This is a genomic window from Cupriavidus sp. MEYA8 (assembly GCF_059278825.1).
The window spans coordinates 788861-1238687 of the sequence record NZ_CM181222.1 but is presented as its reverse complement, the minus strand read 5'-3'; the positions used below and the strand labels follow the sequence as shown (position 1 = coordinate 1238687).

Annotated in this window: 398 protein-coding genes, 2 tRNA genes, 3 rRNA genes, 12 pseudogenes and 2 riboswitches (1 of these 417 only partly in view); of the genes and pseudogenes, 212 read left to right on the top strand and 203 right to left on the bottom strand. The window is 66.9% G+C overall.

The genetic code is table 11. The features are described from left to right. Positions 1 to 63 precede the first annotated feature (63 nt). The gene (gene argC / locus AC5WJ1_RS22740) at positions 64 to 993 is read right to left on the bottom strand and encodes an N-acetyl-gamma-glutamyl-phosphate reductase (RefSeq protein WP_494476560.1); all 930 of its coding nucleotides are present in this window, start codon (positions 991 to 993) and stop codon (positions 64 to 66) included. A 128-nt stretch (positions 994 to 1121) separates the two neighbouring features. Here argC and AC5WJ1_RS22735 point away from each other — a divergent pair, with 128 nt between their 5' ends. Further along, positions 1122 to 2006, top strand: coding sequence for a LysR family transcriptional regulator (locus AC5WJ1_RS22735; protein WP_133095664.1), 885 nt, complete (start codon positions 1122 to 1124; stop codon positions 2004 to 2006). Between the two features lie 214 nt (positions 2007 to 2220). Here the strand turns inward: AC5WJ1_RS22735 and AC5WJ1_RS22730 are convergent. From AC5WJ1_RS22730 to AC5WJ1_RS22715, 4 genes and pseudogenes are all read right to left on the bottom strand, one after another. Continuing rightward, a pseudogene (locus AC5WJ1_RS22730) lies at positions 2221 to 3414 on the bottom strand (2-isopropylmalate synthase); the annotation flags it as partial. Positions 3415 to 3441: 27 nt separating this feature from the next. Then, complete coding sequence (locus tag AC5WJ1_RS22725; protein WP_135703279.1) at positions 3442 to 4536, bottom strand: Leu/Phe/Val dehydrogenase; 1095 nt, start codon at positions 4534 to 4536, stop codon at positions 3442 to 3444. Between the two features lie 269 nt (positions 4537 to 4805). Further along, positions 4806 to 6203: a branched-chain amino acid transporter BcaP gene (gene bcaP, locus AC5WJ1_RS22720; protein ID WP_434034367.1), complete on the bottom strand. Its 1398-nt coding sequence runs from the start codon at positions 6201 to 6203 to the stop codon at positions 4806 to 4808. A gap of 378 nt (positions 6204 to 6581) precedes the next feature. Beyond that, a complete protein-coding gene (locus tag AC5WJ1_RS22715; RefSeq protein ID WP_240745746.1) occupies positions 6582 to 6884 on the bottom strand; it encodes a type 2 periplasmic-binding domain-containing protein in 303 nt (100 codons plus the stop codon). A gap of 138 nt (positions 6885 to 7022) precedes the next feature. Between AC5WJ1_RS22715 and alkB the strand changes: the two genes are divergently transcribed. Next, positions 7023 to 7685 (top strand): DNA oxidative demethylase AlkB, encoded by a 663-nt coding sequence (gene alkB / locus AC5WJ1_RS22710; RefSeq protein ID WP_195430259.1) that lies wholly within the window; start codon positions 7023 to 7025, stop codon positions 7683 to 7685. A gap of 92 nt (positions 7686 to 7777) precedes the next feature. Beyond that, complete coding sequence (locus AC5WJ1_RS22705; RefSeq protein WP_133095659.1) at positions 7778 to 8263, top strand: GFA family protein; 486 nt, start codon at positions 7778 to 7780, stop codon at positions 8261 to 8263. A gap of 49 nt (positions 8264 to 8312) precedes the next feature. Here the strand turns inward: AC5WJ1_RS22705 and cysK are convergent, their stop codons facing one another. The 3 genes from cysK to AC5WJ1_RS22690 form a co-directional block, all read right to left on the bottom strand. Continuing rightward, a complete protein-coding gene (gene cysK / locus AC5WJ1_RS22700; RefSeq protein ID WP_133095658.1) occupies positions 8313 to 9230 on the bottom strand; it encodes a cysteine synthase A in 918 nt (305 codons plus the stop codon). Positions 9231 to 9417: 187 nt separating this feature from the next. Further along, entirely contained in the window at positions 9418 to 10035 is a 618-nt protein-coding gene (locus AC5WJ1_RS22695) for a DUF938 domain-containing protein (protein ID WP_135703282.1), read from the bottom strand. 113 nt (positions 10036 to 10148) lie between these two features. Continuing rightward, positions 10149 to 12137: a PhoX family protein gene (locus tag AC5WJ1_RS22690; protein ID WP_195430262.1), complete on the bottom strand. Its 1989-nt coding sequence runs from the start codon at positions 12135 to 12137 to the stop codon at positions 10149 to 10151. 275 nt (positions 12138 to 12412) lie between these two features. Between AC5WJ1_RS22690 and AC5WJ1_RS22685 the strand changes: the two genes are divergently transcribed. Next, positions 12413 to 13030 (top strand): IMPACT family protein, encoded by a 618-nt coding sequence (locus AC5WJ1_RS22685; protein WP_133095655.1) that lies wholly within the window; start codon positions 12413 to 12415, stop codon positions 13028 to 13030. After that, the gene (locus tag AC5WJ1_RS22680) at positions 13023 to 13337 is read left to right on the top strand and encodes a 2Fe-2S iron-sulfur cluster-binding protein (RefSeq protein ID WP_135703284.1); all 315 of its coding nucleotides are present in this window, start codon (positions 13023 to 13025) and stop codon (positions 13335 to 13337) included. Before AC5WJ1_RS22685 ends, AC5WJ1_RS22680 begins: the two co-directional genes overlap by 8 nt. A gap of 39 nt (positions 13338 to 13376) precedes the next feature. Here AC5WJ1_RS22680 and AC5WJ1_RS22675 read toward each other — a convergent pair whose 3' ends face one another. Next, positions 13377 to 14477 (bottom strand): extracellular catalytic domain type 1 short-chain-length polyhydroxyalkanoate depolymerase, encoded by a 1101-nt coding sequence (locus AC5WJ1_RS22675; protein WP_494476559.1) that lies wholly within the window; start codon positions 14475 to 14477, stop codon positions 13377 to 13379. Between the two features lie 152 nt (positions 14478 to 14629). Here AC5WJ1_RS22675 and AC5WJ1_RS22670 point away from each other — a divergent pair, with 152 nt between their 5' ends. Together AC5WJ1_RS22670 and AC5WJ1_RS22665 are read left to right on the top strand one after the other, a co-directional pair. Continuing rightward, positions 14630 to 14830, top strand: coding sequence for a DUF3606 domain-containing protein (locus tag AC5WJ1_RS22670; protein WP_133095652.1), 201 nt, complete (start codon positions 14630 to 14632; stop codon positions 14828 to 14830). Between the two features lie 297 nt (positions 14831 to 15127). Beyond that, positions 15128 to 15877 carry a carbonic anhydrase gene (locus AC5WJ1_RS22665; RefSeq protein WP_133095651.1) on the top strand — a complete coding sequence of 250 codons (750 nt, stop codon included), beginning with the start codon at positions 15128 to 15130 and terminating at the stop codon, positions 15875 to 15877. 98 nt (positions 15878 to 15975) lie between these two features. Here the strand turns inward: AC5WJ1_RS22665 and AC5WJ1_RS22660 are convergent, their stop codons facing one another. The 7 genes from AC5WJ1_RS22660 to czcI all read right to left on the bottom strand — a co-directional run bounded on the left by AC5WJ1_RS22660 (position 15976) and on the right by czcI (position 24590). Continuing rightward, complete coding sequence (locus tag AC5WJ1_RS22660; RefSeq protein WP_195430269.1) at positions 15976 to 16731, bottom strand: sulfite exporter TauE/SafE family protein; 756 nt, start codon at positions 16729 to 16731, stop codon at positions 15976 to 15978. Positions 16732 to 16742: 11 nt separating this feature from the next. Continuing rightward, on the bottom strand, positions 16743 to 17099 hold the full coding sequence (locus AC5WJ1_RS22655; protein WP_135703287.1) for an antibiotic biosynthesis monooxygenase family protein: 357 nt from the start codon (positions 17097 to 17099) through the stop codon (positions 16743 to 16745). Positions 17100 to 17126: 27 nt separating this feature from the next. Next, positions 17127 to 18269, bottom strand: a complete 1143-nt coding sequence (locus AC5WJ1_RS22650) for a cytochrome P450 family protein (RefSeq protein ID WP_135703288.1) — start codon at positions 18267 to 18269, stop codon at positions 17127 to 17129. Positions 18270 to 18327: 58 nt separating this feature from the next. Further along, positions 18328 to 21507, bottom strand: a complete 3180-nt coding sequence (locus tag AC5WJ1_RS22645; protein WP_494476558.1) for a CusA/CzcA family heavy metal efflux RND transporter — start codon at positions 21505 to 21507, stop codon at positions 18328 to 18330. A 12-nt stretch (positions 21508 to 21519) separates the two neighbouring features. Further along, positions 21520 to 22821 carry an efflux RND transporter periplasmic adaptor subunit gene (locus tag AC5WJ1_RS22640; protein WP_135703290.1) on the bottom strand — a complete coding sequence of 434 codons (1302 nt, stop codon included), beginning with the start codon at positions 22819 to 22821 and terminating at the stop codon, positions 21520 to 21522. 17 nt (positions 22822 to 22838) lie between these two features. Beyond that, positions 22839 to 24119 (bottom strand): TolC family protein, encoded by a 1281-nt coding sequence (locus AC5WJ1_RS22635; RefSeq protein WP_133095645.1) that lies wholly within the window; start codon positions 24117 to 24119, stop codon positions 22839 to 22841. A gap of 96 nt (positions 24120 to 24215) precedes the next feature. Next, on the bottom strand, positions 24216 to 24590 hold the full coding sequence (gene czcI, locus AC5WJ1_RS22630) for a cation efflux protein, CzcI family (RefSeq protein ID WP_133095644.1): 375 nt from the start codon (positions 24588 to 24590) through the stop codon (positions 24216 to 24218). Positions 24591 to 24835: 245 nt separating this feature from the next. On the opposite strand from czcI, the gene AC5WJ1_RS22625 reads away from it, so the two are divergent. Then, entirely contained in the window at positions 24836 to 25222 is a 387-nt protein-coding gene (locus AC5WJ1_RS22625; RefSeq protein ID WP_494476557.1) for a hypothetical protein, read from the top strand. A gap of 106 nt (positions 25223 to 25328) precedes the next feature. Here the strand turns inward: AC5WJ1_RS22625 and AC5WJ1_RS22620 are convergent, their stop codons facing one another. The 4 genes and pseudogenes from AC5WJ1_RS22620 to AC5WJ1_RS22605 all read right to left on the bottom strand — a co-directional run bounded on the left by AC5WJ1_RS22620 (position 25329) and on the right by AC5WJ1_RS22605 (position 28036). Further along, on the bottom strand, positions 25329 to 25532 hold the full coding sequence (locus tag AC5WJ1_RS22620) for a zf-HC2 domain-containing protein (RefSeq protein ID WP_133095642.1): 204 nt from the start codon (positions 25530 to 25532) through the stop codon (positions 25329 to 25331). Positions 25533 to 25579: 47 nt separating this feature from the next. Further along, positions 25580 to 26170: a sigma-70 family RNA polymerase sigma factor gene (locus AC5WJ1_RS22615; protein WP_135703983.1), complete on the bottom strand. Its 591-nt coding sequence runs from the start codon at positions 26168 to 26170 to the stop codon at positions 25580 to 25582. Positions 26171 to 26236: 66 nt separating this feature from the next. Then, positions 26237 to 27268: pseudogene (locus tag AC5WJ1_RS22610) on the bottom strand (AAA family ATPase); the annotation flags it as partial. Between the two features lie 48 nt (positions 27269 to 27316). Then, the gene (locus tag AC5WJ1_RS22605; protein WP_494476556.1) at positions 27317 to 28036 is read right to left on the bottom strand and encodes a class I SAM-dependent methyltransferase; all 720 of its coding nucleotides are present in this window, start codon (positions 28034 to 28036) and stop codon (positions 27317 to 27319) included. A 665-nt stretch (positions 28037 to 28701) separates the two neighbouring features. Here AC5WJ1_RS22605 and AC5WJ1_RS22600 point away from each other — a divergent pair. Both AC5WJ1_RS22600 and AC5WJ1_RS22595 read left to right on the top strand, forming a co-directional pair. Beyond that, positions 28702 to 29391, top strand: a complete 690-nt coding sequence (locus AC5WJ1_RS22600) for an ArsR/SmtB family transcription factor (RefSeq protein WP_135703294.1) — start codon at positions 28702 to 28704, stop codon at positions 29389 to 29391. Positions 29392 to 29446: 55 nt separating this feature from the next. Beyond that, positions 29447 to 29953, top strand: a complete 507-nt coding sequence (locus AC5WJ1_RS22595; protein ID WP_135703295.1) for a DUF6630 family protein — start codon at positions 29447 to 29449, stop codon at positions 29951 to 29953. A 29-nt stretch (positions 29954 to 29982) separates the two neighbouring features. Here AC5WJ1_RS22595 and AC5WJ1_RS22590 read toward each other — a convergent pair. The 3 genes and pseudogenes from AC5WJ1_RS22590 to AC5WJ1_RS22580 form a co-directional block, all read right to left on the bottom strand. Then, positions 29983 to 30108, bottom strand: a pseudogene (locus AC5WJ1_RS22590) (helix-turn-helix domain-containing protein); the annotation flags it as partial. 142 nt (positions 30109 to 30250) lie between these two features. Beyond that, complete coding sequence (locus tag AC5WJ1_RS22585) at positions 30251 to 31336, bottom strand: Zn-dependent alcohol dehydrogenase (RefSeq protein WP_135703296.1); 1086 nt, start codon at positions 31334 to 31336, stop codon at positions 30251 to 30253. 108 nt (positions 31337 to 31444) lie between these two features. Continuing rightward, positions 31445 to 33109 carry a phospholipase D family protein gene (locus AC5WJ1_RS22580; protein WP_135703297.1) on the bottom strand — a complete coding sequence of 555 codons (1665 nt, stop codon included), beginning with the start codon at positions 33107 to 33109 and terminating at the stop codon, positions 31445 to 31447. Positions 33110 to 33480: 371 nt separating this feature from the next. Here AC5WJ1_RS22580 and AC5WJ1_RS22575 point away from each other — a divergent pair, with 371 nt between their 5' ends. After that, positions 33481 to 35025, top strand: coding sequence for an amino acid permease (locus AC5WJ1_RS22575; protein ID WP_494476555.1), 1545 nt, complete (start codon positions 33481 to 33483; stop codon positions 35023 to 35025). Here the strand turns inward: AC5WJ1_RS22575 and AC5WJ1_RS22570 are convergent. The 3 genes from AC5WJ1_RS22570 to AC5WJ1_RS22560 all read right to left on the bottom strand — a co-directional run bounded on the left by AC5WJ1_RS22570 (position 34923) and on the right by AC5WJ1_RS22560 (position 35804). Further along, complete coding sequence (locus tag AC5WJ1_RS22570; protein ID WP_494476972.1) at positions 34923 to 35267, bottom strand: type II toxin-antitoxin system YafQ family toxin; 345 nt, start codon at positions 35265 to 35267, stop codon at positions 34923 to 34925. The genes AC5WJ1_RS22575 and AC5WJ1_RS22570 overlap by 103 nt on opposite strands. After that, entirely contained in the window at positions 35260 to 35526 is a 267-nt protein-coding gene (locus AC5WJ1_RS22565) for a type II toxin-antitoxin system RelB/DinJ family antitoxin (protein ID WP_133095676.1), read from the bottom strand. Before AC5WJ1_RS22565 ends, AC5WJ1_RS22570 begins: the two co-directional genes overlap by 8 nt. A 65-nt stretch (positions 35527 to 35591) precedes the next feature. After that, positions 35592 to 35804 (bottom strand): hypothetical protein, encoded by a 213-nt coding sequence (locus AC5WJ1_RS22560; protein ID WP_343657333.1) that lies wholly within the window; start codon positions 35802 to 35804, stop codon positions 35592 to 35594. A gap of 707 nt (positions 35805 to 36511) precedes the next feature. On the opposite strand from AC5WJ1_RS22560, the gene AC5WJ1_RS22555 reads away from it, so the two are divergent. The 6 genes from AC5WJ1_RS22555 to AC5WJ1_RS22530 all read left to right on the top strand — a co-directional run bounded on the left by AC5WJ1_RS22555 (position 36512) and on the right by AC5WJ1_RS22530 (position 41636). Continuing rightward, positions 36512 to 38044: an NCS1 family nucleobase:cation symporter-1 gene (locus AC5WJ1_RS22555; protein ID WP_135703301.1), complete on the top strand. Its 1533-nt coding sequence runs from the start codon at positions 36512 to 36514 to the stop codon at positions 38042 to 38044. Between the two features lie 45 nt (positions 38045 to 38089). Then, the gene (locus AC5WJ1_RS22550) at positions 38090 to 38824 is read left to right on the top strand and encodes an aspartate/glutamate racemase family protein (RefSeq protein WP_029045211.1); all 735 of its coding nucleotides are present in this window, start codon (positions 38090 to 38092) and stop codon (positions 38822 to 38824) included. 32 nt (positions 38825 to 38856) lie between these two features. Continuing rightward, complete coding sequence (puuE, locus tag AC5WJ1_RS22545; protein ID WP_494476554.1) at positions 38857 to 39846, top strand: allantoinase PuuE; 990 nt, start codon at positions 38857 to 38859, stop codon at positions 39844 to 39846. An 89-nt stretch (positions 39847 to 39935) separates the two neighbouring features. Continuing rightward, complete coding sequence (locus AC5WJ1_RS22540; RefSeq protein WP_135703303.1) at positions 39936 to 40754, top strand: GntR family transcriptional regulator; 819 nt, start codon at positions 39936 to 39938, stop codon at positions 40752 to 40754. Positions 40755 to 40854: 100 nt separating this feature from the next. After that, positions 40855 to 41274, top strand: coding sequence for a cupin domain-containing protein (locus tag AC5WJ1_RS22535; RefSeq protein WP_135703304.1), 420 nt, complete (start codon positions 40855 to 40857; stop codon positions 41272 to 41274). Positions 41275 to 41330: 56 nt separating this feature from the next. After that, positions 41331 to 41636: a hypothetical protein gene (locus AC5WJ1_RS22530; protein ID WP_494476971.1), complete on the top strand. Its 306-nt coding sequence runs from the start codon at positions 41331 to 41333 to the stop codon at positions 41634 to 41636. Between the two features lie 14 nt (positions 41637 to 41650). Here the strand turns inward: AC5WJ1_RS22530 and AC5WJ1_RS22525 are convergent, their stop codons facing one another. From AC5WJ1_RS22525 to AC5WJ1_RS22510, 4 genes are all read right to left on the bottom strand, one after another. Next, a complete protein-coding gene (locus AC5WJ1_RS22525; protein WP_494476966.1) occupies positions 41651 to 42037 on the bottom strand; it encodes a DUF427 domain-containing protein in 387 nt (128 codons plus the stop codon). Positions 42038 to 42113: 76 nt separating this feature from the next. Beyond that, a complete protein-coding gene (locus AC5WJ1_RS22520; protein WP_135703307.1) occupies positions 42114 to 43103 on the bottom strand; it encodes a Bug family tripartite tricarboxylate transporter substrate binding protein in 990 nt (329 codons plus the stop codon). A gap of 73 nt (positions 43104 to 43176) precedes the next feature. Next, positions 43177 to 44334: a CaiB/BaiF CoA transferase family protein gene (locus AC5WJ1_RS22515; RefSeq protein WP_494476965.1), complete on the bottom strand. Its 1158-nt coding sequence runs from the start codon at positions 44332 to 44334 to the stop codon at positions 43177 to 43179. 8 nt (positions 44335 to 44342) lie between these two features. After that, on the bottom strand, positions 44343 to 45290 hold the full coding sequence (locus AC5WJ1_RS22510) for a hydroxymethylglutaryl-CoA lyase (RefSeq protein ID WP_434034351.1): 948 nt from the start codon (positions 45288 to 45290) through the stop codon (positions 44343 to 44345). A 213-nt stretch (positions 45291 to 45503) separates the two neighbouring features. Between AC5WJ1_RS22510 and AC5WJ1_RS22505 the strand changes: the two genes are divergently transcribed. Next, positions 45504 to 46460, top strand: coding sequence for a LysR family transcriptional regulator (locus tag AC5WJ1_RS22505; RefSeq protein ID WP_434034350.1), 957 nt, complete (start codon positions 45504 to 45506; stop codon positions 46458 to 46460). A 184-nt stretch (positions 46461 to 46644) separates the two neighbouring features. After that, complete coding sequence (locus AC5WJ1_RS22500) at positions 46645 to 47337, top strand: SDR family NAD(P)-dependent oxidoreductase (RefSeq protein ID WP_135703311.1); 693 nt, start codon at positions 46645 to 46647, stop codon at positions 47335 to 47337. A 43-nt stretch (positions 47338 to 47380) separates the two neighbouring features. Here AC5WJ1_RS22500 and AC5WJ1_RS22495 read toward each other — a convergent pair whose 3' ends face one another. Continuing rightward, the gene (locus AC5WJ1_RS22495) at positions 47381 to 48316 is read right to left on the bottom strand and encodes a LysR family transcriptional regulator (protein WP_135703312.1); all 936 of its coding nucleotides are present in this window, start codon (positions 48314 to 48316) and stop codon (positions 47381 to 47383) included. Between the two features lie 116 nt (positions 48317 to 48432). On the opposite strand from AC5WJ1_RS22495, the gene AC5WJ1_RS22490 reads away from it, so the two are divergent. Beyond that, a complete protein-coding gene (locus AC5WJ1_RS22490; RefSeq protein WP_133095622.1) occupies positions 48433 to 49110 on the top strand; it encodes a type 1 glutamine amidotransferase domain-containing protein in 678 nt (225 codons plus the stop codon). Positions 49111 to 49233: 123 nt separating this feature from the next. Here AC5WJ1_RS22490 and AC5WJ1_RS22485 read toward each other — a convergent pair whose 3' ends face one another. The 7 genes from AC5WJ1_RS22485 to chrA all read right to left on the bottom strand — a co-directional run bounded on the left by AC5WJ1_RS22485 (position 49234) and on the right by chrA (position 58070). Then, positions 49234 to 51672 carry a penicillin acylase family protein gene (locus tag AC5WJ1_RS22485; RefSeq protein ID WP_195430304.1) on the bottom strand — a complete coding sequence of 813 codons (2439 nt, stop codon included), beginning with the start codon at positions 51670 to 51672 and terminating at the stop codon, positions 49234 to 49236. A 126-nt stretch (positions 51673 to 51798) separates the two neighbouring features. After that, on the bottom strand, positions 51799 to 53397 hold the full coding sequence (locus AC5WJ1_RS22480; protein ID WP_494476964.1) for a sulfite reductase subunit alpha: 1599 nt from the start codon (positions 53395 to 53397) through the stop codon (positions 51799 to 51801). Next, a complete protein-coding gene (locus AC5WJ1_RS22475) occupies positions 53394 to 54422 on the bottom strand; it encodes an FAD:protein FMN transferase (RefSeq protein ID WP_205751605.1) in 1029 nt (342 codons plus the stop codon). Before AC5WJ1_RS22475 ends, AC5WJ1_RS22480 begins: the two co-directional genes overlap by 4 nt. A gap of 11 nt (positions 54423 to 54433) precedes the next feature. Beyond that, complete coding sequence (locus tag AC5WJ1_RS22470; RefSeq protein WP_434034347.1) at positions 54434 to 55300, bottom strand: DUF4198 domain-containing protein; 867 nt, start codon at positions 55298 to 55300, stop codon at positions 54434 to 54436. A gap of 19 nt (positions 55301 to 55319) precedes the next feature. Then, on the bottom strand, positions 55320 to 55844 hold the full coding sequence (locus AC5WJ1_RS22465) for a DUF2271 domain-containing protein (RefSeq protein ID WP_195430316.1): 525 nt from the start codon (positions 55842 to 55844) through the stop codon (positions 55320 to 55322). 75 nt (positions 55845 to 55919) lie between these two features. Further along, positions 55920 to 56576: a PepSY-associated TM helix domain-containing protein gene (locus AC5WJ1_RS22460; RefSeq protein ID WP_135703316.1), complete on the bottom strand. Its 657-nt coding sequence runs from the start codon at positions 56574 to 56576 to the stop codon at positions 55920 to 55922. Positions 56577 to 56846: 270 nt separating this feature from the next. Next, positions 56847 to 58070, bottom strand: a complete 1224-nt coding sequence (gene chrA, locus AC5WJ1_RS22455; RefSeq protein WP_494476963.1) for a chromate efflux transporter — start codon at positions 58068 to 58070, stop codon at positions 56847 to 56849. A gap of 341 nt (positions 58071 to 58411) precedes the next feature. On the opposite strand from chrA, the gene AC5WJ1_RS22450 reads away from it, so the two are divergent. Both AC5WJ1_RS22450 and AC5WJ1_RS22445 read left to right on the top strand, forming a co-directional pair. Further along, the gene (locus AC5WJ1_RS22450) at positions 58412 to 59968 is read left to right on the top strand and encodes a methyl-accepting chemotaxis protein (RefSeq protein ID WP_133095616.1); all 1557 of its coding nucleotides are present in this window, start codon (positions 58412 to 58414) and stop codon (positions 59966 to 59968) included. Positions 59969 to 60089: 121 nt separating this feature from the next. Beyond that, on the top strand, positions 60090 to 60341 hold the full coding sequence (locus tag AC5WJ1_RS22445; RefSeq protein ID WP_195430322.1) for a GlsB/YeaQ/YmgE family stress response membrane protein: 252 nt from the start codon (positions 60090 to 60092) through the stop codon (positions 60339 to 60341). On the opposite strand, the gene AC5WJ1_RS22440 is transcribed toward AC5WJ1_RS22445, so the two are convergent. Further along, entirely contained in the window at positions 60314 to 63580 is a 3267-nt protein-coding gene (locus AC5WJ1_RS22440; protein ID WP_494476962.1) for a transglycosylase domain-containing protein, read from the bottom strand. The genes AC5WJ1_RS22445 and AC5WJ1_RS22440 overlap by 28 nt on opposite strands. Before the next feature lie 260 nt (positions 63581 to 63840). Further along, entirely contained in the window at positions 63841 to 64875 is a 1035-nt protein-coding gene (locus AC5WJ1_RS22435; protein ID WP_135703319.1) for an aldo/keto reductase, read from the bottom strand. A 293-nt stretch (positions 64876 to 65168) separates the two neighbouring features. On the opposite strand from AC5WJ1_RS22435, the gene AC5WJ1_RS22430 reads away from it, so the two are divergent. The 3 genes from AC5WJ1_RS22430 to AC5WJ1_RS22420 are packed head-to-tail and all read left to right on the top strand — an operon-like array spanning position 65169 to position 68407. Further along, positions 65169 to 66398 (top strand): NAD(P)/FAD-dependent oxidoreductase, encoded by a 1230-nt coding sequence (locus AC5WJ1_RS22430; RefSeq protein WP_135703320.1) that lies wholly within the window; start codon positions 65169 to 65171, stop codon positions 66396 to 66398. A 42-nt stretch (positions 66399 to 66440) separates the two neighbouring features. Further along, positions 66441 to 67172: a 3-oxoacyl-ACP reductase FabG gene (fabG, locus tag AC5WJ1_RS22425; protein ID WP_133095610.1), complete on the top strand. Its 732-nt coding sequence runs from the start codon at positions 66441 to 66443 to the stop codon at positions 67170 to 67172. A 20-nt stretch (positions 67173 to 67192) separates the two neighbouring features. Next, positions 67193 to 68407, top strand: coding sequence for a cation:proton antiporter (locus tag AC5WJ1_RS22420; RefSeq protein ID WP_135703321.1), 1215 nt, complete (start codon positions 67193 to 67195; stop codon positions 68405 to 68407). A gap of 60 nt (positions 68408 to 68467) precedes the next feature. On the opposite strand, the pseudogene AC5WJ1_RS22415 reads toward AC5WJ1_RS22420, so the two are convergent. The 5 genes and pseudogenes from AC5WJ1_RS22415 to argG form a co-directional block, all read right to left on the bottom strand. Beyond that, positions 68468 to 68542 (bottom strand): annotated as a pseudogene (locus AC5WJ1_RS22415) (glutathione S-transferase family protein); the annotation flags it as partial. Positions 68543 to 68574: 32 nt separating this feature from the next. After that, positions 68575 to 69528 carry a prolyl aminopeptidase gene (gene pip, locus AC5WJ1_RS22410; protein ID WP_135703322.1) on the bottom strand — a complete coding sequence of 318 codons (954 nt, stop codon included), beginning with the start codon at positions 69526 to 69528 and terminating at the stop codon, positions 68575 to 68577. Between the two features lie 70 nt (positions 69529 to 69598). Continuing rightward, positions 69599 to 69988 carry a type II toxin-antitoxin system HicB family antitoxin gene (locus tag AC5WJ1_RS22405; protein WP_135703323.1) on the bottom strand — a complete coding sequence of 130 codons (390 nt, stop codon included), beginning with the start codon at positions 69986 to 69988 and terminating at the stop codon, positions 69599 to 69601. Between the two features lie 24 nt (positions 69989 to 70012). Then, positions 70013 to 70195 (bottom strand): type II toxin-antitoxin system HicA family toxin, encoded by a 183-nt coding sequence (locus tag AC5WJ1_RS22400; RefSeq protein WP_135703324.1) that lies wholly within the window; start codon positions 70193 to 70195, stop codon positions 70013 to 70015. A gap of 128 nt (positions 70196 to 70323) precedes the next feature. Continuing rightward, on the bottom strand, positions 70324 to 71649 hold the full coding sequence (gene argG / locus AC5WJ1_RS22395) for an argininosuccinate synthase (RefSeq protein ID WP_135703325.1): 1326 nt from the start codon (positions 71647 to 71649) through the stop codon (positions 70324 to 70326). A gap of 303 nt (positions 71650 to 71952) precedes the next feature. On the opposite strand from argG, the gene AC5WJ1_RS22390 reads away from it, so the two are divergent. The 3 genes from AC5WJ1_RS22390 to AC5WJ1_RS22380 are packed head-to-tail and all read left to right on the top strand — an operon-like array spanning position 71953 to position 74929. Further along, on the top strand, positions 71953 to 73116 hold the full coding sequence (locus tag AC5WJ1_RS22390) for a CaiB/BaiF CoA transferase family protein (protein ID WP_135703326.1): 1164 nt from the start codon (positions 71953 to 71955) through the stop codon (positions 73114 to 73116). Between the two features lie 41 nt (positions 73117 to 73157). Continuing rightward, positions 73158 to 74129 carry a Bug family tripartite tricarboxylate transporter substrate binding protein gene (locus tag AC5WJ1_RS22385; protein WP_135703327.1) on the top strand — a complete coding sequence of 324 codons (972 nt, stop codon included), beginning with the start codon at positions 73158 to 73160 and terminating at the stop codon, positions 74127 to 74129. A 23-nt stretch (positions 74130 to 74152) separates the two neighbouring features. After that, the gene (locus tag AC5WJ1_RS22380; RefSeq protein ID WP_135703328.1) at positions 74153 to 74929 is read left to right on the top strand and encodes an enoyl-CoA hydratase; all 777 of its coding nucleotides are present in this window, start codon (positions 74153 to 74155) and stop codon (positions 74927 to 74929) included. A 22-nt stretch (positions 74930 to 74951) separates the two neighbouring features. Here the strand turns inward: AC5WJ1_RS22380 and AC5WJ1_RS22375 are convergent, their stop codons facing one another. After that, positions 74952 to 75887, bottom strand: coding sequence for a LysR family transcriptional regulator (locus tag AC5WJ1_RS22375; RefSeq protein WP_133095603.1), 936 nt, complete (start codon positions 75885 to 75887; stop codon positions 74952 to 74954). Positions 75888 to 76145: 258 nt separating this feature from the next. On the opposite strand from AC5WJ1_RS22375, the gene AC5WJ1_RS22370 reads away from it, so the two are divergent. From AC5WJ1_RS22370 to AC5WJ1_RS22360, 3 genes are all read left to right on the top strand, one after another. Then, complete coding sequence (locus tag AC5WJ1_RS22370; RefSeq protein ID WP_133095602.1) at positions 76146 to 76571, top strand: VOC family protein; 426 nt, start codon at positions 76146 to 76148, stop codon at positions 76569 to 76571. 97 nt (positions 76572 to 76668) lie between these two features. After that, the gene (locus AC5WJ1_RS22365; protein ID WP_133095601.1) at positions 76669 to 76872 is read left to right on the top strand and encodes a SlyX family protein; all 204 of its coding nucleotides are present in this window, start codon (positions 76669 to 76671) and stop codon (positions 76870 to 76872) included. A 109-nt stretch (positions 76873 to 76981) separates the two neighbouring features. Next, positions 76982 to 77539 carry a DUF1439 domain-containing protein gene (locus tag AC5WJ1_RS22360; protein WP_135703329.1) on the top strand — a complete coding sequence of 186 codons (558 nt, stop codon included), beginning with the start codon at positions 76982 to 76984 and terminating at the stop codon, positions 77537 to 77539. Here AC5WJ1_RS22360 and AC5WJ1_RS22355 read toward each other — a convergent pair. The 4 genes from AC5WJ1_RS22355 to AC5WJ1_RS22340 form a co-directional block, all read right to left on the bottom strand. Then, positions 77536 to 78450 carry a DMT family transporter gene (locus AC5WJ1_RS22355; RefSeq protein ID WP_195430349.1) on the bottom strand — a complete coding sequence of 305 codons (915 nt, stop codon included), beginning with the start codon at positions 78448 to 78450 and terminating at the stop codon, positions 77536 to 77538. The genes AC5WJ1_RS22360 and AC5WJ1_RS22355 overlap by 4 nt on opposite strands. Positions 78451 to 78748: 298 nt before the next feature. Continuing rightward, positions 78749 to 79651 carry an NAD-dependent protein deacetylase gene (locus tag AC5WJ1_RS22350; RefSeq protein WP_434034344.1) on the bottom strand — a complete coding sequence of 301 codons (903 nt, stop codon included), beginning with the start codon at positions 79649 to 79651 and terminating at the stop codon, positions 78749 to 78751. After that, positions 79648 to 79863: an oxidoreductase-like domain-containing protein gene (locus tag AC5WJ1_RS22345; RefSeq protein WP_371704433.1), complete on the bottom strand. Its 216-nt coding sequence runs from the start codon at positions 79861 to 79863 to the stop codon at positions 79648 to 79650. Before AC5WJ1_RS22345 ends, AC5WJ1_RS22350 begins: the two co-directional genes overlap by 4 nt. A gap of 155 nt (positions 79864 to 80018) precedes the next feature. Then, a complete protein-coding gene (locus AC5WJ1_RS22340; RefSeq protein WP_240745747.1) occupies positions 80019 to 80393 on the bottom strand; it encodes a hypothetical protein in 375 nt (124 codons plus the stop codon). Between the two features lie 211 nt (positions 80394 to 80604). Between AC5WJ1_RS22340 and AC5WJ1_RS22335 the strand changes: the two genes are divergently transcribed. The 3 genes and pseudogenes from AC5WJ1_RS22335 (at position 80605) to AC5WJ1_RS22325 (ending at position 84306) form a co-directional block, all read left to right on the top strand. Beyond that, positions 80605 to 82935 carry a patatin-like phospholipase family protein gene (locus AC5WJ1_RS22335; RefSeq protein WP_135703331.1) on the top strand — a complete coding sequence of 777 codons (2331 nt, stop codon included), beginning with the start codon at positions 80605 to 80607 and terminating at the stop codon, positions 82933 to 82935. A gap of 291 nt (positions 82936 to 83226) precedes the next feature. Next, positions 83227 to 83343: pseudogene (locus tag AC5WJ1_RS22330) on the top strand (YeeE/YedE family protein); the annotation flags it as partial. A 114-nt stretch (positions 83344 to 83457) separates the two neighbouring features. Then, on the top strand, positions 83458 to 84306 hold the full coding sequence (locus tag AC5WJ1_RS22325) for an IclR family transcriptional regulator domain-containing protein (protein ID WP_135703333.1): 849 nt from the start codon (positions 83458 to 83460) through the stop codon (positions 84304 to 84306). A gap of 27 nt (positions 84307 to 84333) precedes the next feature. Here AC5WJ1_RS22325 and AC5WJ1_RS22320 read toward each other — a convergent pair whose 3' ends face one another. Both AC5WJ1_RS22320 and AC5WJ1_RS22315 read right to left on the bottom strand, forming a co-directional pair. Continuing rightward, positions 84334 to 85101, bottom strand: coding sequence for a flagellar brake protein (locus tag AC5WJ1_RS22320; RefSeq protein ID WP_133095594.1), 768 nt, complete (start codon positions 85099 to 85101; stop codon positions 84334 to 84336). A gap of 198 nt (positions 85102 to 85299) precedes the next feature. Then, positions 85300 to 86211, bottom strand: coding sequence for a LysR substrate-binding domain-containing protein (locus tag AC5WJ1_RS22315; protein ID WP_135703334.1), 912 nt, complete (start codon positions 86209 to 86211; stop codon positions 85300 to 85302). A gap of 152 nt (positions 86212 to 86363) precedes the next feature. On the opposite strand from AC5WJ1_RS22315, the gene AC5WJ1_RS22310 reads away from it, so the two are divergent. Beyond that, the gene (locus AC5WJ1_RS22310) at positions 86364 to 86999 is read left to right on the top strand and encodes a LysE family transporter (RefSeq protein ID WP_434034341.1); all 636 of its coding nucleotides are present in this window, start codon (positions 86364 to 86366) and stop codon (positions 86997 to 86999) included. Here AC5WJ1_RS22310 and thpR read toward each other — a convergent pair. The 3 genes from thpR to AC5WJ1_RS22295 are packed head-to-tail and all read right to left on the bottom strand — an operon-like array spanning position 86983 to position 89546. Beyond that, positions 86983 to 87552 carry an RNA 2',3'-cyclic phosphodiesterase gene (thpR, locus tag AC5WJ1_RS22305; RefSeq protein ID WP_135703335.1) on the bottom strand — a complete coding sequence of 190 codons (570 nt, stop codon included), beginning with the start codon at positions 87550 to 87552 and terminating at the stop codon, positions 86983 to 86985. The genes AC5WJ1_RS22310 and thpR overlap by 17 nt on opposite strands. 9 nt (positions 87553 to 87561) lie before the next feature. Then, positions 87562 to 88065, bottom strand: coding sequence for a methylated-DNA--[protein]-cysteine S-methyltransferase (locus AC5WJ1_RS22300; protein ID WP_135703336.1), 504 nt, complete (start codon positions 88063 to 88065; stop codon positions 87562 to 87564). Then, on the bottom strand, positions 88062 to 89546 hold the full coding sequence (locus AC5WJ1_RS22295; protein WP_135703337.1) for an AlkA N-terminal domain-containing protein: 1485 nt from the start codon (positions 89544 to 89546) through the stop codon (positions 88062 to 88064). Before AC5WJ1_RS22295 ends, AC5WJ1_RS22300 begins: the two co-directional genes overlap by 4 nt. A gap of 180 nt (positions 89547 to 89726) precedes the next feature. On the opposite strand from AC5WJ1_RS22295, the gene AC5WJ1_RS22290 reads away from it, so the two are divergent. Further along, the gene (locus tag AC5WJ1_RS22290; RefSeq protein WP_494476961.1) at positions 89727 to 92579 is read left to right on the top strand and encodes a M16 family metallopeptidase; all 2853 of its coding nucleotides are present in this window, start codon (positions 89727 to 89729) and stop codon (positions 92577 to 92579) included. Positions 92580 to 92772: 193 nt separating this feature from the next. After that, on the top strand, positions 92773 to 93162 hold the full coding sequence (locus AC5WJ1_RS22285) for a PHA-granule associated protein 4 (RefSeq protein ID WP_135703339.1): 390 nt from the start codon (positions 92773 to 92775) through the stop codon (positions 93160 to 93162). Between the two features lie 79 nt (positions 93163 to 93241). Here AC5WJ1_RS22285 and AC5WJ1_RS22280 read toward each other — a convergent pair whose 3' ends face one another. From AC5WJ1_RS22280 to AC5WJ1_RS22270, 3 genes are all read right to left on the bottom strand, one after another. Then, entirely contained in the window at positions 93242 to 93805 is a 564-nt protein-coding gene (locus tag AC5WJ1_RS22280; RefSeq protein WP_135703340.1) for a hypothetical protein, read from the bottom strand. A 32-nt stretch (positions 93806 to 93837) separates the two neighbouring features. After that, a complete protein-coding gene (locus AC5WJ1_RS22275) occupies positions 93838 to 94995 on the bottom strand; it encodes an acyl-CoA dehydrogenase family protein (RefSeq protein ID WP_133095585.1) in 1158 nt (385 codons plus the stop codon). Between the two features lie 119 nt (positions 94996 to 95114). Next, positions 95115 to 96911, bottom strand: coding sequence for an OPT/YSL family transporter (locus tag AC5WJ1_RS22270; RefSeq protein ID WP_135703341.1), 1797 nt, complete (start codon positions 96909 to 96911; stop codon positions 95115 to 95117). Between the two features lie 192 nt (positions 96912 to 97103). On the opposite strand from AC5WJ1_RS22270, the gene AC5WJ1_RS22265 reads away from it, so the two are divergent. Genes AC5WJ1_RS22265 through AC5WJ1_RS22255 form a run of 3 tightly spaced genes read left to right on the top strand, consistent with a single transcriptional unit; the run spans position 97104 to position 99474 of the window. Beyond that, positions 97104 to 98804, top strand: a complete 1701-nt coding sequence (locus AC5WJ1_RS22265) for an FAD-dependent oxidoreductase (RefSeq protein WP_135703342.1) — start codon at positions 97104 to 97106, stop codon at positions 98802 to 98804. Next, positions 98794 to 98973: a hypothetical protein gene (locus AC5WJ1_RS22260; protein WP_135703343.1), complete on the top strand. Its 180-nt coding sequence runs from the start codon at positions 98794 to 98796 to the stop codon at positions 98971 to 98973. The genes AC5WJ1_RS22265 and AC5WJ1_RS22260 overlap by 11 nt, the downstream gene beginning before the upstream one ends. Before the next feature lie 33 nt (positions 98974 to 99006). Further along, the gene (locus AC5WJ1_RS22255) at positions 99007 to 99474 is read left to right on the top strand and encodes a MarR family winged helix-turn-helix transcriptional regulator (protein ID WP_135703344.1); all 468 of its coding nucleotides are present in this window, start codon (positions 99007 to 99009) and stop codon (positions 99472 to 99474) included. A 22-nt stretch (positions 99475 to 99496) separates the two neighbouring features. Here the strand turns inward: AC5WJ1_RS22255 and AC5WJ1_RS22250 are convergent, their stop codons facing one another. From AC5WJ1_RS22250 to zwf, 6 genes are all read right to left on the bottom strand, one after another. Continuing rightward, entirely contained in the window at positions 99497 to 99952 is a 456-nt protein-coding gene (locus AC5WJ1_RS22250) for a YccF domain-containing protein (RefSeq protein ID WP_133095580.1), read from the bottom strand. Between the two features lie 213 nt (positions 99953 to 100165). Further along, complete coding sequence (locus tag AC5WJ1_RS22245) at positions 100166 to 101500, bottom strand: sensor histidine kinase (protein WP_494476960.1); 1335 nt, start codon at positions 101498 to 101500, stop codon at positions 100166 to 100168. Continuing rightward, complete coding sequence (locus AC5WJ1_RS22240) at positions 101500 to 102195, bottom strand: response regulator (RefSeq protein WP_195430368.1); 696 nt, start codon at positions 102193 to 102195, stop codon at positions 101500 to 101502. The genes AC5WJ1_RS22245 and AC5WJ1_RS22240 overlap by 1 nt, the downstream gene beginning before the upstream one ends. Positions 102196 to 102197: 2 nt before the next feature. Beyond that, positions 102198 to 103235 (bottom strand): glucokinase, encoded by a 1038-nt coding sequence (gene glk, locus AC5WJ1_RS22235; RefSeq protein ID WP_195430372.1) that lies wholly within the window; start codon positions 103233 to 103235, stop codon positions 102198 to 102200. Positions 103236 to 103265: 30 nt separating this feature from the next. Next, positions 103266 to 103946 carry a 6-phosphogluconolactonase gene (gene pgl, locus AC5WJ1_RS22230; RefSeq protein ID WP_195430375.1) on the bottom strand — a complete coding sequence of 227 codons (681 nt, stop codon included), beginning with the start codon at positions 103944 to 103946 and terminating at the stop codon, positions 103266 to 103268. Positions 103947 to 103961: 15 nt separating this feature from the next. Next, positions 103962 to 105419, bottom strand: coding sequence for a glucose-6-phosphate dehydrogenase (zwf, locus tag AC5WJ1_RS22225; protein WP_133095575.1), 1458 nt, complete (start codon positions 105417 to 105419; stop codon positions 103962 to 103964). A gap of 216 nt (positions 105420 to 105635) precedes the next feature. Here zwf and edd point away from each other — a divergent pair, with 216 nt between their 5' ends. Further along, complete coding sequence (gene edd / locus AC5WJ1_RS22220) at positions 105636 to 107465, top strand: phosphogluconate dehydratase (RefSeq protein WP_195430378.1); 1830 nt, start codon at positions 105636 to 105638, stop codon at positions 107463 to 107465. A gap of 268 nt (positions 107466 to 107733) precedes the next feature. Here the strand turns inward: edd and AC5WJ1_RS22215 are convergent, their stop codons facing one another. Then, on the bottom strand, positions 107734 to 108624 hold the full coding sequence (locus AC5WJ1_RS22215; protein WP_135703349.1) for a helix-turn-helix domain-containing protein: 891 nt from the start codon (positions 108622 to 108624) through the stop codon (positions 107734 to 107736). A gap of 237 nt (positions 108625 to 108861) precedes the next feature. Beyond that, entirely contained in the window at positions 108862 to 110109 is a 1248-nt protein-coding gene (locus AC5WJ1_RS22210) for an MFS transporter (RefSeq protein WP_135703350.1), read from the bottom strand. A gap of 331 nt (positions 110110 to 110440) precedes the next feature. On the opposite strand from AC5WJ1_RS22210, the gene AC5WJ1_RS22205 reads away from it, so the two are divergent. Further along, the gene (locus tag AC5WJ1_RS22205) at positions 110441 to 112600 is read left to right on the top strand and encodes a TonB-dependent receptor family protein (protein ID WP_195430383.1); all 2160 of its coding nucleotides are present in this window, start codon (positions 110441 to 110443) and stop codon (positions 112598 to 112600) included. Between the two features lie 136 nt (positions 112601 to 112736). Here AC5WJ1_RS22205 and AC5WJ1_RS22200 read toward each other — a convergent pair whose 3' ends face one another. Then, a complete protein-coding gene (locus AC5WJ1_RS22200; RefSeq protein ID WP_434034336.1) occupies positions 112737 to 114350 on the bottom strand; it encodes a peptide chain release factor 3 in 1614 nt (537 codons plus the stop codon). 125 nt (positions 114351 to 114475) lie between these two features. Beyond that, complete coding sequence (locus tag AC5WJ1_RS22195; RefSeq protein WP_371704425.1) at positions 114476 to 115612, bottom strand: YhjD/YihY/BrkB family envelope integrity protein; 1137 nt, start codon at positions 115610 to 115612, stop codon at positions 114476 to 114478. A 1159-nt stretch (positions 115613 to 116771) separates the two neighbouring features. Between AC5WJ1_RS22195 and AC5WJ1_RS22190 the strand changes: the two genes are divergently transcribed. Further along, entirely contained in the window at positions 116772 to 117179 is a 408-nt protein-coding gene (locus tag AC5WJ1_RS22190) for a hypothetical protein (protein WP_135703352.1), read from the top strand. Positions 117180 to 117326: 147 nt separating this feature from the next. Here the strand turns inward: AC5WJ1_RS22190 and AC5WJ1_RS22185 are convergent, their stop codons facing one another. From AC5WJ1_RS22185 to AC5WJ1_RS22175, 3 genes are all read right to left on the bottom strand, one after another. Continuing rightward, on the bottom strand, positions 117327 to 118694 hold the full coding sequence (locus AC5WJ1_RS22185) for a sigma-54 dependent transcriptional regulator (RefSeq protein WP_133095567.1): 1368 nt from the start codon (positions 118692 to 118694) through the stop codon (positions 117327 to 117329). A 119-nt stretch (positions 118695 to 118813) separates the two neighbouring features. Beyond that, positions 118814 to 119128, bottom strand: coding sequence for a hypothetical protein (locus tag AC5WJ1_RS22180; RefSeq protein ID WP_371704422.1), 315 nt, complete (start codon positions 119126 to 119128; stop codon positions 118814 to 118816). Positions 119129 to 120089: 961 nt separating this feature from the next. Beyond that, the gene (locus AC5WJ1_RS22175) at positions 120090 to 121454 is read right to left on the bottom strand and encodes an NCS2 family permease (RefSeq protein WP_135703353.1); all 1365 of its coding nucleotides are present in this window, start codon (positions 121452 to 121454) and stop codon (positions 120090 to 120092) included. 416 nt (positions 121455 to 121870) lie between these two features. Between AC5WJ1_RS22175 and AC5WJ1_RS22170 the strand changes: the two genes are divergently transcribed. Further along, positions 121871 to 122074, top strand: coding sequence for a cold-shock protein (locus AC5WJ1_RS22170; RefSeq protein ID WP_010811149.1), 204 nt, complete (start codon positions 121871 to 121873; stop codon positions 122072 to 122074). A 67-nt stretch (positions 122075 to 122141) separates the two neighbouring features. Here the strand turns inward: AC5WJ1_RS22170 and AC5WJ1_RS22165 are convergent, their stop codons facing one another. After that, the gene (locus AC5WJ1_RS22165; protein ID WP_135704128.1) at positions 122142 to 123458 is read right to left on the bottom strand and encodes an IS4 family transposase; all 1317 of its coding nucleotides are present in this window, start codon (positions 123456 to 123458) and stop codon (positions 122142 to 122144) included. 1751 nt (positions 123459 to 125209) lie between these two features. Here AC5WJ1_RS22165 and AC5WJ1_RS22160 point away from each other — a divergent pair. Continuing rightward, positions 125210 to 126304 (top strand): replication protein RepA, encoded by a 1095-nt coding sequence (locus AC5WJ1_RS22160; RefSeq protein WP_133097177.1) that lies wholly within the window; start codon positions 125210 to 125212, stop codon positions 126302 to 126304. A 102-nt stretch (positions 126305 to 126406) separates the two neighbouring features. On the opposite strand, the gene AC5WJ1_RS22155 is transcribed toward AC5WJ1_RS22160, so the two are convergent. Beyond that, positions 126407 to 126610 carry a cold-shock protein gene (locus AC5WJ1_RS22155; RefSeq protein WP_006159056.1) on the bottom strand — a complete coding sequence of 68 codons (204 nt, stop codon included), beginning with the start codon at positions 126608 to 126610 and terminating at the stop codon, positions 126407 to 126409. A gap of 378 nt (positions 126611 to 126988) precedes the next feature. On the opposite strand from AC5WJ1_RS22155, the gene AC5WJ1_RS22150 reads away from it, so the two are divergent. Both AC5WJ1_RS22150 and AC5WJ1_RS22145 read left to right on the top strand, forming a co-directional pair. Next, positions 126989 to 127648, top strand: coding sequence for an AAA family ATPase (locus AC5WJ1_RS22150; protein ID WP_063237647.1), 660 nt, complete (start codon positions 126989 to 126991; stop codon positions 127646 to 127648). A 3-nt stretch (positions 127649 to 127651) separates the two neighbouring features. Next, positions 127652 to 128665 (top strand): ParB/RepB/Spo0J family partition protein, encoded by a 1014-nt coding sequence (locus tag AC5WJ1_RS22145; protein ID WP_133097176.1) that lies wholly within the window; start codon positions 127652 to 127654, stop codon positions 128663 to 128665. Positions 128666 to 128884: 219 nt separating this feature from the next. On the opposite strand, the gene AC5WJ1_RS22140 is transcribed toward AC5WJ1_RS22145, so the two are convergent. Beyond that, complete coding sequence (locus AC5WJ1_RS22140) at positions 128885 to 130555, bottom strand: phage integrase family protein (protein WP_494476959.1); 1671 nt, start codon at positions 130553 to 130555, stop codon at positions 128885 to 128887. A gap of 606 nt (positions 130556 to 131161) precedes the next feature. On the opposite strand from AC5WJ1_RS22140, the gene AC5WJ1_RS22135 reads away from it, so the two are divergent. The 11 genes from AC5WJ1_RS22135 (at position 131162) to AC5WJ1_RS22085 (ending at position 144828) form a co-directional block, all read left to right on the top strand. Continuing rightward, a complete protein-coding gene (locus tag AC5WJ1_RS22135) occupies positions 131162 to 132001 on the top strand; it encodes a response regulator transcription factor (protein ID WP_434034334.1) in 840 nt (279 codons plus the stop codon). Positions 132002 to 132325: 324 nt separating this feature from the next. Beyond that, complete coding sequence (locus tag AC5WJ1_RS22130) at positions 132326 to 132790, top strand: response regulator transcription factor (protein WP_133097191.1); 465 nt, start codon at positions 132326 to 132328, stop codon at positions 132788 to 132790. A 159-nt stretch (positions 132791 to 132949) separates the two neighbouring features. After that, positions 132950 to 133228, top strand: coding sequence for a hypothetical protein (locus AC5WJ1_RS22125; RefSeq protein WP_135703355.1), 279 nt, complete (start codon positions 132950 to 132952; stop codon positions 133226 to 133228). A gap of 687 nt (positions 133229 to 133915) precedes the next feature. After that, on the top strand, positions 133916 to 134899 hold the full coding sequence (locus AC5WJ1_RS22120; protein WP_368671143.1) for a DUF1839 family protein: 984 nt from the start codon (positions 133916 to 133918) through the stop codon (positions 134897 to 134899). Continuing rightward, on the top strand, positions 134896 to 135687 hold the full coding sequence (locus AC5WJ1_RS22115; protein ID WP_434034333.1) for a hypothetical protein: 792 nt from the start codon (positions 134896 to 134898) through the stop codon (positions 135685 to 135687). The genes AC5WJ1_RS22120 and AC5WJ1_RS22115 overlap by 4 nt, the downstream gene beginning before the upstream one ends. A gap of 296 nt (positions 135688 to 135983) precedes the next feature. Next, positions 135984 to 136706, top strand: a complete 723-nt coding sequence (locus AC5WJ1_RS22110) for a Crp/Fnr family transcriptional regulator (RefSeq protein ID WP_133097171.1) — start codon at positions 135984 to 135986, stop codon at positions 136704 to 136706. 179 nt (positions 136707 to 136885) lie between these two features. Then, positions 136886 to 139225 carry a polysaccharide biosynthesis tyrosine autokinase gene (locus tag AC5WJ1_RS22105; protein ID WP_255519752.1) on the top strand — a complete coding sequence of 780 codons (2340 nt, stop codon included), beginning with the start codon at positions 136886 to 136888 and terminating at the stop codon, positions 139223 to 139225. Positions 139226 to 139635: 410 nt separating this feature from the next. Then, the gene (locus tag AC5WJ1_RS22100; protein WP_029045129.1) at positions 139636 to 139887 is read left to right on the top strand and encodes an acyl carrier protein; all 252 of its coding nucleotides are present in this window, start codon (positions 139636 to 139638) and stop codon (positions 139885 to 139887) included. Positions 139888 to 139910: 23 nt separating this feature from the next. Beyond that, positions 139911 to 141083, top strand: a complete 1173-nt coding sequence (locus AC5WJ1_RS22095) for an acyl-CoA dehydrogenase family protein (protein ID WP_218959566.1) — start codon at positions 139911 to 139913, stop codon at positions 141081 to 141083. Positions 141084 to 141093: 10 nt separating this feature from the next. Continuing rightward, entirely contained in the window at positions 141094 to 142098 is a 1005-nt protein-coding gene (locus AC5WJ1_RS22090; protein WP_195428024.1) for an amino acid--[acyl-carrier-protein] ligase, read from the top strand. Positions 142099 to 142236: 138 nt separating this feature from the next. Next, positions 142237 to 144828, top strand: a complete 2592-nt coding sequence (locus tag AC5WJ1_RS22085) for a beta-mannosidase (protein ID WP_434034332.1) — start codon at positions 142237 to 142239, stop codon at positions 144826 to 144828. Between the two features lie 25 nt (positions 144829 to 144853). Here AC5WJ1_RS22085 and AC5WJ1_RS22080 read toward each other — a convergent pair whose 3' ends face one another. After that, positions 144854 to 145861 carry a DUF1839 family protein gene (locus AC5WJ1_RS22080; RefSeq protein ID WP_133097189.1) on the bottom strand — a complete coding sequence of 336 codons (1008 nt, stop codon included), beginning with the start codon at positions 145859 to 145861 and terminating at the stop codon, positions 144854 to 144856. Between the two features lie 359 nt (positions 145862 to 146220). On the opposite strand from AC5WJ1_RS22080, the gene AC5WJ1_RS22075 reads away from it, so the two are divergent. Both AC5WJ1_RS22075 and AC5WJ1_RS22070 read left to right on the top strand, forming a co-directional pair. Continuing rightward, complete coding sequence (locus AC5WJ1_RS22075) at positions 146221 to 146841, top strand: sugar transferase (RefSeq protein WP_434034331.1); 621 nt, start codon at positions 146221 to 146223, stop codon at positions 146839 to 146841. Between the two features lie 69 nt (positions 146842 to 146910). Continuing rightward, a complete protein-coding gene (locus AC5WJ1_RS22070; protein WP_135703363.1) occupies positions 146911 to 147612 on the top strand; it encodes a phosphatase PAP2 family protein in 702 nt (233 codons plus the stop codon). A 29-nt stretch (positions 147613 to 147641) separates the two neighbouring features. Here AC5WJ1_RS22070 and AC5WJ1_RS22065 read toward each other — a convergent pair whose 3' ends face one another. From AC5WJ1_RS22065 to AC5WJ1_RS22045, 5 genes are all read right to left on the bottom strand, one after another. Continuing rightward, positions 147642 to 148310, bottom strand: a complete 669-nt coding sequence (locus AC5WJ1_RS22065) for an acetyltransferase (protein WP_494476958.1) — start codon at positions 148308 to 148310, stop codon at positions 147642 to 147644. An 86-nt stretch (positions 148311 to 148396) separates the two neighbouring features. Next, complete coding sequence (locus AC5WJ1_RS22060) at positions 148397 to 150619, bottom strand: polysaccharide biosynthesis tyrosine autokinase (protein ID WP_135703365.1); 2223 nt, start codon at positions 150617 to 150619, stop codon at positions 148397 to 148399. Beyond that, a complete protein-coding gene (locus AC5WJ1_RS22055) occupies positions 150616 to 151080 on the bottom strand; it encodes a low molecular weight protein-tyrosine-phosphatase (RefSeq protein WP_135703366.1) in 465 nt (154 codons plus the stop codon). The genes AC5WJ1_RS22060 and AC5WJ1_RS22055 overlap by 4 nt, the downstream gene beginning before the upstream one ends. 13 nt (positions 151081 to 151093) lie before the next feature. Then, positions 151094 to 152245, bottom strand: coding sequence for a polysaccharide biosynthesis/export family protein (locus tag AC5WJ1_RS22050; RefSeq protein ID WP_195428072.1), 1152 nt, complete (start codon positions 152243 to 152245; stop codon positions 151094 to 151096). A 284-nt stretch (positions 152246 to 152529) separates the two neighbouring features. After that, the gene (locus tag AC5WJ1_RS22045; RefSeq protein WP_434034330.1) at positions 152530 to 153942 is read right to left on the bottom strand and encodes a glycosyltransferase family 4 protein; all 1413 of its coding nucleotides are present in this window, start codon (positions 153940 to 153942) and stop codon (positions 152530 to 152532) included. 331 nt (positions 153943 to 154273) lie between these two features. Here AC5WJ1_RS22045 and AC5WJ1_RS22040 point away from each other — a divergent pair, with 331 nt between their 5' ends. Continuing rightward, positions 154274 to 155626, top strand: coding sequence for a polysaccharide deacetylase family protein (locus AC5WJ1_RS22040; RefSeq protein ID WP_255519747.1), 1353 nt, complete (start codon positions 154274 to 154276; stop codon positions 155624 to 155626). An 89-nt stretch (positions 155627 to 155715) separates the two neighbouring features. Here AC5WJ1_RS22040 and AC5WJ1_RS22035 read toward each other — a convergent pair whose 3' ends face one another. The 12 genes from AC5WJ1_RS22035 to AC5WJ1_RS21980 form a co-directional block, all read right to left on the bottom strand. Beyond that, on the bottom strand, positions 155716 to 157269 hold the full coding sequence (locus AC5WJ1_RS22035; protein WP_434034329.1) for a hypothetical protein: 1554 nt from the start codon (positions 157267 to 157269) through the stop codon (positions 155716 to 155718). 51 nt (positions 157270 to 157320) lie between these two features. Next, entirely contained in the window at positions 157321 to 158277 is a 957-nt protein-coding gene (locus AC5WJ1_RS22030; RefSeq protein ID WP_195428028.1) for a GNAT family N-acetyltransferase, read from the bottom strand. 73 nt (positions 158278 to 158350) lie between these two features. Then, positions 158351 to 159580 carry an O-antigen ligase family protein gene (locus AC5WJ1_RS22025; RefSeq protein ID WP_195428029.1) on the bottom strand — a complete coding sequence of 410 codons (1230 nt, stop codon included), beginning with the start codon at positions 159578 to 159580 and terminating at the stop codon, positions 158351 to 158353. A gap of 284 nt (positions 159581 to 159864) precedes the next feature. Then, on the bottom strand, positions 159865 to 160977 hold the full coding sequence (locus tag AC5WJ1_RS22020) for a glycosyltransferase family 4 protein (protein ID WP_133097157.1): 1113 nt from the start codon (positions 160975 to 160977) through the stop codon (positions 159865 to 159867). A 70-nt stretch (positions 160978 to 161047) separates the two neighbouring features. Further along, positions 161048 to 162508: a lipopolysaccharide biosynthesis protein gene (locus AC5WJ1_RS22015; RefSeq protein WP_167884558.1), complete on the bottom strand. Its 1461-nt coding sequence runs from the start codon at positions 162506 to 162508 to the stop codon at positions 161048 to 161050. Continuing rightward, positions 162505 to 163620 (bottom strand): DegT/DnrJ/EryC1/StrS family aminotransferase, encoded by a 1116-nt coding sequence (locus AC5WJ1_RS22010; protein WP_135703371.1) that lies wholly within the window; start codon positions 163618 to 163620, stop codon positions 162505 to 162507. The genes AC5WJ1_RS22015 and AC5WJ1_RS22010 overlap by 4 nt, the downstream gene beginning before the upstream one ends. A 47-nt stretch (positions 163621 to 163667) precedes the next feature. Then, entirely contained in the window at positions 163668 to 164249 is a 582-nt protein-coding gene (gene wbpD / locus AC5WJ1_RS22005) for a UDP-2-acetamido-3-amino-2,3-dideoxy-D-glucuronate N-acetyltransferase (protein WP_133097154.1), read from the bottom strand. Between the two features lie 7 nt (positions 164250 to 164256). Then, on the bottom strand, positions 164257 to 165207 hold the full coding sequence (locus AC5WJ1_RS22000) for a Gfo/Idh/MocA family oxidoreductase (RefSeq protein ID WP_195428030.1): 951 nt from the start codon (positions 165205 to 165207) through the stop codon (positions 164257 to 164259). A gap of 18 nt (positions 165208 to 165225) precedes the next feature. Further along, positions 165226 to 166542 (bottom strand): UDP-N-acetyl-D-glucosamine 6-dehydrogenase, encoded by a 1317-nt coding sequence (gene wbpA / locus AC5WJ1_RS21995; RefSeq protein WP_133097186.1) that lies wholly within the window; start codon positions 166540 to 166542, stop codon positions 165226 to 165228. Positions 166543 to 167016: 474 nt separating this feature from the next. Beyond that, entirely contained in the window at positions 167017 to 168138 is a 1122-nt protein-coding gene (locus AC5WJ1_RS21990; protein ID WP_195428031.1) for a GNAT family N-acetyltransferase, read from the bottom strand. A gap of 17 nt (positions 168139 to 168155) precedes the next feature. Then, complete coding sequence (locus AC5WJ1_RS21985; protein ID WP_135703374.1) at positions 168156 to 169196, bottom strand: ATP-grasp domain-containing protein; 1041 nt, start codon at positions 169194 to 169196, stop codon at positions 168156 to 168158. A gap of 309 nt (positions 169197 to 169505) precedes the next feature. After that, complete coding sequence (locus AC5WJ1_RS21980) at positions 169506 to 170162, bottom strand: sugar transferase (RefSeq protein WP_133097150.1); 657 nt, start codon at positions 170160 to 170162, stop codon at positions 169506 to 169508. 348 nt (positions 170163 to 170510) lie between these two features. Here AC5WJ1_RS21980 and AC5WJ1_RS21975 point away from each other — a divergent pair, with 348 nt between their 5' ends. Then, positions 170511 to 171845, top strand: a complete 1335-nt coding sequence (locus AC5WJ1_RS21975; protein ID WP_133097149.1) for an NAD(P)-binding domain-containing protein — start codon at positions 170511 to 170513, stop codon at positions 171843 to 171845. 350 nt (positions 171846 to 172195) lie between these two features. Here the strand turns inward: AC5WJ1_RS21975 and AC5WJ1_RS21970 are convergent, their stop codons facing one another. Next, positions 172196 to 174211 carry a polysaccharide biosynthesis protein gene (locus AC5WJ1_RS21970; RefSeq protein WP_133097148.1) on the bottom strand — a complete coding sequence of 672 codons (2016 nt, stop codon included), beginning with the start codon at positions 174209 to 174211 and terminating at the stop codon, positions 172196 to 172198. Positions 174212 to 174674: 463 nt separating this feature from the next. Between AC5WJ1_RS21970 and AC5WJ1_RS21965 the strand changes: the two genes are divergently transcribed. Together AC5WJ1_RS21965 and AC5WJ1_RS21960 are read left to right on the top strand one after the other, a co-directional pair. Further along, the gene (locus tag AC5WJ1_RS21965; protein WP_135703375.1) at positions 174675 to 175928 is read left to right on the top strand and encodes a DegT/DnrJ/EryC1/StrS family aminotransferase; all 1254 of its coding nucleotides are present in this window, start codon (positions 174675 to 174677) and stop codon (positions 175926 to 175928) included. A gap of 127 nt (positions 175929 to 176055) precedes the next feature. After that, a complete protein-coding gene (locus tag AC5WJ1_RS21960) occupies positions 176056 to 177090 on the top strand; it encodes a GNAT family N-acetyltransferase (RefSeq protein ID WP_135703376.1) in 1035 nt (344 codons plus the stop codon). Positions 177091 to 177148: 58 nt separating this feature from the next. Here AC5WJ1_RS21960 and AC5WJ1_RS21955 read toward each other — a convergent pair whose 3' ends face one another. From AC5WJ1_RS21955 to AC5WJ1_RS21940, 4 genes are all read right to left on the bottom strand, one after another. After that, entirely contained in the window at positions 177149 to 178081 is a 933-nt protein-coding gene (locus AC5WJ1_RS21955; protein WP_135703377.1) for a glycosyltransferase family 2 protein, read from the bottom strand. Positions 178082 to 178156: 75 nt separating this feature from the next. Continuing rightward, positions 178157 to 179110, bottom strand: a complete 954-nt coding sequence (locus tag AC5WJ1_RS21950; RefSeq protein WP_135703378.1) for a helix-turn-helix transcriptional regulator — start codon at positions 179108 to 179110, stop codon at positions 178157 to 178159. 702 nt (positions 179111 to 179812) lie between these two features. Beyond that, positions 179813 to 180127, bottom strand: a complete 315-nt coding sequence (locus AC5WJ1_RS21945; RefSeq protein ID WP_133097143.1) for a YXWGXW repeat-containing protein — start codon at positions 180125 to 180127, stop codon at positions 179813 to 179815. Between the two features lie 81 nt (positions 180128 to 180208). Continuing rightward, positions 180209 to 180334 (bottom strand): hypothetical protein, encoded by a 126-nt coding sequence (locus AC5WJ1_RS21940; RefSeq protein ID WP_255519748.1) that lies wholly within the window; start codon positions 180332 to 180334, stop codon positions 180209 to 180211. A gap of 587 nt (positions 180335 to 180921) precedes the next feature. On the opposite strand from AC5WJ1_RS21940, the gene AC5WJ1_RS21935 reads away from it, so the two are divergent. Both AC5WJ1_RS21935 and cynS read left to right on the top strand, forming a co-directional pair. Further along, a complete protein-coding gene (locus tag AC5WJ1_RS21935; RefSeq protein ID WP_165971554.1) occupies positions 180922 to 181059 on the top strand; it encodes a hypothetical protein in 138 nt (45 codons plus the stop codon). A gap of 65 nt (positions 181060 to 181124) precedes the next feature. Continuing rightward, positions 181125 to 181568, top strand: a complete 444-nt coding sequence (cynS, locus tag AC5WJ1_RS21930) for a cyanase (protein WP_494476957.1) — start codon at positions 181125 to 181127, stop codon at positions 181566 to 181568. Here the strand turns inward: cynS and AC5WJ1_RS21925 are convergent. After that, positions 181562 to 182881: a cyanate transporter gene (locus AC5WJ1_RS21925; protein ID WP_494476970.1), complete on the bottom strand. Its 1320-nt coding sequence runs from the start codon at positions 182879 to 182881 to the stop codon at positions 181562 to 181564. The two genes, cynS and AC5WJ1_RS21925, sit on opposite strands and share 7 nt — an antisense overlap. Before the next feature lie 10 nt (positions 182882 to 182891). Further along, entirely contained in the window at positions 182892 to 183359 is a 468-nt protein-coding gene (locus AC5WJ1_RS21920) for a nucleoside deaminase (RefSeq protein WP_494476956.1), read from the bottom strand. A gap of 150 nt (positions 183360 to 183509) precedes the next feature. Between AC5WJ1_RS21920 and AC5WJ1_RS21915 the strand changes: the two genes are divergently transcribed. Continuing rightward, positions 183510 to 184400: a LysR family transcriptional regulator gene (locus AC5WJ1_RS21915; protein WP_494476955.1), complete on the top strand. Its 891-nt coding sequence runs from the start codon at positions 183510 to 183512 to the stop codon at positions 184398 to 184400. A gap of 8 nt (positions 184401 to 184408) precedes the next feature. On the opposite strand, the gene AC5WJ1_RS21910 is transcribed toward AC5WJ1_RS21915, so the two are convergent. Next, positions 184409 to 184600, bottom strand: a complete 192-nt coding sequence (locus AC5WJ1_RS21910; RefSeq protein WP_135703381.1) for a hypothetical protein — start codon at positions 184598 to 184600, stop codon at positions 184409 to 184411. Positions 184601 to 184867: 267 nt separating this feature from the next. On the opposite strand from AC5WJ1_RS21910, the gene AC5WJ1_RS21905 reads away from it, so the two are divergent. Next, a complete protein-coding gene (locus AC5WJ1_RS21905; protein ID WP_135703382.1) occupies positions 184868 to 185563 on the top strand; it encodes a phosphoribosyltransferase in 696 nt (231 codons plus the stop codon). Between the two features lie 28 nt (positions 185564 to 185591). On the opposite strand, the gene AC5WJ1_RS21900 is transcribed toward AC5WJ1_RS21905, so the two are convergent. The 4 genes from AC5WJ1_RS21900 to AC5WJ1_RS21885 form a co-directional block, all read right to left on the bottom strand. After that, complete coding sequence (locus AC5WJ1_RS21900; protein WP_494476954.1) at positions 185592 to 186161, bottom strand: LeuD/DmdB family oxidoreductase small subunit; 570 nt, start codon at positions 186159 to 186161, stop codon at positions 185592 to 185594. Positions 186162 to 186223: 62 nt separating this feature from the next. Beyond that, a complete protein-coding gene (locus AC5WJ1_RS21895; protein ID WP_368671144.1) occupies positions 186224 to 187537 on the bottom strand; it encodes an aconitase/3-isopropylmalate dehydratase large subunit family protein in 1314 nt (437 codons plus the stop codon). 2 nt (positions 187538 to 187539) lie between these two features. Then, on the bottom strand, positions 187540 to 188589 hold the full coding sequence (locus AC5WJ1_RS21890) for a tripartite tricarboxylate transporter substrate binding protein (RefSeq protein ID WP_133097134.1): 1050 nt from the start codon (positions 188587 to 188589) through the stop codon (positions 187540 to 187542). A gap of 90 nt (positions 188590 to 188679) precedes the next feature. Continuing rightward, positions 188680 to 189462: a GntR family transcriptional regulator gene (locus AC5WJ1_RS21885; RefSeq protein ID WP_133097133.1), complete on the bottom strand. Its 783-nt coding sequence runs from the start codon at positions 189460 to 189462 to the stop codon at positions 188680 to 188682. A 711-nt stretch (positions 189463 to 190173) separates the two neighbouring features. Between AC5WJ1_RS21885 and AC5WJ1_RS21880 the strand changes: the two genes are divergently transcribed. From AC5WJ1_RS21880 to AC5WJ1_RS21845, 8 genes are all read left to right on the top strand, one after another. Beyond that, positions 190174 to 191679, top strand: coding sequence for a hypothetical protein (locus tag AC5WJ1_RS21880; RefSeq protein ID WP_494476953.1), 1506 nt, complete (start codon positions 190174 to 190176; stop codon positions 191677 to 191679). Between the two features lie 188 nt (positions 191680 to 191867). Then, complete coding sequence (locus AC5WJ1_RS21875; protein ID WP_133097131.1) at positions 191868 to 192302, top strand: hypothetical protein; 435 nt, start codon at positions 191868 to 191870, stop codon at positions 192300 to 192302. Continuing rightward, positions 192302 to 193000 (top strand): C39 family peptidase, encoded by a 699-nt coding sequence (locus AC5WJ1_RS21870; RefSeq protein WP_133097130.1) that lies wholly within the window; start codon positions 192302 to 192304, stop codon positions 192998 to 193000. Before AC5WJ1_RS21875 ends, AC5WJ1_RS21870 begins: the two co-directional genes overlap by 1 nt. A 10-nt stretch (positions 193001 to 193010) precedes the next feature. Then, complete coding sequence (locus AC5WJ1_RS21865; protein WP_195428038.1) at positions 193011 to 193868, top strand: flagellin; 858 nt, start codon at positions 193011 to 193013, stop codon at positions 193866 to 193868. A 75-nt stretch (positions 193869 to 193943) separates the two neighbouring features. After that, on the top strand, positions 193944 to 195380 hold the full coding sequence (locus AC5WJ1_RS21860; protein ID WP_133097128.1) for an acetate kinase: 1437 nt from the start codon (positions 193944 to 193946) through the stop codon (positions 195378 to 195380). Between the two features lie 228 nt (positions 195381 to 195608). Then, on the top strand, positions 195609 to 196121 hold the full coding sequence (locus AC5WJ1_RS21855) for a DUF1269 domain-containing protein (protein ID WP_133097127.1): 513 nt from the start codon (positions 195609 to 195611) through the stop codon (positions 196119 to 196121). Positions 196122 to 196406: 285 nt separating this feature from the next. Beyond that, positions 196407 to 197543, top strand: a complete 1137-nt coding sequence (locus tag AC5WJ1_RS21850; protein WP_133097126.1) for an ABC transporter substrate-binding protein — start codon at positions 196407 to 196409, stop codon at positions 197541 to 197543. 77 nt (positions 197544 to 197620) lie between these two features. Beyond that, on the top strand, positions 197621 to 198418 hold the full coding sequence (locus AC5WJ1_RS21845) for an SDR family oxidoreductase (RefSeq protein ID WP_434034325.1): 798 nt from the start codon (positions 197621 to 197623) through the stop codon (positions 198416 to 198418). A 65-nt stretch (positions 198419 to 198483) separates the two neighbouring features. Here the strand turns inward: AC5WJ1_RS21845 and AC5WJ1_RS21840 are convergent, their stop codons facing one another. Further along, positions 198484 to 199389 (bottom strand): LysR family transcriptional regulator, encoded by a 906-nt coding sequence (locus AC5WJ1_RS21840; RefSeq protein WP_133097185.1) that lies wholly within the window; start codon positions 199387 to 199389, stop codon positions 198484 to 198486. 114 nt (positions 199390 to 199503) lie between these two features. Here AC5WJ1_RS21840 and AC5WJ1_RS21835 point away from each other — a divergent pair, with 114 nt between their 5' ends. The 4 genes from AC5WJ1_RS21835 to AC5WJ1_RS21820 all read left to right on the top strand — a co-directional run bounded on the left by AC5WJ1_RS21835 (position 199504) and on the right by AC5WJ1_RS21820 (position 203541). Next, the gene (locus AC5WJ1_RS21835; protein ID WP_135703391.1) at positions 199504 to 200865 is read left to right on the top strand and encodes an acyclic terpene utilization AtuA family protein; all 1362 of its coding nucleotides are present in this window, start codon (positions 199504 to 199506) and stop codon (positions 200863 to 200865) included. A 10-nt stretch (positions 200866 to 200875) separates the two neighbouring features. Further along, a complete protein-coding gene (locus AC5WJ1_RS21830) occupies positions 200876 to 201232 on the top strand; it encodes an AtuA-related protein (RefSeq protein WP_494476952.1) in 357 nt (118 codons plus the stop codon). Between the two features lie 48 nt (positions 201233 to 201280). Continuing rightward, complete coding sequence (locus AC5WJ1_RS21825) at positions 201281 to 202249, top strand: Bug family tripartite tricarboxylate transporter substrate binding protein (RefSeq protein WP_434034323.1); 969 nt, start codon at positions 201281 to 201283, stop codon at positions 202247 to 202249. 263 nt (positions 202250 to 202512) lie between these two features. Next, on the top strand, positions 202513 to 203541 hold the full coding sequence (locus tag AC5WJ1_RS21820) for an MBL fold metallo-hydrolase (protein ID WP_133097121.1): 1029 nt from the start codon (positions 202513 to 202515) through the stop codon (positions 203539 to 203541). A gap of 282 nt (positions 203542 to 203823) precedes the next feature. Here the strand turns inward: AC5WJ1_RS21820 and AC5WJ1_RS21815 are convergent, their stop codons facing one another. Continuing rightward, a complete protein-coding gene (locus tag AC5WJ1_RS21815) occupies positions 203824 to 204213 on the bottom strand; it encodes a GNAT family N-acetyltransferase (protein WP_133097120.1) in 390 nt (129 codons plus the stop codon). A gap of 188 nt (positions 204214 to 204401) precedes the next feature. On the opposite strand from AC5WJ1_RS21815, the gene AC5WJ1_RS21810 reads away from it, so the two are divergent. After that, positions 204402 to 205889 carry an AMP nucleosidase gene (locus AC5WJ1_RS21810; RefSeq protein ID WP_133097119.1) on the top strand — a complete coding sequence of 496 codons (1488 nt, stop codon included), beginning with the start codon at positions 204402 to 204404 and terminating at the stop codon, positions 205887 to 205889. 83 nt (positions 205890 to 205972) lie between these two features. Here AC5WJ1_RS21810 and AC5WJ1_RS21805 read toward each other — a convergent pair whose 3' ends face one another. After that, positions 205973 to 206617 (bottom strand): OmpW/AlkL family protein, encoded by a 645-nt coding sequence (locus AC5WJ1_RS21805; protein WP_133097118.1) that lies wholly within the window; start codon positions 206615 to 206617, stop codon positions 205973 to 205975. Between the two features lie 387 nt (positions 206618 to 207004). Beyond that, positions 207005 to 207195, bottom strand: a pseudogene (locus AC5WJ1_RS21800) (alpha-isopropylmalate synthase regulatory domain-containing protein); the annotation flags it as partial. A 194-nt stretch (positions 207196 to 207389) separates the two neighbouring features. On the opposite strand from AC5WJ1_RS21800, the gene AC5WJ1_RS21795 reads away from it, so the two are divergent. Beyond that, a complete protein-coding gene (locus AC5WJ1_RS21795; protein WP_135703394.1) occupies positions 207390 to 208703 on the top strand; it encodes a hypothetical protein in 1314 nt (437 codons plus the stop codon). Between the two features lie 368 nt (positions 208704 to 209071). On the opposite strand, the gene AC5WJ1_RS21790 is transcribed toward AC5WJ1_RS21795, so the two are convergent. The 4 genes from AC5WJ1_RS21790 to AC5WJ1_RS21775 all read right to left on the bottom strand — a co-directional run bounded on the left by AC5WJ1_RS21790 (position 209072) and on the right by AC5WJ1_RS21775 (position 212930). Beyond that, complete coding sequence (locus AC5WJ1_RS21790) at positions 209072 to 209386, bottom strand: DUF6587 family protein (protein WP_133097117.1); 315 nt, start codon at positions 209384 to 209386, stop codon at positions 209072 to 209074. Between the two features lie 13 nt (positions 209387 to 209399). Continuing rightward, positions 209400 to 211259: a ferrous iron transporter B gene (gene feoB / locus AC5WJ1_RS21785; protein ID WP_135703395.1), complete on the bottom strand. Its 1860-nt coding sequence runs from the start codon at positions 211257 to 211259 to the stop codon at positions 209400 to 209402. Positions 211260 to 211272: 13 nt separating this feature from the next. Continuing rightward, positions 211273 to 211602 carry a FeoA family protein gene (locus AC5WJ1_RS21780; RefSeq protein WP_240745865.1) on the bottom strand — a complete coding sequence of 110 codons (330 nt, stop codon included), beginning with the start codon at positions 211600 to 211602 and terminating at the stop codon, positions 211273 to 211275. A 380-nt stretch (positions 211603 to 211982) separates the two neighbouring features. Then, positions 211983 to 212930 carry a LysR family transcriptional regulator gene (locus tag AC5WJ1_RS21775; protein ID WP_135703396.1) on the bottom strand — a complete coding sequence of 316 codons (948 nt, stop codon included), beginning with the start codon at positions 212928 to 212930 and terminating at the stop codon, positions 211983 to 211985. A 132-nt stretch (positions 212931 to 213062) separates the two neighbouring features. Between AC5WJ1_RS21775 and AC5WJ1_RS21770 the strand changes: the two genes are divergently transcribed. The 3 genes from AC5WJ1_RS21770 to AC5WJ1_RS21760 all read left to right on the top strand — a co-directional run bounded on the left by AC5WJ1_RS21770 (position 213063) and on the right by AC5WJ1_RS21760 (position 217110). Beyond that, positions 213063 to 214862 carry an acyl-CoA dehydrogenase family protein gene (locus AC5WJ1_RS21770; RefSeq protein ID WP_135703397.1) on the top strand — a complete coding sequence of 600 codons (1800 nt, stop codon included), beginning with the start codon at positions 213063 to 213065 and terminating at the stop codon, positions 214860 to 214862. 123 nt (positions 214863 to 214985) lie between these two features. Next, positions 214986 to 215963, top strand: a complete 978-nt coding sequence (locus tag AC5WJ1_RS21765) for a Bug family tripartite tricarboxylate transporter substrate binding protein (protein ID WP_135703398.1) — start codon at positions 214986 to 214988, stop codon at positions 215961 to 215963. A 25-nt stretch (positions 215964 to 215988) separates the two neighbouring features. Beyond that, entirely contained in the window at positions 215989 to 217110 is a 1122-nt protein-coding gene (locus tag AC5WJ1_RS21760) for a CaiB/BaiF CoA transferase family protein (protein WP_135703399.1), read from the top strand. A gap of 79 nt (positions 217111 to 217189) precedes the next feature. Here AC5WJ1_RS21760 and AC5WJ1_RS21755 read toward each other — a convergent pair whose 3' ends face one another. From AC5WJ1_RS21755 to AC5WJ1_RS21740, 4 genes are all read right to left on the bottom strand, one after another. Further along, positions 217190 to 218899, bottom strand: coding sequence for a lactate permease LctP family transporter (locus AC5WJ1_RS21755; protein WP_135703400.1), 1710 nt, complete (start codon positions 218897 to 218899; stop codon positions 217190 to 217192). Between the two features lie 67 nt (positions 218900 to 218966). Further along, positions 218967 to 220412, bottom strand: coding sequence for a LutB/LldF family L-lactate oxidation iron-sulfur protein (locus tag AC5WJ1_RS21750; protein WP_135703401.1), 1446 nt, complete (start codon positions 220410 to 220412; stop codon positions 218967 to 218969). Continuing rightward, complete coding sequence (locus tag AC5WJ1_RS21745; RefSeq protein ID WP_135703402.1) at positions 220409 to 221131, bottom strand: LutC/YkgG family protein; 723 nt, start codon at positions 221129 to 221131, stop codon at positions 220409 to 220411. Before AC5WJ1_RS21745 ends, AC5WJ1_RS21750 begins: the two co-directional genes overlap by 4 nt. Then, a complete protein-coding gene (locus tag AC5WJ1_RS21740) occupies positions 221128 to 221910 on the bottom strand; it encodes a (Fe-S)-binding protein (protein ID WP_135703403.1) in 783 nt (260 codons plus the stop codon). Before AC5WJ1_RS21740 ends, AC5WJ1_RS21745 begins: the two co-directional genes overlap by 4 nt. A 184-nt stretch (positions 221911 to 222094) precedes the next feature. On the opposite strand from AC5WJ1_RS21740, the gene AC5WJ1_RS21735 reads away from it, so the two are divergent. Beyond that, entirely contained in the window at positions 222095 to 222766 is a 672-nt protein-coding gene (locus tag AC5WJ1_RS21735; protein ID WP_135703404.1) for a FadR/GntR family transcriptional regulator, read from the top strand. 123 nt (positions 222767 to 222889) lie between these two features. On the opposite strand, the gene AC5WJ1_RS21730 is transcribed toward AC5WJ1_RS21735, so the two are convergent. The 6 genes from AC5WJ1_RS21730 to AC5WJ1_RS21705 all read right to left on the bottom strand — a co-directional run bounded on the left by AC5WJ1_RS21730 (position 222890) and on the right by AC5WJ1_RS21705 (position 229218). Further along, positions 222890 to 223927, bottom strand: coding sequence for an AI-2E family transporter (locus AC5WJ1_RS21730; RefSeq protein ID WP_133097106.1), 1038 nt, complete (start codon positions 223925 to 223927; stop codon positions 222890 to 222892). Between the two features lie 187 nt (positions 223928 to 224114). Beyond that, positions 224115 to 225182, bottom strand: coding sequence for a type VI secretion system protein TssA (gene tssA / locus AC5WJ1_RS21725; protein ID WP_135703405.1), 1068 nt, complete (start codon positions 225180 to 225182; stop codon positions 224115 to 224117). Positions 225183 to 225189: 7 nt separating this feature from the next. Continuing rightward, positions 225190 to 226230: a type VI secretion system baseplate subunit TssG gene (gene tssG, locus AC5WJ1_RS21720; RefSeq protein ID WP_431189878.1), complete on the bottom strand. Its 1041-nt coding sequence runs from the start codon at positions 226228 to 226230 to the stop codon at positions 225190 to 225192. Then, the gene (tssF, locus tag AC5WJ1_RS21715; RefSeq protein WP_135703407.1) at positions 226227 to 228107 is read right to left on the bottom strand and encodes a type VI secretion system baseplate subunit TssF; all 1881 of its coding nucleotides are present in this window, start codon (positions 228105 to 228107) and stop codon (positions 226227 to 226229) included. Before tssF ends, tssG begins: the two co-directional genes overlap by 4 nt. A 15-nt stretch (positions 228108 to 228122) precedes the next feature. Further along, on the bottom strand, positions 228123 to 228689 hold the full coding sequence (gene tssE / locus AC5WJ1_RS21710; RefSeq protein ID WP_135703408.1) for a type VI secretion system baseplate subunit TssE: 567 nt from the start codon (positions 228687 to 228689) through the stop codon (positions 228123 to 228125). Further along, positions 228673 to 229218, bottom strand: a complete 546-nt coding sequence (locus AC5WJ1_RS21705; protein ID WP_494476951.1) for a TagK domain-containing protein — start codon at positions 229216 to 229218, stop codon at positions 228673 to 228675. The genes tssE and AC5WJ1_RS21705 overlap by 17 nt, the downstream gene beginning before the upstream one ends. 443 nt (positions 229219 to 229661) lie before the next feature. Here AC5WJ1_RS21705 and tssH point away from each other — a divergent pair, with 443 nt between their 5' ends. The 12 genes from tssH to eutC all read left to right on the top strand — a co-directional run bounded on the left by tssH (position 229662) and on the right by eutC (position 245824). After that, entirely contained in the window at positions 229662 to 232388 is a 2727-nt protein-coding gene (gene tssH / locus AC5WJ1_RS21700) for a type VI secretion system ATPase TssH (protein ID WP_135703410.1), read from the top strand. A gap of 38 nt (positions 232389 to 232426) precedes the next feature. Continuing rightward, positions 232427 to 232960: a type VI secretion system contractile sheath small subunit gene (gene tssB / locus AC5WJ1_RS21695; RefSeq protein ID WP_135703411.1), complete on the top strand. Its 534-nt coding sequence runs from the start codon at positions 232427 to 232429 to the stop codon at positions 232958 to 232960. Positions 232961 to 233009: 49 nt separating this feature from the next. Beyond that, the gene (tssC, locus tag AC5WJ1_RS21690; RefSeq protein WP_135703412.1) at positions 233010 to 234515 is read left to right on the top strand and encodes a type VI secretion system contractile sheath large subunit; all 1506 of its coding nucleotides are present in this window, start codon (positions 233010 to 233012) and stop codon (positions 234513 to 234515) included. 96 nt (positions 234516 to 234611) lie between these two features. Next, positions 234612 to 235097, top strand: coding sequence for an Hcp family type VI secretion system effector (locus AC5WJ1_RS21685; protein WP_135703413.1), 486 nt, complete (start codon positions 234612 to 234614; stop codon positions 235095 to 235097). Positions 235098 to 235246: 149 nt separating this feature from the next. Next, the gene (gene tssJ / locus AC5WJ1_RS21680) at positions 235247 to 235735 is read left to right on the top strand and encodes a type VI secretion system lipoprotein TssJ (protein ID WP_135703991.1); all 489 of its coding nucleotides are present in this window, start codon (positions 235247 to 235249) and stop codon (positions 235733 to 235735) included. A 3-nt stretch (positions 235736 to 235738) separates the two neighbouring features. Continuing rightward, the gene (gene tssK / locus AC5WJ1_RS21675) at positions 235739 to 237082 is read left to right on the top strand and encodes a type VI secretion system baseplate subunit TssK (RefSeq protein ID WP_133097096.1); all 1344 of its coding nucleotides are present in this window, start codon (positions 235739 to 235741) and stop codon (positions 237080 to 237082) included. A 32-nt stretch (positions 237083 to 237114) separates the two neighbouring features. Continuing rightward, positions 237115 to 238005, top strand: coding sequence for a type IVB secretion system protein IcmH/DotU (icmH, locus tag AC5WJ1_RS21670; RefSeq protein ID WP_494476950.1), 891 nt, complete (start codon positions 237115 to 237117; stop codon positions 238003 to 238005). After that, positions 238002 to 238379 carry a type VI secretion system protein TssL, long form gene (gene tssL / locus AC5WJ1_RS21665; RefSeq protein WP_494476949.1) on the top strand — a complete coding sequence of 126 codons (378 nt, stop codon included), beginning with the start codon at positions 238002 to 238004 and terminating at the stop codon, positions 238377 to 238379. The genes icmH and tssL overlap by 4 nt, the downstream gene beginning before the upstream one ends. Before the next feature lie 15 nt (positions 238380 to 238394). After that, entirely contained in the window at positions 238395 to 242273 is a 3879-nt protein-coding gene (tssM, locus tag AC5WJ1_RS21660; RefSeq protein ID WP_195428056.1) for a type VI secretion system membrane subunit TssM, read from the top strand. Further along, positions 242270 to 243448: a DotU family type IV/VI secretion system protein gene (locus tag AC5WJ1_RS21655; RefSeq protein ID WP_167884559.1), complete on the top strand. Its 1179-nt coding sequence runs from the start codon at positions 242270 to 242272 to the stop codon at positions 243446 to 243448. Before tssM ends, AC5WJ1_RS21655 begins: the two co-directional genes overlap by 4 nt. A 122-nt stretch (positions 243449 to 243570) precedes the next feature. After that, positions 243571 to 244953 (top strand): ethanolamine ammonia-lyase subunit EutB, encoded by a 1383-nt coding sequence (locus AC5WJ1_RS21650; protein ID WP_133097093.1) that lies wholly within the window; start codon positions 243571 to 243573, stop codon positions 244951 to 244953. Between the two features lie 31 nt (positions 244954 to 244984). Further along, the gene (eutC, locus tag AC5WJ1_RS21645; RefSeq protein ID WP_135703416.1) at positions 244985 to 245824 is read left to right on the top strand and encodes an ethanolamine ammonia-lyase subunit EutC; all 840 of its coding nucleotides are present in this window, start codon (positions 244985 to 244987) and stop codon (positions 245822 to 245824) included. 61 nt (positions 245825 to 245885) lie between these two features. Here the strand turns inward: eutC and AC5WJ1_RS21640 are convergent, their stop codons facing one another. Continuing rightward, positions 245886 to 246359: an aminoacyl-tRNA deacylase gene (locus tag AC5WJ1_RS21640; RefSeq protein WP_133097091.1), complete on the bottom strand. Its 474-nt coding sequence runs from the start codon at positions 246357 to 246359 to the stop codon at positions 245886 to 245888. A 98-nt stretch (positions 246360 to 246457) separates the two neighbouring features. Next, entirely contained in the window at positions 246458 to 247381 is a 924-nt protein-coding gene (locus AC5WJ1_RS21635; RefSeq protein WP_133097090.1) for a LysR family transcriptional regulator, read from the bottom strand. Positions 247382 to 247643: 262 nt separating this feature from the next. Between AC5WJ1_RS21635 and AC5WJ1_RS21630 the strand changes: the two genes are divergently transcribed. After that, a complete protein-coding gene (locus AC5WJ1_RS21630; protein ID WP_133097089.1) occupies positions 247644 to 247979 on the top strand; it encodes a hypothetical protein in 336 nt (111 codons plus the stop codon). Between the two features lie 41 nt (positions 247980 to 248020). On the opposite strand, the gene fumC is transcribed toward AC5WJ1_RS21630, so the two are convergent. Both fumC and AC5WJ1_RS21620 read right to left on the bottom strand, forming a co-directional pair. Next, on the bottom strand, positions 248021 to 249427 hold the full coding sequence (gene fumC / locus AC5WJ1_RS21625; RefSeq protein ID WP_135703417.1) for a class II fumarate hydratase: 1407 nt from the start codon (positions 249425 to 249427) through the stop codon (positions 248021 to 248023). 240 nt (positions 249428 to 249667) lie between these two features. Then, positions 249668 to 250018 carry a four-helix bundle copper-binding protein gene (locus AC5WJ1_RS21620; protein ID WP_133097087.1) on the bottom strand — a complete coding sequence of 117 codons (351 nt, stop codon included), beginning with the start codon at positions 250016 to 250018 and terminating at the stop codon, positions 249668 to 249670. Between the two features lie 469 nt (positions 250019 to 250487). Between AC5WJ1_RS21620 and AC5WJ1_RS21615 the strand changes: the two genes are divergently transcribed. Then, positions 250488 to 250874, top strand: a complete 387-nt coding sequence (locus tag AC5WJ1_RS21615) for a hypothetical protein (RefSeq protein WP_133097086.1) — start codon at positions 250488 to 250490, stop codon at positions 250872 to 250874. 353 nt (positions 250875 to 251227) lie between these two features. Next, on the top strand, positions 251228 to 254425 hold the full coding sequence (locus tag AC5WJ1_RS21610) for a bifunctional diguanylate cyclase/phosphodiesterase (RefSeq protein ID WP_195428059.1): 3198 nt from the start codon (positions 251228 to 251230) through the stop codon (positions 254423 to 254425). Positions 254426 to 254504: 79 nt separating this feature from the next. Here AC5WJ1_RS21610 and AC5WJ1_RS21605 read toward each other — a convergent pair whose 3' ends face one another. After that, complete coding sequence (locus AC5WJ1_RS21605; RefSeq protein WP_133097084.1) at positions 254505 to 254825, bottom strand: PadR family transcriptional regulator; 321 nt, start codon at positions 254823 to 254825, stop codon at positions 254505 to 254507. Between the two features lie 533 nt (positions 254826 to 255358). Here AC5WJ1_RS21605 and AC5WJ1_RS21600 point away from each other — a divergent pair. Next, on the top strand, positions 255359 to 256285 hold the full coding sequence (locus AC5WJ1_RS21600; RefSeq protein ID WP_135703419.1) for a DMT family transporter: 927 nt from the start codon (positions 255359 to 255361) through the stop codon (positions 256283 to 256285). A 4-nt stretch (positions 256286 to 256289) separates the two neighbouring features. On the opposite strand, the gene AC5WJ1_RS21595 is transcribed toward AC5WJ1_RS21600, so the two are convergent. Beyond that, a complete protein-coding gene (locus AC5WJ1_RS21595) occupies positions 256290 to 256577 on the bottom strand; it encodes a hypothetical protein (RefSeq protein ID WP_133097082.1) in 288 nt (95 codons plus the stop codon). 53 nt (positions 256578 to 256630) lie between these two features. Next, entirely contained in the window at positions 256631 to 257104 is a 474-nt protein-coding gene (fur, locus tag AC5WJ1_RS21590; RefSeq protein WP_240745754.1) for a ferric iron uptake transcriptional regulator, read from the bottom strand. Between the two features lie 723 nt (positions 257105 to 257827). On the opposite strand from fur, the gene AC5WJ1_RS21585 reads away from it, so the two are divergent. After that, a complete protein-coding gene (locus AC5WJ1_RS21585) occupies positions 257828 to 259198 on the top strand; it encodes an FAD-containing oxidoreductase (protein ID WP_135703420.1) in 1371 nt (456 codons plus the stop codon). A gap of 47 nt (positions 259199 to 259245) precedes the next feature. Here AC5WJ1_RS21585 and AC5WJ1_RS21580 read toward each other — a convergent pair. Beyond that, positions 259246 to 259404 (bottom strand): annotated as a pseudogene (locus AC5WJ1_RS21580) (copper resistance protein CopQ); the annotation flags it as partial. A 415-nt stretch (positions 259405 to 259819) separates the two neighbouring features. Between AC5WJ1_RS21580 and AC5WJ1_RS21575 the strand changes: the two are divergent. Next, positions 259820 to 259999, top strand: coding sequence for a hypothetical protein (locus tag AC5WJ1_RS21575; RefSeq protein WP_240745755.1), 180 nt, complete (start codon positions 259820 to 259822; stop codon positions 259997 to 259999). Here the strand turns inward: AC5WJ1_RS21575 and AC5WJ1_RS21570 are convergent. After that, positions 259996 to 260925 (bottom strand): LysR family transcriptional regulator, encoded by a 930-nt coding sequence (locus AC5WJ1_RS21570; protein WP_133097080.1) that lies wholly within the window; start codon positions 260923 to 260925, stop codon positions 259996 to 259998. The two genes, AC5WJ1_RS21575 and AC5WJ1_RS21570, sit on opposite strands and share 4 nt — an antisense overlap. 209 nt (positions 260926 to 261134) lie before the next feature. Between AC5WJ1_RS21570 and AC5WJ1_RS21565 the strand changes: the two genes are divergently transcribed. Next, a complete protein-coding gene (locus AC5WJ1_RS21565) occupies positions 261135 to 262430 on the top strand; it encodes an MFS transporter (RefSeq protein WP_133097079.1) in 1296 nt (431 codons plus the stop codon). Between the two features lie 65 nt (positions 262431 to 262495). Continuing rightward, complete coding sequence (locus AC5WJ1_RS21560; RefSeq protein ID WP_135703422.1) at positions 262496 to 263245, top strand: creatininase family protein; 750 nt, start codon at positions 262496 to 262498, stop codon at positions 263243 to 263245. Positions 263246 to 263340: 95 nt separating this feature from the next. Here the strand turns inward: AC5WJ1_RS21560 and AC5WJ1_RS21555 are convergent, their stop codons facing one another. From AC5WJ1_RS21555 to AC5WJ1_RS21545, 3 genes are all read right to left on the bottom strand, one after another. Beyond that, the gene (locus tag AC5WJ1_RS21555; RefSeq protein ID WP_135703423.1) at positions 263341 to 267726 is read right to left on the bottom strand and encodes a response regulator; all 4386 of its coding nucleotides are present in this window, start codon (positions 267724 to 267726) and stop codon (positions 263341 to 263343) included. An 87-nt stretch (positions 267727 to 267813) separates the two neighbouring features. Further along, positions 267814 to 268239, bottom strand: a complete 426-nt coding sequence (locus AC5WJ1_RS21550; protein WP_133097076.1) for a PRC-barrel domain-containing protein — start codon at positions 268237 to 268239, stop codon at positions 267814 to 267816. Between the two features lie 347 nt (positions 268240 to 268586). Then, positions 268587 to 269516 carry a LysR substrate-binding domain-containing protein gene (locus tag AC5WJ1_RS21545; protein ID WP_135703424.1) on the bottom strand — a complete coding sequence of 310 codons (930 nt, stop codon included), beginning with the start codon at positions 269514 to 269516 and terminating at the stop codon, positions 268587 to 268589. Positions 269517 to 269703: 187 nt separating this feature from the next. On the opposite strand from AC5WJ1_RS21545, the gene AC5WJ1_RS21540 reads away from it, so the two are divergent. Further along, positions 269704 to 270723, top strand: coding sequence for a DUF1338 domain-containing protein (locus tag AC5WJ1_RS21540; protein ID WP_135703425.1), 1020 nt, complete (start codon positions 269704 to 269706; stop codon positions 270721 to 270723). Positions 270724 to 270801: 78 nt separating this feature from the next. Here the strand turns inward: AC5WJ1_RS21540 and fusA are convergent, their stop codons facing one another. Further along, positions 270802 to 272910 carry an elongation factor G gene (gene fusA, locus AC5WJ1_RS21535; protein ID WP_135703426.1) on the bottom strand — a complete coding sequence of 703 codons (2109 nt, stop codon included), beginning with the start codon at positions 272908 to 272910 and terminating at the stop codon, positions 270802 to 270804. Positions 272911 to 273166: 256 nt separating this feature from the next. Here fusA and AC5WJ1_RS21530 point away from each other — a divergent pair, with 256 nt between their 5' ends. Continuing rightward, positions 273167 to 273796: a response regulator transcription factor gene (locus AC5WJ1_RS21530; protein ID WP_133097072.1), complete on the top strand. Its 630-nt coding sequence runs from the start codon at positions 273167 to 273169 to the stop codon at positions 273794 to 273796. Between the two features lie 76 nt (positions 273797 to 273872). On the opposite strand, the gene AC5WJ1_RS21525 is transcribed toward AC5WJ1_RS21530, so the two are convergent. Further along, entirely contained in the window at positions 273873 to 274676 is an 804-nt protein-coding gene (locus AC5WJ1_RS21525; protein WP_240745756.1) for a FadR/GntR family transcriptional regulator, read from the bottom strand. 112 nt (positions 274677 to 274788) lie between these two features. Here AC5WJ1_RS21525 and gudD point away from each other — a divergent pair, with 112 nt between their 5' ends. From gudD to AC5WJ1_RS21510, 3 genes are all read left to right on the top strand, one after another. Continuing rightward, the gene (gene gudD, locus AC5WJ1_RS21520) at positions 274789 to 276162 is read left to right on the top strand and encodes a glucarate dehydratase (RefSeq protein ID WP_240745757.1); all 1374 of its coding nucleotides are present in this window, start codon (positions 274789 to 274791) and stop codon (positions 276160 to 276162) included. A 46-nt stretch (positions 276163 to 276208) separates the two neighbouring features. Continuing rightward, complete coding sequence (locus AC5WJ1_RS21515) at positions 276209 to 277234, top strand: Bug family tripartite tricarboxylate transporter substrate binding protein (RefSeq protein WP_135703427.1); 1026 nt, start codon at positions 276209 to 276211, stop codon at positions 277232 to 277234. Between the two features lie 104 nt (positions 277235 to 277338). Continuing rightward, on the top strand, positions 277339 to 278340 hold the full coding sequence (locus AC5WJ1_RS21510; protein ID WP_133097070.1) for a Bug family tripartite tricarboxylate transporter substrate binding protein: 1002 nt from the start codon (positions 277339 to 277341) through the stop codon (positions 278338 to 278340). A 156-nt stretch (positions 278341 to 278496) separates the two neighbouring features. Here the strand turns inward: AC5WJ1_RS21510 and AC5WJ1_RS21505 are convergent, their stop codons facing one another. After that, complete coding sequence (locus tag AC5WJ1_RS21505; protein ID WP_135703428.1) at positions 278497 to 280023, bottom strand: aldehyde dehydrogenase (NADP(+)); 1527 nt, start codon at positions 280021 to 280023, stop codon at positions 278497 to 278499. A gap of 109 nt (positions 280024 to 280132) precedes the next feature. Next, positions 280133 to 281047, bottom strand: coding sequence for a 5-dehydro-4-deoxyglucarate dehydratase (gene kdgD / locus AC5WJ1_RS21500; protein ID WP_135703429.1), 915 nt, complete (start codon positions 281045 to 281047; stop codon positions 280133 to 280135). Between the two features lie 354 nt (positions 281048 to 281401). Here kdgD and AC5WJ1_RS21495 point away from each other — a divergent pair, with 354 nt between their 5' ends. Next, complete coding sequence (locus tag AC5WJ1_RS21495; protein ID WP_135703430.1) at positions 281402 to 282382, top strand: DedA family protein/thiosulfate sulfurtransferase GlpE; 981 nt, start codon at positions 281402 to 281404, stop codon at positions 282380 to 282382. 10 nt (positions 282383 to 282392) lie between these two features. Here AC5WJ1_RS21495 and AC5WJ1_RS21490 read toward each other — a convergent pair whose 3' ends face one another. The 6 genes from AC5WJ1_RS21490 to AC5WJ1_RS21465 all read right to left on the bottom strand — a co-directional run bounded on the left by AC5WJ1_RS21490 (position 282393) and on the right by AC5WJ1_RS21465 (position 289207). Then, on the bottom strand, positions 282393 to 283349 hold the full coding sequence (locus tag AC5WJ1_RS21490; protein WP_133097066.1) for a DUF1177 domain-containing protein: 957 nt from the start codon (positions 283347 to 283349) through the stop codon (positions 282393 to 282395). A 59-nt stretch (positions 283350 to 283408) separates the two neighbouring features. Further along, entirely contained in the window at positions 283409 to 284569 is a 1161-nt protein-coding gene (locus AC5WJ1_RS21485; protein WP_494476948.1) for a porin, read from the bottom strand. A gap of 200 nt (positions 284570 to 284769) precedes the next feature. Then, positions 284770 to 285525 (bottom strand): dipeptidase PepE, encoded by a 756-nt coding sequence (gene pepE / locus AC5WJ1_RS21480; RefSeq protein ID WP_135703432.1) that lies wholly within the window; start codon positions 285523 to 285525, stop codon positions 284770 to 284772. A 30-nt stretch (positions 285526 to 285555) separates the two neighbouring features. Then, entirely contained in the window at positions 285556 to 286740 is a 1185-nt protein-coding gene (locus tag AC5WJ1_RS21475) for an aminotransferase class V-fold PLP-dependent enzyme (protein ID WP_135703433.1), read from the bottom strand. 65 nt (positions 286741 to 286805) lie between these two features. Then, positions 286806 to 288413, bottom strand: a complete 1608-nt coding sequence (locus AC5WJ1_RS21470; protein ID WP_434034306.1) for an OPT/YSL family transporter — start codon at positions 288411 to 288413, stop codon at positions 286806 to 286808. A gap of 80 nt (positions 288414 to 288493) precedes the next feature. Then, the gene (locus AC5WJ1_RS21465; RefSeq protein ID WP_135703435.1) at positions 288494 to 289207 is read right to left on the bottom strand and encodes an IclR family transcriptional regulator; all 714 of its coding nucleotides are present in this window, start codon (positions 289205 to 289207) and stop codon (positions 288494 to 288496) included. Positions 289208 to 289385: 178 nt separating this feature from the next. On the opposite strand from AC5WJ1_RS21465, the gene AC5WJ1_RS21460 reads away from it, so the two are divergent. Continuing rightward, positions 289386 to 292166 carry a hypothetical protein gene (locus AC5WJ1_RS21460; RefSeq protein WP_434034305.1) on the top strand — a complete coding sequence of 927 codons (2781 nt, stop codon included), beginning with the start codon at positions 289386 to 289388 and terminating at the stop codon, positions 292164 to 292166. A 22-nt stretch (positions 292167 to 292188) separates the two neighbouring features. Here the strand turns inward: AC5WJ1_RS21460 and AC5WJ1_RS21455 are convergent, their stop codons facing one another. Further along, positions 292189 to 292944 (bottom strand): IclR family transcriptional regulator, encoded by a 756-nt coding sequence (locus AC5WJ1_RS21455; protein WP_135703437.1) that lies wholly within the window; start codon positions 292942 to 292944, stop codon positions 292189 to 292191. Between the two features lie 219 nt (positions 292945 to 293163). Here AC5WJ1_RS21455 and AC5WJ1_RS21450 point away from each other — a divergent pair, with 219 nt between their 5' ends. The 8 genes from AC5WJ1_RS21450 to AC5WJ1_RS21415 all read left to right on the top strand — a co-directional run bounded on the left by AC5WJ1_RS21450 (position 293164) and on the right by AC5WJ1_RS21415 (position 302144). Next, positions 293164 to 294204, top strand: a complete 1041-nt coding sequence (locus AC5WJ1_RS21450) for an LLM class flavin-dependent oxidoreductase (protein ID WP_135703438.1) — start codon at positions 293164 to 293166, stop codon at positions 294202 to 294204. A gap of 223 nt (positions 294205 to 294427) precedes the next feature. Then, positions 294428 to 296440 (top strand): sigma-54-dependent Fis family transcriptional regulator, encoded by a 2013-nt coding sequence (locus AC5WJ1_RS21445; RefSeq protein ID WP_133097058.1) that lies wholly within the window; start codon positions 294428 to 294430, stop codon positions 296438 to 296440. A gap of 184 nt (positions 296441 to 296624) precedes the next feature. Beyond that, a complete protein-coding gene (locus AC5WJ1_RS21440; protein WP_135703439.1) occupies positions 296625 to 297698 on the top strand; it encodes an ATP-NAD kinase family protein in 1074 nt (357 codons plus the stop codon). Between the two features lie 33 nt (positions 297699 to 297731). Next, positions 297732 to 298733, top strand: a complete 1002-nt coding sequence (locus AC5WJ1_RS21435) for a thiamine pyrophosphate-dependent dehydrogenase E1 component subunit alpha (protein WP_133097056.1) — start codon at positions 297732 to 297734, stop codon at positions 298731 to 298733. A 47-nt stretch (positions 298734 to 298780) separates the two neighbouring features. Further along, complete coding sequence (locus AC5WJ1_RS21430; RefSeq protein WP_135703440.1) at positions 298781 to 299797, top strand: alpha-ketoacid dehydrogenase subunit beta; 1017 nt, start codon at positions 298781 to 298783, stop codon at positions 299795 to 299797. Further along, positions 299797 to 300912, top strand: a complete 1116-nt coding sequence (locus AC5WJ1_RS21425; RefSeq protein WP_135703441.1) for an acetoin dehydrogenase dihydrolipoyllysine-residue acetyltransferase subunit — start codon at positions 299797 to 299799, stop codon at positions 300910 to 300912. Before AC5WJ1_RS21430 ends, AC5WJ1_RS21425 begins: the two co-directional genes overlap by 1 nt. 75 nt (positions 300913 to 300987) lie before the next feature. Continuing rightward, positions 300988 to 301329, top strand: a complete 342-nt coding sequence (locus tag AC5WJ1_RS21420; protein WP_133097053.1) for a carboxymuconolactone decarboxylase family protein — start codon at positions 300988 to 300990, stop codon at positions 301327 to 301329. 53 nt (positions 301330 to 301382) lie between these two features. After that, positions 301383 to 302144 carry a lipoyl protein ligase domain-containing protein gene (locus AC5WJ1_RS21415; RefSeq protein ID WP_133097052.1) on the top strand — a complete coding sequence of 254 codons (762 nt, stop codon included), beginning with the start codon at positions 301383 to 301385 and terminating at the stop codon, positions 302142 to 302144. Here AC5WJ1_RS21415 and AC5WJ1_RS21410 read toward each other — a convergent pair. From AC5WJ1_RS21410 to AC5WJ1_RS21400, 3 genes and pseudogenes are all read right to left on the bottom strand, one after another. Next, positions 302141 to 302841, bottom strand: a pseudogene (locus AC5WJ1_RS21410) (DUF3047 domain-containing protein). The gene AC5WJ1_RS21415 and the pseudogene AC5WJ1_RS21410 sit on opposite strands and share 4 nt — an antisense overlap. Before the next feature lie 226 nt (positions 302842 to 303067). Beyond that, complete coding sequence (locus tag AC5WJ1_RS21405) at positions 303068 to 303889, bottom strand: hypothetical protein (protein ID WP_135703442.1); 822 nt, start codon at positions 303887 to 303889, stop codon at positions 303068 to 303070. Positions 303890 to 304283: 394 nt separating this feature from the next. Next, positions 304284 to 304673, bottom strand: coding sequence for an OsmC family protein (locus AC5WJ1_RS21400; protein ID WP_135703443.1), 390 nt, complete (start codon positions 304671 to 304673; stop codon positions 304284 to 304286). 565 nt (positions 304674 to 305238) lie between these two features. Here AC5WJ1_RS21400 and AC5WJ1_RS21395 point away from each other — a divergent pair. From AC5WJ1_RS21395 to AC5WJ1_RS21370, 6 genes are all read left to right on the top strand, one after another. Then, a 16S ribosomal RNA gene (locus AC5WJ1_RS21395) occupies positions 305239 to 306770 on the top strand. Between the two features lie 62 nt (positions 306771 to 306832). Continuing rightward, a tRNA-Ile gene (locus AC5WJ1_RS21390) sits at positions 306833 to 306908 on the top strand. An 11-nt stretch (positions 306909 to 306919) separates the two neighbouring features. Next, a tRNA-Ala gene (locus AC5WJ1_RS21385) sits at positions 306920 to 306995 on the top strand. Between the two features lie 296 nt (positions 306996 to 307291). After that, positions 307292 to 310169 (top strand): 23S ribosomal RNA (locus tag AC5WJ1_RS21380). A gap of 115 nt (positions 310170 to 310284) precedes the next feature. Continuing rightward, a 5S ribosomal RNA gene (gene rrf / locus AC5WJ1_RS21375) occupies positions 310285 to 310398 on the top strand. The 16S, 23S and 5S rRNA genes sit together here with 2 tRNA genes alongside, the layout of an rRNA operon. A gap of 105 nt (positions 310399 to 310503) precedes the next feature. Continuing rightward, positions 310504 to 310773: a GIY-YIG nuclease family protein gene (locus AC5WJ1_RS21370; RefSeq protein ID WP_063241085.1), complete on the top strand. Its 270-nt coding sequence runs from the start codon at positions 310504 to 310506 to the stop codon at positions 310771 to 310773. Positions 310774 to 310823: 50 nt separating this feature from the next. Here the strand turns inward: AC5WJ1_RS21370 and AC5WJ1_RS21365 are convergent, their stop codons facing one another. Both AC5WJ1_RS21365 and AC5WJ1_RS21360 read right to left on the bottom strand, forming a co-directional pair. After that, the gene (locus AC5WJ1_RS21365; protein WP_133097912.1) at positions 310824 to 311246 is read right to left on the bottom strand and encodes an organic hydroperoxide resistance protein; all 423 of its coding nucleotides are present in this window, start codon (positions 311244 to 311246) and stop codon (positions 310824 to 310826) included. A gap of 33 nt (positions 311247 to 311279) precedes the next feature. Further along, positions 311280 to 311768, bottom strand: a complete 489-nt coding sequence (locus tag AC5WJ1_RS21360) for a MarR family winged helix-turn-helix transcriptional regulator (RefSeq protein ID WP_135703444.1) — start codon at positions 311766 to 311768, stop codon at positions 311280 to 311282. A 170-nt stretch (positions 311769 to 311938) separates the two neighbouring features. Here AC5WJ1_RS21360 and AC5WJ1_RS21355 point away from each other — a divergent pair, with 170 nt between their 5' ends. Both AC5WJ1_RS21355 and AC5WJ1_RS21350 read left to right on the top strand, forming a co-directional pair. Then, positions 311939 to 313408 (top strand): DegQ family serine endoprotease, encoded by a 1470-nt coding sequence (locus AC5WJ1_RS21355; RefSeq protein WP_135703445.1) that lies wholly within the window; start codon positions 311939 to 311941, stop codon positions 313406 to 313408. A gap of 235 nt (positions 313409 to 313643) precedes the next feature. Continuing rightward, positions 313644 to 313976: a hypothetical protein gene (locus AC5WJ1_RS21350; protein ID WP_133097915.1), complete on the top strand. Its 333-nt coding sequence runs from the start codon at positions 313644 to 313646 to the stop codon at positions 313974 to 313976. A gap of 351 nt (positions 313977 to 314327) precedes the next feature. Here AC5WJ1_RS21350 and AC5WJ1_RS21345 read toward each other — a convergent pair. The 5 genes and pseudogenes from AC5WJ1_RS21345 to AC5WJ1_RS21325 all read right to left on the bottom strand — a co-directional run. After that, positions 314328 to 314719: pseudogene (locus tag AC5WJ1_RS21345) on the bottom strand (MFS transporter); the annotation flags it as partial. Continuing rightward, the gene (locus AC5WJ1_RS21340; protein ID WP_135703446.1) at positions 314716 to 315186 is read right to left on the bottom strand and encodes a MarR family winged helix-turn-helix transcriptional regulator; all 471 of its coding nucleotides are present in this window, start codon (positions 315184 to 315186) and stop codon (positions 314716 to 314718) included. The gene AC5WJ1_RS21340 and the pseudogene AC5WJ1_RS21345, both read right to left, overlap by 4 nt. A 31-nt stretch (positions 315187 to 315217) precedes the next feature. Continuing rightward, a complete protein-coding gene (locus AC5WJ1_RS21335; RefSeq protein ID WP_494476947.1) occupies positions 315218 to 317191 on the bottom strand; it encodes a transglutaminase TgpA family protein in 1974 nt (657 codons plus the stop codon). Further along, positions 317188 to 318255, bottom strand: coding sequence for a DUF58 domain-containing protein (locus AC5WJ1_RS21330; protein ID WP_135703448.1), 1068 nt, complete (start codon positions 318253 to 318255; stop codon positions 317188 to 317190). Before AC5WJ1_RS21330 ends, AC5WJ1_RS21335 begins: the two co-directional genes overlap by 4 nt. A gap of 5 nt (positions 318256 to 318260) precedes the next feature. Further along, the gene (locus tag AC5WJ1_RS21325; protein WP_135703449.1) at positions 318261 to 319187 is read right to left on the bottom strand and encodes an AAA family ATPase; all 927 of its coding nucleotides are present in this window, start codon (positions 319185 to 319187) and stop codon (positions 318261 to 318263) included. A 250-nt stretch (positions 319188 to 319437) separates the two neighbouring features. On the opposite strand from AC5WJ1_RS21325, the gene AC5WJ1_RS21320 reads away from it, so the two are divergent. Further along, positions 319438 to 320298 carry a phytanoyl-CoA dioxygenase family protein gene (locus AC5WJ1_RS21320; protein WP_135703450.1) on the top strand — a complete coding sequence of 287 codons (861 nt, stop codon included), beginning with the start codon at positions 319438 to 319440 and terminating at the stop codon, positions 320296 to 320298. A gap of 30 nt (positions 320299 to 320328) precedes the next feature. On the opposite strand, the gene AC5WJ1_RS21315 is transcribed toward AC5WJ1_RS21320, so the two are convergent. Together AC5WJ1_RS21315 and AC5WJ1_RS21310 are read right to left on the bottom strand one after the other, a co-directional pair. Then, positions 320329 to 321165 carry an IclR family transcriptional regulator gene (locus tag AC5WJ1_RS21315; protein WP_133097921.1) on the bottom strand — a complete coding sequence of 279 codons (837 nt, stop codon included), beginning with the start codon at positions 321163 to 321165 and terminating at the stop codon, positions 320329 to 320331. A 203-nt stretch (positions 321166 to 321368) separates the two neighbouring features. Continuing rightward, on the bottom strand, positions 321369 to 321722 hold the full coding sequence (locus AC5WJ1_RS21310) for a hypothetical protein (RefSeq protein ID WP_494476946.1): 354 nt from the start codon (positions 321720 to 321722) through the stop codon (positions 321369 to 321371). Between the two features lie 146 nt (positions 321723 to 321868). On the opposite strand from AC5WJ1_RS21310, the gene AC5WJ1_RS21305 reads away from it, so the two are divergent. Next, positions 321869 to 323134: an IS256 family transposase gene (locus AC5WJ1_RS21305; protein ID WP_022540107.1), complete on the top strand. Its 1266-nt coding sequence runs from the start codon at positions 321869 to 321871 to the stop codon at positions 323132 to 323134. 13 nt (positions 323135 to 323147) lie between these two features. On the opposite strand, the gene AC5WJ1_RS21300 is transcribed toward AC5WJ1_RS21305, so the two are convergent. After that, positions 323148 to 324314, bottom strand: a complete 1167-nt coding sequence (locus tag AC5WJ1_RS21300; protein ID WP_494476945.1) for an MFS transporter — start codon at positions 324312 to 324314, stop codon at positions 323148 to 323150. Positions 324315 to 324491: 177 nt separating this feature from the next. Here AC5WJ1_RS21300 and AC5WJ1_RS21295 point away from each other — a divergent pair, with 177 nt between their 5' ends. After that, positions 324492 to 325511 (top strand): LysR family transcriptional regulator, encoded by a 1020-nt coding sequence (locus AC5WJ1_RS21295; RefSeq protein WP_133097923.1) that lies wholly within the window; start codon positions 324492 to 324494, stop codon positions 325509 to 325511. Positions 325512 to 325565: 54 nt separating this feature from the next. Here the strand turns inward: AC5WJ1_RS21295 and AC5WJ1_RS21290 are convergent, their stop codons facing one another. Continuing rightward, entirely contained in the window at positions 325566 to 325859 is a 294-nt protein-coding gene (locus AC5WJ1_RS21290; RefSeq protein WP_135703452.1) for a hypothetical protein, read from the bottom strand. 160 nt (positions 325860 to 326019) lie between these two features. After that, the gene (locus tag AC5WJ1_RS21285; protein ID WP_133097925.1) at positions 326020 to 326583 is read right to left on the bottom strand and encodes a YggT family protein; all 564 of its coding nucleotides are present in this window, start codon (positions 326581 to 326583) and stop codon (positions 326020 to 326022) included. Positions 326584 to 326794: 211 nt separating this feature from the next. Between AC5WJ1_RS21285 and AC5WJ1_RS21280 the strand changes: the two genes are divergently transcribed. After that, positions 326795 to 327253 (top strand): MarR family winged helix-turn-helix transcriptional regulator, encoded by a 459-nt coding sequence (locus AC5WJ1_RS21280; protein WP_133097926.1) that lies wholly within the window; start codon positions 326795 to 326797, stop codon positions 327251 to 327253. A 163-nt stretch (positions 327254 to 327416) separates the two neighbouring features. Further along, on the top strand, positions 327417 to 328118 hold the full coding sequence (locus tag AC5WJ1_RS21275; RefSeq protein WP_135703453.1) for a glycine zipper 2TM domain-containing protein: 702 nt from the start codon (positions 327417 to 327419) through the stop codon (positions 328116 to 328118). Positions 328119 to 328149: 31 nt separating this feature from the next. Here AC5WJ1_RS21275 and AC5WJ1_RS21270 read toward each other — a convergent pair whose 3' ends face one another. From AC5WJ1_RS21270 to AC5WJ1_RS21260, 3 genes are all read right to left on the bottom strand, one after another. Continuing rightward, positions 328150 to 329697 carry an acyl-CoA synthetase gene (locus AC5WJ1_RS21270; protein ID WP_135703454.1) on the bottom strand — a complete coding sequence of 516 codons (1548 nt, stop codon included), beginning with the start codon at positions 329695 to 329697 and terminating at the stop codon, positions 328150 to 328152. A gap of 121 nt (positions 329698 to 329818) precedes the next feature. After that, the gene (locus tag AC5WJ1_RS21265) at positions 329819 to 330529 is read right to left on the bottom strand and encodes a dienelactone hydrolase family protein (RefSeq protein WP_135703455.1); all 711 of its coding nucleotides are present in this window, start codon (positions 330527 to 330529) and stop codon (positions 329819 to 329821) included. 147 nt (positions 330530 to 330676) lie between these two features. Continuing rightward, entirely contained in the window at positions 330677 to 331372 is a 696-nt protein-coding gene (locus AC5WJ1_RS21260; RefSeq protein WP_133097930.1) for a phospholipase D family nuclease, read from the bottom strand. A gap of 237 nt (positions 331373 to 331609) precedes the next feature. Here AC5WJ1_RS21260 and AC5WJ1_RS21255 point away from each other — a divergent pair, with 237 nt between their 5' ends. Then, positions 331610 to 331816, top strand: coding sequence for a dodecin (locus AC5WJ1_RS21255; RefSeq protein ID WP_029048440.1), 207 nt, complete (start codon positions 331610 to 331612; stop codon positions 331814 to 331816). A gap of 147 nt (positions 331817 to 331963) precedes the next feature. On the opposite strand, the gene AC5WJ1_RS21250 is transcribed toward AC5WJ1_RS21255, so the two are convergent. Beyond that, complete coding sequence (locus AC5WJ1_RS21250; RefSeq protein ID WP_276609531.1) at positions 331964 to 332098, bottom strand: hypothetical protein; 135 nt, start codon at positions 332096 to 332098, stop codon at positions 331964 to 331966. Positions 332099 to 332210: 112 nt separating this feature from the next. Here AC5WJ1_RS21250 and AC5WJ1_RS21245 point away from each other — a divergent pair, with 112 nt between their 5' ends. Together AC5WJ1_RS21245 and AC5WJ1_RS21240 are read left to right on the top strand one after the other, a co-directional pair. Next, positions 332211 to 333359: an exonuclease SbcCD subunit D gene (locus AC5WJ1_RS21245; protein WP_135703456.1), complete on the top strand. Its 1149-nt coding sequence runs from the start codon at positions 332211 to 332213 to the stop codon at positions 333357 to 333359. Beyond that, complete coding sequence (locus tag AC5WJ1_RS21240; protein ID WP_494476944.1) at positions 333356 to 336418, top strand: AAA family ATPase; 3063 nt, start codon at positions 333356 to 333358, stop codon at positions 336416 to 336418. Before AC5WJ1_RS21245 ends, AC5WJ1_RS21240 begins: the two co-directional genes overlap by 4 nt. Positions 336419 to 336460: 42 nt before the next feature. Here the strand turns inward: AC5WJ1_RS21240 and AC5WJ1_RS21235 are convergent, their stop codons facing one another. Then, on the bottom strand, positions 336461 to 336700 hold the full coding sequence (locus AC5WJ1_RS21235; protein ID WP_135703458.1) for a hypothetical protein: 240 nt from the start codon (positions 336698 to 336700) through the stop codon (positions 336461 to 336463). A gap of 517 nt (positions 336701 to 337217) precedes the next feature. Between AC5WJ1_RS21235 and AC5WJ1_RS21230 the strand changes: the two genes are divergently transcribed. From AC5WJ1_RS21230 to AC5WJ1_RS21210, 5 genes are all read left to right on the top strand, one after another. Next, positions 337218 to 337880, top strand: coding sequence for a 3-oxoacid CoA-transferase subunit A (locus tag AC5WJ1_RS21230; RefSeq protein WP_195428012.1), 663 nt, complete (start codon positions 337218 to 337220; stop codon positions 337878 to 337880). 22 nt (positions 337881 to 337902) lie between these two features. Then, the gene (locus AC5WJ1_RS21225) at positions 337903 to 338541 is read left to right on the top strand and encodes a 3-oxoacid CoA-transferase subunit B (RefSeq protein WP_063241051.1); all 639 of its coding nucleotides are present in this window, start codon (positions 337903 to 337905) and stop codon (positions 338539 to 338541) included. 39 nt (positions 338542 to 338580) lie between these two features. Further along, positions 338581 to 339783 carry a 3-oxoadipyl-CoA thiolase gene (gene pcaF / locus AC5WJ1_RS21220; RefSeq protein WP_133097935.1) on the top strand — a complete coding sequence of 401 codons (1203 nt, stop codon included), beginning with the start codon at positions 338581 to 338583 and terminating at the stop codon, positions 339781 to 339783. Positions 339784 to 339873: 90 nt separating this feature from the next. Beyond that, positions 339874 to 340605: an SDR family NAD(P)-dependent oxidoreductase gene (locus AC5WJ1_RS21215; RefSeq protein ID WP_133097936.1), complete on the top strand. Its 732-nt coding sequence runs from the start codon at positions 339874 to 339876 to the stop codon at positions 340603 to 340605. A 196-nt stretch (positions 340606 to 340801) separates the two neighbouring features. Further along, positions 340802 to 341809 carry a Bug family tripartite tricarboxylate transporter substrate binding protein gene (locus AC5WJ1_RS21210; RefSeq protein ID WP_133097937.1) on the top strand — a complete coding sequence of 336 codons (1008 nt, stop codon included), beginning with the start codon at positions 340802 to 340804 and terminating at the stop codon, positions 341807 to 341809. Positions 341810 to 341940: 131 nt separating this feature from the next. On the opposite strand, the gene tcuB is transcribed toward AC5WJ1_RS21210, so the two are convergent. From tcuB to AC5WJ1_RS21195, 3 genes are all read right to left on the bottom strand, one after another. Continuing rightward, positions 341941 to 343140 (bottom strand): tricarballylate utilization 4Fe-4S protein TcuB, encoded by a 1200-nt coding sequence (gene tcuB, locus AC5WJ1_RS21205; protein ID WP_135703460.1) that lies wholly within the window; start codon positions 343138 to 343140, stop codon positions 341941 to 341943. Further along, positions 343127 to 344536, bottom strand: a complete 1410-nt coding sequence (tcuA, locus tag AC5WJ1_RS21200) for an FAD-dependent tricarballylate dehydrogenase TcuA (protein WP_135703994.1) — start codon at positions 344534 to 344536, stop codon at positions 343127 to 343129. The genes tcuB and tcuA overlap by 14 nt, the downstream gene beginning before the upstream one ends. Before the next feature lie 128 nt (positions 344537 to 344664). Next, positions 344665 to 345591 (bottom strand): LysR family transcriptional regulator, encoded by a 927-nt coding sequence (locus AC5WJ1_RS21195; protein WP_133097939.1) that lies wholly within the window; start codon positions 345589 to 345591, stop codon positions 344665 to 344667. 186 nt (positions 345592 to 345777) lie between these two features. Here AC5WJ1_RS21195 and AC5WJ1_RS21190 point away from each other — a divergent pair, with 186 nt between their 5' ends. Further along, on the top strand, positions 345778 to 346776 hold the full coding sequence (locus AC5WJ1_RS21190) for a tripartite tricarboxylate transporter substrate binding protein (RefSeq protein ID WP_135703462.1): 999 nt from the start codon (positions 345778 to 345780) through the stop codon (positions 346774 to 346776). A gap of 91 nt (positions 346777 to 346867) precedes the next feature. Further along, positions 346868 to 348046, top strand: a complete 1179-nt coding sequence (locus tag AC5WJ1_RS21185; protein WP_133097941.1) for an FIST signal transduction protein — start codon at positions 346868 to 346870, stop codon at positions 348044 to 348046. An 18-nt stretch (positions 348047 to 348064) separates the two neighbouring features. On the opposite strand, the gene AC5WJ1_RS21180 is transcribed toward AC5WJ1_RS21185, so the two are convergent. Both AC5WJ1_RS21180 and AC5WJ1_RS21175 read right to left on the bottom strand, forming a co-directional pair. Then, on the bottom strand, positions 348065 to 349114 hold the full coding sequence (locus AC5WJ1_RS21180) for a phytoene/squalene synthase family protein (RefSeq protein WP_135703463.1): 1050 nt from the start codon (positions 349112 to 349114) through the stop codon (positions 348065 to 348067). Positions 349115 to 349237: 123 nt separating this feature from the next. Continuing rightward, positions 349238 to 349897: a dienelactone hydrolase family protein gene (locus AC5WJ1_RS21175; protein WP_133097943.1), complete on the bottom strand. Its 660-nt coding sequence runs from the start codon at positions 349895 to 349897 to the stop codon at positions 349238 to 349240. Between the two features lie 167 nt (positions 349898 to 350064). Here AC5WJ1_RS21175 and AC5WJ1_RS21170 point away from each other — a divergent pair, with 167 nt between their 5' ends. Both AC5WJ1_RS21170 and AC5WJ1_RS21165 read left to right on the top strand, forming a co-directional pair. Continuing rightward, the gene (locus tag AC5WJ1_RS21170) at positions 350065 to 350553 is read left to right on the top strand and encodes a SixA phosphatase family protein (RefSeq protein ID WP_135703464.1); all 489 of its coding nucleotides are present in this window, start codon (positions 350065 to 350067) and stop codon (positions 350551 to 350553) included. Between the two features lie 122 nt (positions 350554 to 350675). Next, positions 350676 to 351602 carry a LysR family transcriptional regulator gene (locus tag AC5WJ1_RS21165; protein WP_135703465.1) on the top strand — a complete coding sequence of 309 codons (927 nt, stop codon included), beginning with the start codon at positions 350676 to 350678 and terminating at the stop codon, positions 351600 to 351602. Here AC5WJ1_RS21165 and AC5WJ1_RS21160 read toward each other — a convergent pair. After that, the gene (locus AC5WJ1_RS21160) at positions 351599 to 353173 is read right to left on the bottom strand and encodes an aldehyde dehydrogenase (NADP(+)) (protein WP_135703466.1); all 1575 of its coding nucleotides are present in this window, start codon (positions 353171 to 353173) and stop codon (positions 351599 to 351601) included. The two genes, AC5WJ1_RS21165 and AC5WJ1_RS21160, sit on opposite strands and share 4 nt — an antisense overlap. Positions 353174 to 353339: 166 nt before the next feature. Continuing rightward, entirely contained in the window at positions 353340 to 354269 is a 930-nt protein-coding gene (locus AC5WJ1_RS21155) for a dihydrodipicolinate synthase family protein (protein ID WP_135703467.1), read from the bottom strand. Positions 354270 to 354411: 142 nt separating this feature from the next. On the opposite strand from AC5WJ1_RS21155, the gene AC5WJ1_RS21150 reads away from it, so the two are divergent. The 5 genes from AC5WJ1_RS21150 to AC5WJ1_RS21130 all read left to right on the top strand — a co-directional run bounded on the left by AC5WJ1_RS21150 (position 354412) and on the right by AC5WJ1_RS21130 (position 359417). Further along, entirely contained in the window at positions 354412 to 355359 is a 948-nt protein-coding gene (locus tag AC5WJ1_RS21150; protein WP_135703468.1) for a LysR family transcriptional regulator, read from the top strand. Positions 355360 to 355466: 107 nt separating this feature from the next. Continuing rightward, positions 355467 to 356459 carry a Bug family tripartite tricarboxylate transporter substrate binding protein gene (locus tag AC5WJ1_RS21145; RefSeq protein WP_135703469.1) on the top strand — a complete coding sequence of 331 codons (993 nt, stop codon included), beginning with the start codon at positions 355467 to 355469 and terminating at the stop codon, positions 356457 to 356459. Positions 356460 to 356481: 22 nt separating this feature from the next. Then, entirely contained in the window at positions 356482 to 357501 is a 1020-nt protein-coding gene (locus tag AC5WJ1_RS21140) for a 4-hydroxythreonine-4-phosphate dehydrogenase PdxA (protein ID WP_135703470.1), read from the top strand. Between the two features lie 88 nt (positions 357502 to 357589). After that, positions 357590 to 358765, top strand: coding sequence for an L-rhamnonate dehydratase (locus AC5WJ1_RS21135; RefSeq protein WP_133097951.1), 1176 nt, complete (start codon positions 357590 to 357592; stop codon positions 358763 to 358765). A gap of 85 nt (positions 358766 to 358850) precedes the next feature. Beyond that, positions 358851 to 359417 (top strand): DUF3016 domain-containing protein, encoded by a 567-nt coding sequence (locus tag AC5WJ1_RS21130; protein ID WP_135703471.1) that lies wholly within the window; start codon positions 358851 to 358853, stop codon positions 359415 to 359417. A 19-nt stretch (positions 359418 to 359436) separates the two neighbouring features. Here AC5WJ1_RS21130 and AC5WJ1_RS21125 read toward each other — a convergent pair whose 3' ends face one another. Beyond that, the gene (locus tag AC5WJ1_RS21125; protein WP_195428017.1) at positions 359437 to 360417 is read right to left on the bottom strand and encodes a LysR substrate-binding domain-containing protein; all 981 of its coding nucleotides are present in this window, start codon (positions 360415 to 360417) and stop codon (positions 359437 to 359439) included. A gap of 192 nt (positions 360418 to 360609) precedes the next feature. On the opposite strand from AC5WJ1_RS21125, the gene AC5WJ1_RS21120 reads away from it, so the two are divergent. After that, positions 360610 to 362355, top strand: a complete 1746-nt coding sequence (locus tag AC5WJ1_RS21120; RefSeq protein ID WP_494476943.1) for an IlvD/Edd family dehydratase — start codon at positions 360610 to 360612, stop codon at positions 362353 to 362355. Positions 362356 to 362430: 75 nt separating this feature from the next. Further along, positions 362431 to 363795 (top strand): MFS transporter, encoded by a 1365-nt coding sequence (locus tag AC5WJ1_RS21115; protein WP_133097954.1) that lies wholly within the window; start codon positions 362431 to 362433, stop codon positions 363793 to 363795. Positions 363796 to 363804: 9 nt separating this feature from the next. Here the strand turns inward: AC5WJ1_RS21115 and AC5WJ1_RS21110 are convergent, their stop codons facing one another. Further along, on the bottom strand, positions 363805 to 364041 hold the full coding sequence (locus AC5WJ1_RS21110) for a hypothetical protein (RefSeq protein ID WP_029048395.1): 237 nt from the start codon (positions 364039 to 364041) through the stop codon (positions 363805 to 363807). Positions 364042 to 364249: 208 nt separating this feature from the next. On the opposite strand from AC5WJ1_RS21110, the gene AC5WJ1_RS21105 reads away from it, so the two are divergent. Beyond that, positions 364250 to 364795: a GNAT family N-acetyltransferase gene (locus tag AC5WJ1_RS21105; RefSeq protein ID WP_135703996.1), complete on the top strand. Its 546-nt coding sequence runs from the start codon at positions 364250 to 364252 to the stop codon at positions 364793 to 364795. Positions 364796 to 364881: 86 nt separating this feature from the next. Further along, entirely contained in the window at positions 364882 to 366024 is a 1143-nt protein-coding gene (locus AC5WJ1_RS21100) for a hypothetical protein (protein ID WP_195428018.1), read from the top strand. Between the two features lie 118 nt (positions 366025 to 366142). Here AC5WJ1_RS21100 and AC5WJ1_RS21095 read toward each other — a convergent pair whose 3' ends face one another. Then, entirely contained in the window at positions 366143 to 366367 is a 225-nt protein-coding gene (locus AC5WJ1_RS21095) for a hypothetical protein (RefSeq protein ID WP_135703474.1), read from the bottom strand. A gap of 352 nt (positions 366368 to 366719) precedes the next feature. Here AC5WJ1_RS21095 and AC5WJ1_RS21090 point away from each other — a divergent pair, with 352 nt between their 5' ends. After that, entirely contained in the window at positions 366720 to 367280 is a 561-nt protein-coding gene (locus tag AC5WJ1_RS21090) for a PadR family transcriptional regulator (RefSeq protein ID WP_133097957.1), read from the top strand. 66 nt (positions 367281 to 367346) lie between these two features. On the opposite strand, the gene AC5WJ1_RS21085 is transcribed toward AC5WJ1_RS21090, so the two are convergent. Then, positions 367347 to 368342: an NAD(P)H-dependent flavin oxidoreductase gene (locus tag AC5WJ1_RS21085; RefSeq protein WP_135703475.1), complete on the bottom strand. Its 996-nt coding sequence runs from the start codon at positions 368340 to 368342 to the stop codon at positions 367347 to 367349. Between the two features lie 69 nt (positions 368343 to 368411). Beyond that, positions 368412 to 368843, bottom strand: a complete 432-nt coding sequence (locus tag AC5WJ1_RS21080) for a nuclear transport factor 2 family protein (protein ID WP_133097959.1) — start codon at positions 368841 to 368843, stop codon at positions 368412 to 368414. 247 nt (positions 368844 to 369090) lie between these two features. On the opposite strand from AC5WJ1_RS21080, the gene AC5WJ1_RS21075 reads away from it, so the two are divergent. Together AC5WJ1_RS21075 and galE are read left to right on the top strand one after the other, a co-directional pair. After that, the gene (locus AC5WJ1_RS21075) at positions 369091 to 370116 is read left to right on the top strand and encodes a tyrosine-type recombinase/integrase (protein ID WP_135703476.1); all 1026 of its coding nucleotides are present in this window, start codon (positions 369091 to 369093) and stop codon (positions 370114 to 370116) included. 171 nt (positions 370117 to 370287) lie between these two features. Beyond that, the gene (gene galE, locus AC5WJ1_RS21070; protein WP_133097961.1) at positions 370288 to 371307 is read left to right on the top strand and encodes a UDP-glucose 4-epimerase GalE; all 1020 of its coding nucleotides are present in this window, start codon (positions 370288 to 370290) and stop codon (positions 371305 to 371307) included. Positions 371308 to 371386: 79 nt separating this feature from the next. Here galE and AC5WJ1_RS21065 read toward each other — a convergent pair whose 3' ends face one another. Beyond that, positions 371387 to 371695: an H-NS histone family protein gene (locus AC5WJ1_RS21065; RefSeq protein WP_133097962.1), complete on the bottom strand. Its 309-nt coding sequence runs from the start codon at positions 371693 to 371695 to the stop codon at positions 371387 to 371389. Between the two features lie 590 nt (positions 371696 to 372285). Between AC5WJ1_RS21065 and AC5WJ1_RS21060 the strand changes: the two are divergent. The 18 genes and pseudogenes from AC5WJ1_RS21060 to cheZ form a co-directional block, all read left to right on the top strand. Beyond that, positions 372286 to 372765, top strand: a pseudogene (locus AC5WJ1_RS21060) (Tar ligand binding domain-containing protein); the annotation flags it as partial. 241 nt (positions 372766 to 373006) lie between these two features. Continuing rightward, positions 373007 to 374971, top strand: coding sequence for a putative bifunctional diguanylate cyclase/phosphodiesterase (locus AC5WJ1_RS21055; RefSeq protein ID WP_135703477.1), 1965 nt, complete (start codon positions 373007 to 373009; stop codon positions 374969 to 374971). 209 nt (positions 374972 to 375180) lie between these two features. Then, the gene (locus AC5WJ1_RS21050) at positions 375181 to 375603 is read left to right on the top strand and encodes a response regulator (protein ID WP_135703478.1); all 423 of its coding nucleotides are present in this window, start codon (positions 375181 to 375183) and stop codon (positions 375601 to 375603) included. A 116-nt stretch (positions 375604 to 375719) separates the two neighbouring features. Next, positions 375720 to 376217, top strand: a complete 498-nt coding sequence (locus AC5WJ1_RS21045; RefSeq protein WP_133097965.1) for a chemotaxis protein CheW — start codon at positions 375720 to 375722, stop codon at positions 376215 to 376217. Between the two features lie 124 nt (positions 376218 to 376341). Then, a complete protein-coding gene (locus tag AC5WJ1_RS21040) occupies positions 376342 to 378003 on the top strand; it encodes a methyl-accepting chemotaxis protein (protein WP_494476942.1) in 1662 nt (553 codons plus the stop codon). Positions 378004 to 378042: 39 nt separating this feature from the next. Continuing rightward, positions 378043 to 379887, top strand: coding sequence for a methyl-accepting chemotaxis protein (locus AC5WJ1_RS21035; RefSeq protein WP_135703480.1), 1845 nt, complete (start codon positions 378043 to 378045; stop codon positions 379885 to 379887). 58 nt (positions 379888 to 379945) lie between these two features. Continuing rightward, complete coding sequence (locus tag AC5WJ1_RS21030) at positions 379946 to 380680, top strand: DUF4088 family protein (protein WP_135703481.1); 735 nt, start codon at positions 379946 to 379948, stop codon at positions 380678 to 380680. A 482-nt stretch (positions 380681 to 381162) separates the two neighbouring features. Next, a complete protein-coding gene (flhD, locus tag AC5WJ1_RS21025; RefSeq protein ID WP_022537455.1) occupies positions 381163 to 381480 on the top strand; it encodes a flagellar transcriptional regulator FlhD in 318 nt (105 codons plus the stop codon). Then, positions 381477 to 382082, top strand: coding sequence for a flagellar transcriptional regulator FlhC (flhC, locus tag AC5WJ1_RS21020; RefSeq protein WP_133095423.1), 606 nt, complete (start codon positions 381477 to 381479; stop codon positions 382080 to 382082). Before flhD ends, flhC begins: the two co-directional genes overlap by 4 nt. Before the next feature lie 120 nt (positions 382083 to 382202). Next, complete coding sequence (gene motA, locus AC5WJ1_RS21015) at positions 382203 to 383066, top strand: flagellar motor stator protein MotA (RefSeq protein WP_063241017.1); 864 nt, start codon at positions 382203 to 382205, stop codon at positions 383064 to 383066. Between the two features lie 24 nt (positions 383067 to 383090). Further along, positions 383091 to 384068 (top strand): flagellar motor protein MotB, encoded by a 978-nt coding sequence (gene motB, locus AC5WJ1_RS21010; RefSeq protein ID WP_133095422.1) that lies wholly within the window; start codon positions 383091 to 383093, stop codon positions 384066 to 384068. A 74-nt stretch (positions 384069 to 384142) separates the two neighbouring features. Then, entirely contained in the window at positions 384143 to 386176 is a 2034-nt protein-coding gene (gene cheA, locus AC5WJ1_RS21005) for a chemotaxis protein CheA (protein WP_494476941.1), read from the top strand. A 36-nt stretch (positions 386177 to 386212) separates the two neighbouring features. After that, positions 386213 to 386707 carry a chemotaxis protein CheW gene (locus AC5WJ1_RS21000; RefSeq protein WP_133095420.1) on the top strand — a complete coding sequence of 165 codons (495 nt, stop codon included), beginning with the start codon at positions 386213 to 386215 and terminating at the stop codon, positions 386705 to 386707. 36 nt (positions 386708 to 386743) lie between these two features. Further along, positions 386744 to 387667 carry a CheR family methyltransferase gene (locus AC5WJ1_RS20995; RefSeq protein WP_195427993.1) on the top strand — a complete coding sequence of 308 codons (924 nt, stop codon included), beginning with the start codon at positions 386744 to 386746 and terminating at the stop codon, positions 387665 to 387667. Next, the gene (gene cheD, locus AC5WJ1_RS20990; protein WP_133095419.1) at positions 387667 to 388338 is read left to right on the top strand and encodes a chemoreceptor glutamine deamidase CheD; all 672 of its coding nucleotides are present in this window, start codon (positions 387667 to 387669) and stop codon (positions 388336 to 388338) included. Before AC5WJ1_RS20995 ends, cheD begins: the two co-directional genes overlap by 1 nt. A 21-nt stretch (positions 388339 to 388359) precedes the next feature. Continuing rightward, complete coding sequence (locus AC5WJ1_RS20985) at positions 388360 to 389433, top strand: protein-glutamate methylesterase/protein-glutamine glutaminase (protein WP_135703483.1); 1074 nt, start codon at positions 388360 to 388362, stop codon at positions 389431 to 389433. A gap of 68 nt (positions 389434 to 389501) precedes the next feature. Continuing rightward, positions 389502 to 389888: a chemotaxis response regulator CheY gene (gene cheY / locus AC5WJ1_RS20980; protein ID WP_133095417.1), complete on the top strand. Its 387-nt coding sequence runs from the start codon at positions 389502 to 389504 to the stop codon at positions 389886 to 389888. An 18-nt stretch (positions 389889 to 389906) separates the two neighbouring features. Further along, positions 389907 to 390542, top strand: a complete 636-nt coding sequence (gene cheZ / locus AC5WJ1_RS20975) for a protein phosphatase CheZ (RefSeq protein WP_135703484.1) — start codon at positions 389907 to 389909, stop codon at positions 390540 to 390542. Between the two features lie 453 nt (positions 390543 to 390995). On the opposite strand, the gene AC5WJ1_RS20970 is transcribed toward cheZ, so the two are convergent. From AC5WJ1_RS20970 to AC5WJ1_RS20950, 5 genes are all read right to left on the bottom strand, one after another. Beyond that, positions 390996 to 391385 carry a cupin domain-containing protein gene (locus AC5WJ1_RS20970; protein ID WP_135703485.1) on the bottom strand — a complete coding sequence of 130 codons (390 nt, stop codon included), beginning with the start codon at positions 391383 to 391385 and terminating at the stop codon, positions 390996 to 390998. A gap of 88 nt (positions 391386 to 391473) precedes the next feature. Continuing rightward, complete coding sequence (locus AC5WJ1_RS20965) at positions 391474 to 391953, bottom strand: YbhB/YbcL family Raf kinase inhibitor-like protein (protein ID WP_135703486.1); 480 nt, start codon at positions 391951 to 391953, stop codon at positions 391474 to 391476. A gap of 275 nt (positions 391954 to 392228) precedes the next feature. Then, positions 392229 to 393242, bottom strand: a complete 1014-nt coding sequence (locus AC5WJ1_RS20960) for a 1-aminocyclopropane-1-carboxylate deaminase (RefSeq protein ID WP_195427992.1) — start codon at positions 393240 to 393242, stop codon at positions 392229 to 392231. A gap of 327 nt (positions 393243 to 393569) precedes the next feature. Beyond that, positions 393570 to 394286: a hypothetical protein gene (locus tag AC5WJ1_RS20955; RefSeq protein WP_135703488.1), complete on the bottom strand. Its 717-nt coding sequence runs from the start codon at positions 394284 to 394286 to the stop codon at positions 393570 to 393572. 371 nt (positions 394287 to 394657) lie between these two features. Further along, positions 394658 to 395113, bottom strand: coding sequence for an anthrone oxygenase family protein (locus AC5WJ1_RS20950; RefSeq protein WP_135703489.1), 456 nt, complete (start codon positions 395111 to 395113; stop codon positions 394658 to 394660). A gap of 376 nt (positions 395114 to 395489) precedes the next feature. On the opposite strand from AC5WJ1_RS20950, the gene flhB reads away from it, so the two are divergent. The 6 genes from flhB to AC5WJ1_RS20920 all read left to right on the top strand — a co-directional run bounded on the left by flhB (position 395490) and on the right by AC5WJ1_RS20920 (position 403135). Then, entirely contained in the window at positions 395490 to 396632 is a 1143-nt protein-coding gene (gene flhB / locus AC5WJ1_RS20945; protein WP_135703490.1) for a flagellar biosynthesis protein FlhB, read from the top strand. After that, a complete protein-coding gene (gene flhA, locus AC5WJ1_RS20940; protein ID WP_135703491.1) occupies positions 396629 to 398710 on the top strand; it encodes a flagellar biosynthesis protein FlhA in 2082 nt (693 codons plus the stop codon). The genes flhB and flhA overlap by 4 nt, the downstream gene beginning before the upstream one ends. A gap of 23 nt (positions 398711 to 398733) precedes the next feature. Next, positions 398734 to 401073: a flagellar biosynthesis GTPase FlhF gene (flhF, locus tag AC5WJ1_RS20935; protein ID WP_434034274.1), complete on the top strand. Its 2340-nt coding sequence runs from the start codon at positions 398734 to 398736 to the stop codon at positions 401071 to 401073. An 11-nt stretch (positions 401074 to 401084) separates the two neighbouring features. Further along, a complete protein-coding gene (locus AC5WJ1_RS20930) occupies positions 401085 to 401879 on the top strand; it encodes a MinD/ParA family ATP-binding protein (protein ID WP_135703997.1) in 795 nt (264 codons plus the stop codon). 102 nt (positions 401880 to 401981) lie between these two features. Next, positions 401982 to 402698, top strand: a complete 717-nt coding sequence (locus tag AC5WJ1_RS20925) for an RNA polymerase sigma factor FliA (RefSeq protein ID WP_133098475.1) — start codon at positions 401982 to 401984, stop codon at positions 402696 to 402698. Beyond that, positions 402698 to 403135: a flagellar protein FlhE gene (locus AC5WJ1_RS20920; RefSeq protein WP_135703493.1), complete on the top strand. Its 438-nt coding sequence runs from the start codon at positions 402698 to 402700 to the stop codon at positions 403133 to 403135. Before AC5WJ1_RS20925 ends, AC5WJ1_RS20920 begins: the two co-directional genes overlap by 1 nt. Positions 403136 to 403231: 96 nt before the next feature. Here the strand turns inward: AC5WJ1_RS20920 and AC5WJ1_RS20915 are convergent, their stop codons facing one another. From AC5WJ1_RS20915 to flgA, 3 genes are all read right to left on the bottom strand, one after another. Continuing rightward, positions 403232 to 403690 (bottom strand): flagella synthesis protein FlgN, encoded by a 459-nt coding sequence (locus AC5WJ1_RS20915; protein WP_434034272.1) that lies wholly within the window; start codon positions 403688 to 403690, stop codon positions 403232 to 403234. A gap of 7 nt (positions 403691 to 403697) precedes the next feature. Beyond that, positions 403698 to 404006 (bottom strand): flagellar biosynthesis anti-sigma factor FlgM, encoded by a 309-nt coding sequence (flgM, locus tag AC5WJ1_RS20910; RefSeq protein WP_133093411.1) that lies wholly within the window; start codon positions 404004 to 404006, stop codon positions 403698 to 403700. A 172-nt stretch (positions 404007 to 404178) separates the two neighbouring features. After that, positions 404179 to 404988 carry a flagellar basal body P-ring formation chaperone FlgA gene (flgA, locus tag AC5WJ1_RS20905; protein WP_434034271.1) on the bottom strand — a complete coding sequence of 270 codons (810 nt, stop codon included), beginning with the start codon at positions 404986 to 404988 and terminating at the stop codon, positions 404179 to 404181. A gap of 230 nt (positions 404989 to 405218) precedes the next feature. Between flgA and flgB the strand changes: the two genes are divergently transcribed. The 11 genes from flgB to flgL all read left to right on the top strand — a co-directional run bounded on the left by flgB (position 405219) and on the right by flgL (position 416114). Continuing rightward, positions 405219 to 405626, top strand: a complete 408-nt coding sequence (gene flgB, locus AC5WJ1_RS20900) for a flagellar basal body rod protein FlgB (protein WP_135703496.1) — start codon at positions 405219 to 405221, stop codon at positions 405624 to 405626. Between the two features lie 34 nt (positions 405627 to 405660). Continuing rightward, positions 405661 to 406068 carry a flagellar basal body rod protein FlgC gene (flgC, locus tag AC5WJ1_RS20895; protein ID WP_029048751.1) on the top strand — a complete coding sequence of 136 codons (408 nt, stop codon included), beginning with the start codon at positions 405661 to 405663 and terminating at the stop codon, positions 406066 to 406068. 38 nt (positions 406069 to 406106) lie between these two features. Further along, positions 406107 to 406778, top strand: coding sequence for a flagellar hook assembly protein FlgD (gene flgD, locus AC5WJ1_RS20890; RefSeq protein WP_135703497.1), 672 nt, complete (start codon positions 406107 to 406109; stop codon positions 406776 to 406778). Between the two features lie 66 nt (positions 406779 to 406844). Continuing rightward, positions 406845 to 408107 (top strand): flagellar hook protein FlgE, encoded by a 1263-nt coding sequence (gene flgE / locus AC5WJ1_RS20885; RefSeq protein WP_133093407.1) that lies wholly within the window; start codon positions 406845 to 406847, stop codon positions 408105 to 408107. Between the two features lie 44 nt (positions 408108 to 408151). Further along, the gene (flgF, locus tag AC5WJ1_RS20880; protein WP_494476940.1) at positions 408152 to 408895 is read left to right on the top strand and encodes a flagellar basal-body rod protein FlgF; all 744 of its coding nucleotides are present in this window, start codon (positions 408152 to 408154) and stop codon (positions 408893 to 408895) included. A gap of 94 nt (positions 408896 to 408989) precedes the next feature. After that, a complete protein-coding gene (gene flgG, locus AC5WJ1_RS20875) occupies positions 408990 to 409775 on the top strand; it encodes a flagellar basal-body rod protein FlgG (RefSeq protein WP_029048755.1) in 786 nt (261 codons plus the stop codon). Positions 409776 to 409786: 11 nt separating this feature from the next. After that, on the top strand, positions 409787 to 410485 hold the full coding sequence (gene flgH / locus AC5WJ1_RS20870) for a flagellar basal body L-ring protein FlgH (protein WP_133093405.1): 699 nt from the start codon (positions 409787 to 409789) through the stop codon (positions 410483 to 410485). Then, on the top strand, positions 410469 to 411638 hold the full coding sequence (locus AC5WJ1_RS20865; RefSeq protein WP_133093404.1) for a flagellar basal body P-ring protein FlgI: 1170 nt from the start codon (positions 410469 to 410471) through the stop codon (positions 411636 to 411638). The genes flgH and AC5WJ1_RS20865 overlap by 17 nt, the downstream gene beginning before the upstream one ends. Before the next feature lie 2 nt (positions 411639 to 411640). After that, positions 411641 to 412705, top strand: a complete 1065-nt coding sequence (gene flgJ, locus AC5WJ1_RS20860) for a flagellar assembly peptidoglycan hydrolase FlgJ (RefSeq protein WP_135703499.1) — start codon at positions 411641 to 411643, stop codon at positions 412703 to 412705. Between the two features lie 221 nt (positions 412706 to 412926). Further along, positions 412927 to 414849: a flagellar hook-associated protein FlgK gene (flgK, locus tag AC5WJ1_RS20855; protein WP_494476939.1), complete on the top strand. Its 1923-nt coding sequence runs from the start codon at positions 412927 to 412929 to the stop codon at positions 414847 to 414849. Between the two features lie 41 nt (positions 414850 to 414890). Further along, positions 414891 to 416114, top strand: a complete 1224-nt coding sequence (gene flgL, locus AC5WJ1_RS20850; RefSeq protein ID WP_133093401.1) for a flagellar hook-associated protein FlgL — start codon at positions 414891 to 414893, stop codon at positions 416112 to 416114. Between the two features lie 301 nt (positions 416115 to 416415). Here flgL and AC5WJ1_RS20845 read toward each other — a convergent pair whose 3' ends face one another. Beyond that, positions 416416 to 416826: an H-NS histone family protein gene (locus AC5WJ1_RS20845; protein ID WP_135703501.1), complete on the bottom strand. Its 411-nt coding sequence runs from the start codon at positions 416824 to 416826 to the stop codon at positions 416416 to 416418. A 1463-nt stretch (positions 416827 to 418289) separates the two neighbouring features. On the opposite strand from AC5WJ1_RS20845, the gene AC5WJ1_RS20840 reads away from it, so the two are divergent. Together AC5WJ1_RS20840 and AC5WJ1_RS20835 are read left to right on the top strand one after the other, a co-directional pair. Beyond that, entirely contained in the window at positions 418290 to 418580 is a 291-nt protein-coding gene (locus tag AC5WJ1_RS20840) for a DUF2188 domain-containing protein (RefSeq protein WP_135703502.1), read from the top strand. 842 nt (positions 418581 to 419422) lie between these two features. Continuing rightward, on the top strand, positions 419423 to 419740 hold the full coding sequence (locus tag AC5WJ1_RS20835) for a hypothetical protein (RefSeq protein ID WP_135703503.1): 318 nt from the start codon (positions 419423 to 419425) through the stop codon (positions 419738 to 419740). Positions 419741 to 419746: 6 nt separating this feature from the next. On the opposite strand, the gene AC5WJ1_RS20830 is transcribed toward AC5WJ1_RS20835, so the two are convergent. Beyond that, positions 419747 to 420604: a transglutaminase-like domain-containing protein gene (locus AC5WJ1_RS20830; RefSeq protein WP_135703504.1), complete on the bottom strand. Its 858-nt coding sequence runs from the start codon at positions 420602 to 420604 to the stop codon at positions 419747 to 419749. 964 nt (positions 420605 to 421568) lie between these two features. Between AC5WJ1_RS20830 and AC5WJ1_RS20825 the strand changes: the two genes are divergently transcribed. The 4 genes from AC5WJ1_RS20825 (at position 421569) to AC5WJ1_RS20810 (ending at position 423451) form a co-directional block, all read left to right on the top strand. Further along, positions 421569 to 422087: a hypothetical protein gene (locus tag AC5WJ1_RS20825; RefSeq protein WP_135703505.1), complete on the top strand. Its 519-nt coding sequence runs from the start codon at positions 421569 to 421571 to the stop codon at positions 422085 to 422087. A 217-nt stretch (positions 422088 to 422304) separates the two neighbouring features. Continuing rightward, positions 422305 to 422541: a hypothetical protein gene (locus tag AC5WJ1_RS20820; protein WP_135703506.1), complete on the top strand. Its 237-nt coding sequence runs from the start codon at positions 422305 to 422307 to the stop codon at positions 422539 to 422541. A 347-nt stretch (positions 422542 to 422888) separates the two neighbouring features. Then, on the top strand, positions 422889 to 423158 hold the full coding sequence (locus AC5WJ1_RS20815) for a GTP cyclohydrolase (protein ID WP_135703508.1): 270 nt from the start codon (positions 422889 to 422891) through the stop codon (positions 423156 to 423158). A 50-nt stretch (positions 423159 to 423208) separates the two neighbouring features. Continuing rightward, positions 423209 to 423451, top strand: a complete 243-nt coding sequence (locus tag AC5WJ1_RS20810; protein WP_135703509.1) for a hypothetical protein — start codon at positions 423209 to 423211, stop codon at positions 423449 to 423451. A gap of 89 nt (positions 423452 to 423540) precedes the next feature. On the opposite strand, the gene AC5WJ1_RS20805 is transcribed toward AC5WJ1_RS20810, so the two are convergent. The 5 genes and pseudogenes from AC5WJ1_RS20805 to AC5WJ1_RS20785 all read right to left on the bottom strand — a co-directional run bounded on the left by AC5WJ1_RS20805 (position 423541) and on the right by AC5WJ1_RS20785 (position 427205). Further along, complete coding sequence (locus AC5WJ1_RS20805; RefSeq protein ID WP_135703998.1) at positions 423541 to 423825, bottom strand: hypothetical protein; 285 nt, start codon at positions 423823 to 423825, stop codon at positions 423541 to 423543. A gap of 206 nt (positions 423826 to 424031) precedes the next feature. Then, complete coding sequence (locus AC5WJ1_RS20800; protein WP_240745759.1) at positions 424032 to 424262, bottom strand: hypothetical protein; 231 nt, start codon at positions 424260 to 424262, stop codon at positions 424032 to 424034. Between the two features lie 1234 nt (positions 424263 to 425496). Further along, on the bottom strand, positions 425497 to 425718 hold the full coding sequence (infA, locus tag AC5WJ1_RS20795) for a translation initiation factor IF-1 (RefSeq protein WP_135703512.1): 222 nt from the start codon (positions 425716 to 425718) through the stop codon (positions 425497 to 425499). Positions 425719 to 425735: 17 nt separating this feature from the next. Continuing rightward, entirely contained in the window at positions 425736 to 426011 is a 276-nt protein-coding gene (locus AC5WJ1_RS20790) for an isochorismatase (protein WP_135703999.1), read from the bottom strand. Positions 426012 to 426476: 465 nt separating this feature from the next. Beyond that, a pseudogene (locus AC5WJ1_RS20785) lies at positions 426477 to 427205 on the bottom strand (S1 family peptidase). Between the two features lie 789 nt (positions 427206 to 427994). Between AC5WJ1_RS20785 and AC5WJ1_RS20780 the strand changes: the two are divergent. Further along, positions 427995 to 428198, top strand: coding sequence for a cold-shock protein (locus AC5WJ1_RS20780; protein ID WP_010812830.1), 204 nt, complete (start codon positions 427995 to 427997; stop codon positions 428196 to 428198). Between the two features lie 148 nt (positions 428199 to 428346). After that, positions 428347 to 428721, top strand: coding sequence for a hypothetical protein (locus AC5WJ1_RS20775; protein ID WP_494476938.1), 375 nt, complete (start codon positions 428347 to 428349; stop codon positions 428719 to 428721). A gap of 692 nt (positions 428722 to 429413) precedes the next feature. Here AC5WJ1_RS20775 and AC5WJ1_RS20770 read toward each other — a convergent pair. Beyond that, a complete protein-coding gene (locus tag AC5WJ1_RS20770) occupies positions 429414 to 429755 on the bottom strand; it encodes a zinc ribbon domain-containing protein YjdM (RefSeq protein WP_133093400.1) in 342 nt (113 codons plus the stop codon). 110 nt (positions 429756 to 429865) lie between these two features. Next, positions 429866 to 430792 carry a LysR family transcriptional regulator gene (locus AC5WJ1_RS20765; protein ID WP_135703514.1) on the bottom strand — a complete coding sequence of 309 codons (927 nt, stop codon included), beginning with the start codon at positions 430790 to 430792 and terminating at the stop codon, positions 429866 to 429868. 63 nt (positions 430793 to 430855) lie between these two features. Here AC5WJ1_RS20765 and dkgB point away from each other — a divergent pair. The 5 genes and pseudogenes from dkgB to AC5WJ1_RS20740 all read left to right on the top strand — a co-directional run. Further along, positions 430856 to 431032 (top strand): annotated as a pseudogene (gene dkgB, locus AC5WJ1_RS20760) (2,5-didehydrogluconate reductase DkgB); the annotation flags it as partial. Between the two features lie 292 nt (positions 431033 to 431324). Further along, complete coding sequence (locus AC5WJ1_RS20755) at positions 431325 to 431951, top strand: CsgG/HfaB family protein (RefSeq protein ID WP_133093421.1); 627 nt, start codon at positions 431325 to 431327, stop codon at positions 431949 to 431951. A gap of 28 nt (positions 431952 to 431979) precedes the next feature. Continuing rightward, positions 431980 to 432399 carry a DUF4810 domain-containing protein gene (locus AC5WJ1_RS20750; protein WP_133093420.1) on the top strand — a complete coding sequence of 140 codons (420 nt, stop codon included), beginning with the start codon at positions 431980 to 431982 and terminating at the stop codon, positions 432397 to 432399. Further along, positions 432396 to 433052: a DUF799 domain-containing protein gene (locus AC5WJ1_RS20745; protein WP_135703515.1), complete on the top strand. Its 657-nt coding sequence runs from the start codon at positions 432396 to 432398 to the stop codon at positions 433050 to 433052. The genes AC5WJ1_RS20750 and AC5WJ1_RS20745 overlap by 4 nt, the downstream gene beginning before the upstream one ends. A gap of 241 nt (positions 433053 to 433293) precedes the next feature. Continuing rightward, a complete protein-coding gene (locus tag AC5WJ1_RS20740; RefSeq protein WP_133093397.1) occupies positions 433294 to 434376 on the top strand; it encodes an AraC family transcriptional regulator in 1083 nt (360 codons plus the stop codon). On the opposite strand, the gene AC5WJ1_RS20735 is transcribed toward AC5WJ1_RS20740, so the two are convergent. From AC5WJ1_RS20735 to AC5WJ1_RS20715, 5 genes are all read right to left on the bottom strand, one after another. Then, a complete protein-coding gene (locus AC5WJ1_RS20735) occupies positions 434363 to 435334 on the bottom strand; it encodes a quinone oxidoreductase family protein (protein WP_133093396.1) in 972 nt (323 codons plus the stop codon). The two genes, AC5WJ1_RS20740 and AC5WJ1_RS20735, sit on opposite strands and share 14 nt — an antisense overlap. A 56-nt stretch (positions 435335 to 435390) precedes the next feature. Further along, positions 435391 to 436392, bottom strand: a complete 1002-nt coding sequence (locus AC5WJ1_RS20730; protein ID WP_133093395.1) for a tripartite tricarboxylate transporter substrate binding protein — start codon at positions 436390 to 436392, stop codon at positions 435391 to 435393. Positions 436393 to 436458: 66 nt separating this feature from the next. Next, the gene (locus AC5WJ1_RS20725; RefSeq protein ID WP_133093394.1) at positions 436459 to 437517 is read right to left on the bottom strand and encodes a beta-keto acid cleavage family enzyme; all 1059 of its coding nucleotides are present in this window, start codon (positions 437515 to 437517) and stop codon (positions 436459 to 436461) included. 32 nt (positions 437518 to 437549) lie between these two features. After that, entirely contained in the window at positions 437550 to 438395 is an 846-nt protein-coding gene (locus AC5WJ1_RS20720) for a TauD/TfdA dioxygenase family protein (protein WP_133093393.1), read from the bottom strand. Positions 438396 to 438673: 278 nt separating this feature from the next. Next, positions 438674 to 438961: a DUF2188 domain-containing protein gene (locus AC5WJ1_RS20715; RefSeq protein WP_240745760.1), complete on the bottom strand. Its 288-nt coding sequence runs from the start codon at positions 438959 to 438961 to the stop codon at positions 438674 to 438676. Positions 438962 to 439024: 63 nt separating this feature from the next. Between AC5WJ1_RS20715 and AC5WJ1_RS20710 the strand changes: the two genes are divergently transcribed. Then, complete coding sequence (locus tag AC5WJ1_RS20710; RefSeq protein ID WP_133093392.1) at positions 439025 to 439462, top strand: MerR family transcriptional regulator; 438 nt, start codon at positions 439025 to 439027, stop codon at positions 439460 to 439462. 40 nt (positions 439463 to 439502) lie between these two features. Here the strand turns inward: AC5WJ1_RS20710 and mdeB are convergent, their stop codons facing one another. Continuing rightward, positions 439503 to 442205, bottom strand: a complete 2703-nt coding sequence (mdeB, locus tag AC5WJ1_RS20705; RefSeq protein ID WP_494476937.1) for an alpha-ketoglutarate dehydrogenase — start codon at positions 442203 to 442205, stop codon at positions 439503 to 439505. Positions 442206 to 442376: 171 nt separating this feature from the next. On the opposite strand from mdeB, the gene AC5WJ1_RS20700 reads away from it, so the two are divergent. Then, on the top strand, positions 442377 to 442895 hold the full coding sequence (locus AC5WJ1_RS20700) for an Lrp/AsnC family transcriptional regulator (RefSeq protein ID WP_133093390.1): 519 nt from the start codon (positions 442377 to 442379) through the stop codon (positions 442893 to 442895). An 11-nt stretch (positions 442896 to 442906) separates the two neighbouring features. Here the strand turns inward: AC5WJ1_RS20700 and AC5WJ1_RS20695 are convergent, their stop codons facing one another. Beyond that, a complete protein-coding gene (locus AC5WJ1_RS20695; RefSeq protein ID WP_133093389.1) occupies positions 442907 to 443830 on the bottom strand; it encodes a LysR family transcriptional regulator in 924 nt (307 codons plus the stop codon). 282 nt (positions 443831 to 444112) lie between these two features. Here AC5WJ1_RS20695 and AC5WJ1_RS20690 point away from each other — a divergent pair, with 282 nt between their 5' ends. Genes AC5WJ1_RS20690 through AC5WJ1_RS20680 form a run of 3 tightly spaced genes read left to right on the top strand, consistent with a single transcriptional unit; the run spans position 444113 to position 446199 of the window. Further along, positions 444113 to 444571, top strand: coding sequence for a MaoC family dehydratase (locus tag AC5WJ1_RS20690; RefSeq protein ID WP_135703518.1), 459 nt, complete (start codon positions 444113 to 444115; stop codon positions 444569 to 444571). A 38-nt stretch (positions 444572 to 444609) separates the two neighbouring features. Then, on the top strand, positions 444610 to 445776 hold the full coding sequence (locus AC5WJ1_RS20685; protein WP_135703519.1) for a thiolase family protein: 1167 nt from the start codon (positions 444610 to 444612) through the stop codon (positions 445774 to 445776). A gap of 24 nt (positions 445777 to 445800) precedes the next feature. Next, the gene (locus tag AC5WJ1_RS20680; protein ID WP_135703520.1) at positions 445801 to 446199 is read left to right on the top strand and encodes a Zn-ribbon domain-containing OB-fold protein; all 399 of its coding nucleotides are present in this window, start codon (positions 445801 to 445803) and stop codon (positions 446197 to 446199) included. 133 nt (positions 446200 to 446332) lie between these two features. Here the strand turns inward: AC5WJ1_RS20680 and AC5WJ1_RS20675 are convergent, their stop codons facing one another. After that, positions 446333 to 447598: a D-amino acid dehydrogenase gene (locus AC5WJ1_RS20675; RefSeq protein WP_135703521.1), complete on the bottom strand. Its 1266-nt coding sequence runs from the start codon at positions 447596 to 447598 to the stop codon at positions 446333 to 446335. A 54-nt stretch (positions 447599 to 447652) separates the two neighbouring features. After that, positions 447653 to 447783: riboswitch (glycine riboswitch) on the bottom strand. Beyond that, positions 447784 to 447885, bottom strand: a riboswitch (glycine riboswitch). Positions 447886 to 448139: 254 nt separating this feature from the next. Here AC5WJ1_RS20675 and AC5WJ1_RS20670 point away from each other — a divergent pair. Further along, positions 448140 to 449827: the 5' portion of a TonB-dependent receptor gene (locus AC5WJ1_RS20670; RefSeq protein WP_135703522.1), read on the top strand. It continues 598 nt past the right edge of the window; the window shows 1688 of its 2286 coding nt (coding positions 1-1688); the start codon lies at positions 448140 to 448142; its stop codon lies beyond the right edge, outside the window.

Here is a 449827-nt window from a genome sequence, read left to right as displayed (position 1 = left end):
TGTCGGGCATTCAGGCACCACCGGAACACAAAGGCCGCCGTTTCAGGCGGCCGCCATCGGCCACTATTGCTGCGTGAGCATCAGGTTCAGGTTTTGAACCGCGGCGCCGGATGCGCCTTTGCCAAGATTGTCGAAAACCGCGGACAGCAGGACGTGCCCGTGCTCCATGTTAGGAAATACGCTTAAGTGCATGTCATTCGTACCGTTCAGTACCTGCGGATCCAGGTGTTCTAAAACGCGCGATTCGTGCAACGGCAGGACATGTACATGGGCCGCCCCCGCATAGTGGCGGGCGAGGCAAGCGTGGAGCGTGGCGCCATCCACGTCGGGGGCCAGCAGCCTCAACGCGAGGGGCACCGTCAGCACGATGCCCTGGCGGAACGCCCCATACGCGGGAACGAAGATCGGACGCTGCGCGAGCCCGGCATGCTGCTGGATCTCCGGGGGGTGCTTGTGCGCGAGTTCCAGGCCATACACCTGGAATGCCGGCGCGCTGACGGCATCCGGCCCCTCATACTCCTCCACGCCGGCACGCCCGCGTCCGGAGTAGCCGGACACCGCATGAATGCTGACCGGGTAGCTGGCTGGCACAAGCCCGGCCTGCACCAGGGGACGCAGCAGGCCAATCGCACCGGTCGGATAGCAGCCGGGATTGGTGACCCGTCGCGCGTTCGCAATGCGCGCGGCCTGTCCCGGTGTCATTTCCGGAAAACCATATGTCCAGTCCGGATGCGTGCGGTGGGCTGAACTTGCGTCGATCACCCTGACGGCGGGATTGACGATGGCGTTCACCGCCTCGCGCGCGGCGGCATCGGGCAAACAGAGGATGGCGATGTCGCAGGCATTGATGGCTTCCGCACGACGCCGTGGGTCCTTGCGTTCCGACGCGTCAAGCGTGAACAGGCTGAGGTCGGTGCGGCCGCGCAGCCGTTCGTGGATTTGCAACCCGGTGGTGCCTTGGTCGCCGTCGATAAAAACCAGGGGGGAGCTCATGCGAGGAATACTCCGGTGACTGAGGGGGGTAACACGTCGTAGGAGCCCCAATCTTCCATGGAGCACTAGAATAATGAAAGTTGAATTTCACAACGCTGACATTCAGCTTTCCTGAATCCGGAGCCGACATGCGAGAGATCAGCCTGGACCGCCTGCGCACGCTGGTCGCCATTGCCGACCATGGCTCATTCGCCGAGGCGGCGCGTGCCTTGCACCTTGCGCCGCCCACGGTCAGCCTCCACATCGCTGACCTGGAACGACGCATCGGAGCACCGCTACTGTCGCGAAAACGCGGACAGGTAAGGCCGTCGGCGATCGGAGAGGTGCTGGTGGAGCGCGGGCGTCGGCTGCTGGCCGACGCGGAGCAGGCGCTGGACGATATTCAACGACAGGTGGAGGGGCTCGAAGGGCGCGTCCGGCTCGGTGCGTCGACTGGCGCGATCGCGCACCTGCTGCCACAGGCGCTCGAGGTGCTGCGCCAGCAGCATCCCGCCATCGACATCCAGATTGCGGTCCTCACTTCGCAGGAAACACTGTCCCGGCTGGCGGACGGCACGCTGGATATCGGGCTGGTTGCACTGCCTCAGCCGCCGGTGGCCGGACTGGTGATAAAGCCCTGGCGCCGCGACCCCGTGATGGCCTTCGTGCCGGCGCATTGGCAGTGCCCGGCCCGCGTCACGCCGGACTGGCTCGCCGCCCAGCCTCTGATTCTTAATGATGCGACCACGCGCCTCTCGCGTCAGACTGCGGAGTGGTTCGCGGCCGCGGGACACCATCCCGCACCACGCATTCAGCTCAACTACAACGACGCGATCAAGAGCCTGGTCGCGGCGGGTTACGGCGCGGCGCTGTTGCCCCACGAGGCCACCACGCCATTGCCGGACAAGCGCATCGTCATGCGTCCGCTGCGCCCGGCGTTATGGCGTCGGCTCGGCATCGCGCATCGTGCGGGGTACGTTGAACGCTCCACCCAACACGTACTGGATGCGCTGTGGGATCTGCGATTGGTGTAGTAGCTGCCAGTCGCAGCTTCGGTTCGCTACCCGTGTTTTAGCCACCCGCCCGCGTACTGGTGTGCTGGCGCCAGAGGTTAGCGGATACCGGAATTCCGGTGTCGGCTTGTCCCGACGTTCGGCGATCCGTACAGGCGGCGCTGTCCCCAGCGCCGCCTGTGGTAGCTGCCGGCGACGTGGCCGGCCCCGCTTATCAGGCGCTGAATGTGCGGGATTCCGCCACGCCAAAGGCAATGTCTCTCAGATCATCATCGGTGATCTCGGGCTTGGTATCCGCCAGTCGCTTGAAGCGCGCGAAGGCGGCGGATAGCATTTCGTCGTCGCGAAAATGCATGCCCAGCTCCTGAACCCTGTGCCTGAAAGCATTCCGACCAGAAAGCTTGCCAAGCACGAGCGCGCCTTTGTCCCATCCGACGTCTTCCGGTCGCATGATTTCATAGGTCTCGCGCGCTTTCAGGATGCCATCTTGATGAATACCGGAAGCATGGGCGAAGGCATTTGCACCAACCACCGCCTTGTTGGGTGGAACGCTGAATCCCGTGGCCTCAGAGACAGCCCTGGACGCAGCGAGCAAATGGGCGGTGTTCACTCCAACATCTAGTCCGAACAGGTCGCGCCTGGTCTTTACTGCCATGACGACCTCTTCCAGAGACGCATTGCCTGCGCGCTCGCCAAGCCCGTTGATGGTGCATTCGATCTGACGCGCGCCACCATGTCTGACGGCCTCTAGCGAGTTGGCAACGGCCAGGCCGAGATCATTGTGGCAATGGACTGACCATACGGCCTTGTCGGAGTTGGGAATACGCTCGCGAAGCTTCCTGAGTCCTTCGGCGAATTCGGCGGGCATGGCATAGCCAACGGTGTCGGGAAAGTTGATCGTGGTCGCCCCTTCGTCGATGACACCCTCGATCACGCGACAGAGGAAATCCGGGTCCGATCGACTCCCATCCTCAGTGCTGAATTCCACGTCGTCCGTGAATTTTCGCGCGAAGCGGACAGCAGTGCGGGCCCGCAGAGATACCTCCTCCGGGGTCATGCGCAGCTTCTTCTCCATGTGCAACGCTGACGTTGCAATAAAGGTGTGGATGCGGGATCTTCTCGCGCCGCTCAGCGCATTGGCGGCTCTCTCGATATCCCGCTCGTTGGCACGGGCAAGCGAGCAGATCACGCTGCCTTTTACTTGCCGGGAAATCTCCTTGATGGCGTCGTGGTCGCCATCCGAGCTGGCTGCAAAGCCAGCTTCGATGACATCGACGTTCAGGGCGTCCAGCTGTTCCGCGATCGCGATTTTCTGCCTGATGGCCATCGCCGCGCCGGGCGACTGTTCGCCATCGCGCAGGGTGGTGTCAAAGATGACGAGCTTGTCGCCGGCGCTGGCCGAACTGTGGGGCTTCGGGTGTCCGTTCATATACCTTCTCCGGGTCGGGGTGACAGCTCAGTGCAACCCGATGCCGTGCGACAACACCTCGTGCGCCCACTTCACCGCCTCGCGTGCCGGCGCCTCGCCTGCCGACTCTACGCGTTGCGCGAGCCTGAGCACCCGATCGCGGATACCGGCCACTTCGTCGCGAAGGGCTGAATCGTCGACGCCGCCGAGGTATTCCCGGGCGCAACTTACGATGCCACCGGCATTGATGAGGAAATCCGGCGCATAGAAGATGCCGCGCTGATGCAAGGTGTCGCCTTCGGCCAGTGAAGCGAGTTGGTTGTTTGCGCCGCCGGCGATGATCTGGAAGCGGCAGCTTTCGGCCACGGCCGGGGTGATGACGGCACCCAGCGCACAAGGTGCAAATACGTCGACATCCGCGCCCGTAATGGCTTCCGGCGATACGACGTGTGCGCCAAATTGCTGTTGCGCCTGCGATGCGCGCCCGGCATCGATATCCGCCACGGTCAGGTTCGCACCCGCCTCATGGAGGCGGCGGCAGAGTTCCCAGCCTACCGACCCCAGTCCCTGGACGGCCACTGACAGCCCCGCGAGCGACTTGCGGTCCAGGCGGTACTGCGCCGCCGCCTGAATACCGACGAACACGCCATAAGCTGTCCACGGCGAGGGGTTGCCACCGAATCCGCCGTCGCGCGGCATGCCGCTGACGTAGCCGGTCTCGGCCTGGACAGCGCGCATGTCGTCCACCGTCGTGCCCACGTCTTCAGCCGTGATATAGCTGCCTCGCAGCGACTCCACCATGCGGCCGAATGCGCGGAAGAGCTGTTGGCGGTCCGTCTGCGCCGGCGAGCGCAGGATCACAGCCTTGCCGCCGCCGAAAGGCAGCCCGGCGAGGGCGTTCTTGTAAGCCATGCCCTGCGACAGGCGCAGGGCGTCGGACAGCGCCTCGGTCTCGGCGGAATAGGTCCAGTACCGGCAGCCGCCGAAGGCGGGGCCCAGTCTGGTGTTGTAGATGGCGATGATGGCCTGCAGGCCGGATTGCGGATCAGTGGCGAGCGTCACGCGCTCGTGGGACAGGCCTTCGCCAGTGCCGAACAGGCGGACAGCGGCCGCGTGGGTACGGTCGTTCAACTTCTTCTCCATGACGTGGGGAATGCAAAGCTGTAGCTCTGCCTTCCTTGGCACACCGCCTGGGTTGCAGTGCGGTGCGGCTTTGATGGGCGCGGAGCCCCCATCGGGTTCGGCGGCGGGCGATTGTGTCGCGCCAGCGCCGGGTTGGCATCTTACTCAGATCCGGGCGTGGAAGCGGTTGGGGTTTTCGCTTACCCCAAGGTTGGCCTCTACATCCATTCACACGCTTTTCAGTGGCAAACGGTGGCGTCCATGCAGGCTTCTACGGCCGGCCCCGCGTGCTACCTGGTGCCACCGTGCAGCACCGCATTGCGGCGCGCGTACAGAAAGTAGACCGACAGCCCGATCCCGAGCCACGTGAGGAAGGCGACCCAGGTCAGCGCTTGAAGGTGCGCCATCAGGAACAGGCAGAAGCCAACCGATAGCAGCGGAACCACCGGCACGCCGGGGCAGCGAAAGGCCCTCTTCAGTTCGGGACGGGTCCGGCGCAGTACCAGCACCGCGATTGAAATGAGCGTGAAGGCGGCGAGCGTGCCGATATTGATCAACTCGGCCAGCACATTGAGCGGCACGAAGGCGGCGATCATCGCGAACACAATGCCGACGGTCCACGTGGCAAAGAACGGCGTGGCGTGCAACGGGTGCACCGACGACAGCCTGGCGGGCAGCAGGCCATCGCGAGACATGGCAAAAATCACGCGAGTCTGGCCAAAGGTCATCACCAGGATCACTGTGGTCATGCCCAGAATAGCGCCCAGGTCGACAAAGCCGGCCACCCAGTTCTGTCCCGCGTACTGCAGCACCAGCGACACGGGATGGTCGACGCCGGCGAACTTGGTGAAGGGGACGACGCCAGTCATGATGGCCGCGACTATCACGTATAGCACTGTGCAGACCGTCAGCGAGCCGATGATACCCACCGGCAGGTCGCGGTGCGGATTTCGCACTTCCTCGGCGGCGGAGGTCACCGCATCGAAACCGATGAAGGCGAAGAAAACCAGCGCCGCCGCATTGAAGATGCCGGATACCCCGAACGGCGCGAATGGCTGCCAGTTGGCCGGCTTGACGTGCCAGACGCCGACCGCGATGAACAGCACCACCACCGCAATCTTGATCGCCACCATCACGTTATTGAGGCGGGCCGACTCCCGCACGCCGCAGGACACCACCCAAGTGGTGACTAACATGATCAGGAAAGCCGGCAGGTTGAACAAGGTGGTCACGCCTGGCACCGCCCCCGGAGCTGCCGTCAGCGCCGTCGGTAAATGCAGGCCGAAACCTGCCACCAGCGACTGGAAGTATCCCGACCATCCTACCGAAACCGCCGAGGTAGCCAGACCGTATTCGAGCAGAAGGTCCCAGCCGATCATCCAGGCGATGATCTCGCCCAGAGTCGCGTAGCTATACGTATAGATCGATCCCGACACCGGGATGGCGGAGGCGAACTCGGCGTAGCACAGCGCGGCGAAGCCGCAGGCCATGGCCGCAATGACGAAAGACACGGTCAGCGCCGGGCCCGCGGTCAAAGCGCCGGTGCCGGTCAGCACGAAGATGCCGGTGCCGATGATGGCGCCGATGCCCATCAGCACGAGGTCCATCGGACCCAGCACCTTCTTCAGGCCGCCGGCGTTGCGGTCCACCAGCATGGCGTCAATGTCTTTGGTTCGGAACAAGCTCATATAGGGGTCTCCTTCATGTGCTGCCGAGCGTTCGCACGGGCCCGCGCCGGGTGGCGACGAGTCATGCGGGCGCGCGGCTTGCGGGGAGCGTGCTGCCGGGGTCGACAGCACGGCTTGCCGGCACGCAGGTCGCGCACCGGCCCCGGTATTTGTTGGAATTATCCGGACCGATCAGGCCGCGGGGACACGGAGATAAAGCCGGAACCAGCGCATGGTGCCGCTCATGTAGACGCGGGCTTTTTCGAGAGTGTCTTAGTCGTCCAGGCTGGTCGCGGCCAGGGCTTCGCGCAAGTTGGCGATAGTGAGGTAATCACGATGTCTGTCTCCGCATGCTTCTTTTGTCTGGGGAGTGTAGGAAGCGTCCGCGCCATCGTAAAATCAAAAATTCCAACACCTGATATGCTCGGAACGAATAGCGAAAGGATAGTCGCGGCCAAGCCTCCGCGAGGCGCCGGGCGCGATCTTGTTTTCCACCACAATCGCCTGGCCCAATTCACGGCTGGCCGCCTCAGCCAGTGCGCGCGTCACCTGGTCGGTGACGCCACCAGCGCCATAAGGGACGATGAGCCGGATCGGGCGGGTCGGGAAATCGTCGGCAGCCAGTGCCTGCGTGCCGAGAGGTGCCGTCAGCGCGAGGCCGGTGGCAGCCAGTGCGATGCGCAAAATGCGACGTCGTTGCATCAGGGTTGTCTCCTTCCATGTCCGCCGGATCTGTCATGTCCGGTCTGCGAGGTTGTCCGCATTGGGGGCTGACGCGTCCTTCAGTGCTAAGTTATTGATTTTTCCGCACGCGCGGTCCGACGCGTCTATCCTCAGGCCATGACCTTCGACCTCTTCGACAACCTCGACGACACCGCCCCTGCCGATTCTGCGCCCGAGCCCCTGGCGGACGGCGCAGTGGTGCTGCGCGGCCTGGCGCGCGCGGATGCAGAGGCCCTGCTCGCCGACGTGCAGGCGGTGATTGCCGCGGCCCCGCTGCGCCACATGGTGACGCCTGGCGGCCTGACGATGTCGGTGGCGATGACGAACTGCGGGGATGCGGGCTGGGTCTCGGATGCCCGCGGCTACCGCTATGACCGCACGGACCCGCTGAGCGGCCAGCCCTGGCCGGCGATGCCGCCGCGATTGCGCGCGCTGGCGGCCGAAGCGGCGGCGCAAGCCGGCTTTGCCGGCTTCGCGCCCGATGCCTGCCTGGTCAACCGCTATGTGCCGGGCACGCGCCTGTCGCTGCACCAGGACCGCGATGAACGCGACTTCGGCGCGCCGATCGTATCGGTCTCGCTGGGCTTGCCAGCGGTATTCCTGTTCGGCGGCATGCGCCGCGCGGACCGGCCGCAGCGCGTGCGGCTGGCGCATGGCGACGTGGTGGTGTGGGGCGGCCCGTCGCGGCTGGCCTTCCACGGCGTGGCGCCGCTGGCCGATGGGGATCATCCGCTGCTGGGACGCGCGCGCGTCAACCTGACGTTCCGCAAGGCGCTGTGACGCGAGCCTGGCGCGGCTTGGTTTTGCACTTTGGGCAGGGTTTTCTACAGTCAAGGGACTGCCGAAAACGCCAACGCGCAAAGGATCCCACCATGCATCTCGAAGGCTCCTGCCATTGTGGCGCCGTCCATTTCTCGCTGGAATCGGACTCGCCGTGCCCGTACATGCACTGCCATTGCTCGATCTGCCGCAAGACCGCCGGCGGCGGCGGCTATGCGATCAATATCGGCGGCGATGCCGCCACGCTGCACGTGCGCGGGCGCAAACACCTGGGCATCTACCACGCGGTGCTGCGCGAGCCGGGCAAGCGCGCGCGGCGCTCGCCGGCACAGCGGCATTTCTGCGTGAAGTGCGGCAGCGCGCTGTGGCTGTGGGATCCGCGCTGGCCGGAGCTGGTGTATCCGCATGCCTCGGCCATCGACACGCCGCTGCCGCGCCCGCCCGAGGTGGTGGAAGCCTCGCTGGAATCCGCCGCGCCATGGGTCGATGTGCCCAAGGGCAAGGGCCACGTGCGCTGCGACACGTGGCCGGAGGAATCGCTGGCCGACTGGCACAAGCGCCACGGCTTGTCCTCCTGACGGCACCCATCCCCCACTGCCTGGCGCGGCCTCGCTGCCGGCCAGTGGCTCAGGCCGGCAGGAAACCCTCCACCGTCAGGTAGCGTTCGCCGGTGTCGTAGTTGAAGCCGAGCACGCGCGCATTGGCGGGCAGCTCCGGCAGCTTCTGCGCGATCGCGGCCAGCGTCGCGCCGGACGAGATGCCGACCAGGATGCCTTCTTCGCGCGCGCAGCGGCGGGCCATCTCGCGCGCGGGTTCGGCATCGACCTGGATCACGCCGTCGAGCAGCGCGGTGTCGAGGTTCTTCGGGATAAAGCCCGCGCCGATGCCCTGGATCGGATGCGGTGCCGGCGCGCCGCCGGAGATCACCGGCGAGGCCACCGGCTCGACGCCGAAGACCTTGAGCTGCGGCCACTTGTCCTTCAGCACCCGGGCGCAGCCGGTCAGGTGGCCGCCGGTGCCGACGCCGGTGATGAGCACGTCAAGCCCTTCGGGGAAGTCGTTCAGGATTTCCTGCGCGGTGGTGCGCACGTGCACGTCGATGTTGGCGGGGTTCTCGAACTGTTGCGGCATCCAGGCGCCGGGCGTGGCGGCAACCAGTTCCTCGGCACGCGCGATCGCGCCCTTCATGCCCTTCTCGCGCGGAGTCAGGTCGAAGCTGGCGCCGTAGGCCAGCATCAGCCGGCGGCGCTCGATCGACATGCTGTCCGGCATCACCAGCACCAGCTTGTAGCCCTTGACCGCGGCCACCATTGCCAGGCCTATGCCGGTATTGCCGGAGGTCGGCTCGATGATGGTGCCGCCTGGCTTCAGCACGCCACGGCGCTCGGCGTCTTCGACCATCGACAGCGCAATGCGGTCCTTGATCGAGGCGCCGGGATTGCTGCGCTCGGACTTGATCCAGACTTCGTGCCCGCTGCCGAACAGGCGGTTGATGCGGATATGCGGGGTATTGCCGATCGTCTGCAGGATGTTCTGGACCTTCATCGTGTTCTCCGTGGCGGGCGCGGCGCGGCAGGGCCCTGGGGGCAACGGCGTCGCTGGATCGAAATGAACGGAAGATTTTAGTGCAAAGCGGCCGCGGGGCCCGTGGCGTAGGATGGTGCCCCGCTGCGCTTTCCGCTTTCGCGCTTCCGGTGTTCCACCCCTGCGCTTTCACGCGCCGCGCATGCGCCTATTTGCGGAACACCAGGCTGAAGTTGTTGGCCGGCATCGGCACCGGCTCGTCGCAGCGCAATCCCTGTGCGGCGCCCAGCGCAACCACGTCCTCCATGTCGCGCACGCCCCAGTCAGCGTCGGTGGCGCGCAGCTGGGCGTCGAAGGCGGCATTGCTCGGCGCGGTATGTGCGCCGCCGCGGCGATAGGGACCATACAGGTAGAGCACGCCGCCAGGCTTCAGCAGCCTCCCTGCGCCTGCGAACAGTGCTTCGGCCGCGGCCCACGGCGAGATATGGAGCATATTGATGCAGACCATCGCATCGGCCGCATCGATGCCCCAGGGCTGGCGGCACACGTCAAGGTCCAGCGGCGCGCGCACATTGGCCAACCCCGCATGCGCGGTCCATGCGGCGATCGATTCACGCGCGGCACGGTCGGGATCGCTCGGCTGCCAGGTCAGGCCTGGAAACGCCGCGGCAAAGTGCACCGCGTGCTGGCCAGTGCCGCTGGCGATTTCCAGGACCGTGCCGCTGGCGGGCAGCACATTGCGCAGCACCGCGAGGATGGGCTCGCGATTGCGCTCGGTGGCGGGCGCCATGCGGCGTGCGTCGGGGTCGTGGGTCTGGTCGGTCATGGCGACTGGCTCGTTTGCCGGGTGAACGGCTAGCGTAGCAGAGTCTGCGCGGACCCGGGATGCACTGGCGGCGGCCAAGGCCGCCGCCTTCATGCTACAGCGCCCGCTTGCGGTCAGGCCTTCGCCAGCTTCACGCCCGTCGGGTCGCCGGTCAGGTACCCCACCGCCGCGCCGAAGCGGTCCTTGTAATTGGCACGCACCAGTGGGTCCAGCGTCGGCTTGACCACGTCATGCAGCGGCGATTCCCAGTCGCCCACGTGCTGGAAGTTGCTCATCACGTAGGTCCAGCCGTTGATCTCGTCCACCGCATGCAAGCCGGTCGACTCGGCGCCGGCCGGGCACGACAGCACGCGGCTGAGCACCTTGGTGTCGACGTTGTAGGCCCACAGGAAGTTGTTGACGTGGGTGTTGCTGTCCTCGCCGACGAACAGCGTGCGCAGCTTCTCCGAGAACTTGAGGTTGTCGGGCGTGGCGACCTTGTCCGGGTTGGCGAAGTTGCCGAGCGCATCCTGCTGCTTCATCTTGCCGCCGCCGAGGTCTTCGCTGACCAGTGCCGGCACCGCGGCCATGTCGACCGGCACCCATTCGCTGTTGATGGCGTTGCCGCTCTTGTCGGTCTGTCCACCTTTCAGGTTCAGCTCATAGACGGCGCCGGAGTACGGGCCTTCGACCTGGATGTCGCCCTGGTTGGCGGCGTTGCCGGTGAGCATGCTCGACTCGATGCGCGACATCGCCGAGTAGGCCTTCTTGTCCCTGATGTTGACCGTGGTGCCTTCCATCTTGGTGAAGCCCAGGCTGCCGCCGACCAGCGCGGCGTAGCGGTGGGTTTCCAGGTAGGCCGCGGCCTTTTCCATGCCCGGCACCAGCTTGATCCAGTTGGCCTTGCCGTTGTACAGGACGCGGGTGTAGCTGCTGTCGTTCGGGTTGACGGTCTGCACGTCCATGATGTCGGCCAGCCTGATGCCGCCATCGACCAGCGCGCGGATCTCGGCACTGGTGGCGCTGCCCAGCTTGATCCACGACAGCGTGGCGCTGCCCGGGCCGACGCCCGAGGTCTGCTGCCACTTGCCCACGTACAGCGAGCCGCTGGACAGGTCGCGCGCGCTGTCGGCGATAAACATGAACAAGCCGCCGTTGGTGGCATCGTCGCCCATCAGCACGGTGCGCTCGTCGGGCATGACCTGCACCAGTTCGTGCGAGATGCGGCCCAGGCAGTAGTGCTTCCTGATGGTGCCGGTGCCGTCGGGGTTGACCGTCACTTCGGGCAGGTGGCCATAGTTGTAGGCATTGGCCCTGGCGGGGTCGCCATACAGGTTCTGGCTGTAGCCCTGCAGTTGCGTGACCGCCGCGGCGTCCTTCAGGTCGGTCTCGTACTCTTCGCTCGACAGGTGGGTGTTCCACGGCGACAGGCTCGCGCCGCAGGTGATCCACAGGCCGTTGACGCCGGAGGTATCGACGTTGTGGTACTTCACCGGGGTCAGCTTGCCGGTGGCCGGGTCCTGGTCCAGCGTCACGACAGCGATCGGCGACGGCAGCAGGCCGTACATGCTGGTGTTGTTCTGGTTGCGCGAGGTGTACTCGAACTGCACCACCGCAAACACGGTATTGCCCTTGACGCCGGGCACCGTCGGGTTGGCCAGCTTCAGCAGCGAGCTGCCGTCCGGTGCGTCGGAGAAGAACTGGCGTTCCTTGCCGGCCACGGAGGTGTCCATGATCGGCTGGTTGTTGATGTTGTAGTAGCCGCCGGCCACGATGGTGCCGCCCTTGCCGTCCGGCAGCGTGTCGCCGGTGACGAAGAACGGCTGGTAGGCAAGCTTGTAGGTGGTGCTGCTGCCGTCGCTGAACGACACCTTCAGGCTCGAGCCGACAGTGGTGGTCGCCATCGCGGCGGCATCCGACAGCGTGGGCGCGCTCATGGGAATGAACTCGGCCGTGGTGAAGGTGGCGCCAGGCGCCGGGCCAGTGGCGGGCGCGGCCACGGCATCGTCGCTGCCGCCGCAGCCGGCCAGCAGGCCGGCGGAAGCCAGGCCAAACGGAAGCATCGGCGCGCCCGCCAGCAGTTTCAGGGCCTTGCGGCGGCCAGCATCAGGTTGTTGTTGCATGGTTTTATCCGGGGAAAGGGATGGATCTGGTTTTTTTGACCGCTTGATCGCGCCGGCACCGCGCGGGCGGCCGGGCACCTGTTGGCACAGGCGGGCGGCGGGCGGCATTGCGCCCGACAGCCGGAGATCGTAGGGCGTCTTTGTGACAGGAAGTTGACGATGCAACACTTCACATGGGAGCCACGGCCGGGGTGCCTCATCCGCTGCGGTACACTTCCCGCTTCTGTCCGCGGCCGCACCGCGCAGCTTCTTCCAGCTTTTTCCGCCCTTCCCGCTTGCCGACCTACACGCTAGCCCACCCTGTCCAGGCCGAAGTCGAAATCCGCAAGAGCCGTTTCCTGGCCCTGGCCTTGCCGGTGGCCGACCGCGACGCGGCCATGGCCGCGCTGCAGGCGCTGCGCGCGGAACACCCCACCGCTACCCATGTGTGCTGGGCGCTGCTCGCCGGCGGCGCGTCGGGCATGTCCGACGACGGCGAACCTTCGGGCACCGCCGGCCGGCCGATCCTGGAAGTGCTGCGCCACCACGACCTCGACGGCGTGCTGGCCGCGGTGGTGCGTTACTACGGCGGCGTCAAGCTGGGCGCTGGCGGGTTGGTGCGCGCTTACACCGATGCCATCGCCGCCGCGCTGAAATCGGCCGAACGCATCGAGCGCATCGCCTACGCCACGCTGACGATATCGATCGACTATGCCGACGAGCCACGCGTGCGCCGCTGGATCGAACAGGCCGCCCAACATGGCTGCACGCTGGCCGATACCGCCTATGGCGCGCTGGCAACGCTGGTGCTGCGCCTTCCCGCCACGCAAGTGGATACGGCGCGCGATGCCTTGCGCGACGCCACCCATGGGCGCGCGCAATTTCCGCAGGCACAGGACGATTCCCATGGATGAACGCGATGCGTCCATAGCGGACATCGGCGGCGAATTCACCGCGCAGGTGCTGCCAGGCGGCCAGACTTTTGCCGCCCCGGCCGCGCTAAGCTTGCTGGAAGCCGCCTTGCTGGACGGCGTGCCGCTGCCCAACTCCTGCCGCAACGGCACTTGCCGCGCCTGTGCCAGCCGGCTGCATGCCGGATCGATCCGCTACCGGATCGAATGGCCCGGGCTGAGCCTGGATGAGAAAGAGGAAGGGTTGATCCTGCCGTGCGTGGCTTGTGCGGTCACTGATGTAGTGATCGAGCCGGTGACGCTGGGGTGACGCCGGGGTGACGCCGGGGTGACGCCCGGGTGACGCTCCTCACCCCCCGACCGCCAGAAAAAACCGCAACGCCAGCTTCAGCCCATCCGGCCCCGCCGGATCCGAGAACGCGTGCCCCCCGGCCCCGCCACTCCACGCATGGCCGAGCCCTTCGACCCGCACCAGCCGCATGTAAGGCGCCTTGCCCTCGGTCCAGTCGAACACATCGACCGCACGCCGCATGCCGCGCTGGGCGCGCCGCGCCGGCACCGCGGCAAGCGGATGGGCGCCTTCGGGCTGCAGGTGCATCCACAGTGCCGCCGCCGCGGTGGCGTTGCTGAAGTCGACCATGGCGTCGGCGTCGCCATGCAGCAGCAGCAGCGGCGGCGGGCGCCGGCCGGCAAGGCCGAGGCGCAGCGCGTGGACGGCCTGCGCATCGGGCCCGCGCTGGCCGCGCATCGCGCGTGTGGCCTGCGCCGCGTTGGTGGCGCTCCACGGCACCGCACCGGAATGCGAGCCCACCGCCGCGAAGCGCGCGGGATAGCTTAGGCCGAGCGTCAAAGCCATCGCCCCGCCCGCTGACAAGCCGAGCACGCTGACGCGGTTAGCCGCCACCGGATGCGTGCGGCATGCCTGCTCGACCAGCGCCATCAGCAGGCCCGCTTCCACCGCACCGTGCCCGGCGGGCTTAAACCAGTTCCAGCAGCGCTGCGCGTTCGCCTGCGAACTCTGCTCGGGCAACAGCACCACCCAGCCCGCCTCGCGCGCCACGGCGGCAGCACGCGTGACCGCTGCAAAGCTGGCGGTGTCCTGCCCGCAGCCATGCAGCAACACCAGCATCGGTGCGCGCCGCCTGCCATTGGCGCCCGCCGGCACGAAGATGCGATAGCGCCGCGGCGCGAGCGGCCCGGCGCCCCAGCTGCCCTCCTCCCAGCGGCCGCTGCCGCGGCTGCGCGGCGGCTCGGCCGGCGACACCACGCCGGACAGCGCGCGCTGCGTGGCCGCGGTGAGTGCAGCGGATTGCTTCACCGCGTTGCGCACGATGGCTTCGGTCATCGGCTTGGTGATGTTGCGGTTGACCGCGCGCTGCATGCGGCGGGCATTGCGCGTGGCGGCCTTGTTCAGCGTGGACCAGAGCTTTGCACCGGAAGAGCGGGGCATGCGTCGTCCTGTCGGTGTGGGTAACCCGTGCATCATATGCCGAGTCGCGTGCATGGCATGGCGCACAGCATCGGCTTTGCATGCAACGCGATCGCGATCACTGCCTACAATGCAAGGGTCGTGTCGCGCCGAGGCACGGACAGGAGGCGAGCATGATCGATGCAACGAGCCAGTTCAGGCCTTTGGATCCGGGCCGCGTTAACCTGATGGATCCGCTTGAAGTGCAGTACTGGTGCCGCGAGCTTCACTGCAGCGAGCAGGATCTCGAAGCGGCCGTCGATGCCGCCGGCGACCATATCGCCGCGGTTCGGGACCAGCTGGAGTCAAGCCAGCCGGGCACCCCGCCCCACTGAAGGCGCAGGCACGGCCGGATCACGCCGGCCGTGCCTGTCATGAACCCGCTTGCCGGTCCAGGGCCGCGCCGCCGATCAAACGGCTCGAATACCCCGGACCGTCCCAGTGCTGGCCGGTGCGCCAGCGTCAGCCGCATACCCGGAATAAGCGCAGTGCAGACCGGAATTCAGTAATGCTGAGTTCGCGCGGGGCGATTTTTGCTGCATGATTTCGGGCCCGGATCAGGCGTGGCAGCAGATCGCGCCAACCCGGGAGTTCGGAGTACGAAGGGGTCACCTACACGAGGACGCATCGACATGACCATCAAGCTGCCGGCCATCACCATTTGCGCAGCCCTGCTCGCCCCTGCCGCCTGGGCAGGCAACGACACCCACTGGACCTACGCCGGGCCGACCGGCGCCAGCCATTGGGGCGAGCTCGACGCCGGCTACAAGACCTGCACGCTGGGCAAGCACCAGTCGCCCATCGATATCCGTACCAACAAGACCGTGAGCGCAGACCTGAAGCCGATCGGCTTTGGCTACACCGCAACGCCGGCAACCGTGGTCAACAACGGCCATACCATCCAGGTCAACCTGCCTGCGGGCGGGCAGGCCGAGTTCGACGGCGCGGCGTACAAGCTGGTGCAATTCCACTTCCATACGCCGAGCGAAGAGAAGATCAACGGCAAGGCCTATCCGCTGGTGGCGCACCTGGTGCACCAGAACGCCGAAGGCAAGCTGGCGGTGGTGGCGGTGCTGTTCAAGACCGGGCGCGAAAACGCGGCGTTGCAGCCGGTCTTCGCCAGCCTGCCGGCCAAGGCCGGCGAGTCGCGCGAGCTGGGTGCGCCGATTGACGTGGCGGCGCTGCTGCCTGCGCAGCAATCCTACTGGGCGTTCACCGGCTCGCTGACCACGCCGCCTTGCAGCGAGGATGTGCGATGGCAGGTGTTGAAGACGCCGGTGGAGATTTCGGCGGCGCAACTGGCGACGTTCCGCAAGCTCTACCCGATGAATGCGCGGCCGGTGCAGCCGTTGAATGGGCGAGTGGTGCAGGCGGGGCGGTGAGGATCGTTCGCGTACCCATGACCTTTGCTTAACCGACTGGGTGCTCCCTCTCCCGCAAGCGGGAGAGGGGAGAAAACCGATCGTATGCGAAAGCGTGATCACGAAAGCCCGCGCATCGCCAGCTCGCCGCCCAGCACCAGCAGCCCGCAGAAGAACAGCTTGCGGAAGCGCTCCGCACTGATGCGATGGCGCAGCCATTGCCCGATGAACATGCCGCCAAGCGCAGGCACCAGTGCCAGCAACGAAGCCCCCAGCACCGGGGTGTGCAGCAACGATCCGTCCAGCGCCAGGCTGACCGCCAGCGCAATGGTCGAGATCGTGAAGGACAACCCCAGCGCCTGCACCAGGCCCTCCTTTTCGAGCCCCAGCCCTTGCAGGTAAGGCACAGCGGGAATCACGAACACGCCGGTCACCGCAGTGATCGCGCCGGTCACCACCCCGACCACCGGCCCGAGCCAGGCCTCTGCCGCCGGCGGCACGTGCAGCTTGACCGCTGCCAGTCCGACCACCGCATACAGCACCAGCGCCACGCCAAGCGCCGAGGTGGCGTGGGTCATCATCCCGGCCGCCACCAGCGCAGCGCACAGCCACGTGCCGGCGCAGATCGCCGCCAGCATCGGCCATAGCCGAAGTACCAGCTGGCCGAAGCGCGGACCGCTGAACAGCTGCACCACGTTGGTCACCATCGACGGCGCCACCAGCAGCGCCGCGGCCTGCGCCGGCGGCATCACCAGCCCGAGCAATCCCACCGCGACGGTGGGCAGGCCCAGGCCCACCACGCCTTTGACCAAGCCTGCCAGCAGGAAGGTCAGGCCGATAAAGGCAGCCTGCGTGCCGATTGCTTCCATCGTCATCGCATGCTCCTTCAGCCGGGCTTGCGGTCGTGCACTGCGCGGCTGTCGGCGGGGGCTTCGTCGCGTGCGTGCATGCCGTAGTCGCGCAGCACCTGTGCCACGCGCAGGCGGTAGTCGGCAAACACGCCGCCGCGGCCCACGGCCTGTGCCTCGCGGTGTGCCACGGTATTGCGCCAGGCGATCACGGCCGCCTCGTCGCGGAAAAACGATAGCGACAGAACCTTGCCCGGGTTGGCCAGGCTCTGGAAGCGTTCGACCGAGATAAAGCCGTCGATGCTCTCCAGCTCGCTGCGCAGCCTTGCGGCGATATCGAGGTAGGCGTCGCGGCGGCCCGGTGCGGGCTCGACTTCAAAGATGACGGCGATCATGAGGGCTCCGTGTTTTGAATGGTGAGGTCAGCAGAAATGCGGGATGCGGGCGTTCAGGGAAGGACGATAGCGGAACGCGCGCGCCAGTACGGCCGGGGCGGCGCCGCGTGCAAGTAGTGCCGTCACCGTCGCGCCGGCGAGCGCCTGCGCCAGCCTGTCGCCTGGGCACGCGTGGCGTCCGTGGCCGAAGGTCCACGGACGCTCGCCATCCGCCATACCGCCGCAGGAGGCTGCGGCGAGCAGCACCAGCACCACATCGCCGGCCTTGACGTCATGGCCGCACAGGGTTGCATCGGCGGCGAGGAAGCGGCGCGTGTTCTGCACCGGGGGATCCGACACCGCCACCTCTGTGACCAGTTGGTCCGGTGATATTCCGGGCAACGCCTTGCCACGGCCGAGATGCAGCAGCGAATTGCCTGCCAGCGCGGCGGTGGCTTCGCAGGCCTGCACCAGCAGGCCGATGGTGTTGGCGGCCACCGCTTGCGCATCGATGCCCGCCGCACAGGCAGCCTGCTGCAGCGACGGCAACGGGCCTGCTGCCGGTACGGCATTGGCGAGCCAGTTGCCGAGCCATTGTGCGGCGACCGCTCCGGCTTGCACGGCGTTCGCATCGGCAAGCGGTGACTGTGCGGCGGCAAATGCTGCGACGTGGGCGGCCACGGCCGCTGCCGTGGCTCGATCCACCGCGACGGGCAGGCCGAGCAGGTCAGCCAGCGTCACGACCGGCAGCGTCGACAGGACGCCATTGATGCGTTCCGCGGACCATGCCGTGCCGGCGTCCATCAGCTCAGCCAGCGCTGCCGCACGGCGTGCAGCTGCCGCCGGATCGATGGCGGCAAGCAGTGGCATCAGCAGGTCCTTCAACGGCGCATGCGCGGCGCCGTCGTTCATGCGGATCAGCCGGCCGAACAGATCCCCGGCGGCGGTACCAGCCAGTGCGGGCGGCACCGGCTGCGCTGGCGGACGCACGCGGCAGTCGGGGTGGGACAGCACCGTCGCCACTTCGCGTGCGCCCGCCGCAACCCACAGGCCGAGCCGCTGGTCGCGGAAGAACGGCCGGTGCGTCGCCAGTTCGCGGTAGTAGGGATAGGGATCGGGGTGCGTGACGGCGCTTAGCGGGTCGAGCGCATGGTTGGCATCGTTGGCATGGGATTCGGCGGCAGGCAGCATGGCGGCACACGGGAGCTGAAATATGCCGCCAGTTTGCCGCCTGGGCACGGCAAACGCTTCACGGCGACGTGAAAGATGGATTGCCGGCCTGGCGGTCCGCAGTCACCGGCTCATCTTTCCTGTGCGCCAGCCGGTACAGCACCGGCAACACCAGCAGCGTCAGCGCCGTCGACGACAGGATGCCGCCGATCACCACCGTGGCCAGCGGACGCTGCACTTCGGCGCCCGTGCCGGTGGCCAGCGCCATCGGCACGAAACCCAGCGACGCCACCAGCGCGGTCATCAGCACGGGCCGCAGCCGCGTCAGCGCGCCGTCGCGGATCGCCTGGTCGAGCCCCACGCCCTCCTCGCGCAGCGAACGGATAAACGACAGCATCACCAGCCCGTTCAGCACCGCCACGCCGCACAGCGCGATAAAGCCCACCGCGGCCGAGATCGACAGCGGGATGCCGCGCAGCCACAGCGCGAGGATGCCGCCGGTCAGCGCGAACGGGATGCCGGTGAAGACCAGCAGCCCGTCCTTGACGTTGCCGAACATGGCGAACAGCAGCACGAACACCAGCCCCAGTGCCAGCGGCACCACTACGCGCAGGCGCGCCGTGGCGGACTGCAGCTGCTCGAAGGTGCCGCTCCAGCTGGTCCAGTAGCCGGCGGGGATGCGCACGCGATCGCGGATGGCGGCCTCCGCCTCGGGCACGAAGCTGCCGATATCGCGCCCGCGCACGTTGGCGCTGACCACGATGCGGCGCTTGCCGTTCTCGCGCGAGACCTGGTTGGGGCCCGGCGCGATCTCCACGGTGGCAACTTCGCTGAGCGGGATATAGCTGGTGCGCGCGCCCGCCACGGTGTCTTTCGGCAGCGCCACCGGCAGGCGCCGCAGCGCGTCCACGTCTTCGCGCACGGCATCGGGCAGGCGCACCACGATGTCGAAGCGGCGGTCGCCGCTGAAGAACGTCCCTGACACCTTGCCGCCGATGCCGATCGCCACCGCTTCCTGGATATCGCTCAGGTTGAGCCCGTAGCGCGCGGCCTTGTCGCGGTCGATATTGACGCTCAGCATCGGCAGCCCGGTGGTCTGCTCGACTTTGACCTCGGCCGCGCCCGCAATGCCCTGCAGCACCGCGGCGATGCGGTTGGCGGTATCTTCCAGCACGGCGTTGTCGTCACCGAACACCTTGACCGCGACGTCGGAGCGCACGCCCGAGATCAGCTCGTTGAAGCGCAGCTGGATCGGCTGCGAGAACTCGTAGTTGTTGCCGGGCAGCTTGCCGACCTCCGCGCGGATCGCGGCGATCAGTTCGTCGCGCGTGCGGCGCGGCGCGGGCCATTCGGACTGCGGCCTGAGCATGATGTAGCCGTCCGAGATATTCGGCGGCATCGGGTCGGAGGCAATCTCGGCGGTGCCGGTGCGCGCGAACACGCGTTCGATCTCGGGGAATTTCGCTTTCAGCGTGGTCTCGACCTGCTGCTGCATCGCCACCGATTGCGTCAGGCTGGTGCCGGGAATGCGCAGCGCCTGGATGGCGAGGTCGCCCTCGTTGAGGCTGGGCACGAACTCGCTGCCCAGGCGCGTGGCGATCGCCAGCGACAGCGCCACCGCCACGCCGGCCAGCGCCAGCACCACCGGCGTCGCCGACAGCGAGCGGTCCAGCAGCACGGCATAGCGGCGCCGCGCCCACGCCATCAGCCGGTTCTCGCGCTCGGCCACGCGATTGCCGATCGCCAGCGCCACCGCGGCGGGAACGAAGGTTACCGACAGCACCATCGCGCCCAGCAGCGCCAGCACCACCGTGATCGCCATCGGGTGGAACATCTTGCCCTCGACGCCGGTCAGCGCAAAGATCGGCAGGTACACCACCATGATGATGAGCTGGCCGTACAGCAGCGGCCGGCGTGCCTCGCGCGCGGCGCCGAAGACCTCGTGCAGGCGCTCGGTGCGCGTCAGCGCGCGGCCATGCCGTTGCTGCGCATGCGCCAGGCGCCGCACGCAGTTCTCGACGATCACCACCGCGCCATCGACGATGATGCCGAAGTCCAGCGCCCCCAGGCTCATCAGGTTGGCGCTGGTGCGCGTGTGGACCATGCCGGTAAAGGTGAACAGCATCGACAGCGGGATCACCAGCGCGGTGATCAGCGCCGCGCGCAGGTTGCCGAGGAACAGGAACAGGATGGCGATCACCAGCACGGCGCCTTCCAGCAGGTTCTTCTTCACCGTGGCGATGGCCTTGTCGACCAGCTTGGTGCGGTCGTACACGGTGATCGCCTTCACGCCGGCCGGCAGCGTGCGGTTGATCTCCGCCATCTTGCGGTCTACGGCCTGCGACACCGTGCGGCTGTTCTCGCCGATCAGCATGAAGACCGTGCCCAGCACCACCTCGCGGCCATCCTCGGTGGCGGCGCCGGTACGAAGCTCGCCGCCGGTCTGCACGCTGGCCAAATCGCGCACGCGGATCGGCTGGGCCTGCGCGGTGCCGACGATGACGTCGCGGATATCGTCGAGCGAGCGCACCTGGCCCGGCACGCGCACCAGGTATTGCTCGCCGCGCCGCTCGATGTAGCCGGCGCCGACGTTGTCGTTGTTCTTCTCCAGCGCCGTGACCACGTCGGCGAGCGACAGCCCGTACGACGCCATCCGCTCCAGGCTTGGCGCCACCACGTAGGCGCGCGCATGGCCGCCGATGGCATTGACCTCGGCCACGCCAGGCACGTTGCGCAGCTGCGCACGGATCACCCAGTCCTGGATCTCGCGCAGGTCGGGCAGCGTGTAGGGCGTGCCGTCGGGCTTGCGCGCGCCGGGCTCGGCTTCGACGGTCCACAGGTAGATCTCGCCGAGGCCGGTCGAGATCGGGCCCATCGCCGGCGTGATGCCGGGTGGAAGCTTGTCGCGCGCTTCCTGGATGCGCTGGTTGACCAGCTGCCGCGCGAAATGGATATCGGTGCCTTCGCGGAAGATCACCGTGACCTGTGACAGCCCGTAGCGCGACAGCGAGCGGGTCTGCTCCAGCCCCGGCAGGCCCGCCATCACGGTCTCGACCGGGTAGGTGATGCGCTGCTCGGTCTCCAGTGGCGAATAGCCGGGCGCGGCGGTATTGATCTGCACCTGGACGTTGGTGATGTCAGGCACGGCGTCGATCGGCAGCCGGGTGTAGTTGTACAGGCCCAGCGCGGCCATGCCGAGCACGGCCAGCAGCACCAGCCAGCGCTGCTCGATGGCAAAGCGGATCAGGCGTTCGAACATGGCGCCTCCCGCTCAGTGCTCATGCCCGGCGCTGGCCTTGCCCAGCTCGGACTTGAGGATGAAGCTGTTGGCCGCGGCGTAGCGCGCGCCGGCCTGCAGGCCTTCGGTGATCTCGACCAGCTTGCCGCCGCTGCGGCCGGTCTTGACCGCCTGCATGGCGAACCCGCCCGGCACCGCGACGAACACGGCACTGCGGCCATCGACCTGCTGCACGGCATCGGCTTCCACCGTAACCGGCACCTGCGTCGCGGCGCCGAGCACGCTGACGGTGACGAACAGCCCGGGCCGCCACGCCATGCCCGGATTTGACAGCGTCACGCGGGCCTTGGCGGTACGGGTCTGTTCGCCGAGCAGCGCGCCGACGTAGGAGACCTTGCCCTCGGCCTGCGTCTCCGAGGCGGTGGAACGGATCCTGACGGTCTCGCCCACGCGCACCTGGTCGAGGTCGCGCGCCGAGACCACGAACTCGGCCCAGACCGAACTCAGGTCCGAGATGGTGAAGACGCTGGCGTCTTCCTTGACGGCTTCGCCCAGCGACAGGTGCTTCTCGACGATGATGCCGTCGAACGGGGCGCGCAGCGCGAACTGGTTCAGGCTGCCGCCCTTGCCGTCCACTCGATCCTTGCCGGCGCTTTCCGATGCGCCGATCGCGACCAGCTTCTGCCTGGCATTCTGCACCGCGATCTGCGCTTCTTCCAGCGCGGCGCGGGCCTGCTGGTAGTCCTGCCCGGCAGAGATCTTCTCCTGCCACAGCGTCTTTTCGCGCGCGTAGGTGGCGCGCGCCAGCGCCTCGCGCCGCTGCGCCGCGAGCAGTTCGCTGCGCTGCTCGGCGAGTGCCGTGCTGGCGATTACTGCCAGAACCTGGCCCTTGGCGACCTGCTCGCCCAGGTTGGCCGGCACCGCCTGCGCCACGCCCGCGACGCGCGGCACCACGTGCGCGGTGCGGTCGTCGTTGAAGCGGATCTCGCCGGGGAAATCGATGCTGCCGCGCAACGGCGCGGGGCCTGCCGTGGCGATACCGATGCCGGCCTGCTGCACCTGCTCCGGCGTCAGCTTGATGACATGGGGCCGGTCCGCGGCCTGCGCCGGCGCAGCGGCGGCAGCGGGGGCGTCGGCCTGCGTACTCGCCGGCTTGTCGTGCGCGTGGCCGTCGTCATGGTCGGCATGCTCGCCCTTTTCAGCGTGCTCGCCATGCTCATGCCCGGCCTCGCCCGACCCGCCGCCCTTGCCCGTGAACAGGATCGCCGCGCCGCCCAGCAGCCCCGCGACCAGAATGGCCACCACCGCGGCCCGTTGTTGCTTGCTTATTGCCATGCCTGGAGCCTTCCGTATCAGTGTCCGAGGATGCGATCGATGCTGGCGGCCGCGTCATAGGTGCGGGCCAGCACGTCCAGGTAGCGGATGCGCGCCTGGAACAGGGTGCGCTGGGCGTCCAGCACGTCGAGGAAATTGAATTTTCCGGCCTCGAACCCGCGCGAAGCGGCGGCATACGCCTGCTCCGCCGCCGGCAGCACCGAACCCTGCAGCGTCTGGGCCGCGGCGCGCGACACCGACAGCTGCGTCGACGCCTGCTGCAATTCATTGGCCAGCCGGATGCGGTTGGCGGCATGCACGTCCTGCGCGCGGTCGGCCCGGCGCAGCGCCGCGTACAGGTTGCCCTGGTTGCGGTCGAACAGCGGCAGCGGGATCGCCACGCCCAGCACGGCCATGTTGCGGTTGGCCTCGTTGTCGCGCTTGGCGCCGAGGCTGACGGTGACGTCGGGGTACTGGCGGCTGCGCGCCACCGCGGCTTCGGCGCGGCTGCGTTCGGCGGAGAGCCGGCTCGCGGCCAGCAACGGCGAATCTTCCAGCGCCGTTTCCAGCGCGGCGGGCGCGGGGCGCGACGGCAACGCGTCGAGGTCGCCCTGTGCCTGCGCGAAGCGCGGCGCGGCATTGCCCCACAGCGCGGCCAGCAACTGCCGTGCGGACTGCAGCGCGCCGGTGGCCTCGGCCAGTTCCAGCTCGGCGTTGGCCTGCTCGACCTGTGCGCGCGTCGCTTCCAGCGGCGCCACCTTGCCGGCGGCGACTCGGCGCGAGGCAGCCTGCGCCGCGCGGCTGGCGATGCCGACCGAGCCCTCGGCCAGCTTGACGCGCTCCTGCGCCACCAGCACGCCGAAGAAGCGCGCGATCACCGCGGCGCGGAGTTCGGCGCGCACGCCGCCCAGCTCCGCCTGCGCCAGCTCGCGGCCGCGCTCGGCCACGCCGATGCGGGCGGCGCGCTTGCCACCGAGTTCGATCGGCACGTTGAACTGGCCGGTGGTCGAGCGCGTGGCGCGGCGCGTGTCTTCCATCGACACTGCCAGCTCGGGATTGGGGATCACGCGCGCCTGCGTCAGGTCGCCCTCGGTGGCATCCAGCTCCTTGCCGGCGGCGGACAGCGCGAAGCTGCCGGCTTCGGCCAGCGCCAGCGCGGCGTCCAGCGTCAGCGTGCCGGATGGCTCGCGTACGCCCGCGCCGTCCGCACTGGCGGCGTACGGCGAGGGTTGGATGGCGGATGGTGGCGTCTGGGCGACGCCGGCAAGCGGGCTGGTCAGTACGGCCGCCAGCCCCAGCGGCAGCAAAAGTCTTCGCATCGAATTGCACCAGGAAAGAAACCGGGAATTCGGCGAGACGCCTGAGTTCAGCGAATCAGGAAGAAGTCAGGGAAGCGGGTGGCGTCGTCTCGCCGGCTAAGCGAGACGGGGCCACTGCGGGCGGTCGGGCGCCCTGGCGCTGTGGGAGGAGAAGCCGGCCTGCCGCGGGGCCTGCGCCAGTTCAACGCGCTGGCTGGCCTGCACGCGCGGCCCGTCGGCCCGTGCGAACGGGACCGAGGCGACATGGCAGACGCCGCAGTCGGGATCGGCGATGCCCAGCTTGTCGACATCAGCGTCGGCCTTGGTTGCGGGCTGGCCGGCCTCGCCTTTCTGCTGGTGCTGGTGCTCGTGATGCCCCAGGTGCGCCTTGGCCGCCGCTGCCACCTCGTGCCGGCAATAGGCGGCCGCTCCCGCCCAGGCGAACTGGAGCGGCAGGATCAGCGCGAGGACGATGAGGAGCAGGCGTTGCATGTCGGGAATGGCAGTGAGCCGCAAGTTTAACCGAGGCCGGGCAGTGTTCACGCGGCGAGCCGATTACATTTGCGTCATGACGTAACGCGGCGCGCCAGCCGGCATCTATTTCAATTTATTTGAACGATTTGTCCATACTGCTCCCCGCTTATGCCCGACCAAGACTCCTATAGTTCGTTACATGAACGGCACGCACACACAGCAAGACGTTCTGCCAAATTCAACGAATAATACTGGAGAAAATCATGACCAAGACCGCCCGTTTCGCTTCCGCCCTGTTCCTGTCGCTGGCCGCCCTCGGCGCCGCGCACGCCGCTAGCGCAGCCGAACCGCTGCCCGGCGACAAGTATGGTTACGAGTTCCGCTCGCACGACGTCTTCACCGACGGTGCGCGCACGCTGGCCGCCGCCACGCTGCCTGGCGACAAGTACGGTTATGAGTTCCGTTCGCACGATGCCTTCACCGATGGCGCCCGCGCCGGCAAGCCCGATACGTACGTGGACGGCGCCCGCACGGTGGCCGGCCTGGACCGCGGCGGCGTATCGGCAGCCCCGGCGCGCAGCTTCGACCCGTACAGCGAAGGCAGCCGCGTGGGTGGTTTCGATCCCTACGGCGAAGGTGCGCGTGCGTGATTGCCGCCGGTTTGCTCCCCTCTCCCACTTCGCGGGGGAGGGGAGCGTTTGCGAGAGACGTTGGCTTGCGTTCAGCACCTCGCGCACCTGATTGCGAGCAGTGGCCTCAATCCTCCCGCCCCATCCGCCGCATCGCCTCCCGCATGGTCCGCATCTGCGCGCTGAACACGGTGCAGGCTTCGCAGATCGCCAGGTGGCTGCGCATGCGCAGCCGTTCCACCCATGACAAGGGCTGGTCCAGGCCCTTCATGGTCAGGTGGTGAACCTCTTCGCAGTCCGGCAGCAGGCGGCGGGCGGGGCGGTCGGGCATGGTGGTTGCCGAGGGTTATGTGGACGAGATCGTTCGCAGGAGGCCGATCACCCCTTGCCGGTTGCGTCGCGGCGCCCGAACCAGTGCAGTTCCAGGCACGCGCGCAGCCGCATGCGGGCCCGGTACAGCATGGCCCATGCATTGGTCGCGCTGATCTGCAAGACCTGACAGATTTCTTCGGTATCCAGCTCCAGCCATTCCCGCATCATGAACAGCCGGCCCAGCCGCGGCGGCAGCCGGTCGACGCACAACTGCAGGATCTCGAAGAACTCGCGGCGCTCGAAGGCGCGCTCGGGGTCGCCCCAGTCGGAAGGCGGGTCCTGGTAGTGGCCGTTGCGCGTGAACAGCGCATCCAGCGCCTCCTGTTCGGACGGCACCTCGCCGTCCTCCGGCGCCACCAGCGCCAGCCGCACCTCGCGCCGGCCGCTGCGCAGGCTGTCGATCAGCTTGTGCTTGAGGATGCCGACCAGGTAGGTGCGCAGCGAGGACTGGCCGCCAAAGCGCTCCGGGTGCTCCAGCGCGGCCAGCAGCGTTTCCGACACGGCGTCTTCCGCCAGCCCCTCATCGCGCAGCTGCAAGCGCGCAAAGCGCAGCAGGTAGGGCCGTACAGCCTGCAGTTCGGCAGGATCGAGGCTCATGGGGCGCGTCAGCGGCGTTGGCAGATGCGCCATGATACCGCTGGCCCGCGCTTCACGGCATGCGCTTCAGTTCAGTCCCCGGAATTGCCCGCAAAGCCTGAACACGTCCTCGTTCAGCGGCACCTCCCGCGCGCGGGCATAGCGGGTGGCCAGCTTGAGCAGCTCCTTGATATCGCGCCCGCTGGCCTTCGGATAGGCCCGCAGCAGCGCCTCGACCAGCCCGTCGCCCAGCTCGGCGCCGAACTGCGCCGCCTGCAGCCGCCACAGGCGCCGCGCATCGACCTTGCCCGGCGTTTCGTAGTGGATGGTGGCGATGCAGCGCGACAGGATGGCATCGTCGACCTCGCCGATGCGGTTGGTGGTCATGAACAGCAGGCCGTTGAAGTACTCCAGCGTGCGCAGGAACTCGGCGACGATGGCGTTGTGCTCGAGGTCGTTGTCCCGGCAGCGGATACAGACGTCGGCCTCGTCCAGCAGCAGGATCGCGTTCCAGCGCATGGCGCGCTGCAGGATGCCGCCCAGGCTGGCGCCGGCCGACGCCGCCGTGGTGCCGAGCTGTCCCGAATGGACCCGGTACAGCGGCTTGCCTACGACTTCGGCATAGATCTCGGCGGTCAGCGTCTTGCCCAGTCCCGGCGCGCCCTGGCACAGGATGGTGGTGCCGCCCGACTTGCCGGCCACGAAGTCCGGCACCAGCACGTCCATGTGCGAGGTCAGGATATCGATCAGGTCGCGGTGGTGGTCGGGCAGCACCAGCTTGTCGCGCAACTCTGGCTGGTAGCGGTATTCGGTCAGGTGCTGCACATGCACCCACAGGTTGCGGTGCCATTCCAGGTGGAAGAGATGCACGTAGCCGTGCAGCGGCACCGACTCGAAGCCCGCCTCCACCCCGGCCTCGCGCCAGAACGACGCATCGCAACTCATCTCGAAACGGCGCGCGAGCCGTTCCTCGTCATTGACGCAGCGCGCCGCCACGCCATCGGGCACGCGCGTCAGCTCGGCCGCGCCCTTGGCGTCGAGCGACCACGCCGGCCCGCTGGCGACAAACTGCGCGCCGAAGCGCTGTTGGTAGCGCACGAAGCGCCGCGCGTGGTGTTCGAGGCCGTCTCCCGTGCAATTGCCGAGACGGCTCCCGATCGACAGGACTCAGCGTCCCGGCAATCTGTACGCGATGGTGCGGATGACACCACCGCTGTCGGGAACTTCGCAGAGAATCCGCGCGGACAGCACCTTCAGATTGAACGGCGGCGCGGTCAGCACGAGCCCGCTCGGTTGCGCCCCGAACAGGCGCAGGTGCGAGCCGATCGTCTTGTCGAGATTGGGCGTGAAGTTTGCGCTTTGTGGCAGGTACTCGGTCAGGATCAAGACCTTGTACGGCCCCAGCTTCGACAGCACGGTGGCGATGCGCGCATTGTCCAGATGGTCCAGCACCTGGCGCAGGAACACGATGTCGCCAGGAGGCAGCAGGTCGGTCGTGATGTCGACGCAGCGGAAGTCGACGTCAAGATCGGCGAACCTCGTGCGGTTCGACTGGATCGCCGCGTCCACCACGTCGCAGCCGATATAGCGTCCGCACACGGCGCGCAGGCGTTTGCCGACATTGAAGTCGCCGCAGCCCAGGTCGACGACGGACGGCCGCTCCGGCATTGCCGTCAGGTACGCAGTCACCGCCTCGACATAGGGTTCGACGATCTTCGGGTCGTGGGAACTGCTGCCGCTATAGAACCCCGACTGGTCCTCGGCCACGCCCCAGGCGCCGGTTTCGTACACATGGGTGAAGATTTCGCCCAGCGACTTGCCTTCGTACAATGAGCCTTCCCTGCGTATCACACCGTCGCGGCGGAATTTCAGCAGCCACGCCGGCATGAATGGCTTCAAGCGTTGCTTGAATCGTTGCGCCAGCACGGAACCTGTGGGAGTGGCTGCCGTAGTCATATTGTCTCCTGTCTAGGGCCTGCTTCGGATGTTTCAGACTAGTAACAAGCATGGGCCGCTTCATCCCAAAGATTGATGACGTTTGTGCGGAAAGCCTCAGAACACGCGGCTAATCTCGGAGCAGAGTAAGCGCTGCGCCAGCACCGCCTTGACGTGAGCCCAAGTTCGGCCATTCTCGGCCGCTGATGGTGCGCTCCCACCTGGCGTAGAGTGGCTTGACCTCGAAGGAGCGACCATCGCGCCGCACTTAGGCTGCCATCGCTCTAACGGCGACTACTCACCTTGAAAAGGATTAAGTCTGCCCGCTCCTAGAAACCCTCACGATTGTCCAATCTTCGCCACCAGAGACAACTTGCCATTCAAGACACATCTGCTTTCCGCTGCAGGAAGGCACTATGAGCAAAGTCCTTGAATCCATCGTCGACGCAATCGGCAACACTCCGCTGGTCCGCCTGGATCGCCTAACCCTGTCCACAGATTTGTGGGAGTGATCGACCGGCGCAGGACTACGTGCGCGCGATGAAGCTATCTCGCACGTAATGGCCCCCGAGTTCGGCCATATACTCCGCCTTGCACCCTTCACCCGGAGCCGAACCATGGATTACACCCCCGGTATCAGCCAGCTGGCCGGCCTGCTCGCCGACCCCGGCCGCGCCGCCATGCTATGGGCGCTGATGGATGGCAGCGCGCGGCCCGCGGGCGAGCTGGCGCTGATCGCCGGCCTGTCGGCGTCGTCCACCAGCGGGCACCTGGCGCGGTTGACCGAGGGCGGGATGCTGGCGGTGGAGACGCGCGGGCGCAACCGGTATTACCGGCTGGCGGCGCCGGAGATTGGCGTGGCGATCGAGGCGCTGGCGTCGGCGTCGCTGGCCAGCCGGCCGCCGCGGCTGCGCGACGTGCCCGTGTCGCGCACCGCGCCGCCGGCGCTGCGGCAGGCGCGTACCTGCTACGACCACCTGGCCGGCGAACTGGCGGTGGGGTTGTTCGAGCGGATGACGCATAGCGGCTGGCTGGTGCTGGACGCGCAGCGCGTGGAGCTGAGCGGCGACGGCGCGCAGGCGCTGGCGGGACTGGGCATCGACATTGCTGCAGCGCGGCGCAAGCGGCGCCAGTTCGCCTGCACCTGCCCGGACTGGAGCGAGCGCAAACCCCACCTCGGCGGTGCGCTGGGCGCGGCGCTGCTGGGCAGCCTGCTGGAGCGCGGCTGGGTCGAGACTACGCGCACTTCGCGCGCGTTGCGCGTGACACCGGCGGGCCAACGCGAGATCATGCGCATCGCGGCATAGGTCGCGGCACTAATCGCGGCATGACCAAGCCGCACGGCACCACAGGAGATCCCGCATGGCCACACCACTGGACGACGACACGCAGGACGCGATCGCGCGTTTCTTCGCCCTGATCAACCTCGACGACAGCGCGCAGACGGCGGCGCAGCTGTCGATGTTCGAAGACGCGCTGCTTGACGCCGAGGACGACGACACCGACGGCGGCGAGCTGCTGTGGGTGGTGCGCGAAGTCATCGACTGGCAATCCGGCTTCTTTGTCGACTGGAAGGACTGCCAGTCCTTTATCGGCTGCCTGAACCAGCTGTGCGAGCGCATCGACCTGGAAATCGACTGGGGCACGGACGAGCCCGAGGAAGAGTCGTTCCTGGAAAGCACCAGCGTGCCCGAGCTGATGGAGCTGGCGCACAACCAGTTGCGCGTGGCCGGCTATACGCTGTGGAACTGGGATACCGGCGGCGACGCCTACGCCGGCTGGATCACGCGTAGCGAGGATGATGAAGAGATGCTGGACCTGGCCGAGCAGTTGCGCTTCGAGGTCCGGCCCGCGAACCAGCCCTACTGAGCCATCCACGGCGAACGCTGCGGCTGGCCCAACCGCGCCACGGCGGCGCTGGCGGAGGCTTTGGGCACTTGCGCGAGTTCGGCGCCTTGTGTGAAGCCGCCGCCTTCCACCACGCGGCAGAAGATTTCCCAGTCTTTCCAGTCGATGGTCTTCATGCGGGGGGAAGCTGGGATAGGGTTGGGGGCGGCTGCGGTGGGAGAGCGGCATTGTCCCACAGTGTGGACAATGGCACCGGTCGATGCAAGCAGCGCTCGGCAGCGGTCCCGCGCAACCCTGAGGCGATCGCTTACTTAACTCTTACTCGAACAGGATCACCGATCGCGCCAGTTCGCCCCGGCGCAGTTCGTCAAAGGCATCGTTGATGCGCTCCAGCGGCAGGCGCTGCGCGATCAGCTGGTCCAGGTGCAGCCGGCCGGCCATGTAGAAATCGACCATGCGCGGCATGTCGACCGGGAAGCGGTTCGAGCCCATCAGCGAGCCCTGGATGCGCTTCTCACCGAGGAAGTCGCTGCCCTTCAGTTCGATCTTGACGCCCGGCGCGATCATGCCGATCACGGTGGCGGTGCCGCCGCGGCGCAGCATGGCAAAGGCCTGCTCGGTGGTCTGCTTCAGGCCGATGGCCTCGAAGGCGTGATGCACGCCGCCGCCGGTCAGCCCGCGCACGGCGTCGAGCACGTCGGCATTGCCGGCATCGATCACGTCGGTGGCGCCGAACTTGCGCGCCAGTTCCAGCTTGGCCGGCACCCGGTCGATCGCGATGATGCGGCCGGCGCCGGCAATCGCGGCACTGTTGACCGTGGCCAGGCCGATGCCGCCGCAGCCGATCACGGCCACGCTCTCGCCCGGCTGCACCCTGGCGGTATGGATGACCGCGCCCATGCCCGTGGTGACGGCGCAGCCGATCAGCGCGGCGCGGTCCAGCGGCATGTCGCGGCGGATCGCCACCAGCGCGTGCTCGTGGATCAGCATCTGCTCGGCAAAGGCCGACAGGTTCAGGAACTGGTTCATGGGTCCGCCCTGCCGCGCCATAAGCCGCGGCTCCTCGCCCTCGCGGCGGCGGGTGTCGGGCTCGATGCACAGCGACAGGTGCCCCGTCAGGCAATGCTCGCAATGGCCGCAGTACGCCGACAGGCAGGTGATGACGTGGTCGCCGGGCCTGACCGTGCGCACCTCGGCGCCAACCTGCTCGACCACGCCGGCGGCCTCGTGCCCCAGGATGGCCGGCATCGGGTAGGGATAGGCGCCGTCCAGGAAATGCAGGTCAGAGTGGCACACGCCCACGGCAGCGGTGCGCACCAGCACTTCGCGCGGGCCGGGCTTGCCGATGGCAACATCTTCGATCACGAGCGGGGTCTTGGGTTGATGCAGGACGGCGGCTTTCATAACGCTCCTTTGCGGCGGGCGTGCCGGGACGGCACGGTGCAATGAAGCGAAAAACCATAACCGCAAACGATGGTTCAGGAAAGGCGCGTCGGCGCCGTGCAGCGATGTTTACAACTCTTTCTTGATCGGGAGCACACGCAGTACACCGATGCCCAGATGCTGCAGTGCGCCCATGCCGGGCTCGCTGTCGTAGGTGGTGAGCTGACTGTTCTCGCGCGTGGTCCACGTCAGCCGCGCGTTGTTGCCGTCGGCATCGGTGCGCACGCCGACGCGGTAGGCCATGTCGAGCAGGCCGTCCTCGGTGGTCTTGATCATGCGCTCGGCCAGCGCCGGGCTGTCGAGCACGATGCCCATCTCGGTGTTCAATTTGGCCGAGCGCGGATCCATGTTGAGGGAGCCGATGAACACCAGGCGCCGGTCGACGATGTAGTTCTTGGCGTGCAGGCTGGCGCGGCTGGACGACAGCCAGGAGCGCGAGCGCGAACCCTTGGCGGCCTTGCCGCGCTGCGCCAGCTCGGCATAGGCGCTGGGCTTGAGTTCGTACAGCTCGATGCCGGCGGCCACCAGTGCCTCGCGGTGCGGGGCATAGCCCGCGTGCACGGCGCTGACGTCGGTGGCCGAGAAGGAATTGGTCAGGATGCGCACGCGGATGCCACGCTTTGCGATCGCGATCAGCCAGGCTTCGCCGTCATCGTCGGGGACGAAGTATGGGGAGATCAGCAGGACTTCCTTCTGCGCGCCGCTGATCATCTTCTCCAGCCGGGCGGTGGCATGGCCGGGATCGTCATGGGTCTGGTGGGTGATCTTGGCGGCCTTGTCGGAGACCACCGTAGCCTTGCCGGTGTAGGCCGGCATGCGGCCGCTTTCGATGCCCTTGGCCAGGCCCGAGTCGAGCAGTTCCTGCACGTACTGGCTGGCCTTGGCCTGGTCGCCGCGCGCCTCGAGGCGCTTGCGCAGGTTGCGCATTTCCACTGGCGCCTCCTTGCCCTCGGGGATCAGCGCCACCACCGGGTAGGAAGACTCGTCATTCCAGTATTCGTCAAAGACCGCGGATACCTGCGGCACGGCCGGGCCGGCGATCAGCACGTCGAGGTCGCTGAAATCCATGTCGGTGCGCGCGGAGAAGTAGGCATCGCCGATATTGCGCCCGCCCACCACCGACATCTGGTTGTCCACCGTCATCGACTTGTTATGCATGCGCCGGTCCAGCCGGCTGAAGTCCGCCAGCATTTCCAGCCAGCGCAGGCTGCGGTTGGCGAACGGGTTGAACAGGCGCACTTCGATATTGGGATGCGAATCGACCGCCGACAGGACCTTGTCTACCTCGCCGCCGGTGCGCAGGTCGTCGAGCAGCATGCGCACGCGCACGCCACGGTCGGCAGCGTCGATGATATCGCCCAGCACCGCGGCGCCGGTACCGGTCGGCTCGAGGATGTAGGTCTGCAGGTCAAGGCTGCGCTGCGCCGCGCGGGCCAGCGCCAGGCGCGCGGCCAGCGCATCGGGGCCTGACGAGAGCGGGTAGAACAGCGACTCGCCCGGGCGCTGCGCCAGGCGCGGGGCCAGCGCCTTGCCCAGCGGCGTGTCCGCGGCAGTGGCGGTGGCGGCCGGCGCGCTGGACGGCGGGCGCTGGGCCGATGCCGGCAGGCTTGCGCAACCGGTCAGCCCCATGGCCAGCGCCAGCGTCAGCGTGATCGCCAGCGGCAGCGCTGCCAGCGGTTGCGGCCGCTGGCGGCAGGTATCGGACGGATAGTGGCAGAAGAAAGTCTGGAACATCCATGGAGCTCCCTGCGCCGGAAAGGCGCCGGGCCGGGACGCGCGATGCAGTCAACTCCATACAGACCGCATGTGGCGTGCCAGGCCCCGCTATCACGACAATACACCGCGGCAACAGGTGACGGCAGCGGTGCCATTCCTTTCCAGGCGGGGTCGTTGTCCTACATGGCTTGTGCGCTGCGGCATGACTTGCGTTGGGTGGCGTCAAGTTTGCGGCTTTTCCTGCACTGCGTTTTCTCTTATGATCCCGCCGCGTAGCCAGTTGTATATACCGGCCGGTAGGCCGCCCCGGCGGAACCTCCGGCCGCGTTGCCTCCGCGGCCGATCCCCGGCATAGTTGCGCGCTTTTGCGCGTCCCGACCCAAGTCCCGATGTCCAGCCAACCTTCCATTTCCGGCGCGCCAGCGCCAACGCTGCGCCGCACGCTGCGCGCCCGCCATCTCACCATGATCGCCATCGGCGGCTCGATCGGCACCGGGCTGTTCGTGGCGTCGGGCGCCACCATCGCGCAGGCCGGGCCCGGCGGCGCACTGGCCGCCTACATCCTGATCGGCGCGATGGTGTATTTCCTGATGACCAGCCTGGGCGAACTGGCCGCGTACATGCCGGTATCGGGATCGTTCGCCACCTACGGCGCGCGCTATGTCGACGAAGGCTTCGGCTTCGCGCTGGGCTGGAACTACTGGTACAACTGGGCGGTGACCATCGCGGTGGAACTGGCCGCGGCGCAGCTGGTGATGCTGTACTGGTTCCCCGACACGCCAGGCGTGCTGTGGAGCGCGCTGTTCCTCGGCCTGATGTTCGCGCTCAATGCCATCTCGGTGCGCGGCTTCGGCGAGGCCGAGTACTGGTGCGCGCTGGTCAAGGTGGTGACGGTGATCGCCTTCATCGGCATCGGCACGCTGATGATCTTCGGCATCCTGCGCGGCGACATGCCGGCGGCGAACGGCCTGGCCAACCTGACCCTTGGCGATGCGCCCTTCGTCGGCGGGCTGCCGGCGCTGATCGGCGTGGCCATGATCGCCGGCTTCTCGTTCCAGGGCACCGAGCTGATCGGCGTGGCCGCCGGCGAATCGGCGGACCCGGCGAAGAACATCCCGCGCGCGGTGCGGCAGGTGTTCTGGCGCATCCTGCTGTTCTATGTGCTGGCGATCCTGATCATCGGCATCCTGATCCCCTACACCGACCCCAGCCTGCTCAAGAGCGACGTGCAGACCGTGGGCGTGAGCCCGTTCACGCTGGTGTTCCGCCATGCCGGCCTGGCCTTTGCCGCCGGCGTGATGAATGCAGTGATCCTGACCGCGGTGCTGTCGGCCGGCAATTCCGGCATGTACGCCTCGACCCGGATGCTGTACAACCTCGCCACCGAGGGGCGCGCGCCGCGCATCTTCGCGCGGCTGACGCGCAACGGCGTGCCGCTGCTGGCGCTGCTGGCGACCACCGCGGTGGGCGCGCTGTGCTTCCTCACCTCGCTGTTCGAAAGCAAGTCCGTGTACCTGTGGCTGCTTAACCTGTCGGGCATGACCGGCTTCATCGCGTGGCTGGGCATCGCGGTCAGCCACTACCGCTTCCGCAAGGGCTTCGTCGCGCAGGGCCATGACCTGTCGCGCCTGCCCTACCGTTCGCCATTCTTTCCCTACGGACCGATCTTCGCCTTCGCCCTGTGCCTGATCGTCACGCTGGGCCAGAACTACCAGGCCTTCACCAGCGGCAGGATCGACTGGGTCGGCGTGGCCGCCACCTATATCGGCATCCCGATCTTCCTCGCGATCTGGGCGGGCTACCGCATCGTGCGCAAGACCCGCTTCGTGCGCTATGCCGAGATGGAATTCCCCGCGCTGCCGGCCGGCGCCAATGGCGTGGCTACGCGCGCCGCGGTTCCGGTTCCGGTTCCGGTTCCGGTTCCGGGAGAATAGGGGCCAGTCCCGCGGATGGCACTGTGCCGCCCGTCCCCGGGCGGCCGCACGCTATGCTTGAGGCAGGCGCGCGGCGCGCCGACCAGGCCGTGGTCGCGGCATCGTGCAGGCAAGGCCTCGTCGCGCGCCAGCAATTCGATGGTGGCGGAAAGTTCGTTTTTCTGGCCCTGCAACGCCGACCGGTATGGGCCTTTCAATTCGCGTTTGTAGTCTCGTCTGAACTGGCTCGTCAGTTCATTCATCCTCATCGTTGAGATCCGCCATCAACGCCGCCACGGACCCGAATTTGCGCAGGCCGCCGGCCCGCGCTTCTTTCAGCGCGGCAATGGTTGCAGGGTTCGGAGTTATCAGCCCCGAAGGCAAAGCCTGCTCCAGCGCGATGCGGGTCAACAGCATGCGGACGGCGTCGGAAACGGTCAAACCCATTGCTTCCAGCACGGCCGCGGCCTCTTCCTTGATTTGCTGATCGATCCGGGCACGAACGAAAGTCGAGGCGGACATGGCAGGCTCCTGCGGACAATAACGAAGTGGACGAGCAACTACTTGTTGGGCGGCCGCGAGGCAGGCTACATGCCGTTGTCGCCTTCGACCTTGCCTACCGATAACTTGATCCCGCCTGCGATGGCGGTGCGCAAGCCGTGGACGGCATACGTCTGCTCAGCATCGCCCTTCAGGTTGCGCACCCAGAGTTGCGCGAACAGACCATCCTTGCGTGAATAGCCGCCGAACCAGTCGATCAGGCGCCCGATAAAGCATTGGCGGCCAACCCAGACTGGCATATCCCTCACGATTTCATAGGCGTAGTGGCCCGCGCCGTAGCTTTAGTAGGCATCGCGGTCGTCGTCCTTGACCGTGTCGGGGACGGGGCACAAGGGCTTGTCCTGCGGCGGGCCTACATCGCGAGCGACTTCGCTGCTCACTTGAGCAAGCGCTCTCGTCATGGCCGCATGCAAGGCGCTGTCCAGCCTCGTCACCGTACCCTTCGCCTCGTCCTTCTGAACCTTGGGGACGGATAACCGGTAGCGGTAGTGCTGGGCACTTCGCCAACGACAAACTGCCATTGCCCGAGGCTGGCTAGATGCCGTGCTGCCGCAACTGGCCGCCAGGTTCAACGGCGCGCAGGTGATCGGGTCGGGATCTTACCTTGCCATGCACTGCGCCCGATCCAATAGGGCGGCCGCGGCTTCCCCTGCCACGTGTCTTTTATCTGCGGCAAGGCGCCCCTCGCCGGGACGGCATTCATGTGCCCTGTTCCGCATATTGCAGCTTCCCTCTGCCTACCCGCCAGCATGTCTACCCGCCTCGCTCTTTCGGGAAAACGAATGTTGACAATCACCAAACCGTGATCTACAACATCGTCTACACACCAAACAGATTTTGTAGACAATTTAGTAGACAGCACAGCAAGCAATCCCATGGCGCACGAAAGAGCCAGACAGCCGCACGTTCGCCTATCGTCAAGACAACCATCTGCCAGGAGACTCAGATGATGCAAACGACCGTAACGCCAGATGCGACCGCCGGCGCGCAGCAGGCGGGGCATGCCGCACACGGCAATGCCCTGATCAAGCCCACCTACGACGAGCGGCTGACCAACGAGGACCTGGCGCCGCTGCGCAAGCAGACCTGGGGCACCTACAACATCTTTGCCTTCTGGATGTCCGACGTGCACAGCGTGGGCGGCTACATCACCGCCGGCAGCCTGTTCGCGCTTGGGCTGACCAGCTGGCAGGTGCTGGTATCGCTGCTGGTCGGGATCGTGATCGTGCAGTTTTTCTGCAACCTGGTGGCCAAGCCCAGCCAGGTGACCGGTACGCCCTACCCGGTGATCTGCCGGGCCTCGTTCGGCGTGCTCGGCGCGAATATCCCGGCCATCATCCGCGGACTGATCGCGGTGGCGTGGTACGGCATCCAGACCTACCTTGCGTCCAGCGCCTTCCTGGTGCTGGCGCTGCACTTCTTCCCATCGCTGGCGCCATATGCCGACGTCAAGCTGCACGGCCTCGCCGGGCTGTCGACGCTGGGCTGGGCTGCGTTCATGGTGCTGTGGGTGCTGCAGGCGCTGGTCTTCTGGACCGGCATGGAGACCATCCGCAAGTTCATCGACTGGGCCGGCCCGGCGGTGTACGTGGTAATGATCGCGCTGGCGATCTGGCTGGTGAACAAGGCCGGCTGGGAAAACGTCAACTTCACGCTGAGCTTCGTCAAGTACACCGGCTGGGAAGCGGTGCCGGTGATGCTGAGCGCGATCGCACTGGTGGTGTCGTATTTCTCCGGCCCGATGCTGAACTTCGGCGACTTCTCGCGCTATGCCAAGGATTTCAAGTCGGTCAAGCGCGGCAACTTCTGGGGCCTGCCGGTCAACTTCCTGGGCTTCTCGCTGCTGACCGTGATCACCACCTCGGCTACGCTGCCGGTGTTCGGCAAGCTGATCACCGACCCGGTTGAGACGGTGAGCCATATCGACAGCACCTTCGCCATGCTGCTGGGCGCCTTCACCTTCATGACCGCGACCATCGGCATCAACATCGTCGCCAACTTCGTATCGCCGGCGTTCGATTTCTCCAATGTGTCGCCCAAGCACATCAGCTGGCGCACGGGCGGCATGATTGCCGCGGTGGCCTCGATCTTCATCACGCCCTGGAACCTGTACAACAACCCGGCCGTGATCCACTACACGCTGGATGTGCTGGGCGCCTTCATCGGCCCGCTGTTCGGCATCCTGATCGCCGACTACTACCTGGTGCGGCGCCAGCACGTGGAAGTCGATGACCTGTACACGCTGAACCCGCGCGGCCGCTACTGGTACCGCAACGGCTTCAACCCGGCGGCGGTGGCCACCATGATCCCCGCGGCCATCATCCCGATCCTGTGCGTGGTGGTGCCGGCCTGGCAGGCTGCGGCCAACTACAGCTGGTTCATCGGCATGGGCATCGCGCTGGTGCTGTACCGCCAGCTGGCACCGCGCATGATGCCGGGCCACCTGGCCGCGCCCGCCGCTGCCTCCAGCCAGGCTTGAAACGACATCACTCCTTCGACAGCATCCATCCCAGAGCCGCGTCCCATGAAGCTGAAGATCATCAACCCCAATACCACCGAAAGCATGACCGAGAAGATCGGCCAGTGCGCCCGCGCCGTGGCCGAGCAGGGCACGCGCATCAGCGCGGTCAGCCCGCGCATGGGCCCGGCCTCGATCGAGAGCCACTATGACGAGGCGCTGTCGGTGCCCGGCATCCTCGACGAGATCCTTGCCGGCGAACAGGAAGGCGTGGACGGCTACGTCATCGCCTGCTTCGGCGACCCCGGCCTGTACGCGGCGCGCGAGGTGGCGCGCGGCCCGGTGATCGGCATCGCCGAGGCGGCGATGCACATGGCCAGCATGGTCGGCAGCAGCTTCAGCGTGGTGACCACACTGGCGCGCACCTGCAATATCGCCTGGCACCTGGCCGAGCGCTATGGCATGAAGCGCTTCTGCAGCAACGTGCGCGCCTGCGACCTGCCGGTGCTCGACCTGGAGCGCCCCGGCTCGGACGCGCGCCGCATCATCACCGAGGCCTGCCGCCGCGCGCTGGTGGAAGACCGCAGCGAATGCATCGTGCTCGGCTGCGCCGGCATGACCGACCTGTGCGACGAGATCGCCGACGCCATCGGCGCGCCGGTGATCGACGGCGTGACGTGCGCGGTCAAGCTGGCCGAGGCGATGGTCTCGGTGCGGCTGGCCACCAGCAAGCGCGGCGACTGGGCGCGGCCGCTGCCCAAGGCGTATGCCGGCATGCTGGCGCCGTATGCGCTGAACTGATGTTTCCAGAACCTCTTACCTTATCGCGCAACATGCTCCAGACACGTTATCCCCGCGACCTGACCGGCTACGGCGCCCAGCCTCCCCACGCGCGCTGGCCGGGCGGCGCGCGCATCGCCGTGCAGTTCGTCCTCAACTACGAAGAAGGCGGCGAGAACTGCGTGCTGCACGGCGACGCCGCCTCCGAGCAGTTCCTCTCCGAGATCGTCGGCGCCGCAGCCTATCCCGACCGCCACATGAGCATGGAGGGCATCTATGAATACGGCTCGCGCGCGGGCGTCTGGCGCATCCTGCGAGAGTTCGAGAAGCGCGGCCTGCCGCTGACCATCTTCGGGGTGTCGATGGCGCTGCAGCGCCATCCGGAGCTGACGCGAGCGTTCGTCGAGCTGGGCCACGAGATCGCCTGCCACGGCTGGCGCTGGATCCACTACCAGAACATCGACGAGGCCACCGAGCGCGAGCACATGCGCATCGGCATGCGGATCATCAAGGAGCTGACCGGCGAGCTGCCGCTTGGCTGGTACACCGGGCGCGACAGCCCCAACACGCGCCGGCTGGTGGTCGAGCACGGTGGCTTGCTGTACGACTCCGACTACTACGGCGACGACCTGCCCTTCTGGACCGAGGTGGAAGTCACCGGCGGCGAGAAGAAGCCGCACCTGGTGGTGCCGTACACGCTGGACTCGAACGACATGCGCTTTGCCACGCCGCAAGGTTTCAACACCGGCGAGCAGTTCTTCCAGTACCTGAAGGATTCGTTCGACGTCCTCTACGAGGAAGGCGATCCCGCAGGACAGGACAGCCCCAAGATGCTGTCGATCGGCATGCACTGCCGGCTGCTCGGCCGCCCCGGCCGCTTCCGCGCGCTGCAGCGCTTCCTCGACTATGTGCAGGGCCATGACAAGGTGTGGATCTGCCGCCGTGTCGACATCGCGCGGCACTGGGCGCAGGCGCATCCGTTCCGCCCCGCGACGGCTGGCGCTGCCGTTGCCAACCCGGTGAAGGAAGCCGCGACGGCCTGACCAGGAACGTCCGCGTCGCCATATTTGTGTACGATATAGCCGTGTTTCGTCGCCACTTCCGGCGACAGCCCGACTGTCCGTACCCTGATATGGCAACCACATCGAAGAACGCGGCGCCCGGCGCCGCGGCAAAAGCGCCGCGCCGGCCCGCATCCAAAGCGGCACCGAAAGCCGCACCCAGGCCCGTCCCGCCAGCCACCCCGGAGGAACCGGCCGGCAACGAGTCCGCCGCCGGCGAGGCCTCCGCCACCGAGGCCATCTACCTTGGCCTGCTGACGGCGATCATGGAGCATCGCCTCCTGGCCGGCACCAAGCTGGTCGAAGAACGCCTGTGCGAAGTCACCGGCGCCAGCCGCGCCCGCATCCGGCAGGTGTTCGCCCGCCTCGCGCATGAAAAGCTGGTGACGCTGGTGCCCAACCGCGGCGCCTTCGTGTCGAGCCCCACCGTCGACGAGGCGCGCGAGGTCTTTCAGGCCCGCCGCGTGGTCGAGCCCGCGCTGGCCGCCGAGCTGGCGCTGGGCGCCACGCCGGCCAAGGTCCGCAGCCTGCGCCGCCATGCCATGGAAGAGGACAACGCTCGCGCCCGCGGCGACCGCGCCGCGATGATCCGGCTGTCCGGCGAATTCCATATCCTGCTGGCCGAGATGGCCGGCAATGCGATCCTGGAAAAACTGATCCGCGAGATGGTTTCGCTCACCTGCCTGATCATCACGCTGTACGACCGCCCCGGCGCACCCGCATGCGCCGAGCACGAGCACCGCCAGCTGATCGATGCCATCGAGCAGCGCGATGCCGCGCGTGCCAGCGCACTGATGGCCGAGCACCTCGAGCACATCGAAGGCTCGCTCGACCTGAGCATGCCCGACAGCGGCGCGCCCGACTTCTACAGCATCTTCAGCAAGGGTTGATTGAAGCACCCGGTGCGCCGGCCTGGTATTGCACTCGCCGCATGGCAGCCTAGACTGCGTGGATAACAACCCGCACTTGCAATGCGCCGCAGGGGGTGTCATGGCTGCCACTGCCGAAACCGTCACAACCCAGCGTCCGCCGCTGGCCTTCGAGCGTCTCTATGCCGATGCCGACGGCGAATCCCACTTCGGCCCGGTTTCCGTGGCCATCACGGAGAGGCTGTTTGCCCCGCCCGCGCGGGCCTTCTGGATATCGCCGCTGGCCGATGCGGCGCGACAGGGGTTCCTGCTGGTGCCGGCCGGCTGGGTCGGCACGCTGCACCCGTCGCCGATACGCATGTGGATCTTCGTGCTGGCCGGTGCGATGGAGTTCGAAGCCAGCGATGGCGAGCGCCGGCCGCTTGCCGCGGGCAGTGCGCTGCTGCTGGAAGACACCACGGGCAAGGGGCACGTCAGCAGGGTTATCGGTACTGACGACGCCACCCTCGCCGCGGTGCAACTGCCCGAAGGCCGCGGCTGAGGCGCCCGAAGGAACCGCCCACCGAGCCCGCTACGCCACCAGGGCCCGTACCACCGCTGGTGCCCAGCGGCTACCGCCAGGGCATCATCACCGCCATCACGGTGCTGCTGGGCTTTTCATTGGCGTTCTGGCGCTTCTGGGGCTTCGAAAGCCCGGGCCACTGGAACGTGCGCGCGGTGTTCGCCGCGATCTCGCTGCTGGCGGCAGTCTCGCTGCAGATCGTGGCGCTGTTCCGCGCGCTGCGCATCGAGGACGATGCGGTGGAGGAATATCGCAAGACCGTACGGTGGTTTATCGCTTCCGCTCTGGCGTTGCTGACGGGACTGGCCGTGGCCATGGTCGACGCGGCGCTGTCTCCCTGACTGCGCCGGCACATTCAATCGCCGATGCCGCCGATATCGATGCTGTCGACGCGATCCGGGTAGAAGGCCACGTGCGACGCAATCGCGGCGACCGCGTCGTAAGGCGTCTCGTAGCTCCATACCGCATTGCGCCCGCGCTCGCCGGCGGCGGGGATGGAGAGGTAGCTGCAGTCGCCCTTGTAGGGGCAGTAGGTGGCGTGATCGCTGCGTGCGAGCTGCGCCATGTCGACATCGGCGCGCGGGATGTACTGCACCGGCGCGTAGCTGGCTTCCTGGAGCGTCAGCGCCGCGGTGCTGTCGGCGACAATACGGCCCGCCACCTTCACCACCACTCGTCCTTGTGTCGGCGTGATAGTGATGGGATGGTCGGGGCCGGGTATCTTGACGGGCTTGCCTGGCATCTTCGTGCTCCTGCATGGCGGGATCAGGACATTCTAGGCGCTTGCCGGTTTATGTGCCGCGTGTGTGGTCGCCGGCCTATTCGACCTTGACGTTGGCCTTCTTCACCAGCGCGGCGTAGCGCGCGGCTTCGCTGCGGAAGAACGCTGCAGCGGCTTCGGGCGTGCCGGGCTCGACCACCGTGCCCTGCTTCTTCATCGCTTCCAGCACTTCGGGCGACGTGAAGGCCCTGGCAAAGGCATCGTGCACGCGCCTGACTTCCGGCGCCGGCATGCCGGCCGGGCCGATGACAGCGAACCAGCCCGCGACGTTGTAGCGCGGCAAACCCTGTTCGGCGATGGTGGCAATGTCCGGCGCGGCGTCCGTGCGCTTGTCGCCGCACAGGCCGATCGCGCGCAGCGTGCCGGCCTTCAGGTGCGGCGCCACCGCATTGAGCGCGACCACGCCCATTTCCACCTGCCCGGCGAGCAGGTCGTTGATCATCGGGCCGGTGCCCTTGTACGGCACATGGCGTGCCGTCACGCCCGCCTCGTCCAGGAACATCTCGCCGGCCAGGTGGATGATGGTGCCGTTGCCCGACGACGCGTAGTTGTAGCCATCGGGCCTGGCCTTGAGCAGCGCCACCAGCTCTTTTACGTTCTTCGCCGGCACCCTGGGGTTGACCACCAGCACCAGCGGCGTGGTGCCGATCACGCTGATCGGCGTGATGTCCTTGATTGCGTCGAACGGCATCGCGCGGAACACGCTGGGGTTGATCACGTGGTTGTTCGATACCAGCCCCAGCGTGCTGCCGTCGGGCTGCGCCTTGACCACGGCCGCGGCACCAGTGATGCCACCCGCGCCAGGCAGGTTCTCGATCACCACCGGCTGGCCGAATGCCTTGCCCAGCGCGGGGCCCGCGGCACGAGCGATGGTGTCGACGCCGGAGCCGGCGCTGATCGGCAGGATCAGGCGCACGGGCTTGCCCGCTCCGCCCTGTGCGAGCGCTTCTAAGCCAGGAACGGTGAGGGAAACGGCGAGCGTGGCGGAAATTGCCAGCACGGACTTGAGCAGGGTGCGACGTTGCATGGATTTGTCTCCGTATCGTTATCGTCGGGCGATGCCGGCGCCGCTGTGCCGCGGCCTGCCGGGCAGGCGCAGTTCAGCCGCGGCCCTTGCCGAGCTGCGCCAGGATCTCTTCATTGTGCTCGCCGGGCCTCGGCAGCGGGCTGCGCACGCCGGGGCGGCGGCCGCCCATCAGCAACGGCAGCAGCACCGTGGGCGTGGTCGAGCCGTCGTCGGCCTGCATCGGCACCAGTCCGCCGCTGGCGAGCAGGTGCGGATCGTCGAGCAACTGGTCGGGGCGCACGATCGGCGCATAGGGAATGCCGGCCGCTTCGAGCTTCGGCGCGAGTTCCGCGGAACGATGGTGGCGCAGGATCGCACCCAGTTCTTCCAGCAGTTGCGCCCGCACGGCCACGCGCGCGGTGTTGCTGGCGTACTCCGGCTTGTCGATCAGTTCCGGATGCTCCAGAACGTGGCACAGCGTGACGAACTGCTTGTCGCTGACCGCGCCGATAAAAAGCTGCTCGTGCTGCGCCAGCGTGAACACGTCATACACGCTCCACGCCGACACGCGCGACGGCATCGGCGGCGGCGGCTCGCCGGTCATCGCGAATTGCTGCATGTGCTGCGAGGCCAGGAACACGCAGTTCTCGAATAGCGCGCTCTGGATCTCCTGCCCCTTGCCGGTGCGGTCGCGCTCGCGCAGCGCGGCGAGCACGCCGATCGCGCCGAACATGCCGCCCATGATGTCGTTGACCGAGGTGCCGGCGCGCAGCGGCCGGCCGCTCGGGCCGGTCATGTAGGACAGGCCGCCCATCATCTGCACGACTTCATCGAGCGCCAGCCGGTTCTCGTACGGGCCGGGCAGGAAGCCCTTGTGCGAGACGTAGATCAGGTGCGGGTAGTCGCGCGACAGCGTGGCGTAGTCCAGCCCCAGCTTCTGCATCAGGCCGGGACGGAAGTTCTCCAGCAGGATGTCGCTCTGGCCCGCCAGCTCGGCGGCGGCGGCGCGGCCTTCGTCGGTGGTGATGTCGAGCACCACGCTTTTCTTGTTGCGGTTGAAGGCGCGGAAGAAGCCGATGCCCAGGCCCGGCAGGCTGCGCGTCTTGTCGCCGCCGGGCGGCTCGACCTTGATCACCTCGGCGCCGAAGTCGGCCAGGATCATGCCGCAGGTGGGGCCCATCACCATGTGCGTGAATTCGACCACGCGCACGCCGGCGAGCGGCAGGGCGTTGCTGTTGCTGTCTTGGGGCATGTTGGTTCTCAAACGGTGGCCGCGACGCGCTCGGCCGCGAAGGTCTTGGGCAGGCCGGCGCGCCACAGCGTGCCGTGCAGGGTCTCGTCGCGCAGCCAGCCGGCCACGTCTTCACGCAGCGCCAGCAGGCGCCCGATGTCGATGCCGGTATCGATGCCCATGCTGCCGAGCAGGTAGGCAAGGTCTTCGGTGGCAACGTTGCCGCTGGCGCCGGGCGCGTGCGGGCAGCCGCCGATGCCGGCCAGGCAGGCGTCGAAGCGGGTCACGCCGGCCTCGAGCGCGGCATAGACATTGGCCAGGCCGAGCCCGCGCGTGTCGTGGAAATGGCCGCACCAGAAGCGCTCGCCGGCGATGGCGATGGCGCGCGCGAACAGCTCGCGCACCATGGCCGGATCGGCGTAGCCGACGGTATCGGCCAGGCTGACGCGGTCGGCGCCGGCATCGAGCAGCGCCTGCATCAGCCGCAGCACTTCATCGGCATCGACATGACCCTGCAGCGTGCAGCCGAACGCAGTACCGACGCCGCCTTCGATCAGCGTCTTCGCGCCGCTGGCATCGCGCGCGGCGCGGATGCGCGCCACTTCGGCCACGACTTCATCGGGCGTCTTGCGCAGGTTGGCAAGGCTGTGCGCGTGGCTGGCCGACAGCGGCACGATCATCAGGTCGGCGCCAGACTCCAGCGCGTCCTGCGCGCCGCGCAGGTTGGGCACCAGCACCGACGTGAACATACCCGGCAGCGTGCGCGCGAACGCGACCAGTTCGGCGGTATCGGCCAGTTGCGGCAACAGGCGCGCGGGGACGAACGAACCGACTTCCAGTTCGCGCAGGCCGGCGGCGTGGGCGCCGCGGATCCAGGCGAGCTTGCTGGCGGTGGGCAGGATGGTGCGGATGCTTTGCAGGCCGTCGCGCAGACCGACTTCGCGGATCACGGCCTGGCTGGGGAAGGAAAGGGTCATGGTTCTCGGGGACTGGTGAGGCGTCCGTGCGGGGGCGACGGGATAACTCTATGAGTTTCTCCAGGCAAGCTGAAGCGATGGTTTACGCATCCAGACATGCCGAAACGGAAAGTCATCACGTGCCCTCTGTCACGCTTCGGGATTTCCCGGATGCGATGTCATTGCGCCTCCAGGCGGCGTAGCATTCCAATCCGGAAATCAAGTTGCCCCGCCATGCGAGACCTCGACCTCACCACGCTGCGCCTGTTCGTCGCCGTCTGCGAAACCCGCAACATGGCGCGCGCGGGCGAACAGGAACACATCGTTGCGTCCGCCATCAGCAAGCGGCTGGCGCAATTGGAAGAGACGGTCGGCGCCACGCTGCTGGAACGCCGCCGCCGCGGTGTCATCCCCACCCCCGCCGGCGAGATCGTGCTGGGTCATGCGCGCGCCATGCTGGCGGCGGCCGACCGCGTGACGCGCGACATGGTTGACTACGGCTCCGGCGTGCGCGGGCAGGTGCGCCTGCTCGCCACGGTGTCGACCATGGCGGAATCGCTGCCGGACGACATCGCCGCCTTCATGCAGTTGCCGGCGCACCGCGACGTGCGCGTGACGATCGAGGAGAGCCTGAGCAGCGAAGTGGTGCGCGCGCTGCGCGACGGCACGGCGCCGCTGGGCATCTGCTGGGACGCGGCCGACCTGGAAGGCTTCCAGACCCGCCCCTACCGCACCGACCACCTCGCCGCCGTCGTCCACGCGGGGCACCCGCTGGCGCGCGCGGATACCTGCCTGTTCGAAGACACGCTGGACTACGACCAGATCGCCATGCCGGCACAGACCGCGGTGCAGATCATGCTAACGCGCTATGCCGCGATCCTGGGCCGCCGCATGGCGCATCGCGCGGTGGTGTCCACCTTCGACGCCGCGCTGCGCTGCGTGCGCGCGGAACTCGGCATCGTCATCATCCCGGCGGAGATCGCCACACTGGTCGCCACGGCCTTTGGCCTGCGCGTGATCCCGCTGCGCAACGACTGGGCGCGGCGGCGCTTTGCGATCTGCTGCCGCGACTTCTCGCTGCTGTCGCCCGCGGCACAGCTGCTGGTGCAGTTCCTGGAAGAAGCCGCGGCGAAGGAAGCGGCCGCTTCAGGCGTTGTGCCCGCGCAGACCCCGGCGCGGCGCAAACGGTAAGCCGCGCGCGCAACTTCTCGTGCGTTTCGAGGGTTACCCCGAGGCGTTTTCGCAAGCTTATGTTGCGTGCCGTTGCGTAGACTGGCTTGCGTTTTTCGCTGCCGGCCACGATGGTCGAAGAAGAAAAAAGCCGGGCGAAACCTGATCACGACAATGCGCGCCGCCACGGCGCAGGAGCACGCAAATGAACTTCAACGGCAAGAACGTACTGGTCACCGGCGCACGCGGCAACCTGGGCCGCGCGGTCGCGCACGCCTTTGCGCAGGCGGGCGCGCGCGTGGTGCTGCTGGACCGTCACGACGCACCATTGCCGGAAGTCGGCAGCGGCCACCTGGCCCTGCAGGCCGACCTGCTCGATGCGGACAGCCTGGCCAAGGCCATCGGCGCAGCCGTGCAGGCGTGCGGGCGCATCGACGTGGTGTGCAACCTGGCCGGCGGCTTCGCCATGGGCACGGGCATCCACGAGACCAGCACCGCAGACTGGAACCGCCTGTTCGACATGAACGTGGGCACGGTGCTGAACATGGCGCGCGCGGTGGTGCCGCACATGCTGGCCGCCGGCGGCGGCGCCATCGTCAACGTGGGCGCCAATTCGGCGGCGCGCGGGCTGGCGCAGATGGGCGCCTACTGCGCCTCCAAGGACGCGCTGGCGCGTGTCACCGAATCGATGTCGGCCGAGCTGCGCGACCAGGGCATCCGCGTCAACGCGGTGCTGCCCAGCATCCTCGACACGCCCGAGAACCGCCAGGCCATGCCGGATGCCGATACCTCGCGCTGGGTCGCCCTCGATGCGCTGGCCGACGTGATCCTGTTCCTCGCCTCCGACGCCGCGCGCGCGGTGCAGGGGGCGCTGGTGCCAGTGGTCAACCGCGCCTGACCGCTGGCCGGGCCGGCTTGCGCGCCGCAGGCCTGTCCTGCGGCTATGGCTGCAACAGCGGCTGCGGCTGCAGCGAGCCGGCCACTTCCTGGATCTGCTGGCGCAGCCAGCGCCGCAGCCGGTCGGCGTCGGTGCGGGCATGCCAGATCTGCATCATCTCCACCCTGGGCAAGGCAAACGGCACCGGCAGCAGCAACAGGTCCGGGTCGCGCGCGACCGCCTCATCCGCCACCGACCGCAGGCAGGTCAGCAGCAAGGCCGTGCCGCGCACCAGCCGGCTCGGCGCCAGGAAGCTCGACAGCCCCGCCACCACCTTGCGCTTGCGCCCTTGCGCCGCCAGCGCGCGGTCGACCACGCCGTTGAGGTCGCCGGTCAGCGTCGTCAGCAGGTGCTCGCAAGCCAGGAATGCATCGAGATCGAGGCCGCGCGCCAGGTGCGGGTTGGACCTGGATGCCAGCACGACGAAGTCTTCGCTGCACAGCCGCTGCTGGTGGAAGGTATCCGGCAGGTCTTCGTAGAACCCCGCGATCGCCAGGTCGCAGGTGCCCTTTTCCAGTTCCTCGCGCGGCAGCTCGCCGCGGGTGTTATGCGTGACCACGACCAGCCCGGGTGCGTCGCGCCGCAGCCGCGGCAGCAGCGCGGGCAGCAGCAGTTGTTCCATGTAGTCGGTGGTGTAGAGATGGACGGCCTCGCCGCGCGCAAGGAAATCGCGGCCATCGCAGGCCTCGTAGAAGGCATCCAGTTCCGCCACCAGCCGCTGCACCTGCGGTGCCAGCTCGTGCGCGCGCGGCGTCGGCGTCAGGCCGCGCGGCGCGCGCACGAACAGCGGGTCGCCCAGTTCGTCGCGCAGCCGGTTCAGCTTGTGGCTGAGCGCCGGCTGGCTCAGCGCCATGCGCGCCGCCGCGCGCGAGGCATTGCCTTCCTGGTAGAGCACATGGAAGACGTAGAGCAGGTTCAGGTCCTTGCTGACGATATTCATTTTTTGGATGGCAGAAATCGAAGATTCGAAGTTTTCGAATCATATCCAGCTGCGTAGGATGTTGCCAATGCCGGGGCTGCCCCGGCTGACCGTGGACGCAAAACCGGAGAACGAACATGCAAATCCTGATGGTGCTGACCTCGCACGACCAGCTTGGCAATACGGGCAAGAAGACCGGCTTCTGGCTGGAGGAATTCGCCGCGCCCTACTACGTCTTCAAGGACGCCGGCGCCGACATCACGCTGGCTTCGCCCAAAGGCGGCCAGCCGCCAATCGATCCCAAGAGCGACGATCCGGATGCACAGACCGATGCGACCCGCCGCTTCCGCGCCGACACCGCCGCGCAGCAGGCGCTGGCCAGCACACTGACGCTGGACCAGGTAAAGGCCGACGACTTCGACGCCGTGTTCTATCCCGGCGGCCATGGCCCGCTGTGGGACCTGGCGGAAGACAAGCGTTCGATCGCGCTGATCGAGCAGTTCGACCGGCTCGGCAAGCCGGTGGGCGCCGTGTGCCATGCGCCGGGGGTGCTGCGGCACGTCAAGGGCGCGGACGGGCAGCCGCTGGTCCAGGGCAAGGAAGTCACGGGCTTTACCAACAGCGAGGAAGAGGCGGTGCAGCTCACCGAGGTGGTGCCGTTCCTGGTGGAGGATGTGCTGAAGGCCAGCGGCGGGCGGTTTACGCGAGGAGATGACTGGGCCAGCCACGTTGCGGTGGCGGGACGGCTGGTGACGGGGCAGAACCCGGCGTCGTCGGAGGCGGGGGCTGAGGCGGTGTTGGGGTTGTTGAAGTAAGGCGAGAGTCTTCCAACTGCTGGCGGTTTGCTCCCCTCGCCCGCTTGCGGGAGAGAGGTGCGCTTGCAGGGGGTGGTAGCTTGCGGCAGACGGTTGAGCGTGCGATGCGCCGGTTGAAGGTTCTTACTGCGGCACCAGCTCCAACCTCTCCCTGCTCACCCTCTCCACCGCCTTGCGCGTATAAACCAGCGGGAAATACTCCCCCTTGGCCCACAACGGCGCCAGGTCGCGGTAATGCGCGCTCGCAGGATTGCCCGACTGCCCCGGCGTGTTGATCACGCGCGAGCCATCCCAGTTGCCAACATCCAGCACCATGCGGAACGAGGCCCCCGCGGTCAGCCGGAAATCGTTGTTTCGGTAGCTGGTATTCATCGGCGTAAAGGCCGAGCCGCCGATCGGGCCAGCGTTGATGTTGAACTGCTGCCGCTCGGCGTCGTTCAGGATCGGGTCCATCGGATGCGTGAACACCGCGGTGTGCAGCTTGCCCCATTGCCAGCCGCGCGGGTCGGGGCCGAGCTTGCCTTCCACCTCGGCCAGCGCGGCCTTCAGCGATTCGAGCATCACCGCATTGCGCCGCGCCGCCGGCATCCACGGATCTGGCTGCTCCAGCACCGCGACCACGCGCGCTGCATCGCCGGCGCCGACCAGCCGGGCGGCATCGGCGGGCAAGGCCGCGCGCACCACCGCCGGGCGCAGGTGCTTGCTGAACCAGACTTCGAACAACGCCGCCGCGGCGCTGTCGGCGCGTTCGTTTCCGTCCCAGCCGCGCAGCAGGTCAAGGCCGCGCGCCAGTTGCGCGTCGTCGCTGCGCACGTCCTTCAGCAGCGCCACCACGCGCTGCGCCGGCAGCGACACCGTGTCGTTCTGCCACGCCATCGAGTCCTGCACCGAGCTGCGCGGACTGGCGCCCACCACCGCCTTCAGGCGCCGCGCGCGCGAGCTGTCGCTCCATTCGTAGCCCACGCCCGGCTTTGCCGCCGGATGCTCGGGCGGGATGTTGTTCTCGTTGGCGGTGACGATATAGCCGGGCGCCGGGTTGTAGGCCCACGGCAGCTCGTCCATGTTGCGGTAGCCGGCCCATTCATAGCGGCCGTCGCCCGGCACCGGCGTCAGCCCGTCCCAGTTGGGGCGCTTGACGGTCAGGCCGCCGGGGATCCAGCCGATATTGCCGCCGGTGTCGGCATAGACCTGGTTTTCGCCGGGCGCGCCCCAGCGGTTCATGGCGGCGCGGAACTGGTCCCAGTTGCGCGCGCGCATGTAGTCCATCGAGCCGAAGTACGGCGCCATGCCGTAGTCGAGCCACGCGGCGCGCAGCACCCAGGCGCGCGCGGCGTCGGCGTACAGCACCGGGCCGTGGCGGGTGAAGTCGACGGTGACCTTGCGCGGTGCTGACTCGCCCTTGACGACGATCTCCTCGGTGACGGTCTCCATCGGCTCCCAGCGGCCCTTGTACTTGTATTCGCGCGCGTTGGCCGGGTTCAGCTCGTAGCCGTAGAGGTCTTCCTGGTCCATGTAGAAGCGCGTCAGGCCGAACGCGATGGTGCCGTTGTGCCCGATCGAGATGCCTGGCAGGAACGGCTCGCCCGCGCCGATCACCGACATGCCGGGCGCGTTCAGGTGGCTGATGTAGCGCAGGCTGGGCGCGCCATGCGAGCGGTGCGGGTCGTTGGCCAGGATCGGCCGGCCGGTGGTGGTGCGCTTGCCGCCGATGACCCAGTTGTTGGAGCCGAGGCTGCGGCCGGTGTCGCTGTTGGGGTCGACCAGTGCGTAGAGCTGGTCGAGCGGGATGCTGGCGTTTTGGGCGCCGCTCCATGCGTCCTTGGGGAAGCGCGCAGCGGCGGTGGCCAGCTCGTAGGCACGGCGCAGCTCGGCAGCGGGCACCGTGCAGGGATCGAGGCCGGCGCTGAGTCTGGGTTCGACCGGCGGGTCGAGCTCGCGCCGGATCCAGTCGGCGCGCACGGCATCGGCCTTGGCTTCGCAGAACAGGCGGGCGCGATCGATCTCGCCGGTGAAGTTCAGCGTCAGGCCGTGGTGGCGGATGCGCACGATATCCTCGGCCTGCCAGCGCGCGGGCTTGTAGTTGAGCTTGCGGAACTCGGGCGGCAGCAGTTCCGGCTTCTGCTCGGTCAGCGCCACGTAGGCGTTCACGCCCGCAACGAAGGCCTCGGCGACGCGCTTGGCGTCGGAGCCGTAGGCCAGCCATTCGCGGTACATGTCGCCGCGGAACAGCACCGCGCGCGCCATGCGGTCGCCGTCGGCATAGGCGGGGCCGAAGTCCTTCGCCATCTCGCCGAGGCCGCGCTTGCGCCACAGGTCGATCTGCCACAGGCGGTCGCGCGCTGCCATGAAACCCTGCACGTAGAAGGCGTCGTAAAGCGTGCCGGCGTAGATATGCGGCACGCCCCAGCGGTCGACCAGCACGGTCGCGGGTTTCTCCAGGCCGGGAACGGCCAGGCGGTCGGCGCGCGCGGGCGCCTCGGCCATGGCGGCGGGGATGGTGGTGGCAACGGTGGTGGCAGCCAAAGCCAGCGCAGCGGCAAGGCGGCGGGGGGTGCGTCGCATCAGGTCTCCTCGGTTTTGTGTTCGCTGCAAATGCTTTGCAGTCCACACCGAAGATAGTGCATGCGCGGCCGGGGCGCGAGTGGGTAAAGGAAGGCGCGGCCGATCTCCGCACGGCACGTGGTGCAATCAGTAGACGTCGCGCCGGTAGCGGCCCTCGTCGGCAAGCTGGCGCAGCGCGGGTTCGCCGAGGATTTCCGTGAGGGCCTCGTTGACGCCGCCGGCCATGCCTTGCAGGCTGCCGCAAACATAGATGGCCGCGCCTTCCTGCACCCACTCGCGCACCAGCGCCGCCTGCGCGCGCAGCGCGTCCTGCACGTAGTGCGGCGTGGCGCCGTCGCGCGACCAGGCGTGGTCGACACGCTGCAGCGTGCCGTCGGCCCGCCATGCGGCCAGTTCGTCGGCGAAGAAGGCTTCATGCTGCGCCGAGCGCTCGCCGAACAGCAGCCAGTTGCGGCGCCGTGCCGCCGCGGCGCACGCCTTCAGGTGGGCGCGCAGGCCGGCCAGCCCGGTGCCGTTGCCGACCAGGATCAGCGGCCGATCGTCGGCGGGTGGATGGAAGCTGCGGTTGGCGCGGATGCGCAGCGCAATGCGCGCGCCCACGGCCGCATGCTCGGTCAGCCAGCCGGAGGCCAGCCCCAGCCGGCCGTCGTCGCGGCGCGCCTGCCGCACCAGCAGTTCGAGGCGGCCGTCCTGCGGCAGCGAAGCAATTGAATACTCGCGGTGCGGCAGCGGCGACAGCGCATCGACCAGCTGCTGCGGCGGTACGGCCTGCATCGCGGCAAAGTGGACGTCGGGCAGCGGCATGCGCGTGGCCAGCGCCTCGGCTAGCGTCAGGTCGCGGGCGTCGCAGCGCACCGGCGTGGCACCGTCCAGCGCGAGGCGCGCCAGCAGCCGCGCGACCTCGGCCGGCGCATGGCATGGGCCGACTTCGGCGATATCGCCCGGCTGCCAGTCGAGCGCGTCGCGGTCCCGCGGCTCCAGCACCACGTGGAACGCCGGCGCGCCGTGGCTGCCGGGATTCAGGTGGCGGCGCTGGGCCAGCACCCAGTCGCCGTAGGGCTGGCGCTCCCAGTCGGCAATCTCGGCGCCGCCGCTGAGCGCCGACAGGTGGTTCTGCCAGTGGCGCAGCGCGCCGGCATCGCCGTTGTCGACCTCGATCAGGTCGAACAGCGGCTGCGCGCGATGGCGCTGCAGCCAGTGGTCGAGCGCGTGGCCAAAGGCGCAGAAGCGCGCGTAGCTGCTGTCGCCGAGCGCCAGGATGCCGTAGCGCAGCTCGCGCAGCCCGTCCGCGCGGCCAGCCAGCAGCCGGCGCGCAAACCCGCAGGCGCTGTCGGGCGCGTCGCCCTCGCCGGTGGTACTGACCACGAACAGCGCCTGCCGGCAGGCGGCCAGCCGGCCGGCATCGACATCGGCCAGCGACAGCAATTGCACCGGCATGCCGGCGCCCTGCAGCGCGGTCGCGGTCTGCAGCGCGAGCTGCTCGGCAAACCCGGTCTGGCTGGCATAGGCGACCAGCGTGGCGCCGTCCGTGGTGCCTGCCAATGCCGCCACGCGCGTGCGCCGCTGGCGGTGGGTCGCCAGCACCGTGCCGCAGAAGCCGGCATAGGCGGCGACCACGCCGGCGGCGATGGCGCTGCGCGACGGTCCCAGCAGCGACAGCGCCACGCCGCCGGCCAGCGCCAGCCAGCTGGCGCCGGCAAAGGGTGAAAGGATGGGACGGCTCATGCCAGCATCGCGGCAAAAGCCGGGGAAAGATGTTCGTCGAAACCGCCCGGCGTGCGCACCAGGAAGCGCGCGGCAATGCCGTGGCGGCGCGCGTGCGCCATGCCGGCCTCGGGGCCGAGCACGGTCAGCGCGGTGGACAGCGCATCGGCCAGCATGCACTGCGGGTGGATCACCGTGACCGAAGCCAGCGCGTGGCTGGCCGGGTAGCCGGTGCGCGGGTCGATGGTATGCGCATAGCGCCGGCCGTCGCGGTCAAAGTAGCGGCGGTAGTCGCCGGAGGTGGCGACGGACAGGCCGTGCAATGCCAGCAGGGTCTGCCCGTGCTGTTTTTCCTGTTTTTCTTGTTCGTCGCTGCCCAGGCCCGGCGGCGCTTCCAGCGCGACCCACCACGGCATGCCGTCAGGCTTGACGCCATGGCCGCGCAGTTCGCCGCCGATCTCGGTCAGGTGGTGCGCCAAACCCTGCGTGTCGAGGTAGCGCGCCACCGCGTCGACGGCAAAGCCCTTGGCGATGGCGCAGAAATCCAGTGACACGCCGCCGGGCTGGCGCGCGCGCCTTGCATCGTCATCGAGTTCGATGCGCGACCAGCCACAGCGGCCGCGCGCTGCCTGGACGGCATCGGGCGACGGCGGCGCGCCGCGCCGCGGCGCCGGGCCGAAACCCCACAGGTCGACCAGCGGCCCGGCGCTCGGGTCATATGCGCCGCCGCTGTCGCGCGCCACCTGCAGCGCGCATTGCAGCACGGCAAAGCAATCGGGCGGCAGCTCGTGCCAGCTGCCCGCCCCGGCGCGGTTGAAGCGGCTGATATCGGAATCCGGCTCCCAGTTGCTCATCTGCGCAATCACGCCGTCGATCACCGAGGCGATGCCTGCGCCGATGGCATCGGCATCCGCAGCCGGCGGCAACATGGCCACGACCGACCAGGTCGTGCCCATGCTCGCGCCGCCCCAGCGGTGCTGCCGCCCATCGCGCGCGGGCGGCACCGGAGGTGCTTGCAGCGCGACGGGGACCAGGATGCGGTTCATCAGCGCAATGCTTATTGCGGCAGCACTTCTACCGTGACCGCGTAGGTCGCGCGGCGCGACTTGGCCTGCTTGAAGGTCGCCTTGTCGTCGCGCACCTCGGCTTCCATCCAGTACATGCCGGGCGCCGGCCACTTGACGCTGAACTTGCCGTCGGCGTCGGTGGTGACGCTGAGCTCCTGCAGCTTGTCGCGATAGCGGATGCCGCCCGGCACCACCTCGACCTTCAGATTGGCGGCGGGCTTGCCGTCGAGCAGCAGGCGGAAGCTGGCGGTGTCGCCTGCGACCAGGTCGTTGGGATGCGTAATCGGGGCCAGCTCCAGGCCGCGGCCGGTGGTGCGCAGGCCCTTGTCGCTGGGCTTGCCGGCGGTGACGAAGGACTCGACCCGCCCTTCGGCCTGCGTGACCGTCAGCTCCTGCGCGTTGGCCGGGACTTCCCTGGCGAAGTTCTCCGCCGAGCCGCGCCAGCGCTTTGCCTGGCCATCGACCTTGTAGCTGGCGAACAGGCCCTGGTTGACCACCGCCACGCGGTACGTGCCCGGCTGCGTCAAGTGCACGTCGAAGGTGCTGCGGTACTTGCCGGTCGCCGCGTTCTCGGCCTTGACGGCGCTGCCGTCCGGTGCGGTCACCTGCAGGTTGTCGAGGCGCAGCGGCACGTGCTCGAAGTAGAACAGGTCGTTGGAGACCGCGGCGTCCACGGTCACCCACGAATCGTTGCCCGACAGCACGGTGGCCGACGGCAGCAGCCACTGGCGGTGCGCGTGCGCGGCCAGCGGCGCCAGCGCGGCCAGGGCGAGCACGGCCAGGTTGGTGGCCATGTGGGTGGCCATGCGGGAACGGGCGGGGGACAGGATGGCAGACAGGTTGGCGGCGGGTTTCATCGTCGGGCTCCGGGAAGGATTACGGCTTCAGGTCGACGGTGACACCGCCGAGTTCGTGGTCGCCCTTGGCGCGGGCGGTCTGTGCGGCTTGCGGCGGCCAGGTGAACGGCACGCGCACCAGCTCGCGTCCGCCGACTTCACGCGCGGCTTCGACCACCAGCTGGTAGTCGCCCGCCGGCAGCTTGCCCAGCGGGTTCTTGCCGTCGCGGAAGCTGACCGTGTGCTCGCCCGGCGCGCGGGTCGCGCCCGAGATGCCGTCGGCCGGCATGTTCAGGTCGCGGCCGGCCTTGCGCCACCACTGGCGCATGTCCTTGAGCCACTTGGTGCCCTCGTTTTCCTTGAGCTTGCCGTCATACCAGACCGCCAGGGTCTGCACCGGGCTCTGGTCGGCGCGCTCGACCCACATCGCCACATAGGGCTTGTGGTACTCGGCCACGTTAAGTCGCGGGATTTCCACCTTGACGTTCAGGTCGGCGGCCAGCGCGGGGCCCGCGAACGGGACCGTGGCCATGCCGGTCAGGGTGACGGAGAGCAGTCGGCGCATATTCGGAGAAACCTCGTCAGTGAGATGCAGCAGGAAAATCGATCGGGATGCCGGCGTGCCTGGCCAGGGCCAGGCTCAGTGAATGAACAACACCGCCAGCAGCAGCGGCACCACCAGCCCCAGGCCGACCAGCGGCCAGGTCGCCAGCCGCCCGCCCGCATGCAGCTTGAGCAGGAACAGGCCGGTGACGCTGAAGACCAGGCACGCGAGCGCGAACACATCCAGGAACAGGCTCCATGCCTGGCCGGTGTTGCGGCCCTTGTGCAGGTCGTTCAGGTAGGAGATCGCGCCGCGCGTGGTTTTCTCGTACTGGGCCTCGCCGCTGTCGAGCTCAAGGCTGACCCAGGCATCGCCGCCCGGGCGCGGCAGCGCCACGTAGATTTCATCGGCCGACCATTCGGCCTCGCGCCCGCCGGCATCGACATCGAGCGCCTGTGCCAGCCAGGCGGCCAGCGCTTCGGGCACGGGCGCCTTGCGATCGCGGGCCTTGCCGTCGCCAGCGGGCTCCTGCGCGCGCAGCGTGTCGAGCAGCGCAGCGGGGGCGGTGGCATGGCGCGTCTCGACCGCGGGCTTTGCCTCGATCTGCGATGCGTGGTTAAGCGTAAATCCGGTCACGGCAAACAGCATCATCCCGATCAGGCAGATCGCGGAACTGATCCAGTGCCACTGGTGAAGGTGCTTGAGCCAGAACGCGCGGCGCTGCTGGCCGGAAGCTGGCTGGGATTCGGTCATCGCGGTGGTAGGCGGCTGGCCCCGGTAGGACCGGCGGCCGGCCCTGCTGGGAATCCTGGGAAGCTGGAGCGCCGCCTTGCACACAAGACGCAGGGGTTGTGCCATTGCCATCACAATGACGGACGCAGGAGAGAAGGATAATCGTTCGCATTTGAATGCGCAAACGGTTCCGGGCGCGTCAGGTTACGGCGCATTACAAGGGTCAGGCTTTGTGTGTGTGCGGCGCGCGCCCTCCTCGGATGCGCCGCTATAGCCACTATGACAGCGGCGCTACAACCACGTGCCCGCCGCCCACCCCGCCACGCCGCTGGCCAGCACCACCAGCCAGGGCGGCAGCTTCCACAGCATCAGCGCCACCAGCGCCAGCGCGACCAGCACGATATCGAGCGGCCCGCGCACCGCGCTGACCCACACCGGCTGCCACAGCGCCGCCAGCAGCAGCCCCACCACGGCCGCGTTGACGCCGGCCAGAGCCGCCTGTGCCCGGCCGTTGCGGCGCAGGCTATCCCAGTAAGGCAGCGCGCCGATGACCAGCAGCGCGCCGGGCAGGAAGATCGCCACCGTGCACAGCAGCCCGCCGGCCCAGCCGGACGGCGGCACCTGCGACGAGGCGCCCAGGAAGGCGGCAAACGTAAACAACGGGCCGGGCATGGCCTGGGCCACGCCGTAACCGGCGAGGAAGGTTTCCTTGCCGACCCAGCCGGGCGCCACCACTTCGGCGTCCAGCAGCGGCAGCACCACGTGGCCGCCGCCGAAGACCAGCGCGCCAGCGCGGTAGAAGGCATCGAACAGGCGCACGGCGGGATCGGCGCTCAACTGCGCCAGCACCGGCAGACCGGCCAGCAGCAAGGCGAATGCCACCAGCAGCAGCGCCCCGGCACGATGGCTGACCGGCAGTCCGAGCGGCTCATGCGTGCCGGCCAGCGCCGGCCGCAGCAGCAAGGCGCCCGCCAGCGCCGCAACGGCCATCACCGCCACCTGCGTCCACGCCCCCGGCAGCGCCAGCACCGCGCCCGTGGCGGCGATCATGATGGCGATGCGCACCGGGCCACGGCACAGCGTGCGCGCCATGCCCCACACCGCCTGCGCCACCACCGCCACCGCCACCAGCTTGAGCCCGTGCAGCACCCCGGGTGCCGCGGCCATGCCGTAGTGCGAGACGCCCAGCGCGAACAGGATCATCAGCAATGCCGACGGCAGCGTGAAACCCAGCCATGCGGCGAGCGCGCCAGCGTACCCCGCGCGCGACAGCCCCAGCGCGATCCCGGTCTGGCTGCTGGCTGGGCCAGGCAGGCACTGGCACAGCGCGACCACGTCGGCATAGGCGGCCTCGCTCAGCCACTGGCGGCGCCGCACCAGCTCATCGCGGAAGAACGCCAGGTGCGCAACCGGACCGCCGAACGACGTCAGGCCGAGGTGCAGGAACACCAGGAACACGGCAAGCGGCCCCTCGTGGCGGTGGGTGTTTTCGGAGGGGCTCGGCAAGGTGGCCATGTGCGCGGGGATCGATGGAGATAAGAAAGGCTACGTCGGTGCAACGCGCCGATTCTGCCGGATTTCCGGGGGCAACGGCGCGACAAGAGCCGGCAGCAGCACGTCTCGCATGCCACCCATAAAAAATAAGCGCTCACTACAGCACTTATAAGGCAAATGTATTAAAGCCAAACAACCACACAGCTTCCATGGACGGTATTACCCCAATCAAGTTAGTTTCCTGCCCCGCCGTTAGCCCGCAGACGCACACGCATGCCCGGACAGGCGCCAACCACGAATGACGCCGCAGATGCGTGTCACCGATGAGCAATGCGCAATGCGCTGAAGGAGGAATGGAAAGCATGCTGGACAACCTGAGCCTGAAGAAAAAACTGATGCTGCCGCTGGTGCTGAGCTGGGTCTGCCTGCTCGGCATCACGCTGTGGAACGCCTGGCACATACGCACGCTGCGCATGGATGAGCGCCGGCTCGACCTGGCTCACGTCACCGACACCGCGGTCTCGGTGGTGGCCGAGTACGAAGCGCTGGCCAGGGCCGGCAAGCTGCCCGCCGACGAGGCCAGGCAGCAGGCCATCGAGCGCGTGCGTGCGATGCGCTTCGGCGCCGACGGCTACTTCACGCTGATGCGCTCCGACACCGTGGTGCTGATGCACCCGTTCAAGCCGGAGATGAACGGCAAGGCGATGGAGGGGATGAAGGACCCTAACGGCGTCTACCTGTTCCGCGATATCGCCGCTATCGGCAAGGGTGCCGGCAAGGGCTTCGTCGAATACCTGTGGCCCAAGCCGGGCGCCGAGGCGCCGCAGCCGAAGCTGAGTTACGTGGCCAACTTCCGCCCGTGGGACTGGAACTTTATCGCCGGGCTGTACCTGGATGACATCGAGGCGGCGTTCCGCGCCGAGCTGTGGAAGGCGCTGGGCCTGCTGCTGGCGGTCGGCGCGCTGATGTCGCTGGTGATGGTGCGCGTCTCCGCCAGCCTGCACCGCCAGCTCGGCGGCGAGCCGGCGGCCACCGCGCAGATCGCCGGCCGCATTGCCGAGGGCGACCTCGCCGGCCATGTCGAAGTGCGCCCGGGCGACGAGCACAGCGTGCTGTTCGCGATGCAGCGCATGCAGGCGCGCCTGACCGGCGCGATCGGCAGCATCCGCGGCTCGGCCGATTCGATCGCCGGCGCCGCCAAGCAGATCGCCGCGGGCAACGCCGACCTGTCGCGCCGCAGCGAAGAGCAGGCCGCCTCGCTGCAGGAAACCGCGGCGAGCATGGAGCAGCTCACCAGCACCGTGCGCCAGAGCGCCGACAACGCGCGCCAGGCCAGCCGCCTGGCGGAGGGTGCCTCGGACATCGCCGTGCGCGGCGGCACCATCGTCAACCAGGTGGTCGGCACCATGGGCGAGATCAAGCAGGCCTCGGGCAAGGTGGCCGACATCATCGGCGTGATCGAGGGCATTGCCTTCCAGACCAACATCCTGGCGCTGAACGCCGCAGTGGAAGCCGCGCGCGCCGGCGAGCAGGGCCGCGGCTTTGCCGTGGTGGCCGGCGAGGTGCGCACGCTGGCGCAGCGCAGCGCCACCGCCGCCAAGGAGATCAAGGCGCTGATCGGCGACTCGGCGCAGCGCGTGGAAGACGGCGCGGTGCTGGTGGAAAGCGCCGGCAAGGCGATGGACGAGATCGTGGCAGCGGTCAAGCGCGTGACCGACCTGATGGGCGAGATGCGGGCCGCCACCGAGGAGCAGACCGGCGGCATCGAGCAGGTCAACCAGGCGGTGTCGCAGATGGACCAGATGGCGCAGCAGAACGCGGCGCTGGTGGAAGAGGCGGCGGCCGCGGCGGCGTCGCTGGAGGACCAGGCCGACATGCTGCACCGGGCCGTCGGCCAGTTCCGGCTGGCGCGCGCCTGACCGCAGCGGCGCTGTCACGTCAGCGTCATACGCGGCCGGCGGCTGCGTGTATCATGAAGCGCAGCCGGCTGCACCATGCAGCCGGCCCCCATCCTAAGCAGTCCACTACCGGGAGCGCACCATGATGGCATTCATCGGCACCGTGTTCGTTGGCCTCATCGTCGGACTGATCGCACGGGCCGTGAAGCCCGGCGACGACAAGATGGGCTGGATCATGACCATCATCCTGGGCGTGCTGGGCTCGGTGGTGGCCGGCTACGTCGGCCGCGCGATGGGCTGGTACCAGCCGGGCCAACCGGCCGGCTGGATCGCCTCGGTGATCGGCGCGATCGTGCTGCTGGTGATCTACGGCATGGTCCGCCGCAAGGGCTGACTGGCCTTGCGCACGGTGATGGCATCGTTGGCGTCGGCCAGGCTCGGCGCTTCGGGCTTGGCCGGCGCAGGCGCCGCGGGCTGAGCCACCGCGTCGGCGCGGGGCTGCGGGGCTTCCAGCCCCTGCGCCATGCTGGCGCCCGGCACGGCTTCGGCCGGTGACGCCATGGTCGGCACGCGCGGCATGCGCAGGCCCGGCGCCGCATCACGGCAGCGCAGCAGCGCACGGTCGCCGCCTGGCGCCATCGCCGCCACCTGCGGCGCGATCGCGCGCAGCACCCGCACCGCCAGCGCGCTGGTAAAGCTGTAGCGCACCGCGTACGGCTCGCGCACATTGACCACCACGGTGCCGAAGAAGCGCTCGCCCAGCGTAAAGACGAACGTCGCCGAGCGGTTCACCGAGCGCGACGAGATCAGCCGCCCGCCCGGCCCGTACACCTGGAAGCGCTGGTCGCCGGTGCCGGTCTTGCCCGCCACCGTCAGCGACCCGCCGTCGCGGCCCGGCACCGTGAAAGCGCCGCGGATCGACTTGGCGGTGCCGCGTTCCACCACGTCCAGCATCGAACGCCGCGCCAGCTCGGCCACCTCGGCCGGCAGCACGCGCTTGCCCGGGCCCGGCTGCAGCACGTAGCGCGTGGCGTAGGGCGTGCCGTCGGCAAAGGCCAGGCTGCGCACCGCTGCACTCTGCGTGGCCACGCCGCCGGCCAGCAGGATGCCGGCCAGCTCGGCCAGCGCCGCCGGACGGTCGCCCGCCGCGCCGATCGCGCTGGCGTACGACGGCGTCAGCGAATCGAACGGATAGCCCACCCGTTGCCAGCGCCTGGCGATGCGGGTGAAGGCGTCCTGCTCCAGCAGCGTGCGGATGCGGTTGTCCTGGCCCGCCTTGCTGCGCGTCTTGAACAGCCACTTGTAGACTTCCTGGCGCTCCGCCGTGCTGGCGCGCAGCAGCTCCGTCAGCGTGGCGTCGGGGTGCTGGTCCAGGTACTCCACCATCCACAGTTCCAGCGGATGCACCCGTGACAGGTAGCCGCGGTCGTTCAGGTTGAACTTGTCCTTGCCGTACTTGCGGTACAGCGCGGGCAGGTCTTCCTTGGCGAGCTGCTTGTCGCCCAGGCGCGCGCGCATGATGCGGATATAGCTGTCCTCGTCCAGGTAGGGGCGCGCGCTCAGCAGCGTCACCGACATGCGCACCGCGTTGATGTGCGGGATGGTCATGCGCACGCGGCCCAGCAGCGTATCCAGCCGCTGCTCGGAAGTCTTGCCGCGGTAGCGCTGGTAGAAGTTGACCATGTAGGCGCTGCCTTCCTGGTCGGCAAAGCGCTCCAGGTACTCGCGCCGGCCCGGGGCGTTGCGGTCCTCGAACAGGTCGCCGATGTCCGGATTGGCGTGGAAGGTCTCGTAGCGCACGATGTCGCGCATCATGCGGATGAAGACCAGGTTGACCGAATGCTGGAACGCGATGCGCACGGTCATGTTGCGCTCGCCCGCCGAGCGCTCGAAGTTGGTGAAGCTCTGCAGCCCGCCGCCGGTGTAGAAGCCTTCCCCGGCGCTGCCGGAGTACTTGCGCTCCATCGCGGCCTCGAGCATCGCCATCAGTTCGCGCTCCTCGGGCTTCTTCGCCTTGGACAGGTAATCCACCGCCCAGTGGGCAAGCACATCCTGCCGTGCCAGCCGCACCCCGGCCAGTTCGGCGCGGCCCATGCCGGCGTATTGCGCATGCAGCTCACTGACGATTTCCAGGTAGGTCACCAGCGTGCGCAGCTTGGCGGTCGAACCGAGGTTCAGCCGCGCGCCGCTGTTGATGTCGAACGGCTGGTCGATGTTGTCGGCCTGCACCCGCACCACGTTGGCGTTGCCGACACGCTCGAACAGCGTGAAGCTGGTCATCAGCTTCGACGGGTCGTCGTTGTCGCGCAGCAGGTTATGGCCGTACAGGCCCATGGCGCGCGCGTCCGTCTTGTTGTTCACGCGCTGCAGCGTCTCGGTGACGATGCGCTGCGCCTCGCGGTTGATGGTGCTGTCGACCGTCAGGTCGAGCCGGTCCATGTCGTAGCGGCTTTCCACGCCGGTCAGGCGGGTGACATCGGCGCGAACGCGGTTGACGGCCTTGCGCGTGACGAACGGCTCCTGCGGCCCGCGCTGCGGCGGCGCGGCCTTGTCCAGCGGCTGCGCCAGCGCCGCGTCGCGCAGCTCGGCGGTGATGACGCTGTTGGCGGCCAGCAAGCGCAGGTAGCTGGCCGTCAGCGCATCCAGGTTGGTGTCGTCGCGGCGCAAATGGTAAGACGGCCGGCGCTGCGAGATGATCAGCGACAGCGCTCGCTTGAATACCTGCGCCTGGCGCGGCTCGGGCGCGCGCTGGTCCATTTCCTTGAGCAGCCGGTTGACCTCGCCGAAGTCCTCGCCATACCACACCCACAGCGCGTCGCCGATGCCGTTGATCTCGCCGAAGCCCTCGCGCGCCGACAGCGGCACGGTGTTGAGGTAGTCGACCACGATGCGCTCGCGCGCGCGCTGCGTGTCGGGTCCGTCCAGGTAAGCGCGCAACGACGCCGATGCCATCTGCCGGAATTTCTCGGGGATCGACGCGGTGCGTCCTTCGGGTGAGTGCCGGTACTTCTCGATCTGCGTGGCCAGCGTGCTGCCGCCGGGCGCGTCGTGCGAACGGTCGGCCAGCCGGATGAACTGGTCGAGCACCGCGCGCGACAGCCGGCGCCAGTCCAGCGCCGGGTTCATGTTGGGGTATTCGGGGTTGAGCAGGCCCTGGTTCTCGACGTACAGCAGCGCGCTCACCAGCAGCGGCGGCACCGTGGCGAAGTCGGGATACTGGCGCTGCGGATAGCGCTCGAACGCCAGCGTCAGCCCGTTGCAGTCGCGCAGCAGGAGGCCGGCCTGGTTCTTCTCGCGGTACGGCGCGAACAAGCCCTGGTCCATCAGCCTGACCATGTCGGGCGACATGCGCGCCTGCTCGGCGGGAACGTAGCCGCGCTGCTGCAGCCGTTGCGCGAACTGCGGCAGCAGGCCGTAGCCCATGCGTGCGTCGTAAGGACCGGAATGCGGAAAGCGGATGCTGTCGCTGGCGCCAGGCTGGATCTCGAAGGTCAGCCGCTGGCCGAGCTCGCCGATGAGCCGCGCCTGCCAGTGCGAATTGCGCACTTCGCTCGCGACAAAGCTATACACGACGTAGACGCCCCCGGTGAGGGCGACCGCCAAGCCAGCGAAAATCCAGCCACGACGCGACACGTTTGGGCTTCCCTGTTTGGCCGGCGTTGCGCGCATCGGAATCCGCGCACCAGCTCGAAGCGCAATGTTCTCGCGGCACGCGCATTGCGCGTGCCGCCTGTCTTGATATTAGTAGGAGTCTGGCCGGCGTGCATCAAGCATGCGCGAGGTCATGGCGTTATTGACCCTCGCCCTGCATCGCGCCGTCGCTAACGCGCGTCATTCGGAGACGCGCTTGCGCCACATGCCGGCGTGCCCTGCACCGCCGGCGTGCGTCGCTGTCATGCCTGCTGCGCGCGTGCCACCGGCCGTCCCCCGAACGGGTAGCCCGGGTCGTTGTAGCCGTGGGTCGACGCATGCCCCGGCGCGACCAGCGCATCGATCATCGATTCTTCGTCGGGCGTGATCGCAGCCCCGAGCGCACCGAAGTAATCTTCGAACTGCGCCAGCGTGCGCGGCCCCGCGATAACCGACGAAATGATGGGGTTGGCCAGCACCCACGCCGTGGCGAACTGCCCCGGCGTCAGGCCGCGCGCCTCGGCATGCGCCTTGAGTTGCTGTGCGATCACCAGCGATTCCTCGCGGAATTCGGTTTCCATCATGCGGCGGTCGGCACGGCCGGCGCGCGTGCCCTGTTCCGGCGCCTGTCCGGGCGCGTACTTGCCGGTCAGCACGCCGCGCGCCACCGGGCTGTAGGGCACCACACCCAGGCCGTAGTGCTCGCAAGCCGGCAGGATCTCCACCTCGGGCAGGCGGTTCAGCAGGTTGTAGTACGGCTGGCAGGCCACCGGGCGCGGCACGCCCAGCTCGCCGCACAGCCGCGCGATCTCGGCAAGGCGCCAGCCGCGGAAGTTCGACACCGCCCAGTAGCGGATCTTGCCGCTGCGCACCAGGTCGCCCATCGCGCGGACCGCCTCTTCCAGGTTCTCGCCGGGATAGTCGCGGTGCAGGTAGAGGATATCGATGTAGTCGGTCGCGAGCCGGTGCAGGCTGTCCTCGACCGCGCGCGTGATCCACACGCGCGAGTAGTGCGAGTGGTTGGGCGCGGGCTGCATTACGTTGCCGAGCTTGGTCGCCAGCACCCAGTCGTGGCGGTTCGCGGTCAGCAGCCGGCCGACCATCTGCTCCGACGCGCCCTTGGTGTAGACATCGGCCGTATCGATGAAATTCACGCCGTGGTCACGCGCGCTGGCAACGATGCGCGCCGCCTCGGCCTCGTCGGTCTGGTCGGCAAACATCATGGTGCCCAGGCACAGCGCTGAAACGCGCAGGTTGCTGACGCCGAGGCGGCGGTAGGGCATGGTGGTGGCTGGCATGGGATTCTCCGGAAGGGGGGTGTGACCACGGTCCCACATTTTGCCGGGAGTTGGGCAGGCTTGCCGGCAAGCGCACCGTCAGATGGCGGGCAGCGAAATAAACGCGGCCGCCATGCGCTTTTTATTGCACCCCTTGCAGCACCTTTGCTGCACACCCGATTCCGCGCGACAGCGCCCTGAAATGGTTTCAAGATGTTGCTGGAACGCCAACTGGCGACGATTTACCGCCATATTCTTGCGTTTGCCGGCGGCGCCCACCCCGCCGGCCTGACCAGGAACAAGGATCGGACACCATGCAAACGGAAACCACGGATGTCGTCATCATCGGCGCAGGCCCGGCCGGCTCGGTCGCGGCGGGCCTGCTGCGCAAGCACGGAATCCCGGTACTGGTGATCGAGAAGGAAATCTTCCCGCGCTTTTCGATCGGCGAGAGTTTGCTGCCGCAGAGCATGGCCTATATCGAAAGCGCCGGCATGCTGCGCGCGGTGGTCGAAGCCGGCTTCCAGTACAAGAACGGCGCCGCGTTCTCCCGCGCCGGCCAGCACACCGCCTTCGACTTCCGCGAAAAATTCTCTCCCGGCTGGGGCACGACCTACCAGGTGCAGCGTGCCCGCTTCGACGATGTGCTGATCCGCGAGGCGGCACGCCAGGGCGCCGAGGTCCGTTTCGCGCATCTGGTCGAGAACGTCGATGTCAGCGGCGCGCAGCCCGAGGTGACGGTGCGCGCGCCGGAGGGCAGCCGGTACCGGGTGCGCGCGAAATTCCTGCTCGATGCCTCGGGCTTCGGCCGCATCCTGCCGCGCCTGCTCAAGCTGGAGTCGCCGTCGGGCTTCCCGGTGCGCAGCGCGCTCTTCACCCATGTCGAGGACCGGATCGCGCCGGGGGGCTTCGACCGCAACAAGATCCTGATCAGCGTGCATCCGCAGCACCCGGATGTCTGGTACTGGACCATCCCGTTCTCGGACGGCCGCTGCTCGCTCGGCGTGGTGGCGGAGAAGGCGTTCCTGGACAACTACACCGGCACCGAGACCGAGCGGCTGCGCGCGCTGGTGGCGGAGGAGCCCGGGCTGGCGAGCCTGCTTGCCGATGCCTGCTGGGACACCCCGGCGCGGCAGATCGCGGGCTATTCGGCCAACGTCAGTTCGCTGTGGGGCAATGGCTACGCGCTGCTCGGCAATGCCGGCGAATTCCTCGATCCGGTGTTTTCCTCCGGCGTCACCATTGCCTTCAAGTCGGCCAGCCTGGCCGTGGAGTGCCTGGTGCGCCAGCTCGGCGGCGAAGCGGTGGACTGGGAGAAGGATTTCGCGCAGCCGCTGCGAGCGGGCGTGGATTGCTTCCGCGTCTTTGTCGAAGCATGGTATGAAGGCCGCTTCCAGAAGCTGATTTTCTACCCCAATGCCACGCCGGAGATCCGCAGCATGATCAGCGCGGTGCTGGCCGGATATGCCTGGGACCGCAACAACCCGTTCGTCGCCGATCCGCGCCGCCGCATGGCGGTGCTGGAAGAATTCTGCAACGTCTGACCGCCGCCGAGCCGGCATGGCAATTCTGCAAGGACAACAAGCATGACCAATCCGACCGTACTGGTCACCGGATCGTCGCGTGGCATCGGCCGCGCCATCGCGCTGCGCCTGGCGCGCGATGGCTATGACGTGGTGGTCCATTGCCGCGCACGCCGCGACGAAGCCGAAGCCGTGGCCGACGCGGTGCGCGCCCATGGCAGCAGGTCGCGCGTGCTGTGCTTCGACGTCAGCCGCCGCGACGAGGCAGCGGCCACGCTGCTGGCCGACATCGCCACGCACGGCTGCTACTACGGCGTGGTCTGCAATGCCGGGCTGGCCCGCGACGCGGCCTTCCCGGCCATGACCGGCGCCGAATGGGACGAGGTGGTGCACACCAACCTCGATGCCTTCTACAACGTGCTCAACCCGGTGGTGATGCCGATGGTGCAGCGCCGCCAGCCTGGCCGCATCGTCACGCTGTCGTCGGTCTCCGGACTGGTCGGCAACCGCGGGCAGGCCAACTACAGCGCCGCCAAGGCGGGCATCATCGGCGCCACCAAGGCGCTCGCCATCGAACTGGCCAAGCGCGCCATCACGGTCAACTGCGTCGCGCCCGGCCTGATCGACACCGACATGGTCGAGGCGCACGTGCGCGAGGAAGCGCTGCGCCTGATCCCGGCGCGGCGCATGGGCACGCCGGACGAGGTTGCCGCCACCGTCGCCTTCCTGCTGTCGCCCGATGCCGGCTATATCACGCGGCAGGTGATTTCGGTCAACGGCGGGATGTTCGGGTAAGGCATGGCCGGGGAGATCCGATGAACGCGGTAAGCATCTTCTTCCTGCAGGCCATGCTGGTGGTGGCGCTTCCCTACCTGCTGTGGCGCGGCGCGGGCCTGCAGGCCGCCTTTCCGCTGGTGGCGGTGCAGGTGCTGGCCGGCATCCTGCTCGGGCCGTCGGTGTTCGGCCAGCTGGCGCCCCAGCGCTGGTCGGCGCTGTTCGGCCCCGATCACCTGCCGATGCTGTCCGGCCTGCAATGGCTCGCCGTGACGCTGTTCTGCTTCCTGACCGGCCTGCATTTGCGCGAAGACGCGGCGACGACGCACTGGCATGACACCCTGCGCATCTCGCTGGGCAGCATCGCGGCGCCGTTCGTGCTCGGCGGCGTGACGGGATGGTGGATGATCCGCGCCGGCTGGCCGGTGGCGGGCGAGCATGCCGATCCCTACTGGTTCGCCTGCGCGATGGGGATCTGCACCGCGGTCACCGCGCTGCCCGTGCTAGGCGCGCTGCTGCGCGAGATGCGGCTGACCGGCACGCCGCTGGGCCAGCTCGCGCTGCGCTGCGCGGCGGTCAATGACGCGTGGGTGTGGCTGTTCCTGACGCTGGTGCTGCTGCAGCAGGGCAGCCAGCAAGGCGCCAGCGCGCTGGTGACCGGAGTGCGCGCCGGCGCCTACCTCGCCTTCATGTTCGGCGTGGTGCGCCCCGCGCTCGCCTGGCTGCTGCGCCGCGCGCAGGAGACGGAACTACTGCTGGCGGTCGCCTTCTTCCTGGTGCTGGCGTCGGCATTCCTGGGCGAGCTGGCCGGGCTGCATCACGTGATGGGCGGCTTCGTCGCCGGGCTGGCCTGGCCGTCGCAGGCGGCACAGCGCGTGCGCCAGCAGCTGGAACCGATGACGGTGGTGGTGCTGTTGCCATTCTTCTTCCTTGCCGCCGGGCTGCGTACCGAGATTTCGCTGCAGGAACCGATGACGCTGTGGATCGCCGCACTGTCGCTGGTCGTCGCCATTGCCGGCAAGATGGCCGGCGTTGCGCTGCCGGCGCTGCGCGCGGGCATGGGCTGGCGCAAGTCGCTCGCGCTGGGCGCGCTGCTGCAGACCAAGGGACTGGTCGAGGTGGTGGTGCTGACCGTGCTGCTGGACGCGCGCGTCATCAGCACGACGGCATTCTCGGGGCTGCTGCTGATGGCGCTGGCCAGTACACTGCTGGCGCGTCCTCTGACCTTGCTCGCGACACATGGCCGCTTGCGCTGAGCGGCGGCCGGAGGCGCGAATGGCATCCTGTCGCTTGCCGCCGGCGATCGCCGGCTGCTTTCAGTCCCGGTCCGGCGCGCCCGGCGGAAAGAGCGAGCGATAGGGCCGCGCCTCGTCGACGGCGCGTGCGAAGAGCTGCATCGTGGTCTCCTGTCGGCGCGCCAGCACTACGCCGCGGCGAAGCGGTCCGTGGCGGCGATCAGCTGGTCCATGATCCCCGGTTCCGTCCACGCATGGCCCGCCCCTTCGATCAGGTGAAAATCGGCCTTCGGCCAGGCCTTGTGCAGGGCATGCGCATAGCGTACCGGGCACGGCATGTCATAGCGGCCATGTACGATGACCCCGGGAATATCCGCCAGCCTGTACGCATCGCGCAGCAGCTGGCCATCCTCCAGCCAGCAGCGGTGCGTGAAGTAATGGTTCTCCAGCCGCGCAAAGGCAAGCGCGAAGTGGCTGTCGTCATGCTTGGCGCTGTTGCCGGCATCCGGCAGCAGCGTGATGGTCTCGCCTTCCCACACGCTCCAGGCACGCGCGGCTTCGACCTGCTTGTCCTTGTCGTCGCCGGTCAGCAGCTTGCGATAGGCCGCCATCATGTTGCCGCGCTCCGCTTCGGGCACCGGCGCCTGGAAGCGCTCCCATTTCTCGGGGAACATCTCGGACACGCCATACTGGTAGTACCAGTCCAGCTCTGCCTGCGACACCGTGTAGATGCCGCGCAGCACCAGTTCGCTGACGCGCCGCGGATGCTTCTGCGCATAGGCCAGCGCGAGCGTCGAGCCCCAGGAGCCGCCGAAGACCAGCCAGCGCTCCACGCCGGCAAGTTCGCGCAGCCGCTCGATATCGTCGACCAGGTGCCACGTGGTGTTGTGCTCCAGCCCGGCATGCGGCGTCGATCGTCCGCAGCCGCGCTGGTCGAACAGCAGCACGTCATAGCGCGCCGGGTCGAACAGGCGCCGATGGTCGGCCGAGATCCCGCCACCGGGGCCGCCGTGCAGGAACACCGCCGGCTTGGCGCCCGGCGTGCCGACGCGCTCGTAATAGAGCACGTGGCCGTCGCCGACATCGAGCGTGCCGCAGTGGTAGGGCTCGATTTCGGGGTAGAGGGTACGGAGGGAGGGCATGGGGGGTGGCTCCGGTGGTCTCGAGGCCACAGTGTACGCTGCCGCAATGGGGAATCGCGTCAGCCGCCGATCAGCCTTGTTCCATCTCGTGCTGTGCCGCCAGCGCGAGAAATGCCGATCGGCTCATATGCCGGCTTTTGGCAGCATCATCGATTTGCTGGACCAAGCGCTCTGGCAAGCTGATGTTCACCCGTACGGCTCTTGTGTTGACGCGCGACAAGTCGATGTCGACCAGCATCCAGATGCCGCCCTGATACTGCGGATGATGAAACCAGCGCTCCGGACTGGATGGTTCGGGAATCGGCTCCCCGTCGGCAAAGTGGGCTTCGACAGCCTCCTGCGCGTTGGCTGGAATGTCCGCCCAGTCATCGGCAGCGGAAAAGCATCCGGGGAAATCCGGAAACGAGATGCCGTGGGCGTGCTTTGCGTCGCCGGGCTCGATATGGACGGGATATAGCATGGGGCGATCAGAAAAAATTTTCTGTTACCGGAGGCGGGCCTGCTTGAGGATGCTGCGCACCGTGCCGAGTGGCAGGTCTTTCTTCGGGTGAGGCACCGTTACCTTTCCTGGTTTGGTGGGGTGCCTGAACTGATGGTGCGATCCGACGATGTGCGTCAAATACCAGCCGTCGGACATCAGTTGCCTGATCAGGTCCGCGCTCTTCATTTGCGCAACTTTACACAACACGCGCTGAGCCGTCCAGCCGGTGTTGCCGGAGACGGCGAAAAAAAACCGGCACCCAAAGGCGCCGGTTTTGCTTACCTGGCAAATCGTGCCAACCGGCGCGACCCCACTCAGTCTTCCAGCTTCGGCAGCGAAGCGCTCACCTGCGTCGACAGCAGGCCGGTCTTGGCGTACGTCTGCAGCTTCTCGCGCGTATCGACGATATCCAGCGTGCGCATGGTCAGCTGGCCGATCCGGTCCAGCGGCGTGAACATCGACTCGCCCTTTTCCATCGTCAGCCGTTCCGGCTTGTAGGTCAGGTTGGGCGAGGTGGTGTTCAGGATCGAGTAGTCGTTGCCGCGGCGCAGTTCGATGGTGACTTCGCCGGTGATGGCGCCGGCCACCCAGCGCTGGGCGGTTTCGCGCAGCATGATGGATTGCGGGTCGAACCAGCGGCCCTGGTACAGCAGGCGGCCCAGGCGGCGGCCGTTGTCGCGGTACTGCTCGATGGTGTCTTCGTTGTGGATGCCGGTGATCAGGCGCTCGTAGGCGATGAACAGCAGCGCCAGGCCCGGGGCTTCGTAGATGCCGCGGCTCTTGGCTTCGATGATGCGGTTTTCGATCTGGTCGCTCATGCCCAGGCCATGGCGGCCGCCGATGCGGTTGGCTTCCATGAACAGGTCGACGCTGTTGGCGAAGGTCTGGCCGTTCAGCGCGACCGGCTGGCCTTCCTCGAAGCGCACGGTGACTTCCTCGCGCTTGACTTCGACGTCATCGCGCCAGAACTGCACGCCCATGATCGGCTGGACGATGCGGATGCCCGAATCCAGGTGCTCCAGGTCCTTGGCCTCGTGGGTGGCGCCCAGCATGTTGGAGTCGGTCGAGTACGCCTTTTCGGCCGACATCTTGTAGTCGAAGCCGTTCTGGCGCATGAACTCGGACATCTCGGCGCGGCCGCCCAGTTCGTCGATGAACTGCTGGTCCAGCCACGGCTTGTAGATCTGCAGGCCGGGGTTGGTCAGCAGGCCGTAGCGGTAGAAGCGCTCGATGTCATTGCCCTTGAACGTGCTGCCATCGCCCCAGATGTTGACGCCATCTTCCTTCATCGCGGCGACCAGCATGGTGCCGGTGACGGCGCGGCCGATCGGGGTGGTGTTGAAGTAGGTGATGCCGGCGGTGGAAATGTGGAACGCACCGCACTGCAGGGCGGCGATGCCCTCGGCCACCAGTTGCGTGCGGCAGTCGACCAGGCGGGCTTCCTCGGCGCCGTAGGCCTTGGCGCGGCGCGGGATATCGTCGTAGTCGGGCTCGTCGGGCTGGCCCAGGTTGGCGGTGTAGGCGTAGGGGACGGCGCCCTTCTGGCGCATCCAGAGGAGTGCCGCGCTGGTGTCAAGGCCGCCGGAGAAGGCGATACCGACGCGCTCGCCGGTAGGAATGTGCTGCAGGATGGTAGTCATCGCCAGAAATCTAAGTGAATTTGTCGGCTCTTGGGCGGGCTCCCGCCGCGTCGCCCGGAAGGGTGCCAGCGCGCGCGGAAGCACGGCGACGCGGCCGGCCGAGTCACGGGCCGAGTCAGTGCCAAACGCGAATTGTGACACGGCAGCGCCCACGCGCCAAACGCAGGCCAATGCCGGGTCGCGGGCCGCACCCCGGCGGAGCGTTGAAAAGCCGCGAACGCGCCCTTCAAAACTCTCGACTGGTTAGCTCCCGGGACCCCTCCCTATACTGCGCCGCATCGTCGTTTTGAGAGCGGAGTCGTCATGCTGCATCGCGCCCTGCAAGGGATCCGGGTCCTGGACCTGTCGCGCATCCTCGCCGGTCCCTGGTGCACCCAGAACCTGGCCGACCTGGGCGCCGAGGTGACCAAGGTCGAACATCCCCGGCGCGGCGACGACACCCGCGGCTGGGGCCCGCCCTACCTCGACGCGCCGGCCGGCACCGAAGGCGGTCCGCGCCTGTCGGGGTACTTCATCTGCTGCAACCGCGGCAAGCACTCGGTGGCAATCGACTACAGCACGCCGGAAGGCGCCGCGCAGGTGCGCGAGCTGGCGCGCGAGGCCGACGTGCTGGTCGAGAACTACAAGGTCGGCACGCTGCGTCGCTACGGGCTCGACTACGAAGCCCTAAAGGCAATCAACTCACGCCTGGTCTACCTGTCGATCACCGGCTTCGGCCAGGACGGGCCGATGGCCGACAAGCCCGGCTATGACTACGTGTTCCAGGGCATGGGCGGCTTGATGAGCTATACCGGCCAGCCCGACGGCGCCCCGGGCGCGGGGCCGCTGCGCACCGGCGTGGCGGTGGTGGACCTGAGCACCGGCATGTATGCGACCTCGGCGGTGCTGGCCGCGCTGTACCAGCGGCAGTCGACCGGTGCGGGCGCGCATCTCGATATCGCGCTGCTCGACGTGGCCGTGGCGATGAATGCCAACCAGGCCGCCAACTACCTGGTCTCTGGTCAGAACCCGCAGCGCAGCGGTAATGCGCATCCCAACTGCGCGCCGTATGAAGTGTTCCGCTGCGCCGACGGCCACCTGATCCTGGCGATCGGCAATGACGGCCAGTTCGCGCGCTTCTGCGCGGTGGCGGGCATGCCCGAGCTGGCGCAAGACCCGCGCTACGCCACCAATTCGGCGCGCATCGAGCACCTGCCGGCGCTGCGCGCGCTGCTGGCCGAGCTTTTCCCCACGCGCACGCGCATCGAATGGACCGAAGCGTTCGACGCCAACGGCGTGCCCTGGGGCCCGATCCACACCATGGACGAAGTCTTCGCCCACCCGCAGGTGCAGCACCGCGGCCTGATGCGGGTAGCGGAGCATCCCGTCATGGGCCGCGTGCCGATGGTGCGCAACCCGATGCTGGCGGGCCACGACGGCCCGCTCATGCCGCCGCCGCTGCTGGGCGAGCAGAGCGCCGCGAATTGATTGCCCTGCAAGACACACAAACCCTGCTCCGGAGACAACCGATGAAGCCAGTCCTTTCCACCGTTGCCCTGTTCGCAGCGCTCGCCACTGCCGGCGCCGCGCAGGCCAGCGCCTACCCCGACCGCCCGATCAAGCTGGTCGTGCCCTACGCCGCGGGCGGCACCACCGACATCATCGCCCGCATCGTCGGCACCCATCTGGGCCCGGTGCTGGGCCAGCCGGTGGTGGTCGAGAACCGCCCGGGCGCCGGCGGCGCGGTGGGCAGCGCCTATGCCGCCAAGCAGCCCGCCGACGGCTACACGCTGGTGATGGAGGTGGAAAGCTCGCACGCGGTCAATCCCAACGTCTACGTCAAGACCGCGTATGACCCGGTGAAGGACTTCGCACCGATCAGCAACCTCGCCGACGTGCCGAACGTGCTGGTGGTCAACCCGTCGTTTCCGGCCACCGACCTGCAGGCGTTCATCAGGCTGCTGAAAGCCAATCCCGGCAAGTACTCGTTTGGCTCGTCGGGCAACGGCGGCCTGAGCCACATGAACGGCGAGCTGTTCATGAACGCCACCGGCACGCGCATGCTGCATGTGCCCTACAAGGGCCTGGGCCCGGCGCTCAACGATGCGGTCGCGGGCCAGATCCAGGTCGTGTTCGACAACATCCCCTCGTCGTCCGCGCTGATCCAGGGTGGCCGGCTGAAGCCGCTTGCGGTTGCGGCGAAGCAGCGCCTGAAGGTGCTGCCCAACGTGCCGACCTATGCCGAAGCCGGCCTGCCGGCGATGAACAACCCGTCGTGGTTCGGGCTCGGCGCGCCGGCCGGCACGCCCGCCCCCATCCTCGACAAGCTGAACCAGGCCGTGCGCAAGGTGCTGGCCGAACCCGACGTGATCGCCGCGATCGAGAAGCAGGGCGCGATCCCCGCGCCCACCTCGCGCCAGGCCTTCTCCGACCTGGTGCGCGGGCAGAATGCGCACTGGAAGAAGGTCGTCGACGATATCCGGTTCACCAGGCTCCAGTAAGCCAGCCACCAGCAAGGAACGACATGAGCGAAACCATCCAGGAACAATACGCCGGCGTCGACGTCGACGCGCGCGGCATTGCCACCGTCACCATCCGCGACGCGGGTTCCCTCAACATCCTCGGCACGCCGGTGATCGCCTCGGTCACGCGCGCGATCGAGGCGCTGGCCGCCAACGATGCGGTGCGCGTGGTGGTGCTGCGCGGCAGCGGCGACAAGGGCTTTGTCGGCGGCGCCGATATCAAGGAAATGGCCGCGCTGGACCGCGCCAGCGCGCAGGCATTCATCAGCGGCCTGCGCCGCCTTTGCGACGCGGTGCGCCATTGCCCGGCGCCGGTGATCGCGCGCATGCCGGGCTGGTGCCTGGGCGGCGGGCTGGAGCTGGCGCTGGCGTGCGACATCCGCATCGCCGCCGACAATGCGCAGCTCGGCATGCCCGAGGTCAAGGTCGGCATCCCGTCGGTGATCCACGCGGCGCTGATGCCGCGCCTGATCGGCAATGCGCGCGCGTCATGGCTGCTGCTCACGGGCGAGATCGCCAACGCCGAAGACGCGCTGCAGTGGGGGCTGGTCAGCCGCGTGGTGCCGCTGGATGCGCTGGACCAGGAGGTCGAGCGGGTGGCCGCGCTGCTGGCGGGCTTCGGTCCCGTTGCCGTGCGTCAGCAGAAGCGTTTATTGCGCGAATGGGAAGATGCGCCGGTCGATGTTTCGATCAACAACAGCGTGGCGGAATTCGGCAGCGCGTTCGACACCGGCGAGCCGCAGCAGCATATGGCCACGTTCCTGAACCGGAAGCGCTGACCTGCGCGCCCTGGTTGCGCTATTACGGCGCCGTGCCGGCCACGGCGCCGCCCTCGCGCGTGGCCACCACGCGCGGATCGTTGAGCAGGAACTGCGCGAACGCCTCGGCAAATGACGGCAGCTTGCCGTCGGCGCGCACGATCAGGTTGAGCTCGCGCAGTGCCCAGGGCTCGGCCAGCCGCACCCCCGCCACGCGCGCATCGCGCAGCGCTTGTGCCGCCACGCTGCGCGGCACGAGTGCCACCCCGACCCCCGCCTCGGCCAGCGACAGCACCGCGTCGAAGCTGTGCGCATGCAGGCGCACGTTAGGGCTCTTGCCCGCGCGCTGCGCCATGTCGCGCAGGAACAGGAAGTTGCTGCTGGTGCGGCTCATGCACACAAAGTCGAAAGCCAGTGCCGCGCCGAAGCGAACCTCCGGCTCGCGCGCCAGCGGATGCTCCGCCGCGACCGCCAGGATCAGTTCGTCGCGCGCATAGCGCACCGAGCGCACGCCGGTGGTCTCGAAGTCGCCGGCGAGAATGCCGACGTCGGCTTCATGCGCCGCGACCGCGGTCAGGATCGACTGGCTGGCGCGTTCTTCGAGGTCGATGTTCACGTCCGGGTTGGCCAGCAGGAAGCGGCTCACGCTCGGGATGATGAAGCCATTGAGCGAGCTGCTGTTGGCCAGCAGCCGGATATTGCCCTTCAGTCCCGCCGAGAAACGGCCCACCTCGCCGTGCATGCGCTCGACGCCGAGCAGCAGCTCGCGCACATGGACCAGCAATGTCTCGCCGGCCGGCGTCAGCTCCATGCCGCGCGCGGTGCGCACAAACAGCGGCGTGCCCATCGCATGCTCGAGGTTCTTCAGCCGGTAGCTGGCCGCCGACGCGGTGATATGCGTGGCCGAAGCGCCGCCGGAAAGACTTTGTGCATCGGCGATCGCCTGGAACAGGCGCAGGTCGGTCAATTCGTAACGCAAGGCAGCTCCGGATGTCTAAGGTGTTCAGGCGAGAGCCGGATAGTGACGGTTCGCGGGCATTCTACAGCCCGGCATGCACGCCCCAGCCGAGGCCGATCCCGCATTGATGTGGACACCAGCCACTTGGTTTGCTAAGGTATTGTGGACGGCGTACACAAATCGTTGCGCCCGTTGCCGGATCCCCGAGGCCATCGTCCGTACGCCGGCTAGGTTCTTCCTGCCTGCCCCGCCCGGGAGGCTCTCTCTACAGGAGTTGTCATGCAAGTCCAGCCCTATCTCTTTTTTGAAGGCCGTTGCGATGAAGCTGTCGAGTTCTACAAGAAGACCCTTGGCGCCAAGGTCAATATGCGGATGACGTTCAAGGAAAATCCCGAGCCGCAAAAGGCCGACCCCGGCTGCCAGGCGCCTCCGGGAACGGAAGACAAAGTCATGCACATGGAATTCCAGATCGGCGACAGCGTGATCATGGCTTCCGACGGCCGCTGCTCGAACCAGCCCAAGTTCGAGGGCTTCGGGCTGACAATCAGCTTTGCCGACAAGGCCGGGGTGGAAAATGCCTTCAACGGCCTGAAGGAAGGTGGCCAGGTGGTGATGCCGCTGGACAAGACTTTCTTCGCCGAGCAATTTGGCATGGTGAGCGACCGCTTTGGCGTCATGTGGATGCTGATCACCGAGCAGAAGTAAGCGCGGCGCGTGCGGTTTCGCCGGCGGCATCGGCATACGGGATTACAATGCGCGCCGCCAGCCGGAGAAACCGGCGAACCCACGACAGCCACGCGCCATGGACGAACGCATCACCGAACTCGAAATCAAGCTCGCCTTCCAGGAAGACCTGCTCGAAACGCTCAACACCACGGTGGCGCGCCAGCAGCAGCAGATCGACCTGCTGCAGGAGCAGTTCCGCGCGCTGTACCAGCAATTGCGCAGCGCCACGTCGACGGCGGCAGAGTCCGATCCCCTGCAGGAAATCCCGCCGCATTACTGACCTGCGCGCATGCGCGCCGGGGCTATGTGACGGAACGCCATCCCGCGCGCGCGGTCTGACTGGCTGACTCCATCCACGCCGCGCCGTCAAGGCGCGCACCATCCGCCACATGCGCCTGCGCCCCTCCCTGCTCCTTGCCGCCGCGGCCGTCTTCGCCGCGGCTACGCCCGCGCTGGCCGGCTACAACGTCTGGACCGGCGAATACACGCTCACCCGCCAGGAACTGCAGGCCGCGCTGGATCAGCGTTTTCCCGCCACGCTGCGCTACGCGGAAGTGGTGACCGTACAGCTTAGCCACCCCCGGCTGGTGCTAGACGAGGCCAGCAACCGGCTCATCACCCATGTCGAGGCCCGCCTGACCAACGCGCTGCTGCCCTCGCCGCCGGTCGACGGCAAGCTGGCGCTCAACAGCGGCGTGCGCTACGACTCCGGCAAGCGGGCCGTGCTGCTCGACAACCCCACGGTGCAACAGGTGGAAGTTGCCGGCATGGCCCAGTACCGCGAGCAACTCAACGCCATTGGCGCGGTCGTTGCGCAGCAGCTGCTGAAGGACTATCCGGTCTATACCTTCAAGCCCGAGGAACTGCACTTCGGCGGCAAGGAGGTCGAGCCGGGGACCATCACGGTCGGCAAGGAAGAAGTGCGAGTTGAAGTGAAGAACCGCTAACGCCGCGCCGTTTCGCGCGCGCCGCGGAACACCAGCGCCAGTCCCGCCAGCACCGCCGCCATCCCGGCAAGCGCCAGCGGCGCCATCCGGTTGCCCAGCAGCAGGTAGTCCAGCACCGCGGTGCCCGCAGGCACCAGGTAGAACAGGCTGGTCACATTGACCAGGTTGCCCGCGCGGATCAGGCGGTAGAACAACAGCGTGGCGCCGATCGAGATGCCGAGCGTCAGCCACAGCAGCGGCAGCGCGAACGCCAGCGATACCTCGAAGGCAAAGGGCTGGAACGGCAGGCACAGCAGGCATGCCGCGAGGCTGGCGCCATACTGCAGCGGCAACACCTGCGCCGGCGCGCGCGCGATGCGCTTCTGCAGGATGGCGCCGACGGTCATGCAGGCCAGCGCTGCCAGCCCGCACGACACGCCCGCCACAGAAAGCCGTGCCAGCAGCAGGCTGTCGGCGACCACCAGTGCCAACCCGGCGAGCGCGAGCGCCAGGCCCGCGATGCGGGTGGTGCTGTAGCGTCGCTCGGTCAGCAGCAGGGTCAGCATCGGTTGCGCGCCCAGCACGGTGGCCAGCACACCAGGCGTCATGCCATGGTCGAGCGCAAGGAAGTAGAACACGGCGTAGCCGCCAATCAGCAGCAGGCCGGTCAGCGCCACATGCAGCCGTTCGCCGCGCGGCGGCAGCAGGTGGCCGCGTGCCAGGCCGATGGCGCCAAGCACCGCCAGCGTGATGGCGAAGCGCAGCGTCAGCAAGGCAAAGGGCGTGGCATGGTCCAGCCCGAGGCGCGCCGCGATGGCGCCGCTGCTCCACAGCAGCACGAACAGGGGTGTGGCCCAGAACGCGGCGGATACCGCATGCCGGGCGTGGGTCGCGGCGCCCAGTTGCGCCGCGCAGTCTTTTTCGGTGGTCATGGATGTCATCTGTCGAAAGCCTGGCAGACCCCGGCGCGCAAGCGCGCATAGCAACTGCGGCAGCCGGCAGCGGCGCACAGGCGCGCGGCTGCCGTGCCGTCAGGCACGCGCAGGCGTGAAAACCGGGGAGCTGTGATGCGGGCCGCGATGCGCGCCCGTCAGCCGCGTGGCGGCGGGGGCGGATGCGCGCCGGCGGAGAACGGCGGCGGTGCGACAGCGACGAACGCAGGCTGGCGACGCACGCGCGGCATCGCGTCGCACGGTGGCGCGGCGATGACGGGGCGTTGGCGGTCTGCGTTCATGACGAAATCGGGAAAGGATTCGAAGATCTGGCGATGCTATGCCTGCAAGGCGGCCGCGTCAACGGGTGGTGTGCCGGGTCGCGCCGGAGTTCGAGCTGCGCCACCAGCGCCTGCAACGTGGGCGCGCAGCCGGCTTCGACCTTCAGCGCCAGCATATCGTCCGCGCGCGTGGTGCCCAGGTTGAGCGCCGCCACCTGCTTGCCCATCTGCCCGGCCCAGACACAGAAGCGGTAGCCCGAATACACCATCAGCGACGAGCCCACCACCAGCACCGCGTCGGCGGCCTCGAGCGCCGCGCGCGCGGCATCGACGCGCACGCGCGGGACCGACTCGCCGAAGAAGACCACGTCAGGCTTGAGGATGCCGCCGCAGCGCCCGCACTCGGGCACGCGGAACTGCGCGAACAGCGGCGATTCGAAATGCACGTCGCCATCGGCGGCGGGCTCGGCGATCACGTCGCGCAGCGCGGCGTTCTGGTCCAGCAGCCAGTCCTGCAGGCCGGCGCGGTCATGGCGTGCGCCGCAGTCCAGGCAAATGGCGCTGGCCAGGCTGCCGTGCAGCTCGATCACGTCGCGGCTGCCGGCGCGCTGGTGCAGGCCGTCGACATTCTGCGTGACCAGCGCGCCCAGGCGGCCATGCTCGCCCAGCCGGGCGAGCGCATGGTGCGCGCCGTTGGGCCGCGCCTGCCACGCCACCGGCCAGCCAAGCATGCTGCGCGCCCAGTAGCGCTGGCGCCCGGCGTGCGAGCCTAGGAAGGCCTGCAGCGTGATCGGTTGCGAACGCTGCCACTGGCCGCGCGCGTCGCGATAGCCGGGGATGCCGGAATCCGTGCTGATGCCGGCGCCGGTCAGCACGAACAGGCGCGGATGGCGCCGCACGAAGTCGAGCAGCGCGTTCAACTGGCCGGATCCTCCGCGTGCCGCGCCGCGTGGCGCGCCTCCCACGCGCGCAGTTCCTCGCGATAGCGGTCCAGCTCCTGGTAGTAGAAATCGAAGATGCACGGATCGCAGCCGGAGCCGCAGCATTCGTCGTCGCCGGGCCGTTCGGGCGGCACGGGGCGCGGGTCGTCCGCGGGGTTGGCGACAGGGTTGACGGGAGACACTTGGGACACGGACTGCACGCCGCTGCGGGCGGAAATGGCGGATCAGCCGCCAGTATATGCCGCCGGCGCCAACCACGCCGCCCCCACGCCGCCCCCACGCCGCCCACCACGCCGCCGACCACCCCGCCACCCGCCACGTGGCTGCAGCGCCGGGCCAGTGGCGCTCAGTGGTTCAGCAGCACGCTTCCGACCGGGATCACCAGCGCGGTGCCGGACAGGCAGGCGATGTCGTCGTCGGCAAGCCAGCGCGCCACCACGTCTGCCAGCCGCGCGCCGATGCGGGCCAGCTCGGCCGGGTCGGCCAGGTAGACGGCGTCAATCACGTCCTGGTCGAATGCCAGCGACGCGCTGATGCGGCAGCGGCCGGGCGAGCCGGGCGGCTCGGCCTGCCAGCTCACCTGCACCTCGCTGCCCCCGGCGCGATGGTATTCGGCCGACATCGGGAACAGCCGGCAGGTATGTTCGCGGGTCCACTCCACCAGTGCGGTCATGGCGATTCCCCCTCTGTGCGGGCTGCGCCCGCCCTGGTCTGCGTTCATCTTAGTCACTGCAAGCGGCCTGTGCAGTGCGCTCCCGGCAGCGGATGCCGATCTGCACGCTTCCGAGCGGCATGATGAATTGTTTTGCGGCGCGCACTCCAGGCGGCCCGTGCGCCGCGTTTTGCCCGAAGATAAGCCGACGCCCATCCCGGCCGCGCACAGACCGGGCAACCGGCGCCGCATTGCGGCTGCCTGCTGAACGGACGACGACATGAAGGCAGCCACACCCTGGGGGTTGCGGATCCTGCGGCTGGCAGCGCTCGCGCTGGCGGCTTGCCTTGCCGTTGGCGCCCGGGCCGCGCCGGACGCAGCGCCGGACGCAACGCCTGACTCCGCACTCGCGCCGGCACCAGCGATCATGCCCCCGGCACCCGCCGCGATCGACACACCCGCCGTGAGCGCCGCGCCGGCCCGCGGCGCGCGTCCGCGCATCTGCCTGGTGCTGTCCGGCGGCGGTGCGCGCGGCGCCGCGCATATCGGTGTGCTCAAGGTGCTGGAGGATCTGCGCGTGCCGGTGGACTGCATCGCCGGCACCAGCATGGGCTCGCTGGTGGGCGGCGCCTATGCCACCGGCATGTCGCCCGCCGAGATGGAACGGCTGGTCAGCGGGCTGAGCACCGAAAAGCTGTTCAAGGAACGCCCGCCGCGCAAGGACCTGACCGTGCGCCGCAAGCAGGACGATTTCACCAACCTGTTCACGCCCGAGATCGGCGTGCAAACGAGAGGGCTGCTGCTGCCCAAGGGCGCGGTCTCGGGCGTGCAGCTTGAGACGGTGCTGCGCCAGCTGGCGCGCACGCCCGGCTACCGCGACTTCGACAAGCTGCCGATCCCCTACCGCGCCGTCGCCACCGACCTCGTCGCCGGCACGCCGGTCGTGTTCAACGCCGGCGAGCTGGCCAACGTGATGCGCGCCAGCATGTCGGTGCCGGGCGCGGTGGCGCCGGCGGAATACCAGGGAAGGCTGCTGGTCGACGGCGGGCTCACCGACAACCTGCCGGTCGGCGTGGCGCGCGCGATGGGCGCCGATGTCATCATCGCCGTCAACCTCGGCACGCCGCTGATGAAGCGCGAGGAGCTGACCTCGGTCATCGGCGTGACAGGCCAGATGCTCAACATCCTGACCGAGCAGAACGTGCGCGCCTCGCTGGCCTCGCTGGGCCCCGCCGACGTGCTGATCGAGCCCGCGCTCGGCGATTTTTCCGCGACCGACTTCGACCACCTGACCGCCACCATCCCCATCGGCGAAGCCGCGGCGCGCAAGGTGGCCGAGCGCCTCGCGCCGCTGGCACTGCCGCCGGCGCAGTATGCGCAGCTGCGCGCGGCGCAGCAGGCGGTGTCGCCGCCCGACACGCGGCCGGTGGATGCGATCGAGCTGGCGCCGCTGCACCGCGTCAATCCCGAGTTTGCGACGGCGGTGATGGAGACCAAGCCGGGCGAGCCGCTTGACCAGGCCACGCTCGACCAGGACATGCGGCGGCTGTTCGGCACCGGCGACTTCGAGCACGTCAACTACGGCATCATGGAAGAGCCGGGCAAGCGCATCCTAGTGGTCAATGCGGTCGAGAAATCGTACGGGCCGGACTACCTGCGCTTTGGCCTCGGGCTCAGCACGGACTTCCGCGGCGATGCGTTCTTCAACCTGATCGGCAGCTACCGGCGCACCTGGCTGAACTCGCTTGGCGCCGAATGGCGCACCGATCTGCAGGTGGGCCAGACTACTTCGCTGACGAGCGAGTTCTACCAGCCGCTGAACACGCGCCAGTACTTCTTCATCGCCCCGCGCATCGAGCTGGAGCGCCGCCCGGTCAACGTGTTCCAGGGCAGCACCCGCCTGGCCACCTATGACCTGCGCCGCCTTGACGTAGCGCTGGACGTGGGCAGCCAGTTCACCAAGTACGGTGAGCTGCGGCTGGGCGTGCAGACCGGCACGCTGGACGCCACGCTGAGCACCGGCCCGGAGGCGCTGTCGCCGGGCCCCGGCAGGATCAAGCGCGGCGCAATTACCGGCCGGCTCTTCTTCGACCAGCTCGACAGCGTCGACTTCCCGCGCTTCGGCTATGCTGGCTCGTTGCGGGTCTATGCCTCGCAACCGGGACTCGGTGCCGACGATTCCTATATCAAGGCGCAGGGCGACCTGGTGTATGCCCATTCGATCGGAAACCATACCGTGTCGCTCGGGCTCAAGGCCGGCACCAATGTCGGCAACCCGCTGCCGCGCTATGACCTGTTCCAGTGGGGCGGCTTCCTGCAGCAATCCGGCTATGCGACCGGGCAACTGCTGGGCGGCAACCTGCAGTTTGCGCGGCTGGTCTACTACAACAAACTGGCGCGGCAGACGCTGCTGCAGGGCATCTACGCCGGCTTCTCGCTGGAGGCAGGCCGCATGGGTGCGCCGCTGGTGCCGGGAAGCCCGACCGGGCTGCTCAAGTCGGGATCGCTGTTCCTGGCGCTGGACAGCCCGCTCGGGCCACTCTATTTCGCCTATGGCCGGGCCGCGGCCGGGACATACAGCTTCTACCTCTTCCTCGGCAAGCCGTTCTGAGACGCGGGTCCACCGCAACGTGGGCCGCGCGTGTGATGCGAGCGTACCCCACCGAAGTTGTATGTAATGTCTTAATTCAAAGGTCTATACTTTTCCCGTCAGCAAGACCCCCTCTTGAATGACGACCCTTCCCCGGTCGCCGCTGCCCCAGCGGCGACTTTTTTATGGGCGGTCGCCGCATTCGGGCAACGGCCGCGAGCATGGTTGCCCACCTCCTATCCCCGCCTCGGGCCGCGCTGCCGGCCGCACTCGCGGAGGTTTCCATGCAGATCGGTTTCACCATTTCACAGCGGCCTGTCGCGTGGTCCGGTGCGCTCGCTGGTGGCCACGCTGACCTTCATGGCGGCGGGCTTCCTGACGGTGCTGGTGCAACGCCACCTGCTCGGGAGGTATCGCATCGATCACTAAACGCGCATCGTGGCCACCGGGACACAGTTGGATGCACGCAATGCTGGCCCGTTGCGCCAAGCCGGTTTAAGATTGCGCGATTATCGAACAACGAACCCGGACAAGCACAGCCCAATGGAAGTCCTCCGCCCCATCGGTCTCGGCCATGCACAGGCCGACACCGTCCGCGTCGCCCGGCCGCAGGCCGATTTGCTGAGCAGCTTTGCCGGCGATCCCAATTTCATGCTGTCGCTGGCGCGCGGGCTGACCGTGCTGGAGGCCTTCTCGGAACGCAAGCGTCCGCTGACCATCTCGCAGGTGGCGCAGCGCACGCAGCTGTCGCGCGCCTCGGTGCGGCGCTGCCTCTATACGCTGGAGCAGCTTGGCTATGTCAGCCAGCAGGAGGGCCAGTTCGCGCTGCGCCCGCGGGTGCTGCACCTGGGGCATGCGTATTTCTCTTCGACCTCGCTGGTGTCGCTGGCGCAGCCGATCCTGGACAACCTGAGCGCGCGCATCCACGAGACCTGCGCGCTGGCCATCCTCGACGGCACCGACATCCTCTACCTGGTCCGCTCCGAAGTGCAGCGGGTCCTGAACTACTCGCTGGGCATGGGCAGCCGCCTGCCGGCCTACTGCACCTCCAACGGCCGGCTGCTGCTGGCGCACCAGCCGGCCTCGGTGCTCGACGGCTTTTTCGAGCATGCCGAGCTGCGTCCGCGCACGCTGCAGACCAAGGTGTCGCGGCAGGAGCTGGAGGCATGCTTCGCGCGGGCACGCGAAGTCGACTACGTGATCGTCGACGAGGAGCTGGAGCCGGGCCTGCGCGCGATTTCCGTGCCGGTGCGCTCGGCCTCCGGCATCGTGCTGGCTGGCCTGAGCGTGAGCGTGCGCGCCGCGCGCGTACCGGAAAGCGAGATGATCACGCGGCTGCTGCCGCCGATGCGCGAAGCCGCGGCGGCCATCGGGCGGCTGATCGGCTCCTGACGGGCCGCGCCTCGCGCGCCGGGATGTTCAGCCCCGGTGCGCCAGCTCCAGCGCGAATACCAGCCGCTGCAGGAAGTTCTCCATACGGCCGTCCGGATTGATAAAGGCGCAGCCGAAGTGGTGGATGGCGTTGCCGTCATGGCCGACCAGCCAGTGGCCAACCACCTGCAGGTCGAGCTCGACCTTGCCCAGCTCGCGGAAGTCGAGACGGCACTTGGCCACGGTGGTACCGACCGGCAACTGTTCCTCGGTGACGCTCTTGGAGCGCAGCCCGACGCCGGACAGCGACAGGTCGGCAATGTCCAGGCACAGCAGCGCATTGTCGGCGCCCCGGATTTCGCAGCGGTAGCCCTTGGTCACCAGTGTGCGCGCGCGGAAATGGCGGCGGCGCTGGAAGTGATAGAGCTTCTCCGGAAATTCGACGACAAAGGCCGGGCCTTGCTCGAAGCGGGTCGCGGCCGGCTGCCCCACCATAAAGTTCACCGGCACGCCGCGCAGCAAACCCGAGAATGCATTCTCTTCCGAGGTCATCAGCGACTGCCGCTCGGCGTCGGCATTGCACCAGTCGAACACGAAGGTCCGGTTGACCGGATCGACCTGCAGGATCGAGGTGACGAACTGGTGCCCGGTACGGGTGCGCACGCTCAGCATGCACTTCTGCCACGACAGGTCGCGCAGCACGGTGCCGATCTGGGAGTTGTGCGTGAGGCGGTAACGATCGTCCGCCGGCGTGTCGGCGGCGGCAGTGTCGGTCTCGGTTCCGGTGCCGGCCCCGGTGGCTTCGTGCTGATTCATGGATTCACGCAACGTCTGGTATAGCGGGATGCCGCCGGCTGGGGGTGTAGTGGGGGCGCGGCAGCCAGTCGGCCTGCCGGCCGCGCGCCGCATGTTAAGCGCGTGCCCCCGCGTCCGGCAAGACTCATGGCGACACCTTCGGCAAAACTGTGGCAGAACTTGAGCACAGACTTACGGGGGGTAGCGCCTGCGCCGCTTTCAGGCGTCCTTCGGCTCCAATGGCGGCCCCGCCGGGGATGCGGCCGGCGCCAGCATTGCCTGCGCCTCGTCGCGCAGCCACGCGAGCAGCAGCAGCCGGCGCGTGTCGTGCTCGAACGGCGCCGGCGACAACAGATGGTACGCCGACCCGTCCGGCGTGAAGCCGAACGGGGCAGCCAGGCGCCCGTCGGCGATCTCGTCGGCGGCCATCAGCCGCGAAGCCATGGCCCAGCCGAGGCCCGCCGCCGCGGCCTGCAGGCTCAGGTAGAAGTGCTCGTACCAGGCATCGCCCTCGAAGCGGACGGCCTGCGCGTCAGGGCCGGCGGCAGCCAGCCAGCGTTGCCAGGCATCGGGCCGGGTGCGCGTATGCAGCCGTGCCGGAACAGCGGCGGGACCCTGGGCCAGCAGCGGGCGGCACACCGGCCCGACCCATTCCTGCGCCACCTCGCGCGCGTGCCAGCGCGGCTCGAAGGCGAAGTCATTGCGCCGCAGCGCCAGGTCGGCGCCGCTGCGCGCGAAATCGATCGGGCCGCCCGCCGCCATCAGGTGCAGCGGGATGTCAGGGTGGCGCGCGGCAAAGCGCGGCAGGCGCGGGATCAGCCAGCGCATTGCCACGGTCGGCTCGCACGACAGCACCAGCGCCCGGCCAGGCGGCTGGGTGCGGATGCGCGCCGCGGCGCCGGCCAGCATCTCCATTGACTGTGAAGCGGCGGCGAACAGCGTGCGCCCCGCATCGGTCAGGAAGACGCCGCGGTTGCGCCGCTCGAACAGTGCCACGCCGAGCGTGTCTTCCAGCTGGCGGATCTGCCGGCTGACCGCGCCGTGGGTCAGGTGCAGTTCTTCGGCCGCGCGCACGAAGCTCTCGTGGCGTGCGGCAGCCTCGAAAAAGCGGATCCAGCCCAGCCAGTGCATCGGGATTTTCAGTCAGTTTTTCTCACGTATTTGCGCGAGTATATATCGGTTGTGAGTCTCGTTTGTGGCACGCAGAATTGGGTACGCTTTGCCGTGCCGGCCTAGTCCGGCGGCGGCGATCGGCTCTCAACCCCAACGTAACCTCACACAAAATGATTCCAGTTGCCCTTCCAGTCGTCGAACCGCTGGCGGTCGCCGCCGTGACCGTGCTCGCCGTGGTCAGCCCCGGCCCGGATTTCGCCATGGTGACCCGCAACAGCTACCTGTACGGCCGCCGCGCCGGGCTGCTCAGCGCCCTTGGCATCGCAATGGGGGTGCAGGTCCATGTGCTGTACACGATGTTCGGCGTGGCGCTGCTGATGGCGCATGCGCACAGCGTGCTGACGGTGGTGAAGGCGCTGGGCGCGGCCTACCTGGTGTGGATCGGCCTGCAGACGCTGCGCCGGCGCGCGCCGCTGGCGGTCGACCTGCACGGCGCCCCGGCACTGCGGCCGGCCGCGGCCTTGCGCATGGGCTTCCTGACCAATGCGCTGAACCCGAAATGCACGCTGTTCGTGGTCAGCACCTATACGCAGGTGGTCGACGCGCACACGCCGGTGCCGGTGCAGTTCGGCTACGGTGCGTTCATGTCGCTGGCGCACCTGGCGTGGTTCAGCCTGGTGGCCGGTGTATTCGCCGCGCCGGCGTTGCGGGCGGCGATGCTGCGCCGCCAACGTCTGCTGGACGGCGCCATCGGGTCGGTGCTGTGCGGGCTCGGGGCCGCGCTGGGGCTCAGCAACCTGGCGTAGCAGCAGGCCGGGCCAGTGGCCACGCCTGCAGCACGAGGTGCTCCGCGCCCTGCGGTCCCAGCCGGCTTTCGAACAGCACCAGCCGCTGCACCGGCCAGGGATCGCTGGCGAGCATCCGTTGCGCGTCGAGCCAGGCGCGCAACATGGCCTCGGGTACCGTCGGGCGGCAGCGTGCCAGCGTCAGGTGTGGGTGGTAGCGGCGGCGCTCCGGCTCGATGCCGGCGGCCTGTGCCAGCGCCTGCCCCACCGCGGCATGCAGCGCGCGCAGTGCGTCAAGCCCGGGACCCGGCGCGAGGCCGGCCCACAGCACCGAGCCCTGGCCGGTCCGGAAGCGGCCGGTGCCTGCAGCCTGCAGCGTGAAGGCGGGCGCTGCGAGTCCGTCGAGCGCGGCGTTCAGCTGCGCCTCGGGCACGCCGCATTCGCCGAGGAAATGCAGGGTCAGATGAACCTGCGTGGCCGGCACCGGGCGCAGGCCGGTCGCCTCCGGCAGGGTCGACAGCAACCGCTCCGCCCGCGCCGGCGGCACTTCCACGGCGAAAAACAGGCGCGGCATGGCGCCGGCTCAAGCGCCCGCCGGGCCGACACCCTCGCGCCGCAACAGCGCGCGCTTGCGCTCGATGCCGCCGGCGTAGCCCGTCAGCGCGCCGGCAGTGCCGAGCACGCGATGGCAGGGCACGATGACGGACAGCGGGTTGCGCCCCACCGCGCCGCCGACCGCGCGCGCGTGCGTCGGCGGCAGGCCGAGGGCGCCGGCCAGTTCGCCGTAGGACGCCGTTGCGCCGCATGGAATGGCCTGCAGCGCGTGCCAGACGCGCTGCTGGAACGGGCTGCCCGCGAAGCGCACCGGCACGGTAAAGGCGTCGCGCTTGCCGGCGAAGTATTCGGCCAGCTCCAGCGCGGCGCGTTCGAGCACGGCCGCCTCCTGCAGCGATGCTTCGCCACTGCTTGCTGCCACGTTGGCGGGATAGTACTTCTGCCCCGCGAAGAAGACGCCGGTCAGGTGCGTCCCTTCCGCGCGCAACAGCATGGTGCCCAGCGGGCTGTCGATCTGGCGATAGCTGCTCATGTCATGGTCTCCGGTTCGGACGCGGCGGGCGCGTCCTTCATGGTCTCATAGCGATGCCACAGGTGGACCGCCGCATAGGCGCGCCACGGCGCCCATTGCGCAGTGCGCGCGTGCATTGCACTGACGGTGCCGACGCCCAGCACCTTGCGCAGCGCATAGTCGGTGCCAGGGAAGGCATCGGGCCAGCCCAGCGCGCGCATGGCGACGTACTGCGCGGTCCAGTCGCCGATGCCGTCGATGGCGCGCAGCGCCGCGACGGTCGCTTCGGGCGGCGCGTGCGCGTCAAGCGCGAGTGTGCCGTCGGCCACGCGCTGCGCCAGCGCCTGCAACGTGTGCGCCTTGCCCGCCGGCACGCCGGCGTCGCGCAGGTCCTGCGGCGGCATGGCGGCGATGGCGGCGGCGCTCGGGAACAGGTAGCGCAGACTGCCCGGCAGGGCATCGGGCAGCGTTGCCGCCGAATCCGCGCGCTGCGCCAGTGCGGCCAGGATGCGGCGCGCGTGCGCCACCGAAATGACCTGACCCACCACCGCACGCACGGCAATCTCAAACCCGTCGACGCTGCCCGGCAACCGCATGCCCGGCACGGCCTGCGCGAGTTCGCCGAGATGGCGGTCGACCACATCGGGGCGGCAGCCCAGGTCGCACAGGCGCCGCACCTTGCCCAGCGCCTGCGGGATCGCGCGCGCCAGCGACGCCGACAAGGTCACGCGCAACACCATGCGGCGCGGCACATGCTCAATGCGGACCCAGCCGTCATGCACGGTGCCGCCCGCTTCCACGCGCAGCGTGCGCGCATAGGCGCCGTCGCGGATCTCTTCGATGCCATCCACCGCGCGCGCGGCCAGGAAGCCCAGCAGCGCCTCCCACGCCAGCGGCGGCCGGTAGCCAAGCTCGAACACGAGCCGGTCGGCCACGCCGTCGGCAGCGCGCCGGCGCAGCGCGAGCGGGGTCAGGCCGTAGCGCGTCTTCAGCACATCGTTGAAGCGGCGCACGCTGCCGAAGCCGGCCGCCAGCGCCACCTCGGTCACCGGCAGCGCGGTGTCGGCCAGCAGGCGCTTGGCCAGCAGCAGCCGCTGGGTCTGCGCGTACTCGAGCACCGAGACACCGAACTGCGCATCGAACAGGCGCCGCAAATGCCGCTCGGTCACGCCGATGCGCGCGGCCAGCGTGGTGACGCTGCCTTCGGCCATGAAGCCTTCGTCGATCAGCGTGGCGGCGGCCTGCGCGAGCCGGCCCGAGATATCGGCAAGCCCGTGCCCGGGCGCCAGTTCCGGGCGGCAGCGCAGGCAGGGCCGGAAGCCGTGCTTCTCGGCGGCGGCGGCACTTTCGTAGAAGGTGCAGTTCTCGCGCTTGGGGGTGCGTACTGCGCACACCGGCCGGCAGTACACACCGGTCGAGGAGACGCCTACGAAGAAGCGCCCGTCGAAGCGGCGGTCATGCGATGCCACGGCCTTGTAGCAGGTGTCGGGATCAAGGTTCATGCAGGCATGCTACCGCTTCGGCCGCCTGGGCACCGGCTGGATTCGGACATTTCCCTCTGGCATGCAGAGGTGGGCTGCGGCACAGTTCCGGGTATGGGCGGCGGCTAGAATTGCGCTTTGCGCCACTGCCGCGCCCCCCTTCAGCTCATTACCCGGCAGCCAGCCCACACCGGAGATGCCATGCGCCGTTTTGCCCTGCACCTGTCGATGCTTGCCTTGCTGGCCCCGCTGCCCGCGCCGGCGCAACCCGTGCAGCCGGTGCCGGCGGCATCGCCTGCGCAGGCGCAGCAGGTCGCCACTGTGGAGGGCATCACCGAATACCGCCTGCCCAACGGCCTGCGCATCGTCATGGCCCCGGACGCGGCCAAGCCCACCACCACGGTCAATATCACCTACCTCGTGGGCAGCCGCCACGAGAACTATGGCGAGACCGGCATGGCCCACCTGCTCGAGCACCTGCTGTTCAAGGGCACGCCTTCGCTGCCGGGCAAGGCCATTCCGACCGAGTTCGCGCGGCGCGGCATGAGCGTCAACGGCACCACCACGCAGGACCGTACCAATTATTTCGGCACCTTTGCCGCCAGCGACGAAAACCTCGACTGGGCGCTGCGCATGGAAGCGGACCGCATGGTGAACAGCGTGCTGTCCAAGGCCGACCTCGACAGCGAGATGACTGTGGTGCGCAACGAGATGGAAATGGGCGAGAACAGCCCGTCGCGCATGCTGATGCAGCAGACCATGTCCGCCGCATACCGCTGGCACAACTACGGCAAGGCACCGATCGGCGCGCGCAGCGACGTCGAGAACGTCAGCATCGACAACCTGCGCGCGTTCTACCGGCGCTACTACCAGCCGGACAACGCGGTGCTGGTGGTGGCGGGCAAGTTCGATCCCGCCGCCACGCTGGCACGCATCGAGCGCTACTTCGGCCCGATCCCGCGCCCCACGCGCGTGCTGCCGCCCGAGCATACGGTCGAGCCGGCGCAGGAAGGCGCGCGCGAACTGGTGATCATGCGGCCCGGCGACAACAGCCTGGTGGCCGCGCAGTACCACGTCAGCCCCGGCGCACATCCCGACACCACGGCGCTGTCGCTGCTGACGATCATCCTCGGCGACACGCCCGGCGGGCGCCTGTACAAGGCGCTGGTCGAGCGCGGCCAGGCCGCTTCGATCGGCAGCGCGTTCTATGCGATGAAGGACCCCGGCACGCTGCTGTTCATGGCGGAGACGTCCAGGGACCAGTCGCTGGCAGCCGCGCGCGCGGGCCTGATCACGCAGGTCGAAGGCTTTGCCGAGGCCCCCGTGACCGAAGCCGAGCTGGAACGCGCACGCGTGCGCATGCGCAATGCCTACGACCACTACATGAGCGACCCCGGCGCGCTTGGCATCGCCCTGTCGGAGGCCATTGCAAAAGGCGACTGGCGGCTGTTCTTCCTGAACCGCGATCGCATCGAGACCACCACGCTGGCGGACGTGCAGCGCGTGGCACAGAACTACCTGCAGTCGTCAAACCGCACCGTGGGCCTGTTCGTACCGTCCGCGCAGCCAGCCCGCGCGCAGGTGCCCGGCAAGCCTGATGTCGCCGCGATGGTCAGCGGCTACCAGGGCAAGCCGGCGCTGGCCGCGGTCGCGCCGTTCGACCCCAGCCCCGCCAATATCGACGCACATACCACGCGCCAGACGCTGGCCAACGGCATGCAGCTAGCCCTGTTGCCCAAGCCCGCGCGCGGCGAGGTGGTGCATGGCGTGCTGGTGCTGCGCATGGGCGACGTGCAGAGCCTGCAAGGGCTGACCACGGTGGGGGCGATGACCGCGTCAATGCTTCGGCGCGGCGCCGCCGGCATGAACCGCGAGCAGATCGCCGATCGCATCGAGGCGCTGCGCGCGCGCGTCGGCATCGGCGGCAGTTCGGAGCGCGTGACCGTCAGCTTCGAGACACGCCGGACGCAGCTGCCCGAACTGCTGGCACTGCTGCGCGAGATCCTGCGCGCGCCGGACTTTCCCGAAGCGGAGTTCGAGACGCTGCGCAAGACCAGCATCGCGGATATCGAAAGCATCCAGAGCCAGCCGGGCGTGATGGCGTCGAACGCACTGGGCCGTCACGGCGATCCGTATCCCATGGGCGATCCGCGCCACGCGCGCAGCTTTGCCGAGAACATCGCCGACCTGCGCGCGGCCACGCTGGCGCAGGTGCGCGATTTCCACGCGCGTTTCTACGGCGCGGGCAATGCGCAACTGAGCCTGGTAGGCGACTTCGATGCGCCGGCCGCGGCGGCGCAGGTCGCGCAGCTGTTCGGCGACTGGACCGCGGCGCAGCCGTTTGAACGCGTCGACCGGCCGTTCGTGCCGATTGCGCCGGCCGAATTCACGCTGCCCGCGCCGGGCAAGGCCAATGCCGTCTACGTGGCCGCGGCGCCGATCGACCTGACCAGCGACTCGCCGGACTATGCGCTGATGATGATCGCAAACCGCGTGCTGGGTGGTGCCAGCCTGCGCAGCCGGCTGGCCGACCGCCTGCGCCAGCAGGAAGGGTTGAGCTATGGCGCCAGCAGCTGGGTACAGGTGGGCGCGCTCGACCGCGCCGGCCGCTTCGGCGTGCAGGCGCAATACGCGCCGCAGAACCTCGCGCGCTTGCAGCGCACGGTCGCCGACGAGCTCGAGCGCTTCACACGTGACGGCATCACCGCACCGGAACTGGCAGAAGCGGTCAGCGGCCTGCTGCAGCAGGGCACGGTCAGCCGCAGCAATGACGCGGCGCTGGCGGGTGCGCTTGCCAACCAGCTCTACCTGGGCCGCACCATGGCCTTCACCGCGGAACTCGAGGCTCGGCTGCGCGCGGCCACGACGGAATCGGTCAACGCCGCGATCCGGCGCTATATGCAGGCGGGTGGCATGTCGCGCGTCTATGCGGGCGACTTCAGCGGCGCGCCTGCGGCGCAGCCGACTCAGGCACGCGAGGCGGCCAGCGGCAGCCAGGCAGGCGGCGGGGCGAACACTGAAGCCGCCGGCGCCACATCGGCCGCGCAGCCCTGACATACCGGGGAAACAAAGTTCGGCTGCACTGGCGGGAAGCGCAGGACCGGCCAGGCAGCAGCTGCCCGGGCGGCTAGGCTAACGGCCGGGGCGCGCAAGGCCGGGCATGTAGGCATCGCCGCGGTGCAGGCTCTTGCCGCGACCCCGGGTTGACTGTATATTCGTACAGTATAAGTCGATACAAGAGGTGTGGATGTCAATCGTGCGAGCTGGCAGCAAGGCAGAAGCGCTCCGGCTTCTGGCCTCGGAAAACGTGCTGGCGCTGGAGCTGGACTACGAGACAGGCTGGCAGGATGCGGTCGAACTCGGCAGGCTCGGAGAAAAGCGCGGTATCAAGGTGCAGTATCGCGGACAGGAAAGCATCGCCGTCCGCTCCCGCGAAGCCCTGATCGAAGGGCTTGCCAAACCCAAGGGCACGTTCCGCCAACGCAATCTCTATTGCCAGTTCGATCTCGGCACGCTGGCGGACCATGAACTGCTCGACCTCGAGGCCAAGGCCACGCGGCTCGGGGACTATATTCTCGCGGGCCACCTGCTGCGCGATGTCGATGGAGTGTGGCCGCAGCCAAAAAGCGAGCAATAAGCGAGCAATAAGCGCTGCAACCAAAAGCAAAGGCCGCCATGCCGGCGGCCTTCGACCTTCTATATTGCACGCGGCGCGATCAGTGCCAGACCCGCGTCGCGTTGGCCCATCGCGCCGCGCACGATTGCGTGGCGGCAGCGGCGATTGACTCGGCCGCATCATCGGCAAGCTCGCCGGCATCGGCCGGCGACACCTGCGCGGCGCTGTCCAGCGCCGTGCGCCACATGACTGCCGACACCAGCGTCTTGCATTGGCGGCGTTCGCCATGCGCCAGCGCCAGCAGGCGCTCGTAGCCTTCCATCACGATCAGGCGGTCGCCGCGGCATGGCTGCAGCTGCAGCGTGTACAGGTGATCGCATTCGCAATGCAGGCTGCCGCCGCTTACCGCCAGCACGATCGCGCCGGGCAGCGCAATGCCGCTGGCCTGCACCTTGCCGCGCAAGCGCGCCAGGTGCGCGTGCGCGCGCGGGTCGCTGTCCTGCGCCATATTGGCCGGCACCGCGCCCAGCGCCATCAGCTCCGCGGGCGATACCGCCAGCGTGTACGCCTGTAGCGCAGTGCGATAGGACGCCACCACCGCGCGCAGGCGGTGCGGCGTGTCAACGTCATGGCCTGCCGGCCCGCGATCCTGCCAATCGTCCATGTCGACTCCTGCCGCGCCGGGCGTTTGCATGGTCAGTCGCGCAGCAGCTGCTTGGCGATGATCAGCTGCTGGATCTGCGTGGTGCCTTCATACAGGCGCAGCAGGCGCACGTCGCGGTAGAAGCGCTCAGCCTTGTACTCGGCGATATAGCCGGCGCCGCCGTGGATCTGCACCGCGCGGTCGGCCACGCGGCCCACCATCTCGGTACAGAACATCTTGGTGCAGGAGGCCAGCATGCTGACTTCCGGATCGCTCTTGCCGGCGGGCTTGGCGTCGTAGCGCTGCGCGCAGTCACGCACCATCGACAGGCCGGCGTAGAGCTCGGCCTGGCTGTCGGCCAGCATCGCCTGGATCAGCTGGAAGTCGCCGATGGGCTTGCCGAACTGCTTGCGCTCCTTGGCATATGCCACCGCGTCGGTGATCAGGCGATGCGCCATGCCGCAGGCCAGTGCCGAGATATGCAGGCGGCCGCGGTCGAGCACCTTCATGGCGGTCTTGAAGCCCACGCCCGGCACGCCGCCGATGATGTTGGCGGCGGGCACGCGCACGTTCTCCAGCACCACGTCGCAGGTCTTTGTGCCGCGCTGGCCCATCTTCTTGTCCGGCTTGCCCAGCGAGATGCCCGGGGTGTCGGCCGGCACGATGAAGGACGAAATGCCCGAGGCACCCGCACCGCCGGTGCGCGCCATCAGCGTGAAGGCGCCGGCGCGCGGTGCGTTGGTGATAAAGCGCTTGGTGCCGTTGATGACGTAGTGGTCGCCGTCAAGCTCCGCCCTGGTCTGCAGCGAGGCTGCGTCGGAGCCGGCATTCGGTTCGGTCAGCGCAAACGAGATGATCAGGTCGCCGCTGGCGATACGCGGCAGGTAAGACTGCTTCTGCTCCTCGGTGCCATCCATCAGGATGCCCTGCGAGCCGATGCCGACGTTGGTGCCGAACACCGAGCGGAAGGCAAACGCGGTGTGGCCGAGGTCATACACCACATCGCATTCCTGCGACATCGACAGGCCGATGCCGCCGTAGTTTTCGGGAATGGAGATGCCGAACAGGCCCATCTCCTTCATGTCCGCGACGATATCGGCGGGGACGTCGTCGGTCTCTTCCAGCGTGTCCTCGGCGGGCTTCAGGCGTTCGTCGATGAAGCGCTGCACCGAGGCGCGCAGCAGGGCAAAGGATTCTTGGTCAAGGGCCATGAGGATTCTCCGGGTCAGGCAATACGTCGGTCTGGCCGACATGGTACGCCGGCGGCGCGATTTGACAATCCACTGGAGATTGGACAGAAGCGTCAACAAAATTTGACAATCCGCCTGTGTCAGTTCCACGTCACTGCGAGCAGCCCGGCCAGGCCGAGGGCCAGTGCCGCCAGCGCGTCGCCGGCGATCAGGCCGCCACCCAGCAGCGATGCGGTGCTCATGTCCTCGGGCAGCGCCTGCCGCTCACGCCTCGCCCCAGGCCTGCGCCCGGCCAAAGCGCCGCCGACGCTTGCCGCCACGCCGCCCGCGGCCATCCAGCCGGCCGCCGCCAGGTTGACGAAGCCGCCGAAGGACGATGCATAGGGTGACGGCAACAGCACCGCATCCAGCAAAAAGTCCGCCACCCTGCCCCGCCGGCCAGACTGCGCGAAGCGCTGCCACGCCGGGCCGCCCAGGATGACCTTGCGCAGCACCGCCGTAGCCAGCCCCAGGGCCAGCCCGAGCGCGACCGCGGCATGCTGGGCGGCGCGCGGCTGCGCCAGCCCGTGCAGCACGCCGACGATCTTGTAGGTCATGGCCGAGGCCCAGCGCGCCGGCTGCTGGTCCGCCGGCAGTTGTGTCTGGTCCAGCGCCAGCACCGGATACGCCTGCATGAACAGCCGCGCCATCGCCACGGCCACAAGCGCGCCTACCACGATGCCGGCAACCTGGTAGCCGAACTGCACCATGCGGTCGCTGCCCAGGCGCCAGCCGGTGGAGCGGTCCTGCTGCATGTCGCTGGCTTCGGCGGTCGCCACCAGCAGCACCGTCGCCGCGATCAGGCCGACATGCGGCGCGCGCAAGCCGGCCGCGGCCATCAGGATCACCGTCAGCACGAAGGCGGACGAGATCGGGTTCTGGTCGACCATGCCGACCGAGATGCCGTTGACCAGCGCGAACACCAGCACCAGCAGCACCGCCATCAGCTGGAAGACCGGCGGCTGGCCGAACCACGCGACGCCCGCCGCGACCGTGGCGGTGCCCCACAGCAGCGCCCACGCGGCCACCCAGGCCATGCCGGGTCCACGCCGCGCCTGCGCCTTTCGCGGGGCCCGGCTACGCCACTGCCGCCACGCCTGCGCCAGCAGCAGCGCGACATCGAGCGCGGCCGCCCCCATGATCATCCCCAGCGCCACCAGGAAGGTGGCCTTGCGATATGGTTCGCCAGGCGCGAGCCATCCCACCGACACGAACCACGGCGTCAGCGCCCAGCCGGCAAGGCCGCCCACCAGCGCGGCAATGCCGATGCGCGCCCCGACGATCATGCCCGCGCCGAATGTCGCCGCCGACAGGTCCAGCGCCGCCAGCCACGACACGCGCGCCGCGCCCAGGCCGCTGGCCAGCCCCAGCGCCATGCCGCCGCCCAGCCGCGCCACCGAGCGCCGCAGCAGCACCGGGTCGGTCAGCGCGCGCAGGATATTGGCAACCGCCAGTCCCGACGGGAACGTCAGCTGCATCCGGTCCACCAGCAACGGCGTGTACAGCATGCCGATGCCCACGCCGTACATGCCGATGCACAGCATGTAGAGCACCAGCTGCCACAGCGGCGGCTGTGCCAGGCCGAGCCAGGTCATCGCCTGCAGCACCACCGCCATGCCGCCCATGCCAGCCACCGATGCCGCCGCGGTCTGGATGTAGTTGGCGCCATGCCGGCCCGGGGCGCCGTAGCTGGCCGTCACCACCGAGCCGAGTATGCCGGCCAGCACCTGGCCACCGACAAAGAAGCCCAGCGAGAAATTCATGTAGGCGGCGGCAATGCCGCCAAGTGGACCGAGCACCAGCATGCCGGCCGCGCCCAGCAGCGCGTGGTAGCGCCAGCTGCCGGCAGCGGGCAGCCAGCTGGCGCGGTGCACGGCGTCGGTGGGCAGGGTTGGCATGGCGAAGGTTCGCAGGCAGCAGTAGCGGGGTGCGTTCTGCGAAGCATAGGCCACGGTACCGGGTAGGCGATGTGCGACTTGTCTCTCTTTACAGGGCGGCGCCGCCGAGCCAGCCGGGTAAACACTGGTTTCGTGCGCAACCATCTGGGATATAGTTGCGTACGAAACCAATTACATCAAACGAGACCAGCCATGACCGACTCCACCGCACCACGCGCGGCCGTGCCACCGGTACCGCCTCCCGCGACGCCGCGCCCCTGGCCCCGACACGTACCCGTGCTGATCGCCGGCGGCGGCCCGGTCGGGCTGGCGCTGGCGGCACTGCTGGCGCGCTACGGCGTCGCCTCGCTGGTAGTGGAGGCCGACGACGGCTACTGCGCCGGCAGCCGCGCCATCTGCATGTCGCGCCGCTCGCTCGAGATCCTGGGCTGGGTCGGCGCCGACCAGCAAACGGTCGAAACCGGCCTGCCCTGGGTAGGCGGCCGCAGCTACTACCGCGACGCCGAGGTGCTGCATTTCCGCATGCCGAGCGAGCCGGACGAGCGCTTTGCGCCGATGGTCAATATCCAGCAGTACTACCTCGAAGCATTCGCGCACGAGGCCGCGCTGCGGGGCGCCACGCCGGCCGAGGTGCGCTTCGGCGCGCGCGTGCGCACGGTGCGTCCGCATGACGGCGGCGTGGTCGCGGAAATCGAGAGCGCCGACGGCGTGGTGCAGGTCGACGCGCAATGGCTGGTCGCCTGCGACGGCGGGCGCAGCACGGTGCGCGAGCAACTGGGCCTGCGCATGGAAGGCACCCAGTACGAAGGCCGCTATGTCATTGTCGACATCGTGCAGAAGACCCGGCGCGAGGTGGAGCGGCTGGCCTGGTTCGACCCGCCGTCGAATCCGGGCTCGACCATCCTGATGCACCGCCAGCCCGACGATGTCTGGCGCATCGACTACCAGATCCGCGACGACGAGGATGCCGAGGAAGCGGTCAAGCCGGAGAACGTGCTGCTGCGCGTGCAGAGCCACCTCGACATGATCGGCGAGACCGAGCCCTGGCAGCCGCTGTGGATCTCGATCTACAACGCCAAGTGCCTGACGCTGCAGGACTATCGCCACGGCCGCGTGCTGTTCGCCGGCGACGCCGCGCACCTGGTGCCGATCTTCGGCGTGCGCGGGCTCAACTCCGGGCTGGATGATGCCGGCAACCTGGCGTGGAAGCTGGCAGCGGTCGTGCGCGGCCAGGCCGCGGACAGCCTGCTCGACTCCTATTCGGCCGAACGCGTCCACGCCACCCGGCAGAACATCGCCTACGGCGCCAAGAGCACCGAATTCATGGCGCCCCCCGACTTTGCCTTCCGCCTGATGCGCGAGGCCACGCTGCGGCTGGCGCAGGGCGGCAGCCCGGTGCGGTCGCTGATCAACCCGCGCCAGTCGGCACCGATCGCCTATGCCGGTTCGCCGCTGAACGGCGCCAGCGACTTCGGCGCCGACTGCCCCGGCGCCGCGCCCGGGTTGCCCGCTCCGGAGGCGCGCGTCGCCAGCGCGGAAGGCATCGGCCACCTGACGCAATGCTTCGGGCAGCGCTTCACGCTGCTGTACTTCGGTGATTCGCCAACGCTGCCTGCCCCGCTGGCCGCGCTGGTGCAGGCCTATCCGCATACACTGCAGGCCCGCGTGATCGTCAACGGTAACGCCGGCCCCGCGCAGGGCGCACTTGCCGATGTCGCCGGCCAGGCGCAGGCGCGTTACGGTGCCCGGCCGGGTACGCTCTACGCGATCCGCCCCGACGGGTACGTGCTGTCGCGCTGGCGCGCGCCCGCATGGGACGAGGTCGGCGCAACCCTCGCCCCCCTGATGCAAACCCCGCAATCCCAACCCGCCGGAGCCCGCCATGCAAGCTGATGACCTCGACCTCGCCTATACCCGCCTGTGCGAGGCCTTGGGCCGCGTTGGCGAAGCACGATCTCCGCTGCTGCTGGCGATGATGTGCCTGGGGCTGATGAGCCGGCAGGATTCGCTGGCACCGGTGCTGGCATTGATCGACGAGGCGGAGGCACGCAGCCAGGCGTAGGCACTACAATGCCGACGCCGACCGGACATCGCCATGAAACCACTGCCACGCCTGGACCAGTTCCTGACCTACCGCCTGCACCAGGTCAACAAGCTCAGCGACAAGGACAGCGCCGCCGCCTACCTGGAGCAGTGCGGCCTGCTGCTGAGCGAAGGCCGTTGCCTGGCCGCGATCGGCGCGTTCGCGCCGCTGTCGGTCAACGCGCTGGCGCACCGCGCCAACCTGACCAAGGGCCAGGCGAGCCGCTCTGCGCAAGCGCTGGTGGAACGGGGGCTGGTCAGCAAGGAAACCAGCGCCGCCGATGGCCGTGGCGTGGTGCTGTCGCTAACCGCGCAGGGCAAGCCGCTGTACCGGCAGGCGATCGCCATGATTGCGCGGCGCAATGACGAGATCTTCGGCTGCCTGAGCGAGGATGAGCAGGCGCTGCTGGGCAGCCTGCTCGACCGGCTGGTCGCGCACGCTGCCCGGCAGGACGGCGCGGCGGACAGCGACGAGGACTAGCCGCAAAGACCAGCGACGACGCCTAGCGACGCAAGCCGTCCACGTGCGCGCGCGCACCGTCGCGGCGCGCGGCGTCGGCTACTTCGTTGGTGACCACGGTCTGGCCGATCGGCGCCAGCGCGATGCCGGCCAGCTTCAGGTGCTGGATCGCGAACGGGATGCCGATGATGGTGACGAAGTTGGCGACCGCCGCCATCACGTGGCCGATCGCCAGCCACACGCCGGCAAACACAAACCACAGCACATTGCCCACCAGCCCCAGCGCGCCGGTGCCGACATCGTCGCGCCCGGTCAGCTCGCGCCGGCTGATGGCCTGCTTGCCGAACGGGAAGAAGGTGAAGCCGCCGATCACGAAGCAGGCCTTGCCCCACGGGATGCCGACGATCGAGATAAAACAGAGCAGCCCGGCCAGCCACCAGGCCAGGCCCATCACCACGCCGCCGAGGATGAACCAGAGGAAGTTGCCGATTGCGCGCATGCGAGCCTTTTGTATGTGAGCAGGAGAGGACTTCGATGATACGCGCGGCGAGGGAGCGTACCCGTTTCTGCGTGCCCGTTTCTGGCCACTGGCAATGACTCCTGTGCATGGCTCGCGGGGCTGAATTGCGATCGCAAACCTGCAGCGGCGCGCCGCATGGCATTGCGTCGCACCTGCAAAGCGTACCCATTTCTGCGTGACTTTGGCCGGGGCTCAGGCCGCTGGAAATACAACCCTGACACGCAGCCCCGGCCGCGCGTCTTCCAGCGCCACGCGCGCCCCGTGCGACTGCGCGATCTCCGCCACGATCGCCAGGCCCAGCCCGCTGCCGCCGGTCGGCGCCTCCGGCACGCGGTAGAAGCGGTCGAACACGCGTTCGTGCTCCCCGGCCGGAATGCCGGGGCCGTTGTCGCTGACCACCAGCTCGACCGAACGCCCGTCGCTGCCGCGCGCGACCTGCACGTCGACGCGGCTGCCGGCCGGGATATAGGCCAGCGCGTTGTCCAGCAGGTTGGTCAGCAGGATGCGCAAGGCATCGGCATCGCCATGCACAATGGCAGGCGCCGCGTCGGCGTCGGCATCGCCATCCACGCCCAGGTCGATATCGCGATCCAGCGCAGCCTGGGCCAGCTCCGCCACCACGCCGGTGGCCAGCGCGCGCAGCGCGACCGGCTCGTGCGGCGGCGTGGCAGCGCCGGGCTCCTGCCGCGCCAGAGTGAGCAGCTGCGTGACGAGATGGGTCAGCCGCTCCAGCCCCTGGCGCAGCTTTGCGAGCGCCTCGTCGCGCGCAGCGCCGCTGTCGGCACGCTCGACCAGCTGGGCCTGCAGCTGCAGCGCGGCCAACGGCGTGCGCAGCGCGTGCGCGGCGTCGGCCACGAAGGCGCGCTGCGTGTCGATGGCGTGCGAGAGCCGCGCCAGCAGCTGGTTCAGCGCGGCGCTGAGCGGCGCGATCTCGTCCGGCATCTGCCGCAGCGCCAGCGGCGCGAGCGTGGTGGCGTCGCGCGCGCGCACTTCGGCAGCAATCTCGCGCAGCGGCCGCAGCCCGCGCCCCACCGCCATCCACACCAGCCAGCCCAGCAGCGGCAGCAGCAACAGCAGCGGCGCCACGGTACGCAGCGCCATGCGCGCGGCCAGCGTGCGGCGCGCGCTCATCGGCTGCGCGATCTGCACCACGGTGGGCCCGAGCTGCATGCTGTACAGCCGCCATTCGCCCTGCTGCGTGGTCACATTGGAGAAGCCCAGCTCGGCGCGCGCGGGCAGCGCCGGGTGCGAGTGCGACAGGTACAGGCTGCGCCCGGAGCCGTCCCAGATATGGATGACGACATCCTCGTCGGCATGCGACAGGTCGTCGGGCGAGCCGATGAAGGGCGGCACCACGGGGTTGGCAAACTGGCTCGGCAGCGCCGCGGCCATCTGCTTCATCTGGTAGTCGAACAGCGCGTTCGCTTCCTGGCGCGCCTGGCCGTAAATCAGCGCGGTGGCGATGGCAATGCCGGCGAGCAGTCCCGCTGCCAGCCACCACAGCAGCGTTCGCTGGATGGAGCGCATCAGCCGGGCTCTCCCTCGCCGTCCAGGCGCGGCACCACGTAGCCCACGCCGCGGATATTGCGGATCAGCGCGGTGCCGAATTTCTTGCGCAGCGCGTGGATATAGACCTCGACGGTATTGCTGCCGACCTCGTCGTCCCAGCCGTACAGGCGCTCCTGCAGCTGCGGCACCGACCAGACCTTGCCCGGCCGCGACATCAGCGCCGACAGCAGCGCGAACTCGCGCGCCGACAGCCGCACCGGCTCGCCGCGTTGCGTGACCTCGCGCGTGGACGGGTTGAGCACGATCTCGCCATAGGTCACCAGCGGCTCGGCCCGTCCCGCGGCGCGGCGCGCGAGCGCGTGCATGCGCGCGGCCAGTTCCTGCAGGTCGAAAGGCTTGACCAGGTAGTCGTCGGCGCCGGCATTGAGGCCGGCGACGCGGTCGGCGACCGCATCGCGCGCGGTGAGGATCAGCACCGGCGTTGGCACGCCGCGCGTGCGCAGCGTGCGCAGCACGTCCAGCCCCGAGCGGCGCGGCAGGCCGAGGTCGAGCAGCACCATGTCGTAGCAGGCCTCGCCGTCCTGCGACGACGTGGCCGCGGCCAGGCCGGCGTCGCCGTCGCGTACCCAGTCGACGGTGAAGCCCTCCTGCCGCAGCGCCTGCCTGACGCTGTCGCCGATCATGGCGTCGTCTTCCACCAGCAGCACGCGCATGGCTAGGCGTTCCCCGCTTCGCGGTCCAGGCGCTCGGCCAGCGCGCGCGCCAACCCCGGCAGCGCGGGGTGGCGCGCGGTGACGACATGGACCGGCACGTCTTCGAGCCAGCCGCGCATGCGGCCCTTGGCGACAAAGCGCTCGGCGAAGGTGGAGGCCTGCAGCGCCGGCACGAAGCGCGGCAGGATGCCGCCGCCCAGATAGACGCCGCCGCGGGCGCCCAGCACCAGCGCGATATCCGCCACGACCGAGCCCAGCAGCCCGAAGAACACCGTCATGGTGCGCTGGCATAGCGGGTCGTTGCGCTGGAACGCGCCGTCGGTGACCTGCTCCGGCTGCAGCGGCGCGAGCAAAAGCGTACCCGTTTCTGCGGCCAGCGCGGCATGGATCTGCGACAGCCCGGCACCCGATAAAAGCCGTTCCGCGGACACCCGGCCGAGCTGGCGATGCACCGCGCGCCACGCCACCCATTCATCGTCGGTGGCCGGCATCAGTTCCATATGGCCACCCTCGCCGGCCAGCGCCACCATCTGCCCGCCCGGAGCGGGGACCAGCCCCGACACGCCCAGCCCAGTGCCCGGCCCCACCAGCGCCAGCGGCGCGGCCGGCACCACGGTGCCGCTGCGCACCCGCGCCAGGCCGTCCGCCGGCAGGTGCGGCAAGGCCAGCGCCAGCGCGGTGAAGTCGTTCAGCGCCACCAGAGTCTGCAGGCCGAGCGCGCGGCGCATGCCCTCGATCGAGAACGACCAGTTGTGGTTGGTCAGCTTGACCTGATCGCCGGTGACCGGATTGGCCAGCCCGACCGCCGCATGGCGCGGCAAGCGCTGCCTGGTGGCCGCCAGGCCATCCAGGAACTGGCGCATTGCGGCTTCGAGCGAGGGAAAGTCGGCGACCTTGAGCGCGGTCACCGGCCCGATCTGCATCGGCGCGGACTCGATCGCGAAGCGCACGTTGGTGCCGCCGACATCGCCGAGCAGGCGCGGGAAGGTGGCGCTGGCGCTGGCGCGGGCGGTCGCGGGAGTGGAGGCGGTGTCAGCCATGGCGTCGGTCACGTCCCCTTCAGTCAGAATTCAGGCCTTGAACACATCGAATCCATGCCGGTGGCGCGACGCCACCAGGCTCACCGGCAGCGCCGGCGTCGGCCCCTGCAGCACGCGTTCGAGCACCTTTGCCTTGGCTTCGCCAGTGACGGACAGGAAGGCGCGTTCGGCCGCCAGCAGCGCGGCCAGGTTCAGCGTGATCCGCGCATGCGGCGCGGTGCCCGGATGCGTCAGCAGGTAGGCCGGCTGCGGATCGCTCAGCGCGTCCTGGAGTTCGGGCGCGTCCGGGAACAGCGACGCGGTATGCCCATCCTCGCCCATGCCGAGCACCACCACGTCAGGCTGGCGGAACGCGCGATTCGCGCGCGCCACCGCCGCGGTTGGGTCGGCCACGTCCTGCGCATCGGCTACCAGCGGGATAAAGGCGGCGCTGCCCGCGGCCTCGCGCAGCAGGTGCGCGCGCACCAGCGCGGCATTGCTGTCGGGGTGGTCGGGCGGCACCACGCGTTCGTCGACCAGCGTCACCGTCACCGCTTCCCAGCGCAGCGGACGGTAGCGCAGCCGCTCGAACATCGGCACCGGCGAGCGTCCGCCGGACACCGCCAGCACCGCCCAGCCGTTGACGCGGATGGCGAGTTCGAGCGCATTGCTGATCGAGATGGCCAGGGCCTCGGCCTGGTCCATCGGGGTGGGATGTTCAAACAGGCGCATATGGTTCCCTCTGGTTCAGGCTTCTTCGTGCCACAAGCCGCCGTCGCGCGACATCAGCGCCGACGACGCGGCCGGGCCCCAGGTGCCGGCGGTGTAGGGCTTGGGCGGTACCGTGCTGGCTTCCCATGTATCGATGATGGGCTCGACCCAGCGCCACGCCTGCACCTGCTCGTCGCGGCGCACGAACAGACCCAGCCGGCCGCGGATCACGTCCAGCAGCAGCCGCTCGTAGGCGCCGGCGCGGCGCACCTTGAACGAGTTGGCGAAGTCGAGGTCGAGCGAGGTCGGCGTCAGCTCGAGCGTGTCGCCGGGCTGCTTGACCAGGCAATACAGCCGGATGCTTTCTTCGGGTTGCAGCTGGATCACCAGCCGGTTCTGCGGCGACAGCGTCAGCGGGCGCGGAAAGATCGCGTGCGGCACGTCGCGGAAGTGGATCACGATCTCGGCCACGCGTGCCTGCATGCGCTTGCCGGTGCGCAGGTAGAACGGCACGCCTTCCCAGCGCCAGTTGGCGATCTCCGCCTTGATCGCGACAAAGGTCTCGGTGCGGCTGTCCGCGGCGATGCCGGCCTCATCGGTGTAGCCCGGCACCGGCTTGCCGCCGATGGCGCCGGCGCGGTACTGGCCGCGCACGGTTTTCTCGGCGACGTCCTGCGGCGTGATCGGCTTGAGCGCCTTCAGGATCTTGATCTTCTCGTCGCGGATGGCGTCCTCCGATAGGCTGGCGGGCGGCTCCATCGCCACCATGCACAGCAGCTGCAGCAGGTGGTTCTGCACCATGTCGCGCAGCGCGCCGGTCTGGTCGTAGAAATCGCCGCGCGTTTCCACGCCGAGCTCTTCGGCGATGGTGATCTGCACGTCCCGGACCCACTCGCGCCGCCACAGCGGCTCGAACAGGGCATTGCCAAAGCGGATCGCCATCAGGTTCTGCACCGACTCCTTGCCGAGGTAATGGTCGATACGGTAGATCTGCTCTTCGGCGAAGTAGTTGGCTACCGCCGAATTGATCGCCTCGTTCGAGTCGAGGTCATGGCCCAGCGGTTTTTCCAGCACGATGCGTACGTTTGGCGCCGTGCGCGTATTGAGCCCGGTGCGGGCGAGCTGCTCGCAGATCGACACGAACAGGTGCGGCGCGGTGGCGAGATAGCACACCACCACTTCCGGCCTGCGCGACAGCACCTTGTCGGCAAGCGCATCGAAATGCGCGGGCACGCGTGCGTCGGCCTGCACGTAGGTGATGCGCGCGCAGAACTTCTCCCATGACTCCGGCGGCGCATGGGCCAATGCGGGCCGCACGGTCTGCTCCAGCGACGCGAGGTAGTCGCCGGTCGACAACGGCTGGCTGCCGGTGGCGAGGATACGCGCAGCCGGATGCAGCAGGCCGGCGTGGTGCGCGTCGAACAGGGAAGGCAGCAGCTTGCGCCGCGCCAGGTCGCCGGTGCCGCCGAACAGCACCATGTCGAAATCAGGCATGCTCACCCTGTGCTCCTTGAGGATTCGGGAGGATTCGAGTTGTGGCGGCCATCGCGCGCTGGCGGGCCGTGTTGCGGCAAGTTTACGTGAGTCGCTACGGCTTGGCGAGGCAAGCGTACCCATTTCTGCGTGGCGCGCCCGGGCCGCGGGCGGGCCTCCGGCGTGCAGCGCCCGGCAAAGTGCGCTAGGCTGAAAGCTCCCCCGCAGGAGAACCCCATGCCACGTCATCCAGTGCTCGAGCGGGTCACCGCCCGCATCGTCTCCCGCAGTGCCGCCACCCGCCAGGCGTACCTGGACCGCACCCGCGCCATGGCCGGGCAGAAAGTGGAACGCGCCCAGCTCTCCTGTACCAACCTGGCCCACGCGGTGGCCGCGATGCCTGACGAAGCAAAGATCCGGCTGAAGGCCGACGAGCGGCCCAACCTGGCGATCGTCTCCGCCTACAACGACATGCTGTCGGCGCACCAGCCGCTGGCGGCCTATCCCCAATGGATCAAGGAAGCCGCGCTGGAGTCCGGCGGCACCGCGCAGTTCGCGGGCGGCACGCCGGCGATGTGCGATGGCGTGACGCAGGGCCAGGACGGCATGGACCTGTCGCTGTTCTCGCGCGACGTGATCGCGCTGGCTTCGGCCGTGGCGCTGTCGCACCAGATGTTCGATGCCGCGCTGTACCTGGGCGTGTGCGACAAGATCGTGCCCGGCCTGGTGATGGGCGCGCTGTCGTTCGGCCACCTGCCCGCGGTGTTCGTGCCGGGCGGGCCAATGACCACCGGTATCAGCAACGACGAGAAGGCGCGCACGCGCCAGCTCTATGCCGAAGGCAAGATCGGGCGTGAGGCGCTGCTCGAAGCCGAGACCCGCTCCTATCACGGCCCCGGCACCTGCACCTTCTACGGCACCGCCAATTCCAACCAGATGCTGATGGAAATGATGGGGCTGCACCTGCCGGGCACCGCCTTCGTCAACCCCGGCACGCCTCTGCGCGAGGCGCTCACGCGCGAGTCCGCGCGCCAGGCGCTCAAGCTGGTGCATGGCGGCGAGCGCTACACGCCGGTGGCCGAGGTGCTGGACGAACGCGCCTTCGTCAACGGCATCGTCGGGCTGCTGGCCACCGGCGGCTCGACCAACCACACGCTGCACCTGATTGCGATGGCGCGCGTGGGCGGCATCGTGCTGGGGTGGGACGACTTTGACGAGCTGTCCGCGGTGGTGCCGCTGCTGGCGCGCGTGTACCCCAACGGCAAGGCGGACGTAAACCAGTTCCAGGCGGCCGGCGGGCTGCCGGTGGTGATCCGCGGGCTGCTGTCGCTGGGACTGCTGCATGACGACGTGACCACCATCTTCGGCCGCGGGCTGGAGGACTATACGCGCGAGCCAGTGCTGCGCGACGGCAAGCTGGGCTGGATCGACGGCCCGGCGGCGCCGCTCGATGACAGCATCGTGCGCAGCGCCGACCAGCCGTTCTTGCCGGACGGCGGCATCAAGGTGCTGGACGGCAAGCTGGGCCGCGCGGTGATCAAGACCTCGGCGGTCAAATTGGAGCACCAGGTCGTTCAGGCGCCGGCGATCGTGTTCGAGCGTCAGGACGACCTGCTGCACGCATTCAAGCGCGGCGAGCTGGAGCGCGACTTTGTCGCGGTACTGCCGTGGCAGGGCCCGGCCGCATGCGGCATGCCCGAGCTGCACAAGCTGACGCCGACGCTGACGGTGCTGCAGGATCGCGGCTTCCATGTCGCGCTGGTCACCGACGGGCGCATGTCGGGCGCATCCGGCAAGGTGCCGGCGGCGATCCATGTCTGTCCCGAGGCGTTGCGCGGCGGCACGATCGCGCGCGTGCGCACCGGCGACATGATGCGCGTGGATGCGCCCGCGGGCGTGCTTGACGTGCTGGTGCCGGAAGACGAATGGCGCGCGCGCGAGGCCGCCCATCCGGACCTCAGTGCCAACCGGCACGGCGTCGGCCGCGACCTGTTCGCGGCCTTCCGCAGCAATGTGAGCACGGCCGAAAGCGGCGCCTGCACGCTGTTTGCCAACGAGGGCAAGTAGCGCACGTTCGGCGGTATTCGGCGGCAGCGTCTGCGTACCCGTTTCTGCGTGCTGTCACCGGGAATGCGGCGCCTCGCCGATAACCGGCGGACTCGCAAATTTTTATGTAATTAGTGAATATTGATCGCGCGATGTCAGACGATCACAGACAAAGACATGGCGCGCCACACCGAAAGGGCATAACCGGGCGCCAATTGGTTTCCCGCACAATCCGCCAGCAGTGCGTACCCCGTCTCCCCAGCCCTTGCCCGGCAAGGCTGGCGGCGAGTCACGCGGAGCGCGACGATCCCGCGCGCCAGGTGCCGGGCGTGACCCCGAACGCGGCACGGAAGCGGTGGCTCAGGTGGCTGGCCGAGGCAAACCCGGCACGCACGGCTACTTCATGCAGGCCAGGCCATGGCTCGGCCAGCAGCTGGCGGGCGCGCTCGAGCCGCGCCCTCAGGATCCAGGCATGCGGCGGCATGCCGAACGAGACCCGGAACATGCGCGCGAAGTGGAACTCCGACAGGCCCGCCAGAGCGGCCAGCTCGCCCAGGGTCGGGTTGTGCGCCGGATGGGCCTCGATCCAGTCGCGCACCGTGCGCCTCGCCTGCGCCGACAGGCCGCCGCGCCAGTCCGCCGGCGCGGCGCGCCCGGCATGCTGCAGCACCAGGTGGCTGACCGCCTCGTGCGCCAGCGCATTGCAGGCCATGCGCGCATCGGGGTGGTGCCAGTCGAGCGCGGCCAGCCGCTGGCTCAATGCGTACAGGAACGGATCGTCGGCAAAGGTCAGGTCGCGCAGCGCCACTGAACGCGGCTCGCGGTCGAGCAGGCGCACGCAGTGCCAGGCCAGCATCTCCGGCCTGAAATACAGGTGAACGAAGCGCTGCGGGCCGCCCACGTGCCAGCGCGACTCATGGTCCGCCGGCAACAGGCAGAGCCGCCCGGGCGCGCCCTTGTTGCCGGGCTGGTCGCGCCGGTAGGTGCCAAGGCCGCCTTCCAGGTAGACCGAAACCGTGTGATGGCCGGGATGGGCGTAGGCGGTATCGTCGTCCCGGTTGCGCCATAGCGCCACGCCCAGCCCATCGCCCAGCATGGCCGCGCGCTCCAGCGACGCGCGCGAGCCGGTGAGCGCGGCGAAGACCGCGTGGCGCTGGAGCGGATCGGACGGAGCGGCCATGTGACGGGGGCTGACAGGAGCTGGCGGGGCGACGTCGGCGGGGCGCCCCGGGGTAACTTTCAGCGACGAAAGTTGGTCCGGAAAGCCGCCGCACAAAGCTGGACTATACCGTCAGCCGGGCGGTGGCTGCTCATGCGGCAGCCAGCCAAGGACTAAGCAGGAGCTACGCAGAAACGGGTACGCTTCGTGGCCCCGCCACAGCCTGGACAGATCTGGGCGGCGAACAATCTGCGCTTGTCAGGTGGCGAGTTCATGCAGCCGGTCGCGCGAGGCCAGCGCCGGGAACAACCGCATCCACACCGCCACCACCAGCAACGTGCCGACGCCCCCAAGGATCACCGCGCCCACTGGCCCGAACAGCGCGGCGGTCACGCCGGATTCGAACTCGCCCAGCTGGTTGGAGGCACCGATGAATACCGAGTTGACCGCGCCGACACGCCCGCGCATGTCGTCGGGCGTATCGAGCTGGACCAGCGTCGAGCGCACCACCACGCTGATCATGTCCGAGGCGCCAAGCACCACCAGCGCGGCCATCGACAGCGGCAGCCACGTCGACACCCCAAACACCACGGTGGCGACGCCGAACAGCGCCACCGCGCCGAACATGATGCGCCCGGAGCGCCGGTTCAGCGGATGGCGCGCCAGCCACAGCGCCATGACCAGCGCACCGACCGCCGGCGACGAGCGCAGCAGCCCCAGGCCCCACGGCCCGGTATGCAGGATGTCGCGCGCATAGATCGGCAGCAGCGCCACCGCGCCGCCCAGCAGCACCGCGAACAGGTCCAGCGAGATCGCACCCAGCAGCACCGGCCGGCTGCGGATATAGGCAAAGCCGGCAAACACCGTGCTCACGCTGACCGGCGCGGTCAGCCGCTGCGCGGCCTGGCGCAGCGTGATGCCGCTGACCAGCACCGCGGCGATGACGAACAGCGTCGCGCTCAGCGCGTACACCACGCCGGGGCCCGCCACATAGGCAAAGCCGCCGATGGCCGGGCCGATGATGATCGCAGTCTGCCCGGCGGAACTGGCCAGCGCCACTGCGCGCGGCAGCTGGCGCGGCGCCACCACGCTGGGCAGCAGCGCCTGCAGCGTGGGGTTCTCGAACGCGCGGGTGGCGCCGATCAGTGCCACGAAGATAAAGATGTGATGGCTGTCGATCCAGCCGGTAAGGCTGACCACCGCCATGCCGGCGGCCAGCAGCGCTTCGATCGACTGGCACGTGCGCACGATGCGGCGCCGGTCGAAGCGGTCGGCAACGTGGCCGGACATCAGGATCAGCACCACCGAGGGCAGGAACTGCACCAGCCCGACCATGCCCAGCATCAGCGGGTCGCGCGTCAGGTCGTACATCTGCCAGCCCACCGCCACGGTAAAGATCTGGTAGCCGATGGTGGTGCACAGGCGGGCGAACCAGTAGCGGCGGAACGCGGCGTCGCCAAAGACGCTATCCGGCTCGGCGGCCGGGACGGTGGCAGGGGAAGACATGGATGCGAAGGACGGGATCGGACCGCGAAGGCGCCGCGGCAAAGCGCAGCAATGTGCTGCAAAGGCGCCCGGCAAGCGGCGGAGTAAAGCCACGATTTTACGGTGGCTGCTGAATTAGTGCATACACGTGCATGCCCTGCGCGCCAGCAGTCAAGATAAGTGGATCTTTTGTCATATTTTACAGTGCAAATGTATCCAAGCTGATGCATGGATGCGACAAACGTCCCCCGTTTGATCTGACTAATCGCGTCTGAGAATCACTCGCACTTATAATCCGGCCCCATTCGGCGCATCCGCCAGTGGACTGCGCTGCCCTTTCAGGATTTTCATCTTGCAGCCCGCTTTCCGTCCCACCGCCGGTGCCATCGGCGCCGCCCTGTTGTTCGCCCTCCCCGTCCATGCCCAGAACGCAGCCACGGCTCCCGCAGCCGGCAGCGCCAACGCGGAAACCACCCTCAATGCCGTCACCGTGGTCGGCAACTGGCTCGACAACGCCGATGAAGCCAAGGTGCTGGAGCACCCCGGCGCCCGCACCATCGTCGACCGCGTGACTTTCCAGGAAGCCGGCGCCAACAACGTGCGCGAAGTGCTGCGCCGCGTCCCGGGCGTGCAGGTGCAGGAGAACAACGGCACCGGCGGCAGCGATGTGTCGCTGAACGTGGGCGTGCGCGGCCTGACTGCGCGCCTGTCGCCGCGCTCGACCATCCTGATGGACGGCGTGCCGCTGGCGGTGGCGCCCTATGGCCAGCCGCAGCTGTCGATGGCGCCGCTGTCGCTGGGCAACCTGGAAAGCATCGACGTGGTGCGCGGCGCCGGTTCGGTGCGCTACGGCCCGCAGAACGTGGGCGGCATCATCAACTTCGCGACGCGGTCGATCCCGCAGACCTTCGCGGCCGACGCCTCGGTCTCGACCGACATCTACAGCCACGGCGGCAACGTCAAGACCAACCCGACCGCGTTCATCGGCGGCACCAACGACAACGGGCTGGGCGGCGCGCTGCTGTATTCGGGCATCCACGGCAACGGCTATCGCGAGAGCAACGACCACGCCAATATCGACGACCTGCTGCTCAAGGGCAACTACCGGATCTCGAAGACCGACGAACTGAGCGCTGCCTTCCACTTCTACGAGGGCAGGGCCGGCATGCCCGGCGGCCTGACCCCGGCGCAGTACGCGGCCGACCCGTTCCAGTCGGTGCGGCCCTATGACAATTTCGACGGCCGCCGCAACGACTTCAGCCTGAAGTACAGCCATAACGACAACAACCGCAAGTTCGAGGTGCTGACGTACTACACCGACAGCTTCCGCGGCAGCAATATCGAGCAGCAAGGCACGGGCGCACAGGCCAACCTGCGGCGCCTGACCTCGGCGCCGCGCAACTACCATACGTTCGCGATCGAGCCGCGCTACTCGCAGCTGTTCCGCGGCGAGAACATGAGCCATGAGGTCAGCGTCGGCTACCGCTTCCTGCGCGAAGCCAGCGACGAGAAGGCCTCGCGCACGGTGTTCTACACGCCGGGCACCATCGATCCGACCACGCTGCCGTCGCCGGTGTACCAGTCGCGCACGGGCGGCACCACCGCCAACGCGGTCTATATCGACGACACCATCAACGTCGGCAGCTGGACCATCACGCCGGGCCTGCGCTACGAATTCATACGGTCGTACGTGACCGACAACTTCACCGGCGCGCGCAACGATGTCTCGTCCAACGAGCCGCTGCCCTCGCTGGCGGTGATGTACCACGTCAGCGACCAGTGGAAGCTGTTCGCCAATGCCGGCGTCTCGTTCGGGCCGCTGCAGTACTTCCAGATCGCGCAGACCACCAACGGCCTGACGCCGGAGAAGGCGAAGACGTACGAAATCGGCACGCACTTCAACAGCAACGGCTGGGGCGGCGAGCTGACGCTGTTCAATATCGACTTCGACGACGAGCTGCAGCTGCGCGGCGGCACCGGCGGCGCGCCGGACGCGTGGACCAACCTCGGCGCCACCACGCACCGCGGCGTGGAATCATCGCTGCGCTATGACTTCGGCGCGCTCGACAAGTCGCTGGCCGGCCTGTCGGCGTATGCGACCTACACCTTCACCGAAGCCACCTACAACCAGGGCAACTTCGCCGGGCGCGACCTGCCGTTCTATTCGCGCCATGTGGCCACCGTGGGCATGCGCTATGCGCGCAACCGCTGGGCGTTCAATATCGACGGCTACGCGCAGTCGAAGCAGCATTCGCCGGGCGACCCGAGCACGTCGACCACGTACCAGACCGCGGAGAGCGCCAATGGCGCGCTGGGCGACATCCCTGGCTATGCACTGCTGAACATGCGGCTGGGCTACGACTTCGGCAAGTCGGCGCAGAACCTGAAGGTGGCGGTGGGGGTGAAGAACCTGCTAGACAAGCGCTATTTCACGCGCTCGACGGACAACAATGCGGGCAAGTATGTGGGGATGCCGCGGACTTTCTATATCCAGGCGTCGCTGGCGTATTAAGCTGGCGCAAGTAAGGCGGCGTGTTTGCTCCCCTCTCCCCCGGCCCCTCTCCCGCAAGCGGAAGAGGGGAGCAAATCCCCCGAATGCAAAACGGCTCGCCAAGGCGAGCCGTTTTGCATTGTCAGCGACGGGATCGTCAAACGATCTCGCGCGTCTCCAGGAACTGCAGCTCCGGGAACCGCTCCTGCGTCAGCCGCAGGTTCACCATGCTCGGCGCCAGGTACACATGGTCGCCGGCGCCGTCCAGCGCCACGTTATGCCCGGCCTTGGCGATCAGCTTCTCGATCTCCGCGGGCGAACCCTTGAGCCAGCGCGCCGTGGCGCACTCGTGCGACTCAAAGATGGCATCGACGCCGTACTCATGCTCGAGCCGGTGCGCCACCACGTCGAACTGCAGGATACCGACCGCGCCCAGCACCAGGTCGTTGGAGGCGAGCGGACGGAACATCTGCGTCGCGCCCTCTTCCGCCAGCTGCTGCAGGCCCTTCTGCAACTGCTTGACCTTGAGCGGGTTATTCAGGCGCGCGCGGCGGAAGAACTCCGGCGCGAACGACGGGATGCCGGTGAACTTGAGCGGCTCGCCTTCGGTAAAGACATCGCCCAGGCGGATGGTGCCGTGGTTGGGCACGCCGATGATGTCGCCGGCGTAGGCCTCTTCCGTCGTGTTGCGGTCCTGCGCCATGAAGGTGATGGCGTTGTTGATCGCGACGGTCTTGCCGGCGGAGACGTGCAGCAGCTTCATGCCGCGCTCGAAGCGGCCCGAGCAGACGCGCACGAAGGCGATGCGGTCGCGATGGCGCGGGTCCATATTGGCCTGGATCTTGAAGACGAAGCCGGTGAACTTGCCTTCGTTCGGCTCGACCACGCGCGTGTCGGTGTTGCGCGCCAGCGGCGGCGGTGACAGCTCGCACAGTGCGTCCAGCAACGACTGCACGCCGAAGTTGTTGATCGCCGAGCCGAAGTAGACCGGGGTCTGCTTGCCGGCGAGGAACGCTTCCTTGTCGAAGGTATGCGACGCGCCGCGCACCAGTTCGATCTCGACGCGCAGCTCGTCGGCCTGGCTGCCGAGGATGCGGTCCAGTTCCGGGTTGTCCAGGCCATCCAGGATCGCCGCGGTGCCCTTGTCGCCTTTCGGGTCGAACAGCTGCACCTTGTCGTCGATCAGGTGATACACGCCGCGGAACTGCTTGCCCATGCCGATCGGCCAGGTCATCGGCGCGCACTGGATCTGCAGAACGTCCTCGATTTCATCGAGCAGCTCGATCGGCGAGCGGCCCTCGCGGTCGAGCTTGTTGATGAAGGTGAGGATGGGCGTATCGCGCAGGCGGCAGACATTGAGCAGCTTGATGGTCTGCGCTTCCACGCCGTTGACCGAGTCGATCACCATCACGGCCGAGTCGACCGCCGTCAGCGTGCGGTAGGTGTCTTCCGAGAAGTCCTCGTGGCCAGGCGTGTCGAGCAGGTTGACGATGTTCTCCTGCGCGTTGCGGTCCGCGTTGTTGCTGGCATGCCCGCGGCCATACGGGAACTGCATCACCGACGAGGTCACCGAGATGCCGCGCTGCTTTTCCAGTTCCATCCAGTCGGAGGTGGCATGGCGGTCGGCCTTGCGCGCGCGCACCTCGCCCGCGACCTGGATGGCGCCGCCGAACCACAGCAACTTTTCGGTCAGGGTCGTCTTGCCCGCGTCGGGGTGGGAGATGATGGCAAAGGTGCGTCGACGCGCAATTTCGGATACGAGCGAGCTCACGGAATCTGGCTGGGAATAGGTAGAGGGAACAGAGGGTGCGGCATCAGCCGGCACCCGGACCGGCGCCGCCGCAGGCGGCATTGCGCCGGGCCCTGCGGGACTTACGGAAGGAATGGGGCGCTATTTTACCGGTTCACGGGCCAGGCCGGGGGTTTGCCTTCGCCCTTGCCATCCCCCTCCCCTCCCATGCCCGGCACGCCGCGCAGGCTGCCGAACTGAAGCGCGTACTGGCGCGTCAGCTCGGCGCCGAAGAAGAAGATCTGCGCCGAGTAGTAGATCCACAGCATCAGCGCCACCACCGAGCCCGCCGCGCCGTATGAAGAGGCCACGGCACTATTTCCCAGATAGAGGCCGATCAGCCGCTTGCCCACCGAGAACAGCAGCGCGGTTATGACGGCGCCCATGGTCACGTCGCGCCAGGCGATGCGCGCGTTGGGCAGCATCTTGAAGATCACGGCGAACAGCGCGGTCACGACCGCAAAGGAAAACGCCGTCGAGATCACGTCTGCCACCGGGGCGAACCAGGACTGCGTCCACAGCTGGCCCCAGATGCGCTCGACCACCGCCAGCGCGGCGTTGACGATCAGCGACACCAGCAGCATGAAGGCCAGCACCAGCACCAGGCTGAACGACAGCAGCCGCGCGCGCAGCAGCGTCTGCCAGCCGGCGGTCTTGGGCACCGGCACATGCCAGATGTCGTCGAGGCTGCTCTTGAGCTCGGCAAAGGCGCTGGTGGCGCCGACAAACAGGATGCCCATGGCGATCAGTGCGGCCATGCCGCTGCCGCCGGCGCGGTGCGTGGCGGCCAGGATCTGCTGGATCGCCGTGGCGCCCTGTTCGCCGACCAGCCCTTCGATCTGGGTGAAGATCTCGCCGCGCGCCGCCTCGGCGCCGAAGAACAGGCCGGCGATCGAGATCACCAGCACCAGGATCGGCGCCAGCGAGAACAGCATGTAGAAGGACAGCGCCGCGCCCTTGCTGGCGGCGCGGTGATCGAACCAGGAGGCCACCGCCGCGGTGACCACGCGCAGCGTGCGTCCACCGGTGTGGCGGTCCGGCAGCCAGTGAGGGCGGCGGGGCCGCGGCTGCGGGGATTCGGTGCCAGGGGACGATGCGGGACGGTGTTCGGAGTTGTCGTTCACGGCCTTGGGTTTGCCAGGTTCGGGAGCCCTGGTACGCAGGGACGGAGCCGGAACGCCTGGCGCGAGCGGCCGCGGCACGCTCCGGCAGCAAGGGTAGCTTGCGTTCATCATACTGCGCATTGTGCGGCTTGCCCAAGCAGCACCCCCGGGGCGACCTGCTACATTAAGATCAGGCACACCTGCCGGCGCATCCGTGCCAGCGCGCCGGCGCAAGGAGGCATCTGTGATCCGTTCCCTCTCCGCACGCCCGGTGGCCGCCATGCTTGTGATCGGGATGCTGGGTGTTGCCGGCTGCGAGCGCAGCCAGCCCGGCCCCAAACCCATCTCAGGCACTGCCACGGCCTCGTCCTCCGCTGCCGCTCCCGCCCTGCCAGCGGCACCCGCCCCGCCGGGCCAGTCCCGCTGACGACCACGGCGGCCGCTAGCCGCTTGCCGCGCCCTGCCATGAGGGACGCCCGCTGCGTACCCGTTTCTGCGTACTGCGCCGCGCGTCGCCGCAGCGCCGGGCGGGCAGCGCGCTCGGCAATGTTCAAGGCCCGGTCCTCAGGTCCCCGGAACCTTTCTTTGTCTTCCACCGTGTCCCCCGCTGTTACGCCAATGCAAGGCTGAAGTAACTCCAGTTTCAAAGATGCAACCCGGTGCAATGCGAAGAATGCGCCGCTGCCGGGGCACGCTATCCCGCACCCGGCGTGCATGTCAGGCGGCCATGCCCGCACATGCGCGGGCGCGCCCGGCGGTGGCGCTCGCCGCACGCGTTGCAACGGCGAAACCGAATGGCCCCGTGGCGCCGCCCCGGCCGCGCACGGCACGACCGGACGAGCCGCAAACCCGCATGGGATATACCTTTGCGGCCATTGGCACACTTGTCGCTCAGCATCCGCAGGGACGCCGTGCGCGTCCGGGCCATCAACCAGCCACTACTGCGGAGAGAGACCAGCCATGCGTCATCCGCCTTCACGCATGACGGCGCGCCGGCGCTCATACCGGTTGGCGGGCCCCCCGCCTACGGTGACGGACCTGCTTTCGCCGCCACTGCTGCCCTACCCGCGCGCGCGGGTCGAGCCGGCACAGCTGGACACGGCCAGCGCGCCGTGCCCCGGCGGTGCGCGCCGGGCGCGGGGTCCGTCCTGCACGCGCGCAGCCGGCAGGCGCCCGGCCGGAAGGCGGCGCGCCTGACCGGGAGCTGGTGCGATATTGAGTGGGCACGCGGGCCAGCGTGCCCGCGCGGATTTGTGCTCCGTCCCCCGGCGGGCACTTTTTTCCACAAGGAGGAGACGCCATGAAAGCCGCAATCCCTGCCGCAGGCGTGCTGGCCGCCTTGGCGGTCTTCTCGGCCCCTGCCGTGGCAGCCAGCTATGCCTGGTTCGATCGTCCCGACGACGCCAGCGCCAACAGCCACGCGGCGGTCAGCAATGATGTGTACGTGCGTGGCTTCGGCTGGGCCTGGGGCGAACTGCATATGCAGCAGGATACCTCGCCAGGCGCGGCCGCACCTGCGGCGCCGCAAGGCCGCCGGCAGGCGCGCGACTACCCCGACCGGCGCGACGCGCCGCCGTGGCTGCAACGGGATGACAACGGCCCGCCGCGCACGCCGCGCGGCAAGATCAGCATGAATCTCGCGGCCGCCCCGGCGGATGGGACGATTGGAGGAGGCACGGCCGGCCAGCCTCGCGTGGTTGTGCGCTGACGTGCCAGCGGGCACGGGGAAAGGCGGAACCGGCGAGCGGACGTCGGCGGTTCCCCTTTCCTGTGGCGCGCTGCCCGAGGCTCGACTGTTTGCAGTTCGATAGCTGCGGACAGCGGTGACCGGCGCTTGCGCTGCGCACTTGCCAGCCTACTCGCCCGCGGCGGGCTGGCTCTCCACGCGGATATTGTGCTTGTGCATCAGCCGGTACAGGGTCACGCGCGACACGTTGAGTTCGCGCGCAGCCGGCACGACGTGGAAGCCATGGCTGGCCATCACGTTGCGGATCGCCTCGCGCTCGGCCTCCTCGCGGATCGCGTCGAGGGTCTTGCGCGGCAGTTCCGCACCGCCGTGCAGCTGCAGGTCCTCGGCCGTGATCTTGCGGTTGTCGGTCATCACGATGGCGCGGCGCACGCGGTTGATCAGCTCGCGCACGTTGCCCGGCCATGCGTACTGCATCATGGCCTGGGTCGCGCATGCCGAGAAGCCGCGGATACGCCGGTGCGCCTCGTGCCCATGCTCGGCCAGCACGGCGTTGGCCAGCTGGAGGATGTCCTCGCCGCGCTCGCGCAGCGGCGGAATGCTCAGCGTCAGCACGCACAGCCGGTGGAACAGGTCGGAACGGAAACGTCCGTCGCCCTGCGCGGCGACCAGGTCCACGTGCGTGGCCGAGATGATGCGCAGGTTCAACGGGATCGACTGATGCCCGCCCAGGCGCGTGATGGTGCCCTGTTGCAGGAATCGCAGCAGCGCCACCTGGCTCTCCAGCGGCAGGTCGCCGATCTCGTCGAGAAACAGCGTGCCGCCCTGCGCCTGCTCGATCCAGCCGATCTTGCGCTGGTTGGCGCCGGTGAACGCGCCCTTCTCGTAGCCGAACAGTTCGGACTGCACCAGGTGCGAAGGGATGGCGCCGCAGTTGATGGCGATGAACGGCCCCTTGCGCCGGCTCGAGGCATCGTGAATCGCCTGCGCGGCGAGTTCCTTGCCGGTGCCGGATTCGCCGGAGATGAATACCGGCGCCTCGTTGTGCGCCACCTTGGCGAGCGAGCGGAACATGGCGCGCATGGCCGCGCACTCGCCGATCATGGTGCCGCGCGACGCCGTCTCCTGCACGCGCACGCCATGCAGCGACGCCATGCCATGCGCGTGCTTGAGCGTGTAGATCAGCTCCTGCACCGAGAACGGCGTGCGCACGTAGTCCACGCAATAGTCGCGGATCAGCCCGCGCACTCGCTCGTCGGCAAGCATCGCGTCGCAGGTGATGGCCACCCAGGCGACATGCAGATGCTGCAGCGCAAGTTCGAGCTGGCCAAGCTCGGCATCGCTGTATTCCGCCTGCAGGTCGATCACGCCAGCGCTGGGCGGGCTCGCGCGCACCACGCGTTCGGCGTCACGGATCTGCTGCACGCGGCGCAGTTCCCATCCGGGGCCGAAGCTGGACGGGTCAAAACCAAAATCTTCATGACGCGACACGACTACGATCTGCGCAGTGCGTGGCGCCTTGCACAGTCGGTCCATCACGATCTCCCGGACGTTTGGCTTGTTCTTGGTTCCGGCACCCGGCGCCGGGGCCTGTGGCCGTGGCGCGGACTGGCGCTGGACTGGCTGCGGTTTGGCGCCCGCAGGCAACGTCGGTATCACGAGGTGGACAGACTGCGGGACGGCTCCTCGGGCGCGGCGAGATAGCCGCTGCCACCCTGGAGCTGTTCGCGGATGCGTCGGCGCACCGCTTCCTTCTCGCGCATCAACTCTACGCGCGGTGCCTCGGGGGTCTGTCCGGAGTACTGGTAGTAGAGCGACTTGTAGGTGAGCTGGCTCAGGATCCATTCCTGCAGCATGGCGCGCTGGCGCGCCAGTTCGTCCTCCAGCAGGCGATGGCGGCGCAGCAGGTTTTCCACCGCGGCACGGGCGCTGTCGCTGAGCGCACTGTCCTCGGCCAGCAGGGCCGCCACGTCGGCAGCAGCGCCGTCGCGGCTGGCGCGGTGTGCGGGTGTTTCGCCTGCGGCTTCCCCCAGAGCAGCCCAGGCTTGGTGGATGGATCGGCTATTGGATCGGCTTATGGACTCCCTGACGGGCCCGATGGCGGGTCGCCGAATCTCTCCTGCGGTCATGATTATCCCCGTTGAACAACATCCCCCGGCACTACACGTCTGCGGATACCACTTGTCAGTCTTGGAATTATTTGTCTCTGCGTGGCGTACGTGTTTCCGCACGCTCCCTGGTCGTGGCCGTGCCGCCTTGCCTGGCGGTCTCATCCGAACTGTCCCCAGACTAGCGGACGGCGCCAACGCGCGCTCGGTGTGCTCCGGCAATCCAGCCGCATGCACCGGAGTCAAGAAGGGGCGCCTTGCCGCGCCCCTCTTTGCCACGCCTATAGTTCAGTGCATTTGGGGCGGTTTGTCCAGCCCTGAGTGGGTGACTTACACCCAATCTCATACTTTGGAATGAGCCGGCCTGCACACCGTCGATCTGGCCCGCCGGAAGCGGCTTGCGGGCTGGTTCGTGACAGATTCGCGACCGAATTTCGAGCCAAATTTCGGACCGAATTTTGGACTAAATTTCGGACTGGATGCGGCCCGCCTGTCGTGCCGCCGGCGCGCCGTTTCCACGCCCGCATGGTACGCAGAAACGGGTACGCTCTCGCACCCCGAACGGGTGATGGCAGAGCTCTCGTTAGCACGCGTGGCCAATGCGCGAGGTGGTATGGCTCGCGGCAAGGCATGTCGAAACGCAGCCCGCAGAAACAGGTACGCTGCGAACGCTCGTGCGGCCGCGGAAGGGCCGCAGAAACGGGTACGCTTTGCGCGCGTTCCGATGCTCCGGCCTTGCGACCTTGCCGCGAAGGGGCAACGGGGGTGTGCAATCAAGAATGGGCGGCCCACGCCGCCCATTCTTGATTGCCGCCAGGAATGCTCAGTGGCCCGGCAGGTAGTAGAACTTGAAGACAAAGACCGCGGCGATGATCCAGACCATCACCGGCACGCTGCGCGCGCGCCCGGTCAGCAGCTTGAGTGCCGCGTAGCTGATGAAGCCGAACGCCACGCCATTCGCCACCGAGTATGTGAAGGGCATGCCCAGCGCGGTCATGACCGCCGGCACGACTTCGGTGACATCGTTCCAGTCGATCTCCAGCAGCTCGCGCAACATCAGGCAGGACACATACAGCAGCGCCGGCGCGGTGGCGTAGGCCGGAACCGTGCCCGCCAGCGGCGCGATGAACAGCGCCGCCAGGAACAGCACCGCCACCGTCACCGCGGTCAGCCCCGTACGCCCGCCGGCCTGCACGCCGGAAGCGCTTTCGATATACGCAGTCGTCGACGACGTGCCGAGGAACGAGCCGGCCATGATGGCGGTGCTGTCAGCCATCAGCGCCTTGTTCAGCCGGTCCATGCGGCCCGCCTTGAGCAGGCCGGCGCGGTTGGCCACGCCCATCAGCGTGCCGGTGGCATCGAACAGCTCGACCAGGAAGAACACCAGCACGACATTGATGATGCCGATCGACAGCGCCGCCGAAATATCGAGCTTCAGCAGCGTCGGGCTCAGCGAAGGCGGCGCCGAAAACACGCCGTGGAAGGTGTTGCCGGCAAAGGCAAAGCTCAGCAGCGTGGTCAGCAGGATGCCGATCAGGATCGCCCCCTTCACGCGCAGGTGGTCCAGCGCGACGATCACGAAGAAGCCGACGATGGCGAGCACCGCCGGGGGTTGGTGCAGGTCGCCGAGGGTAACCAGCGTTGCCGGGCTCGCGGCGACGATGCCGGCATTCTTCAGCGCGACGATTGCCAGGAACAAGCCGATGCCCGCGGTGATCGCCACGCGGATGGAATGCGGGATGCCGTTGACGATCATCTCGCGCACGCGGAACAGCGTCACCAGCAGGAACAGGCAGCCCGAGATAAAGACCGCGCCCAGCGCCGCCTCCCACGGAAATCCCATGCCCTTCACCACCGTGTACGCAAAGTACGCGTTCAGGCCCATGCCCGGCGCCATCGCAATCGGGTAGTTGGCGTAGAACCCCATGATCAGCGTGCCGATCGCTGCGGCCACGCAGGTCGCGACGAAGACCGCGTCCTTGGGCATGCCGGCGTCGCCCAGGATCGACGGGTTGACGAAGATAATGTACGCCATCGTCAGGAAGGTGGTGATACCGGCGAGGACCTCGGTGCGGACATCGGTCTGGTGCTCGCGCAGCTTGAACAGGCGCTCTAGCAGCGTCGGCTGGCCGCGCGAGGGGTTGACGGAAGGCGTACCCGGCTTGGAAGCGGGTTCCGGCATCGACATGACTAAGTCTCCAGTATCGTTATCGTGTCCGCGGCAGGGATCCCTGCGCGGCATGGCCGCGTGGCGCGCCATCATGCGGCATGCGTACTCTGGTCCAGCATGGGCCCGATACGCCACGGCGCACACGAATAAGCGATATGCAAAAAGCGTGATGATCCCACAGCGGATACCGGGCGCACAGGGCCCGCGGGGGCGCCGGGCCCGCCCGCGCGTGGCCGGGGTTGGGGCTGGCCCCAACTTGACGCTGGCCCCAATCCCCCGTATAAACCCGGCTAGATTCAAGCGACGAGGCAACAGTTCATTCGTTAGCCACCGTCTGGTACTTCGGTTGTCCATGGTGTCCTTTCCTTGAGTTCCCCTGTCGGATGGCGCGCGCGTCATGCGACGTTTTATATCCTTTTTCTGGAAAGCAAATCATGCAAACCGGTATCGTCAAGTGGTTCAACGACGCCAAGGGTTTTGGCTTCATCAAGCCGGACGCAGGTGGTGACGACCTCTTCGCCCACTTCTCGGAAATCCGCGCCGACGGCTTCAAGTCGCTGCAGGAAAACCAGCGTGTGCAGTTCGAAGTCAAGAACGGCCCGAAGGGCCTGCAGGCAGCGAACATCACCCCGCTGTAAGCGTTGCCCGCGGCGCGCCACGTGCGCGCCACGCAACGGAAGAACCCCGCCTCGGCGGTAATGCCGTTCAGTTAAGGTCCTTTCTGAGGAACCGGACGGTGTAGCGCTTAGGCAGGGCTTTGACTTCACGGGGGCACTTACGCCCCCGTCGCTTTTGGACGATCGCCAACTGAAGTTTGGCGCGCATGCGCTGCAGGTGGGCCGGCAGCTTGCCTGGGGCCATGCCGGCTGCCCAGATCAACTCGCCCTGTATCAGGCGCAAGGCCAGCACAAAGCTCAAGTCGGTGGGCTCGGCGCGGGCCTCGAGCGCAGCCTTGGCCATCTCCAGACGCACCAGGTTGTACGCAATCAGTGCCCCCCAGATTTCCTGATGCACGCCCTCAGGCTGGCGGCTGCGCAAGGTCAGTTCGGCCCCGAGCATCGTCTGCTTCAGTTCTCGATAGCTGGTTTCGATTTCCCAACGGCGCTTGTAGCACCCAATGATGTCGGCTGCCTTGAAGCGCCGACGGTCTGTCAACGAGGTCAACAGGACGCGGTCTGAGTCCTCGTCCCGGATCGCGCGAGCTGTCCAAGTCTCTGGCAAGGCAGGATTCTTGCGGCGAGCCTGAGGCGAGACCTTCATCTGGACGATGCCATCGCCCTCGTTGCCTGAGAGCAACTCCCACTGCAGATTCTTTTTAGCGGGGATCAGGAAGTGGCGCTCGCTGCCGCCCATGCGCAAGCCCCACAGGATCTCTGCGGCCAGAAAGCCCTTGTCAAAGATCGTTAACGAATGATCCGGGATCCGCTCAATGAGCTCCTTGGCATAGAGCATCTCGTTGCGCCCATAGCAGCCAAAGGCGATATCGGCAACAAGATGGGTGGGAACAGCCGTGAGCGAGACCCCGCGGACTTGTGGATAGCTGGCGACCTTGCCGCTGGCGTAGCTCTGCGCGCCAAAGTGGAGGCGATTCTCAGGGCTATCGGCAGTGCGGAAGGTGGTCCCATCCATGGCGTAAAGCGCCAAGCCCTTCCATTTGTAGTGCGCAGCATCCTGAGCCACCCACGCCCGTGCGGTCTGCTCGAACAGCCACAACAGAGGCTTGTCTCCAAGCCGCTCGCGGGCTTGGGCGATCCCGCTCTTGCTGACACAGGCGTTGGCATCGTTGGGCAGTGCCAGGTCCAGCGTCTCCAGCACATCGGGAATCGATTGGTGCCGATAGAGCGCCAGCGCGATGACCAGCCAGACCACCTGCTCTGCTGGCAGTCGGCGCCGGCGAACGGACGCTGTCCCCGAGGCTGCCAGCGCTTGCTCAATCCAAGCCATCGGCAGGTGCTCGCTGAGCCGGGCAAAACTGGCCGGCTCACTAAGCTCAAGGGTGGCGTGGACTTGTTCCGATAGCATCGGAACGGCAAGTTAACAGCTCGACACCTTGTTTACAACCCCTGCAAAGAAAAATGCCGTTCAGACTTAACTGAACGGCATTACCGCCTCGGCGGGGTTTTTTGTTTTCTGTCGGCTTGCGCTGCCGGCGGCGCGTGGGTTGCCCGCCGGGAGGTCCGCCGCTCTCCCCGCCTCCCGCTTCCCCGCCTCCCGCCTCCCGCCTCCCGCCTCCCGCTTCCCCGCCTCCCGCCTCCCGCTTCCCCGCCTCCCGCTTCCCCGCTTCCCCGCCTCCCCGCCTCCCCGCCTCCCCGCCTCCCCGCCTCCCCGCTTTCCCGCTTTCCCGCTTTCCCGCTTTCCCGCTTTCCCGCTCCCCGTTTTCCTGCCTCCCGGCTTCTATGCGCCGGTCCTGGCGCTTACTTTCCTATCCACATGCCGCCCGCAGAAACGGGTACGCCTTGCTGCAGTGCAAGCTGCGGGCGCCATCCGCCCGCTAACGCAGAAACGGGTACGCCTGGTGCCAGAACGCCACCTGGCGTGGGTTCGCACAGCCCGCAGAAATAGGTACGCCCGGTTCCACCGCGTTACCAGGCTTGCTCGGATCATGGGGCGCCGGTAACAGCCGGACGCCTAGATATCCACACGACTACGCCGCGAACGCCACGCAGAAATGGGTACGCCTCGTATTGCAGCGCACAAGATCCGTTCAGCCAAAAGCTTGAAACGAACGCTCGCAGAAACAGGTACGGCCACCACAAGTGCGTGGATGCCGCCTGTCGCGCAGAAACGGGTACGGCGTCCGGGGTTTCCGGACATTTCCGACTTGTTGGGATGAAGCGCAGCCCCCGACTGGCTCGCAGAAACAGGTACGCATGGATGAGGGGCGGCACACTCATGTATACGTTGAGTGTGAGCGCTAGCTTTTTCTATGAGGCAGATATATAATAGAAACTTGGCAGTACATCCATCCGCAACCCCACCCCTTCAACGCAGAAATGGGTACGGATGCAGGTACAGAGCCCGAGATCTCACCGCAGAAACGGGTACGGGGGCCAACGCCCGGCGCACAGGTCTGCGGGCGCAGAATTGGGTACGCCGCAGAAACGGGTACGCAGAGGCAAAGGCGCAGCCGTTTTTCTCCGCCACGCAGAATCAGGTACGGTTTCGGCCCATTCACCGCAGAAATGGGTACGCCGCCGGCGCTGGGAGGCCGAGGGCGATCCAGGGCTCGAACCCTTTTCTGCGTGGATAACCCATGTCGCAGGCCGCGCGACGGCGCAATCCGGCGGTAAACCGGGCGTAAACGGCGTATACCGCCCGGGTCGCCGCAGAAACGGGTACGCTTTGCGCGGTCTGCGTTCTGGAAAAGCCTGTGGAAACACGGGGTTATCCCCGCAGAAACCAGTACGCGCGGTCCGCAGATACAGGTTCGGGGCGCCGCAGATACGGGTTCGGCCCTTCGCAGAATCGAGTACGGTTGTCCGCAGATTCGGGTTCGCAAGGGTAGTTTTTTTCCTTACGAATCAAGGCGCTGAACTTCACGTATACGGTTTACAAGTAGTTAACCCGTATCGGTATCGTTTACTGGTAGTCACAGGGTTGCGCACCGTGGACAACCCTTGCGGGTTGCCCACCGTCCGCCCCCCAGCTACCAGTCGTGAGAGTCCCCGCACGACAAAACCGAGGCAAGCAAGACCAAACCTCAGCGTACCTGTTTCTGCGTGACAACTTTTGCGGCTTCGAGTACAAAGGCGGGTAATCCGAAGCACGCCAATATGCCCATCAAACGCTCCCCGGCCGCCACGGGGGATCGAAGTGTCCTCGACGTGGATGCCGAGCCCTCCCGCATCATTGTTCCCGGCAACGAGAACATCCTGGTTCCGTCCGAGAAATTCCAGCGTCTGTTTGACGAGGCGCAGGCCATGGAACGCGAAGACGCCTGGCAAAGCGGCGAAGTTGGCTTCCTCAGCCGCGCCAGCGTCCAGGTCACGCTGCCATATCGGGCGCCCAAGGGCGCACCGCCGGTATGGACGCGTACCAGCGGCAATATCTCGCTGATGATCCAGCCGGGCTACTTCACGCAGCAGCGCTCTGAACGCGCCGCCAACGGCCGCCAGAAGCTGGTGTCGGAGACCGTCTCGCTGGGCTATCCCTATGGCTCCTATCCGCGCCTGATGCTTGCCTGGATCGGCAAGGAGATCATGGCGAAGAAAAAACGGGGTGAATTCACCGGGACGGTGGAAGACCGGCGTATCTCGCTGGGCAATTCGCTGTCCGAATTCATGTACAACCTCGGTATCCCGATGGCCACTGGCGGCAAGCGGGGCACCATGACGCTGGTTCGCCAGCAGATGATCCGGCTGTTCTCCGCAACCATTGCGATCGTGCAGAACAAGTCGACGCCTAGCCAGAACCAGAACCCGAATCACGAGCCGCTATCGATCGACCGTGTGGGCTACCTGCTGGCCGACCAGTTGTCGACATGGTGGGACCCGATGCAGCCGGGGCAGGGGTCGATGTTCGAGAGCTTTGTGGTGCTGTCCGAGCCGTTTTTCAACGAACTGGTCAACCGACCGGTACCGGTGGACATGCGTGCACTGAAGGCGCTGAAGCAGTCGCCGTTCGCGCTGGACGTTTACTCGTGGCTGACCTACCGGTTCTTCACGATCCAGCGGCGCACCGAGATCCCGTGGGAAGCCCTGCAAATGCAATTCGGTACGGAAACCGAAAGCGAGCGCAAGTTCCGCGCGCTGTTCCGCAAGGCGCTGAAGGACGTGCTGGTGGTCTATCCGGGGGCCAAGGTCGATGCGGATTCGTCCAAGGCGCTGATCCTGCAGCCGTCCCGTACCAGCGTGCGCAAGCTGGGCTGAGTTCCTGGCCGAATGGCCAGATGCAAAAAAGGCAAGCGTTGAACGCTTGCCTTTTTGTTTGTCCGCCGCGGCAGGTTTGCTGCAGCGGGCAAATCAGCTGGATCAGGCCGGCTTGATGGCCGAAGCCTGCAGGCCCTTCGGACCCTGCTTGACTTCAAACGTCACGCGCTGCCCATCCTTCAGGGTCTTGAAGCCAGAACCCTGGATTTCGGAGAAGTGCGCAAACAGATCTGCACCACCATCGTCCGGGGTAATGAAGCCAAAGCCCTTGGTCTCGTTAAACCACTTGACCGTACCGGTTGCCATAAGAGTTCCTTTTCGAAGCAAGTTCTAGTACACCACGCAAACAACCGTTCAAGCACGTTGAGTTCTCGTAGATACCGAACGGAAGCCGACGAGGTTGACACGACTTGACTCGACTGTAGCGCGCATCATAACCACTTTGGATTGCGGTGTCATGTGCGGCGTAATGCGCACTACAAATACTTTAGACATAGGGGCGGGCGCATTTCAAGCAAATTTATTGTCGAACGCGACCTCTCCTGCAAAAAAGCCGGGACGACGCTCCGCTGCACCTTAATAAAATATTTGTAAATTTGTAAAACGGTTGAAGCGTCACCTGGTTTTGGCTACAGTTGCGCCTTAAGAGTCAACCGCGCTTTCAGCGCTGAAAGAGAGGTCGCAGTGGCAGCCAAAATCATTACCGTCTTCAACCAGAAAGGCGGTTGCGGAAAGACCACGGTCAGCATGCATCTGGCGGGAACACTCGGCCTGCGCGGTGCCCGATCCATGCTGGTCGACATGGACGAGCAAGGCACCGCCACCCGCTGGGCTGCGCAGGCCAGCGATGAGCGCCCGTTTCCCGCGTCGGTGATCGGCCTGGCGCCCTCGGGCGGCGCCATGCACCGGGAGGTTCGGAAGTTTGTGCAGGACTACGATTACATCGTGGTCGATTGTCCGCCTGCGGTTCATTCGGCGGCGCCATCCAGTGCGCTGCTGATTTCCGACCTTGCCATCATCCCGGTAGTGCCGTCGCCTCCGGACCTATGGGCGGCGGTCGCCGCTAAAACGCTGGCACAACATGCGCAAGTCCAGAATGAAACCTTGCTGATCCGGGTAATGGCCAATATGGTTCAGCGGCGCGTGTCGATCGCACGGCAGGCGATCGAGATCCTGGGTGACGATGGCGAGGTGCCGCTTTTGAATTCGATGATTGGATCGCGCTCGGCCTTCCGCGAATGCCAGGCGATCGGCTGTACCGTCCATGGCGTTGCCGGAGCGCGTGAAGCGGTACAGGAGGTCGACATGATGGTCGACGAAGTGTTGTCTTTGATTGAGCAATAAGGCATGGCTACAAAACTGAAAAGCCTTAAGGCCGGCATGCTCGCCGGCATGGTGGCGGAGAAGAACCGCAACGACACGCTGGACCGCTTTGCGCGGGCCGAGGCAGCAATTTCGCAGCATCCGAATGGCCTGCTGCAGGGCAGGGCCAACGACGCCGCGGCGGTTTTCAGCGCTGAAAGTGCGGGCGAGATGGCGTCCGGCCGGCAGCTGGTGCGGATTCCGCTGGCGCAGCTCCACGACAATCCACTGAATGCCCGCCGGATCTATGATCCCGCGGTCGTGCAGGAGCGTGCGGCGTCGATCGCCACGCATGGACAGAAGACCCCCGGTCTCGCTGCACCCGACCCCTCGCGTCCCGGCCACTACATCCTGATCGACGGCCACTACCGCAAACGAGCGCTGGCTTCGGCCGGCAAGCTCGAGATGGAGTGCTTTGTCGAGGACGACCTGAGCGACCTGGATTTCTACCGGCTGTCGTTCATGCTCAACGAGCAGCGCTCGGACCAGTCGGCGCTGGACAATGCGATTGCCTGGCGCCAGTTGCTCGATGAAGGCAAGGTTCAGAAGGAAGAAGAAATCTGTGAACTGACCGGGATGTCCGCTGGAACGGTCAACAAGACGCTGGCGCTATTGCGCCTGCCCGAGTCCGTGCTGGGCGTGATGCGCGAGCGGCCGAGCGCGATCGGCATCGCCGCGGGCTATGAGCTGACTTTGTATTGCAAGCTGGCGGGGGAGGAGCGAACCCGCGAGCTGGCGGCACGGATCATCAACGATGGCCTGTCGAGCCGCGAAGTCGAGGCAATCCGCAAGCACGCGCAGGAAGGCAAGGCGCGCAAGGTCAAGGAAATCAGCCGGCAATACAAAATCCGGACCGACAGCGGCCAGTTGCTCGGAACCATCAAGGAGTGGGATTCGGGGCGCGTCGTCCTCGATGTCCAGCTGGGCGACCGCAGCGCCCGCGAGGACCTGGTCGAACTCCTCAAGGCTCGCTTCGGGCTGGACAAGACCTTGCTCTGATCGAGTCCGCTGAGCGAGTCAGGTGCCGGGGAAGCGGGCTACGAACCACCGCACTCCCGGCGCATCAGGGAGACCGCGGACGTGGCAGGATCGCTCGGCAAGACCCCTGCAGCGTACCCAGTTCTTCGGTGGCGATGCTGCCACCCATATCTACGCCAAGGCAGATGGTCCGCCAAGGCTGTTCATGCCGAAAAGGGTCCTGTTCCGTACAGTCAGACCCTACGGCGACTCTTTCTCCGTACCAACTTCTTCGGCCGATGCCAACGCTGTCCGGCAACGCCGCGCCTCGCGCACGAGGTCACGCGGCGTGCACGCCGGGAAGCTCGCATCCAGCCTCCGATAGCGCGTAATCACCGCCGACAGCAGTGCGTGCAGCCCTCGCACCGAGTAGGGCGGGTGGGTCATGCTGGCGAGCTTGCGCTGCGCCCGCCGGGTGGGCGGCGCAACGGGCGGGCCGAGCAGGGGCACATCCGCCATCGCGGGCATGTCCAGGTCCAGCGCCCGGTCTTGCCAATGGCGGCGTAGCGCGGCCAGCGCCGTGTCGCTGAGCGCAAGCCGGTCGCCATCCAATGCTTCGTCCGCCTTCGTTGCCGGCACCCGGTCGAGGATCCGCAGGTCTTTCCAGCGCAGCGCCACCAGCCCGGCAAAGCGGGGCCGGCATTCGCGCAGCAGCGCGACCGCTGCGGCCGCGGCGCGGTAGCGCCGGCCATCGGGCTGGACGCATTCGTTCTCCAGCCAGGCAGTGAAGCGCACCAGCGCCATGTCGTCGACAATTCCCTCACCGGCAGCGCTGCCTGGGTCAAGGCCGGAAGCCACATCGCCTGCCGCGCGCGTCATCCCGATATCCGTTCCTGTACCCGTTGCCGGTCCGCCTGCTGGCAGCCACCGCGCGGCCGAGTCGTACCCGTTGCGCGCCATCCAGGCCCACAAGGTGCCCAGGACACGCATGCTATGCCGCAAGCTGGCATCGCCCAGCGGCCCGGTAAATGGCCGCCAGGCCCCGACTTGCCTGGAAGCCCGCGGTCCGCACCAGCGCGCCGCCGGCTGCGGGTCCGCAAGAAAGGCCAGGTATGCCTGGCGGTCCTGCCCGTCCAGCGCGGCGAGACCCTTGCGGCGCTCGACCACCGACCACAGCAGCAACCGCTCGGCCTCCTTGCGGTACGCCGCGTACGTGGCGCCGGCAGGGGGAGCACTGGCGTGCAGCCACTTGCGCACCACGTCGACGCCGCTCGCAAAGGGACAGGCGGGCGGTGCCCCGGCGTCACCGGCGAGCAGTTCCAGCGGCAGCAGGCGCGGCATGTCCGGTGTCAGCGCGCCGCGCGCCAGCGGCGCGCGGTCACCTACATGCGCGGCCAGCATGGGTTGGCCCTGGGACGTGCGGACCAGGTCGCGATGTTCCGCCAGCCAGCGGTTGATGGCCTGGCCGGCGAGGGCGCCGATACGTGGCACACGCCGCCACCATCCCGTGCCGCGGGCATTTGTCAATGCTATAAGTTCCTTAATAGTAACAATATTGGCTTTGCGCAGGCGGCGTGCCAGTGACGGCCCGAACCATAGTTCCACGCCATGCTCCGCCCGCGGCGCCGCCGTACCGAGCCGTTCCAGTTCCGCCAACGCATCCACCCGGCGATCCATGCCGCGGTTGGAACGGCCCGGACCGGCCACCAGCAGTTCGCCCAGGTCGGCGCGGCCATGGAGATGGGCGAGCTGGACCATGCGGTCGCGCAGACCCAGCAGGGTTCGCAGCGCCGATTCGCCGGCATCGTCGTCATCGCCGTCGTCGGCAAGGTAACGGCCGACGACCAACGCAGCCGGCATGCCCTGGACATAGGCGCGGACGGCGGCGAATTCGCTGCGGGTCAGGCTGACGGCATGCGATCCGGACAACATGGGCAGGGGGGCGGGAGCGTCGGTGGGGGAGGGCACATAGCTTACGGTAACTCCTTGATTTATAAGGCACTTGAACTCAGGCCAAATCCATCCGACCGGAAATGCACAGCAAAGAGCAATGCCGATAATTTTATGCGAGGTAAGCGGCATTCCGCCAGTCCCCGGGCCACCCGAACACCCGTTTGTCGATCTAAGCTCGCTGGCAGGGTCGCAGTGGGCCGCCCGTGACAGCGTTCCGGGACGAAGGGAGCCCCCTTCGGGAATACCCGCTGCAATGCAACAGAGGCTTGCTTTCGACGCCCCTGTTTCATAAGCTGAAGATCAGAATTAGATTCTGTTAAATTTGATCGGAAAGTTGCTAAAGCGTTAGTCATGAACTGCGCGGGTCCGGCACCAGCCGGCCAGACTCGGTTCGAACGGCGCAAACGGGGCGATTCGGCACTCCAAGGGAAGGGACGGGCACGGCAACCGACGGGACGCCGTACCAGGCCAGGAACAAGCCGGATCGTATGGATCGACGAGCCGCAGCATAGCGGAAGGCGGTCCAACAGCAAGAACGGGTTTGTCGCAGGACCTGGGCTTGCCGCAATAAGAAGGAGAGCGGCCATGGCCAGCATCCTCTTGATCGAACACCATCCACTGCTGCGCCTGGGTCTTCGCCACCTTCTGGCCCAAGCGCATCTCCCGGGCGACCTGATCGATATCGATCCGCTCGCCCCGATCGACCCCGATCTCTGGCTGGTAGACGCCGACTTGCTGGTGTACGGGCTACCGCTCGACGCCGCGGCAGGCTGGGCCCAGCTCGACGACCTGTGCGAGCGCCTGCGGCCCCGGCGCGTGCTGCTGCTGACCGAGCGGCCCGCCGCGGCACTTTCACGGCCGACGCTGCCGGAGTCCATACGTGGCTGCCTGCACAAGGCCGCCAGCGCCGAAGCGCTCGACGCCGCGGTGCGGCTGGTGCTGGCCGGTGGGGAGTGCTTCCCGTCGCTGCTGCTGTCCGAGCCAGCCAGCGGACGCAGCGACGATGCCGGCACGCTGGCCATGTCCGCACAGTCCGAACAGTCTGCACCGGCCGCGCCATCCATGCCGTCCGGTCACGCCGGCGCCCCGGTGGTGGTGCCGCTGCATGCGTTGCGCGGCGAAACACCGGCCACGCCGCCTGCGTATACGAGCGAAACGCCGTCGAGCGGCGCGCATCTGCTCAACATCACCGAACGGCAGTATGAGGTACTGGCCCTGCTCGCGCGCGGCTATCCGATCAAGACCGTCAGCCGGATGCTCAATATCTCCGTCGCCACGGCCAAGACGCATGCCTGCACGCTGTACCAGCGGCTCCATGTACGCAACAAGGGCGAAGCTGTCTACGTGGCGCTGCAGCGTGGCGCCACGCTGGACTGGGCCGGCCCGCCGGCGGTGCGGCCGCTCGGCGCGTGCCGGGCCGCCTGAAGCCCCCCTGCATGACCGTTCTGGGGTGCATCGGTTGCAGCCATGCCGGCGCCGGTCGGATCCGGTGCCGCGGCCATCCCCGCAGGTCATCCATTTGACGTGGCGGCCTCCGCCAAAAGCATGAGGCGGTGCGGGGGAGCGCTTGCTACGTTGACAGGGAGGCGTTCGCCGCCGCCTGCCGCGCGCCATGCGTCAGGCGCCCAACGGCAGGGCGCGCACCGCCGCGAGGCCCGCCATGTTCGCCACGGCGGGCCATCCGGCCACTTGACCTTCTGACCCCGGGCCCATCCCGCCGCACCGGCCGTGGCCTCCATTGCCGATTCGATGCCGACCTACCTGATCGCCAGCAACGAAATGATGTGCCGCACCCTGGTGCGGCGCCTGGAAGCGCTGGGCCTGCCGCGCCCGATCCGGTGGCGCGCGCCGCATTGGCTGCAGGATGGTGCTGCCGGCCGGCAGCGTCATCCCGATGCGGACGAGCCCGGCAGCGACCCGGCCGATGTCGCGCTGATCGATTGCAGCGGGCTGGACGGCGACCCGCGCAAGCTGCTCGAACAGATGCAGGCCCGGCTCGCGCCGCGCCGCTGGCTGGTGTTGTCGGACCGGCTGGACGCGACGCTGATCGTCCACGCCGCGCTGCTGGGCGCGAGCGGTTGCCTGGCGGTGCCGGCGCCTGCCGAGCTCGTCTGTGCCGCGACCGCGCTGGTGTGGGCTGGCGGCCAGTGCTTCCCGCGCATGGCCCTTTCGCTGATGCAGGCCACGCCCTGCGACAGCGTTGGCGCCGCCTGAATCTGCCCGTCCCTCTCTTGCTTCCCTCCTTCGGCCACCACAGGATTACAGCCTGCGGATGAGGGCGTTCTGTGCGCGCAAGCACTATGCTTGAGATGCCCGGCGTCCGAGCAGCCCCATTCCAAGAGGGCTTGCCGCGCCGGGATGCTAGGGGGTCGTATGGAAGGCGGGATGGAATACCTGGTCGTGCATGGCTTCGCCGTGCGCGAGGGCCGGGGCAAGTGGGCTTGCTGCTTCGAGATCCGGCTGGCTGGTGCGGGCGAGCAGCCGCTGTTGTATCGCGGAGAACTGCATGGTCGCCGCTACGATTGCGAGCATGCCGCAGCGCAGGCCGCGCGTGAAGCAGGACAGCGTGAAGCGGTGTTGCGGGTGGAAAGCCTGCGCGCACTGATCCTGGCGCAGCATCGCCTGCGCCTGCCGGCAGCTACGCTGCCCTGAGCCAGGGCGCCGCGGCGCCCTGCTGTGTTCCGCGTGCCTCGCCAGCGCCAGCGCGAGGCGCGACCACTGCTGCCATTGTCCTGCAGCAGTGCTGCCTGCCACCAGTCCCGCTCGCCAGCCATTGCCGTGCACCCACAGGGCATGCACATGCCTGCTGGCGTCGCCGCGCTGCCGAACCCTGTCGCGCGCGCCGTGCCATGCCACAAAAAAAGAAGCCCGCCGACCGGGGGACCATGCGGGCTTTGAAGGCGTGCAGGCAATACTGCCCGCCCACACGTCCTCTTGACGATATCCAATCGGCACGCACGCCTCTATCAACCAGAAGCAGCATGCGCGTCACGCATGCGGCTGAATGCCACTAAACCGGCTCAACCGGAACTCAACCTCTGCGGCGAACGGTACAGACGCGCTTGCCATCGGCATGCGCGTCCTTGCGCCACGCAATGACGGCCGAACCTGTGGGCCCGTGCAAGGTTTGTGCGCCGTCCAACAGACTGTCCTGAACCGCGCGCGCCAAGATCGCCATCAAGACCGATGGCGCAAGCATTTGGCTCGGGGCAGGGAGAAGGCGGGCATGACAGCAGACAGTCAGTGCACGGCAGCCGGAACGCGAGCGCGAGGGCGCGCATCCGGCGCGGGCCACGCACACCCGCGATTGGATCGGCATGGCAGGCGCGGAGGTCTCTAGTGTACGGCGACACCAAGATGCGTGGACGTGGCGGGCCTGGGTTGCGTGGCGGCAATCCGGTGTGGTCGCACGTCAACTGCCATGTCGACCTGTGGATCGAGTTGCTGCACGGACTTGAACTGCCACCGGTCGCCGCGCTGCCGTGCGCAGTGCGCCAGGATTTCGAGGCCGATCATTTCACGCAGTGCCGCTTTCCGGTGGCGGACCTGGAGCGGCTCTACGGGCTGACCGCCCATGCGCTGACGCTGTACGACTCGCTCGAGTCGCACGTGGCGGCGCAGACCGCGCGCGGCCATCTCGTCGTGATCGAACTCGACAGCGGCCAGCTGCCGCCGCCGCCCGGCGCGGGCTACCAGCGCCACCGCACGCCGACCTGCATCGCCGTCGACGTGCTGATCCCCCAGGCGGGCGCCGTCGGCTATTACCACACCGACGGCTACCACACCGCCAGCGGCGAGGACTACGCCGCGATCTTCCGGCTGGCACCGGGAGCGCGCAGCGCCGAGTCGCTGCCCTTCGTGCATGCCGAGGTAGTGCGCCGCGATGGCCGGCTGCGCGGGCGCGAGTCGTTGCTCGACGCTTCGCTGGCGCTGCTGCGCACGCACCTCGGCAACCGTCCGCAGCAGAATCCCGTGACACAGTTCCGTGCCGTGTTTCCCGCCCACCTGGAGCGGCTGATGGCGCGCGGCGAGCCGGGCTTCCACCACTACGCCTCGGGCGTGCTGCGCCAGCTCGGCGCCAACTTCGAGCTGCTGGCGCGCTACCTGCGCTGGCTGGTGATGCAGGGACAGGAGGTCCCGGAGAAGGCGGCCGAAGCGTGCTACACGATGGCGTCGGAAGCGATGGTGATGCAGTTCCGGCTGATGCGCGCCGTGATCAGCCGCAAGCCGGATCGCTGCGAAGACTGCCTGGACCAGCTCGAGGCCTCTTACCAGGCCAGCGTGCCGGCGCTGGCCCGGCATTTCGGCGAGTATGCGCCATGACCGCCGCTGCCGAGGCCACGGGCCGGCGAGCCGCCGCCCTCATTCCGGCCGCCGTTCCGTCCGTCGACGTCACACCCCTCACCGCCTTCACCGACGTTGCGGGGCGCGCGCCTTGCGGCCCGTGGCGATGGCTGCAGACGCTGCCCGGCGCGGCACCGTCGCCCGCGGTGCTCGACGATGGCGCGTGCTGGCTGCCGGCGCCGGTGCCCGGTTCGGTTGCGATGGCCATGCAGGCGGCGGGCCGCTTGTGCGAAGGCGCGCCGGTGCCGCTGCACTGCCACGACTACTGGTACCGGCTGCGTTTTGCCGGACACGGACCGCGGCTGCTGCGGCTGCGCGGCCTGGTTCGCGGCACCGAAGCGTGGGTCAACGGGCGCCAGGTGATTGCCGTGGATGATGCGATCGGGCATGGCACTGAACTGCACGAGTTGCACGCACCGCATCAGTTGTACGAGGCCGCGATCGAACTGTCGGGCATGAACACGATCCACCTGTGCTTCCGCGCGCCGCGCGTGCTGCATCCCGCCGCGGCGGCAGTGCGTGGCTGGCGCTGCACGGTGGTGGCCGCCGCCGGCCACCTGGCCGGTTTTCTTCCGCGCGCCTTGCCGTTGGATGAGGTCGGGCCATGCCAGCCCGTCGAATTGCTTGCGCCCATCACGCTCTTTACGCCATTTGCGCCCCTTCCGGCACCGCTCGTTTCCGCCGGCCGCCCCGCGCTTCCACCCGTCTCCGACTTTTGCAGGAGGGCCCGGCACCTGCCGGCGCCGCTGCAGCGCGCTGCACGCTGATTGCGCCGTGGCCGGGCATCCGCTCGGCTTTCCGGCCAACCTCCCGATGGATGAGCGCTTCCCAACCATTCGCCTACTGTCGCAGCGCCTCGCCATGACGCTAAATAGAGTCACTGGCTTGCAGTCAGCGCCGCAGCAGGGTCAACGGCGCAGCCAGGCAGTCGGAAACCAGTCATGCCGGTCCATGCCGGCGCTGAACGGGGACCGGCAAGGCTGAAGCCCGTTTTCCCGAGTGGCGTTCGCCGAGCCGGCTGGACGTTGTTCCCGAAAACGGGTTTGGACAGGGGGTACGAAAAATGATTACGCATCGGTCGGAACTGCATGTCAATCACCTGCTCAGCGCGTTGCCGCGTGGCGAGTGGGAAGCGCTGGCCCAGCATTTCGAGCTGGTCCGGCTGCGCGCCGGGGAGTTGCTCACCGATTCCGGCCAGCGCATCGTCCACGTCTACTTTCCAACCACGGCAGTGGTTTCGCTGCTGTCGCTGCTCGAAGACGGCGCGACCGTCGAGATCGCCGCGGTCGGCCATGAAGGGCTGGTCGGGATCCCGGTGGTCACCGGCGGCGACACCATGCCCAGCCGCGTCGAAGTGCGCAGCCCCGGCCTGGCCTACCGCATTCCCGCACGCATGCTGCGCGCCGAGCTGCCGCGCCTGCCCACGCTGCAGCGCGTGACGCTGCTGTACGTGCAGGCGATGCTGACGCAGATCGCACAGACCGCCGCGTGCAACCGCCACCACTCGCTGAACAAGCAGCTGTGCCGCTGGCTGCTGCTGGCGATCGACCGGCTCAGTTCCAACGAGCTGGTGATCACGCAGCAGGTCATCGCCAACATGCTCGGCGTGCGCCGCGAAGGCGTGACCGAGGCCGCGGGCAAGCTGGAGGACCTGGGACTGATCCACCACAGCCGCGGCCATATCACGGTACTGGACCGCTGCGGCCTGGAGAAGCATTCATGCGAATGCTACAAGCTGGTCAAGCGCGAATATGACCGGCTGCTGCCCGCGCTGGCCAGCGCCTGAACGGCGCTGCCAGCTGCCCCTGGCGGCGTGAGGTGGCCACGCGCGGCGCAGGACGCCGCGCTGATCCCATTTGAGGAGCGGTACCCGTGAGCAGACTGTCATATGCCAGTGCACCGGCGGAAGGTGCGGCCCCCCGGCGCGAAGCCCAGCCCGCCAGCACGCGCCAGGCGCGCGCGCTGATGGACCATATGGGCTGGATCGTCGCCGCGGGCGTTGTCGGCGCCGGCGTCGGCGCGCTGGTGGCGCTGTCCGAGCCGCCGCAATACCGTGCGCAGGCGCTGGTGCAGGTGGAGGGCCGCGACGGCGGCGTGCGCAGCGTGGCGCAGACGCAGGGCGCCGCCGGCTTCGACGCGGGGCTGCTCAAGAGCCGCGCCGTGGTCGGGCCCGTGGTGGAGCGGCTGCGCCTGGATATCACCGCGCAGCCGCTGCGCGCGCCGCTGGTGGGCGCGCTGGTCGACCGCTTTTCCACGCCCGGCCACGTGCGCGGCACCTGGCCCGCAAGCCAGGGCTATGCCTGGGGCGGCGAACGCCTGGTGGTCGACACCATGACCGTGCCCGAGGACCTGGTGGACCAGCCACTGGTGTTCGAGACGCGCCGCGACGGCGCCTACCGCCTTTTCGACCATGACGTGCTGCTGCTCGAGGGCCGTGTCGGGGAGACCGCCAGCGGCAACGGCATCACGCTGCGCGTGGACCGCATCGAGGCCGCGCCCGGCACGCGCTTCGCACTGACGCGGCATGACCTCGCGCGCACCGCCGAGGCCGTGCGCAAGGGCCTCCAGGTCGAGAGCGAAGGCGCGCAGATGTCCGCGAGTCAGGGCAGCGCACCGGCGCAGCCGGGCGGCACGGTGCGCGTGGGCTGGCAGTATGCGGACCGCCAGCTTGCTGCCGAGCTGGTCAACGGCGTCACGCGCGCCTATATCGACGGACAGACCACCAAGCGCCGCGAGGACGCCGCCGGCACGCTGGCCTTCCTGTCGAACGAATTGCCGCGCGTGCAGGCCGAGCTGACCCGTGCGGAAGAGGCGCTGACGCGCTACCGCGCGCGTACCGGCTCGATGGCGCCCAGCCGCGATGCGCAATCGTTCCTGAACAACAGCATGGAGTACCAGCGCCAGATCGCCGCGCTGCGGCTGGAGCGCACACGGCTGCTGCAGCGCTTCACCACCGAGGCCAATGAAGTGCGCATGGTCGACAGCCAGATTCAGCAGATGACGCGCGAGCGCGCCGAGATCGATGCGCGCATGCAAAGCCTGTCGGCCTCCGAGCGCGAATCGGTGGCGCTGACGCGCGACGTCAAGGTGGCCGAGGACATGTACATGGCCCTGCGCACCAAGGTCGAGCAGCTGTCGCTGATGCTGTCCGACAGCTCCAGCCAGCTGCGCGTAATCGACGCCGCGATCGCGCCGGTGACGCCGGTGGGGATCGGCACGTGGCCGTTCGCTTCCGTGGGCGCGCTGCTCGGGCTGTGCCTGGGCGTGGCCGGCATCAACCTGCGCCAGCGCCTGCGCCCGTCGGTGGCCAGCGCGGCTGATGCCGAAGAGCGGCTTGGCATGGCGATGCTCGGCGACATCGCCTTCAGCAACGAGCAGGCCGATCTGGAGCGCCAGATCGAAACCAAGCGCAGCCTGGGCATTGCCGCGGGCTTCACGCTGCCGACCGAGGCGCGCCTGGGCTGGCCCGAGCCGGGCACCGAGGTGATCGATGCCGTGACCGCGGCCGCGCCGGAGGACAAGCGCGCGCGCGCCGAACGCCTGCTGCGCCAGGGCCTGCACGACCAGTACCTGCTGGCGCGGCGCGCGCCGCATTCGCTGGCGGTGGAGGGATTGCGTACCTTGCGTGCGGCGCTGCACTTCGCGCTGCGCGATGCGCCCAATTGCCTGGTGGCGATCACCAGCCCGGCCAGCGGCGCGGGCAAGACCTTTACCGCGGTCAACCTCGCGGTGCTGTTTGCCGAGGCCGGCCAGCGCGTGCTGCTGATCGACGCGGACCTGCGCCGCGGGCGCGTGGCGGACTGGTTCGACCAGCCGGTAGAGCCGGGCCTGGCCGAAGTGCTGGCCGGGCGCGCCGCGATCGCCGACGCGGTCAGGCCGAGCGTGGTCAGCGGCCTGTTCCTGCTCAACCGCGGCGCGGCGCCGGCGAATCCGTCCGAGTTGCTGATGCTGCCGGCGCTGGCGGAAACGCTGCGCCTGTGCGCGGGCCGCTTCGACCTGGTGCTGGTCGATACTCCGCCGGTGCTGGCGGTGGCGGATGCCACGCTGGTGTCCAACCTGGCAGGCTCCACGCTGGTGGTGGTGCGCGCTGACGTAACCGCGGCGGGCCAGGTTGACGACGCCCTCAAGCGCCTCGCGCATGCCAACGCGCGGCTGGCGGGCGGGATCCTGAACGGGGTCATGCCACGGCGCAGCAACAGGTCGGACTTCAATACCATCAATCCCTATCTGGGCATGCCCTTGCCCAAGGCGGAAGCGAAGCGCCCGGCATTGACCAGGCAAGTCAATGGAGCGGAGAAAGCCTGAAGCTGGAGCTCAGGGTCGCGGGACGTGCCAGTTTCTGCGCGACATACGCACGAGCGCATGCAGCAACGCCGGCAAAGCGTTACGCAGAAACGGGTACGTCCGCATCGCGTGACGGCCCTCGGTCGGTGCCGCCTCCGCGCGGAGCTGCTCCATTGGTAGCGCTATGGCAAGAAGATCCTGACAGGGTCTTCGCCCCGAGGCCTGGATGTCCCTTCGTGCTTTCCCGCGCAAAGACCACGCATTGCCCTCGCAACTGCAGCCGGGCTTCTCCGCCCGGAGCTCGCCGTGCCCGGGCAGCCTTGCAGGCGTGCCGGCACCGCAGCCCATTGGTACGGAAGCGTACCGATTCGAGCCCGAAGTTCAGGCTAAATGGCTCAACACCATGCTTCCCCAAAATCTGGAGTCCCAGCATGAGAGCAGCCATACGTACCATCCTCTCGGAAGTGGCTCGTCTGAACGTGCCAGTTGAATCGTTGGACGACCACGCCGATCTGTATGAAGCAGGACTGTCGTCGCTGGCGACCGTGCACGTCATGATCGCGATCGAGAACGCTTTCGGCATCGAAATCCCCGATCGCATGCTGACCCGCCAGCTGTTTCGCAGCATCGGCGCACTGGCGACGGCAGCCGAGCAACTCAAGAATGAGCAGGAGGCGGCGTGAGCCCCGCGCTTGCCAGCGTTGAGCTGGCACCTCCGCGCGCCGAGATTGCCGATGCCGCGCACTGGCTGGCGGCGGCCAGGCTGGTCGCCGCAGAAGCAGCACGGCATGCAGACCAGGTCGACCGGGACGCAAGCTTTCCCTGTCAGGCCTTCACGGTATTGCGCGAGCACAAACTGCTGGGTGCCATGGTGCCGACTGACCTTGGCGGTGGTGGCGCGCCGCTCGAGACGATCGCGGCGGTTTGCCGCGTGCTCGGCGCCGCCTGCGCTTCGACGGGCATGATATACGCGATGCACCAGATCCAGGTGGCATGCCTGGTCAACCATGCCGGCAACAGTGCATGGCACGCGCAACTGTTGCAACGGCTTGGCGGCGAACAGTTGCTGCTCGCATCGGCCACCTCCGAAGAGGCTATTGGCGGTGCGTTGCGCAACAGCGGATGCGCGGTCAACGTCGACAACGGCAACCTCCATTTGCTGAAGATGGCGCCAACCATCTCCTATGGCGCCCACGCTGACGGAATTCTCGTGACGGCACGTCGACACCCCGATGCCGCGCCCACGGACCAGGTCATGGTGAGCGTTCTGAAGCCGGACTACACGCTGGACAACCTCTCCGCATGGGACACCCTGGGCATGCGGGGCACGTGCAGCAACGGCTTCCGGCTCGAAGCGCGCGGCCATACCGATCAGATCCTGCCGGTGCCGTTCGGCGAGATTGCGGACGTTACGATGACCCCCGTGTCGCATATCCTGTGGTCTGCCGTGTGGACAGGCATCGCGGCGGACGCGGTCCAGCGTGCCAAGGCACTGTTCCAGGGCCAGGCCCGTGCCCGACCCGGCACGCTGCCGCCATCGGCAACGCGCGTGGCTGAGGCCGTAGCCATCATCCAGATGCTCGATGGCCGCCTGGAGCTGGCGCTCAGCCACCAGCGCCAGCGGCAGGCAAGGCAGGGCGTGTCGGCGATGTTCAGCCTGGCGGCGGAAATGAATGGTCTCAAGACCAGCGTGTCGGTGCTGGCGCTCGAGGCAGTCCAGATCGCGATGCTGGTGTGCGGCATGGCGGGCTACAAGCATGGCACGCCGTTCAGCCTGGGACGCCACCTTCGGGATCTGTGGTCGGCGCCCCTGATGATCAACAACGATCGCATCCTGACCAACACCGCCAATCTGCTGCTGGCGGACCGGACTGCCTGAGGATCCGAGCATGGACGACACCAGCAACACTTGCACGCCCGACGAGAACGCATCACCTGTTGCGGGTGATCATTTTTTCCACGCCGTACCGGTGCGGGATCCGGACCTCGGCCGTCGTGCCTACCGGCAGGCGCTCATCGATGCCCGCGTGCTCTTTCCGACCAAGGTCGATGGCATTTATGGTCGCAGCGCGCTGTTCGAAGGCATTGCCGATGGATTGAACCTCGCCATCGGCAAGCTCGGAGCCGACCAGCATGCGGAAGTGATGCGATTTCCTCCCGCGATGCCGCGCGAGGATTTCGAAGCGAGCGAATACCTCAAGAGTTTTCCGCAACTGGCGGGGACGGTGCATTGCTTCTGTGGCGGCGAACGGGAACATCACCGTCTGCTCGCCCGTGTGGAACACGGTGAGGACTGGGCGGAGCAGCAGCGACCGACCGAAGTGGTGCTGGCACCCGCCGCGTGCTATCCGGTCTACCCGGTAGTGGCCGACCGCGGGCCGATGCCCCGTGGCGGCCTCGTGGTCGACGTGCTGACGTATTGCTTCCGCCATGAGCCCTCCATCGACCCCGCACGCATGCAGATGTTCCGCCAGCGCGAGTACGTGCGGCTCGGGACAGCCGAGCAGATTGTCGAATTCCGCCAGACATGGATGGAGCGTGGCCAGAAGCTGGCCAGCATGCTCGGGTTGCCGCACGAGGTGGATATTGCAAACGATCCGTTCTTCGGTCGTGGCGGCAAGATCGTCGCGGACAGTCAGCGTGAACTCAAACTGAAGTTTGAGCTGCTGGTGCCGATCAACGATGGCGCGCCCCCGACCGCTTGCATGAGTTTCAACTATCACATGGATCATTTCGCCCATGCGTGGCCGCTGCGCACCGATGACGGGGCGCTGGCCCATACCGGCTGCGTGGGCTTCGGCATCGAGCGCCTGACGCTGGCTTTACTGCGCCATCACGGCTTCGAACTGGCGCGCTGGCCGCAACGCGTGCGCGATGTGCTCGGAGGCATCTAGTCCAACGCCGCGAGCATTCGATCGGAACCGCGCAGAGTGTTGCCGGCTGATGCCGCTGGAGCCAATCTGCGAGGCAGTCGGCTGTGATCCGCCAGGCTGGCATCCCGGCCCTGCCGGGTTACGCGATGAAGGCAGTCCATGATGTCCCAAGGTTACCCGGACACAAACACCTCGATGCCTGATCCGGAGTCATTCCCTGACATCCGATCGGGCATCCCCATTGGCAACGCCGTGCTCGGTGGCGAGTGGACGTGGATACAGACGGACGCCGGTGCAGCCGACAGTCCGGCGGGCCTGGATGGCACGGCGGGCTGGCTGCCGGCCCCGGTTCCTGGCACGGTGGCCAGCGCGCTGCGCGCCGCCGGCCGCTGGGACGACTCCGCGCCGCCGCCACTGCACCTGCATGACCATTGGTATCGTGTGCGCTTTGCCGGGCGGGGCAGGCACGTGCTGCGCTTTAACGGACTCGCCACAGTGGCCGAAGCCTGGCTCAACGGAAAACTCGTGCTGGGTGTTCAGCATATGTTCGCCGCGCACGAGGTCGAGGTCGACCTGGACGGAGACAACCTGCTGTATCTCTGTTTTCGGGCGCTGCATCCATGGTTGCGCAAGCGGCATGGCGCAGTGCGCTGGAAGCCCAGAATGATCGTGCCCCCCACCTTGCGTACGGTCCGCACGACCCTGCTTGGCCATATGCCGGGCTGGTGCCCGCCGGTGCATGCGGTGGGGCCCTGGCGTTCCGTAGAGTTGCTCGATCCGGCAAGCGACGACATTCTTCACGGCGTGCGCGCTGACATGTCGGCGCAAATGCCGGAAGGACACGGCGTCGTCTCGCTGCGGCTGCATTTCCCGGGGGCAGCGCCGGCTTCGGGGTCGTTCGAGGCAACAGACGGTGAGGGTTGCCGCCATCCCGGCACACTCTCGCGCATTGACAGGCACACCCTTGCGGGCACGCTACGGGTCGAACAACCGAAGCTATGGTGGCCTCATACGCACGGCGAGCCACACCTCTACCGTGTCGATGCAACCGTCGACGGGCGCGCCATCGAATGCGGCCGGGCCGGTTTTCGCACGGTATCGCTCGACGGTGCGAGCGCATCGGCTTCGTCCGGGCCTTCGCGGTTGTCTGAGCCGTTTGCACTGTGCATCAATGGCGAGCGGCTGTTTTGCCGCGGGGCCTGCATTTCCAGCATCGATTTGCCTGGCCTCGCAGACACTGATGAAGCCTCCCGGTACTGGCTGACGCTTGCGCGCAACGGCGGCATGAACATGGTGCGCATCAGCGGTGTCACGTGCTATCCGGGTGAAGCCTTCTATCGGGTTTGCGACGAACTGGGCTTGCTGGTCTGGCAGGATTTCATGTTCGCCAACTTCGACTATGGCAGCATCGGACCCGGCGTTGGCCTTACCGATGACTTCCAGCGCGAAGTCACCGGGTGGCTGACATCGACCCGGGCGCATCCAAGCGTTGCGGTGCTTTGCGGCGGTAGCGAGGCGGAGCAGCAGGCGGCAATGCTGGGTACCTCGCGTGGCGAATGGAAGCAACCGCTGTTCGAGGAGTTGATCCCGGGCCTGGTTGCCGCGCATCGTCCGGACGTGGTCTATGTCAGCAATTCGCCAACCGGAGGGGCCTGGCCGTTCCAGCCGGACAGCGGTGTCTGCCACTATTACGGCGTGGGGGCCTACGAACGTCCGTTGACGGATGCGCGGCTGGCACAGGTCCGCTTCGCCTCCGAATGCCTGGCCTTTGCCAATGTTCCCGGTGATCGAACGCTGACAGAGCACGGACTGTTGCTGCCGCTGTATTCCCCGCGCTGGAAAGCCACGGTGCCGCGCGACGCGGGTGCACCGTGGGATTTCGAAGATGTCCGCGATCACTATTTGCGCGCCTTGTACGATGTGGATCCGCCGCGCTTGCGGTATGAGCAGCCCCAACGCTATCTGATGCTGTCGCGGGCGGTGACGGCGGAGGTGATGACCGAAGTCTTCAGCGAATGGCGACGGGTGGGATCGGGTTGTTCCGGCGGCCTGATCTGGCAGCTGCAAGACCTGACGCCTGGCGCAGGCTGGGGTATTGTCGATGCGTGCGGGCGCCCCAAGTCGGCATGGCATGCGCTACGCCAGGTCTGGCAACCAGTGCAGGTGCTGATTACTGATGAGGGGCTCAATGGACTGCACCTGCACGTGCTGAACGAAATGCCGCAGCCACGCTCTCTGCTGCTGGTCCTTCGCTGCCTGCGTGATGGCGCGATGGTGGTGGCTGAAGCCCGGCACAGCCTGCGGCTGCCGGCGCGCGGGTCGGAGCGTATCGAGGCGTCCGCACTGCTCGATCGCTTCTTTGACTTCACGTATGCCTATCGCTTCGGCCCGCCGACGCATGACGTGGTACTGGCGACGTTGCTTGCCGGCGACAGCGGCGAGCCACTGAGCCAGGCGGTGTACCTGCCCGACCGCCGTGCCACCGCGCTCAAGGCGCCTGGGTTGCGGGCGCAGCTAGAGCAGGTTGGCGACGAGTGGTGGCTGACGGTGTCAGCGGAGCGCTTCGCGCGCTGGGTGCACATCGAGGACGTTGCCTACCAGGCTTCGGAGAACTGGTTCCACCTTGCACCGGGAAGCAGCCGGCGAGTTCGACTCGTGCACGAGCGCAAGGGCGCGGCGCAAGCTGTTACCGTTCCCTCAGGCGAAATCTACGCTGTGAATGCTGACCATCCGCTTGGCTATGATGGTTAGCGACGCCTGCCGGTCGCGTGCTGGCTCAGCCGAAAGCCGATAGCAGTCCTGCCATGGCCTTGTCATGGCAGGACTCCAGGCTATCCAGGCAGTCCGCGCAGAGGTCGGCGCGCCGGCGTGCCACTGCCCGCGCCAGTCGGAACTGCAATACCTTGCTCTCGGTTGCGATGGCGCGTGCGTCGTCTGCGACGGCCAGGGGCGTCTCGTGCCCATGCTCGCTTAGCCAGTACAGCCAGTGATGCAGCATCTCGAAGTTGGCGCCCAGCTGGCGCGGGAAGTTGAAGGTGTACAGGTGAAAATAGGATTCGTCCCTCGCCAGCAGGGCGTCCATATGCTTGCCGAACACCTGTCGCCAGCGACCTACCGGATTGCCTGCGGGGCGCCTGGCGAGGTGGTATCGCATCAGTGCCACCGAAGCATCGACCAACGCGGACGATTCGAGCGGAGGCCGCACGCGTTTTGCATATTCAGCATAGGGGAACAGGATGTTTGCGTTGCCTGCGAGCTCGGGCAAGAGCCGCATCAGGCCGCGATAGTCCTCGCCCTGCGCGTTGTGGTAGCCCAGGCTGTGGTAGTACCAGACACGCTCGGCCTGGTTGTCGATACGGTTGATCGCTATCGTGGTCTTGACGTGCTCGCGCCGGTAGGCGGTGGCATGCGTGTCGGGCAGGTAAAAGCTGTCGACTTCGACCAGTGCGGTATGACCGCGTTCGACCTGCGCCGTGACGTGTGCCTGCAGCGTGTCATAAACGGCCATTTCCTGCACGCTGATCCCATACAGCGTTTCCAGATCCATCTGCGGGTACTTGAAGAAGGTGAAGTGATCGCCTTCAAAGTCTTGTGCAACGGTGAACGCGAGTCCTGCGCGCGGTTCGAGCCCCCAGCCATGCAGCAATTCCACCCACAGGTCGATATAGCAATTGGTTTCCTGCCAGATGGCTTCGGAACCATGCAGAGCGTGGGGATGCGCGGTCGCCGGCAGGGCGGTTCTCAGCCCGCCTCCACCTTCGCCGCTTGCTGTCGAGACTTTCATGTCGGTCCTCTGCACCTTTCATTGTGCTGGCTTGCGTACGGACTTCCGATTCTGGCGTGACGGCACCTGCCATTCGGTGCGCTCTCAAACAGACTTGAAGAACTGGTGAGGCAAGCCGAGGAAAATGGGTCGCGGGAGTGCTCGCTGGCGCCGTGGCAGAGCCGGCGGCTGAAGTGTGAGATAGCCAACGGTGCAAAGGGGCGCCGCGGGGCATAGTCACTGCAGGCAATCCTCCGCATTGAGTGCCCGTGGATGGATCGTTGCCATGGGCAAAGCAACCGAACCAAGAGCATGAAGCCTGTCAGCGGCGCTCCCCTTGCGCCATGCCCAAATGAGTGCGGTTTCTCGGAGCCATTGTGATGAAGCGCATCTTTGATGTTGTCCTGGCCTTGCTGGGCATGCTGCTGCTTGCCATTCCGCTTCTGCTCCTGGTTTGCGTAGTGCGCGTGCGTCTGGGCAACCCGGTTTTCTTCCGGCAAATCCGGCCGGGGCTTCATGGCGAACCATTCCACATTCTCAAGTTTCGTACCATGACGGATGCTCGCGGACCGGACGGCGAACTGCTGCCTGATCCGGAGCGGCTGACCAGACTTGGGGCGTTTCTTCGCTCCACCAGCCTCGATGAGCTGCCGGAGCTCTGGAATGTACTCAAGGGTGACATGAGCCTGGTTGGGCCACGGCCGCTATTGATGGAATACCTGCCACGCTACTCTCCAGAGCAGATGCGCCGCCACATGGTCCGTCCCGGCATTACCGGACTCGCACAGATCAGTGGACGCAACGCGATCAGCTGGGAAGAAAAATTCCGGCTGGACGTCTGGTATGTGGATCACGTTTCGGTGTGGCTGGACATCGTGATCTTGTGGAAGACCGTCATCAAGGTAGTAGCGCGCGAGGGGATCAGTGCCGCGGGAGAATTCTCCGCCCCTCGCTTCATGGGAAGCAAACGGAGCGCCTCGGATGCCGATATCGCGCGATGAACTGGAAACGGGTGGCGACATACGCCGGGGCGCACGGGTAAGCGACCATTCGACAACTTGAGGCTCCTGATGCAGCTATCCTGGATGCTCATTGTCCATAGTGGCGGCGCGTCACTGGCGGTCCCCCTGGCGGGCCTTGTTGCGCTCCGTCTGGCCTACCTGGGATTGTGGGAGCGCGCGTGTTACTGGCTCATGTCGCTGGTGGGCGGTGCAGCCGTCATTCTTGCAGGGAAGCTGGCGTTCGAATTCAATGGGTGGTCAATGCCATCGGTGAACGTGTACAGCGTAAGCGGGCACGCCATGCTCACTGCATCGGTCTACCCGATGCTGGGCGCGATACTGGGATCGGCATGGGGCAAGCGAACGGCCAGGATCGGCCTGTCTGCCGGTGTACTCGTGGCCGTACTGGTGGCGATTGCCCTGATCGTCGGACACTATCACACGCTTGCTGAAACCCTGATCGGTATGACTGTCGGATTTGCCGTGGCGTGGATCAACTTGCATCCATTTCGTCAGCCCGCTCGTCAGCGTGCGCGCCCCGGTCGGACGCCGATGCTTGCGAGGCTGGCGCTTTGCGGGTTCCTGTTCGTCTTTGTGCTGGCAGCGACACGTCCCGTCAAGGGTCGATTGTGGTCACATGGAATGGATTGGTTCGGCGTCACCGAGCGCTATTCCAGGTACATCGATACCGATCCGGTCTCCGGCCAGATCGTGGTGACGGTCGTGAAATGCCGGGTGCCGTCGTACCGCGTATGTTCTGAAACCTTTTGAGCTGGGCCCCGAGCTGTTCGAGCTGTTCATCACTGATCGCGAATCAGGCGTGAGGTCATCTGGAAACTGCCGGTAGTGATGAACTGCCGGTCCTTGGCGCTGGTCGAAACGCAGGTGTGAGAATCGACAACGCATTCCGCGCCGATGCTGACGCCCGGAAAGAGCGTCGCGCGTGTCCCCAGGAAGCTCCGCGGTCCGATGGCGGCGTTGCCGTTGAGGACCGCATGAGGAGAAAGCACGGAGCACGCACCCACCCGGGCACCGTGCCCAATTCCGCTGGAGACATTGGCCACCACGCCGTCCTCCACCACCGCGCCCCGGCTGATGACCGCAAACGGAAAAATCAACGAGCCGACGCCCAGGTGGGAGGAAGGCGAGACGAGGGCCGTACCGTGGACATAGATCGGAACCTCGATCCCGCTATGCAGGAGCCATGACAGCACCTCTTGCCGTGCCAGGGTGGCACCGATCGCTACCAGCACTGCCTGGCGCGGCGTTGGCCGGTACTGACGAATCGACCCCAGATGTGGCAGGTCTATGCCCTCCGGAACCTTGTCTGGCGTGTCATCGATGAAGCCCGCTACCGTCGGTCCGCCGCACAGCGCTTCTGCCTGCAGATAGTCATAGAGTTCCAGCCCAAGTCCGCCTGCGCCGGCGATGACCACGGACGAGACGGCATCCGCATGAACGAGTGGCATGACTTGTTTGCCCTCAGCGAAGCAGAGTTCGAGTTCAGCGGCCGACGGCTGGACGGAAACTACACCAGCCGCCGCCGTCGCCCTGGCTAAGCCCGCTTGGTCTGTCCATTGCCGTAATCGGCGAGATAGCGATACTTGCCAAAGTAGCTATGGGACCGGTACCAGCGACCCTCGATCAGAAGCCCGTTGAACAGCACGCCCTTGACATCGGCGCCAGCCTGCCGGATCGCGCGTTGCGCCGCAACCAGTTCGCCGGTCGTGGTCTTCTCGGCGCGCGCCACCAGGAACACGGCGCCAGCCTTGCCTGCCAGGATGCCCGCGTCGGCAGCCACAAGCACTGGCGGCGTATCGATCAGCACCAGGTCATAGCGCGCTTTGAGCTGCTCAAGCACGGAGTCCATGGCGGGGCTCAGCAGCAGATCTGTCGCGTGTGGCGGTTGCGAGCCGGTCGGTATGAAGTCCAGGCCGGGCACCACTTGCCGCTGCAATACCTGCTCCAGCGGCGCGCCCATCAGCAGTTCCGTCAAGCCAGGGCCGCGCTTGACATCAAAGGAACTCTGCAGGCTACCGCGGCGCAGGTCGGCATCAATGAGCACCACGCGGCTTCCGGTCGCGGCAATTGCGGCAAAGTTAGTACAGACAAAGGATTTGCCGACGCCCGGGGCAGGCCCGGTGATCACTACCGTCGGGCTGTTGCTCCCGGCCATGGCGAAACGCAATGCGGTACGGAAGCTGCGCAGACTCTCCACCGTGGGATCGTCCGGTTGCTGGAGTGCCAGAAGGCCGGCGCCGGGTGACAACTGTGACTGTTGTTTGCTGAAGGGGATGGTCGAGTAGACAGTCATCCCTGTCTGCCGCTCGATCTCGTCCGGGTCTGCCACGCCGCCCTCGAGCGTATGGCGCACGAAGACCACCAGCAGACCAGCAACCAAGCCCAGCGCGAGCGATAGCCCGGCAATCAGCGCGCGGTCCGGCCGGACCGGCTTGAGCGGTACCTCCGCCGGGTCGACAATCCGCGCCGTTCCTACCTTGCTCGCCTTGATCAGCTTTAACTGCTGGACCTCGTTCAGCAGGGACTGCAGCAGCTCGGTGCTGACCTTGACGTCGCGCATCAGCCGCAACACGTTCTGCTCCACGTCCGGCAGCTTCTGGATCCGCCCGGACACTCCGTTCAGCTGGGCGGTCAGGCCGGAGATCTGGCTGTCGACGAGTGCGACGGCCGGATGAGTTGAAGTAAAGCGCGCAGCCAGTTCCTGGCGCTTTTGCTGCAACTCCTGCAGCTTGGTCTGAATCTGCACCGACTGACCCAGGATCAGCTTGGACTCCTCGCCGAGGTCGATCGTGCCGCGTTGATTGCGCATCGCGTTATATCGGGTCTCGGCCGTGTCGACCTGCTGCCTGAGCAGCGGCACCTGCTGCTCGAGAAATGCGAGGGACTTTTCGGCTTCGGCGGCTTTGCGGCGGATGTTCTGTTCAACATAGGCATTGCCGACTTCGTTGAGGATAGCCGCCGTCATGTCTGGCGAGGCACCTTCCAGAGCCACGCCGATCACGCCGCTATCCTTGCCGCGTTCGCTGATCGTCAGCTTCTCCTGCAAGCGCGCGATGCCAGCAGCGCGCGCCAGGCGACGCAGCACGAACTGGGTACCGGGACGCCCGTCCAACTGGCTTACCAGCATGGTGACCGCGCCGTTGGCAGTGGTGATCGTCAATGGCGATCCCACTTTGCCGGTAGCCTCGACATCGTCGCTGGCAAACCGCACCCTGTACTCGTTGTCACCCAGCGCGGTCAGCAGGATCTTGCGCTCCTCCATCGACGCAGGAACGTCGAGTTGGGACACGGCAATCGATTCATGGCCCCACGCAAAGCCACCCCATCCAAACAGCCCAGGGTGCGACCGTTCAGGATTGAAGCTGGCGATTACCGGGCCAATCACGGGGAAATAGCGCGGTGCGGCTTCGATATACAGGTGCAGGTTGTCGACAGCCTTTCCGACCACCATCCGCGAGCGCAGGAGTTCAATCTCCGCGGAAGCGGCGGGTTTGGCATCGGGTCCCGGTGAGATGGAGGCTATGAGCTTGCTGACGTGGCTACCACCCGAGTCCTCCACTTGCACCGTCATGTTCGTGCGGTAGACGGGCTTGGCCAGGAGGGCATAGGTAAGGCCGACCACGAGGACCACGCCGACGACGGACAGGAAGGTCTTTCGATAGCGGGCCAGCAAATCGAGATAGGCGGTAAAGTCCACGGCCGATTGATGCTCGTCCCCGCCAGCGGGAGCTTGATCCCCGGTACTGACCGTTCTCATGATACCTCTCCTTGAGCATCAGTTGGTGCAACCTCTGCCAGCCGTGCAGACCATGAAGCAATGCCCTGCTTGATCAGTTCCAGAACGATATAAAACATGCTTGGCGAGCATCCGTACGGATCCGGCACATCCGTGGACGTGGATTCGCAAATCCGGTGGGTCTTCCCGCGTGCCAGCGGGAAAACCCGTTCAAGCTCGTCGCGTTGCTCGCTGTCCATCACGAGGATCAGGTCCGCAGCTGCCACAAGTGCGTCGTTCACAGCGCGGGCGCGGTGACTGGCAATATCGAGGCCCTCGCGCGCAAGCAGCCTGACAGCGCTTGGGTCCGCGGGTGCGCCGACCGGCGGAGCGAGTCCGGCCGAAGCTACCTCGCATGCGGGCAGAAGTTGGCTCAGCAGGCAGGCCGCCATGGGGCTGCGACAGACGTTGCCGATGCAAATCACCAGGATCGAGCGAGTCATGTTTCGCATCCCGCTATTTGATTGCCGTGGCAGTACTGAACACAGGCTGCGTGCTCGGCAACAACTGGTTGATCACACGGCTCCAGCGGACCACCTCACGTGCGTCCACATAGACCACATCTTTCGGTTCCAGCTCGAAGCCCTCGGCGATAGCCAGCGCCGCCGGAGAGTTGCTGTTCAGATGGAAGATGTTGGGTTCGCCATCGGCCGCCTTGCGGATGACGTAGATCTGTTCCGCATTGGCCGAACTCGGATTGACACCGCCGGCATCGCCAAGTGCTTCGTTCAGTGTCATCCGTCCATTGCGCATGAGCAGGGAGGCCGGGCGCACCACTTCGCCGGTGACGAAGATCTTGTTGTCCTCGCGCTGTTCCACGCGGACGATGTCGCCCGAGCGCAGCAGAATGCGGGACGGATCAATACCCCTGGCAAGCAGCGCAGGAATGTTGACATACCAGCTACGCTCGCCGCGGGTAACGCGGATGCGGCTGTTGTCACCGGTCAGATTCAGCACGCCGCCGGCGCGATTGAGCGCTTCCACCAGCGTCATGGGCGCGTCATCGATGGCCTGCATGCCAGGCGTCTTGACTTCTCCGTCAACATAGACACGCTGGCTACGAAAGCCGAGCACCCGCACCGTCATCTGGGGGTTCCTGACCACTCGCGACAGAACCCGCGCCATCTGGTCGCGAACCTCGTTTGCTGTCTTCCCACCCACCTTCATGACGCCGGCGTAGGGGAATTGGATATCGCCCTGTGCGCTGACCACATAACCCGGCACGTTGGCGCCGCCGCTGGACTGCGGGATTTCGAAGGCGGCGCCGATGCTGTAGGTCTGCGTGGGAAACACCAGTTCCGGATGGTCCCACACCACGACCGAGATGATGTCGCCAGGGCCGATCTGATAAGGCCGCGGTGTGGCGAACAGTTCTTCGACCCGCTCATTGTCTGTACGAACCTTGCTGCGTTGGGCTTTCACCAGATCGAGGGTGATCGGTGTCACCTTGGGTACGACATCGGGACCGATTGCGCTCACCACTGCATTGGTGCCGAAGTACATGCCCGGCGAAGCAGAGCAGGCTGCAAGCAGGCCGGTGGCGACAAGTATCGACAGACTGGAAGCGATGTTGTGGCGATGGGTAGCCAGGATGATTCGGGAATGCATGCGCCAATTGACTGGTCTCACGGCGGTCTCCTTACTGATGGCAGCGGACAACGCATCGCATCTGCCATGCCCTGATGCTTTGCATCGTAGGAGGGGCAGCTCCATGCTTCGGTGCGTTGTCGCACGTTGAATGTTCGGACGTGAAAGCTGTACTGCCGCGAGCGCCAGCCTTCGCCCAGTGGGCCCCTCCGTTCGCTGCATCTCGCTTCCTGCAGTAAAGGTGCAAAGGCCAGCACTGGTCTTCCAGCCCGTGTGCAATGCACGGAGCCTCGATATCGACCAGGTCAGGACACCGGGTTGGCCTGAGGTCTGCATGCTTCGTCCAGCACACCAGCCAGGCGCTGCGCCAGCAGCTGGAAGCTGTGGTTGCGCTCGACATATTCGCGGCCGGCGCGCCCCATACGCAGGCGAGCCTCGAGCGGCGCTGCGGCGATGCTGATGATGGCGTCGGCAAGCGCCTCCGGCTGCTCCGCGGCCACTGTCAATCCCGCCGTCGAGTCGGCCACCGGATTATTGGAGGCATTGGAGGCAATGACGATGGGCCGGCCCGCAGCCAGGTAGTCAAACAGCTTGTTCATGCTGATGCCGTACCGGTACAACTGTGGCAGGTCGCGCACGGCGATGACAAAGGCATCGGCCTCCATTGCCACAGCCGGAATGCGGGTCTTCGGTACGGGGGGCTCAAAGATGACATTGCACAAGCCGAGTTGCTGCGCCTGCGCCATCAGCGCAGGCTTGAGGCCGCCATCTCCAACCATGCGCAGGATGATGTGCCGCCCCTCTGGCCGCTGCTGCACAAGCTTCATTGCCTGCAGCACATTGTCCAGGCCGTTGGCTTGCCCGTGGGCGCCGAAATACATCAGCGTAAAACGCTCGGACGGCGCGACGGTGCGTGCAGGCGTGGGCGGCGGGAACAGCGACAGGTCCACGCCGTTGGGTATCCAGGTTATGCGCTCTTTCGGGATGCCCAGCGGCGCGATGTACTCCCACGCGTGCGGCAGCAGCACGACGATGCGAGTGGCACGCCGATACAGCCAAAGCTCGAGCTTGCGCAGCGCCCAGGTAAGGAAATCCCCTTCGCGCAGGCGACCCATGTCCACGAGCGTCTGCGGCCACAGGTCACGCACCTCGAACACGAACGGGACCTTGAAGCGGTGCGCCAGCAAGGCGCCCGCCGCCGCGGCGAAGGGGTGTACGCTGGAGCCGATCACCACGTCGGGACGCGGCAGGCCACGCGTGGTCCGCCGCCGCAAGGCGCGCCAGCTGTAGGCCAGCATGTTGAGGATGCGGCCAGCGCCATTGCCTTCGTATGTGGGCGTACGTACCCAGAGGAAAGACACATCGCGAATACTGTCAAGGCGCGACAACCTGCCCGCCTCCAGATGCCGTTCCCTTGCGCCGACCGTGTTGGCCGCGATAACGGTTGCCTGCCAGCCGGACGACCTCAGGTGCTCTGCCAGGTGGAAGTGTCTCGTACCGCCGGGGCTGCTGCCGGGTTCCAGGGCATAGTGATTGAGAATCCAGACGTGCTTCATGGAGGGACCGGATCGTTGGATGCTGGCGCACATGTCATTGGCGGGCTTCGCCCGGTTGGCCGACCCGGCCCGCAGGGTGGGCCACCAGGGCAGACGCGGGCCTGACAATAGCTGATCCTGCCGCGACCGCATGTGGACGCGCAGGGCCATGGTCAGGGCCATGGTCAGGGCCGGATGAGTACTTTCCCATCCGCCCGAATACATCTAATCAGAGTCCGACGCCCCGTGAAAGCGCATAGCGTGGCCCAGACCACACTGCCCGGCATCGCACCGCGGCAGCCTCGCGGGTGCGGCAGGAAAGCGCGCGCGCCTTGCGTTCGGCGTCACACCCAGCTTCATTGCGGGCACGGTAGCGAGTCCCGATAATCTTCTCTGTCAGCGCAGTCGGCTGTGGCTCGGCCATCCGGTTTGCCATGTGCTGTCCATGCCCTGCTCAAAGCCGTGCACAGACGTCGTTCAATCAGACGCCGGCATTCTCACTCTGGAATTCCCTATGAAGCACATGACTGAGGAAACCCTCTCCTGGCTGCAGCGGATTCTCGCGGAGCGGTTTGGCCATGGTTTTCAGTTGCAAGGTACCGACGCGGGCTTTGTCCGCTTGAGCCTTGCTGGTTGCGGCGAGGGATCGATCGAGATTGCCGCTGACCCCGTCACCTTCAAGCGCGCGGACTCGGCGCTCGCCTTTACAACCTGGGATGCACTTGCCGAGGGGTGGCAGACGGCCCTGCGCGGACCTTTGCCGGCGCCAGGCCTCGCGCGCGCTCCGTCGCCGCTGATCGAGTCGACGCCGGCTGGCTATCGAATCCACTATGACGTTCTCGGTCTTTGCTACTGGATGCTGTCGCGCCAGGAGGAGGTTGGCCGCACCGACCTGGATAAATACAGGCGCTTCCCGGCGAGCGGCTCGCATGCCCACAGGCATGGCTACCTGGAGCGACCGGTGGTGGATGAGTGGTTGCATATCCTTGGGCAGGTGATCAGGCGACAGTGGCCAGAACTGCAGCTCAGGCAGCTTCGGCCCGGCATGAAGGTGTCGCATGACGTGGATGTTCCCAGTCGTTATGGTTTTGGCTCCGCGGCGCGAATGCTCCGCCGCATGGCCGGCGACATTCTGATTCGCCGGGACGTACGGAGCGTGCTGCAGGCCCCGGTCATCAGGATGAAGACGCGCACCGCGCTGCATCCCGGCGATCGGGTCAATACCTTTGACTGGATCATGGATGTTTCCGAGCGCCATGGACTGGTCAGCGCCTTCTACTTCATCTGCGGCCGCACCCACCCAGGCATGGATGCCGACTACGAGCCGGAGCATCCTGCGATACGCGGATTGATGCAGCGTATCCATGCCCGTGGTCATGAGATCGGCCTGCATCCGAGCTTCAATACCTATCAGGCCCCCGGCGCGGTGCAGGCGGAGGCAATCCGGCTGCGGCGGGTATGCGAGCAAGAGAAGATCGAGCAGGAGGTCTGGGGCGGACGCATGCACTATCTGCGCTGGGAGCACCCGACCACGATGCTCGGTTGGGAGCAGGCGGGCATGACCTACGACAGCACGCTCAGCTATGCCGACCACGCCGGATTCCGCTGCGGCACCTGCTTCGAATATCCGGCCTTCGATCCGGTGGCAGGCAAGGCCCTGAACCTGCGCATTCGCCCGTTGATTGCCATGGAAGGCACCGTCATGGGTTATATGGGGCTTGGAACCGGCGAGGCGGCATGGAGCAAGTTCCGGGAGCTGAAGGACACCTGCAATGCGGTGAATGGCTGCTTTACCATGCTGTGGCATAACTCGTCGCTCGGCAAAGCCGAGGAGCGCGAGTTGTACCAGGCTGTCGTCGCCCACTGACAAGCTGTCGCGTCAGCGAGCCACGATCGCCCCACCCCTGCCGCCCGGCCGCGCGCGATGGAAACGAGCGCGGCGGTTGGCTCGTCCCTTCAGCGCGCGCCGCCGCGGCGCACCAGCGTAGGCCAGAACATCATCTCGGCAAGCATGCGCCCGCTGTCGCCGGGCTGCCTGGCAAAGCCGGGGTAATGGGCTGCAACGAAGTCCCGGTCTTCCTTGCGCGACGACTGGGTAATGTCGTACAAGCGCACACCCAGCGCGTGCATGGCTGGCCAGGTTGCATAGCCACCGGTGGGGAATGACTCAGACAGGCCATACGGTGGATAGCCCTCCGCGCAACTGCCGGTACCGTTGTCGTAATTCACCCGATACCAGCCGTTGGCGCCACTGAAGTAGTTGGCGAACAGGGGGCGAGCCCGATCCTGATTCCAGACGCGAAGACTGAACTGGCGTGCAAAGGCAGCCATGGTGTCTTGCGAGGGCAAACTCGCCGGGTCTATACCGTAGACCTGGACCATGGCCGCACGATTGCGCTCGATGGCATCAAAGAAATGTACCAGCCGTCGTGCGTGGCTGATGTCCCAGCCGATGTTGGCGACCGGCGCGAAGCGCTCGGCTGGAATATGCGTCTGCGCCGTGACCAGCTCGGGTCTGGCCGGATCGCGCTTGCACACCACGGGCTTGTCCCGCCCGGTGTAGGAGGCATACCGGTTTGTGTCATAAAGCCGCCAGAATCCCGCATCAAGATCGGCCACCCTGATGCCCTTGCCGGTCTTGCCCTCCGGGTCAGGAAGCGCCTGTACAGTAGTACGAGCCGCAACCAGGCGCAGCAACAAGTCCAGGTGTGCTTTCATGGTGGCAATACTGCCGTCATTCAGGCCCATCGCCTGGGCAAGCCGAGGCCGCGCGGCCAGCATGCCGGCCAGATCCGCGTAGATGGCAATCTGCCAAAGCTCCTTGTCGGTCAGGAACAATTCCGACGAGGTATTTTTTACATCCTCCGGCCTGGCGGCGATCCGCTTGCGCAACGCGTCCTGCGCCGCAGGCGTGTTCCAGCGTTCCAGGTGCTCGCGCGCGATGCGTGCCGTCTGCTCGACAAAGTCGTTGGGAGCCCCCGTCCGAACCTCGCGGCTCATGCCGTTGGCAAGGCTGCTCGCGAAGGCCAGGAACTGGGTGCTGTTGAGCAACACCTCGGTATTGCGCAGCCGGATGCTGTGGCTGCACTCGGGGCCACCGCGGCATATCCAGGCCCGCCCTGGCTGGTCGCCGGGCGCGGGTGCAAGCTGTGCATAAGTGCTGGCAACCAGGCCGGCCAACTGGGCCTGGCGCGCGCTGCGCTGGCAACGTTGTGCCATGGCCAGCAAGTTATGAAAGAAGACCTCTAGGTGATATAGCGCATAGGTGTCGCCTTGCTTCACCAGCCGTTCCGCGATCAGCTGCTGTTGCACGAAGACGAACCCGCCTTCGTCCCAGCGGCGCCAGACCAGGCCTTCGACAGGGCCACCGCATTCCAGCGCGGCCGGCATCACACCGCCAGACTGCGCCTGCGCCGCTGGCACGGTACAGGCCAGCAGTACAACCAGGCTACCGGCGCGCAGCAGAGCGCGCGCAAGAGGTCGACGGGCGCGTGCGTTGTGCTTGCTCATGCCAGCATCTCCTTGTAAAAGCGCGGGCGCTTTGCTTTCCCGGCGGCACGGCTATCGGGAACGCATGAGCTGATACAGCGAGAGCGCCCTGGATGGTGTCTTGGTAATGAGGAAATACGGTCTCTGAACAGCACCGAAGCCTCGGAAGAAGCGTTCCACCGATTCCAGCATGGAGCCAGAGAAGTCATAGACCTTGGTTACCGTCGAGGCGAACCTGATGGTTTCCCAAATGCAGTAGCTGCCGGCTCCGGTATTGGATGGCATGTCCCGGTTTGCGCCTCCCATCAGGCCATATGCGCTCTGCTCGTCCCACACGAGATAGGCGCTGTAGTGAGGCCGTCCCTGCTCATCCTCGACGATAAAGATCCGGCGTCTGCCCCGCTCCTTGCACGCAGCGTCGATTCGCCTCGCGACGTTATCGGAATAGCCTCGGCGCCATTTTGGGTCAATGCCGACATTGCGGTTCAGTGGCAGGAATTCATCAATGTTGTCGGTGTGGCGCACGCGAAGATTGAAGCGGTCGCTTGCTTTCCGGATGTCCTGTTTCACCGTGGGTTGCATGGCGCTCCAAAGCGATGTCTCGTCACTGAGGTCCGGAAGAATGTAGGTATATCTCGTGGTCTGCCGATAGCCTTTCCAGAAGAAGGGCAGCCAGTTGGTATTGTTGTAGTCCCAGGCCTGCACGAAATGGTCGAACCTCGGCAGTTGTTCGATCAGATTCGTCATCAACTCCTTCTGTTGGCTCAGTAATTTTGTCGGCTTTGCATCCTTGCACGCGAGCCATGGTCCCAATCCGTTTCCGGCGGGAGGCTGGGTAAGGATGACAAAGCCATACCTTGTCTTCTTGACGTAGGGCATGGCTGCGATTACCTTTCCTGCCCGCTCCACCAGGGCCACGCTCCAGCGGTCGGCCCCGACCGTCGCGTCAAGCCACCAGGCCCGGCTGGACAGCGGGATTGAAAGTTCGGTCTCGCAGAGCTCCCTGTATTTGCTCTGATTGATGTCCATACGCCTCAATCATCGATGAATATCAGTTGCCGCTGTACAGGCCTTGCCTGGTGACCAGACTGGCGGATACCTGTCAGGATCGCGCAGCTTGCTGACCTGGGCACCGCGCAAGCGCAGGCCGGCTGCCCGCCCGCTCGCGCTTGCGCAGTGCGCAGGCCATCGCGCCCCATGCCAAGGCGAAAATCGGGTCGTTGACGGATTTGGCGGTGGCCGCCAAGGTCACGGTATAGACGCTGAATGCCAGCGCGAGCGCAACTTCCGGATTCGCGGCGTAGCCCTTCCTGGCCAGCCTGGCTGATTGCACCAATGCATAGCCGAGCAAGAGTACGAAGCCCAGGAAGCCCACCAGCCCGAAGCTGACCCACGCGGAGAGCGCGTTGTGCGCGTAGCTCCCGATCTCGCCGAGATACAACTGGGAAGCGTAGCTGCCGAGCAGCGGATGCTCTGCGATTGTCCTGACCGCGTACTGCTGCAATTCGTTTCTTGCCTGATAGGAAGTCGATTCCCTGATCTCCAGAAGCTGGAGGATGCGCGAGCTGCCTTCGAAGACCTGGAAGCTGACAGCCAGATAGGCGAGTCCGGCTATGCCAAGCGGAACCCAGACCAGCGTGGTCCGCGATGCGCCGTCCCGAAGCCCGAAGAGAACTGCGGCTACGACGAGGAAGGCCATGAACTCGCTGCGCGCCCCGAGCAGGAACAACAGCGGTACGGCAATCACTACCACCAGTGCGGCACGCAATCCGCGATGCAATGCGAGCGCTGCCAGGGCGGCAATGGCGGCAGAACGGGCCAATCCCTGATAGCCGGAAACCCGCACGGCGTCACCGGCAATCTTCTCTGTATCGTAGAACTGGCCATTCGAGTTCCACGCGGCGATGGCCAGGAATACGGGCAGTGAAATAGATATTATCCAACGCAGCCACTTCTCGTTCAGATCGAGGTTCCTTACCGACATGTAGACCACCAGCCACATGAGTATCGTGCTGAGGTTATACATATAGAAGTCGAAGGACTCCTGCACTCCTGTACCAAGCAGGTAGTGCAGGCTTGACCATGCCAGGACAAAGAGCACATACAGAACGAAAGCACGATCGATAAACAGAGTCGGCTCGCGCCCGCGTACCAGTGCACCGAAACCGAAAATCACCAGCGGGATGCCGAGGACTACCGACATGGGGCCGAAGAAGCCACCCAGCACCGGCGGAAAAAAGGCGCCGGCCACCGCGGTGTGGTAGTAGAAATAGCCCGGAAACAGCGTGAGGAAGACTACGCTGCCAAAGAGCGAGAGGTTGCCGTGCTTCATGACCGCTCTGCCGCCTCCCTGTTAGTCGTCATTGCGGATTCCGGATCGCCGTCCCCTTGCAGTCCATCAGCCAGTGAAAGTCTGCCCCCCAGGCAAGCGGTGGATCTAGCCTTTCCGGATGCAAGGCTCAGCCACGGATATCCGCTCGCGCTCCATCCATCTAATCAAATTTGCCGCTACTTTGATAGCGCAGTGCGTGAGCCAGCCCACACCGGACAATGCGCAAGCCCGAAGCCAAAGCCATTCCTCGGCCGAGTCGCTGAAGCGGCGAACCGGCCACGCACTTAGGCCAGGATCCGCTCGTAGAAATGAAACAGCTTGTCCTGCTCGTTCGCCCAGTTGTATTTCCTGGTCACGGTGCGGCGGCCGTTCTCGCCCATGCGGCGCGCCTCATCGGGATGCGTCACCAGATAGTCGACGGCATTGGCGATTGCCTTCGGATCCAGCGGATCCACGCACAGGCCGCTTTCGCTTTCCTCGACGATTTCGCGCCAGAGCGGAAAATTGGAGGCAATGGGCGGGATCCCGGCCGCCATGTACTCGAACATCTTCACGGGCAGTGCATCGAGAAAATTGATGAGCGGGTGCAGCGTCACCAGGCCGGCCACCGACCGCGCCAGCACGCCCCGCACCCCGTCCCGGTCCAGATAGCCGAGTTCGTTGACGCGGGACCAGCCGCTGGCCGCCCTCACCTCCGATTCCAGTGCCTGGTCGCCGAACCGGCCGGCCAGATTCAGTCGCGCCGCGGATTGCACCTGCTCGAGCGCCATGACAGTCTCGCGGATACCGCGAGTTGAGCTGATGCTGCCGACATAGCAGATTTCCGCTCGCTTGGATTCCCACTGCACCGGGCCGCCAAGTTCGCCGAGAATCGGGTAATTGTTGATGTCGACGGTGCGAGGATTGATCGGCAGGAAATTGTCCCTGATAAAGGGGGTAGCCGCGACGATGCCGTCGAATTCGCGACAGGCACGTCTCTCGTATATGGCAAAGGCACCCGCCAGCGCGCGCAATCGCCTCGGCCCCAGGTAGGGTTTGCTGAGCAACTGGCGGGGCACGTCCTCATGCGAATCATAGATGACGCGTTTACCCATCTTCTTCAGCTTCAAGCCAACGGGAATCAGCTCGGGGTCGTGCAGGTGGTAGACGTCGGCATTCAGCGTGAGCGCCCGGCGCAGCACGCGTGTCGTGGTCCGGAAGACGCGGTTTAAGCGCCCCGCCGAGCCGCCGACATCGGTGATGAAAACCCCGTCCCGGCTTTCATCCCCTTCGCCGTCGGCCACCACCAGCGAGACCCGATAGCCGTTGGCCGCCAGGCTACGGCAATGCTTGAGGAAGATGCGGTCATCGTAGCGCGGATGAACCGAGGTGAGGTGGGCTACGTTAGCAACTTGCACTTGAAACTCCGTCTACAACGCCACGACATGCATCCGGCACAGAGATGTCTGGTCCGCTAGCGGATCGAGGCTACCGTCGTTCATCGTCAGTTCGCGTCGGGCGCAGCGTGCGCCGCATCCAGAACGCAGACAGGGCCAGGAAGTAAGCGGCAGAAACCAGGGTCCGCCAGTCGGGTTCGCCGCTGAACAGCAGTATCGAAGGCAGTGCCCAGGCGCAGAAGACCAGCAAGCGCCCCGCATCGTGCGTCACCATTGTCTTGAGCCTCACCCCCACTCGCGACATGAACAGGGTAAGCATCCCGAGATAGGCAACGGCGCTCACTGCGGAGAAAACGGCAATGCTGGGGTCCGCCGGAACGCTGAATCCGTAACAAACTGCCAGCGTGGCAAGACGAATCGCAAAGGTGCTGAACTGCGCGATCAGTTCCATCTTCTGCAGTTCCATCACATCAGGGAGGCAGGAGAGCGGCGAGAACTGGAACTGGAAATAGATCCAGGGAGCCATCCAGCGCGCATAGTGGCCGGCCATGCGCCACCGTTCGCCGAACACGGCCGCGAACAGGTCCGGCCCGGCGCAAACAAGCAGCACCAGTGCCGGAACGCCGGCATTGGCCAGCTTCCGGCGCAGCGCCTCGGCCGCCTCGGGCAGGCGACCGGCCCGCATGGCGGCCGGCGCCTGGGCGAAAAAAACACTACCGATCGCCGCGCCGATCAGTGAGATCGGCGCCGATACCATGCGCAGCGCGAAGGCAAAGTGGCCGACTACGGCAGCGCCGAACAACGCCGAGAAGATCAGCGGCACCAGGTGCACGCCCGCCACATTGAATGTGGCTGTCCAGGTGGAGTACAGCGGAAAATCCTTGTAGCGGCGCGCAAGGGCCACGATGCGGATCAGCTTCACGTTGCCGCCCCGCCTGCGGCGGATTTCCCTGATCGCATAGAACAGTCCGCCGGCGCCATGTCCGATTACCGTTCCACCCATCAAGGCCAGGACGCCGAAACCATAGCCGCCCAATTGCACCAGGTTTGCGATCACGGACCGCACCAGCCTGGTCTGCGCCAGCTGGCCAAAATACTGCATCCGGACCATCCATCGCTCGATCACAGTGTAGAGGCCGACCGAAGCAACGCCGAAGGGGAGCAGCCAGAGAGCGCTGGCGTCGATTGACCAGTTAAGGGTCAGGATCAGCGATTCGCCGAAGAACAGCACGCCGAGCGCGCAAAGCGCGCTGGTCGTCGCCACGCACAGCAGGCATAAGGCCACCAGGTTCTCGGCATCGCGATCGCTGGCGGGCAGGGCGATCGACAAGTCATAGCGCAGGCAGGCGACAACGCCGAAGAACGCGAGCAGGCCCGCGAAGACCGCCACGGCGCCAAAATCCTGCGGAGAATAGAGGCGCGTCAGAACTGGCGAGACCGCCAGCGTAAGTATCTGCGCGGCGGCCTGCCCGCTGACCAGCACGCCAATGCTTCTGCCGACACGGGGTTTCTCCGCCGTGCCGGGGTCCACGGCGAGCGCCTGCTTGTTCAAGGCACGACTCGCTCTGGCTGGCACATGGCATGTCGGAGAATCACTGAACAGATAGCCTGCTGGCTTGCCATGTCGAGGTACGGATGCATCGGCAGGCTCAACACCTCACGCGCCAGCGCGTCGCCGACCGGCAGGCGGGCCTCGCAGGCGGCTACTGCGGGCTGCCGGTTCAGCGGCAACGGATAGTGCACGACAGTGGGGATTCCGGTGGCTTTCAGCACATCCTGCAAGGAATCGCGATCCGGGACACGGATGGTGTACTGTGCCCATACGCTGAGGTTGTGGGGTTCGACATGCGGCGTGGCCTCGAACCCCCCCTGGCGCAGCAGTTCTCCGTACCGCGCCGCCACTTGCTGGCGTAGCTCGACCTCCTCATCGAAGATCGTCAGCTTTGCCAGCAGGATGGCCGCCTGCAATGTATCCAGGCGACTGTTCACGCCAACGCGGACATGGTGGTAGCGCCGGTCCTGGCCATGACGGGCGATCTGGCGCATCGCCTTGGCCAGGTCTTCGTCGTTGGTGAAGATCGCTCCGCCGTCCCCGTAACAGCCTAGTGGCTTGCTGGGAAAGAAGCTGGTACAGGCAATCGTGGACAGATTGCAGCTACTGCGGCCCTTGTAGGTGGCACCGAAGCTCTGCGCAGCGTCCTCGATGACCGGCAAGCCGTGGCGCGCGGCAATGGCATTGATGATGTCGAAATCGGCACACTGTCCATACAGGCTGACCGGGATGATGGCCCTTGTGTGGTCGGTGATCGCCGCCTCGAGCGCCGCGGGATCCAGGTTGCAGGTGCGCGGATCCACGTCCGCATAGACCGGCTTCGCTCCCAGCAAGGCGACGGTCTCAGCGGTGGCAATATAGGTAAAGCCGGGCATGACGACCTCATCGCCGGGCCCGATGCCCAGCGCCATCAGGGCAATCTGCAGTGCGTCCGTGCCGTTGGCACAACTGATGCAGTACCGGGTGCCGGTATCGTGCGCAAGCCGCTGCTCCAGCTCCTCGACCTCCGGACCGAGAATGTACTGGCCGTGCGCCAGCACGCGCTGGATGCCGGTGTCAATCCTGTGCTTGATGCGGGCTTGCTGCGCTTTGAGGTCGATGAACTCGATCATGGCTGATTTCCTGTGCAGACGGCATGCGGAGGGGACTGGTCACTGCCTCAGTCTGCGGCCTTGCGCAGTGTTGCGCCGTCCAGGACGTAGCGCTGCCCGCTATTCCGGCAGACGGCCTCGCCCTCGCCGCGCACTGGCAGGTCAAGCTGCTCGCCGAATTCGCTCATCCAGCCGACCTGCCGTGCGGGAACGCCGACCATCAGCGCATAGGCAGGTACGTCCTTGTTGACAACGGCGCCTGCGCCGACGAACGCATATTCGCCGATAACGACGCCGCAGACGATGGTGCAATTGGCGCCCAGGGTCGCGCCCCGCTTCACCAGCGTGTCGCGGTACTCGTTCTTGCGCTCGATCAGCGAGCGAGGGTTGTAGACATTGGTGAACACCATGCTGGGGCCGCAGAAAACGCCGTCCTCCAGCGTGACGTTATCGTAGACGGAGACGTTGTTCTGCACCTTGACGTGGTCGCCGATGACGACGCGGTTACCGACGAACACGTTCTGGCCGAGCGAGCAATGCCTGCCGATGCGCGCACCGGCACAGACATGGACAAAATGCCAGACGCGCGATCCTTCGCCGATCTGGGCTCCCGCGTCGACGATGGCCGATGGGTGTACCTGGTCCGTCATCACAGCCTCATGCAAGAAGTTGCTGCAGGAAAGGATGGCCCTCGTTGTCGCTGGGCGCCGTGGCGCGTGCGGAACGGATTGTGCTGACCGTCTCTACGCAGTGACGCGCGTCGTCCAGGCCGTAGCCCCGGCCCGCGAGTATCTCCCGGTAGCTGGTGGTGTGCAGGTCGGTGAAGCCTTCCGAAAACTCGATCTCGGCACCGTCCACGGCGATCGAACGATAGGTCGTCTTCTTGCCCTTCACCGTGGCAGGCAGGTCATTGGCATCGATCGATAGAAACCAGCGCACGCGCGCATTCTCGTATTCGAGGTAGCCTGCAGCCTTGTTGTCCGTGCCATAGTGCACCACATTGCGTTGCAGGCTGCCAAAGATGAAGTGCAACATGTCATAGAAGTGCACGCCAATGTTCGTGGCCACGCCGAAGGATTTGCGCGTGTCGCCTTTCCAGCTTTCCAGATACCACTTTCCGCGCGAGGTGATGTATGTCAGGTCGACCTCGTGCTTGTGCCCGTTGCGCTCGCACGCAACCTTCTCCTTGAGCGCGAGGATTGCCTGGTGATGGCGCAGCTGCAGGATATTGAACACGCGCCTGCCGGTCTCGCGTTCGACGAGCGCGAGCTCATCGAGCAATGCAGGTGTCGGGACCAGCGGCTTCTCGCAGATCACGTCGCATCCGAGGCGCAGGCCGGCAGAGATATGCGACTGGTGCAGGTAGTTCGGCGAGCAGACGGAGATGTAGTCCAGCGCTGCGCCCGGCTGGCGCCGCAGGCGCCAGGCATGGTCATAGAAGCGCTCGAATTCGGTGAAGAATTCGCTCTGTGGCGAAATGCTGTCGAGGATGCCAACTGAATCGTTGATGTCGTACGCCGACACGAGCTCATTGCCCGAATCCTTGATGGCGGTCATGTGGCGTGGCGCAATGTAGCCGGCCGCTCCGATCAGTGCGAATCGTTTCACGCTAGCGCTCCCATGTGCTCAGGCCTTGACAACATTCGCGTATGACGCGCGATACTTTCCGCGGCTGTCGACGAGGAGCTTCGCATGCTGGCGGATGAGAAGATAGTCGAAGGCGTCGTGATCGGTGGCCAGCACCACGGCGTCGAAGCCGCAGAGCGATTCGCCGTCGAGCGGCACGCTCGACAGCTCGAAATAGTGCTCGCGCATTTTCGGAAACACCGGGACGTGCGGGTCGCTGTATGCGACCGTCGCGCCGCGTGCGCGAATCTGTTCCATGATCTCGACCGAGGGCGACTCGCGCATGTCATCGACGTTTTTCTTGTAGGCAATGCCCAGCACCAGCACCCGGCAGCCTTTGAGTGCCTTGCCCTGCTGGTTCAGTCCGTCCACCAGCCGGCTGACCACGTACTCCGGCATGGCCTTGTTGACTTCGCCGGACAATTCGATGAAGCGGGTGTGCAAGCCGTATTCGCGCGCCTTCCAGGTAAGGTAGAAGGGATCGATGGGGATGCAATGCCCGCCCAGGCCCGGCCCGGGATAGTAAGGGGTGAAACCGAATGGCTTGGTTGAAGCGGCGTCGACCACTTCGAAGATATCGATGCCCATCCGCGTGGCCACGATCTTCATTTCGTTGACCAGGCCGATGTTCACCGCACGATGGATGTTCTCGAGCAGCTTGGTCATCTCGGCGGCCTTGGTCGAGCTGACCGGCACCACGCGGTCGATCGCCACTTCGTACAGCGCCATACCGACCTCGCGGCAGACCGGCGTCTGGCCACCGACGATCTTGGGAATGCTGCGCGTTTCGAATTTGCCATTGCCCGGGTCTTCGCGCTCCGGCGAATAGACCAGGAAGATGTCGCCGCCCACCTCAAGCCCGCCTTCCTGCATGCGAGGCAGCAGTTCCTCCTCGGTCGTGCCGGGGTAGGTGGTGCTTTCCAGCGACACCACCTGTCCGGCGCGCAGGTACTTCTTGATGGCGTCCGCGGTGTTGATGACAAAGCTCATGTCGGGTTCACGATGCTTGTTGAGCGGCGTCGGCACGCACAGGATGATGGCATCGCACTCTCCGGCACGCTCGAAATCCGTAGTGGCCTCGAACCCGGTCTCGCGGGCACGGGCGATGCTGCGTGCGGGAATATGCTCGATATAGCTCTGGCCGGCGTTGAGCTTGGCAACCTTGCCCTCGTCGATGTCGATACCCAACACACGGAAACCGATTGCGCAGTAGCGCAGCATCAGGGGCAGCCCGACATAGCCCAGGCCGACGATGCCGATAATGGACTCCCTGTTCTTGATCCGTTCGATGAGATCTTTGGCGATTGGGCTCGACATGATGGAATCAGAAGGTTTGTGGTTGAAGCCGATCGAATCGGACTGACTTGCGAGGTGACAGCGCTGAACTGATGAACCGTGCTCCGATTGTAGAAATTCGCCGACCGCCGGATATGTGGGCATTGTTGTCACCCACACACATTGCTGCACATACACCTGCGATCGGGCGCGTCCCAGCGCCGGTACTCGTCGCGGCGTGCCGGGGAGCCTTCAGACTAGCGATTGGCAATTGAAGGAAACATCGTTCCAACGGGTATCGTCCATTCGACTGAGGCCGTACCACGCCATCGCGCGTGCGGTGCGCGACAGGCCAGCAATGTGCGAAACCGCACGGATGCTGGCAAGGTGGCATTCCCGGAATGCGAGCAATGGGGGATCGGAGCTGCCGCGAATCCACGCGCAGCTGCTACGGATCGGCGCGACCTGAGCGCAACGCGCGTCGACGCAATAGGCACTGCCACAACAAGCAATCCCTCAGGGATTGAGGAGCGAACGCAGGTACAGGTATGTCAGCAGGATGCGCGAGGGGGTCTTCTGGATAAAGAAGTAAGGCTGCTGTCTGGCGCCGAATGCCCTGAAAAAGCGCTCGACCGGCTCCAGCATCGACCCTTCGAAGTCAAACGTGCGCGCCACGCCCGAGGCGTAGCGGATTGCTTCCCACATGCACAAGCTGGTCGCCCCACTGGTCCGGAGCACTGGATCTGAGCCGCCCATCAGGTAATAGGCGACTCGCCCGTCCCAGACCAGATAGACGCCGGCATGACGACGGCCTTCCTTATCCACGGCAATGAAGAACTTGCGTGCGCCTCGCGCCGCACACGCGGCGTCAAGGCGGCGCACGAAGTCGTCCGTGTAGGGTATCGCCATGCGCTGCCGGGAGAAGACCTGCCGGTTCAGCTTGATGAACTCGTCGATGCCAAGGTCGTCGCGCACCTGAAGACCATGGCGGGAGCCCGCCTTGCGGATTTCGGCTCGGATGTTGTGCTGCATGCCATTCCAGAGCGCTTCCGGATCCGACAGGTCATCGAATACGTAGGTGTACTTGGTGGTCTGACGGAACCCCTTCCAGGCAAAGGGCAGCCAATTGGTCTGGCCGGGATCCCAGTGCTGCTGGAAATGGTCAAACCGCGGGAGCTGCCCGATCAGATCGTCCATCAACTCCTTCTGCTGGCCCAGCACTCTCGCCGGCTTGCCATCCATCGGGGCCAGCCACGGTCCGGACATCTTGGCCAGTGCCGGCTGGGCAATGACTGAAAATCCGTACATGCGCCGGGGGGCGTAGGGCAGGCTTGCGACTATCTGACCGCCGCGCTCGACCAGCGCTACGCTCCAGTTCCCGGGGCCGGCGGTGGCGTCCAGCCACCACGCCTGACTAAATAGCGGAATATTCGCAGTATTGCAGAGCTGGCGGTAGCGGGCTTGTGCCGCGTTACCCGCAACCTCCGTGTCAGCGACCTGCCTGACGGGAGCAGTGGCTCCGCTCGCCGCTGGAGCATTTAGTCCGGGGTGGTGGTCAGCATCCCCTTGACGGCTGGGGTCGGAAGTCGGCCGCACCAGGTCCGTCGCGGCACTGGCAATCCCATTCGCGCTGTTCATCGATTCCTTCCATGCCGTTAGCCGGCTGATGCTTCCATGGCAACATGCTGCTCCGCCAGTTCGCCGACCCTGGCCAGGTAGGCGCACTTGAACAGTTCGATGCCGGCCTGATAGTGGACTTCCTGGCCGTGCTGCCCGCGCACGCAATTCAGCAGCACTCTTACCAGGTTGGCTCCCGCCAGATGGGTAAAGGGGTAGCCGCCTCCAAATCTTGGATTCAGCTCCAGGAGATACTGGCGCCCTTCGCGCTCGATCACATCGCAGTCGACATTGCCGATATGTCCCAGTTCATGGCTGATGCGCGTGGCGATGTCGTCGAAAGGCCCGCTTTCGACCGTGATCGCGCGATCGGTCTCTCCCGCGCGCATCGACAGCTTCTTGCGCACGGCAAATCCGACCGGCCTCGCTTCAAGGTCGTTGAAGATATCGAGTCCGTACTCCTGGCCCGAGATCCATTCCTGGATCATCACCGCCGCATCTGGCTGTCCCAGCCTGGCAAAAGCCGATTTCCTGCACATCCGCTGGCAGTAGGCATAGGCGAAGCGAAGCTCGTCGAGGTTCTCGACGAACAATATGCCAAAACCTGCGCTGCCCCAGCGGGGTTTGACCACCAGTGGGAAAATCTCGGTTCCCGCCGAAATTGCATCTTCGGCGCTCTCCAGCGTGGCATAGCTGCGCGGCGTCGATACTCCGATAGATTCGGCAAACTGCACAGTCAGGAACTTGTCCGCGCACAGATTCACCACCTCTGTCGACGAGATCACCGGTATCGTTCCGATCTCGCGAAACCGTTGTGCGTTCGCCGCAAGGAGCGGAAGTTCCAGGTCATTCAGGGACAGGATGGCGGAGACCCGATGCACCCTGCACAGGTTGAGCAGGAAGTCGATGTAGTTATCCGCATCAAGCCCGGGCGCCAAAAAAAACCTGTCGCACGCGCTCGCAGCCGGCGCGCCGCCATTCATGTCCACTCCAAGCACCAGGCCGGCGCCATTCAGCTCCGACTTGAAATACTCCGCCAGGTAGCGCCTTCTACCTATGCACGTCAGCAGAACGTTCATGTTCACCCCAATGCCATTCCAGTCACAATGACCCTGTCGTAGCCCAGCAGGCCCCGTCATGCAGGCCTTCGGCCGTTTTCGTTGGAATAGTGCCTGTATACCGGCATTTTGTTTTCTGCTGCCTTGAGTCGTGGCTTGCCGACCGCGCGGACGCCTGCTGCCCCCGATGCCCACGCTCAATGTCTGACATATGTCATCTAATCAGAATGGCCTGCCCGAAAGCAGCGCGATACGTGCGCAAGTTCACGAAGTGGCGACACGCCTCTTGTACCGCGAGCGGGAATGTGACATTCAGCACGAGAAGAGTCATCATGCGATGTGAATCGGAACGTCTTCGTTCGCAGCGGGCCGGGGCACGCTCGCCGCATGCTGAACACCGGGACTGCCTGTGAACGTCGGTACCTCGATGTCCCCTGCTGCGTTAATGCCCTGGCGGCCGACAACGGTGCCTACCGTGCGCAAGAGGATCTTCAGATCCAGCCAGAAAGAGTGGTGGTCCACGTACCAGGTGTCCAGGCGAAATTTCTCTTCCCAGGTCAGGGTGTTCCGCCCGTTCACCTGTGCCCACCCGGATATGCCGGGGCGGACCAGAAGGCGGCGAGCCTGGTCGGGTGAGTAACACGGCAAATACTTCATTGGCAGCGGGCGTGGGCCAATGACACTCATGTCCCCCAGCAGGACGCACCAGAACTGGGGTAGCTCATCGAGGCTGGCGCGGCGCAGGAATCTGCCGAACGGCGTGAGCCTGTCGTTGTCCGGCAGGAGATTGCCATCCGGGCCTCGCTCATCCGTCATGGTTCGGAACTTCACAACCCGAAATGGCCTGCCGTCCAGGCCCGCCCGCGTCGGTCGAAACAGCACCGGACTGCCTAGCTTCCAGCGCACGGCACCCGCCAGGAGCAGCAGCGGTATTGCCAGCACAAGCAATGCCATGGAGGCGAACACAATGTCAAACAAGCGCTTCATGATCGATCCGTCCAGTCTGTCACGCAGAGGAGTTCATTGCCGCCGTCCGACGGATTCCGAATTTCCGCTCTGAGTCTTATCTCACCAAAATCGGCTCGTTGTGTGAAGCAGCAAATGTGGCCGAGGCCACGTTCTGCCGCGCCACTGGTCATGCCAAAGTCGGGGCGCCGCTGTGATCGAAAAGGAGTGTGCGGGTCCGTACCGATGCACCGGAGGGCAGGTTTCAGACTGCCGTAATCTGGCTGGGCGCGTGATCGAAGCAACCGACGACGGCTGCATGGCGCGCAACGCTGCTCCGGAAGGCGCGGCTTCGTAACCGCCAGGAAAACTCAAAAGGGAAGAGCAATAATGTTCTCATCCACGGATACGGTTATTGTCGGGGCCGGCCCCTATGGTCTGTCGGTTTCGGCCTATCTGAGCAAGGCCGGCGTGCCCAATCAGATTCTCGGGGAACCAATGCATGCCTGGAGAAATTTCATGCCGCCGGGGATGCTCTTGCGCTCGGAACCGTTTGCCTCGAATCTCTACGCGCCGTGGAAAGGCTATACGCTGGAAGAATATTGCCGTCGTAATCGCGTCGCGTACCGACAGGTCGGATTGCGCGTGCCGCTGGAACTCTTCGTGGACTATGGGCTGTGGTTTCAGTCGCGACTGGTCAGTCATGTGCGCCCGGTGGAAGTTGTCGACATGCACCGCAAGGAGGGGCTCTACCGGCTGCTTCTGAGCGATGGCAGCGCCATGGCGGCGCGGCGCGTGGTAGTCGCCCTGGGCCTGAAAGGATTCGCGCAGGTGCCCCCGGCACTGCAGGCCATGCCGAAGCCTTACGTGGTCCACTCCGGCGAGTTCGGAAGCCTGGCTTGGGCGAAAGGCAAGAGTATCGTTGTTGTCGGCGGGGGCCAGTCGGCAATCGGGCTGGCTGCGCTTTTTGGCGAACTCGGAGCTCGGGTTCGGCTGCTTGTGCGCGGCGAGATCAATTGGGGCAGGGAGCCGCGTGTCTCCGGCGGTGGTGTCACAAGGCTGCTCCGAGGGCGCGTCGGCCTGGGACGTGGTTGGGATTCCAATAGTCCAAGTGTGCTTTTGATGTCCTTCCTGTTGTCCGAGCACCCCGCCTTCTTCCACATGATGGATCTCCAGCGCCGCCAGAGGTTGCTCGACACGGGTTGGGCACCGTCTGGGGCGTGGTGGCTGCGCGATCGCGTGGAGGGCAAGGTTGATATCCGGACCCAGAGCGAAATCAGGGATGCCGAACTCAGGGACGGTCAGGTAGTCCTGCAGGTCTCGAGCGCGAATAATGTGTCCCGAATCAGTGCCGATCATGTTGTTCTGGCCACAGGGTTCAAGATTGATATGGCCAGGCATTCCTTCCTCTCCCAGGAGCTTCAGGATTCGCTCTCACTCGTTTGCGGCGCGCCAAGCCTGACGCGCAATTTCGAAACCAATCTACGCGACCTGTACGTGGTTGGACCCGCGGCTGCGCTGAGCTTCGGGCCCGCACTGCGTTTCGTCTATGGCGCGAAGTATGCGGCGCCACACCTGGCACGGCACATTCTCGGGCGCTTCAAGGAGGACGGGGATCATCGTGTCCAGCCATCGGCCCGAGAACCGGAACTGGACCAGGAACACAGTGGAAGCCGTTTGCATGGGCAAACCATGCTTCATGTCTCCGACAACAAGGCGAAATAGCGTCGGAATCCCTGGCTTTGTCCATCGGGCGCCGTACTGGATCTTCGACAGTGCGGCGAACAGTGTCGTGGCGTCATGACGGATGATGTCAGGCACGTCGCAAGCCAACGATGCCGCGTGCGTTCTCCACGAAGCACGGATAGCCGCAGGCAGGCTTGACGGCTGGCGCGTGCGCTCTGCACGCACCAGACCCGCGCAGCACCACCCTGCCTGACGCTCGGAACGCTCGGAAATGCATGGCCCTCGGACCAGGCGCGCGCTCAGCTGTGCCGAGCCACACGGGGCCGTGCAGGACCTGGCTCGGCAATTGGGTTACTGCGTCGCCGTCCCGGGCACCTGGCCGGCCGCCTTCAGCCAGCCTCGCTCGGATTGGACAATGTTGGGGGCTGCAGGTCCACGCCGACTTCCGGGGACGGGTTCCGGCGCGATGTAACGCCGCGCAACGGCGGCGGTGCGGGTGCCAGCACCTTGCGGGCGGGCGAATCCAGAGAGCTGTAGGGGGTGTACTCGGAGACCAGGCTCTGTACGGCGATCTGGATCTCCAGCTCGTCGCGGGTGTCGCAGGCTGCGAGCAGGCGCTGGAGCTTCGCCTGCAACTCTGCGGCTTCGAGAAACGGTTCGTTCGAGCACATGATGCGCTCGTGACCGCTGGCCGTCACCTCGCCGCCGATCAAAAGCTCTTCAAAAAGCTTCTCGCCCGGGCGCAGCCCTACGACTTTGATCTCGATGTCGCCGGCAGGGTTCTTGCGCGTCTTTTCCACCAACCCGGACATCTCGATCATTGTGCGGGCAAGGTCGATGATGCGGACCGGCTTGCCCATGTCGAGCACGAACACTTCGCCACCTTTGGCCATCGCGCCGGCCTGTATTACCAGCTGTGCCGCTTCGGGGATCAGCATGAAGAAGCGAATGACATCCGGATGCGTAATTGTGATGGGCCCGCCCGCGCGGATCTGCTTGCGGAACAGCGGCACCACCGACCCGGATGAGCCCAATACATTACCAAAGCGCACCATCGAGAACGTAGTTCTCGTATTGGGGCGGGCGGCGGCAGCCTGGAAAACGAGTTCTGCAATCCGCTTGCTTGCGCCCATGACATTGGTAGGGCGGACCGCCTTGTCGGTGGAAACCAGCACGCAGGTCTGAACGCCGAAATGATCCGCCAGGTCGGCGACGGTCTGGGAACCCAACACATTGTTGCGAATGCCCTCCGGCATGTTCACTTCGACCAGCGGCACATGCTTGTAAGCCGCGGCGTGATAGATGGTGTCGACCTGCTGACCGCGCAGTGCCGCGGACATTGCGGTGGAATCGCAGACGGAGCCGATCCGGGCATCGATCTGCAGTTCAGGATAGCGCTGCCGCAGCTCCTCTGCGATCGCGTAGAGGGCATATTCGGAGTGGTCGAACAGGATCAGTCGCTGCGGTCCCTGCGTGGCGATCTGACGGCATAGCTCCCTGCCGATGGAACCACCCGCGCCGGTGACCATTACCGTCTTGCGTAGCGTGCACTTGGCGAACAGGTCTTCACGTGGGGGGACGATGTCGCGGCCCAGCAAGTCTTCCACGCTGATGTCACGGATGGACTGCACGGTGATCTGCCGGTCGACCAGTTCGAGCAGGGTGGGCACTGTGCGCACGCTGACCGCATAGTGGTGCAACTTCTCCACAAGCTGGCGGCGGCGTTCTATGGGCAGGGTCGGCGCGGCCAGCACGACTTCATTGATCGCGTACTTCTGGATCTGCGCGCGCATCTGGTTGCTGTGATGGACGGGGAGGTCGGCAAAGATCTTGCCCTCGAGCGCGAAGTCGTCATCAAAGAAGCAGACCGCCTTGTGACGCAGGCTGGATCGCATGGCGATGGCGAGCTGGAAGCCCGCCTCGCCGGCTCCAAATATTGCCACGCGCAGAGGCGCTGGCTCGGCCTGCACCTGCCGGGACTGGAGCGAGCGCATCAGCAATGCACGCGCGACAAAGCGGGAGATTACGACATAGGAGAAAGCGATGAACCAGTAGATCAGCAGGCCGGTGCGAGGCAGCCGGTCGAGGTGCACCAGGAACGACAGCGCATAGGTGATCCCGATGATGCAGGCCAGGCTGGTGCCAGTCGTCCAAAGGACTTTCAGGTCGAAATACCTCACGACGGTCCGATACAGGCCGCTGAGCGAGAACACGGGAATCGTGCAGGCCGCAATGATCAGCGGCGGTGTGATGCCGTACTGGGCCAGCAACTCGAAATTGCCGACGCGCAGGAACAAAGCGAAAGCAAAGCACAGCGGCAGCGCAAGCAGGTCAGCCGATATCATGAGCGCGACCTTGCGGCGTCGGGGCAGCGCAATCAGCCAGCGCGAAAATAGTCTGGTCATTTGCCGGAACCTCCATGCACCGCAGGGTGCAGGGACCTGGTGGCGACCAGGCTGCGACAAGGATGCCCTACTGGCGGAACGAACAAGAATGGCTGCACACGGTTTTGCATTGTCTTGAGGCTTCTTCTGTCAATGGCTTCCGATTTGCCCGTTGGCCCGTCCGTTGGCCCGTCCGTCAGCCCGTCAGCCCGTCAGCATGACTGGGTGCTTCGGCACCACTCCAGACTGAAGCAATTATTGTTGCTGGCGCTTCTCTTGCAACACCGCAACGTGGGCTTGCGTACGCAATGGGCGCCGGCGCGCGCCCTCACCATGGCGCCTCATCTGAGTGTCCTAGTCCACATGGTGGCCTTCACGTGCCAATGCAAGTCTGGTTAGATGATGGCATTCCAGCGGGTGCTTAGTTGACACCTGGCCTGCGCGGCAGTACCCGCTCCGACTTCCATTGCTGAGGTGGACGACCATGCTGGATACCAGCTTTTCTCCCTGGCCAAGTTTCACCGCCGACGAGGCGGCTGCCGTCCAGAAGGTGCTGTTGTCTAATCGTGTGAACTACTGGACAGGCTCCGAATGCCGGGAGTTCGAGGAGGAATTTGCCAGTTGGGTGGGGACGCCGCATGCAATTGCGCTGGGAAACGGGACGCTTGCGCTCGATGTCGCGCTGAAGGCGCTGGGCATTGGCCCAGGCGACGAGGTCGTGGTCACGCCACGCACGTTTATCGCCAGTATTTCATGCGTGGTGAATGCGGGTGCAACGCCAGTCTTTGCCGATGTCGAGCTTGCGAGTGGCAATCTTTCGGCAGCGACGATCGGCAAGGTGCTGACGCCAAGGACACGAGCCATCATCTGCGTGCACCTGGCCGGCATACCCTGCGACATGGACCCGATCATGGCGTTGGCGCGCGAGCATGGCATCAAGGTGATCGAGGATTGCGCGCAGGCACATGGCGCGCGCTACAAAGGGCGCTCGGTTGGCGCAATTGGGGATGTGGGCGCCTGGTCCTTTTGCCAGGACAAGATCATGACCACCGGCGGCGAGGGCGGGATGGTGACGACCAGCGCAAGAGACCTCTGGCTGCGCATGTGGTCGTACAAGGACCATGGCAAGAACTGGGATGCGGTCTATGGGCGCCAGCATCCCCCGGGATTCAGGTGGTTGCATGAGTCCTTCGGTACCAACTGGCGCATGCTGGAAATGCAGGCGGTGATCGGGCGCATACAGCTTGCGCGCATGAAGCAATGGACGGCGCAGCGCGCTGCCAATGCAGAGGTCATTGCCGGCGCGCTTCGGCAATGCGCTGCAGTCTGGCTGCCCGCCTGCCCACCTGATGCCCGGCCTGCGTGGTACAAGTTTTATGCATTCGTCCACCCGGAGTTGCTCAGGGAAGGCTGGAGCCGTGACCGCATCGTGGCCGAGATCCAGGCAGCCGGGGTGCCCTGCTATGTGGGCGGCTGCTCGGAGGCTTATCTCGAGAAGGCGTTCGATGACACTGGCTGGCGTCCGCCGTGTCGGTTGCCCAATGCCAGATTGCTGGGTGAATGCAGCCTGATGCTGCTGGTACATCCCACCCTGACCGAGGCCGAGATTGCCCTGGCTGCGCGGGTGGTGCGCGAGGTAGTCCTTCGTGCAACCCTGCCGACGGGAGCAAGGCAGGACGTGGAAGGCGTGGCGATGCACGATGCGGCTCGGGATTGCGCCGGCGCCATGCAGCGATGATGCACCGGCCAACGCTGATCCGGCTGGACACCGTGGGGTCCCTTCGTGCTGGTGCGCCAGGTTTTTTTCGCGTGGGAGGACAAACTGTGCAGACCGGCAGGCAGCCTGAACCGCAACCTGTGACGTCATGAAGATCCAGCTGCTCGCTCCATCAGACACCGCCTGGGGTGAGGTGCTGCGGCGCCGCTGTCACGACTGCTACCACATGCCTGGCTGGGCGCGTGCGGCGGAGTTCGGCGACCGTGGCAGCGCAGGGGCGCTATATGCCCGCGACGGTGAGGCCGAGTTGCTGCTGCCGCTGGTAAGGCGCGCCATTGGCTGTGGGGAGTGGGATGCCGTCTCGCCCTACGGCTACGGCGGGCCGCTCCTGAGCGAGGGCGCCGGGCAGGACTTTGCCGATGCCGCACTGCGCAAGGCTATCGCCATGTTGCGCGCCGATGGCTGCGTGTCCTGGTTCATCCGTTTGCATCCGCTCCTCAATTCAAGCTGGAACAGCGCAGTCGGCGAGGTGGTGGATCAAGGCCCTACGGTCACGATTGACCTGACCAAGAGCGAGGCCGCGCACTGGCGCGACACCGCGCATGGTCACCGCAGCGATATCAACCGGGCCATGCGCGCCGGTATCACTGTGCGCATCGACGAGTCCTTTGGCGCGCTGGGCAGCTTCCTCGCAATGTACAACGCGTCGATGCGGCGGCTGGGGGCACCGGCATTCTATTACTTTGATGAGCGCTACTACCACACACTGCGCCATGAACTCGGTGACCTGCTGAAGCTGTTCGTCGCCGAGGAGGCTGGCATGCCCATCGCCGCAGCGCTGCTTACCGTGGCGCCGTCGTCGGGCATCTTGCAGGGGCACTTGTATGGCGCCGACGATCGCGCCCTGAATCGCCAGCCGCTGAAACTGCTCATTCACGCGCAGCGGCAATGGGGCCGCGAGCACGGATATCGCGTGCTGAACCTGGGCGGGGGGCGTGGGAGCAACGGGGAGCAGGATTCGTTGCTTCGCTTCAAGCGAGGCTTCTCGCCTGACACCCGGATGTTCCGCACCCAGCGCCTGATTGTCGATCCCAAGCGCTACGCCGCGTTGTGCGGCGGTGGCAAGGCTGGCGAGCAGGAGTTGGCGGACCTGCGCGGATACTTTCCGGCGTACCGGCGCTAGTTTGATCCCGGAGTGGGACGCAGAAACGGGTACGCTGGCGCACCCTGCGCGGCGCCACTCAGGCCATGGATCCCGGCAGGCTCGTCCCGGCTGCTGCGCCGCGCGCCTGCGGCAGCCGGTCGGCGCGCAGCAGCGCCCACAATTTCCGTGTCGTGTCCCACGCCGGCACCGCGCCATGCCAGCCTGCCTGGCGCACATTGCGCGCCAGCATATGTGGCAGCGCCACCGCCAGGAACAGCGCCGCCCTGACCGGACGGTGCTGGCTGCGCCCGTGGCGGCGGTAGGTCACGTACAGGCGCGACGCCGCGCTGGCCGGCTCGGTGTCCTCGTCATGGCCGACGGAGACCATGTACTGATTGACCGCGCTTGGTACCAGCGCGATGCGGTGGCCGAACTCGTACACCGCGCGGCTGGCGAACTCGCAGTCCTCGTAGCCTGCCGCGAGCTGCTCGCAGAAGCGGATATGGTCGAACAACTCGCGCGGGAACACGGTGCTGTGGAGCACCACTGAGCACAGCCGCTCGCCATGGCTGTAGTCCAGAGACGGGTAGCCCAGAAAGGCTGCCTTGCGCGGCTTGCCGCGCTGTCCCTGGCACATGTCCGTGCCCGTCACGATCAGCGGTGTGGCGCAGCCCGATGCCGTGCGGTGCATGTAGTCGTCAGCCAGGCAGTCGGCCATCTGCTGCAGGAAGGTTGGCCCCAGCCGCGTGCGGTCGTCCAGGAACAGCACGTGCGAACCGGTGGCAACGGGCAATATACGGTTGCGGTTTGCGGCCCTGGTGCGGCGCGGACCTTCCAGATAGGTGATGTCCGGATAGTCGCGGCGCATCATTTCGCGCGTGTCGTAGCCGTGACTGTCGTCCGTGACGATCAGCTGATGCGGCGGCATGGTGGAATCGGCTACCGATTGCAGCGTGTGCCGCAGGCCTTCAGGTTGGTCGCACGTGGCGACACACACCGAAAAGGTCGGCATGAAAGTGCGTGCCGGCATGTTTGACCCCCTGTGATCCACAGATCCAGGCACTGCGCCGGCCCGTCTTGCGCGGGTACGGCGCAGAGTCTGGTGTTACAGCGCCGTGCTGGTGGCCTGGAATGCGGCGTCGCCACCACGGGATGCGGCTAGCGGGCGCGCGCTGCTGTCGCGCGAAAAACGTTCGTCGCCGCTGACCCACTCCAGCGTCGCGCCGCGCTGCAGGGCGGCGTAGACCGCCTCGCCCTTGTTGCGCACCTTGAGCCGCTGGTACAGCGTGCAGGCGTGGCTTTTCACCGTGGCCACCGAGATATTCAGCATGCGGCTGACCGTCTTGATCGGATAGCCGCGTGCCAGCAGCACCAGCACTTCGTACTGGCGCGGCGTGATCTTGAGCATTTCCGCTTCGCCGTAACTCGGTTCTTCCTCGCCGATCGGCATGGCGCCGGCGGCGTCTGGCGCGGGCAACGGCTGGCCGGGCCTCAGGTCGGTCAGGTCGCGCACCGCCACGGTAGTGCGCGGCGTGCTGCGCTGCGCGCTGGCGCATGAGGCGAGCGAAAGCGATTCGGTGGGCAGGTTCGCCGGCAAGGGCAGCGGCGCGGCCGAGGCGAGCGATTGCACCGCCGGCATGGCCGAGCGCGAGGCGGAAGGCGTGGTCCCGGTTTCAGCCGAGAACAGCAGGCCCTGCACGCCGGAGATGGCCAGGCGGATGGCCGCCTCGATTACCGCCAGCGAAGCGGTCTTCGGCAGGCAGCCGCACACGCCGCGGGCGCTTTCCGGATTGGGCACGTGCAAGGGCAGTACGTCGGCCAGGATCAGCACGCGCTGCGGCTGCAGCACGGCCTGCGCCTGTTCGAGTTGTGCCCAGCCCGGACCGGATTCGGCGGGCATGCCAAACACGAGCAGGTCTGCATGGTGGTGCCGGCTATCCAGCCTGGCGATGTCCGCGGGCGCGATGGCTGCCACCTGGGCGGATTCCTGGATGTTCTCGAGCATCTGCAACAGCCCGAGCCGGAGCAGCGGATGCTCCTCGATCAGCAACGCGTTCATCGACTTCACTCCCCGTTTGCTCGGGAGCGGACTGCGGGGCGCTTTGCGTATGGAGGGCAGTGCAGGACGTCAGCCACCATTGGTGCCTGACCGCGTGTGTGACCCCCATGCTTCCATGCCCCGGCAGTTCCGTTCTTCTGGATGGAACTTGTCGATGGCTGGATGGTTGACCCGAACCCGAACCCGAAAGATTCTCGCTCCTAAATCGGCTTAAATTCATCTTATGGGCTGGTTGAGTGGATTGCAAGCGAGCGGATTTGGGACGAGGCAGGGTGGGAATGACAGACGCGTCATAATCCTTTAAGAATTCACCCAAATGCGCCATGCCAGGTTCCGCAAACGCCGCGCTGGTGCCGGGTCCGGGCAGTTTCACCGATGTGACAACCGAAATTAAATTGGTTGCAGCGTTGAAACAGATCGCATTATCCAAAGCCCTCGTGAGAGGGATTGGTAACCCCATCGTGGGGTGTACGGAATATATCGCCCATGCAGGTGGCGCAATAATGAAACGGCAGCTTGATACGGGGCTTCGTAATATATCTGCACGATTAATGACGCGCTCGGGCGCATGGCCTAGTGCTTCTGGATGAGGAGTGGCTACACCCTCGGCATGAGACCTGGGAAGGCTGCTGCACCGGTCTGCACCCGGCTTGCCACCAACTGCATCAGACAAGGTGGCAAGCCGGTTTCGGGCCTTGTCAGTCAGCGGGTCCAGTAGCCGGGGCGCATCACCCAGCCGTTCGGTCCGCGCACCCAGCGGTCGGGCACGAAGCGGTGGCCCGGGCGTTGCGCCTGCCAGTAGCCGGGGCGCCAGTCGTAGCTGCCGCGAGCGCCGACCCAGTGGCCGGGCACCCAGACCTGGCCGCGGCGCGCGGCGGGATGCGGCTCATAGCGCGGCGGCGGCGGATGGCCATAGCCGTGGGCGACGGCCGTGGGATGGGCTTCGGCGGGCGCGATGAGTCCGAAGGCACCGCCCGTGGCGAGGACGGCTGCTGCAAGCATGAGCTGGCGTTTCATGGAATGGCTCCTTGTGGGCGGTGGTGGTCAGGCAATCAGGCAAGCGATCATCAATCTCAATCCGGGGATCAATCCAGGGGATCAATACCGGTCGTAGTGATGGTGGTAGCGGGGCGGCGGGCCGCCCCGCGGCGGCACGACGATGCAGGCGGAAAGCAGTGCGGCCGTGGTCGACAGCAGCACGACCAGGGAAAGGGCTCGTTTCATTTCTGGGCTCCTGGCGGGATCGCGTTGGACACGGCTTCAATGTAGCGACCGGCCCCCTCGCTGCGTGCTTGCACTTGTAAGGCTGTCTCACATGGGGCTTAATCGCGCGAGATCGGGCGCGATCGGGCGCGCGCTGCCTGGCGATGCCTGCGCAGCCTTGTACGGCAAGGCGCCGCACGCCGGAGCGGCACCGCGGATGGGTGCGGCCAGCCCTCGGGTGGCGTAATGTGACGTTACATCGGAAATAAACCTAGCAAGCAAGCGCGTGCGTCGGGAGGCCGCCAGCGTGTCGGCCGGGCGGCCGGCGCACTGCCACTTCTGACGCAGAAACAGGTACGGCCGGCGCCGATGCCGAAGCCTTGCCTGCAGTCCTTGCCGGGACCGGGACGGTGCAGCATGCTTCAACATGGCTCGCGCTGCGTGCCGGGCTGGCTCGTCACGGTGCGCGCGGGATGCCAGTACGGCCGCTCCGGGGCATTGCGCCAATGGCATGAAGCTTGCGCGTGGCGGAGTGCCAGACGGAGTGCCAGACGGAACCCGGTCGGGCCAGGAAGTGGAATCTGCCACGTGTGCTTGAAGGAGGCGCCATGCCAATCATGCTCATCGTGCTTGCCTTGCAGTTTTTGCAGGGGCTGTCGCCACCCGCCGCTGCGCTGTTTGCGCTGCCGCAGGAGCTGGAGACGCCGGATGCCACGGCCACGGTCGAAACCGCGCTGACTCGCTGAACCTGCCGCCAATGGGCGGTGGCGCTCCGCATGGCTTCCATCCACGCCATAGCCATGGAGGCAGCATGAACCGCAGCGACGTCACCGATCTCATCATCGAAGCCAAGGTCAGGCGCGGCATTACCTGGGCGCAGGTTGCCGAGCGTGTCGGCCGCAGCAAGGAATGGACGACGGCCGCGTGCCTCGGCCAGATGACGTTCGACGAGGCCGGAGCGCGCGCGGTGGCGGAGATCTTCGGGCTGCCGCCCGAGGCCGAGGCCTGGCTGCGCGAGGTGCCGTACAAGGGCTCGCTGCCAACGGCGGTGCCGACCGATCCGTTGATCTATCGCTTCTACGAGCTGGTCAGCGTGTACGGCACCACCTTCAAGGCACTGATCCACGAGGAGTTCGGCGACGGCATCATGAGCGCGATCGATTTCCGCATGGACCTGCAGCGCGAATCCGACCCCAACGGGGATCGGGTGCGCATCGAGATGTCGGGCAAGTTCCTGCCCTACAAGACCTATTGAGGGCTTACGGGCTTGTCGTCGATTGTCGTCGACGGCCTGGCCGCCGGCGCCGGCGCGGCGTAGGCCGCGCCAAAGCTGGCCGGGTTCAGGCGCAGCGTCAGCACGCCCACCAGCGCGGCGCAGCCGAGGTGGTACCACCAGCCCGCGGCAAAGCCGCCGGTATGGGCTTGCAGCATCGCGGTCAGCCACGGCGCCAGTGCCGCCAGCAGGAAGCCGCCGCCCTGCATCAGCGCGCTCAGCGCGCCGGCGCTGTCCGGGTCGGGCAGGTGGTCCAGCGCCACCACCAGGTACAGCGCAAAGCAGCCGCCCAGCCCGGCGCCGCCGATCACGGCCCATGCGTACGGCGCTGCGTCGGGCCAGAGCGCGAGCCCGGCAAAGCCGGTCACCTGCATCGCCAGCGCCAGCAACATCCACGCGCGCCGGTCGACGCGCCGTGCCGCCAGCGCCGGCAGCAGCAGCGCCGCGCCGGCCTGCGCCACCGCCATCAGCGCCACCAGCGCGCCGCTGGCGGGTGCGCTCCAGCCGTGGCCCTGGTAGAACGGCGCCAGCCAGGCCACCAGCGAGGCATAGCCGCCATTCATCACGCCAAAGCATCCCATCAGCAACCACGTGCGCGGCCGGCGCAGCAGGGTTCGCGTAATGGCTGCGGACTGGCCCGCGGACTGGCTGCGCGCCGCCGCGTGGTCCGGCAGCCGGTCGTTGCGATGCGCGCGCGGCAGCGCCACCCAGGCCAGCGCGAGAGCGGCCAGCGCCGGCAGCGCCCACAGCGCCAGCGCCTCGCGCCAGCTGCCGGACAGCGCCGTCACGTAGGGAGAAAGTTGCGCGCCCAGCGCGCCGCCGCCCATCAGCGCGGCCGAGTACAGTCCCATCACCGGGGCCACGCGGCCGGGGAATTCCTGCTTGACCAGTCCCGGGCAGGCTGCCTGCACCACGGCCACGCCCAGCCCGCACAGCGCCGCCGAAGCGATCAGCCAGCCGGCGTCGGTCACGCCGAGGCGCAGCGCGCAGCCCGCGCCCAGCAGCGCCAGCGCGCCCAGCACCGCGTTGCGCGCGCCCAGGCGGGCGCGCAGCGCGGGGCCGAAGAACGCGCCCACGCCCATCAGCAGCATCGGCAGCAAGGTCAGCCAGGCCATGCCCTGGTACGTGAGCCCAGTGCCGGCGCGGATCGACGGCGCGAGCGGCCCCACCGCGGTCAGGAACGGCCGCAGGTTCAGGCCGATGCCTGCCACGGCGGCCAGCACCAGCCAGCGCGCCGGGGCCCTGCCGCCGCGCGCGCACGCCGCGGCGCCGGCTAGGTCGGGCGCCTGTGCCATGTCCGCCATGTCAGCCGCGCGGAGCGTGCGGCGCGCGCGGGCCGTAGAGCTGGGCGGCGGACAGGTCTACCGGCAAGCGCGTCAGCGGCAGCGGGGGCGGATCCAGCGGCAGGCGCAGCGCCTGGTAGGCGGCCTCGCTGGACAAGCCGAAGGGCGCGGCATCGTTGTTGTCGAAGGCGTAGTAGACCGCCTGCACCCCGGCCATGGTCATCGCCGCCAGGCACATCGGGCAGGGATGGCCGCTGGCGTAGACCACGCTGCCGCGCAGGTCCGGACGGCCCAGCTTGCGCGCCGCGGCCCGCACCGCTTCCATTTCGGCGTGGGTGGTCGGGTCGTGGCTGTGCACGATGTCATTCACGCCGGTGGCAACGGCCTGGCCGTCGATGGCCAGCACGGCACCGAACGGACGACCGCCGCGGTTGCGATTGGCCGCGGCAAGGCGCACGGCCTCTCGCATGAATTCCTGGTGAGTGGTCATGGTATGCGCAGGGATCCCGAAAAGTGAGTCCACGCTCGCAAGTCTTGCGGCATGGCAGGTGGCAGGCTGCACACTGTACGCGGGGGCTTGGTGATTGGGAAATTAAATGATGAAATCGCCGGCAGTGGAAAACCCAATGGAAAGCCGGCCATGCAGGACCCCCGACTCGATCCCGTGCTGTTGCAGAGTTTTGTCGCCGTGGCGGAAAGCGGCAGCTTTACCCGCGCAGCGCAGCGCGTGCACCTGACCCAGTCGACCGTCAGCCAGCAGGTGCGGCGGCTTGAAGACCAGCTCGGCTGCGTGCTGCTGGACCGCGGCGGGCGCTACGTGGTGACGACGCCGGAGGGGGAGCGGCTGCTGGGCTACGCGCGCCGCCTGCAGCAGCTGATGGCCGAGGCGGTCGGGCAGTTGCGCCAGAGCGCCGGCCAGGGCGAGATCCGCATCGGCGTGCCCGAGGATTTTGCCGCGCGGCCGCTGACGCCGGTGCTGGCCGGGTTTGCCGACGACTGGCCCGGGGTGCGCCTGGAAGTGACCAGCGGCATGAGCCACGAGCTGTGGCAGCGCTTCCAGGACCGCGAGCTAGACCTGGTGCTGGTCAAGCAGCGCGTGGCGCAGGCGCCGGGCATGGCGAGCTGGCCCGAGCCGCTGTGCTGGATCGACAGCCGCATCCGCCCGGCGGTGGCGCGCGATCCGGTGCCGCTGGTGGCCTTTCCCGCCGGCGGGCTGTACCGCGGCGAGATGACGCACGCGCTCGACGCCGGCGGGCGGCGCTGGCGCATCGCCTTTGTCAGCGCGAGCCTGGCCAGCATACTGGCCGCCGTGGCGGACGGGCTCGGCATCACGCTGCTGCCGCGGCGGCTGGCCACGGCGCATCACGAGGTGCTGGATGGGGGCGGCTGGCCGGCGGCGGTGCCGGACGTCGAGCTGAGCCTGCACGCGCAGCCGGACCTGCCGGCCCCGGCGCGCGACATGGCCGCGCGCCTGGCCGCCCTGTGCGAGCGTGTCATGAGTTCCGGCGCGGCGGCGCCGGACGCCGGCTAGCGCAAGCGTCAGCCGAAGTATTCGTTGTAGTAGCGGGTGCAGGTGCCGGACGGCCGGAAGGTGTACGGCAGTTCGGCCAGCGCGGCGGCTTCGAGCGAGCCGAAGGGGATGTCGGGCGCGTTCAGGCTGGCGGCTTCAGTGGTGTCGGATTGATGGGCGGGATGCTGGGCGGGATGCTGGGCGTGGGCTTGCGAAGTCATTTTTGCGGTACGTCGAAGGTCGGACGGGCCGGCGATTGGCAACGCATCCATCCTAATGCGCCCGGGCCTCGCGATCAGCCCCCCTGCGTTGAACACACTGTTGCGCAATCGCGTCCAATCGCGGTGCCTTGTGAGACGTTGGCGGCGGATGAATGCAACTCGCCGGTTGCGCCGACGCCTTCCGCGGCAAGGTCTATATTGGCCGTGGGGCACCATCGTGCGGTGCTCCGGCCGGGAACCTGCCGGCCAGCCAACCGGGAGCGCGCAATGTCAGTCCCACCGTGCTTTGCCGATCGCCGCGAAGCCGGCCATTACCTTGGCCGCCGCCTGGCGGAGCTGGGCTTCGGCGCCGACAAGCTCGACCAGCCCGCACTGGTGCTGGCGCTGCCGCGCGGCGGCGTGCCGGTCGCCTTCGAGGTGGCGCGCGCGCTCGGTGCGCAGCTCGACGTGCTGCTGGTGCGCAAGATCGGCGCCACCGGCTACCCGGAGCTGGCGCTGGGCGCCGTGGTCGAGGGCGATGCCGCCGGCGGCGGGCCGCATACGGTGGTGAACGACGATCCCTGGGCGCGCCGAGCGGTGGAAAGCGGCAGCTTCGATGCCGAACGCGGGCGCCAGCTCGACGAGATCGCCAGGCGCCAGCAGCGCTATCGCGGCGGCGCGCCGGTGCCGGCGCGGGCCGGGCGTACCGTGATCGTGGTCGATGACGGCGTCGCCACCGGCGCGACCATGCGTGCCGCATTGGAAGGCGTGCGCATGGCGGGCGCCGCGCGGGTGATCGCGGCCACGCCGGTCGGCGCGCAGGAAGGGCTGGCCAGCCTGGAGGCGGCTGCCGACGAGGTGATCTGCCTGAATACGCCGCCCAACTTCGGCGCGGTTGGCTCTTTCTACCTGGATTTCACGCAGACCAGCGACGACGAGGCGCTCGGGCTGCTGCGCCAGGCCACCCCCACGCGCGCGGGCTGACGCGCCAGCGCCAGCGTCCGCGTCAGTATCAGGCCCGGGCGGCCAGGCGCCGCTTCAGGTGCGGAACCAACCCCCCGGCGCCGAGGATTTCACGCAGGAAGCCAGGGATCGGCTCGCACGCCACCGTGCTGCCGTCGTCCAGGCGCAGCAGCGCCGTCTCCAGGTCCAGTGCCACCCGGGCGCCGTCGGCCAGCCGGGCGGCCTCCGCGCACACCAGCACCGGCAGTCCCAGGTTGATCGCGTTGCGGTAGAACAGCCCGCCAAACGACTGCGCCACCACCGCGCCCACACCCAGCTCGCGCAGCGCCTGCGGCGCCTGCTCGCGCGAGGAGCCGATGCCGAAGTTGGCGCCCGCTACCAGCACATCGCCCGGCCGCACGCTGCCTGGAAACTCGGGGCGCAGCGAGGCCAGGCAGTGCCGCGCCAGCACGGGCAGCGGCGATTTCATCAGCACGGCGGGAGCCATGGCATCGGTGTCGACGTTGTCGCCGAAACGCCAGATGCGGCCGGCCGGCGTTGGGGCCGTGGTTTTGGCCGCGGTTTGGGCCAGTGTGGGGGCCGGTGTGGGGGCCGGTGTGGGGGCGGTAAGGGCAGTCATGCAAGAGGTCAGGCCCGCCTGCGCGGGGCACGTGGTCAGGCCGCGTCGCTATGTCTATGTCTTTATGGCAGCAAGGTGCGCGGGTCGGTAATGCGGCCGGTGACGGCGCTGGCGGCCACGGTCATCGGCGAGCCCAGCCACACCGCGCTGCCGGCATCGCCCATGCGGCCGGAAAAATTGCGGGCGGTCGAGGCAATGGCGCTGCTGCCGGCCGGGAAGCGTGCGGCGCCATAGCCCGCGCAGGCGCCGCAGGCGTTGGCCAGCAGGCTGGCGCCGGCCTCGGCCAGGATGGCGAGCGTGCCTTCGCGTTCGGCTTGCTGCTGGTCGCGGCGCGAGGCGGCGGCCACCTGCAGCTTGACACCCGGCGCGACCCTGCGTCCGCGCAACACGCGCGCGGCCATGCGCAGGTCTTCCAGCTTGGCGCCGGTGCAGGCGCCGAGGTAGGCGATCTGCACCGGCTCGCCGGCGGCCTGGTCGACCGGCGCGCTGTTGGCCGGCGAATGCGGCGCGGCCACCTGCGGCGCCAGCGCCGCGGCGTCGAAGCGGTGGTGCGCCAGCACGGGCGCCTGCGCGTCGGTGCGCCAGTGCGCCAGGTCGATCTGCGCCAGCACCTGCGCCGGCACGCCGGCCTGTGCCAGCCAGTCCAGCGTGACCGCATCGGGGGCGACCAGGCCGGTCTGCGCGCCCAGTTCGGCGCTCATGTTGGCCAGCGTCATGCGCTCCTGCATCGGCAGCGCGGCAACGGCGCTGCCGGTGTACTCGATCGCTTCGTAGCGTCCGCCGCCCAGGCCGAGCGTGGCGCACAGGAACAGGTTGATGTCCTTGGCGCAGACCCCGGCTGCGAGCACGCCGTCCCATTCCAGCCGGATCGTGTGCGGCACGCGCAGCCAGATCTCGCCGGTGGCCAGCACGCCGGCCATCTCGGTGGCGCCCACGCCGAACATATAGGCGCCGAACGCCCCGCCGGTCGGGCTGTGGCTGTCGCCGCCGACGATCAGGCGGCCCGGCAGGACGTGCCCGCGTTCGGGCAGCACCACGTGGCAGATGCCTTCGGCATCGATCAGCTCGGCGCCGGCCTGGCGCGTCCAGTCGCGGGTGAAGCGCAGGATCGATTCGGCCTGGGCATCGCCGCCCGGCACGAAGTGATCGGTCACCACGACATAGCGCGACGGGTCCCACACGCTTACGCCGAGCTCCTGCAGCAGCGGCGCAACCCGGCGCGGGCCGCTGGAGTCGTGCGACATCGCCAGGTCGACCCGGCAGATCGCCACCGTGCCGATCTCGGCATAGTCCAGTCCGGCGGCGCGGGCGACCAGCTTCTGGGCCAGCGTCGCCGGCCTGGCCGCCGCCTCCGCGCAAGGGGAGTCCGCAGGCACGCTCATTCCGGCGATGCTCCCGAATACTTGACCACCGATGCCCAGCGCTTGACGTCCTGCTTGACGAAGGCAGCAAATGCCTCGGGCGCCATGCCCACCGGCTGCGCACCGTCGTTTTCCAGGCGCTTGCGCACCGAGGGCGACTCCAGCCCCTTGCGCGCCGCCTGGTAGAGCGCCTGCGTGAGCTCCGCAGGCATGCCGGCCGGGCCGAACAGGCCGAACCACGCGCTTGACTCGAAACCCTTGACGGTTGCGCCGATCGGCGCCGCGCCCGGGAACTGGGGCATCGGCGCCGGGCTGGTCACGCCCAGCACCTTGAGCTTGCCCGCGCGCACGTGCGGCAGCACGTTGATCGTGCTGGCGAACATCAGGTCGCACTGTCCGGCCAGCACGTCGGTAAGCGCCGGCGCGGTGCCCTTGTACGGGATGTTGACGATATAGGTGCCGGTCATCATCTTGAACATGTCGCCGGCCATGTGCAGCGACGAGCCGACCGAACCGATGGCGAAGTTCAGCTTGCCCGGCTCGGCGCGCGCCAGCCGGATCAGCTCGGGCACGTTGTTGGCCGGCAGCTTCGGCGTGGCCACCAGCACGCTGGGCACGGTGGCGACCAGTGTGACCGGCGTGAAATCCTGCACGGGGTCGAAGGGCAGCTTCTTGTACAGCGTGGCGTTGATGGTGTGGCTGGTGAAGCTCATCAGCAGCGTGCTGCCGTCCGGCGCGCTCTTGGCGACCAGATCGGCGGCGATATTGCCGCCCGCGCCGGGCCGGTTCTCGACCACCACGGACTGCTCCAGCAGCTGCGACATCTCCTGGGCGATGGTGCGCGCCAGCGTGTCGGTGGTGCCGCCGGCGGGGGCGCCCACCAGGATCCGGATCGGCTTGCCGCCAGCGACCTGGCCCTGCCCCTGGGCAGCGGCGCCAGGCGGCAGGATCAGCCCGCAGGCGGCCAGGGCGGCCAGGCCGGAAACGCGGCGCAGCGCGGTGCGGCGCGCGGACACAGGCGGAGACTGACGGGTCGGGCTGGACGAAACCAGGCGGAACACTGGCATGACGACTCCTCGCTAGATGTGATCGGGAGTGCGCAGTATCGCCCGACTCGGGTGCCCGCGCATCCTTTGGCTTGCGGCGCGCGGGCAGGCTCAGTCGCGCAGGCCGGGGCGGGTCTCGCTTTCCACCCAGACGTTGGCGCTGTCCACGCCGGCGGGTGACAGTTCCATGCGGTATTCGTAGCGGTCGGGACGGTACTGCCCCAGCAGCAGCTGCACCGGGCGCCCGCCCTGGTCCTTCACCACCCGGCGCACCGCCAGCAGCGCGCCGCCCACCGGCACGTCCAGCAGCGGCGCCACCACCACGTCTGCCAGGCGTGCCGACAGTACCTGGCTGGCACGGCCCAGCTTGACCCCGCCGGCCTCGAGCAGGCGCAGCACCGGGGTTTCCTCGAGCGCCTTGCGCGAGATCGGGCGGCCCAGGTCCGCGGGCAGGTAGACGGTGATATGCGACAGCGGCCGGTTGCGGTAGTGGCGCACGCGCACGATCTTGATCACCGGGTCGCCCGGCTGGAGCTGCAGCGACTCGGCCACGTCGGGCGTGGCGTGGACTTCGTCGATCGAGATCACCTTCACCGACGTTTTCTGGCCCATGTCGATGATGTTGTCGAGCAGGCTCGCGCCGCGTTCCTCGGTGGCCGACGCGGGACGCACGGGGTGCGGGTTGACGAAGGTGCCGAGCCCACGATGGCGCCGCACCAGGCCTTCCTGCACCAGCCGGTCGAACACTCGGCGCATGGTCACGCGCGAGGCGTGGAACTGCTTGGCCAGGTCGATTTCTCCCGGCAGGGGACCCTGGCCGAAGCGTCCTTCGACGATCTGCTGGCGCAGTACCACGTAAATCTGGTGATACAGGGGAACGACGGCTTCACTCATGGTTTCCCTTGTGGAGAGATGACAAGTCTGTAATGCCTCTAATGTACTTTAAATCAGACATAGAGCCTAGCACGGATAGCGGCTGAGGCGCTTCGGATACAACGTGCGCGTGCGCCGCTTCAGCATGACATCCGCATCGCGCCAAGCCAGTGGCCGATCACACGGCGGCGCTCGTGCGCGTGCCGGTGGCGCCCCGCCGGGGCCAGGCGAAGGGCTTCCTGAGGAACGCACCGATGACCGGAATCTGGCGGCGAAAAACGGACATCGCCGCAATGTGAGGCAGCCCACATGGGAGACGACGGCGGCACCTCGGGAATCGTGTTTCAGGGCCGATACGTGGCATGGCGCATCGGGCAACTCCCGAGGCGATCAGTAAGCCATTGAAATCTAATTAATTTTTTTGGAGGGGTGGCGAAGCCCCTGTGTCGCCTTGGGGGGCGTTGTCACAGCGGTGTGACATGTCGTTTGGCGTGCACAGCAGGCGGGCCCCCATTGATGGCGCAAGCGGCTAGAAAGTTCCCCCGGCTGGCACCGGGCAGGCCTTGTATCACAAGGGTTTGCCGCCTCACGTGGCGAAGCTGGCACCGATTATGCGCTAGGGGTGGTCGGTTTGGCAGTTGCCGGACCTGAACCTCCAGCCGTCGTTCCGGACGTGAGCGCCGGCCGGAGGCTGAGCCGCAGTGACACTGTGAATACTCCTGGGAGCTAGGAATGAAAAAGACCTTACTGGCGTCGGCAATTGCCATGGCATTTGCGGGGCAGGCATGGGCCAATCCGATCAACCTCAATGATGGTGTAAGCGGGGGGGGTGACAACAACCAAACGGCAACGGCAAGCTCGACCCAAAGCGGCGCCGGCGCATCGGCAAATGAGTTCTCGAAGGCCATCCAGAAGAACGACAACAGCACCGACAACAGTACTGACACGCGGACCACCACGGTCACGAAGACGAAGAGCAAGACCAATTCCGACAACCGCCTGAAGGCTTCGGCTGACGGCATCGGGACTGCGGCGGCTGTTGGCGGCGCCGCATCGTCCAGCATCGCCAGTTCGTTCAACAAGACCACGGCAATCGCGCTCAGCAAGCTGAATGGCACCGTGAGCGGCAACAACATCTATGGCATTGGCAACGTTGCCACGAACACCGGTAGTGCCAACGGCGGCACCGGCTACGGTGGCAAGGGCGGCACGGGCGGCGCCGGCGGCACTGGCCAAGGTGGTTCGGGCGGCGACGGCGCCGTCGGTGCAGTGGGCGGTAGCGCCACCGCAACCAATGGCAGCGCCACGGCTGGTTGGGCCAAGGCAGGCTCGGCCAAGGCAGGCGACGGCGGCGACGGCGGACGTGCCTCCAACTGGGGTGCCAATGGCGGCGACGGCTATGGCAAGGGCGGCAGCGCGCTTAGCGCGGCAGGCGCTGCGGGCGCCAGCGGTGGCGATGGCTTTGGCAAGGGTGGCGGTGCTCTGAGCGCTTCGCTCGGTGCAGGCGGCCGTGGCGGCAGCGCCGGTGCAATCGGCGGTGATGCCCTGGGGGCCAGCGGAGCCCTTGGCGGTCTGGCCGGTGCAGCCGGCGGCTCTGGCGGCTCGGGCGGCAGTGCTAACGGTGCGGGTACCGACACGGGCGGTGCAGGCGCTGGGGGTGGCACCGCAGCCGCGGCCGGGACCAACACGGCTGGCGCAGGCTCTGGCACGGGCGGCGGAGCGGGTGCTACCGGTGGCGCAGGCGGTTCCGGAAGCTCCGGCGCGACGGCGACCGGTGGTGCGGGCAGCGGCTCCGGCGGCGCCGGCGGCACGAACACCGCGGGCTCGTCGTCAACTGGCGGCGCTGGCTCGGGCACTGGCGGTGCCGGTGGCACGCAGACGGCTTCCGGCGGCGGCGGTGGCGCTGGTGGTGCGGCATCTGCAGGCAGCGCCAGCACCTCGGCCTCGAACGGCAGCGCTACCACGGGTAGCGGAGGCGCCGGCGGCTCAGGTGGCGCTGGCGGTGCAGGCACCGGCGGTACCGGTGGCGTTGGCGGTGTCGGCAACGGCGGCGCTGGTGGCGCTGGCGGCGCTGGCGGATACGTCGTCGTCACCACAGGCGACTTCAACATGTCCAACCTGATGACCAGCGTCGGTCAGTCCGCGGCGGGCATCATGATGGCGAGCCAGAACAGCGGCGCCGCCTCGCTGACGCAGATGAGCGTGAACGTGCAGGCCAACGTCAACGCTGGCCCCTGATACGCGCAGACTCGGCCCTGCCTGAGCTTCTTGCGAGGGCGGGCCGGCACTTCGCGATGCCATGTCGGCAGGACCGGCGCCCGCATCCTGTGTGCGGGCGCGCGGGTCCTGTCACGTCCACGCAAGCCTATATGCCTTAGTGCCGCCCGGGACAGGGTACGTGCACGAGGCCTGGGGAGGATGACACCATGCAATCGGTCCGCATTGCCGTCAGTGCGTTTGCGACGGTCCTACTTGCCTGTCCTGCACTTAAGGCAAGTGCAGAGCCGCCAGGGCTGGATGAGGCCATGGCAGCCGCACGCAGTGTTGCAAGCATCCCTCAGGAGACTGTTGCTCACACGCAACCTGCAGCTCCAGCCGATACCACATTGTTCGGCGCGGTGGCGAAAGCTGTACCTGTGACTAAACTAGACGATATCCGCGGTGGTTCGGAGGTCACTGTCAACGACATGCGCTTGCACGGCACCGTGGCTGACAACGCGGCAGTCAATGTGTTGTCCGGTGCGAACAATATTGCGGACGGCGCGTTCGCGAACGCCTCTGGAATTCCTACGGCAATCCAGAATTCCGGCTCCAACGTGCTGATCCAGAACGCCACGATCCTCAATGTCCAGTTCAAATAATGAAGCTGCTGCGCAACCTGTTGGCGTCTGTACCGTTCGTGCTGGCCACGGGGGCCATTCCGTGCGCCAATGCCGCGGATGTCTATCTCTACGGGCCGGTCGGCGAACCCTACAGCGTCAGGGTCACCAGTGTTCGCGAAGCGCGCTTCAAATCCACGATCCGCCAGCAATACGATTTCAGTTGCGGCTCTGCCGCGGTGGCCACGCTGCTGACCTACCAATACGGCCATCCGATGAACGAGGCCACGGTGTTCCAGACCATGTACCTCAACGGTGACCAGGCAAAGATCCGCGCCGAGGGGTTCTCGCTGCTGGACATGAAACGTTTCCTGGCAGCGCTCGGCTACGAGGCGGACGGCTATGAGCTGCCGCTGTCCAAGCTCGAGGAAACGCAGATCCCGGCCATCGTGCTGATCGTGGAAAACGGCTACCACCATTTCGTGGTGGTCAAGGGTGTAAAAGGCAACCGCGTGCTGGTCGGTGATCCGGCCCGCGGAACACGTGCCATGTCACGCGAGCACTTCGAGAAAGTATGGGAAAGCCAGCTGTTGTTCGTGATCCACAACCGCACGGACAACGCGCGCTTCAACCTGGCCGCGGACTGGCGCCTGGCGCCCAGCGGCCCTTACTGGATGGGAGTCAACCGGGATAGCCTGTTCTTCACCGTCATGCCCAAGCATGGCGTTGGCGATTTCTGAGGAATGCATCATGTTGCAGACTTCCCTCCCGACCCCAGCAGCGCCTCGCACCGCCACGTCGGCGGCCGCGATGCTGCTTGGTGCGGGCCTGGCCTGTGCCGGCGTGGCACATGCCAGTTCGCTACCCCAGCCCGACAGCCTCGACCCGTCGGCGCTGCCGTCGCAGGCCGCTTCTGCCAGCGACCGGGACCCTACACCCGTGGCTGCCGCGCGCGGCAGCATGGCCGGCTGGAAACCGGTCGCACATGACAAGCTTGACGAGATGCGGGGCGGCTTCGAGATGTCGGGCCTGCAGGTTTCGTTCGGTATCGAACGCGCTGTGTACATCAACGGGGCCCTGGTCGTCGCAACCAGCATTAACATCCCGGACGTCGGACGCATCACCGCGGACCAGGCGGCGCGCCTGGCGACGACGCTGGGCCCCGCCATCATTGCTTCCACCAACGCCGCGGTCGATAGCGCGCTGGCGGGCGTCACGGCCGGCGCTCAGGGTGGCGCGAACGGGTCCGCCGGTAGTGCGAGTGCCGGCGCCGCAGGGGCTTCCTCGGCCACGTCGGCTGCGGCCAACGGCGGCAGCGCCAGTGCCAGCGGCGCCGCCGGCCTGCCCGCTGCCGTGGTGTCGACCGGCACGGGCCAGGTGGTGACCAACGGCTTGCTGAACGTGATCCAGAACGGCCCTGGCAACTCGGCCGCGGTGGCGGCGCTGGCCGGCACGCCCACCACGGTGATTCAGAACAGCATGGACAACCAGAGCATCCGGAGCCTGATGACAATCGACGCAAGCGTGAATACGCTGCAGGCCTTCCGGTCGCAATTGGCCAACGCGACGCTGCAGGATGCGTTGATGCGGGCCGCCAGCATGAGGTAATCGTAGCGAAGCAGCAGGCACTACAGGTTGCGGGCTCCTGACAACAGCCCGCCCGTCCCGGGGGAGGAAGACGTGATGAAGAAGCGGTCGATGCAGGGCATCCGGAATGCCGGATGCTCGACGTTGCTGTTGCTCGGCGGCCTGGCGCAGGCCCAGACGCCCGATGCGGGGGGACCCGCGGCAGGCCTGGAATCGCTGCAAAGGGAACTCGCCGAACAAGCCACCCAGCTCGACGCCATGAAGCGGGCGCTGGCCGAACAAGAGGCAGTCATTCGCGAGCTGCGCAGCGTCATCAGCAACGAGGTGCTGGCCACCAAGCGCGGCGGCCAGGGTGTCGGGGGTGGTGTGTCGCCCTCCAACAACGCCACCAATGCCGCCACCGCTGCGGCGGCGGCCAGCGCGGCGCAGAGCGCGCCCAACGCGGTCAACAACCCGCAGCAGATCACGCTGCAGCCGCCGCAGGATGTCGCGCAGGGCCCGCAGGCGGGCGAGTCCGCCAACCCCCAGACCGTGGCCGTGGAAGAACCCGTGGGCCGTCCGCCCGAGCGCGAGACCCGGCCGCCCGAGATCGCGCCGATCATCGACCAGCCCGGCGTGCTGACCGCACAGGGCAAGCTGGTGCTCGAGCCAGGCTTCCAGTACGGCTACTCCTCCAACAACCGCGTGGCGCTGGTCGGCTACACGGTGATCCCCGCGATCCTGATCGGCCTGCTCGACGTGCGCGAGGTCAAGACCTCGACCTACATCCCGTCGATCGCGCTGCGCTATGGCGTGACCAAGCGGCTGGAAGTCGAGGCCAAGGTGCCTTACGTGCATACGTCGGGCTCGACCGTGAGCCGTGAAGTCTTCACCGGCACCGCCGTCGACAACGTGTTCAATGCCAGTGGTAGCGGCATTGGCGACGTCGAGGCGACCGTGCGCTACCAGCTGAACTACGGCAACGAGAAAATCCCGTACTTCGTTGGCTGGCTGCGCTACAAGTCCGCCACCGGCAGGGACCCGTTCGAAGTGGTGACCGATTGCGTGACGCGTTGCATAGGCAATACCACCGGCACCGGCCTGCCGCTCAGCATGCCGACCGGCACCGGCTTCCAGGCAATCCAGCCGGGTATCACCTGGCTGCTGCCGACCGATCCGGCGGTGTTCTTCGGCACCTTCAGCTACCTGCACAACTTTGCGCGCGACAACGTCAGCCGCACCGTGCTCAACGGCCAGACGGAGAACCTGGGCAAGATCGCCCCGGGCGATATCTTCGAGTTCAGCTTTGGCATGGGCCTGTCGCTCAACGAGAAGGCGTCGTTCAGTATCGGCTATGACCAGGCCATCATCTGGCCGACCAAGCAGAACGGACAGACTGTGCCAGGCTCGGTGCGCATCACGCAAGGCACGTTGCTGGTGGGCTACTCGTACCGCTTCAACGACCGCTACACGCTGAACCTGTCGGTGGGTGCGGGCCTGACGCGTGACACGCCCGACCTGCAGGTCAACCTGCGCCTGCCGATCACTTTCTGAGGCGGCTTTCGCCGCGCTTTTCCAGGCGTTTCTGACTCACGTGACGTGTGCCTTGCAGCAGGCAGGGCATGCGTGCGCGTCACATGCGCGCGCGCACGCGCAGCGCTCCGGCACTTGCCTTGCGCTTGCCCCCCGAACGGCGTACAACGAAATAACCCCGCGCCGTCAGCGGTACTTTCTCACCCGGTCTACCCACACCATCGGCGCGGCCTGAACAAGGAGAGAGACATGCGCAAACGCATCTTCTGGTTGTTGCCCGACGTGGCGAGCGCCCGCCGCACCATGGACGACCTGCTGCTCGCCCGCGTCGAGAACCGCCGCATCCACTTCGTGGCGCGCGACGGCGAAGACATGACGGGCCTGCACGAGGCCAACCTGTTCCAGACCTCCGATATCGTCCATGCCGCGGAAATGGGCCTGGTGGTCGGTGGCGGCGTGGGCGTGGTGGCCGGCGCGGTGGTGGCGATGTTCCCGATCGTCAGCGATACGCCGCAATGGGGCCTGGTCGGGGTGCTGGCGGTGCTCGGCGCGGTGTTCGGCGCATGGGCCGCGAGCATGATCGGCAGTTCCGCGCCCAACAGCCGCCTGCGCGCGTTCGAGAAGGACATCGAGGCGGGCAAGATCCTGCTGATGGTCGACGTGCCGCGCGGCCGCGTCGAGGAAATCGAAACGCTGCTGCAGAACGCGCACCCGGAAGCCCGGTTCGCCGGTCTCGATCCGGCCGTGCCGGCCTTCCCCTGATCCGTCCGCAGCAAGCCTTGCCGTCGCGACGGCAAGGCCATTCGCAGTCTCTCTCGTGCGCCCGCGCGGCGCACTTTGACGCGCATCTCTTAGCGCGTAGCTGGCCACGCCGGAACCGCCCTCCGGTTCCGGTGTGATGCCGCTGCAACACCCCACCACCTCCTGTTTGCCCTGACCTGGCGCATGCGGTAATTTTCGCAACGGCGCATGGCCGTTGCCGTGCGCAGCGCGCGTAAGCTCGCAACAGCGCGCATCAGAATAACGACATACCAGAGGGGGCAATCGATGAAGGCGAAATGGATCGCGTGCGGCATGCTGGCCGCCACGCTTGGATGGGCCGTGCAAACGGCGCAGGCGGAACCGGGCGTGACCCGCAACACCATCCGCATCGGCCAGTCGGCCGGCATCACCGGCCCCGTCGCCGGTTCGGTCAAGGAACAGATCGCCGGCGCGCAGGTGTACCTGCGCACGGTCAACGCCAGCGGCGGCGTGGCGGGCCGGCGCATCGAGCTGGTCACCTACGACGATGGCTTCGATGCCAAGCGCACGCCGGACAACGTGCGCAAGCTGCTCGACGAAGACAAGGTGTTCGCGCTGTTCATGGTGCGCGGCACGCCGCAGAACGAGAGCATCCTGCCGCTGGTCGCCGCGCACAAGGTGCCACTGGTGGCGCCGCTGACCGGCGCGATCACGCTGCACCGGCCGGTGAACCGCTACGTGTTCAACGTGCGCGCCAAGTACCAGGATGAAGTCGCGCGCGCGATCAACCACCTGGCCACCACCGGCATGAGCCGGATCGGCATTTTCCACACCACCGACGGCTTCGGCCAGGACGTGCTCGAAGGCTATACCACCGCGCTGCAGGCGCGCGGCGTGCAGCCGGCGGCGACCGTCAGTTTCGCGCGGCCGATGGGCGACATCAGCCAGGGCGTTGCCACCATGAACAAGGCTAACCCGCAGGCGGTGCTGGTGATCGGCTCGGGCTCGGAAGCCGCGCGCATCATCCGCGAGTTGCGCAGCGCCGGCAGCCAGGCGCAGTTCGTCACGCTGTCTAACAACGCTGCCGATTCCTTTATCCGCGAGCTGGGCGACGATGCGCGCGGCCTGATCATCACGCAGGTGGTGCCGGGCACCAACTCCAGCCAGATGACGCTTGCCAGCGAATACCGCAGCCAGGCCCGCCAGCAGGGCGTGGAGCCGTCCAACGCCGGCATGGAAGGCTTCATGTCGGCCAAGGTGCTGGTGGAAGGCCTGCGCCGCGCCGGGCCCGAGCCGACGCGCGAGCGCCTGGTCAGCGCGCTCGAAGGCCTGCGCGACTACGACCTCGGCGGCATCCTGATCAGCTACAGCCCCACGCGCCATACCGGCTCGTCCTTCGTCGAGATGTCGATCGTCTCGTCCACCGGCAAGCTGATCCGCTGAGCGGGCGGGCGGACAGGCCTGCGGGGCATGCCGGTTCCGCGCCACGCGGGCCGGCCTGCTGCGGTATATTCGCCCGCATGGCTACTCCTACCTCATCTCCCGACGCCGCCGCGCGTACCACATTCTCGTTGCATGGCCGCGTCGCGCTGGTGACCGGCGGCGCGCAGGGCCTGGGCCTGGCGATTGCCGCCGGGCTGGCCGATGCCGGGGCCCACGTGCTGGTGGCCGCGCGCAGCGAGGCACGCGTGCATGACGCGGTTGCCACGCTGGCCGCTCGCGGCGGCAGCGCCGAGGCGCTGGTGCTGGATATCACCGATGAAGCGGCGGTCGAGGCGGCGTTCGCGCGGATCGATGCCGCCCACGGCCGGCTCGATGTCCTGGTCAACAATGCCGGCGCGCGCAACCGCAGCTCGATGGCGCATCTCGATGCCGGCGACCTGCGCGCCATGCTCGAGACCAACCTGGTCGCGCCCTACACGCTGTGCCGCCACGCCGCGCAACGGATGCAGCGCGGGCAGTACGGCCGCATCGTCAACGTCAGCTCGATCGCGGGCCAGGTGGCGCGCGCGGGCGACGTACTCTATCCCGCCACCAAGGGCGGCCTGGACGCGCTGACGCGCGCGCTGGCCGCGGACCTGGGCCGCTTCGGCGTCACCGTCAACGCGATCGCGCCCGGCTACTTCGCCACCGAACCGAACCAGCCCATGGTCGACGACGAGAGCGTGGCCGAGTGGCTGCGCCAGCGCACCTCGCTGGGCCGCTGGGGCCGCCCGGAAGAGATCGCGGGCGCGGCGGTATTCCTGGCATCGCCGGCGGCGTCGTATATCACCGGGCACGTGCTGGCGGTCGACGGCGGCTACCTGGGCCACTTCTGACCCGCCGCCAACGGCAAAGCGTACCCAATTCTGCGTGCCATTCCGGTGACGGCGGTGGCCGCGTTTCAGCGCCGCGCCGGCGCCTTGCCGCCGCGGTAGAACGCCTGCAGGCTTTCGATCATCGCCGCGGCGGCAGCGGAGTCGCCGCGGTCCTTCATCCGCACCAGGCAGATATCGCGCACCAGTGACGGCAGCTGCAGCGGCCGGATCGCCAGGCCCTCGCGCCGGAACTGGAACAGCGCCAGCGACGGCACCGCGCTGATGCCGAGTCCCGCCTGCACCAGCGCCGCCACGGTTGCCAGGTGCTCCACCTCCATCACGCTGTGCAGCCGCAACGGGTGCAGCGCCGCATCGAGATGCTGGCGCACGCTGGTCGTGCGCGACAGCTGGATAAACGGCTCGCCCGCCAGGGCTTGAGGCGCGATGCGGCGCTTGCGCGCGAGCGGATGGCCGGCCGGGCAAACCAGGTGGAACGTGTCGCGCACCAGCGGCTCGACGCGCAGGTCGTCGTCCTGCGCCGGCGCGGGTGCCAGCGCAAAGTCGGCGCGGCCCTGCCGGACCAGCTCGATGCAGCCATCGGCGAGCTGGTCGAACAGTTCCAGCACGATGCCCGGGTAGCGTGCGCGGAACTGCGCCAGCAGCGGCGGCAGGTCGCCCCCCGCCAGCGACGGCAGCGCGGCGATCGACACGCGGCCCTTGCGCCGCTCGGCGTGCGCGCGCAGGTCTTCGAACGCCGCTTCAAAATCCGCCAGCAGCCGCCGCGCAGTCTGCTCGAAGCGCACACCGTCGGTGCTCAGCTCCACGTGGCGCGTGGTGCGCTCGAACAGGCGGCTGCCCGCCTGCTCCTCCAGCGTCTGCACCAGTGCGCTGAAGGCCGACTGCGACAGGTGGCAGGCGCGCGCCGCGCGGGTGAAGTTGCGGTAGGTCGCCAGCGCCACGAAGGCGCGCAGGTGCTTGACCGACAGGTTCATCGAGGCTTCATATTTATCCAGCAAGTCGATAGATTAATCCAAATAATCCGTTTTTTGGCTGGACGGTCCCGGCCTAGAATGGCTTCGACCCCGCCAACAACCTTGCCCCCGACCATGACTGCTCCCTTGCTCATCGGCTCCGGCGCCGGCTTCTCCGGCGACCGTACCGACGCCGCGTTGCCGGTGGTGCGCACGCTGATCGCCGCCGGCCAGCCCGCGGCGCTGATCTTCGAGACACTGGCCGAACGCACGCTGGCGCTGGCGCAGCTGGCGCGGCGCAACGATCCCGCGCACGGCTACGAACCCCTGCTCGACGCGCTGCTGGCGCCGGTGCTCGGCCTGTGCCTGCAACACGGCATTCCCATCGTCGGCAATTTCGGCGCGGCCAATCCGCACGCCGCGGCGCGGCGCGTGCTGCAGCTGGCAGGCGAACTCGGCCTGCCTGCGCCGCGCGTGGCGGTGGTGGAGGGCGACGATCTCTCGCAAGACGCTGGCCGCACGCTGCTGCAGGGCATCCTTGGAGACGCCTTCGACGCCGGCCGCTTTGTCTGCGCCAATGCCTATATCGGCGCGCAAGGCATCGCCGCCGCGCTGGCCGACGGCGCGCAGGTCGTGGTGTGCGGCCGCGTCGCCGACCCGGCGCTGGCGGTGGGGCCGGCGATGGCGCATCACGGCTGGTCGTGGGACGACTGGGACCGGCTCGCCGCGGCCACCATGGCCGGCCACCTGCTCGAATGCGGGGCCCAGGTCACCGGCGGCTACTTTGCCGATCCCGGCATGAAGGACGTACCCGATGTCCACGCGCTGGGTTTCCCGATCGCGCAGCTCGCCGAAGACGGCGCCATCGAGATCTTCAAGGCGGCCAATACCGGCGGCTGCGTCGACCTGCGCACGGTCAAGGAGCAATTGCTGTACGAGGTCCACGATCCGGCCGCATACCTGACCCCTGACGTAGTGGCCGACATCAGCGCCGTCACCGTCACGCAGATCGGCCCCGACCGCGTGGCGGTGCGCAACGTGCGCGGCCACGCACAGCCGGCCCAGCTCAAGGCCAATGTGTTCAGCCACGGCGGCTGGCTGGCCGAAGGCGAGATTTCCTATGCCGGCCCGAACGCCGCCGCCCGCGCGCGCCTGGCGGCCGACATCCTGCGCCGGCGCATGCAGATGCTGGGCCATGACGTGCCGATCCGCTTCGACCTGATCGGCGTGCTCAGCGTATTGGCCGACGACGCCGGCACGATGCTCGCCCGGCGCCAGCCGCACGAAGCCGAAGCGCAGGACGTGCGCCTGCGCGCCGCGCTGGCGCATGACGATGCCGCGGTGGCGCAGGCGCTGCTGCGCGAGGTCAACGCGCTCTACACCTGCGGCCCCGCCGGCGGCGGCGGCGTGCGCACGGGACAGCGCGCGCGCCTGAACGCCGTGTCGTGCCTGGTGCCGCGCGCAGCCGTCAGCGCCACGCATCGCTTCATCGCCTGAGGACGACGCCATGACCACGATCGATATCGCTACCGCCTCGCTCTACCAGTTCGCCCACGGTCGCACCGGCGACAAGGGCGACCGTTCCAACATCAGCGTGATCGCCTACGACGCGCACGACTACGAGCACCTGGTTGCCCACGTCACCGAGGACGCCGTGCGCGCGCTGTTCAGCGAGCGCCGGCCCGGCGCCGTCACGCGCTACCTGGTGCCCTCACTGCACGCCATGAATTTTGTCATCGACGGCGTGCTCGACGGCGGCGTCAATGACGCGCTCAACCTCGACACCCACGGCAAGGCGCTGTCGTTCCGCCTGCTGCAGCTGCAGATCCCGCTGCCGCCGCGGCTGGTGACCGCCGCACCCTGAATCTGCACCAACAACGCGCACCAACAACGATTCCGACAGGAGACAACGATGCACCGATTCCTCAAGCCACTGGCCGCCGTCGCGCTGTGCGCACTGGTCCTGCCCGCCGGGCAGGCATGGGCCGAATTCCCCGACAAGCCGATCCGCTTCGTGGTGCCGTTCGCCGCCGGCAGCGCCACCGACCAGCTCGCGCGGGCCATCGGCCAGGCCATCACGCTGGACAGCAAGGTCACCGTGGTGGTCGACAACAAGCCCGGCGCCAATGGCTTTATTGCGGCGTCTGACGTCGCCAAGGCCGCGCCCGACGGCTACACCGTGCTGATCAGCACCAACACCACCCATGCCGCCAATGAGCACCTGTTCAAGAAGCTGCCCTACGACCCGGTCAAGGACTATGCGCCGGTGACCGCGCTCGGCCGCGGCGGCCAGATCATGGTGGTCAACCCGCAAGTGCCGGCCAAGACTGTGGGCGAGTTCATCGCGCTGGCAAAGAAGCAACCGGGCAAGCTCAGCTTCGGCAGCGGCAGCTCGTCGTCGCGCATCGCCGGCGAGCTGTTCCAGCAGATGGCGCACGTCGAACTGCTGCACGTGCCGTACAAGAGCAACCCGCTGGCGATCACCGACCTGCTCGGCAACCAGATCCAGATGATGATCACCGACACCGCCACGGGCCTGCCGCAGGTCAAGAGCGGCAAGCTGCGCGCGTTGGGCGTATCGGGCAAGGCACGCTCGCCGCTGGCGCCCGACGTGCCGACCATCGACGAGGCCGGCGTCAAGGGCTACGAGATGAGCTATTGGTTCGCGGCCTACGCGCCGGCCGGTACGCCGCAACCCGTGGTGGCCAGGCTGAACGCGTTGATGGTGAAGGCCGCGCGCAGCGACACTGCGGCCAGCTTCTACCAGTCGACGGGCACCGAAGTGTTTACCAGCACGCCCGCCGAACTCGCGAAATTCCAGGCGCAGGAGTCTGGCAAGTGGGGCCGCATCATCAAGGCGGCGAATATCCAGCCTGAGTGACGACGAGCCGCTGCAAGCTCGCATGAATGGAAAACGGGGCCACGCGGCCCCGTTCTTTACGCAGAAGTAGGTACGCTTTGGTCGGGCGTACCTATTTCTGCGTAGCTGTTGTCGTGTCGTCCGCGGTCTCTCCTTGTTGCTCGCTGCCGCGCCGGGCCTGCTTTTCCGGTGAGTCGCCATCCGGCTTAACATACGCCTTCGGCCGGTGTGCGCGCCGGCCGGCGCTGTCTCCCCCGACAACCACCAACAACAAGGAACCAGACATGAAGCTGCAGTCCGCCGCGCGCCTGCCGGCATTGGCCATGGCCGCCGCAACCGCCGCCGCGATAGCCATCACGATGCTACCGGCCACCATCGGTAGCGCCCATGCGGCCGCGGCGCAGCAGAAGACCCAGGTACCGGGCTATTACCGCATGGTGATCGGCCAGCTGGAAGTCACCGCACTGTACGACGGCTACATCGACCTCGACCCGAAGATCCTCAAGTACACCAGCGCACGCGAGGTGCAGAGCCTGCTGGCACGGATGTTCGTCGAGTCGACGCCGGGCATGCAGACGGCGGTCAATGCCTACCTCGTCAATACCGGCAGCAGCCTGGTGCTGGTCGATACCGGCGCAGCGGCATGCTTCGGTCCCACGCTCGGGCGCATTGGCGACAACCTGCGCGCGGCGGGCTATGCGCCGGAGCAGGTCGACGCGGTGCTGCTGACGCACCTGCACGGCGACCATGCCTGCGGCCTCGCCGCGAACGGGCAGCCGGCCTTCCCCAACGCGACGGTCTATGTCGACAAGGCCGATGCCGACTACTGGCTCAACGAAGCCAATGCCGCCGCGGCGCCGAAGGAAGCACAGGGGCTGTTCGCGATGGCACGCGCCGCGGTCGCGCCATACCAGGCGGCGAACCGGTTCCGCACGTTTAACGGGGGCAGCGGCGGCCAAGGCGGCAGCGGCGCCGAACCGATCCCGGGCGTGCGCGCGCTGCCCGCCTACGGGCATACGCCGGGCCACAGTGGCTACCTGTTCACCTCGGGCAAGGACAGCCTGCTGCTGTGGGGCGACATCGTCCACAGCCATGCGGTCCAGTTCCGCCGTCCGCAGGTGGCGATCGAGTTCGATACCGACAGCCATGCCGCGGTGATCACGCGCAAGCGCATCCTGGCCGATGCGGCCAAGGGCAAGCTGTGGGTAGGGGGCGCGCACCTGCCATTTCCGGGGCTGGGCCATGTGCGTCGCGACACGGCCGGCTATACCTGGGTGCCGGCCGAGTACGGGCCGATCCGAGCGGATCGATAGCCCGGGGCGCACGCCGCGCTGTTCGCCATGCCTGGGGAAACGCTCAGGCCGATGGCCGCAGAAATGGGTACGCTTGCCCGCTGCGGCACCTTGGCCGAGGGCATCGCGTTCTTCGACGTGCTGTTCCTGGCCCCGCCCGTAGCGGGCTGCCGCAGCCGGGGCGCGACCACGCCGACGCATGGCGCGCCGGGCGGCCGCTGTTCAGGTTGGTACGCCGGGGAGTTCTCGCGCAGATGGGCGCGGAGTGAGGCGCGAGGATCAGTCGGGACTGGCCGGTACGGCTCAGGGCCGGCGCCGCTCCATTGCCACCATCGATGGCGTAAAGCCGAGCTGGCCGAAGAACGCCGCTTCGGAAGAGCGCGCCGCGCGCAGCACCCAGGTGATATCGGGATCGTTGCCCATGACGTGGCGCACCAGCGAGCGGCCAATGCCGCGCCGGCGGTGGCTCGGGGCCACGGCTACCATCGACAGGAAGCCGTCGGAGACGTCGTCGCACAGGGCCCGGGCGAAGCCGACGATCTCGCCGCCTTCCACCGCCACGGCCACGCGCTGGGAATTGGCCACCAGCCGCGCGAACTTGTCGGGACCGCCTATCCGGTTGGACCAGCCATTGGCGATCAGTAGTTGTCTGGCTGCCTCGATGTCATCGGGCAACAGGTTACGGATTTCCATTGGCGGCTCTCCCAGTAAAGCATGTACGGCCCCTCGCCGCCCCTTGCCACCAGGGGCGCCGCGAGTCGAGAACGGCACGGGAACCCGCGCCGCACAATTGGCGGAGTGTAGCGAGCGGGCGCGGGCGCGTCAATTTGGCTTCCGGGTGGGTGGGGGTGCCGCTCACGCCAGCGCGCCGGCGGGGTATCATGGCCTGCATGAACGCCCCCGTCTTCTCCTCAGCCCATCCGGCCGACCAGCTCGCCGAATTTTCTGACGCAGATGCAGCGCTGGCGCGCATCCGCGAGATCTACGACGCCTCGGTCGGCGCGGTGCGCGCGCGCTTCGATGCATTCGCCAGCGGCAAGCCGCTGCCCTCGGCCGCGCACGCCTGCTATCCGTACCTGGGGATCTCGGTCAACATCGAGACCATGGTCACCGACAGCCGCCCCTCCTGGGGCACGGTGGCCTACCCCGGGGTGTACGGCACCACGGTGACCCGCCCCGACCTGCTGGCGGACTACTACCGCGACCAGATCGAACGGCTGATGCGCTACCACCGCGTCCCGGTGGTCGTCGGCCTGAGCCGGCGCCCGATCCCGCTGCCGTTCGTGATCGAAGCCTCGACCACCGACATCAGCTACACCCAGGCGCGCGAGCTGGAGGCCTCGTTCGTGCTGCCCGAGCTCAGCCGCATCGACGACGGCATCGCCAACGGCACCTACGAGCCGATCCCGGGCGAGGCCTGGCCGCTGTCGCTGTTCCCGGCCGAGCGCGTGGACCTGGCGCTGCAGCGGCTGTACCACTACACCGGCACGGCGCCGCAGCATGTCCAGCGCTTCGTGCTGTTCACCAACTACCAGCGCTATGTCGATGAATTCGTCGCGCTGGGCCGTGCGCTGATGAGCAGCAGCGACGGCGGCGGCTACACCCGCTTTGTCGAGCCCGGCGACGTGGTCCAGGACCTCGGCGGCGCCGAGCCCGAAGACACGACCCGCCCGCGCGCGCTGCCGCAGATGCCGGCCTACCACCTGGTGCGCGAGGACAAGCTGGGCGTGACGCTGGTCAATATCGGCGTGGGCCCGTCCAACGCCAAGACCATGACCGACCATCTTGCCGTGCTGCGCCCGCATTGCTGGCTGATGGTCGGGCACTGCGGCGGCCTGCGCCGCTCGCAGCAGCTGGGCGATTACGTGCTGGCACACGCCTACGTGCGCGACGACCACGTGCTCGACCACGACCTCCCGCCCTGGGTGCCGGTGCCGCCGATCGCCGAGATCCAGGTGGCGCTGCAGGAAGCGGTGGCGCGCGTCACCGGCCTGTCCGGCAGCGAGATGAAGACGCGCATGCGCACCGGCACCGTGGTCTCCACCGACGACCGCAACTGGGAGCTGAAATCCAAGTCGCTGTATGCGCGCTTTAACCAGTCGCGTGCCATCGCCATCGATATGGAAAGCGCCGCGGTGGCCGCCAACGGCTTCCGCCTGCGCGTGCCCTACGGCACGCTGCTGTGCGTCTCGGACAAGCCGCTGCACGGCGAGCTCAAGCTGCGCGGCATGGCCAACGCGTTCTACCGGCAGCGCGTCAGCCAGCATATGACCATCGGGCTGGAGGCAATCCGCATCCTGCGTGAAAACGGTGTCGAGCAACTGCATTCGCGCAAGCTGCGCAGCTTCGACGAGCCGGCATTCCGCTAGGCTGCGACGTTCTTTCTTGCCCAAGCAAAAAAGGCCGGCTCCCGACGGGGCCGGCCTTTAATTTTTTACTCTCGCGTTGCCGCTCAGAAGCGATAGCCCACGCCCATGCTGAACAGCCACGGGTCCAGGCTCACCTTGGACACTTTGACGTCGCCGGCCTTCACATCGCTCGACAGCCAGATCTTCTTGATGTCGGCATTCAGGAACCAGTTCTTGGTCAGCTTGTAGTCCATGCCGATCTGCAGCGCCGGCCCGACGCTCCAGCTGTCGAGCTGCAGCGCGTTGTTGGCGAGGTTCTCGCCCCAGATGCGGGTGAAGTTCAGGCCCGCGCCGATATACGGACGGAACGTGCCATTGGGAATGAAGTGGTATTGCACCAGCAGCGATGGCGGCAGGTGCTTGAAGGTGCCGATCTTGTTGCCGTCGAGATAGACGTTCTGCTTCTGCGGTACGGTCAGCACCAGCTCGGCGGCGATATTGGGGGTGAAGAAGTAGGTGACGTCGAGCTCGGGGATCCACTTGTTGTTGACCGTGATGCGGTCCGATGCCCCTACGCCGCCAACCGGGTCCGAACTGTTGGCCATGTCGAGGTAGGTGCCGCGCAGGCGCACCATCCAGTTGCCTTGTGCATCGTCGGCGGCCATCGCGGGCGCGGCGAACGCGCCGAGCATGGCGCAGGCGGCGATGGCGGAGCAGGTGACCCGGGTACGGAGAGAGAGCTTGTTCATGATGTTTTGTCTTGGTCTGGTAAGGAGTCCGCGGACAGTTTGGCCGAGCGGGTTTGTGCGGACCTTGATGCAGAACAAGTCGAGAAGCCGCCACACAGGTGCGTCGCGATCGCGCGACAGCGGAGTTGCGGCGCTAATCCTCCGCTAATAACCACATGCGGAATCATTCGTGGCAAGCCGGCGCGCCAGCCCTTACGCTGTGCAGGAGATCAGCGCCCGCGAGCTTCCACGCAAAGGCGGGCGCCGTGGCACCGGGCATGTCGTGGGCGTCCGCAAGGGCGTCTTTCCGGGTGTGCCCCGTGGGGGCGGGGCACACCGGTTTTCTTCGGATCCCCTTGCGGCGAGCGCCGTGTCAGGCCACGTCGGCTTCGTCTGCCGGCCGGCGCGGTGCCGGCTCACGCCCGAGACCACCGCGCGCAGCGACGCCGTGACCGGGTTCACGTCGATGCCCGCGCCGAAGCCCGTCGGCGAATCTCCCACCCGCACTTCCCATAGCAAGCCGCGCGCGCATCGGCGCCGGCGGTCATCGCGTGCTCGTGGTAGTCCATCACGCGCACCGGCAGGTCCACATCCGTCACGGCGCTCCGCCTCGACCGAAGGACGGTCGCATGTGCGCTGAAAGGATGAGTTATGCGCGGGTCCGTACGTTATCCCTCAGTCATCTGGCCAGTATTGCGCTGGCACCTTTGCACCTAGGCTGGTAGCGCGTGAAAGAACACGGGGGAACATCATGAAACTGAGAACGTGGGCAACCTGGCTGGCAGGGACTGCCATGACATTCTTGCTGGCCGCCTGCGGCGGTGGGGGCAGCGGCGGCTCGAGTTCGCCCTCCACGCCTGCCGCGACCACGCCGCTGACCTTCACCGTCAAGATGAGCACGACCTCGGGCGAGGTAGGCGTGGGCCGCACGCTCACCATCAGCGCGCTGGCGGTGGACAGCAACGGCGTCGATGTCAGCGGCAATACGGTGTTCACCTGGAGCAGCGCCGACAATGGCATCGCCACGGTCGAACCGGTCGCGGCCACGCCGGCCAATGCGGTGGTGCGCGGCATCGCCACCGGTACCACCAACGTGCAGGTGGTCGCGACCGTCAGGAACGCCGACAACACCACCACCACGCTGCCTGCGCAGACCGCCACCATGACCGTGGTGCCGGCTTCCGCGGTCAGCTACAGCCTGTCGATTCCCCATACCAATCTGTCGATGAGCGACGGCCAGGAGCTGCCGGTCAAGGTGTCGCTGGTCGACAGCAACGGCAATGACGTCTCGGCCAGCGTCAACAGCTGGGCGTGGGCGAGCAGCGCCACCGCGGTCCAGGTCACGGCCAGCCAGAACAGCGCCACGCTGAAGGCGAGCAACAGCTCGACCACCGCGGCCGTGACGGCTGACGTGTCGGTGTCGGTCACGGCGCCGGATGGCCGCGCGATCGGCGGCGTCATCGTGGTGACGGTGGCGAAGAACGGCTCGGCCACCTATCGCGTGGTGACCACGCGCCTTGGCCAGCCGGTGGATGCGCTGCAGGTGCTCAACGACCATCCGGCCAAATTCACCTCGCGCGTGCTGCGCAACGACGGCCAGGATGTCACGGCCGACTTCGACGGCACCTGGACCTACACCGCCACCTCGCCGACGCTGTCGACCGCCGAAGCCGCGGGTACGCACGATGCCACGGTCAGCAGCAGCCTGGCCAAGGGCACCGGCCCGGTCCAGAGCACGCTGACGGTGACCGCCGTGAGCACCAAGCTGGCCGTGCGCCCGGCTGCCGCCCTGTCCGTGACCGAGAATCCGACCTGGACGCTGGTCGACGACAACCAGCAGCCGCTGACGCTGCTGCTGATGCCGGCGATCCCGGTGGAAGTGACCGCGCGCATGAAGCACCTGGGCGATGATGCGCAGTACACCGCGTGCAAAGACTGGGCGTGGGAAAAGACCGGTCCAGTGTCACTGACGCCTAGCATGCTGATGTTGCCGCACCAGGTGCGCGCGACGGGCACCGCCGCCGGCGACTTCACCATCACCGCGACCTGCACGGTGGTGGCGGACAACACGCCGCTGAAGCTGGTCTTCGTCGGTACCGTCAAGTAAGCAGCAACGTTCCCGCGCGCAAGTGAAACGCCCTCCGGTCCGGAGGGCGTTTTGCATTGGTGCCTTCCCAAAGCGTACCCATTTCTGCGCAGCAAGGAAGAGTCGTATTGCGCGGCCAATACAGCCCGCGAAACCACCAGGTGAGCCCACGTCCTGCCAGTGCCGCGGCCCGCACCGACCACGTTCCGCACCCAAAGCGTACCCATTTCTGCGTGCCGCTTCACAGTCCTTCATTGCCGCCGGTGTACCCCATCAGCCCGCGCCAGACGAGCGTATCCCGCTGCCTGCGCATGCCGCGCAAGCAGTCGGCGTACCCGTTTCTGCGTGAAGGAGCCCAGAAGGGAGATGGAGGGGAAAATACGCGCCGTTCAGCGCTTGCGCACGAAGCGCACGACCTGCTCGGCGGGCTTTCCTTGCGCGCCAGTGGCGTTGGCGGTGTTGGAGCCGCAGGTGTTGCAGCCGCCGTCGTCGCAGCCGCTGGTGCAGCCCGAGGCCGCCTGCGGCGCCAGCCACCGCACCAGCCGGCCGCGCCAGCCGCTCGCGGCGGCGCCGCCCAGGCGTGTCGCGAGGGCGGCCTTGACGCGCTCGCGCGTGCGCGGCGCATAGCGCGCCAGCACCGAGACCGCGCACGCCAGCACGATCAGCGGGACCAGCAGCGTTTCGAAGGCGTGGTAGAGCGTCATGGCAGCGATGGCGTCAGCTGAACAGCAGCGCGACGCGGTAAGTGACAAACGCGGCCAGGTAGGCCAGCCCGGTCAGGTACACGATCGATCCTGCCATGACCTTCCACGAGTTGGTCTCGCGGCGGATCACCGCCAGTGTCGAGATGCACTGCGGCGCGAACACGAACCACGCCAGCAGCGCCAGCGCGGTGGCCAGCGACCACTGCGCGGCGATCATCGGTGCCAGCTGCGCGGCCATGGCGTCTTCACTGCCAGACAGCGCGTACACCGTCGCCAGCGCGCCCACCGCCACTTCGCGCGCGGCCAGGCCAGGCACCAGCGCGATGCAGATCTGCCAGTTGAAGCCCACCGGCGCGAACACCTTCTGCAGCGCATGGCCGATCATGCCGGCAAAGCTGTAGTCGATGGCCGGCGCGGTCGCGCCTTCCGGCGGCGCCGGGAAGGTCGACAGGAACCACAGCAGCACGGTCAGCGTCAGGATCACCTTGCCCACGCGCGACAGGAAGATCCGGGCACGCTCCCACAGGCCGATGGCCACGTCGCGCACATTGGGGATGCGGTACGACGGCAGCTCCATCAGCAGCGGATGGTCGGTGCGGTCGCGGCGGAAGAACTTGAGCGCATAGGCCACCACCAGTGCGCTGACGATGCCTGCCACGTACAGCGCAAACAGCACCAGCCCCTGCAGGTTGAACAGGCCCATCACCGTGCGTTCGGGGATAAAGGCGCCGATCAGCAGCGCATACACCGGCAGCCGTGCCGAGCAGGTCATCAGCGGCGCCACCAGGATGGTGGTGAGGCGGTCGCGCGGATCCTGGATGGTGCGCGTGGCCATGATGCCGGGAATCGCGCAGGCAAAGCTCGACAGCAGCGGGATGAACGAACGGCCGGACAGCCCCGCACCCATCATCAGCCGGTCCAGCAGGAATGCCGCGCGCGGCAGGTAGCCCGATTCTTCCAGCGTGAGGATGAACAGGAACAGGATCAGGATCTGCGGCAGGAACACCACCACGCTGCCCAGGCCCGCGATCAGGCCGTCGACCAGCAGGCTCTTGAGCAGGCCGTCGGGCAGATGCGCACCAAGCAGTTCTCCGGCCCAGTGCACGCCGCCCTCGATGCCGTCCATCAGCGGCTCGGCCCAGGAGAACACCGCCTGGAACGTCAGGAACAGCAGCACCGCCAGCAGCAGCAGGCCGAACACCGGGTGCAGCACGATGCGGTCGAGCCGGTCGTCCAGCGCCGCGGTGCGCGCCGGCATGCTGACCGCTGTGGCCAGCAGGCGGTTGACCTCGGTGTGCACGTCAACGTCGCTGGCGGGCTCGGGCGAGGACGGCGGTGCGGCAGGCAGGGCGCCGTCGAGCAGCGCCAGCAGCGCTGCCGCGCCGTCGCGCTTGACCGCCACGGTGCTGACCACCGGCACGCCCAGCGCGGCAGCCAGCTTGTCGCGGTCGATCCGGATGCCGCGGCGCGCGGCGGCGTCGCTCATGTTGAGCACCACCACCATCGGCAGGCCCAGCCGGCGCAGTTCCAGCACGAAGCGCAGGTGCAGGCGCAGGTTGGTCGCGTCCACCACCGACACCAGCAGGTCGGGACGCTGCTCGCCGGCGCGCACGCCCATGCAAACGTCGCGCGTGATGGCTTCATCCAGGCTCGCCGCGTGCAGGCTGTAGGCACCCGGCAGGTCCAGGATGCGCACCTGGCGTCCGGCCGGCGAGACGAAATGGCCTTCCTTGCGCTCGACGGTCACGCCGGCGTAGTTGGCCACCTTCTGCCGGCTGCCGGTCAGTCGGTTGAACAGTGCGGTCTTGCCGCAATTGGGATTGCCTACCAGCGCGATGCGCAGGGCAGGAGTCGGGGAAGCTGCTACAGACATATTCCGGAAGGGCTCACGCGGTCCGCTTGGTCCGCTCGTTCGGTGTGGGCGTCGTGGCGCCGGGCTGTTTGCCCGCTTCGGCAGGCGCGATGCTGGTCACCGAGGCGCTGGCGAGCTCGATGCCGATGCGCGCCGCTTCCACGCGGCGCAGCGCAAAGCGCGTAAAGCCGATCTGCGCGACCAGCGGATCCATGCCGAAGGGTCCGTAGGCGATGACCTGGACGATTTCGCCGGGAACAAAGCCTAGCTCTCGCAGGCGGCGCGCAACCGGGTCGCCGGGCGTGGCGTCGTCCACCGATTGCACTACGGCGGGCGTGCGCCGTGGAAGTTCAGACAACCGCATCATGCTTCCAGTCCGTTGGCGCGGTCGTCCAACGCGGCCGTGATGCGGCCGGCATGACCTCGCCAGGTACGTAAATGAAAATCGTTTTCATTGTATCGCAAATAGGGCATGACGATGCCCCGCAAGTGGCGGGCACGCCAGCCGCCATGCCGCTGCGCGGCAGGAGGCGAATGATAACCGGTGACGGCGCGCGCGGAGGGGCCAAGCTTACGGCCGTGCGCTGGCACACATGCGCGCTAGCGTTTCGAAGTTCGGCTGTCCAAAACCTAATGCAACAGGTCTCATGCAGCACCATGCAATTACTACATTTGCGTTATTGGATGCCGCAAGCCTGCGGCGTTAAGCTCCAAGCACGCTGAACACCCCGTTCCACGCGTACTTCACAAGCCATCGGCCGCAGGGCCGGTGGCTTTTTCTTTGGACGTTGCTTCTTTGGACGCCGCTTTCGACGCCGCCTGCGCGGCCACCATCGCCACAAAGTTGTCGCGCGCGGGATGGTCGGGCGCCGTCTTCCACACGCAATAGACTTCAGAGCGCACCGCCGTGCCCGCCAGCGGCCGGAATGCCGCCCCCGCCATGCCGGAACGCGCCAGCGCCGCCGGCACCACGGCCACGCCCATGCCCTGCGAGACCAGCGAGACCACCGAGAGCCAGTGGCGCACTTCGTGCCGGATCTGCGGGTAAAAGCCCTGGGCCGCGCACATATCGAAGATGCGGCTGTAGTAGTCCGGCGACGCTTTGCGCGAAAACAGCACGAAGGCCTCGCCGCGCAGGTCTGCGAGCGCCAGCTCCGGCTGCGCCGCGAGCGGGTGGTCCGCCGGCAGGCAGCAGACGAACGGTTCGGCATGCACCCGCGTGGCCCGCAGCGAGTCGGGCACCCGGCCGGTATGGATAAAGGCCGCGTCGAGCTCGTCGTGCAGCAGCGCATCGATCTGCTCCTGCGAGTTGAGCTCGGTCAGCGCCACCTGGATCCCCGGGTAAGCCGCCTCGAACCCGCGCAGGATCTGCGGCAGGCCGCGGTACAGCATCGAGCCGACAAAGCCGACACGCAGCCGGCCTATGGCGCCCGCTTCGATCTCGCGTGCCAGCAGCCGCGCGGCCTCGGCCTGCGCCAGCAATGCCGTGGCCGATTCGCGAAAGGCGCGCCCGGCCGCAGTCAGCCGTACGCCGCGGCTGTCGCGGTCGAACAGCCGGGCGCCGACCGAGGCTTCGAGCTGCTGGATGTTCAGCGACAGCGGCGGCTGCGAAATCGCAAGCCGGCGCGCGGCCCGGCCGAAGTGCAGTTCCTCTGCCAGCACAAGGAAATAGCGCAGGTGACGGAATTCCATGGCGATACAAAAATCATATTGATCGAGCCAATTTTAGAATTAGACGCAAATCCTTGGGGTTTGAATAATGCAGGTCAAAGGGCCGCAGCGTGTTCGCCAACCATGCCGGTCCACCCGCCAAGGAGACCAGACATGCCGACCAGCGTCGTGCGCAATACCGCACCTCACGCCCAGCCCGACAGCCCCGCCGCCGCCCATCCGGTGCCCGACCGCCAGGGCGGGAGCCTGCTCGGCGCCGACCCCGAGTTGCGTGCGCTGCTGCCGCTCTACCTGCCCGCGGACCTGTTCAATCACCTGCTGCCGCACCTGGAGCGCATGGGCGCGCTGGCAGGCGGCGTGCTCGACGAACTGGCCGCCGTGGCCGACCAGAACCCCCCGACGCTGAGCTACCGCACCCGCAGCGGCATGGACGCGCAGCGCATCGACAAGCATCCCGCCTACGTGGAAATGGAGCGCGTGGCCTTCGCCGAATTCGGGTTGGCCGCCGCCTCGCACCGTGGTGGCGTGCTCGGCTGGGACAAGCCCATGCCGCCGGCGGCGAAGTACGCGCTCACCTATCTGTTCGTGCAGGCCGAGTTCGGCCTGTGCTGCCCGCTGTCGATGACCGATTCGCTGACGCGCACGCTGCGCAAGTTCGGCGATCCGGCGCTGGTCGGGAAATTCCTGCCCAACCTGACCACGCAGGTATTCGAAGACCTGTACCAGGGCGCCATGTTCATGACCGAGCAGGGCGCCGGCTCCGACGTGGCCGCCACCGCCACGCGCGCGGTGCGCGACACCGGCGCCGAGGGCGGCTGGCGCCTGCACGGCGACAAGTGGTTCTGCTCGAACCCCGACGCCGCGCTGGCGATGGTGCTGGCGCGCGTGGAAGACGAAGCCGGCAACGCCGTGCCCGGCCACAAGGGCGTGTCGCTGTTCCTGCTGCCGCGCAAGCTGGCCGACGGCAGCGACAACCAGTACCGCATCATCCGGCTCAAGGACAAGCTCGGCACGCGCTCGATGGCCAGCGGCGAGATCCGCCTCGAAGGCGCGCAGGCTTACCTCGTGGGCGAACCCGGCCGCGGCTTCGTGCAGATGGCCGACATGATCAACAACTCGCGTCTGTCCAACGGCGTGCGCGCCGCCGGCCTGATGCGCCGCGCGCTGACCGAGGGCCTGTTCATCGCGCATGAGCGCCGTGCCTTTGGCAAGCGCCTGGAGGACATGCCGCTGATGCGCCGCCAGCTGCTCAAGCTGACGTTGCCCACCGAGCAGGCCCGCACCATGGTGTTCCAGACCGCCGAGGCGCTGCGCCGCGCCGATGCCGGCGAGGCCGATGCCTACCCGCTGATGCGCATCCTGACACCGCTGATCAAGTTCCGCGCCTGCCGCGACGCGCGCAAGGTCACCGGCGACGCGATGGAGATCCGCGGCGGCTGCGGCTATATCGAGGAATGGAGCGACCCGCGCCTGGTGCGCGACGCCCACCTCGGCTCGATCTGGGAAGGCACCAGCAATATCGTCGCGCTCGACGTGCTGCGCGCGATCCGCCGCGAAGGCGCGCTGCCGGTGCTGCAGGCACACCTGGCCGGGCTGCTGGCCGATACCCCGATGCACGCAGACGCACACGCCACCTTCGAAGGCGCCATCGCCGCTGCCGCGAAACTGGCCGCGCATGCCGCCGAAGCCGGCGCCGACGGCGACCTGCTGGCGCGCCAGGCGGCTTCCGCGCTGTACCACGTGACCACCGCGGTGGCGATGGCGTGGGAAGCCGGCCGCATCGGCTCGGTGCGCCGCATGCGCCTGGCGCAGCTGGTGCTGCGCCATCGCGTGCTGCCGCAGGATCCGCTGGCGGCAAGCACCGAGCCGGATTGGCTGGCCGAGACGGTGGCGCCCCCTGCTAACGGCGTGGTGCGCGCAGCGGGCGCGGTCGCAGACGTCAACGTGTTCTGACACCGTATCCATCCCGATTGTTTGCTCCGCTCTCCCGCAAGCGGGAGTGGGAGCACCCCGCCTCGACGACGCCCCATACCATCCCGCCTCCGCGGGAGACGCCCTACACCAGGAGACAACGCCATGAAACTCTGGCACCGCCTCGCGGCCATTGCCGCGTGCTCGCTCTGCATCGCCGCCCCCGCCTTCGCGCAGAAGGACTTCCCGACCAAGCCTATCATGATGGTCGTCACCTATCCGCCGGGCGGCCCGACCGACGCGATGGCCCGCACGCTGGCCGCCGCGCTCAAGACCAGCCTGGGCCAGCCGGTGGTGGTGGAAAACCGCGCCGGCGCCGGCGGCAACATCGGCGCGGAAGCGGTGGCGCGAGCGGAGCCCGACGGCTACACGCTGATGTTCGGCACATCGGCGCCGCTGGCGATCAACGTCAGCCTCTATCGCAAGATCAACTACGACCCGGTCAAGAGCTTCGCCCCGGTGATCCAGATCGGCCAGCTGCCCAACGTGCTGGTGGTGAACCCGTCGGTGCCGGCAAAGAACGTCAGCGAGCTGATCGCCTACGGCAAGGCGCATCCGGGCAAGCTCACCTATGCGTCGTCCGGCAACGGCGCCTCGTCGCACCTGGCCGGCGTGCTGTTCAACAACGTCACCGGCACCGACTTCCAGCACATTCCGTACAAGGGCACCGGCCCGGCGCTGAACGACCTGCTCGGCGGCCAGGTCAGCATGACCTTCACCGACGTGCTGACCGCCATGCCCTTCATCAAGAGCGGCAAGGTGCGCGCGCTGGGCGTCACCAGCAGGGCGCGCTCGCAGGCGCTGCCGGATGTGCCGACTGTCGCCGAGCAGGGCGTGCCGGGCTTCGACGTTTCGGTGTTCTTCGGTGTCGTGGCGCCGGCGGGCACGCCGCCCGAAGTGATCGGCAAGCTCAACCGCGCCTTCGCCGATGCGCTCAAGCAGCCCGAGGTTCGCAAGACGCTGCAGGCGCAGGGCCTGGAATTCGCGCCGTCGACCACGCCGGAGCAGCTTGGCGGCTTCGTCAAGGCCGAGGTCGGCAAGTGGCGCGCTGTGGTGCAGAAGTCCGGCGCGCAGCTTGATTAAGCGACCAAGCGAACAGGAGCCAGCCATGACCCAATCCAGTCCCGGCGCGCTTGCCGGCATCCGCGTGGTCGACCTGTCGCGCATCCTGGGCGGCCCGTACTGCGGGCAGATCCTGGGCGACCACGGCGCCGACGTACTCAAGATCGAACCGCCGCAGGGCGACGACACCCGTACCTGGGGCCCGCCGTTCAAGGACGGCGTGGCGTCGTACTACTTCGGCCTGAACCGCAACAAGCGCGTGATGCGGCTGGACCTGACCACGGACGCCGGGCGCGAAGTCCTGCTCGCGCTTCTGGCCGAGGCCGACGTGCTGGTCGAGAATTTCAAGACCGGCACGATGGAGAAATGGGGGCTGGGCTATGACGTGCTGTCGGAGCGCTTTCCGCGGCTGGTGCATTGCCGCGTGTCGGGCTTCGGCGCGGATGGCCCGCTCGGTGGCCTGCCCGGCTATGACGCGGCGATCCAGGCGATGTCCGGCATCATGAGCATCAACGGCGAAGCCGATGGCGATGCGCTGCGGGTGGGTTTGCCGGTGGTCGACATGGTCACCGGGCTGAATGCGGCGATCGGCGTGCTGCTGGCGTTGCAGGAACGTGCGCGCAGCGGGCGCGGGCAGTTTGTCGAGGCCGCGCTGTATGACTCGGGGCTGTCGCTGCTGCATCCGCATGCGGCCAACTGGTTCATGAGCGGCAAGACGCCGCAGCGCACGGGGAATGCGCATCCCAACATCTATCCCTACGACACGGTGGCCACCGCGACGGACCCGATCTTCCTCGCGGTCGGCAATGACCGCCAGTTCCGCATCCTGTGCGAGCATCTCGGGGTGCCGGCACTGGCGGAAGACGAACGCTATGCCTGCGCCGGTGCGCGGTCGGTGAACCGCGTGGCGCTGAAGGCCGAGCTGGAGACGCACCTGCGCAAGCACGACGGCAAGGCACTGGCCGACACGCTGGTCGCCGCGGGCGTGCCGTGCGCACCGGTGCTATCGGTGGCCGATGCCCTGCAGCATCCGCACACATTGCATCGCGAGATGGTGGTGGAAATGGAAGGCGGCTACAAGGGACTGGGCGCGCCGGTCAAGCTTAGCCGGACGCCGGCCAGTTATCGGCATGCGCCGTTGAGTGAGGGGGAGGGGTTTCTTGATTGAGATCCGGCTGTGAGGCGGGGGCCGCGGCCTGGCCAGCCGCAGGCACATCCCACGCGCCGCAGCCGGCCCGCCGCTCAGGTCAGCCCGGAATCATCCCAGGCAAGAGATAAGCCTGCACCATCGTGATGACCCCGATGACCACCGCGAACAACAGGCTGTGCTTGACGGTAAACCGGAACAGCTCCGATTCCTTCCCCACCAGTCCCGTCGCCGCGCAGGCCACTGCGATCGATTGCGGCGAAATCATCTTCGCGGTCACGCCGCCGGTGGTGTTGGCCGCCACCATCAGCGTATCGGACACGCCAATCTGGTGCGCGGTGGTGTTCTGCAGCGAGCAGAACAGCGCGTTGGACGACGTATCCGATCCGGTCAGGAACACGCCCAGCCAGCCGAGGAACGGCGAGAAGAACGGGAACGCGGCACCGGTGCCGGCCAGCAGCAGCGCCAGCGTCGACGACATGCCGGAGTAGTTCGCGACGAAGGCAAAGGCCAGCACCAGTCCGATCGACAGCACCGGGCGCGCCAGTTCCACCAGCGTTTCGCCGAAGGTAACAACCAGGTCGCGCGGCTTCATGCGCAGCAGCACGGCCGAGATCAGCGCGGTCAGCAGGATGGCGGTGCCCACGGCGGACAGCAGGTCAAGCTTCAGCACGGCCTCATAGGCCTTGGGCGTGGCCACGATCGGCGCGGCCTTGATCACCATCTGGTCCAGCCCCGGCACCTTGAACTTCAGCACCGTGCCCGCCAGCGCGCCGTTGGCGGCGAACAGCGCCTTGAACGGCTGCAGGCTCCATACCGTGACGATCGCCGTCAGGATGCCGAACGGTGCCCAGGCGCGCAGCGTCTGCGCCAGCGTGTAGGGCGATGCCTTGCGGCTCACCGGCGCGGCGCCAAAGCCGCCGCCAAAGCCGCCCAGCGCCACGGTGCCGCCGCTGACCGTACTGCCTGCGCCGCCAGCGCGTTGCGACGCGCCGCGCGGCTGCCACACCTTCAGGAACGCCGCCAGCGACACCAGGCTGACCAGCGCCGAGGTGATGTCCGGCAGTTCCGGCCCGATATGGTTGGAAGTGAAGTACTGCGTCACCGCGAAGCTGCCGCCGCACACCAGCGCCGCCGGCCAGGTCTCGCGCACGCCCTTGGCGCCGTCCATCATGAACACCAGCCAGAACGGCACCAGCAGCGACAGCAGCGGCAGCTGGCGGCCGGCCATGGCGCCGATCAGGAAGGGATCGATGCCCGTGACCTGTCCGGCCACGATGATGGGAATACCCATCGCGCCAAATGCCACCGGCGCGGTATTGGCGATCAGGCACAGTCCGGCGGCATACAGCGGATTGAAGCCCAGGCCGACCAGCAGCGCGGCGGTGATCGCCACCGGCGCGCCGAAGCCTGCCGCGCCTTCCAGGAAGGCGCCGAAGGCAAAGCCGATCAGCAGCATCTGCAGGCGCTGGTCGTCGGTGATCGCCAGCACCGAGGCGCGGATGATGTCGAACTGGCCGGTCTTGACCACGATCTTGTAGAGGAACACCGCGGTCACGATGATCCATGCGATCGGCCACAGCCCGTAGGCAAAGCCGAAGCCGGCCGAGGCCAGCGCCTGCTGCACCGGCATGCCGTAGGCGAAGATCGCCACGCCGAGCGCCAGCAGCAACGTGACCGCGGCGGCGACATGGCCCTTCATGCGCCACACGGCCAGCGCGATGAAGAAGAACAGGATGGGAATGGCCGCCGCCAGCGCCGACAGCCACAGGCTGCCTAGCGGCGTATAGAGTTGGGTCCAGGGTTGCACGGCTTAGTCTCCTACTTCAGTGGTGTTTCGGGAATTCTTTGTAGTTCTGGCAAACAGGCGGGCGTGCCTACTCCGGCTGCCCCTTCTCCTTGAGCAGATCCGCCAGGCTCTTCGCCGCCGGCTTCAGTGGCGTGCGATGCTGCGTCCATCCCATCTGCTTCGACGGCGCCAGCGCACGCAGTCTGGTGGCCGCCCAGCGGAACATCCGGTAAGTGGCCGGGTGCGAATACGCCCCGCTCCAGAAGCGCCACACCAGGTGCTCGCCCTTGCTGTACTTGGCGCCCTGGCCACGCAGCGGGTTGGCCACCCGCTCCTCGGGATCGCGGTTGGATTCGGTGCGCAGGCGCACCAGTAATTGCGGGATCGGGATGCGTACCGGGCAGACCTCGCCGCAGGCGCCGCACAGGCTGGATGCGGTGGGCAGGTCCGCCGTGGCCTCGAGCCCCAGCAGATGCGGCGAAATGATCTTGCCGATCGGACCGGGATAAGTCGTGCCATAGGCATGGCCGCCGATGCGCGTATAGACCGGGCAATGGTTCATGCATGCCCCGCAGCGGATGCACTGCAGCGTGGCGCGCAGCTGCGCGTCGGCGTAGGCCTGCGTACGGCCGTTGTCGAGCAGCACCAGGTGCACCTCGCGCGGGCCGTCGCGCTCGCCGTCGCGGCGCGGGCCGGAGATCAGGTTGAAGTACGTGGTGATCGCCTGCCCGGTGGCCGAGCGCGTCAGCAGGCTCGACAGCGGCACGATGTGCTCGAGCTTCGCCACCACCTTTTCCATGCCCATGATGGCGATATGCACATCGGGGACCGTTGTCGAAAGGCGGCCGTTGCCCTCGTTCTCGACCAGCCACAGCGTGCCGGTGTCCGCCGCGGCGAAGTTGACCCCGGACAGGCCGATGTCGGCGCCGACGAACGCCTGCCGCAGCGCGCGGCGTCCGGTCTGGATCAGCGCGTCGACGTCCTCGGTATAGGGCGTGTCAGGAATATGCTGCTCGAACAGCGCGGCGATATCGCCCTTGGTCTTGTGGATCGCCGGCATCACGATATGCGACGGCTTCTCGCCGGCAAGCTGGACGATGTATTCGCCCATGTCCGACTCGATGCATTCGACGCCGCGCTCGGCCAGGTAATGGTTCAGCTCGATTTCCTCGCTGGCCATCGACTTGCCCTTGATCACGCGACTGGCCTGCCTTGCCGCCGCGATGCCGTGGATGATGCGGTTGGCGTCGTCGGCGGTCTCGGCCCAGTGGACCTGCACACCGGCGGCGGCGAGCTGTTCCTCCAGTTGCACCAGCAGGTCCGGCAGGTTGGCGAGCGCGTGCTGGCGCACCGCTTCGCCCAGGTCGCGCAGCCGCTCCAGCTCATCGGCGTCGGGAAACTGCGCCAGCCGCTTGCCCTGCAGGAAGTCCATCGCGCCGCGAAAGCTCTGGCGCAGCTTGGGATCGTCCAGCGCCTCGCGCGCGCGCGCCTTGAAGTCTTGCGGCGCGACGAAATGCAGCGTGTTCTGGCTCATTGCGCGGCCTCCTTGTTATCGATGTTCTGCTTGTCGATGTCCTGCACGATGACGACCCACAGCCGGCGCGGGCCGTGCGCACCGTAGGCCAGCGTCTGCTGGATATCGGAAGTCTTGGACGGGCCCGAGATCATCACCAGGTTGGTCGGCATGCCGTCGCGCCAGCGTTCGGCGCGCGCGGCCATGTGCAGGTCCTGGTGCAGCGTCGATGCGCGCACCAGCGCCACGTGCAGCGGCGGCACCAGCGATACCGTGCGCGGCGATCCCGCGTCCGGTGCAACGATCAGCGTGCCGGTGGCGGCAATGCCCGAGCGCGCCACGGTGAAGCCGGCGTCGACGGTGTCGAACAGCTCGGCTTTCCAGGCTTCGATGGGGCGGTCATAGCCGATGGCTTCGACCTGGGGCGGCAGCGCGGCAGCCAGCGCCGCGCCGGCGTGGCTTGCGGGATCGAGCAGCAGGCGCCGGACGCCGGCTTCGGCCAGCGCGGCGGCCAGCAATGCCGGCCACGCTTGCGCATCGGTGCACCAGACTTCAGCGTGCGAGGCTTGCAGTGCCATGCGCATCGCATCGACCAGCTCGTCGGCGCTAGGCGCGCGATGCCGGCGCGCCTCGAAATGGCCATCGATGCGGCGATCCAGTTCAGCGGTGGAGGACGCAGGCGTGGGGGCGGCGGCGCGCAGCCGGCCCAGCATGCGTTCGCGGGCGCCGGGCGTGCTCATGCGGCACCTCCGGTGCGCCGCCACAGGAAGCTGGCCAGGTGTTCGACCTGCAGCGGGGCGCCGTCATGCGCGGCGGTATGGCCGATATTGAGCAGGCAGCCGCAGTCGGCCGACACCAGCCGCTCGCAGTCGGTGGCGAAGGCGGACGCAACCTTGTCGCGCACCATCGCACCGGAGATATCGGGATGCTTGAGCGAAAACGTGCCGCCGAAGCCGCAGCATTCCGACTCGCGCTGATGCTCGACGCGGGTCACGCCAGGCAATGCATCGACCAGTGCCACGCCATGCTGGCGCGTACCCATTTCGCGGCGCGCGCCGCAGGAGGTATGCAGCACGATGCGCTCGGGCGCCTGGCCCGGCGGCACGGCGTTGTGGAAATCAACGTGCAGTACGTGCAGCAGGAATTCGCCCAGCTCGTAAATCCGCTCGGCCAGCGCGCGCGCCTTCGGGCCGGCCACGGGATCGTCGGCGAACAATTGCGGCCAGTGGTGGCGCATCATGCCGGCGCATGACCCGGACGGCACGATGACCGGCCAGGGCTGGCTGAACAGGTCCAGCTGCGCACGGGCTACCGCACGCGCGGCGTCGGGATTGCCGCTGCTGTAAGCCGGCTGGCCGCAGCAGCTCTGCGCACGCGGAAAGTGTACGGTGAGGCCTTCGCGCTCGAGCAGCCGCACGGCGTCGAGCCCGGCCTGCGGCACGAACAGGTCGACCAGGCAGGTGGCAAAGAGATAGGCCTGCGTAGGCGCAGGGCCGTTGGGGTACTGACGATCCTTCATGTCTCGCTCCGTATGTGCTGGGTTGCGCTGCTTGGCGTCGCACATTTGGGCGCATAATTCCCGCTTCCGCGCGGTTGTTCAAATTGGTTGGACCAGTCGGCGGGGCGATTGTGGAGCGAGGGTGGACGGCATGACGGCGGCGGCACAAAGGAGCGGACGCACCCGCGGGCGCGTGGAGGCGGTCATGCGCGAGATGGAAACCGCGCTGCTGGACGGTACGTGGCCGCCGGGCACCCGGCTACCGGCCGAGCGCGTGCTGGCCGAGCAGTACGCGGTGGCGCGCAACACCGTGCGCGAAGCCATCCAGCGCCTGGCCGCGCGCGGCCTGCTGCAAAGCCGGCGCGGCGCCGGCGTCTATGCCACCGACCAGTTGCGCGCCGGCATTGCTTCCCCATGGGGCCAGCTGGTGGCCGACCATCCCGCGCTGCGTGACGACATCCTGGAGTTCCGCCGCGTACTGGAAGGCGCGACCGCCTATTTCGCCGCGCTGCGCGCCAACGCCGCCGACGTCAGGCGCATCCGCACCCTGATGGATGAACTCGAACGCGCCCGCGCCGCCGACGACAAGCAAGCCGAGGCCGATGCCGATGCGCGCCTGCATGACGCCATCGCGCTGGCTTCGCACAACACCATGTTCCTGCACCTGCATACCAGCGTGATCGGCATGCTGCGCGAACACATCACCATCAATGGCACCGGACTGCGCGAACAGGACGACAGCGCCTCGGAACTGTTGCTGCTGCAGCACCGGACGCTATGCGAGGCGATCTGCGCGCGCCGGCCGGAAGAAGCGCGCACGGCGATGCAGACGCATATCGACTTCGTGCGCAGCCGGGTCGAGCAGGACGGGAGCTGAATGCGCGTAATTGGTCGGACCAGCGGGCGCTGGGGCGCCGGAATGGAAAACGTCTCCAATGCCAGCAACGGCTGCGGCACATTCGCCCACTTTTGCCCGCGGCCAAAGGCCAGGGCGCTGTGTTTATATCAGGCCGGCACCGGCCAGTTCCCGCTTCAGGTATGCATAGAAAATCGGGCCGGCGATCACGCCGGGAATGCCGAACAGCGTCTCCATCAGCAGCATCACGACCAGCAGCTCCCACGCCGCGGCCTGGATGCGCGCGCCGATGATGCGGGCGTTCAGGAAATACTCCAGCTTGTGGATCACCACCAGGAACACCAGCGAACCCACCGCGATCGGCAGCGATACCGACAGGGACGCCACCACGATGGCGGTATTGGAAATCAGGTTGCCCAGCACCGGCAGCAAGCCGGCCACGAAGGTGATGACCACCAGCGTCTTCGACAGGGGCAGGTGCACGCCGAACAGCGGCAGCACCAGCAGCAGGTAAATCGCCGTCAGCAAGGTATTGATCGTCGAAATCTGGATCTGCGCAAAGATGAACTGCGAGAACGCCTGCTGCAGCGTGCGCGCCCGCGCCACCAGCGCAGCCGCCAAGGGACGGCGGTTCGGCCGTGACACGGCGCGGTAAAGCGCCACCATCGCGCCGATCACCAGGCCGATCAGGATATGCACCAGCGTGCGCAACACCTCCGCCCCCAGCTTCTGCGCCATGGCAGCATGCGCGCGCAGCGCTTCGATCAGCGCATTGGCCAGCTCGTCCACGCCGTTGGGCAGCGCGTCACTGAGCCACGGCGGCAACTGCCCGCGCGACTGGTCGATAATGTCCGCGACATGATTGAGCAAGCCATCCAGCGTATTGCCTTCCCCGCTGATAAAGCGCACCAGCAGCCAGCCTGCCAACGACAGCCCCAGCAGGATCAACGCCGATAGGATTGCCACCGCCAGCGCATCGTGCCGCTGGTTCAGCCGCTTCAACCGCGGCGCCAGCACATCCACCAGGGAATACAGCAGCAGCCCGGACAGCAAGGCTGCCACCAGGTTCGCTTGGAGCACGGTCCAGAGCGCCAGCGCAGTCAGGACATAGGCGACGGCACCGACGCTGTACCACGCGGCCGGCAGCAGGCGCGGGGCGTTGGTCTGGTCGGGGTCTTTCATCGATGGTCTCCGGCGTTGGGGGGCACGCGCCCTCGGCGGGTGCGGGGCGGGCCAGGGCAAGCCCGCCTGTCAGTTCGGGTCAGGCAGCCTAGCGCTCGATTGTCGGGGCGGTGGCGGGGTTAGGCAAGCCTGCCGTGAACGGGTCCCGCTGGTGGCAAAAGGCTGGAAGGCGTGCCGCGCAGCGCTCCTATGCGGACTCCCGCACCCAGCGCTCGACAAGTTCCTCCGGTATGGCGCGGTAGACGTCTTCGAAGCGCTTGCCGATCAGGCGCTCGACCTGCCATAGCAGCAGGGCAACCGGGCTGCTGGGTTCATGCTGCTCGAACCACTGGCGCACAGCCCGGACCTGGCGCAAGGCGGCATCGCGGCCAGCGGGGCTATCGCCGGGGTCCGGGATGACTGGCAGGGCGGCAGGCGCCGATGGCGCCATGGAGTGAGAGGCATCTGACATGGGCATCGGCCCAGGCTTGACGGGGCGATCGGCCATTGCCTCCGCCACGGTCGTGCCCGCGAGTTCCGGATTGCCGACGAGCCGAAGTAACTTTCCAAGCGGCGCGAGGTCCGGCGCATGGCCCGCCAGCGTCTCATCGCCCCAATGCTGCAAGATCGCTGCCAGGCCGTAGGCTTCATCCATGGCGGCAATCTGGGGCATGCCCTGGCGTCGCAACGCGTCCAGCTGCTGGCGCACGGATTCGGGCGCGAGGGCATCGGCAGGATGAGGTACCCCCAACGCCCGTTCGATATCCCTGACCTGCAGGCGCGTTGCCGCATTGCCTGCCAGCACGATCTCGCGTATATCGGCGAGAAGGCCGTCCGGGTCGACCAGCGCCGCGAAGGCGTTGGCGCGCAGTGCCGGATCGTGTTCACCTTCCACCATGAGCTGGGGATGGATGTCTTCCGGATAGTCAGCCAGCAGGCGTTGCAGCAGCGCCATGCCATCGCGCAGGCCCTCGGCGTGGTCGAGCCGCGTGCGGCAGCGAAGCAGCAGGTTCAGCAAGCGGATGTCCTTGCTGCGCATCAGCAGGCGCCGGCAGTCGCGCTCGAGCTCTGTCCAGTTCGGTGGCTCGGCCTGCGTAACGAAATCGCCGTATTGTGCTTCCGCGCCGGGCGCCGCCTTTGCCATCAGGACGACGAATTCCGGGTCGTATTCGAGATCGGGGCCGCAAGGATGTGCGGCATCGATCGGCTGTGCCAGCTCGGCGAGGCGGATTGCCTGGCGCGCATCGGATCTGGCTGCCCTGGATTTTGCCTTCATGGCAGCCTCAGTGTGTGACGTACTTCTCGGGGTCGAAGACCATGCCGGTGATGGCGCGCTGCTGGTCGGCCTCACCCAGCCAGGTCGACCAGCCCAGGCCCTCTTGCGCACCGAGCACGGCAGGCGGCGCGCAATGCGGCTTTATCTGCAGCTGCAGCTCCCACTCGTATTCGAAGCCGATGAAGGACCGGACCCATTCCACCAGCACCGGCAGATCGCGCCCGTTGGGCGTGAAGTTCAGGTACTGCTGCAGATGCAGCGGGCCGATGACGAGACGGAACTTGTGCTGCCGGTCGGGGACCATGTCGCCCAGCAGCGCGCCCTGGCCCATCACGCCTGGCGAACCGGGGCGGGCGAGACGGCTGTGTTCGGCCGGATCTAGCACGATCCAGTGCAGCACGAACTCCTCCAGCCGCACCGGTACGCCAAAGAAGTGCGACACCGTCCCGGCGATGCCATCGGGACAGCGCGACTCGCGCACATGGTGGGCGCTCGCGGACAGGCGCGCGTGCGCCGGCAACGGGCCGCGGCGGATTTCTCCGGGATCCTGCCCCGCCAGCCAGCCCACGTAGCGCGAAAAGACTTCCTCGTCCGGCCGGTCGAGCCCCGCCGTGGCCTGCGAGCCCGCCCAGGCCTGGTAGAACTGCGTCAGCGCGCGATGATGGAACAGGTCGAGGAAGGCCGCAGTCGTCCCGTCGCGGTGTGCCTCGGTGCGCTCCCTGACAATTTCCGTGTGATGGATCGGCAAGGCGCCATTGGGGCCTAGCATGCCGAGCCCGAACAGCTGGATTCGCAACCGGCCCGCCTGCATCTCAAGCCGGGCAATCTCGCGCGGCGCAAACGCCAGCGAGGCGGCCTGGCCAATGCGGAAGCATTCCGCTTGCGGTCGGATGGCGCGGCCGGCCGGCGGCAGGTCGGCATGCTGCGCCGACAGCGCGCGCAAGAGCCCGAGGAAGCTGACCTTCCATGGCGCGCGTTGCGCATCGTCTGCGACGGAGCGCGCGGCGCCGCGCTGGCCGATACTGTTGTCGGTCTGGCTCATGGCTATATCGCGCCGCGTCCTCCCATTCGTACCGGCCAGCGGTGAATCAGGCCGCGTTCGATCGCGTACAACTCCGTTTCCGCGAAGGCGTTGACCGATACGTGCCGCGCCAGGAAGTGCTCGAGGATCACGCCGAACAGGTAGGGGCTGATGCCCGAGAAGCCGCTTTCCTCCACCGTCAGCTGGCACTGGACACCGCGGCCGTAGAGGACGGGTCCGTTTCCGGGCAGCCGCCGCGTGACCGGCCGGATGCTGCTGCCGATCAGGCTCTGGACCTGCCGCTGCTGGGCCGCGTCGTCGGGGGCGACGAACAGCCGCAGCAGGTCGCGCAGTCCCTGGCCGCCTTCGCGATGGTCGAGATCGGTGAGCGAAAGGTAGTTGAACCCCAGCTGGCGGATCAGCCGCCAGGCCATTTCTCCCTCGGCGAAGGGCGCGCGCGGGGCCGACGGCGGCCGGATCAGCCCGACCCCGCCGACGGGAATCGAATCCGGTGTGCGCAAGTCATCGTAGCCATTGCGCGGGACAAGATTCGGCAGGTCGCGGTTGGTGACCATGGCCTGCACCGACAGGTAGCGCAAGTCCTTCGGGTAGGGGGCCTCGCGCTGGTCGACCAGCGACAGGAACACCTCGGTGCCGGTGTACGCGGCGCGTGTCCCGTACTTGCGCGCATGATCGGAAACCAGCCGCCGTTCCCGCCGCATGGAGAAGTAGCGTCCATGGTTGCCCTCGTCGCTGTTCAGCGTGGCGAAGAGCGGCCGGAACGCCACCGGCGTGCTGCGCTCGGAAACCTGCCCGGACAGGCCCTGCACCGAGAAGACCTCGTAGTCGAGCGGCCGGCGCCGGTCCGGCACGAGGTGAAACTCGGTGTGCCCGGCATGGATTTCCATCCGGTCGGTGCGCATCGGGAACAGGTTGACCACCGGCGTGCAGAACAGCGCGAACTGGCTCGCATCGACCTGGCTCGCGAGCACCCCGGGCGGCCTGGCCAGCAGGATCACGATCTCGGCCTCGCCGCCGTCGATGCCGGCCAGTCCGGGTGCGAGTCCGTTGAGTGCGGCGAAATAGAACCGCTGCGGACACGCGAAATACTCGTGCACGAGGTTGTGCCCGTGAAACTTGTTCCAGGGCACCGGCAAGGCGCTTTCCTCCGGTGCCATGCCGACGTAGCCGACCGCGTCCTGCGGGACCGCGCAGGGCCGCTCGCCCATCGCGCCTGGCTTGCCGATGAGCACGGTGACGCCGGCACCATGCAGCAACTCGAACAGGTGCGAGGCGATCTGGTCGTTGCCGCACAGATGCAGGGGCAGGGTATCAAGCCCGGCCAGCCTGGCGAACGTGACATTGCGGGTCAGCCTCAGTCGCAGCCGCAGCGCACCCTGTACGTTCACGTGGGCCGGCACGTAGCGTTCGAGATGCCGGATGTCCGGCGGGATGCCGGTAAGCCGGGCGTCGGCGATCTCGATCGGCCACAGTGTCAGCGGCTGGGTCGTGCGAAACTCGCATTGGGTCGATTCGCCCGCCGGCGCACGAGCCAGCAGCGCGGTGCCGCGCGGTATCGGGATGCCGCGGACCAGGTCGCCCTCCTTGTGGCTGGGATGGAACTGCGCGACCGCGATCGCCGGCGTCGGCGCGATGTAGTTGGGATAGATGACTTCCAGCAGGCGCTGGGTAAAGCGCGGGAATTCCGCATCGAGCTTCAGCTGCGTGCGGGCGGACAGGAAGCAGAACGCTTCGATGAGGCGCTCCACATAGGGATCGGCCACCTCGATGCCCTGCATACCCAGGCGCCTGGCCACCTTGGGATGCTGGTTCGCAAACTCCCCCGCCAGCTCGCGCATGTAGACCAGTTCGCGGTTGTAGTACTCAAGCAGCCGAGGGTCCATGGTGGTGGGGAGGCATCAGTTGGCGTGAATCGACTTGACCTGCATGCGGCTGGTCTCCAGGTCGAGCGAGCTTTGTGCGGTGAAGGCCATCGGATAGGGATCCATGTGGATCAGGCCGGAAATCTCGAATAGCAGCACGTTGTGGCGATGCGGCGCATCCTCCTTCAGCATCGGCGCGATCCCGAGCGAGCCCGGGATCAGGCGCGGCTCGAAATCCTCGATGGCGCGCTGGACGATGCGGATGATGTCGTCCCATTTGCGCTCGGACAGGTAGCTTCCTGCGAGCGCGGGAACGCCGTAGTTGAGCGTCGAGCTGGCAGCCTCGGGATAGCGCGCGCGATCGATCTCGTCCTCGCGGTTGGTCGTGTTGAGCAGGTAGGTGAGATCGCGCTGGATGATCTTGCGCATCTGCGTGCGCGTGACGGTGTATTCTTCCGGCGCTTCCGTCCTGCGGTGCGGCGCATCGTCGCGCAGCCGGTCGAACAGCGTCGGCAGCAGTTGCGAATTCGGACGGCGGGGCGGACCTGCGCGGCGCAAGGCCGCCGGCGTGCCACGGTCCGGCCGCTCAGGTGGTTTGCTCATCGTCCGGGGACCATTCGCGTTCTGGGCAATAGACGCTGTCCATGGAAACCAAATGGTGTTCGCGCCGTGTAAGGCTGGCGGTGGCGGCGCGGACTTGCGCGCAATCGATGCCGCTGGCAAAGAGCCGCAGAACGTCCGGGGCTCGCGGTTGCATAAAGAGCTGGCAGTCATCCGCGGCGTCTCCTGCGCTGATGCAGGCATCGATATGACCGGCCACGTCCAGCATGTCCATCAGCCTGGCCGTACTGGCGGCTTCGTGGGCGAGCGTCTGCAGCGGATTGGGATCGGACGCGGCAAGCGGGGTGGGCGCCCTGGCGCCTGCATCGTGGACGCCGACATAGTCGGGATCGCGCAAGACGGCCTCGGCTTCCAGCATGAGCCGCGCCAGCATGTCCGGGCCCGCCGCGATGCCGGCGTGGCTGGCGCTTGGCGCCGGGATGTGACCCTGGCCGACCAGGTCGAGCAACCCATTCGCGTCGGGTCCTGCGTCGGAAAGCGCCCTTGCTGGATCGGCTGGCCATTCGCTCATGTCGCCTCCGCCCACCTCGGTTTCAGGAAATGGCGCTGATGATAATCACAAAAATTGCGGAAATGAATGCGGAAATCCGGTATTACGTGCTATTAATTTCTAATATTAGATTTAATTTAATTTCATTAAAAATATGAAGAATCCTATTGTTTGACTTGCGGGTGTGTGTAGTCAGTGACGGCTGTCCCGTATTTCGATGAGAGTCCGAAGAAATAAGGCTGTCTGTCATTGCAGCATGATTCATGCGGTGGTAATTGCGCACGAGATGGGTCGAACTACGCCATGAATGTTGTGATTCGATTTTTATGGCGCCGCGCTATGAATATTCAGATTGTCGGCGCATTGCATGCCTGAAGATTTGTCAATAGTCTGAAAAAAAGCAAAGACAACCGTCCAACGGCTCGCATTCATGCAGCCGTGAACGGAAGACGCAAGGCATTCGAATGGATATTTCGCGCCAGGCCCTGTTTGGCCGACTCAATTCCACCCTGTTCAAGGCGCTGGAAAGCGCGACCGCTTTCTGCAAGCTCCGCGGCAACCCGTACGTGGAGCTGGTCCACTGGCTGCACCAGTTGCTGCAGGCGCCCGACGGCGACATGCAGCGCATGCTGCGGCATGCGGGTGCGGACCGGGCGGCCCTGGAGGCCGACCTGACCCGGGCGCTGGCGGCGCTGCCGGCCGGCGCTTCGTCGATCAACGATTTCTCGTTCCAGATCGAGACAGCGGTGGAGCGTGCCTGGGTCTACGCAACGCTGGCATTCGATGACGGCCGCGTGCGCGGCGCCTACCTGCTGACCGCGCTGCTGAAGACGCCCGAGCTGCGCCGCACCGTGCTTGGCGTGTCCAGGCAGTTCGGGAAGGTACAGGCCGATGATCTCGTCGCCAACCTGCCGACACAGGTTGCCCAGTCGCCGGAAGCGGAGGAGGGTGCATATGACGGTAGCGGCCTGGCGCCGGCGGCGCCAGGGGAGGCGAGCGGCGCCATCGCCGGCGCGCCGTCTGGCCGGTCGGCGCTGCACCAGTACTGCCTTGACCTGACCGAAGCCGCGCGTGCCGGCAAGCTCGACCCCGTGATCGGCCGCGAGCAGGAGATCCGCACCATGACGGACATCCTGTTGCGCCGCCGTCAGAACAACCCGCTGCTGGCCGGCGATGCGGGTGTAGGTAAGACCGCCGTGATCGAAGGATTCGCCCGGGCCATCGCGGCAGGGCAGGTGCCGCCCAGCCTGAAGGATGTCCGGCTTCTGAGCCTCGATGTCGGCGCGTTGCTCGCGGGCGCGAGCATGAAGGGGGAATTCGAGGCGCGCCTGAAGGCTGTGCTGGAAGAGGCCGACCGGTCGCCCAAGCCGGTGATCCTGTTTATCGACGAAGTACACACGCTGGTCGGTGCCGGCGGGCAGGCGGGCACCGGCGATGCCGCCAACCTGCTCAAGCCGGCGCTGGCCCGCGGCGCGTTGCGCACGGTCGGCGCCACCACCTGGACGGAATACAAGCGCCATATCGAAAAGGATCCCGCGCTCACGCGACGGTTCCAGGTGCTGCAGGTCATCGAGCCGGAGGAGGCCATGGCAATGGCCATGCTGCGCGGGATGGTTTCCACTTTCGAGACGCATCACCAGGTGCTCGTGCGCGATGACGCGGTGCGTGCCGCGGTCAGGCTCTCGCATCGCTACATCCCTTCGCGGCAGTTGCCTGACAAGGCGATCAGCCTGCTCGACACTGCCTGCGCGCGCGTTGCGCTGTCACTGCACGCCCCGCCGAAGGAGGTCGAATTCCTGCGGCAGCAATTGCAGGAATGCGATACCGAGCATGCGCTGCTGGCCAAAGAGGCGACGCTCGGTGCCGCTCCGGGCAAGCTGCTGACGCCGCGGATGGCCGACCTCAATACGCGCCGCGAGCGGATCGAGGGCGAGCTGGCGCTGGCCGACGGTCGGTGGAAGCGCGAACTGAGCCTGGCCAACGACCTGCTTGCCTGCCGGCGCGTGCTGAGCCAGGCGCCGGAGCAGGCGCCGTTGGCCACGGACGAGGCCGGCCGCCAGCTCGAGGACATCGAAGCCGAACTGAGCGCGGCCCGCGCCAGCGCGCCGCTGGTCCATACCGAAGTGGACGAGGCAGTCGTGGCCGAAATCGTCTCGGACTGGACCGGCATCCCTGTCGGCCGCATGGTGGCGGACGAGGTAGCGGCGGTGATGCGGCTGCCGCAGACGCTCGCCGCCAGGGTGACCGGGCAAGACCACGCGCTTGCCCTGCTGGCAGAGCGCATCCAGACCGCCAGGGCGCAGCTGGCCGATCCCGGCAAGCCGGTCGGGGTGTTCCTGCTGGTCGGGCCGTCCGGCATCGGCAAGACCGAAACGGCGCTGGCGCTGGCCGATGCGCTGTACGGCGGCGAGCAGAACCTCATCTCGATCAATCTCTCCGAATTCCAGGAGGCGCATACCGTCTCGACGCTCAAGGGCGCGCCGCCGGGTTATGTCGGCTACGGCGACGGCGGCGTGCTCACGGAAGCGGTGCGCCGCCGGCCGCACAGCGTGGTATTGCTCGATGAAGTCGAGAAGGCGCATGCCGATGTGCACGAAGTCTTCTACCAGGTCTTCGACAAGGGCCATATGGAAGACGGCGAAGGCCGCCACATCGACTTCCGCAACACGATCCTGCTGCTCACCAGCAATGTGGGTTCCGAGCTGCTGCTGGACCTGTGTGAGCGCAACGGCTCGCCCCCCGACCTTGCCGCGTTGTGCGAGGCCCTCACGCCCGAACTGCGCAAGCATTTCCCGGCGGCCTTCCTCGGCCGCCTCGTGGTCCTTCCCTACCTGCCGTTGGCGCCGGAAAACCTCGGGCGCATCGCGCGCATGCAACTGGAGCGGGTCGCGGCACGCCTCCAATCCCAGCACGGCATTGCGTTGAAGTACGCGGATGCCGTGGTCGATCTCATCGTGTCGCGGTGCGCGGTGGGCGAGACCGGCGCGCGCCAGCTGATCGGCTTTATCGAGCAGGCCATCCAGCCGCAGCTCGCGCGGCTATGGCTGACGGCACTGTCCGGCAAACAGGATGTGGCGGCCGTCGCCATCGGCCTGTCCGGTACAGGGCCGGGCGAGCTGACCTATGACATCGAATACCGTTCCGGCCAGGGTCATGCCGAGCCGGGCAATGCCGAAGCCGGACCGGCCTGATGCCTCCGGCACATCCTTGAAACCCGTTGAGGAGAGCCATGTCCGTTGTGAACAGTTCGCAGAAATTTATCGCGCGCAATCGCACGCCGCGCGTCCAGATCGAGTACGACGTCGAAGTCTATGGCTCGGAGAAGCGCATCGAGCTGCCGTTCGTGATGGGCGTCCTGGCGGACCTCACGGGCAAGCCCGCCGAGCCGCTGCCGCCGGTGGCCGACCGCAAGTTCCTGGAAGTCGATGTCGACAATTTCGACGAGCGCATGAAGGCGATGCAGCCGCGCGTGGCGTTTGCCGTGCATAACACGCTGTCGGGCCAGGGCCAGCTGCTGGTCGACATGACCTTCGAGAGCATCGAAGACTTCTCGCCGGCCGCCGTGGCCGGCAAGGTCGACGCGCTCAGAAAGCTGCTCGAAGCCCGCACGCAGCTTGCCAACCTGCAGACCTATATGGACGGCAAGTCGGGCGCCGAAGCGCTGATCAACCGGCTGCTCCAGGATCCCGCGCTGCTGCAATCGCTTGCCTGCACACCCCGGACACAGGCCAGCGAAGACAAGGGCGAAGCCGAGCCCTCGTGAATCGGCCGGCTGCTTGCCTACCTGAACCATTTCATCGAGCAAGGAATCCATGGCTTCCGCCCACCAAACGCAGACCCAAGCCGCAGCGGCCGCTGAGCATGCCGCCGACCACGCTGACTTTGCCGCGCTGATCAGCCGCGAGTTTTCACCCAAGACGGAGCAGGCGCGCGAGGCCGTCGACCTCGCCGTCAGGACGCTGGCCGAGCAGGCGCTCGCCAGCGCCTGCACCCTGAGCGACGATGCCTACAAGAGCATCGAGGCCATCATTGCCGCCATCGACAAGAAGCTGTCCGAGCAGATCAACCTGATCCTGCACCACGCGGATTTCCAGAAGCTGGAGTCTGCGTGGCGCGGCCTGCATCACCTGGTCGCCAACACCGAAACCGACGACAAGCTGCGCATTCGCGTGATGGACGTTTCCAAGGAAGAGCTGCGCCGCACGCTGCGCCGCTACAAGGGCATCGGCTGGGATCAGAGCCCGTTCTTCAAGCGCATCTACGAGGAGGAATATGGGCAGCTCGGTGGCGAGCCCTATGGCTGCCTGGTGGCCGACTACTACTTCGACCACACGCCGCCGGACGTGGAACTGCTTGGTTCGATCGCCAAGATCTCGGCGGCGGCCCATGCTCCGTTTATCGCCGGCGCCTCGCCGTCGGTGCTGCAGATGGATTCGTGGCAGGAGCTGGCCAATCCACGCGACCTGTCCAAGATCTTCCAGAACCTGGAGTACGCGCCATGGAATGGCCTGCGCAGCTCGGAAGACGCGCGCTACGTGGGCCTGGCCATGCCGCGCTTCCTGGCGCGGCTGCCGTATGGCATCCATACCAATCCCGTTGATGCTTTCGACTTCGAGGAAGACACCGACGGCGCCGATCATCGCAAGTATGTCTGGAGCAACGCGGCCTACGCGATGGCGGTCAATGTCAACCGCTCCTTCAAGCTCTACGGCTGGTGCACGCTGATCCGCGGCGTCGAGAGCGGCGGCGTGGTGGAGAACCTGCCCTGCCATGCCTTCCCGACGGATGACGGCGGCATCGACACGAAATGCCCGACCGAGATTGCGATCTCGGACCGCCGCGAAGCCGAGCTGTCCAGGAATGGATTCATCTCGCTGGTGCATCGCAAGAACACCGACTACGCGGCCTTTATCGGCGCCCAGTCGCTGCAGAAGCCTGCGGAATACTACGACGCCGATGCAACCGCCAACGCCAATCTCTCTGCCCGGCTGCCGTACCTGTTTGCCTGCTCGCGCTTCGCCCATTACCTGAAGTGCATCGTGCGCGACAAGATCGGCGCGTTCAAGGAGCGCGAGGACATGCAGCGCTGGCTCAACGAATGGATCATGAACTACGTCGATGCCGACCCGGCCAACTCCTCGCAGGAGACCAAGGCCAGGCGCCCGCTGGCGGCCGCTGAAGTGCTGGTGGAAGAAATCGATGGCAATCCCGGCTACTACAGCGCCAAGTTCTTCCTTCGCCCGCACTTCCAGCTGGAAGGCCTGACGGTCTCGCTGCGGCTGGTGGCGCGGCTGCCATCGGTCAAGGACGCCGCATAGCCCACGTCGGGGCATTGATCCGGGCCGGAAATGCCCACGGCAAGGCCTGCCGTGGCCCTTGTCCGCAGTTTCTGACTTACGTAAAGGAGTGACGCTATGGCGCAGGACACCTTCCTGAAGATCAACGGCATCGATGGCGAATCGCAGGATTCGTCCCACAAGAACGAGATCGAGTTGCTCGCGTGGGACTGGACCATCGAGCAGCAGTCGACCATGCACGCCGGCAGTGGCGGCGGCGCCGGCAAGGCGACGGTGTCGGACCTGAGCTTCGAGCACTACATCGACCGCGCTTCGCCCAACCTGATGAAGTACTGCCTGACGGGCAAGCACATCAATGAAGCGGTGCTGGTGGTGCGCAAGGCCGGCGGCAACCCGCTCGAGTACCTGAAGCTCACCATGACCGATGTGATTGTCACCAAGGTCAGCCCGAGGGGGTCGGTGGACGATGAAGTCCGCATGCGCGAGCAGGTGGCGCTGTCGTTCTCCCGGGTCAAGCAGGAGTACGTGGTGCAGAACGCCCAGGGCGGCAGCGGCGGCGCCGTGACGGCGGGATACGACATCAAGGGCAACAAGGAGGCTTGACCCGCACCCCGGCGTGGGGCCCTGCCGCGAACCCTGATAAAGGGGATCGGCAGGGCCTCCGCCTGGCACGCGAGGCGGTTGCGGCATGACGCCCGAAGGCCAGACGCTTATTCGTGCGGTACAAGGAGATTGCAGTGAGCCTACGCATCATGGCGGCATCGGCTGCCGCATTGCTGTGCGCCTGCTCGGCGCCGCAGCCGGACGCCTCCCGGGAACAGATCAAGCTCGCGCTGGCTGTCGATGCCAGGCCGACCGTCAACCCGGACGAACAGGATCGCGCTGCACCCGTCCTGGTTCGCGTCTACGAACTCAAGACGGAAGCGGCGTTCAGCAGCGCTGACTACTTCTCGCTCGATCAGAACGACAGCACCGTCCTGACCCAGGACCTGCTGGCCCGCGATGCGTTCGTGCTGCGCCCCGGGGAATCCCGATCGATCGAGCGCAAGCTCAATCCCCAAACCACAGCGCTGGGCTTCCTGGTCGGATACCGCGACCTGGGCAAGGCGACCTGGCGCACGGTCTACCCATTGCCGCCTGCACCGGAAGCGGCGTGGTACCGCGCCGTCGTGCCTGCGCGCAAGGTCAGGCTGCAGGTCGTGCTCGACCAGCAAACCATTACCGTTATAAAACCCGACTGATTCATGAGCTGGTACAACAAGGTTGTCTGGAGCGAAGGGTTGTTCCTGCGCCCGCAGCTGTTTCAGCAGCAGGAGCGCTATCTGGAGCATTTCGCGCATAAACGCGCCGCGGCGCTGAGCGCATTCTTCTGGGGCTTTTCACACCTGGCCATCGACACCGAGGCGCTGGCGCTCGGCAAGCTGGTGGTTTCCGGCGCCGCCGGCATCCTGCAGGATGGCACGCCGTTCGACGCGCCCGCCCATGCGCGGTTGCCCGCCCCGCTGGCATTGCGCCATGAGCACCTGAACCAGCGCATCTGCCTGTCGGCACCGATTCGCACGCCCAATACGGAAGAGACCACATTCGACAACGCCGCGGACTCGTTGGCGCGGTACCACAGCTTCGAAGAGGAACTGCTGGATGCCAACTCGATCGGGCAGGGGCCGAAGCTGGTGCAGCTGGCCGACTTGCGGCTGCGCCTGCTGCCGGAGAAGGAGCTGACCGAATCCTGGATCGGACTGCCGCTTGCCAGGGTGGCCGAGATCCGCGCCGATGGCAGCGCCACGCTCGATCCGGCGCTGATCCCGCCGGTCAACGTGTACACGGCCAGCGCCTTGCTGACGGCGTGGCTGGGCGAACTCCACGGCCTGCTGCGCCTGCGTGCCAGTGCGATGGCCGAACGGCTTGCCGCGGCCAGCACCCGCGGCGGAGATGCCGCCGAGGTGTCGGAGTACCTCATCCTCCAGCTGCTGAACCGGCATGAGCCGGTGCTGACGCATATGCTCGAGGCCAAGGCAGCCTCGCCGGAGGATCTCTATGTCATGCTGACCGCGCTGGCCGGCGAGCTGTCTACCTTTGTCCGCACCGCTACCCGGCGTCCGCTGCCGTTTGGCGCCTATCGCCACGACGAGCCGCACACCTGCCTGAAGCCGGTGGTCGATGACCTGCGCTTCCTGCTCAACGTGGTGCTGGAGCGCAGTGCGCAGCGCATCGAGCTGCGCGACCAGTCCCACGGCATCCGGCTTGCGGTGCTGGAGCCGAGCGAGTTCTCGCGCTTCCATACCTTTGTGCTGGCCGTTGGCGCGCAGATGCCGCCCGACGTGCTGCAGCGGCAATTCCCGGCCCAGGCCAAGGCGGGGCCTTCGGAGCGCCTTGCCGAACTGATCCGCTCGCACCTTCCCGGCATCCCGCTGCGGCCGCTGCCCGTGCCGCCGCGTCAGATTCCGTTCAACGCCGGGCAGGTCTACTTCGAGTTGTCCCAGGACCATCCGCTGTGGGAGCAGGTCCAGCGCTACGGCGGCCTCGCGTTGCATGTGGCCGGCCATTTTCCGGAAATTCGTCTCGAGTTGTGGGGAGTGCGCAGCTGATGGAAGACGCAGTCGAACACACCGGCGAGACCATGCCGCCGTCCGCCATCGCGGACGCTGTCAGCGGGGCCGACGCGACATCCGCGGACACCACCGCGCCAGGACGTTCCGCATGGCGCTGGAACACACCCGAAACGCTGGAGCAGCGTGCCGCGCGCATTGCGGCCAGCGCCAATCCCCTGCTTGCCGCGGCGCAACCGCTGCTGCGCACGCTGGCCGACATGCCGGCGGAGCTGCCCGGTGATGGTGCGGCGCAAGCGCTCAAGCAGATGCTGATGCAGGAGATCTTGCGGTTCCAGGCGGTCTGCGAGCGCGCCAACCTGCGCCGCGAGCATGTGCTCGCCGCACGCTACACGCTCTGCACCGCGCTTGACGAGGCCGCCAACGCGACCCGCTGGGGCGAAGCCGGCGACTGGGCGACGCAGAGCCTGCTGATCCAGTGCCACCAGGAGGGAGACGGCGGCGAGAAAGTGTTCCAGCTGCTGGGCCGGCTGGTGGCCTCGCCGCAAGAGCACATGCACGTCATCGAGCTGGTCTACCAGGTGTTGTCACTGGGCTTTCGCGGCCGCTACGGCAAGCGGTCCGAAGGACCGCGCGAACTCGACGCGATCCGCCAGCAACTGTTGAACCTGATCGCCGGCGCGCGCGAAAGCGTGCCGCGCGAGCTGTCTCCGCACTGGCGCGGCGCGGCGCGGCGCCCGGCAAGCTGCGGCTGCTGCGTTCGGTGCCGGTGTGGGTCACGGCCTGCGTGTTGTCGCTCGGCATTGCGGCATTGTTCGGCTGGTACAAGTACCAGCTGCTCGCCGGCACCGATGCGCTGGCGCGGCAGATCGTCGCCATCGGCCACGCCGCGCCGCCGGATCCGCCGAAGGCAATGCGGCTGGCGGCGCTGCTGCGGGCGGAGATCGCCCGCGGCGTCGTGAGCGTCAGCGAAGACGACAAGCGCAGCACGGTCACGTTCCGCGGCGACGACATGTTCGCCGCCGGCCAGGTGGATGTCGGCAGCAAGGTCCTGCCGGTGCTCGACAAGGTGGCCGCAGAGATCAGCAAGGTCGCCGGACAGGTCAACGTCATCGGCCATACCGACAACGTTCCGATCAGGACCGCACGCTTTCCTTCCAACCAGGTGTTGTCCGAAGAGCGCGCGGCCGTCGTCGCCGAATACCTCGCCGGCAAGGGCGTTGCCAAGGGAAGGCTGGCGGCGGTGGGCAAGGGCGATAGCGAGCCGCTGGCGGGCAATGCGTCGCCCGCCGCGCGCGCCCAGAACCGCCGTGTGGAAATCGTGGTGATGCATTGAGAGAGAGAGTGCGGTATGGAATTCCTGAAACGTTGCCTGGCCGTGCTGTTCTCGCGTCAGATGCTGGTGTACGTGGCGCTGGCGCTAGCCGCGGCCGCGATCTGGTTTATCGGTCCGCTGCTCGCGTTCAATGGTTTGCGGCCGTTGGCGGGGATCGGCATGCGGATGGCCGCCATCGTGCTGCTGCTGGCGCTGGCATTGTTGCTGGTGCTGCGCTGGTCGGTGGCGGTGATCGGGATCGCCGTGCTTTGCCTGGCAATCTGGCATGCCGGGCCGCTGCTTGCTGTCGGCGCAGCGCATCCGCTCGCTTCGGACGTCGTGCGGGTCGTCGTCATTGCCGTGCTTGTCTTTTTGCTCGCGGCCTATGAAGTGTTCCGTTTCCTGCGCCGCTCGCGGGCGAACGATTCGTTGCTGCAGAAGCTGCTGAACCCTGGCGGCAAGCGTCCGGAAGCCATTGCCACGGACGAGCTCGCCATTGTGGAAGAGGCTGTGCGGAAGGCGCTGAGGCAGCTCAAGGGGATGCGCAGCGGTGGCGGGATCGGTCGCGTCCTGGAAGGCAGGCGCTACCTGTACGAACTGCCGTGGTACATGGTGGTCGGCGTAGAGGGAGCGGGCAAGACCACCGCCCTGCTCAATGCCGGTTTGCAGTTCCCGTTGCCGGAGCAGATGAGCGCCGCCGCGCTGGCCGGCAAGGATCGAGGCACCCGGACTGCAAGCTGGTGGCTTTCGAACGAGGCCGTGCTGATCGACACGGCCGGCCGCTATACCAGCCATGGCCAGAATCCAAAGATCGACCAGGCCGAGTGGACCGGGTTCCTCACGATGCTGCGCAGGCATCGCAGCCGGGCGCCGATCAATGGCGCGGTGCTTGCCATCAGCGCCGAGGACCTGCTGACGCAGTCGCCCGAAGTGCGCGTGCGCCAGGCGACCAGCCTGCGCGCCCGGCTGGCCGACCTGCGCACGGATCTCGGCATCCGCTTCCCGGTCTATGTGATCGTCACCAAGCTCGACCAGCTGGCGGGCTTCGGCGCGTACTTCCGGTACCTGAGCAGCGAAGGCCGCGCGCAGCCGTGGGGCTTTACTTTCCCGCATGACGACCGCAAGGCCAGGCGCTCCGATGCGCCCGACGCCTTCGCGCAACGCTGCCGCACCGAGATGGCGCTGCTGGTCGACCGGCTGCAGGCGGGACTCGATGCGCGGCTGTATGAAGAGTACGACCCGCAGCGCCGCAAGGACCTGTTCGCGCTGCCGCAAGAGTTTGCCGGCCTGGCCGGGCCGGTCGTCGCCATGCTGGCGCAGGTGTTCCTCGATTCCCGCTTTGACGATACCGAGAGCACCCACATGCTGCGCGGCGTGTACTTCACCAGTGCGGCCCAGACGTCGTCAACGGTGGTGGCGGACCATGAAACCGTGCTCAGGCGCCTGGAGCGCAACCATGCCGACACCACGGAAACTGCGGAGCAGGCCTTCCCTGCCACGGCCGAATCCGTTGCCGATTCCGCGGCGGCGCAAGCGACGGGCCATCGCAGCTATTTCCTGCAGGACGTCTTCAAGCGCGTGATCGTGCCCGAAGCGCATCTGGTGAAACCGAACCTGCGCTGGGAATTCCGCTTCCGCCTGCTGCGGCTGCTCGGCCACACGCTGGCCGTGGTGATCTTCCTGTGGCTGGCCGGTGCGCTCTATGCCAGCGATGGCCACAACCGCGCCTACCTGCAGTCGGTGCGGCAGAAGGCCGGTGCGCTGGCCGCTACCGTCGCCGCCTTCTACAAGGCGCCGCAGCCCGGCACAATGCCCGAGGTGCTGTCGGCCGCGCGCGACCTGCCTGCCTATGCCGGCCTGGCGCCGGCCGTTCCGCCGCTGGCATGGCGCTACGGCCTCTACAGCGTGCCACCGGTCCTCGATGCCTCGATCCGGACCCACGTCAGGCTGCAGGACAACTTGCTGGTGCCATACCTGGTGCGCCGGGTCGAATCGGTGCTCGAAAGCGCGGTGGCCGCGCGCGATGCCAGGCAGACCTACGACACGCTGCGCGTCTACCTGATGCTGCACGAGAAGAACAGGTTCAGCGCGCCGGAGGTGCGGGCATGGGTCCAGAGCGATTGGGCCACCGGCAACGGCGCGGCCGCCTTTGGCGGCAGGGTCGCCGTGCTGGAACACCTGAATGGGCTGCTGGACGGCGGCCGGCCGGTGCAATCCCCCTATGCCAGGAACGAAGCTCTGATCCGCTCGGCGCGGGATTTCCTTGATGGCAACACTTCGATCGAGCGGCTCTACGACCGTGCCAAGGCGGCCATGCTGGAAGCCGCGCCGCAGGACTTCACGCTGGTCCGGGCGGTCGGGCCGCAGGCCGGAACGGTCTTTACGCGGGCCAGCGGCGAGCCGCTGGAGCGGGGCATTCCCGGGCTCTTTACCTATGCCGGCTATCACGATCTCTTCAACGCGCGCTTGCCCGAGTTTGTCGGCAAGGCGCAGGCGGTCGACGCCTGGGTGATGGGCCGCACGGGCCACGACGGCGCTCAAAAAAAAACGCTTGAGGCCGCAGCGGGCAAGCCGGGCGATAACGATCCGCTGACGCGCGAGATCCGCCGCCTGTACCTGGAGGAGTATGCTCGCCGCTGGATCGCGTTCCTTGGCGACATACGCACGGTGACCGGCGACAACCTTGCCTTTGACCTGGAGATCCTGCGCAATTTCGCCGCGCCGGACTCGCCGCTGGCCCGGCTCGGCCGCGCCGCGGTGCAGGAGACCACGCTCTCCACGCTCCCCCGGCCGCTCGCGCCGCAGGACCCGTCGCTGGCGCAGAAGGCGCTGTCCGTACTCGACAAGACATCCGGACCAGTACAGGTGTTGAATGCGCGCGCCGAAGCGCGCCAGGAGCGCGAACTGGTCGACAACCGCTTTGCCGCGCTGCGCGAGGTCGTGACCGGACAGGCCGATGCCGCCGCGCCAGACGCGCTGGCAACGGGCGCCAAGCCGCGGCTGGATGCGATTGCCGGCATGGTCAACGCCTACTACACCACCCTGGTGGTAGCCAACAACGCCTTGAATACCCGCAACCTGCCGCCGCCGGCGGACACCGGCGCGCAGCTGCGCATGGAAGCGGCCAAGCTGCCCGCGCCGTTCGCTGCGGTGCTGGCCGACCTGGTGGTGCAGGGTACGCGCGATGTCAACAAGGGCATCGGCGAGATCCTGGTGGCGCAGATGGATGCCATGATCGGCGAAAGCTGCCGCAGCGCCATCGAGGGCAAGTACCCTTTCGCCCCCGCGGCGGCACCGGATGTCGATCCGGAAGACTTCGCGCGGATCTTTGCCGCCGGCGGCGTGCTCGACGACTTTTTCGAGAAAGTGCTGGCGCCGCACGTCGATACCACCATCTCTCCCTGGCGCTACAAGCTGACCGCGCCGGACGTGCCGCCGGTGGCCGGGCCGAGCCTGGTGCCGTTCCAGCGCGCACGGGACATCCGCGAGGTGTTTTTGCGCGATCCGGGCGCGAAGAGGCTGGCGTGGAAGGTCGACCTGAAGGTCGTCGGGCTCGATCCCGAGATCGTCGAGCTGAACCTGGACTTCGACGGACAAGGGCAGCGCTACGTGCATGGCCCGGTGGTGCCGCTGAAGATCACCTGGCCCGGTCCGCGCGGCGGCCAGGGCGCACAGATCAGCGCCAGCCCGCGCATCCGCCCGGAGACTTCGACGCTGGCCGCAAGCGGCCCATGGGCACTGATGCGGATCGTGGCAAGGGGAAAGCTGGCCGGATCGGCCAGCGCCAGCCATTTCATGGCGGAGTACGACTTCGACGGCCGCAAGGCGCGGCTGGATATCAACACCGGCAGCCTGGCCAATCCGTGGACCACGGGCTTGCTGCAAGGCTTCGAATGCCCGGGGCGTTCGGGATGATGACGCACGCCGCGATGGGTAATGGCAACCACCTGCTGCGGCTGGCGCAGCCGGTGATCTGGGTGCTCGATGAACTGACGCCGGAACTCGATTCCGCGGCGCGCCTGGAGACGCTGCAGGAAGCCGCGCACACGCGCCTGGCCAACTTCCGGCAGGCCTGTCGCGCGGCGGCGTTGCCGGCGGAGGATGTGGAGGCGGTCCACTATTGCCTGTGCGCGGCGCTGGACCAGGCGGGCCGCCGCGTGCAGGGACGCTCCGGTGCCTGCCGTGGCGCCTGGCTGCAGCGCGGCCTGCTTGCGGCGCACTACGGCGAGGCGGAGCGCGGCAGCCGCTGCCGCGCACTGGTCGCCAGGCTGCAGCAGCGAGCCGGCGCCCATGCTGATGCGCTTGAAGTCGTTGCATGCCTGGTCGCACGCGGGCTCACGGATGAGTACGGGCGGCCACCGGCAGAACTGGTGCCGCGGATCCGGCCGGCGACACGCGAGATCATGGCGCTGAGACCGGCATCGCCATGTGAAGCGCAGCCCGAAGCGCCGCCGCGGGTGCCGATGGCCGGCGCCCGGCCGCTGCTTGCCGTCGCCGCATTGGCCTTCCTAGTCGCTGCCGTCGTCGTGGCGGTCCAGGCGACGCGCCAGAACGCCGCGACCGAAGCGCTTGCACTACGGGTGGAACGGCTGGCACAAGCCGCTTACCCACCCGCTTACCCGTCCGTTTCCCCGTCCGTTTCCCCGTCGGCAGACACCCTGGAGCGGGACATCGAACAGGCCTTCGCCGGGCAACTCGCCAGCGCAGCCATCCATGCCGATGTGCGCAGCGGCCGCCTGCACATCGTCTTCCAACACGGCCTGTCGTTTCCGCCCGGGCAGGCGCAACTGCCACCGGCGCTGGCCGAGCAACTCGACAAGCTGGCCGACCTGCTCGACGGCCGGGCCGACTGGATCACGGTGGTCGGGCATGCCGACGATTCTCCGGTGGCCCCGGGCGGTTATCGGTCCAACCAGGCGCTGTCGCAAGCGCGCGCGCAAGAGGTGGCCGGCTACCTGCAGGCGCGTGGCCTGGCAGCGGTGCGGGTCGACACCATCGGGCGGGGCGCCGCGCAGCCCGTGGCAGACAACCGGACCGCCGGGGGCCGGATGCTGAACCGCCGGATAGAAGTCTTTGCCAGCGTTCGCTAGGCGCCAGCCGGCATGGGAATTGCTCCGCTTTTCGTATCGCCGCGCCAGCCAGGTGCCGCAACGGTGACTATATTAGGGGCATCGGCCCCCGCATTGGCCCCGGCATCGGAACCGCATTCCCCATGGCATATACCCACACCATCGGCAGTCAGCGCCATGTCTTCGACAGCTTGCGCACGCTGCTGGCCAAGGCCAGCCCGGCGCGCTCCGGCGATGCGCTCGCCGGCATCGCCGCCGCCAGCGAGCAGGAGCGTATGGCCGCGCGCCTGGCGCTGGCCGACGTGCCGCTGACGCAATTCCTCAATGAGGCGCTGGTGCCGTATGAGGCGGACGAAATCACGCGGTTGATCGTCGACCGGCATGACGCTTGCGCTTTTGCCGCGATCGGTGCCACGACCGTCGGCGACCTGCGCGACTGGCTGCTGCGGCACGAGACCGACAGCGCCACGCTGGCGCGCGTCGCGCCGGGCATCACCCCCGAGATCGCGGCCGCGGTCAGCAAGCTGATGCGCAACCAGGACCTGGTAGCGGTGGCGCGCAAATGCCAGGTGGTGACGCGCTTTCGCAATACCGTCGGACTGCCGGGGCGGCTGGCGGTGCGGCTGCAGCCGAACCATCCTACCGACGACCCCAAGGGCATTGCCGCTTCCGTCATCGACGGCCTGCTGTACGGCTGCGGCGACGCCACCATCGGCATCAACCCGGCCTCGGACAACCTGGGCGCCATTGTTTCGCTGCTGCATATGCTCGATGCGCTGCGCAGCCGCTTCGATATCCCGACGCAGTCGTGCGTGCTGACCCACGTCACCAACACGCTGCGCGCGATCGCGCAGGGCGCGCCGGTCGACCTGGTGTTCCAGTCGGTGGCGGGCAGCGAACGCGCCAATACGGCCTTCGGCATCAGCCTGGCGCTGCTGGCCGAGGCCCACGACGCCGCCCAGGGCCTGGCGCGCGGCACCGTCGGCGACAACGTCATGTATTTCGAGACCGGGCAGGGCAGCGCGCTGTCGGCCAATGCTCACCATGGCGTCGACCAGCAGACCATGGAGGCGCGCGCCTACGCCGTGGCGCGCGCGTTCTCGCCGCTGCTGGTCAATACGGTGGTGGGCTTTATCGGGCCGGAATACCTGTACGACGGCAAGCAGATCATCCGCGCCGGGCTCGAGGACCACTTCTGCGGCAAGCTGATGGGCGTGCCGATGGGCTGCGACGTCTGTTACACCAACCATGCCGAGGCCGACCAGGACGACATGGACACGCTGCTGACGCTGTTCGGCGTGGCCGGCATCAACTTCATCATGGGCGTGCCCGGCGCCGACGACATCATGCTGAACTACCAGAGCACGTCGTTCCACGATGCGCTATACCTGCGCGAAGTGCTGGGCCTGCGCCCCGCGCCGGAATTCGAGCAATGGCTGCAGCGCATGGGCATCGCAGATGCCGCCGGCCGGTTGCTGGAGCCGTCCGAGCGCCAGCCGCTGCTGCAGATGGCGCACAGCCTGTAAGGCCGCCCCCGGCCATTCTTCACGACACGCCATGTCCGACCTTCCTTCGCGCCCCGCCAATACCGCCAATAGCGCCAATACCTCCGCTACGCACGACGCCGATCCATGGCAGCGCCTGCGCCAGTTCACGCGCGCGCGCATCGCATTGGGGCGCACCGGCCACAGCCAGACCACCGAGGCCGTGCTCGCGTTCGGCCTGGCCCATGCGCAGGCGCGCGATGCCGTGCATCTGCCGCTGGACGCCGATGCCATCGCCGGCGCACTGCGGCAGGCGGGATGCGACCACGTGGTCGTCCATAGCGCAGCGCCCGACCGCACCCATTACCTGCGGCGCCCGGACCTCGGCCGGGGCCTGGATGACGCGAGCAGGGAGCGCCTGGCGGCGGCGCGACCGCAGCAGGCGCCCGATGTCGTGTTCGTGATCGCCGACGGCCTTTCGGCGCTGGCAGCGCAATCCCATGCCATAGCGGTGCTGGAAGCAACGTGCCGGCTGCTGCCGCAGGAATGGCGTATCGGACCGGTGGTGGTGGCGGAGCAATCGCGCGTCGCGCTCGGTGACGATATCGGTGCCGTGCTTGGCGCGCGTCAGGTGGTGATGCTGATCGGCGAACGGCCCGGGCTGAGTTCGCCCGACAGCCTCGGCATCTACCTGACCTACGCCCCGCGGCCCGGCCGTACCGATGCCGAGCGCAACTGCATCTCCAATGTGCGGCCCGAAGGGTTGTCCTATGTGCAGGCCGCGCAACGGCTGGTGTTCCTGCTGCGCGGTGCCGCGGCACTCGGGCGCTCGGGCGTGGACCTGAAGGACGACAGCGAGCGCGCATTGGCCGGCGCGGCGCCGCCGGCAGCGGCATTGCGGGACCTCGAATGAATGAAAACGAAAACGGCCACCGCGGGCGGATCCGCGGTGGCCGCACCGTAACGTCGCCGCGCTACATCATGCGGCGCGAGAAGTGCCCCGGCGTGGCATCCGACATCAGGTCCATGAACTGGTCCCGTGTCATGTGCACCAGTTCCTGGTGGTCGCCGCCTTCGAAATACACCTCGGGCTGCTGCATCAGGCTGTCGTCCACATAGGTTTGCATGCCATACGCCATGGCGACCGGCGGAATCGCGCCAAGGTCGCAATCCTTGAAGATCTCGCGGATTTCATCCTCATGTGCGAGCACCAGGTCGCGGCCGGTCTGTTCGCAGATCGCAGCCAGCTGCAGGTGATGGCTCGAAGGGATCACGGCGGCGACATAGCCGCGCTCGTCCTCGAGCAACAGGGTCTTGGCCAGACGGTCTCCGGGAATGTGCGCCGCCTCGGCAGTGGCCATGCTGCTGAGGGTGTAGGGGTGGCGGATGATGTCGTACTGGGTATTCTTGCTGCTCAGGCAGTTTGCAAGCGTGCTAGACAGGGCCATGGTTGCTCCTCAGAACAGGGATACGCCTACGGTTATCCTTGTGTTCCTAATATAGTGCCTGGCGCCGTGCCCAACGGCTCCCGATCCGCCTTGCAGCGCTAGCGGTGCAGCCGCGGCCACACCGCCTGCAGCTCGGTTTTCAGGAAGTTCAGCAGGTAGCGCGTCGCCAGCGTCTGGTAGCGGTTTGGCATGGTCAGCATGTACAGCCGGCTGCCGAACACGCTGATGCGGTAATCCGGCAGCAGCTGCACCAGCCCGCCGCTCGCCAGTTCCTCGCCGATCGCGTAGATTGGCGTGATGCCGATGCCCAGGCCGGCCACCACTCCTTCCTTCAGGAAGCCGAAATTATCGGAACTGAGCGTCGGTTCCAGCACCACCTGGTCGCGGGCTTCCTGCGCTTCGCTGCCGGGCCGCGTTCCCGCGACCTTCAGCTTTTGCCCGACTGGCGAGGCGCAAACGATCGCATGCTGCTGCAGGTCTGCGAGTGACTGGGGCGCGGGATGGTTTGCCAGGTAGGCGGGCGAAGCGCAGATGACCCAGTCCACCGTGCCAATCTCGGTGGCGATGACCGAATCGGGCGGCGTGGAGATGATGCGCAGCGCCACGTCCACATCCTCGGACACCAGGTTGTGCACGCGGTTGTCGAACACGACATCGAGGGTGATGTCGGGATAGCGCTGCTTGAATTGCACCATCAGCGGCGACAGCAGCGTATGGCCGAGGCCGGTAGGGACCGAAAGCCGCACATGGCCCTGCAGGCTCTTGCCCATGTTGCTGATCAGCGCATTGGCGGCTGCCACCTCGCCGAGGATATTGCGCCCGTGCTCGTACAGCCCGGCCCCCACAGGCGTGGGCTCGACATGGCGGGTGGTCCGCCGCAGCAGCTGCACGCCCAGCTCTTCTTCCAGCGCCTTCAGCCGGTAGCTGACATTGGCGCGCGTCATCTTGAGCTTGCGCGCGGCCGCGCTCAGGTTGCCGGCGTCGACGATGTCGACGAACAGGCGCAAGGCGTTGAGGTCCATGGCTAGTAGGAAAGAGCTAGTAGGAAAGAAAAAGGGCCGGCCCCGTATATTGCCATGCTGGCGCGCGCACCTCGGCGCCGAGGTGCAGCATACGGCGAACGTATCATCAGGGTTTGGGGGATTGTCCAGCCGGCGAAACAGTGTGTGCCGCGTTTCGGCCGCCCGTGACGGCGTTTCAGGCTGGCCATCGCTTGCACCGAACGCGACTCTGGGCAATGATGCGATCCACACCGTCAACCGGCCCGACGCGCCCCCGTTTGCCATGCACCGCTTGATGCGCCGCTGGCTGTGCGTGCCTTTGTTCATTGCCGGCGCCAGTGCCTCTGCCCAGGACCTGGTCGAATGCAAGCGGATCGAGCATGACCAGCTGATTGCCGCCACCCAGGAAACGCTGCTGTTCCTGCGCTGCCGTGCGCGCCAGGTCGCCTACGAAGCGCCACGCCTCAAAGGCGTCTCGCAGCGCTTCAAGGATGACCTGATCTTCGCTTGCCTGGACCAGGCGGACGCGGTCGAGCACCAGTTGCGCGTACGCCATGGCTATTCGCGCGAAGCGCTGGCGCGCCAGCGCTGCAATCCGCTGGGCGGCACGCCCGGCTGAGCCGCGCGACCGCCATCAACACGCGCTCGCGTCGACGCGGCTCATACTTCGCGCGTCATGCCGGCCAGGTCGATCCACTCGCGGAACTGCTCCTCGGTCACATGTCCGGACGCGATCGCCGCTTCCCGCAGGGACAGGTTGCGCTGCACCGCCAGCTTGGCGATCTCGGCGGCCTTGTCGTAGCCGATATGCGGGTTGAGCGCCGTGACCGGCATCAGCGAGCGTTCCAGCAGCTCGGCAATGCGCTCGCGGTCGGCCTCGACGCCCTCGACCATATGCTCGGCAAAGCTCGACGCCGCCCCCGCCAGCAGGCTGACCGACTGCAGCAGGCTGTAGATGATCACCGGCTTGTACGCATTCAGCTCCAGCGTGCCCAGGCCGTTGGCCAGCGTCACCGTGGTGTGGTTGCCGATCACGCGGCAGCACACCATGGCCAGCGCCTCCGCCTGGGTCGGATTGACCTTGCCCGGCATGATCGACGAGCCCGGCTCGTTGGCCGGCAGGATCAGCTCGGCGAAGCCGGCGCGCGGCCCCGAGCCCAGCAGCATGAAATCGCGCGCGATCTTCAGGAATGACGAGGCGGTGGTGTTGAGCGCGCCCGACAGGTCGGCCAGCGCATCATGCGAGGCCTGCAGCGCGTAGCGGTTGGGCGCGGGCTCGAACGGCAGGCCGGTGTAATCGGCCAGCGCGCGCGCAAAGGCCACGGCAAAGCCGTGCGGCGCGTTCAGCCCGGTGCCGACCGCGGTGCCGCCCTGCGCCACCGGCATGGCGCGCAGCATGGCCTGCTGCAGCCGCGATTGCGCATCGGCGACTTGCGTCATGTAGCCCGAGAACTCCTGGCCCAGCGTGAGCGGCACAGCGTCCTGCAGGTGCGTGCGGCCGACCTTGACGATATCGGCGAAGGCTTCCACCTTGCGCGCAAAGGTCTGCTGCAGCTGCTCCAGCGCCGGCAGCAGCTGTTGCTGGATCGCGCGCGTCGCGGCGATGTGCATCGCGGTCGGGAAGCTGTCGTTGCTCGACTGGCTGGCATTGACGTGGTCGTTCGGGTGCACCGGCTTCTTGCTGCCGACTTCTCCGCCGAGCAGCTGGATCGCGCGGTTGGCGATGACCTCGTTGAGGTTCATGTTGGTCTGTGTGCCCGATCCCGTCTGCCAGACCGACAGCGGAAACTCCTGCGGCCAGCGGCCTTCGATCACTTCCGTGGCCGCCTGCTCGATGGCCTGTGCCAGCTCGGGCGGCAGTACGCCCAGCTCACGGTTGGCGCGGGCCGCGCACAGCTTCAGGACGGCAAAGGCCTCGACCAGCGCCGGCGGCATCTTCTCGTCGCCGATGCGGAAGTTCTGGCGCGAGCGTTCGGTCTGCGCGCCCCAGAGGTGGTCGGCGGGCACCGGGACATCGCCCAGGCTGTCTTTCTCGATGCGGGTGTCGCTGGCGGAAGGGCTGGACATGGACAGACTCCTCAAGGCAGGAGGCGGCGCTGCGGGCGCCGGCATTGCCGGATGGAAGGAACGTGGCAAGGAACGTGGGGAAGCGCGGGCGCCGGCAAGTCATGGCCGTCTGGAGCCAGGCCGCGCACCGCCCGTGCGAGCAGTCCGCCAGATTACGCCGCAGGCGCGCTGCGTGCGTTCAAGTCCATGCTGCCCGCCGGGGTAACCAGCATGCGGCCGACGCAGCGGGCGGGTGCGCGGCTACGCCGTCATCTTGAGGCACTGCTCCATGCAAACCGCACAGGCCCGCGCGCACTCCTGGCAGTGCTCGGCGTCATGGCGCTCGCATTCCTCCTTGCACCACTTGCAGACTTCGGCGCAGTCCTCGCAGACCAGCGGCGCGAACTCGCTGTTGCGCAGCATGTAGGAGGCGGCCAGCTGCGCGATGCCGGCAACATCCATGTCCAGCGCGATGCAGCGCGCCATCCTGTGCACGTCCTGCTCTTCCAGGCAGGCCCCGGCGCATTTCAGCGCGGCGGCGGCACAGGCGTTGCACGCGGCGATGCAGTCGGCGTAGCGGGCGGCGTTTTCCTGCACGGTGGGTCGGATCATCGAGCGTCCTCCTTCGGGGGTAGGTGGATGGAACCGTGAATGCCGGCGCGTGGCCGGCGGGCGCAGGGCACCGCGCCGCCCTGGCGGCGGCAAGCCGGTCCCATGGCATGCCCGCGGTGATGCGGGCGCCCCAAAGGCGCCGTCACGGGGCATCGTTATTCACAATAGCAGGCGAAAGTCGATCCTGCGGGCCCGGTACTTGCAGCGCCGCGCTGGTTACAATGCCGCCTGCGCCAGGCGTTCCGGAGGATAGGGCGCGGGTATCGTGCCCGGCACCCGGCGTGGTCGTCGGGCACCACCGTCCCCCCAACCGCATCTAACAGGAAGCCGCAGACAACATGACGCATTGCCGGGCTCCGGCCGGGCACGCGACAGGCCGCCAGTCGGCTACCCAACAACACACCGCACCGCGTGGCCACAGTGGCCGCGCCGGGGCAAGCACACCGGCAGCACGGGAAGGAAGGACATCATGGGCGAGGCAAAGAAACGGGGCACCCCCGAAGAGCGTGCGGCACAGGCGCGCGCGAAGATTGAGGCCCTGCGTCCGGCGCAGCTGGTCTGCGGGCACTGCAAGACTGCGTTCAAGCAGTTCGACACCCTCAACGTGCCGGGCCTGCCCGGCATCGACGCCGTGTTCGGCGGGGAATGCCCCGGCTGCGGCAACGATGTGGTGGTGTTCAAGGGCGCGCCGGAAGCCGTGGCGCAGGCCATGATCGCCTGGGAAAAGATGCTGGGCGCCGACGCCCAGCTTGGCTACCAGTCCAGCGACGGGCGCCATGTCCCGTTCGAGCCGGAAGGCAGCGGTGCGGCAACTGCCAACACCGTGCCTGGCAAGCCTGGCGGCACGCTGCATTGACGGGCCGCCGGCCCGGCACGGGCCTGCCACGGCCCGGCTGGTGGCTGAGTTCGCCGGCCAGGTCCGGCGGACCGATTTCATAGCGCCCGCGCCCGGCACCCTTGGCGCGGTACAGCAGCACGTCCGCGAGCCGCGTCAGCCCGCGGTCCTGCACCGGCCCGCCGTGGTAGAGCGCCACATCGGGCCAGCACCTTACACCCCTTCGGGTCACGCGCACGGGACTGTGCCTTGTGCATCCGTCGCGGTATAGTGCCGCGTTATCGCAAGGCACGCAGCCGTTTGCCGGGCGCTGGCCAGCCTGACGGGTTCCGTGGCAGGCGCGCGTCGCTGGCGCCAGACCGTTCACGAAGACCATGAGACTGACTGCGCTTCCCCCTGCCTTGCTGTCGCTGCTGGTCGCGGCAGGCGGGGCGCTGCTGACCGCGGGGGCGTGGCGCCAGGTACAGCAATTCGAGCAGCGGCTGGCCCAGCAGCATTTCGATGCGCGGCTGAGCCAGGCCAGCAGTGCACTGCGCGAGCGCATGCTCGAGAACGAGCGGCTGCTGCGCGGCGTGGCGGGCCTGATGACGGCCAATCCGGCAACTTCGCGCGCGCAATGGCGCAACTATCTCTATACCGCCCAGCTCGATGAGCTGCCGCCCGGCACACAATCGATCGGCTACGCACCGCTGACGGCGCCGCGCCAGGTCCAACCCCTGATCGCGGCCGCGCGCGCCGATGGCCTGACCGATTACCGGATCCATCCCGCCGGCCCGCGCAGGCTCTACGCGCCCATCCTCTACGTGGAGCCGCTGGCCGGGCGCAACGCCCGCGCCGCCGGCTTTGACCTGCTGTCCGAGCCGTCCCGTCGTGCCGCGATGGAAGCGGCGCGCGACAGCGGCGAGCCCCGGCTGACGCGCGGGCTCGACCTGGTGCGCGAGGCCGAGGCGCAGGAGCGCCAGCGCGGCGCGCTGCTGTTCCTGCCGGTCTACGGTGGCGGCGTGGCCGCCAGCACGCTGGCGCAGCGGCGCGAGGCGGTGGTCGGCTATGTCTATGTGTCGCTGCGGCTGGGCGACCTGATGCGCGGGATCGGCGCGCCGGCACTGGCGGACCTGGAACTGTCGCTGCACGAGGGCACGCCTGCCATGCCCGGCCCGCAGCTGTCGGATACGGTTGGTACCGCGGATCGCGATGACGGCAATGCCCCATTGCTGCGCGGCGAGCGCCAGTTCCACTATGGTGGCGCCGCGTGGAGGCTGCGTGCGGCCACGCGTCCCGCGTTCGAGGCGGCATATGGCCCGCGCCAGGGGTATGCCGTGCTGGCCGCGGGCGCGCTCGCCACGCTGGCGCTGGCCGGCATGGCCTATGCGCTGGCACGGCAGCGCCGCACCGCGCGGCAACGCGAGGCGCAGGCTGTCCCCCCCTGGGAAGACGACAATGCCACGCTGCAGGCATGCATGGCGCAATCCGCCGACGGCTTTGTCCTCACCGACGCCAACGGCGTGGTCGTGCGTGCCAGCGAGCGCGCCGGCATGCTGTTCGGCATCGCGCCGCCCGATCTCGTCGGGCGTAGCCTCGATACGCTCGCCCCGGGCGCCACCGGTGTCGTGGAGGGTGCCGATGGCGCTGGCCTGGCCCGCGGCGCCGCGCAGCGAGAGCTGGCCGGCGTGCGTAGCGACGGCAGCCGTTTCCCGCTGCGCGCCAGTGCCGCGCACCTGCCCAGCGCCGAGGGCGGCGACAGCAGCGACAGCGGCGCCCACTGGCTGTGGGCAATCACCGACCTGGAGCCGCAGCAGCGCGCGCACCAGGCCGCCGCGCACCAGGCCGCGCGCTACGCCGGGCTGCTCGACCATGCCAGCTTCGGCGTCATCACCTTCGGCGACGACGGCGTGATCACCAGCGTCAATGCCGCAGGCACGCGCATGCTGTGGTACACCACCGCCGAGCTGGTCGGCCGCATGCCGGTCACCGGGCTGCATCTCGCCGACGAACTGGCGGCGCACGCGCGCGCGCTCAGCCAGGAGCTGGGCGAACCGGTGCCGGCCGGCATGCCCGCGCTGGTCGCCAAGGCGCGGCTCGGGCTGACCGACGAAGGCGAATGGACCTGGGTGCGCAAGGGCGGGTCGCGCCTGCCGGTGCAGGTATCCGTGTCGGCGCTGGCCGCGCAGCCGGACGGGCCGCCGGCAGGCTACCAGGCCATCGCCTACGACCTGACCGAACGCCGCCGTGTCGACGAATACATCCGCCACCTGGCGCTGCACGACCCGCTGACCGGCCTGCCCAACCGCGCCGAACTCAACGAGCGCGCACAGCCCATGCTGCTGCACGCGCGCCGCCACGGCGAACGCGTGGCGCTGCTGCTGCTGGACCTGGACCACTTCAAGCACATCAATGATTCACTCGGCCACCCGGTCGGCGACGACGTGCTGCGCACCATGGCCGACCGCCTCAAGGGCGCGGTGCGCCAGGGCGACCTGGTGGCGCGCATGGGCGGCGACGAATTCGGCGTGGTGCTGGGCGGCCTGCGCGACGACAGCGAGGCCGAGCTGATCGCCGCCAAGATCCAGGCGCGGGTCAATGAGGAACTGCTGGCCGGCGGGCAGCGCCTGCGCGTGACCCTGTCGATCGGCATGGCGATCTTCCCCGAAGACGGCGATTCGCTGACCGAGCTGATGAAGTCCGCCGACGCCGCCGTCTATGCCGCCAAGCAGGGTGGCCGCGCCCAGCTGTGCCGCTTTGCCGCGTCGATGGCGGAGGCCTCGCTGGCGCGCTTCACCATCGAAGGGCTGCTGCGCCGCGCGCTGGCCGGCAATGAATTCCGGCTGCGCTACCAGCCCATCGTCGATACCGCCACGAAAGAGATTACCGGCGTCGAGGCGCTGATCGCCTGGGAAACGCCCGAACGCGGCCCGATGCAGCCGTCCGAGTTCATCCCCATCGCCGAGCAAAGCGGGCTGGTCGCGCCGCTGGGCGAATGGACGCTGGCCACCGCCTGCCGCGAGATCCAGGCGCTGCGCGAGGCGTTGGGCCGCGACATCGAAGTGGCGGTCAATATCTCGCCGCTGCAGCTGCGCCAGGCCGGCTTCCCGGACACCGTGGCGCGCTGCCTGGAGCAGGCCGGCCTGCCGCCGCGGCAACTGGTGATCGAGGTCACCGAAGGCATCCTCGTCGACGGCGGCGAGACCACCATCGAGACCTTCCGTCGGCTGCGCGCGCTTGGCGTGGCGCTGTCGATCGACGATTTCGGCACCGGCTATTCCGGCCTGAACTACCTGACCCGGCTGCCGATCGACCGGCTCAAAATCGACAAGTCCTTCGTCGACGACGTGGCCACGCCCGGCCACGACCAGGCGGTGGCTGCGGCGATCATCGCGCTCGGGCACCAGTTGCACCTGAAGGTGGTTGCCGAAGGGGTGGAAACCGCGGCGCAGTTCGAGTTCCTGCGGTCGCAGGGCTGCGACGGCGTGCAGGGCTTCCTGTTCTGCCAGGCGGTGGCGCCGCACGCCTTGCGCCAGCTGCTGGAGACAGGCCTGGAAACGCCGCTGGCCGACCAGGCCGCCCCGCGGCAATAGGCCGGACACGCCGGACTGCGACCTCGCAGAAACGGGTACGCTCAGTGCGGTTGGGCGGCTTAGTGAATGCGCGGACCGGTCAGGCTTCGCGCGGCGTGTCGGGGGTGGGAAGCTCGGCGTGCAGGCGGCGGTACAGTTCGTCGATGCGCTGGCGGCTGGCCGCCAGTTCCTCGCGGCCGCGCTCGGTCAGCAGGTAGACGCGGCCGATGCCGTCGCGCAGCACGCTTTCGAGATAGCCCTCCATCTGCAGGGCGCGCAGCAGGGGACGCACGGTGCCGATGTCGACTTGGAAGCCGTACTCCAGCAGCATGTCGGCGAGCATGGCTACCGTGGCGGGGACTTCCAGGGCAAATTGCAGGACGTAGACGCGGGCAAGCAGGCCCAGGAACTGTCGTTTCATGAAATCTGGCAACGCGGCAGCCGTACCGGCGGTTGACGCGGGCGGCATGCTGGATGTTTGGGTTTGCGGACGTTGTGCCGCCAACAGCGGAAACGCTGCCGGTAGCCGGGTTTGCCGTGCAGCGTATGGCGGATAATTCACTTTAGACGGCGCAGGCAAAAAAGAAGCCGCCAGGTGCCCTGGCGGCTTGTCGGGAATGCGTCGGAGGGGTCAATTAACTCTGGCGCAGACCAGAGTTTAATTTAATTGAATACGGCTTGTCACCTGTCTGATTCGACACCCCTCCCATGGAGGGGTATGGGTGTAGGCGGTTCGAAGGGAACGCCCTGCAATTGTCTGCCATTGTGCCCAAAAAGGCAGCCTGATGTGAGGTAGATCCCTCAACTGCAGCGAAAAAGCGACTCACATGTGCCGCATTCATCGCATGCAACAAGATGCAGATGTCCGAATCCGGCTTGCGCCCGTGCCACCACCAGCGTCAAATCGCGACACCCTCATCTTGCCGTGGCGACGCAGCTCGCCGCCGCCTCCTCATGAAGCCCGCCGATCTCGCACGCCTGCTCACCTTGGCCGCCATTTGGGGCGCCAGTTTTCTGTTCATCCGCATTGGCGCGCCGGTGCTCGGCCCGATGCCGGCCGCTTTCGTGCGCGTGCTCGTTGCCGCCATCACGCTCGCCGTATGCCTGCCGTTGTTGGGACTGCGCTGGGACATGCGCGCCAAATGGCCGGCGGTGCTCACACTGGGCGTGATCAACTCCGGCATTCCGTTCGCCATGTACGCGGTGGCGGCGCTGTGGCTGCCCGCCGGCTATTCGGCGGTGTTCAATGCCATGACGCCGCTGATGGGCGTCGTGATCGGCGCGCTGGCCTTTTCCGAACGGCTGACGCGCGCCAAGGCGCTGGGCGTGATGCTGGGCGTGGCCGGCGTGGCGGTGCTGACGCGCACCGGCCCGGTCGCGTTCTCGACCGAGCTGCTGCTCGGCGCGCTGGCTTGCCTGGTGGCGACCGCCTGCTACGGCCTGTCCGGCTTCCTGGCGCGGCGCTGGATCACCCAGCGCGGCGGCCTGGACAGCCGCCTGGTCGCCGCCGGCAGCATGGTCGGCGCGACGCTGTTCCTGCTGCCGTTTTGCGCCGCTGCGCTGTGGCGCCACAACACCCTGCCCGAGGCCGGCGCCGGAGTGTGGTGGGCCATGGCGGGCCTTGGCGTGCTCTGCACGGCGCTGGCCTACATCCTCTATTACCGGCTGATTGCCGACCTTGGCCCGGTGCGCTCGCTGACCGTGACCTTCCTGATTCCGCCGTTCGGCATGGTCTGGGGCGCACTGTTCCTGGGCGAGGCGCTATCGTGGGCCCATGCCGCTGGCGGCGCGCTGATCGGCCTGGCGGTGTGGCTGGTGCTGCGGCCGGTGATGGCCGACGTGCCGGCGGCGGCGGCGGTGGGGATGCCGGCGAAACGCTGACCTGTCAGCAAGCCGCCCCTGGGCGCGCTGGCGCTCCCGCCGTCGTTCCCGCGGCGACGTTGTACTGCTCCCGCACCATCATCACGACGCGGCGCGCCTGGCGCCAATGACGGATGGCGTCGGCCTCGGTACGTTCGGGGAAATCGACCTCGGCGCTCCAGTTGCAGCCGGTGTGGTCGGGCCGGTGCACGCACACCGCCCGCAGTTGGCAGTCATGGCAGCCGGGTTCCTGCCTCAGGTACACGCTGAGCAGGCGTTCCAGTTCGGATAGCGGCTTGGTCAGGCGCTTCATGATGGCTCCGTCAGGGCGCGGCATCGCTATGTCTACGCGGACCTCGGGCGCGTTCAGGCTTGCGTGGGCAGCGCCGCGGACAGATGCGTTTCGTCCGCCGCGCCGGCACGGCACTCGGGGCAGACGCCGTACAGCACCAGCATGTGCTCGCGCAAAATAAAGGCGTTGTCGGCGGCCACCTGGCGCTGGCGTTGCTCGATGCTTTCGTCGCGGAATTCCTCCACGCGGCCGCAGGCAACGCAGATCAGGTGGTCATGGTGGCCGCCTTCGTTGAGTTCGAACACGGCGTGGTCGGACTCGAAGGTGTGCCGCAGCAGGATGTCGGCCTGCACCAGCTGGTTGAGCACCCGGTACACGGTAGACAGTCCCGCATCCTCGTCCTGGGTCAGCAGGATGCGGTAGACATCCTCCGCACTGAGATGGCGCCGTGCGCTGGTGCGGAACACTTCAAGGATCCGCATCCGCGGCGACGTAGCCTTCAGGCCCGCGCGCTTGAGGTGGATCGGGCTGGACTGTTCGGATGACATGGCGGATGACATTGGAATGCTGCTGTTGCCCCGCATCGGACAGGGCGGCACCGTGCCCGTCGCCGCGCACGGCGGCGTCGATGGCTTGGCGGGATATTCAGGCTGGAGCGCCAGGGCCGGCCGCGCGCAGCGCTGGCGTCCCTGGCGGCACGCCGTGCCTGCACGACGCGCTGAATAAAAAGGCGGCCTGGCTTGCCTGCGGAAGACGCGATCGGGAAAGCGGGGTCTGGTTGCTTTCCCGATCTTCCGAAGACTGGCTACTGCCAAACGCTCCGCGTGACGGAGCGGTCCCCACAAAAGTCGGTATCGGATGCCGCGTGGCATGGCACGTGGCGGCGTCCGGAAATTCTGTCCTGCCAGGGTTCGGGGCGGTGCCGCTTGCCGCGGCGGCCTCGGTGCTGGCCGGGCTGCCTGGGTGGTGAAGCACCGTGCGTCAGGCAGTGATCGAATAGTAAATGGGAATCGATCTCATTACAAGTGAAATTTTTGCCGATCTGATTTCTGATTGAATCGAGGCCCAGTCACACTGAACTGCGCGGGGCTTCTTCCATGACATGACGCTGGACGGAGCCATCACCTCGCCTGCCTGCCGTGACCCAATTCACCTAAAGTTGACTTTGCTTTGACGAGCGCGCAGCCAGCATCGCTCCCAGATCCACAGCGGGAGCGCACCGCTGCGCTTGGCTTGTGTAGCGGCCCCGGCACAAGGTAAGGAGAAGCGTGATGGCTCAGGTATTCGACGCGATCATCATCGGCACCGGACAAGCTGGCCCCGCGCTGGCCGCGCGGCTGTCCGGCGCAGGCAAGAAAGTGGCAGTCATCGAACGTGCGAACTTTGGCGGCACGTGCGTGAACACCGGTTGCATCCCGACCAAGACCCTGATCGCGAGCGCGTATGCGGCCCATCTTGCGCGGCGCGCGGGCGACTATGGCGTGACGATCGGTGGGCCGGTTGCCATCGACATGAGGCAGGTGAAGGCGCGCAAGGACGAAATCGCCGGGCGCTCCGCCAGTGGCGTGGAACAGTGGATGCGCGGCCTGGCCAACGGCACCGTCTATCAGGGGCACGCCCGCTTCGAAAGCGCGCACACCGTGCGCGTCAATGGCGAACTGCTGGAAGCTGAGCGGATCTTTATCAACGTCGGTGGCCGGGCCCTCGTTCCGCCGATGCCCGGGCTCGACGAAGTGGCGTACCTGACCAATGCGGGCATGATGAACGTTGACTACCTGCCCGAGCATCTGGTCGTCATTGGCGGCAGCTACATAGGCCTGGAGTTTGCCCAGATGTACCGACGCTTTGGCGCCAGGGTCACCGTGGTGGAAAAAGGCCCGCGCCTGATCCAGCGCGAGGACGAAGACGTGTCGGAGGCGGTGCGGGAGATCCTGGAGCGGGAGGGGGTCGAAATCCGCCTCGATGCCAACTGCCTGACTGCCCGCCGGGCGGGAGCAGGCATCTCCGTCGGGCTCGATTGCGCGTCTGGTTCGCGCGACGTCAATGGCTCGCACCTGCTCCTGGCAGTGGGGAGGGTACCCAACACGGCAGACCTGGGACTCGACAAGGCAGGGGTCGAAACCGACGAGCGGGGCTATATCAAGGTGGATGAACAGTTGCGCACCAGCGTCCCCGGCATCTGGGCGCTGGGTGACTGCAACGGCCGCGGGGCCTTCACGCATACGTCGTATCACGACCACGAAATCGTCGCCGCCAACTTGCTCGACAACGATCCTCGCACGGTTGCGGACCGCATCACGGCCTATGCCTTGTTCACCGATCCCCCGCTCGGGCGCGCCGGCATGACTGAAACGGAGGCCCGCCAGTCCGGGCGCAACGTTCTTGTCGGCAGGCGCCCCATGAGCCGCGTCGGGCGCGCCGTGGAAAAGGGCGAAAGCCAGGGTTTCATGAAGGTGGTGGTCGACGCCGACAGCCGCTTGATCCTGGGCGCGGCAATCCTGGGTCTGAACGGCGACGAGGTGATTCACTCCCTGCTCGACGTGATGTATGCCGGGGCGCCCTATACCACCATCAGCCGCGCCATGCACATCCATCCCACGGTATCCGAGCTGGTGCCGACAATGCTGCAGGAGCTGGCATGAGTGGATGGAAATGGCGACAGCCGAAGGTGAGGCGTAGGCCTGCGGCATCAGAGTCCCTTGGTGAACGAGTCCGACTCGCCGGCGCGGGCGCCGTCGGTGTACAAGTCGTAAGCACCGATGCGCGCACCGTCCGTGAACGGATCGGGCTTGCGAGCGGGCGACGCGGACACACCTGTCCGGTCCATGCCGGCCACAACGACTTCTCCTGCGTGGGCGTAGCCGCCCGACAGCGCGGCAGCAACGGTCAGGGTCGTCGACGCAACAACAAGAATACGGGCGAAATGGGAAATCATGATCAGCTCCTGAATCTTGGTAGGAAGAACCTCGTTTGCGGCTTCGCTGGATTGGTGCGTCGCCGTTGGGTTCAATGTAGGAGCCAGCTACTCAACACAGTAGAGCGATGAGTAGCGATTCAATGACAACCGATGGTTGGTAATGGTGGGATTCAGGCCGTGGGCCACGGCCGCTTGCAGCGTTCCGGGCAGGCATGGCAACACTCAAAATGGGGTTGGCTTGCCGCCGGATGCCAATGTGTTCGCTCATCGACACGGGTGCTGCTTTGCAGCAGCTTGGCTTGGTGTAGCGCTCGGCACGATCTCCTGGCAGCCTCAGGTCCTTGCCATGGTGACGCCCATGCGCTTTCGCGGCTATGGCATCCACGTATTGAACGTGAGCGTATCGACGCAGCCAGGCGCCGGGGCCGTGGAAGCCGCCGAGGCCGCGCTGGCCGGGCCACTGATGGAGCTGGCGGCGGCGATCCAGTTGCGGATGCTGCGGCTGGAGAACGAGGGATCCGGCTAATCCGCGCCGGGCGTGGTCCTGGCAAACATGGACATGTGCCGCGTGATATGGCTTAGCAGTTCGAGCGCAGCCGCCGGCAATGGCCGGCCGGCCTTCACCATCAGCCTTGCCTGGGTGCCCATGAACAGCGGGTGATCGATCGGCACGACGGCGAGCGTGCCTGCCGCGATCTCGCGATAGGCGGCAAATTCACCGATCAGCGTCATGAAATTGTTGTAGCCGACGAACTGCTTCAGGGCCGTCAGCGAATTGCTGACCAGCGTCGCCCGGATCGAGATGTTCTCGGCAAACTCCACCATGCTCAGTGCATGACCCACGCCGAAAGATGCCGGCATGATCGCGAGCGGGTAGGCCTGCAGATCCTGGAGGCTGGCCGCGCCGCCGCGCACGGCAAGCGGATGGTCGGGGCGGACCAGCAGGACCACCGGCTGCGCCGCACTCGCGCGGTACTCGACGCGCGGATGGGGCGGCGGATTGTACGCCAGCCCGATATGTGCGCGGCTTTCGGCGACTTCCTGCAGCACGCCGTCCACCGCCAGGATGTCCATGTGGATATCGAGCTTCGGATACCGGGCGCAGAACTGCGCAAGGACTTCGTTGACCAGGAGGTCCACATAGCCTTCGCTCAGCACCAGCCGGACCTCGCCTTGCTGCAAGCCCTTCAGTGAATGCAACTGGTCTTCGAGCTTCTCCTGGTGCGAGCGATAGCCACGCCAGAACTCGAGCAGGTGCGCAGCCGCCGCAGTCGGCTTGAGGCCACGCGGCTCGCGCTCGAACAGCGTCGCGCCGAGTTCTTCCTCGAGCAGCCTGATCTGCCGGGTGATCACGGACGGCGAGGTATTGAGGCTTTCCGCGGCCCCCCGGATGGTGCCGTGAGCCACGACTTCCCGGAAGTATCGCAACCGCTGCTGGTTGATCTCTCGCATGTCGAAACGCTCCGCTTCGCTTTCTGACCGCGCTGACGATACCTGAAGCCGGAGGCCCTTGCGCGGCACTTGCGGCACTCGGCGGAAAATCCGTTGCTCAAAAGGGAACGAACCGTGGACTTAGTTGCTCTTTGCCTGCCCCTCTCCGGCTGCCAGACTTCAGGCCAGAAAAACATGCAGACGACACGCAACCACAGGAGACAGGCAGCATGCTGGCAATTCCCACCTCGAGCGCCGCCGACGGCGCTTCCGACGCTTCCTCGCTGTACAGCAAGATCAACTGGCGCTTGCTGCCTTTCCTGCTGGTCTGTTACCTGTTCGCCTATCTGGACCGGGTCAATGTCGGCTTCGCCAAGCTGCAGATGCAAAGTGACCTGGGCTTCTCCGATGCCGCGTACGGCGTGGGCGCGGGGATTTTCTTTATCGGCTACGTGCTGTTCGAGTTGCCCAGCAACCTGATGCTGCCGCGGGTCGGCGCGCGCAAGACGTTCAGCCGCATCCTGGTGCTGTGGGGCATTACCTCCGCCTGCATGCTGTTCGTGCGCAACGTGCCGACGTTCTACGCCATGCGCTTCCTGCTCGGCGTGTTCGAGGCGGGATTCGCCCCGGGCATGATCTATTACCTGTCGTGCTGGTACGGTCCGCAACGCATGGCCCGCGCCATCGCGATCGTCTTCCTGGCGGGCCCGATCGGCGGGATCGTCGGGGGTCCGGTGTCGGCGTGGCTGATGACCGCGCTCGCCGGCCAGGCCGGTCTCGCGGGCTGGCAGTGGATGTTCCTGGTCGAGGGCCTGCCCTGCATCCTGCTCGGTGTGATGGCTTTGCGGCTGGTGCCGGATCGGCCCGCCCAGGCCAGCTGGCTGAGCGAACAGGAACGGCGCCTGCTTGAAGCCGAGCTGAGTCCCGCGGCGGCGCACAAGCATTCCTTCAAGGCCGTGGCGAAGGACGCGCGGGTCTACGTGCTGGCCCTGGCATACTTCTGCATCATCGCAACCATCTACGCCATCAGCTTCTGGCTTCCGAGCCTCATCAAGGCACAGGGCGTGAACGATACGGTGCAGCTTGGCTGGTACTCGGCCATCCCCTACCTGGCTGCCGCCTTTGGCATGGTCTTCATGGGCCGCAGGTCTGACCGGGTCGGGGAGCGGCGCTTCCACTGCGCGGTGCCTGCGCTGGGCGCGGCGGTGCTGCTGGCGGCCTCGTTTGCAACGGATGGAAACCTGTTCGTGACGCTGGCATTGCTGACGCTCGCCACGATGGGGCTGTGGATGGCCTACACGGTGTTCTGGGCCATGCCCGCCGAATACATCAAGGGTCCGGCGGCGGCGGGCGGCATCGCGCTGATCAATACCATTGGCTTGTCGGGCGGTTTCTGGGGTCCTGCCGTCATCGGCTGGACCAAGGGCGCGACCGGCAGCCTAAGTTATGGGGTGCTGCTGATGGCTTCGCTGCCGTTGCTCGCCGCCGTGATCGTCCTTGCCAACAAGCTGCCGGCCAAGCGCTGAACCTGCGCCAGGCGGCATGAATCAAGTATCGTGTCCGGACGCACCGGAGATCAAAAGGAGTAGCAATGCGCTTGCATCTTTCAACCTGGGCTGAAATCGAGCAATACCTGGCGCGCAGCCGTACCATCGTGGTTCCGATCGGCTCGAACGAGCAGCACGGACCGACCGGGCTGCTCGGCACCGACTGGCTGTGCCCGGAAATCATCGCCAATGAAGCGGAGAAGGGGGCCGATGTCCTGGTGGCACCGACGTTCAATATCGGTATGGCGCAGCATCACCTCGCCTTTCCGGGGACCATTTCCCTGCGCCCCTCGACCTTTATCGCCGCGATCGGTGACTGGGTCCGCTCGCTGGCCGGGCATGGCTTCGAGAAGATCCTGTTCCTGAACGGCCACGGGGGCAATGTGGCATCAATTGAAGCCGCGTTCTCCGAGCTCTACGCCGAGGCGAGCTTCGCCAGGCGCCGCGCGGGCTTCGCGCTAAAGCTGTGCAACTGGTGGGACCTGGAAGGCGTCGGCGAGCTGGCGCGCAATCAGTTCCCGGCTGGCCACGGCTCGCACGCCACGCCTTCCGAGATTGCGATCACTCAGTGGGCTTTTCCGGACGCCATCAAGATTGCCGACTATGCGCCGAAGATCGCACCGTCGGGCCCGATCCGCGAAGCGCTGGACTTCCGCGCGCGCTATCCGGATGGCCGTATCGGCTCCGATCCGGGACTGGCGACGCCGGAAAAGGGTGCCGAGCTGGTCAGGCTGGCCGCGCAAAGCCTGGTGCGCGAACTGGAAGCGTTCGGCCGCGAGTCCATGCCCGCCTGATTCACACGCTGCGCGCCGCGGTGGGGAACGTTGCAGAAGGCCCGCTGGGCCTCCGCCTACGGCGGCTATCTTGCGCCAAGAAGCGCCGCGCACCTTCAGGCTGTCGATGACGGTCGGCTTCCGAGCGCTGTGGCGCCCTCCGCGCTCTCCGTGCCCCCAGGGCCTTCGGCGACGGCGCCCTGCAGCAGGTCCAGCAGCGCCTGCGGCGCATACGGCTTGCGCAGCACCGCGGCGTCGCCCAGCGCCTGGTGCTGGGCCGGCGTCAGCGCCAGCGGATAGCCGGTGGCAAACACGATACGCAGCCGCGGCTGGCGCTGGCGCGCGGCCAGTGCCAGGTCCACGCCCGAGCCACTGGTGCCGCCGTGCAGCGCGACATCGGTCAGCAGCAGGTCGAAGGTGCCGGCGGCAAGCAGTGCCAGCGCCTCGATGTCGTTCTGCGCCTCGGTCACCTCGGCGCCGCAGGCGCGCAGCAGTTCCGCCGTGCTGGCGCGCACCTGCGCGTCGTCGTCGACGCACAGCACGCGCGTGCCCGAATCACTGGGCGCGCGGCCGGCGGCAGCCACAGCCGCTGCCCCCGCGGCACGCTGTTCCCGGTTGGCCAGCACATGGCGGACCCTGCGCGCCAGCGCTTCATGTGTATAGGGCTTGCTGAGCAGTTCGACGCCGGGATCCAGCCTGCCGCCGTGCACGATGATGCTGTCGGTATAGCCCGAGGTGAACAGCACCCCGATGCCCGGCAGCCGCTCGCGCACCTTGTCGGCCAGTTCGGTGCTGCGCAAGGGCCCCGGCATCACCACATCGCTGAACAGCAGGTCGATGTGAACGCCCCGCTCGACGATGGCCAGCGCACCCTGCGCATCGCGCGCGCGCAGCACGTGGTAGCCCAGGCTGGCAAGCATCTCGACCACGGTGGCGCGTACGTCCTCGTCGTCCTCGACCACCAGCACGGTTTCGCCGCCGCCGCGCGCGCGGTCCATATCGGGTTCGGCATCGGGATCCTCGGCCATGTGCACGCGCGGCAGGTAGAGCTTCACCGTGGTGCCGCGGCCGGGCTTGCTTACGATCTTCACATGGCCATCCGATTGGCGGATAAAGCCATACACCATGCTCAGGCCGAGGCCCGTGCCCTGGCCTTCGGGCTTGGTGGTGAAGAACGGCTCGAACACATGTTCCTGCACCTCGGGCGTCATGCCGGTGCCGGTGTCGGTGACCGCCAGCAGCACATACTGCGCCGCCGGCCGCGGCGCGCGCCCGTGCGGCGGCTCTTCCAGCGCCTCGTCGAGCCACGTGTTGCGCGCCTCGATGGTCAGGCGGCCCTGGCCGTGCATGGCGTCGCGCGCGTTGATCGCCAGGTTCAGCAGCGCGTTCTCGACCTGAAACGGGTCGACTAGCGTATTCCACAGGCCGTCGGCCACCACGGTTTCGATCTCGATGCCGTCGCCCAGCGCGCGCCGCAGCATGTCGTCCAGCGTGCGCGCCAGCCGGCCCAGGTTGACCACGCGCGGGGCCAGCGGCTGGCGCCGCCCGAATGCCAGCAGCTGCGACGACAGCTTGGCGCCGCGGGCCACGCCGGCCAGCGCATTGCGCAGCCGCGGCGCGGCGTCGGTATTGCCGGACAGGTCGCGCGCCAGCAGCTGCAGGTTGCCGCCGATCACCTGCAGCAGGTTGTTGAAGTCATGGGCGACGCCGCCGGTCAGCTTGCCGATGGCTTCCATCTTCTGCGCCGTGCGCAGGGCCTGGTCGGCATGGCGCAGCGCCGCCTGGACTTCGCGGTCGCCGGTCACGTCGCGGCCGACGCCGTGGAGATGGCCGTTGGCCGGATCCACCGTCAGGGTCCAGGCCAGCCAGCGCAACGCGCCGTCCGCGCGCGGCTGGCGGCATTCGAAACGCACCGGCGTGCCGTCGTGGCGCAGCGCCGCCAGCTGCGCGGTCACCAGCACCAGGTCGTCCGGATAGATGAACGACAGGTAAGGCCGGCCCAGCGCCTCGTGCGGGGCATGGCCAAGCGTGCGTGTCCAGGCCGGGCTGATGCGCTGCAGGGTGCCGTCGAAGCCGGCCACGATCAGCAGGTCTTCGCTCAGTTCCCACAGCCGGTCGTGGTCAGTCACGGCCTGCGCGATGCGCCGCTCGAGCGAGGCATTGAGGTCCTGCAGGCGGCGCTCGGTGGCGCGCCGCAGCTCTGACAGGCGCAGGTTGCTGGCCACGCGGGCCAGCAGTTCGCGGGCCGAGAAGGGCTTGATCAGGTAATCGTCGGCGCCCGATCCCAGGCCGCTCACGCGCGCTTCCTCGCCGGCGCGCGCCGACAGCAGCAGCACCGGCGTGTCGCGCAGCGCCGGATCCGCGCGCACGGCCTGCACCAGGCCGAAGCCGTCGAGCCTGGGCATCATCACGTCCGACACGATCAGCGCGGGCAACTGGCGGCGCGCCAACTCGAGCGCGGCCTCGCCGTCGGGTGCCACCTCGACGCGGTGGCCGGCGGCATTCAGCAGCCGGCGCATGTAGTCGCGCAGGTCGTCGTTGTCGTCAACCACCAGCACGGTGGCGGGGGCAGCCGCTTCGCCGCCGGGCGCAGGCGCATGTTGCGGGCTGTACTGCGCGTCCTCTGCGGCCATGGCCAGCGCCGGTGCCTCGGCATGCGGCCAGCGCAGCGTCGCGTCCACGTAGGCGCGGGCCTGCGCACTGCTGGCCGCGAGCGCTGGCACCGTGTCCGCCGGCACGTCCCCGGCGGCCGCCACCGGCATCGTGACCGTGAAGCAGGTGCCCTGGCCCTGCATGCTGTCGACTTCGACGGTGCCGCCATGCAGGCGCACCAGTTCCCGCACCAGCGCCAGGCCGATGCCGCTGCCTTCGATCGAGCGGCCCTGCGCGCCTTCGACGCGATGGAAGCGCTCGAAGATGCGCGGCAGCTCGCCGGCCGGGATGCCGATGCCGGTGTCGCGCACGCGCAGCACCGCATTGTCCCCATGGGCCACGATGCTGACGGTGATGCTGCCGGCAAACGTGAACTTGAACGCATTGGAGACCAGGTTCAGCACGATGGTCTCCCACATGTCGCGGTCCACCGCCACCGGCTGCGGCAGCGGTTCGCATTCGACGCGCAGCGACATGCCGGCGCTCTCGACACAGGCACGGAACAGCGAGGCGAGGTCGGCGGTGAAGGCGGCGAGGTCGGTGGGGTGGCGCCGCATGCGGATGCGGCCGGCCTCGATGCGCGAGAAGTCGAGCAGCGCGTTGACCAGCTTGAGCAGGCGCATGCCGCTGCGGTGGGTCATCTCCAGCAGCGAGCGTTGTTCGTCGCCGGCGCTGTCGTCGCCAGTGCCGGCGCGCCGCAGCAGCTCTTCGAGCGGTCCCAGCATCAGCGTCAGCGGCGTGCGGAACTCATGGCTGATGTTGGAGAAGAAGGTGGTCTTGGCGCGGTCGATCTCGGCCAGCGCCTCGGCACGCTTGCGCGCTTCCTCGTAGGCCTGCGCCGAATGCATGGCCGCGCCGATCTGGCCCGCCACCAGGTTCAGGAAGCTGCGGTAGCGCTCGCCGAACAACCGGTACGGGTTCAGCCCCACCACCAGCACGCCGCGATGCGAGGCGCTGCCCGACGGCGCCACCGGGATCACCGCGGCCGCATCCGTGGGCACACCCCACGCGCCGGCGGGCAGCGGCGCGGCAAAGCGCGTTGCCAGCTGCTCGATCAGCGCCGGCTGTTGCTGCTGCAGGACCTCGGCCACCGGCCACGGCGCCATGCCTTCGAGCGAGATCGCGGGCGGTGCGGCGGGGTGAGCAGGATCGATGCCGCTGGCGACCACGCGCTGCAGGTCGGTGGCGCCGGGTTCGGCGATGTAGAGCAGCGCGAAGACGATGTCGCGCGGGTCCGATGCCAGCGCGCCCATGGTGCGCTCGCACGCCTGGCGCCACGAACGCGCGTCGGTGGCCGCCGCGGCCACGTCACGCAACACATTCAGTTGTCGCTCGGCCAGGACGCGCTCGGTATCGTCGCTGTTGGCGCAGATGATGCCGCCGGTGCCGCCGTGGTCGTTCGGCACGGGGCTGTACGAAAAGGTGTAGTAGGTCTCTTCCGGATACCCGTTGCGCTCCATGATCAGGAGCTTCTGCTCGACGAAGGTGCCCTCGGCACCGGTCATCGCGGTGTCGAGCAGCGGGCCGATTTCCGGCCAGATTTCACGCCAGACCACTGCGGTCGGCTGGCCCAGCGCGCCGGGGTGCTTGCCGCCGATGATGGACTTGTAGGCGTCGTTGTAGAAGAAATGCAGCGCCTCGCCCCAACCGATCCAGATCGGCTGGCGCGAGGTCAGCATGATGCGGATGGCCGTCTTCAGGCTGTGCGGCCACGCCTGCGGCGGCCCCAGCGGCGTGGCGGCCCAGTCGTGCGCGCGGATCAGCGCGCCCATCTCGCCGCCCCCGGCCAGAAAGCCAGGCATGTCTGGGCAGGCGGGCGCTTGCGGCCCGATGCCGTCGGGTCTGCTCATGGTGGTCTCCCGAGCCGCGCCTGCGCTGCGCGCGCGTCCCGCAAGACTTTGCCTAGCCTGGTGGCGCAATGCAAGCTGCGCCGGCGCCTACAGCGGCGGGTTCACCCAGTACGGGTCCCGCCCGTAGTACTCGTGCAGCGACTTGCCCCACTGCGGATCGGCCATGGCCGGCCAGCTGTCCTTGTTGAAGCCGGGGGCGGACTTGATCCGATCCGCCGTCACGGCGATCCGGAAGCACTTTTCGTCGGTGTCCATCACCAGGGCGTTCCACGGGATGGCGTGCAGCGTATCGCCAATGCCGAGGAAGCCGCCGGCCTTCAGCACCGCGTAGGCGATGCGGCCGTGCGGCACGTCCAGCATGATCTCGGAGATCGTGCCGACGTGTTCGCCGTCGGACGAGTACGCCTTGGTGCCGTCCAGGCTGGATGCCGCCATGACTTCCGGACCGGGGCCTTCGCCCACGCCCGAACCGATGATGGCCGCGCCTTGACTGCTGGGAGATTGGGTTTGCATGTTGGGCTCCTTGTGCCAATGAACTCAGGAACATGGAGCGTGCGCAATGACCATGCCTGCACCGCGGGCGGCGCCGCAGCGGGCCACGCAAGGCTGTTTTGCCGCGTCGGGCGCGCGGCAACGTAATTCTTTCGCGCCGGGTTTGCAAAAATGCGCGCCGGGACGGCCGCGTTCAGAACTGGTGGCGCATCCCCAGCATGACGTCCACGCGCGTGCTGCCGTCCACGCCGGCGGCCGGGGTGCCGGCCCGGTATTCGGTCTGCCGGCCGACGACAGGCGCTGGTTTTCCTGGTCGATGCGGGCACCCAGGAAAGGTGCCGTGTCTGGCGCTGCACTGGCGAATCGCGTCAGCCTTCTGCAGGGGCGGCCGGCATGTCGCGCGACAGGCCCAGGATCCAGCCGCGGAAGGCCGCCAGTGCCTCCGATTCCGGCCGGCCCTCGGGGTAGGCGAAATAGTAGCCCTGGTCCTGGTCCTGGTCCTGGTCCAGCATGCGGGCCAGCGGCGTCACCAGCTGCCCGGTCTGCAGCTCGCGCTCGATCAGCAGCCGCGGCGCCAGGCCGATGCCGAGCCCCGCGGCGGCGGCGGCCGTCATCATCGTGAACAGCTCATAGCGCGGCCCGCGCGAGGCGGCCAGGCTGAAGTCCCAGCCCTGCGCCGCGTACCAGTCGCGCCAGGCGTTGGCGCGCGTGCTCAGGTGCAGGTGGCGGCAGCGTGCCAGGCTGGCGGCATCGGTGACGGCATGGTCGGCAAGGAAGGCCGGGCTGCACACCGGCACCATGCCGCCTTCGCGGAAGATCACGCCGCCGCGCGTGCCGGGCCAGAACTGGTCGCCGAAATAGATCGCCGCGTCGTAAGCGCACTCCTGGAACGAAAACGGCTGCGAGCGCGCCGACAGGTTGACGGTGACGTTGGGATGGCGCCGCGCAAAGTCGGGCAGCCGCGGGATCAGCCACTGCGTGGCGAAGGTGGGCACCACCGCCAGCTCCAGCGTGAAGCCCATGGCGCGGCCGGTGCTGATTTCCAGCGTGTCGCGCTGCAGGTGGTCCAGGTGCCGGCGGATGCGCGCGGCGTATTCGCGCCCGGTCTCGGTCAGTTCCAGGCGCCGCCGCACGCGCGTGAACAGCGCCACGCCCAGGCGTTGCTCGAGCTGCGCCACCTGCCGCCCCACCGCGCTGTGCGTCAGCGCCAGCTCGGCTGCGGCGCGGGTAAAGCTGCCCAGCCGTGCCGAGGCTTCGAAGGCCTGCAGCGCGCCCAGGTTGGGGATGTCGTTTCTCATGGGACGGCGAGGAAGGGAGTGCGACAGTATAAACAGCGGCGAGGCACCGGAGGTCGTGCGCCGCGCGCACAACGTTGTGCGCAATGCGCGCTTGTGCCCGGGCGGCGCGGGCCACTATCCTGCCCCGCGGATCGTTGCCATATTGCCCGCCGGGGTGAAAGCCGGTCCAGCCCACTTCCAAGCGCCCATGTCATCCAATATCTCCACGCTCCTCACCGCCAACGTCGGCGCCACCCGCGCCGCGCAACTGATGTCGCTGGTCACGCTGCCGGCCAGCCTGCCCCAGGACCCGCAAGGTGCTACCCGGGCCGAGATTGCCCAGGCGCTGAACATGGTGCTGTTCGGCGGCATCCTGGAACGCGTGCCGACCGGCCGCGCCTACACCGATGACGTCGCCGCCGCAGGCGGCAAGGTCACCTTCGACCACGGCGCGCTGCGCACGGTCAAGTGGCGCGACAACGGCGCGCTGCCCGAAGGCGAGGCCGCCTTTACCCGCATCCTGCGGCCGTTGGGCTACGTGCTCAACGGCACCTATCCGCTTGACCGCATCGGCATGACCGGGCGCTCGTACGCCCACGCCGATGCATCCGAGGACATTGCCCAGTTCTTCGTCAGCGAATTCCATCCGGAGCGCTTCAGCGAAGACTTCCGCGCCGCAGTCAGCCGCGTGACCGGCAGCTCCGCCGATCCGCTGACGCCGCGCGCGCAGACGCTGCTGTGGCAACTGGAGCGCGACGGCGCGCTGGCAGTGGCCGACGGCGCTGAACTGGTCGGCTTGCTGGTGCCTTGCTTCGAGCGCCAGCACGCTGCACCACGGCTGGCCGACTACGAAGCGCTGCTGCGCGAATCGGCCGAAATGGCGTGGATCGCCACCGAAGGCAATGCCTTCAACCACGCCACGGACCGCGTCGACGACGTGTTTGCGCTGGCCGAGCAGCAGAAGCAGCTGGGCCGGCCGATGAAGGACAAGGTGGAAGTGTCGGGCAGCGGGCGCGTCAGGCAGACGGCGTTCCGTGCCGATACCGTGCGCCGCACGTTCGTCGGTGCACAGGGCGAGGCCGTGGAGCGCGAGGTGCCGGGATCGTTCTACGAGTTCATCACGCGCGAGCGCTTTGCCGAGGCCGAAGCTGCGCCGCAGCGTTATGACCTCGGCTTTGATGCGGGCAATGCGCAGGGGATTTTCAGGATGACCGCGGCGGCGTGCTGAGCGCGAGTTGGGGATAGCCGTCGACTCCGCAGGTTGCGTGCTCCCTCTCCCGCTTGCGGGAGAGGGAGCGAACCATCGCTAGCCGAGCTTCTTCGCCGAAATCACCGCTTCGGCAACGTTGGCCGGCGCCTCGGCATAGTGCTTGAACTCCATGGTGAACGTCGCGCGACCCTGCGTCAGCGAGCGCAGCGTGGTCGAGTAGCCGAACATCGTCGCCAGCGGCACTTCGGCGCGCACGATCTTGCCGCCGCCACCGGCGATGTCTTCCATGCCGTGCACCATGCCGCGGCGTGACGAGAGGTCGCCCATCACGTTGCCGGTGAATTCCTCCGGCGTTTCCACCTCGACCGCCATCATCGGCTCCAGCAGCGCCGGGCGGGCCCGCCGCATGCCTTCCTTGAACGCCATCGAGCCCGCCATGCGGAAGGCATTCTCGTTCGAGTCCACATCGTGGTACGAGCCGAACACCAGCGTGGCCTTGATGTCTACTACCGGGTAGCCCGCCAGCACGCCCGACTGCAGGGTCTCGCGGATACCCTTGTCCACCGCCGGGATAAATTCGCGCGGCACCACGCCGCCCTTGATCGCATCGACGAATTCGTACCCGGCGCCGTGCGGCATCGGCTCGAGGTTCAGCACCACGTGGCCGTACTGGCCGCGGCCGCCGGACTGCTTGATGAACTTGCCCTCCACGTCCTTGACCGGCTGGCGGATGGTCTCGCGGTAGGCCACCTGCGGCTTGCCCACCGACGCTTCCACGTTGAATTCGCGGCGCATGCGCTCGACCAGGATTTCCAGGTGCAGCTCGCCCATGCCCGAGATGATGGTCTGGCCGGATTCCTCGTCGGTGTTCACGCGGAACGACGGGTCCTCCTGCGCCAGGCGGTTCAGCGCAATGCCCATCTTTTCCTGGTCGGCCTTGGTCCTGGGCTCCACCGCCTGCGAGATCACGGGTTCGGGGAAGCTCATGCGCTCCAGGATGATGACCTTGTCCGGGTCGCACAGCGTATCGCCGGTGGTCGCCTCCTTCAGCCCGACCGCCGCGGCGATGTCGCCGGCGCGCACTTCCTTGATCTCCTGGCGCACGTTGGCATGCATCTGCAGGATGCGGCCGAGCCGCTCGCGCTTGGACTTGAGCGGGTTGTAGACGGTGTCGCCGGAATTGACCACGCCCGAATACACGCGGAAAAAGATCAACTGGCCGACGAAGGGATCGGTCATGATCTTGAACGCCAGCGCCGAGAACGGCTCGTCATCGCTCGGATGGCGCTCGGCCTGGCGGTCGTCCTCGGTGTGGCCGAGGATGGCGGGCACGTCGGCGGGCGAAGGCAGGTAGTCGATCACCGCGTCGAGCATGCTCTGCACGCCCTTGTTCTTGAAGGCACTGCCGCACAGCATCGGCACGATCTCGTTGGCGATGGTGCGCTTGCGCAGGCCACGCTTGATCTGCTCTTCGGTCAGCGCCTCACCCGACAGGTAGCGCTCGAGCAGGGCCTCGTCGGCCTCGGCGGCGGCTTCTACCATCTTGTCGCGCCAGGCCTGCGCGGTCTGCAGCAGCTCGGCCGGGATCTCCTGGTACTCGAAGCGCACGCCCTGGCTGGCATCGTCCCAGACGATGGCCTTCATCTTGACCAGGTCGATCACGCCCAGGAAATGGTCTTCGGCGCCGAGCGGGATCTGGATCGGCACGGCGCGCCCCTTGAGGCGGTCGGCGATCTGCGCATGCACGCGGAAGAAGTCCGCGCCGACGCGGTCCATCTTGTTGACAAAGGCGATGCGGGGCACAGCGTACTTGTTGGCCTGGCGCCAGACCGTCTCGGATTGCGGCTGTACGCCGCCGACCGCGTCGTAGACCATGCAGGCGCCGTCGAGCACGCGCATCGAGCGCTCGACTTCAATGGTGAAGTCGACGTGTCCCGGCGTATCGATGATGTTGATACGGTGTTCGGGGTAATTGCCGGCCATGCCTTTCCAGAAGGCGGTGGTGGCAGCCGACGTGATGGTGATGCCGCGCTCCTGCTCCTGTTCCATCCAGTCCATGGTGGCAGCGCCATCGTGCACTTCGCCCAGCTTGTGGTTGACGCCCGTGTAGAACAGGATGCGTTCGGTCGTCGTGGTCTTGCCTGCGTCGATATGCGCGCTGATGCCGATGTTGCGGTAGCGCTCGATGGGGGTCTTGCGGGACACAGTGTTCTCCTGGGTAACACCTCCGGAATAGAGTAGCACCACTGGAACTTTGCCGTTGTCCCTGCAGCACGCAGGGGAACGCGCGCGAGCGGCGCATGGCCCTGCATAACCCGGTGCTCGGCGTCTGAGGCGAGCCTAGGGGCGAGCTGCATTACCTTGCGGAATCCTCCCATCCTGCGCGCCGCCTTGCCTCCCTATACTGGCCCTGCATCGCGCCGGCCGATGCCCCGACATACCCATTCACGCGAACCGACGCATGACCACCATCCTGATCGTTGACGACCACCCGGCGATGCGGCTGATTCTCAAGACCCATCTGCTGCAGCTGCTCGGCGTCGATGAAGTGCTCGAGGCCGACAACGGGCAAAGCGCGCTCGAGCTGGTGCGCGCGCGCATGCCCGACCTCGTGCTGCTCGATCTCGACATTCCGCGTTCCAGCGGCCTCGACGTGGCGCCGCGCCTGCGGGCGATCCATCCGCAGGTGCGCCTGCTGGTGGTGACGGCGCTCGACCCGGCGGTGTTCGTCAGCCGCGCGTGGCAGGCTGGCGCGCAGGGGTTTGTCAGCAAGACGCAGGACCTGAAGGAAATCCTGCGCGCGGTCGAGTCGGTGCTGGCCGGCTATACCGTGTTCCCCGCGATGGGGCGGGACGGCGGCTCGCGCCACGCGGTTTCCGCCGACGACGAGATGCTGCGCCGGCTTTCCGACAAGGAACTGGTGGTGCTGCAGATGCTGGCGCGCGGCATGTCGTACAAGGCCATCAGCGCCAGCCTGTTCATCAGCAACAAGACCGTCAGCAGCTACAAGGCGCGCATCATGGCCAAGCTGCAGGTGTCGTCGCTGGTGGAACTGGTCGACTTCGCGCGCCGCTGCCACCTCGCCTTGTAGGCGCCAGTCGCCAGCTATTGTTCAGACATCGTATGACTGACGGCGCCTGGAAACACCCGGCAGGGCGTCCCGGGCGTCAGGCCTGCGCGCCGCCGGAGCCCGAGGCCTTGCGCAGCCGCTCGCGGCTGTTGGTCAGGTGCATGCGCATCGCCGCCTTGGCCGCGTCGGGGTCGCGGCGTTCGATCGCATCGTAAATGTTCTCGTGCTCGAACTGGACCCGCTCCAGGTACTGCTCGCGCTCCGGCGTATTGACCCGCAGCCGGCTGCGCGGGATCAGCATGGTGCCCAGGTGGTCCATGATGTCGGTGAAGTAGCGGTTGCCGGTGGCGCGGGCGATGGCCAGGTGGAAAGCAAAATCGCTGTCCACCGCGTCGTTGCCGGCGCCGGTATTGCGCTTGAGGTCGTCTAGCGCCTGGCGCATGGCGGCCAGCTGCGCGTCGCTGCGGCGCGCGGCGGCCAGTCCGGCCGCCTCGGCCTCCAGGCTGACGCGGAATTCCAGCATCGCCATCACGTCGATCGCGGTTCCCAGCGTATCCGGCCCGATGCGGAAGGGCGACGGTGCCTCCGCCGCGCGCGCCAGCACGAAGGTGCCGATGCCGTGGCGGGTTTCCACCAGGCCGCTGGCCTGCAGCCGCGACAAGGCCTCGCGCACCACGGTGCGGCTTACGCCCTGTGTCGCCATGATTTCCGATTCGGTCGGCAGCTTGTCGCCGGGCTTGAGCTGGCCCTGGCGGATCTCTTCGGAGAGCGCCTGCACCACTTCTTCGGCCAGGGTGCGGCCGCGGCGGCGCAACGGCACGGCCGCGGCGGCGTTGGGCGCACCGGCGGCGGGGGCAGCGGCAAGCGGGTCGGGCAGGGCAGGGTTGCGTGCGGTAGGCATGGCGGATACGGGCGGGGTTTCCCGGACTTGACCGGTTCGAGATGGCCTCATTATACTGGGTTATCAGTCATACGATGACAGATAACATAGCAATGCCGGAGACCAGACCCGAATGACCCATCCCGCCACTTCCGCCGCCCCCGCCATGCACGCCGGTGCCGGCCAGACCCCCGTGGTGACCGAACTCACCGTGGTGCCCGTGGCCGGGCACGACAGTATGCTAATGAACCTGTCGGGTGCCCATGGCCCGTACTTCACGCGCAATATCGTGATCCTGCGCGACAGCGCCGGCCACACCGGCGTGGGCGAGGTGCCGGGCGGCGAAGGCATCCGCCAGACGCTGGAAGACGCGCGTCCGCTGCTGGTCGGGCAGCCCATCGGGCAGTACCAGGCCATCCTGAACCGCGTGCGCGCCACCTTCGCCAGCCGCGACGCCGGCGGCCGCGGCCTGCAGACCTTCGACCTGCGCATCACCATCCACGCCGTCACCGCGCTGGAATCGGCGCTGCTCGACCTGCTCGGCCAGCACCTGGAGGTGCCGGTGGCGGCACTGCTCGGCGAAGGCCAGCAGCGCGACGCCGTCGAGATGCTCGGCTACCTGTTCTATATCGGCGACCGCCAGCGCACCACGCTGGACTACCGCACCGAAGCCGATGCCGGTAACGCCTGGTTCCGCCTGCGCAATGACGTGGCGATGACGCCCGAGGCGGTGGTCCGGCTGGCCGAGGCCGCGTACGAACGCTACGGCTTCAACGACTTCAAGCTCAAGGGCGGCGTGCTGCGCGGCGAAGAAGAAATGCAGGCGATCCTGGCGCTGGCCGAACGCTTCCCCAAGGCCCGCATCACGCTCGACCCCAACGGCGCCTGGTCGCTGGCCGAGGCCGTACGCCTGTGCCGTGACAAGCGCGGCGTGCTGGCCTACGCCGAAGACCCGTGCGGCGCCGAGGACGGCTATTCCGGCCGCGAAGTGATGGCCGAGTTCCGTACCGCCACCGGCCTGCCCACGGCGACCAACATGATCGCCACCGACTGGCGCCAGATGGGCCACGCGGTGCGCCTGCAGTCGGTCGACATCCCGCTGGCCGACCCGCACTTCTGGACCATGCAGGGTTCGGTGCGCGTGGCGCAGATGTGCGCCGAATGGGGCCTGACCTGGGGCTCGCACTCGAACAACCACTTCGATATCTCGCTGGCGATGTTCACCCATGTGGCCGCCGCCGCGCCGGGCCGGGTCACCGCCATCGACACGCACTGGATCTGGCAGGACGGCGAGAACCTGACCAAGGCGCCGCTGAAGATCGAGAACGGCCTGGTGCAGGTGCCGAAGACGCCGGGCCTGGGGGTGGAGCTCGACATGGACGCGCTGGGCCGCGCCCACGCGCTGTACCAGAGCAAGGGCCTGGGCGCGCGCGACGATGCCATCGCCATGCAGTTCCTGATCCCCGGCTGGCAGTTCAACAACAAGGCGCCCTGCATGGTGCGCTGAGCCGGCACGGCAGTCCGGTATCGACAAGACAGAGCAGGAGACAACGATGTATTCCTCCCAACGCACGGGTGCCCTGCGCCTGCAAGACTGGCTGCGCATGGTTGCCGTCGGCTCGGTGCTGACGGTCGCGGCGCTGGCCGCGCTGGCGGCCGGCAACGCCCGGGCCGCGCAAGACTGGCCGCAACGCCCTGTTTCGGTGGTGGTGCCGTTCCCCGCGGGCGGTTCCACCGACACCATCGCGCGCATGCTGACGGCGCCGCTCAACGAGAAGCTGGGCCAGCCGTTCGTGGTCGACAACAAGCCCGGGGCGACCGGCGCCATCGGTGCGACCTTCGTCAAGCGCGCGCCGGCGGACGGCTACACCATGCTGGTGGCGTCGATCGGCGTCTTTGCCGTCAACCCGTTCCTGCAGAAGAACCTGGGCTACGACCCGGTCAAGGACTTCGACCTGCTGACGGTGGCGGTGCGCGCGCCTAACGTGCTGGTGGTCAATCCGCAGTTCCCGGCGAATAACGTGCAGGAACTGGTGGCGCACATGAAGAAGAACCCGGGCAAGGTCAGCTTTGCCTCGTCCGGCGCGGGGTCGTCCGACCACCTGACCGCGGCGCTGTTCTGGCAGAAGACCGGCACCGACGGCCTGCATGTGCCGTACAAGGGCGGCGCGCCCGCCATCTCCGACCTGCTCGCCGGCCAGGTGGACGTATCGTTCCAGAACATCAACGCGGTGCTGCAGCACATCCGCACCGGCAAGCTCAAGGCGCTGGCGGTGACGGCGGACAAGCGCCCGGCCGTGCTGCCCAACGTGCCGACCATGGCCGAAGCCGGGGTCAAGGAAGTCGAGGTCTATTCCTGGCAGGGCGTCGCCGCGCCGCGCGGGCTGCCCGCCGACGTGAAGACGCGCCTGCACGGTGCGCTGGTCGGCGCGCTGAACGATCCGAAGATGCGCCAGAAGCTGTCGGAGAGCGGCTTCGAGGTGGTGGCGAATACGCCCGAGCAATTCAGCCAGTTTGAAGCGCAGGAACTGCAGCGCTGGAAGACCGTGATCGAGAAGGGCCGCATCGTGCTCGACTGAGCGCAACAAGCATCGACCGCACCTGACCAACACACCGACAGCGCCGGCCGCCGCACGACCACCGTGCCGCGCCGGCGCACCTGCAACAACAATGGAGACATAGCATGACCCAGGGACGCCGCATTTTCCTCAAGCAGACTTCCGCGCTGGCCGCGGGCATCGCCGCCGGCCCGCTGGCCGGCCTCGCCACAGGCGCGCACGCCGCGCAGCAGGCCTGGCCGACGCGCCCGATCCGCCTGGTGGTGCCGTACACCGCCGGCGGTTCGTCCGACATCATCGCGCGGCTGATCAGCAAGCAACTGGGCGAAGCGCTGGGCCAGTCCGTGGTGGTCGACAACAAGCCGGGCGCCAACGGCAACGTCGGAGCGGCCATGGTTGCGCAGGCCACCGACAACCATACGCTGATGCTGTGCGATATCGGCGCGCTGGCGATCAGCCCGTCGGTTTATACCAAGCTCAGCTTCAACATCGCCAAGGACCTCAAGCCGGTGACGATGCTGGCGTACTCGCCGCACCTGCTGGTGGTGCATCCGTCAGTGCAGGTCAGCAACCTGAAGGAACTGGTCGAACTGTCCAAGCGCAGCCAGCTCAACTTCGCCGTGACGGCGATCGGCAGCGCGCCGCACCTGGCCGGCGTAGCGGTGGAGCAGGCCACCGGCGCCAAGTGGCAATACGTGCCGTACAAGGGCGGCTCGCAGGCGATTGCGGACACCGTGGGCGGCAGCGCGCAGGTGCTGATGAACGGCATGCTGGCCACGCTGCCGCATGTGCAGTCGGGCAAGCTCAAGCTGATCGCCCAGTCCAAGCGCACGCGCATGCCGCTGCTGCAGAACGTGCCGACCATTGCCGAGCAGGGCGTGCCCAACTTCGAGTCGGGCACGTGGCAGGGCGTGATGGCGCCGGCCAGCATGCCGGATGCGCTGGTGACGCGCCTGAACGCCGAGCTGATCAAGATCATCCGCGCGCCGGAACTGCGTTCGCAACTGGTCCAGCAGGGTGCCGAAGTGGTGACGATGACGCCGGCGGAAACCGGCAAGTTCTTCGTGGCCGAGCAGGCGCGCTGGGCGGGGGTGGTGAAGCAGGCGGGGATCAAGCTGGAGGCTTGACCGGCAGGGATCGGCCGCCCCGGCAGGGCGCTTCGACGCGATAAACGACAGGCGGCCCGCGTGACGAACGCGGGTCGCTTTCTTTTCTTTTGCGCTGGCTTATTAAAACAAAAAGCCCCGCACAAGGCGCGGGGCTCATCATTGCAAGTGTTGCGCTTATCCCCGCAGTGCCGCCGGCAGCAATCCCTGCGGCAGGTTCTGGTAGCACACCGGGCGCAGGAAACGGTCGATCGCCGTGGCGCCGACCGAGGTCGAACGCACGTCAGACGTGGCCGGGAAGGGCCCGCCATGCACCATGGCGTGAGCAACTTCCACGCCGGTCGGATAGCCATTGCACAGCACGCGCCCGGCCTTGCGCTCCAGCACCGGCAGCAGCTGGCGCGCGGCGTCGAGGTCGGCGTCGTCGAGCTGCATCGTGGCGGTGAGCTGGCCTTCGAGCTGGTTGGCCAGCGCCAGCACCTCTTCCAGGTCGCGGCACACTACCAGCACGGTCGACGGGCCGAACACTTCGGCCTGCATGCGGTGATCGGCCAGGAACTGCGCGGCGGTGGTCTCGAACATCACCGGACGGGCCTGGTTGACACCCGTGGCGGCGACGCCGTCGCCGATACGCTGCAGCCCATCCAGCGACGACAGCTGCGCCACGCCCTTTTCATAGGCGGCATGGATGCCGGGCGTCAGCATGGTCGCCGCCGGCTTGCCGCCCAGCGCGTCGAGCGCGGCGGCACGGAACTGGTCCAGCGCCGGGCCTTCGATGCCGATCACCAGGCCGGGGTTGGTGCAGAATTGCCCGACGCCCAGCACCAGCGAATCGACCAACTGGCGGCCGATCTCGGCGCCGCGCGCCTGCAGTGCGGCGGGCAGCAGGAACACCGGATTGATGCTGCTCATCTCGGCATACACGGGAATCGGCTGCGGACGCGCGTTGGCCGCCTGAATCAGCGCCATGCCGCCCGAACGCGAACCGGTGAAGCCGACCGCCTGGATCGCGGGGTGCGACACCAGCGCCGTGCCGACGACATTGCCCGCGCCCACCAGCAGCGAGAACACGCCTTCGGGCAGGCCGGCGTCCTGCACGGCTTTCTGGATCACGCGGCCGACCAGTTCGGACGTGCCCAGGTGCGCCGAATGCGCCTTGACCACCACCGGGCAGCCGGCTGCCAGCGCCGAGGCGGTGTCGCCGCCCGCAACGGAGAAGGCCAGCGGGAAGTTGCTCGCGCCGAACACCGCCACCGGGCCGATGGCGATGCGCTGCATGCGCAGGTCGGGGCGCGGCGGGGTGCGCTCGGGCAGCGCGGCGTCGAAGGTGGCCTCCTGCCAGCGGCCTTCGCGCAGCACGGTCGCGAACAGGCGCAACTGGCCTGCGGTGCGGCCGCGCTCGCCCTGCAGGCGCGCGATTGGCAGGCCGCTTTCCTGGTGCGCGCGCTCGATCAGCGTGTCGCCCAGCGCCTCGATGCCGGCGGCGATCGCGTCCAGGAAGCCCGCGCGCTGCTCGGACGAGGTATTGCGATAGGTATCGAAGGCCGCTTCGGCCAGCGCGCAGGCGCGCTCGACGTCGGCCTGGCCGCCGCCGTGGAAGTCAGGGCCCAGGGTCTCGCCCGTGGCCGGGTTGATGGCCTGCAGCGTCGATTCGGTGCCGCGCACGGCTTGCGCGCCGATCAGCATGTCGCCGGTGATTTGCATGGGAGGTTCCTTGTCAACGTTTGAGTGTGGCAGAAGAGGACAAGCCGGCCGGAGGGCAAGGTGCCCCGCGGCCGGCTTGTCGCGATGCATATGGCAAGGACGGATCGGATTACTGCGGGCCGAGCTTGTTGATCAGCGTGCCCAGCATTTCCATCTCTTCGCCGGTCAGGTCGGTCAGCGGCGCGCGCACCGGGCCGCCGTCGCGGCCGACGATGCGGGCGCCGGCCTTGACGATGCTCACGGCGTAGCCAGCCTTGCGGTTGCGGATGGCCAGGTACGGCAGGAAGAAGTTGTCGATCAGGCGGCCTACGGTCTCTTGATCGTCCGCGGCGATGGCGCGGTAGAAGTCCATCGCGGTCTTCGGGATGAAGTTGAACACCGCCGACGAGTACACCGGCACGCCCAGCGCCTTGTAGGCGGCGGCGTAGACCTCGGCCGTGGGCAGGCCGCCCAGGTACGAGAAGCGGTCACCCAGCTTGCGGCGGATGCTGACCATGGACTCGATGTCGCCCACGCCATCCTTGAAACCGATCAGGTTGGGGCAACGGTCGGCCAGGCGGGACAGCTGCTCGGCGTTCAGTTTGGAGTTGGCGCGGTTGTAGACGATCACGCCGATGCCGACCGACTTGCAGACCTCTTCCACGTGGGCGGCGACACCGTCCTGGCTGGCTTCGGTCAGGTAGTGCGGCAGCAGCAGCACGCCGGCGGCGCCAAGGCGCTGGGCTTCCTGCGCATAGGCGATGGCGGTGCGGGTCGGGCCGCCGGCGCCGGCCAGGATGGGCACCTTGCCGGCGCAGGTCTTGACCGCGGTGTCGACCACGGCGGTGTAGTCGGCCGGTGTCAGCGAGAAGAACTCGCCGGTGCCGCCGGCGGCGAACAGCGCGGTGGCGCCGTACGGGGCCAGCCATTCCAGGCGGGCGGCATAGGACTTCGCGTTGAAGTCGCCCTTGACGTCGAAGTCGGTAATGGGGAAGGAGAGCAGGCCTTCAGAGACGATCTGCTTGAGTTCGTTGGGTGCGAGCATTTGCGAAATCCTGATCGGGCCGGCGGCCCAGGGTGGTGACGGCGGCGACCTGCCAGTTGGCGGGACATCCGAGTTATCAGTCATCGTACGACAACGATCATACAAAGGCAATAGGGCTGGAGGGCATTCGCGGGTTTACCGGGGCGGATGTGCCGGCAGCCCGCATAGATCCATGGATGGCACCGGCATTGAGACGTCTGCGGCACCGGCATGAGCCGGCGTGCCCTCTCAACGTTGTAGGACAACGTAAGTGACGGCAAATCAGTAATTTTGATGCTCCCATGCAAAGCCGCCCCGTGCATCGGTTGCCTCCGGCTGGCACACTGGCAACCTGAACCAACGGGGGAAAAGACGGTGGGAGAGTTACAAGCCTTGCTGGAAGACCACGGGCTGATGCTGGTATTCCTGAACGTGCTGGTTGAACAGGCGGGACTGCCGGTGCCGGCGTACCCGATGCTGTTCGTCGCCGGCGCGCTCGGCATGCAGGAAACCGGTCCGTCGATCGGCGCGGTGCTGGCCGCGGTGATTGTCGCCTGCCTGATCGCCGATACCGGCTGGTACTTCGCCGGCCGCCGGCTGGGGCAGCCGATGCTGCGCACCATCTGCAAGGTATCGATCTCGCCCGATTCCTGCATCCGCCAGACCCAGTCGCTGTACCTGCGAGTGGGGCCGCGCTCGCTGGTGGTCGCGAAGCTGCTTCCCGGTGCCGGCGCGCTGTCCACCGCGATGGCCGGCATGACCGGCACGCCGCTGCCCGTGTTCCTGTTCTATGACGCGATCGGTGCCCTGGTGTGGGCCGGCAGCGGCCTGCTGATCGGCGTGGTGTTCAGCGACTTTATCGATACCATCCTGGAGGGCTTCAGCACCTACGGGCATATGGCCGTGGTGGCGGTGGTGGCGGCGTTCCTGGTGTTCCTGGCGTGGCGCTCGTGGCGCCGTTTCCGGCTGCTGCGCATCACCAGGCGCGTGCCGCGCATGAGCGTGGATGAACTGGAATCGCGCCGCCTGGCCGGCACGCTGCCCGTCGTGATCGATGTGCGCGCCCATGGCGACATGCCGATGGAGCGCATCCCCGGCTCGATGGTGCTCGACATGCAGGGTGCGCTCGACAGTCTCGACGCGCTGGGCGTGCCGCCTGCCGAGGCCGACATCGTGGTCTATTGCGCCTGCCCGCACGAGATGTCCGCGGCACTGCTGGCCGAACGCCTGCGCGTTGCCGGCTACCCAAGGACCTGGGCGCTCGCCGGGGGCTTCGACGAATGGAAGCGGCGGCACGGCGAGACCGTGCCGCCCGCCGTCACGCATCCCGATCCGGGCAAGGTGGCGGCACGCTGAAGCGCAAGCCTCAGCGCTTGCCGGCGGTCTGGAATACCGACAGGTCCGGATAGATCGCGCGGATCTTCTCCCACTCGGCGGCATTGAAGAACTGGCACTTGCCGATGCCGAAGCGCTTGGCCACCTCCACGCAGAAGCGCACCGCCTCGGCGATGTCGATCTCGTGGTTGGCCGAGGTGGCGCTGCCTGACACCACCGACTGCGCGGTCACTGCCACGCCCACCACCGGCGCCGCCGTGGCGACGTGCGGCTGCATGATGCTGTTGAAGTGATACAGGCCGTTGTGGTACGGCGTGATGTCCTGCAGCGAGATCGGGAAGGTCACTGCCGGGCAGCCGGTGGTCGATTCCATCGTAGCCACCAGGTCCGGCGCCACGCGCAGGATATAGCCCTGCATCGCCGTCGGCGAGATGGCAAAGCCGCGATGCTTGATGATGCTGTTGCCCTTGGACGCGTCGATCGACAGGATCGCATCCATTTCCGGCAGCACCTGGTAGTCGTTCATGGTGTCGGAGGACACCGGCATGCCCATGAACGGCACCGGGTCGTGCGGCACCATCGAGACATCGGTCGACAGGTGCGTGGTCACGATCACGTCGCCTTGCAGGTGGTCGCCGCGCGCCTTCATCTGCGCGAGCTTCAGCGCCACCGCCAGGCAGCCGATCGGGCCGTCCGCATCGGACACCAGGCCAACCAGTTCCGGACGCGCGCCGATGGCGCCGTTGCGGCCGATCACGCCAAGCGTCGGCGCCTTGCCGCGGCCACGCTTGCCGGCGCTGCCGGGGATCACGATGGTGATGAAGTCGGTGGTGTTGGCCGTGTTCTCGGGGGGCGCGTTGTTGACGGTGGTGACTTGCAAGGTCACGCCGGCGCCGGCGTAGGGCGCGAACAGTTCGCTGACGACCGCACCGTTGGCGTGCGGGCTGTCCAGGGCTTCGTGAATGACCAGCGTCTGCTGCAGGGCCATGGCTTTCTCCAGATGAGGTGCCGGGTCCGCGTGGCGCGGGCCCGGCGTCGGTTGAATCGTTAGAACTGGTGGCGCAGGCCGACCATCACGGTGGTCTGGCTGTCGCGCCCGTCCAGCGGCGTGCCGCTGCCGCCGGTCCAGCTGGTGGTGTTGTTGCCGAACAGGCCCGACCAGTCGCCGTGGACGCGGTCATAGGCCAGCGCCACGTAGGTGTCGGTGCGCTTGCTGAAGGCGTAGTCGGCCACGGCATACGCGGTGGTGCGGTTGCCGCTGAAGCTGTCGGCGCGGGTGCGGTTGTGCATCACGCTGCCGGTCAGCGTTACGTTGCCGGTCACGGCATAGCTCGCGCCCAGCGTGAAGAAGTCGTCGTGGCGGCTGCTGCCGAACACCGAGTTGATCGCCGCGCGGTTGGTCGGCGTGGCCGCGGTCGACATGCTGGTGATGGTGGCCGTGTCGGTGCCGCCCTTGGACGAGTCGAAGCCCGCCTCGCGGTCGCTGTGGAGGTAGTTGGCGAACAGGCTGGCGCGGCCGATCGCGACTTTCAGGCCCGCCAGGTAGATGTTTGCGGTACGGCTCTGGCTGTCGCGGGTCTGCTGGAAGTCGCCGATCGCGGTGATCGGGCCGGCCGCGTACTTCATGCCGAACGACGTGGACGAGGTGGCGCGGGTGTTGCCCGCGGTCTCGCCCAGCGCGTATTCGGCGATCAGCGACACCGGGCCGAAATTGCCGGTGTAGCTGACGGCGTTGTCGTAGCGCTGCCCGGTCAGGTACACCATCCATGAGTTCGACGGTGCCGCGCCCACGCCGAGCGGATCGACGTAGTACAGCATGGTGTTGGCCGTGGTGTATTGCCGGCCCAGCGCCAGCTCGCCCCACTTGTTGCCGATCTTCACGTACGCCTGGCGGCCGAATAGCTGGCCCTGCTGGTCGAACTTGCCGGTGTCGGCCAGGAACCCGTTCTCCAGCACGAAGCCGGCCTTTACCCCGCCGCCCAGGTCCTCGACGCCCTTCAGGCCAAAGCGGCTCCCGGACAGGAAGCCTTCGCCGCCTTGCTGCAGGCCGACCTGCGCATCGCCGGCGGGGTTGGAATGGGTCTGGTACGTCAGCGCGGTATCGATGACGCCGTATAGCGTCACGCCGGACTGCGACATCGCGGCGGTGGGCAGGCACAGCATCAGTGGCAAGGTCAGCCGGGCGGCGTGGCGAAGGGTTTGGCTCATTGTGTTTCTCCTCCAGATGGCAAAAAGGGGGCCGCGCGGGCGGCGCAGACGCGGCCCGCGGGGCAGGGTTTTGTTTGTGTGTTTGTTGTGACCGGGGTTGGCTAGTCGCTAGTCACGCATTCGTCCCGCTGGTTTGCTCCCCTCTCCAGCTTGCGGGAGAGGGGAGGCAACAGTCTGTGCTTCGGCGTTTAACGCATCACTCAGGCCGAAAAGCCCCGCCATTCCTCCATCCCGGCAGGCCCGGTGATCTGCGACAGCGGAAAAGGCTCGCCCTCACGAATGGCCTCGACCCTGCCTTCAGCCGGGAACCACAGCGCATTGCGCTCGCCTAGCACGGTGCCGTGGGTGCCGTCCGAGTACAGCGCCGAACCTTCCGGCAGCGCGAACACCTGTTCGGGCGCATTGATGTGCAGGAACTCGGCCAGGCGCTCTTCCCGGCTTTCGCCGTTGTGGCCCGCGGGCTTGCCGCTGATGAAGTGCGGGTTGACCTGGAACGGCACCAGGCCCAGCGCGCGCAGCGAGGGCGGCTGCACGATCGGCATGTCGTTAGTGGTGCGGATGGTCGGGCAGGCCACGTTGCTGCCGGCGCTCCACCCGACGTACGGCGTGCCCGCGCGCACCCTGGCGCGGATCGCGTCGACGATGCCGGCGTCGTACATGCGCTTGAGCAGCGCGAAGGTATTGCCGCCGCCCACGGCGATGGCTTTGGCTTCCTGCACCGCGCGCAGCGGATTGGCGCTGTGGTGGATCGACTCGAGCGCATAGCCGAGCTTCTCGAACACCGGCTTGACCATGCCTTCATAGGTATCGAAGCTGAAGGTCACGCCCGCGAACGGCACGAACAGCACCTTGCGCGGCTCGCGCTGCAGCAGCGTGTGGATCTGCTCGCCGGCGTGCTCCAGGTAGCCGAGGTTGTCCTTGCGCGAGCTGCTCATCAGGAGGATGCGTTGGGTCATGTCTTGGTATCCGTTTTTTCGGTGATGCGTTCAGGCGATGGCGGCGCGGATCAGTGCGGCGACGCGGTCGATCTCTTCGTGCGTGTTGAAGTAGTGCAGCGACACGCGCGCCATGGTCGGCACGCCGTAGCGCGCCAGGATCGAATCGGCCATGAAGTTGCCCGCTTCGATGATGCATTGCTGCGCTTCCAGCGCGGCCACGATGCGCGCGGGGTCGACGCCGCGCACGTTGAACGGCACGATGCCGATGCGCTGGGTCACGTCGGTGGGACCGTACAGCTCGAAGCCCGGAATCGCGGCGAACTTCGCCACCGCGTACTCAGTCAGGTCGCGCACGCGCGCCTCGATGGCGTCGATGCCGATCGCGGTGGCATAGTCGATGGCGGTGCCCATGCCGAGGATTGCCGGCACGATCGGGCAGCCGGCCTCGAAACGCTTCGCGCCCGCCACCAGCGACAGCGCGCCGGTGTTGCGGTCGCACGCGCCGTTCCACCAGCCCACCAGCATCGGCTCGACCTGCCCGATCAGCGCGCGGCGCACATACAGGAAGCCCGAGCCCTCGGTCGCGCGCAGCGCCTTGCGCCCGCAGCCGGCGAGGAAGTCGCAGTCCAGCTGCGCCACATCGGAACGCAGCATGCCCACGCTTTGCGCGGCATTGACGAGCGACAGCACGCCATGCTTGCGCGCGACCGCGCAGATCTGCGCGGCGGGCTGCACGGCGCCGGTGGAATTGGGCAGGTGCGAGAAGGTCAGCAGGCGCGTGCGCGGCGTGATCGCGGCCTCGAATGCCTGCGCGCTCAGCAGGCCCTCGGCATTGGCCGGCACCGTCTTCACTACAACGCCGTGCGATTGCTCCAGCCGCCGCCACGGCAGCAGGTTGCTCAGCATTTCGGTGTCGGCCACCAGCACTTCATCGCCCGCTTGCCACGCGATGCCGCGCGCGGCGATGGAAATGCTTTCGGTGGCGTTCTTGGTGAAGGCGATCTCGTCGGCCGAGCAGTTGAGCAATCCGGCCAGCATGCCGCGCACGGCTTCCACGCGGGCATAGGTCTCCTTGCGGAACGCCGGCAGGTAGATGCCAACATGGCCGGTATCGAGCAGGTAGCTGCGCACGGTGTCGAGCACGGCGTCGGGCGGAATCGAGGCCGCGGCCGTGTCGAGATAGATGGTGGAAGCCGTCAGCGGAGTGTCGGCGCGGATTGCTTGGATATCCATGGAACGTCTCGGGTAATGACAGGCGGGGCGCGGCGCGCGCGCCCCGGGATGGCTTGCCGCAGGGCTTACTTCTTCAGCTTGGTGACGGAGCCGAAGAAGCTGAAGAGGGCATCGCCGGCGATCACGCCGCCGGCAAAGGCGCTCATCTCGGCCAGATGCTTGTCGCCGCGCAGGCGCTGCACCACGAAGCGGATCAGCAGGCCCGCCAGCACTGCCCAGCCGGCCAGCGGCGAGGCGATCAGCATGCCGGTGGAAAGGAGGATGCCGAGCTGGCGCTTGGAACCGCCGAGCCACTGCAACAGCGCGCCGGGGATCGCCCAGATCACCAGGTTGCGCGCGATCTCCGCCGAGGAGCCGGCCTTGATCGATGCCGCATAGACACGGTCCACCGGCGGGATCAGGCCCTGCGAGAAGAAGGTGCCGTGGAACACGATCACCACCACGGCGGCCACGCCGAAGCCGACCATCGCCGCCAGGAACTGCTGCTTGCGGCCCGCGATTTCGGCCTCCATGTCGCGGCCCTCGCCGCGCAGCAGGTAGCCGGTCTTGAGGTCGTAGCCCATGTCGGCAAAGGCCGGCCCGGTGGCGGCCGAGAAGCCCACCAGCACCGCCAGCGCCGTTGGCGGGAAGCCGATCAGGATGCCGATGGTCAGCGTGATCAGCGCCACCGCGAAGGCCGGGAACCAGCCCGAGTGCATCGCCGCGATGCCGACGATCAGCTCGTGCACATAGGCGGCAAAGGCGGCGTACAGCACGAACACGACCAGCATGCCGAGCGACATGTCGGATACATGCCCGGCCAGCAGCGAGATCAGCAACGCGATCGCCAGGTAGATGAGAAAGCCGCCCGACAGGATGCGGCTGGCGCGCGAGGCCGGGACTTCGATGGTGCGCGCGTCGGCGGCCGGCGCGTTGCGTGCACGGCGGATTTCCATGGCGACCTGGAACAGCGCGACGATGCCCGCGCCGATCATCAGCCCATGCGGGATATAGGCCTTGGCGATATCGATGCCGGTCACGGCCACCGAATAGCCGCGCACCAGCAGGCCGATGCCGAACATGGTCAGCGCCGCCAGGTTGCCCAGGAACGCCGCGCCGAAGGCCGACATCGGCACGCCCAGCCACGCGCCGCCCACGCCCACGGCAATGCCCAGGCCCAGGAACGCCGCCTTGCGGCCGCCGCGGTCGCCGGCCCAGATCGCCTCGGCAGTGGCGATACCCGCCGGCCAGGTGCCGGTGGCGGGGAAGACCTTGCTGCCGAACAGGAAGTACAGCATGGCCCCGTCGACGAACATGGCGATCACCGCGCCGATCAGCATCGGCGTGGCCAGCTCGGGCATGCCCATCGCATACGGCACGCCGATCGGGATCATCAGCGAGTTGGCGGCGCCGAAGGTGGCCGACGAGATCGCGGTCTGGACCAGGTTCTGCCGCTCCAGCACGCGGAAGCGCCGCGTAATCTCCAGCGGGATGCGCGAAAACACGATCGCGATCAGCGCGCCGATGATCGAGGTATTGGCCGATATCCCCAGCGACACGATCAGCTGCATGCCGATCATGGCGCCGAATACCGACAGCGCCACCGATACCAGCAGCAGCAAAGGCTCCATAAAGCGCGACCGTGTCGCGGGCTGCGCCGCCATTGGCGCGTTCAGTTGTGTTGGCATGGTCATGTCTTCCACCGCTCCTCGTAGTGTTGTCTGGTTTTGTGTGTCGTGTGCGCGCGTTTGCGTGGGCCGGCAATCCTGACCCGCTATCGCATGAAGCCCGCCACCGGGCCGATCGTCTTTCGCGCCGCGCGCAGCGCTTCCAGCAGCCGCGGCACGGCCTCGCGCGTCAGCCGCTGCAGCGGGCCGGCGATGGCGAGGGATCCCACCACCGCCTGGGTGTCGCGGTGGTGCAGCGGCAATGCCAGCCCCGCCACCGTGGCCGCGGATTCCTCGCAGGTATAGGCAAAGCCGTCGGCGCGGACCTGGGCCAGTTGCGCGGCCAGTTCCGGCGCGTCGCCGATGACCTGCCGCCGGAACGCTTCCGGCTGGAATGCGAGGATCGCTTTGGCATGCGCGCCGGCGTCCAGCGCGAAGCGCTGGCCCACCTCGATCGAAAAGCGCAGCTGGTGCTGGCTCTGGGCGATGTCCGTGCACAGGCCTTCGTGACCGTCCAGCCACGACAGGAAAACCGTTTCGCCACTTTCCTGCGCCAGCGCCTCCAGCGCGGGCTGGACCACTGCCGCCGGCGAAAACGCCTTGCGCATCACTTGACCCAGTTCGAACCAGCGCAAGCCCAGCCCATAGCGGCCGACGCTGTCCTGCGTCAGGAAGCCATTGGCGGCAAACGTGGCGAGTACGCGATGCACGACGGCGTGGTGCACGCCGCTTTCGCGCGCCAGTTCGCGCACGCCCCAGCTGGGCTGGCGAGCGGTGAAATGGGTGAGGAGCGCGAGCGCGCCGTCCAGGGTCTTGAGCATGACTGACTGCTTTGTGTCTCTATTATAGAGACAACGTCTCTGATACAGAGAAATGCTAGGCCGCGCCCAGACGCGCAACAATCAGGGTTAACGCGCAATCTCCGCCGGTGGCTGGGCGAATATCGACCATGCGCCGTTGCCTATACTTGGCGCAGAGCGACTGCTACGGGAGGCGCCCATGGCTGCGGAAGACCACGGTTTCGGCGACGAAGCGGCCCGCATCGCGCATCGGCGCCGCCAGCTCGGCATCTCGCCGCGCACGCAGGAGCGCCAGCGCAACTGGGCGCTGGCGCTGTCCGGCGGCGGCATCCGCAGCGCCACGTTCTGCCTGGGCGTGATGCAGGCGATGGCCGGCACCGACATGCCGGCGCGCACGCTTGCCACCGCCGCGAACACCGAGGCTCCTCCGACGCCCGCGGCGAACACCGCCGCCGCGGCGCAGGCCGTGCCCGGGATGGCCTCGCTGCTGGCCCAGTTCGACTACTTGTCCACCGTCAGCGGCGGCGGCTACCTCGGGGCCTTCTTCGTCAGCCTGTTCGTGCCGGGCCGCCTGCGCCGCGGCACCGGCCCGGTCCAGGCCGCGGCCGACGCCTACCACACGCTGCAATGCGAGCCGCCCGGGCGCATCCACACCTCGGTCTCCTATGCCGCCGATCCCGGCCGCGGCGCGCTCGCGTGGCTGCGCGAGAACGGTCGCTACCTGTCGCCCACGGGCGCGGGCGACAACCTCTATGCCGCCGCCCTGGTGGTGCGCAACTGGCTGGCCATGCACTACGTGATCGGCAGCGCGCTGCTGGCGTTGCTGGCCCTGCTCGCGCTGCTGCTGCATGGCGCCGCGGGAGCGTGGTACGGGTTCGGGCGCTATGAGATGGACCTGCTGCACGATGCGCGGCAGGCCTTCAACCAGGGCGAGTGCGCGATCTGGTGGAGCCCCTGGCTGTGGCTGCCGCTGGTTACGGTGGTGATCGGCGCGGTGCCGCCCGGCCTGGCATACTGGCTGGTCTACCCGCGCGCCAACGATCCGCAGGCGCCGGCGCGCTTTCTCAGCCCAGCACCGCTGGTGGCGACGCTGCTCGGCCTGCTGTTGCTGGCCGCCGCGCACTGGTCGGAATGGCTCGGTGCCAACCACGTTCCGGCGCAGCTCTTTGCCGCGCTGGGTGTGCTGACGTGGCTGGGCGTGCTGAGCTGCCTGGTGATGCTGCAGGGCGAGCCGCGCACCGTGTCCGGCTATCGCGTGCGCGCCACGCGTGCGCTGCGCACTGCGGTCACGCTGACGCTGTGGCTGGCGGCATTGGGCGTGGCCGATACGGTCGCGCGAACCGCCTACCTGTATGCCCATGCCGCTCATCATCCGTGGGGCGCGGCGCTGCCCGCGGGCGTGCTTGGCGTGCTGGTCTGGCTGGTGCGCTACGGCGCGCGCTGGCTCGACGCAGGCCGCAAGGGCAGCGCCGACACCGCCTGGCGCGCACTGTGGGCGCGCTTGCCGGTCTCGTTGCTGGCCGGCGCGGCCGCGGCGGTGCTGGCGCTGCTGATGTTCGTGCTGTGGTCGTGGCTGGTGCTGTGGGTGCGCTGGGATGGCCGCGAGCCGGTCGACTGGCTGGTGTACGGCACGGCCTACACCGGGCCGGCGCTGGCAATGCTGACTGTCGTGGCGCTGGTGCTGGCGCTGGTCGCCGGCCGCTTTACCGGGTTCCTCAACCTGTCCACGCTGCAGCCCTTCTATGCGGCGCGCCTCACGCGCGCCTACCTTGGCGCGTCCAACGGCGAGCGCTTTGCCGCGCCCGATCCCGATCCGGTGGCGGACCGCCGCCGGCGCGCGCGCTTCAGCGTGGCGGAGCCCGTGCCCGGCGACCAGCTCGGCCTCAACGCCTATTACGATCCGCGCGTGCTGGCGCCGCTGCACCTGATCAACGTGACGCTGAACCTGACCGTCGATCCGGCCGAGCAACTGGTCCAGCGCGACCGCAAAGGCAAGCCGTTGTGCCTGGCGCCCGGCGCCAGCGTGGCCCAGCCGGGCGCCGCGGCCACCATCGCGCCGGATGCCTATGCGCGCTTCACCATCGACGGCCGGCAGTGCTGCCCGGATGCGTCATGGCCCGCATCGGGCAAGCTGTCGCAATCGCTCACGGTGGGCGACTGGATCGCCATCTCGGGGGCGGTGGTGTCAACGGGACTGGGCCGGGCCACCACGCTCGGGACCTCGCTGCTGCTGGGCCTGGCCAACCTGCGGCTGGGCACGTGGTGGCCCTCGTACCCGGCCAGGTATGCGCGCCAGGGCGGAGCCGAGGGCGAGCGGTGGCGCCATCCCGAACGCGCCACGCATCCGTGGCTGGCCGCCGGCATGTTCCGCACGCAGTACTACCTCGGGTGCGAGCTGAGCGCCCGCTTCCATGGCACGCGGCGCGGCTGGCAATACCTGTCGGACGGCGGCCATTTCGACAACACCGGTGTCTACGAGCTGCTGCGTCCGGGTCGGGACGTCGCGCTGATCGTGCTGTGCGATTGTGGCGGCGATCCGGACTATCGCTTCGGCGACCTCGCCAACCTGATCCGGCTCGCGCGCATCGACCATGGCCTGGAGATCGTGGTCGATACCGAGGCCGCCACGCATCCCGTGCTGAGCCGCGTCTTCGGCGTGCCGGACGATTTCATGCCTGGTGTGACGGGCAGCGACCCTGCCGCCGACAAATGCGCGGTGCTGCTCAACGTGTACCGCACCGATCCGGCGTGCGCGGCGCCGCGCGCGCAGGTCTGCCGCATCGTGCTGCTCAAGCCGCGGCTGGTGTCATGGGCGCCGGCCGACGTGCGGCACTATGGCGCCACGCACCCGGCCTTCCCGCAGGAAAGCACCAGCGACCAGTTCTTCGATGAAGCCCAATGGGAAAGCTATCGGGCGCTGGGCCATGCGATCGGCAAGCGGGTGCTGGGCGGCGAAGTGGGAAAGGCGCTGCTTGCGTGATCGAGCCGACTGAACGTTGGCGTCAGCGCACGAAGCCGATCACGTCTTCCAGCCGGCCGCTGGCGTCGCGCAAGGCCTCCAGCAGGCGCGGCACGGCGGCCTCGTCCAGGCGCTGCTGCGGCCCGGCAATCGCCACCGAGCCCACCACCGCGCTGCGGTCGCGCGACCACAGCGGCAGTGCCAGCCCGGCCACGCTGGCCGCGGCTTCCTCGCGCGTATGGGCCCAGCCGCGTTCGCGCACCTCGGCAAGCTGCTGCTCGATGCGCTCGCGGTCCAGCGTGGTGTGAGGGCCCACGCGCGCCATGCCCTGGCGGTAGACTTCGTCGCGGAAGGCATCTTCCTGGAAGGCGAGCATCGCCTTGGCATGCGCCCCCGCGTACAGCGCAAAGCGCTCGCCCAGCTCGATCGAGAAACGCAGTTGGTGCTGGCTCTGCACCAGCCCCACGCACAGGCCTTCATGGCCGTCGAGCCACGACAGGAATACGGTCTCGCCGCTTTGCGCTGCCAGCTTTTCCAGAACCGGGCGCACGATCTCGTCCGGCGAGAAGCTCTTGCGCACCACCTGTCCCAGCTCGAACAGCCGCAGCCCCAGCGAATACTTGCCGGTCGCCGCGTCCTGTACCAGGAAGCCGTTGGCGGCAAAGGTCGCCAGCACGCGGTGCACCACGGCGTAATGCACGCCGCTGTGCTTGGCCAGTTCGCGCACGCCCCAGGTGGGCTGGCGCACGGTGAAGTGCGTCAGCAGGGCCAGCGCGCCGTCCAGTGTCTTGAGAGTCATCGATCGTTCCTTCGCATCGGGCTGAATGGTAAGGGCAAGCGGCGCGAGGCTCAATCCTTGCCGTCGGGCGCTGGTCCGGCGGATACCCACATACCCACGCCGCCCGCAGGGCCGCAAATCCGTCGCCAGCACGTTCCGCGCAGGCTCACTAACATAGCGAACCATCCGCATAGCATCGGGCGGCGCACGTGTGGCGTACGCCGCCCGCCAGACCACAACATGAATCGCGACTCTCTCCCCGCCGGCAACGGCATCGCTTACTCGGTGCTCGACCTGGCTCCCATCCCGCAGGGCAGCGACGCCGGCCAGGCCATGCGCAACTCGCTCGACCTGGCGCGCCATGCCGAGCAACTGGGCTACCATCGCTACTGGCTGGCCGAGCACCACAACATGCCCGGCATCGCCAGCGCCGCCACCGCGGTGCTGATCGGCTATGTCGCCAACGGCACGCAGACCATCCGCGTGGGCTCCGGTGGCGTGATGCTGCCCAACCATTCGCCGCTGGTGATCGCCGAGCAGTTCGGCACGCTGGCCTCGCTGTACCCGGGCCGCATCGACCTGGGACTGGGCCGCGCGCCCGGCACGGACCAGGCCACCGCGCGCGCGTTGCGCCGCCATCTGACCAGCGATAGCGCCGATACCTTCCCGCAGGACGTGGAAGAGCTTCAGGCGTATTTCGATGACGTGCGCCCTGGCCAGCGCCTGCGCGCCGTTCCCGGTGCCGGCCTGAAGGTGCCGATCTGGCTGCTGGGCTCGAGCCTGTTCAGCGCGCAGCTGGCCGCGGCCATGGGCCTGCCGTTCGCGTTTGCCTCGCACTTCGCGCCGGGCTTCATGCGCCAGGCGCTCGACCTCTACCGTCGCACCTTCCGGCCCTCTGAAGCGCTGGATCGCCCGTACGTGATGCTCGGCTTCAACGTCTTTGCCGCGGACAGCGCCGATGAGGCGCGCCGCCTGTTCAGCTCGCTGCAGCAGCAGTTCCTGGCACTGGTGCGCGGCACGCCGGGGCAACTGCGCCCGCCGGTGGACGACATCGAGTCGCTGTGGACCGAGAGCGAGGCCGACCATATCCGCCGCTCGCTGGCGTGCTCGGTGGTGGGCGATCCGGACTCGGTGCGCGCCGGCATGCAGCGCTTTGTCGACGACCTGCAGCCGGACGAGCTAATGCTGACCGGCCAGATCTACGACCACCAGGCGCGCCTGCGCTCCTTCGAGATCGCCGCCGGCGCGGCGCGCAGCCTCAAGGCCAACGCCGCACTTTGAGCCATCCGGTATGGCGCACGCCGCACTTGCGGCGTGCGCTGGCCGACGTCTCCTGATTCCTGCCTGCCATTCTGGTTTGCATCCCGCCGACGCGCTCGGATACATTAGAAGGCCGAGACCAGACAGAGGCGTGGCCACCCAGGCACGCGCCCGCACAGTCCGCCCGATCCGCCCCCCTCAGCAGGCTCCCGGGGCCGACGGCAGCGACGACCAGGAGACAGCGATGGACCTGCGGCAACGCGAGCACATCGAGACGGTGGTCCAGGCCACCACATACCTAGCCCCGCCCGCCGTGCTGGCGGACCGGATCGCGCACGACGCCATCATCCAGAACTCATGGCGGCGCTGCGTGCACCAGTACGGGCTCGATCCCTCGCGCATGCAGGAAGCGCGCATCCTGCCGCAGCCGCGGCTGCGCGAACACCAGGAACGCATCGACGATTTCGCGCGCATCGCGCGCCACGGCCTGCAGAGCCTGTACGGGCAAGTGGCCGCACTGGGCTACGTGGTGCTGCTGACCGATGCGCAAGGCGTGACGGTCGACTATATCGGCGATGCGCGCACCGATGCCGCACTGCGGCACGCCGGCCTCTACCTCGGCGCGGAATGGAGCGAGAGCGGCGCCGGCACCTGCGCGGTGGGAACGGCGCTGGTCACCGGCCAGGCACTGACGGTGCACCAGGCCGACCATTTCGATGCAACCCATATCCCGCTGACCTGCACCGCCGCGCCGCTGTTCGACACGCACGGCAACCTGCACGCCATCCTCGACATCTCCGCGCTGACCTCGCCGCACGCCAAGGACAGCCAGGGGCTGGCGTTGCAGCTGGTACGCATCTATGCCGCGCATATCGAGAACGCCAACTTCCTGCGCGCGCACCGGCGCGACTGGATCCTGAAGCTGAACGTGGCGCCGGAGTTCGTCGACGTCAATCCCGAATACCTGCTGGCGCTGGACGAGGTCGGCCGCATCGTCGGCCACAACCACCGCGCCCGGCTGATGCTGGAGGGCGAGCTGGGCGGCGCGGCCGGCGCCACCGTGCTCGGCCAGCGGTTCGAGACGCTGTTCGGCGCCCGGCTGGAAGACCTGGGCAACTATGTCTACTCCCGGCCCAGCGAGCAGCGGCTGGTGGCGCTGAACCGCAGCGGCGGGCTGCTATACCTGAGCGTGATGCCACCCGCGCTGCGCTGGCAGGCTCCCGCGAAGGAAGCGCCGGTGGTTATGCCCGAGGCGCTGGCCGCGCTGACCGGCGGTGACGCTGCGCTGCAGCAGCAATTGCAGCGCGCCGCGCGGCTGGTCGATTCGCCGATCAACCTGCTGATCCACGGCGAGACCGGCAGCGGCAAGGAATTCTTCGCCAAGGCCCTGCACCAGGCCAGCGCCCGCCGCGGCGGCCCGTTCATCGCGGTGAACTGCGCGGCGATCCCGGAAACGCTGATCGAGAGCGAGCTGTTCGGCCACCTGCCCAACAGCTTCTCCGGCGCCGGCCCGCGCGGCAAGCGCGGGCTGATCCAGGAAGCGGACGGCGGCACGCTGTTCCTGGACGAGATCGGCGACATGCCGCGCGAGCTCCAGTCGCGGCTGCTGCGCGTGCTGGCCGAAGGCGAGGTGCTGCCGGTCGGCGCCGCGCGGCCGGTGCCGGTGCGGCTGCGCGTCATTTCGGCGACGCACCACAGCCTGGAGCAACTGGTCGCCGAGGGACGCTTCCGCGAAGACCTCTTCTACCGCCTGAACGGCGCCCGTTTCGAACTGCCGCCGCTGCGCGCACGCCACGACCTCGACTGGCTGATGGCCAAGCTGCTGCAGGAAGGCGCCGCCGCACCCGTAACGCTGTCGCCGGCGGCACGCGAGCGGCTGCATCGCCATAGCTGGCCGGGCAACCTGCGCGAGCTGCGCAATGTGCTGGAATACGCGCGCGCCGTCTGCACCGGCGGCTATATCGATGAGCACGACCTGCCCGACGGCCTCGGGATCGCGGCCATCGCCGCTGCGCCGGCACAAGCTGCGCAGGTTGCCGGCGACAGCGCCGCCGCGCCATTCGACCCGCACCAGCTGCCGCCGGAAGGCATGCTGCTGATGCAGTACCTGCGCGCTTCCGGCTGGAACCTGAGCGCGGTCGCGCGCCAGATCGGCATCAGCCGCATGACGCTGTACCGGCGCATGGAGCGTTATGGCATCCAGTCGCCTAACCGGCGCGACGGGGCCGACGATGAAGGCGGCAAGCCCATTCACTGAGCGGTCGCGCGATACGGTTGTCCACCCGCTGTACACCTGTGCTGTGACACCTGTCACAGCGCACCGCCCCGTCTTGCCTTTTCGCCGCGGGTAATCCCTCGGTTTTTGCGCGTTTCTCGCCCTGCGCGCGCTGGCACAGCCATTGCAATTTGCCTGTCACCACAACGACAACAGGAGACAGGCAATGGGGCACGCAGCCGGCGCCGGCACGCCACTGGTCGGCATCATCGCCAACCCGATTTCCGCGCGCGATATCCGCCGCGTGATCGCCAACGCCAACAGCCTGCAACTGGCCGATCGCGTCAATATCGTGCTGCGCCTGCTGTCCGCGCTGGCGGCATGCGGCGTGGGCCGCGTGCTGATGATGCCGGACCGCGAAGGACTGCGCGTCATGCTGGCGCGGCACCTGGCGCGCCGGCAGGGACCCGACTCCGGCCTGCCTGCCGTCGAATACCTCGACATGCCCGTGACCGCGCGCGTCGACGACACGCTGCACGCCGCGCGCTGCATGGCCGATGCCGGCGTGGCCGCCATCATCGTGCTCGGCGGCGACGGCACCCACCGCGCGGTGGTGCGCGAATGCGGCGGGGTTCCCATCGCCGGCCTGTCGACCGGCACCAACAACGCCTACCCCGAGATGCGCGAGCCGACCATCATCGGCCTCGCCACCGGGCTCTACGCCACCGGGCGCGTTTCCGACAAGCACGCGCTGGCCTCCAACAAGCGGCTCGACATCGTCATCCGCGACGGCGATGGCGGCTTTCGCCGCGACATCGCGCTGGTGGATGCGGTGATCTCGCACGAACACTTCATCGGCGCGCGCGCCTTGTGGAAGACCGACACGCTCGCAGCGGTCTATGTGTCGTTCGCCGATCCGCAGGCCATCGGCCTGTCGGCCATTGCCGGACTGCTCGAACCGCTGGGCCGGCGCGAGCCCGGCGGCCTGGCGATCGAGCTGGCCGCGCCGGGCGAGGGCGAATTCGACCTGCGCGCGCCGATCGCGCCGGGACTGTTGTGCACGGTGCCGGTCGCCGGCTGGCAGCGTCTCGAACACGGCCGCCCGCACCGCGTGCGCCAGCGCAGCGGCATTGTCGCGCTCGACGGCGAACGCGAGCTGGCCTTCGGCCCTGACGACGAAGTCACCGTGACCCTGCATGAACACGCTTTTCGCAGCATCGACGTGGCGGGCTGCATGCGCTATGCCGCGCAGCATCGGCTGATGCGCAGCAGCAACCCGTTGCTTTCCTGCCTTTCCTGAAGTGCAAACCTTGATAGAACGAAGGAGACAGACATGACAGCCAGAGCTTCACAAGCTTCCGCCTTGCTGCCGCTCGACAAGGAGACCCTGCTGACGGTGTACCGGAAGATGCGCACCATCCGCGATTTCGAGGAACGCCTGCACGTGGACTTCGCGCGTGGCGACATCCCGGGCTTCGTCCACCTGTACGCAGGCGAGGAGGCCGCGGGCGTCGGCATCCTGCACCACCTGCACGATGGCGACCGCATTGCCAGCACGCACCGCGGCCACGGCCACTGCATTGCCAAGGGTGTGGATCCGGTGGCGATGATGATGGAGATCTATGGCAAGAAGGGCGGTTCATGCAACGGCAAGGGCGGCTCGATGCATATCGCCGACCTGTCCAAGGGCATGATGGGCGCCAACGGCATCCTGGGCGCGGGTGCGCCGCTGGTCTGCGGCGCCGCGCTGGCGGCCAAGTTCCGCGGCAAGGGCGAGGTCGGCATCACCTTCTGCGGCGACGGCGCTTCCAACCAGGGCACCTTCCTGGAAAGCCTGAACCTGGCCGCGGTGTGGAACCTGCCGGTGATCTTCGTGATCGAGAACAACGGCTATGCCGAGTCGACCTCGCGTGACTATGGCACCGCGGTGGACAGCTACGTCGACCGCGCCGCCGGCTTCGGCATCCCCGGCGTGACTGTCGACGGCACCGACTTCTTCGCCGTGCACGAGGCCGCGGGCGAAGTGATCCGCCGCGCGCGCGAAGGCGGCGGCCCGTCGCTGCTCGAATGCAAGATGGTGCGCTTCTACGGCCATTTCGAGGGCGATGCGCAGACCTATCGCGCCGCCGGCGAACTCGACGATATCCGCGCCAACAAGGACTGCCTGAAGCTGTTCGCCCGCACCGTGACGCAGGCCGGCGTGGTCGCGCGCGAGGAACTCGACACCATCGACCGCGAAGTCGCCGCGCTGATCGAGCACGCCGTGCAGGAAGCCAAGGCCGCGCCGCTGCCCGGCCCGGAAGACCTGCTCACCGACGTCTACGTCAGCTACTGATCGCCTCTCGCCAACCAGACGGCTAACCGAACTATCAGGAGACAAACATGGCTCGCAAACTGAGCATCAAGCTGGCGATCAACGAGGCGATCGACCAGGAAATGACCCGCGACCCCAGCGTCATCATGCTGGGCGAAGACATCGTCGGCGGCGCCGGCGCGGATGGCGAGAAGGACGCCTGGGGCGGCGTGCTGGGCGTGACCAAGGGACTCTATGCCAAGCATGGCGACCGGCTGCTGGATACGCCGTTGTCGGAGTCGGCCTATGTGGGCGCGGCCATCGGCGCCGCGGCCTGTGGCATGCGCCCGATCGCCGAGCTGATGTTCATCGACTTCATGGGCGTGTGCTTCGACCAGATCTTCAACCAGGCGGCCAAGTTCCGCTACATGTTCGGTGGCAAGGCCGAAACCCCGGTGGTGATCCGCGCCATGGTCGGCGCGGGCTTTCGTGCCGCCGCGCAGCACAGCCAGATGCTGACGCCACTGTTCACGCATATCCCCGGGCTCAAGGTGGTATGCCCGTCAACGCCGTATGACACCAAGGGCCTGCTGATCCAGGCGATCCGCGACAACGACCCGGTGATCTTCTGCGAGCACAAGAACCTGTACGGGCTGGAAGGCGAGGTGCCGGAGGGCGCGTACGCGATCCCGTTTGGCGAGGCCAATATCGTGCGCGACGGCAAGGACGTGTCGATCGTCACCTACGGGCTGATGGTGCACCGCGCGCTGGAGGCGGCGGCCACGCTGGCGAAGGAAGGCATCGAAGCGGAAGTGATCGACCTGCGCACGCTGTCGCCGCTGGACATGGACACGGTGCTGGAATCGGTCGAGAACACCGGCCGCCTGGTGGTGGTGGATGAAGCCAGCCCGCGCTGCAATATCGCCACCGATATCTCCGCGCAGGTCGCGCAGCAGGCCTTCGGCGCGCTCAAGGCCGGCATCGAGATGGTGTGCCCGCCGCATACGCCGGTGCCGTTCTCGCCGACGCTGGAAGACCTGTATATCCCCGGCGCCGCGCAGATCGCTGCTGCCGCGCGCAAGACGGTGAAGGGAGGCAAGCAGTGATGGCAAGCGCAGCAATTACCCCGATCGTGATGCCCAAGTGGGGCCTGTCGATGAAGGAAGGCACGGTCAATGCCTGGCTGGTCGACGAGGGCGCCGAGATCAGCGTGGGCATGCCGATCCTCGATGTGGAAACCGACAAGATCGCCAATGCGGTGGAGGCGCCGGACGCCGGCACGCTGCGCCGCAAGGTGGCGCAGGCCGGCGACGTGCTGCCGGTCAAGGCGCTGCTTGGCGTGCTGGCCCCGGCGGAGGTGAGCGATGCGGATATCGACGCGTATGTATCGGCTTATGAAGCGCCCGCGGACGACGGCGACGAGGAAGACGCTGCCGCCGCGTACCAGTTCGCCGACGTGGACGGCGTCCGCGTCCGCTACGCCCGCAAGGGCAGCGGCGCCGAGACCGTGCTCTTCATCCACGGCTTTGGCGGTGACCTGGACAACTGGCTGTTCAACCTCGATCCCCTTGCCGACGCGTACACGGTCGTGGCACTGGACCTTCCCGGCCATGGACAGTCGTCGCCGCGGCTCGCGGGCACGACGCTGGCGCAGATGGCCGGCTTTGTAGCGCGCTTCATGGACGAGACCGGGATCGACGCGGCGCACCTGGTCGGCCATTCGATGGGCGGCGGCGTGGCGGCGCAGCTCGCCGTGGACTCGCCGCAGCGGGTGTTGTCGATGGCACTGGTGTCGCCGGTGGGCTTTGGCGAAGCGGTCAACAGCGGCTATACCGAGGGCTTCGTCAATGCGCAGTCGCGGCGAGAGCTGAAGCCGGTGATCGAACTGCTGTTCGCGGATGCCGGGCTGGTCAGCCGGCAGATGCTCGACGACCTGCTGCGCTACAAGCGGCTGGATGGCGTGACCGAAGCGCTGACGTCCCTGGGCCAGGACCTGTTCGCCGGCGGCAGGCAGAAGGAGCAGCCCGGCCAGCGGCTGGCCGGCAGCGGCAAGCGCGTGCTGGTGGTGTGGGGCGGCCAGGACCGCATCATCCCGGCGGAACATGCCGAGGCGGCGCCGCCCGGCGCTACCGTCAAGGTCTTTGCCGACGCCGGCCATATGAGCCAGATGGAGAAGGCCAACGACTTCAACGCGCTGCTCAGGCAGCACCTCGGCGGCTGATGCCGCGGCGCGGGCGGCGGCGTGCGCTGCCGCCCGCCTTTGTCCTCCATCCACCGAATCAGGACGACAGCTTTTATGAGCACTGAACTGAAGACCCGCCTCGCCCAGATTAACAAGCAGTTCGCCGCGCTCGCGCAGGCCCAGCCCGCGGCCATGAGCGCATTCCAGGGCCTGATGAAGGCCGCCACGCAGGAAGGCAGCCTGCCGGCCGCGGTCAAGGAACTGGTCGCGGTCGCGCTGGCTGTGCAGAAGGGCTGCGACGACTGCGTGCTGTTCCACACGGCACAGGCGTTGCGCCACGGCGCCACGCGCGATCAACTGGCCGAAGTACTGGCGCTCAATATCGAGATGGGCGGCGGCCCGGGCGCGATGTATGCGTCGAAGGCGCTGGCCTATTTCGATGCGCTCAACGGTTAGCCTTGCTAGACTCGGCCTATCGTTACCCGACCGGCCAAGACCGCTGCCGCGCCATGCCTTTTGAGTTCGTCGAGCCCGCGCCTGCCGGCCAGCCGCATGCGGATCCGCTGCAGGACGAACTGGCCTTGCTCGAGTTCGCCGCGCAGGGCCGGCAGGTCGCGCAACTGTGGGAAGCGCCACTGTCGCTGGTGGTGCCGCGTACCTATCAGCGGCATGCCGGCTTCGAGGCGGCGCGCGCCGAGTTCGCCCGGCAAGGCTGTCCGGTGTTCCTGCGCATGTCGGGCGGGGGACTGGTGCCGCAAGGCCCGGGCATCCTCAACCTGAGCCTGGCCTATAGCGTCGGCCAGCCGCCGGGTGCGCTCAGCGATGGGGTCTACCTGCACCTGTGCGATGTCATCGGCAAGGGGCTGCTGGCGCTGTGCGTGCCGACCCATTGGCAGGCGGTGGCCGGCTCGTTCTGCGACGGCCGCTTCAATCTCGCGTGGGGACCGCCGGAGGCGGCCCGCAAGATCGCCGGCACCGCGCAGTACTGGCGGCGCGCGCCGGCGGCCATGCAGTCGCCGGATGGGCAACGGCACCTGGTCCTGGCGCATGCGGTGCTGCTGGTAAGTGCCGACCCGGCGCAGATCAACGCGCGCGCCAATGCCTTCGAGGCAGCGATCGACAGCGGGCGCCACTATGATCCGCGCAAGGTGGTCAGCGTGCGCGAGGCGCTGCAGGCGCAGGGGCGCGCCGCCGCCGACGGGGCCGAACTGATGGCGCAGGTATCGCAGGTACTGAGGCACAGTGCCGCGCAGACGCCCCCGCCGGCCTAGTTGGCAGGCAGGAAGCGGATGTCGCCATACCAGGCGCGGGCGGCACTGTGGGTGTTGTCGGTATCGGTGATGATGCCGTACGCCTTGAGCGGGCCCGGTTGCTCATGGAACACCCGTTCGTAGTCCTGCACGACGTTACGGCGCAGGCTTTGCCATTTACCGGCATCGCCTTGCGCGCCAGAGACGACGATCATCTGCACGCGGCCGGTATGCGGGTTGGGGATGACGCTGCCCGGCTAAGTTCTTCACCGGCGAGACTCTTGGCGATCTGCATCGCCGCGCGGTCACCTAGCGAGAGCTTGCTCGTGTCGCCCTCGAAGAAGAACACCAGCCGGGCCGGCGCATCCTCATGGGCGCCGTCGCTATTGTCCGCACCGGGAATCGGGCCTTGCGCCTTCCAGCGCCACGCCACCACGGGCGTGCGTGAGAGATTCACATCGCCCGCGTGCAGCAGCGCCGAGGCTGAGTGTTCGGCGTCGGCCTGCAGCACCGTGGCGCGGCCGTCGGCCACCAGCTGATAGCTGGTTTGCGCCTTGCCGTTGGCCACCGGTAAATTCTTCCAGCCATCTGGCAGCGCTGCTCCCGGCTTGAGCGCGGACACCGATAGTCCGGGCTGTTCGTCCGCGGCCTGAACGGCAAGCTGCGGCAGCAGCAGCGCGGCACACAAGGCGAGGCGCAGGGCAGGCGTGGCACTCATGGTCGATCCGGGAGGGAATATGGCCACGGGGCGTGACGCAAGGCTCGTGCCCATCACCATGCGCATCACGCACCGGCCGCACAAAAAAATTGCGGCCCACGTGGGGCCGCCAATCGGGAATGCGAGGAGGTCAGTTTCCTCAAGAAGCGTTATCGACGCCAGACGGCGTCGCAAGACCCCACTTCGGTGGGGCGTATGCATCACAGTTTGCGAGGCGGGCAATCGTTCAGGCGATAAGGCAGGAGCCATGCGGATCCGGTTCTGCCGCTGCCTTGATCCTGCGGACATTGGCTTCCAGTTCGGCATGGGCGGTGTCAAGCCATCCCACGCGATGGCGCACGGGATCCTTCGGCGACAGGTCGCTGACGGACAGCTCGCGCAGGAAATAGCGCACCATGCTGCCGGCTCGTGCGGGTACCGGCATCATGCCCAGCAACTGGTCGCGCGCAATCAGCCGCCGGCTGACGGCATGCCGGAGCCCGGCCCAGGCGGTGCGGCCCAGCGCGATATAGAAAGCGTCGGTGCGTATCTGCCGGACGGTGCCGAGAAACTGGTTTTCGAAGACTTCGCGAAGCATGGGCGCCGCCATCAGATCTTCGAAGGGGCCGTCGAAGGCGAGCCCGCGCCGGGTAGTGGCATGCGGCAGCAAGGCCAGCGGCTGCAGCCGCTCGAAGCCTTCGTTCCACAGCGCCGCGGCATGTGGCAGGCGGACCAGCTCGGGTACGCGGAAGTGGTCGAGCATGCGGATCAGGTTTGGCCGAATCAGCTTGCCGCCCAGTTCCACCCGACGCTTGTTCTCGCGCTGGATCACGCGGCCCGGCGCATGGCTGCGCAGCAGCTCCTCGGTCACGGACGCTGCCAGCCGCACATGGGCATGGCCCGGGGTGGTGCTGACGAGCACCAGCTGCGCCTGCGTGTTCAGGTATTCGCACGGCACGTAGTGCATGGCGTACGTACCGTCTTGCCCAACCAGGACGGGTCTGGCGATGACGCCGGTGGCGCCCCCAAGCCGTACCTGAGAGCAATACGCTTCAATAAAGTTGGTCAAGGACTCCCCCGCTCGCGACGCTTCTGGATGCGCTTTTTTCTTGTTCTGCTTTTCGATCATGGTAAGCCGGCGCTGCATCGCAGACAAAGTGCGCGGTGCCGGATTAGCCTGAATACGACGCAACCTTCGTTGGACAGCCAACATACTGCCGGCGGCGTCCCCCGATCGGGTGGGCGTAGCGGCATTAGCCGCACAGTAGCCCGGGGCCGGCGTCAGGACGATGACATTCCGATGCATGCGAGCGCGTCAGCGGCTCTGGATTGAGGGTACGAGCGGGAAGAAAAAACCGGACACGAAGCGTGTCCGGTAACCCATTTGCTGACTCAGGTCGTGTCAGAACCCGAGGTCGCAAATGATAACGATTATCATTTTCTGCGGCAACAGGAGCCGGTTCTCAGCCGATCGATGTCTCGATAGCGATCTGTCCGGACAGCGTCTTGTGTACCGGGCAACGGTTGGCGACCCGCAGGAGGTCATCCAGGATCTGGGGCGTCAGTTCACCACTGACCTTGACCTCGCGCTTCAGCGAATAGGTGCCGTTGGATTCTTCATGGACGATCGACACGTCGATCCTGGCGATGGCGTAGCCCTTGCGCTTGGCATAGAGCTGCAGCGTCAGGGTAGTGCAAGCGGCCAGCGCGGAGTCGAGCAAGTCGTGGGGGCTGGGGTAGCTGGTATCGCCGCCCGCCGAGGCATCCAGGTCGGCCTGCCATTTGGCGGTACCGTTGCTCAGGTGGCAGATGGTGTTGCCCTGGCTCGGCTGCCAGGTCGCTTGGATAGTCATCGATCGTCCCCATCTAATAAGAGAAGGCGGCCCGGCGGGCCGGAGCAGTCATTCTATACAGGGCGTTGCAGGCTGTTCAAAGCGGTGGCAGCTGCACTTTTGCTGCGGTTTCGGAGTTTTCCGAAAAAGTGCTTGCCAACCCTGGCACGCTCACTTAATATTCGCCCCCTCGCAACACAACGCGGCGCTGCAAGGCAGACGCAGCAAGGGTTGCGGGGTCGACCGCAAGGTTGGCGCAGCGAAGTTGGCAGCGCTGGCCGCAGCAAAAAAAGATTGCTGCAACGGTTGACGAAACGAAGAAAGCTCTGCATAATCTCGTTTCTCTGCTGCAGACAACGCAGCGCGCTGAACGGCAAAGCCGGGAAGCGAAGTTCTTTAACAAACAAACAACCGATAAGTGTGGGCGCTGGGTAGCGGACGCCGCTGTCTTCGGACAGTGTTGCTTCACAAGTTATACAGTGCTCGCACAGCAAAACGTGACTGGGTCTTCGGATCTGGTCAGTCAGTTTTCTGAGAGTGAGCGACCGCTCGAAAGAGCGAGGGTCTTCGGACCCACACAGAGATTGAACTGAAGAGTTTGATCCTGGCTCAGATTGAACGCTGGCGGCATGCCTTACACATGCAAGTCGAACGGCAGCACGGGCTTCGGCCTGGTGGCGAGTGGCGAACGGGTGAGTAATACATCGGAACGTGCCCTGTAGTGGGGGATAACTAGTCGAAAGATTAGCTAATACCGCATACGACCTGAGGGTGAAAGCGGGGGACCGTAAGGCCTCGCGCTACAGGAGCGGCCGATGTCTGATTAGCTAGTTGGTGGGGTAAGAGCCTACCAAGGCGACGATCAGTAGCTGGTCTGAGAGGACGATCAGCCACACTGGGACTGAGACACGGCCCAGACTCCTACGGGAGGCAGCAGTGGGGAATTTTGGACAATGGGGGCAACCCTGATCCAGCAATGCCGCGTGTGTGAAGAAGGCCTTCGGGTTGTAAAGCACTTTTGTCCGGAAAGAAATCGCGCTGGTTAATACCTGGCGTGGATGACGGTACCGGAAGAATAAGCACCGGCTAACTACGTGCCAGCAGCCGCGGTAATACGTAGGGTGCGAGCGTTAATCGGAATTACTGGGCGTAAAGCGTGCGCAGGCGGTTTGATAAGACAGGCGTGAAATCCCCGAGCTTAACTTGGGAATGGCGCTTGTGACTGTCAGGCTAGAGTATGTCAGAGGGGGGTAGAATTCCACGTGTAGCAGTGAAATGCGTAGAGATGTGGAGGAATACCGATGGCGAAGGCAGCCCCCTGGGACGTCACTGACGCTCATGCACGAAAGCGTGGGGAGCAAACAGGATTAGATACCCTGGTAGTCCACGCCCTAAACGATGTCAACTAGTTGTTGGGGATTCATTTCTTCAGTAACGTAGCTAACGCGTGAAGTTGACCGCCTGGGGAGTACGGTCGCAAGATTAAAACTCAAAGGAATTGACGGGGACCCGCACAAGCGGTGGATGATGTGGATTAATTCGATGCAACGCGAAAAACCTTACCTACCCTTGACATGCCACTAACGAAGCAGAGATGCCTTAGGTGCCCGAAAGGGAAAGTGGACACAGGTGCTGCATGGCTGTCGTCAGCTCGTGTCGTGAGATGTTGGGTTAAGTCCCGCAACGAGCGCAACCCTTGTCTCTAGTTGCTACGCAAGAGCACTCTAGAGAGACTGCCGGTGACAAACCGGAGGAAGGTGGGGATGACGTCAAGTCCTCATGGCCCTTATGGGTAGGGCTTCACACGTCATACAATGGTGCGTACAGAGGGTTGCCAACCCGCGAGGGGGAGCTAATCCCAGAAAACGCATCGTAGTCCGGATCGTAGTCTGCAACTCGACTACGTGAAGCTGGAATCGCTAGTAATCGCGGATCAGCATGCCGCGGTGAATACGTTCCCGGGTCTTGTACACACCGCCCGTCACACCATGGGAGTGGGTTTTGCCAGAAGTAGTTAGCCTAACCGCAAGGAGGGCGATTACCACGGCAGGGTTCATGACTGGGGTGAAGTCGTAACAAGGTAGCCGTATCGGAAGGTGCGGCTGGATCACCTCCTTTCCAGAGGCTTGTGTCTCAAGCCTAGCGTTCACACTTATCGGTTTGTTTGCTGTTACAGCCAAGGGTCTGTAGCTCAGGTGGTTAGAGCACCGTCTTGATAAGGCGGGGTCGTAGGTTCAAGTCCTACCAGACCCACCAAGTTATCCGAGGGGGGATTAGCTCAGCTGGGAGAGCACCTGCTTTGCAAGCAGGGGGTCGTCGGTTCGATCCCGTCATCCTCCACCACTGCCTGGTAACTTTGGTTGGCCGCCAAATGCAAGCGCTTAAGAATTGAGCGTTTGCATTTGGCATTGCCAAGCGATCGCAAGATCGGCTGTTCTTTAACAATATGGGATGTAGTAAAGGTGTCGCGCGAGCGTTGATGAGACGCTGCAGTAGCAAACGCGATACCGGGTTGTGATTGTATCAACCAAAATGTATTTAAAGTGATCGAAAGATGACTTGGAATACGGCACAAATGCGAGAACTCAACCTGTAGTGAGCGGTGTCATGAGCGCAAGCTTGAGACACACTTGTTATAGGGTCAAGCGAACAAGTGCATGTGGTGGATGCCTTGGCGATCACAGGCGATGAAGGACGCGGTAGCCTGCGAAAAGCTTCGGGGAGCTGGCAAACAAGCTTTGATCCGGAGATGTCCGAATGGGGAAACCCGGCCCGTATGGGTCATCCCACACTGAATCCATAGGTGTGGGAAGCGAACGCGGCGAACTGAAACATCTAAGTAGCTGCAGGAACAGAAATCAACCGAGATTCCCAAAGTAGTGGCGAACGAAATGGGAAGAGCCTTGTACTCTTTAGCAGTGTTGTTAGCAGAACGGGATGGAAAGCCCGGCCCTAGCAGGTGATAGCCCTGTATGCGAAAACAGCGTTGTGGAACTAGGTGTACGACAAGTAGGGCGGGACACGTGAAATCCTGTCTGAAGATGGGGGGACCATCCTCCAAGGCTAAATACTCGTGATCGACCGATAGTGAACCAGTACCGTGAGGGAAAGGCGAAAAGAACCCCGGGAGGGGAGTGAAATAGATCCTGAAACCGCATGCATACAAACAGTCGGAGCCTGGAAACGGGTGACGGCGTACCTTTTGTATAATGGGTCAGCGACTTACATTCAGTGGCAAGCTTAACCGATTAGGGCAGGCGTAGCGAAAGCGAGTCCGAACAGGGCGTTGAGTCGCTGGGTGTAGACCCGAAACCAGATGATCTATCCATGGCCAGGTTGAAGGTGCGGTAACACGTACTGGAGGACCGAACCCACTAACGTTGAAAAGTTAGGGGATGAGCTGTGGATAGGGGTGAAAGGCTAAACAAATCTGGAAATAGCTGGTTCTCTCCGAAAACTATTTAGGTAGTGCCTCGTGTCTCACCTTCGGGGTAGAGCACTGTCATGGTTGGGGGGTCTATTGCTGATTACCCCGCCATAGCAAACTCCGAATACCGAAGAGTGCAATCACGGGAGACAGACATCGGGTGCTAACGTCCGGTGTCAAGAGGGAAACAACCCAGACCGCCAGCTAAGGTCCCCAAATATAGCTAAGTGGGAAACGAAGTGGGAAGGCTAAAACAGTCAGGAGGTTGGCTTAGAAGCAGCCACCCTTTAAAGAAAGCGTAATAGCTCACTGATCGAGTCGTCCTGCGCGGAAGATGTAACGGGGCTAAGCTATATACCGAAGCTGCGGACGCACGCAAGTGCGTGGTAGGAGAGCGTTCTGTAAGCCTGTGAAGGTGTCTTGTAAAGGATGCTGGAGGTATCAGAAGTGCGAATGCTGACATGAGTAGCGATAAAGGGGGTGAAAGGCCCCCTCGCCGTAAGCCCAAGGTTTCCTACGCAACGTTCATCGGCGTAGGGTGAGTCGGCCCCTAAGGCGAGGCAGAGATGCGTAGCTGATGGGAAGCAGGTTAATATTCCTGCACCGTCGTATGATGCGATGGGGGGACGGATCGCGGAAGGTTGTCCGGGTGTTGGAAGTCCCGGTCCCTGCATTGGAGAAGGCGCTCAGGCAAATCCGGGCGCGGGATTCAAGGATGTGGGGCGAGCGGCCTAGTGCTGCGAAGCAATTGGAAGTGGTTCCAAGAAAAGCCTCTAAGCTTCAGTCATACGAGACCGTACCGCAAACCGACACAGGTGGGCGAGATGAGTATTCTAAGGCGCTTGAGAGAACTCGGGAGAAGGAACTCGGCAAATTGGTACCGTAACTTCGGGATAAGGTACGCCCTGGTAGCTTGACTGGCCTGCGCCAGAAGGGTGAAGGGGTTGCAATAAAATGGTGGCTGCGACTGTTTAATAAAAACACAGCACTCTGCAAACACGAAAGTGGACGTATAGGGTGTGACGCCTGCCCGGTGCCGGAAGATTAAATGATGGGGTGCAAGCTCTTGATTGAAGTCCCGGTAAACGGCGGCCGTAACTATAACGGTCCTAAGGTAGCGAAATTCCTTGTCGGGTAAGTTCCGACCTGCACGAATGGCGTAACGATGGCCACACTGTCTCCTCCCGAGACTCAGCGAAGTTGAAGTGTTTGTGATGATGCAATCTCCCCGCGGCTAGACGGAAAGACCCCATGAACCTTTACTGTAGCTTTGCATTGGACTTTGAACCGATCTGTGTAGGATAGGTGGGAGGCTTTGAAGCGTGGACGCCAGTTCACGTGGAGCCGTCCTTGAAATACCACCCTGGTTTGTTTGAGGTTCTAACCTTGGCCCGTGAATCCGGGTCGGGGACAGTGCATGGTAGGCAGTTTGACTGGGGCGGTCTCCTCCCAAAGTGTAACGGAGGAGTTCGAAGGTACGCTTGGTACGGTCGGACATCGTACCTAAAGTGCAATGGCAAAAGCGTGCTTAACTGCGAGACCGACAAGTCGAGCAGGTGCGAAAGCAGGACATAGTGATCCGGTGGTTCTGAATGGAAGGGCCATCGCTCAACGGATAAAAGGTACTCTGGGGATAACAGGCTGATACCGCCCAAGAGTTCATATCGACGGCGGTGTTTGGCACCTCGATGTCGGCTCATCTCATCCTGGGGCTGTAGCCGGTCCCAAGGGTATGGCTGTTCGCCATTTAAAGAGGTACGTGAGCTGGGTTTAAAACGTCGTGAGACAGTTTGGTCCCTATCTGCCGTGGGCGTTGGAATCTTGACGGGGGCTGCTCCTAGTACGAGAGGACCGGAGTGGACGTACCGCTGGTGTACCTGTTGTCTCGCCAGAGGCATCGCAGGGTAGCTATGTACGGAAGAGATAACCGCTGAAAGCATCTAAGCGGGAAACTCGCCTGAAGATGAGGATTCCCTGGAGGCTTGACCTCCTTGAAGGGTCGTTCGAGACCAGGACGTTGATAGGCTGGGTGTGGAAGCGCAGTAATGCGTTAAGCTAACCAGTACTAATTGCCCGTAAGGCTTGATCCTATAACCAGTGTGTTTCACCTGGTGTGTGTGATCGTGTCTGTGCCAGATACGCACAACCCCAACTACATCCCGATTCGTGACGCTGGCTTGAACCCCAGCGCCACAACCCCTCATGCCTGGTGACCATAGCGAGCTGGAACCACCCCTTCCCATCCCGAACAGGACCGTGAAACAGCTCCGCGCCGATGATAGTGCGGATTACCCGTGTGAAAGTAGGTCATCGCCAGGCTCTTATTGTGCAAAACCCCTCGACAGCATGTGCTGCGAGGGGTTTTTGCTTTTTGCGGCTTCGAGTTTATCAGCGGTTTATCGGCTCGCTTAGACCTTTCATTCCATGTCAGACGACTGCGCCTGGTATCTCTACCTGCTCGAATGCACCGGTGACTCGATCTATACCGGGATCACCACCGACGTCGATCGGCGCTTTGCGGAGCATCTGTCGGGAAAGGGGGCCAAATATACGCGTTCGCGCAAGCCCATCCGGGTCATGGTGCGGCTTCGTTTTGAAACCAAATCGGAAGCATTGAAGGCGGAAATCGAGATCAAGCGGATGAGTGCGGCGCAGAAGCGCGCGTTCTGTGCGCAGCACGAAGACCCAAAATAAAAACGGCCAGGACCGCTAGGCGATCCTGGCCGTTTTGTCTGGGCGCGGAATCAGACGACCGTCAGCGTCACGTCGATATTGCCGCGGGTGGCATTCGAATACGGGCAAACCTGGTGAGCCTGCTCCACCAGTTTCTCCGCCGCTTCGCGTTCGAAGCCCGGCAGCGAAATCTTCAGCTCGACCTGGATGCCGAAACCTTGCGGAATCGGCCCGATGCCGACGGCGCCTTCGATCGAAGCCTCTGCCGGTACATTGATTTTTTGCTGGCCGGCCACGTACCGGATCGCGCCCAGGAAGCAGGCCGAGTAGCCAGCGGCAAACAGCTGTTCCGGGTTCAGGCCGTTGCCGGCGCCGCCCATTTCCTTGGGCACTGCCAGCTTGACGTCGAGTTGGCTATCGGAGGTTGTGGCCCGGCCATCGCGGCCGCCGGTTGCTTTGGCATGGGCGGTATAAACGACTTTTTCGAGTTTCATTTAAGGCTCCGTTTGGTTGCCCGCAGGGGCGTATCAAGGCTTGCCGTCGTGCGGCGGTGGGAAATCGGTACGCGCTGCTTCCAGCGTGGACCGCAGTGCATGCAGGCGCTGCGTCAGGGCCTGGATTTCTTCGACCGGGCACTGCGTGGCGCACAACATCTGTTCAGGAATACGTTCGGCTGCATCGCGCAGGGCCCGACCGGCCTCGGTCACGCGCACCAGTACCCGGCGCTCGTCGCCGGTATCGCGGTTGCGGGTAACCAGGCCGGTGGCTTCCAGCCGCTTCAACAACGGTGTCAGCGTGCCGGAATCCAGCGCAAGGCGACCACCCAGTTCCGATACCGTCAGCGTTTCAGTCTCCCACAATACAAGCATCACCAGGTATTGCGGATAAGTGAGTCCAAGCTCACCAAGCATGGGCTTGTACAGCTTGGTCATCGCAAGCGACGTCGAATACAGGGCAAAGCATAGTTGCCGATCGAGCAGCAGCCAATTCGAGGTGTCATCGTTGTCGCGTTCCATGCCGATATATTATACGCAATTGAATTGTGTGCAACATAAATTTGTCACCTGCGCTAAAAGTGATAATCAAGGCACTCGTAACCTTAAGCCTGTTTTAAGTCTCGGTCGTTAGCATGATCCCGTCGCGTCGCAAAGTGCCGACGCCAGATCTTCTACGTAAGGACCCTGACATGATTCGCCAGACCATTGCTCGCACGGCCGTCGGTATTGCGGCCCTCGCCGCCCTGGGCGGCGGGTATGCCTACCTGCAGAAGGAAGTCGTCACGCCCGGATACGCTGCTCCCATGCCGACGCCCCTCGCAGCCACGCAGCCAGCGGCCGCCGTGGCCACGCCGGCGGACTTCTCCGGCATCGTTGCGCAATATGGACCCGCCGTGGTCAATATCAGCGTGACCGCGCGCGCCCAACGCACCGCCGCGCAGATGCCGCCCGGGATCGATCCCGACGATCCGCTGTTCCAGTTCTTCAAGCGCTTCGGCCCTCAGTTCCAGGGCCCGCAAGGTGGCCAGCAGCAACTGGTGCGCGGCCTGGGCTCCGGCTTTATCGTCAGCCCTGACGGCCTGATCCTGACCAATGCGCACGTCGTCGACGGCGCGCAGGAGGTGACCGTCAAGCTCACCGACCGTCGCGAATTCAAGGCCAAGGTATTGGGCACGGATCCGCAGACCGATGTGGCGGTGATCCGCATCGATGCCAAGAACCTGCCGACGGTTCGCTTGGGCGATCCCTCGCAGGTGCGCGTCGGCGAGCCCGTGCTGGCCATCGGTTCGCCGTACGGCTTCGAGAACACCGTGACTGCCGGCATCGTCAGCGCCAAGTCGCGCTCGCTGCCTGACGATACCTACGTGCCGTTCATCCAGACCGACGTGGCCGTCAACCCGGGCAACTCGGGCGGCCCGCTGTTCAACCAGCGTGGCGAGGTGATCGGCATCAACGCGCAGATCTACAGCCAGACCGGTGGCTACCAGGGCTTGTCGTTCGCGATCCCGATAGACGTGGCCACCAAGGTCCAGCAGCAGCTGGTGGCGACCGGCAAGGTCACGCGCGGCCGCCTCGGCATCAGCGTGCAGGAAGTCAACCAGGCGCTGGCGCAATCGTTCGGCTTGTCCAAGCCGACCGGCGCGCTGGTCAACTCGGTCGAGCCGGACAGTCCCGCAGCGCGAGCCGGCCTGAAGCCGGGCGACGTGATCGTGCAGCTGGGCAACGACGTGATCGACCATTCGGGCGACCTGCCCGAGCATGTGGCCGACCTCAAGCCCGGCACGCAAAGCTCGCTGAAGATCATCCGCAAGGGCGAGCCGATGACCTTGTCGGTGAAAATCGGCACGGCCAAGGACCAGGCGGTGGCGCAGAAGGGCGGCACCAACGAGGCCAGCGGCCGGCTCGGGCTGGCGGTGCGTCCGCTGTCGCCGGCAGAAAAGCGCGACAGCGGCATCGAAGGCGGCCTGGTGGTCGAAGGCGTGGCCGGGCCAGCGGCGCGGGTTGGCATCCAGCCGGGCGACGTGATCCTGTCGCTCAACGGCACGCCGATCACTTCGGCCGAGCAGCTGAAAGCGCTGGTGGCAAAGTCCGGCAAGCAGGTGGCGCTGCTGGTGCAGCGCGACGATGCCCGCATCTTTATTCCGCTCGATATCGGCTGACACCGGGCGCGCCGGCGCTACCCGCTAATCGTTAACAGACAAGGCTTTTGGGTTAACGCGGGCCGTATACCTCGACCGGTATACGGCCCGCTAAGCCTTATGGGAAGCGGCATTCCGCACAACCAATTACTTACAGAAGGCGCGCCAACAGGTATTATCTCGACTGCGATGCACGAAGCATGCGGCGGTAGCCCCCGCCGGCCCTGGTTCTGCTGAATCGACAAAAAGGAAGTCTATGCAGTTGGATTTCACCCGCGCCACAACGCCGGGTACCGATAGAGCGCGGCGACTGGCGTCAACGACGTCGGCGGCCGGCTCCGCGCCGAAGCCCCGGCGGCGCAAGAAAGTAGTCGCCCCGCATTGGGAGCGCGGCTATCGCTCGCATTTCTACCGCAATGAACGCGGCGACAAGCTTGGCGAGGTGCGCCTGTCCGAGCGCGGCGAAGTTCCCGTGGTCTACCACTGGGCCGCAGGCAATTACTCGGGCGCCGAAGGATCGCTGGCCCACGCACGCGCGCGCGTCGAAGAAACCATCGGTTTCGGCATGCGCCAGCTGTCGCTGTTCTGAGCAGGTATTTCGCCGCTGCCGCCTCTGCCGGCACTGCGACCCGTCCGCGCCATCATCCGCTGCGCGGCGACTCCGCACCTCCCCGATTCATTCGCCCTGCAGTCAATCCAGCGTTCCGCCACTGACGGCGGGAAAATGCGCGCGTTTCAGGCCAGACGCCGCTGCGCCAGCATGAAACGCCGCCGCGCCAAGCGCGAGCACCGCAATCAACCGGTAGATATCCTCGCAGGCAATCAGCCTGGCCTGTTGCTCGACCATCGCTGCGAGTTGCGCCAGTGCTCCCTGGTGTGCCTGTGCCATGTCGAAGCCGCGCGCGGACAGCGCCGCCTGCACCGACGCCCCCCATTGCTGCACGCCCTGGACAAAACGCGCCGCCACATCTGCGCCAGCGTATGGCCGGTGGCCGCAGCAAGCGTACCGGCCATGAACAGCAGCAGGGCGCCGGTCAGCTAATAGCGGTACCCAAACCGGCGCAACAGCCACCGCTGCTTGAGGATCATCAGCATGCTGCCGACGGCGTAGGCCGCCTGCACCGGGGCAAAGGTGCGCGGATCGGCGCCGATGCCGCCGACGATATGGCTCGACGCGAACACGAACATGATGTTCTCGAGGAACTCCACGCCGGTGGCCAGCGCCAGCAGCATCATCAGCAGCGTCTGGCGCTGGCGGTGGCTGAGCCAGCGCAGCCAGCGCATGTCGACGCGCAGCCGCGACAGCGGCCGCCAGGATGTGCCGGCCGTCATGGCTGCAGGGCTTGCAGGGTCCGGTGCAACTGCGTCAGCGCGCGGGTGGCACCGGCGAGGCCGCTCGCGCCCACCGGTGCCCAGGCCTCGCCGTAGGCGGCGTGGACCACCGGCGCGGCCCGCTCCAGCAGGCGCCGTCCGGCCGCGGTCAGGGTCAGTTCCAGTCCGCGGCGGTCCTGCGCCGACGCCTGGCGGCGCAGCAGGCCCCGCGCTTCGAGCCCGTCCAGCAGCCGCGTCATCTGCGTGCGGGTGACGTCCAGTGTCGTACCCAACTCGGACGCCATGCTGGGCTGGCCTTCGTCGGCCGACAGCATGCTCATCACCAGGTACTGGTTCATGTCCAGCTCAAAGGGGGCGAGCGCCTGGTCGATATGCGCGCGCAGCAGCAAGCGCGAGGCCAGGATCAGGTCGCGCGGCGCTTCGGGATGGTTGGCGCAATAGCGATCTATGCGGGCTTCGAAACTCATGGCGGGCAGCAATCCGTTGGCGACGGATTGATTACCGACGCAGCGCGCCCGCGATGTCCCGCGTACCCGCCCGCATGCGCTCCGCCGCCTGCCGCACGTGAGCCGGATCGGCATTGCCATAGCGTTGCCCGATGTAGGCCGCGGCAACCGCCGCGATGGCTGCGGCCGCCTGCGGCAGTCGGGTGCTGGCGCGTGCGGCGAAGTCCTGGGGACCTTCGGCCGGCGCGCGCGCGCAGCCGTGCCGGGCCAACAGTTCGCAGAAGCGGTCGTAGGCTGCGTCAAGCGGATCGGCCCGCTCCCGGCGCCGCCACAGCGGCACCAGTGCGAGCAGGCACAGCACCCCGAGCGCGCCGGCCAGCAGCTGCCCGGCACTGGCGCCCGTGCCGAGGGTGGCCAGCAGGCGCGCCTGTTGCGCGTGGTCGTACTGCAGCACCCAGCGCTGCCAGCGGTAGACCATGCCCTCGTAGGCCCAACGGACATCCTGCAGCCAGCCCGGCTGGTGCGCCGGGCGCCAGGCCGCGGCCTCGGCGCCAAGGACGGCGTCCAGGCCCCGCTCGATCCGGCTGGGCGCGACCGCGCTGGTGGGATCGACGCGCACCCAGCCGCGGCCGTCGAGCCAGACTTCGGCCCAGGCGTGGGCGTCGGACTGGCGCACCACGTAGTGGCCGCCGATGGGGTTGTATTCGCCGCCCTGGTAGCCAGTGACGACCCGTGCCGGCACGCCGCCGGCGCGCATCAGGAAGACGAAGCTGCTGGCGTAGTGTTCGCAGAAGCCGCGCCGGGTGTCGAACACAAAGCTGTCGACCTGCTCCGCGCCGAGCTGTGGCGGGCTAAGCGTGTAGGCAAACGGCGCGGCGGCGAACAGGCGCAGTGCCGCCTGCACGCGTGCGGCGGGATCGGCGTGCTGCGCGGCCCATGTTGACGCCAGCGCGCGGGCGCGCGGGTTGCCTGCGGGCAGGGCCAGCGCCAGCCGGCGCGTGGCGGCATCCAGCGCCTCCGGTGCCGGCGTGAGCGTCGATCGCGCCTGGTAGCGGATGCGCTGGTCCACCGGCCGGCGCGACAGGAATTCGCCATCTGGCGTGACGGCGGCGTCGGCGGATGGCGACAGGGCCTGTCCGCGGTCCAGCACCAGCAGCCAGTGCTGCGAACTGGGCTCGAGCGTGATGCTGTAGTCGACTCCACGCCCAGCCACTGCCATCGCAGGTGCGGGCGCCTGCGCGTGCAGGCGCTGCCGCGCCGGACGCCAGGTGGTGCCGTCGTACTCCCACAGCACCAGCGCGCGCCAGTACAGCGCCGCGGCAGGCAGCGGCGGGCCGGCGACTTCAGCGCGCAGCGCCAGCGCCGGCGAGCGGATCAGCTGGCCGACGCTGCCTGGCCGCATGGTATCGCTGAGGCCGGTGGTGCCGGTGGGCGCGGACTGCGGCAGCTGCCACAGCGGATGCTCCAGCCGCGGGAACAGCACGAACATGGCCACCGCCCACGGCAGGCCGAGCAGCGCCATGCGGCCCAGCATCGGCCAGATCGCCAGCCGGCTGCGCGCCTCCGGGTGGTGCAGCAGCAGCCAGTTGCGCAACACCCAGGCGCCGATGGCCAGGCTGTACAGCGCCAGCCAGAAAGGCTGGTCCGACAGGTACAGCGTCAGTATCAGGTAGAAGGACAACTGCGTCACCAGCGTGGCATCGCCGAGCGCGCGGCACTCGAGCAGCTTGAGGATGACGAACGCACCCAGCAGCGCCACCGCCAGCTCGCGCCCCACGCCGCCGCCGGCCTGCCAGGCCAGCGCACTGGCCACCAGCAGCACCAGCAGCGCGGTGGTGCCGAGCATCCAGCGCGACGGCAGCGGCGCGCGCCGGCGCCACAGCAGCCAGCGCCAGCCCAGCAGCAGCAACAACAGCAGGCTGACCGACACCGGCAAGGTCCGCGCCTGCGGCGCCAGCACCAGCGCCAGCTGGCCGAGCAGCATGCCGTGGTCTTCATGCCGCAGCGGCCTTGCCACGGCGTTCATCGGCGGGCTCCGGGCCGCGTTGGATGCTGCGGCCACAACGCCAGCGCTTCAAGACAGGCGCGCCGATGGCTTGCGCCGCATGCGGGCGGCAATTCGAGGCCCGGCAGGCGCAGGCCGATTTCCGCATCGTCCGGCGCGGCCAGCAGCCAGGCGCACAGCCGCGACAGCCGCGCTTCGGCGTCCATGCCCGCGGGCATCGCCTGCCAGTCGAGCCAGCGCGCCGGGCGCTGCGGTGGATCGCCGCTGCGGCTCAGCCATCGGCCGGTGCGCGCGCTGTGCTTCCACGCGATCCGGTGCAGCGGGTCGCCGCTGCGGTAGCGCCGCAGCTGGTCGATGCCGTCGTCGCCCGGAACGGATGACGCGGCAGGTCCCGCGTCATCCGCGCCAGGGCGATACGCGGCGGGCGGGGGCGGTGCATTAACTTCCGGCGCCGGGTAGACCAGCGTCGACAGCGGCAGGTCCGCATGGCTCCAGACGCGGAACAGCCCGAATGGGAAGCGGCTGCTGATCACCACGCGCGGCAGCGCCAGCCGTCCGCGCCGCGGCGCCGGCACGTGCAGCGCAAGCGTGCCGCTGGCGTGGCCGTCCAGCGTCAGCGTGGCCGGCACGACTTCTGGCAGCGCCGGCACGCGCGCCTCGATGCCGATGCGCGCGCCGGCGTCGGCGTTGTCGACGCGCAGCGCAAACACCGCGAGCTGGCCGGCATGCACCGGCGCCACCGTGCCCGCGCTCACCGCCAGTTCGAGCAGGTTGCGGTAGGCCAGCCACATGCATGACATGCCGATGCCGGCCAGCAGGAAGGTCAGCGCGAAGCCCAGGCTGATGTTGTAGTTGAGCGAAGTCAGCAGCATCGCGCCGAGCAGCACGGCAAAGCCGATGCCGCCCCGCGCGGGAAGGATATAGAGATGGCGCCGGTCCAGCCGCACGGTGCCGCCGGACGGCCGGCGCGCGGCAATGCGCTGGCGGAAGAGCCTGACGGACGCGAACAGGCCTGGCCAGGGCAGGCGATGGTGTGCGGCCGCGTTCCGGTTGTCGTGCGGCGCCGCCAGCGGATCGCTCGCCATGGGCGTCAGGGAATGGCCACGCCGGCAAGCAGCGCCGCCAGCTCGCCATCCACCGCCGCGGGGCTGCCGCCGCCCGCCGGCAGCAGCCGGTGCGCGGCAACGGCGGCAAAGACCGCCTGCACATCCTCGGGCAGCACCAGTTCGCGCTGCGCCAGCAGGGCCCGTGCGCGCGCGCAGGCCAGCAGCGCCAGCCCGGCGCGCGGCGACAGGCCGGCGGCAAAGCCGCTGTGGCGCCGCGTGGCCTGCACCAGTGCCAGCACATAATCGACCAGCGCGGGGCTGGCGTACACCTGCGCGGCGGCCTGCTGCAGGGCCAGCACCTGCGCGGCATCCATGACCGGCGTGGCTTCCGCCGCGCTGGCGCCGCCGAGGTACAGCACGCGCTCGAAGGCGGGATCGGGATAGCCCAGCGACACGCGCATGGTGAAGCGGTCGAGCTGCGATTCAGGCAGCGCATGGGTGCCCAGCTGCTCCAGCGGATTCTGCGTGGCGATCACGAAGAACGGTTCCGGCAGCGCGTGCGTGGTGCCGTCATGGGTCACCTGCCGCTCGGCCATGGCTTCGAGCAGGGCGCTCTGGGTTTTGGGCGGCGCCCGGTTGATCTCGTCGGCCAGCACTACCTGCGCGAACACCGGGCCGCGATGGAAGCGGAATTCGCCCGCATCGCGCACGAACACCGAGACGCCGATCAGGTCCGCCGGCAGCAGGTCGCTGGTGAACTGCACGCGCTGGTACTGCAGCCCGAGCGTACGCGCCAGCGCATGCGCGAGCGTGGTCTTGCCCACGCCGGGCACGTCTTCCAGCAGCAGGTGGCCTCCCGCCAGCATGCAGGCCAGCGCCAGCCGGACCTGCTGCGGCTTGCCAAGGACGATGCGGCCCAGCTGGGCCTGGGCCTCGGCCAGCGAAGCGACGATGCGTGGGCGAGCAGTCACGTTGGACCTCGGCGCAAGGGAGTTGGAAGGGAGCCGGACCGGCGGCAAAAACGGGGACGCAGTGCAGCGCATTGTAGCGGCGTGCGCGGCACGCGGCACCGTCTGTTTCCGAACGGAGACACCCCGGGCCGGCGGCGATGCACCCGGATGGCGCACAGGCTGCGCCAGTTTGCGCGGGTTCTGGCATCATGAGCCTGTCGGGCCACCGCCGGCCCAACCGTATTTCTTTCTCCTTCCGCTGCCCGCTGCAATGACTGCCTCGCTGGACCCCTCCGCCGACCTCCGTGCCGACCTCCGTGCCGACCTCCCTGCGGCTGCCGTGCTGACCCCCGGCGCCGCCGATTCCGACGCGCTGCTGCGCCTGGCGCAGGCCTTCCATGCCAACGGCTTCGTGATCCTGCGCGGCTTCGGGAGCGAGGCAGACTGCGCCGCGCTGGAAGCGGTGGCGCGCAGGCACCTGGCGGCGGTGGTGCCACCGGTGGAGTTCGAGGCCGACCTGGGCTATCCCGGCGCCCCGGCCGCGCGCGACGCCGCCGGCGGCGGCACCGTCAGGCGGCTGCGCCAGGCCTACGGCCGCGACGAAGTGTTCCACGACTGGGCTACCGCTCCGAAGCTGGTGTCGGTGGTGCAGGCGCTGCTGGGCGAACCCGCGTGCCTGACGCTGGCGCACCACAACTGCGTGATGACCAAGCACCCGCACTACGGCAGCCAGACCGGCTGGCACCGCGATACGCGCTATTGGTCGTTTGCCAAGCCCGAGCTGGTGACGGTCTGGCTGGCGCTGGGCGACGAGGATGAAAGCAACGGCGTGCTGCGCGTCATTCCGGGCTCGCACCGCGCGGCGCTGGAGCCGGGCCAGCTGGATCCCGCGGAATTCCTGATCGAGGCGCATCCCGCCAGCCAGCCGCTGCTGCAGGCGGCGCGGCCGCTCGCGCTGCACCGCGGCGACGTGCTGTTCTTCGACAGCCGGCTGTTCCACGCGGCGGGCCGCAATGCCTCCAACGCGGTCAAGCTGTCGGTTGCCTTTGCGTACTTCGGCGCCAGCAACCGGCCGCTGGACGGCACGCGTTCGGCCGAGTTCGGCAGCGTGGCGCTGCCGGTGGCCGGCTGAGGCAGCCGGCGCGGGTGGTGGGGCCGGCCTTCAGGTACGCAGCCCGACCAGCCCCGAAATTTTTTCCGAAGCTTCGAGCAGCGGCGGCAGGAAGCGCTCCAGCATTTCCTGCGCGCTGGTGCGATTGGCCTGGCCGCTGATATTGATCGCGGCGATGGTCTGGCCGGCGCGGTTGCGGATCGGCGCCGCCAGCGACACCAGTCCCTCTTCCAGCTCCTGGTCGTTCAACGCCCAGCCGCGCGTGCGGATATCGGCGACGATGGTCTTCAGCGCTTCGATGTCAGTCACGGTGCGGCTGGTGCGCGCGCGCAGTTCGCTGGCGCGCAGCACGGCGTCCAGCTCGGCTTCGTTCAGCCCTGCCATCAGCACGCGGCCCATCGACGAGCAATACGCCGGCAGCCGGCTGCCGATCGACAGGTTGATGGTCATGATCTTGCGCGCCGGCACGCGCAGCACGTAGACGATCTCGGTCCCGTCCAGCACGGAGATCGAGCAGCTTTCATGCACCTGCTGCGACAGTGTCTCCATGATCGGCTCGGCCAGGTTCCAGAACGGCATCGAGGTCAGGTAGGCAAAGCCGAGGTCGAGGATCTTGGGCGTCAGCCGGAACAGCCGCCCGTCCGCCTGCACATAGCCCAGTCCCACCAGTGTCAGCAGGATGCGGCGCGCGCCCGCGCGCGTCAGGCCGCTGGCCTGGGCGATTTCCGTCAGCGTCTGTGCCGGGTGCTGGGCATTGAAGGCACGGATGACCGACAGCCCGCGTGCAAAGGACTGCACATAGCTGTCGCTTGGCTTCTCGGGCGCGGCGGCGCTGCCTGCGCCCTGGGGCGTCTGCGCGTCGCGGGGGGAGTCGGTGGAACTGGCCATCGGTGTAGCACCGGCGCGGGTCGCCGGATTGGCACGGAAAGGCCGAAAGGGTAGAGGAAATGCCGGCACAACGCCAGTGCCGGCCCCCATGGCTCACCACCAGCGGGGGATGGCGGCATGGCCCCGGCGGCGCCCGTTCGGAACGCCGCCGCCATGCTGTCTCCTGCACCGCCTCCCTTGTTATCGGGGGCTGGAGAGGCGTCTTAGCGGAAGCTGCGCTGCACCAGCACGAACACCGCGCCAAGCACACAGATCACCGCGAAGCCATGCAGCATGTCCATACCTGCCAGCAGCGTGGCCTGCCGGTCGATTTCCAGCGAGATCTTCGCCAGCCCGGAGGCCGACAGCGCATCCGGCGATTGCAGCGCCGGGTTGAAGCGCGTGACCTGCTCGACCAGGTGGGTGCGGTGCTCGGCCAGCCCGTCCTGCATGAACACGCTGGCCAGGCCGGTGCCCACGGCCGAGGCAATCTGCTTGCACACGTTCTTGAACTGGTAGGCGTGCGAGAAATCCTCGACCGGCACCTCCAGGTAGGTCATCGATGCCACCTGCACCATCAGCAGCACCGGCGTCAGCCCTTCCAGGAGCTAAAGTCGAAACTGGTGTACGGGCGGGGAATTTGAGGCGCGGAGTAGAGGGCGGTGGAGCTTTCCGCTGAGAATCTGATTGTCGAGATCGGAAACCAGCACAAGAAAGGTCCACCATGAGCAAGGATAAAGGGAAAGAAGCAGTCGGTCTATCGGAAATCGGGCTTGGGCTCGAGGAGCTGATCAGGCGCGGGGCTCGGCGGGTCATCCAGGAGGCGATTGAAGTGGAGCTGGCAGAGCTGCTTGAGCAGTTCAGTAACGTCAAGACGTTGAGCGGGCAGCGCGCCGTGGTTCGCAATGGCTACCTCCCGGAGCGCGAGGTGCTGACGGGGGCCGGCCCGATTGCCGTGAAGGTGCCCAAGGTGCGCGATCGGTCCGGGTCTGGCGTGAAGTTCAACTCGGCGATCGTGCCGCCGTATGTGAGGAAGTCGCCGCGGGTGAGTGCAGCGCTGCCCTGGCTGTATCTGAAGGGAGTATCGACAGGCGACATGAGCGAGGCGTTGTCGGTGCTGCTTGGTGAGGATGCCAAAGGGCTATCGGCCAACGTGGTGAGCCGATTGAAGGCGCAGTGGGCAGACGAGCATGCGAGCTGGAATCAGCGTGATCTGTCGGCGGCGCGCCATGTGTATTGGTGGGTGGACGGCATCCACACGGGTCTGCGTAGCGAGGGATCGGACGGGCAATGCCTGCTGGTCATCATCGGCGTTACGCCAGACGGCAGGAAGGAGCGCGTGGCGATCGGTGACGGCTATCGGGAATCGAAGGCATCGTGGGTGGAAGTACTGTTGGACCTGAAATCCCGCGGCCTGCAGGCTGGCCCGCTGGCGGCGGTCGGCGATGGCGCCATGGGATTCTGGGCTGCCCTGGAGGAGGTGTTCCCGGCCACGCGCGCCCAGCGTTGCTGGTTCCACAAGATGGGCAATGTCCTGAACGCCTTGCCCAAGTCCCAGCACGGCCGCGCCAAGGCAGATCTGCAGGCGATTTGGATGGCGGCCACCAGGGCAGATGCCTATGCTGCCTTCGATCGCTTTGCGACGATCTACGGCGCCAAGTACCCCAAGGCCACCGGCGTGCTCACCAAGGACCGAGACAGCCTGCTGACCTTCTACGACTTCCCGGCCGAGCACTGGCAGCACATCCGCACGACCAACGCGATTGAGTCGACCTTCGCGACCGTGCGTCACCGCACGACGCGCACGCGCAATTGCGTGTCACGAGCGACTTTCCTTGGCCTGGCCTTCAAGCTGATCGAGGAAGCCGAGAAAACATGGCGCCGCATCAAAGGTGCCGAACACATCGAACTGCTCTTGAAGGGCGTCCCCTTCAAGGACGGTGCCCCGGCGCAAGACAATCCGCCGGTTCAGCAGAAACTCGCCGCCTGACGACCGGCCACGATCAACCTTCATACACCAGATTTGACTTTATCTCCCCTTCCAGCAGCACCACCGGCACCAGCGCATAGTCGGGGGCGCCCGGCATCAGCTGGTGCGAAAACAGCATCGCGGCGCAGGCATAGAAGACAAAGCCAAGCGCGATCACGCGCCGCTTGCGGAATACCAGCGCCATGCCCAGCGTGATGGCCACGGCGCCGATGGTCGCCACCGCGCCGCTGGTTGCCAGCAGCATGCAGGTGGTGCGGAAGGTCAGGCCCAGGCCGGTCTGCGTCAGCGACGGCAGCAGGAAGGCCCATGCCGACGACATCAGGTAATACAGCGTGTAGAAGCCCAGCCCGTAGAGATACTGGCGCCCGGCCAGCCGCGACAGGTCGATCCACGGGTCGGGATGGCGGTACAGGCGCCAGCCGGCGAAGGCAAACAGCGCCAGCCCGCACAGCGCCGCCAGCGGCATTTCCAGCGAACTGAAGAAGCGCGTGTAGCGCATTTCCTGCAGCGTATGCAGGATCACCAGCGCGCCGGCCGCGGCGGCGATCGCGGCGGGCCAGTCCAGCGTCGACACCGGCGGATGCCGGTCGCGCGGCGCGCGCGTGGGGTAGGTCAGCGCCACCGACAGCAGCACCGGCAAGGCAATGCCGGCCTGGAACAGGAACACCGCGCGCCAGCCGATATCGTCGAGGAACATGCTGGTCAGCCACGGCGCGAGCGCCAGCATCGAGAACGCGCCGCCGCCGAAGCGCAGCATTAGCGCGCCGCGTTCGGCCGGCGTCGACACCAGCTGCACCAGGATGCGCGAGGCCGCGAACAGGCCCCCGGCGCCCAGGCCCTGCACCGCCTTGCCGGAGATGAGCCCGGTGGGGGTGGCAAATTCGGCACAGATCAGCGAACCCAGGATGAACACCACCAGCGACACCAGCGTAAAGCGCTTGTACGTGATGCGGCGCGCGACCTGGTCGAGCACCATGTTCATCAGCACCGCGGTGGCGGCATAAGCCGAGACCGCGTACAGGTAGTCTTCCGGCGCGGCGCCGACGCCGCCCTGGATATGCTGGCTGGCCACGCCCATCATCAACGTGGAAGAAAAGTCGATGCCGGTGACCAGGCCGAGCGTCAGGCCGAACAATGAAAGACGCCAGTGACCCATTTCGGGGTGACTGGTGAGTTGCATGCGGGGGTGTGCTGGGGCGGAGGCCGGTGTCGTAGCGGGGGCGAGGGCTGCCGGGACTGATGTTGCCAGCGCTGGGGCTGAGCCGTCCGGTGCAGCCGGGACAGGCGTTTGTTGCATCGCTCAAGCATAATGTCGCCTGCCGCCGAGAACTACAGGCTGTCAGGGAAACATTGTCCGGTGAATCAAACAATTCAATGGAACGACTGGGAAGCGTTCTGCTGCGTCGTCGAGCAGGGAACGTTCACGGCCGCGGCGGAGCAGCTCGATTGCCCCAAGTCGCGCGTCTCGGCCGCGGTCGCGCGGCTGGAAACCGCCATCGGCGCCAAGCTGCTGGAGCGCACCACGCGGCGCATGCGCCTCACCGATGCCGGCAAGGCGGTCTATCGCGACGTGGCGCCGCTGTTCGCGCGGCTGCGCGAGATCCGCCAGGAAACGCTGGCGCGCGAGGAGCGCGTGCAGGGCGTGCTGCGCATCGCCACACCTTATGAATTTGGCGCCCAGCAACTGGGCGGGGTGATCTGCCGTACACTCGTCGCGCATCCGGCGCTGGATGTGGCGGTCGAGATCACGCAGGGACTGGTCGACCCGATCCGCGACGGGTTTGACGTGGCGTTCGTCATCGTCGATGCCGACCTGCCCGACTCCGGCACGGTGGCCCGCCGCATCTACCACGTCGAGCGCGGGCTGTTCGCCGCGCCGTCGCTGGCGGACAGCCTGCCGGCGCAGCTGCGCCCGGAAGACCTGGCCAACATGCCGACGCTGACCACGCCGGGCGACACGGTGTGGGAATTCACCCGCGACGGCGAGACCGTCTCTGTGCCGATCCGCCCGCGCATGCAGACCTTCAACGCCGAGCTGCGCCTGCAGGGCGCGCTGGCGGGCCTCGGCATCGCGCGCCTGTCGGTGAACTACTGCGAGGCCGAGATCGCGCAGGGCCGCCTGGTGCGGGTGCTGCCGGATTTCCCGCTGCCGCCGCTGCGCGTGTTCGCGCTGCTGCCGGACCGGCGCCTGCAACCGCGCAAGGTGCGCGTGTTCATGGAAGCGATCGAGTCGATGATGGTGTCGGAGCTGGGGCCCGAGCCAGGCCTGGAAGGGATCGAGCCCGGCGAGTGGGCGAGGGAGGGCGCTGGGCCCGAAGACGACGCGCAGGCGGACGGAAGCGGCCTGGCACAGGGAGAGGCCCGCCCTGCGGGTTGAGGACGCCGGCGGGCCACCACGGCGCAAGGCCGTGGCAAGGGAAAACGCGCAGACTCAGGCGCCTTCGGTGAAGCTGTCGCGACGGCCGGTGATGGCGGCGCCGTCGGTGAACGGATCGACCTTGCCTTGCCTGGCACCGTCGGTGAACGGATCGGCGCGGCCGTTCCGGAAGGCATATCGAGCGCCGTCCAGGAAAGGATCGGCCTTGCTGGCGTGGGCGATGCCGCCGTCGAGGCGCGCAATATCGGAAACGGGTTCAGAGGCGTGCGCGGCAGCGGCGGCAAACGACAGGCCGGCCGCGCACAGCAGCGAAAGCGCCAGGTTGCGGGGTTGTGCGAGGGTCTTCATGGTGTGGTCCTTCTTGGCAGGGTGCGTGGCTGCAGCGCCACGTTGCCTGTAATGTAGGACTTCACACTAAGCAGAAAAAGCGTCAATTCTCGAAACACTGTCCAGACATCTGGACAATGCGCCGGCCAGTGCCCGGCCCCATCGCAGCGGCCTGCGGTCCTCAAAAATGCATGTTGAACACGCTCGCGCCCAGCCTGGCGACCACCATCAGCAGGATCTGCGCGATCACGAACAGCACCAGCGGCGAGACATCGAAGCCCCCGAGGCGGGGCACCACGCGCTGGATCGGGCGCAGCACCGGCGCGGTCAGGTGGTCGATGGCGGGCGTGATCGGCGAATGCGGGTTGACCCACGACAGGATCGCCATCAGCAGCGTGACCCACATCACCAGGCTGATCGCCCACTTCAGCACATAGAGCAACGCGGTCAGCAGCACCGCCGGCAGGAACGCCAGCAGGTCGGCGCCGCTGAGCAGCGCGACCAGCAGCAGGAACACGACCGCCGTCAGCCAGGCCGCCACCACCGTGGCCCAGTCGATGCCGCCCACGCCCGGAATGATCCGGCGCAGCGGCCGCACCAGCCAGTCGGTGATCTGGAACACGCCCTGCGAGACCGGGTTGCGCGTCGGCAGCCGCGTCAGCTGCATCCAGACGCGCAGCAGCAGGGCCATGCCGAACAAGGTAAAGATGGTATCCAGCAGGAAGAGGGCGATTTCCGTAAACATCGATGCGGTTTCCGGTGGGGTTAGGGTGTCTGCAACCGCACAGATTCTGCCATAGCCCGGCGTCACGTCGGCACATCCGGGTCGCGTGCCTGTGGCGCGTCCAACATGCCGGCGCCGCCCTATAATTGCGAGCGCCCGCGGCCGCACTGCGCCGGCGGCGGGCACGTCCCCGTTTTTTTTTGCGCCTTGCGCCGTTCTTCCGTCTCGTCCTATGCCCAGCAAGCCAGCCTCGTCCCGCAACCCTGCGCCGCTCAACAAGGCGGATTTCGAGGCGCTCTCGGACTTCCGCTACCAGCTGCGGCGCTTCCTGCGGTTTTCCGAGGATGCGGCGCGCGAGGAAGGGCTGACCGTGCAGCAGTACCTGCTGCTGCTGCATATCCGCGGCAGCGCCGACAAGGAGTGGGCCTCGATCGGCGAGCTGGCCGAACGACTGCAGGCCAAGCAGCACGGCGTGGTGGCGCTGGTCAACCGCTGCGAGGCGGCCGGACTGGTCAAGCGCCGCCTCAATCCCGAGGACCGGCGCGTGGTGCAGGTGCACCTGCTGGCCAAGGGCGAGCGCAGCCTGAACCGGCTGGCGATGCTGCACCGGACCGAGCTGGAATCGCTGCGCAACACCTTCCGCGTGGCACGCATCACGCAGTTCAACGACGACGGCGCCGAGCGCGGCTGAGCCTGCCAGCCGAGCGCCAACCGGGTGCCAACCGGGTGCCACGGATCCGGTTACAGGCGGTTACCAATCAAAAGCTCCGGTGACACCCGCCGCCCGCGCGCGGCCCTAGACTCGCGCGCATTCATCACCATTATCAATAAGCGCAGTGCGCAGGAGTCGAGCCATGTCCATCCCCTTTCGTTCGGTTGTGCTTGCGGTGCTGGGCGCCGGTGCGCTCGCCGGGTGTGCCACGCCGTATGGCTATGACAACGGCTATGGCGGGGGGTATGGCAGCGGCTACGGCAGCTACGGCACCAATACCGCCTATGGCGGCAGCTATGGTGGAAGCTATGGCGGCAACTACGGCACCAGCGGCACCACCATCAGCGGCTACCCGGCGCAGCAGGGCTATCCCCAGCAGGGCTACCCTCAACAGCAATATCCGCAGCAAGGCTATCCGCAACAGGGGTATCCGCAGCAGCAATATCCGGACGGCGGCTACGACAGCAACGGCTATGGCAACAGCAACTACGGCAACCAGGCGTACGGCGTACGCTACGGCTGGGTAGAGGCCATCGAAGTGGTTGCCGGCCAGCCGCCCTCGACCAGCGGCGCGGGCGCGGTGGTCGGCGGCATCGTCGGTGGCTTGCTCGGCCACCAGGTCGGCGGCGGCCGCGGCAATACGGTAGCGACCATCGGCGGCGCCGTGGTAGGCGCGGTGGCCGGCAACGAGGTCGAGAAGCGCACCGGCACCAGCGCGTCGGCCTACCGCGTGCGCGTGCGCACCAGCGACAACGCCTACCTGACGCTGACGCAGTCCAACGCCTACCAGATGCGCATCGGCGACCGCGTCAAGGTCGAGAACGGCGTGGCGGTACCGTACTGACCGATGCCGATGCGATGGCGCTCCCGGCCGGCTAGGCTTCGGTGCTGAACAGCTGCGCGTAATCCGTGCGCAGCTGGCGCTTGAGCAGCTTGCCGGCCGTATTGCGCGGCAGGTCGTCGACGAACACGATGCGCTTGGGCACCTTGAACGGCGCCAGCGCTTCGCGCGCATGCGCGATCAGCGCCTCTTCGCTGGCCTCCTGGCCGCGCTTGCGCACCACGCACGCGGCCACTGCCTCGACCCACTTCGGATGCGGCAGCGCGAACACCGCCGCTTCGGCCACCGCGCCATGCGTGTACAGGCACTCCTCCACTTCCCGGCTCGAGACCAGCACGCCGCCTGAATTGATCACGTCCTTGATCCGGTCGACCACGTACAGGTAGCCCTCGGCATCCATGTAGCCGAGGTCGCCGGAATGGAACCAGCCGCCGGCAAATGCTTCGGCGGTCTGCTCCGGCTTGTCCCAGTACCCGGTCAGCAGTTGCGGCGAGCGGTGCACGATCTCGCCGAGCTCGCCGGGAGGGACGTCCTGCATGGTCTCGTCGACGATGCGCGTCTCGACATTCAGCACCGGCCGTCCTGCCGACGCGGGCCGCGCCGCATGCTCGTCGGGGCCCAGCACTGTCGCCAGCGGCCCGATTTCGCTCTGCCCGTAGCAGTTGTAGAAGCGCAGCGCCGGCAGCTTCTGCTGCAACTCCAGCAGCACCGGCACCGGCATGATCGATGCCCCGTAGTAGGACTTGACCAGCGCGCCGAGCCTGGCGGGCTCGAACTCGGCATGGCGCAGCAGCGAGATCCAGACCGTGGGCGGGGCAAAGAAGCTGGTGATGCCTTCCGCGTGGATGGTGCGCAGGCAGTAGCCCGCCTCGGGGCTGTCGGCGATCAGCGTGGTGCCGCCGCACAGCAGCAGCGGCATCAGGAACACGTGCATCTGCGCCGAGTGGTACAGCGGCAGCGCTGCCAGCGAATAGTCCGTGGCGCGGATGTCGCAGGCGTCAATCGTGCTGACATACTCGGCCAGCAGCGCGCGGTGGGTCAGCACCGCGCCCTTGGGTGCGGAGGTCGTGCCGGAGGTGTACAGGATCTGCGCCGGCGTGGTGTCGGCGAGGCTGTCGAGTATTGGTGCTTCGGGCCCGCTGGCTGCCGCGGCGAGGATATCGCGCGCACTGCCGCCGCCATGCAGCGTGCCGCCGATGCGGCACGGCAGGCCTTCGATGCGCGCCGCCAGTACCGGGTCGGCAAAGATCGCGCTGGCGCCCGACTGCGTCACGAGGTATTCCACCTCCGCTCGCGTCATCGAGAAGTTGACCGGCACATGGACCAGGCCGCTGCGCAGGCAGGCCAGCCACAGCAGCACGTACGCATCCGAGTTCTTGCCAAAGGCCGCGACCCGGTCGCCGGGGCGCAGGCCCCATCGTGCCAGCGCGCCGGCCACGCGCGCGGCGGCGAGGTCGAGTTCGCGGTAGCTCCAGGCCCGCTCGCCGAAGCGGAGCGCGGTCTTGGCGGGACTGCGCCGCACCGCGCGGGCGATGGCGTCGGGGATGGTGTTGCGCAGGGCGCGCTGCTGCTCTGACTGCATGGTGGTCTCCGTCGTTATGGTTTGAGGGTCCAGCAAGTCTTTGAAGCCAAGCGCCGAGGATAAGGGCTGCCGCCTCGCCCTGGCAAGGCGGCGCAGGGGGCGAGCGCCCCCGGGTGGCCTGTTACAGCGTCTGCGCCAGGAAGGCCAGCGCGCGCCCGTGTGCCAGCGCGGCACTGGGCTGGTGGTACGAGGCCCGCGCCCAGCAGTTGAAGCCGTGGTCGGCGTTGCCGTAGACGTGGATCTCGGTGCCGGGTTTGCCGGCCACCGCGTCGCGCACGCTCAGCACGGCCTCGGGCGGGATGTGCGCGTCGAGCGCGCCGTAGTGGAACTGCACCGGCACGCGGATGTTCGCCGCTTCCTGCAGCTGGTTCTGGATGCCGCCGCCATAGTACGGCACCGCCGCGTCGACCAGCCCGCGCGCCGCGCTCAGGTACGACAGCAGGCCGCCGAAGCAGTAGCCCACCGCTGCGACCTTGCCGGCGCCGGTACGCTGGCGCAGCGCCTGCACGGTGGCGGCGATGTCGCCCATCGCGGCTTCGATGTCGACCGCCTGGCGCAGCGCCAGCGCACGCGTCATGTCGTCGCCGGCGTAGCCCAGTTCGACGCGCGGCGCGTCGCGCCAGAACACGTCGGGCGCCAGCACGGCATAGCCGTCGGCGGCGTACTGGTCAGCCACCGCGCGGATGTGTTCGTTCACGCCGAAGATTTCCTGCAGCAGCACGATGCCGGGCGCGCCGGGCCGGACGCCCGCCGGCGGCAGGCTGAGGTAGGCGTCGAAGCTGCCCGCGTCGCTGTCGACGCGGATCCATTGGCTGTCGGGAATGGCTGTCATGGCAAAGGCTCTCCGGAATGGCTCACTAGGTAGGCGGAACGCGCGGCGGGTCGGCGGAATGCGCGGCGCGTGCCGCGCGCCAGCCGCAAGTTTGCCACCGCGCGCGCCGTCGTGCCGGCGCTGTCGTTTGCCGGGTCAGGGAAGCGCTCAATATGCGCGCGATTGCCGGTAGCGCTTGTGCCAGTTGTCCGTATAGGCCTTCACCACCGCCGCATCGCCGCGGATCAGCATGCCGTTCTCGGCATTGCGCTCCTGCGCCGACTTGGTGAAGTTGAACGAGCCGGTGAACACTGCCTGTTCGTCGAACACCATCACTTTGTTGTGCGCGATCGCGGGCTTGTTGTCGATCACCACCGGCACGCCCGCGTGCTTGAGATAGGTGGCGCTGGTATAGCGCTCCGACTGCTGGCTCTTGTCGAGGATCACGCGCACGTCCACGCCGCGCCGGTGCGCCTGCGCCACGGCCTCGGCGATCGGTGCGCTGGTGAACGAGTAAGCCTGGATCAGCAGCTGCCGGCGCGTGCTGCGGATGGCATTGACCAGCAGCGCCTGGCAGCTCGCACCGTCGGGCACGAAGCACAGCGTGTAGCCGCTGCCCTGCGCGAACGCCTTGCTCGGCGCGGGGCTGGCCTCGGGCGGCTGCGCCGGCTTGCCGGACCGCGAAGGCAGGTGCTTCGCTACCGCTTCGCTGAAGGTGTCGCTGATGCTGTTGGTGATGGACTCGGTGACCTGGTCGAAGCCGGACGCCGAACGCGCATGCGCGATCAGGGCGAAGGGGCTGAACGAGGTGAAGGCCGATACGGCGGCGGCGAGGGCAAGGCCCAGTACGGTACGGCGGAACATTCGGTAAGTCAGGGCGCGTAGGTCGCGACGTTTATGCTGGCTTCGGTCAGGGACAGCCTGCGCGCGCCGCGCGGCGCGGGCTGTGGTGCGCGGGACCGCAGCGTAGCAGCCGCATACGCCACTGGCAAAGGGCGATGTGTAACAGGATATGCGCCGGCGGCACCGGCCTTGGGACTATCGGCGCATGGCGCCTATGATGGATGGAACCCCGCGGGCCTGCCCGCCAAGGAGAGGGACATGTCGAACCATACCTACAAGCTGGTCGAAATCGTCGGCTCTTCGCCGGATGGCTGCGATGCGGCGATCCGCAGCGCCATCGCCAAGGCTGGCGAAACCATCAAGAACATCGACTGGTTCGAAGTGGTGGAAACGCGCGGCCATATCGAGAACGGCAAGATCGCTCATTTCCAGGTCACGCTGAAGGTCGGCTTCCGCGTGACCTGAGCCCGGCGCGCTCGCGGCTTGCGCCGCGTATCGTTCCTGCTTCGGACTGCTTGGCCTCCTGCATTTACAGAGCGGCCGGCGGCGGCCCGTTCGCCGCGGTCAACTGCGGCGCAATCCCCGACGGGCGCATGCCCGCGCGGTCAACGATCAAGGCAGGCGGATTTCCTTCACGTCGAAGTGCGATTCGCCGATCAGCTCCGTGTCGTACTCGCCGACCAGCTCCACCGTGGTGCTGGCGTCGACGGGCTTCTGCGCCGGCCACACCTTCTGCTTGGTCTTCACGGATGATGCGCCGGCGCGGCTGAACCGTCGCTGAACGGTCATGCAGGCACCGCGACGATTTATCATGCTGGGTTCGCGCGCCACATGCGCGCAAAATCCACCGGATCCCAGATTGCGTTTCCTGCACACCGCCGACTGGCATCTCGGCCGGCTCTTCCATGCCCGCAGCCTGCTGGAAGACCAGGCCCATATCCTTGGCCAGTTCGTTGAACTGGTCAAAGCCGAACGACCCGACGCCGTGCTGATCGCCGGCGACGTCTATGACCGCGCCGTGCCACCGCCCGAGGCCGTGGCGCTGCTCGACGACGTGCTGGGCCGCATCGTCGTCGATGCCGGCGTTCCGGTGGTGATGATCGCCGGTAACCATGACAGCGCGCAGCGGCTGGAATTCGGCGCGCGCCTGATGCGCGCGCAGGGCCTGCACGTGGCCGGCCGCACGCTGGCCGAGGCCGCCAGCGTGACGCTGCAGGACGCGCACGGCGAAGTGCGCGTCTACGCGCTGCCCTATGCCGAGCCCGCGGTGGTGCGCGACGCCATGGGCGCCGATCTGCCCTCGCACGAAGCCGCGCTGCGCGCGCAGCTCGACGCGATCCGCGCGGTCCATCCCCCGGGCGTGCGCGCGGTGGTGGTGGGCCATGCCTTCGTGGTCGGCGGCGCGGCCAGCGAATCGGAGCGGCCGCTGTCGGTCGGCGGCAGCGGCGCCGTGGCGGCCGACCTCTTCGCCGGTTTCGACCTGGTCGCGCTGGGCCACCTGCACCGGCCGCAGACGCTTGGCGGGGGCCGCATCCATTACGCCGGCTCGCTGCTCAAGTACTCGCTGTCCGAATGCGCGCACGACAAGTCGGTGTCGCGCATCGAGCTGGATGGCGATGGCACCGTCTCGATCACGCCGGTGCCGCTGCAGCCGCTGCGCGACGTGCGCGTGGTGGAAGGCGAACTGGCCGCGCTGCTTGCCGCTGGCGCAGATGACCCGCAGCGCGACGACTATATCCACGCGCGCCTGACCGATGCCGGCGCGCTGCTCGACCCCATGGCCAAGCTGCGCCAGGTCTACCCCAATGCGCTGGCGATCGAGCGCGCGGTGCTGGCGCGCAGCGGCACGGCCTCGGAAGCGGGCCGCCAGCTGCGCCAGCTTGGCACCGGCGAGCTGTTTGCCAGCTTTTTCCGCGAGGTGGCCGATGCCGAGCTGGAGCCGGGCCACCGCGAGGTGCTGGACCATGTGCTGGCCGGCATGGCGGCGGCGGAGCGGGAGTCGGCATGAGACCTCTGCACCTGACCCTGCAGGCCTTCGGGCCGTTTGCCGCGACCGAGCAGGTCGATTTCACGCGGCTCGGCGACCAGGCCTTCTTCCTGATCCACGGCCCCACCGGCGCCGGCAAGACCACGCTGCTCGACGCCATCTGCTTTGCGCTGTATGGCGATACCTCCGGCGGCGAGCGCAGTGCGCAGGCCATGCGCAGCGCCAACGCCGCGCCGGGACTGCGCACCGAGGTCACGCTGGAATTCAGCCTGGGCGCGCAACGCTGGCGCGTGGTGCGCTCGCCCGCGCAGGAGCGGCCCAAGCAGCGCGGCGAGGGCTGGCTGACGGAGCCGGCCAAGGCGCAGCTCGACCAGCATGACGGCAATGGCTGGGTCAGCAAGGCTGGCCAGCCGGGCAAGGTCAGCGATGCCATCCGCGAGCTGCTCGGCTTCGACAGCGCGCAGTTCCGCCAGGTCATCGTGCTGCCGCAAGGGCGCTTCCGCGAACTGCTGACCGCCAGTTCGCAGGCGCGGCAGGCGATCCTGGAGCGCTTGTTCCGGACCGAGCTCTATCGCCGCGTGGAAGAACTGCTGAAGACGCAGGCGGCCGGCATCCGCCGCGATGCCGAGCGCATCGGCATCCAGCGCGACGAAGCGCTGCGGCAGGCCGGCATGGAGAGCGCGCAGGCGCTTGCCGACGGCATCGCCGCGCTGCAGGCGGAAATGCATGCGCTGCAGGCACAGGAGCAGGTCGCACGCCAGGCGCTGGCCGCTGCGCAGGCGGCGCTGGGCGCGGGCGAACAGGTCGCGGCGCGGCTGCAGGAGCGCCAGCAGGCCGAAGCCGCGCACACGGCGTTGCTGGCACAGCAACCCGTGATGGAGGCCGAACGCATGCGGCTGCAGGCGGCGCAGCGGGCGGCACGCGTCAACCCGGCATTGCAGCAGTGGCAGCTCGCGCAGCGGGACCTCACTGCGGCCGGGACCGCGCTTGAGCAGGCCGAAGCGGGCGCGGCACGCACCACGCAGCAGGCGGCGCAGGCCGCCGCCGCATTGCAGGCCGAGACCGGCCGTGCCGGATTGCGCTCGGCCGCGCAGCGGCGCTGCGCGGAACTGGACGCCATGCTGCCGCGCGCGCGCCAGCTCGGCACGCTGCGCGAGGCCCTGGAGGCGGCACAGCAGAAGCAAGCCGCCACCACCGCGGCGCGCGAGCGTGCCGCCGCCAGGCTGGCGGCGAGCCAGGCCGAGGCCGTGGCGGCGGAGGCCGCGCTCGGGCAGGCACAGCTGGCTGCCGCGCAGCTGCAAGGCACGCAACTGCAGCTCGCCGCGCTGCAGGAAAAGTCGCGGCAATTCGGCCGTCACGCGCAGGCGATGCAGGCGCTCGCCAATGCCGTCGCGCAGGCAGCCGACGTGGAAGCGGCGCTGCAACTGGCCGACCGCATGCGCGAACGCCGCCGTGCCGCGCTGGCCGAAGCCGAAGCCGCGTGGCGCGCCGGCCAGGCGGCCCGGCTGGCGGCGTTGCTCGCCACCGGCGAGGCGTGTCCGGTATGCGGCAGCAGTGCGCATCCCACGCCGGCGCAGCATGTCGAGACACCGCTGTCCGATGAGGCGCTGGAGCAGGCGCGCGGCGCCATGCTCGAGGCCGAGTCGCAGGCGGTGCGTTGCGCCGGCCAGCTACAAGCCGCGCAGGCCGCCAGCTTGCAGGCGCGCGAGCGCGCCGAGGAACTCGCGCAGGCCCTGGGCGATGTCTCGGAGGAGGCCGCGCGCCAGCTGAAGACAGACATGGCAACGCTGGAAGCCGCGCTGGCAGCAGGCCAGCAGGCAGCGGCCAGCGTTGGCCAGTGCGAAGCCGCCATCGCCGCCAGCCGCGCCGCGCGCGAAGCGGCGGAGCTCGCCGGCCGCGAAGCCGCCGCCGCAGCGGAAACGGCTTCGCAAGCGCTGGCGCAGTGCCAGGTCGAATGGCAGGTTGCCTGCGCGCAGGTCCCCGAAGACTCGCGCGATCCGGTGGCGCTGGCCGAAGCCCTGCGCCAGGCCCAGGCCGATGCCGCGGCGCTGGAGCACGCGCTCGCCACCGCGCAGGCGGCGGAACGGCAGGCAGCCACCGATGCCGCCGCCGCGCAGGCCGCGCTCGGCTCGGCCCGGCAGGCCCAGGCGCAAGCCGCCGCGCGCCTTGCCGAGTCGGAAGGCGCGCTGGCGCAAGCGTTGGCGCGTGAAGGTCTTGCCGATGCACGGGCGCATGCCGCGGCCAGCCTGCCCGATGCCGAGATGGCGCGTATCGACCAGGCGCTGCGTGCATTCGATATGGAGCTGGTCTCCGCCGCCCGGCTGCGCGAGCGCGCCGACGCCGCCGCGCAAGGGCTCGGCGTGCCGGACCTGGACGGATTGCGCGCCGCCGGGCAGGCCGCCGCCGACGCAGTCGAAGCCCTGGTCCGGCAACAGGCGGATCGCGGCCGCGCGCGCGACACGCTGCAGCAATGCCAGTTGCGCCTGCAGCAGCTCGACGCGCAGGGCCGCGATATCGAAGCCCGCTATGCGGTGCTGGGCCGGCTGGCCGAGGTGGCCAACGGCAACAACCCGCGCCGCATGACCTTCCAGCGCTTCGTGCTGGCAACGCTGCTTGACGAGGTGCTGGAAGCCGCGTCGGCGCGGCTGCTGGCGATGAGCCGGGGCCGCTATGTGCTGCAGCGCGTGCGCGAGCAGGCCGACCAGCGCAGTGCAGGCGGGCTGGATATTGAAGTGTTCGACCACGACACCGGGGCGCCGCGCCCGGCCAATACGCTGTCGGGCGGCGAAGGCTTCCTGGCGTCGCTGTCGCTGGCTCTTGGCCTGGCCGACGTGGTGCAGTCGCGCGCGGGCGGCATCCAGCTCGATACGCTGTTCGTTGACGAAGGGTTCGGCACGCTGGATCCGGAAAGCCTGGACTTTGCCATCCGCACGCTGCTCGACCTGCAGCAAGCCGGCCGATTGGTAGGGATCATCTCGCACGTGGCAGAACTGCGCGAGCGCATCGACGTGCGTCTGGAAGTGCGGCCGGGGGTTGGCGGCAGCCGCGCCACGCTGAGCGGCGTGGCGGCCGCGGCCTGAGAATATTTGCGTATTTGCCGGCCGGGGTGGCCGGCATGCCGCTCAGCCGACGAACACCTGGCGGCAGCGGATCGCCATGACCTGCGCCTCGAACGCGCGTGCGGCGGCCCGCGCCAGCCGCGCGCGGCGCGACAGCTTGGGCGCAACGCCGAGACCTGTCGCGGACGCGATGCTTCGCTTGTTTTCCTGGCCCAATCCCCACGCCTGCTGCGTAACCTGCAGGATGCGCGCAAGGGCTGCGGCATGTTGCGTGGAGGCATTCGGGACATTGACGGTGGCCATGGTCTGACTCCTCGTTCTTGTCTGTTGCCTGGCGGCGCGCCTGAGCCGGGTGGTCCGGGGGCTGCTGTGCGGGCGCTGCCGTCCTCTGATTCAACGATAGTCCCCGCGACCCCGGCGCAACATCGACAGCGAACCGATTCCCCTGTCGGTTCTGTCCTACACGGGAAGCCGCCGTCACCTCGCGCGGTGATCGCCCACCGTGTGTGCCCTGGGCGGGCCCACTGGTTGACCGTCGCCCGCGCGCAGGTGTAATCTGTTCATTCTGCGAATTCAAGTTCTAATAGCGAACAATGGTCAGCCAACCGCTGGCGGCTTTCGGATCGCGGCCGTGGCAACCGCGCGGCCCCAAACAACACCACGCAGACTGCTGGACCGTTCAACGGGCGGTACTGGCGGCGCCAATGCCGCCGGCTGCGAACGAACATCCTTCCGGCAGGACTATCGGAGACCGTCTTTCATGCGCCGCGCCTTGCGGCCCGCTCCGGTAGCCTGCGGATCTTCCGACCTGGAAACGCAAGTGATCAACAAGCTATACGACACGGTGGAAGCGGCGGTGGCCGGCATCCACGACGGCGCCACCATCCTCATTGGTGGCTTTGGCCTCGCAGGCATGCCCGCGGAACTGATCGACGCGCTGATCGAGCAAGGCGCGCGCGACCTGACCATCGTCAACAACAACGCCGGCAACGGCGACACCGGCCTGGCCGCGCTGCTGAAGGCCAGGCGCGTGCGCAAGATCATTTGCTCGTTCCCGCGCCAGACGGACTCGTACGTGTTCGACTCGCTCTACCACGCCGGCGAGATCGAGCTGGAACTGGTGCCGCAGGGCAACCTGGCCGAGCGCATCCGGGCTGCTGGCGCCGGCATCGGCGGCTTCTTTACCCGCACCGCCTACGGCACGCCGCTGGCAGAGGGCAAGGAGACCCGCATCATCGATGGCCAGGGCTACGTGTTCGAATCGCCGATCCACGCCGACTTCGCGCTGATCAAGGCCGACACCGCCGACCGCTGGGGCAACCTCACCTACCGCAAGACCGCGCGCAACTTTGGCCCGATCATGGCCATGGCCGCCAAGTGCGCCATCGTGCAGGTCAACAAGGTTGTCGAGCTGGGTGAGATGAACCCCGAACACATCGTGACGCCGGGCCTCTTCGTCAAGCGCGTCGTCAAGGTCGCCTGAGCGCGGCAACAGGAGAAACAGCATGCAACGCCTGACCCGCGACCAGATGGCCGCCCGCGTGGCCAAAGACATTCCGGAAGGTGCCGTGGTCAACCTCGGCATCGGCCTGCCGACGCTCGTCGGCAACCACCTGCCCGCAGACAAGGAAATCCTGCTGCATAGCGAGAACGGCCTGCTCGGCATGGGCCCCGCGCCCGCTGCCGGCGAGGAAGACGGCGACCTGATCAACGCCGGCAAGCAGCCGGTGACGATCAAGCCGGGCGGCTCGTACTTCCACCACGCCGATTCGTTCGCGATGATGCGCGGCGGCCACCTCGACTTCTGCGTGCTGGGCGCGTTCCAGGTGTCGGAAAAGGGCGACCTGGCCAACTGGCACACCGGCGCGCCCGGCGCCATCCCCGCCGTGGGCGGCGCGATGGACCTGGCGATCGGCGCCAAGCAGGTGTTCGTGATGATGGAACACCAGACCAAGCAGGGCGAAAGCAAGATCGTGCCGCAGTGCACTTATCCGCTGACCGGCATCGGTTGCGTGACGCGCATCTACACTGACCTTGCCACGCTCGACGTGACCCCCGACGGCCTGGTCGCGCGCGACCTGGTGGAAGGCCTGAGTTTTGAAGAACTGCAGCGCCTGACCGGCGTGCCCCTGAAGCAGGCCTGAGCGCCGCATCGATATCCATCACAAAGAGAGAGACACACCATGACCGAAGCCTTTATCTGCGACGCCATCCGCACGCCCATCGGCCGCTACGGCGGCAGCCTGTCCGCGGTGCGCCCGGATGACCTCGGCGCGGTGCCGCTGAAGGCATTGATGGCCCGCAATCCCAATGTCGACTGGAAGGCCATCGATGACGTGATCTACGGCAACGCCAACCAGGCCGGCGAAGACAACCGCAACGTGGCGCGCATGTCGTCGCTGCTGGCGGGCCTGCCGCAGGACGTGCCGGGCGCCACCATCAACCGTCTGTGCGGCTCCGGCATGGACGCCACCGGCACCGCCGCGCGCGCCATCAAGGCGGGCGAAGCGCAGCTGATGATCGCCGGCGGCGTGGAAAGCATGAGCCGCGCCCCGTTCGTGATGGGCAAGGCCACCAGCGCCTTCTCGCGCGATGCGCAGATCTTCGACACCACCATCGGCTGGCGCTTCATCAACCCGGCCATGCGCGCGGCCTACGGCGTGGACTCCATGCCCGAGACCGCCGAGAACGTCGCCACCGACTACAAGATCAGCCGCGAAGACCAGGACCTGATGGCGCTGCGCAGCCAGGAGAAGGCTTCGCGCGCGCAGGCCGACGGCACGCTGGCGCAGGAGATCACCGCGGTCACCATCGCCCAGAAGAAGGGCGACCCGATCGTGGTCGAACGCGACGAGCACCCGCGCGCCACCAGCATGGAAGCGCTGGCCAAGCTGCGCGGCGTGGTCCGCCCTGACGGCACCGTCACCGCCGGCAACGCCTCGGGCGTGAACGACGGCGCCTGCGCGCTGCTGCTGGCGAGCGAAGCCGGCATCAAGCAACACGGCCTGACCCCGCGTGCGCGCATCGTCGGCATGGCCACCGCCGGCGTGGCGCCGCGCGTGATGGGCATCGGCCCGGCACCGGCGACGCAGAAGCTGCTCAAGCAACTGGGCATGACGCTGGACCAGATCGACGTGATCGAGCTGAACGAAGCGTTCGCCGCGCAGGGCCTGGCTGTGCTGCGCGAACTGGGCGTGGCCGACGACGACAAGCGCGTCAACCCGAACGGCGGCGCGATCGCGCTGGGCCACCCGCTCGGCATGAGCGGCGCGCGCCTGGTGACCACCGCGATGTACCAGCTGCACCGCACCGGCGGCCGCTTCGCGCTGTGCACGATGTGCATCGGCGTGGGCCAGGGTATTGCGATGGTGATCGAGCGCGTTTAATCGTTGTCGTCGCATTGCTGAGTGTTGGCTCCCCTCTCCCGCTTGCGGGAGGGGGAGCAAGACCGCGGTAGTCCTGAAAGTGAGTCAAAGATGTCCCTCCCCGTAGCCACCCTCGTCACCGGCGGCAGTTCCGGCATCGGCCGCGCCATCTGCGAAATGCTGCTGGCCGATGGCGTGACCCAGGTGGTCAATGTCGACTACGCCGCGCCGGCCTGGTCGCATCCCAACATGACCTTTTTCCAGGCCGACCTGACCGACGCCGACGCGACCCGCGCCGTGGCCGAGCAGGTCACGTCGCGCTTTGCCGTCACGCGCCTGGTGAACAATGCCGGCGCCACCCGTCCCGGCACCGCCGACAGCGCCACCGTTGCCGACCTGGACTACGTGACCGGCCTGCACCTGCAAGCGCCGCTGCTGCTGCTGCAAGCCTGCCTGCCCGCGATGCGCGCCGCAGGCTTCGGCCGCATCGTCAACATGGCCTCGCGCGCCGCGCTGGGAAAGCCCGAGCGCGTGGTGTACTCGGCCACCAAGGCCGGCCTGATCGGCATGACCCGCACGCTCGCGATGGAACTTGGCGGCGACGGCATCACCGTCAACGCGGTGGCCCCGGGCCCGATCGCCACCGAGCTGTTCCGCAAGAGCAACCCGGAAGGCGCCGAGCAGACCAAACGCATCCTTGCCAGCATCACCGTCAAGCGCATGGGCACCCCGGAAGACGTCGCGCGCGCCGCGCTGTTCTTCCTGTCGCCGGACAACGGTTTCGTCACCGGCCAGGTGATGTACGTGTGCGGCGGCACCACGCTGGGCGTTGCGCCGGTATAAGCGCGCCCCGGCACTCAAAGATTCGACAAGAAGAGACGTTAACCAAACGTCACGCATGGCGGCCCGGAGCCGGGCCGTCAACCGGGATGCGCGCGAGTGCGCGGCATCCGTTCGGGAACGGCAATCACGCCATTTCAGCACAACGTCCTGCACGGGCCCCAATCTCCGTTGGGACAGCTTTACCGGAGTAATACCGATGAGACACGATTCCCAGACCTCCACCACGCGCCGCCGCCTGCTCGCCGCCGGCGTGGCGCTGGCCACCACCTTTGCCGGCTTCGCTGGCGCCGCGCACGCACAAGGCGGCTACCCGACCAAGCCGATCACGCTGATCGTGCCGTTCTCGGCCGGCGGCACCACCGACATCCTGGCCCGCATCGTCGGCCTGCAACTGGGCAAGGCGCTCGGCCAGCCGGTGGTGATCGACAACCGTCCGGGCGCGGGCGGCAACATCGGCGCTTCGCTGGCGGCCAAGGCGCCGGGCGACGGCTACACGCTGTTCATGGGCACCATCGGCACGCACGCGATCAACCAGTCGCTGTATTCCAAGCTGCCGTATGACCCGGTCAAGGACTTCGCGCCGATCACGCGCGTGGCGATGGTGCCGAACCTGGTGGTGGTGAACCCCAAGGTGCCGGTCAACAACGTCAAGGAACTGATCGCCTACGTGAAGGCCAATCCGGACAAGCTGTCGTATGGCTCGTCGGGCAGCGGCTCGTCGATGCACCTGTCGGGTGAGCTGTTCAACTCGATGACCGGCCTGCATATCCAGCACATTCCGTACAAGGGCAGCGCGCCGGCGGTGAATGACCTGCTGGGCAACCAGATCGGCCTGATGTTCGACAACATGCCGTCGTCGTATCCGCATGTGAAGGCGGGCAAGCTGCGTGCGATCGCCGTGACTTCGGCCAAGCGCTCGCCGGCGCTGCCGAACGTGCCGACCGTGGCCGAGTCGGGCGTGCCGGGCTATGAGGCGACTTCGTGGTTCGCGCTGTACGCCACGGGCGGCACGCCGCAGCCGATCGTCGATCGCCTGAACGCGGAAGTGGTCAAGATCCTGGCCATGCCGGAAGTGAAGAAGCAGATGGCCGACCAGGGCGCTGAACCCAATCCGGAAAAGCCGGCGCAGCTGGCCGCGTTCATGAAGTCGGAAACCGCCAAGTGGGCGAAGGTTGTGAAGGCTTCGGGTGCTACGGTAGACTGAGCCTGAAGCTTTCTTAGCCTGGAAAATCGCCGGTCCCGTCGGGCTGGTCAGATGGTTGATAACCCCACATTCTTCGGAATGTGGGGTTTTGCTTTTTGGTGGCCAGGGTCAGACGCCCGACCTTACAAGCCTCAATCGCTTCCCAGCTGCGGCCCGCCCCCATGCCGCTTCTCGATCGCGGACTTGAGCAGCGCCGCGCTACGATAGATCCCGTGCGCAAACTTCCCATACGGCAGGGTCGCAAACAACGCCATCACCACGCCAAGATGCACCGCCAGTAGCAACGGCATCGCCAACGTGTCACGCAACGCCAGCAACCCGAGCCCGGTAGCACTGGTCAGCAACAACAGCGCGATGAAACCCCGATCCATCGGGCGTTGGCGCACATCCCCCTGCATCGGATGCCGCCGGAGATTCAGCCATAGCAAGCCAGCAGGCCCGATCAACAGCCCCAGCCCGCCAGCGATACCCAGCAGCACCGGCAGGCTGGCAACCGGATACGGCGCATGCCAGCCCAGCAGATAGTGGTACCCGGTAGCTACCGCCGTCGAGGCAAGGCACAGCATGAAGCCATAGAACGTGAAATGGTGGAAGCGCCGCCGTGCCAGCGTAAAGCGATCACTCGCCTCATTGCATCCATCGCCATGACCTCCGTCCAGGTAGGTCAGCGCCAGCACGTTCTTCGCCGCCTCGGCCACCGCAGGCGCTGACGCCGTCCCGGCCGACACATCGCGCCAGAAGCGCCGCACGCCAACCCCGAGCGCAAGCACCGAGAACCCAAACACCGCGCCAAACATCGCCGCCAGCGTGTTGTGCGGGAACACCGCGTAGAAGTTGCCGCCGGCATGCCGCTGCCACAGGGCACCGCCCGTCGTCACCGCCAGCACCAGGAACAATGCCAGCCCGATCGCCAGCGCCACCGCTACCGTCAGGCCGTTGCGCTGGTACAGCTTGCCCAGCGGCGCGGGCCACGCATATTCGCTGTACGTCTCCAGCCGCACCCTGGCCATCGCCTGCGGAACGTTGACGCCAAAGTCATGCGGCGGCGCATACTGGCAAGCGTGGTAGCACGCCCCGCAGTTGTGGCACAGGTTCGCCAGGTAGTTGACATCGGCCTTGCCGAACTCAAGCCGCCGCGTCATCGCCGGGAACACCGCGCAGAACCCTTCGCAATAGCGGCAGGCATTGCAGATCTGCATCTGCCGCGCGACTTCGGCTTCGTTGTCGGTCAGCGGCAGCACCCGGATCACGCGTGCGTTGCCATGCCTGGCGACAGCGTCTGCGCCTGCCAGATCGGCGGCCTCTCGCGCCAGGGCTTCAAGCTTCTGCATGGCTCGCTCCCGAGTTGATCCCAGCTGCCCGCGCGGCTTGCGTGCCGGCAATGCGCCCGAAGGCGGTGCCGATCGACATGCCGACTCCGGCCGTATATCCCTTGCCCAGCACGTTGCCCGCCATCATTTCTCCTGCCACAAATAGATTTCCGCTCGGCCTGCCGCCGAAATGCACCTGGGCCCGGTCGTTCACCTTTAGCCCCAGGTAAGTGAAGGTAATGCCCGGCCGCAGCGCATAGCCGTAGAACGGCGCCTGGTCCAGCGGTCGTGCCCAGTGCGTCTTGGCCGGTGCCAGGCCCTCGGTATGGCAATCGTCCAGCGCGGTATGGTCGAACGTGCCGACGCGGCACGCGGTGTTGTAGTCCTGCACGGTGCGCACGAACTGCGCCTCCGGCAGCCCGAGCTTGCGCGCGAGTTCGGGCAGCGTGTCGGCCTTCTCGCCGGGAAATACCGGCGGCATGAAGCGGCCGACGGCCTTGCTGTCGATGATCGAATAGCCGATCTGCCCCGGCTGCTGCGCCACGAGCCGGCCCCAGATCGCATAGCGCTTGGGCCAGAAGTCCTCGCCTTCGTCATAGAAGCGCTCGGCGTCGCGGTTGACGACGATGCCCAGCGACACGCAGTCGATGCGCGTGCAGATGCCGCCGTCATAGAGCGGCGCGCGCGCATCGATGGCGACGCAGTGCGATTGCGACGGATCGCCGATGGCATCGGCACCGGCTTCGATCATGTGCCGCAGCAGCACGCCCTGGTTGAAGCGCGTGCCGCGGATCAGGAAGTTGTCGGCGGGCCATTCGCCGCGTTCGTTCCGGCCCCAGGCCTCGCGCAGCCATTCGCGGTTGGACTCGAAGCCGCCGGCGGCCAGCACGCAGGACCGCGCGGTGAAGCGCTGGCCACCGCTGCGCGCGGCGACGAAGCGGTCGCCATCCATCTCGATCGCGTCGACCGGCGTTTCATAGCGGATCTGCACGCCCATCGCCTCGGCGCTGCGGTAATACGCATTGACCAGCGCCTTGCCGCCACCCATGAAGAAGGCGTTAGTGCGCGCCACATGCAGCGCGCCCGACAGCGGCGGCTGGAAGCGCACGCCATGCTTGCGCATCCACGGCCGGCAGGTGGACGAGGCGCGGATCACCAGCCGCGCCAGGTGCTCGTCGGTGATGCCGCCGGTGACCTTGAGCAGGTCCTGCCAGTACTCTTCCTCGGGATAGGCATCGACCAGCACGTCTTGCGGCGCGTCGTGCATGCAGCGCAGGTTGCGGGTGTGCTGGGAATTGCCGCCACGCCAGGCGCGCGGCGCGGATTCGAGCAGCAGCACCGAGGCCCCGGCTTCGCGCGCCATCAGCGCCGCGCACAGGGCCGCGTTGCCGCCGCCAATAATCAATACGTCCACCAATACGTCGACCATCGGGATTGTCTCCTTGCTGGCGCCATCTTGGCCGGCAAGGCGCACAGCCGCCATCAGGGCCGCGGCAAGGGGGCTTCAGCTTTCGTGAAGCCCTGGCGGGGACAATCCCGAAGGCGTCAGCGAGGGCGCAGCGTGGCCCCCGGCCAGCGCCCTTCGCGCACCAGCGTGGCGGCCACGTCGGCCAGCACCACGCGCGCGGCCAGCCCCGCCGGGGATAGCTCATCGTCCGACAGGCTCACCAGCAGGTTGGGGCGGGTCGCGCCGGTGTCGGTGAGCAGCACGCTACGGTAGGGCATGCCCTGGCTGCGCGCCAGCGCCGCGCCGGGCTGGATGGTGGCGCCCAGGCCACCCTGCACGGCATCCATCAGGATCGCCAGGCCATCGATCTCGGCCACCACCTGCGGCTCGCGCTTTGCCTGCCGGAAGCAGGCGGCGACCAGTGCGCGCAAGCCGTGCGAGCCGCTGGGCAGGATCAGCGGCAGCTTGTCCAGCGCCGCCACCGAGGTGCTTTCTCCGCGCGGCATCCCGGCCAGCCCTTCGGCGCCGATCACGAACAGGCGCTCGTCGAGCAGCGGCAGCACGCTCCAGCGCTGCGCCGGCTCCTCGCTGAACAGCACCGCCAGGTCGATCTGGCGCGCGCTCAGCATGGCGCCGAGATAGCCAGACAGGCTCTCCACCATGCGCAGCCGCACGTCGGGGTAGCGCTCGCGCATGGCCTGCATGAAAGGCAGCGCCAGTACTCCCGCCGTGCTGGGCGGCAGCCCCACGCTGACATGGCCGGACAAGCGCGCCTGCCGGGCCGCGAGCGCAGCGTCGTCGATATGGCGCAGCGCCAGCTGGGCCTGGCGCCAGAAGGCCAGGCCGGCATCGGTGGCGACCACGCCGGTCGAGGTGCGCTGCAGCAGCCGCGTCGACAGTTCGCTTTCCAGCCGGCTGATCTGCTGGCTCAGCGCGGAGGTGACCACGCCAAGCTCCAGCGCCGCCTTGCCCATGCTGCCATGCTCGATCACGCTGACGAAGTAGCGCAATTGCCTCAGTTCCATGTCGCATCCCCGCTGCCGCAAATTGGCGGCATGGTAGCGGAAAACCCGTCGCGGTTCACGAATCCTGAAGACCCCTTAACGCCCGCCCGATGGCGCGCGCCATGGCGGCTGCGTAGAGTCGCACCACCAGAAGCGGGCGCCCGCCCGCCGTCCCATAACAACATGACTTCCCGCAAAGGAGACTGCATGCCTTCCGTTTCGCGCATCCGCCGCGGCGTGCTTGCGGCGCTGGCCGCCGGCGCCGTGCTGGGCAATCCCGCCGCCATCACTTCCGCATTCGCTGCCGACAGCTGGCCGACCAAGCCGATCACGCTGGTGGTGCCCTTCGCCAGCGGCGGCACCACCGACATCCTCGCGCGCACCGTCGGCCAGAAGCTGGGCGAGGCGCTGCAGCAGCCCGTTGTGATCGACAACCGCCCCGGCGCCGGCGGCACCATTGGCGCGGCCAATGTCGCGCGCGCGCAGCCCGACGGCTATACCTTCCTGCTCGCCACCGTGGCGCACACCATGGCGCCGGCCATCTACAAGAGCCTGCCGTACGAGTTCACGCGCGACCTCGATCCCGTGGGGCTGGTGGCGCTGACGCCCAACGTGCTGGTGGTCAATCCCGCCATCCCGGCGCGGTCGGTGCCGGAGCTGATCGCCTACATCAAGGCGCACCCCGGCAAGGTCAACTACGGCTCGGCCGGCATCGGCAGCACCGAGCACATGTCCGGCGAGCTGTTCCGCTCGCTCACCGGGACCGATATCGCGCACGTGCCGTACAAGGGCGGCGCGCCGATGATGACTGACCTGATCGCCGGCCAGATCCAGATGGCGATCGAGACCAGCCCGTCGGCCTCGCAGCACGTGCGCAGCGGCAAGGTCAAGGCGCTGGCCGTCACCACCGCGAAGCGCTCAGGCGCCTATCCGGGCGTGCCGACGCTGGCCGAGAGCGGCGTGAAAGGCTATGAAGTCACCACGTGGTTCGCGCTGATGGCGCCGCGCGGTACGCCGGCGGCGATCGGGCAGCGGGTGTCGGCGGAACTGGGCAAGCTGCTGAAGGCGCCGGATGTGCAGAAGCGCTTCGAAGAGCAGGGCGTGACCGCCGGCGACATGACGCCGGCGCAGCTCGCGGCGTTTATCCGCGTCGAGACCGACAAGTGGGTCAAGGTCGCACGCGAGTCGGGGGCGAAGGCGGACTAAGCCAGGGCCACGCGCATCGACGCGGGACCTGAACACCCGCTGCCTGCCGCAGTCCAATGGTATGACGCCAGCCTGGACCCGGAGGCAAGCCATGCATGACCTGACCTTTGTTCACGCTGACGCCGCCCATGTCGAGTGGCAGGTCGCACTGGCTGACTGCCAGAGGCAGCTGGACACGCAGGACCTGCTGCGCCAGGCGCGGCTGGATCATGCGCCGCCGCTGACGCTCGGCTGGTGCTACCTGAGCGATTACTACGCGCTCGCCGCCGAGGCGATCCTTGCCGCGTTGCAGCAGAACTGGCCCGGGGTGTCGTGGGTCGGCACGGTTGGCCTCGGCGTGTCGGCGAGCGGCGTGGAGTACTTCGACCAGCCGGCGATGGTGCTGCTGGCAGCGCCGCTTCCGCGCCAGGCCTTCCAGCTGTTCTCGGGGCGCCAGCCCTTGCCGGCCGCGTCGTCGGGCTTCGTTCCCCATACCGCGCTGGTGCATGCCGAAGGCAGCACACCCGACGTGCAGGAGCTGCTGCACGAGCTGAGCGTGCGTACCGCCACCGGCTACCTGTTCGGCGGACTGAGCTCGGCACGCAACCGTACGCTGCATATTGCCGACGGCGTGTATTCCGGTGGCCTGTCCGGCGTGCTGTTTGGCCCGGAAGTCGAACTCGTCTCCCGCGTCACGCAGGGCTGCCAGCCGATCGGCCCGGCACGCGCGGTCACGCGCAGCGAACACAACCTTCTGTTTGCGCTGGACGGCAAGCCCGCGCTGGATTGCGTGCTGCAGGACCTGGGCGTCGAGCGCGACGCACCCGTGGAAGCGATGGCGGCAGCGTTGTCGGGAACGCTTGCGGGCCTGAACGCTGCCACCGACGATGCGCCGGTGCAGCCGGGCCGGTTCGGCGCGGATACGCTGGTGCGCCACCTGATCGGCCTGGATGTGCAGCATCGCGTGCTCGCGCTTGCCGACCAGGTCGCGCCCGGCATGCGGCTGGCATTCTGCATGCGCAACGCCGCCGCGGCGCGCGCGGACCTGGAACGCATCGCCACGGAAATCCGCACGGATATCGAACACGGCGGCGGCCACGCGCGTGGCGCGCTCTATATCAGCTGCTCGGGCCGGGGCGGGCCGCATTTCGGCGCGCCGCATGCCGAACTGCAAACCGTGCGCGCTGCGCTGGGCGACCTGCCGCTGGCCGGCTTCTTCGCCGGCGGCGAGATCGCGAGGGATCACCTCTATGGCTATACGGGGGTGCTGACGGTCTTCACCAGCCATTGAACGGACCTGGCGCCCGAGTCAGCGGATGACGTTTTCGATGCTGCGCTTTTGGCGCGCAAACCAGCTGCTCAGCAAGCCGTTCGACCAGATCATCGGAAGCGAAGCCGCAACCATGCGGTAGACCTCGCGGCGCGGCATCTTCGAGGCGCGGGCCGGGTCCAGCCAGTACTCATTGCGCACCAGCAGCAGCAGGGTCTCCATGCCGATCAGGATCGGCCACAGGCAGGCCAGCCGCAGCCGGACGAAACGCTTAGGGATAGCCAGCGTGTATGCCATGGCCTCATGAAAATGCGCCAGCGTCATGCCGGCGAGCGAACGCATCAGGGCACGCGCGCGTTGCGAGGCGTCAGGCAGCAGCAAGTCCTGGGGGCCCAGCCCGTGCTGAACCAGTAGCGACGCCGGCAGGTAACACCGGCCGATGCGCAGGTCCTTGCCGCAGTCGCGCAACACATTGGTCATCTGCAAGGCTTTGCCGAAGCGGACCCCACTGCGCAGCATGGCGCCGAGGTCGCCATTGATCGCACCCGGCACATGCGCCGCGGTCATGCGGGTCCAGAATTCGCCAACGCAACCGGCGACCATGTAGGTGTAGTGGTCCAACGCCGCCAGGTCAGGCAGCGCCACGACACGGCCGGCGCGCTCGTCGGGGAACGTGCGCAGGTCGAACTCCATGCCTTCGCTGAGGATGGAAACGATCTGCCTCACCGCTTGCCGGTCAGCCGGTTCCAGCTGCGTCAGCACCGCCAGCGCGGGATCGAGCGACTCCAGCAGGATCCGCTCATCCGAATGCTCCTGGTGGCGAGCCATTTCCGTCGCGATGCTGAGCGCCGGCGCTGCGCCATCCGGGTTGCCGTTGACCTGGTCACGCAAGGACAGCAGCAACGCCAGCCGCCTTTCCGGCGCAACCAGCGTCGTATCCGCAATCGTGTCCGCAGCGCGCGCCAGCAGGTAGGCCAGGCCGACCGGATCGCGCATCCGGGCAGGGAGCACGCCCAGCGTGAGGTAGAACGAACGCGAAACGCCTTTGAGCAGCGGACCGAGGAGGAATTCCCGGCTGGGTTCGCGCATGGGTGGTGTCCTGTTCCCAGAGAGGTTTGCGGAATGGCATGGCCCGCCCGGCCGTCAGGCCGGGCCCGGGCGCATTGTACCTTTGGCGCGAAAAGCGGATCCCGGGATCCGCAGGCCCCGTGGTCAGGGCGAGGCCTTGCCCAGATAACGCTCGAACCACTGCGCTGCCAGGCGGGCGACGGATTCCAGTGCGCCGGGCTCTTCGAACAAGTGAGAGGCGCCGGGCACGATTACCAGCTTCTTCTGGCACTTGAGCTGGGCAAAGGCGAACTCATTCCGTTCAATGACGCTCACATCGAGTCCGCCGATGATCAGCATGGTCGGCGTGGACAGGCTCGCAAGGGCGTCGGCGCCCGCCAGGTCGACCCTGCCGCCTCGTGAAACGATGGCGTGTATCGGGATCGGCGACTGGCTCGCGGCACGGATCGACGCGGCGGCACCTATGCTGGCGCCGAAGTAGCCCAACCGCGGTGGCACGCCTTGCTGCCGCGCCACCCAGTCGGTCGCCTGTGCCAGCCGCTTGGCCAGCAGCCCGACGTCGAAGCGGATCGCCTGCACCTGGTCCTCCTCCGGCATGAGCAGGTCCATCAACAGCGTTCCCATGCCGCAGCGGTTGAGTTCGGCGGCCACGTACCGATTGCGCGGACTATGCCGCGAACTGCCGGTGCCGTGCGCAAACAATACCAGGGCGCCTGCGCCTGGCGGCAAGGCCAGCATGCCTTGCAACGCCACGCCATCCGCGGGGATCACAACCTCGCTGGCATCTGCACTGCTGCTACGCATGGCCGCCCTCCGGAAGATGGTGCTTCGACGCTGCCCGCGTTGCAATCGGCCCCATCGCAGTCCACTATAGGGCGAGCGTGGCGGCGAGGCCAGCCTTCGTCTGCTGGTCCGCGGACGCCCGCAATCGAACAACAGTCGACCAACATCCCGATGCATCAGGAGGGGCCATGAAGACCCTGTTTCTCGTCCGCCACGCCAAGTCAAGTCGCGATGACCCGTCCTTGCCCGACCGCGAGCGTCCGCTTGACGATCGCGGCCTGCGCGACGCCCCGGAGATGGGCAAGCGCCTGGCCGAGCGCAAGGTCAAGCCAGACCTGCTCGTGTCGAGTCCGGCCGTGCGCGCGCTGACCACGGCGCACCTGATCGCCGACGAACTCGGCATTGCCCGCAAGGACATCGAGATCGAAGACCGGCTGTACGCCAGTAGCGCGGATGACCTGCTCGCTGTCGTCCGTGCGCTCGACAAGAAGCTTGGCAGCGTGATGTTGTTCGGTCACAACCCCGAGTTCACTGACTTCGCGCAGCGCTTGTCGGACGAGATCAGCGACATGCCGACCTGCGCCGTCGCCAAATTCCGTTTCGACACCAAGGCATGGACGGATGTCGGGGAAATCACCCCGTCGAAAGTCTCGCTGGATTCGCCCAGGAAGTCGTAGTCGAATGTCGGGCGTGGGCTTTGCAGCGATATCTCCGGCTTGACCATCCGGGATGAAGCGATAAGAATTTGTGATCGCAGGCGCAAGCCGGCCTTCACGCTTTTCTGCCCCTCGTCCCACCCATGATCCCACCCGTCAGCACACTCCACGGCCGCCTCAAGATGCAGCACCTGCGCCTGCTGCTGGCGGTGGAGGAACGCGGCTCGCTGCGGCAGGCCGCCGAAGCGCTGACGCTGACCCAGCCCGCGGTCAGCAAGATGCTGCAGGATATGGAAGACCTGCTGGCCGTGCCGTTGTTCGAGCGCCATGCGCGCGGGCTGCGTGCGACGCGCTTCGGGATGGCGGCCACGCGCTACGCCCGGCTGGTGTTTGCCGACATGGATGGCTTGCGCGACGAGCTGGTGGCGCTGGAGTCGGGCAAGATCGGGCGCGTGCGGGTCGGCGCGGTGATGGCGCCGACGCCGGGCCTGCTGGCCGAGGTGATCCGCCGGCTGAATCGCGATCATCCGCGGCTGGAGGTGGCGGTGCAGGTGGAGACCAGCGACCTGCTGGTGCCGCTGCTGGAGCGCGACCAGCTCGATATCGTGCTGGGCCGCGTGCCCGATGGCTGGGACAGCAGCGGCCTCGAGTTCGAGCAGCTTGGCGACGAGGGGCTGGCGATCGTGGTCGGGCCGCAACATCCGCTGGCGCGGCGGCGCAAGCTGTCGTTCGCGGAACTGACCAGCTACCCGTGGATCATGCAGCCACGGCCGAGCCCGATGCGCGCGCTGATCGACCGCTCGTTCGAGGATGCCGGCGTGCCGGCGCCGCCGTCGACCATCGAGACCGCCGCGGTGCTGATGACCACGTCGCTGCTGGCCGACAGCGAGCTGATCGCGGTGCTGCCGGAGTCGGTGGCGGCTTACTACGGCCGCCTGGGCGCGCTGGCGGTGCTGCCATTGCCGCTGCCGCGGAAACTGGGGCCGTACGGCATCGTCACGCGGCGCGGGCGCCCGCCGACCGCATCGATGAGCCTGCTGATCGATACGCTGCGGGCGCTGTCGCGCTAGCGCTGCGGCTTGCCGTCGAGGCGCCAGAGATGGCGCTGTTCGCTGTCGGGGCGCAGCGACGCGGGCAGCAGGTCCGCCGGCATGTCCTGGTAGCTGACCGGCCGCACGAAGCGCGCGATCGCCAGGCTGCCGACCGAGGTCGAGCGGCCATCCGACGTAGCCGGCCAGGGGCCGCCGTGGACCATGGCATGTCCGACTTCAACGCCGGTGCCGAAGCCGTTGACCAGGATGCGGCCCGCCAGGCGCTCCAGCGCGGGCAGCAGCGTGCGCGCCGCGTCGTGGTCCGCGGGGTCGATATGCAGCGCCGCGGTAAGCTGGCCCTCCAGCGATTCGACCACGCGCCGCATTTCCGCGGCGTCGCGGCAGCGCACCACCAGTGACGACGCGCCGAAGACTTCATGGCGCAGCGTCTCGTCGGCCAGGAAGGCCTCGGCGCTGGTGCTGAACAGTGCCGCCTGACCTTGCAGCGCATTGCCTGCCTTGCCGCGCGCCACCAGCTGTACCTGCGGATGCTGCGCGAGCGTGCCCACGCCGTTGCAGAAGGCGCGCAGGATGCCGGCGGTCAGCATGTTCTGTGCGCCGATGTCCGCCAGGCTCGCCGCCGCCGCTTCCAGGAACTGGTCCAGGCCCTCGCTTTCCACCGCCAGCACCAGTCCGGGGTTGGTGCAGAACTGTCCGGCGCCCAGCGTCAGCGAGCTGGCGAACGCCGTGCCGATGGCTTGCGCGCGGTTGGCCAGCGCGTGTGGGAACAGCAGCACCGGATTGATGCTGCTCATCTCCGCATAGACGGGAATCGGCTCCTGGCGCGCCGCGGCGATCGCCATCAGCGCCTGGCCGCCGGCGCGCGAGCCGGTGAAGCCGACTGCCTTGATGCGGCGGTCCGCCACCAACCCCTGGCCGATTTCCAATCCGGTATCGAAGAGCAAGGAGAAGGTGCCTTCGGGCAGGTCCAGTTCCGCCACCGCTTTCTGGATGGCGCGGCCGACCAGTTCGGAGGTGCCGGGGTGCGCAGGATGCGCCTTGACGATGACGGGGCAGCCGGCGGCCAGTGCGGATGCGGTATCGCCGCCCGCCACCGAGAACGCCAGCGGGAAGTTGCTGGCGCCGAACACCGCGACCGGGCCCAGCGGGATATGGCGCAGGCGCAGGTCGGGGCGCGGCAGCGGCTGGCGCTCGGGCTGGGCCGGGTCGACGCGCAGCTCAAGGAAATCGCCCTGGCGCAGCATGCCGGCGAACAGCCGCAGCTGGCCCACGGTGCGTCCGCGCTCGCCTTCGATGCGGGCGCGCGGCAGGCCCGATTCGCTGACGCAGCGCTCGATCAGCGCATCGCCCAGCGCCAGGATGTTGCCGGCGATGGCTTCGAGGAAGTCGGCGCGCCGCGCGGGCGCGGTCTCGCGATAGGTGTCGAAGGCCTGCCAGGCGAGGGCGCAGGTCTGGTCGAGTTGTGCCAGCGTGGCGCCACCAAAGGCGGGTTCGAGCGTTGCGCCGGTGGTTGCGTCGATGGCGTGGAGGGTGCCGTGGGTGCCAGGTACGGATTGACGGCCGACCAGGAGTTCGCCGGTGAGGGTCATGGTTGGTCCTTTGAAAGGGTGTTGTGGCTAGCGATGGAGTATGCGCAGTGGCATTGGTTACCCGCCGCGACTTCGTGGAGGCTCTTGCCCTCTCCCCCGGCCCTCTCCCACTACGCGGGAGAGGGCCGGGGGAGAGGGCCGGCGCTACAAGATGCGTGGCGCTTCCTTACCGCCCCCAGCGCAGCACCAGCGGATCCAGCCGCCGCGCAATCTTCAGCAGCCCCTCGCGCGTGGCCGGATGCATCGGCTGCAGCGGATGCCTTACCGCATCCGAGGCAATCACCCCGCCTTCCTTCATCAGTACCTTGCTGGTTGCCAGCCAGCCCTGCCGGTTCTCGTAGTTGATCAGCGGCAGCCACTGCTGGTAGCGCTGCGCCGCCAGCTCGGCGTCGCCGGCCTGCCATGCATCCAGGACCTGGCGGATGCCGTCCGGGAAGCCCGCGCCGGTCATCGCGCCGGTGGCGCCGGCTTCCAGGTCGGCCATCAGCGTGATGGCCTCCTCGCCGTCCCACGGGCCAACGATGGCGTCGCCGCCCAGCTCGATGAGTTCGCGCAGCTTGGCCGCGGCCTGCGGCACTTCGATCTTGAAGTACGAGACATTGGCCAGCTCGCGCGCCATGCGGGCGAGGAAGGGCGCGGACAGCGTGGTGCCGCTGACCGGCGCGTCCTGGATCATGATGGGGATGTCGATGGCATCGGAGACGGTGGCGAAGAAGTCGTAGATGCCGCGCTCGGGCACGCGGATGGTGGCGCCGTGGTAGGGAGGCATCACCATCACCATGGCGGCGCCGGCGTCCTGCGCGGCGCGGCTGCGCTCGGCGCAGATGCGCGAGCTGAAATGCGTGGTGGTGACGATCACCGGCACGCGGCCGTCCACGTGCTCGAGCACGGTCTTCATCAGCACGCTGCGTTCGTCGTCGGTCAGCACGAACTGCTCGGAGAAGTTGGCCAGGATGCAGATGCCGTGCGAGCCGGCGTCGATCATGAAGTCGATGCAGCGGCGCTGGCCGTCGAGGTCGAGGCCGCCTTGCTCGTCGAAAATGGTTGGCGCTACCGGGAATACGCCGCGGTAGACGGGCGGCTGGGATCGGGTCATGGTCTCCTCCTTGCGGCTGGCACGCGGCCGGCGCGGGTTCTGGGCAGTCAATCGGGTCGGGCCAATATACGAGCGGGGGGAGGGCCTGTATATTGAATCATTTCCATCTTGTGATCGCTTTTGCGACTCACACGGTCCCGATATGAAATCCACCCTGGACACCCTCACCGGCCGACTGCGCATGAAGCAACTGCAACTGCTGATCGCGCTGGACGAGCACCAGTCACTGCACCAGGCCGCGGGCGCGATGGCGATGACGCAGTCGGCCGCCAGCAAGTCTTTGCAGGAACTGGAAGGCATGCTGGAAGCGCCACTGTTCGAGCGCTCCAAACGCGGCATGCGCCCCAACGCCTTCGGCCATTGCGTGATCCGCCATGCACGGCAGCTGGTGGCGGACCTGGGGGCGATGTGCGAGGAAGTGGCCGGCATCCGCGCTGGCAGTGGCGGGCGCGTCGCCGTCGGCGTGATCATGGGCGCCGTGCCCGAGGTGCTGGTGCCGGCGCTTGAACAACTGCGGCAGGCGCATCCCGACCTGGCGCTCGAGATCATCGAGGACACCAGCCTGCGCCTGCTCGGCCAGCTCGACGACGGCCACCTCGACCTCGTGCTCGGCCGCTCGCTGGTCAGCGACGAACCCGGCAAGTACCACTATCACCCGCTCGGCGACGAGCAGGTGTCCGTGGTGGTCGGTCACGTTCACCCCGCATCCAGGGTGCAGGCGATGGACTTTGCCGACCTTGAGGGTTATCGCTGGATCACTTACGCGGGGCACATGCCGATGCATGCCCTGCTGCAGCGCGAACTGGACCATGCCGGCGTCAGCTTCCCCGCCAACGCCATTTCGACGTCGTCGGCGCTGATCACCGTGGCCATGCTCCAGCGCGATCCCGGGCTGGTGTCGCTGCTGCCGACCAGCGTGGCGGAGCTGTTCGTGCGCCAGAAGATGCTGCGCATACTGCCAGTGCACCTGCAGTCGCGCCAGCAGACCTTCGGCATCGTCACGCGGCGCGGCGGCGCCTTGTCGGCTTCCGCACGGCAACTGGTGGCGATCCTGAAAGCGCAGGCGGGGAAGCCAGCGGCCGAGGTATAACGCCAGGTGATCGCCAGTTCAAAAAACGTCAGTAGTAGCGAATCGCTGATACCCATATAGTCTGCTCATCCGCGCCACCAGAGCCGGACAGCACAACGGAGACAGCGATGAAGACACGGAATGTTGGCAAGTGCGCCGGCAAACTCGCCGGCGCACTTGCCGGCCTGGCCACGGTGGCCGTTGCAGCGACGACCAGCGCCTGGGCGCAGGACACACGGCCGGTGCGCCTGATGGTGGGCGCCGCGCCCGGCGGCGGCACCGACGTGATGGCGCGTATCGTCTCCGACAAGCTGGCCGCACAGCTGAAGCAGCCCGTCGTGGTCGACAACCGCCCCGGCGCGTCCAACACCATCGCCGCGGACATCACCGCCAAGGCCGCGCCGGACGGCAACACGCTGCTGATGGGCGTGGTCACCTCGCAGGCGATCGCGCCGCACCTGCTCAAGCTGCAGTTCGACCCGCTCAAGGACCTGGCGCCGGTGGCGCTGGTGTCGTCGGTGCCCAACGTGCTGGTGGTCAACAACCAGGTCACGGCGCGCGACGTCAAGGCGCTGGTGGCGCAGATCCAGGCGAGCCCGGACAAGTTCCGCTTCAGCTCGTCGGGCGTCGGCAGCACCCAGCACCTGGCCGGCGCCGCGTTTGCGCGCCAGATCCAGGGCAAGCTGCTGCACGTGCCTTACAAGAGCAGCAGCAGCGCGCTGGTGGACCTGATGGGCGGCCAGGTGGACATGAGCTTCGAGACCATGCCGTCGGTGATCAACCATATCAAGGCCGGCAAGCTGCGCGCGCTGGCGGTGACCGTGGACAAGCGCTCGGCGCTGCTGCCCAATGTGCCGACGCTGGCCGAGGCCGGCGTGCCGGGCATCCAGATGAACGCCTGGTACGGCGTCTATGCGCCGGCCGGCACGCCTCCCGCCACGCTGCAGAAGCTCGGCACGGCGCTGACCACGGTGATCAAGGACCCGGATACCGTGCGCCGCCTGAGCGAGGTCGGCGCCGTGCCCGGCACGCTGACGGCCGCGCAGTTCGATACCTTCTCGCGCGCCGAGTACGCGCGCTATGGCAAGCTGATCGCCGAGCTTGGCGTCAAGCTCGACTGAGCCTGTATTTCAAGAGAATTTCATGACTTCACGTCCACGAATCGCGATGGTGCTGGGCGATCCCGCCGGCATCGGCCCCGAGCTGATCGCACGCCTGCTGGCCGACCCGGCCACCAGCGAACAGGCCGACATCCTGCTGATCGCCGACCGCGACGAATGGCGCCACGGCATGCAGGTGGCGGGCGTCGAGCTGGCGCTGGCAGAGACCGATACCCTCGCGTTCGCACAAGGCGCGCCGCGCCTCTACCACTGGGAGCTGGACGGCAAGCCCGCCTATCCGCGCGGCGCATCCAGTGCCGAGGGCGGCCGCTACAGCCTCGGCACGCTGTCGCTCGCGCTGGAGCTGGCGCAGTCGGGCCAGGCAGATTCGATCCTGTTCGGGCCGCTCAATAAAAGCTCGCTGCATGCCGCCGGCATGGACCATAGCGACGAGCTGCACTGGTTTGCCGAGCAGCTCGGCTACCACGGCAATTTTTGCGAATTCAACGTGCTCGACGGCCTGTGGACCTCGCGCGTCACCTCGCACGTGGCCCTGAAGGACGTGCCGGCGATGATCACGCCGGAACGCGTCGGTGGCGCCATCGACCTGATCGACCAGGCACTGCGCCGCGCCGGCATGGCAAGCCCGCGCATCGCCGTGTGCGGCCTGAATCCGCACAACGGCGACAACGGCGCCTTCGGCCGCGAAGAGATCGACGTGATCGCCCCGGCCGTCGCCGCTGCCCGCGGGCGCGGCGTGAACGTCGAGGGCCCGTTCCCGGCCGACACCATCTTCCTGAAGGTGCAGGGCGGCCCGTCGCAGCGGCAGTTCGACGCCATCGTCACCATGTACCACGACCAGGGACAGATCGGCATCAAGCTGATGGGATTCTCGCGCGGCGTGACGGTGCAGGGCGGGCTGCCGGTGCCGATCACCACGCCGGCGCACGGTACCGCGTTCGATATCACGCAGCAGGGCCGCGCCGATCCCGGCGCCACGCAGCAGGCGTTCCAGATCGCCTGCCGCATGGGCGCGCAACGGCGCGCCGCCGCAAACGCCTAGCCACCATCAATCCATACCGGATCAGCATGACCGCCCCCGGCGCGGCCGGGGAGCGTTCGCGCCAACGCATTGCCATCAGGAGCTGAACATGAAGATCACCAACGTCCGCGCCCGCGTCTTCGAATGGAAGGGCAAGACCGTGCCGCCGCAGGCGCATTTCTGCACCAACGCCACCGACATCCTGTTCGAGCGCGGCGACGCCATGGGCTCGTTCCGCTTCCACGGCTGGATGGTGGTCGAGATCGAGACCGATAGCGGGCTGGTCGGCATCGGCAACTGCGCGCTGGCCCCGCGCGTGGCCAAGCAGATCGTCGACGAATACCTGGCGCCGGTGGTGATCGGCCAGGACCCGTTCGACAACGAATACCTGTGGCAGAAGATGTACCGCCGCACCCAGGCCTGGGGCCGCAAGGGCATCGGCATGGCGGCGATCTCGGCGGTCGATATCGCGCTGTGGGATCTGATGGGCAAGGCCGTCGGCAAGCCGGTGTTCAAGCTGTTGGGGGGGCGCACCAAGGAGAAGATCTGGTGCTATGCCTCCAAGCTCTACAACAACGACGACCGCGACGCCTTCCTGGCCGAAGCGCAAGGCTACCTCGACCAGGGCTTTACCGCGATGAAGATGCGCTTCGGCTACGGCCCCAAGGACGGCCCTGCCGGCATGCGGAAGAACATCGAGCAGGTGCGGCTGCTGCGCGAGCTGGTCGGCGACGGCGTCGACATCATGCTGGAGTGCTACATGGGCTGGACGCTGGAATACGCGCGCCGCATGCTGCCGCGCCTGGCGGAGTTCAATCCCCGCTGGCTGGAAGAGCCGGTGATCGCCGACGATATCGAAGGCTATGTTGAGCTGAAGAAGGCGAGCCCGTTCCCGATCTCCGGCGGCGAGCACGAGTTCACTTCGTACGGCTTCAAGGACCTGCTGGAGCGCCGCGCCGTCGACGTGATCCAGTACGACACCAACCGCGTCGGCGGCATCACCGCGGCGCAGAAGATCAACGCGATGGCCGAGGCGTGGTCGGTGCCGGTGATCCCGCACGCGGGGCAGATGCATAACTACCACCTGACCATGGCGTCGACCGCATCGCCGATGTCGGAGTACTTCCCCGTGCACGACGTCGAGGTCGGCAACGAGCTGTTTTACTACATCTTCAAGGGGGATCCGGCCCCGGACAACGGCTACCTGCAGCTTGACGACAACCTGCCGGGGCTGGGGCTGGAGTTGAACGAGGAGTACTTCAGCCAGTTCAACATCATCGGCTGACAGGCTGACAGGCGGGCTGTCGCTGGCTGACCGGCCCTGGCGCACTACAATCAAGAAGCGCAATGCCCTTGTGCTGGAGTTCGCCATGGCCAGATCCCGCCGTCTGCTGGCCGCCTGCGCGGCACCCATGGGCCTGATGTGTGCCATCGGTGCCGTCAGCGCCTTCAGTGCCTTCGCCGCGCCGCCTGCCGGAACGCTGACAGTTTCCTTCCCCCATCCCGAAACCTACACCGATGCCGCCTACCGCAGCGCATACGGCAGCGACCGCGAGCGCGCGCAGGTGATGAACGATATCCGCCGACACTTCGACGAGCTGGCGGCACGCTACCTGCCGCAGGGCTATGCGCTCAGCATCGCGGTGCTGGATGTCGATCTCGCAGGACATTTCGAGCCATGGCGCGTGCGCGGCGATGACGTGCGCATCGTGCGCGATGTCACCTGGCCGCGCATGACGCTGCGCTATGAACTGCGCGGCAGCGACGGTGCCGTGATCGGCAGCGGCGAGCAGCGCATCTCCGACCAGAACTTCAACATGGGTGTCAACGTCTACAGCCAGAGCGACAGGCTGCGCTATGAAAAGGCGATGATGGACCGCTGGTTCGACGAGACCGTCAGGCGCCGGATCGCAGCGCGCGAGGACGGGCAGGGATGATCTGAAGCGGGCATTAGCACTACGGGCCGTAGATGCGCAGCGCCGTCTCGCGCAGCGCATCCGCGACCAGCAGCGCGCCGGGCGACATCAGCCGGTCGGTCGGCGTGATCAGGCCGAAGTCGTCCATATGGCAGGGCATCGCCATCGGCAGCACCTCCACCATGCCGAACGCCGCGTAGTACTGCGCAACATCCGCGGTCAGCACCGCGATCATGTCTGACTGCGTCACCATGCGCGTCAGGAACAGCAGCGCGGCGGTTTCCACCACGTTGGTCGGCGGCGCCAGGCTCGCGCGCTGGAACATCAGCTCGAAGCGGTGGCGCAGCACCGTGCCGGCCGGCGGTATCATCCAGGCGGCGTCGGTGGTGTCGGCCAGCGACAGGGCGGGCGCCGCCAGCATCGGGTGGCCGGGCCGCACCACGGCGCAGACGGGCTCTTCCGCCATCGGCTCGTAGCGCAACCGGCCCTTGTCGTGCTCGGGAAACAGCCGCGCGACCACCATGTCCAGCTTCTCCTGCCCCAGCCGGTCGAGCAGCACGTTGCTGTTGTCGATCTCCACCGAGACCCGCAATCCCGGATAGCTGGCCTTCACCCGGGCGATCGCCGGCGGCAGCAGCCGCACGCCGGGCGAGGTGATCGCACCGATCGCCACGTGGCCGAGCCGGCCCGCCTTCAACGCCAGCACTTCCTCGCGCGCCTGGTTCAGGCTGCCGATCGCCGCGCGCGCGTGCCGGATCATCGCGCGGCCATAGTCCGTCGGCGCCATGCCGCGCGGAAGGCGCTCGAACAGGGGGACCGACAGCATCTCTTCCAGCTCGCGCAGCAGCTTGGACGCGGCCGGCTGCGTCATCGCCAGCCGTTCCGCGGCGCGGTGGATGCTGCCCTCGTCGGCGACGGCCAGTAAAAGCAGCAGCTGGCGCGTCTTCAGGCGGGTGTGGCTGTGCCATACGGGTGCCGCAGGTGCTGCATCAGCCGCGACGGAAAGGTTGGGGGCGTCCATAGGGTAAATACCAATGCCGATATCGATATCGCAAATGCCGAACTCTTCATTAGTAGCATATCGGCAAGCTGCATACACTCCGTCCGACAAAACAACAACGACAGGAGACAGCGTGGAGCCCGCCAGGCCGCTGGATCCGTCGTCCCTGCCATTCCCGCCGCCTTCCCGGGCAGCCCTCGCATCAGGAACAACATGTCGGATTCCAAGGACAAGCAACGCAAGCCGCTGCGCTCGACGGCGTGGTTCGGCACCGCCGACAAGAACGGCTTCATGTATCGCAGCTGGATGAAAAACCAGGGCATTCCCGAGCACGCGTTCGACGGCCGCCCGGTGATCGGCATCTGCAATACGTGGTCGGAACTCACGCCCTGCAACGCGCATTTCCGCAAGCTGGCCGAGCACGTCAAGCGTGGCGTGTACGAGGCCGGCGGCTTCCCGGTGGAATTCCCGGTGTTTTCCAACGGCGAATCGAACCTGCGCCCGACCGCCATGCTGACACGCAACCTGGCCGCGATGGACGTGGAAGAAGCGATCCGCGGCAATCCGATCGATGCGGTGGTGCTGCTGACCGGCTGCGACAAGACCACGCCGGCGCTGCTGATGGGCGCGGCCAGCTGCGACGTGCCGGCCATCGTCGTTACCGGCGGGCCCATGCTCAACGGCAAGCTCGACGGCAAGGACATCGGCTCGGGCACTGCGGTGTGGCAGCTGCATGAATCGCTGAAGGCAGGCGAGATCAACCTGCACCAGTTCCTGTCGGCCGAAGCCGGCATGTCGCGCTCGGCCGGCACCTGCAACACCATGGGCACCGCCTCGACCATGGCCTGCATGGCCGAAGCGCTGGGCACGTCGCTGCCGCACAACGCGGCGATCCCGGCGGTCGATTCGCGCCGCTACGTGCTGGCGCACATGTCCGGCATCCGCATCGTGGAGATGGCGCGCGAGGACCTGACGCTGTCGAAGATCCTGACGCGCCAGGCGTTCGAGAACGCGATCCGCGTCAATGCGGCGATCGGCGGCTCGACCAACGCCGTGATCCACCTGAAGGCGATCGCCGGCCGCATCGGCGTGCCGCTGGAGCTGGAAGACTGGAGCAACGTGGGGCTCGACACGCCGACCATCGTCGACCTGATGCCGTCGGGCCGCTTCCTGATGGAAGAGTTCTACTACGCGGGCGGCCTGCCCGCGGTGCTGCGCCGCATGGGCGAGGCCGGCCTGCTGCCGCATCCGGGCGCGCTGACCGTCAACGGCAAGGCGATCTGGGACAACGTCAGGGATGCGCCGATCACCAACGACGAAGTCATCCGACCGCTGGATAAGCCGCTGATCCGCGACGGCAGCATCCGCATCCTGCGCGGCAACCTGTCGCCGCGCGGCGCGGTGCTCAAGCCGTCGGCGGCAACGCCCAAGCTGCTGCGCCACCGCGGCCGCGCGGTGGTGTTCGAGAACCTGGAGCACTACAAGGAGCGCATCGTCGATGAATCGCTCGATGTCGACGAGAATTCCGTCCTCGTCCTCAAGCGCTGCGGCCCGCGCGGCTATCCCGGCATGGCCGAGGTCGGCAACATGGGCCTGCCGCCCAAGCTGCTGCGCCAGGGCATCAAGGACATGGTGCGCATATCCGATGCACGCATGAGCGGCACCGCCTACGGCACCGTGGTGCTGCACGTGGCGCCCGAGGCCGCCGCCGGCGGGCCGCTGGCGATCGTGCGCGACGGCGACTGGATCGAGCTGGACTGCGAGGCCGGGCGCCTGCACCTGGATATCGATCCCGCCGAGTTCGAACGCCGCATGGCCGACGTGCAGCCGCTGCAGGCGCTCGCCGACGGCGGTTATCGCAAGCTCTACGTCAACCACGTGCTGCAGGCCGACGAAGGTTGCGACCTCGACTTCCTGGTCGGCTGCCGCGGACGTGAAGTGCCGCGCCACTCGCACTGATTCCATCCCATTGCATTGAATGCGCGCGGCCCCGGCGGCGCGCGCGACCCCTTACAAGAACAGAGGAGACTAGCCATGCAAGGCACACAGACCGCGCCGCTGGAGCGCGCCGTCCCAGCACAGGAAACCGGCGCACAGGCGCAGGAAGAGACCCGCATCGTCGGCATGCTGGTGCGCCGGCTGATCCCGTTCCTGGCGCTGATCTACGTGGTCGCGTATATCGACCGCTCGGTGGTCGGCTTTGCCAAGCTGCACATGAACGCGGCGATCGGCATCAGCGACGCGGCCTATGGCCTGGGCGCGGGTTTGTTCTTCGTCGGCTATTTCCTGTGCGAGGTGCCGAGCAACCTGGCGCTGGAGCGCTTCGGCGCGCGCCGCTGGTTCGCGCGCATCCTGCTGACTTGGGGCCTGATCACCATGGCGATGGCGTTCACGCAGGGCGCGCACAGCTTCTACGTGCTGCGCTTCCTGCTGGGCGCGGCCGAAGCCGGCCTGTATCCGGGCATCCTGTACTTCCTGACCAAGTGGTTCCCGATGCGGCATCGCGCGCGCATCATCGGCCTGCTGGTGCTGGCCCAGCCGATCGCGCTGATCATCACCGGACCGATTGCAGGCCTGGTGCTGTCGACACAGGGGCTGTTCGGCATGTCCAACTGGCAGACGCTGTTCGTGCTGAGCGGCCTGCCCGCGGTGCTGCTGTGCCTGCCGACGCTGCGCATCCTGCCGGAATCGCCCGCCAGTGCCGCATGGCTGGCACCGGCCGACCGCGCCTGGATCGAGCGCGAACTCGCCGCCGACCAGGCCGCCTATGCGCTCAAGCCGCACGGCAATCCTCTGCAGGCGCTCAGGGACAAGCGCGTGCTGCTGCTGTCGCTGCTGTTCCTGCCGTTCCCGCTGAGCATCTACGGGCTATCGCTGTGGCTGCCGACCATCATCAAGCAGTTCGGCGTGACCGATGCAATGACCGGCCTGCTGTCGGCGGTGCCCTACCTGTTCGCCGTGGTCGGCCTGTACCTGGTGCCGCGCCACTCGGACCGCAAGGGCGAGCGCTACGGCCATATCGTGGTGGTGTCGGGGATGGCAGCGATCACCATGGCGCTGAGCGCCTGGGTGCAGTCGCCGGTGCTGCAGTTCCTGTTTATCTGCCTGACCGCGTTCTCGATCTATTCGATCCAGGCGGTGGTATGGGCACTGCCGGGCGAATTCCTGACCGGCGCCAGCGCCGCGGTGGGGATTGCCACCATCAACTCGCTGGCCAACCTCGGCGGCTACTTCGGGCCGTATGGCATCGGCGTGATCAAGGACGCCACCGGCAGCCTGGCGGCGGGGCTGTACTTCCTGGCGGCGATGCTGGTGTTCGCGGTGGTGATGGCGTTCGTGGTGCGCGCCGCGCTGCGGCCGGCGGCGCGCGCCGGTGCGGCGCAGCAGGCCGGTGCCTGACCGCAATCGTCACGGCCGCCGCTTCTTCCACTCGTAGTCGGGCGGCGGATCCGCCGCGCCGGCGCGGCCGACCGAGTTGGGGTTTTCCGAGCACAGTGTGACAAAGCTCACCGGCTCGCCCGCATGCTGGCGCTGGCGCAGCGCTTCGGTGAAGTGCAGCGCCTCGCGCATCGCGTCGCTCGGGAACGACTGCGCGTGCGGCGTCAGTCCGGTGCCGTGGGCTTCGGACCAGTAGACCATGTACATAAGGCATTCCTCTCGATTGCGCCGGTGACCACGAGGCGCTGCAACCTTCGTTCCCGGCAGGGCAGGGGCGAAGGCAGGGTTCGCGGTGCATGCCGATTGCAATCTGTTCCTCGGACTTTTGCAAGCTTTGGCGTGCCACGGGCACAATGGGCGTTTCTGGCATCGTCGCTGTGCCGTTCCCGTCTCGTCCCGATACTCCATGCACTCCATGCCCGATATTGCGCTGATTCCCGCCACCGCAGCCGATGCCGACCGCCTCGCCGCCATGCACACCGCCAGCTGGCAGCACACCTATCCCGGCATGCTGCCAGACGCGTACCTGCGCGAGCAGGCCAATCCGGAGCGGCTGGCGGCCTGGCGCGCGCGCATGCATGACGGCGCGGATGGCCCCGTGGAGGCCACGCTGGCGCTGGTCGATGGCGCGGACGCCGGCTTTGCCTGCCTGTTGCCCGAGGCCGACCCCCGCTACGGCATCTACCTGGACAACCTGCATGTCCTGCCTGCCTTCCATGGCCAGGGACTGGGCAAGCGGCTGCTGGCGCATTGCGTGCAGCGCGTGGCGCAGCGCTGGCCCGGGCAGCCGCTGTTCCTCTATGTGCTCGAGGCCAATACGCAGGCGCGCGAGTTCTACCAGCGGCTGGGCGGCGAGGCATCGGAACCGTTCGAAGACGATTTCCACGGGCCGGGCCTGCGCGTCATGGTGCGGCGCGTGACCTGGCCCGACGTGGCGGCGCTGGCCAGGCGGCTGGCGTAACGCAGGGATGGCGGGCACGGCAGGCGTTGCCGAACCGCTTGCCCCTGGCCTACCATCGCCGGCATGCCAACCGGAGGCGCCCAGCCATGATCCTGTCGACCGCCAGCTTGCCTCAGCACAACCGTTCTCGCCTGTCCCTGGCCCTGGCCGCTGCAGCCATGACTGTGGTACTGGCCGGCTGCGCCGGCACGACGGCAGTGCCGCCCGCCGCGGCCAAGGCTGCCGATACCGCGGTGGCCGCACCGCACTGGCAACGCGTGCATCTTGGCGCTGGCGCCGGCTATGACTTCCCGGTCTATGCCAACCACCGGCTCGACGGCGACCTGTCGCGCATTCGTGAAGTCGTGTTTGTCCAGCATGGCCTGCAGCGCAACGGCGACGACTACTATGCCGCCGGCGCCGAACTGCTGAAGGCCAGCGGCCGCAAGCCGGACGAGGTGCTGCTGCTCGCGCCGAATTTTCCCGGCACGCCTGACCAGAAGAAGGGTTTTACCGGCATGCCGCAATGGTCGGTGCAAGGCTGGCTCAGCGGCGAGGACGCGATCGACGGCCCGGCCCGCGTCAGTTCGCTGCAGGTGCTCGACGACCTGCTCGCCTTCGTCACCGACAAGGCGCGGCTGCCGCAGGTCGGCAAGGTGACGGTGGCCGGCCATTCCGGCGGCGCCCAGGTCGTGCACCGCTACGCGGTGCTGAACAATGTCGACGAGCGCATCCGCGCGGGCGGCATCGACCTGCGCTACGTCGTGGCCAATCCGTCGTCCTACCTGTATTTCACGCCGGTACGGCCGGCCGGCGCCAATGGCAAGTCGTTCGCGCCGTATGACAAGGCCATTTGCCCGGACTACGACAAGTACAGCTACGGCGTGCAGGACATGGTGCCGTACGCGAGAGGTGCCGACGGCATGGCGCTGTACAAGCGCTATGCCGGGCGCAAGGTGACCTATCTCGCCGGCACCGAGGACAACGATCCCAACCACCGCGTACTCGACAAGGCCTGCGGCGCCGAGGCCGAGGGCGCGACGCGGCTGCAGCGTGCGCGCGGCTACCTGCGCTACGAGCGCTACCTCGCCAGCCCGGGCCTGGCCATCCGCCATCAGGCGTATGAAGTGGTGGGCGTGGGGCACGACCAGGCGCGCATGTTCGGTTCGCAGTGCGGGGCGCGGGCGGTGTTCGGCATGCCTGAAGCCGCCAATGCCGGCGGTGCGGCCTGCCGTGCGCCGCAGCTCTGAGGCGGGCGCATCCGGACACCGTCACGGCAAGAAAAAAACCCGCGGCAATCGCGGGTTCAAGTCCCTGCCCGCAGGATCGGGCTCGGAGGAGACAACCACAGGAAAGGCAGCGCGCCAGTCAGGTCAGGCAGTATTTGACGACCTGTTCTTCGACGCCGACAAAACGTACCAGCTGGCGCAGGCCGCTGGCGAATTCCTTGATATGGTGCCCGTCAGGCGTATCGGGCAACCGGTAGTAGATCGGGGCCTTGTCGCGCAGCGGCGCCAGCAGGCCGAACGGGCGTTCGCCCGCATCGGCTTCCCAGGCGACGTCGCGCTCTTCGGCAATGGGTTTTCCGGTCATGGGCATACTCCAGATTCGGTGCATGGTGCGGCCGGGGACGGATTTTTCTTGCTCGCACAGCGTTTCAATGTATGAAATGTATGGCAGGTAACGCAAAAATGCTATTCAGCATTATTTAATTCTGTTTGCTGCCAAATCTCGAAATTGCCAGATTTACCGAATATATGTCGGCGTTTGCAGGTATTGCCGGATTGCGGCGATCCTTGCATCACGGCTTGCCGACAGCAGGGGGGCATTGCGCTAACATAGCGCCAGTTTTTTGCGGTCCGTGGCGCACCGGCATGACCGGCGCTCCTGCCGCATGGCATCTCCGAAACCATCACCCGCCCCCGACGGGCCATTGCCAAGACGCATGTCGACCCAGCACGCCTTGTTGATCTCCCTGCTTGAAAAGCCGTCGTCCGGCTATGACCTGGCGCGCCGCTTCGATCGCTCCATCGGCTATTTCTGGCATGCCACCCACCAGCAGATCTACCGCGAGCTGGGGCGCATGGCGGACAGCGGGTGGATCGCGGCCGACGAGAACGAGGCGGCGGAAAACGAGGGCGGCGCCGACCGCAAGAATCGCAAGAAGGTCTACCAGGTGCTGCCGGCCGGGCGCGACGAACTGGTGCGCTGGGTGCTGACCCCGGGGGCCGGGCTCGACCAGCGCGAGGAAATCCTGGTCAAGCTGCGTGCCGATGCCGCGATCGGGCCGCTCGGCCTGGGCGATGAAATGCGGCGGCTGATCGCGCTGCACCAGGCACGGCTCGAGACCTACCTGGCGATCGAGCGCAAGGATTTTTCCGCGCCCGACATGGACCGCGCGCAGCGGTTGCGCTACGCGCTGCTGCGCCGTGGCATCCGCTTCGAGCAGGACTGGGTGGCGTGGGGCGAAGACCTGCTGCCGCTGCTGGAGCAGCAGTCGGCGTAGCGCGCCGCGCGCCAAAGCAAGACGCCGGCCTTGCGGCCGGCGCTCTTTATTGGGGTTTGGTCAGGCTCAGGCCACGTCGAGCGCGCGGGCACCCGCCTGGCTGGCTTCGCCCAACCCCAGGCGCCGGCGCGCCAGCGCATACTCCTCGGCAAAGCGCCGCACCAGCTCGCCGGCCGGCACCACGCGCTTGATCGCGCCCACGCCCTGGCCAGCGCCCCAGATATCCTTCCAGGCCTTCACGCTGGTCGAGCCGAAGTTCATCTTGGACGGATCCGACTGCGGCAGCGCCTCCGGGTCCAGCCCGGCGCGCTCGATGCTGCCGCGCAGGTAGTTGCCGTGCACGCCGGTAAAGAGGTTGGAGTAGACGATGTCGCCGGCGCTGCTGTCGACGATCATCTGCTTGTAGCCGTCCTGCGCGTTGGCTTCCTGCGTGGCGATGAAGGCAGAGCCGATGTAGGCCAGGTCGGCGCCGGCGGCCTGCGCCGCCAGGATGGCGTCGCCGCTGGAGATCGAGCCTGACAGCAGCAGCGGGCCATCGAACCATTCACGGATCTCGTGCAGCAGCGCGAACGGCGACAGCGTGCCGGCATGGCCGCCGGCGCCGGCCGCCACCGCCACCAGCCCGTCGGCGCCTTTCTCGATGGCCTTGCGCGCGAAAGCGTTGTTGATCACGTCGTGCAGCACGATGCCGCCATACGAGTGCACCGAGTCGTTGACTTCCTTGCGCGCGCCCAGCGAGGTGATCACGATCGGCACCTTGTAGCGCACGCACAGCTCCAGGTCATGCTCGAGCCGGTCGTTGGACTTGTGCACGATCTGGTTGACCGCGAACGGCGCCGCCGGACGGTCCGGATGCTTGTCGTTGTGCTCGGCCAGTTCAGTGGTGATGCGGTCCAGCCATTCTTCCAGCTTGGGCGCCGGGCGCGCGTTCAGCGCCGGGAACGAGCCCACCACGCCGGCCTTGCACTGGGCAATCACCAGGTCGGGGTTGGAGATGATGAACAGCGGCGAGCAGACCACCGGCAGCGACAGCCGGTTCTGCAGCAGGGCGGGGAGGGCCATGGGTGAAGTCTCCTGGGTAGTACGGTGAGGCAATGAGAATCTGGCGGGCGCGGGCGGCGGCCTGGCCGCTTACGCGGCACCGGTCAGTACGTCCTTCTGGCTGGCGAGGCGCGCGCCCATGGCGGCGGCCAGCGCCTCCAGTCCGGAGCGCGGGCGCACCATTACTTCGAATTCGGCAATATGGCCGGCGTCGTTGAAGCGGATCATGTCGATGCCCTTGAGCGCCTTGCCATCGACCGTGGCGCTGAACTCGAGCACCACGCTGTGGCCGTCCTCGCTGACGAAGCTGCGGTGGTAGCGGAAATCGCGGAACACCTGGTTCACCGTGGTCAGCACCAGTGCGATCGCGGCACGGCCTGGGTAGGCCGTATGCGCCACCGGCGAGCGGAAAACAACGTCGTCGGCGACGATGGCGTCGAGTCCGGCCATCGAATTGCTGGCAATCAACTGGTGCCAGGTGTCGAGCGAGGCCTGCGCTGCGGGAATCAGCTGGGTGGTCACTGCAGTCTCCTTAAACTGTTCTGGGCGGTCGCGGCATGCGCCGGCTACGTCGTGTTCTTGTTTGTGTTCGCGTCTTATGCAACCAGTTGCATAGTGGGATGAAAGGTAGCATGCGCTGCTGCACTGCGCAAGCCGGTTTTGGTCCCGTGCCCGCCCAGGGCGCCTTGCAGTGACGGGTTGACTACAATAGGCGGCATCGCACAGCGGGAATCCCGCCCGCGCCCGCAAGCCACCGGCAGGAGAGTCAGTGACCACTAAGTCGACCGCGCACCAACCCGGCCAGGCGGCGCTATTCGATGCCGACCTCGACGCCTGGCGCGCCCATCCCGAGCGCGCCTTCGACGGCTGGCTGGCGCGGCATGGCTTCCGCCACGGCACCAGCGTGGTGTACCGGGCGATGTGGGGCAAGCTGCTGCGCTGGTCGGCCGAGCGCGGACTGCCGCCGCTGAGCTGGTCGGCGGAGCAGATCGGCGAATTCCTCGACGCCCAGCAGTTGCACAAGTCGCACCGCTACCGCTATGCGCGGCTGATCGAACGGGTGTTCCACCATCTCTCCCAGTTGCGCGAGGGCATGCACAACCCGGGAAGCCAGGCGGTGCGCGCGCACCTCGCCGAGGGCGAGAACGACCCCACTGCCTTCCTGCTGCCGGGCGAGCGCGACCTGCTGGTGGCCCGCATCCTCGGCCCGGCCGGCGTGCCGCCGACGGCGGAGGAATGCCGTGCGGCATCGCCGACGCAATGGAAGCGCGCGCGCGATGCCGCCTTGCTGGCGGTGCTGCTGGGCGGCGGGCTGAAGGTGGGCGAAGCGCGCGCCCTGCGCCTGGAGGCGATCGACGATGGCGCCCCGGGCCGAATGGCGCTGCGCATGGTGCGTCCCGACAATGGCCGCGCCTATACCGCGCCGTTGTTCGCGCTGGCGCATGCCCCGCTGCGGGCGTGGCTGGTGCTGCGCGAGGCGTCGGGCACGCTCGGCAGCCTGCTGTTCCCGGCCATGCCGGCGGGCCGGCCGATGCATGCGGCTTCGGTCTACCGACGCGTGGAAATTTTGCTTGACGAAGCCGGCGTACTAGCCGGCCGCCATGAACGGGCCTCGCCGCAGACCCTGCGCAATACCTGCGCGGCCATGCATTTCGAGGCCGGCACGACGCCGGCCGAGGTGGCGCAATGCCTGGGCATGCGCGACCTGGAATCGGGCTGGCGGCTGCGCGGCGCGTATGAGGCCTGGCAGGCACGGGCGGGGCTGGTGGTTCAGGCGAGCGACAGACACGCCTGAGTCCGGCGGTGCCATGCTTGTAACTGTGTGTGCCAGCTGAGCGGGTGCGGCTGACTCATCGTGGATAATAGGCGACACTACCGCCTGCGCGGGTTCAATGTGCGGTATCAGGCATTGCATGCTCGCGCATGAGACCGCGCCGCCCTGAATCGAAATCCGACGCTTATTTTCATGCCCGAAACCCTGCTTCTTACCGGTGCCACCGGCTATATCGCCTCGCATACCTGGGTCGCGCTGCTCAATGCCGGCTACCACGTGATCGGACTGGATAATCTGTGCAACAGCAGCCCGGTGGTGATCGAGCGGCTCGCTGCCATTACCGGCAAGACCCCGCATTTTGTCCAGGGCGACGTGCGCGACCGCGCCTTGCTGGACCAGCTTTTTGCCGAACACCGCATCAGCGGCGTGATTCATTTTGCCGCGCTCAAGGCGGTGGGCGAATCCGTGAGCCAGCCGCTGCAGTATTACAGCAACAACCTTGACGGCCTGCTGACGGTCTGCGCCGCCATGGGTGCGGCCGGGGTGAAACAACTGGTGTTCAGCTCCTCGGCGACGGTTTATGGCAATCCCCAGACGGTGCCGATCCTTGAGGATTTCCCGCTGTCGGCGACCAATCCGTATGGCCAGACCAAGCTGATGGGCGAGCAAATCCTGCGCGACCTGGAAAAATCAGACCCGGCATGGCGCATTGCCTACCTGCGCTATTTCAATCCGGTCGGCGCGCATGAAAGCGGTCTGATCGGCGAAGATCCGCGCGGAATTCCGAATAATCTGATGCCATACGTGGCACAGGTGGCCGGCGGGCGCCGCGAGAAACTGATGGTATTCGGCGGCGACTATCCCACGCCCGACGGTACCGGCGTGCGCGACTATATCCACGTGTGCGATCTCGCTGACGGCCACCTGGCGGCGCTGGTCTACTTGCGCGACCAGGGGCGGGGCATGACCGTCAACCTGGGCACCGGACGCGGCTACAGCGTGCTGGAAGTGGTCGAGGCCTACCAGCGCGCCAGTGGCAAGCCGGTACCGTATGAGATCGTGGCGCGCCGCCCGGGCGATATCGCCTCCTGCTATGCCGATCCCGCGCTGGCCAACCAATTGCTGGGCTGGCGCGCGCAGCACGACATCGAACGCATGTGCCAGGACTCGTGGCGCTGGCAGTCGATGAACCCGCAGGGATTCGGCGCCTGAGCGGCAACGCCGGTAATACACCAAACAAAAACGCCACGGTTTGCAACCCTGGCGTTTTTCCATGTGCCGGCGTCGCGCTTCAGCGAATCAGGAAGTCCTCGACAGTTTTGCCCTGTGCCAGGGCCTGGGTCAGCCAGCCCGGACGCTTGCCGCGGCCGGTCCAGGTATTGCCCGCACTGTCGCGATAGCGCACCGGCACCTTGCGGTTTGCCGCCTTCTTGCCGGCCGGCGCTTTCACGCCAAAACCCAGGTCTTCAGCGGTCAGGCCATATTGCTCGATTTTCTCGCGAATATCCGAGATCACCGAAGCCTGTTCGCGCGCCTTGATTTCCTCGGCTTGCTTCTGCAGTTCACTGATTTGCTGAACGATTTCCTGATAAGTCGCCATTGCGTCCTCGGTTTCCGGTGGGGTGATATGCGTGGGTGTCGGTACAGCGGGGTGTCGCGCAATGCTGCGCAGCGCTGTGGGTGTGCTGAAATGCTGAAAACAATTATAACGGGGTAGCGAGCCGCTGCAAATCCCGGGGCGCTATTCCTGCATGGTTTTTGCGAAAATTCTTGCAGCCGATATTGCTGTGAACTTTCGTGAACCATTCCGGTCGCCCCGCCGGATTTGAACCGGAACGCAATGCCGCACTACCTCTGTTGTACTGTCGGGCCGGCACATAAATCGGCCTGAGCGGCGCGATCCGCGCAAACCAGTGGCGCCGGGGCGCGCCGGCGCCGGTGGAAATCAAATTGCCATAATCGGCGCCGCTCCGGTGAATAAAGCGTCTGCTTACATGCCGCGAGACGCGGCGTGCCGTATATCCGACATCCGGGTTAATTCCGGCCATTTGCCGCGCGGCCGGGCGCTGCTGCTCAAGTACCAGATGGGCCGCGCCGTTATCCGGGCAGGGCGGATCAAGTGGGTGTCTGGTCTTGCCGTAACGAGGCCAGGAGCGTGCCTCGCGGAATGCTTACGTTTTCCTTTCAACAATGTCTTTCCACCACAATATCCAGATCAAGACCCTGTTGCGGGGCGCCATGGGAATGCTGTCGGTGCTGCTGTTGCTGGTAGGCGGCGCCGGGCTGCACGGTATTTCCTCCGGCAACGACTCGCTCAAGGAGACGTATTCCAACCAGCTGGCTTCGTCCATTGCGCTGAGCGACGCCATGCTGGCCATGACCCGCATGCGCCTGGCCCGCAAGGTACTGCCCGATCTGCAACGCAGCATGTCCAGCGCGCATGAAGCGCTGCAGAAATTCCAGCTGGGCGCCGGCAAGGCCAATTTCGACGCCGCGCAGGCCAGCTTTGCCAGCATCCGCACGCTGTCGATCGCGCTGGTCGTGCTGGGGCTGGCGGTCGCGGTGCTGTGCACGGTGGCACTGAACCGCGCCATCGTCACGCCGGTGCAGGAAGCGCTGGCCATGTTCGAGCGCATTGCGCGCGGCGACCTGGCCTCGCGCATCACCAGCAGCTGAAGAACGTGGTTTCGGTATTTACCCTTGCAGGCGGTACCGTGGCCCCGGCACCGCGCCGCGGCCGGCGCCGGTCGCCGCCGGCCGCGACGATGACTGGAGTGCGTTCTAAACAGATGTCCCCGGCAGGGGACCCCCGTATTGTGTTGTTCACACGGCGACCGCAAGATGCCATGATGCGAGGTTTGCCCCGCGTCGGCTTTGTCTTCGCGCATTTTCTTTACCACCGCGCAGCCCAATGATTGCCCTGAGTACCGTCCTGTTGCTGCTCGCCGCCCTGCTGGGCGTGGCCGCCGCCCTCGGCGCCCGCGCCGGGCGTGCGGACGAGGGCGCCGGAAGCCGGTCGCTGCGCACGCTGACCTGGACGGCGGCGCTGCTGTCGCAGCTCGCCGTGAGCCTGCCCGTGGTGGTGGTGGTGCTGTCGGGCAGCGTGCCGGTGGCCAACGACACCGCCGAGATGGCCGCCAGCTTCGCCGCCGCCGCGGCCGCCACCGCCGCCGCCAAGCTGCTGTTGCAGTGGCTGCGCCAGGGCGCGCGCCTGTGGCGCGGCGCGGCGGTGCTGGCGGTGGTCGCCGGCGCCGGCATGGTGGCCGCGGCCGGCACCCACCTGGGCCGGGCCTGCGGCGCCGGCGCGCCTTCGGCGCGCGCCTGCATCGACGCGGCCGGACTGCCTCATCCCGCCTGGCTGGCAGGCGGCCTGACCGCGCTGTGCGCACTGATGTTCGCGCTGCACCGGGCGCAGTCGCGCGGCTGGCTGCCGGTATCGCGCACCGAGACCAGCCCCGCCGGGGATCTTGCCGATGATGCCGCCACCGCCCTGGTGCGCGGCGCCGAGCCGCGGCTGGTGCGGCGCGGCGCCCGCATTCCCGGCCGGCTTACGGTGCGCGCCACCGCGCGCGGGCAGGGCACGGTGGGCGAGTACAGCGTCGCCACCGTGATGCCCGACCGCGTCGCGTTCGGCCGCTGGTTGGACCAGGCCATGGCCCAGGCGCGGCTGGCCGACACCGGCTGCGCCGTGCTGCTGATCCATATTGCCGACTACCGCGAGGTCGACGAAGTCTTCGAGATCCGCGCCGACGATATCCTGGCGCAGGACGCCGGCGCGCTGGCGCAGGCCGTGCTGGAGCCGCACGACTTCCTCGCCCGGCTGGCGCGCGACGAGTTCGCCGTCGGCGTGCCCGAGCTGGTGCACCACGGCCGCGCGCAGGAGCTGGGCTCGCGCGTGCTGGGCTCGCTGGCGGAATTCATCGCCGCGCGCGGGCTGCAGATGCAGATCGGCGTCAATATCGGCATCGCCATCTACCCGCGCGACGCCCAGACCTCCGAGGCGCTGATGCAAGCCGCACGAGTGAGCCTGGCCGAGGCCCGCGAAAGCGGCTCGAACCAGGTGCGCCTGTTCAATAGCGCTGCCGGCGAGCGGGCCCGCCGCACCCGCGTGATCCGCCGCGACCTGTGGCTGGCGATCCAGGATGAGGCGCTGTCGCTGCAGTTCCAGCCCAAGTATGACGCCCGCCGCCGCACGCTGGTGGGCGCCGAGGCGCTGTGCCGCTGGCGCCATCCCGCGCTGGGCCAGGTCAGCCCGGCCGAGTTCATCGCCGTGGCCGAGCAGTCCGGCCAGATCGACAAGCTCGACGACTGGGTGCTGACCAGCGTCTGCCGCCAGGTGCGCCTGTGGCAGGACGCCGGCCTGCCGACCGTGCCGGTGGCGATCAACGTGTCGGGGTTGCGCTTTGCCAGCCGCAATTTCCCGCAGTACCTGCTCGAGCAGATCCACCAGCACGACATCCCGCCGTCGGCGATCACGCTGGAGATCACCGAGACCGCCGCCATGAAGGACATCGGCAAATCGCTGGAGACGCTGGCCGAGCTGCAGTCGCTCGGCATCCAGGTGGCGCTGGACGACTTCGGCAGCGGCTATTCGAGCCTGGGCTATCTCAAGCGCCTGCGCGTGGGCACGCTCAAGATCGACCGCACGCTGATCGGCGGGCTCGACACCGATGCGCAAGGGCGCGCCATCGTCGGCTCGATGGTGGCGCTGGCGCACGAGCTGCGCATGAAGGTGGTGGCCGAAGGCGTCGAGTCGGCCTCGCAGCTGGAAATCCTCAACGAGATGGGCTGCGACGAGGTGCAGGGCTTCCTGCTGTCGCTGCCGCTCGATGCGGCAGGGTTTGCCGAGGCGTTGCGCGGGCCGCAGCCAGCCTGAGCGCCGCGCCGCACGCACAAGCACCAGGCCGAAAAAACGCCAAAAACGCTAAAGCGACGCGCCTGCCATGCCGATATCCACGCTGGCAGGGCCCGCGCGCTTGCAGCGCGGCCCTGCGCCGGCCTGTCCGTCGCCGGCCGCGCGCCATCCGCGCCAAGCACTGCTTCAGCATCCGGCGGATCAACCGAGCCCTGCCAACGGAGGCGCCAATGTCATTGCCCAGCATTCTCGTCGTCGACGATTCCCCCTCGCTACGCCGCATGATCGGCGCATGCCTGCGTGCCGGCGGGTTCGACGTCACCGAGGCGGCCGACGGCGAGCAGGCGTATGCGCTGGCCGACACCGCGGCTGCGGATGACGATGCCGCGGATCATGTCGCGTTCGGCATGCTGGTCACCGACCAGGTCATGCCCGGCATGGACGGCCTGACCCTGATCCGCCGACTGCGCGCCAGCGCGCGCTACGCCGCCATCCCGATCCTGATGCTGACCACCGAGCATGACGGCAGCATCCGCGAGCAGGCCCGCGCCGCGGGCGCCTCGGGCTTCCTGCCCAAGCCCTTCGATCCCGATGCGCTGATGCAGGCCGTGGCGGCGCTGCTGGCGCCCCCGCACCCCTCCTCGGAAGGGTAAGGAAGGCGCCGCATCGGCCTTCAGTCACCCCGTTTGCTGCCGTAAACACTGGTGGGCGAAACCACGCCCCGGCGCACGGCGCCAGGAAACCGGCATGACCAGAATGGGGGCTGACGATGCGGCATATCGACAAGGCAAACGGCGCGGCAGGCGTGAACGAAGGCGCGGGCGAGGAATTCCTGGCCTTCACGCTGGGCCGCGAAGAGTACGGCATCGATATCCTGAAGGTCCAGGAGATCCGCGGCTACGAGTCGGTCACCCAGCTTGCCAATGCGCCCGACTACATCAAGGGCGTGATCAACCTGCGCGGCATCATCGTGCCGATCATCGACCTGCGCATCAAGTTCCGCCAGGCCAACGTCAGCTATGACCAGTACACCGTGGTCATCATCGTCGATCTCAACGAGCGCACCACCGGCATCGTCGTCGACGGCGTCTCCGACGTGCTGACGCTGACGCCCGCGCAGATCAAGCCCACGCCGCATTTTTCCGGCGAGCTGGCTACCGACTACATCCGCGGCCTCGGCTCGGTCGAGCAGCGCATGCTGATCCTGGTCGATATCGAGAAGCTGCTCAATACCGAAGAACTGGCCGCGCTCGACGCCGTGGCCTGATCCCTGCCACACCTGCCTGTTCACCCCCGCCGCCCGGCTGGCACGCCTGCCGGATCGTACCGCCCGGAATTGCGCCATGCCTGGCAGCCATGGTTTCTTCGGGCAAGCAGTATCGATATCATCCATGCGAAACAACCAACCCGTTACGCAGCGCGAATACCAGCTCTCACCATCTGACTACCTGATCTCGCGCACGGACCTCAAGGGCCGTATCACCTTCGCCAACCGCACCTTTATCGAGGCCAGCGGCTATGCAGCCGAGGAACTGATGGGCGCGCCGCACAACCTGGTGCGCCATCCCGACATGCCGCCCGAGGCGTTTGCCGACCTGTGGCAAAACCTGGAAGCCGGCCGCACCTGGATCGGCGTGGTCAAGAACCGCCGCAAGAACGGCGACTTCTACTGGGTCACCGCCACCGTGACGCCCACGCGCATCGACGGGCGCGTGGTCGGCTATACCTCGGTGCGTTCGATGCCCTCGCGCGAGCAGGTCGAAGCCGCCGGCGCGCTGTATGCGCGCTTCCGAGCGGGACGCGCTGCGGGACTGGCGATCCGTGACGGCGCCGTGGTGCGCACGGGGCTCGCCGGCCTGGCGCAACGCGCGCTGCGCATGAACCTGAAGCGCCGCATCCTGTGGGCGCAGGCGGGCGGGCTGGTGTGGTTCCTGGCGGCGCTGGCAGCGGTCGAGATCCTGGACCCGGCAGGGGCCGCGACGCTGCGACCGTGGCTGTGGGGCGGCTTCGCACTGGCGCTGTCGACCTCGTTCGCGGCCGGCACCATGCTGCTGGCGCGCGTGCACCGGCCGCTGGGCGACATGCTGGACTTTGCGCTGCGGCTGGGCGCGGGCGACCTGACCACGCGCTTCGAGCATCGCAGCGGCGACGAGATCGGCGCGCTGGCGCAGGCGATGCAGACCATGCAGCGCAGCCTGCTGTCAGTGGTGCATGAAATCCAGGAAGGCATGGCCAGCATTTCCACGGCAACGCACCAGGTCGCTGCCGGCAACAACGACCTGTCGCAGCGCACGGAGCAGCAGGCGGCGTCGCTGGAGCAGACCGCCTCCAGCATGGAGCAGCTGACCGGCACCGTGCGCCAGAACGCGGACAACGCGCGCCAGGCCAGCGGGCTGGCGGCCAATGCGTCGGAGACCGCGCTGCGCGGCGGCGAGGTGGTCGGCCGCGTGGTGCAGACCATGGACGAGATCAACGATGCATCCAGGAAGATCGTCGACATCATCGGCGTGATCGAGGGCATTGCCTTCCAGACCAACATCCTGGCGCTGAACGCCGCGGTGGAAGCCGCGCGCGCCGGCGAGCAGGGCCGCGGCTTTGCCGTGGTCGCGGGCGAGGTGCGCAGCCTCGCGCAGCGCAGCGCCAACGCGGCCAAGGAGATCAAGGGCCTGATCGGCGATACCGTCGAGCGCGTCGACAACGGCTCGGCGCTGGTGGGCCAGGCCGGCAAGACCATGGACGAGATCGTGCAGGCGGTGAAGCGCGTGACCGACATCATGGGCGAGATCAGCGCGGCCTCGGCCGAGCAGAGCGCCGGCATCGAGCAGGTCAACCAGGCCGTGGCGCAGATGGATGAAGGCACGCAGCAGAACGCCGCGCTGGTCGAGCAGGCCGCAGCAGCAGCGGGCTCGCTGGAAGAGCAGGCTTTGCGGCTGCGCGATGCGGTTGCCACCTTCCGCGTCAGCATGCAGGCCGAGGTTCGTCCACAACGGCGCCCGCAACGCCTGCCGGCCGCGCAGCGCGAAGCGGCGGCCCGGTCCATGGCACAGGCTTAGTGCGAAGTTCAGTAACAAGGGTCACAAGGGGGAGTTGCTATGCAGTGGTTCAATCAATTGCGCGTCACGACCAGGCTGGTTGCCGGATTCCTGGTCGTCGCGGTGATCGGTGCCGTCATGGGCCTGTTGGGCGTCGTCAACATGGGGCGCATGGCCGACTGGACCGGCAGGATCTATCACGGCGACCTGCAGGCGCTCAAGGCCGTGCAGGACGCCAACATCAACCTGGTCTACGCCAGCCGCTCGCAGATCGGCCTGCTGTCCGCGTCGACCATGGGCGAGCGCGCCACCGAGAAGGAGCAGATCGCCAAGTCGCTGGGCGTGATGGACGAGCGCATCCGCAGCGTGGCAGGCGCCTTCTCGTCGACCGCCGAGTCGCAGGCGCTGGTCAAGCAGTACCACGACCTGGCGCCGGCCTTCCGGGCGCGCATGGAGAAGTACGTCGAGCTGGTCAGCAAGCAGCCGCTCGATACCTCGCAGTTCGAGAGCCAGGTGTTCACCGAGAGCACCGACCTGCTCAAGGACAGCCATGCGCTGGAAGCCGTGATGGCCAGGATGGTCAAGCGCCGCGACGACCGCGCCCGCGGCAACATGGAAGAGGCGCAAAGCGTGTATGACGCGACGCGGCTGTGGATGCTGGGCCTGGTGCTGGGCGGCCTGGCGCTCTCGGTGCTGCTGGGCGTGCTCCTGGCACGCGGGCTGTCGCGCCAGCTCGGCGGCGAGCCGGGCTACGCGGCCGAGATCGCGAAGCGCATCGCCGACGGCGACTTCTCCGCGCCGGTGGCTACGCGCGCCGGCGACAAGAGCAGCCTGGTCTATGCCATGCAGCAGATGCAGCAGCAGCTGTCGCACATGGTCCGCGATTTCAAGGAATCGGCCGAATCGATCGGCACCGCCTCGCGTGAAATTGCGGCCGGCAACAACGACCTGTCGCAACGCACCGAGCAGCAGGCCGCGTCGCTGGAAGAGACCGCCTCCAGCATGGAAGAGCTGACCAGCACCGTGCGCCAGAACGCGGATAACGCGCGCCAGGCCAGCGGGCTGGCGGCCAATGCGTCGGAGACCGCGCTGCGCGGCGGCGAGGTGGTCGGCCGCGTGGTGCAGACCATGGACGAGATCAACGATGCATCCAGGAAGATCGTCGACATCATCGGCGTGATCGAGGGCATTGCCTTCCAGACCAACATCCTGGCGCTGAACGCCGCGGTGGAAGCCGCGCGCGCCGGAGAGCAGGGCCGCGGCTTTGCCGTGGTTGCGGGCGAAGTGCGCAGCCTGGCGCAGCGCAGCGCCAACGCGGCCAAGGAGATCAAGGGCCTGATCGGCGATACCGTCGAGCGCGTCGACAACGGCTCGGCGCTGGTGGGCCAGGCCGGCAAGACCATGGACGAGATCGTGCAGGCGGTGAAGCGCGTGACCGACATCATGGGCGAGATCAGCGCGGCCTCGGCCGAGCAGAGCTCAGGCATCGAACAGGTCAACCAGGCCGTGGCGCAGATGGACGAGGTGACGCAGCAGAACGCGGCACTGGTCGAGCAGGCCGCGGCCGCTGCCGGCGCGCTGGAAGAGCAGGCCGGCCGCCTGCAGGGCGCGGTGGCGATGTTCCGCCTGGCGGCGGAGGATGCGCAGGCATCGTTCTCGCTGCCTGCCACGAAGCCAGTTTCCGCTGCGGTGCCAGGCAAGGCGGCGGGGAAGGTGCGCACGCCGGCCATCCACAAGCGTGCGGCCGCTCCGGTTGCGGCAAACGCGGCGGCATCCGCTGAAGCCGATGCCTCGCGCCCCGCCGAGCCGATGGAGCAGAAACAGCCAGTGCATTCGGTCACCACCGCACGCGCGCCGCGCCCCGCGCTGGCCGGCGCCGACAACGGCGACTGGAGCGCGTTCTGATCCACCGGCGCCTTCTACCGGAACCACGGGCCGTGGCGCGGCCCGGGATGGCAATGCTATGACGAGCGAGATCACCCTGGCCCTGCCGCCTGATGACGCGGCCAGGCTGCGCAAGGAATTCGACCAGTTCATCGGCGTCTCGACCGGCCTGGACCGCGAGTTCCTGCCGCCCGAGTTCAACGACTTCCTGCGCGCCAGGCTGCTGCAGCACGATGGCCCGCTGACCGAGCGCGCCGTGAACCGGCTGTTGTCCGGCGGCGAGTACGGCTGGGCCCGGCGCGTGTTCGACAAGCAACTGCCCAACGCGCTGGCGGCGCTGATGCGCGACGCGCAGCGTTTCGGCTTTGGCCTCGCGGTGCAGCCGGACTGGAACGCGGCGCAGCGCCTTGCGCATGCGCGCGAATGGGCCGCGAAGGTGCTGGCCGAATGCGGGGCTGACGCCGCCTTCACCGAAGCGCTTGCGACCCAGGTCGCGGCCTCGGCCGAAGACGTGCGCGCGCTCGAGGAGCGCATGCGCACACCGGCATGGCGGCTGGCCGAAAGCCTGCGCCAGCGTGCCTATGACCTGATGTACGCGCTGCAGACCGACGACAACGAGGCCACGGGCCGTGCGCGCGTCGGCGAACTGCGCGGCATGCTGGGACTGGCGCTCGAATATGGCTCGGTGCAGCCGGAAGAAGCCGCGCGCGTGCTCGAGCAGGTGGAGCGCTCGCGCCCCGCGTTGTTCCGCGACGCGCCCGACGATGTCTTTGCGCGCCTGGCGGCGTGGCTGCGGCGCATGTTCGGCGGTTGAACGCGCGCGTGCCGTGCCGCGGATTTTGGACATGCCGTTTTCGGACAGGGCAGGGCAAGCCACGTGCGCAATGAGCACCCCGCACGCACTTCGTCAATAGAGGAATCCAGCAGGCACCGGGACGGCGTTTCGCGCGTTTGGTTCTTATGACGATTGCGTTACAGCGTTGATCGAAATCAAGCTACGGGACTGTGAAATGTTACAAAATCCGCAGGCCTCATGTATGTTTCGTGCGACATTTGCAACCCCCCCGCGTAAGTAGGGATTGGCATTGCGGGCAGATTGCCGATATAAACGTACCAGTCTCACTTACACTCTGTAACACTTGTAACGGGGCTGATAACAGTGTGACAAGGGCGCAGTTTCTTTAGGTCGTACGTTGTACCCGCCCAGCCGCAAATCAACGATCTGGTCGCCGGAGCCCTCGGGCCCGGTAAGCGCCGGACAAGCGGCAACGGTGGGTTTTTGGTAGCGGGGAAAAATTGGAAAGCAGTGAAGTTCTCCAGGAGATCAGGGAGGTTAACCTCGCCTATCTGCTGCTCGCGCAACGACTCGTGCGCGAAAACCAGGTCGAAGCCATGTTTCGGCTCGGGGTCAGCAAGGAAATCGCGGATATCCTCGGCAAGCTGACTTCGGCGCAACTCGTCAAGCTCGCGGCATCCAACATGGTGCTGTGCAGGTTCCGCTTCGACGACCATGCGCTTCTGTCCACTCTCACCCACACGGCCAAGAGCCATGACATGCAGCAGATCCACGCCGCGATCCTGCTTGCTCGCCAGCCTGTGGAGTCACTCAATTGACCGCGCTGCTGAAGGCCGAGCCGAACCGGAGTTTCACGGCCACCTCCACAGCCGCCCGCAAGAGCGTTCTCCAGGATGCCAACCAGACCCAGCTCGCCATCGAGCTGATCGGCCTGGGTGCGCGCCTGCAGGTGCTTGAAGCCGAGACCACGCTGTCGCGCGACCGGCTCATCCGCCTGTACAAGGAACTGCGCGGGGTCTCGCCTCCCAAGGGCATGCTGCCCTTCTCGACGGACTGGTTCACCACCTGGCTGCCGAATATCCACTCGTCGCTGTTCTTCTCTGCCTACCAGTTCATGGTGCAGGAAGGCGAGACCGTGGGCATCCGAGCCGTGGTGGCGGCCTATCGCCTGTACCTCGAGCACGTATCGCTGCTGGGCGGCGAAATTGTCTTAAGTTTCACGCGTGCCTGGACGTTAGTACGGTTCTTCGAGAGCAATATGCTGCAGCTGTCCGGCTGCACGTGTTGCGGCGGACAGTTCGTCACGCACGCGTATGAGCCGCACGCGAACTTCGTGTGCAGCCTGTGCCGTCCGCCCTCGCGCGCAGGGAAAGTGAAAAAGCTCTCGAAAGACGCAGCCGCCGTGCAGACCAACGCCTGATCCTGGTTGAGGTCCGTCGGCCGGCAAGCTTGCAGCGCTGGCGGACGGACCACTCCCCGTTCGCCCGTGCGCGGGCCATTGTGCGTGATTGACGCGCGTTTTTTTGACGGGGATCCCATCGTGCTAGTAGTTCTTGGCTATGTCGTCGTGGTTGTCGCGGTGCTTGGCGGTTACGCCATGACCGGCGGCCACATGGGCGCGCTATATCAACCGGCGGAATTCGTCATCATCGGGGGCGCCGCCTTCGGTGCCTTCATCGCCACCAACACCACCAAGGCCATCAAGGCCACCGCCCGCGCCCTGCCGGGCCTGTTCAAGGGCTCCAAGTACAAGAAGGAGCTGTACCTGGACGTCATGTCGCTGCTCTACGTGCTGCTGTCCAAGGCACGACGCGAGGGCATCCTGTTCCTGGAAAAGGAAATCGCGGATCCCGCTTCCAGCAGCGTCTTCAGCCAGTACCCGCGCATCCTGTCGGATCCGGTGGTGATGGAATTCCTCACCGACTACCTGCGCATGATGGTCAACGGCAACATGAACGCCTTCGAGATCGAGGCCCTGATGGACCACGAGATCGAGACCTTCCGCCACGAGGCCGAGATTCCCGCCCATGCGCTGTCGCGCGTCGGCGATGCGCTGCCCGCCTTCGGCATCGTCGCCGCGGTGATGGGCGTGGTGCATGCGCTGGGTTCTGCCGACCTGCCGCCGGCCGAGCTGGGCGCGCTGATCGCGCACGCCATGGTCGGCACCTTCCTGGGCATTCTGCTGGCCTACGGCTTTATCTCGCCGCTGGCCGCGCGCATCGAGCTGCAGGTGTCCGAGAACGTCAAGGTCTACGAGTGCATCAAGGTGGTGCTGCTCGCCTCCCTGAACGGCTACGCCCCGCTGGTCGCGGTGGAATTCGGCCGCAAGGTGCTGTACTCCACGGTGCGGCCGTCGTTCCTCGAGCTCGACGACCACGTGCGCGAAGTCAAGAGCCTGAACTGAGCACGGCAAGGCAGGAGGCACCCCATGAGCAGCGCACATGACATGCGTCCGATCATCGTCCGCCGGGCGAAATCGCACGCCAGGCCGCACGGCAACCACAGCTGGAAGATCGCCTATGCCGACTTTATGACGGCGATGATGGCGCTGTTCCTGGTGCTGTGGCTGCTGTCCAGCGCCAACAAGAAGACGCTGGAAGGCATCGCGGAATATTTCCGCATGCCGCTCAAGGTGGCTGTCGTCGGCGGCGAGAAAAGCAGCCAGTCGCCCAGCGTGATTCCGGGCGGCGGCATGGACGTCATGCGCAAGGACGGCGAGATCATGCGCGCGCGCGACAACGAGCCGAGCGAGGAGCAGCGCCGCAACGAACTGCAGGAAGGGCAGCGCCTGCGCGCGCTCAAGCAGCGCCTGGAGCAGATCATCGAGAACAACCCGATGCTGCGCCAGTTCCGTCCGCAGCTGCTGCTCGATATCACCAGCGAAGGCCTGCGCATCCAGATCCTCGATACGCAGAACCGTCCGATGTTCCGCACCGGCAGCGCCGCCGTCGAAAGCTATATGCGCACCATCCTGCGCGAGATCGGCCCGGTGCTGAACGAGCTGCCGAACAAGGTCAGCCTGTCCGGCCATACCGACGCGGCCAACTATTCCAACGGCGAGCGCACCTACAGCAACTGGGAGCTGTCCAGCGACCGCGCTAATGCCTCGCGCCGCGAACTGATCGCGGGCGGCATGCAGGAGGGCAAGGTGCTGCGCGTGCTGGGCCTGGCCGCGACCATGCCGCTGGACAAGGGCGACCTGCTCGCACCGGTGAACCGCCGCATCAGCATTGTGGTGCTCAACCAGAAGGCGCAGGCGCGCTTCGAGGCCGAGAACGCCAGCGCCGCCGAGGTTTCGGTGTCGGCGCAGGCCGGCAAGGCGGCGCAGGAGATGCAGGCCGGTTTGGCCGCTGCCTCCGCGCCGGCGGCAGCGGCCGCCCCGGAAGCGCAGGGCCGCAAGCCATGACACAGCAAACCACCAGTCGCGGCCGCACCAGCGGCGCCCGCGCCTAGCGCAGTAACCTAGTGAGTCAGGACGCCATGTCTGTCGATATCGATATCACACAGTTTTACCAGACCTTCTTCGAAGAAGCGGAAGAACTGCTCGTGGAAATGGAGCAGCTGCTGCTCGGCCTGGACATCGAGTCTCCCGATGCAGAGCATCTGAACGCGATCTTCCGCGCAGCGCATTCGATCAAGGGCGGAGCCGCCACCTTCGGCTTCGCGGCGCTGACCGAGACCACCCACATCTTCGAGAACCTGCTGGACCGCACGCGCCGGCGGGAACTGGCGTTGACCAGGACCATCATCGACACCTTTCTGGAAACCAAGGACGTGTTGCAAGACCAGCTCAACGCCTACCGCAACGGCACCGAACCCGATCCGCAAACGCTGGCGCGCATCTGCGCCGTGCTGCAGCAGCTCGCGCAGGAAGCCGCCGGCGAGGCGGGCGCACCCGCGGCCGCGCCGGCCCCTGCACCCGCTGCCGCACCGGTAGCGACTCCTGTTGCCGGCGGCGCGCTGAAGATCCGGCTGATCAAGGTCTCGGCCAACGACCAGGCGCTGCTGCGCGAAGAACTCGCCAACCTCGGCGAGATCACCGGGCAGCAGGAGGTCAACGGCGAACTGGTGGTGTGGCTCAACACCCAGTGCAGCGCCGACGACATCATCGCGGTGTGCTGCTTCGTGATCGACATGGACCAGATCGTGATCGAGCCCGCGACCGACGCACCGACGCCGGCACCGGCACCGGCACCGGCACCTGCGGCAGTGCCCGCGCCGGCTCCGGCCGCGGCCGCCCCGGCAGTGCCTGCTACCGCCGCACGCGAGAAAGAGAAGGAGAAGGAAAAAGCCAGGCCGGCCCCGGCCGCCGCGCACGGCGAAGGCTCGATCCGCGTGCCGACCGAGAAGGTCGACCAGATCATCAACCTGGTGGGCGAACTGGTGATCACCCAGTCGATGCTGGCGCAGACCGCGTCGTCGCTCGACCCGGTGCTGTTCGACCGCCTGTTTTCCGGCATGGGCCAGCTCGAACGCAACGCGCGCGACCTGCAGGAAGCGGTGATGTCGATCCGCATGATGCCGATGGACTATGTGTTCTCGCGCTTCCCGCGCCTGGTGCGCGACCTGGCCAGCAAGCTCGGCAAGCAGATCGACCTGGTCACCTTCGGCAAGGCCACCGAGCTCGACAAGAGCCTGATCGAACGCATCATCGACCCGCTCACGCACCTGGTGCGCAACAGCCTGGACCACGGCATCGAAACGCCCGACAAGCGCGTCGCCGCCGGCAAGGAGCCGACCGGCCAGCTGGTGCTGTCCGCGCAGCACCACGGCGGCAATATCGTGATCGAAGTGAGCGACGACGGCGGCGGCCTGAACCGCGAGCGCATCCTGGCCAAGGCGATCCAGAACGGCCTGCCGGTGTCCGAGAACATCAGCGACGAGGAAGTCTGGCAGCTGATCTTCGCACCTGGCTTCTCCACCGCCGAAGTCGTCACCGACGTCTCCGGCCGCGGCGTGGGCATGGACGTGGTCAAGCGCAACATCCAGGAGATGGGCGGCCATGTGCAGATCAGCTCGCGCCCGGGCCTGGGCACCACCATCCGCATCGTGCTGCCGCTGACGCTTGCGATCCTGGACGGCATGTCGGTCAGGGTCGGCGACGAGACCTTCATCCTGCCGCTGAACTGCGTGATGGAATCGCTGCAGCCCAAGGCAGAGGACGTGCATACCGCCGCCAACTCTGACCGCGTCATGCACGTGCGCGGCGAATACCTGCCGCTGCTGGAAATGCACCGCGTCTTCAACGTCGCCGGCGCGCTGCAGGAGCCGACGCAGGGCATCGCCGTGATCCTGCAGGCCGAAGGCAAGCGCTTCGCGCTGCTGGTAGACCAGCTGATCGGCCAGCACCAGGTGGTGCTGAAGAACCTGGAAACCAACTACCGCAAGGTGCCGTGCATTTCGGCGGCGACCATCCTCGGCGACGGCAGCGTGGCGCTGATCGTCGATGTCGGCGCGCTGCAGCGCACCGGCGTGCGCCGGCAGGAGCCGGCGCTGGCCTCGTCGTTGGCCTGATTCCCCCCGACCCACTACAGGAAGAGAAAACACATCATGGCCGGCATCGGACACATCGATACCCCCGGAAGCGACGCTTCGGGCCAGGAGTTCCTGGTCTTCACGCTGGGCTCGGAGGAATACGGCATCGACATCCTCAAGGTGCAAGAGATCCGCAGCTACGAGACCGTCACGCGCATCGCCAGCGCGCCCGAATTCATCAAGGGCGTGACCAACCTGCGCGGCGTGATCGTGCCGATCGTCGACCTGCGCCTGAAGTTCCGCCTGGGCAACGTGCGCTACGACCACCAGACCGTGGTCATCATCCTCAACGTGGCCAGCCGCGTGGTCGGTATCGTGGTCGATGGCGTGTCGGACGTGCTGACGCTGACCGGCGAGGCGATCAAGCCGGCGCCGGAGTTCGGCGTGTCGATCTCGACCGAGCACCTGACCGGGCTGGGTACCGTCGACGGCCGCATGCTGGTGCTGATCGATATCGAGAAGCTGATGACCAGCCCCGAGATGGCGCTGGTCGAGGCCGAGCTGGCCTGAACCCGGCGCCGCCGCAACCTGAAAGCCACGCCAGCCATGACGCCGTTCCGCACTGCTGCCAGCGCTCCCGCCAGCCTCCAGGGCCTGGCGGGCGCAGTCGCCGCGCCGGTCGCCAACCCGCGGCGCGACGAGATGCGCGACTTCCTGCTGACCGAGCGCGACTTCGAGAAGATCCGCGCGCTGATCCACAAGCGCGCGGGGATTTCGCTGGGCAGCCACAAGCGCGAAATGGTCTACAGCCGCCTGGCGCGCCGCCTGCGCACGCTGCAGCTGGCCGACTTTGCCTCGTACCTGGCGATCCTGGAAGCGGATGACCGCTCGCCCGAGTGGGAGTTCTTTACCAACTCGCTGACGACCAACCTGACTTCGTTCTTCCGCGAATCGCACCATTTCCCGCTGCTGGCCGAGCACGCGAAGAAAATAGGGCGCCCGTACAGCGTGTGGTGCTCCGCGGCGTCCACCGGCGAGGAACCGTACTCGATCGCCATCACACTGGCCGAGGCGCTGGGCGACCGCGCCGCCACCGTGCTGGCCACCGACATCGACACGCAGGTGCTGGCCAAGGCCCGCAGCGGTGTGTATTCGGCCGACCAGGTCGCACGGCTGTCGCCCGAACGGCTCAAGCGCTTCTTCCTGAAGGGCACCGGCCCGCGCGCGGGCTCGGTCAAGGTCAAGCCCGAGCTGGCCGCCACCATCACGTTCGATCCGCTCAACCTGCTCGCGCCCGACTGGGGCATCCGCGAGCAGTTCGATGCGATCTTCTGCCGCAACGTGATGATCTATTTCGACAAGCCGACGCAGGGCCGCATCCTGGAGCGCTTCGTGCCGCTGCTCAAGCCGCACGGCCTGCTCTTCGCCGGCCATTCGGAGAACTTTTCCTACGTCACGCGCGCATTCCAGCTGCGCGGGCAGACTGTCTACGAACTGGCGCCCGATGCCGCCAGGGCGGGAAGGGCCTGATGCGCACGCCCTATCTGCCCGAGGCGCTGGCCACGCGCACCTACTTCGACCGCGAGTTCGGCAAGCAGGCGGTCAAGCTGCTGCCCAACGAGTACTACGTGACGCGCGAGGACGTGGTGCTGACCACCGTGCTGGGGTCGTGCGTGGCCGCGTGCATCCGCGACGAGGTCGCCGGCGTCGGCGGCATGAACCACTTCATGCTGCCCGACGACGAAGGTGGCGGCGCTGGCGCCGACCGCATGCTGTCGCCATCGATGCGCTACGGCAGCTACGCGCTCGAGGTGCTGATCAACGAGCTGCTCAAGATGGGCGCGCGGCGCGAGCGGCTGGAGGCCAAGGTCTTCGGCGGCGGTGCGGTGCTGGCCAACATGACCACGCTGAACATCGGCGACCGCAACGCGGATTTCGTGCTGCGCTACCTCAAGGCCGAAGAGATCCGTGTGGCGGCGCAGGACCTGCGCGGCCCGCATGCGCGCCGCGTCAGCTATTTCCCGATCGGCGGGCTGGCGCTGGTGCGCCGCCTGACGCGGCAGGACGACGAGGTCTCGGTGGCGCGCGACGAACGCGCGCTGGCACGGGCCATCGCCACCTCGGCCAGGACCCCGGCGCGCGCGCCGGAGCGCACCCCCGAACTGTTTGCGCGGCAGTCTCCCACGCGCCAGCTTCCCTGACCCAACCGAGCACGAATTCCTATGACTGCCGCCAAGATCAAGGTGCTCTGCGTGGACGATTCCGCGCTGATCCGCAGCCTGATGACGGAGATCATCAACAGCCAGCCCGACATGGAAGTGGTTGGCACCGCGCCCGACCCGCTGGTGGCGCGCGACCTGATCAAGCGCCTGAACCCGGACGTGCTGACGCTGGACGTCGAAATGCCGCGCATGGACGGGCTGGATTTCCTTGAGCGCCTGATGCGGCTGCGGCCGATGCCGGTGCTGATGGTGTCGTCGCTGACCGAGCGCGGCTCGGAAATCACCATGCGCGCGCTGGAACTGGGCGCAGTGGATTTCGTCACCAAGCCCAAGCTCGGTATCCGCGACGGGCTGATCGAATACACCGACACCATTGCCGACAAGCTGCGTGCCGCATCGCGCGCGCGGGTGCGTGCGGCCGCGCAACCCGCGGCAGGCGTCGCTGCCCCCGCGCCGATTCTGCGCAGCCCGCTACTGTCGACCGAGAAGCTGATCATCCTGGGCGCCTCCACCGGCGGCACCGAGGCGATCAAGGAATTCCTGATGCCGCTGCCGCCCGACAGCCCCGCGGTGATGATCGTGCAGCATATGCCGGCCGGCTTCACGCGCTCGTTCGCGCAGCGCCTGGACGGGCTGTGCCGCGTCACCGTGAAGGAAGCCGAGCACGGCGAACGCGTGCTGCCGGGCCATGCGTACATCGCGCCGGGCGACTCGCACCTGCGCCTGGCGCGCAGCGGCGCCAACTATGTCGCGCACCTGTCGCAGGAAGCGCCGGTCAACCGCCACCGGCCCTCGGTCGACGTGCTGTTCGATTCCGCCGCCGAGCATGGCGGCAAGAACGTGATCGGCGTGATCCTGACCGGCATGGGCAAGGACGGCGCGCGCGGCATGCTGCGCATGCGCGAGGCCGGCGCCTATAACCTGGCGCAGGACGAGCACACCTGCATCGTGTTTGGCATGCCGAAGGAGGCGATCGCCACCGGCGGCGTGCATGAAATCGTGCCCTTGCCGGCGATGACCCAGCGCGTGATGGCGCGCCTGGCCACGTACGGCACGCGCGCGCAACGGGTCTAGTCGAGCCGGCAAGCCGACAACAAAGCCGGACCAACAAGCCATAACTGCATTTACCTGGAGCCCTCAAAGTGGACAAGAACATCAAGATCCTGGTCGTGGACGATTTCCCGACCATGCGCCGGATCATCCGCAACCTGCTCAAGGAGCTGGGATTCGTCAACGTCGAGGAAGCCGAGGACGGCGCCGCCGGCCTGGAGAAGGCCCGGGACGGCAGCTTCCAGTTCGTGATCTCGGACTGGAACATGCCCAACATGGACGGCCTGTCGATGCTGCAGGCGATCCGCGCCGACGCGAACATCGGCAAGATGCCGGTGCTGATGGTGACGGCCGAGGCCAAGAAGGAAAACATCATCGCCGCGGCCCAGGCCGGCGCCAACGGCTATGTGGTCAAGCCGTTCACGGCCGCCACGCTGGACGAGAAGATCACCAAGATCTTCGAGAAGCTCGCCGGTTGATCAAGAGGAGCCTTTGCCATGACTCCGACGCTGAGCAACGATTCGGCCGAGCAACTGATCCTGCGCATCGGCAACCTGACGCGGATGCTGCGCGACAATATGCGCGAGCTCGGCCTGGACAAGGAGATCGAGCGCGCCGCGCAGGCCATTCCCGACGCGCGCGACCGGCTCAACTACATCGCGGCGATGACCGAGCAGGCCGCCGAGCGCACGCTGAACGCGGTCGAACTGGCGCAGCCGATCCAGTCCGGCATCGAGCAGCAGGCCGAGACCCTGGACAAGCGCTGGGAGGCGTGGTTCGAGAAGCCGGTGGAGTTGGCCGACGCCCGCTCGCTGGTGCTCGACACGCGCGCCTTCCTGTCCGAGGTGCCGGGCCAGGCCCGCGCCACCAACAGCCACCTGCTCGACATCATGATGGCGCAGGACTTCCAGGACCTGACCGGGCAGGTGATCAAGAAGATGATGGACATGATCCGAACGCTGGAGCAGGAACTGCTGCAGGTGCTGATCGACAATGTCCCGTCCGAGCGCCGCGTGGAAGCGCAGGCGCCGTCGACGCTGCTCAACGGACCGCAGGTGAATCCGGAGGGCAAGGCCGATGTGGTGTCGGACCAGTCGCAGGTGGATGATCTGCTGGCTAGTTTGGGCTTCTGACGTTTCGTTTGGGCGCGCCTTTAAGAGTTTGCCCATACCCGCGCTTGCTGCCCCAGTTCCCGTTGGGTTCGTCGTTGCGCCGTGGCGACCGGGTTTAGCAGCCTGAGTGAGAAAGTTGGCCGACCGCCTTCTGGCGGTATCCTTACATCCGCCGTGTCTGCGCACGCCTCTTCCATGCGCGGGCCATGGCGGGGGAGCCCTCGGGCTCGCCGGCTCCTCCTCACCGGTCTGCTAACCCTGCCTTGCGCCTGCCCACCCCGATTAGCAGCGGGGTAGCGGGACTCAACCTGTAGGTCGGTGCTGTTTGGGGCCCCGAACGAATGCCCGCGGTGCCAACCTTCCTTTCTTGCCGATCAGTACGAGAACTCCCGCGGCTTTATGGTTCCTCTGAGGGAAGTCAAAGGCCTTGGCGCCCTCTTCTGATGTGCCAACCCGCACCGACCGACACATCACTCACGGCGCCGGCGATGCCAGCGGCTTCCCTTTCTCGACCACGTACACGCCCACCACCCGCGCCGCCGTGCCACCATTGTTGTGGGCGTCATGCACCACGCCGGCCGGCACCACGAACGACTCTCCGGCCTTAATGGTGCGCGGCGACTGGCCGTCGATCAGGAGTTGCACCTCGCCGTCCATGACGTAGCTGATCTCGTCTCCAGGATGCGTATGCCGCCCCGCATAGGTGCCTGGCGCCACCTCCACGCGCGCGACCACGGCTTCGCGACCCGGTACGGATACATCGGCCCGGCCGACCACGGTGCGAGTCAGTCCCGAACCCTGCGCCAGCGCGCTACCTGTCATCAGCGCCACGATGCTCAAAATGACCAGATTCTTGTAGTGCATGATTTCTCCTCGAAATTATTTATCTTTTCCAGAGATGACTGCCCCGTCTGGTCCCCGCCGACATTCATGCTGGCAGGCTGTTACTACGTCAGCGCCCCTGCTTCTGGTAGGTCCCGATCAGTTCGGCATGGGCCAGTATGTGCCCCCGCATCGCCTGTTCCAGCGCCGCCTTGTCGGGCTTGCCGAGATCCGGCAGCACGACGTCCAGGGCATATAGCTTGTGGAAATACCGGTGCCGGCCAATTGGAGGACACGGCCCGCCGTAATCGGCACGGTGCCAGTCGTTCAAACCTTCGCGAGCGCCCGGCGGCAAGCTATGCCGGCTCATGCCCTGCGCAAGCGAGCCGGCCTTCGGCGGCAGGTTGTACACGACCCAATGGACCCATGTCATTTGCGGTGACGCCGGGTCCGGGGCATCCGGGTCGTCGACAATCAGGACCAGGCTGGCAGTGGAGGGTGGCAACCCAGACCAAGCCAGTGGCGGTGACACATCGGTGCCTTCGCACGTGTGCACGGTGGGGATCTCCCCGCCTTGGGCAAACGCGGGGGATGTCAGTATGAGCGGCATCGATGGCCTCTGCTGGGCAAGTAGCGTTGGTCCGAACAGCATGGCCGCTAAGGCCAGCCACCTCGGTAGAAGTGCCAATCGCACCATATCTGCCTCCGCCGGCGCATGACGGCTGTTCCAACTTAGCCCGGATTCAATCCCTGTACAAGGGACCGTGCAGCTTTCCGAAGCCGGCGGCTGACATTCGCGCGCGGATTCCCCTGTCTTGGGACATCTGATACGTGCAGGCCTGGCAAGCGCTTGCTATCAGACTCACACGATCTTGTGCAAGCCGATCATGCGAACGCCTTGTGATACGCGTTGAGTGCGGGCGCGCCGCCCAGATGCACGTACAGCACGTTCGTTCCCTTCGGAATCTCACCCGCCTGCGCCATCGCGATCAGGCCCGCCATGGATTTGCCCTCGTACACCGGATCGGTGAGCATCGCCTCAAGCCGCGCTGCCGTGCGGATCGCATCGATCGTCCGATCGTCGGGCAGGCCATAGTCCGGGCCCGCGAAACGCGGATCGACGATCACGTCGGCGTCGTCGATCGGCTTGCGGATGCCGATCAGTTCCGCAGTCTGCCGCGCGCTCTTTGTCACGGCGCGGCGGGTCATCGCCTCGTTGCAAGCGGTATCGATGCCAATCAGGCGGCGCGGCCTGTCCTGCGCCTTGAACCCAGCGACCATGCCGCCCTGTGTCGAGCCGGTGCAGGTCGCGGTAATCACGGTGTCGAAGAACATGCCCATTTCCTGTTCCTGGCGCGCAAGTTCCTCGGTGAAGTTCGCATAGCCAAGGCCACCAAGGGGATGGTCGGATGCACCCGCCGGAATCGCATAAGGCTTGCCGCCTTCCCGGCGCACCTGCTCGAGGGCGCGCGACCAGGTCTCCTTCACCTCGGTCGAGTAGCCCTCGCCCTCCAGCAGCGTCTCGGCGCCCATCAGCCGCGACAGCAGGATATTGCCGACCTTGTCGTAGACCGGATCGTCCCAGTGTGTCCACTCCTCCTGCACCAGCCGGCAGCGCATGCCGAGCACCGCCGCGACGGCCGCAACCTGGCGCGTGTGATTCGACTGAATGTTTCCGATGGAAACGAGCGTGTCGGCGCCTTTCTTCACTGCGTCAGCGGCGAGCCACTCGAGCTTGCGAATCTTGTTGCCGCCAAACGCGAGCCCGGACGACACATCGTCGCGCTTTGCCCACACCGAAATGCCGAGCACATCGGACAGGCGATTGAGCCGATGAATCGGCGATGGGAAGAAGCCAAGCGAGATGTGGCCGAAGCGATGCTCGAGATCAAGTGCCATGGCGGGCTCCCTGTCGAGGAACGGGGAAAGATTGACTCTAGATTAGGTCCAAAAGGCCGAGACATTGGAGCGTGGCGCGCATTCACCTGGGCGCCTCGCCAGGGTCGAATCGGTATTCAAATGCGCCCTCGCTCTGGACGGAATGTTGAGGTGCAAACATCACATTCGAACGAGCTGCTTCGGCGCCGTCGAACGGCGCCTTATGGCCCGATTCCGGTCGGACGAGAAGGCGATCGCCGGCGCTTTTGTCGTTCGAGTCGTTAGATTCTAGAAGGCCAGGTATCAGTGGCCTCGCATGATTGGCCTATAGGCCTGCTCCTGACTACCCTACTGGAACACCAGCGTGCCCAGCGATTGCCCATTGATATTGAACATCGTGGATCTGGACGAAACAAAGCTGATGTTGCCGCTGGTGTCGATGCGGAATATGGTCTCATCCTCGGCGATGCGGGCATTGCTGTTGTCGAACACCTTGTCGAGCAAGGTCAAGAGCAGGCTGCTTCCGGTATCGGCGGCAACGCTATAGGACTCGGTAAGTGTTCCCACCTTCGTGGCCTGTGTGCTGTCCGAGTAAATCGTGGCGCTTGCCAGAGGTCCCGAGTCGCCGGCCTTCACTGTCGGTGGAATCGTATAGTCGGCGAACACCACAAAGGCATCCCCCTCGTCGATCACCATCACGGCATAGGTAACGGTATTGCGGGAGATGGTCCTGGTGTTCGAGAACGGCATCGAATTACCATTTGCGACAACCGTGCCGCTGACGGTTTCAGTGGTCCTCAATACCGAAGTGTTATTCAGAGAGGTCGCAACGAAAGGGGTTGCGGTCAGGGTTCCGGAGCCTGATACCGGCACATTCTCTACCGTGCCGGAAATCGAGAAACTTGCGGTCAGTCCATTCGCCGCCAGACTTGCCATGGCTGTGCTGAGCGGCACCGTCAGAGGCTGCACCGGCGTGGTGGCTGCTTCGTTGCTGTCGTTGTCGTCGCCGCCGCAGCCGCCGAGAAAGAATGAAATTGCAAGCACAAGAAGGAATCTCCCGGACATCGCAGTCTCCTGGCCGAAGTGCCCCGGATTCGAAACCTGTCTTGGCATGCGACCCGGCGGAACGGGTAGGGCATGGCGCAAACCGCAATCTTTCCATACCCGCAACCCATGCAAAATGCCCTGCTGTTCGGCAGGCTTGGCGCGCGAGCCCGTCACCCCAAATAAGCCGCAACAAAGATGCCAACACTGCCGGATGTGTTGTTTTTATTATGTTATGGCAGACATATAGATTCGAGGCGCTGGTGAAATCGGTGCAATCTGTTTCGTTCGAGATACAGGCCGGAAGCTGTCAGGCGTATGCCCTCATCCGGACGCCGCGATGGGCGAACTCAGGGTCGTCATGTCATTCACCGGCTGGCGGGATCTTCAGTTCAAGTGACTCCATTTCCAACTCCACCCAACTGCCACACATCGATGGCGGACGCGACAAGACTCAATGCTGTGCGCACTCCATGCAGCCTGGCCCATTTCTGCAAGAGTTCCCGGGTCTCCACCGACGATAGATCGCGATCCGGCTCGAGAATCTTGTGGTTGATGGGCATTACGACGAGCAAGGTGTACGGCACGACAGATCCGATCAGTAGCGCGGCAGCAAACCACCAGATACTGGCGCCCAAAAGCCATGCCATCACTCCGCTCAGTAAGCTGACCAGCGCCAATGGAGCCTGCATGAGCGTGGCGCGCTTATAGCTGGGCGCCCACTGCTGTGCCGCGGACCTTGTCTCAAGCACCATTCTTGCGGGATGCTCAACCACGTTGATATACAAGGCGGCCCCGGCGAAGAGCATCGCAGCGAACGCGGCAATCATTTGCAGTGCGTGGTTCATCACACCCTCCGTGAAGCCTACCTCCAATTATGGTGAAGAACCCGAGAGGCCCCACAGGGAGTTCGTAAGGCATTGGAAGGCTTCCGGCGTTTTGCGCGCGACTGGCAGGTTCGCTGACGATGCCTGATGGACAAGCACAGCGCTCACCCACAGGAGTGCGTCCACGACGGGCGGTGGCTTGTTTCAAGGCACTCGCCGGTCGACGGCCACTCCAGATTTCCCTAAAGTCTCCCAACCCCCCGCCGTTAATCCCCCAAGTCCCCCGATTTCCCAAACAACACCCAAATCCCCCGCCTTTTCCCATGAATGGGAAGCCCCCCACGCTTCGATAATCCGTGCTGACGAATAGCGGTCTGCCGCTTCGCACGGAGCGTGGATGTCCGAAGAAAGCGATCTCGAGAAAACCGAACCCGCCTCACCCCGGCGCCTGGAAAAGGCGCGCGAGGAGGGGCAGGTGGTGCGTTCGCGCGAGCTGGCCACGTTCATCATGCTGATCGCCGGCGTCCTCGGCCTGTGGACGCTGGGCGGCCACATGGGCCGCAGCCTCAATCAGGTCATGCAGGGCGCGCTGCGCTTCGAGCGGGAAACCGCCTTTGATACCTCGCGCATGCTGTCGCGCTTCGTGCTGATGGTGTGGGACAGCCTGCTCGCCTTCCTGCCGCTGCTGCTGCTGTTCGGCGTTGCCGCACTGGCCGCGCCGCTGATGCTGGGCGGCTGGGTGTTCTCGGCCAAGTCGTTCGCGCCGCAGTTCTCGCGCATGTCGCCGATGGCCGGATTGGGCCGCCTGTTCTCCGCGCATTCCCTGGTGGAGTTGCTCAAGGCGGTGGCCAAGTCGCTGCTGGTCGGCGCGGTCGGCGCCTGGGTGCTGTGGCAGCGCCTGCCTGAGGCGATCGCGCTGATGAACGCACCGGTCCAGGAAGCGCTGCTGCACATGGTCGACCTGGTGCTGTACTGCTGCCTGGTGGTGTCGCTGTCGCTGCTGGTGGTGGCGGCCATCGACGTGCCCTGGCAGTACTGGGAGTTCTTCAAGAAGCTGCGCATGACCAAGGAAGAGGTCAAGCAGGAATTCAAGGAGAGCGAGGGCGATCCGCATATCAAGAACCGCATCCGCCAGCAGCAGCGCGCCATGGCCCGCCGCCGCATGATGACCGAGGTGCCCAAGGCCGACGTGGTGGTGACCAACCCCACGCACTTCGCCGTGGCGCTGCGCTATGAAGAGGGCCGCATGGGCGCGCCGCGCGTGGTGGCCAAGGGCACCGGCGAAGTCGCCGCGCGCATCCGCGCGCTGGCCGCCGAGCACCGCGTGCCGCTGATGTCGGCGCCGCCGCTGGCGCGCGCGCTGCACCGCCACGTGGAGCTGGGCCACGAGATTCCCGCCGGACTCTATACCGCCGTGGCCGAAGTGCTGGCCTGGGTCTACCAACTGAAGCACTGGCACTACTCGCAGGGCCCGCAGCCGCAGGCGCCGTCGGACCTGCTGGTGCCTGATGAACTCGCCGTACCGGAAAGCCGCGAATGAATGCTCTGAGCTCATTGCTGAACCTGCCTGGCCTGCGCTCGGCCGGCCAGATGAAGGCCTTCACCGGGCCGCTGCTGATCATCATGATCCTGGGGATGATGATCCTGCCGCTGCCGGCCTTCGTGCTGGATCTGCTGTTCACCTTCAATATCGCGCTGGCGATCATGGTGCTGCTGGTCAGCATGTACACGCAGAAGCCGCTGGACTTTGCCGCGTTCCCCGCGGTGCTGCTGTTTACCACGCTGCTGCGCCTGTCGCTGAATGTCGCCTCCACCCGCGTGGTGCTGCTCGAAGGCCATACCGGCCCGGACGCCGCCGGCAAAGTGGTGGAAGCGTTCGGCCACTTCCTGGTGGGCGGCAACTTCGCGGTCGGCATCGTGGTGTTCGCAATCCTGGTTGTGATCAACTTCATGGTCATCACCAAGGGCGCGGGCCGGATTGCCGAGGTGGGCGCGCGCTTCATGCTGGACTCGATGCCCGGCAAGCAGATGTCGATCGATGCCGACCTCAACGCCGGCCTGATCGACGAAGCGGCGGCCAAGAAGCGCCGCGCCGAAGTGGCGCAGGAATCCGACTTCTACGGCGCCATGGACGGTGCCAGCAAGTTCGTGCGCGGTGACGCCGTGGCGGGCCTGATCATCATGTTCATCAACGTCGCCGCGGGCATGGTGGTGGGCATGGTGCAGCACGACCTGGACTTCGGCACCGCAGTGCACAACTACACGCTGCTGACCATCGGCGACGGCCTGGTCGCGCAGATCCCGGCGCTGGTGATCTCCACCGCGGCCGGCGTGATCGTGTCGCGCGTGGCCAATGAGCAGGATGTCGGCGAACAGCTGACCGGGCAGCTGTTCTCCAACCCGCGCGTGTTGTACCTGACCGCCGGCATCATGGGGCTGATGGGCATCATCCCGGGCATGCCGCATTTCGCCTTCCTGCTGCTGTCCGGCGCGCTGGTCTGGATGGGCCGCTACCTGTCGCGCAAGGCGGCGACGCAGCAGCAGGTCAGGCAGCGCGAGGAACGCGCGCCCGCTGTCGCGCAGGAGTCGACCGAAGCCAGCTGGGACGACGTCTCGCTGGTCGACCCGCTTGGCATGGAAGTGGGCTATCGCCTGATCACGCTGGTCGACCGCGCGCAGGACGGCGAACTGCTCGGCCGCATCAAGAGCATCCGCAAGAAGGTGGCGCAGGAAATCGGCTTCCTGGTGCCGGTGGTGCATATCCGCGACAACCTGGAACTCAAGCCCAACGCCTACCGCATCACGCTCAAGGGCGTCGAGATCGGCCGCGGCGAAGCCATGCCGGGGCAATGGATGGCGATCAACCCGGGCCAGGTCAGCGGCACGCTGCCGGGCGCGGCCACGCGCGATCCCGCCTTCGGCCTGCCGGCGGTATGGATCGACGCGGGCATCAAGGAGCAGGCGCAGTCCTACGGCTACACCGTGGTCGATGCCAGCACCGTGGTCGCCACGCACCTGAATCACCTGATCCACATGCATGCGGCCGAGCTGCTCGGCCGCCAGGAAGTGCAGGCGCTGCTGGACCGCATCGCCAGGGACGCGCCCAAGCTGACCGAAGACCTGGTGCCCAAGACCATCTCGCTGACGGCGCTGCAGAAGATCCTGCAGAACCTGCTCGACGAAGGCGTGGCGATCCGCGACATGCGCACCATCCTCGACGTGGTGGCCGAGCATGCGCCCAAGATCAGCGATCCGAACGAACTGACCGCGATGGTGCGCGTGGCCATGGGCCGCGCCATCACGCAGCAGCTGTTCCCCAACAACGCCGACCTGCAGGTGATCGGCCTCGACGCCGGCCTCGAGCGGGTGCTGTCGCAGGCGCTGACCAACGGCGGCGGCATCGAGCCGGGCCTGGCCGATGCGCTGCTGCAGCAGACCCAGGGCGCGGTCACGCGCCAGGAGCAGATGGGGCTGGACCCGGTGCTGCTGGTGCCGTCGCAGCTGCGCCCGCTGATGGCGCGCTTCCTGCGCCGCACGCTGCCGCAGCTGCGGGTGCTGTCGCATGCCGAAGTGCCTGACAACCGCAATATCCGCATCACCGCCATGATCGGCGCGTGAGCGATCACCCGACAGAGCCAACGATGAGCGTAGCTAAATTTGTTGCCGCCAACGGCCGTGAAGCCATGCGCCAGGTGCGCGAAGCCATGGGCCCCGATGCCGTGGTGCTGTCCAACCGTACCGTAGAGGGCGGTGTCGAGATCGTCGCGATGCGCGATGCCGACCTGGGCAGCGTATCGGCCAGCGCGCAGGCCTATGTGCCGCCCGCGCCGGCGGCGGAGCCTGCAGCCATTGGCGACCTGCGCGGCGAGCTGCAGTCGATGCGCGCGATGCTGGAGCGCCAGCTTGCCGGCATCGGCAATGCGCCCACCGCGGCGGGCCACGGCGTTGCCGCCAGCGACCCGCTGCGCGAATCGCTGTTCGAATGGATGGTGGGGGCCGGCTTCTCCGGCCAGCTGGCGCGCACGCTGCTGGCACGCCTGCCGCTGTGCTACGACCGTCCGGCCGCGATGACCTGGATCCGCAAGGAGCTGGCCAGCAAGGTGCCGGTGCTGGGCGACGAAGACCAGCTGTTCGCACAGGGCGGCGTGCTGGCGCTGATCGGGCCCACCGGCGTGGGCAAGACCACCACCACCGCCAAGCTGGCGGCGCGGTTCGTGCTGCGCCACGGCGCCGACAAGCTGGCGTTGCTGACCACCGACAGCTTCCGTATCGGCGCGCATGAACAGCTGCGCATCTATGGCGACATCCTCGGCGTGCCGGTGCATGCGGTGAAGGACGCCGCCGACCTGCGCTTCGCGCTGGCGGCAATGAAGGACAAGCACCTGGTCATCATCGACACCGTCGGCATGAGCCAGCGCGACCGCAGCCTGTCGGAGCAGATCGCCATGCTCGCCGGCGTGCCCGCGCCGGTGCAGCGCGTGCTGCTGCTCAACGGCGCCAGCCACGGCGACACGCTCAATGAAGTCGTGCATGCCTACCGACACGACGCCGCGCCCGACGATGGCGGCATCGACGGCTGCATCATCAGCAAGCTGGATGAAGCTACCCACCTGGGCTCGGTGCTCGATGTGGTGATCCGCCATCGGCTGCCGGTGTTCTACGCCTCGACCGGCCAGCGCGTGCCCGAGCACCTGGAGCTGGCCAGCAGCGCCGCGCTGGTCGAACGCGCTTTCCTGACACCGCGCCGCGGCTCGGTCTTTAACGATGCCGACGTCGCGCGCCGCCGCCACGCGGCAGCGGACGATCAGTCCGGGAAGGGCGGGAAGGGCGGCGCCGAAGACGTGCTGCGCTCGCTCACCGACAGCGCCGATGCGCTGGGCCAGTGTGTCGCGGAACTCAACGGCGCGGGCCTGGGCTTCGACCTGGCGCGCTCGCTGTGGCAGCAGCGCACCGCGGGCGATACCGCGCTGCGCGCGATGGCGCAGCAGGTGCGCGAAGCGGTCTGCCGCGACGTCAACCGTGCCTGCGACCAGTACGTGCTGGCGCTGGCGGCCACGCTGCCGGTCAGCGTGCCCGGCCGCCGCACGCCGCAGCCGCTGCAGCACACGCTGTGGCTGGGCGACCGCGACGGCACGCCGCTGGCCGCCACCGTCACCGCCGCTGGCCGCGCCGGCCAGCCGCTGGGCGAGGCCGACGCCGAGGCCGCCAACCTGCGCGCCGCCATGAGCGCTGCGCGCAGGGTGGTCAACGTGGTCGACGCGATGCCGTCCGCCGCCACGCTGGCGCGCTGGCAGCAGGCCGGCGAACGCTGGATCGCGGGCGCGCGCAAGACCGTGCGCGTGGTGGGCGCAGGCGCCGCCTGGAAGCTCGATGCACTCGCCGATACGCTGACCTTCCACGCCATCGGCGACGCCATCGTGTGCGAGCGCGACGCGGTACGCTGGCTGGCCACTGCCGACGTGCGCGTGCCCGACAGCCCCGCGCGTGGCAAGGGCGCTCCCGAAGGCGGCATCGATGCCTGCCTGGTGGTGGTGCGCCTGGTCGACCGCGCCAGCGGCGAGCTGCTCGATACCCGTTATCTGCTGTGCGACCCGGCGCTGGCGCCGGATGCAGCACAGGTGGCGCACTGGGCGCCATGGTCGGATACGGCCGAAACGCGCCTGCGCACGCTGCGCCATGCCATCGACCACTTCGCGCAGGATGCCGAAGCCGGCCACGCCGCCAGTGCCGCGCTCGCGGCGCTGCAGCTTGGCCTGTCGGTGCTGTGCCTCGAACACGCGCCAACCGCGACCGCGCCGGCGTTCCTGGCACGCCTGGCCGGGCGCACCGTGCGAGCCGGCACGGCGGTGCCGGGCACCGTGCTCAATGAAGGCATGGGCCGCATGCTGGCGCTGCTCGACGTGCTGGAGAATTACTCCGGCCGCGCCGCGGCGGCACCCGCTGTCGCGGAAGCGGCCGATGTCATGGGAGCCCTGCAGTGAGCACGCTCGCCATGGACCAGGCGGAAAGCCTGCGGCGCATGCTGGCGCCGCGCACCACGCGCCGCATCGCCGTGGTCGCCAGCGAACGCGGTGCCGGCGCCACCACGGTGGCGCTGGGCCTTTCGCACGCGCTTGCGATGCAGGGCGAGCGCGTACTGCTGCTCGACGAAGACCCGGCCACGGCGCGCGCGACCAGGCTCGCCGGCGCGACCCCGGCCGGCACGCTCGCCGACGTGCAGGAAGGACGCCTGCCGCTGGAAGCCGCGGCGGGCGTCGGCACCGGCGGCGCGGTATCGGTGCTGCCGGCCGGCCGCCAACGCGCGGGGCTCGACGTGCCCGCCGCGGCGCTGTCGGCCTTTCGCAGCGTGCTGGTCGATGCCACCGCCGATGCCGACGGCGCGCTGTCGCCCTTTGCCGGCGGCGCGCACAACGTGGTGATCGTGATGCGCCCGGAGCTGGCGTCGATCACCGCCGCCTATGCCTGCATCAAGCGCCTGCATCACCTGTATGCCTGGCGCCGCTTCTACCTGGTGGTCAACATGGCCGCCACCGAAGCCGCCGTCCAGGCGATCCTGCGCAACCTGGCGCGTACCGCCAGCCAGTACCTCGGCGTGGAAGTGCTGTGCGCCGGCTGGCTGCCGGCCGACCCGCTGGTGGCGCGCGGCGTGCAGCTTGGCCGCTGCGTGGTCGAGGCCTTCCCGGCAGCACCCGCGACCAGCGCGCTGCGACGCACCGCCGGCAGCATCGGCGGCTGGCCGCTGCGCGCCGAGGCGCCGGCCCCTGCCGCGACGCCGGTGCCGGCGTGAGCGCCACCCGAGCCATGCCTTACCAACGAACCAGACCCTGAGCCAGCCGGCGCGCCGCGTGGCGTGCCCGTCCAGCAATCCAGCATTCACGAGAATTGCACCATGTACACGATCCAGGGAAAGCTCGACCAGGCCGATGTGGTCAAGGCGCACGCACAGCTGGTGCGTCGCATCGCCTTGCAGCTGGCCGCCAAGCTGCCTGCCAGCGTGCAGATCGACGACCTGATCCAGGCCGGCATGATCGGCCTGCTCGACGCCGCCAAGCGCTATGAAGACACCCACGGCGCGCGCTTCGAGACCTACGCCAGCCAGCGCATCCGCGGCGCCATGCTCGACGAGGTGCGCGCTAACGACTGGCAGTCGCGCAGCCTGCGCCAGTTCACGCGGCGCATCGAACGCACCCAGCGCTCGCTCGAGCAGAAGCTCGGACGCACGCCGCTCGATTCCGAGGTGGCCGAGGCGATGGAGATGCCGCTGGGCGAATACCAGGTCCTGCTCAACGAGGTCTATGGCTGCCAGCTGCTGCATTACGAGGATTTCGAGCGCTCCGGGGAAGAGGATTTCCTCGACCGCCATCTTGCCGGCAGCGACGACGGCAATCCGCTGACGGTGCTGATGGAAAGCGGCATGCGCCAAGCGCTGATCCGCGCCATCGACCGGCTGCCCGAGCGCGAGAAGCTGGTGCTGTCGCTGTGCTATGACCAGGAGCTGAACCTGCGGGAGATCGGGGCGGTGCTGGATGTGACCGAGTCGCGCGTGTGCCAGATCCGGGGGCAGGCGATTACGCGGTTGCGGAACCAGTTGCGTGGGTTGTTGTGATGGGTGTTGGTGGCCTGCTTGCCCGCGGCGCCGGCGTCGTGCTGCTCGCTGCGTCGGCTTGTGCCTGGTCGGCGATCGAAGGTGGGACACGGCATGCGTGGACCGGGTCGGTCAATGGGCCGGCGTTGCATGGGCGGGGGCAGCGGGCGGTGTCGGCGCCGATTCAGCCTGTGGGGGTGTTGCCGCAGGCTGAAGGGGTGATTACGACGGTGCGGTGGCGTTACAGCTTTGCGCAGACGCCGCCGGCCGAGTTGCAGGCATATTTGTGCAATGCGCAGCGGTGTGTGATGTTGCCCCAGGCCGAGGGGCTAACGTCCGCGTTCTCCGGCGATGATGCTACCAAGGGGTTTGTGTTTGCGTTTCGGGTGCCGGGACAGGGGAGTCTGGTGCCGGTTTTGCAGGGGCGGAGTAATGAGGTGGTTGTGGGCTTTCGGTAGGCATCTGTTCTAGGTGCCTGGCTGGCCACCAGATGGGGACCTATCCGCAAGGCACGCAACAAAAAGCCGATGCCGGTCCGCAAAGCAAAACCCAAATCAGCCTGCCGCCAGGCTCACCCCCCCAACCCCGGTCGCCGCCTTCCCATCCTTCCCATACAACCCGGCATCCCCGCCACTATGCTGCCGCAGCGCCTGAATCGCCTGCTGCGTGAAATCGAGATGTGCCTTGATGACCGCGCCATTCAGCGCATTGCCATCCCGCGTCACCCGCGCAGCAAAGATCAGCTTGCGCCAGGCCTCCGCCACGCCGGCATCGAGCCGGCCAAGCAATTGCCCGTCCGCGCCAGCACGCAGGCCCAGCACCTGCATCTGCGCTTCCCGCGCCCGGACCTGCCGCGACAGCCCCTGACCCACTTCCACCTTGCGCGTCAGCAACTCGCTGAGCGCAGTGAAATCCCCGCGCTTGATGGCATCTCGCTCTTGCGCAAGAAGTTGCCCGAAAGCTTCAACGCCTTCGGTTTCACGCTGCAGGGACTGGATCAGGCTTTGGCTCATGATTTGGCTATTGAGGGTCGGCCTGGCCTAGCTCGCGCAAGCTGGCGAGCAGGCCATCGGCAATCTTGCCCGGGTCGATCTTGATCCGGCCTTCGGCGATGGCCTGGCGGATTTCTTCGACCTTGGCGGTATCGATATCGTCGTCGGTTTCCTGCGCCAGGCGGCTGCTGATCTCGCGCACCTGTGCGGCCAGCGGACTGACGCTCAGCCCGGAGGACGGCGGGGCGGCGCTGGCCGGTGCGGCCTGGGGCCGGGCGGCGGCGTCGCCTGCGGGCGCGTCGGCGGGCCGGGACGAGGTGGAATGGTTGATCTTCACGGGCGTTCCTTGCTGGTTTCCTATGGCATTACGGCCGTGGCGGGGAAATCTTTAGGGAACGTGCCCCAGGGGTGCGTCCCATATCGCCCGCACGGCTGGACCGGCGGCATTTTCGCATGCCGCGGTGCCATCGGAATCCGGCTGCCAGCCACGATCGGCAGACTCGAAGTGCTTATTGCAGCACGACGGTATCACCGCTGCGCACCAGCCCGTTGACCACCTGGCCGTTGCGCAGGCGGACCTGCACGGTATTGCCGGTGGCGGCGTCGGCCAGCACCTTGCCCTCGCTGGAGATCTGGAACGCCTCACCCTCGACCGACACCGTGACGGTCTGTCCCTGGCGCACCGCGATGGCCTTGCGCAGCAGGTCGCTGCGCATGGGCGAGCCGGCGGCGATGCGGTTGGCGGCGACGGCGCCGGCGAGCTGGGCCGGGTCGGTGATGACCGCGCGCGGCAAGGTGGCAAGGTCGCCCTGGCGCACTTCGATATCGGCCTGGCTGACCGGTTCGCCCGGACCCAGGGCGCGCGACGCGACGTAATAGTCGGTCAGCACCGATACGCGCGCCTGCATATAGCGCACCCACGGCCGCTCGCCGCCACAGCGCACGCCGACCGAGACCCGCCCCCACGGCGAGGCGCCGGCGGGCAGGAACGGGTCGGGCGATACGCACTCCGGCGCGCGGCCGCCCGACGGCGGAGCCACCTGCACGCTGACCTTGCCGGGCAGGCCGGCGGTCTGCTGCAGCAGGAAGCGCTCCACGGCAGCGCGTGCGGGATCCTCGGTGAAGGGGCTTGCAGTGGCCGTGTGCTGGCCGGCCGCCGGTGCCTGCATGGCGACCGGAGTGGCCTGCGCCGGCGCAGCGCCGGCGGCCCCGGCAAGGCACAGCAGGCCTGCCGCCAGCAGGGTCTGCGCCTTGCGCGGGCCGTTGCGGCGGGAATAGCGGCCGAGGGTGCGTCGGAGGGAGCGGCGATTGGGGTTCATCTGGTCTTCCCGGCAAGGACGGCGGGCCTGCGCTGGCATGCCCGGCGCGCTGCCCCGTGACCGGCGGCGCGCCCCCGTCTACATCAGTCATCGGGTTCCGATTGTAGGCAGCGCCTCGCGCGAGGGCGTGCCGAAATGCAAGGATTTCCCGTCCTTATTCATCCGATTGGCGCGACAGGCCCCCGCCTAAGATGGCACCCCTGAAGAAGGTCGTCCAGGGAGATGCCAGCATGATCGACAGACTCGACGCGTCGCTACGCTTCCAGCAGGAAGCGCTGAGCCTGCGCAACCAGCGGCAATCGGTGATTGCCTCCAACATCGCGCACGCCGATACCCCGGGCTACAAGGCCCGCGACTTCGATTTCGCCAGCACGCTGGCGCAGTCCGTGGAACGCGGCCATCGCAACGAAGGCATGTCGCTGTCGACCACCCAGGTCCGCCACCTGCCCGCGCAGGCGCCGACCCGCGAGGCGTTCGATCTGGCCTACCGCATTCCGCTGCAGTCCAGCGTCGACGGCAACACCGTTGAAATGGATGCCGAGCGCGTGGCCTTCGCCGACAACGCGGTGCATTTCGAGTCGGGCCTGACGGTGATGAACTCGAAGATCAAGACCATGCTGGCGGCGATCCAGCAATAAGCGAGCAACAGATCCAGCAGCAAGGAGGGAGCGCATGCCGGCAATGAACATCTTCGACGTCGCGGGCTCGGCCATGGCGGCGCAGTCGCAGCGCATGAACGTGACCGCGTCCAACCTGGCCAACGCCGACAGCGTGGTCAGCCCGGACGGGCAGGCCTACCGTGCCAAGCAGGTCGTGTTCGGCATGGCGCCCACGCCCGGCCAGAGCGACGTCGGCGGGGTACAGGTGGCCGGCATCAGCGAAGACCCTTCGCCGCCGCGCATGGTCCACAACCCCACGCATCCGATGGCGAACGCGCAGGGCTACGTGGTCATGCCCAACGTCAACCCGGTGGAAGAGATGGTCAACATGATCTCGGCCTCGCGCTCGTACCAGGCCAATGTCGAGGTGCTCAACTCCGCCAAGAACATGATGCTCAAGACGCTGACGATCGGCCAGTAACGGCCCTCGACGAGCTAAGGAAAGAGGAACCGCGCGACATGACAACCACTTCTTCGGTCAACAGCAACAGCAGTACCACCAACATCAACGATGCTCTGAAGAACAGCAGCGCCAGCGCCGCCGACCTGCAGAACAACTTCCTGAAGATGCTGGTGACCCAGCTCAACAACCAGGACCCGCTCAAGCCGCTGGACAACTCGCAGCTGACCTCGCAGCTGGCGCAGATCTCCACCGTCAGCGGCATGCAGACCATGAATGCGACCCTGTCGCAGCTGCTGAACCAGGTCAGCGCCAGCCGCGCGATGGACTCCGCCGCGCTGATCGGCCGCACGGTGATGGTGCCGGGCAAGCAGGTGTCGGTCGAAGGCGGTGTGCCCTCCAGGTTCGGCGTCGACCTGCCGTCCACGGCGGACGCCGTCACGGTCGACGTGCTCGACGACAAGGGCAACGTGGTGCGCACCATCGACATGAAGGGCCAGACCTCGGGCGTGCACGACGTGGCGTGGGACGGGAAGAATGATGCCGGTGTCGCGGTCGCGGACGGCGAATACACCTTCCGCGTCAACGCCACAGCCAACGGCACCTCGGTGCAGCCGGTGGCGCTGGTCTACGGCAAGGTACAGAGCATCAGCGGTGACGCGTCCGGCGTGCTGGTCAACCTGGCCGACGGCCAGGCAGCGAACGTCGACGAGGTGCGGCGCATTCTCTAATCGCAGGCGCTGGCGCATGCTGCGCGCACCGGCATCAACGACAGCCAAGTCAAAAGGAAGATATCCATGGGTTTCGGTCAAGGGGTAAGCGGCATCAACGCCGCGGCAGCCAATCTGGATGTAATCGGCAACAACATTGCCAATGCCAACACGGTCGGCTACAAGCAATCGAGCACGCAGTTCGCCGATGTCTACGCCGGCAGCAAGATCGGCCTGGGCACCACGGTGAACTCGGTGGTCCAGTCGTTCAAGCAGGGCAATATCGAGGCCTCCGGGCGATCGCTGGATGTGGCCATCACCAATGGCAGCGGCTTCTACCGGCTGGTCGGGACGGATGGATCGGTGCATTTCTCGCGCAATGGGCAGTTCCTGCGCACGGATGACGGCCGCATCGTCAACGCGCAGGGCCTGCAGCTGACCGGCTATCCGGCAGCCGCGGCCGGCGGCGGCGCCACGCCGCAGCCGCTGGTGGTATCCAATGCGCAGATGCCGCCCCAGGAAACCACCGACATCACGGCGCAGTACAACCTCGATTCGCGCAGCACCGTGCCGACGACCGCGTTCGCCAGCACGCCCGGCAACCTGCCTGACTCGTCGATGTACAACTACAGCACCAGCATGACGGTGTACGACTCGCTCGGCAATGCCAGGCAGGTGGTTGCCTATTTCGGCAAGGAGATGGGAGGGGCGCCGACGGTGCCCGGCGGCACCGATTGGGTGCTGAACGTGACCGACGAGGCCGGCAACCGGCTTGGAATCGGCGATGCCGCCACGACGCCGCCCACCCCCGCCGGCCAGACGGTCACGCTGGCGTTCGACAGTGCCGGCAAACTGGTCTCCACCAACCCCGCCTCGTTCGCATTGACCTCGCCGGCGGCAAACGGCGCCGGCGCCATGTCGATGAAGGTAGACCTGGCCGGCACGACGCAATTTGGCTCCGACCACGACGCCAAGCCGCCCCAACAGAATGGCTATGCCTCGGGCAGCCTGCTCGGCTTCTCGATCGAAGCCGACGGCACCATCCGCGGCAGCTACTCGAACGAGCAGACCCAGGAACTCGGCACCGTGGTGCTGGCCAGCTTCGGCAACGCCGAAGGCCTGCGCGCCGAGGGCGGCAATACGTGGGCAGCCACCGGCGCCTCCGGCCAGCCGGTCATCGGCACGCCGGGCGGCTCGCGCGGCCAGCTGATGTCGAACGCCAATGAAGCGTCCAACGTCGACCTCTCCGCCGAGCTGGTCAACCTGATCATCGCCCAGCGTAATTACCAGGCCAACGCCAAGACCATCGAGACGCAGAACCAGGTCATGCAGTCGCTGGTGAACATGTAAGGCACGACGCGTCGCGTGAAGAGCAAACCAGCTGAGGCAAGTCGATGGACCGCATGATCTATACCGCCCTGTCGGGCGCCAAGCAGATACTCGACCAGCAGGCGGCGGTATCGAACAACCTGGCCAACGTGTCGACGCCCGGGTTCCGCGCGCAGGTCAACCTGTACCGCGCGGTGCCCGTGGTCGGTGCCGAGGCCGGCACGCGCGCCTTCACGCTGGCCTCGACGCCCGGCGCCGACATGCGCGCCGGTCCGTTGACCTACACCGGCCGCAGTCTCGACGTGGCGCTGCAGGGCAACGGCTGGCTGGTGGTGCAGGCGCCTGATGGCTCCGAGGCCTATACCCGTGCCGGCGCGCTGCAGGTCGCGCAGGACGGCCAGGTGCAGACCCTGTCCGGCCTGCCGGTGATGGGCGACGGCGGCCCGCTGGCGGTGCCGCCGGGCTCGCAGGTCACCATCGGCACGGATGGCACCATCACCGCGCGCGGCCCGGGCGAAGCATCGGCTGGCCTGGCCCAGGTAGGCAAGCTGCGCGTGGTCAACCCGCCCAACGACGCCATCGCGCGCGGCGACGATGGCCTGTTCCGCCTGCGCCCCGGCGCGCAGCCGCTGGAAGCCGACCCCACCGTGCGCGTGATTTCCGGCGCGCTCGAGGGCAGCAACGTCAACCCGACCGAAGCCATGGTCGAGATGATCGCCAATGCGCGCCGCTTCGAGATGCAGATGAAGATGATCCAGGGCGCGGACGGCAACGAGCAGCGCGCCAACCAGCTGCTGTCGACCAACTGACGCGGCGGCAAAACAGGACCGGAGCGCGGCGCGCCGATTGCGCGCCCCTCGCTCCAGCTACCAGCTACAAGAAAGACTCCCAGCAAGGACCACCATGATCCGCTCTCTCTGGATTGCCAAGACCGGCCTCGATGCGCAGCAGACGCAGATGGACGTGATCTCGAACAACCTGGCCAACGTGTCGACCAACGGCTTCAAGCGCGGCCGCGCGGTGTTCGAGGAACTGATGTACCAGACCATCCGCCAGCCCGGCGCGCTGTCGTCGGACCAGACCACGCTGCCCTCGGGCATGCAGCTGGGCACCGGCGTGCGCCCGGTCGCGACCGAACGCATTCACACCCAGGGCAATCCGCAGCAGACCGGCAACAACAAGGACGTGGCCATCATCGGCCAGGGCTTCTTCCAGGTGGCGCTGCCCGACGGCACCACCGCCTACACCCGCGACGGCTCGTTCCAGGTGGACCAGAACGGCCAGCTGGTGACGTCCAGCGGCTTCGTGATCCAGCCCGCCGTCACCATCCCGGCCAACACGCTGTCGCTGACGGTGGCGCGCGACGGCACGGTGTCGGTGACGCAGCCGGGCTCGAGCGCCAACGTGCAGGTCGGCCAGCTGCAGCTGGCCACCTTCATGAACCCGGCCGGCCTGGAAAGCATGGGCGAAAACCTGTATGTGCAGACCGATGCTTCGGGCGCGCCCAATACCACCGTGCCGGGCCTGAACGGCGCCGGCGTGCTGCAGCAGAACTACGTGGAAGCGTCCAACGTCAACGTGGTGGAAGAGCTGGTCAGCATGATCCAGACCCAGCGCGCGTACGAGATCAACAGCAAGGCAGTGCAGACTTCAGACCAGATGCTGCAGCGCCTGGCGCAGATGGGTTGAGAGTTGTGGACATGGCCACCTTGCTTTCCCGCCTGGGCGCGCATGCGCTGGTTTGCCTGGCCGGCGTGGCAATGCTGGCCACGAGCGGCTGCGCGCTGGTGCCGCGCGAGCCGCTGGTGCAACTGCCCACCACCGCGCGCGCCGAGCCGCGCCCGGTCGGGCCGGCTTCCGGATCGATCTACCAGTCGTCGTATGCCGGCAACCCGCTGTTCGAGGACCGCCGCCCGCGCAACGTGGGCGACATCCTGACCATCGTCATCACCGAGAACGTCAACGCCAGCAAGAACTCCGGCACCAATACCAGCCGTAGCGGCAGCACCACGCTGACGTTCGATGCCGTGCCGCGCGCACTGGGCGGGCTGTTCGGCGCCAGCCAGAACGCCGACATCAATGGCGGCAACAACATGAAGGCCAGCGGCGGCGCCAGCGCGGCCAACACCTTCAACGGCACTATCACCGTCACCGTGCTGGAAGTCTTGCAGAACGGCAACCTGGTGGTCTCCGGCGAAAAACAGATGGCGATCAACCAGGGCGCCGAGTTCATCCGCTTCTCGGGCGTGGTCAACCCGCGCACCGTCACCGGCGACAACGCCGTGCTGTCCACGCAGGTGGCCGACGCGCGCATCGAGTACACCGCCAAGGGCGTGATCGACGAAGCGCAGAACATGGGCTGGCTGCAGCGCTTCTTCCTCAATGTCTTACCGTTCTGACCGCGCCATGTCCGCTTCCATGCTCGCCTATTTCCTGTCACGCCTGCTGCGCGTGAGCGTGATCAGCCTGGCGCTGGGCGTGGCCTTCGGCGCCTTCGCCACCGCTGCCAAGGCCGAGCGCCTGAAGAACCTGGCCACTTTCCAGGGCGTGCGCGACAACCCGCTGGTGGGCTACGGCCTGGTGGTCGGCCTGGACAACACCGGCGACCAGACCATGCAGACGCCGTTCACCACGCAGAGCCTGACCAACATGCTCTCGCAGCTGGGGATCACGCTGCCGGCCGGCAAGAACATGCAGCTCAAGAACGTGGCCGCGGTGATGGTCACGGCCACGTTGCCCGCGTTTGCGCAGCCGGGCAGCCAGCTTGACGTGGTGGTGTCGTCGATGGGCAATGCCAAGAGCCTGCGCGGCGGCACGCTGCTGATGACGCCGCTCAAGGGCGCCGACGGGCAGGTCTACGCCATCGCGCAGGGCAACATGCTGGTGGGCGGCGCGGGCGCGTCGGCCAACGGCAGCAAGGTGCAGATCAACCAGCTTGCGGTGGGCCGTATCGCCAACGGCGCTATCGTCGAGCGCGCGGTCGCGCCGTTCCAGCCGGACGGCGGCGTGCTCAACCTGGAGCTGAAGGAAACCGATTTCGGCACCGCCGAGCGCGTGGTCGAAGCCATCAACCGTTCCATGGGCGGCGGCGTCGCCGCGGCGCTCGACGGCCGCACCGTGCAGGTGCGCGCTCCCGCCGCGCCGAGCGCGCGCGTGGGCTTCCTGGCCCGCATCGAGAATATCGACGTGACCCCGGCCAAGGCCGCGGCCAAGGTCATCCTGAACGCCCGCACCGGTTCGATCGTGATGAACCAGGCGGTGACGGTGGAAGACTGCGCGGTCGCGCACGGCAACCTGTCGGTGGTGATCAACACGCAGCCGGTGATCAGCCAGCCCGCGCCATTCAGCGAGGGCCGGACCGTGGTGGCGCCGGTGTCCCAGATCGACATGAGGCAGCAGGGCGGCTCGCTGCAGGTGGTCAGGGCGGGCGCCTCGCTGGCGGCCGTGGTCAAGGGCCTGAACGCGCTGGGCGCGACCCCGGCCGACCTGCAGACCATCCTGGAAGCGATGCGCGCCGCCGGTGCGCTGCGTGCGGAACTGGAAGTGATCTGATCATGAGCGCGTCCATGCCACCGCAGGCCGCGGACCTGACGCAGCGCTTCGCGCTCGACACGCAGGGCTTCGAGGCGCTCAAGCACAGCGCGCGCAACGGTGCCAACGCGGCCACCCTGCAGGCGGCCGCCAAACAGTTCGAGGCGGTGTTCACGCAGATGGTGCTCAAGAGCATGCGCAATGCCACGCCGCAGGATGGACTCTTCGACAACGAGCAGAGCAAGCTCTATATGTCGATGATGGACCAGCAGCTCGCGCAGCAGATGTCGTCGCGCGGCATCGGGCTGGCCGAAGTGATGGTGCGCCAGCTGGCGCGCGCCGCGGGCACGCCGATGCCCGCGGGCATGAATGCGATGACGGCGGCCGAGTCCGGCCGTGCCGCCGATGCCGAGATGGCTCGATTGCTCGACAGCCGCGGCGCGGCCTCCGCCGGCGGCAATGAAGCCGCGGACCTGCCTGCTGTCGGCACGGTGGTGCCGGGACAGAACTGGAACCCAACCGCGGGCTTGCGCCAGTACCAGTCGCAGTTCTACGGCGACCGAAGCCAGGACGGGCAGGACGGGCAGGACGGCCAGGGCGGCGAAGTGCTCGGCCCGCTGCCTGCCGATGCGCCCGCCCACGTCAGCGCCTTTGTCGCGCGCATGGCGGCGCCGGCCGAAGCCGCATCCCGTGCCTCGGGCGTGCCGGCACGGCTGATCGTCGGCCAGGCGGCGCTCGAGTCGGGCTGGGGCCAGCGCGAAATCCTGCATGCCGATGGCTCGACCACCTTCAACGTGTTCGGTATCAAGGCCGGATCGAGCTGGAAGGGCCGCGTGGCCGAGATCACCACCACCGAGTACGTCGACGGCCAGCCGCAGAAGGTAAAGGCGAAGTTCCGCGCGTATGGATCGTATGACGAGGCCTGCGCGGACTACGCGCGGCTGCTGACCAATAATCCGCGCTATGCCGGCGTGGTGAGCGCGGGGTCGGCGGAGGAGGCGGCGCATGGGTTGCAGCGTGCGGGGTATGCGACGGATCCTGCGTACGGGCACAAGCTGGTGAAGATCATGAAAAAGGTGGCGGTTTAACGCGCAGGCCGTAGCTGACACCGCCGGAACGAGGCTCCCCTCTCCCGCGAAGTGGGAGAGGGGAGCAAACCGCCGCAAGTTGCGCGGCATATGGACCTCAAGGTCGCGCGCTATCCCCGCACGTCAGCCTAAAGTCCCACCTCAAATCGGCCGATAACACCCCCATCCACCACCGCCGCGCCACGCCGCGGGCAGCCCAACGAATCCGGGGTCAGAGCACAATGTCTCTCTTCAGTATTGGTCTTTCCGGCCTGAACACCGCGCAGAACGCGCTGACGACGACCAGCCACAACTTTGCCAACTCGGCGACCGAAGGCTATTCGCGCCAGAACACCATCGTGGCATCGGCCGGCGGCCAGTACACCAGCCAGGGCTTCTACGGCTATGGCTCCAACACCACCACCGTGATCCGCGTCTATGACGAGTTCCTGACCGGCCAGCTGCGTGGCGCCACCTCGGCCAGCGCCTCGCTGGCGACCTATTCCGACCAGATCGCCCAGATCGACAACCTGCTCGCCGACCAGAAGGGCGGCCTGGCGCCGCTGATGCAGAAATTCTTTGCCGCGGTGCAGGCAGTGGCCGACACGCCGGCCGACCCCGCCGCGCGCCAGGGCATGCTCTCCGCCGGCCAGGCCCTGGTCGGCCAGGTCCGCTCCGCCAGCAACTACTTCAAGCAACTGCAGTCGGGCGTCAACGAGCAGATCGGCACCGCGGTCACGCAGGTCAATGCCTACACCACGCAGATCGCCAACCTGAACCAGGAAATCACGCGGATGAAGGCCGCGTCCGGCGGCCAGCCGCCCAACGACCTGCTCGACCAGCGCGACCAGGCGGTGGCCGAGCTGAACAAGCTCGTCGGCGCCAAGGTAGTGGTGCAGGACGGTGGCACCTACAACGTCTTCGTCGGCAACGGCCAGCCGCTGGTGATGGGCAACGAGTCGTACGACCTGAAGGCAGTGACTTCCGCTGCCGACCCGGGCCGTACCGTGGTCGCCTATTCCCTGCCGAACGGCAGCGTCTATGAAAGCCAGCCGGGCGCGATCACCGGCGGCTCCCTGGGCGGCCTGCTGCAGTTCCGCACCGAGACCCTCGATGCCGCGCAAAGCGCGATCGGCCGGCTGTCGCTGGCGATCGGCCAGAGCTTCAACGAACAGCACAAGCTGGGCATGGACCTGAACGGCGACATCGGCACCGACATGTTCAAGCTGGGCAATGCCACGGTGCTGCCCAACGACAGGAACACTGCCATCAGCACCGTGGCCACGGCCACCATCGACGACGCCTCGGCACTGACCACCAGCGACTACAAGCTGCAGTTCGACGGCACCAGCTACACGCTGACGCGCCTGTCCGACAACGCGCAGGTGGCCACGCCAGTGCCGGGCACGCCCGCGCCCACCTATCCGCTGACCTTCAGTGCCGATGGCTTCAGCGTGACGATCGATGCGGCAATGGGCACCAACGATTCGATCGTGATCCAGCCGACGCGCAATGCCGCGGCCGGCTTCGACATGGCGATCAGCGATCCCGCCAGGATCGCCGCAGCCTCGCCGGCGCGGGCCGATGCCGCTCCCGGCAACAAGGGCAGCGCCACTGCCAGCCTGAGCAACGTTGCGCCGGGCTTCACGCCGCTGGCGGGCAAGATCACCGCCGTCTATACCGCGGCCGGTTACGTGTTCAAGGATGCGGCAGGCACGAACCTGACGCCGCAGCCCACGGGCGTGCCTAATGGCAGCAATACCGACTACAACATCGGCGGCCTGACCTTCAGCTTTGGCGGCACGCCCAAGGTAGACGATTCCTTCACGCTCGGCGGCAACGCCGGTGGCGTCAAGGACAACGGCAACATGCTGAACCTGGCCAAGCTGCAGAACGCCAAGACCATCGGCGGCGTATCCAGCTTCAGCGATGCCTACGCGCAGCTGGTCAACGACGTCGGCACGCGCGCCAAGTCAGTCAAGATCGCCTCGGCATCGCAGGACAGCATCACCACGCAGATCAAGGCCGCCCAGCAGTCGGTGTCGGGCGTCAACATGGACGAGGAAACCGTGTCGATGCTGCGCTTCCAGCAGCTATACCAGGCCAACGCCCGCGTGATCCAGACGGCCGGCTCGCTGTTCGACACCCTCATCGGCATCCGGTAAGGCCAGCCGGCAAGTCAACGTATCCGAATAGGCAATCCATCATGCGTGTTGCAAGCTCTACCCTGTATCAGCAAGGCCTGGCGTCGATGAACCTGCAGCAGGGCTCGCTGCTGCATATCCAGCAGCAGCTCGGCACCGGCCGCCGTATTCTCACGCCGTCGGATGACCCGGTCGCGGCCACCCGCGCCCTTGGCGTCAGCCAGGCCCAGGCGGTCAACGGCCAGTACGCGACGTCGCGCAGCCAGGCGAATATCGCGCTGGCCGCGGAAGAAAACGCGCTGCAATCGTTGACCACCGTCACGCAGAACATCCAGACGCTGCTGGTGCAGGCCGGCAACGGCACCATGAGCGACGCCGACCGCGGCTCGCTCGCCACCGCGCTGGAAGGCCTGTACAACCAGCTGGTCGGCCTGGCCAACTCCGATGACGGCAACGGCCAGTACCTGTTCGGCGGCACCCGCTCCGGTACGGCGCCGTTTTCGCAAGCCAGCGGCGCCGGCGTCTACATCGGCGACACCGGCCAGCAACTGCTGCAGGTCGACGTCGCGCGCCAGATGCCCGCGGGCGACAACGGCCGCGACGTGTTCATGAGCGTCACCGGCGGTGCTGGTTATGTCGTCAAGGGCAATAGCGCCAACACCGGCAGCGCCACCTTCGGCACGGTCTCGATCACCGATCCCAGCGACCCGCTGTATGGCAAGTCGCTGCAGGTTACGTTCCAGGCCAACGCCGGCGGCCAGATGGAATACACCATCACCGACATGGCCGATCCCGCCGCGCCCGCGCTGGCCGGCCCGACTGCCTACAACGCACCGGCGCGCATCGAGATCGGCGGCGTGACCTTCAACGTCAGCGGCGAGCCGAAGGACGGCGATACCCTGACCATGCAACCTGCCAGGGAAGCCGGCACTGACATGTTCGCCAATCTGCAGAACGTGATCGACACGCTGCGCAAGCCGACTACCACTCCGGGCGATCAGGCCAACCTGAGCAACGTGCTGTCCACGGCGACGCGCCAGTTTTCCAACTCGCTGGATAACGTGCTGACGGTGCGCGCCTCGGTGGGTTCGCGGATGCAGGAACTGGATGCGCTGGACGATGTCGGCACTAACCGCGACCTGACGTACTCGCAGACGCTGTCGGGGCTGCAGGACCTGGATTATGCGGCGGCGATTACCGAGTACTACCAGCGGCAGACTGCGCTGCAGGGGGCGCAGCAATCGTTTATGCAGATTCAAGGAATGAATTTGTTTAAGTATTTGTGATGCAAGAAATCCGCGCAGAATAAGCAAAGCCAGTGTGCGACGGAAACAAAGTCTGGAAAGACCTTCACTGAAGTTTGGAAAATTTGGCGTCGCTACCCTGGAAGCTGCGCCAGACAAGGATTTTCCAGACTTTGGCCGAGCGCGAGGTACCCGCGTGCGAGAGATCTGTCGGTCCATTTGGCTCCAGACCTCGCGCAAAGACCCAAGTAACCATTCTTCAGGCAGTTCGCCAGCGTCCGCCCCCAAATATAGGCTACTTGCGCGAGGGTGGCAAAACGGGGCCGAGTTGGACGGCTTTCCCCTAGAACCCTGTCACCTGATAGCGGCTTTCATTGCCGCGAAGCCATCCTGGGCGCCTGCCGCGACCCGACCAGGTCTTTCCTGTGTGCGGGTCCATGTAAAGCTCGTGGTTCTTGCCAAGCATAGCCCGTTGATTCAGCGTGCTTGTTGGTAGCCGTTTAGAGTGCTGCTTACGCGTGGGGCGCTCCGCCGCTAGCGCCGCGTGCTTTCGCTTGCCGGGCATAGTGCGATGCGTGAGCGGCCGTGCCCCTATCCCCAACAGCCGTCCCAGATCTTCGGGGCGGAGATCTACACTGGCAAGCAGTCGCCGAATCTTCTCAATCGCGATCTCCCGCTCGCGAACTCTTGCGGCTTCAATCTCAACTTCCATCTGCTTCAGGCGAGCCTTCAAAGCCGGATATTTAAGCTCCATACGCTTTCCCTCAAACCGTTGGATATCGCAGAGAGATCAACCTTTTTCTGAGGGACGCGGCTTGTCAGGAGCGGGATCTGGAGGCTCACTGAATAGATCCTTCAGAGATACGCCTAGAGCGTCCGCTAGCAATACAAGGTTATCGAGTGACACGTTCACGCTATCTCGTTGGATGCGATGTTCGAGAACGAACAAAGAATGAAGGACTTGGCCAAGTTGCGAGGCCGAAAAGATCTGCTGCCAGCGCTTGATCGGGCAAAGTAGTTGACGCTCTACAATTAGCCTTGGCGCCGCTCCGTCACCATGTGAGGCCTTAACCGGTCAATCTGACCGGCCCCTGCCGCATTGCTTGCTTCGTCCGCATCAAGCTCGGCGTGCAGAGGAAACTCGGTCATAACGCCTCTTCCGTCGATATTCGTCACAACTTCGGACGTTTGACGGAACGGATGTTATGCCTTGATGCTGGCCTGAGGCTGTCGGTTGTGAAGCGATACCTACAGGCTTCGCTGCAGACAATCGATGAGCAGGCATCGCTTGTAGTCCGATCCTCCCCTCAGGATCCCCTGCAAGGGGCTGTATTGGCCAATGCTTCCGCCATCGAAGCGCTAGCGGAAATGGCAGAAGCTGGTTTCTGCCGGCTACCCGAGCGCCGGCCACGGCTGTCTCTGATCGACTGCGGATTCAACCGGTGGTTGCTGCAAGGGTGGACGGCCGAGAATGGCCGGGCTCGGACGGATACCTGTCGCCAGAACTGCGCTTGTCGCTGATCGGCTCCCGGGCGGCCGTTCGAATCGGCGATTTCACTGCCCCCAAAGCCGCCGCTCAACTTTGCGATCACCGGTTTTTTCGGTTGGTAGAGAGACCTGCGGCGTTTAAACCCACCGATTGCAGCTAGCGTGGGAAGCGAGGGTGGGTATCGAGTCGCGCCGGCTACCATGGCTCTTCAGCTTCGACATAAATCATTGACTCTTAAAGATTGGCCGTTCGAAAGTAAAATTTGGCGAACCAGCGGCCAATGCTCAACTCGGCACTCGACAGAGGCGGGCCCATGGCCGGACCAGCGCCAGATGGTGTCGCCAGTCTGCGAGCAAGAGATGATAGCCGGCGTCTGAATGCGTTGCCTTTCTTCTTCGTGCCAAAGGCAGGTGCCGACCCCTCTCAGTCATTCGCTGAGTTCGCTCCGAATGGCCGCTGCGATGAAGAGCGGACGTTTGGCAGCGGCACGTCCGTATGTTGCTCGGCATTCGCCATATCGGACTTGCGCACAGCAATCTCCCTGCGGCGCATGTGGGCGTGGCCATGGGTTGACTGACCTGTCGAATGGTCATAAGCATGTGCGCGCCTGATCTCCGCCGACACACGCTCGGACAGATGTGCGCTTTCCGTCGTGGGACAGCGACTGATTGTGGAGGCACAATTGTCTGCGCGAGACTGGCTGTAAGCGCGATCAACCGGGGGCGATCATGACTTCTCGAAATATCCACGTCATGCCGGAAGGCGATCGAGGCTGGGCTGTAACAGTGGAAGGCCCGAACGGCGCCACCGTCCTATTCCCAACGGAAGCTGAGGCAATCGCTGCTGGCACGGACGCGGCGAAGCAGGACGGGGTCGAGCTCTTCATTTATGATCGTGATGGCCAGATCCGTGAGCGCAATTCCTTCGATCCTATGAAGCATCCAATCATGGCGACGCGGATTTCCTATGGGCGAGCTCCGAAAGCCGCGCCGCGGATGTGGCGTAGCCCTGTCCACTAACCGCATGTTCTCGCAGCTATCACTCACGGGTTCCCAGGCGCGCTCGATGAGCTCACAAGTCAAGGGAACTGCTATCGTTGGATACAACGTTCAGTGGGGCGTTGATGCCTAGCGTCTCCTGATTGTCGCGCACGAGGTCATGAACATCGGCAGCGACCATGCGTCACTGGGCACGGTGGCGAAGGTCGTGGGTGAGGCCTCGGGCTGGAACAAACTGCAAACCTCTGCCGATCGTGGGTACTTCAATGGGCCGGAGATCAGCGAGTGCGGAGACGCAGGCGTTACGCCCCATCGTACCGAAGCCAATGACGTCAAGCGCCAGGGCCGACGGACGTCTTGGCAAGGCAGACTTCATCTACGTGGCGCCGCCGGTGCTGGTGGATACAGCGGCGTCAGGAAATTGGGCGGCACGCACGCTTGTTCCAATCACGGGAAAATGGGCTGCGTATCGCTCGCGTCCGCGCTGGGGCGCGAGGCGGAAGGGTTCAGTCGCGATGCGAGGGACAGGGACTCTCACGCCTTGGAGCCATACGAAGTTGGACGAAATAATTCCCTTTGCCAAAGATTAAGCGCGTATGCTGGGATTGCCAACCGGCAAGCAACACAATAGGAGTTCTCATGGCAAAAAGCCAACTACGCGGCAACCGCGAAGCGAAAAAGCTAAAGCAACCCAAGAAGCCTTTCGCACCGACAACTCCGTTCAGCACGGTTCAGTCGCGGGTCCGGACCGACGGTCTCGCCAAGAGGAAGTCGTAAGCCGGGCAAGTGCCTGGCAAGTCGCGATATCACCGCAAGGTGATACCTCTTCATTCAACGTAAGCCGACCGATAGGGAGGCGCACCATGATCCACCCTGACACAGGCCCGACGTTCCGAGGCCTGCCACTTACCGCCGAGCAAGACTCGGAGGTTCGCCACTATCAGAACAGAAAAACGAGGCTTGGCAAGCCATGGGATACCCCGGAACTACGCGGGATGCTCGAAGACATGTTGCTGCCGCCGAAGACCGAGGATGGCGGTCAGGAAGATGTTCTTCTGGGACCGTTCGCTGCCGCGGAACGTGCGGCATCGTTCGTCGACGAGGCCATGGAACCGATTGCAGCATACGAAGATTGGAACGCCGCCATGGAAATCGAGGGGATGAAAGGCGAAGCGCGCTAATGCCGGTTACCAGGTAGAGATGGCGCTTGTCGTTGCGAGTGGCAGGCCAATACCGGCAGCCGGGTCGGCTATCGGCTGGATTTCGATAAAGGGCCGCTCCGACGCGACCTTGCCGAATATGGCGGCAAACGGAATGTCGGCGGCATCCCGGCCGGTGCCGATCCGCAGCAGGCCAGTCGGAATGGACACCCCCGAGGGATCAAGCAGGTACCAGCCGCCTGACAGGAACACCTCAACCACCGCGTGAAAGTCCGGCGCACCCAAGGCGGGATTCGCGCCATAGTCCACGCTGCTGGACATACGGGCGGGAATACTCAGGGCGCGGCAGATCGCGATCATCAGGTGGGAAAAATCCCGGCATACGCCGGTGCGCTCGACAATCGTATCGATCGCCGAGGTGCGCTCATTGGTGGATCGCGAAAGAAAGCGCACATGGTTGCGCACCCACTCCCGAATCGCATACACGCGCGAATAGCCGGGGCGCATGGCGCCAAACTCGCGCATGGCGAATTCCATCATGCGATCGGATTCGCAATACCGGCTCGGCGCCAGGTACGAAAGTACATCGAAGGGGAGTTCGGCGACGGGTACCTCCGTTAGTGACATGCCATCGTCCAGACGATGGTCGATGTCCACCACAGCTTCATAGCGGATGGCCAGTGGGCCCTTGTTCGCATGTATTCTGAGCAGGCGGTTGCAGAGTGGATCCGTGTGGCGAGCGGCGTGAACCGGTGGCGTGAGCGCCAGACGCTCGGAGACAACGGACTGTCTTGCAGTTTTCGCAGCTTCGACAATTAACAGAAAGTCTGCCGTGGGATCCAGGATCTCATAGGACAGGTTCACCGAGTACCGAAGGCGGTTCATTTCTGACCTTGTGTCGACATGAAGGCGGAGACGGTGTCGGCCGCGGGAACGGCTCTGGCCATCCAATTCAGTGTAGCGCCAGAAGCGGGCGAGCGGTCCGCGCCAGCGGGCACCGCAGGTGCGTGACGCAGCGCCTGCTTGACCAATTTGTAAGCGGGTTAGGACGGTGTGAATCACCCCCCTATACTGCTAGGTGTAGCGTTTCAGAAGCGAAGTGCTTCTGGTCCGCCTATCACTCGTTTCCGGGCCCTCCCCCTCGATGACGTCTTAGGACTGGTGACTCCTGAAGTCACTTATGGGGATTCCTGGAACATTCATGCAAGATGCCACGCGGCGACCGCCGTTCGCCCAATCCCCCAGTAGCCAGGCAAGGCAGTCTTTCGCCAGGATCGATCCAATCGATGTCTGGGGAGAGAGACTCTTCTTCGCAAAACCGATCGCAAAGTTGGCTTCCGCCTTCGTTGCTGCTCTTCCGCGTTTCACGTTGGCGGAGTCGTGCTCTCATCGTGATGAAGATGCCGTAACGATCCTGAGCAATGCGATATGGGTGGAAATGATTACCCGTTGGCAATGGAAGATCAGCGCCCACAACGGTGACAGTTGTTCAACACTGCCATCACCATGCCACCCTGGCAGGCAATGAAGGAAGATATCGTGCCGAGAGAATCTACAGAGACCACTTACCGGATCATACATGTCACGCGCCTTCTGCGCGACGGCCATGTAGGCACGTCGCAGAAGAGGAACACCCAGCGATTCGGAGTCATGCGATTGGCAGCGCCCAGATGGCGTCAGGCAATCACGCTGCTGATTGACTGGGATCGCGCTGTCAACGAAGGCTGGCCAGACCTGCGGTCACCGTCCTGCACCCGAACCAGGGCCATCAGGAGCATCGGTCGCAGTCATCAAGCAAGCATCCGCCGGCTCGCCAGAAATGGAAACTGAGATTGCGTGAGGCAACTTCATGCGTACGCTGTTGTATTTCAGTCTGAAAGACATCGCCACGGCACGACTGGCACAAGTGCGAATCGGCGATTTGGCCGGTACCTCAGCACGCGTCAAAGGGCCGTGGTTTGTCCAGCGCGACAATCAGCCAGTTGAGGGATTTCCGCAGACTGACATCGGCCAGACTACGTACCGCGAAGAGGCGGCGATCGCCGGAATCTTCGTCGGCGCATTTGTGGGCGCGCTTGTCATCTTGCGATACGGAGTCTCCGTCGGCGCCGGTGCCACGGCCGTTGCGTATGTTGGCGCTGTCATGCTTGGCGCGATGATCGGCTGGTGGGCCGGCGGATTGGTCGGCGGCAAGATCGGTCGCCTTCGGTTGTGGCGGCAGAATGCGCAAACTGCACGGGGCCCGTTGTTGATGATAGCCAGTTGCGATTCGAAATCGAAGGAGGCCTTGAAGCAGATCATCAAGGAACTGGGCGGCGTCAGGATCGACGAGCATAGTGACCTGATGCCGAATTTCAGATGGCTATGATTGCCGCTTCGGATCGGCCGTGGCGATGCCCCCTCGGATACGTACGTTACGCAGGCTGAACGAAAAGGCGAAGCCCGAACTGTCACCAGGAAGTTTGGCTGTCAAATCGCCAGGTGCCTATGGTTGGATCCTGCTGCTCCGGGCTCAGATCAGCTTCGATTCCTACTGGGTAGGGCATTACGTTGACAAAGTCACTCCAGGAAGATTGAAGATGGCTATGGATCGCGTGACCGAGTATCGTGGGTTCGATATCCATGTCGATCTCCATATGTCAGCCAAGGACATGTTCGACGTCTGGTTCCAGGTCGAGGGGCCCATGAGACCGCCGGGCGTCGCGGCGTTTGGCAAGCGAATCAAAGTCTTTGGCGGGCCTTATTCCAGACGTTGGGCTTACCTCGTGGCGGAACTGGCAGGGCGGGCCGCCGTGGACGTTGTTCTTGGACCGGATGAATGAACGGAGGCCGGGAGTTGAGGTCAGATATGCAAAGACGCGTCACGATCGGTGAATACGAAGTGTTGATCGAGGCTGAGCAACACCTCGGTCCCACCCAGTTGGTCGGAGCGATTGGCTACGTAGTACGCTACTCGATCGCTCGTACGGACCGCCGGCCCGTCAGAGGTGATCTTCTCAGCGTACATTCCTACGATCTCATTGACGGTACCGGCTACTTCCACAGCCTCGATGCGGCGTTTGACTATGGAGACGCAAAGGCTCGCGATGACATTGCTACCTTGTCGCCGAAAGTAAATCGGACACATCCCGGCATATCCGCGTATGCTCGGTGATGAAAGGAGACCGACATGTCTCAGAACAACGCAATCTACAAAGGCTTCAGGGTATCTGCGAGGGTGCGTCACGTATCCGGTGCAGTCCCCGGTGGCGACCTGGTCCACCTGCGCTTCCTCGCTACCGTAACGATCACGCAAGTCAGTTCAGGAATGGGTTCCCGCAGACGGCTGCCACCCATGATCCAACATTTCGCCAGCGCGCCGCACACTGCCATCGCACTGGCCTTGTCATCGGCCAGGGACGCAATCGACGGCTTGCCCACCTTCGTCAAGGCGAGGTAGTCTCGGCGGCCATGCCATGGGCTCTGATCGAAAGAGAAGGGGAGGACATCATGTCGAGACAGCTCAAGAACAAGGCCGAACTACGCGCCATGCTTCGTGCGGAACAGGAAAAATTTACAGAATGCGAGGGCGCTTGCTTTGGCGACGTGTTCTGGCATGCCGCAGATGCCGGGGGCTGCAACTGGAGTCTGTCAACCATGGAAGGCGGCAACAGCGCCGCGTGCCTGGAGGCGATCCGCCCCTTCGCCAGCCGGCTGCGCGAGCTGTACAACGTGCCGGACGAGGGAAAATAACGCATTACGGCCGCCGTACGAGTGACCTGTGCATGGTTAGCCTGTCTGTAGGCAAGTGTATGTCCGAAGAAGGGTCTCAGCGTTTACGATCACAGGCCGACGATCGACTCACCTGCGACCAGGCCATCGATAACGTGTTCGCCGTGTCGTACGGCGGCACGCTTCGCCAATCCCAAGTCAGCCCAGTGCATATCTGGAACGTGGAACACCCGCGCGTTATTTCCACTAGGTGGCTGACCTTCCCGACAGATGACCACGGACGCACTGTATGAGCGGTCTGGCCGGCGCTCGTGCCATTTGCGAGGTGCGTCGAATTTATAGACCAACGGGTAGATATCAAAGCCCTTACAGTTTGCTGCAGGATAGTTGTCCATCATTTCACTCCAAGTATGGTTTGTTCCCGTATGCGCTTTTCGTGATGGCGTTAAGGTATTTCATCAGGATTTTTGACTATCCACTATGGCATTACTTTATGTTCTTCATATTCGATCTAAATAAAGGCCGCTAGTGCACGACAATTCTTATTCGCTGTGAACGCTCATGGAATTTTTACCTTTCCATGGCGATACGCGGCGACGCCTCAGATCAGGTCATGAATAATATCGACAGCGAATTTTCCATAGTGGACGGCAGCCTGCTCCGCGGCCGCGCGCGTGTAGTAATCATCCTCTTCGTCGAATGATTCACAGAGCATTCGATCGTCCCGATTCGCTGTGTAACGGATGGCCATCATATAGCGCCATTTCGGCCCGGGAGCGCCAGTTCGAACACACTCGCGGGGAGACTCGAATGCCGCGACGTGTATGTACATGCCTCGATACTCCTGGCACAGCCAACTCATTCGTGCTTGCATGGCGAACGCTCGTCAGTGAGCATCTTTGCAACAGCACATACCATCACCAGTAATGATGTGGAATAGGCGAACACACTGAGCCAATGGAGCATTCTGCTCGGTATTTCGCTTCGTCGTTGTCGCCAATCAAATAGCTGAGAGAGGACAAATAGGATAAAACTGGAAGAGTAAACTGCCAACACACGCCCCCCCTCGTAAACGAATAGCGTTTCTCTACAGTCAGTGGTTCAGCGATCCCCGATGAGGAATGGCTCAATAGAAAAGAAGTGGGCTCTCGCAGACCCTGGCTGGCATATGGATTCGCACGCTTCGCGTTGTGTCTTGCGGCAATCTACGCCTCAGTAAGTAGGGCGCAGCGAGAAGATCAAGGAGGCGGCATTGATGACGGTCGCCCCGTAGAGGCCGACGTTTCAACGCAGGTGGCATGGCTGCTTGAAGATCCTGCTCAGTAGTTATACGGAGCTTTCCAACCGTAGTCAATGAGACTATCGCGCGAATCTGCAAGCGGTCTACCCAAGGCGGCGTAGTATTGTTCTGCGCACTCGGATCGGCATGACGCTGTCTTGTAAGGAGAGCCGCTCGAGAGCGCCATGACCTGCGGAGCGGTTGCCATGACCCATGCGGATCATGCACAGCGCTGGCGCCAAGCGACGGTTCGCGCCAGGGTTGGATATCGCTACACGGTAACGGCCGGTGCGGTTGCAAAGGGATGCTGGCTCATGGGGATATTCTGCCAGAGCAGCCGTTCCGCGCGTCGTTCAGTAACCACGCCTGGCGCCAGCGAGCTAAGACTTCAGGCTGGCGTCTGCTCGATCGTGGCCGTTCCACGTCAGGCGCCACGCCATATTTGGGGTCTTCTCCACCAGTCTATGGTCCTGCAGGAGCAGGAGATGGTGGGCTAGCCTGGAAGGGTCGACATTGCAAGAGCCTTGCCAAGCTGGACGTCGGTCATCGAGGCCTGGATCTCGGCTCGTAGCGCCAAGAGGATTCTGTCCAGCAAAGACTTGTCTCGTTGCATCTCGCACCTCGGATCCTATTGGCTTACGCCATGTATTGTTGCTGCGTGGATTGGAGTGCTATGTGGATCCAGAGGTTGCGCTCTCGTGTACCTGGACGAAGACAAAGATGGTCCTATACCGAGGTGGTGTCAACGGTGGTCGCCATTTCGGGAACGTGGAAACGCCGCATTCGCTCAGAACTTGTGGCGATAGTTGATGCGTCCCTTTGTCAGATCGTATGGCGACATTTCGAGCGTGACACGATCCCCGGCAAGAATACGTATGCGATTCTTCTTGAGCCGCCCGGACGAATAGGCCCAAACCTCGAAGCCATTCTCCAGGGTGACACGAAAGCGGTTATCCGGAAGGACTTCCGAAACCTTTCCGCCAAATTCCACCAGTTCTTCTTTAGCCAAGGACGCTCCTTTCTGATTCAGCGAGTGCCACGCGGTAGCGTGGAATGGGTTGCAGCTTGCCGATGCGGGGATGGTTGCAGGCGTATGTGTGCCACTGCGCTTTCCCCTGCGCTACGGGCGGCTTGCCTGGCCTTGGCTTCCGTATGGTGCGTGGCATGCCGCATCGAGACGTTGGCGACGATGCGTTCAGCGCCGTCCTTATACTCGGAGATCATGTAGTTCGCGAACCAGACGCCGGGCTCTTGTTGGATGGGGTAAACCGAAACGGTGAACGGAGTAATGCTGGGATTCAAATTGTTGCTTGTTCGGAAGGCGCTCGATTCCGGAGGGCATGTCCAGCGTTCCCATTTGGTGTGGTACGTGCGTGCCCGGCGATCGGTTGCCATTGCAAAAGCCAGTGTCGCGTCCCGCGTGCCATCGCAGGCGGAGAAACTGGCGTGGGATTGACCGTGCTTGCGCTAGCCAGTACGCCTAGTACATGCGCGCTGGTTACGGAGCGGACGCGCCGCGGGTCGGAGATGATTGCGGCCGATTGTTGCCGCGAAAGGTTCGGGTGTACGCCCGTGCTGCCGCTAATACTCTTCTAATGATGATGTCTGGCGGACGGCGCATTGGGCATCGACTGGTGTCGACACAAACGCATGGTACCACCTGCGGGGATTTCCTGCCTGGAGGGTGCGTCCTAGGCCGGCGGGTACCGCGCATCCGGGGTAATTCCATGGAGTGCCGAATCCATCAGGTCCGATCGCCTTACCGGATCATGCCTCGGTCAGGGGCAGTAGGATGTCGGCATACCAGGCGGAATTCAAGCCCAAGGCTTCGTCCAGTTCAAAGTCCCGCGAGCCCACGTCCAGTCTGGCCGAATGGGTGCCGAGCAGCATCCCCGGCAGCGCGCGCGTGGATGCATCGATCCTGGGTATGCGCATGACCACCGGTGCTCCACTTGTGCCGCGATGCGTCCTCGCATCGGTCAGGAAGTAGCCATGCCCCTGAAAGCGCATGCCGAACGAGGACGAGATGACTTCCTGGCGTACGACGGGCAGATGATGAAGCGTGTCATGGAAACCCAGCGGGAAGCCGACGCTCAGCACCGGAGTGCCTGCTTCGATGCGTTCGTGTGGCCGGTAAAGGTGGGCCGGCGTAAAGGCACGGTAGACCGCTCGACGGCAGAACGGTACGGTCGAGTTCGATCAAGGCCACGTCGATGCCGCCGCCGCCATCGAGCCCATCGCGCCAAACACTCTTGCCGTCGCGATACAGTGGAATTGAGAAGCCGATGGACTCCGCCAAGTTGTCCGGATTGACGTGCAGCTCTGTCTCGATCCGGTCGGGAAGTGTCTTGTCGGCTCGTCGATCAGCACGTGCCGGCTTGTCACAATGAACAGTCGCTGGCCTCGTTTGAAGAAAAAGCCGGTGGCGTTGGTCTTTGCCTGTTGAGCTTCGAATGTGGCAACGCACGTGACGGCCAGCAGGATTGGCTCGATCATGATTCGGTGGTCCCCCTCTGCTCGCTCAACAGCATAGTCGGAATGCACCGCGGTTCAGCGCCGCCCAGTTCGATCGCGGTCCTTGCCTGAAAAATATGTGTTGGCGTTGGCATCCATCGACTACAGGCTTGTGCTGTCACCCAAGGCACGACGACCCAAAAGGTTGTGATGGCGGGAGTGTAGACGGTGCAAGAGACCGGTCATGTCTCTCCGTATCTGTGCAAGTCTGCAGCATGTGGCTCGGCGTATCAGCCACCATCGCCGGTCTTTTCGCACGGCACCAGCGACCAGCCTTGCGGACCGCTGTCCTTTGCTTCACGGTAGCTCCAGATTGCGCTGCAGTCCGAGCAGCGGAATGTACTGATCGTGCTCGTGACCGACCGAGGCATCTTGCTTCGACGGGTATCGATGATGCGCAACCCGAGATGTCCAGGGGCACCGGAGGCGTCACTCGCCACAGCGAGACAGTTTGCGCAGAGAAACATACCGACCTCTTGTGCTGAAGGCGTACCACTGTAGCATGCATCGCGGAACAATCCGGCACTCTTTCTCGGACGTCTTCAGCGCATTGGCTTGTGACGGACCTGGCGAGTACGTATCGATCGCCGTGAGATCTTCATTGACCGCGATGCGGCATGCCTGTATAAGAATAAATGCAGGATCTTCAAGCGTAACCTCGAAGCGTTAGGTACACGCCCCGGCGGCGCCACTTTCTCTCCATGTTTCCTCCTTGATTGTCATGCCTCGCCCGCTTTTTCGGCTCGGCGAGAATTCTTAAGGGGTCCTCACATGGAAACCGGTACTGTAAAGTGGTTTAACGATTCAAAGGGTTTTGGCTTCATTACGCCTGATGCAGGCGGAAACGACCTGTTCGCTCATTTTTCCGAGATTCAGGGGAACGGGTTCAAGTCGCTCCAGGAAGGCCAGAAAGTGCGCTATGTGGCTGGCGTAGGCCAGAAGGGCCCGGCCGCGACCAAGATCGAACCGATCTAAGCCGACCGTTCAAGGTGCGCAAGAAGCCCCGCCAGGAAAGCCGGCGGGGCTTTTTCTTTATTGGTTCACCGTGATGGGTGCGGAAGGAGTAGAGTCGGAAACAGGTCTTGAAGTCGGAGACTCCCCCGAAACTCCAGGATCGCCAGTCATGCACAACGCAACCTCGCCATCCAGTTTTCTCTGCACGCTGTTCGCCGATGGCAAGGGCCTTGCCTATCACGTGTCTGTCAGCTTCCGCGACAGCACTCATGCCGGGGGCATCCAGTTCACCAGCTTTTTCGGCACGGGAAGACGTTCTTTTGCCGTACGAAGCACCGATAGCAATCTGCCGTCGGCAACTGACCAGACCTCCGAAGTGCTGTGTCGAATCGCGATCGGCCAGGTCGTACGAGATCATCTCTATGAGAAGGCCACCGAGGGAGAGCATCTGCTGGATCCGGATGCATTGCCATTGGAGGGGGAACTCAGACCCGTGGGAACCGGCAATAGCGCAAAGCCGCCACAGCGACGCTGGCCCGGCTAGAGCGATTGATACGGTCGGCCATGCCGCGCAGAGCGAGGGGTGAGGTGGCTGGGGGCCAGTAGTGTTCTGCGCCGCGATCAAGCCATCAATGTTCTGCTACCCTTCCTGATGGCCGCCCCCTCGCGAGACCCAGGCCGCGCCGGCGAAGGAGGGACGCCGCGTCTCCTTTCCGCTATATTCCGATCGTGGCCGACGTTGGAAGCTTGCGCTGATAATCGACGGCACCGAAAGCAAAGCAAGTTGGGGAGCGCAAGCTGCCGTTCGGCAGTGCAAGACGGGTGGTCCGGAAGTCTGTACCCGTGAAGGTGTCGCCAGGTTTTCCAAACTATGTTCCCGTTCTGGCTCAGGTGCCAGCATGCGTGAACTCTCGGCAAATTGGCCCGAAAAGCGAACCTCCCGATGAGTTGGAAGGTTTCCCGGAAACCCATACGGCACAACGGTTTCAGGCTGATTGATAGGGGCCAAAAGCTGAGCTTTCCATACTTTGTTCCCGACAGACAGCCAGTGCTTCATGCTGGACCGGCGAGAGCTTCGTCAGCAGCGCGGAAGCCGCGGCAGGGGCATCTCGGGTGCCATCGTCGACACGTTGGTCATGCATCGGAGGAAACCTCCTGTCGGGATCGATGGCATTGATGAGCCCCAGATAGGCATCGGTCTCCGCGCCTTGCGGGCGAAGCGCAATCTCGATCCCGTCACACCTTCCTGACGAACTCCGATTTCAGGCTCATGGCACCAAAGCCATCGATCTTGCAGTCGATATCGTGGTCACCGTCAACCAGGCGAATGTTCTTCACCTTGGTGCCCATCTTGACCACACCGGCCGATCCCTTCAGCTTGAGATCCTTGATGACTGTGACGGTATCCCCATCCTGCAATACGTTGCCGGCTGAATCGCGATAAACCCGGGCTTCCGCTTCGGCCGGTGCCGATGCCTGCGCCGACCATTCATGAGCGCATTCCGGGCAAATATAGAGACCCCCATCCTCATAGGTGAACTCGGAATGACATTTCGGGCAGGAGGGTAACGCGCTCATGGATAATCCTTGGGTACCTGGTGAAGGCCGGAAGTATACCGGCCGGTTCGGCGGCCAGGCTGAGTACGACAACTGGGCCAGCCAGGGTGCCACCGGGCTTGAGCGCGAGGTTACCGGTCCGTCCACGCCGGCGCCCCGCGCGCGGCGCTTCCGCTGCCGAGCACTTCGATCAGATACTCGACGAACGACGCGATCCGCGATGAAATCGCCGTGTTGCGGTAGTAGACCGCATGCACCGGCTGCCGCACGTCCTGCGTTTGGCGCGCAAGGACCTGCACGAGGCGCCCGGACTCGCGGTCCTGCGCGGTCATGAAATCCGACAGGCAGACGATGCCTGAGCCGTCGAGCGCAAGTTGCCGGAGCGTTTCACCGCTCGACGACCACACGGCCGGCGCGATCCGGTACGGTTCCCCGTCCGCGCCAAGTATCGGCCACACGTTCAGCGACTCGGGCTGGTTGAAGCCGAGCAGAGCATGCCCGCCAAGGTCGTCGGCCTTGCGCGGATGGCCATGTGCGTCGAGATAGGCGGGACTGGCGAGAATGCGCACCCGGCTATTGCCGATCAGCCGGCTATGCAGCGTCGAATCCTTCAGGCGGCCGATCCGGATCGCCACGTCGGTGCGCCGCTCGAGCAGGTCGATGATGCCTTCGTTGCTGTTCAGCTCCAGTTCCACCTGCGGATAGCGCTCGCGGTAGCCGCGCACGAGCGGCACGATCACGTGCAGCATGAACGGCGTCGCGGCGTCGACCCGCAAGCGCCCGGACGGCTTCTCGCGCCGCGCCAGCATCTGTTCCTCGGCGCTTTCGACCGAGTCGATGATCGCCCGCGCATTCTGCAGGAATGCCCGGCCTTCCTCGGTCAATTCCAGGCGGCGCGTGGTCCGGCGCAGCAGCGTGGTTTTCAGCTTTTCCTCGAGCCGCGCGAGCGTGCGGCTGGTGGCCGACACGGTCAGGTCCAGCTGCTGCGCGGCGGCGGTGATCGAGCCGGTGTCGACCACGGTCGCAAACGCCTGGATTTCGTCGAGCGTGATGTTCATTGTTGATCTGAAATCAAGACAGTCTGGTTTATAGACGACTTTTTGAGCGAAAGTAAAGCGGGCACACTGGCGTGCGGCAAGGTGCTTGGCGTACCCGGTGATCGGCGCGATCGCGCAGCGGCACCAGGCGACGCCGGCCCGGTAGTGCTGGCCTGGGCGCTGCAACTCGGCTACTCGGTGATCCCGTCGTCCACCAGGTGCGAGAACCTCGCCAGCAACCTGCTCGCGAACGCCCTTCGGCGGCGTTGCGCAAGGCCTCACCGATTCCCCCGCGCTGGCCCCGGCCGCAGCCTGAACCCCGCCATTGCAGGGGCTTCTCTACCTCCAGCTCCCTCCTGCGGCCGGTCGCTGTAGCTGGCCGGATACACCTCCCTCCCTCTTTCCTCCCGGAATGACGCCGCCGGCTGTGCCACCAGTCGCGGCCCGGGCGCCGCCGCGCCATAATAGCCGCCGCGTCCCCACTGCAAACCAGGAGAAATCAGTGAAACAAACCAAGACTTGCTGCCTGCTCGCCGTCGTTGCCGCGCTTGGCATGGCTGGCTGCGCCACCGAATCCTCGACCGCGTTGCCGGTCCAGAAGGTGGAAAGCGCCAGCCGCCCGTACAACGGCGTGCGCACGCCTATTGCGGTAGGCAAGTTCGACAACCGCTCGAACTACATGCGTGGTGTTTTTTCGGACGGCATCGATCGCCTGAGCGGCCAGGCCAAGACCAGCCTGGTCACCCACCTGCAGCAGACCAACCGCTTCAACGTGCTGGAGCGTGAAAACCTGGACGAGATCAGGCGCGAGGCAACCATCAAGAACCAGGCGCAGCGCCTGAAGGGGGCGGACTTTGTCGTCACCGGCGACATCACCGAATTTGGCCGCAAGGAAGTCGGCGACGTGCAGCTGTTCGGCATCCTTGGCCGGGGCAAATCCCAGGTGGCCTATGCCAAGGTCAACCTGAACATCATCAACATCTCGACCTCGGAAGTGGTTTATTCAACCCAGGGCGCGGGTGAATACACGCTGTCGAACCGCGAAGTGATCGGCTTCGGCGGCACCGCCAGCTATGACTCGACGCTGAACGGCAAGGTCATGGACCTGGCCATGCGCGAGGCCATCAACAACCTCGTGGCTGCCATCGAGAACGGGGCGTGGAACCCGGGTCAGAGATAACCATTCCATTACCAAAATGAAAACAATGATGATGCAAACGGTCACGCTGCGCAGGGCAGCGTTATGGTCTGTCGCTGGCAGTATCCTGCTTGCCGGCTGCGCGGCCCCACAGCCCATGTATCAGTGGGAGGGGTACCAGGCCCAGGTCTACGAATATTTCAAGGGCGAGTCCCGGGAGGCGCAAGTTACGGCGCTGGAAGCGGGCTTGCAGAAGATCCAGGCCAAGGGCGGCGCCGTGCCGCCGGGCTACCATGCCCAGCTTGGCATGCTGTACCTCAACCTTGGCAAGCCGGACCAGATGGTCAGCGCATTCCAGACCGAGAAAACCCTTTTCCCCGAAGCCACGCCGTACATGGATTTCCTGCTGCGTAACGTCAAGAGCGACAGCCGCACTGAAATCAAGGCGGACGCCGCCAAGGCCGCGCCCGCGGCAGGGAGTGCCAAATGATGCGCCGGATCCTGACCTATATCGCCAGCGTGGGTGTCGTGCTGCTGTTCGCCGGTTGCGCGGTGCAGAACAAGCAGGTGGACTACTCCGCGTTCAAGGCCAGCCGTCCCCGCTCGATCGTGGTGCTGCCGCCGCTGAACGAGTCGCCGGACGTCAAGGCCACCTATGCCATGCTGTCGCAAGCGACGGTCCCGCTGGCGGAATCGGGCTACTACGTGTTGCCGGTCGCAGTGGTTGAAGAGACGTTCCGGCAGAACGGCCTGACCGTGCCGGCTGACATCCATTCCGTGCCGGTGGCCAAGCTGCGCCAGATCTTCGGGGCCGACGCCGCGCTGTACGTGACCGTCACCGAGTATGGTTCGAAATACCAGATCATCAGCAGCGTGACCCGCGTGGCCGCCAACGCCAAGCTGGTCGATCTCAAGACGGGCGACGTCCTGTGGAGCGGTACGGCCGTGTCAGCCACCGACAGCTCCAGCGGTGGCGGCGGACTGATCGGCATGCTCATCAATGCGGCGGTGACGCAGGTCATGAACCACACGTTCGATGCCAGCTACAGTGTGGCGGGCACCGCCAGCTACCGGCTGCTGTCTGCCGGCCAGCCTGCCGGCATTCTCTACGGGCCGCGCTCGCCCAAGTACCAGTCTGACTGACCTCAGGCAAAACGGACCGGTGCCATGTGCCGGTCCGACCATGCGATCTCTCCTGATCTGGTGCCTTGGTCCCGTGCCTTGATCGCGTGTCTTGAAATCTCCAACGCTCCCCACTCGCCGGTCCCAGGCCTCCGTTTGAGGCATACTGCACGCACCCGCGTGCGCGACCCCCGTCCCGCAGCGCCCCCATCGACTCACACGAATGCACCGGCGCAGTCCCCGCGCGCGCCGGGTCCTCGCCATGCAAAACGTCGGAAGACTTGTCCGCAGCGCCAGCCTGAGTGGCTTCATCGAGCTGACGGAGTCGCTCGGGCATGATCCCGGGGCCTTGCTGCGCAAGGCCGGGCTGTCCGCGCGGCTGCTCAGGGACCCGCAGGCGCTGATTCCCAGCCAGGCGCTGCGCGAGTTGCTGGAGCTGGCCGCCAGCGCCACCGGTACGGAGGATTTTGCGCTGCGGCTGGCGGCGCGCCGCACGCTTTCCAACCTGGGGCCGATCAGCCTGGTGCTGAAGGAGGAGCCATCGCCGAGGCAGGCGCTCGATGCCTTGTGCCGCTACCTGAAGCTGATCAGCACTTCGCTGGTCATGCGCATCGAGGAGACCGGGCAGACCGTGGTCATCCGCGAAGACCTGCTGCCGGGGCCGGGCGCGCCAACGCGGCAGGCGATGGAGTTGAGCGTCGCCATGATGTTCCGGATCCTGCGCGAGCTGATCGGGCCGCAGTGGCGGCCGCAGCAGGTCTGCTTTACGCACCGGCCGCCGGCGGATATGGCGGCGCACCGCGCATTCTTCGGCCGCAACCCGATGTTCAACCAGTCGTTCAATGGCATGGTCTGCGCGACGGCCGACCTGGACACGCCGCGCACGCCCGACCATTCCGGGGCCATCCAGCTGGCACGGGACTACCTCGAGGCATCGCTGCGCCAGCGCGGCGAGGGCATGCGCGAGGCGTGCCGCGAGCTGATCATGGCGCTGTTGCCCGGCGGACGCTGTACCGCCCAGCAGGTGGCGCGGCATCTTCGGGTGGACCGCCGCACGCTGCATCGCCATCTCATCGTCGATGGGCTGACCTTCTCGGACTTGCTCGACGAGGTTCGTACCGAGCTGGTCAAACGGCACCTGCAGGAGAGCGACCTGCCGCTCGGCGAGATCGCGGGGCTGCTCGGATTCTCGAACCAGAGCAGTTTCAGCCATTGGTTTCGCGCGAGCTTCGGCTGCAGCGTCACGCAATGGCGCTTGCAGGCAGCCGTGTCGGGTGGCCAGCCAGCAGCGGAGCGCGCTGGCACGGGGCGCCGGCGCGCGGGAACTGCCGTCAGTCGGCAATAAGCACGATTTTTCCCATATGCTGGCTGCGCTCGATGTAGGCATAGGCCTCGCCGATCGCATCCATCTGGAAGGTGCGGTCGATCGGCAGGCGCAGCTTGCCTTCGCGGAAGAAGTGCATCAGGTCGCGCGCGCAGGCCTGCACGCAGGCGAGGCGTTCGGCCTCGGTGCGCGTGCGGAAGGTGGCGCCGATCAGCTTCAGCCGGTTAAGCCATAGCAAGTTGAGATCGACCTGGGCCGTACTGGCGCCGCCGAGGCGCGCCAGGTTCACCAGCCGGCCCTTGACCGCCAGGCTCTTGATGTGGTCTTCGAAGACCGTGCCGCCGATGGTATCGATGATGACGTCGACGCCACGCCCGTCGGTGGCGGCCATGATGGCCTCGACCTGCGATTCGCTCGATGCATTGACGCCGACATCGACGCCATAGCCTGCCAGCCGCTCCAGCTTGGCCGCCGAGCGCGACGATGCGATCACCTTCGCGCCAAGCGCGGAGGCGGCCATCACCGCGGCCATGCCGACCCCGCCCGAGGCGCCGTTGATGAACACCGTCTCGCCGGCCTTGAGCTCGCCGTTGCTGACCAGCGCGTCATGGGCGGTGATGAACACATTGGGGAATGCGGCCGCGTCGACCCACGATACCTCCGGCGGCACCGGCATCAGCGCCAGCGGCGCCGCGATGACGTACTGGGCATGACAGCCACGCCCATGGCCCATCACCCGGTCACCTTCGCGCCAGCCGCGGACCTGCGCGCCGACGCTGGCGACCTCGCCCGCGAATTCCACGCCGGCGGTCATCGGGGCACCGGTGCGGTGTTCCCGCATGTACTTGATTTCGCCATAGTTGATGCCGGATGCGCGTACGCGCACCAGCACCTCGCCGGGGCCGGGTTGCGGCGTGGGGATATCTTGCACGGCCAGCTGGCCACCCTCCGCGCGCGGTAGTACTCGTACTGCTTTCATGCTGTCTCCTGACAGGGATTGTGCTGGCAGGGCCGAGGCAGGCGCCCCGGCTGCCGTCATTCCGGCTTGAACTGAATCGAACGCAGCAGCTTGCCCTGGCGCTCGTAGGACTCGCGCACGTCTCTGGCAAGCTCATCCGTAGTGGCCGGCGTGCCGATCTCCATGCCCAGCTCTTCGATCTTGCGCTGCAGCGCGGGCGATTTCATGGCCGCGAGCGTGGCCTCGCGCACCTTGGCGACCACTGCCGGCGGCACGCCCGGCGCCGCCCACAGCCCCATCCAGCCCACCTCGCTCAGGTCGGGATAGCCCAGCTCGGCAAACGTGGGAACGTTCGGCAGCGCGGCGAGCCGCTGCGGGAAGGCCACCGCGAAGGCCCGCAGCTTGCCCGCCTTGATGAACGGCATGGACGTCGCCGGACCGTCGAACATCAGCGGAACCTGCCCGCCCATGATGTCCTGCAGCGCGGGCGGCGAGCCCTTGTAGCTGACCGCGCCGGTATCGAGCCCCGCCAGCCGGTTGAACTGGACGCCGATGGTGTGGCCGCGCAGGCCGATGCCGAAGTTCGCGATATCGACCTTGCCCGGATTCGCCTTTACGTACGTGACCAGCTCGGCGAGGTTCTTCGCGGGAAGACCGGGATTGCCGACCAGGACCAGGCCCTGGCGCGTGAGCTGGACCAGCGGGACGATGTCCTTGAACGGGTTGTAGGACACCTTGATCGCTTGCGGCACCTCCGAGGCGATGCCCTTCTGGATCAGCAGCAGCGTATAGCCGTCACGCGGCGCGGACAGCAGGCTTTGCACGGCGATGGTTCCCGCCGCGCCGGACTTGTAGTCGACGATCACGGGCTGCCCGAGCGGCCGTTGCAGTTCATGGGCAAAGAGCCGTGCCAGGATGTCAGCGGTGCCGCCGGGGGGCGCGCCGACGAGTATCCGCACCGGCTTGGTCGGCCACTCGGTGGCCGGCGCGGCGCGCACCGCCTGGGCGGCCGGCAGCAGTGCGCCGAGGGCAAGCGCGAGCACGACCGCGCGGCGCCGGGTCTGGGGGAAGCGTTTCATGTTTGTCTCCGTTTCTCTGTGTCCCCTCGGCCCTGTCGGCGGGCCGTGTCGGCGGGGGAGTGCGGCTTACTGGGTCTTGCGCAGGAAGCCCTGGGTAGCGCCGTTGCGGTTGGGCGCGAAGCCGTTGGCCCGCAGCGACTCTTCCACCGTGTCGTAGAACACGCCGATCCGGCAGATCTCGCGCGCCTCTTTGGCGGTGGCGATGTCACGGCCCAGTTCGCGGGAGATGCGCACCAGTTGCTCGATCTGGTCCACGGATCCCTGCTTTGCGGTGCGGCGCGGGTTCCACAGCACGTCCTCGGTGCCGCAGCGCACGTGCAGGCCCATGGCAATGCCCATGGTATTGACCGGCAGCACGTTGCGCACATTGCTCTCGACCGTCACCACCGCGCCGTCCGGCACCGCGCGCATGAAGTTGGCCAGGCTGTAGACGCTGGGCGTGTCCATGCCGCCGCCGATCGCCACCCAGTTGATGTTCAGCGGGCCCTTGTAGAAACCGCGCCGCATCAGCCGCTCCACCGACTCCAGGCTGTTGATGTTGTAGCACTGGAATTCGCTCTGGATGCCGGCGGCGGTCAGCCGGCGCACATGCTCTTCCACCCAGCCCGGATTGGCGGGCACCGTCATGTTCTTGTAGGCGTCGAAGAGCGCCATGTCCTGGCGCGAGGTGCCGTGGAAGTCAGCGTCTTCCGCATGGTCGGTGACGTTCATCTGCGAGGTATTGACCGTCACCGTGACCTGGTCCGGCGTGGGATCCAGGTCGGCCAGCATGTGGCGGGTGTCGTCCGACAGCCACTTGGCTGCCTGCCCTTCATCCTCCGGCGCGAAGGAAATCGAGCCGCCCACCTGGATGATCATGTCGGGCACCGCGGCGCGCACGCCGGAAATCAGTTCGTTGAACTTGGACAGGCGCTTGGAGCCCTTGCCGTCCAGTTCGCGCACATGCAGGTGCAGCACGGTGGCGCCGGCGTTGTAGCAGTCCACGGCCTTCTGGATCTGTGCCTCCATGGTGACCGGAATGTCTTCCGGGAAATCGGAAGGCAGCCAGCCGGGGGCATACGGTGCGGCCGTGATGATCAGCGGCTGCTGGTTTTCGGGAAAGAGGTGGCCGTCGAGGAAGTTCATGGGGAGTCTCCGGGTCGGAAGGCGGCTTCGGTTCAGTAGGGGATGTCGCCGACGATGGCTGCGCGCTCCATCTTGCGCGGCGCGGGAAAGTAGTCGTTGAGCGCGTAGTGCTGCGTGCAGCGGTTGTCCCACACGGCGACGTCGCCCCGCTGCCACGACCAGCGCACCTGGTATTCGGGAATGGTGGCGCGGCTGATCAGGTAGTTGAGCAGCAGGGCCGCGCCGGGCGCCTTGTCGATGCCGTGCCGCACATTGGCCGGCGTGCTGTAGTTGGTGAAGTAGGTCGAGAAGCCGGCACCGACGAACAGCACCTTTTCGCCGGTTTCCGGGTGCGTGCGCACGACCGGATGCTCCACGGGCGGATGGTCCTGCGCGAGCTTCGCGCGCGCCTCGGGCGTCATGACCGCGCCGAAGCTCTGCTCGATGCTGGCGCGGGCACGAAGCCCGTCGACCTTCGCCTTGATGTCGTCGGGCAGTTCCTCATACGCCTTCACCATGTTGACCCAGATGGTGTCGCCGCCGATGTCGGGGCATTCGATGCAGCGCAGTACCGCGCCCATGGCCGGATTGGGACGCCACAGGCCGTCGCAGTGGTAGTTGTTCTCGTAGCTGTGCGGGTTGTCGCTGCGATAGACACGCACCAGGCCAGGATGATCCGGATCGCTGCCGACCACGGGGTGGTCTTCCAGCTTGCCGAAGGCGCTGGCGAACGCCACGTGCTCGGCACGCGTGATGTCCTGCTTGCGGAAGAAGAGCACGCGATGCCTGAGCAGCGCTGCCTTGATGTCGGCGAACAGCGCGGGATCGCGCGCCGCGTCGCCGAGATGGATGCCCGTGATTTCGGCACCGATGGCCGGGGTGATCTGCCTGATCTCCATGTCATGTCTCCAGCAGTGATTGGATCTGCGTACAGGTTCAGGGCCTGCTTGGAGATGGAGTATCGGGCGATCGAAGCGGACCCGCTTGCTTTACGGGGACATTCGTTTGTTAATTTGGGACATGCGGAGCGCGCTTCGCCTGGCGGCGTGCCGCTTGATCAAGGCCACGTATCGACTGCTGACCTTTCCTCGCGAGATCTGTGCAAAAGGCTCGCTTTCCGGCGCACGCTAGTGATATGGCCTTGCATCACGCACGCGGCCGCCGCCGCTGCGCGGCATCACTGCTCCGGCTTCTGTTGCTTGTCGCCGAACGGGCTGCGCAGATGCACATCCCCGTCAAGACGATGGATATGCAATTCGGCCTGATGCCGCCTGGCCACGTTCCAGCCGGCCGCGATTGCCGCTTCCATGGTCGGAAACCGCTGGGGCTTGATATCGAGGCCGCTGAATTCCAATGTCCAGCCATGTTCCGCGGGCAGAACACGAATGATGCGCGATTGCATGATGACCTTTTTAGAGATACCGCTACGTAAGGCGGCCGCCGTCATTCTGCGGTCGAAATGCAATCCCCTTCACTTAAAGGCGGGTTTGGCATAGGCTAGGTCCGTACCAAGGTACGGAGTCAAGCGATGGAGCAAACACTGACGATCGGGAAGCTGGCCAAGGCGGCTGGCGTTGGCGTGGAGACGGTACGGTACTACCATCGCTGCGGGCTGCTGCCGGTGCCAGAGCGCGCCCATGGCGCAATTCGCCAGTATTCGCAACAGAGCCTGCAGCGGATGCATTTCATCCGCCAGGCACAGTCGCTCGGGTTCACGCTGGATGAGATCCGGGGACTGCTGCAGCAGAAGCATGGCCGGTGCAGCACGGCCCGAGCACTGGCCGAGCGCAAGCTCAGCCTGGTGGAGGAAAGGCTTAGGGATTTGCGCGGGATGCGCGCGGAACTAAAGATCCTGATCGGACAATGCCACGCCAATGGCACCGAGGATTGCTGCCCCTTGATGAACACCTTGTCTGCGAACGGCAACCCGGAAAACGGGCGCGCCGCGGCATTGCGGGGCCGGTGACGCAAGCCTGCTGACCGAGAAGGTCAGGGCATGCGGCGTGTCACGCCTGCCACGACGCGGCCTTGTCCCCCGACTTGCCATAGCGCTCCCGCGCCGCGCGCACGACATCGGAAGGCAGCTTGCCGTCATCGGCCAGCGCCCGCAGCGCCGCGACCACGACAGAATGGCGGTCCACCTCGAAGAACGCGCGCAACGCCTGCCGCGTGTCGCTGCGCCCGAAGCCGTCGGTGCCCAGCGTGACATAGCGCCCCGGCACGCACGCGCGGATCAGCTCCGGCACCGCGCGCACATAATCGGTGGCGGCGATCACCGGGCCGTTCGACCCTGCCAGCGCTGTTTCGACATACGAGCGGGCATGCTGGTCGTTCAGGCGGTTGCTGCGTTCCACGGCGATCGCGTCGCGCTGCAGCTCGGTGAAACTGGTCACGCTCCAGACCTGCGCCACCACGCCCCAGTCGTCTTCGAGCAGGCGCGCGGCGGCGATCACCTCGGGCAGGATGGCGCCCGCGCCGAGCAGGTCGACCTGGCTGGCATCGCGCCGTTCGGGCGTAAGCGAGTACATGCCCTTCAGGATGCCGTCGCGCACGGCATCGGCCGGCTGCGGCATCGACGGCTGCGCATAGTTCTCGTTGCCGACGGTGACGTAGTAGAAGACGTCGCGCTGCTGCTCACCCATCTCGCGCATGCCATGCTCCACGATCACTGCCACTTCATAGGCAAAGGCGGGATCCCACGCGCGGCAGTTGGGGATGGTCGACGCGGCCAGGTGGCTGGTGCCGTCCTGGTGCTGCAGCCCCTCGCCGCCGAGCGTGGTCTTGCCCGAGGTGGCGCCGATCAGGAAGCCGCGGGCGCGCTGGTCGGCAGCGGCCCAGATCAGGTCGCCGATGCGCTGGAAGCCGAACATCGAGTAGTAGATGTAGAAGGGCAGCATCGGCAGGTCGTGCACGCTGTAGGCGGTGGCCGCGGCGATCCATGACGAGATCGCGCCGGCTTCGGAGATGCCTTCTTCCAGGATCTGCCCGCCGGTGGATTCGCGGTAGTACAGCATCGAACCCAGGTCTTCCGGCTCATAGCGCTGGCCCAGCGGCGAATAGATGCCGACCTGCCGGAACAGGTTGGCCATGCCGAAGGTGCGTGCCTCGTCAGCAACCACCGGCACGATGCGCGGCCCCAGCGCGGCGTCCTTGAGCAGGCTGCCGAGCATGCGCACCACGGCCATGGTGGTCGACATTTCCTTGCCGTCCGCGGCCAGTGCGAAGCCGGCCCACTGGCCGGACGGCGGCACCGTGAGCGCGGTGGTCGCGGCCTGCCGGCGCCGCGGCAGGTAGCCGCCGAGCGCGGCCCGGCGTGCGTGCAGGTAGCGCATTTCCGGGCTGTCGTCGGCGGGTTTGTAGAAGCGCAGGTTGGCGACGTCGTCGTCCGACAGCGGCAGCTGGAAGCGGTCGCGGAAGGCCTTCAGGTCTTCCAGCTCCAGCTTCTTCTGCTGGTGCGTGGTCATGCGCCCCTGGCCAGCCGTGCCCATGCCGAAGCCCTTCATGGTCTTGGCCAGGATCACGGTGGGCTGGCCGCGGTGGCCCATGGCGCGTGTGTAGGCGGCGTGCAGCTTGCGCAGGTCGTGGCCGCCGCGGCGCAGGCGGTCGATGTCGTCGTTGCTCAGGTGCGCGGCGAGTGCGGCGAGCTCGGGGTTCTGCTGGAAGAAATGCTCGCGGTTGTAGGCGCCGTCGTTGGCGGAGAAGGTCTGGAACTGGCCGTCGACGGTCTGCGCGAAGGCCCGCACCAGCGCGCCGGAGCGGTCGCGGGCGAACAGCTCGTCCCAGTCCGAGCCCCACAGCACCTTGATCACGTTCCAGCCGGCGCCGGCGAACAGCGCTTCGAGCTCATCGACGATGCGGCCGTTGCCGCGCACGGGCCCGTCGAGCCGCTGCAGGTTGCAGTTGATGACGAAGACCAGGTTGTCGAGCTGCTCGCGCGCGGCCAGCGACAATGCGCCGATCGACTCGGGCTCGTCCATCTCGCCATCGCCGAAGAAGCCCCAGACCTTGCGCGACGACGCCGGCTGCAGCCCGCGGTTCTGCAGGTAGCGCATGAAGCGCGCCTGGTAGATCGAATTGATGGGGCCGATGCCCATCGAGCCGGTCGGGAACTGCCAGAAGTCCCGCATCAGCCAGGGATGCGGGTAGGAGCACAGGCCCGGCCCGCCGATCTCGCGCCGGTAGTGCTGCAGGTGGGTCTCGTCGAGGAAACCCTCCAGGTAGGCGCGGGCGTAGACGCCGGGGGCCGAGTGCGGCTGGAAGTAGACCAGGTCGCCGCCCTGTTCGGCGCTGTCGCCGCGGAAGAAGTGGTTGAATCCGACTTCGAACAGATCGGCCGCGGAGGCATAGCTGGCGATATGGCCGCCCAGTTCGCCATAGGCGCGGTTGGCGCGCACCACCATGGCCAACGCATTCCAGCGCAGCGCGGCGCCCAGCCGGGCTTCGATCTCCAGGTCGCCAGGGTAGGGCGGCTGCGCCTGCACGGGGATGGTATTCACATAGGCGCTCGGGCCGGCGCCGGGCGGCGGCAGGCCCTGCGCTGCGGCATGCGCCGCCAGGCGCCGCAGCAGGAAGCTGGCGCGCGCGCTGCCGGCATGCGCCAGCACGCCTTCGAGCGCGTCCAGCCATTCGCGCGTTTCCTGGGGATCGCTGTCCTCGTTGGCCGAAGGCAGCGCGAGCATCGATTGCACACCGTTTGCCAGGTTGGTCATGGCACCGCTCCTGTCCATGTTGCTTGTCTGTGGCGGCATGTCAGTCACGCTCGCCGATGCCAACAAGATTACGCCTGGAGCCGCAGAGAATGTGTCTGAATTTCCTTGCCAGAAGCGGGTATCACAGTATAAAAATTCTCAATAGATGCCAAAATCCGGAATTGTTACATCATGAACGACACCTCGCTCAGGCTCGATCGCATCGATATCGCCATCCTCAACCAGCTGCAGCAGAACGCCCGCATCACCAATGCCGAGCTGGCGCGCGCCGTGAACCTGTCGCCGACGCCTTGCTTCAACCGCGTCAAGGCGCTGGAGAAAATGGGATTGATCAAGCAGCAGGTCACATTGCTGAATGCCGAGGCGCTGGGCCTGCGCATCAATGTGTTTATCCAGGTCAGCCTGGAAAAACAGGTGGAAGACGCGCTGCGCCGCTTCGAGGCGGCAATCGACAAGCGGCCCGAAGTGATGGAGTGCTACCTGATGACCGGCGATGCGGACTACCTGCTGCGCGTTGTCGTGCCCAGCATGCAGAGCCTGGAGCGCTTTATCCTGGAGCAGCTGACCAAGATCCCTGGCGTGTCCAATATCCGGTCGAGCTTCGCGCTGAAGCAGGTGCGGTACCGCACGGCGCTGCCGCTGCCGGCGGGCGGATTGACCTTGAGCCTGGCGGAAGAAGAGGGCGAATAGCCTGCTGCGGGCTACGGCGCGCCACGCTCCTCGTTGCCGCCATCCACCGCGAATTCCGACAACGCCACCTCGCGGAAATGCCGAACCACCGGGGTGTCGTGCGCCGGCAGCCAGGTGAGCGCCAGGCCGATACCGGCACTGTCCGGATAACCCGCCAGGTCGCGGATCACCATGCGGTCGTTGGCAAAGCGCTGCATGATCGACGGCACCAGGGCCACGCCCAGCCCGCTCTCCACCAGCGCCAGCACGGTCTGCACCTGCGTGGCCTCCTGCGTGACGCGCGGCTGGAAGCCGGCCACCTGGCACGCCGACAGCGCGGCGCTGCGCAGGCCCGACGCTTCGGCCTGCTCGTACATGACAAAGCGCTCCTGCGCGAGGTCGGCCAGCGTCAGCGCGGGCTTGCCCGCCAGCGGGTGGCTGCGCGGCAGGGCGGCGACAAAGCGGTCGCGCTCCAGCAGCGCCAGCGCGGTATTGCCCGGCGTCAGCAGCGGCGTGCGCACCAGGCCCACGTCCAGCGCCTCGTCTTCCAGCCATTGCATGATGCGGGTCGAGGTCGCTTCGCGCAGCACCAGTTCGACGCCGGGGTATTCATTGCGGAAGCGCGTCACCAGCCGTGGCAGCAGGTGCGAGGTCGTGGTGCCGACAAAGCCCACCCGCAAGATGCCGGCCATGCCGCTGCTGGCCGACTGCACCAGCTCGCTGAACTGGCCGGCGTGGAACAGGATGCGCCGGGCCTCGGCCAGCGCGGCGCGGCCGGTCTCGGTCAGCGTGACGCCGCGCGGCTCGCGCACGAACAGGGTGGCGTCGAGCTCGGACTCGAGCTTCTGGATCGAGACCGTCAGCGCGGGCTGGGCGATATGCAGGCGCTCTGCCGCGCGGCGGAAATTGAGGGTCTCGGCCAGCACGACGAAGTGCCGGATGCGGCGCAGTTCCATGGGGTCAGCGGGGATGCGGGAGCCACATCTTAGTGCGCCGCGCGCCCCCCGGGCAACCGCGCGCGCCGGGTGGGTCGATAAACAGCGCTTATCGATCGCGCGGCAAACGATATTGGACGCCGGTTCCGCGGCGTCGCTACACTCGATTGCAAGCTGCGGTGCAGCAACAGATCCGTATCAAGGAACACTCAAGGAACACAACGGAGACAGCCGGCCGGGCGCAGGCCGCTCGCGCCGATCGCGCCCGCCGCGCCTGACCAGGCCTGGACCGACAGGAGCCTCATGCACAGCATTGCATCGCTCGACGACCTGCGCGCGCTTTGCGCCGCGCCCGCCGCCGTGAGCGAGTATTTCCCCATCGGGCAGGACGCCATCGATACCTTCGCCGAGCTGACGCATGACCGGCAGTGGATCTACGTGGACCCCGAGCGCGCCGCGGCGGATTCGCCATACGGCTGCACGGTCGCGCACGCCTTCCTGATCGTGTCGATGGTGTCGGCGGCGTTCGGGCAGTGCTTTACCTTTCCGGGCCGCAAGCTGGCGCTGAACTATGGCTTCGACCGGCTGCGCTTCACCGGCCCGGTGCCGGCCGGCGCGCGCGTGCGCGGCGCGTTCACGCTGCAGCAGCTCGACGAAGTCCGCCCCGGTGAAGTGCGCTGCCACTGGAAAGTAGAGATGCAGGTCGAAGGCAGCGAGCGGCCGGCCATGGTGGCGACCTGGCTGGTGCAGATGCGCTTCTGAAGTTCCCCAATATCAATCCCAAGCAGGACGAGACTCCCATGAGCATCAAAGGCAAGGCATATATCGTCGGGGCCTACGAGCACCCGACCCGCAAGGCGCCGGACAAGTCGGTGGCGCAGCTGCACGCGGAATCCGCGCGCGGCGCGCTGGCCGATGCCGGCCTGACCCTGGCGGACGTGGATGGCTACTTCTGCGCCGGCGATGCGCCGGGGCTGGGCGCCACCAACATGGTCGACTACCTCGGCCTGAAGGTGCGCCACGTGGACTCCACCGACACCGGCGGCTCCGCCTACCTGGTGCATGTCTCGCACGCCGCGCAGGCCATTGCCGCCGGCAAGTGCAACGTGGCGCTGATCACGCTGGCGGGCCGGCCGCGCTCCGAAGGCTCGACCGGCACGCAGGCGCGCAACTGGGGCGCCAACCTGCCGGACGCCCCGTTCGAGGCGCCGTTCAATCCCGTCACCGTCAACCTGTACGCGATGGTGGCGATGCGCCATATGTACGAGTACGGCACCACGCCCGAGCAGCTGGCATGGGTCAAGGTGGCGGCGTCGCACCACGCGCAGCACAACCCGCACGCGATGCTGCGCAACGTGGTCACGGTGGAAGAGGTGCTGAACTCGCCGTTGATCGCCGACCCGCTGCACAAGCTCGACTGCTGCGTGGTGTCCGACGGCGGCGGCGCGCTGATCGTGGCGCGGCCCGAGATCGCGGCCACGCTCAGGCGCCCGAAGGTGAAGATCATCGGCGCCGGTGAATACGTCAAGGGCCAGCTCGGCGGCGAGGTCGACCTGAGCTGGTCGGGCGCGAAGTTTTCCGGCGCGGCCGCGTTCGCTGAAGCCGGCGTGACCCCGGCCGACATCAAGTACGCCTCGATCTACGACAGCTTCACCATCACCGTGCTGATGCAGCTGGAAGACCTGGGCTTCTGCAAGAAGGGCGAAGGCGGCAAGTTCGTGGCCGACGGCAACCTGATCTCGGGCGTCGGCAAGCTGCCGTTCAATACCGATGGCGGTGGCCTGTGCAACAACCACCCGGCCAACCGCGGCGGCATCACCAAGGTGATCGAGGCCGTGCGCCAGCTGCGCGGCGAGGCGCATCCGGCGGTGCAGGTGAAGAACTGCGACCTGGCGCTGGCGCAAGGCACCGGCGGCTACCTGGGCTCGCGCCACGGCAGCGCCACCCTGATCCTCGAGCGCGAATAATGAACGATCGCCGGAGCAACTGACATGACGACCCCGCACACTCCCATGGCCTACAAGGCCCCGGACGAACAGCCCGACAACATCGAATTCTGGCAGGCCGCGCGCGAAGGCCGGCTGCTGGTCAAGCACTGCCAGTCATGCGGCAAGACGCACTGGTATCCGCGCACGCTGTGCCCGTTCTGCATGGGCGATACGGTCTGGAAGACCGCCAGCGGCCGCGGCACCATCTACTCGTACAGCGTCACGCGCAAGGCTGGCCCGCAGGCGTATTGCATTGCCTATGTGACGCTGGACGAGGGCGTGACCATGATGACCCATATCGTCGATTGCGATCTCGATGAGGTGCGCATCGGGCAGAAGGTGAAGGTCAGGTTCGCGCCCAGCGTGGATGGGGCGCCGGTGCCGGTGTTTGCGCCGGCCTGAGCGGTTCACGGCGGGCGATGGCGCTTCACTCCGTGGAGGCTCCCGCCCTCTCCCCCGTACCTCTCCCGCGAGCGGGAGAGGGGCTGGGGGAGAGGGCCAGCGCTGGCAATAGCGAGGCGCTCAACTGGCAATCTCAAGCCTTGGCAAGTCCCAGCGAGCCCACGCCCGAGACTTTCGGCTCAACCAGCGCCTGCGCCACCACCCCCGCCACCATATCCGCCGTCACCGCCGACAGCGTCCAGCCAAGGTGCCCATGCCCGGTGTTGTAGAACACGCACCGGGCCCGCCCCCGCCCAACACGCGGCAGCATATCCGGCAGCATCGGCCGCAGCCCCGCCCACGGCACCACGCTGCGCGTGCTGACGCCGGGGAAGCACTGCTGCACCCATTCCACCAGCGGCCGGATGCGGTCGGCGCGGATGTCGCGGTTGAAGCCGTTGAACTCCGCGGTGCCGGCCACGCGGAAGCGGTCGTCGCCCAGGCGGCTGGTGACCAGCTTGGTTTCATCGTCGAGCAGGCTGACGGTCGGCGCCGCGGTGCGGCTGCCCGCGTCGTTCAGGTTGACGGTGATGGAATAGCCCTTGACCGGATAGATGTTGACGCGGTCGCCCAGCCCGGCGGCCAGCGCGCGGCTGGCGGTGCCGGCGCAGATCACCGCGCCGTCGAAGGTCGAGGTGGCGCTGTCCGCGCCTTCCTGCACGGTCACGCTGGCGCTGCGGCCATCGGTGGTGACCTTGCGCACGTCCTCGCCGTAGCGGCAGTGCACGCCCATGCGCTCGATGGCGGCGGCCAGGCCGCTGGTGAACTTGTGGATGTCGCCGGTCGAATCGCTTTCGGTGAAATAGCCGCCGTAGTAGGTGCCGGCCAGCGTCGGCTCGATCGCGCGCATTTCCGCCGGCGTCACCGCGCGGCGCTCCAGCCCGCCCTGCGCCAGCAGCGCCGAGACGCGGCCCGCGTGCTCGAAGCCCGCCTTGTCGCGATAGATATGCAGGATGCCTTCGCGCTTGTGGTCGAAGTCGATGCCTTCCTGCGCCGCCCACGCGAACAGGTGCTCGCGCGCCGCGATGGCCAGGCGCGCGGTCTCGATGGTGTTGCGGCGGTAATGCGGGATCGAGGCGATGAACTCGGCGAACCAGCTCAGCTTGTGCCAGCTCGGGCGCGGGTTGACCAGCAGCGGGGCGTCGCTGCGCAGCATCCACTTCAGGCCCTTGATGATGGTGGACCAGTGCGTCCACACCTCGGCATTGGAGGCGGATAGCTGCCCGCCGTTGGCGAACGAGGTTTCCATCGCGGCGTAGCGGTGGCGCTCGAACAGGGTGACGGAGAATCCGCGCCGGGCGAGCGCGTAGGCCGTGGTGACACCGGTGATGCCACCGCCGATGACGGCGATTGTCTTCATGATCTGGCAGTCCAGAAACGTCGGGGTGGGAGCCCGCACGCGACATGCGTGGCGGACGCCCCCTCTGTTCCTGACCTGAGAGATTCACGACAGCCGCCGGTGGTGCCCGGGGGTACCGGTGGCGGGGGCCGCTTGCTCCTTCGGTATGCCGGCTGACGATGGCGGCATTCTTCAGAGTGCTGTGACGCGTGATACCGGTCCTTTTGCCTGAGAGTTTCCGGGGCGGTTGCTCCTTCGGCGCTGTCCGCGGCGGCTGCCGCCGGATCAGTCTCTCCCAGCATCACGTTGGCGCGAACGCCAATCCGCGCAAATCTAGAGACAAAGGCCGCAAGTGGATATGCGGGTAAACGCGAATAGAGCCAGTCGTGTTCGCATGGATGGGTCGAGTCGCTTCTTTACCGGCGCGGCGCTATGTCGCACTGCGTCAAGCCGACCCGCCCCCTAGAATGTCAGCACTCGCTACGCGGAGGAAGTGCGCCGTAGCACGAGCCGGATACGGCGCACCGGTCGGGCGAGCCAGAAGAACAGAAAAGGTATTCCAGTGAGAAGAAATCGGATTGCGCTGGCCGCCTCGGCCGCGCTGATGGGCCCCGGCATCGCCGGCGCGCAGCCGGATGAACCCGTCAGCGCGCCGCAGCCCTTGCAGGAAGTCGTGGTCTCGGCGAAGACCGGGCGCGGCGAAACGCCGGCCACGCCGCCCAATACGCCATCGCCCGCCTATGGCATCAGCGCCGCACGCATGGCGGACTTCAACGTGGTCAACACCGAAGACGCGCTCAAGTACGCGCCCAACCTCGCCGTGCGCAAGCGCTTCATCGGCGATATGAACTCGATCATCTCGGTGCGCAGCACTAGCTCGCGCCAGTCGGCGCGCGGGCTGGTCTATGCCGACGGCCTGCTGCTTTCCAACCTGCTGGGCTCCGATTTCACTTTCCCGCCGCGCTGGTCGCTGGTCAACGCCGCCGAGATCGAGCGCGTCGACGTGCTGTATGGCCCGTATTCGGCGCTGTACCCGGGCAATTCGCTGGGCGCGACCGTGCTGATCAGTACGCGCACACCGGAGAAGTTCGAGGGCGATGCCAGCGTGCAGCTATTCACGCAGCGCTTCAACCTGTACGGCACGCACGACAGTTTCAACGGCGTGCACGCCAACGCCTACGTGGGCGACCGCGCCGGGCCGTTCTCGTGGCTGGTCAGCGTCGACCGGCAGGACAGCAAGAGCCAGCCGCTGAGCTTCTACACCGCGGCGCGCTCCAGCGTGCGGGCGACTTCGGCCGACAAGCCCGTGACCGGCGCCTACTTCGACCAGGACCAGACCGGCGCCGACCGCACCGTGATGGGCGTCAACAGCGAGGGCGTCACGCACACCGTGCAGGACCAGCTCAAGCTCAAGCTCGGCTACGACATCACCAATACCCTGCAGGCGCAGTTCACCGCCGCCTACTGGCAGCAGGACCGCTCCAGCGCCACCGGCAGCTACCTGCGCGATGCCGACGGCAACGTGGTGTCGAGCGGCCCGGTCAATATCGGCGGCCTCCGCTACGTGATCCCCGCCAACGCGTTTGCGCCGGGCAATGGCGAGGACGCGCGCTGGCTCTACGGCCTGTCGCTGCGCACGCGCAACGAGACCGGGTGGAATTTCTCCGGCGTGGCATCGCTGTTCGATGTCACCAAGGACATCAGCCGCACCGCCAGCACCGCGGGCAATGGCCCGGGCACGGTGACCTATGGCGACGGCACCGGCTGGCGCACGCTCGACCTGAAGGCCGACTACCGCCCGCAGCAGCTCAAGGGCGGCCACTGGGTCACCCTCGGCTACCACTACGACAACTACAGGCTCAGCAACACCACCTACAACACCTCGGACTGGCAGGCCGCCACCATCTCCGCGTTCAACAACGCCTTTGCCGGCAAGACCGAGACGCAGGCGCTGTACGCGCAGGACGCGTGGTACTTCGCCGAGGACTGGAAGCTGATCCCGGGCGTGCGCTGGGAGCACTGGCGCGCCTATGACGGCAGCCGCAGCCAGCCGGGCGTAGATGTCGCCTACCCGGTGCGCAGCGAGTCCAACTGGTCGCCCAAGCTGGCGCTGGAAAAGGCCATCGGTCAGGACTGGCTGGGCCGGCTGTCGCTCGGCCAGGCCTGGCGCTACCCGACCGTCGCCGAGCTGTTCCAGGGCCGCATCACCGGCACCTCGCTGATCAACAACGATCCCAACCTGAAGCCGGA

Bases quoted from the DNA above. Each gene is read 5' to 3' on its own strand.
- AC5WJ1_RS21320 (WP_135703450.1), top strand. From the start codon at position 319,438: ATGACTGCCTCGCTGGACCCCTCCGCCGACCTCCGTGCCGACCTCCGT.
- AC5WJ1_RS21530 (WP_133097072.1), top strand. From the start codon at position 273,167: ATGACCACCATCCTGATCGTTGACGACCACCCGGCGATGCGGCTGATT.
- AC5WJ1_RS22485 (WP_195430304.1), bottom strand. From the start codon at position 51,672: ATGCGACGCACCCCCCGCCGCCTTGCCGCTGCGCTGGCTTTGGCTGCC.
- AC5WJ1_RS22615 (WP_135703983.1), bottom strand. From the start codon at position 26,170: ATGAGCCTCGATCCTGCCGAACTGCAGGCTGTACGGCCCTACCTGCTG.
- AC5WJ1_RS22145 (WP_133097176.1), top strand. From the start codon at position 127,652: ATGGCTACAAAACTGAAAAGCCTTAAGGCCGGCATGCTCGCCGGCATG.
- AC5WJ1_RS22155 (WP_006159056.1), bottom strand. From the start codon at position 126,610: ATGGCAACCGGTACGGTCAAGTGGTTTAACGAGACCAAGGGCTTTGGC.
- AC5WJ1_RS21355 (WP_135703445.1), top strand. From the start codon at position 311,939: ATGATTCGCCAGACCATTGCTCGCACGGCCGTCGGTATTGCGGCCCTC.
- AC5WJ1_RS21975 (WP_133097149.1), top strand. From the start codon at position 170,511: ATGTTCTCATCCACGGATACGGTTATTGTCGGGGCCGGCCCCTATGGT.
- AC5WJ1_RS21875 (WP_133097131.1), top strand. From the start codon at position 191,868: ATGCAATCGGTCCGCATTGCCGTCAGTGCGTTTGCGACGGTCCTACTT.
- AC5WJ1_RS22210 (WP_135703350.1), bottom strand. From the start codon at position 110,109: ATGTCTTCCCCTGCCACCGTCCCGGCCGCCGAGCCGGATAGCGTCTTT.
- AC5WJ1_RS22725 (WP_135703279.1), bottom strand. From the start codon at position 4,536: ATGGAGAAGAAGTTGAACGACCGTACCCACGCGGCCGCTGTCCGCCTG.
- AC5WJ1_RS22045 (WP_434034330.1), bottom strand. From the start codon at position 153,942: ATGGCCCTGACCATGGCCCTGCGCGTCCACATGCGGTCGCGGCAGGAT.
- AC5WJ1_RS21445 (WP_133097058.1), top strand. From the start codon at position 294,428: ATGGACCTGCGGCAACGCGAGCACATCGAGACGGTGGTCCAGGCCACC.
- AC5WJ1_RS21165 (WP_135703465.1), top strand. From the start codon at position 350,676: ATGATCCCACCCGTCAGCACACTCCACGGCCGCCTCAAGATGCAGCAC.
- AC5WJ1_RS21305 (WP_022540107.1), top strand. From the start codon at position 321,869: ATGAGCAAGGATAAAGGGAAAGAAGCAGTCGGTCTATCGGAAATCGGG.
- AC5WJ1_RS20695 (WP_133093389.1), bottom strand. From the start codon at position 443,830: ATGGAACTGCGCCGCATCCGGCACTTCGTCGTGCTGGCCGAGACCCTC.
- AC5WJ1_RS22515 (WP_494476965.1), bottom strand. From the start codon at position 44,334: ATGCCCCAAGACAGCAACAGCAACGCCCTGCCGCTCGCCGGCGTGCGC.
- AC5WJ1_RS22735 (WP_133095664.1), top strand. From the start codon at position 1,122: ATGCGAGAGATCAGCCTGGACCGCCTGCGCACGCTGGTCGCCATTGCC.
- AC5WJ1_RS21555 (WP_135703423.1), bottom strand. From the start codon at position 267,726: ATGAGCAGACCCGACGGCATCGGGCCGCAAGCGCCCGCCTGCCCAGAC.
- AC5WJ1_RS21215 (WP_133097936.1), top strand. From the start codon at position 339,874: ATGTCCCTCCCCGTAGCCACCCTCGTCACCGGCGGCAGTTCCGGCATC.
- AC5WJ1_RS22655 (WP_135703287.1), bottom strand. From the start codon at position 17,099: ATGATCGCCGTCATCTTTGAAGTCGAGCCCGCACCGGGCCGCCGCGAC.
- AC5WJ1_RS21030 (WP_135703481.1), top strand. From the start codon at position 379,946: ATGACGAGCGAGATCACCCTGGCCCTGCCGCCTGATGACGCGGCCAGG.
- AC5WJ1_RS20735 (WP_133093396.1), bottom strand. From the start codon at position 435,334: ATGAAAGCAGTACGAGTACTACCGCGCGCGGAGGGTGGCCAGCTGGCC.
- AC5WJ1_RS21600 (WP_135703419.1), top strand. From the start codon at position 255,359: ATGAAGCCCGCCGATCTCGCACGCCTGCTCACCTTGGCCGCCATTTGG.
- feoB (WP_135703395.1), bottom strand. From the start codon at position 211,259: ATGTCTGTAGCAGCTTCCCCGACTCCTGCCCTGCGCATCGCGCTGGTA.
- AC5WJ1_RS22640 (WP_135703290.1), bottom strand. From the start codon at position 22,821: ATGGCAATAAGCAAGCAACAACGGGCCGCGGTGGTGGCCATTCTGGTC.
- AC5WJ1_RS21820 (WP_133097121.1), top strand. From the start codon at position 202,513: ATGAAGCTGCAGTCCGCCGCGCGCCTGCCGGCATTGGCCATGGCCGCC.
- czcI (WP_133095644.1), bottom strand. From the start codon at position 24,590: ATGCAACGCCTGCTCCTCATCGTCCTCGCGCTGATCCTGCCGCTCCAG.
- AC5WJ1_RS22595 (WP_135703295.1), top strand. From the start codon at position 29,447: ATGGCCACACCACTGGACGACGACACGCAGGACGCGATCGCGCGTTTC.
- AC5WJ1_RS22355 (WP_195430349.1), bottom strand. From the start codon at position 78,450: ATGACCACCGAAAAAGACTGCGCGGCGCAACTGGGCGCCGCGACCCAC.
- AC5WJ1_RS21615 (WP_133097086.1), top strand. From the start codon at position 250,488: ATGGGCGAGGCAAAGAAACGGGGCACCCCCGAAGAGCGTGCGGCACAG.
- AC5WJ1_RS20830 (WP_135703504.1), bottom strand. From the start codon at position 420,604: ATGAACCGCCTTCGGTACTCGGTGAACCTGTCCTATGAGATCCTGGAT.
- flhB (WP_135703490.1), top strand. From the start codon at position 395,490: ATGTCCGAAGAAAGCGATCTCGAGAAAACCGAACCCGCCTCACCCCGG.
- flgG (WP_029048755.1), top strand. From the start codon at position 408,990: ATGATCCGCTCTCTCTGGATTGCCAAGACCGGCCTCGATGCGCAGCAG.
- AC5WJ1_RS22575 (WP_494476555.1), top strand. From the start codon at position 33,481: ATGTCCAGCCAACCTTCCATTTCCGGCGCGCCAGCGCCAACGCTGCGC.
- AC5WJ1_RS21340 (WP_135703446.1), bottom strand. From the start codon at position 315,186: ATGAGTTTCGAAGCCCGCATAGATCGCTATTGCGCCAACCATCCCGAA.
- AC5WJ1_RS21415 (WP_133097052.1), top strand. From the start codon at position 301,383: ATGCCTTTTGAGTTCGTCGAGCCCGCGCCTGCCGGCCAGCCGCATGCG.
- AC5WJ1_RS22075 (WP_434034331.1), top strand. From the start codon at position 146,221: ATGAAGCGCATCTTTGATGTTGTCCTGGCCTTGCTGGGCATGCTGCTG.
- pcaF (WP_133097935.1), top strand. From the start codon at position 338,581: ATGACCGAAGCCTTTATCTGCGACGCCATCCGCACGCCCATCGGCCGC.
- AC5WJ1_RS22550 (WP_029045211.1), top strand. From the start codon at position 38,090: ATGAAGCTGAAGATCATCAACCCCAATACCACCGAAAGCATGACCGAG.
- AC5WJ1_RS22465 (WP_195430316.1), bottom strand. From the start codon at position 55,844: ATGCGCCGACTGCTCTCCGTCACCCTGACCGGCATGGCCACGGTCCCG.
- AC5WJ1_RS21950 (WP_135703378.1), bottom strand. From the start codon at position 179,110: ATGAACGCGTTGCTGATCGAGGAGCATCCGCTGCTCCGGCTCGGGCTG.
- AC5WJ1_RS20755 (WP_133093421.1), top strand. From the start codon at position 431,325: ATGGCTGGCTGCGCCACCGAATCCTCGACCGCGTTGCCGGTCCAGAAG.
- puuE (WP_494476554.1), top strand. From the start codon at position 38,857: ATGCTCCAGACACGTTATCCCCGCGACCTGACCGGCTACGGCGCCCAG.
- AC5WJ1_RS21650 (WP_133097093.1), top strand. From the start codon at position 243,571: ATGGCATATACCCACACCATCGGCAGTCAGCGCCATGTCTTCGACAGC.
- AC5WJ1_RS21435 (WP_133097056.1), top strand. From the start codon at position 297,732: ATGACAGCCAGAGCTTCACAAGCTTCCGCCTTGCTGCCGCTCGACAAG.
- AC5WJ1_RS20770 (WP_133093400.1), bottom strand. From the start codon at position 429,755: ATGAGCGCGTTACCCTCCTGCCCGAAATGTCATTCCGAGTTCACCTAT.
- AC5WJ1_RS21865 (WP_195428038.1), top strand. From the start codon at position 193,011: ATGTTGCAGACTTCCCTCCCGACCCCAGCAGCGCCTCGCACCGCCACG.
- AC5WJ1_RS22405 (WP_135703323.1), bottom strand. From the start codon at position 69,988: ATGCTATATCCCGTCCATATCGAGCCCGGCGACGCAAAGCACGCCCAC.
- AC5WJ1_RS21635 (WP_133097090.1), bottom strand. From the start codon at position 247,381: ATGGACCTCAACGCCTTGCGCCTGTTCGTCGACATCGTCGACGCCGGC.
- flgL (WP_133093401.1), top strand. From the start codon at position 414,891: ATGCGTGTTGCAAGCTCTACCCTGTATCAGCAAGGCCTGGCGTCGATG.
- AC5WJ1_RS21330 (WP_135703448.1), bottom strand. From the start codon at position 318,255: ATGGCGAGCGATCCGCTGGCGGCGCCGCACGACAACCGGAACGCGGCC.
- AC5WJ1_RS22560 (WP_343657333.1), bottom strand. From the start codon at position 35,804: ATGCCAGTCTGGGTTGGCCGCCAATGCTTTATCGGGCGCCTGATCGAC.
- AC5WJ1_RS20950 (WP_135703489.1), bottom strand. From the start codon at position 395,113: ATGAACCACGCACTGCAAATGATTGCCGCGTTCGCTGCGATGCTCTTC.
- galE (WP_133097961.1), top strand. From the start codon at position 370,288: ATGCCCGAAACCCTGCTTCTTACCGGTGCCACCGGCTATATCGCCTCG.
- AC5WJ1_RS20840 (WP_135703502.1), top strand. From the start codon at position 418,290: ATGACTTCTCGAAATATCCACGTCATGCCGGAAGGCGATCGAGGCTGG.
- AC5WJ1_RS21055 (WP_135703477.1), top strand. From the start codon at position 373,007: ATGATTGCCCTGAGTACCGTCCTGTTGCTGCTCGCCGCCCTGCTGGGC.
- AC5WJ1_RS21900 (WP_494476954.1), bottom strand. From the start codon at position 186,161: ATGACTGCCCTTACCGCCCCCACACCGGCCCCCACACCGGCCCCCACA.
- AC5WJ1_RS21990 (WP_195428031.1), bottom strand. From the start codon at position 168,138: ATGAACAGCGCGAATGGGATTGCCAGTGCCGCGACGGACCTGGTGCGG.
- AC5WJ1_RS21050 (WP_135703478.1), top strand. From the start codon at position 375,181: ATGTCATTGCCCAGCATTCTCGTCGTCGACGATTCCCCCTCGCTACGC.
- AC5WJ1_RS21275 (WP_135703453.1), top strand. From the start codon at position 327,417: ATGTCCATCCCCTTTCGTTCGGTTGTGCTTGCGGTGCTGGGCGCCGGT.
- argC (WP_494476560.1), bottom strand. From the start codon at position 993: ATGAGCTCCCCCCTGGTTTTTATCGACGGCGACCAAGGCACCACCGGG.
- AC5WJ1_RS21450 (WP_135703438.1), top strand. From the start codon at position 293,164: ATGAATCGCGACTCTCTCCCCGCCGGCAACGGCATCGCTTACTCGGTG.
- AC5WJ1_RS22175 (WP_135703353.1), bottom strand. From the start codon at position 121,454: ATGTCGATGCCGGAACCCGCTTCCAAGCCGGGTACGCCTTCCGTCAAC.
- tssK (WP_133097096.1), top strand. From the start codon at position 235,739: ATGAGCTGGTACAACAAGGTTGTCTGGAGCGAAGGGTTGTTCCTGCGC.
- flgF (WP_494476940.1), top strand. From the start codon at position 408,152: ATGGACCGCATGATCTATACCGCCCTGTCGGGCGCCAAGCAGATACTC.
- AC5WJ1_RS22030 (WP_195428028.1), bottom strand. From the start codon at position 158,277: ATGGACATCAATCAGAGCAAATACAGGGAGCTCTGCGAGACCGAACTT.
- AC5WJ1_RS22390 (WP_135703326.1), top strand. From the start codon at position 71,953: ATGCTGCATCGCGCCCTGCAAGGGATCCGGGTCCTGGACCTGTCGCGC.
- flgB (WP_135703496.1), top strand. From the start codon at position 405,219: ATGATCGACAGACTCGACGCGTCGCTACGCTTCCAGCAGGAAGCGCTG.
- cheZ (WP_135703484.1), top strand. From the start codon at position 389,907: ATGACTCCGACGCTGAGCAACGATTCGGCCGAGCAACTGATCCTGCGC.
- AC5WJ1_RS21965 (WP_135703375.1), top strand. From the start codon at position 174,675: ATGCTGGATACCAGCTTTTCTCCCTGGCCAAGTTTCACCGCCGACGAG.
- AC5WJ1_RS20970 (WP_135703485.1), bottom strand. From the start codon at position 391,385: ATGCACTACAAGAATCTGGTCATTTTGAGCATCGTGGCGCTGATGACA.
- AC5WJ1_RS21135 (WP_133097951.1), top strand. From the start codon at position 357,590: ATGAAGATCACCAACGTCCGCGCCCGCGTCTTCGAATGGAAGGGCAAG.
- AC5WJ1_RS21315 (WP_133097921.1), bottom strand. From the start codon at position 321,165: ATGGCCAGTTCCACCGACTCCCCCCGCGACGCGCAGACGCCCCAGGGC.
- AC5WJ1_RS21825 (WP_434034323.1), top strand. From the start codon at position 201,281: ATGCACCGATTCCTCAAGCCACTGGCCGCCGTCGCGCTGTGCGCACTG.
- AC5WJ1_RS21685 (WP_135703413.1), top strand. From the start codon at position 234,612: ATGGCGCAGGACACCTTCCTGAAGATCAACGGCATCGATGGCGAATCG.
- tssA (WP_135703405.1), bottom strand. From the start codon at position 225,182: ATGAAGGCAAAATCCAGGGCAGCCAGATCCGATGCGCGCCAGGCAATC.
- pgl (WP_195430375.1), bottom strand. From the start codon at position 103,946: ATGCGCCTGTTTGAACATCCCACCCCGATGGACCAGGCCGAGGCCCTG.
- AC5WJ1_RS21545 (WP_135703424.1), bottom strand. From the start codon at position 269,516: ATGAGAAACGACATCCCCAACCTGGGCGCGCTGCAGGCCTTCGAAGCC.
- AC5WJ1_RS21130 (WP_135703471.1), top strand. From the start codon at position 358,851: ATGGCCAGATCCCGCCGTCTGCTGGCCGCCTGCGCGGCACCCATGGGC.
- AC5WJ1_RS20775 (WP_494476938.1), top strand. From the start codon at position 428,347: ATGCACAACGCAACCTCGCCATCCAGTTTTCTCTGCACGCTGTTCGCC.
- tssJ (WP_135703991.1), top strand. From the start codon at position 235,247: ATGGCGGCATCGGCTGCCGCATTGCTGTGCGCCTGCTCGGCGCCGCAG.
- AC5WJ1_RS20960 (WP_195427992.1), bottom strand. From the start codon at position 393,242: ATGGCACTTGATCTCGAGCATCGCTTCGGCCACATCTCGCTTGGCTTC.
- AC5WJ1_RS21835 (WP_135703391.1), top strand. From the start codon at position 199,504: ATGACTGCTCCCTTGCTCATCGGCTCCGGCGCCGGCTTCTCCGGCGAC.
- AC5WJ1_RS21870 (WP_133097130.1), top strand. From the start codon at position 192,302: ATGAAGCTGCTGCGCAACCTGTTGGCGTCTGTACCGTTCGTGCTGGCC.
- AC5WJ1_RS21425 (WP_135703441.1), top strand. From the start codon at position 299,797: ATGGCAAGCGCAGCAATTACCCCGATCGTGATGCCCAAGTGGGGCCTG.
- eutC (WP_135703416.1), top strand. From the start codon at position 244,985: ATGTCCGACCTTCCTTCGCGCCCCGCCAATACCGCCAATAGCGCCAAT.
- AC5WJ1_RS20780 (WP_010812830.1), top strand. From the start codon at position 427,995: ATGGAAACCGGTACTGTAAAGTGGTTTAACGATTCAAAGGGTTTTGGC.
- AC5WJ1_RS22505 (WP_434034350.1), top strand. From the start codon at position 45,504: ATGCGAGACCTCGACCTCACCACGCTGCGCCTGTTCGTCGCCGTCTGC.
- AC5WJ1_RS22165 (WP_135704128.1), bottom strand. From the start codon at position 123,458: ATGCTATCGGAACAAGTCCACGCCACCCTTGAGCTTAGTGAGCCGGCC.
- AC5WJ1_RS21780 (WP_240745865.1), bottom strand. From the start codon at position 211,602: ATGCGGTTGTCTGAACTTCCACGGCGCACGCCCGCCGTAGTGCAATCG.
- tssF (WP_135703407.1), bottom strand. From the start codon at position 228,107: ATGGACCCTCGGCTGCTTGAGTACTACAACCGCGAACTGGTCTACATG.
- AC5WJ1_RS22450 (WP_133095616.1), top strand. From the start codon at position 58,412: ATGCTGGACAACCTGAGCCTGAAGAAAAAACTGATGCTGCCGCTGGTG.
- flgC (WP_029048751.1), top strand. From the start codon at position 405,661: ATGCCGGCAATGAACATCTTCGACGTCGCGGGCTCGGCCATGGCGGCG.
- flhF (WP_434034274.1), top strand. From the start codon at position 398,734: ATGAGCGTAGCTAAATTTGTTGCCGCCAACGGCCGTGAAGCCATGCGC.
- AC5WJ1_RS21845 (WP_434034325.1), top strand. From the start codon at position 197,621: ATGGCTACTCCTACCTCATCTCCCGACGCCGCCGCGCGTACCACATTC.
- AC5WJ1_RS22385 (WP_135703327.1), top strand. From the start codon at position 73,158: ATGAAGCCAGTCCTTTCCACCGTTGCCCTGTTCGCAGCGCTCGCCACT.
- tcuB (WP_135703460.1), bottom strand. From the start codon at position 343,140: ATGCAGAAGCTTGAAGCCCTGGCGCGAGAGGCCGCCGATCTGGCAGGC.
- AC5WJ1_RS20810 (WP_135703509.1), top strand. From the start codon at position 423,209: ATGTCGAGACAGCTCAAGAACAAGGCCGAACTACGCGCCATGCTTCGT.
- AC5WJ1_RS22365 (WP_133095601.1), top strand. From the start codon at position 76,669: ATGGACGAACGCATCACCGAACTCGAAATCAAGCTCGCCTTCCAGGAA.
- AC5WJ1_RS21640 (WP_133097091.1), bottom strand. From the start codon at position 246,359: ATGGCCCTGTCTAGCACGCTTGCAAACTGCCTGAGCAGCAAGAATACC.
- AC5WJ1_RS21760 (WP_135703399.1), top strand. From the start codon at position 215,989: ATGACCCAATCCAGTCCCGGCGCGCTTGCCGGCATCCGCGTGGTCGAC.
- AC5WJ1_RS22300 (WP_135703336.1), bottom strand. From the start codon at position 88,065: ATGAGCAGCTATCGCCAGATCGACAGCCCGCTGGGCACCATGCTGTTG.
- AC5WJ1_RS21150 (WP_135703468.1), top strand. From the start codon at position 354,412: ATGAAATCCACCCTGGACACCCTCACCGGCCGACTGCGCATGAAGCAA.
- AC5WJ1_RS21040 (WP_494476942.1), top strand. From the start codon at position 376,342: ATGCGAAACAACCAACCCGTTACGCAGCGCGAATACCAGCTCTCACCA.
- AC5WJ1_RS20835 (WP_135703503.1), top strand. From the start codon at position 419,423: ATGATCCACCCTGACACAGGCCCGACGTTCCGAGGCCTGCCACTTACC.
- AC5WJ1_RS22080 (WP_133097189.1), bottom strand. From the start codon at position 145,861: ATGAAAGTCTCGACAGCAAGCGGCGAAGGTGGAGGCGGGCTGAGAACC.
- AC5WJ1_RS21170 (WP_135703464.1), top strand. From the start codon at position 350,065: ATGAAGACCCTGTTTCTCGTCCGCCACGCCAAGTCAAGTCGCGATGAC.
- cysK (WP_133095658.1), bottom strand. From the start codon at position 9,230: ATGAAGGTCCAGAACATCCTGCAGACGATCGGCAATACCCCGCATATC.
- AC5WJ1_RS22195 (WP_371704425.1), bottom strand. From the start codon at position 115,612: ATGCGCAGTATGATGAACGCAAGCTACCCTTGCTGCCGGAGCGTGCCG.
- AC5WJ1_RS21575 (WP_240745755.1), top strand. From the start codon at position 259,820: ATGGTGACGCCCATGCGCTTTCGCGGCTATGGCATCCACGTATTGAAC.
- AC5WJ1_RS21255 (WP_029048440.1), top strand. From the start codon at position 331,610: ATGTCGAACCATACCTACAAGCTGGTCGAAATCGTCGGCTCTTCGCCG.
- AC5WJ1_RS20710 (WP_133093392.1), top strand. From the start codon at position 439,025: ATGGAGCAAACACTGACGATCGGGAAGCTGGCCAAGGCGGCTGGCGTT.
- edd (WP_195430378.1), top strand. From the start codon at position 105,636: ATGCCACGTCATCCAGTGCTCGAGCGGGTCACCGCCCGCATCGTCTCC.
- AC5WJ1_RS20740 (WP_133093397.1), top strand. From the start codon at position 433,294: ATGCAAAACGTCGGAAGACTTGTCCGCAGCGCCAGCCTGAGTGGCTTC.
- AC5WJ1_RS20845 (WP_135703501.1), bottom strand. From the start codon at position 416,826: ATGGAGCTTAAATATCCGGCTTTGAAGGCTCGCCTGAAGCAGATGGAA.
- AC5WJ1_RS21595 (WP_133097082.1), bottom strand. From the start codon at position 256,577: ATGAAGCGCCTGACCAAGCCGCTATCCGAACTGGAACGCCTGCTCAGC.
- AC5WJ1_RS21310 (WP_494476946.1), bottom strand. From the start codon at position 321,722: ATGGTGCAGGTGGCATCGATGACCTACCTGGAGGTGCCGGTCGAGGAT.
- AC5WJ1_RS22295 (WP_135703337.1), bottom strand. From the start codon at position 89,546: ATGAACCTTGATCCCGACACCTGCTACAAGGCCGTGGCATCGCATGAC.
- pip (WP_135703322.1), bottom strand. From the start codon at position 69,528: ATGCCCTCCCTCCGTACCCTCTACCCCGAAATCGAGCCCTACCACTGC.
- AC5WJ1_RS21795 (WP_135703394.1), top strand. From the start codon at position 207,390: ATGACATTCTTGCTGGCCGCCTGCGGCGGTGGGGGCAGCGGCGGCTCG.
- AC5WJ1_RS21740 (WP_135703403.1), bottom strand. From the start codon at position 221,910: ATGAAGGATCGTCAGTACCCCAACGGCCCTGCGCCTACGCAGGCCTAT.
- AC5WJ1_RS20920 (WP_135703493.1), top strand. From the start codon at position 402,698: ATGGGTGTTGGTGGCCTGCTTGCCCGCGGCGCCGGCGTCGTGCTGCTC.
- AC5WJ1_RS21955 (WP_135703377.1), bottom strand. From the start codon at position 178,081: ATGCCGGCACGCACTTTCATGCCGACCTTTTCGGTGTGTGTCGCCACG.
- AC5WJ1_RS21300 (WP_494476945.1), bottom strand. From the start codon at position 324,314: ATGCAACTCACCAGTCACCCCGAAATGGGTCACTGGCGTCTTTCATTG.
- AC5WJ1_RS22320 (WP_133095594.1), bottom strand. From the start codon at position 85,101: ATGAATCAGCACGAAGCCACCGGGGCCGGCACCGGAACCGAGACCGAC.
- AC5WJ1_RS21705 (WP_494476951.1), bottom strand. From the start codon at position 229,218: ATGAGCGAATGGCCAGCCGATCCAGCAAGGGCGCTTTCCGACGCAGGA.
- AC5WJ1_RS21505 (WP_135703428.1), bottom strand. From the start codon at position 280,023: ATGCAAATCACCGGCGACATGCTGATCGGCGCGCAAGCCGTGCGCGGC.
- AC5WJ1_RS20750 (WP_133093420.1), top strand. From the start codon at position 431,980: ATGATGCAAACGGTCACGCTGCGCAGGGCAGCGTTATGGTCTGTCGCT.
- AC5WJ1_RS20675 (WP_135703521.1), bottom strand. From the start codon at position 447,598: ATGAAGACAATCGCCGTCATCGGCGGTGGCATCACCGGTGTCACCACG.
- AC5WJ1_RS22525 (WP_494476966.1), bottom strand. From the start codon at position 42,037: ATGCCAGGCAAGCCCGTCAAGATACCCGGCCCCGACCATCCCATCACT.
- AC5WJ1_RS21185 (WP_133097941.1), top strand. From the start codon at position 346,868: ATGCATGACCTGACCTTTGTTCACGCTGACGCCGCCCATGTCGAGTGG.
- AC5WJ1_RS22380 (WP_135703328.1), top strand. From the start codon at position 74,153: ATGAGCGAAACCATCCAGGAACAATACGCCGGCGTCGACGTCGACGCG.
- AC5WJ1_RS22275 (WP_133095585.1), bottom strand. From the start codon at position 94,995: ATGGCCCTTGACCAAGAATCCTTTGCCCTGCTGCGCGCCTCGGTGCAG.
- thpR (WP_135703335.1), bottom strand. From the start codon at position 87,552: ATGCCGCGCCTGTTTTTCGCCGTGGAAGTGCCGCCGGCGCGGGCGGAG.
- AC5WJ1_RS22555 (WP_135703301.1), top strand. From the start codon at position 36,512: ATGATGCAAACGACCGTAACGCCAGATGCGACCGCCGGCGCGCAGCAG.
- AC5WJ1_RS22690 (WP_195430262.1), bottom strand. From the start codon at position 12,137: ATGCAACAACAACCTGATGCTGGCCGCCGCAAGGCCCTGAAACTGCTG.
- AC5WJ1_RS22445 (WP_195430322.1), top strand. From the start codon at position 60,090: ATGATGGCATTCATCGGCACCGTGTTCGTTGGCCTCATCGTCGGACTG.
- AC5WJ1_RS20825 (WP_135703505.1), top strand. From the start codon at position 421,569: ATGCGTACGCTGTTGTATTTCAGTCTGAAAGACATCGCCACGGCACGA.
- AC5WJ1_RS22535 (WP_135703304.1), top strand. From the start codon at position 40,855: ATGGCTGCCACTGCCGAAACCGTCACAACCCAGCGTCCGCCGCTGGCC.
- AC5WJ1_RS20720 (WP_133093393.1), bottom strand. From the start codon at position 438,395: ATGGAGATCAGGCAGATCACCCCGGCCATCGGTGCCGAAATCACGGGC.
- AC5WJ1_RS22215 (WP_135703349.1), bottom strand. From the start codon at position 108,624: ATGGCCGCTCCGTCCGATCCGCTCCAGCGCCACGCGGTCTTCGCCGCG.
- AC5WJ1_RS22040 (WP_255519747.1), top strand. From the start codon at position 154,274: ATGAAGCACATGACTGAGGAAACCCTCTCCTGGCTGCAGCGGATTCTC.
- AC5WJ1_RS20820 (WP_135703506.1), top strand. From the start codon at position 422,305: ATGGATCGCGTGACCGAGTATCGTGGGTTCGATATCCATGTCGATCTC.
- AC5WJ1_RS21065 (WP_133097962.1), bottom strand. From the start codon at position 371,695: ATGGCGACTTATCAGGAAATCGTTCAGCAAATCAGTGAACTGCAGAAG.
- AC5WJ1_RS22010 (WP_135703371.1), bottom strand. From the start codon at position 163,620: ATGATCGAGTTCATCGACCTCAAAGCGCAGCAAGCCCGCATCAAGCAC.
- AC5WJ1_RS21850 (WP_133097126.1), top strand. From the start codon at position 196,407: ATGAAGGCGAAATGGATCGCGTGCGGCATGCTGGCCGCCACGCTTGGA.
- AC5WJ1_RS21540 (WP_135703425.1), top strand. From the start codon at position 269,704: ATGTCATCCAATATCTCCACGCTCCTCACCGCCAACGTCGGCGCCACC.
- tssB (WP_135703411.1), top strand. From the start codon at position 232,427: ATGTCCGTTGTGAACAGTTCGCAGAAATTTATCGCGCGCAATCGCACG.
- AC5WJ1_RS22705 (WP_133095659.1), top strand. From the start codon at position 7,778: ATGCATCTCGAAGGCTCCTGCCATTGTGGCGCCGTCCATTTCTCGCTG.
- flgK (WP_494476939.1), top strand. From the start codon at position 412,927: ATGTCTCTCTTCAGTATTGGTCTTTCCGGCCTGAACACCGCGCAGAAC.
- flgA (WP_434034271.1), bottom strand. From the start codon at position 404,988: ATGAACCCCAATCGCCGCTCCCTCCGACGCACCCTCGGCCGCTATTCC.
- AC5WJ1_RS21915 (WP_494476955.1), top strand. From the start codon at position 183,510: ATGCAGGACCCCCGACTCGATCCCGTGCTGTTGCAGAGTTTTGTCGCC.
- AC5WJ1_RS22190 (WP_135703352.1), top strand. From the start codon at position 116,772: ATGAAAGCCGCAATCCCTGCCGCAGGCGTGCTGGCCGCCTTGGCGGTC.
- AC5WJ1_RS20915 (WP_434034272.1), bottom strand. From the start codon at position 403,690: ATGAGCCAAAGCCTGATCCAGTCCCTGCAGCGTGAAACCGAAGGCGTT.
- AC5WJ1_RS22475 (WP_205751605.1), bottom strand. From the start codon at position 54,422: ATGAACCGCATCCTGGTCCCCGTCGCGCTGCAAGCACCTCCGGTGCCG.
- AC5WJ1_RS21655 (WP_167884559.1), top strand. From the start codon at position 242,270: ATGATGACGCACGCCGCGATGGGTAATGGCAACCACCTGCTGCGGCTG.
- AC5WJ1_RS22255 (WP_135703344.1), top strand. From the start codon at position 99,007: ATGAAACCACTGCCACGCCTGGACCAGTTCCTGACCTACCGCCTGCAC.
- cheD (WP_133095419.1), top strand. From the start codon at position 387,667: ATGCGCACGCCCTATCTGCCCGAGGCGCTGGCCACGCGCACCTACTTC.
- AC5WJ1_RS20865 (WP_133093404.1), top strand. From the start codon at position 410,469: ATGTCTTACCGTTCTGACCGCGCCATGTCCGCTTCCATGCTCGCCTAT.
- AC5WJ1_RS21120 (WP_494476943.1), top strand. From the start codon at position 360,610: ATGTCGGATTCCAAGGACAAGCAACGCAAGCCGCTGCGCTCGACGGCG.
- AC5WJ1_RS22670 (WP_133095652.1), top strand. From the start codon at position 14,630: ATGATCGATGCAACGAGCCAGTTCAGGCCTTTGGATCCGGGCCGCGTT.
- wbpA (WP_133097186.1), bottom strand. From the start codon at position 166,542: ATGTCGAGCCCAATCGCCAAAGATCTCATCGAACGGATCAAGAACAGG.
- AC5WJ1_RS22510 (WP_434034351.1), bottom strand. From the start codon at position 45,290: ATGACCCTTTCCTTCCCCAGCCAGGCCGTGATCCGCGAAGTCGGTCTG.
- AC5WJ1_RS22675 (WP_494476559.1), bottom strand. From the start codon at position 14,477: ATGCCCCGCTCTTCCGGTGCAAAGCTCTGGTCCACGCTGAACAAGGCC.
- cheA (WP_494476941.1), top strand. From the start codon at position 384,143: ATGTCTGTCGATATCGATATCACACAGTTTTACCAGACCTTCTTCGAA.
- AC5WJ1_RS22110 (WP_133097171.1), top strand. From the start codon at position 135,984: ATGATTACGCATCGGTCGGAACTGCATGTCAATCACCTGCTCAGCGCG.
- AC5WJ1_RS21105 (WP_135703996.1), top strand. From the start codon at position 364,250: ATGCCCGATATTGCGCTGATTCCCGCCACCGCAGCCGATGCCGACCGC.
- icmH (WP_494476950.1), top strand. From the start codon at position 237,115: ATGCCGCCGTCCGCCATCGCGGACGCTGTCAGCGGGGCCGACGCGACA.
- AC5WJ1_RS21775 (WP_135703396.1), bottom strand. From the start codon at position 212,930: ATGGAATTCCGTCACCTGCGCTATTTCCTTGTGCTGGCAGAGGAACTG.
- AC5WJ1_RS22570 (WP_494476972.1), bottom strand. From the start codon at position 35,267: ATGAATGAACTGACGAGCCAGTTCAGACGAGACTACAAACGCGAATTG.
- AC5WJ1_RS21855 (WP_133097127.1), top strand. From the start codon at position 195,609: ATGCGCAAACGCATCTTCTGGTTGTTGCCCGACGTGGCGAGCGCCCGC.
- AC5WJ1_RS22135 (WP_434034334.1), top strand. From the start codon at position 131,162: ATGGCCAGCATCCTCTTGATCGAACACCATCCACTGCTGCGCCTGGGT.
- AC5WJ1_RS21290 (WP_135703452.1), bottom strand. From the start codon at position 325,859: ATGAAGACCCTCGCACAACCCCGCAACCTGGCGCTTTCGCTGCTGTGC.
- zwf (WP_133095575.1), bottom strand. From the start codon at position 105,419: ATGCCTGATTTCGACATGGTGCTGTTCGGCGGCACCGGCGACCTGGCG.
- AC5WJ1_RS21805 (WP_133097118.1), bottom strand. From the start codon at position 206,617: ATGAACAAGCTCTCTCTCCGTACCCGGGTCACCTGCTCCGCCATCGCC.
- AC5WJ1_RS20680 (WP_135703520.1), top strand. From the start codon at position 445,801: ATGACGACCCCGCACACTCCCATGGCCTACAAGGCCCCGGACGAACAG.
- AC5WJ1_RS22115 (WP_434034333.1), top strand. From the start codon at position 134,896: ATGACCGCCGCTGCCGAGGCCACGGGCCGGCGAGCCGCCGCCCTCATT.
- AC5WJ1_RS21360 (WP_135703444.1), bottom strand. From the start codon at position 311,768: ATGGAACGCGACAACGATGACACCTCGAATTGGCTGCTGCTCGATCGG.
- chrA (WP_494476963.1), bottom strand. From the start codon at position 58,070: ATGGCCACCTTGCCGAGCCCCTCCGAAAACACCCACCGCCACGAGGGG.
- AC5WJ1_RS21510 (WP_133097070.1), top strand. From the start codon at position 277,339: ATGACCCAGGGACGCCGCATTTTCCTCAAGCAGACTTCCGCGCTGGCC.
- AC5WJ1_RS21550 (WP_133097076.1), bottom strand. From the start codon at position 268,239: ATGCAAACCCAATCTCCCAGCAGTCAAGGCGCGGCCATCATCGGTTCG.
- flgE (WP_133093407.1), top strand. From the start codon at position 406,845: ATGGGTTTCGGTCAAGGGGTAAGCGGCATCAACGCCGCGGCAGCCAAT.
- AC5WJ1_RS22540 (WP_135703303.1), top strand. From the start codon at position 39,936: ATGGCAACCACATCGAAGAACGCGGCGCCCGGCGCCGCGGCAAAAGCG.
- AC5WJ1_RS22060 (WP_135703365.1), bottom strand. From the start codon at position 150,619: ATGAGAACGGTCAGTACCGGGGATCAAGCTCCCGCTGGCGGGGACGAG.
- fabG (WP_133095610.1), top strand. From the start codon at position 66,441: ATGACCAATCCGACCGTACTGGTCACCGGATCGTCGCGTGGCATCGGC.
- AC5WJ1_RS20805 (WP_135703998.1), bottom strand. From the start codon at position 423,825: ATGGACAACTATCCTGCAGCAAACTGTAAGGGCTTTGATATCTACCCG.
- AC5WJ1_RS21840 (WP_133097185.1), bottom strand. From the start codon at position 199,389: ATGAACCTGTCGGTCAAGCACCTGCGCGCCTTCGTGGCGCTGGCGACC.
- AC5WJ1_RS22035 (WP_434034329.1), bottom strand. From the start codon at position 157,269: ATGAGCAAGCACAACGCACGCGCCCGTCGACCTCTTGCGCGCGCTCTG.
- mdeB (WP_494476937.1), bottom strand. From the start codon at position 442,205: ATGACCAACCTGGCAAACGGTGTGCAATCGATGCTCGCGCTGCCTTCG.
- AC5WJ1_RS20815 (WP_135703508.1), top strand. From the start codon at position 422,889: ATGTCTCAGAACAACGCAATCTACAAAGGCTTCAGGGTATCTGCGAGG.
- AC5WJ1_RS21175 (WP_133097943.1), bottom strand. From the start codon at position 349,897: ATGCGTAGCAGCAGTGCAGATGCCAGCGAGGTTGTGATCCCCGCGGAT.
- AC5WJ1_RS21265 (WP_135703455.1), bottom strand. From the start codon at position 330,529: ATGACAGCCATTCCCGACAGCCAATGGATCCGCGTCGACAGCGACGCG.
- AC5WJ1_RS22420 (WP_135703321.1), top strand. From the start codon at position 67,193: ATGAACGCGGTAAGCATCTTCTTCCTGCAGGCCATGCTGGTGGTGGCG.
- AC5WJ1_RS22185 (WP_133095567.1), bottom strand. From the start codon at position 118,694: ATGGACCGACTGTGCAAGGCGCCACGCACTGCGCAGATCGTAGTCGTG.
- AC5WJ1_RS21235 (WP_135703458.1), bottom strand. From the start codon at position 336,700: ATGGCCACCGTCAATGTCCCGAATGCCTCCACGCAACATGCCGCAGCC.
- tssE (WP_135703408.1), bottom strand. From the start codon at position 228,689: ATGAGCAAACCACCTGAGCGGCCGGACCGTGGCACGCCGGCGGCCTTG.
- AC5WJ1_RS22715 (WP_240745746.1), bottom strand. From the start codon at position 6,884: ATGCAACGACGTCGCATTTTGCGCATCGCACTGGCTGCCACCGGCCTC.
- AC5WJ1_RS21365 (WP_133097912.1), bottom strand. From the start codon at position 311,246: ATGAAACTCGAAAAAGTCGTTTATACCGCCCATGCCAAAGCAACCGGC.
- AC5WJ1_RS22065 (WP_494476958.1), bottom strand. From the start codon at position 148,310: ATGCCACTCGTTCATGCGGATGCCGTCTCGTCCGTGGTCATCGCCGGC.
- AC5WJ1_RS22260 (WP_135703343.1), top strand. From the start codon at position 98,794: ATGCAAGCTGATGACCTCGACCTCGCCTATACCCGCCTGTGCGAGGCC.
- AC5WJ1_RS21815 (WP_133097120.1), bottom strand. From the start codon at position 204,213: ATGGAAATCCGTAACCTGTTGCCCGATGACATCGAGGCAGCCAGACAA.
- AC5WJ1_RS22480 (WP_494476964.1), bottom strand. From the start codon at position 53,397: ATGAGCCGTCCCATCCTTTCACCCTTTGCCGGCGCCAGCTGGCTGGCG.
- AC5WJ1_RS21140 (WP_135703470.1), top strand. From the start codon at position 356,482: ATGACTTCACGTCCACGAATCGCGATGGTGCTGGGCGATCCCGCCGGC.
- AC5WJ1_RS21985 (WP_135703374.1), bottom strand. From the start codon at position 169,196: ATGAACGTTCTGCTGACGTGCATAGGTAGAAGGCGCTACCTGGCGGAG.
- fur (WP_240745754.1), bottom strand. From the start codon at position 257,104: ATGTCATCCGAACAGTCCAGCCCGATCCACCTCAAGCGCGCGGGCCTG.
- AC5WJ1_RS21810 (WP_133097119.1), top strand. From the start codon at position 204,402: ATGGCCTGCATGAACGCCCCCGTCTTCTCCTCAGCCCATCCGGCCGAC.
- AC5WJ1_RS22490 (WP_133095622.1), top strand. From the start codon at position 48,433: ATGCAAATCCTGATGGTGCTGACCTCGCACGACCAGCTTGGCAATACG.
- AC5WJ1_RS22130 (WP_133097191.1), top strand. From the start codon at position 132,326: ATGCCGACCTACCTGATCGCCAGCAACGAAATGATGTGCCGCACCCTG.
- AC5WJ1_RS21880 (WP_494476953.1), top strand. From the start codon at position 190,174: ATGAAAAAGACCTTACTGGCGTCGGCAATTGCCATGGCATTTGCGGGG.
- AC5WJ1_RS22565 (WP_133095676.1), bottom strand. From the start codon at position 35,526: ATGTCCGCCTCGACTTTCGTTCGTGCCCGGATCGATCAGCAAATCAAG.
- AC5WJ1_RS21000 (WP_133095420.1), top strand. From the start codon at position 386,213: ATGGCCGGCATCGGACACATCGATACCCCCGGAAGCGACGCTTCGGGC.
- AC5WJ1_RS21110 (WP_029048395.1), bottom strand. From the start codon at position 364,041: ATGTACATGGTCTACTGGTCCGAAGCCCACGGCACCGGACTGACGCCG.
- AC5WJ1_RS21280 (WP_133097926.1), top strand. From the start codon at position 326,795: ATGCCCAGCAAGCCAGCCTCGTCCCGCAACCCTGCGCCGCTCAACAAG.
- AC5WJ1_RS21455 (WP_135703437.1), bottom strand. From the start codon at position 292,944: ATGACTCTCAAGACACTGGACGGCGCGCTGGCCCTGCTGACGCACTTC.
- AC5WJ1_RS21155 (WP_135703467.1), bottom strand. From the start codon at position 354,269: ATGACCCGATCCCAGCCGCCCGTCTACCGCGGCGTATTCCCGGTAGCG.
- AC5WJ1_RS22645 (WP_494476558.1), bottom strand. From the start codon at position 21,507: ATGTTCGAACGCCTGATCCGCTTTGCCATCGAGCAGCGCTGGCTGGTG.
- AC5WJ1_RS22680 (WP_135703284.1), top strand. From the start codon at position 13,023: ATGGATGAACGCGATGCGTCCATAGCGGACATCGGCGGCGAATTCACC.
- flgJ (WP_135703499.1), top strand. From the start codon at position 411,641: ATGAGCGCGTCCATGCCACCGCAGGCCGCGGACCTGACGCAGCGCTTC.
- AC5WJ1_RS22625 (WP_494476557.1), top strand. From the start codon at position 24,836: ATGACCAAGACCGCCCGTTTCGCTTCCGCCCTGTTCCTGTCGCTGGCC.
- AC5WJ1_RS21970 (WP_133097148.1), bottom strand. From the start codon at position 174,211: ATGACCAGACTATTTTCGCGCTGGCTGATTGCGCTGCCCCGACGCCGC.
- AC5WJ1_RS21240 (WP_494476944.1), top strand. From the start codon at position 333,356: ATGAGACCTCTGCACCTGACCCTGCAGGCCTTCGGGCCGTTTGCCGCG.
- AC5WJ1_RS21475 (WP_135703433.1), bottom strand. From the start codon at position 286,740: ATGGATATCCAAGCAATCCGCGCCGACACTCCGCTGACGGCTTCCACC.
- AC5WJ1_RS21945 (WP_133097143.1), bottom strand. From the start codon at position 180,127: ATGAAACGCCAGCTCATGCTTGCAGCAGCCGTCCTCGCCACGGGCGGT.
- AC5WJ1_RS21960 (WP_135703376.1), top strand. From the start codon at position 176,056: ATGAAGATCCAGCTGCTCGCTCCATCAGACACCGCCTGGGGTGAGGTG.
- fumC (WP_135703417.1), bottom strand. From the start codon at position 249,427: ATGTCCAGCCCTTCCGCCAGCGACACCCGCATCGAGAAAGACAGCCTG.
- AC5WJ1_RS22310 (WP_434034341.1), top strand. From the start codon at position 86,364: ATGATTCCAGTTGCCCTTCCAGTCGTCGAACCGCTGGCGGTCGCCGCC.
- AC5WJ1_RS22470 (WP_434034347.1), bottom strand. From the start codon at position 55,300: ATGAAACCCGCCGCCAACCTGTCTGCCATCCTGTCCCCCGCCCGTTCC.
- AC5WJ1_RS21420 (WP_133097053.1), top strand. From the start codon at position 300,988: ATGAGCACTGAACTGAAGACCCGCCTCGCCCAGATTAACAAGCAGTTC.
- AC5WJ1_RS21490 (WP_133097066.1), bottom strand. From the start codon at position 283,349: ATGGCCCTGCAGCAGACGCTGGTCATTCACGAAGCCCTGGACAGCCCG.
- AC5WJ1_RS21905 (WP_135703382.1), top strand. From the start codon at position 184,868: ATGTCAGTCCCACCGTGCTTTGCCGATCGCCGCGAAGCCGGCCATTAC.
- AC5WJ1_RS21090 (WP_133097957.1), top strand. From the start codon at position 366,720: ATGTCGACCCAGCACGCCTTGTTGATCTCCCTGCTTGAAAAGCCGTCG.
- AC5WJ1_RS20800 (WP_240745759.1), bottom strand. From the start codon at position 424,262: ATGTACATACACGTCGCGGCATTCGAGTCTCCCCGCGAGTGTGTTCGA.
- flgH (WP_133093405.1), top strand. From the start codon at position 409,787: ATGGCCACCTTGCTTTCCCGCCTGGGCGCGCATGCGCTGGTTTGCCTG.
- AC5WJ1_RS20925 (WP_133098475.1), top strand. From the start codon at position 401,982: ATGTACACGATCCAGGGAAAGCTCGACCAGGCCGATGTGGTCAAGGCG.
- AC5WJ1_RS21920 (WP_494476956.1), bottom strand. From the start codon at position 183,359: ATGACCACTCACCAGGAATTCATGCGAGAGGCCGTGCGCCTTGCCGCG.
- AC5WJ1_RS21585 (WP_135703420.1), top strand. From the start codon at position 257,828: ATGGCTCAGGTATTCGACGCGATCATCATCGGCACCGGACAAGCTGGC.
- AC5WJ1_RS22140 (WP_494476959.1), bottom strand. From the start codon at position 130,555: ATGTTGTCCGGATCGCATGCCGTCAGCCTGACCCGCAGCGAATTCGCC.
- AC5WJ1_RS22520 (WP_135703307.1), bottom strand. From the start codon at position 43,103: ATGCAACGTCGCACCCTGCTCAAGTCCGTGCTGGCAATTTCCGCCACG.
- AC5WJ1_RS21485 (WP_494476948.1), bottom strand. From the start codon at position 284,569: ATGAGCCAAACCCTTCGCCACGCCGCCCGGCTGACCTTGCCACTGATG.
- AC5WJ1_RS21750 (WP_135703401.1), bottom strand. From the start codon at position 220,412: ATGAGCCAGAACACGCTGCATTTCGTCGCGCCGCAAGACTTCAAGGCG.
- AC5WJ1_RS22270 (WP_135703341.1), bottom strand. From the start codon at position 96,911: ATGCCAACCCTGCCCACCGACGCCGTGCACCGCGCCAGCTGGCTGCCC.
- AC5WJ1_RS22325 (WP_135703333.1), top strand. From the start codon at position 83,458: ATGGAAGTCCTCCGCCCCATCGGTCTCGGCCATGCACAGGCCGACACC.
- AC5WJ1_RS21885 (WP_133097133.1), bottom strand. From the start codon at position 189,462: ATGAGTGAAGCCGTCGTTCCCCTGTATCACCAGATTTACGTGGTACTG.
- AC5WJ1_RS20985 (WP_135703483.1), top strand. From the start codon at position 388,360: ATGACTGCCGCCAAGATCAAGGTGCTCTGCGTGGACGATTCCGCGCTG.
- AC5WJ1_RS21605 (WP_133097084.1), bottom strand. From the start codon at position 254,825: ATGAAACGACAGTTCCTGGGCCTGCTTGCCCGCGTCTACGTCCTGCAA.
- AC5WJ1_RS20955 (WP_135703488.1), bottom strand. From the start codon at position 394,286: ATGTCCGGGAGATTCCTTCTTGTGCTTGCAATTTCATTCTTTCTCGGC.
- AC5WJ1_RS22085 (WP_434034332.1), top strand. From the start codon at position 142,237: ATGATGTCCCAAGGTTACCCGGACACAAACACCTCGATGCCTGATCCG.
- AC5WJ1_RS21085 (WP_135703475.1), bottom strand. From the start codon at position 368,342: ATGGCCCTCCCCGCCCTGCTGCAGAACCGGCTGTCGCTGCCGGTGGTC.
- AC5WJ1_RS20930 (WP_135703997.1), top strand. From the start codon at position 401,085: ATGGACCAGGCGGAAAGCCTGCGGCGCATGCTGGCGCCGCGCACCACG.
- AC5WJ1_RS21115 (WP_133097954.1), top strand. From the start codon at position 362,431: ATGCAAGGCACACAGACCGCGCCGCTGGAGCGCGCCGTCCCAGCACAG.
- AC5WJ1_RS21125 (WP_195428017.1), bottom strand. From the start codon at position 360,417: ATGGACGCCCCCAACCTTTCCGTCGCGGCTGATGCAGCACCTGCGGCA.
- AC5WJ1_RS21095 (WP_135703474.1), bottom strand. From the start codon at position 366,367: ATGACCGGAAAACCCATTGCCGAAGAGCGCGACGTCGCCTGGGAAGCC.
- AC5WJ1_RS21400 (WP_135703443.1), bottom strand. From the start codon at position 304,673: ATGACTATCCAAGCGACCTGGCAGCCGAGCCAGGGCAACACCATCTGC.
- AC5WJ1_RS22265 (WP_135703342.1), top strand. From the start codon at position 97,104: ATGACCGACTCCACCGCACCACGCGCGGCCGTGCCACCGGTACCGCCT.
- glk (WP_195430372.1), bottom strand. From the start codon at position 103,235: ATGGCTGACACCGCCTCCACTCCCGCGACCGCCCGCGCCAGCGCCAGC.
- AC5WJ1_RS20700 (WP_133093390.1), top strand. From the start codon at position 442,377: ATGAACGACACCTCGCTCAGGCTCGATCGCATCGATATCGCCATCCTC.
- AC5WJ1_RS22665 (WP_133095651.1), top strand. From the start codon at position 15,128: ATGACCATCAAGCTGCCGGCCATCACCATTTGCGCAGCCCTGCTCGCC.
- AC5WJ1_RS21180 (WP_135703463.1), bottom strand. From the start codon at position 349,114: ATGCGCGAACCCAGCCGGGAATTCCTCCTCGGTCCGCTGCTCAAAGGC.
- AC5WJ1_RS22335 (WP_135703331.1), top strand. From the start codon at position 80,605: ATGAAGGCAGCCACACCCTGGGGGTTGCGGATCCTGCGGCTGGCAGCG.
- AC5WJ1_RS21730 (WP_133097106.1), bottom strand. From the start codon at position 223,927: ATGAAAGACCCCGACCAGACCAACGCCCCGCGCCTGCTGCCGGCCGCG.
- AC5WJ1_RS21770 (WP_135703397.1), top strand. From the start codon at position 213,063: ATGCCGACCAGCGTCGTGCGCAATACCGCACCTCACGCCCAGCCCGAC.
- AC5WJ1_RS22580 (WP_135703297.1), bottom strand. From the start codon at position 33,109: ATGTTCCAGACTTTCTTCTGCCACTATCCGTCCGATACCTGCCGCCAG.
- AC5WJ1_RS21430 (WP_135703440.1), top strand. From the start codon at position 298,781: ATGGCTCGCAAACTGAGCATCAAGCTGGCGATCAACGAGGCGATCGAC.
- AC5WJ1_RS22500 (WP_135703311.1), top strand. From the start codon at position 46,645: ATGAACTTCAACGGCAAGAACGTACTGGTCACCGGCGCACGCGGCAAC.
- AC5WJ1_RS21195 (WP_133097939.1), bottom strand. From the start codon at position 345,591: ATGGAACTGAGGCAATTGCGCTACTTCGTCAGCGTGATCGAGCATGGC.
- bcaP (WP_434034367.1), bottom strand. From the start codon at position 6,203: ATGAGCTTGTTCCGAACCAAAGACATTGACGCCATGCTGGTGGACCGC.
- AC5WJ1_RS22245 (WP_494476960.1), bottom strand. From the start codon at position 101,500: ATGCGCTCCATCCAGCGAACGCTGCTGTGGTGGCTGGCAGCGGGACTG.
- AC5WJ1_RS22620 (WP_133095642.1), bottom strand. From the start codon at position 25,532: ATGCCCGACCGCCCCGCCCGCCGCCTGCTGCCGGACTGCGAAGAGGTT.
- AC5WJ1_RS21465 (WP_135703435.1), bottom strand. From the start codon at position 289,207: ATGCTCAAGACCCTGGACGGCGCGCTCGCGCTCCTCACCCATTTCACC.
- AC5WJ1_RS21035 (WP_135703480.1), top strand. From the start codon at position 378,043: ATGCAGTGGTTCAATCAATTGCGCGTCACGACCAGGCTGGTTGCCGGA.
- AC5WJ1_RS22400 (WP_135703324.1), bottom strand. From the start codon at position 70,195: ATGAAGAGCGCGGACCTGATCAGGCAACTGATGTCCGACGGCTGGTAT.
- AC5WJ1_RS22600 (WP_135703294.1), top strand. From the start codon at position 28,702: ATGGATTACACCCCCGGTATCAGCCAGCTGGCCGGCCTGCTCGCCGAC.
- AC5WJ1_RS21940 (WP_255519748.1), bottom strand. From the start codon at position 180,334: ATGAAACGAGCCCTTTCCCTGGTCGTGCTGCTGTCGACCACGGCCGCA.
- AC5WJ1_RS21045 (WP_133097965.1), top strand. From the start codon at position 375,720: ATGCGGCATATCGACAAGGCAAACGGCGCGGCAGGCGTGAACGAAGGC.
- AC5WJ1_RS21160 (WP_135703466.1), bottom strand. From the start codon at position 353,173: ATGACCCTCACCGGCGAACTCCTGGTCGGCCGTCAATCCGTACCTGGC.
- AC5WJ1_RS21610 (WP_195428059.1), top strand. From the start codon at position 251,228: ATGAGACTGACTGCGCTTCCCCCTGCCTTGCTGTCGCTGCTGGTCGCG.
- AC5WJ1_RS22650 (WP_135703288.1), bottom strand. From the start codon at position 18,269: ATGCTGCCTGCCGCCGAATCCCATGCCAACGATGCCAACCATGCGCTC.
- AC5WJ1_RS21910 (WP_135703381.1), bottom strand. From the start codon at position 184,600: ATGACTTCGCAAGCCCACGCCCAGCATCCCGCCCAGCATCCCGCCCAT.
- AC5WJ1_RS21515 (WP_135703427.1), top strand. From the start codon at position 276,209: ATGTATTCCTCCCAACGCACGGGTGCCCTGCGCCTGCAAGACTGGCTG.
- AC5WJ1_RS22125 (WP_135703355.1), top strand. From the start codon at position 132,950: ATGGAAGGCGGGATGGAATACCTGGTCGTGCATGGCTTCGCCGTGCGC.
- AC5WJ1_RS21925 (WP_494476970.1), bottom strand. From the start codon at position 182,881: ATGGCACAGGCGCCCGACCTAGCCGGCGCCGCGGCGTGCGCGCGCGGC.
- AC5WJ1_RS21565 (WP_133097079.1), top strand. From the start codon at position 261,135: ATGCTGGCAATTCCCACCTCGAGCGCCGCCGACGGCGCTTCCGACGCT.
- AC5WJ1_RS21260 (WP_133097930.1), bottom strand. From the start codon at position 331,372: ATGTTCCGCCGTACCGTACTGGGCCTTGCCCTCGCCGCCGCCGTATCG.
- AC5WJ1_RS21890 (WP_133097134.1), bottom strand. From the start codon at position 188,589: ATGCCAGTGTTCCGCCTGGTTTCGTCCAGCCCGACCCGTCAGTCTCCG.
- AC5WJ1_RS20730 (WP_133093395.1), bottom strand. From the start codon at position 436,392: ATGAAACGCTTCCCCCAGACCCGGCGCCGCGCGGTCGTGCTCGCGCTT.
- AC5WJ1_RS21335 (WP_494476947.1), bottom strand. From the start codon at position 317,191: ATGAACGCCGTGGCAAGGCCGCTGCGGCATGAAGACCACGGCATGCTG.
- AC5WJ1_RS20685 (WP_135703519.1), top strand. From the start codon at position 444,610: ATGAGCATCAAAGGCAAGGCATATATCGTCGGGGCCTACGAGCACCCG.
- wbpD (WP_133097154.1), bottom strand. From the start codon at position 164,249: ATGACGGACCAGGTACACCCATCGGCCATCGTCGACGCGGGAGCCCAG.
- AC5WJ1_RS22055 (WP_135703366.1), bottom strand. From the start codon at position 151,080: ATGACTCGCTCGATCCTGGTGATTTGCATCGGCAACGTCTGTCGCAGC.
- AC5WJ1_RS21270 (WP_135703454.1), bottom strand. From the start codon at position 329,697: ATGCAGTCAGAGCAGCAGCGCGCCCTGCGCAACACCATCCCCGACGCC.
- AC5WJ1_RS22290 (WP_494476961.1), top strand. From the start codon at position 89,727: ATGCGCCGTTTTGCCCTGCACCTGTCGATGCTTGCCTTGCTGGCCCCG.
- flhA (WP_135703491.1), top strand. From the start codon at position 396,629: ATGAATGCTCTGAGCTCATTGCTGAACCTGCCTGGCCTGCGCTCGGCC.
- argG (WP_135703325.1), bottom strand. From the start codon at position 71,649: ATGACTACCATCCTGCAGCACATTCCTACCGGCGAGCGCGTCGGTATC.
- AC5WJ1_RS21630 (WP_133097089.1), top strand. From the start codon at position 247,644: ATGCACCGCTTGATGCGCCGCTGGCTGTGCGTGCCTTTGTTCATTGCC.
- AC5WJ1_RS22250 (WP_133095580.1), bottom strand. From the start codon at position 99,952: ATGCGCGCAATCGGCAACTTCCTCTGGTTCATCCTCGGCGGCGTGGTG.
- AC5WJ1_RS21100 (WP_195428018.1), top strand. From the start codon at position 364,882: ATGATCCTGTCGACCGCCAGCTTGCCTCAGCACAACCGTTCTCGCCTG.
- tssC (WP_135703412.1), top strand. From the start codon at position 233,010: ATGGCTTCCGCCCACCAAACGCAGACCCAAGCCGCAGCGGCCGCTGAG.
- AC5WJ1_RS21285 (WP_133097925.1), bottom strand. From the start codon at position 326,583: ATGTTTACGGAAATCGCCCTCTTCCTGCTGGATACCATCTTTACCTTG.
- AC5WJ1_RS20745 (WP_135703515.1), top strand. From the start codon at position 432,396: ATGATGCGCCGGATCCTGACCTATATCGCCAGCGTGGGTGTCGTGCTG.
- AC5WJ1_RS22635 (WP_133095645.1), bottom strand. From the start codon at position 24,119: ATGCGAAGACTTTTGCTGCCGCTGGGGCTGGCGGCCGTACTGACCAGC.
- AC5WJ1_RS22090 (WP_195428024.1), top strand. From the start codon at position 141,094: ATGGACGACACCAGCAACACTTGCACGCCCGACGAGAACGCATCACCT.
- AC5WJ1_RS21525 (WP_240745756.1), bottom strand. From the start codon at position 274,676: ATGCCTACCGCACGCAACCCTGCCCTGCCCGACCCGCTTGCCGCTGCC.
- motB (WP_133095422.1), top strand. From the start codon at position 383,091: ATGAGCAGCGCACATGACATGCGTCCGATCATCGTCCGCCGGGCGAAA.
- tssM (WP_195428056.1), top strand. From the start codon at position 238,395: ATGGAATTCCTGAAACGTTGCCTGGCCGTGCTGTTCTCGCGTCAGATG.
- AC5WJ1_RS20965 (WP_135703486.1), bottom strand. From the start codon at position 391,953: ATGCCGCTCATACTGACATCCCCCGCGTTTGCCCAAGGCGGGGAGATC.
- gudD (WP_240745757.1), top strand. From the start codon at position 274,789: ATGACCCATCCCGCCACTTCCGCCGCCCCCGCCATGCACGCCGGTGCC.
- AC5WJ1_RS22340 (WP_240745747.1), bottom strand. From the start codon at position 80,393: ATGAACGCAGACCAGGGCGGGCGCAGCCCGCACAGAGGGGGAATCGCC.
- tssH (WP_135703410.1), top strand. From the start codon at position 229,662: ATGGATATTTCGCGCCAGGCCCTGTTTGGCCGACTCAATTCCACCCTG.
- cynS (WP_494476957.1), top strand. From the start codon at position 181,125: ATGAACCGCAGCGACGTCACCGATCTCATCATCGAAGCCAAGGTCAGG.
- AC5WJ1_RS21470 (WP_434034306.1), bottom strand. From the start codon at position 288,413: ATGACCATGCCAACACAACTGAACGCGCCAATGGCGGCGCAGCCCGCG.
- AC5WJ1_RS21860 (WP_133097128.1), top strand. From the start codon at position 193,944: ATGAAGAAGCGGTCGATGCAGGGCATCCGGAATGCCGGATGCTCGACG.
- AC5WJ1_RS21745 (WP_135703402.1), bottom strand. From the start codon at position 221,131: ATGAGCACGCCCGGCGCCCGCGAACGCATGCTGGGCCGGCTGCGCGCC.
- AC5WJ1_RS22280 (WP_135703340.1), bottom strand. From the start codon at position 93,805: ATGGACGATTGGCAGGATCGCGGGCCGGCAGGCCATGACGTTGACACG.
- AC5WJ1_RS22360 (WP_135703329.1), top strand. From the start codon at position 76,982: ATGCGCCTGCGCCCCTCCCTGCTCCTTGCCGCCGCGGCCGTCTTCGCC.
- AC5WJ1_RS22435 (WP_135703319.1), bottom strand. From the start codon at position 64,875: ATGCCAGCCACCACCATGCCCTACCGCCGCCTCGGCGTCAGCAACCTG.
- AC5WJ1_RS21210 (WP_133097937.1), top strand. From the start codon at position 340,802: ATGAGACACGATTCCCAGACCTCCACCACGCGCCGCCGCCTGCTCGCC.
- AC5WJ1_RS21440 (WP_135703439.1), top strand. From the start codon at position 296,625: ATGGGGCACGCAGCCGGCGCCGGCACGCCACTGGTCGGCATCATCGCC.
- AC5WJ1_RS21225 (WP_063241051.1), top strand. From the start codon at position 337,903: ATGCAACGCCTGACCCGCGACCAGATGGCCGCCCGCGTGGCCAAAGAC.
- AC5WJ1_RS22285 (WP_135703339.1), top strand. From the start codon at position 92,773: ATGTCAATCGTGCGAGCTGGCAGCAAGGCAGAAGCGCTCCGGCTTCTG.
- AC5WJ1_RS21560 (WP_135703422.1), top strand. From the start codon at position 262,496: ATGCGCTTGCATCTTTCAACCTGGGCTGAAATCGAGCAATACCTGGCG.
- AC5WJ1_RS21735 (WP_135703404.1), top strand. From the start codon at position 222,095: ATGCGCGAGATGGAAACCGCGCTGCTGGACGGTACGTGGCCGCCGGGC.
- AC5WJ1_RS21570 (WP_133097080.1), bottom strand. From the start codon at position 260,925: ATGCGAGAGATCAACCAGCAGCGGTTGCGATACTTCCGGGAAGTCGTG.
- AC5WJ1_RS22025 (WP_195428029.1), bottom strand. From the start codon at position 159,580: ATGAAGCACGGCAACCTCTCGCTCTTTGGCAGCGTAGTCTTCCTCACG.
- AC5WJ1_RS20765 (WP_135703514.1), bottom strand. From the start codon at position 430,792: ATGAACATCACGCTCGACGAAATCCAGGCGTTTGCGACCGTGGTCGAC.
- AC5WJ1_RS22170 (WP_010811149.1), top strand. From the start codon at position 121,871: ATGCAAACCGGTATCGTCAAGTGGTTCAACGACGCCAAGGGTTTTGGC.
- AC5WJ1_RS21190 (WP_135703462.1), top strand. From the start codon at position 345,778: ATGCCTTCCGTTTCGCGCATCCGCCGCGGCGTGCTTGCGGCGCTGGCC.
- AC5WJ1_RS20725 (WP_133093394.1), bottom strand. From the start codon at position 437,517: ATGAACTTCCTCGACGGCCACCTCTTTCCCGAAAACCAGCAGCCGCTG.
- flgD (WP_135703497.1), top strand. From the start codon at position 406,107: ATGACAACCACTTCTTCGGTCAACAGCAACAGCAGTACCACCAACATC.
- AC5WJ1_RS22370 (WP_133095602.1), top strand. From the start codon at position 76,146: ATGCAAGTCCAGCCCTATCTCTTTTTTGAAGGCCGTTGCGATGAAGCT.
- AC5WJ1_RS22050 (WP_195428072.1), bottom strand. From the start codon at position 152,245: ATGCATTCCCGAATCATCCTGGCTACCCATCGCCACAACATCGCTTCC.
- AC5WJ1_RS21765 (WP_135703398.1), top strand. From the start codon at position 214,986: ATGAAACTCTGGCACCGCCTCGCGGCCATTGCCGCGTGCTCGCTCTGC.
- AC5WJ1_RS21935 (WP_165971554.1), top strand. From the start codon at position 180,922: ATGCCAATCATGCTCATCGTGCTTGCCTTGCAGTTTTTGCAGGGGCTG.
- pepE (WP_135703432.1), bottom strand. From the start codon at position 285,525: ATGACCCAACGCATCCTCCTGATGAGCAGCTCGCGCAAGGACAACCTC.
- AC5WJ1_RS22605 (WP_494476556.1), bottom strand. From the start codon at position 28,036: ATGCCGGCGTGGCTGCTGAAATTCCGCCGCGACGGTGTGATACGCAGG.
- AC5WJ1_RS22660 (WP_195430269.1), bottom strand. From the start codon at position 16,731: ATGACGATGGAAGCAATCGGCACGCAGGCTGCCTTTATCGGCCTGACC.
- AC5WJ1_RS21830 (WP_494476952.1), top strand. From the start codon at position 200,876: ATGACCACGATCGATATCGCTACCGCCTCGCTCTACCAGTTCGCCCAC.
- AC5WJ1_RS22430 (WP_135703320.1), top strand. From the start codon at position 65,169: ATGCAAACGGAAACCACGGATGTCGTCATCATCGGCGCAGGCCCGGCC.
- kdgD (WP_135703429.1), bottom strand. From the start codon at position 281,047: ATGCTCGCACCCAACGAACTCAAGCAGATCGTCTCTGAAGGCCTGCTC.
- AC5WJ1_RS21620 (WP_133097087.1), bottom strand. From the start codon at position 250,018: ATGATCCGACCCACCGTGCAGGAAAACGCCGCCCGCTACGCCGACTGC.
- AC5WJ1_RS21460 (WP_434034305.1), top strand. From the start codon at position 289,386: ATGGCTGCGGAAGACCACGGTTTCGGCGACGAAGCGGCCCGCATCGCG.
- alkB (WP_195430259.1), top strand. From the start codon at position 7,023: ATGACCTTCGACCTCTTCGACAACCTCGACGACACCGCCCCTGCCGAT.
- AC5WJ1_RS20690 (WP_135703518.1), top strand. From the start codon at position 444,113: ATGCACAGCATTGCATCGCTCGACGACCTGCGCGCGCTTTGCGCCGCG.
- AC5WJ1_RS22105 (WP_255519752.1), top strand. From the start codon at position 136,886: ATGGACCATATGGGCTGGATCGTCGCCGCGGGCGTTGTCGGCGCCGGC.
- AC5WJ1_RS22315 (WP_135703334.1), bottom strand. From the start codon at position 86,211: ATGCACTGGCTGGGCTGGATCCGCTTTTTCGAGGCTGCCGCACGCCAC.
- AC5WJ1_RS22585 (WP_135703296.1), bottom strand. From the start codon at position 31,336: ATGAAAGCCGCCGTCCTGCATCAACCCAAGACCCCGCTCGTGATCGAA.
- AC5WJ1_RS22100 (WP_029045129.1), top strand. From the start codon at position 139,636: ATGAGAGCAGCCATACGTACCATCCTCTCGGAAGTGGCTCGTCTGAAC.
- AC5WJ1_RS21980 (WP_133097150.1), bottom strand. From the start codon at position 170,162: ATGAAGCGCTTGTTTGACATTGTGTTCGCCTCCATGGCATTGCTTGTG.
- AC5WJ1_RS20995 (WP_195427993.1), top strand. From the start codon at position 386,744: ATGACGCCGTTCCGCACTGCTGCCAGCGCTCCCGCCAGCCTCCAGGGC.
- AC5WJ1_RS21350 (WP_133097915.1), top strand. From the start codon at position 313,644: ATGCAGTTGGATTTCACCCGCGCCACAACGCCGGGTACCGATAGAGCG.
- AC5WJ1_RS21790 (WP_133097117.1), bottom strand. From the start codon at position 209,386: ATGACGCTCTACCACGCCTTCGAAACGCTGCTGGTCCCGCTGATCGTG.
- AC5WJ1_RS22495 (WP_135703312.1), bottom strand. From the start codon at position 48,316: ATGAATATCGTCAGCAAGGACCTGAACCTGCTCTACGTCTTCCATGTG.
- AC5WJ1_RS22460 (WP_135703316.1), bottom strand. From the start codon at position 56,576: ATGACCGAATCCCAGCCAGCTTCCGGCCAGCAGCGCCGCGCGTTCTGG.
- AC5WJ1_RS22160 (WP_133097177.1), top strand. From the start codon at position 125,210: ATGCCCATCAAACGCTCCCCGGCCGCCACGGGGGATCGAAGTGTCCTC.
- AC5WJ1_RS22070 (WP_135703363.1), top strand. From the start codon at position 146,911: ATGCAGCTATCCTGGATGCTCATTGTCCATAGTGGCGGCGCGTCACTG.
- AC5WJ1_RS21145 (WP_135703469.1), top strand. From the start codon at position 355,467: ATGAAGACACGGAATGTTGGCAAGTGCGCCGGCAAACTCGCCGGCGCA.
- AC5WJ1_RS22240 (WP_195430368.1), bottom strand. From the start codon at position 102,195: ATGCGCGTGCTGCTGGTGGAAGACGACGCCATGATCGGCGACAGCGTC.
- AC5WJ1_RS22695 (WP_135703282.1), bottom strand. From the start codon at position 10,035: ATGACCGACCAGACCCACGACCCCGACGCACGCCGCATGGCGCCCGCC.
- AC5WJ1_RS21370 (WP_063241085.1), top strand. From the start codon at position 310,504: ATGTCAGACGACTGCGCCTGGTATCTCTACCTGCTCGAATGCACCGGT.